Origin of the sequence: Marinibium conchae (genome assembly GCF_015595035.1) — a bacterium.
Taxonomy (GTDB): domain Bacteria; phylum Pseudomonadota; class Gammaproteobacteria; order Enterobacterales; family Alteromonadaceae; genus Glaciecola.
Genome location: NZ_JADNRN010000002.1, coordinates 57672 through 519044, shown reverse-complemented (window position 1 = coordinate 519044; position 461373 = coordinate 57672). Strand labels below are relative to the sequence as shown.

General features: G+C 43.2%; 363 protein-coding genes, 4 tRNA genes and 6 pseudogenes (2 of these 373 running past the window's edge). 145 read left to right on the top strand and 228 right to left on the bottom strand.

Annotated features, from left to right (window positions below; all coding sequences use genetic code 11):
* Window positions 1-179: the end of a sigma 54-interacting transcriptional regulator gene (locus ISG33_RS10015; RefSeq protein ID WP_195733454.1), read on the top strand. Its footprint begins 2935 nt before the window's first position; 179 of the gene's 3114 nt are visible here — the last part of the coding sequence; its start codon lies beyond the left edge, outside the window; the stop codon is at window positions 177-179.
* A 27-nt stretch (window positions 180-206) separates the two neighbouring features.
* Here ISG33_RS10015 and ISG33_RS10010 read toward each other — a convergent pair whose 3' ends face one another.
* Both ISG33_RS10010 and ISG33_RS10005 read right to left on the bottom strand, forming a co-directional pair.
* A complete protein-coding gene (locus ISG33_RS10010) occupies window positions 207-3512 on the bottom strand; it encodes a ligand-binding sensor domain-containing protein (RefSeq protein WP_195733453.1) in 3306 nt (1101 codons plus the stop codon).
* Window positions 3513-3703: 191 nt separating this feature from the next.
* A complete protein-coding gene (locus tag ISG33_RS10005; RefSeq protein ID WP_195733452.1) occupies window positions 3704-5632 on the bottom strand; it encodes a S8 family peptidase in 1929 nt (642 codons plus the stop codon).
* 293 nt (window positions 5633-5925) lie between these two features.
* Between ISG33_RS10005 and ISG33_RS10000 the strand changes: the two genes are divergently transcribed.
* A complete protein-coding gene (locus ISG33_RS10000) occupies window positions 5926-6729 on the top strand; it encodes a hypothetical protein (protein ID WP_195733451.1) in 804 nt (267 codons plus the stop codon).
* 61 nt (window positions 6730-6790) lie between these two features.
* Here the strand turns inward: ISG33_RS10000 and ISG33_RS09995 are convergent, their stop codons facing one another.
* From ISG33_RS09995 to rpsJ, 12 genes are all read right to left on the bottom strand, one after another.
* Window positions 6791-8752, bottom strand: a complete 1962-nt coding sequence (locus ISG33_RS09995; RefSeq protein WP_195733450.1) for an alpha/beta hydrolase family protein — start codon at window positions 8750-8752, stop codon at window positions 6791-6793.
* Window positions 8753-8933: 181 nt separating this feature from the next.
* On the bottom strand, window positions 8934-9185 hold the full coding sequence (rpsQ, locus tag ISG33_RS09990) for a 30S ribosomal protein S17 (protein ID WP_195733449.1): 252 nt from the start codon (window positions 9183-9185) through the stop codon (window positions 8934-8936).
* Window positions 9185-9376: a 50S ribosomal protein L29 gene (gene rpmC / locus ISG33_RS09985; protein WP_195733448.1), complete on the bottom strand. Its 192-nt coding sequence runs from the start codon at window positions 9374-9376 to the stop codon at window positions 9185-9187. The genes rpsQ and rpmC overlap by 1 nt, the downstream gene beginning before the upstream one ends.
* A complete protein-coding gene (gene rplP, locus ISG33_RS09980; protein WP_195733447.1) occupies window positions 9376-9789 on the bottom strand; it encodes a 50S ribosomal protein L16 in 414 nt (137 codons plus the stop codon). Before rplP ends, rpmC begins: the two co-directional genes overlap by 1 nt.
* A gap of 2 nt (window positions 9790-9791) precedes the next feature.
* A complete protein-coding gene (rpsC, locus tag ISG33_RS09975) occupies window positions 9792-10493 on the bottom strand; it encodes a 30S ribosomal protein S3 (protein ID WP_195733446.1) in 702 nt (233 codons plus the stop codon).
* A gap of 9 nt (window positions 10494-10502) precedes the next feature.
* On the bottom strand, window positions 10503-10835 hold the full coding sequence (gene rplV / locus ISG33_RS09970) for a 50S ribosomal protein L22 (protein ID WP_195733445.1): 333 nt from the start codon (window positions 10833-10835) through the stop codon (window positions 10503-10505).
* 10 nt (window positions 10836-10845) lie between these two features.
* Window positions 10846-11121: a 30S ribosomal protein S19 gene (gene rpsS / locus ISG33_RS09965; RefSeq protein WP_014107406.1), complete on the bottom strand. Its 276-nt coding sequence runs from the start codon at window positions 11119-11121 to the stop codon at window positions 10846-10848.
* Window positions 11122-11136: 15 nt separating this feature from the next.
* Window positions 11137-11961: a 50S ribosomal protein L2 gene (gene rplB / locus ISG33_RS09960; RefSeq protein ID WP_195733444.1), complete on the bottom strand. Its 825-nt coding sequence runs from the start codon at window positions 11959-11961 to the stop codon at window positions 11137-11139.
* Window positions 11962-11972: 11 nt separating this feature from the next.
* Window positions 11973-12272 carry a 50S ribosomal protein L23 gene (gene rplW / locus ISG33_RS09955; RefSeq protein ID WP_195733443.1) on the bottom strand — a complete coding sequence of 100 codons (300 nt, stop codon included), beginning with the start codon at window positions 12270-12272 and terminating at the stop codon, window positions 11973-11975.
* Window positions 12269-12874 (bottom strand): 50S ribosomal protein L4, encoded by a 606-nt coding sequence (gene rplD / locus ISG33_RS09950; protein WP_195733442.1) that lies wholly within the window; start codon window positions 12872-12874, stop codon window positions 12269-12271. The genes rplW and rplD overlap by 4 nt, the downstream gene beginning before the upstream one ends.
* Window positions 12875-12889: 15 nt before the next feature.
* Complete coding sequence (gene rplC, locus ISG33_RS09945; RefSeq protein ID WP_195733441.1) at window positions 12890-13528, bottom strand: 50S ribosomal protein L3; 639 nt, start codon at window positions 13526-13528, stop codon at window positions 12890-12892.
* 18 nt (window positions 13529-13546) lie between these two features.
* Window positions 13547-13858, bottom strand: a complete 312-nt coding sequence (gene rpsJ / locus ISG33_RS09940; RefSeq protein ID WP_006012796.1) for a 30S ribosomal protein S10 — start codon at window positions 13856-13858, stop codon at window positions 13547-13549.
* Window positions 13859-14500: 642 nt separating this feature from the next.
* Here rpsJ and ISG33_RS09935 point away from each other — a divergent pair.
* The gene (locus tag ISG33_RS09935; protein WP_229333526.1) at window positions 14501-16720 is read left to right on the top strand and encodes a GspE/PulE family protein; all 2220 of its coding nucleotides are present in this window, start codon (window positions 14501-14503) and stop codon (window positions 16718-16720) included.
* Here ISG33_RS09935 and ISG33_RS09930 read toward each other — a convergent pair.
* Window positions 16717-18399 carry a helix-turn-helix domain-containing protein gene (locus ISG33_RS09930; protein ID WP_195733439.1) on the bottom strand — a complete coding sequence of 561 codons (1683 nt, stop codon included), beginning with the start codon at window positions 18397-18399 and terminating at the stop codon, window positions 16717-16719. The two genes, ISG33_RS09935 and ISG33_RS09930, sit on opposite strands and share 4 nt — an antisense overlap.
* A 153-nt stretch (window positions 18400-18552) precedes the next feature.
* Window positions 18553-19200, bottom strand: a complete 648-nt coding sequence (locus tag ISG33_RS09925; RefSeq protein WP_195733438.1) for an HAD family hydrolase — start codon at window positions 19198-19200, stop codon at window positions 18553-18555.
* Window positions 19201-19297: 97 nt separating this feature from the next.
* Here ISG33_RS09925 and ISG33_RS09920 point away from each other — a divergent pair, with 97 nt between their 5' ends.
* Both ISG33_RS09920 and ISG33_RS09915 read left to right on the top strand, forming a co-directional pair.
* Complete coding sequence (locus tag ISG33_RS09920) at window positions 19298-19588, top strand: YebG family protein (protein ID WP_195733437.1); 291 nt, start codon at window positions 19298-19300, stop codon at window positions 19586-19588.
* A 46-nt stretch (window positions 19589-19634) separates the two neighbouring features.
* Window positions 19635-20402, top strand: coding sequence for an MBL fold metallo-hydrolase (locus tag ISG33_RS09915; RefSeq protein WP_195733436.1), 768 nt, complete (start codon window positions 19635-19637; stop codon window positions 20400-20402).
* A 14-nt stretch (window positions 20403-20416) separates the two neighbouring features.
* Here the strand turns inward: ISG33_RS09915 and tldD are convergent, their stop codons facing one another.
* The 24 genes from tldD to ISG33_RS09795 all read right to left on the bottom strand — a co-directional run bounded on the left by tldD (window position 20417) and on the right by ISG33_RS09795 (window position 49372).
* On the bottom strand, window positions 20417-21862 hold the full coding sequence (gene tldD / locus ISG33_RS09910; protein WP_195733435.1) for a metalloprotease TldD: 1446 nt from the start codon (window positions 21860-21862) through the stop codon (window positions 20417-20419).
* A gap of 119 nt (window positions 21863-21981) precedes the next feature.
* Window positions 21982-25830: a YhdP family protein gene (locus ISG33_RS09905; RefSeq protein WP_195733434.1), complete on the bottom strand. Its 3849-nt coding sequence runs from the start codon at window positions 25828-25830 to the stop codon at window positions 21982-21984.
* Window positions 25827-27293 carry a ribonuclease G gene (rng, locus tag ISG33_RS09900; protein ID WP_195733433.1) on the bottom strand — a complete coding sequence of 489 codons (1467 nt, stop codon included), beginning with the start codon at window positions 27291-27293 and terminating at the stop codon, window positions 25827-25829. The genes ISG33_RS09905 and rng overlap by 4 nt, the downstream gene beginning before the upstream one ends.
* Window positions 27290-27910: a Maf family protein gene (locus tag ISG33_RS09895; RefSeq protein WP_195733432.1), complete on the bottom strand. Its 621-nt coding sequence runs from the start codon at window positions 27908-27910 to the stop codon at window positions 27290-27292. The genes rng and ISG33_RS09895 overlap by 4 nt, the downstream gene beginning before the upstream one ends.
* A gap of 1 nt (window position 27911) precedes the next feature.
* Complete coding sequence (gene mreD, locus ISG33_RS09890; RefSeq protein WP_195733770.1) at window positions 27912-28388, bottom strand: rod shape-determining protein MreD; 477 nt, start codon at window positions 28386-28388, stop codon at window positions 27912-27914.
* Between the two features lie 11 nt (window positions 28389-28399).
* Entirely contained in the window at window positions 28400-29308 is a 909-nt protein-coding gene (mreC, locus tag ISG33_RS09885; protein ID WP_195733431.1) for a rod shape-determining protein MreC, read from the bottom strand.
* 24 nt (window positions 29309-29332) lie between these two features.
* On the bottom strand, window positions 29333-30376 hold the full coding sequence (locus tag ISG33_RS09880; protein WP_195733430.1) for a rod shape-determining protein: 1044 nt from the start codon (window positions 30374-30376) through the stop codon (window positions 29333-29335).
* Between the two features lie 180 nt (window positions 30377-30556).
* Window positions 30557-35569: a LamG domain-containing protein gene (locus ISG33_RS09875; RefSeq protein WP_195733429.1), complete on the bottom strand. Its 5013-nt coding sequence runs from the start codon at window positions 35567-35569 to the stop codon at window positions 30557-30559.
* A 3-nt stretch (window positions 35570-35572) separates the two neighbouring features.
* Window positions 35573-36022 carry a type II secretory pathway component gene (locus ISG33_RS09870; RefSeq protein ID WP_195733428.1) on the bottom strand — a complete coding sequence of 150 codons (450 nt, stop codon included), beginning with the start codon at window positions 36020-36022 and terminating at the stop codon, window positions 35573-35575.
* Window positions 36012-36863 carry a prepilin-type N-terminal cleavage/methylation domain-containing protein gene (locus ISG33_RS09865; RefSeq protein ID WP_195733427.1) on the bottom strand — a complete coding sequence of 284 codons (852 nt, stop codon included), beginning with the start codon at window positions 36861-36863 and terminating at the stop codon, window positions 36012-36014. Before ISG33_RS09865 ends, ISG33_RS09870 begins: the two co-directional genes overlap by 11 nt.
* Window positions 36863-37474, bottom strand: coding sequence for a type IV pilus modification PilV family protein (locus ISG33_RS09860; protein ID WP_229333524.1), 612 nt, complete (start codon window positions 37472-37474; stop codon window positions 36863-36865). Before ISG33_RS09860 ends, ISG33_RS09865 begins: the two co-directional genes overlap by 1 nt.
* Window positions 37464-37991, bottom strand: coding sequence for a type II secretion system protein (locus tag ISG33_RS17230; protein ID WP_195733426.1), 528 nt, complete (start codon window positions 37989-37991; stop codon window positions 37464-37466). The genes ISG33_RS09860 and ISG33_RS17230 overlap by 11 nt, the downstream gene beginning before the upstream one ends.
* A 52-nt stretch (window positions 37992-38043) precedes the next feature.
* Window positions 38044-38553, bottom strand: coding sequence for a prepilin-type N-terminal cleavage/methylation domain-containing protein (locus ISG33_RS09850; RefSeq protein WP_195733425.1), 510 nt, complete (start codon window positions 38551-38553; stop codon window positions 38044-38046).
* 68 nt (window positions 38554-38621) lie between these two features.
* Window positions 38622-39227 (bottom strand): prepilin-type N-terminal cleavage/methylation domain-containing protein, encoded by a 606-nt coding sequence (locus ISG33_RS09845; protein ID WP_195733424.1) that lies wholly within the window; start codon window positions 39225-39227, stop codon window positions 38622-38624.
* Between the two features lie 30 nt (window positions 39228-39257).
* The gene (locus ISG33_RS09840; protein ID WP_195733423.1) at window positions 39258-39743 is read right to left on the bottom strand and encodes a hypothetical protein; all 486 of its coding nucleotides are present in this window, start codon (window positions 39741-39743) and stop codon (window positions 39258-39260) included.
* Window positions 39743-40969 (bottom strand): type II secretion system F family protein, encoded by a 1227-nt coding sequence (locus tag ISG33_RS09835; RefSeq protein WP_195733422.1) that lies wholly within the window; start codon window positions 40967-40969, stop codon window positions 39743-39745. Before ISG33_RS09835 ends, ISG33_RS09840 begins: the two co-directional genes overlap by 1 nt.
* Window positions 40969-42801 (bottom strand): GspE/PulE family protein, encoded by a 1833-nt coding sequence (locus tag ISG33_RS09830; RefSeq protein WP_195733421.1) that lies wholly within the window; start codon window positions 42799-42801, stop codon window positions 40969-40971. Before ISG33_RS09830 ends, ISG33_RS09835 begins: the two co-directional genes overlap by 1 nt.
* Before the next feature lie 3 nt (window positions 42802-42804).
* On the bottom strand, window positions 42805-44091 hold the full coding sequence (locus tag ISG33_RS09825; RefSeq protein WP_195733420.1) for a tetratricopeptide repeat protein: 1287 nt from the start codon (window positions 44089-44091) through the stop codon (window positions 42805-42807).
* Window positions 44088-45014 carry an ExeA family protein gene (locus ISG33_RS09820; protein WP_195733768.1) on the bottom strand — a complete coding sequence of 309 codons (927 nt, stop codon included), beginning with the start codon at window positions 45012-45014 and terminating at the stop codon, window positions 44088-44090. Before ISG33_RS09820 ends, ISG33_RS09825 begins: the two co-directional genes overlap by 4 nt.
* A 2-nt stretch (window positions 45015-45016) precedes the next feature.
* Entirely contained in the window at window positions 45017-46705 is a 1689-nt protein-coding gene (gene mshL, locus ISG33_RS09815) for a pilus (MSHA type) biogenesis protein MshL (protein WP_195733766.1), read from the bottom strand.
* Window positions 46698-47066: a hypothetical protein gene (locus tag ISG33_RS09810; protein ID WP_229333523.1), complete on the bottom strand. Its 369-nt coding sequence runs from the start codon at window positions 47064-47066 to the stop codon at window positions 46698-46700. The genes mshL and ISG33_RS09810 overlap by 8 nt, the downstream gene beginning before the upstream one ends.
* Window positions 47056-47739, bottom strand: a complete 684-nt coding sequence (locus tag ISG33_RS09805) for an MSHA biogenesis protein MshJ (protein ID WP_195733419.1) — start codon at window positions 47737-47739, stop codon at window positions 47056-47058. The genes ISG33_RS09810 and ISG33_RS09805 overlap by 11 nt, the downstream gene beginning before the upstream one ends.
* An 8-nt stretch (window positions 47740-47747) precedes the next feature.
* Window positions 47748-48398 (bottom strand): hypothetical protein, encoded by a 651-nt coding sequence (locus tag ISG33_RS09800; RefSeq protein WP_195733418.1) that lies wholly within the window; start codon window positions 48396-48398, stop codon window positions 47748-47750.
* Window positions 48395-49372 (bottom strand): uroporphyrinogen decarboxylase/cobalamine-independent methonine synthase family protein, encoded by a 978-nt coding sequence (locus ISG33_RS09795; protein WP_195733417.1) that lies wholly within the window; start codon window positions 49370-49372, stop codon window positions 48395-48397. Before ISG33_RS09795 ends, ISG33_RS09800 begins: the two co-directional genes overlap by 4 nt.
* Window positions 49373-49667: 295 nt before the next feature.
* Here ISG33_RS09795 and ISG33_RS09790 point away from each other — a divergent pair, with 295 nt between their 5' ends.
* Window positions 49668-50825 (top strand): iron-containing alcohol dehydrogenase, encoded by a 1158-nt coding sequence (locus tag ISG33_RS09790; RefSeq protein WP_195733416.1) that lies wholly within the window; start codon window positions 49668-49670, stop codon window positions 50823-50825.
* 29 nt (window positions 50826-50854) lie between these two features.
* On the opposite strand, the gene ISG33_RS09785 is transcribed toward ISG33_RS09790, so the two are convergent.
* The 3 genes from ISG33_RS09785 to ISG33_RS09775 all read right to left on the bottom strand — a co-directional run bounded on the left by ISG33_RS09785 (window position 50855) and on the right by ISG33_RS09775 (window position 55826).
* Window positions 50855-53491, bottom strand: coding sequence for a putative bifunctional diguanylate cyclase/phosphodiesterase (locus ISG33_RS09785; protein ID WP_195733415.1), 2637 nt, complete (start codon window positions 53489-53491; stop codon window positions 50855-50857).
* Between the two features lie 295 nt (window positions 53492-53786).
* Window positions 53787-54368, bottom strand: coding sequence for a single-stranded DNA-binding protein (gene ssb / locus ISG33_RS09780; RefSeq protein ID WP_195733414.1), 582 nt, complete (start codon window positions 54366-54368; stop codon window positions 53787-53789).
* Window positions 54369-54455: 87 nt separating this feature from the next.
* Window positions 54456-55826 carry an MFS transporter gene (locus ISG33_RS09775; protein WP_195733413.1) on the bottom strand — a complete coding sequence of 457 codons (1371 nt, stop codon included), beginning with the start codon at window positions 55824-55826 and terminating at the stop codon, window positions 54456-54458.
* Between the two features lie 187 nt (window positions 55827-56013).
* On the opposite strand from ISG33_RS09775, the gene uvrA reads away from it, so the two are divergent.
* From uvrA to ISG33_RS09750, 5 genes are all read left to right on the top strand, one after another.
* Entirely contained in the window at window positions 56014-58854 is a 2841-nt protein-coding gene (gene uvrA / locus ISG33_RS09770) for an excinuclease ABC subunit UvrA (protein ID WP_195733412.1), read from the top strand.
* Window positions 58855-58857: 3 nt separating this feature from the next.
* Window positions 58858-59256: an acyl-CoA thioesterase gene (locus ISG33_RS09765; protein WP_195733411.1), complete on the top strand. Its 399-nt coding sequence runs from the start codon at window positions 58858-58860 to the stop codon at window positions 59254-59256.
* Between the two features lie 49 nt (window positions 59257-59305).
* The gene (locus ISG33_RS09760; RefSeq protein WP_229333522.1) at window positions 59306-59986 is read left to right on the top strand and encodes a 2OG-Fe(II) oxygenase; all 681 of its coding nucleotides are present in this window, start codon (window positions 59306-59308) and stop codon (window positions 59984-59986) included.
* Between the two features lie 92 nt (window positions 59987-60078).
* Window positions 60079-61158, top strand: a complete 1080-nt coding sequence (locus ISG33_RS09755) for an energy transducer TonB (protein ID WP_195733410.1) — start codon at window positions 60079-60081, stop codon at window positions 61156-61158.
* A 19-nt stretch (window positions 61159-61177) separates the two neighbouring features.
* Window positions 61178-62290 (top strand): cystathionine gamma-lyase, encoded by a 1113-nt coding sequence (locus ISG33_RS09750; RefSeq protein WP_195733409.1) that lies wholly within the window; start codon window positions 61178-61180, stop codon window positions 62288-62290.
* Window positions 62291-62417: 127 nt separating this feature from the next.
* Here the strand turns inward: ISG33_RS09750 and ISG33_RS09745 are convergent, their stop codons facing one another.
* The 4 genes from ISG33_RS09745 to ISG33_RS09730 all read right to left on the bottom strand — a co-directional run bounded on the left by ISG33_RS09745 (window position 62418) and on the right by ISG33_RS09730 (window position 66236).
* Window positions 62418-63719, bottom strand: coding sequence for a TRAP transporter large permease (locus ISG33_RS09745; RefSeq protein ID WP_195733408.1), 1302 nt, complete (start codon window positions 63717-63719; stop codon window positions 62418-62420).
* On the bottom strand, window positions 63719-64213 hold the full coding sequence (locus ISG33_RS09740; protein WP_195733407.1) for a TRAP transporter small permease: 495 nt from the start codon (window positions 64211-64213) through the stop codon (window positions 63719-63721). Before ISG33_RS09740 ends, ISG33_RS09745 begins: the two co-directional genes overlap by 1 nt.
* Window positions 64210-65217: a TRAP transporter substrate-binding protein gene (locus ISG33_RS09735; protein WP_195733764.1), complete on the bottom strand. Its 1008-nt coding sequence runs from the start codon at window positions 65215-65217 to the stop codon at window positions 64210-64212. The genes ISG33_RS09740 and ISG33_RS09735 overlap by 4 nt, the downstream gene beginning before the upstream one ends.
* Window positions 65218-65303: 86 nt before the next feature.
* Window positions 65304-66236, bottom strand: a complete 933-nt coding sequence (locus tag ISG33_RS09730; RefSeq protein ID WP_195733406.1) for a sugar kinase — start codon at window positions 66234-66236, stop codon at window positions 65304-65306.
* A 379-nt stretch (window positions 66237-66615) separates the two neighbouring features.
* Between ISG33_RS09730 and ISG33_RS09725 the strand changes: the two genes are divergently transcribed.
* Entirely contained in the window at window positions 66616-67320 is a 705-nt protein-coding gene (locus tag ISG33_RS09725; RefSeq protein ID WP_195733405.1) for a FadR/GntR family transcriptional regulator, read from the top strand.
* Here the strand turns inward: ISG33_RS09725 and ISG33_RS09720 are convergent.
* The 6 genes from ISG33_RS09720 to ISG33_RS09695 form a co-directional block, all read right to left on the bottom strand.
* Window positions 67310-68800, bottom strand: a complete 1491-nt coding sequence (locus ISG33_RS09720) for a mannitol dehydrogenase family protein (RefSeq protein ID WP_195733404.1) — start codon at window positions 68798-68800, stop codon at window positions 67310-67312. The genes ISG33_RS09725 and ISG33_RS09720 overlap by 11 nt on opposite strands.
* Window positions 68797-70209 (bottom strand): glucuronate isomerase, encoded by a 1413-nt coding sequence (uxaC, locus tag ISG33_RS09715; protein ID WP_195733403.1) that lies wholly within the window; start codon window positions 70207-70209, stop codon window positions 68797-68799. Before uxaC ends, ISG33_RS09720 begins: the two co-directional genes overlap by 4 nt.
* A gap of 16 nt (window positions 70210-70225) precedes the next feature.
* The gene (uxuA, locus tag ISG33_RS09710) at window positions 70226-71413 is read right to left on the bottom strand and encodes a mannonate dehydratase (protein ID WP_195733402.1); all 1188 of its coding nucleotides are present in this window, start codon (window positions 71411-71413) and stop codon (window positions 70226-70228) included.
* Window positions 71414-71521: 108 nt separating this feature from the next.
* Entirely contained in the window at window positions 71522-74410 is a 2889-nt protein-coding gene (locus ISG33_RS09705; protein WP_195733401.1) for a TonB-dependent receptor, read from the bottom strand.
* Window positions 74411-74637: 227 nt separating this feature from the next.
* Entirely contained in the window at window positions 74638-75468 is an 831-nt protein-coding gene (gene kduI, locus ISG33_RS09700; protein WP_195733400.1) for a 5-dehydro-4-deoxy-D-glucuronate isomerase, read from the bottom strand.
* Window positions 75469-75493: 25 nt separating this feature from the next.
* Window positions 75494-76801 (bottom strand): DUF4861 family protein, encoded by a 1308-nt coding sequence (locus ISG33_RS09695; RefSeq protein WP_195733399.1) that lies wholly within the window; start codon window positions 76799-76801, stop codon window positions 75494-75496.
* Between the two features lie 289 nt (window positions 76802-77090).
* On the opposite strand from ISG33_RS09695, the gene ISG33_RS09690 reads away from it, so the two are divergent.
* Genes ISG33_RS09690 through ISG33_RS09670 form a run of 5 tightly spaced genes read left to right on the top strand, consistent with a single transcriptional unit; the run spans window position 77091 to window position 84869 of the window.
* Window positions 77091-78461 carry a glycoside hydrolase family 88/105 protein gene (locus ISG33_RS09690; RefSeq protein ID WP_195733398.1) on the top strand — a complete coding sequence of 457 codons (1371 nt, stop codon included), beginning with the start codon at window positions 77091-77093 and terminating at the stop codon, window positions 78459-78461.
* A 17-nt stretch (window positions 78462-78478) separates the two neighbouring features.
* A complete protein-coding gene (gene kduD / locus ISG33_RS09685; RefSeq protein ID WP_195733397.1) occupies window positions 78479-79252 on the top strand; it encodes a 2-dehydro-3-deoxy-D-gluconate 5-dehydrogenase KduD in 774 nt (257 codons plus the stop codon).
* Window positions 79252-80610, top strand: coding sequence for an alginate lyase family protein (locus tag ISG33_RS09680; RefSeq protein ID WP_195733396.1), 1359 nt, complete (start codon window positions 79252-79254; stop codon window positions 80608-80610). The genes kduD and ISG33_RS09680 overlap by 1 nt, the downstream gene beginning before the upstream one ends.
* 17 nt (window positions 80611-80627) lie before the next feature.
* On the top strand, window positions 80628-83108 hold the full coding sequence (locus ISG33_RS09675; protein WP_195733395.1) for a glycoside hydrolase family 2 protein: 2481 nt from the start codon (window positions 80628-80630) through the stop codon (window positions 83106-83108).
* 60 nt (window positions 83109-83168) lie between these two features.
* Window positions 83169-84869 carry a hypothetical protein gene (locus ISG33_RS09670; RefSeq protein WP_195733394.1) on the top strand — a complete coding sequence of 567 codons (1701 nt, stop codon included), beginning with the start codon at window positions 83169-83171 and terminating at the stop codon, window positions 84867-84869.
* A gap of 57 nt (window positions 84870-84926) precedes the next feature.
* Here ISG33_RS09670 and ISG33_RS09665 read toward each other — a convergent pair whose 3' ends face one another.
* The 7 genes from ISG33_RS09665 to ISG33_RS09635 all read right to left on the bottom strand — a co-directional run bounded on the left by ISG33_RS09665 (window position 84927) and on the right by ISG33_RS09635 (window position 92858).
* On the bottom strand, window positions 84927-86360 hold the full coding sequence (locus tag ISG33_RS09665) for a DUF1501 domain-containing protein (RefSeq protein ID WP_195733393.1): 1434 nt from the start codon (window positions 86358-86360) through the stop codon (window positions 84927-84929).
* A 10-nt stretch (window positions 86361-86370) separates the two neighbouring features.
* Window positions 86371-88203: a DUF1800 domain-containing protein gene (locus tag ISG33_RS09660; protein WP_195733392.1), complete on the bottom strand. Its 1833-nt coding sequence runs from the start codon at window positions 88201-88203 to the stop codon at window positions 86371-86373.
* A gap of 238 nt (window positions 88204-88441) precedes the next feature.
* On the bottom strand, window positions 88442-88840 hold the full coding sequence (locus ISG33_RS09655; RefSeq protein ID WP_195733391.1) for a YccF domain-containing protein: 399 nt from the start codon (window positions 88838-88840) through the stop codon (window positions 88442-88444).
* 129 nt (window positions 88841-88969) lie between these two features.
* The gene (locus tag ISG33_RS09650) at window positions 88970-90589 is read right to left on the bottom strand and encodes a methyl-accepting chemotaxis protein (protein WP_195733390.1); all 1620 of its coding nucleotides are present in this window, start codon (window positions 90587-90589) and stop codon (window positions 88970-88972) included.
* Between the two features lie 50 nt (window positions 90590-90639).
* The gene (locus tag ISG33_RS09645; protein WP_195733763.1) at window positions 90640-91071 is read right to left on the bottom strand and encodes a DUF3299 domain-containing protein; all 432 of its coding nucleotides are present in this window, start codon (window positions 91069-91071) and stop codon (window positions 90640-90642) included.
* Window positions 91072-91257: 186 nt separating this feature from the next.
* On the bottom strand, window positions 91258-91791 hold the full coding sequence (ppa, locus tag ISG33_RS09640; protein ID WP_195733389.1) for an inorganic diphosphatase: 534 nt from the start codon (window positions 91789-91791) through the stop codon (window positions 91258-91260).
* 98 nt (window positions 91792-91889) lie between these two features.
* Complete coding sequence (locus tag ISG33_RS09635) at window positions 91890-92858, bottom strand: class 1 fructose-bisphosphatase (protein ID WP_195733388.1); 969 nt, start codon at window positions 92856-92858, stop codon at window positions 91890-91892.
* Between the two features lie 330 nt (window positions 92859-93188).
* Between ISG33_RS09635 and mpl the strand changes: the two genes are divergently transcribed.
* From mpl to ISG33_RS09620, 3 genes are read left to right on the top strand one after another with little or no spacing between them, the layout of a single operon-like run.
* Window positions 93189-94571 carry a UDP-N-acetylmuramate:L-alanyl-gamma-D-glutamyl-meso-diaminopimelate ligase gene (gene mpl, locus ISG33_RS09630; RefSeq protein ID WP_195733387.1) on the top strand — a complete coding sequence of 461 codons (1383 nt, stop codon included), beginning with the start codon at window positions 93189-93191 and terminating at the stop codon, window positions 94569-94571.
* 11 nt (window positions 94572-94582) lie between these two features.
* Complete coding sequence (locus ISG33_RS09625) at window positions 94583-95197, top strand: flavin prenyltransferase UbiX (protein ID WP_195733386.1); 615 nt, start codon at window positions 94583-94585, stop codon at window positions 95195-95197.
* Window positions 95198-95245: 48 nt separating this feature from the next.
* Complete coding sequence (locus tag ISG33_RS09620) at window positions 95246-96028, top strand: S1/P1 nuclease (protein ID WP_195733385.1); 783 nt, start codon at window positions 95246-95248, stop codon at window positions 96026-96028.
* A gap of 81 nt (window positions 96029-96109) precedes the next feature.
* On the opposite strand, the gene rraA is transcribed toward ISG33_RS09620, so the two are convergent.
* On the bottom strand, window positions 96110-96595 hold the full coding sequence (rraA, locus tag ISG33_RS09615) for a ribonuclease E activity regulator RraA (RefSeq protein WP_195733384.1): 486 nt from the start codon (window positions 96593-96595) through the stop codon (window positions 96110-96112).
* A 242-nt stretch (window positions 96596-96837) separates the two neighbouring features.
* Between rraA and lptM the strand changes: the two genes are divergently transcribed.
* The 6 genes from lptM to ISG33_RS09585 all read left to right on the top strand — a co-directional run bounded on the left by lptM (window position 96838) and on the right by ISG33_RS09585 (window position 101541).
* Window positions 96838-97035, top strand: coding sequence for an LPS translocon maturation chaperone LptM (gene lptM / locus ISG33_RS09610; RefSeq protein ID WP_195733383.1), 198 nt, complete (start codon window positions 96838-96840; stop codon window positions 97033-97035).
* Between the two features lies 1 nt (window position 97036).
* Window positions 97037-98287, top strand: coding sequence for a diaminopimelate decarboxylase (gene lysA, locus ISG33_RS09605; RefSeq protein WP_195733382.1), 1251 nt, complete (start codon window positions 97037-97039; stop codon window positions 98285-98287).
* Window positions 98288-98357: 70 nt separating this feature from the next.
* The gene (dapF, locus tag ISG33_RS09600; RefSeq protein ID WP_195733381.1) at window positions 98358-99188 is read left to right on the top strand and encodes a diaminopimelate epimerase; all 831 of its coding nucleotides are present in this window, start codon (window positions 98358-98360) and stop codon (window positions 99186-99188) included.
* Window positions 99185-99898, top strand: a complete 714-nt coding sequence (locus ISG33_RS09595; RefSeq protein WP_195733380.1) for a DUF484 family protein — start codon at window positions 99185-99187, stop codon at window positions 99896-99898. Before dapF ends, ISG33_RS09595 begins: the two co-directional genes overlap by 4 nt.
* Before the next feature lie 9 nt (window positions 99899-99907).
* Window positions 99908-100828, top strand: coding sequence for a tyrosine recombinase XerC (locus ISG33_RS09590; protein ID WP_195733379.1), 921 nt, complete (start codon window positions 99908-99910; stop codon window positions 100826-100828).
* Window positions 100825-101541 carry an HAD-IA family hydrolase gene (locus ISG33_RS09585; protein ID WP_229333520.1) on the top strand — a complete coding sequence of 239 codons (717 nt, stop codon included), beginning with the start codon at window positions 100825-100827 and terminating at the stop codon, window positions 101539-101541. Before ISG33_RS09590 ends, ISG33_RS09585 begins: the two co-directional genes overlap by 4 nt.
* Window positions 101542-101683: 142 nt before the next feature.
* Here the strand turns inward: ISG33_RS09585 and cysE are convergent, their stop codons facing one another.
* Window positions 101684-102496: a serine O-acetyltransferase gene (cysE, locus tag ISG33_RS09580; protein ID WP_195733378.1), complete on the bottom strand. Its 813-nt coding sequence runs from the start codon at window positions 102494-102496 to the stop codon at window positions 101684-101686.
* A 310-nt stretch (window positions 102497-102806) separates the two neighbouring features.
* On the opposite strand from cysE, the gene ISG33_RS09575 reads away from it, so the two are divergent.
* Window positions 102807-105845, top strand: a complete 3039-nt coding sequence (locus ISG33_RS09575; RefSeq protein WP_195733377.1) for a TonB-dependent receptor — start codon at window positions 102807-102809, stop codon at window positions 105843-105845.
* A 140-nt stretch (window positions 105846-105985) separates the two neighbouring features.
* Here ISG33_RS09575 and ISG33_RS09570 read toward each other — a convergent pair whose 3' ends face one another.
* Window positions 105986-109870, bottom strand: a complete 3885-nt coding sequence (locus ISG33_RS09570) for a hybrid sensor histidine kinase/response regulator (protein WP_195733376.1) — start codon at window positions 109868-109870, stop codon at window positions 105986-105988.
* Window positions 109871-110086: 216 nt separating this feature from the next.
* On the opposite strand from ISG33_RS09570, the gene uvrD reads away from it, so the two are divergent.
* The 7 genes from uvrD to ISG33_RS09535 all read left to right on the top strand — a co-directional run bounded on the left by uvrD (window position 110087) and on the right by ISG33_RS09535 (window position 120406).
* Window positions 110087-112258, top strand: coding sequence for a DNA helicase II (uvrD, locus tag ISG33_RS09565; protein WP_195733375.1), 2172 nt, complete (start codon window positions 110087-110089; stop codon window positions 112256-112258).
* Between the two features lie 271 nt (window positions 112259-112529).
* Window positions 112530-113618, top strand: coding sequence for an efflux RND transporter periplasmic adaptor subunit (locus tag ISG33_RS09560; RefSeq protein WP_195733374.1), 1089 nt, complete (start codon window positions 112530-112532; stop codon window positions 113616-113618).
* 3 nt (window positions 113619-113621) lie between these two features.
* Window positions 113622-116699, top strand: coding sequence for an efflux RND transporter permease subunit (locus ISG33_RS09555; protein ID WP_195733373.1), 3078 nt, complete (start codon window positions 113622-113624; stop codon window positions 116697-116699).
* A 54-nt stretch (window positions 116700-116753) separates the two neighbouring features.
* Window positions 116754-116990: a TIGR02647 family protein gene (locus ISG33_RS09550; RefSeq protein ID WP_195733372.1), complete on the top strand. Its 237-nt coding sequence runs from the start codon at window positions 116754-116756 to the stop codon at window positions 116988-116990.
* A gap of 96 nt (window positions 116991-117086) precedes the next feature.
* Window positions 117087-118319: a winged helix-turn-helix domain-containing protein gene (locus ISG33_RS09545; RefSeq protein WP_195733371.1), complete on the top strand. Its 1233-nt coding sequence runs from the start codon at window positions 117087-117089 to the stop codon at window positions 118317-118319.
* Between the two features lie 87 nt (window positions 118320-118406).
* On the top strand, window positions 118407-118847 hold the full coding sequence (speD, locus tag ISG33_RS09540) for an adenosylmethionine decarboxylase (RefSeq protein ID WP_195733370.1): 441 nt from the start codon (window positions 118407-118409) through the stop codon (window positions 118845-118847).
* Window positions 118841-120406, top strand: a complete 1566-nt coding sequence (locus ISG33_RS09535; RefSeq protein ID WP_195733369.1) for a polyamine aminopropyltransferase — start codon at window positions 118841-118843, stop codon at window positions 120404-120406. The genes speD and ISG33_RS09535 overlap by 7 nt, the downstream gene beginning before the upstream one ends.
* Before the next feature lie 40 nt (window positions 120407-120446).
* Here the strand turns inward: ISG33_RS09535 and ISG33_RS09530 are convergent, their stop codons facing one another.
* The 5 genes from ISG33_RS09530 to ISG33_RS09510 all read right to left on the bottom strand — a co-directional run bounded on the left by ISG33_RS09530 (window position 120447) and on the right by ISG33_RS09510 (window position 124881).
* A complete protein-coding gene (locus ISG33_RS09530) occupies window positions 120447-121223 on the bottom strand; it encodes a hypothetical protein (protein WP_195733368.1) in 777 nt (258 codons plus the stop codon).
* Window positions 121224-121402: 179 nt separating this feature from the next.
* The gene (locus ISG33_RS09525; RefSeq protein ID WP_195733367.1) at window positions 121403-123007 is read right to left on the bottom strand and encodes an ATP-binding cassette domain-containing protein; all 1605 of its coding nucleotides are present in this window, start codon (window positions 123005-123007) and stop codon (window positions 121403-121405) included.
* A 246-nt stretch (window positions 123008-123253) separates the two neighbouring features.
* A complete protein-coding gene (gene rarD / locus ISG33_RS09520) occupies window positions 123254-124174 on the bottom strand; it encodes an EamA family transporter RarD (RefSeq protein ID WP_195733366.1) in 921 nt (306 codons plus the stop codon).
* A gap of 21 nt (window positions 124175-124195) precedes the next feature.
* Window positions 124196-124618, bottom strand: coding sequence for a type II toxin-antitoxin system VapC family toxin (locus ISG33_RS09515; RefSeq protein ID WP_195733365.1), 423 nt, complete (start codon window positions 124616-124618; stop codon window positions 124196-124198).
* A gap of 26 nt (window positions 124619-124644) precedes the next feature.
* Window positions 124645-124881 (bottom strand): type II toxin-antitoxin system Phd/YefM family antitoxin, encoded by a 237-nt coding sequence (locus ISG33_RS09510; RefSeq protein WP_195733364.1) that lies wholly within the window; start codon window positions 124879-124881, stop codon window positions 124645-124647.
* 299 nt (window positions 124882-125180) lie between these two features.
* Between ISG33_RS09510 and recQ the strand changes: the two genes are divergently transcribed.
* Entirely contained in the window at window positions 125181-126998 is a 1818-nt protein-coding gene (gene recQ, locus ISG33_RS09505; protein ID WP_195733761.1) for a DNA helicase RecQ, read from the top strand.
* Between the two features lies 1 nt (window position 126999).
* Here the strand turns inward: recQ and ISG33_RS09500 are convergent, their stop codons facing one another.
* Entirely contained in the window at window positions 127000-127668 is a 669-nt protein-coding gene (locus tag ISG33_RS09500) for a glutathione S-transferase family protein (RefSeq protein ID WP_195733363.1), read from the bottom strand.
* 113 nt (window positions 127669-127781) lie between these two features.
* Window positions 127782-128135, bottom strand: a complete 354-nt coding sequence (locus tag ISG33_RS09495) for a c-type cytochrome (protein ID WP_195733362.1) — start codon at window positions 128133-128135, stop codon at window positions 127782-127784.
* Window positions 128136-128209: 74 nt separating this feature from the next.
* Here ISG33_RS09495 and ISG33_RS09490 point away from each other — a divergent pair, with 74 nt between their 5' ends.
* From ISG33_RS09490 to ISG33_RS09460, 7 genes are all read left to right on the top strand, one after another.
* The gene (locus ISG33_RS09490) at window positions 128210-129724 is read left to right on the top strand and encodes a protein adenylyltransferase SelO (RefSeq protein ID WP_195733361.1); all 1515 of its coding nucleotides are present in this window, start codon (window positions 128210-128212) and stop codon (window positions 129722-129724) included.
* Between the two features lie 60 nt (window positions 129725-129784).
* Window positions 129785-132817, top strand: coding sequence for an EAL domain-containing protein (locus ISG33_RS09485; RefSeq protein ID WP_229333519.1), 3033 nt, complete (start codon window positions 129785-129787; stop codon window positions 132815-132817).
* A 73-nt stretch (window positions 132818-132890) separates the two neighbouring features.
* A complete protein-coding gene (ribA, locus tag ISG33_RS09480) occupies window positions 132891-133508 on the top strand; it encodes a GTP cyclohydrolase II (RefSeq protein ID WP_195733360.1) in 618 nt (205 codons plus the stop codon).
* 45 nt (window positions 133509-133553) lie between these two features.
* On the top strand, window positions 133554-134135 hold the full coding sequence (locus ISG33_RS09475) for an acyloxyacyl hydrolase (protein WP_195733359.1): 582 nt from the start codon (window positions 133554-133556) through the stop codon (window positions 134133-134135).
* Between the two features lie 87 nt (window positions 134136-134222).
* Window positions 134223-135611: a DUF3300 domain-containing protein gene (locus ISG33_RS09470; protein WP_195733358.1), complete on the top strand. Its 1389-nt coding sequence runs from the start codon at window positions 134223-134225 to the stop codon at window positions 135609-135611.
* Between the two features lie 202 nt (window positions 135612-135813).
* Complete coding sequence (locus ISG33_RS09465; protein WP_195733357.1) at window positions 135814-136239, top strand: response regulator; 426 nt, start codon at window positions 135814-135816, stop codon at window positions 136237-136239.
* Between the two features lie 6 nt (window positions 136240-136245).
* The gene (locus ISG33_RS09460; protein ID WP_195733356.1) at window positions 136246-137238 is read left to right on the top strand and encodes a GGDEF domain-containing protein; all 993 of its coding nucleotides are present in this window, start codon (window positions 136246-136248) and stop codon (window positions 137236-137238) included.
* Window positions 137239-137302: 64 nt separating this feature from the next.
* Here the strand turns inward: ISG33_RS09460 and ISG33_RS09455 are convergent, their stop codons facing one another.
* The 8 genes from ISG33_RS09455 to ISG33_RS09425 form a co-directional block, all read right to left on the bottom strand.
* On the bottom strand, window positions 137303-138268 hold the full coding sequence (locus ISG33_RS09455) for a carbon-nitrogen hydrolase family protein (protein ID WP_195733355.1): 966 nt from the start codon (window positions 138266-138268) through the stop codon (window positions 137303-137305).
* A 35-nt stretch (window positions 138269-138303) separates the two neighbouring features.
* Complete coding sequence (locus ISG33_RS09450; protein ID WP_195733354.1) at window positions 138304-139170, bottom strand: ATP-grasp domain-containing protein; 867 nt, start codon at window positions 139168-139170, stop codon at window positions 138304-138306.
* Between the two features lie 55 nt (window positions 139171-139225).
* On the bottom strand, window positions 139226-139360 hold the full coding sequence (locus ISG33_RS17160) for a hypothetical protein (RefSeq protein WP_255528880.1): 135 nt from the start codon (window positions 139358-139360) through the stop codon (window positions 139226-139228).
* A 166-nt stretch (window positions 139361-139526) separates the two neighbouring features.
* Window positions 139527-140909: an NAD(P)(+) transhydrogenase (Re/Si-specific) subunit beta gene (locus ISG33_RS09445; protein WP_195733353.1), complete on the bottom strand. Its 1383-nt coding sequence runs from the start codon at window positions 140907-140909 to the stop codon at window positions 139527-139529.
* Window positions 140910-140918: 9 nt separating this feature from the next.
* On the bottom strand, window positions 140919-141194 hold the full coding sequence (locus ISG33_RS09440; RefSeq protein ID WP_195733352.1) for an NAD(P) transhydrogenase subunit alpha part 2: 276 nt from the start codon (window positions 141192-141194) through the stop codon (window positions 140919-140921).
* Window positions 141194-142342, bottom strand: coding sequence for an NAD(P) transhydrogenase subunit alpha (locus ISG33_RS09435; protein ID WP_195733351.1), 1149 nt, complete (start codon window positions 142340-142342; stop codon window positions 141194-141196). The genes ISG33_RS09440 and ISG33_RS09435 overlap by 1 nt, the downstream gene beginning before the upstream one ends.
* Window positions 142343-142483: 141 nt before the next feature.
* Window positions 142484-143491 carry a sugar kinase gene (locus ISG33_RS09430; protein ID WP_195733350.1) on the bottom strand — a complete coding sequence of 336 codons (1008 nt, stop codon included), beginning with the start codon at window positions 143489-143491 and terminating at the stop codon, window positions 142484-142486.
* 35 nt (window positions 143492-143526) lie between these two features.
* Window positions 143527-143871, bottom strand: coding sequence for a cupin domain-containing protein (locus tag ISG33_RS09425; protein ID WP_195733349.1), 345 nt, complete (start codon window positions 143869-143871; stop codon window positions 143527-143529).
* Between the two features lie 316 nt (window positions 143872-144187).
* On the opposite strand from ISG33_RS09425, the gene ISG33_RS09420 reads away from it, so the two are divergent.
* On the top strand, window positions 144188-144919 hold the full coding sequence (locus tag ISG33_RS09420) for a FadR/GntR family transcriptional regulator (protein ID WP_195733348.1): 732 nt from the start codon (window positions 144188-144190) through the stop codon (window positions 144917-144919).
* 128 nt (window positions 144920-145047) lie between these two features.
* On the opposite strand, the gene ISG33_RS09415 is transcribed toward ISG33_RS09420, so the two are convergent.
* The 16 genes and pseudogenes from ISG33_RS09415 to ISG33_RS09350 all read right to left on the bottom strand — a co-directional run bounded on the left by ISG33_RS09415 (window position 145048) and on the right by ISG33_RS09350 (window position 162002).
* Window positions 145048-146274, bottom strand: a complete 1227-nt coding sequence (locus ISG33_RS09415) for an alginate export family protein (protein ID WP_195733347.1) — start codon at window positions 146272-146274, stop codon at window positions 145048-145050.
* Window positions 146275-146312: 38 nt separating this feature from the next.
* Window positions 146313-147179 carry an ABC transporter ATP-binding protein gene (locus ISG33_RS09410; protein ID WP_195733346.1) on the bottom strand — a complete coding sequence of 289 codons (867 nt, stop codon included), beginning with the start codon at window positions 147177-147179 and terminating at the stop codon, window positions 146313-146315.
* A 35-nt stretch (window positions 147180-147214) separates the two neighbouring features.
* A complete protein-coding gene (locus ISG33_RS09405; RefSeq protein ID WP_229333555.1) occupies window positions 147215-148183 on the bottom strand; it encodes an ABC transporter permease in 969 nt (322 codons plus the stop codon).
* A 51-nt stretch (window positions 148184-148234) separates the two neighbouring features.
* Complete coding sequence (locus ISG33_RS09400) at window positions 148235-149659, bottom strand: CmpA/NrtA family ABC transporter substrate-binding protein (RefSeq protein WP_195733344.1); 1425 nt, start codon at window positions 149657-149659, stop codon at window positions 148235-148237.
* Between the two features lie 388 nt (window positions 149660-150047).
* Window positions 150048-151136 carry a CmpA/NrtA family ABC transporter substrate-binding protein gene (locus ISG33_RS09395; RefSeq protein ID WP_229333518.1) on the bottom strand — a complete coding sequence of 363 codons (1089 nt, stop codon included), beginning with the start codon at window positions 151134-151136 and terminating at the stop codon, window positions 150048-150050.
* A 10-nt stretch (window positions 151137-151146) separates the two neighbouring features.
* Window positions 151147-151761 carry an ANTAR domain-containing response regulator gene (locus ISG33_RS09390; RefSeq protein WP_195733343.1) on the bottom strand — a complete coding sequence of 205 codons (615 nt, stop codon included), beginning with the start codon at window positions 151759-151761 and terminating at the stop codon, window positions 151147-151149.
* Window positions 151762-151891: 130 nt separating this feature from the next.
* On the bottom strand, window positions 151892-152929 hold the full coding sequence (locus ISG33_RS09385; RefSeq protein ID WP_195733342.1) for a glycosyl transferase family protein: 1038 nt from the start codon (window positions 152927-152929) through the stop codon (window positions 151892-151894).
* A gap of 20 nt (window positions 152930-152949) precedes the next feature.
* A complete protein-coding gene (gene cobA / locus ISG33_RS09380; RefSeq protein WP_195733341.1) occupies window positions 152950-153837 on the bottom strand; it encodes a uroporphyrinogen-III C-methyltransferase in 888 nt (295 codons plus the stop codon).
* The gene (locus ISG33_RS17295; protein WP_370545314.1) at window positions 153834-154505 is read right to left on the bottom strand and encodes a (2Fe-2S)-binding protein; all 672 of its coding nucleotides are present in this window, start codon (window positions 154503-154505) and stop codon (window positions 153834-153836) included. The genes cobA and ISG33_RS17295 overlap by 4 nt, the downstream gene beginning before the upstream one ends.
* A gap of 42 nt (window positions 154506-154547) precedes the next feature.
* Window positions 154548-154871, bottom strand: a pseudogene (locus ISG33_RS17290) (molybdopterin dinucleotide binding domain-containing protein); the annotation flags it as partial.
* A gap of 324 nt (window positions 154872-155195) precedes the next feature.
* Window positions 155196-156740, bottom strand: a pseudogene (locus tag ISG33_RS17285) (molybdopterin-dependent oxidoreductase); the annotation flags it as partial.
* Between the two features lie 18 nt (window positions 156741-156758).
* Complete coding sequence (gene nirD, locus ISG33_RS09370) at window positions 156759-157226, bottom strand: nitrite reductase small subunit NirD (RefSeq protein ID WP_195733339.1); 468 nt, start codon at window positions 157224-157226, stop codon at window positions 156759-156761.
* A gap of 10 nt (window positions 157227-157236) precedes the next feature.
* Window positions 157237-159825, bottom strand: coding sequence for a nitrite reductase large subunit NirB (gene nirB / locus ISG33_RS09365; protein WP_305040887.1), 2589 nt, complete (start codon window positions 159823-159825; stop codon window positions 157237-157239).
* 344 nt (window positions 159826-160169) lie between these two features.
* Window positions 160170-160952: a hypothetical protein gene (locus tag ISG33_RS09360; RefSeq protein WP_195733338.1), complete on the bottom strand. Its 783-nt coding sequence runs from the start codon at window positions 160950-160952 to the stop codon at window positions 160170-160172.
* A gap of 216 nt (window positions 160953-161168) precedes the next feature.
* The gene (locus ISG33_RS09355; RefSeq protein WP_195733337.1) at window positions 161169-161546 is read right to left on the bottom strand and encodes a hypothetical protein; all 378 of its coding nucleotides are present in this window, start codon (window positions 161544-161546) and stop codon (window positions 161169-161171) included.
* A 78-nt stretch (window positions 161547-161624) separates the two neighbouring features.
* Entirely contained in the window at window positions 161625-162002 is a 378-nt protein-coding gene (locus ISG33_RS09350; RefSeq protein WP_195733336.1) for a DUF6746 family protein, read from the bottom strand.
* Window positions 162003-162200: 198 nt separating this feature from the next.
* Between ISG33_RS09350 and ISG33_RS09345 the strand changes: the two genes are divergently transcribed.
* The 6 genes from ISG33_RS09345 to ISG33_RS09320 all read left to right on the top strand — a co-directional run bounded on the left by ISG33_RS09345 (window position 162201) and on the right by ISG33_RS09320 (window position 170619).
* Window positions 162201-164378 carry a TonB-dependent siderophore receptor gene (locus ISG33_RS09345; RefSeq protein WP_229333517.1) on the top strand — a complete coding sequence of 726 codons (2178 nt, stop codon included), beginning with the start codon at window positions 162201-162203 and terminating at the stop codon, window positions 164376-164378.
* Window positions 164379-164389: 11 nt separating this feature from the next.
* On the top strand, window positions 164390-164920 hold the full coding sequence (locus tag ISG33_RS09340) for a hypothetical protein (RefSeq protein ID WP_195733335.1): 531 nt from the start codon (window positions 164390-164392) through the stop codon (window positions 164918-164920).
* Between the two features lie 9 nt (window positions 164921-164929).
* Window positions 164930-166369: a PepSY-associated TM helix domain-containing protein gene (locus ISG33_RS09335; protein WP_195733334.1), complete on the top strand. Its 1440-nt coding sequence runs from the start codon at window positions 164930-164932 to the stop codon at window positions 166367-166369.
* A gap of 271 nt (window positions 166370-166640) precedes the next feature.
* Window positions 166641-168575 carry a S9 family peptidase gene (locus ISG33_RS09330; RefSeq protein ID WP_195733333.1) on the top strand — a complete coding sequence of 645 codons (1935 nt, stop codon included), beginning with the start codon at window positions 166641-166643 and terminating at the stop codon, window positions 168573-168575.
* 174 nt (window positions 168576-168749) lie between these two features.
* Window positions 168750-170294, top strand: a complete 1545-nt coding sequence (locus ISG33_RS09325) for a PAS domain-containing hybrid sensor histidine kinase/response regulator family protein (RefSeq protein ID WP_195733332.1) — start codon at window positions 168750-168752, stop codon at window positions 170292-170294.
* 133 nt (window positions 170295-170427) lie between these two features.
* A complete protein-coding gene (locus tag ISG33_RS09320; protein ID WP_195733331.1) occupies window positions 170428-170619 on the top strand; it encodes a hypothetical protein in 192 nt (63 codons plus the stop codon).
* A 25-nt stretch (window positions 170620-170644) separates the two neighbouring features.
* On the opposite strand, the gene ISG33_RS09315 is transcribed toward ISG33_RS09320, so the two are convergent.
* The 3 genes from ISG33_RS09315 to ISG33_RS09305 are packed head-to-tail and all read right to left on the bottom strand — an operon-like array spanning window position 170645 to window position 176187.
* A complete protein-coding gene (locus tag ISG33_RS09315) occupies window positions 170645-173776 on the bottom strand; it encodes an efflux RND transporter permease subunit (protein WP_195733330.1) in 3132 nt (1043 codons plus the stop codon).
* Window positions 173777-173784: 8 nt separating this feature from the next.
* Window positions 173785-174894, bottom strand: coding sequence for an efflux RND transporter periplasmic adaptor subunit (locus tag ISG33_RS09310; RefSeq protein ID WP_195733329.1), 1110 nt, complete (start codon window positions 174892-174894; stop codon window positions 173785-173787).
* 54 nt (window positions 174895-174948) lie between these two features.
* Window positions 174949-176187 (bottom strand): MFS transporter, encoded by a 1239-nt coding sequence (locus ISG33_RS09305; protein WP_195733328.1) that lies wholly within the window; start codon window positions 176185-176187, stop codon window positions 174949-174951.
* A 150-nt stretch (window positions 176188-176337) separates the two neighbouring features.
* On the opposite strand from ISG33_RS09305, the gene ISG33_RS09300 reads away from it, so the two are divergent.
* Both ISG33_RS09300 and ISG33_RS09295 read left to right on the top strand, forming a co-directional pair.
* Entirely contained in the window at window positions 176338-177213 is an 876-nt protein-coding gene (locus ISG33_RS09300) for a LysR family transcriptional regulator (protein WP_195733327.1), read from the top strand.
* Window positions 177214-177437: 224 nt separating this feature from the next.
* Window positions 177438-178697, top strand: coding sequence for a hypothetical protein (locus ISG33_RS09295; protein WP_195733326.1), 1260 nt, complete (start codon window positions 177438-177440; stop codon window positions 178695-178697).
* 73 nt (window positions 178698-178770) lie between these two features.
* On the opposite strand, the gene ISG33_RS09290 is transcribed toward ISG33_RS09295, so the two are convergent.
* Window positions 178771-180438 (bottom strand): methyl-accepting chemotaxis protein, encoded by a 1668-nt coding sequence (locus tag ISG33_RS09290; RefSeq protein WP_195733325.1) that lies wholly within the window; start codon window positions 180436-180438, stop codon window positions 178771-178773.
* Between the two features lie 493 nt (window positions 180439-180931).
* On the opposite strand from ISG33_RS09290, the gene ISG33_RS09285 reads away from it, so the two are divergent.
* Complete coding sequence (locus ISG33_RS09285) at window positions 180932-181309, top strand: hypothetical protein (protein WP_195733324.1); 378 nt, start codon at window positions 180932-180934, stop codon at window positions 181307-181309.
* A gap of 155 nt (window positions 181310-181464) precedes the next feature.
* On the opposite strand, the gene ISG33_RS09280 is transcribed toward ISG33_RS09285, so the two are convergent.
* The 4 genes from ISG33_RS09280 to ISG33_RS09265 form a co-directional block, all read right to left on the bottom strand.
* Window positions 181465-181863, bottom strand: coding sequence for a hypothetical protein (locus tag ISG33_RS09280; protein WP_195733323.1), 399 nt, complete (start codon window positions 181861-181863; stop codon window positions 181465-181467).
* Window positions 181864-181971: 108 nt separating this feature from the next.
* On the bottom strand, window positions 181972-182265 hold the full coding sequence (locus tag ISG33_RS09275) for a hypothetical protein (RefSeq protein ID WP_195733322.1): 294 nt from the start codon (window positions 182263-182265) through the stop codon (window positions 181972-181974).
* Between the two features lie 103 nt (window positions 182266-182368).
* Window positions 182369-182743, bottom strand: coding sequence for a hypothetical protein (locus ISG33_RS09270; protein WP_195733321.1), 375 nt, complete (start codon window positions 182741-182743; stop codon window positions 182369-182371).
* A 194-nt stretch (window positions 182744-182937) separates the two neighbouring features.
* Window positions 182938-183387 carry a hypothetical protein gene (locus ISG33_RS09265; protein ID WP_195733320.1) on the bottom strand — a complete coding sequence of 150 codons (450 nt, stop codon included), beginning with the start codon at window positions 183385-183387 and terminating at the stop codon, window positions 182938-182940.
* A 525-nt stretch (window positions 183388-183912) separates the two neighbouring features.
* On the opposite strand from ISG33_RS09265, the gene zapE reads away from it, so the two are divergent.
* The 3 genes from zapE to ISG33_RS09250 all read left to right on the top strand — a co-directional run bounded on the left by zapE (window position 183913) and on the right by ISG33_RS09250 (window position 191797).
* Window positions 183913-185394: a cell division protein ZapE gene (gene zapE / locus ISG33_RS09260; protein WP_229333516.1), complete on the top strand. Its 1482-nt coding sequence runs from the start codon at window positions 183913-183915 to the stop codon at window positions 185392-185394.
* A gap of 450 nt (window positions 185395-185844) precedes the next feature.
* Complete coding sequence (locus tag ISG33_RS09255) at window positions 185845-189948, top strand: HTH domain-containing protein (protein ID WP_195733318.1); 4104 nt, start codon at window positions 185845-185847, stop codon at window positions 189946-189948.
* On the top strand, window positions 189941-191797 hold the full coding sequence (locus ISG33_RS09250) for a hypothetical protein (protein ID WP_195733317.1): 1857 nt from the start codon (window positions 189941-189943) through the stop codon (window positions 191795-191797). Before ISG33_RS09255 ends, ISG33_RS09250 begins: the two co-directional genes overlap by 8 nt.
* Before the next feature lie 1262 nt (window positions 191798-193059).
* Here ISG33_RS09250 and ISG33_RS09245 read toward each other — a convergent pair.
* The 3 genes from ISG33_RS09245 to ISG33_RS09235 form a co-directional block, all read right to left on the bottom strand.
* Window positions 193060-193794, bottom strand: a complete 735-nt coding sequence (locus ISG33_RS09245; RefSeq protein ID WP_370545313.1) for a 2OG-Fe(II) oxygenase — start codon at window positions 193792-193794, stop codon at window positions 193060-193062.
* Between the two features lie 108 nt (window positions 193795-193902).
* Entirely contained in the window at window positions 193903-194349 is a 447-nt protein-coding gene (locus ISG33_RS09240) for a DUF2141 domain-containing protein (protein ID WP_195733315.1), read from the bottom strand.
* A gap of 141 nt (window positions 194350-194490) precedes the next feature.
* On the bottom strand, window positions 194491-195120 hold the full coding sequence (locus ISG33_RS09235) for a hypothetical protein (RefSeq protein ID WP_195733314.1): 630 nt from the start codon (window positions 195118-195120) through the stop codon (window positions 194491-194493).
* Window positions 195121-195399: 279 nt separating this feature from the next.
* Between ISG33_RS09235 and ISG33_RS09230 the strand changes: the two genes are divergently transcribed.
* From ISG33_RS09230 to ISG33_RS09220, 3 genes are read left to right on the top strand one after another with little or no spacing between them, the layout of a single operon-like run.
* Window positions 195400-195897: a hypothetical protein gene (locus tag ISG33_RS09230; RefSeq protein WP_195733313.1), complete on the top strand. Its 498-nt coding sequence runs from the start codon at window positions 195400-195402 to the stop codon at window positions 195895-195897.
* Window positions 195898-195952: 55 nt separating this feature from the next.
* The gene (locus tag ISG33_RS09225; protein WP_195733312.1) at window positions 195953-196174 is read left to right on the top strand and encodes a helix-turn-helix domain-containing protein; all 222 of its coding nucleotides are present in this window, start codon (window positions 195953-195955) and stop codon (window positions 196172-196174) included.
* Window positions 196175-196177: 3 nt separating this feature from the next.
* Entirely contained in the window at window positions 196178-196714 is a 537-nt protein-coding gene (locus ISG33_RS09220; RefSeq protein ID WP_195733311.1) for a hypothetical protein, read from the top strand.
* Between the two features lie 56 nt (window positions 196715-196770).
* Here the strand turns inward: ISG33_RS09220 and ISG33_RS09215 are convergent, their stop codons facing one another.
* Complete coding sequence (locus ISG33_RS09215; protein ID WP_195733310.1) at window positions 196771-198552, bottom strand: cation:proton antiporter; 1782 nt, start codon at window positions 198550-198552, stop codon at window positions 196771-196773.
* 60 nt (window positions 198553-198612) lie between these two features.
* Window positions 198613-199047 (bottom strand): thioredoxin TrxC, encoded by a 435-nt coding sequence (gene trxC / locus ISG33_RS09210; RefSeq protein ID WP_195733309.1) that lies wholly within the window; start codon window positions 199045-199047, stop codon window positions 198613-198615.
* Between the two features lie 282 nt (window positions 199048-199329).
* On the opposite strand from trxC, the gene ISG33_RS09205 reads away from it, so the two are divergent.
* Entirely contained in the window at window positions 199330-199998 is a 669-nt protein-coding gene (locus tag ISG33_RS09205) for a glutathione S-transferase family protein (protein WP_195733308.1), read from the top strand.
* Window positions 199999-200016: 18 nt separating this feature from the next.
* On the opposite strand, the gene ISG33_RS09200 is transcribed toward ISG33_RS09205, so the two are convergent.
* Complete coding sequence (locus ISG33_RS09200) at window positions 200017-200397, bottom strand: DUF4174 domain-containing protein (protein ID WP_195733307.1); 381 nt, start codon at window positions 200395-200397, stop codon at window positions 200017-200019.
* Window positions 200398-200635: 238 nt separating this feature from the next.
* Here ISG33_RS09200 and ISG33_RS09195 point away from each other — a divergent pair, with 238 nt between their 5' ends.
* Entirely contained in the window at window positions 200636-202777 is a 2142-nt protein-coding gene (locus ISG33_RS09195; protein WP_195733306.1) for a protein-disulfide reductase DsbD family protein, read from the top strand.
* A complete protein-coding gene (locus ISG33_RS09190; RefSeq protein ID WP_195733305.1) occupies window positions 202767-203372 on the top strand; it encodes a redoxin domain-containing protein in 606 nt (201 codons plus the stop codon). Before ISG33_RS09195 ends, ISG33_RS09190 begins: the two co-directional genes overlap by 11 nt.
* A gap of 83 nt (window positions 203373-203455) precedes the next feature.
* On the opposite strand, the gene ISG33_RS09185 is transcribed toward ISG33_RS09190, so the two are convergent.
* The gene (locus tag ISG33_RS09185; RefSeq protein WP_195733304.1) at window positions 203456-204607 is read right to left on the bottom strand and encodes a DNA alkylation repair protein; all 1152 of its coding nucleotides are present in this window, start codon (window positions 204605-204607) and stop codon (window positions 203456-203458) included.
* Between the two features lie 30 nt (window positions 204608-204637).
* On the bottom strand, window positions 204638-205198 hold the full coding sequence (locus ISG33_RS09180; RefSeq protein ID WP_195733303.1) for a histidine phosphatase family protein: 561 nt from the start codon (window positions 205196-205198) through the stop codon (window positions 204638-204640).
* Between the two features lie 166 nt (window positions 205199-205364).
* Here ISG33_RS09180 and ISG33_RS09175 point away from each other — a divergent pair, with 166 nt between their 5' ends.
* The gene (locus ISG33_RS09175; protein WP_195733302.1) at window positions 205365-205871 is read left to right on the top strand and encodes a DUF3087 domain-containing protein; all 507 of its coding nucleotides are present in this window, start codon (window positions 205365-205367) and stop codon (window positions 205869-205871) included.
* Here ISG33_RS09175 and ISG33_RS09170 read toward each other — a convergent pair.
* Window positions 205857-206762 (bottom strand): LysR family transcriptional regulator, encoded by a 906-nt coding sequence (locus ISG33_RS09170; protein WP_229333515.1) that lies wholly within the window; start codon window positions 206760-206762, stop codon window positions 205857-205859. The genes ISG33_RS09175 and ISG33_RS09170 overlap by 15 nt on opposite strands.
* Window positions 206763-206884: 122 nt before the next feature.
* Between ISG33_RS09170 and ISG33_RS09165 the strand changes: the two genes are divergently transcribed.
* Window positions 206885-207565 carry a type 1 glutamine amidotransferase domain-containing protein gene (locus ISG33_RS09165; RefSeq protein ID WP_195733301.1) on the top strand — a complete coding sequence of 227 codons (681 nt, stop codon included), beginning with the start codon at window positions 206885-206887 and terminating at the stop codon, window positions 207563-207565.
* A 98-nt stretch (window positions 207566-207663) separates the two neighbouring features.
* Here ISG33_RS09165 and prfH read toward each other — a convergent pair whose 3' ends face one another.
* From prfH to ISG33_RS09135, 6 genes are all read right to left on the bottom strand, one after another.
* Complete coding sequence (gene prfH, locus ISG33_RS09160) at window positions 207664-208278, bottom strand: peptide chain release factor H (protein ID WP_195733300.1); 615 nt, start codon at window positions 208276-208278, stop codon at window positions 207664-207666.
* Window positions 208275-209435 carry an RNA ligase RtcB family protein gene (locus ISG33_RS09155; protein ID WP_195733299.1) on the bottom strand — a complete coding sequence of 387 codons (1161 nt, stop codon included), beginning with the start codon at window positions 209433-209435 and terminating at the stop codon, window positions 208275-208277. The genes prfH and ISG33_RS09155 overlap by 4 nt, the downstream gene beginning before the upstream one ends.
* A gap of 376 nt (window positions 209436-209811) precedes the next feature.
* Window positions 209812-210822 carry an acyltransferase family protein gene (locus ISG33_RS09150; protein WP_229333514.1) on the bottom strand — a complete coding sequence of 337 codons (1011 nt, stop codon included), beginning with the start codon at window positions 210820-210822 and terminating at the stop codon, window positions 209812-209814.
* Between the two features lie 94 nt (window positions 210823-210916).
* Window positions 210917-211330: a hypothetical protein gene (locus tag ISG33_RS09145; protein ID WP_195733297.1), complete on the bottom strand. Its 414-nt coding sequence runs from the start codon at window positions 211328-211330 to the stop codon at window positions 210917-210919.
* Window positions 211320-214244: a reprolysin-like metallopeptidase gene (locus ISG33_RS09140; protein WP_195733296.1), complete on the bottom strand. Its 2925-nt coding sequence runs from the start codon at window positions 214242-214244 to the stop codon at window positions 211320-211322. Before ISG33_RS09140 ends, ISG33_RS09145 begins: the two co-directional genes overlap by 11 nt.
* Before the next feature lie 140 nt (window positions 214245-214384).
* Window positions 214385-215194: a glycine-rich domain-containing protein gene (locus ISG33_RS09135; RefSeq protein WP_195733295.1), complete on the bottom strand. Its 810-nt coding sequence runs from the start codon at window positions 215192-215194 to the stop codon at window positions 214385-214387.
* Between the two features lie 1016 nt (window positions 215195-216210).
* On the opposite strand from ISG33_RS09135, the gene ISG33_RS09130 reads away from it, so the two are divergent.
* The 3 genes from ISG33_RS09130 to ISG33_RS09120 are packed head-to-tail and all read left to right on the top strand — an operon-like array spanning window position 216211 to window position 221550.
* Window positions 216211-216807, top strand: coding sequence for a biliverdin-producing heme oxygenase (locus tag ISG33_RS09130; protein WP_195733294.1), 597 nt, complete (start codon window positions 216211-216213; stop codon window positions 216805-216807).
* Window positions 216804-219008, top strand: coding sequence for an ATP-binding protein (locus ISG33_RS09125; protein ID WP_195733293.1), 2205 nt, complete (start codon window positions 216804-216806; stop codon window positions 219006-219008). The genes ISG33_RS09130 and ISG33_RS09125 overlap by 4 nt, the downstream gene beginning before the upstream one ends.
* Window positions 219001-221550, top strand: a complete 2550-nt coding sequence (locus tag ISG33_RS09120; RefSeq protein ID WP_195733292.1) for an HWE histidine kinase domain-containing protein — start codon at window positions 219001-219003, stop codon at window positions 221548-221550. Before ISG33_RS09125 ends, ISG33_RS09120 begins: the two co-directional genes overlap by 8 nt.
* A gap of 23 nt (window positions 221551-221573) precedes the next feature.
* Here ISG33_RS09120 and rtcR read toward each other — a convergent pair whose 3' ends face one another.
* The gene (gene rtcR / locus ISG33_RS09115) at window positions 221574-223187 is read right to left on the bottom strand and encodes an RNA repair transcriptional activator RtcR (protein WP_195733291.1); all 1614 of its coding nucleotides are present in this window, start codon (window positions 223185-223187) and stop codon (window positions 221574-221576) included.
* Between the two features lie 241 nt (window positions 223188-223428).
* On the opposite strand from rtcR, the gene ISG33_RS09110 reads away from it, so the two are divergent.
* From ISG33_RS09110 to rtcA, 6 genes are all read left to right on the top strand, one after another.
* Window positions 223429-223498 (top strand) — tRNA-OTHER (locus ISG33_RS09110).
* A 2-nt stretch (window positions 223499-223500) separates the two neighbouring features.
* A tRNA-Leu gene (locus tag ISG33_RS09105) sits at window positions 223501-223570 on the top strand.
* Window positions 223568-223640: transfer RNA gene (locus tag ISG33_RS09100), tRNA-Lys, on the top strand. Before ISG33_RS09105 ends, ISG33_RS09100 begins: the two co-directional genes overlap by 3 nt.
* A gap of 180 nt (window positions 223641-223820) precedes the next feature.
* The gene (locus ISG33_RS09095) at window positions 223821-224975 is read left to right on the top strand and encodes a slipin family protein (RefSeq protein ID WP_195733290.1); all 1155 of its coding nucleotides are present in this window, start codon (window positions 223821-223823) and stop codon (window positions 224973-224975) included.
* A 27-nt stretch (window positions 224976-225002) separates the two neighbouring features.
* On the top strand, window positions 225003-226226 hold the full coding sequence (locus ISG33_RS09090) for an RtcB family protein (protein ID WP_195733289.1): 1224 nt from the start codon (window positions 225003-225005) through the stop codon (window positions 226224-226226).
* 18 nt (window positions 226227-226244) lie between these two features.
* On the top strand, window positions 226245-227276 hold the full coding sequence (rtcA, locus tag ISG33_RS09085; protein WP_195733288.1) for an RNA 3'-terminal phosphate cyclase: 1032 nt from the start codon (window positions 226245-226247) through the stop codon (window positions 227274-227276).
* A gap of 32 nt (window positions 227277-227308) precedes the next feature.
* Here the strand turns inward: rtcA and ISG33_RS09080 are convergent, their stop codons facing one another.
* The 12 genes from ISG33_RS09080 to ISG33_RS09025 all read right to left on the bottom strand — a co-directional run bounded on the left by ISG33_RS09080 (window position 227309) and on the right by ISG33_RS09025 (window position 240023).
* A complete protein-coding gene (locus ISG33_RS09080; protein WP_195733287.1) occupies window positions 227309-228022 on the bottom strand; it encodes a helix-turn-helix domain-containing protein in 714 nt (237 codons plus the stop codon).
* A 154-nt stretch (window positions 228023-228176) separates the two neighbouring features.
* On the bottom strand, window positions 228177-229511 hold the full coding sequence (locus ISG33_RS09075; protein WP_195733286.1) for a mechanosensitive ion channel family protein: 1335 nt from the start codon (window positions 229509-229511) through the stop codon (window positions 228177-228179).
* A gap of 449 nt (window positions 229512-229960) precedes the next feature.
* A complete protein-coding gene (locus ISG33_RS09070; RefSeq protein ID WP_195733285.1) occupies window positions 229961-230776 on the bottom strand; it encodes an SDR family NAD(P)-dependent oxidoreductase in 816 nt (271 codons plus the stop codon).
* A 37-nt stretch (window positions 230777-230813) separates the two neighbouring features.
* The gene (locus tag ISG33_RS09065) at window positions 230814-231800 is read right to left on the bottom strand and encodes a zinc-dependent alcohol dehydrogenase family protein (RefSeq protein ID WP_195733284.1); all 987 of its coding nucleotides are present in this window, start codon (window positions 231798-231800) and stop codon (window positions 230814-230816) included.
* Between the two features lie 267 nt (window positions 231801-232067).
* On the bottom strand, window positions 232068-232880 hold the full coding sequence (locus tag ISG33_RS09060) for a DUF4437 domain-containing protein (RefSeq protein WP_195733283.1): 813 nt from the start codon (window positions 232878-232880) through the stop codon (window positions 232068-232070).
* Between the two features lie 34 nt (window positions 232881-232914).
* A complete protein-coding gene (gene lpdA, locus ISG33_RS09055) occupies window positions 232915-234330 on the bottom strand; it encodes a dihydrolipoyl dehydrogenase (RefSeq protein ID WP_195733282.1) in 1416 nt (471 codons plus the stop codon).
* Between the two features lie 38 nt (window positions 234331-234368).
* The gene (locus ISG33_RS09050) at window positions 234369-234611 is read right to left on the bottom strand and encodes an HP1242/YdcH family protein (protein WP_195733281.1); all 243 of its coding nucleotides are present in this window, start codon (window positions 234609-234611) and stop codon (window positions 234369-234371) included.
* A 34-nt stretch (window positions 234612-234645) separates the two neighbouring features.
* Entirely contained in the window at window positions 234646-235557 is a 912-nt protein-coding gene (locus tag ISG33_RS09045; RefSeq protein ID WP_195733280.1) for a 2OG-Fe(II) oxygenase family protein, read from the bottom strand.
* Between the two features lie 14 nt (window positions 235558-235571).
* The gene (locus ISG33_RS09040) at window positions 235572-236417 is read right to left on the bottom strand and encodes an enoyl-CoA hydratase/isomerase family protein (RefSeq protein ID WP_195733755.1); all 846 of its coding nucleotides are present in this window, start codon (window positions 236415-236417) and stop codon (window positions 235572-235574) included.
* Window positions 236418-236461: 44 nt separating this feature from the next.
* Window positions 236462-237241 carry a CmcJ/NvfI family oxidoreductase gene (locus ISG33_RS09035; RefSeq protein ID WP_195733279.1) on the bottom strand — a complete coding sequence of 260 codons (780 nt, stop codon included), beginning with the start codon at window positions 237239-237241 and terminating at the stop codon, window positions 236462-236464.
* Between the two features lie 321 nt (window positions 237242-237562).
* Window positions 237563-239413, bottom strand: coding sequence for a monovalent cation:proton antiporter-2 (CPA2) family protein (locus ISG33_RS09030; protein ID WP_195733278.1), 1851 nt, complete (start codon window positions 239411-239413; stop codon window positions 237563-237565).
* A 1-nt stretch (window position 239414) separates the two neighbouring features.
* The gene (locus ISG33_RS09025) at window positions 239415-240023 is read right to left on the bottom strand and encodes an NAD(P)H-dependent oxidoreductase (RefSeq protein WP_195733277.1); all 609 of its coding nucleotides are present in this window, start codon (window positions 240021-240023) and stop codon (window positions 239415-239417) included.
* 102 nt (window positions 240024-240125) lie between these two features.
* Here ISG33_RS09025 and ISG33_RS09020 point away from each other — a divergent pair, with 102 nt between their 5' ends.
* A complete protein-coding gene (locus tag ISG33_RS09020) occupies window positions 240126-241025 on the top strand; it encodes a LysR family transcriptional regulator (RefSeq protein WP_195733276.1) in 900 nt (299 codons plus the stop codon).
* 174 nt (window positions 241026-241199) lie between these two features.
* Here ISG33_RS09020 and ISG33_RS09015 read toward each other — a convergent pair whose 3' ends face one another.
* From ISG33_RS09015 to recG, 5 genes are all read right to left on the bottom strand, one after another.
* Window positions 241200-242411, bottom strand: a complete 1212-nt coding sequence (locus tag ISG33_RS09015) for a BaiN/RdsA family NAD(P)/FAD-dependent oxidoreductase (protein ID WP_195733275.1) — start codon at window positions 242409-242411, stop codon at window positions 241200-241202.
* Window positions 242411-242872 (bottom strand): methyltransferase family protein, encoded by a 462-nt coding sequence (locus tag ISG33_RS09010; RefSeq protein ID WP_195733274.1) that lies wholly within the window; start codon window positions 242870-242872, stop codon window positions 242411-242413. Before ISG33_RS09010 ends, ISG33_RS09015 begins: the two co-directional genes overlap by 1 nt.
* A gap of 42 nt (window positions 242873-242914) precedes the next feature.
* A complete protein-coding gene (locus ISG33_RS09005; RefSeq protein WP_195733273.1) occupies window positions 242915-243388 on the bottom strand; it encodes a peroxiredoxin in 474 nt (157 codons plus the stop codon).
* Between the two features lie 73 nt (window positions 243389-243461).
* Window positions 243462-244382: a class I SAM-dependent methyltransferase gene (locus ISG33_RS09000; RefSeq protein ID WP_229333512.1), complete on the bottom strand. Its 921-nt coding sequence runs from the start codon at window positions 244380-244382 to the stop codon at window positions 243462-243464.
* Window positions 244369-246444 carry an ATP-dependent DNA helicase RecG gene (recG, locus tag ISG33_RS08995; RefSeq protein WP_195733272.1) on the bottom strand — a complete coding sequence of 692 codons (2076 nt, stop codon included), beginning with the start codon at window positions 246442-246444 and terminating at the stop codon, window positions 244369-244371. Before recG ends, ISG33_RS09000 begins: the two co-directional genes overlap by 14 nt.
* A 210-nt stretch (window positions 246445-246654) precedes the next feature.
* Here recG and ISG33_RS08990 point away from each other — a divergent pair, with 210 nt between their 5' ends.
* Window positions 246655-247815: a tetratricopeptide repeat protein gene (locus tag ISG33_RS08990; protein WP_195733271.1), complete on the top strand. Its 1161-nt coding sequence runs from the start codon at window positions 246655-246657 to the stop codon at window positions 247813-247815.
* Between the two features lie 59 nt (window positions 247816-247874).
* On the opposite strand, the gene ISG33_RS08985 is transcribed toward ISG33_RS08990, so the two are convergent.
* From ISG33_RS08985 to gmk, 8 genes are all read right to left on the bottom strand, one after another.
* Window positions 247875-248732 carry an alpha/beta hydrolase family protein gene (locus ISG33_RS08985; protein WP_195733270.1) on the bottom strand — a complete coding sequence of 286 codons (858 nt, stop codon included), beginning with the start codon at window positions 248730-248732 and terminating at the stop codon, window positions 247875-247877.
* A 396-nt stretch (window positions 248733-249128) separates the two neighbouring features.
* Window positions 249129-249986 carry a delta-class carbonic anhydrase gene (locus ISG33_RS08980; protein ID WP_195733269.1) on the bottom strand — a complete coding sequence of 286 codons (858 nt, stop codon included), beginning with the start codon at window positions 249984-249986 and terminating at the stop codon, window positions 249129-249131.
* A 471-nt stretch (window positions 249987-250457) separates the two neighbouring features.
* The gene (locus tag ISG33_RS08975) at window positions 250458-251099 is read right to left on the bottom strand and encodes a peroxiredoxin-like family protein (RefSeq protein ID WP_195733268.1); all 642 of its coding nucleotides are present in this window, start codon (window positions 251097-251099) and stop codon (window positions 250458-250460) included.
* A gap of 129 nt (window positions 251100-251228) precedes the next feature.
* Window positions 251229-251909, bottom strand: a complete 681-nt coding sequence (trmH, locus tag ISG33_RS08970; RefSeq protein WP_195733753.1) for a tRNA (guanosine(18)-2'-O)-methyltransferase TrmH — start codon at window positions 251907-251909, stop codon at window positions 251229-251231.
* A gap of 96 nt (window positions 251910-252005) precedes the next feature.
* Complete coding sequence (locus ISG33_RS08965) at window positions 252006-252392, bottom strand: RidA family protein (RefSeq protein ID WP_195733267.1); 387 nt, start codon at window positions 252390-252392, stop codon at window positions 252006-252008.
* A 30-nt stretch (window positions 252393-252422) separates the two neighbouring features.
* Window positions 252423-254534, bottom strand: coding sequence for a bifunctional GTP diphosphokinase/guanosine-3',5'-bis pyrophosphate 3'-pyrophosphohydrolase (gene spoT, locus ISG33_RS08960; RefSeq protein WP_195733266.1), 2112 nt, complete (start codon window positions 254532-254534; stop codon window positions 252423-252425).
* A 158-nt stretch (window positions 254535-254692) separates the two neighbouring features.
* Complete coding sequence (rpoZ, locus tag ISG33_RS08955; RefSeq protein WP_195733265.1) at window positions 254693-254965, bottom strand: DNA-directed RNA polymerase subunit omega; 273 nt, start codon at window positions 254963-254965, stop codon at window positions 254693-254695.
* An 82-nt stretch (window positions 254966-255047) separates the two neighbouring features.
* Window positions 255048-255746: a guanylate kinase gene (gene gmk / locus ISG33_RS08950; protein WP_195733264.1), complete on the bottom strand. Its 699-nt coding sequence runs from the start codon at window positions 255744-255746 to the stop codon at window positions 255048-255050.
* Window positions 255747-255859: 113 nt separating this feature from the next.
* On the opposite strand from gmk, the gene cyaY reads away from it, so the two are divergent.
* The 6 genes from cyaY (at window position 255860) to ISG33_RS08920 (ending at window position 261304) form a co-directional block, all read left to right on the top strand.
* Entirely contained in the window at window positions 255860-256183 is a 324-nt protein-coding gene (gene cyaY / locus ISG33_RS08945) for an iron donor protein CyaY (protein ID WP_195733263.1), read from the top strand.
* Between the two features lie 3 nt (window positions 256184-256186).
* The gene (locus ISG33_RS08940) at window positions 256187-256858 is read left to right on the top strand and encodes an alpha/beta hydrolase (protein WP_195733262.1); all 672 of its coding nucleotides are present in this window, start codon (window positions 256187-256189) and stop codon (window positions 256856-256858) included.
* A 76-nt stretch (window positions 256859-256934) separates the two neighbouring features.
* Window positions 256935-257870 carry a hydroxymethylbilane synthase gene (gene hemC, locus ISG33_RS08935; RefSeq protein WP_195733261.1) on the top strand — a complete coding sequence of 312 codons (936 nt, stop codon included), beginning with the start codon at window positions 256935-256937 and terminating at the stop codon, window positions 257868-257870.
* Between the two features lie 53 nt (window positions 257871-257923).
* Complete coding sequence (locus tag ISG33_RS08930) at window positions 257924-258706, top strand: uroporphyrinogen-III synthase (protein WP_195733260.1); 783 nt, start codon at window positions 257924-257926, stop codon at window positions 258704-258706.
* Entirely contained in the window at window positions 258699-260141 is a 1443-nt protein-coding gene (locus ISG33_RS08925) for a uroporphyrinogen-III C-methyltransferase (protein WP_195733259.1), read from the top strand. The genes ISG33_RS08930 and ISG33_RS08925 overlap by 8 nt, the downstream gene beginning before the upstream one ends.
* A complete protein-coding gene (locus ISG33_RS08920; RefSeq protein ID WP_195733258.1) occupies window positions 260138-261304 on the top strand; it encodes a heme biosynthesis HemY N-terminal domain-containing protein in 1167 nt (388 codons plus the stop codon). The genes ISG33_RS08925 and ISG33_RS08920 overlap by 4 nt, the downstream gene beginning before the upstream one ends.
* A gap of 106 nt (window positions 261305-261410) precedes the next feature.
* On the opposite strand, the gene ISG33_RS08915 is transcribed toward ISG33_RS08920, so the two are convergent.
* The 3 genes from ISG33_RS08915 to ISG33_RS08905 all read right to left on the bottom strand — a co-directional run bounded on the left by ISG33_RS08915 (window position 261411) and on the right by ISG33_RS08905 (window position 264681).
* Window positions 261411-263360, bottom strand: a complete 1950-nt coding sequence (locus ISG33_RS08915; protein ID WP_195733257.1) for a matrixin family metalloprotease — start codon at window positions 263358-263360, stop codon at window positions 261411-261413.
* 15 nt (window positions 263361-263375) lie between these two features.
* Complete coding sequence (locus ISG33_RS08910; RefSeq protein WP_195733256.1) at window positions 263376-263897, bottom strand: hypothetical protein; 522 nt, start codon at window positions 263895-263897, stop codon at window positions 263376-263378.
* Window positions 263898-264066: 169 nt separating this feature from the next.
* Window positions 264067-264681 (bottom strand): mechanosensitive ion channel family protein, encoded by a 615-nt coding sequence (locus ISG33_RS08905; RefSeq protein WP_195733255.1) that lies wholly within the window; start codon window positions 264679-264681, stop codon window positions 264067-264069.
* Window positions 264682-264989: 308 nt separating this feature from the next.
* Between ISG33_RS08905 and rimK the strand changes: the two genes are divergently transcribed.
* The 7 genes from rimK to lnt all read left to right on the top strand — a co-directional run bounded on the left by rimK (window position 264990) and on the right by lnt (window position 272122).
* Window positions 264990-265895 carry a 30S ribosomal protein S6--L-glutamate ligase gene (rimK, locus tag ISG33_RS08900; protein ID WP_195733254.1) on the top strand — a complete coding sequence of 302 codons (906 nt, stop codon included), beginning with the start codon at window positions 264990-264992 and terminating at the stop codon, window positions 265893-265895.
* Window positions 265896-266930 carry a succinylglutamate desuccinylase/aspartoacylase family protein gene (locus tag ISG33_RS08895; protein ID WP_195733253.1) on the top strand — a complete coding sequence of 345 codons (1035 nt, stop codon included), beginning with the start codon at window positions 265896-265898 and terminating at the stop codon, window positions 266928-266930.
* 23 nt (window positions 266931-266953) lie between these two features.
* The gene (locus ISG33_RS08890) at window positions 266954-267391 is read left to right on the top strand and encodes an ATP-dependent zinc protease family protein (RefSeq protein WP_195733252.1); all 438 of its coding nucleotides are present in this window, start codon (window positions 266954-266956) and stop codon (window positions 267389-267391) included.
* Between the two features lie 322 nt (window positions 267392-267713).
* Complete coding sequence (locus tag ISG33_RS08885) at window positions 267714-268655, top strand: alpha/beta hydrolase family protein (protein WP_195733251.1); 942 nt, start codon at window positions 267714-267716, stop codon at window positions 268653-268655.
* A 147-nt stretch (window positions 268656-268802) separates the two neighbouring features.
* Window positions 268803-269762 (top strand): lipase secretion chaperone, encoded by a 960-nt coding sequence (locus ISG33_RS08880; protein ID WP_195733250.1) that lies wholly within the window; start codon window positions 268803-268805, stop codon window positions 269760-269762.
* Window positions 269763-269771: 9 nt separating this feature from the next.
* A complete protein-coding gene (locus tag ISG33_RS08875) occupies window positions 269772-270497 on the top strand; it encodes a lipase secretion chaperone (RefSeq protein WP_195733249.1) in 726 nt (241 codons plus the stop codon).
* On the top strand, window positions 270494-272122 hold the full coding sequence (lnt, locus tag ISG33_RS08870) for an apolipoprotein N-acyltransferase (RefSeq protein WP_195733248.1): 1629 nt from the start codon (window positions 270494-270496) through the stop codon (window positions 272120-272122). The genes ISG33_RS08875 and lnt overlap by 4 nt, the downstream gene beginning before the upstream one ends.
* Here lnt and nosR read toward each other — a convergent pair.
* From nosR to ISG33_RS08835, 7 genes are all read right to left on the bottom strand, one after another.
* Window positions 272099-273424, bottom strand: coding sequence for a response regulator c-di-GMP phosphodiesterase, NosR family (gene nosR / locus ISG33_RS08865; RefSeq protein WP_195733247.1), 1326 nt, complete (start codon window positions 273422-273424; stop codon window positions 272099-272101). The genes lnt and nosR overlap by 24 nt on opposite strands.
* Complete coding sequence (locus ISG33_RS08860; protein ID WP_195733246.1) at window positions 273421-275238, bottom strand: sensor histidine kinase; 1818 nt, start codon at window positions 275236-275238, stop codon at window positions 273421-273423. The genes nosR and ISG33_RS08860 overlap by 4 nt, the downstream gene beginning before the upstream one ends.
* Before the next feature lie 16 nt (window positions 275239-275254).
* The gene (locus tag ISG33_RS08855; RefSeq protein WP_195733245.1) at window positions 275255-276115 is read right to left on the bottom strand and encodes a phosphate/phosphite/phosphonate ABC transporter substrate-binding protein; all 861 of its coding nucleotides are present in this window, start codon (window positions 276113-276115) and stop codon (window positions 275255-275257) included.
* A complete protein-coding gene (locus tag ISG33_RS08850; protein WP_195733244.1) occupies window positions 276112-276684 on the bottom strand; it encodes a helix-turn-helix domain-containing protein in 573 nt (190 codons plus the stop codon). Before ISG33_RS08850 ends, ISG33_RS08855 begins: the two co-directional genes overlap by 4 nt.
* A gap of 515 nt (window positions 276685-277199) precedes the next feature.
* Entirely contained in the window at window positions 277200-278033 is an 834-nt protein-coding gene (locus ISG33_RS08845) for a peptidylprolyl isomerase (RefSeq protein WP_195733243.1), read from the bottom strand.
* Between the two features lie 176 nt (window positions 278034-278209).
* Window positions 278210-280720: a penicillin-binding protein 1C gene (pbpC, locus tag ISG33_RS08840; RefSeq protein ID WP_195733242.1), complete on the bottom strand. Its 2511-nt coding sequence runs from the start codon at window positions 280718-280720 to the stop codon at window positions 278210-278212.
* A complete protein-coding gene (locus ISG33_RS08835) occupies window positions 280721-286765 on the bottom strand; it encodes an alpha-2-macroglobulin (RefSeq protein WP_195733241.1) in 6045 nt (2014 codons plus the stop codon).
* A gap of 389 nt (window positions 286766-287154) precedes the next feature.
* Here ISG33_RS08835 and ISG33_RS08830 point away from each other — a divergent pair, with 389 nt between their 5' ends.
* Complete coding sequence (locus tag ISG33_RS08830; RefSeq protein ID WP_195733240.1) at window positions 287155-287862, top strand: DUF4097 family beta strand repeat-containing protein; 708 nt, start codon at window positions 287155-287157, stop codon at window positions 287860-287862.
* A 42-nt stretch (window positions 287863-287904) separates the two neighbouring features.
* Here the strand turns inward: ISG33_RS08830 and ISG33_RS08825 are convergent, their stop codons facing one another.
* Complete coding sequence (locus ISG33_RS08825) at window positions 287905-290031, bottom strand: winged helix-turn-helix domain-containing protein (RefSeq protein ID WP_195733239.1); 2127 nt, start codon at window positions 290029-290031, stop codon at window positions 287905-287907.
* Between the two features lie 273 nt (window positions 290032-290304).
* Here ISG33_RS08825 and ISG33_RS08820 point away from each other — a divergent pair, with 273 nt between their 5' ends.
* Together ISG33_RS08820 and ISG33_RS08815 are read left to right on the top strand one after the other, a co-directional pair.
* Window positions 290305-290505 carry a hypothetical protein gene (locus ISG33_RS08820; protein WP_195733238.1) on the top strand — a complete coding sequence of 67 codons (201 nt, stop codon included), beginning with the start codon at window positions 290305-290307 and terminating at the stop codon, window positions 290503-290505.
* Between the two features lie 132 nt (window positions 290506-290637).
* Entirely contained in the window at window positions 290638-291672 is a 1035-nt protein-coding gene (locus ISG33_RS08815; protein WP_195733237.1) for a M50 family metallopeptidase, read from the top strand.
* Window positions 291673-291841: 169 nt separating this feature from the next.
* Here ISG33_RS08815 and ISG33_RS08810 read toward each other — a convergent pair whose 3' ends face one another.
* The 6 genes and pseudogenes from ISG33_RS08810 to ISG33_RS08785 all read right to left on the bottom strand — a co-directional run bounded on the left by ISG33_RS08810 (window position 291842) and on the right by ISG33_RS08785 (window position 295449).
* Window positions 291842-292282, bottom strand: a complete 441-nt coding sequence (locus ISG33_RS08810; RefSeq protein ID WP_195733236.1) for a DUF4279 domain-containing protein — start codon at window positions 292280-292282, stop codon at window positions 291842-291844.
* 75 nt (window positions 292283-292357) lie between these two features.
* Window positions 292358-292882, bottom strand: a complete 525-nt coding sequence (locus ISG33_RS08805; RefSeq protein ID WP_195733235.1) for a hypothetical protein — start codon at window positions 292880-292882, stop codon at window positions 292358-292360.
* 14 nt (window positions 292883-292896) lie between these two features.
* Window positions 292897-294201, bottom strand: a complete 1305-nt coding sequence (locus ISG33_RS08800) for an alpha/beta hydrolase (RefSeq protein ID WP_195733234.1) — start codon at window positions 294199-294201, stop codon at window positions 292897-292899.
* Between the two features lie 310 nt (window positions 294202-294511).
* Window positions 294512-294928, bottom strand: coding sequence for a hypothetical protein (locus tag ISG33_RS08795; protein WP_195733233.1), 417 nt, complete (start codon window positions 294926-294928; stop codon window positions 294512-294514).
* Between the two features lie 72 nt (window positions 294929-295000).
* Window positions 295001-295273, bottom strand: a pseudogene (locus ISG33_RS08790) (GFA family protein); the annotation flags it as partial.
* Window positions 295260-295449: pseudogene (locus ISG33_RS08785) on the bottom strand (type II toxin-antitoxin system YoeB family toxin). The pseudogenes ISG33_RS08790 and ISG33_RS08785, both read right to left, overlap by 14 nt.
* A gap of 606 nt (window positions 295450-296055) precedes the next feature.
* Between ISG33_RS08785 and ISG33_RS08780 the strand changes: the two are divergent.
* The 20 genes from ISG33_RS08780 (at window position 296056) to ISG33_RS08690 (ending at window position 320958) form a co-directional block, all read left to right on the top strand.
* The gene (locus ISG33_RS08780; protein WP_195733232.1) at window positions 296056-296517 is read left to right on the top strand and encodes a DUF2141 domain-containing protein; all 462 of its coding nucleotides are present in this window, start codon (window positions 296056-296058) and stop codon (window positions 296515-296517) included.
* A 12-nt stretch (window positions 296518-296529) separates the two neighbouring features.
* On the top strand, window positions 296530-296664 hold the full coding sequence (locus ISG33_RS17155) for a hypothetical protein (protein ID WP_255528879.1): 135 nt from the start codon (window positions 296530-296532) through the stop codon (window positions 296662-296664).
* Window positions 296665-296666: 2 nt separating this feature from the next.
* On the top strand, window positions 296667-296852 hold the full coding sequence (locus ISG33_RS08775) for a thiazolylpeptide-type bacteriocin (protein WP_195733231.1): 186 nt from the start codon (window positions 296667-296669) through the stop codon (window positions 296850-296852).
* A gap of 130 nt (window positions 296853-296982) precedes the next feature.
* Entirely contained in the window at window positions 296983-297777 is a 795-nt protein-coding gene (locus ISG33_RS08770; RefSeq protein ID WP_195733230.1) for an ABC transporter ATP-binding protein, read from the top strand.
* Complete coding sequence (locus ISG33_RS08765) at window positions 297774-298529, top strand: ABC transporter permease (RefSeq protein ID WP_195733229.1); 756 nt, start codon at window positions 297774-297776, stop codon at window positions 298527-298529. The genes ISG33_RS08770 and ISG33_RS08765 overlap by 4 nt, the downstream gene beginning before the upstream one ends.
* Before the next feature lie 19 nt (window positions 298530-298548).
* Window positions 298549-302406, top strand: a complete 3858-nt coding sequence (locus tag ISG33_RS08760; protein ID WP_195733228.1) for a lantibiotic dehydratase — start codon at window positions 298549-298551, stop codon at window positions 302404-302406.
* On the top strand, window positions 302403-304235 hold the full coding sequence (locus tag ISG33_RS08755) for a hypothetical protein (protein WP_195733227.1): 1833 nt from the start codon (window positions 302403-302405) through the stop codon (window positions 304233-304235). The genes ISG33_RS08760 and ISG33_RS08755 overlap by 4 nt, the downstream gene beginning before the upstream one ends.
* Complete coding sequence (locus ISG33_RS08750) at window positions 304232-306214, top strand: TOMM precursor leader peptide-binding protein (protein WP_195733226.1); 1983 nt, start codon at window positions 304232-304234, stop codon at window positions 306212-306214. Before ISG33_RS08755 ends, ISG33_RS08750 begins: the two co-directional genes overlap by 4 nt.
* A gap of 11 nt (window positions 306215-306225) precedes the next feature.
* Window positions 306226-307716 (top strand): nitroreductase family protein, encoded by a 1491-nt coding sequence (locus tag ISG33_RS08745; protein WP_195733225.1) that lies wholly within the window; start codon window positions 306226-306228, stop codon window positions 307714-307716.
* Window positions 307716-308726 (top strand): thiopeptide-type bacteriocin biosynthesis protein, encoded by a 1011-nt coding sequence (locus ISG33_RS08740; protein WP_195733224.1) that lies wholly within the window; start codon window positions 307716-307718, stop codon window positions 308724-308726. The genes ISG33_RS08745 and ISG33_RS08740 overlap by 1 nt, the downstream gene beginning before the upstream one ends.
* Window positions 308704-309870, top strand: coding sequence for an ABC transporter permease (locus ISG33_RS08735; protein ID WP_195733223.1), 1167 nt, complete (start codon window positions 308704-308706; stop codon window positions 309868-309870). Before ISG33_RS08740 ends, ISG33_RS08735 begins: the two co-directional genes overlap by 23 nt.
* 14 nt (window positions 309871-309884) lie before the next feature.
* Window positions 309885-311093, top strand: coding sequence for an ABC transporter permease (locus ISG33_RS08730; RefSeq protein WP_195733222.1), 1209 nt, complete (start codon window positions 309885-309887; stop codon window positions 311091-311093).
* Window positions 311087-312163, top strand: a complete 1077-nt coding sequence (locus ISG33_RS08725; RefSeq protein WP_195733221.1) for an efflux RND transporter periplasmic adaptor subunit — start codon at window positions 311087-311089, stop codon at window positions 312161-312163. The genes ISG33_RS08730 and ISG33_RS08725 overlap by 7 nt, the downstream gene beginning before the upstream one ends.
* 11 nt (window positions 312164-312174) lie before the next feature.
* Window positions 312175-312882, top strand: coding sequence for an ABC transporter ATP-binding protein (locus tag ISG33_RS08720; RefSeq protein ID WP_195733220.1), 708 nt, complete (start codon window positions 312175-312177; stop codon window positions 312880-312882).
* The gene (locus tag ISG33_RS08715) at window positions 312851-313297 is read left to right on the top strand and encodes a M67 family metallopeptidase (protein WP_195733219.1); all 447 of its coding nucleotides are present in this window, start codon (window positions 312851-312853) and stop codon (window positions 313295-313297) included. Before ISG33_RS08720 ends, ISG33_RS08715 begins: the two co-directional genes overlap by 32 nt.
* A complete protein-coding gene (moeB, locus tag ISG33_RS08710; RefSeq protein ID WP_195733218.1) occupies window positions 313294-314724 on the top strand; it encodes a molybdopterin-synthase adenylyltransferase MoeB in 1431 nt (476 codons plus the stop codon). Before ISG33_RS08715 ends, moeB begins: the two co-directional genes overlap by 4 nt.
* Window positions 314711-315970 carry a YcaO-like family protein gene (locus ISG33_RS08705; protein ID WP_195733217.1) on the top strand — a complete coding sequence of 420 codons (1260 nt, stop codon included), beginning with the start codon at window positions 314711-314713 and terminating at the stop codon, window positions 315968-315970. Before moeB ends, ISG33_RS08705 begins: the two co-directional genes overlap by 14 nt.
* Entirely contained in the window at window positions 315967-317346 is a 1380-nt protein-coding gene (locus ISG33_RS08700) for a TfuA-like protein (protein ID WP_195733216.1), read from the top strand. Before ISG33_RS08705 ends, ISG33_RS08700 begins: the two co-directional genes overlap by 4 nt.
* A gap of 400 nt (window positions 317347-317746) precedes the next feature.
* A complete protein-coding gene (locus ISG33_RS08695; protein ID WP_195733215.1) occupies window positions 317747-318307 on the top strand; it encodes a hypothetical protein in 561 nt (186 codons plus the stop codon).
* Complete coding sequence (locus tag ISG33_RS08690) at window positions 318307-320958, top strand: family 8 glycosyl hydrolase (RefSeq protein ID WP_195733214.1); 2652 nt, start codon at window positions 318307-318309, stop codon at window positions 320956-320958. The genes ISG33_RS08695 and ISG33_RS08690 overlap by 1 nt, the downstream gene beginning before the upstream one ends.
* Window positions 320959-321018: 60 nt before the next feature.
* On the opposite strand, the gene ISG33_RS08685 is transcribed toward ISG33_RS08690, so the two are convergent.
* On the bottom strand, window positions 321019-321423 hold the full coding sequence (locus ISG33_RS08685) for a cytidine deaminase (RefSeq protein ID WP_195733213.1): 405 nt from the start codon (window positions 321421-321423) through the stop codon (window positions 321019-321021).
* Window positions 321424-321622: 199 nt separating this feature from the next.
* Here ISG33_RS08685 and ISG33_RS08680 point away from each other — a divergent pair, with 199 nt between their 5' ends.
* The 6 genes from ISG33_RS08680 (at window position 321623) to ISG33_RS08655 (ending at window position 339299) form a co-directional block, all read left to right on the top strand.
* Window positions 321623-322687, top strand: coding sequence for an efflux RND transporter periplasmic adaptor subunit (locus tag ISG33_RS08680; RefSeq protein WP_195733212.1), 1065 nt, complete (start codon window positions 321623-321625; stop codon window positions 322685-322687).
* A 2-nt stretch (window positions 322688-322689) separates the two neighbouring features.
* Window positions 322690-325818 (top strand): efflux RND transporter permease subunit, encoded by a 3129-nt coding sequence (locus tag ISG33_RS08675; RefSeq protein ID WP_195733211.1) that lies wholly within the window; start codon window positions 322690-322692, stop codon window positions 325816-325818.
* A gap of 220 nt (window positions 325819-326038) precedes the next feature.
* The gene (locus tag ISG33_RS08670) at window positions 326039-328654 is read left to right on the top strand and encodes a TonB-dependent receptor (RefSeq protein WP_195733210.1); all 2616 of its coding nucleotides are present in this window, start codon (window positions 326039-326041) and stop codon (window positions 328652-328654) included.
* Window positions 328655-329013: 359 nt separating this feature from the next.
* A complete protein-coding gene (locus ISG33_RS08665) occupies window positions 329014-337968 on the top strand; it encodes a putative Ig domain-containing protein (RefSeq protein WP_195733209.1) in 8955 nt (2984 codons plus the stop codon).
* A 68-nt stretch (window positions 337969-338036) separates the two neighbouring features.
* Window positions 338037-338561: a hypothetical protein gene (locus ISG33_RS08660; protein WP_195733208.1), complete on the top strand. Its 525-nt coding sequence runs from the start codon at window positions 338037-338039 to the stop codon at window positions 338559-338561.
* Window positions 338562-338591: 30 nt separating this feature from the next.
* Window positions 338592-339299, top strand: a complete 708-nt coding sequence (locus tag ISG33_RS08655) for a hypothetical protein (RefSeq protein WP_195733207.1) — start codon at window positions 338592-338594, stop codon at window positions 339297-339299.
* A gap of 32 nt (window positions 339300-339331) precedes the next feature.
* Here the strand turns inward: ISG33_RS08655 and ISG33_RS08650 are convergent, their stop codons facing one another.
* The 4 genes from ISG33_RS08650 to ISG33_RS08635 all read right to left on the bottom strand — a co-directional run bounded on the left by ISG33_RS08650 (window position 339332) and on the right by ISG33_RS08635 (window position 345064).
* Window positions 339332-339853 (bottom strand): hypothetical protein, encoded by a 522-nt coding sequence (locus ISG33_RS08650; protein ID WP_195733206.1) that lies wholly within the window; start codon window positions 339851-339853, stop codon window positions 339332-339334.
* An 84-nt stretch (window positions 339854-339937) separates the two neighbouring features.
* Window positions 339938-343279: a hypothetical protein gene (locus ISG33_RS08645; protein ID WP_195733205.1), complete on the bottom strand. Its 3342-nt coding sequence runs from the start codon at window positions 343277-343279 to the stop codon at window positions 339938-339940.
* A gap of 64 nt (window positions 343280-343343) precedes the next feature.
* On the bottom strand, window positions 343344-343817 hold the full coding sequence (locus ISG33_RS08640) for a LabA-like NYN domain-containing protein (protein ID WP_195733204.1): 474 nt from the start codon (window positions 343815-343817) through the stop codon (window positions 343344-343346).
* Window positions 343814-345064 (bottom strand): DNA-methyltransferase, encoded by a 1251-nt coding sequence (locus tag ISG33_RS08635; RefSeq protein WP_195733203.1) that lies wholly within the window; start codon window positions 345062-345064, stop codon window positions 343814-343816. The genes ISG33_RS08640 and ISG33_RS08635 overlap by 4 nt, the downstream gene beginning before the upstream one ends.
* A gap of 331 nt (window positions 345065-345395) precedes the next feature.
* Between ISG33_RS08635 and ISG33_RS08630 the strand changes: the two genes are divergently transcribed.
* Complete coding sequence (locus ISG33_RS08630; RefSeq protein ID WP_229333552.1) at window positions 345396-345923, top strand: 1-acyl-sn-glycerol-3-phosphate acyltransferase; 528 nt, start codon at window positions 345396-345398, stop codon at window positions 345921-345923.
* 142 nt (window positions 345924-346065) lie between these two features.
* Here ISG33_RS08630 and ISG33_RS08625 read toward each other — a convergent pair whose 3' ends face one another.
* Window positions 346066-346755, bottom strand: coding sequence for a hypothetical protein (locus ISG33_RS08625; RefSeq protein ID WP_195733202.1), 690 nt, complete (start codon window positions 346753-346755; stop codon window positions 346066-346068).
* Window positions 346756-347071: 316 nt separating this feature from the next.
* Between ISG33_RS08625 and ISG33_RS08620 the strand changes: the two genes are divergently transcribed.
* The 3 genes from ISG33_RS08620 to ISG33_RS08610 are packed head-to-tail and all read left to right on the top strand — an operon-like array spanning window position 347072 to window position 350613.
* Complete coding sequence (locus tag ISG33_RS08620; protein ID WP_195733201.1) at window positions 347072-348487, top strand: hypothetical protein; 1416 nt, start codon at window positions 347072-347074, stop codon at window positions 348485-348487.
* A 4-nt stretch (window positions 348488-348491) separates the two neighbouring features.
* Complete coding sequence (locus ISG33_RS08615; RefSeq protein ID WP_195733200.1) at window positions 348492-349634, top strand: hypothetical protein; 1143 nt, start codon at window positions 348492-348494, stop codon at window positions 349632-349634.
* On the top strand, window positions 349624-350613 hold the full coding sequence (locus tag ISG33_RS08610; protein WP_195733199.1) for a restriction endonuclease: 990 nt from the start codon (window positions 349624-349626) through the stop codon (window positions 350611-350613). The genes ISG33_RS08615 and ISG33_RS08610 overlap by 11 nt, the downstream gene beginning before the upstream one ends.
* Window positions 350614-350786: 173 nt before the next feature.
* On the opposite strand, the gene ISG33_RS08605 is transcribed toward ISG33_RS08610, so the two are convergent.
* The gene (locus tag ISG33_RS08605; protein WP_195733198.1) at window positions 350787-351953 is read right to left on the bottom strand and encodes a M14 family metallopeptidase; all 1167 of its coding nucleotides are present in this window, start codon (window positions 351951-351953) and stop codon (window positions 350787-350789) included.
* An 11-nt stretch (window positions 351954-351964) separates the two neighbouring features.
* On the bottom strand, window positions 351965-353053 hold the full coding sequence (locus ISG33_RS08600) for a YncE family protein (protein ID WP_195733197.1): 1089 nt from the start codon (window positions 353051-353053) through the stop codon (window positions 351965-351967).
* A 412-nt stretch (window positions 353054-353465) separates the two neighbouring features.
* On the opposite strand from ISG33_RS08600, the gene ISG33_RS08595 reads away from it, so the two are divergent.
* From ISG33_RS08595 to ISG33_RS08585, 3 genes are read left to right on the top strand one after another with little or no spacing between them, the layout of a single operon-like run.
* Window positions 353466-354017 (top strand): hypothetical protein, encoded by a 552-nt coding sequence (locus ISG33_RS08595; protein WP_195733750.1) that lies wholly within the window; start codon window positions 353466-353468, stop codon window positions 354015-354017.
* On the top strand, window positions 354017-354751 hold the full coding sequence (locus ISG33_RS08590; RefSeq protein ID WP_195733196.1) for an SDR family NAD(P)-dependent oxidoreductase: 735 nt from the start codon (window positions 354017-354019) through the stop codon (window positions 354749-354751). Before ISG33_RS08595 ends, ISG33_RS08590 begins: the two co-directional genes overlap by 1 nt.
* Window positions 354748-355731 (top strand): amidohydrolase family protein, encoded by a 984-nt coding sequence (locus ISG33_RS08585; protein ID WP_195733195.1) that lies wholly within the window; start codon window positions 354748-354750, stop codon window positions 355729-355731. The genes ISG33_RS08590 and ISG33_RS08585 overlap by 4 nt, the downstream gene beginning before the upstream one ends.
* A gap of 6 nt (window positions 355732-355737) precedes the next feature.
* On the opposite strand, the gene ISG33_RS08580 is transcribed toward ISG33_RS08585, so the two are convergent.
* Window positions 355738-356568, bottom strand: coding sequence for a phytanoyl-CoA dioxygenase family protein (locus ISG33_RS08580; protein ID WP_195733194.1), 831 nt, complete (start codon window positions 356566-356568; stop codon window positions 355738-355740).
* A gap of 203 nt (window positions 356569-356771) precedes the next feature.
* Here ISG33_RS08580 and ISG33_RS08575 point away from each other — a divergent pair, with 203 nt between their 5' ends.
* Entirely contained in the window at window positions 356772-359132 is a 2361-nt protein-coding gene (locus ISG33_RS08575; RefSeq protein WP_229333511.1) for an alpha/beta hydrolase family protein, read from the top strand.
* 118 nt (window positions 359133-359250) lie between these two features.
* Here ISG33_RS08575 and ISG33_RS08570 read toward each other — a convergent pair whose 3' ends face one another.
* The 5 genes from ISG33_RS08570 to ISG33_RS08550 form a co-directional block, all read right to left on the bottom strand.
* Complete coding sequence (locus tag ISG33_RS08570; protein ID WP_195733192.1) at window positions 359251-359724, bottom strand: arsenate reductase ArsC; 474 nt, start codon at window positions 359722-359724, stop codon at window positions 359251-359253.
* An 11-nt stretch (window positions 359725-359735) separates the two neighbouring features.
* A complete protein-coding gene (locus tag ISG33_RS08565; protein ID WP_195733191.1) occupies window positions 359736-360911 on the bottom strand; it encodes a mandelate racemase/muconate lactonizing enzyme family protein in 1176 nt (391 codons plus the stop codon).
* A gap of 94 nt (window positions 360912-361005) precedes the next feature.
* Window positions 361006-361776: a class II aldolase/adducin family protein gene (locus ISG33_RS08560; RefSeq protein ID WP_195733749.1), complete on the bottom strand. Its 771-nt coding sequence runs from the start codon at window positions 361774-361776 to the stop codon at window positions 361006-361008.
* Window positions 361777-361919: 143 nt separating this feature from the next.
* Window positions 361920-364127 carry a prolyl oligopeptidase family serine peptidase gene (locus ISG33_RS08555; RefSeq protein ID WP_370545305.1) on the bottom strand — a complete coding sequence of 736 codons (2208 nt, stop codon included), beginning with the start codon at window positions 364125-364127 and terminating at the stop codon, window positions 361920-361922.
* Window positions 364128-364232: 105 nt separating this feature from the next.
* A complete protein-coding gene (locus tag ISG33_RS08550) occupies window positions 364233-366323 on the bottom strand; it encodes a S9 family peptidase (protein ID WP_195733190.1) in 2091 nt (696 codons plus the stop codon).
* Window positions 366324-366642: 319 nt separating this feature from the next.
* On the opposite strand from ISG33_RS08550, the gene nagA reads away from it, so the two are divergent.
* Window positions 366643-367785, top strand: coding sequence for an N-acetylglucosamine-6-phosphate deacetylase (gene nagA, locus ISG33_RS08545; RefSeq protein WP_195733189.1), 1143 nt, complete (start codon window positions 366643-366645; stop codon window positions 367783-367785).
* A gap of 9 nt (window positions 367786-367794) precedes the next feature.
* On the opposite strand, the gene ISG33_RS08540 is transcribed toward nagA, so the two are convergent.
* On the bottom strand, window positions 367795-368943 hold the full coding sequence (locus ISG33_RS08540; protein ID WP_195733188.1) for a sel1 repeat family protein: 1149 nt from the start codon (window positions 368941-368943) through the stop codon (window positions 367795-367797).
* 274 nt (window positions 368944-369217) lie between these two features.
* Here ISG33_RS08540 and ISG33_RS08535 point away from each other — a divergent pair, with 274 nt between their 5' ends.
* The 6 genes from ISG33_RS08535 to ISG33_RS08510 all read left to right on the top strand — a co-directional run bounded on the left by ISG33_RS08535 (window position 369218) and on the right by ISG33_RS08510 (window position 373537).
* Complete coding sequence (locus ISG33_RS08535; protein ID WP_195733803.1) at window positions 369218-369418, top strand: hypothetical protein; 201 nt, start codon at window positions 369218-369220, stop codon at window positions 369416-369418.
* A gap of 177 nt (window positions 369419-369595) precedes the next feature.
* On the top strand, window positions 369596-371029 hold the full coding sequence (locus tag ISG33_RS08530; RefSeq protein ID WP_195733187.1) for a DUF2254 domain-containing protein: 1434 nt from the start codon (window positions 369596-369598) through the stop codon (window positions 371027-371029).
* A gap of 201 nt (window positions 371030-371230) precedes the next feature.
* Complete coding sequence (gdhA, locus tag ISG33_RS08525) at window positions 371231-372568, top strand: NADP-specific glutamate dehydrogenase (RefSeq protein ID WP_195733186.1); 1338 nt, start codon at window positions 371231-371233, stop codon at window positions 372566-372568.
* A gap of 39 nt (window positions 372569-372607) precedes the next feature.
* Complete coding sequence (locus ISG33_RS08520) at window positions 372608-373036, top strand: hemerythrin domain-containing protein (protein ID WP_195733185.1); 429 nt, start codon at window positions 372608-372610, stop codon at window positions 373034-373036.
* A 20-nt stretch (window positions 373037-373056) separates the two neighbouring features.
* Window positions 373057-373275 carry a hypervirulence associated TUDOR domain-containing protein gene (locus ISG33_RS08515; RefSeq protein ID WP_195733184.1) on the top strand — a complete coding sequence of 73 codons (219 nt, stop codon included), beginning with the start codon at window positions 373057-373059 and terminating at the stop codon, window positions 373273-373275.
* A gap of 103 nt (window positions 373276-373378) precedes the next feature.
* Window positions 373379-373537, top strand: a complete 159-nt coding sequence (locus tag ISG33_RS08510; RefSeq protein WP_195733183.1) for a YqaE/Pmp3 family membrane protein — start codon at window positions 373379-373381, stop codon at window positions 373535-373537.
* Window positions 373538-373556: 19 nt separating this feature from the next.
* On the opposite strand, the gene ISG33_RS08505 is transcribed toward ISG33_RS08510, so the two are convergent.
* Together ISG33_RS08505 and ISG33_RS08500 are read right to left on the bottom strand one after the other, a co-directional pair.
* Complete coding sequence (locus ISG33_RS08505; RefSeq protein WP_195733182.1) at window positions 373557-374429, bottom strand: immunity 49 family protein; 873 nt, start codon at window positions 374427-374429, stop codon at window positions 373557-373559.
* Between the two features lie 262 nt (window positions 374430-374691).
* Window positions 374692-375842, bottom strand: a protein-coding gene (locus tag ISG33_RS08500) for an IS3 family transposase (RefSeq protein WP_195733181.1) whose coding sequence is annotated in 2 segments (ribosomal slippage) — window positions 374692-375572 and window positions 375572-375842 — 1152 coding nt in all. Because the reading frame shifts where the segments join, the coding sequence is not laid out codon by codon here.
* Between the two features lie 88 nt (window positions 375843-375930).
* Between ISG33_RS08500 and ISG33_RS08495 the strand changes: the two genes are divergently transcribed.
* Complete coding sequence (locus ISG33_RS08495) at window positions 375931-376371, top strand: hypothetical protein (protein WP_195733180.1); 441 nt, start codon at window positions 375931-375933, stop codon at window positions 376369-376371.
* A 469-nt stretch (window positions 376372-376840) separates the two neighbouring features.
* Here the strand turns inward: ISG33_RS08495 and ISG33_RS08490 are convergent.
* From ISG33_RS08490 to ISG33_RS08475, 4 genes and pseudogenes are all read right to left on the bottom strand, one after another.
* Window positions 376841-377661: pseudogene (locus ISG33_RS08490) on the bottom strand (nucleotidyl transferase AbiEii/AbiGii toxin family protein).
* A 124-nt stretch (window positions 377662-377785) separates the two neighbouring features.
* Window positions 377786-378187: a DUF6088 family protein gene (locus ISG33_RS08485; protein ID WP_195733179.1), complete on the bottom strand. Its 402-nt coding sequence runs from the start codon at window positions 378185-378187 to the stop codon at window positions 377786-377788.
* Window positions 378188-378412: 225 nt separating this feature from the next.
* Complete coding sequence (locus ISG33_RS08480) at window positions 378413-379255, bottom strand: SDR family oxidoreductase (RefSeq protein WP_195733178.1); 843 nt, start codon at window positions 379253-379255, stop codon at window positions 378413-378415.
* A 5-nt stretch (window positions 379256-379260) separates the two neighbouring features.
* Window positions 379261-380352, bottom strand: a complete 1092-nt coding sequence (locus tag ISG33_RS08475) for an MBL fold metallo-hydrolase (RefSeq protein ID WP_229333510.1) — start codon at window positions 380350-380352, stop codon at window positions 379261-379263.
* Window positions 380353-380543: 191 nt separating this feature from the next.
* On the opposite strand from ISG33_RS08475, the gene ISG33_RS08470 reads away from it, so the two are divergent.
* Complete coding sequence (locus tag ISG33_RS08470) at window positions 380544-381158, top strand: TetR/AcrR family transcriptional regulator (protein WP_195733177.1); 615 nt, start codon at window positions 380544-380546, stop codon at window positions 381156-381158.
* A 44-nt stretch (window positions 381159-381202) separates the two neighbouring features.
* On the opposite strand, the pseudogene ISG33_RS08465 reads toward ISG33_RS08470, so the two are convergent.
* From ISG33_RS08465 to ISG33_RS08415, 11 genes and pseudogenes are all read right to left on the bottom strand, one after another.
* Window positions 381203-381638: pseudogene (locus ISG33_RS08465) on the bottom strand (ATP-binding cassette domain-containing protein); the annotation flags it as partial.
* Between the two features lie 364 nt (window positions 381639-382002).
* On the bottom strand, window positions 382003-382422 hold the full coding sequence (locus ISG33_RS08460) for a DUF3592 domain-containing protein (protein ID WP_195733176.1): 420 nt from the start codon (window positions 382420-382422) through the stop codon (window positions 382003-382005).
* Window positions 382423-382478: 56 nt separating this feature from the next.
* On the bottom strand, window positions 382479-384347 hold the full coding sequence (locus ISG33_RS08455) for a M48 family metallopeptidase (protein WP_195733175.1): 1869 nt from the start codon (window positions 384345-384347) through the stop codon (window positions 382479-382481).
* A gap of 149 nt (window positions 384348-384496) precedes the next feature.
* A complete protein-coding gene (locus ISG33_RS08450) occupies window positions 384497-385021 on the bottom strand; it encodes a hypothetical protein (RefSeq protein ID WP_195733174.1) in 525 nt (174 codons plus the stop codon).
* A 98-nt stretch (window positions 385022-385119) separates the two neighbouring features.
* Window positions 385120-385665: a BON domain-containing protein gene (locus ISG33_RS08445; RefSeq protein WP_195733173.1), complete on the bottom strand. Its 546-nt coding sequence runs from the start codon at window positions 385663-385665 to the stop codon at window positions 385120-385122.
* Between the two features lie 175 nt (window positions 385666-385840).
* The gene (locus tag ISG33_RS08440; protein WP_195733172.1) at window positions 385841-387793 is read right to left on the bottom strand and encodes a response regulator; all 1953 of its coding nucleotides are present in this window, start codon (window positions 387791-387793) and stop codon (window positions 385841-385843) included.
* A gap of 11 nt (window positions 387794-387804) precedes the next feature.
* Window positions 387805-388272, bottom strand: coding sequence for a response regulator (locus ISG33_RS08435; RefSeq protein WP_195733171.1), 468 nt, complete (start codon window positions 388270-388272; stop codon window positions 387805-387807).
* A gap of 12 nt (window positions 388273-388284) precedes the next feature.
* On the bottom strand, window positions 388285-389775 hold the full coding sequence (locus ISG33_RS08430) for a sensor histidine kinase (protein ID WP_195733170.1): 1491 nt from the start codon (window positions 389773-389775) through the stop codon (window positions 388285-388287).
* A complete protein-coding gene (locus ISG33_RS08425; RefSeq protein ID WP_195733169.1) occupies window positions 389750-389980 on the bottom strand; it encodes a histidine kinase dimerization/phospho-acceptor domain-containing protein in 231 nt (76 codons plus the stop codon). The genes ISG33_RS08430 and ISG33_RS08425 overlap by 26 nt, the downstream gene beginning before the upstream one ends.
* Complete coding sequence (locus ISG33_RS08420) at window positions 389977-391362, bottom strand: sigma-54-dependent transcriptional regulator (protein WP_195733168.1); 1386 nt, start codon at window positions 391360-391362, stop codon at window positions 389977-389979. Before ISG33_RS08420 ends, ISG33_RS08425 begins: the two co-directional genes overlap by 4 nt.
* A 205-nt stretch (window positions 391363-391567) precedes the next feature.
* Window positions 391568-392485 carry a mechanosensitive ion channel family protein gene (locus tag ISG33_RS08415; RefSeq protein ID WP_195733746.1) on the bottom strand — a complete coding sequence of 306 codons (918 nt, stop codon included), beginning with the start codon at window positions 392483-392485 and terminating at the stop codon, window positions 391568-391570.
* Window positions 392486-392806: 321 nt separating this feature from the next.
* On the opposite strand from ISG33_RS08415, the gene ISG33_RS08410 reads away from it, so the two are divergent.
* Window positions 392807-395023, top strand: a complete 2217-nt coding sequence (locus ISG33_RS08410) for a glycoside hydrolase family 3 N-terminal domain-containing protein (protein WP_195733167.1) — start codon at window positions 392807-392809, stop codon at window positions 395021-395023.
* A 133-nt stretch (window positions 395024-395156) separates the two neighbouring features.
* Complete coding sequence (locus ISG33_RS08405; RefSeq protein WP_195733166.1) at window positions 395157-395930, top strand: DNA/RNA non-specific endonuclease; 774 nt, start codon at window positions 395157-395159, stop codon at window positions 395928-395930.
* Between the two features lie 138 nt (window positions 395931-396068).
* Here the strand turns inward: ISG33_RS08405 and ISG33_RS08400 are convergent, their stop codons facing one another.
* The 11 genes from ISG33_RS08400 to ISG33_RS08350 all read right to left on the bottom strand — a co-directional run bounded on the left by ISG33_RS08400 (window position 396069) and on the right by ISG33_RS08350 (window position 408414).
* Window positions 396069-396902 (bottom strand): glycoside hydrolase family 11 protein, encoded by an 834-nt coding sequence (locus ISG33_RS08400; RefSeq protein WP_229333509.1) that lies wholly within the window; start codon window positions 396900-396902, stop codon window positions 396069-396071.
* A gap of 139 nt (window positions 396903-397041) precedes the next feature.
* A complete protein-coding gene (locus tag ISG33_RS08395) occupies window positions 397042-397935 on the bottom strand; it encodes a LysR family transcriptional regulator (RefSeq protein WP_195733165.1) in 894 nt (297 codons plus the stop codon).
* 35 nt (window positions 397936-397970) lie between these two features.
* Window positions 397971-399002, bottom strand: a complete 1032-nt coding sequence (locus ISG33_RS08390; protein WP_195733164.1) for a methionine synthase — start codon at window positions 399000-399002, stop codon at window positions 397971-397973.
* On the bottom strand, window positions 398999-399973 hold the full coding sequence (locus ISG33_RS08385; protein WP_195733163.1) for a DUF1852 domain-containing protein: 975 nt from the start codon (window positions 399971-399973) through the stop codon (window positions 398999-399001). The genes ISG33_RS08390 and ISG33_RS08385 overlap by 4 nt, the downstream gene beginning before the upstream one ends.
* Window positions 399974-400341: 368 nt before the next feature.
* Complete coding sequence (locus ISG33_RS08380) at window positions 400342-400899, bottom strand: TFIIB-type zinc ribbon-containing protein (protein ID WP_195733162.1); 558 nt, start codon at window positions 400897-400899, stop codon at window positions 400342-400344.
* Between the two features lie 380 nt (window positions 400900-401279).
* The gene (locus ISG33_RS08375; RefSeq protein ID WP_229333508.1) at window positions 401280-403034 is read right to left on the bottom strand and encodes a class I SAM-dependent methyltransferase; all 1755 of its coding nucleotides are present in this window, start codon (window positions 403032-403034) and stop codon (window positions 401280-401282) included.
* Window positions 403035-403185: 151 nt separating this feature from the next.
* Window positions 403186-404115 carry a hypothetical protein gene (locus ISG33_RS08370; RefSeq protein WP_195733161.1) on the bottom strand — a complete coding sequence of 310 codons (930 nt, stop codon included), beginning with the start codon at window positions 404113-404115 and terminating at the stop codon, window positions 403186-403188.
* A gap of 139 nt (window positions 404116-404254) precedes the next feature.
* Window positions 404255-404650, bottom strand: a complete 396-nt coding sequence (locus ISG33_RS08365; protein ID WP_195733160.1) for a DoxX-like family protein — start codon at window positions 404648-404650, stop codon at window positions 404255-404257.
* A complete protein-coding gene (locus ISG33_RS08360) occupies window positions 404634-405086 on the bottom strand; it encodes a thiol-disulfide oxidoreductase DCC family protein (RefSeq protein WP_195733159.1) in 453 nt (150 codons plus the stop codon). The genes ISG33_RS08365 and ISG33_RS08360 overlap by 17 nt, the downstream gene beginning before the upstream one ends.
* Window positions 405087-405271: 185 nt before the next feature.
* On the bottom strand, window positions 405272-407035 hold the full coding sequence (locus ISG33_RS08355; RefSeq protein WP_195733158.1) for a tetratricopeptide repeat-containing diguanylate cyclase: 1764 nt from the start codon (window positions 407033-407035) through the stop codon (window positions 405272-405274).
* A gap of 368 nt (window positions 407036-407403) precedes the next feature.
* Complete coding sequence (locus ISG33_RS08350; RefSeq protein WP_195733157.1) at window positions 407404-408414, bottom strand: helix-turn-helix domain-containing protein; 1011 nt, start codon at window positions 408412-408414, stop codon at window positions 407404-407406.
* Window positions 408415-408518: 104 nt separating this feature from the next.
* Between ISG33_RS08350 and ISG33_RS08345 the strand changes: the two genes are divergently transcribed.
* From ISG33_RS08345 to ISG33_RS08335, 3 genes are all read left to right on the top strand, one after another.
* Window positions 408519-408923 (top strand): rhodanese-like domain-containing protein, encoded by a 405-nt coding sequence (locus ISG33_RS08345; protein WP_229333507.1) that lies wholly within the window; start codon window positions 408519-408521, stop codon window positions 408921-408923.
* Window positions 408924-408969: 46 nt separating this feature from the next.
* Complete coding sequence (locus tag ISG33_RS08340; RefSeq protein ID WP_195733155.1) at window positions 408970-409215, top strand: DUF1272 domain-containing protein; 246 nt, start codon at window positions 408970-408972, stop codon at window positions 409213-409215.
* 180 nt (window positions 409216-409395) lie between these two features.
* Window positions 409396-410493, top strand: coding sequence for an acyltransferase family protein (locus tag ISG33_RS08335; protein WP_195733154.1), 1098 nt, complete (start codon window positions 409396-409398; stop codon window positions 410491-410493).
* Window positions 410494-410525: 32 nt separating this feature from the next.
* On the opposite strand, the gene ISG33_RS08330 is transcribed toward ISG33_RS08335, so the two are convergent.
* From ISG33_RS08330 to ISG33_RS08275, 13 genes are all read right to left on the bottom strand, one after another.
* On the bottom strand, window positions 410526-411041 hold the full coding sequence (locus ISG33_RS08330) for a tellurite resistance TerB family protein (protein WP_195733153.1): 516 nt from the start codon (window positions 411039-411041) through the stop codon (window positions 410526-410528).
* Window positions 411042-411060: 19 nt separating this feature from the next.
* The gene (locus ISG33_RS08325) at window positions 411061-411255 is read right to left on the bottom strand and encodes a hypothetical protein (protein ID WP_195733152.1); all 195 of its coding nucleotides are present in this window, start codon (window positions 411253-411255) and stop codon (window positions 411061-411063) included.
* A gap of 270 nt (window positions 411256-411525) precedes the next feature.
* On the bottom strand, window positions 411526-411684 hold the full coding sequence (locus ISG33_RS08320; RefSeq protein WP_195733151.1) for a hypothetical protein: 159 nt from the start codon (window positions 411682-411684) through the stop codon (window positions 411526-411528).
* 172 nt (window positions 411685-411856) lie between these two features.
* A complete protein-coding gene (locus ISG33_RS08315) occupies window positions 411857-412342 on the bottom strand; it encodes a hypothetical protein (RefSeq protein WP_195733150.1) in 486 nt (161 codons plus the stop codon).
* Between the two features lie 129 nt (window positions 412343-412471).
* Window positions 412472-412663, bottom strand: coding sequence for a DUF8622 domain-containing protein (locus ISG33_RS17350; RefSeq protein WP_498043312.1), 192 nt, complete (start codon window positions 412661-412663; stop codon window positions 412472-412474).
* Between the two features lie 2 nt (window positions 412664-412665).
* A complete protein-coding gene (locus ISG33_RS08310) occupies window positions 412666-413235 on the bottom strand; it encodes a gamma-glutamylcyclotransferase (RefSeq protein WP_195733149.1) in 570 nt (189 codons plus the stop codon).
* Between the two features lie 157 nt (window positions 413236-413392).
* A complete protein-coding gene (locus tag ISG33_RS08305; protein ID WP_195733148.1) occupies window positions 413393-415981 on the bottom strand; it encodes an AAA domain-containing protein in 2589 nt (862 codons plus the stop codon).
* A 223-nt stretch (window positions 415982-416204) separates the two neighbouring features.
* A tRNA-Arg gene (locus ISG33_RS08300) sits at window positions 416205-416281 on the bottom strand.
* A 52-nt stretch (window positions 416282-416333) separates the two neighbouring features.
* Window positions 416334-417128: an outer membrane beta-barrel protein gene (locus tag ISG33_RS08295; protein WP_195733147.1), complete on the bottom strand. Its 795-nt coding sequence runs from the start codon at window positions 417126-417128 to the stop codon at window positions 416334-416336.
* A complete protein-coding gene (locus ISG33_RS08290; protein WP_195733146.1) occupies window positions 417121-433314 on the bottom strand; it encodes a tandem-95 repeat protein in 16194 nt (5397 codons plus the stop codon). Before ISG33_RS08290 ends, ISG33_RS08295 begins: the two co-directional genes overlap by 8 nt.
* Before the next feature lie 311 nt (window positions 433315-433625).
* Entirely contained in the window at window positions 433626-434309 is a 684-nt protein-coding gene (locus tag ISG33_RS08285; RefSeq protein ID WP_195733145.1) for a YceH family protein, read from the bottom strand.
* A gap of 52 nt (window positions 434310-434361) precedes the next feature.
* Entirely contained in the window at window positions 434362-435444 is a 1083-nt protein-coding gene (locus tag ISG33_RS08280) for a 5'-methylthioadenosine/S-adenosylhomocysteine nucleosidase family protein (protein WP_195733144.1), read from the bottom strand.
* A 153-nt stretch (window positions 435445-435597) separates the two neighbouring features.
* Window positions 435598-436602: an adenosine deaminase gene (locus tag ISG33_RS08275; protein ID WP_195733743.1), complete on the bottom strand. Its 1005-nt coding sequence runs from the start codon at window positions 436600-436602 to the stop codon at window positions 435598-435600.
* Window positions 436603-436834: 232 nt separating this feature from the next.
* Here ISG33_RS08275 and ISG33_RS08270 point away from each other — a divergent pair, with 232 nt between their 5' ends.
* Window positions 436835-438166, top strand: coding sequence for an NCS2 family permease (locus ISG33_RS08270; protein ID WP_195733143.1), 1332 nt, complete (start codon window positions 436835-436837; stop codon window positions 438164-438166).
* A 91-nt stretch (window positions 438167-438257) separates the two neighbouring features.
* On the opposite strand, the gene ISG33_RS08265 is transcribed toward ISG33_RS08270, so the two are convergent.
* The 3 genes from ISG33_RS08265 to ISG33_RS08255 form a co-directional block, all read right to left on the bottom strand.
* A complete protein-coding gene (locus tag ISG33_RS08265; protein WP_195733142.1) occupies window positions 438258-439145 on the bottom strand; it encodes an ROK family protein in 888 nt (295 codons plus the stop codon).
* 29 nt (window positions 439146-439174) lie between these two features.
* Window positions 439175-440407, bottom strand: a complete 1233-nt coding sequence (locus tag ISG33_RS08260; protein WP_195733742.1) for an MFS transporter — start codon at window positions 440405-440407, stop codon at window positions 439175-439177.
* A gap of 128 nt (window positions 440408-440535) precedes the next feature.
* Window positions 440536-443043, bottom strand: coding sequence for a TonB-dependent receptor domain-containing protein (locus ISG33_RS08255; RefSeq protein WP_195733141.1), 2508 nt, complete (start codon window positions 443041-443043; stop codon window positions 440536-440538).
* Window positions 443044-443398: 355 nt separating this feature from the next.
* Between ISG33_RS08255 and ISG33_RS08250 the strand changes: the two genes are divergently transcribed.
* A complete protein-coding gene (locus ISG33_RS08250) occupies window positions 443399-445369 on the top strand; it encodes an alpha-amylase family protein (protein ID WP_195733140.1) in 1971 nt (656 codons plus the stop codon).
* Window positions 445370-445434: 65 nt separating this feature from the next.
* On the opposite strand, the gene ISG33_RS08245 is transcribed toward ISG33_RS08250, so the two are convergent.
* Together ISG33_RS08245 and ISG33_RS08240 are read right to left on the bottom strand one after the other, a co-directional pair.
* Window positions 445435-446508 carry a LacI family DNA-binding transcriptional regulator gene (locus ISG33_RS08245; RefSeq protein ID WP_195733139.1) on the bottom strand — a complete coding sequence of 358 codons (1074 nt, stop codon included), beginning with the start codon at window positions 446506-446508 and terminating at the stop codon, window positions 445435-445437.
* 251 nt (window positions 446509-446759) lie between these two features.
* Entirely contained in the window at window positions 446760-448013 is a 1254-nt protein-coding gene (locus tag ISG33_RS08240; protein ID WP_195733138.1) for a TMEM143 family protein, read from the bottom strand.
* 273 nt (window positions 448014-448286) lie between these two features.
* On the opposite strand from ISG33_RS08240, the gene ISG33_RS08235 reads away from it, so the two are divergent.
* Together ISG33_RS08235 and ISG33_RS08230 are read left to right on the top strand one after the other, a co-directional pair.
* The gene (locus ISG33_RS08235; protein WP_370545312.1) at window positions 448287-448643 is read left to right on the top strand and encodes a c-type cytochrome; all 357 of its coding nucleotides are present in this window, start codon (window positions 448287-448289) and stop codon (window positions 448641-448643) included.
* Between the two features lie 59 nt (window positions 448644-448702).
* Window positions 448703-451327, top strand: coding sequence for a sensor domain-containing diguanylate cyclase (locus ISG33_RS08230; protein WP_195733136.1), 2625 nt, complete (start codon window positions 448703-448705; stop codon window positions 451325-451327).
* Between the two features lie 34 nt (window positions 451328-451361).
* Here the strand turns inward: ISG33_RS08230 and ISG33_RS08225 are convergent, their stop codons facing one another.
* The gene (locus ISG33_RS08225) at window positions 451362-452180 is read right to left on the bottom strand and encodes a tetratricopeptide repeat protein (RefSeq protein ID WP_195733135.1); all 819 of its coding nucleotides are present in this window, start codon (window positions 452178-452180) and stop codon (window positions 451362-451364) included.
* 159 nt (window positions 452181-452339) lie between these two features.
* The gene (rep, locus tag ISG33_RS08220) at window positions 452340-454346 is read right to left on the bottom strand and encodes a DNA helicase Rep (protein WP_195733134.1); all 2007 of its coding nucleotides are present in this window, start codon (window positions 454344-454346) and stop codon (window positions 452340-452342) included.
* A 265-nt stretch (window positions 454347-454611) separates the two neighbouring features.
* Between rep and ubiK the strand changes: the two genes are divergently transcribed.
* Entirely contained in the window at window positions 454612-454863 is a 252-nt protein-coding gene (gene ubiK / locus ISG33_RS08215) for a ubiquinone biosynthesis accessory factor UbiK (protein WP_195733133.1), read from the top strand.
* Window positions 454864-454901: 38 nt separating this feature from the next.
* Window positions 454902-457475, top strand: a complete 2574-nt coding sequence (locus ISG33_RS08210; RefSeq protein ID WP_195733132.1) for a putative bifunctional diguanylate cyclase/phosphodiesterase — start codon at window positions 454902-454904, stop codon at window positions 457473-457475.
* Here ISG33_RS08210 and ubiA read toward each other — a convergent pair.
* Together ubiA and ISG33_RS08200 are read right to left on the bottom strand one after the other, a co-directional pair.
* Window positions 457464-458333, bottom strand: coding sequence for a 4-hydroxybenzoate octaprenyltransferase (gene ubiA / locus ISG33_RS08205; protein ID WP_195733131.1), 870 nt, complete (start codon window positions 458331-458333; stop codon window positions 457464-457466). The two genes, ISG33_RS08210 and ubiA, sit on opposite strands and share 12 nt — an antisense overlap.
* Entirely contained in the window at window positions 458330-458941 is a 612-nt protein-coding gene (locus ISG33_RS08200; RefSeq protein ID WP_195733130.1) for a chorismate--pyruvate lyase family protein, read from the bottom strand. Before ISG33_RS08200 ends, ubiA begins: the two co-directional genes overlap by 4 nt.
* A gap of 176 nt (window positions 458942-459117) precedes the next feature.
* Between ISG33_RS08200 and ISG33_RS08195 the strand changes: the two genes are divergently transcribed.
* The gene (locus tag ISG33_RS08195) at window positions 459118-459498 is read left to right on the top strand and encodes a flagellar basal body-associated protein FliL (protein WP_370545311.1); all 381 of its coding nucleotides are present in this window, start codon (window positions 459118-459120) and stop codon (window positions 459496-459498) included.
* A 32-nt stretch (window positions 459499-459530) separates the two neighbouring features.
* On the opposite strand, the gene ISG33_RS08190 is transcribed toward ISG33_RS08195, so the two are convergent.
* The 3 genes in view from ISG33_RS08190 to tdh are tightly spaced (at most 42 nt apart) and all read right to left on the bottom strand, a layout consistent with a single transcriptional unit that may run on beyond the window.
* Window positions 459531-460124 carry a rhomboid family intramembrane serine protease gene (locus ISG33_RS08190; protein ID WP_195733129.1) on the bottom strand — a complete coding sequence of 198 codons (594 nt, stop codon included), beginning with the start codon at window positions 460122-460124 and terminating at the stop codon, window positions 459531-459533.
* 39 nt (window positions 460125-460163) lie between these two features.
* The gene (gene glpE, locus ISG33_RS08185) at window positions 460164-460490 is read right to left on the bottom strand and encodes a thiosulfate sulfurtransferase GlpE (RefSeq protein ID WP_195733128.1); all 327 of its coding nucleotides are present in this window, start codon (window positions 460488-460490) and stop codon (window positions 460164-460166) included.
* 42 nt (window positions 460491-460532) lie between these two features.
* On the bottom strand, window positions 460533-461373 hold the 3' portion of the coding sequence (tdh, locus tag ISG33_RS08180; RefSeq protein ID WP_195733740.1) for an L-threonine 3-dehydrogenase. Its footprint extends 188 nt past the window's final position; the window shows 841 of its 1029 coding nt (coding positions 189-1029); its start codon lies beyond the right edge, outside the window; its stop codon occupies window positions 460533-460535.

Here is a 461373-nt window from a genome sequence, read left to right as displayed (position 1 = left end):
TTCAACCTATTGCGGAGGGTAAGATACTGATCCCAGATTGCCTAGACACTATCAAAGTTGTGCTACTCGAGGCGATATTGGAGAGCCAGCCAACTAACATGTCGAAGGCAGCAGCACTCCTTGGTGTGAGTGAGCCTACTTTTTATAAGCTCAAGAAACAACGAACACAACAAGCCTAAGGCCATCGAAGCGCCTAATCTTAGCCGCTATTTTCTACTCGCTAACGAACTCACATTCGAACGATTTTTGTGAGCATTGCGCATTGTTTCAGGTGTTTCTAAAACAATGTGCCCTTGTTCAACCGCGTGATCAACATTATGAGTGAGCGTATTCATAACGCCAACGGAAGGTGCTTCTGGGCATTGAACCATTCCCACCCAAGTGTTTCGGCCGGCATCTTTCGACTTGTATAACGCTTTATCAGCCAACAAATGTACCTGCTCCCAACTTAATGAATCTGGTGAGAAGTGGGCAAAGGGATACATCGCATATCCAATAGAACTAGAAAGATGCATACGCTGCGATAGGCCAATATTAAAGCCGTATTTTTCAATCGTCTCTCGAATACGTTCTGCAAGATAAGATACTTCGCCTTGGTCATAGACTTTACCAACTACCATAAACTCATCGCCGCCCCAACGGATAACGATGTCATCCTCACGGCAAACACTTTGTAATAGCTCGCCTACTTGCATAATAACCCTGTCACCAGCGTCATGACCGTATGTATCATTTATTGGCTTGAAACCGTCTAAGTCGAACATTAAAAAGAATAAACGAGGACCCTCGTTTGCGTTCACGTGGTTATTAGAAAGATAGGATTTAAATTCCTTATATATACTCTCGCACTCGCCCTTGATCACATTAGCCAAATATCTACGATTGTGTAAACCAGTTAACTGATCGGTAACGCTTGTATTTAATAGCTGTTCGTTGGCCGCGCTTAGCTCCATGGTTCTTTTTTGTACTTCATTTTCGAGCTGTGCAAGGTAGACTTCTTCTCGTTTAACTTTGTTTAAGTACGAACGGTATAACCAAAAGGAGAGTCCCAAGAAAAACAAGCTGTATATTGAATATGCCCACCAAGAAAACCATGGGGCAGGTAATACAGTTAGGAGTATATTTGATCCTTCCTCATTCCATACCCCATCATTGTTTGAAGCTTTTACTTTGAAAACATAGTTACCTGCTGGCAAGTTAGTGTAGGTCGCCTTTCTCACATCTCTTGCTTCAATCCAATCCTCATCAAAGCCTTCAAGCTTATATGCATATCGATTGTTTCCTGGGCTGGAGTAATCAAGGCCTGCAAATTCAAAGGCAATTAAGTAGTCTTTATAAGAAACTTCAATCTTGTCATTTTGGTTGCGCGCCTCGCTCATGGTGGTGACTTCGTTTAAACGTTGGAACTTAGTAAGCACAACAGGTGGAACGTGGGAATTCGGCGCAATATCGTCGGGGTCAAAAGCAGTGACACCGTTATTACCACCAAAGAAAAAAGTGCCATCGGGCATTTTGTGGTATGCACCGAAGTTAAATTCGTTCCCCTGAAGGCCATGAGAACTGTCATAGTTGAGCATTTGTTTCGTTTCTGGATCGAACTTGGTCAATCCTCTATTTGTGCTTAGCCACAGAGAACCGGAAGGGTCTTCCAAAATACCGAACACCGAACTACTTGGTAGACCTTGCATGCGACTGTATTTTTCGAATACATAATTGCCAATTTTTCTATTCTCTGATGACAAAAAGTTGAGCCCAGAGCCACCAGTTCCTACCCAAATATTACCAAGCTTATCTTCATAAACGGTATAAATAACGTCACTGCCCAGACTATCCGCTTGTTCTTCATTTTTTAATATACGAGTAGAGGTCCCCAGTGCGGGATTAAATAGATTAAGACCTTGCCCTAAGGTACCTATCCAGAGCATACCGCGACGATCTTTCGTCAGACTCATTATTTTGTTACCGCTGATACTAAACAAATTATTAGGATTATGCTGATAGCGTCTGACTGTTCCGGTCTGTTTATCAAATAAATTCAGTCCGCCATCAAAGGTCCCTACCCAAAGCTTGCCTTCATCGGCTTGAATGACAGATGTTACACCATCTGCTGCTAATGATTTTGGGTCGCCAGGGATGTTTTTGTATTGCGTGAATTTACCTGTTGTTCTATCAAGCCTGCCTAAACCTGATGAACGATACCCCAACCATAGTTCAGTTTTAGAGGAACTAAACAATGATTGAATATTATTTTCAGCCAAAGAATCTGGCTCATTCGGGTCGTGATAGAACTGTTGAATTCGCTTTGAATCTAAATCTAGGAGATTCAGGCCTGCCTGAGTCGAAATCCACACTTGATCGTTGCCAGCGTTTTCAATTTCATTAATGATTGGGCTAGTCAAACTATAGTTCTGGTCGGCCTGAACTCGATAATAGTCAAACTTTGCTGTTGCTGTATTCCACTTGCTTAGACCGCGATAAGTACCAACCCAAAAAACACCGCCTTTATCTTGATGTAAACTAGTAATATAGTTATCGGCAATTGATGTTGGGTCATTCAGGGCATATTGAAGCAACTCGGTCTTTTTACTGGTCTTGTCTATAAAGTACAAACCTGTCTCAGTACCAACCCAAGTGTTACCGACTTGGTCTTCATGTAAAGCTCTAATCTTTAGACCATCAAACTGCTGCTGACGCTCAAATGTTGGTAATTCGTCGTTTGCCAATGGTTGTTGCAAATCCAGAGTAAAGAGCCCCAAACCAATCGTACCGATCCACAAACGTTGCTCACTATCAATCATGAGCTTATGCAAACCAGGGCTCTTAGGCTCAGGGTCGGAGTGGCCATCAAAGCTCTGTGCAATGAGATTCACTGAGTTTGCCATACGGTCATATCGGAACAGACCTATATGAGTTGCTGCAATCCACAAGCCACCCGTTATGTCTTCAGCTAAAGCGTCAACAAACACGTCTTTTTCGCCACCGGCTCCATTGATAACTATTTCTTCGAAACCGTCTAAGGCTTGATTATATCGGTATAAGCCATTAGCGGTGCCTGCCCATACCATATTTTGTGAATCAACAAATACTACGCGTATATCGATGAGCAGCTTGCCTGGCTCATTGACAGCTTTGCGATAACGTTTAAAACTTTGTTTTTGTTTGTTGTGTGAACTCACACCGTTTGAAGTACCAAGCCATATAGTACCGTCTGAGGTCTCAGCAATAGATGTAATAAAAGATGAGCTTAGAGTATTGCGGTCTTCGAGGCTATTAGCGTATACCTTAAATTGGTAGCCATCAAAACGATTCAGACCCTCTTGAGTACCAAACCACATATAGCCTTCACTGTCTTGATGAATCGCCCGCACATTTTCTTGTGACAAGCCCTCGTTTAAACTGTAGGTTTCGAATCGAATATTGTCTTGACCAGCATGCGAGATAAAAGCCACGAGTAGCAGCAACAGCCCACAAAAGCGCCATTTTTTTCTTGAAATCAAAACGTGTGTTTCCATAAATATTACTTGCCACAAATGTCTAATAAAAACCTGGGAGAAATATAATAATAGGTAGCTATGCCCGCTCTGCGGATAATAAGTTATTTGTTATTACAATTCAGGTTACAAAGGTATGGTCTTCCATACTATGTTGTTCATTTATAAAAAAGGCCATCTTTGATGGCCTTTTTCTAACGAATTTTGTCTGCTTAATTAATTGGAGCCGATCTTGGTGCTGCCCGCTCTGTTGTCTGCCAATTATCGACTTCTTCTTCTCCATCCTCGTCAATAACTACGCTATCTGATGGAGTGCTAACTTGCTCGGTACTTTCAATGAATTCTTGTCTGTTTTCCCAAGCTTCAGCTAACATTCTTGTGTCTCCCCACTGATGACCTTCAGAGAACATTCCTGTGTCGCCCCATTGATGTCCTTCGGCGAATATGCCTGTATCTCCCCATTGATGGCCCTCAAGCAAGAAAGATGTGTCACCCCATTGATGCCCTTCAATGAATAGATTTGTATCTCCCCATTGATGACCCTCAGAGAACACGCCCGTATCGCCCCATTGATGACCTTCGCTAAATAGTCTTGTATCACCCCACTGATGACCTTCGGCGATCAAGCCTGTGTCACCCCACTGATGACCTTCAGTGATTAGCTTATCGCCGGCTAAAATAGCCAACTTGCCTTCTGGTGATTTCGATACAGGGCCCATAAAGTGCATAGCACCCGCCATATCAGCAGCGATGTCTAAGCCACGGTTAGCACAGCCAGTTGCTTGGCTAGCGACAGCATCATAGGCGTTAACCATACCGTGGCCTTGCTCAAAGGGACTAAATGCCATCTCGCCCGCAGAATTTACCGCCATTTTCGCGCTAGCCATAATGCGACACTTCACATCATCTGGGCTTAAGTAGGGATTGTACTGTAACATCAAGGCTGCGATACCAGATACAACGGCTGAAGCCTGTGAAGTGCCTGAAATCTCTTGATATTCAATACCCGTCGCACTTTCGAAGAAGTTACCCGTCGCAAAGCGTTTGTCTACCTTCGCTGATACGTGACCGCCATAAGCCACAACTTCTGGCTTAACGAAACCCTCTACAGTAGGGCCAGTTGATGAAAATGTTGTTACACGATCATCGCTGAAATCAAACGGAGTATAGCTGTCGGTAATCGCACCAACAGTGATAATATAAGGGTTGTTACCCGGTACTGTAATTCCCATGTCTTTATGTCCGCTGTTACCAGCAGAGGTCACTACGACAATACCCGCGTCCCACAAGCGCATAATCGCTTGGTTGATTGGATCATCCCAATAGTTAGATTGTACCTCAGCCCCTAATGACAAATTGAGTACCTTTATTCGGTAGCGGGCGCGGTTGTGATAGATCCAGTTTAAACCGTCAAGTACTTTTGAATAACTACTTTGACCATTTCGATCGAAAGCTTTTACAGATAGTAAATATACGTCGGGAGCGATGCCGTTGTATTTGCCATTTTCTGATTTCAAGCTGCTTGCGATAATGCCTGAAACGTGTGAGCCATGTCCGTTTTTATCGTCGTTCAACCACCAAGTTTTTCTACTTTTGATAGCATCATACTTCGCTGGAACTCGCCAGTAACCCTCTGAATCAACTAGCAAGTTTATACTGTGCTGACCTGCCATACTTACACCACTATCGAGCACCGCAACGGTAACACCTAGGCCTGTTATACCTAAATCGTGTAATTTATCCGCATCTGTTTGCGTCGCTATATAATTGTCGATGACAAATTTTTTGTTGGTATTACCGTTACTCATTGTAGCTACAGAGCGATCATCTTGAATTCTTATATCGTCGAGCTTTGATATCACTTCTGCTTGGGATGGCGTCAATACCGCACTTACCGCATTGATAATTGGAAACTCTCGTGACACACTGCCACCGACACTGGTTACCGCGGTCTTAAGTGTTTCAGCTTTTTTCCCCTGAACAATATAAGACTTAGGTTGCTCGGCTTTGCTTTTTGACATTGCATGAGGCTTATCACCTTCAAAAAGGTTATCAGGCGTTGCTGACATTAATGCAACGCTTAGGCCCGCTATAGCTATTGATGCAACTATCATTGTTTTTACGGCCTTGCTTACTGACATGATTCGCTCCGAATGCGTAAGTTAAATTAATCAAACTGGCTAAGCATTAGTCGTGCCAACAATAAAAATATTTTATCTCATTGTTTTTAATGACGTTATCGAAATCAGACATATAAAAACCTAAAAATGACTAAATTTTCAACTTAAAATATGAGTTAATTTATAAGAATATTCATTTTTTAAGTCTTATTTTTATCGTTTTTTTGTGTGTTTTTAGCCCAAGAGAAAAGCGATTCAAATCTATCTTGGAGAAGTAAGCTCAGTTGATTACAATGCAGTGAAAGGGAGGAGCAATGAATAAATTTGTAGCCACAATTGCAGTAGCCACTATCTTAATGATAATTGTCGTTAGTATGTCCTTATATTATGCGGGTTTTGATGATAAGCAAACGCCTCTTGAGCAAAGAAGTACAGGCCTTGAGGATAATCAAAAGCAACGGTCTTCATTTTCAGCACAAAGCTCTAATGATCAAGTTGCTAGCTATATTGAAAGCCCTGAAACGCGAGAGAGTCAAACATTATCTACAGAGCTCAACGACTTACCTGCCAACCTTATCTTACGGGGCATCTTGTTTAGTAACACTGCGAGTCAACGCTACACCGAAATTGAAGTAGATGGAAAGCTAGGGAGTTTCAAAGAAGACGAAAATATAGCGGAGCTCGATGTTTTTGTAAAAAAAATTGAGCGCAATAAAGTGTTAATAGAATACGAATCACGTGACTTTGAGCTTGAACTGCAGGGAAGTAATACACTGGAAGAGCAGCAATTGAAAGAAATATTTTCATCGATGACGGCTGAAGAAATAGGTTCGCGTCCACGTCAGATAGAGCATATAGTGCAACTTCTGCCCAATCATTTCAACGACGGCGGCAAAGTAATTATTCCGGGAGCAAATCCCTCTCTATTTAGATCGGCGAAATTTAAAGAAGGTGATGTGCTTTTGGAGGTCAATGGCTTCAGTGTAGACGACGAGGATGCATTTAACGATATGCAACAAGAGATAAGAAACGCACAGACGCTTATCTTTAAAGTAAATAGAGCCGGACAGTTAATTACGCTCTATTTGGACATTCCTCACGAAGCTTTGAAGCTTTGATAATAATAGGCGATATAGCTGAATATCGCCTACTCCGATGCATTAAGTCAGTTACGCTAGCTTAGTCTAGGTGAGTCTCTAAAAAGAGCCCTAGTTCTTCATACCACTCCTGCCTATTTTTTTCGTCGAAGAAACCGTGGCTCTCTGTGCTTCTTACAAACCACTCAAAAGGCTTATTACGCTTTTCTAGCTCTTCTCGCAAACGTTCAGCATGAATAAAGGGCGTTCTTTCATCTTTCTTGCCGTGCCCGATTAGGATGGGAGCTTGTAATTTGTCGATATGATTTATTGGCGAAAAAGCCTTTAGTACTTCTGGATCTTCACCAACGTACTCACGCAGCCGGTTCTTACCATAGAGCATTCGAGGAATATCCCCTTCGTCATACATTAGAGTGAGGTCATAAACGCCAGCGTTGGCTATTACACAAGAAAATAGTTCAGGCTCTATCGTTGCCGACATCAGCGCTGAGTAAGCCCCAAAACTTGCGCCCATGATACAGACTTTATCTTTGTGTATGCCTTTTTGCTGCTGCGCCCACAAAACGCCATCTATGATGTCTTGCTGAATTAGGTCTCCCCAATGCTTGTAGCCGGAATACAAATGTTTATCCCCGTAGCCGCCCGAACCTCGGAAATTGACTCTCAATACGGCATAGCCCTGTGACGCGAGATATTGTGTGTCACGGTCAAACAACCAGTAGTCCCGTACACCATGCGGACCACCGTGAACTAAGACAACGAGTGGCGCGTCAGCGTTGGCTTTTAATCCTACAGGATGAGTGAGAAATCCATGAATGACCTTACCGTCACTAGCAGTGTATTTTATCGGTGTGGATTCAGATAAACGCTCTTGTGGAATATGTTCCATGTTTCTAAACAAAGACTGCATTTGACCTTGTTTTTTGTCGTAAAGGTAATAAGTGCCTGGCGATATATCGCTATTAACGTACACTACCCACTTATTGCCATCTTCACTTTTACTCAGCAGAGACACCGCATTACCTGGGAAAGTTTCCAAAAACTGGCGATATAATTTAGCTTCATCACTCTTGTCACCAAACATGACATATTCAGGGCGGCCAGTATCCAGACGCACTGCGTAGGCACTTCTGCCGTCTGAACTAAAGGTAACGTTTGTGATATCTACGGTCTCATCAGTAAATATGTGTTGTGTTTCAAGTGTCTTAAGATTTAGCTTATACAGACCATTTTTATCACCGTCACCCTCATCGAGAACGTATAAATGCTCGCCACTATCGTCTATGAATAGCGGATAAAAGCTTTGCCCTAGTAAGTCATTCTTTAACTGCGTCCAACTATCGGCTTCATCGTCACGAAGATACACCTCAGAATAGCCTTCATCCCCCGCCCCAATGAGTACTTTTACTTCGCCTTGTTGATCGGTAACAAAGTCTGCGTTAGGAACAGGAGAGCGCATATACGGGTTAGACAGCTTTCCATTATAAACGTTTAAACGGTGAATAGTGGGCTTCTTACTACCGTCTATAGACATGCCCGTGGACGATATTAGGATATGTTTAGGGTCTTCAGGTAAGATGTCGATGAACTCGGCCCAACCCCGCGTATTAGACTTTCGATTAAGACGCGTTCCGGTTGCCCCTAACCCAGCCCGATAGCCATAGATCATTTGTCCATTTTTACCATTGTAGTCAACTGCATATAGCTCCCCACGGTACGAGGTTTGTTCTCTGCCGAGAGAGTTGGCGACCACTTTGATCACAATCCTTTCGTTGTTAGCCCACCAATAGTCACCCGGCTCGTATCGGTCGGCGAACTTGACTGTTCCAACTTGTTTGAAAGTATTGAGATCTAATATTACCAAGCTTGCGAGGTCTCCCATCACAATGTTCACAGCCAATTTTGAGCCGTCTGGTGATAGCGAAGCGTTTTGGTAGGTGTAATGTTTAGAAAGGCCTTCAGCCAGATTTACGCCATTTGCGTAAGTTGATGAAGAAAATAAAACAAAAATACAAAGAAATGCTGAAAGCATTTTCCTGTTCATAGTATCGTCCTTGATGAATAAGTTGTGAGTTCAGAAAAATAATATCAAACTGAAAGTCAAATTGGTAGCGCCTGCATAAAATGCATCCTTAGGTACAGGTGAAAGCTCGCATATTGCTCCCAAAAACAAAAAAGACACTAACCCTCGCGGGCAGTGTCTTTTTTCATTGAGCTTGTATTTCTTAAGCTTTAACTACAACGTCAACTAACTTCCAAGTCTTAGACTTTGAAATTGGGCGACATTCAGTAATTGTAACTACGTCACCTTCATTACACACGTTAGCTTCGTCGTGTGCGTGTAGCTTAGTAGAACGCTTGATAAACTTCCCATAAATTGGGTGCTTAACAGTTCTCTCTACCATAACAGTAATGGTTTTATCCATTTTGTTACTAGTTACACGGCCTTGTACTGTACGAATTTTCTGTTCAGTCATTACGAATCAGCCTTTTGAGTTAAGATAGTTTTAACACGTGCGATGCTACGACGTACTGTTCTCAATTGGTCAGTTTTTTCAAGCTGGCCTGTAGAGTGTTGCATGCGAAGATTAAATTGCTCACGGAGCAAATTAATTAATTCTGCGTTCAACTCTTCTACGCTTTTTTCTTTAAGTTCAGTCGCTTTCATTACATCACCGTCCGAGTTACAAAGGTTGTTTTAAATGGCAATTTAGCCGCAGCCAATGCAAACGCTTCACGAGCTAATGATTCTGGAACACCTTCCATCTCATATAACACACGACCCGGTTGAATTTGGCATACCCAGTACTCAACGTTACCTTTACCTTTACCTTGACGTACTTCCAAAGGTTTTTCAGTAATTGGCTTGTCAGGGAAAACTCGAATCCAAATTTTACCTTGACGTTTAACGTGACGAGTCATGGCACGACGAGCTGCTTCGATTTGGCGAGCAGTCATACGACCACGGCCTACCGATTTAAGACCATATGTCCCGAAGCTTACTTTGCTACCAGCAATAGCAAGACCACGGTTACGACCTTTATGCATTTTACGAAATTTCGTACGCTTTGGTTGTAACATGATTAGCCCTCTCGTTTAGCGTTGCGGCCTTTCTTCTTAGGTGCTGGAGCTGGTTGCTCTTGAGTAAGAGGCAAACCGCCTAATACTTCACCTTTGAAGATCCACACTTTAACGCCAATGATACCGTATTGAGTGAGTGCTTCAGACGTCGCATAATCGATGTCTGCACGGAAAGTGTGTAGTGGTACACGACCTTCACGATACCATTCGCCACGTGCAATCTCTGCTCCGCCCAAACGGCCACTAACTTCAACTTTGATACCAAGTGCACCTAAACGCATTGCGTTTTGAACAGCACGCTTCATAGCGCGACGGAACATAACACGGCGTTCAAGCTGGCTTGAAATGCTGTCAGCTACAAGCTGTGCATCAAGTTCAGGTTTACGTACTTCAGCAATGTTGATCTGAGCTGGCACACCGGCTAGCTTAGAAACATGATTGCGAAGCTTCTCTACGTCTTCACCTTTCTTACCGATAACTACACCCGGACGAGCCGTATGTATAGTTACACGAATGCTCTTTGCAGGGCGTTCGATAACGATTTTAGAAAGTGACGCGCTCTTTAACTGTTTCGTCAAATATTGACGGACCAAATGGTCATTAAACAAGTTATCGGCATATTCTGCTGTATTAGCGTACCAAGTAGATGTCCATGGTTTGCTGATACCCAGGCGTATACCGGTAGGATGAACCTTCTGTCCCATAATCTACTCCTAGTTATCCGCCACAACCACAGTGATGTGACTGCTACGCTTAAAGATACGATCAGCACGGCCTTTAGCACGTGTCTTGATTCGCTTCATAGTCGGGCCTTCATCAACAAAAACTTTTGCTACCGATAATTCATCGATATCTGCGCCTTCGTTGTTTTCAGCGTTAGCAATGGCTGATTCAAGAACTTTCTTGACCAACGCAGCACTTTTCTTTGGGCTGTACGTTAAAACTTCTAAAGCTTTTTCAACGTGCAATCCGCGGATTTGATCTGCTACCAAGCGTGCCTTTTGAGGTGACGTACGAGCAAAACGGTGTTTAGCTAATGCTTCCATTTTATTCTCCTTATCTCTTGGCTTTCTTATCTGCGACGTGGCCGCGATAAGTACGCGTTGGAGCAAATTCGCCCAACTTATGGCCGACCATCTCGTCACTGACGAATACAGGAACGTGCTGGCGACCGTTATGGACCGCAATGGTCAACCCAATCATATCTGGGATGATCATAGAACGACGAGACCAAGTCTTAATTGGTTTCTTTTCGCCCTTTTCCACTGCAGCTTCTACCTTCTTCAGCAAGTGCAGGTCGATAAAAGGACCTTTCTTGAGAGAACGTGGCATGGTGAATCCTCGCTGTTATTTATTTCGACGACGTACGATAAGTCTATCGGTACGCTTATTACTTCGGGTTTTCTTACCTTTGGTAGGAACACCCCAAGGTGATACTGGATGACGACCACCAGAAGTACGACCTTCACCACCACCGTGCGGGTGATCAACCGGGTTCATGGCAACACCACGAACTGTTGGTCTAACACCACGCCAGCGTGTAGCACCGGCTTTACCTAGTGAACGAAGCATATGCTCAGCATTACCCACTTCACCGATAGTTGCACGGCAGTCAGCTAATACTTTACGCACTTCACCAGAGCGAAGACGCAATGTTACATACGCTCCATCTTTAGCAAGCATTTGTGCGTATGCACCAGCAGAACGTGCAATTTGTGCACCTTTGCCAGGCTTCATTTCGATCGCGTGTACTGTTGTACCTACAGGAATGTTGCGCATTGGCATTGCATTTCCTGCTTTGATAGGTGCATCAGAACCAGATTGAACTGCATCACCCGCTTTAGCGCCCTTAGGAGCTAAAATGTAGCGACGCTCACCGTCTGCATATAATACCAATGCGATATTAGATGAACGGTTTGGATCATATTCTAAACGCTCAATTTTCGCTGGAATACCGTCTTTATTACGTTTGAAATCAACTATACGATAGTGTTGCTTATGACCACCACCGATATGACGAACTGTAATACGACCGTTGTTGTTGCGACCGCCAGACTTGCTTAATTTGTCAAGCAAAGGAGCATGTGGTGCACCTTTATGAAGATCTGGGTTAACAACCTGAACGACGTGACGACGACCAGCAGAAGTTGGCTTAGCTTTCAATAATGGCATTTCTAATCCCCTTACTCAGCTGCACCGACGAAGTCGATGTCTTGACCTTCTTTAAGCACAACATATGCTTTTTTCCAGTCACTGCGTTTGCCAAAAAACTGACCGTGGCGCTTAGTTTTACCTTTACACACTACGGTACGAACAGAATTCACTTCAACTTCAAACAATTTTTCAACTGCGGCTTTGATTTCTGCTTTGTTCGCGTCTTTAAGAACCTTGAAAACAACTGTATTGTTTAGTTCAGCAGCCATAGTAGACTTTTCTGAAACGTGAGGTGCTAAAATGACTTTTAATAAACGTTCTTCGTTCATGCTAGTGCCTCCTCAAGTTGCTTCACTGCATCAGCGGTAATCAACACTTTATCAAATGCGATTAGGCTTACAGGGTCGATTCCTTGAACATCTACAACGTCAACTTTATAAAGGTTACGTGAAGCCAAGAACAAGTTCTCGTCGACATCTGGAGTAACAATTAACACGTCGTTTAGTTCGTATTCGTTCAGTTTTGCCAATAGTTCTTTAGTCTTTGGTGCTTCAACACCAAATTTTTCAACAACGATTAGGCGTTCCTGACGTACCAATTCTGAAAGGATGCTTTGAATCGCACCACGGTACATCTTTTTATTTACTTTTTGATCAAAGTCACGAGGCTTCGCAGCAAATGCACGACCACCACCAACCCAGATTGGGCTGCGGATAGTACCAGCACGAGCACGGCCTGTGCCTTTTTGACGCCATGGCTTCTTACCGCCACCGCGTACTTCAGAGCGCGTTTTTTGCGCTTTAGTACCCTGACGAGCACCTGCACCGAATGCAACAACCACTTGATGTACAAGTGCTTCGTTGAATTCACGTCCAAAGGTAGTGTCGGATACTTCAAGAGCGCCTTTAGCGTCTTTAAATGATAATTCCATGATAACTCCCAGACGTTACGCTTTAAGTGCCGGCTTAACGATTACATCGCCGCCAGTAGCGCCAGGTACGGCACCTTTAATTAATAACAGGTTGTTTTCAGCATCAACACGTACTAGCTCTAAAGACTGAGTGGTGATGCGCTTGTTACCAAGTTGACCAGCCATTTTCTTGCCTTTAAATACTTTACCAGGTGATTGGTTTTGACCAATTGAACCTGGAGCACGGTGAGATAGTGAGTTACCGTGTGTCATACGCTGTGAACTGAAGTTCCAACGTTTGATAGCACCTTGGAAACCTTTACCTTTTGATGTACCTGCTACATCGACTTTTTTCGTGTCATTGAAGATTTCAACAGTGATTTCACTGCCTACTTCAATTTCCGCACCCTCATTATCTTCAAGGCGGAATTCCCACAAACCACGGCCTGCTTCTACGCCAGCTTTAGCAAAATGTCCTGCTGAAGCTTTATTAACGCGGTTAGCTTTCTTAGTGCCAGCGGTAACTTGTAGTGCACGATAACCGTCTGTTTCCTCAGTACGTAACTGAGTAACGCGGTTTGGGGTCGCTTCAATAACAGTCACAGGGATAGATACGCCATCTTCTGTGAAGATGCGTGTCATGCCCACTTTACGACCGATAAGACCAATCGACATTGTTATTACCCTCTCTTGTTAGCCCAGGCTGATTTGAACATCAACGCCGGCAGCCAAGTCCAATCTCATCAAAGCGTCAACTGTTTTATCAGTTGGCTCAATGATATCTACTAAACGTTTGTGTGTACGGATTTCGTATTGATCTCGTGCGTCTTTGTTAACGTGCGGAGATGTTAGAACCGTGTAACGCTCTTTACGTGTAGGTAAAGGGATAGGACCCGATACTTGTGCGCCAGTGCGTTTCGCAGTTTCAACGATTTCGGCAGTAGACTGATCGATCAACTTGTGATCAAACGCTTTCAGACGAATACGAATTCTTTGATTTGGCATCGATTAAGCTCCAATCGAAAGAACAAAATAAATCACCTTTTCACTCCTATTGCTTTATTTTAAAAGCGCGGATGAAAAGATGTGCGTAAACCATTGACCTCCAATTGAGGTCCTGTTCATGTGCTGTTGTGCTGCTCTTGATTGCATTGCAGCGCGCCAAATAACTAAAGAAGCGTAAGCTCGTTGACCTAGTTAGCTGATCCAACAACGTATGTCTTTTTCAAAGTATCTGTAAGACAGTGGGCGCGAATTATACAGATGCAAAAGGAAATGGCAAGGACTAATTATAGTTGTATCGTTTTGCGGCATCACTATTACTCAATGACAGTCCGCAATCACGGAAACTGTCCGGTTAGTCGCATTCAAAAATCCATGATGATTATTTAATATAACAAATATACGTAGTATTTTTTATCATTTTACCTGCATAATAAGAAAAAACTGGTCTAATTTAAGCACTTGTCGATACATATGCTATACCTATGTATCTAAAAGCAGTCTATGTAACTAGCATGTAACATTCTATGATATTTGTTAAGGTGCATATGTTAGCTCTATCCTAGGTCGCCCACGATGACCAGCGTGTCGCGGCGGGGAGCGTATTAATTAAGAACAAATTGGTAGTAGGAAATGATTGGTAGCATGAATCATCAAGCAGCGATGGACACTTTAAAAGCTCAATTAGCGGCACATCCAACCCTAATGGATGCGTACGGTCAAGTCGAGCCTACTATTCTTCAGATATTCGGCGCCGCTCGCATGAGCTTGTTCCAGCGACGCCGCCAACACCAAGACCTTGTTGCACGCTTCAAAACAGGGAAAGAGACACGCCAAATAAAAGTACCTATTAGCCCCTCTTCAATAGCAGGCTACGTAGCGTTGGCACAGCGCCCTTTAGTTATCGACGATCCTTATAATGCAGAACATTTGGCGTCTGTTCACCCTAGACTGCGGTTTGCAGGCCAGTTTGATAAATCAGGTACTTTTGTTACTCAGAATATATTGTGCGTGCCAGTGATCAACGCCGACGTGCTAATGGGCGTAATGCAGATTATCAACAAAGCAGCTTCAGGCTTTAACGATGAAGACGTTGCCATTGCTGTGCAAGTGGCGGAAATTTTGGGCGACAAATTTCGCTATGAATTGGGTGGCACCAAACACCAATTCGAATATCTTATTCACCGAGGCTTAACCTCACAAAAAATAATTGATGAACTTTCGGAAAATGACGCGCCCGTTAAATCAATTATTCAGCGCCTAATGTCGGAACATCGAATTCCTGAAAGTGAAATTGGTAACGCTATTTCAGTGCATTATCAAGTGCCATTTATCGGCTACATTCCAGATAAGTACCATCTTTATCAGAGCGATAGTAGATTGAATTTGTCGTATTTAAAGCGAAATCATGTGGCAGTGGTATCAGATGCTAACGATAGCCCTATCGTACTCATGACCGAACCAAATAATGCAACACTGCTTATGGAAATTGAGAGCGCGTTGGGCATTGACAGTTATGAAATTGCCGTCGGATTGCCCAATCATATTTTGCAATATCTCGGCGAAAATGTCGGTGGGTCTGGCCCAGGCGAGCTTGACGAAATACTCGATGAAATAGGCACTACTGGTGAAGATGCTGAAGAGTTAGGGGATGATCTAGCCGATGATGCTCCTGCCGTAGTACGATTAGTAAGCAGGGTTTTACACGATGCCAAACGGTTAAATGCATCTGATATTCATGTCGATCCAGAAAAAGGCGCACCCACGCGAGTGCGGATGAGAGTGGATGGGGTGATTAGAGATATCAACCAAGTACCGGCTTCACATCACAACGCGGTTATTGCGCGGATTAAAATTATGTCTAGCCTAAATATAGCCGAAAAACGCGTTCCTCAGGATGGCAAGCTCACATTTAAAATGTCGGGGCAAGCGGTTGAGGTACGTGTAGCGACGATCCCAACAGTGGCGGGTGAAGGCGTGGTAATGCGTATCTTAGCTACTGGCGGCGCAATGCCGATAAGTAAAATGAACCTATCACCTCGCAACATGGGCATGCTCGAAGTTATGATTCAAAATCCACATGGCATTTTGCTAGTGGTGGGGCCGACTGGTTCTGGTAAAACAACAACTCTGCATGCCGTACTTGGCTACTTAAACACCCCTGACAAAAAGATTTGGACAGCAGAAGATCCTGTGGAAATCACGCAGCCAGGTCTTCAACAAGTTCAAGTTCAAGCCAAAATTGGCTTTACTTTCGCCAATGCATTGCGTGCATTCTTGCGTGCCGACCCCGACATCATTCTCATAGGTGAGATGCGGGATAAGGAAACTGCGCACGCGGGTATCGAGGCATCGCTTACCGGTCACTTAGTATTATCTACCTTGCATACAAACTCAGCACCTGAAACGATAACACGTTTACTCGATCTTGGGCTCGATCCTGTTAACTTCGCCGACGCCTGTGTAGGAATATTGGCGCAGCGCCTTATTAGGACATTATGCCCAGAATGTAAGGTGGGATATCCTGCCAGCGACTTCGACAAAGCCTTCATAAAACGTCAATATGGTGATGAATTCCTTGACGAGCTTGGTCTTAACTTTGATGGAGAAATCGAATTGTACAAAGGTGAGGGCTGCGAAAACTGCGGGGGTACTGGCTATAAAGGCCGAACAGGTGTGCATGAATTGCTTGGCATGTCACCCGAGCTTCGCGGTATGGTTTATAAAGAAGCGTCAGTGCCAGAAATGAAAGCACAAGCTGCGAAAGATGGCATGCGTACCCTAACCCAAGATGCCATATTAAAAGTAATCAAAGGTGATACTGACATTGCTCAAGTTCAAATTCTCAGTGGTGGCGGGCATTAAGCTCGCTTAGCACTGAGTTGCGAGGGCGTTATACCGTATTCAGCCCTAAAGCAAGTACTGAAATAAGAGGGCGCCGAAAAACCTACACTAAATGCGGTCTCACTTATTTGTTCACCTTGTAAGAGAAGTTCCTTACCCCTTTCAAGTCTATATTTTTTCAAATACTCTATAAAATTATGGGAATAATAGGCTTTGAGTCGCCTATTTAGTGTGCGCTGAGTCACATTAAGATGCTTAGCCGCGAGTTCACGTGTTAAGTCCTCATTGCCAAAATTGTTAGCAATCATCAGGTTAAAACGCTCAATGAAATCATCATCCTTCTCATCTTCGTCGGACCCAAGCGCAACCACTTGGTCTGAGTGGTATTTCGAGATGCTTTCTCCAACTTTATGGGCTAGCTCCTCGCTATTCTTCAATAACCTCAATAGTAGTAACTCCAACTCTACAATAGCAACGGGCTTATCTATAACATGAGAAGCTCCAGCCTTCAGAGCAGCAAATTTAAAACTCTGGGACGCTAAATCGCAGCTTACGATTATGGGTAAGTGGCTTGTTTTTGGGTTATTTCGTATAAGTCGGATGAGCTCAACACAACCGATTCCCTCAATTGATTGCTCAAGATAAATAATGTCGGGTGACAAGTTATGTATCATCTGCAGGGTTTCTAAGGGTTGTTTACAAGCATAACAAATGAGCTGTTGTTGCAAGGCTCGGTGTATTTGCATTTGTGCAACATCACTATTATCGACTATAAGCACACTACTTTTAGCAAACACAGGGGGAGTACTAATTGTATCTTGTTGCTTGTCGCTGGTGATGCTTTTATCATTTGGAAGTTCGCAGCCAACAATGGGTAACTTGATAAAAATACGTGTTGTGTAATTGAGCGCACTTACGATGTTTATATCACCACCAAACTCATTGACCAGCCTTTTTACATTAGCCAGGTTTAAACCTTCTTCGTTGTCTTGACTTCTTTTTGAATATACAAGATTAGGTGACAATGCAGCCGACACTTCAATTCGTTTGAGCTCACTGTGACTAAAGCCTCTTCCCTCGGCTTCTAACCTAAGAAGAGCGTAACTATCGGAGCTATCAAAGACAAAGTCTAATGAGGACGGCGCATTCATGCTATTAAGTAAGGCATGCACCGCACCACGTATGATCTTATCAAGAATTCCGATGGGCAACGCAAGTAACACATGGCGTCGTTCAGAAATCATTAGCTTTTGTTGATGTAGTTTGCAGAGGGCTTCGAGAAGCTTACGGTTTGAATCAAGAACATCGGAGCTTCTCACCGATGGGAAGTGATGCTCTCTGCTTTGCTCTCTCATTGAGAAATGGAAGAGTCGTTCCGAGAGTGCCACTATTTTATTCCAATTGTCACGACGACTCTGACGCCGGTCTTTTGAACAGAAAGCTTGATTGAGATAGCTGTGTTGGCTAGTAAGCTCGTGAGAAAGGCAGGATTGAATTTGCTTGCCGATGTTATTAACACAGGTCTGTTGTTGTGATACGAGTTCGAGGGCCTTTAGTTGTGCTTGGTCTGATTCAACAACACGTCTATTTAATAACTCTATGTGATTTTTCGCATTTCTGTTGCGCTTCGCCAGTACAAACAGCAACGCAAGGGCCACTATGAAACTACAAATAAACACTACATCAATAAGCAACAACATTACTGAATAACACCCTGTAAACCAAACCTAACTTCCTGTCTTTATGATGCTCAACAAAGCTTGTAGCTACAACTGTACCTAAGAATTGAATGCAACGCGGAAGAGTATTGCAACTGGTCGGATGTCATTTAATTATAAAATTTAATAATTATGTTATGTTTTTGCGTTTTCTTGTTGAAACAAGGGGTTATTCTTATGAATTCGTTGCAAACATTTCGCATATTGCCTCGGTGTTGTCGGTTTTGTATACAACCATGCCTGCATTTCCGCATTGTGTGCAGCAAAAATGTCGTACTTATAATCACCAATATAGGCAATTTCAGCGGGTGCTAAGCTCCACGAATCAGCAATTCGCAGCAAGGCTGTTGGATCTGGTTTTGGGGGTGCATCTTCGCGTGTTATCACCGTGTCAATATCGATATTGTTGTTCTTGAGCTTCAATGCTGTCGCGCGTCTACAATTTCTTGTCACTATTGCCGAAGGTAATTTGGCTGCCTGCACAGATAATACGAACTCTTCAGCACCATCAATCCAAACTGAGCTAGCAGCATCATCAAGTTCATGTTGAAGAATAATTTGATGTGCTTTCTCTCTTTTCTCAGCAGTGGGAAGAGCGTCTGCGAAAGATAAGATATCATGCGATGATGGGCACCCAATAGCTTGCTTAATTGCGGCGAAATCCAACGCTGTATTCACTAAGGTATCGTCAAGATCAAATATAACCGCACTTATCCTATCTAAATTAAAAATAAACACACCTCCGTTGTTAACCTCCTGAATTAAACGACTTTTAAAGAACATAAGTTCACTATGCAAACAAACTGTTTATTTATACAGTGTTTTAGGCTATGCTAACAATGTAAATAATTTTACTCAACTAACCGTTTTGGAGGCCAACATGGCAGTTATCACTCAGTATGTAGTACAACATAAAGGAGTCGAGAAATTGGTAACAACAGACAAAAAAGAAGCCGATAAATACGACAAAATGCTAGAAGTAGCCGACAACCTTAGCGCCTATTTGTCCGCTAAAGGAATTGAGATGACGGAAGATCTCTCAGAAGAACTCGGGATTTTGTTGTCAAAGAATAAAGAGTCTGTCATAAAGATAATGAAGGGGGCAGAAGTTGACGGTATCTTAGAAGTTGAGTCTGCAGAAGTAGTAGAAATTGCCAGCGCGAAAAAGTAAGCTAGGAGTCTTAATGCAGGCAATTGTCAATAAGGGTTAATCGGTATTGAAAGTCCATGTGCTTCAAGGTTTTATTCAAAATATTTTCCTAGTTGAATATCCCGATAAGTGTATGTTGCTCGATGGATGCGCAAGAGCCGACTTTAATACAATAGAGGCCTTTTTTCGCGAAGAATTAAAGCGTCCTTTAAGTGATTTAAAGGTAGTTATCGTGACTCATATGCATCCAGACCATGCAGGATGCGCACACTACCTTCGGGCCCGCACAAATTGCCTAGTAATAGCGGCGAATCGGCATGAGCAATGGTATTCTGGAATTTCTGGAAGATTTTCCCACTTAGTTGATATTGCCTTGGCTTTTTGGGTCGCAGGCAAGCTTAAGCGAAAAAAACAAAATATCTACTATTCGCCAAAATTAAGCCCAGACCTGCGCATACTTAATAAGGCGAGAGTTCCCGGTTTTAACGACTGGCAAATACTTGAAACCCCTGGCCACACAGACCGAGACCTATCGGTAATGCACCTTCCTAGCAAACGCATTTACGTTGCCGATTTGATTGTGAGGGTTAAACAAAAATACTCTGCACCTTATCCGGTGCATCTTCCAACTTTGTATCGCGCTTCGTTACAGCTGGTCGCAGAACTGCAGCCTAGATCTGTCATGATGGCTCACGCACCTGAAGCGCATATAAATCAACAAGAGTTTAATGACTTAATAGCGAGTGCCCCAACCGAGGCAGCAAATAATTCGAGGGCAGTAAAACGCTTACTTAAAAAGCTCATTTTCAGAAAGCGTCATGCTGCAAGTAGCTAACTAACACAGATGACTTAGGCAGTGCCGCCAACAGTGAGTTCATCAACTTTAAGAGTGGGTTGACCAACACCAACTGGCACTGACTGCCCGTCCTTACCACAAACACCAATGCCCATATCTATTGATAAGTCATTGCCTATCATTGACACCTTCTGCATTACTTCTGGGCCATTACCGATAAGCGTAGCTCCTTTGATTGGGCTGGTAACTTTTCCATTCTCAATTAAGTAAGCTTCGGAAGTTGAGAAAACAAACTTACCGGAAGTAATATCCACTTGACCTCCACCAAAATTAGGCGCATAGATCCCTTTTTCAACAGAGCCAATTATTTCGTCTGGGTGATACTTACCCCCTAACATGTAAGTATTCGTCATACGTGGCATCGGTAGATGTGCATAACTCTCTCTGCGACCATTCCCAGTTGGCGCTTCGCCCATTAATGACGCATTGTGTTTATCTTGCATATAGCCTTTAAGAATACCGTCTTCAATTAGCACGTTACGTTGCGTTTTGACGCCTTCATCATCAACGGAGAGCGAGCCACGACGATCGTGCATGGTGCCATCATCAACAACCGTAACGCCTTTGCTTGCAACCTGCTCACCGATACGACCACTGAAAGTTGATGCCCCCTTGCGGTTGAAGTCTCCCTCAAGGCCATGACCAACCGCTTCATGCAACAACACCCCCGGCCAACCATTCCCTAAAACCACAGGCATCAAACCTGCTGGTGCGGCAATCGCCCTTAAATTCACTTCGGCCATATGTATGGCTTCATCAGCCAATTGTTGATAGAGCGCTTTACCATCAGCAACATGAGTTAAGAAGTAATCGTATGTTCTGCGACCGCCAGCGCCCGAACTGCCTCGCTCTCGCTTGCCATCCTTTTCAAGCAAAACAGAGCAGTTTAAACGAATAAGTGGTCTAATATCTGTAGCAAAAGTGCCATCAGTAGCCGCAATCAATACCTCTTCGTAGACACCACTCAAACTCACGACGACTTGAGAGGCGTGTGGCGCTTTTTGTCTTATGTAGGTGTCAACTGCTTGTAGCAAGCTTATTTTTTCGCTGTCGGGCATAGCTAACAGTGGGTTATTCGCGGTGTAAAGCGACTTTGTTTGGGTACTTTGAAAAGCCGATACTTTTTGTTTGCCGCCAAATTGCGCAATCGCTCTCGCAGCTTTGCAAGCATCAGATAAAGCAATGCTACTAATCTCATCAGAGTATGCAAAACCGGTTTTTTCGCCTGATATTGCCCTTACACCCACACCTCGCTCAATATTATAACTGCCATCTTTGACTATACCGTCTTCCAGCACCCAACTCTCATGTTGGCTTGATTGAAAATAGAGATCTGCAAAATTGGTTTGATGCGACAATATACTGTCCAGCATTGAACTGAGCTGGGCATTATCAATATCAGAGGCGGCTAATAGATTTTCTTCAACGGAATGACTCAAGTTATTATCCTGTATTTCACGGTTTCATACTGAAATGTGTGTTGTGCCTTGATTATAGAGATCTCTCGAGGTAGAGCAAAGATAAAACGCTTTTTATTTCGCCTGTGAAAATACGGCTTTTAGCTATCGTCTTGTACTTCCATTAATAAGGTATCTTCGCTTGTAGGCGGAACAAAGTCGTCCTCTGGCTCGGGAAGTGAATCACGTCTTGCAGGTAACTCGACTTCTGTGCTTTCTCTACCTGTTTCTATTAAGACTGGCTCAGCAATAGTGCCGGTGACACTGTAATTTACATTCGATATTACTTTTGCAGAAGTAAGCACTTGGTCAAGGGCGAGTGCAGCTAAAGCAGTGGGAGGATTTACCATGAAATATACCAATACCGGCAGATTTCCAGTAACATTTGGGGTAAAGCTGACATTGTAATTGAGTTCTTTAGAAACCAAGTCGGTATAACCATAAATTTCCATTTCACCAGCACCGCCATCTATTGTTGTATCTCTGGTATCAGCCTTGCCCTCAGTGATCTGCACGCTCCCTTGCATCTCGTCATAAAAGAATCCTTCGGCAAACACATCTCTGAAATCTAAACTTAACTTGCGCACCAATGAATCTAAGCTGAGAAGCGTAAATATGCGTGAGCCTTTGTCGCTTAGCTCAGTGATATAACCATCTGATAGCTCCCAGTCTATTTCACCATCTAAATAATCAAAAGCAAAATCAAAAGGTGAATCTTTCCATGTGGCAGCAAAATCCATCTTTGCTTCACTGTCTTTTATGCCGGAATCAAATTGAAAGTCTTTTAAGAATCCACCAAAGTCTTTACTGTTCATGGTTCCGCTAATGAAGGTGTAATGATCCTGATTCCGTTTATACCATTGTCCATTCACGCTAATTTTACCATTTGGCCCTTCGATTATGGCTCTTTCTATACGAAGTCCGTCGTCATTGGGTACGCTCTCGAAGTCAATTCGACCAAGCCGATTTCCTAACACTCGACAGTCTGCGCATTTCACTCGAATACGCGGCAATGTTTGCGGTTCGATTTGTGGCCCTTGTTTTTCTTCCTGCTCCGTCCAGTCGTCAAAACGCACGAAGGCGGCATCCACTTCAATGCCCTCCTCCAACCAACGGTCATGAAAGGTAATTTGTGCTTTGGCTTGTTCTGAAATCAGGTCTACCAGCCAGTCTTTTCCTTGAGACTTCACCGTAGCATCTACATCAGACAAACTTTGACCGCCAATAATTAAGGCATCTGTTTCGATAAATATTCTTTGCGGCGCAGCAAAAAGAGGGTTGTCACTTGAGTTTGCTCCCGATAGCAGTGCAGCAACGCTCTGATACCAGCTTGATAACTCGATGTTGGGTAGGTTCGCGCTAATACTAAAACCGACGCCCCTCCCGACAAAGTCAGTCTCACCAATAGCCAAATGAGCACGACTAAACTGCATTTCACGATGTGGCAGTATCCCATCAAAAGAGATCATATCGCCAAAGTTCATTTTAATAGTAGAAGCTTGTGGATTCCCATTAGCACTAAGCTTAAGTTCTCGCTCTTCTCCTAGCGTTTTATCAAAAGGCGCAGGTAAGATCGAAGACACGCCCTTGGTATTGGAATACACGCTAGCCACATAGTCATAATCTTTGCCAGAAAGCCCGACATTCACAGACGCTTCCCAATCGGCCACACCGCTAAGATAAGTATTTAGATCATCACTAATGTAGGGAACTAAAGACGATAAGTTCCAGTTTTTCGCAGATACATTAACATCAAATCGGTAATTTTCCTCTTGCTGCCCACCATTGAAATCAAGACTTACAGGCTGCCCAAGTAAATTAGCATTAAGAGCTTTGAAATAAACCTTGTCATTATTGAAGGTTAAGCGTCCATTAGTGTCTTCAAGCTTAAGTTTCAATGCTGGAATATCAATAGTGTTGTTCGCTAACTCAATTACCCCACTCGCTGACGTTTGCCGCGGATTATCTAAAGGCACGTAAATAGCTAAGTCGGCACTCATCGTTTTATCTACAATAATGTCGTTACTTAATGTTTTACCAATACCCTCTCGTAAACTGCTATTTGCTAATACCTCAGCAAAGCTACTTGCACTGCCTTTTGCATTAGCTTCAATAATCAAATCAGCACCGCTGTTCAAAATAGGAATGTAAGCATTCACTTCCGTTATTTGGACTGCATCTATTAGGGCCGACGAACCAGTCATAGTCAGCTCTAAATTCTCAAATACCAAATCAAGATCCAAAGCGCTTATGCTTGGCCATGATTTATCGAAGGAAAAATCAGCGTTTTCAATCGCGACTTTGGCGAGAAAAACGCCCTGATTTTGCTTGAAGGGAAAAGCGTTAAGCTGACCTCTCCATAAAACACTGCCACCAGCGATTCTACCTTGACCATAAAAGGCCTTGTTTAAAAACCCGCTGACATTTTTCCCCAATAAAGGTTCATTGGGAAGGAAGCGTGATATCCGGCTTACCGGGATCGTCCCAATGTCAGAAAATAGGCTAAGGTCCCTAGTGCTCAGGTTGTAAGTAAAACTGCTATTAACATCTGTATCAAACACACTTAGCTGGGCTTTGTTTGCATCAATAAACCAATGCTCATCTCGTTTGAATATTTGCGTAGCAAGGTCGACTTTAACGTCACTAAAGTTCTGCTTAAAATATGCGCCGGTTTCGAGGCCAACTGATTCGCCTGTAAATTTGACTGCTCCCACATTTTTTTGCCAAGCAAGTTCTGCATCTAGCCCATTTAGACCCAGCGCTTCTTGCTTTTTGAGTAAAGTAATATCCTTCATTAACGCATAGGCAGCCACTCCATTTCGTCTGCTTTGAATTTGTAAGCGCTTTAATTTAGCCTTGGTATCAATTTGTCTAAGTTGCTCTGCTAAGGAAGAGCTAAACAAGCCGCTAATTGGCTTAAATATTTCAAGTTCAATTGCTGCGTCAGATTGAATGAGCATCTCTCCACCTTTTGAGTAGGCAGCGCTCCACTGCGTTAGTACTTGCTGATCTGACACCGATAAATTCAAGTCTTTCACATTAAACAGCCACTTATTCTCTCGTGGCTCGGCAACAAAAACACCCGATTCTATCCCCGTAGATAAGGTGTCATTTTCTTGCTGCCAGATGAAGCGAGTAGGCTTGATATTCCCATATACCTTAGTGATGTTTCGACGATTTATTTCTGCCCAAAATTCAAAGTTAGCACGTCCTTCAAGTAATTCACTCTCTAATGCAGAAAATTCATTCACCCAGGGAGACAGATCAAGCTCATCAGCTTTTGCATAGATAGTACCGTCGAAGTTGTCGGCTGAGCCATTAAGATCAATCACAAACACGGCGGAATTTGCGGCCAATTCTGATACCGTAATAAGGCCTGAACCTTGGTGTCTGGTGTCTTTATTTAACCAAGATAAATTTTCAATGTTAAACGACTGTTGATTATTCTCACCTGAAATTGTGAGTACACTATTGACTAATGAAAAGCTCTGGAGCTGTTCGAGAAAAAGCCCCTCTAGGGCGTCCAAAATCGGAAAATCAGTATTAGTGTCGCCCTGCACGCGCTGAAGATCTAGATCGGCTAAGAGTCCGTCTAAGCTGAAGTTTTTTGACGAAATTTGTTGAGTGAGTAAAGAGTCCCAAAAATCGATTTCAATATACACCGATTTTATATTTAATGAGATCGGGGAATTATCGCTTTGCTCAAGGGTAACGTTGTTTAAGACAATTGCAGGGCCCACTCCTTGCCAAGAAGCGGCAATGGATTCGATTTTTAAGCCGACGCCATACTCGCTTCGAGCAAAGTCCTCTAAAACATCCTTCTTATCATTTAAGAGTGGAAGTGAATAACGTAGCAGGCTCATCAAAAGAGCAAAAACAACAAGTGTTATTGCAACAACTGTCCACAATTTACGGACAATGTAGGTAGCTACGGTAGAAACTTTACTCACATCATTACCACATCAAATTTGTCTTGATGATACAACAGCTCCGTCTGTACTTTTATTTGCTTGGACACGAACACTTCCAATTCGGCCAACATATGCGACTCTTCACCCATAAGTGCTTCAGCGACTATTTGTGAGGCATAAACAACAAATTTGTCAGTGTCATAGGCCCGATTCACACGTACTATTTCACGCATAATTTCGAAACATATGGTCTCGACAGTTTTGATACTTCCTCTGCCTTTACAAGCTGGGCATTCGCCACAGAGAACATGCTCTAAGCTTTCGCGGGTGCGCTTGCGAGTCATTTCTATTAAGCCAAGCGCGGTAAAACCATGGATATTAGACTTCGCGCGATCTTTACTCATCGCCACCTCTAGACTATGTAAGACACGTCTTTTGTGGTCTGGTTCAATCATATCAATAAAATCGATGAGTATCATGCCACCTAAATTGCGCAATCTCAGTTGTCTTGCGATAGCAACGGTCGCCTCAATATTGGTATTAAATATCGTTTCTTCAAGATTTCTATGGCCAACAAAGGCACCAGTATTGATATCAATCGTCGTCATTGCTTCAGTTTGGTCAATGATCAAATAACCACCCGACTTCAAATCAACTCTGCGATCGAGGGCTCTTTGGGACTCATTTTCAACGTCATACAAATCGAAGATTGGGCGCTCGCCCTTATAATACTCAAGTTTGGAGCTGAGTTCCGGCACGTAGTCTTTGGTAAATTGCTGTAACTCAGTGAAAGACAATTTGGAATCAATGCGTATGCGATCTAACTCTGTGCCAACAAAATCACGGAGAACTCTGCGCGCCAGTGGTAAATCTTCATACAGCACATTAGATTTCTTTTTGCTTACGCGAGACTGAATCTTACTCCAAAGACGACGCAAAAAAGCGGCATCTTGCTGCAATTCAATTTCCGAAACACCTTCAGCAGCGGTGCGTAAAATAAAACCACCATTTTCATCACAAAAGCCCTCGACCAGGGATTTTAGGCGCTCACGCTCTGCTTCATCCTCAATACGTTGGGAAATACCAACATGAGTAACGCTTGGCATAAAAACTAAGTAGCGCGAAGGCAGCGTAATGTCAGTTGTAAGTCTAGCGCCTTTTGTACCTAAGGGATCTTTGACCACTTGAACTACGATGTCTTGTCCGTCACGCACTAATTCTCTAATGTCTTTTTTCTCAAGTGGAGCATTGCTGACTTCATCAGCTAATTCGTCATCCATAGCAATATCGGACGCATGCAGAAAGGCGGCTTTGTCGAGGCCAATATCCACGAAAGCAGCTTGCATCCCAGGTAACACCCGACTCACTTTACCTCGATAGATATTGCCAACTAAGCCTTTTTTTGTGTGTCTCTCGATATGGATCTCTTGTAAAATGCCATTTTCTATTAACGCCACTCTTGATTCCGATGGAGTAACGTTGATCAGCAATTCTGCACTCATTTCTCTACTCCTAATTGGGTCAGAATTTCTCTCATTTCATATAATGGAAGGCCAACAACTGAGCTATAACTTCCTTTAATTTCTTTTACGAATTCGCCACCTAAGCCCTGAATAGCATAACTTCCTGCCTTATCTTGTGGTTCGCCACTGCGCCAATATTTTATAATTTGCTCATCACTAAGACAGGCAAACTCGATGGATGTTTTCACTGTTTTACTAATAAAAAATGGCGCTTGCAGGCCTGTAGACGCCTTTGCGGTGTTCGTTGACAATGGCATCGGTGCAAATACAGCAATTGACGTGAGTACTTCGTGCTCTTTTCCAGACAGTGTTCTCAGGATATTAATACTATCACTTCGGTCTTTAGGTTTGCCAAAAATTCTATTCCCAAGAGCAACAATAGTATCGGAGCCAATAACAAGATGTTGCGGGTGACTGTCAAAAATTTTTCGAGCTTTTTCTTTTGCTAGGCGCGCAACAAGGTGCTTGGGAGCTTCGTTAAGGAGAGGACTTTCGTCGATATCTGCAGTTTGTATATCGAAACTGTCGATGAGTTGGCCTAGTAGTTCTTTTCGTCTTGGTGATGCCGAAGCTAGGATCACCTTTAGCGCTGCCATGCTAAGTTACTCGTAATAATCGGCGATAACGTCGCAAGAGCCAAAATAGCCAAGGCCAAATGAAAACCGAGGTGACTACTGGCCACAAGAATCCAAGGCGAAACTCTACCCCTGTTAACCAATATTGTAACCAGTAAGCTAGCATATGATATAAGGTTGCCAGCATGAATATCATCATGGCTTGTTGCACCACGCTATAATTTCTAAAACGCTGATAGTTCGCTGCTACCAAGTAAACAGGAATAGCCATTGCAAAGCTATGCACGCCAAGCGAGGTACCATAAAGTATATCAAGTATAATGCCACAGACAGCAGCAATACCAACGCCCACTCTATTAGGCAAGGCCATTGTCCAATAACAAAGAATAAGCAGCAACCAATCAGGACGATACAAATCGAAAATAACCGGCATTGGCATAATTTGAAGAATAAAGGCCACGCCGATACTGGCCGGTATGAGTATTTGACGCCCCTTAATGAGCTTCTTCATTATAAGTCGCCCTCGCTTTTTGTAGCGTCATTGATGGTTGACTCAAGCAAGAGTTGGTCGTCAGGGCCTATGGCATTTTCCGGTGCCTGATCCGACGGCCAAAGTAGTAATAAGTACTTTAATCTGTCTAGCATAGCCAAAGGCCGAGCTCGAACATCTGCAAAAGGCCGACTTTCATCACGCCCTATTTCTTCAATAACACCTACAGGGTAACCTTCAGGAAAAACATCACCTAGGCCGGATGAAACGAGAACGTCTCCCTCTTGAATATCAGCACTGTGAGGTACATGCTGCAATTTAAGGCTGTCGAGACGACCATCGCCCAGGGCAATAAAGCGCACATTGTTTCTTTCTATCCTAATTGGAATAGCGTGCGTTACATCAGAGATGAGCAGTACTCTACTGTTGGTGCTACCAACTTCAGATACTTGCCCGACAATACCGTTGTCATCGAGCACCGACTGATTCAAATAAACGCCGTCGATGGCGCCTTTGTTTATCACTATTTGATGACTGTAAGGGTTGGTATCAACAGCCATGAGTTCCGTTATCATTTTATGTACGCTATCACGTACAGGCGCATCGAGTAGTTTGCGCAAATCGTTATTTTCTTGTTGGAGGATTTTGAAACGTTGCAGTTGTTCGTTCATCAAGGCAATACGATTGGTGAGCTCTTTGTTGTCAGCTAGAAGCTTTTGGCGGGAGCTGAAGCGTTCAGCACCCCAACTCATCATTTCACCAGGTAGGTTAGCAATGTATTGCAGTGGACTAACCATAGAATTGAGGTAAGTCCTTGCCGCCGCGAAGTTTTCAACTTTTGTATCAATCAGCATGGCCGCTAGTGATAACACTAGAACGATAGCTAATCTAACGGGCAGGCTGGGCCCTCGTGCAAAAACTTCATTCATAACAGGCCAAGGCTGTCCTTCAGGCTATTCGTAGCTGAATAAGTCGCCACCGTGAAGATCGATCATATCAAAGGCTTTACCCCCGCCTCGAGCTACACAAGTAAGTGGATCATCCGCAATCACAACAGGAATACCGGTTTCTTCCATTAACAAACGGTCGAGGTCTTTTAGCAATGCGCCACCTCCGGTAAGCACCATTCCTCGTTCAGAAATATCTGAGGCTAGTTCAGGTGGAGATTGCTCGAGGGCAACCATTACCGCACTCACAATTCCCGAAAGCGGTTCTTGTAAGGCTTCAAGAATTTCGTTGCTGTTTAAATTAAAACCACGTGGCACACCTTCGGCAAGGTTTCGGCCACGCACTTCAATTTCGCGCACTTCTTCGCCGGGGTAAGCCGCGCCAATTTCGTGCTTAATTCTCTCTGCAGTAGCTTCACCGATAAGTGAGCCAAAGTTTCTTCGGATATAGTTTATGATGGCTTCATCGAACTTATCCCCACCTATTCGCACCGAGGAAGAGTAGACCACCCCATTAAGCGAAATAATAGCGACTTCAGTTGTACCGCCACCAATATCAACAACCATCGAACCGGTTGCTTCGGACACTGGCAGTCCTGAACCTATTGCCGCAGCCATAGGTTCGTCGATAAGGTACACTTCACGCGCGCCAGCACCTAGAGCCGATTCGCGAATAGCTCGACGCTCAACCTGAGTAGAACCACAGGGCACACACACCAATACTCTCGGGCTTGGACGTAGGAAATTGTTATCGTGAACTTGCTTAATGAAATGCTGAAGCATCTTTTCAGTTACGTAAAAGTCGGCGATTACACCGTCTTTCATAGGTCGAATAGCTTTAATATTACCAGGCGTTCTGCCTAGCATCTGTTTCGCTTCGTGGCCAACGGCTGCGACACTTTTGGGGCCACCTGCGCGTTCTTGTCGAATAGCTACCACAGATGGTTCATTCAAAACGATCCCTTGATCTTTTACGTAGATCAGTGTGTTCGCCGTTCCCAAGTCGATCGATAGATCGTTGGAGAACATGCCTCGAAGCTTTTTAAACATGGAGTGCCTTTTACATTATTGTTGTTATCGTGTTCGCGGATAGGATAGTTCACAAGGCGCGACTGCACGGTTTTCAAGATTATAGGTATAATCCTGCAACTTTACCAACGCCATGTGTTTAGGGCAAGCAAAGGCGAATAAAATTCACTTTTTATTCGCTTTATTTTTCAAGGCGCTCTTTTAGTCATTAAATACTTCACGCCAATTGATAGTGCGGTCGTTTCCACGATAAATACCAAAGGTAGCAATAGCACTCGGATTATCGTCATAGTCTCCGTCGTTATCCCAATCGAACAGTAGCCATTCATAAGCATCATAAGTCACTCCTATTTGACCCTGATTACCTGCACCAGTCGCCGACAAAAGGATGTTTTGAGTCTGCCCATTAACGAAGTTTCCAGTACTGCCGAGAACACCACTCAGTGCAGGGTCGAGAGAAATATTAGACAGCAGCACATTCGCAGGATCATAACTCACGAAAGAGTTGTCTGTACTTAGCACAAAGCCCCCAGCGGTGAAGTGCTCGAGTGCAATAGTTTGTGGGAAGTTAGCCGTTTCCGGTCCAAAACTATTCTCAATTGTCATGCGCCCGAAACGTATTTCAAGCCCCGTGGGCGATGCATCCACCAAGCTCGTTGCACTCACACCGTCTGCATCCGTTATTCCCGACAGCGCAAAATCAATGTCAGCGCTAAAAGGCGGAACGAGAGCATTTTCTGAACGGTTGTAATAGAAATTATCACTACTTGATAATTGATAATGCACAGTACCACGTGGCAGCGCTATGACACCCGAAGTGCTGGTTAAATCATTTTGACTTAAGACACCGGCCGTCATATTGGCCGAGATCGACAACAGAGTGCCATCCACACCAATCGCGACTTCATCGGTAGTGGGCACAAGCACACTCACACTGCTGCTTGATAAGGTCATGAAGTCGTTTGTGCTGCCTTGACTGTCTTCGTAAAAGTTCTGGGTCACTGCGCCTTGTTTGTTATAAGCTGTGATCGCGAAGGTGGGATTAGTCAAATAAGAAATAGCACCAACACTATTTGTTGCCTCATCCTTTTGACCACTAAAAGCAATAAACGAGTTTTGCGTGCCCGATGCAGATGCGTATTCAACAGCCAATACGCCATCATCGGCAACCGTTTGCTCATAATAGAACGGAGTAAAGCGCCCCAAATTTATCGCATTTGCGGGTATAACGATGCCTTGGTTACCGTAATTGTTATCTTGCAAATCGAGATTGAGAATCGCTACCTCAGAGTAATTTGCTGAGCTAAAGCGAGACACACCGCTCACAAAGGGTGTGAGTGTTACATTTTGCATCGTCGCACTGGCACTCGATGCTATTGCGCTGCCACTTGCGTAACTGAGTTGTCCATCAACACTTGAAGCAAGGCTCGGTGCAGTTCTGCGAAGTTGCATCTGAATTTGCCCAGGGGAATAGTTGGGGGTTATCACCGGTGTCGCTGCGCCATTAAATGCGCTGACAATGAATTCAAAGTCCTCACCTGCTGGATGGGTCACTGAAGAACTTGCCGAACTGCCGTTAATATCGCTACCTGCCGCTTGCGCTTGAATGATCAGTGCCGCAGGGCTTACCCAAAACGCATTGCTACTTCCTATTAAATTAATGCCAGCCTCTGAATAGCTCGCGCGCAACCGGATCTGTCCAGCATCTTGGTACACAGGAGTGTCGAGCGTTGCAATGCTATCGGCATCGAAGCTTAGAGACAAGCTAGTAGCCCCTGTATGCTTGGCAATGCTGCTAGCGCCCAAGTTGAAACTAAGCCCGCTTGTGCCGCCTGGATTAACATTTTCTTGTGATAGCTGAACCGTTTTTGTACCGCTAAATAAGGCAGTACAAACACCATCTGTATCCTTTACCGCTTGGATTTTTAATGCTTGAGGAAAGGCTATGCCGGACGTTTGATTCGCAATGCTGAGACTATTTGAGCTTCCTGATAAAAACCGAAAGCCGGCATCACTAAATTCCATATTGCAGGAATTACCCGTGCCGTCATCGCAAACTAATGCCGAACTTGGCACAATAGATTCATTTGCTATCGACAATATGACCGTTTCAACATCGGTGTTATTGAAACTAAGGTTTGTGCTGCCGACGAAGCTAGCACTGCTAACAGGGCTGCCGTCAACTAACAGGTCTAGGGACACCGCTTGTGAACTCAACGTGCTGCAAGCTGCATCTTCGCAAGCTTTAATCGTGATTGTTTCAGCATCACAGGTTAAGCCTTGTCCATCATGTTCTATTTCATAATGATGAACTGCTGGTGCGGGGCATGCGTGGCTTTCATTATACACCCCAACAATCTCATTGGCACTGAGTGCGCCCTTGTATACCCGTACTTCATCAATACTGCCGGTGAAACGTTTATCGGTTTCTCCGTTTTCAGTCTCACCACCAATAGTTGCGATACCATCATCTTCTCCCCAGGCGCCGGTATAGGTGCTCGTGGTGTCACCATTGGTAAGAGTTTGCAGAACGCCATTGATATATATTTCACGGGTTTTGTTCTCTGCGTTATGTACTGCGCTTACAAAAGTCCAGGTGTTAGCGGGGATTAATGCTTGGGTGTCAATTATTATCGGTGTCACATTTCGTGAATAAAAGCGCAAGCGCGCACTGCCAGAATCACCTAAGCTAAAGCCATAACCACGTTGCTGACCACTGAACTGCTCATCATCAATGAATATCCGTGAGCCTTGGTCTGTATTGCTAGGATTTATCCAAGCGGTAATGGTAAAACTATCGGTGAGATTTCCGAAACTGGCCGGTAACGCAAGATAATCGTCACTGCCATCAAATTCTCCATAACCACATGTTCCAGGGTTGCCACTAATTGCTCGGTTAACATCATTGGTTGATGCACCGTTTCGTGATTGTGCAGGAAAGCTGCCTGCTTGATCAACCACCTCAGCCGCTGCGCCACTCCAAGAAAATTCGTCCATACGGTAATTAACTAATTCCGATACACACGACCTTGTCGTACCGTCATAGTTATTACCATTAAGTTGGTTAGTGTAAATAGTTTGGATGTCGTCTGCTGAAAGGATGCTGTCGAACACAAGCACTTCATCGAGGTCGCCGATATAGTTGATAGACGAAAAGCTATTGTCGATTCTACCAATGCTGCCAAAGGCATTTGTTATGACCCCACTGTCGGTTATTGCGCTTCCCTCTAACACCCCGTCGACGTAGACCTGCGCTGCGCCATTATCTGAGTTATAAGTGAGAACAATATGATGCCATGTACCATCTGCAACCTGCGTGCTCGATAAAGCTGCCGTGCCATCTCCTTTCTGTATGCCAATGCGACTACTCGCGTCGATGTAGCCCCAAAAAATATCATTAGTACCACCTTGCTCCTCAAGGCCAATAATGCCCGGAGCATTCCAAGGTCTGAAATTACCGCTTTGTGTACTGCGCATCCAATAACTCACTGTTGCAGTGCTAGTTAGGTAGGTATCAAAACCACTTACATCTACTCTATCGTTACTTCCATCGAAGCTTGCTGCTCTGCAAACCTGACCTGCAGCGAAGGTTTGTGCATCATCAATTGCCACACCGTCAAAACCACTATTTCGATACTCTAGCACTTCATCGCTTACACCATTCCAGCTTAACTCGTCGAAGCGATACTCGAGCTTGGGTGCCTCGATAGCACAGGGGCGAGTTTCTGTGTACAGCGCTTGTATTTCGCTGTCGGTGAGTACGCCATTATAAACTCGTACTTCGTCAAGGCTGCCCTCAAAGTTATAGATATCGGTGTTGGCAACGCCACCTATTCGTAACTCGCTATTCACAAAAGCCAAATTGTTGTCAGGGGGATTACCATAATCATTTAAGCTTTGCTCAACACCGTCAATGAACAAACGGTTTTCCCTCACATCGCCGTTGGTAAATTCAGCAACAACGTGCTTCCATTGGTTAGCAAAACCCGTGCTTTCAATACCCCGCAAGTCTATTTGCCAAGTGTTGAAACCAAAGAATCCATCTCGTAACCATAAATCATGAAAGTTCCAACCAATCGGCATAACATCGTTTGTGCCGTCCCAATTCATCCAGAAGGCTACCGTTGTTTTTGCACCCGTCGTCGCTGTATCGACGTCCAAGCTGGTAATGCGGATAGAGCCATCATTAAAGTCTGCGTATCCGCAGGTTCCAGGGTTACCGACTAGTGCAGGAGATGTATCCGCGCTCACCACACCCGTATCCACCCTGCCATCATAACCGTTACCAGTACTATCAACGATTTCTCCTGCAGCACCGTTCCAAAGAGAGTCCTCAAATTGATAACTAGCAAGGGCTTGCGCGGGTTGCGTAACTGTGCAGAAAGCATTGAAGTTAGCCTGCTCAACTGCACTTAAATCACTCACCACTGTTGAACCAAAATCGAGGCTCAGGCTGGGGGCGGAAATCGCGCCTGTAAAATTACCTTCGTTTTCGATAAAGACAGTAGATGAAGAATACAAATAGCCATTAAAATCAGTAGAAAAGCCGAATCTCAGCTCATCATAGGCGATCAAGACTAGCTGTTCTGGATCACCTAGGGCGTTAATTTGAAGGTCAGCTTCGTCCACAAATGAGCTATTTACAATCAAAATGACTTTGTCGTCGCCATTAATTTGAAGATCGAGACCACTACTTAATCTGAAGTCTTCTATCCAATAAACGCCCTCTTCAAAAATAATGGTTTTCTCACTGGAGTTTTCTGCTCGCAGCTCTCTGATGAAGGTGGTCTGATTGTTCTGGGTAAATCGTAATGTCCCTTGAAAATTCACAAAAATGCTATCGTAAGCACCTTGAGCAAGGTTGACCGTTTGGCCGTTAGCTACATTTACATCTGTTGTTCCGCTACTTTGCTGGAAGCTTGGTAGAGTTAGCGCAGCGGCCCGATCGCCAGAATCAACGCAGCGCTGAGAACCACAACTGAGTTCCGAACCGATAGTACTGTCGGCTGCTATACCCATATTAATGCTGCCGTCGGTACCCGAAATCAACACCGATTGTCCAATCTTAACTTCCCCAGAGCTTGACGATGATGACAATACATTGGGAAATACATCCACACACTCGGCAGCAAATAGCTTGAATGGAAGAAGCGGTATTACCAACACCAATGCAAGTAATAGCTTTATACTTAGTTTTGCATTATCGGCTATCATTATTTACATCCCTTGCATCGCGTCAACCGACACCGTTCGGCTAACTATTACATCACCAAAGCCACAGGTTCCGGTGCTGGTAAACTTAAAATAGCGATGGGTTTCGCTACCATAGTTGATATCCGATGAACTGCAACGTGCAGTAAATTGGCAGTTTTCGAAACCATTTATTGAAGCAAAGCTCAAAGGGCTACTTAGCACTTGATTACACAGCTGAGGAGCAGAGTTTAACGGAAAAGAGACTAAACCTAGTTCCTGAATTCCGGCATTTGCGGCATTTTTCGCACGCACACCATACACCTCATATAGCACTGTATTTGAAGAGGCGCTCAACATATTTACCAATACACCAGCAAGCAAAGCAAGAACGATGATAGCGAACAAGGCCATGACTATCATGCTGCCCGCTTGTTTGTGCCTTGCTTGTTTATGCGTGTTGAGTTTATGGCACATTAGGAATATGTATCTCCTGAGTAAAAGTCATACTTTCATTGTTTCGGGTAAAAATAAATTGAGTCTGGGTGTAGGCATTTCGCCGCAAAGACGCATCAACAATACGGAAAGGGTTTAAGCTATTCGTGCCGGCAGCACTAGGGTTCGCACTCAATTGATTAGCTAAATTCTCAGCCATTAAGACGCCTCCTGTAGAAAAGACCGGCTGAGTTGCCGCCAAAGCCGATTCATGCCTGTAAATAGAAGCGCCTCTTACACAATAGCTTGTGGTCGCTTGACCGATATATAGGCGCTCGGCTGGGCTTGATTGGCCGAAGCTTGCGTTTACACTTAATTGCACAACACCATCCACGTCATCATCGGTACTGCAATCACCATCGCCATCGTCACTGCAAGCGCTAATTAGTCGACGTTGAGTACTTGAGTTACTGTAAATGTCGGCGTTACTGGTTGGATAGACAAAAGCAAAGTCATTATTAATACTTGGAGTGAAGACAGTGCCGTCAATGTCTTGCATCTCTACCACGTCAACTTCGGTATCTGTGTCGGGGAGCGTGGGTAAGTCAAAGTAAAAAGTACTCCACTTCATCGGCACAAACTGCAAGCAATGAACCGCAGCATTGCCAGCAAGACGCACTGAGTTTGGTATGGCTTGGGCAATTTCTCGATTAATCCGCTCGACGGCAAAACTACCATCACGCAGTAAACGCTCACGCTCACTGGTATCCACAAAGATTTGTGTTGATGAACTAATAAATCGGGTAATCCCGACCGACACTACGCCTAACACAACAATGACCATGACTAATTCAATCAGAGTAAAACCAGCTTTATTTCTCATCAGAAATTCCCTTTCACTGCGCTTGCGCTGATTTGTTCGCCACCCGGTGTGGTAATCGTTATCAATACTAATTTTTTGTTACCGGGTGCAGTGTCGGCGATGCCATCAAGGTTAGCATCGTAAATCACGCTAACCTGGGCTGTGAAGCCGTTGTAAATGTTGTTTCCATTCACGCTAGTGCCTAAGCCTAAAGAGCTTAATATGTTAGCGCCGCTAAAATTAAAACCATTGTAGTCATCTACATCGTCGAATAATTCGCGGTTTTCACCAGCGTCGGGCCCTAAGTTTGCTGCAGAAGTACAATTAACAAAGGTCGCGCTGCTATCATTTTCGCCGCAACGAGTGGCTCCTCCGGCCAAATTCGAGTTTTCGTCAAAGGCTTTAGCTGTTATTTCACTGCTTAACGACTGAGCAAGCGACGCTGCTCTCACTTGCCAAATAGGGTCGATGCCTTTACGCACCTGTGGCTGCAAAAAATTTATCACCGATACCATGGCAACAGCAAAAATGAGTATGCCCACAATCAGCTCTATCAGGGTAAAACCCATCTGCTTGCGATACTCACATGTATTGCAATGTGACCGCTTACTGGTGAGAGCGTTAACATGCACGAATGTAGCCCTCAGACGCCACACACACACTGGCTGTCGTTTCGCCGCTAAAGTCAATTTGGCATCCACTCGCACAATTTGTCGCAGAGGTTTGTGGAACACCAAAGGAATCGAACTGAATATAGGATACAGATGCACTGCCATCATTCACCTGCATACTCACATTCGCATCGGCTATTTCGCCACTGTCTGTGCGCAGGAAACTTGGCGCTGAAAAATCAATAGTAGACGAACAGGTAGCCGCCTCATTGCCTGACGCAAAAGAACGAGCTGCGGGGCCAAAAGCGATATCAGCACTAGTAGAAATAAGATTGATTCGATGGCAGAAGTTAGGACGAGAGTCTTGCATGGCGCGAATTTGCATATTTCGCAAAACGGATATTAGACGATTTTGAAAGGCATATTCCGAGTAACCTGCGCTGCCCGTGAATCTCGGCAAGGCATACACAGCTAAGGTGCCGAGTATTACGATTACAATGATAAGCTCAAGGAGGGTAAACCCTCCTTGAGACTTCATTTTTTTAATGTTCGGGCCGAGCCATAACATTAGTATTTTTCAACTTTATACTCTAGCAACCACTAGGCTCAACGACAATACTAGGCGCTGGAGAGCTACTACTTGCATTGGTGTATTGAATATAACAGTTTGTTGCAATAGCCGTTGCTTTGTCGGTAACAGCCGTTGATTCAAATGTAATAACAAAGTCGTCGTCAGTACCATTGCCGTGTACTTCAAAATCACCTGCGCTTAAATCGAGGAAAGTTGTCACGTTAGCGTTTGAGGTGATTGTAAGTGCGTTAGGGTAGCCCAAAATGGTGCTCACGGTGTCCGACCCATTGAGGGTTACATCCACTGCTGTCGAACTGCTTTGCACGCCCTGAATAGCTGCTTTAGCGTACACTAGCTGTGAAGAGCCTTGTAATGCTGCTTTTACACCTTCAAGAGTCGACGCTCTAGCATCTGACTGCAAATCGATAAAACGTGGAGCTGCAGTAACGGCTAGGATGCCCAGAATTACAATAACGATGATTAGTTCGATTAGTGTAAAACCTTTCTGGTTTGATTTCTGATGTTTCATAATAATTCCCTCGAAGTGGATATTTCTATTAAATTGCAAAGTTAAAAAATGGAGTAATAGCTATTCACTTAGTTATTACTAAACACAATCACTTGACCAATCCGTGGGTCATAAACAAAGCCGTTACCTACACCTGTGGTAAGTGGCTCACTAGCGTTGTTCTTTACGGTTTGAGTAAGATAATAATGGCAAACATCATTACCACCCGAACCCGCGCTTTCATTCACATTTGTGAAATAGCGAAAGTCTTCGATTGCCTGAGCACCCCACACTGACGTAATGCTTGGTGCGCTCTGCATAATTAGGTTAAAGATACTCTCGCAGTCCAATGCGCTCATATTTTCGTCTTCTGAACTCGCGTCATTATTGAGCTGTCCTGTCGGATAGCCGGTGTCACCATCAACGCCGACTGCTATACCCTCAATGGTTACAGAGCTTAAGTTAGCGCCGTTGTTATTTTTAGGTCGCGCCTCTAGCTCCCATTGCGCTCTTACTAAACCAACGCCGGTAGCAAAACCACCCGCCACGCCTTCAACGGTAGCGTCTTCAGCTTCTCTTGGCACGTCGAGAAAACGTGGAATTGCAACTGCACCCAAAAGACCTAACAACACCACAACGATCACTAATTCAATTAATGTAAAACCGCGTTGTGAATGACTTCTACCTGCTAACATAATGACTCCAATAGGTCTGTTATGGCTAACTTAGCGCACGATGCCGGTGCCCAAGTGATATTCAAATTCTTGACCCTTTCGCTGATACCGACATATATCGGCATGAGTCTGAGAGTCATTAGCTTTTTTAAAAGCTATCTCGAGCGCTAAAAGTCGCTCCAAATCAATGTTCGTTTCCAAAGCACTTATTTGAACTTTGCCATCATCAACAAACATTGCCAGTATGTCTTTACAACCCTGAACCGACCCTACTACTTGCGGCCATCCAGCGTCATTCATTGCAATACGATGTTGCTCTTGCAGCGCGGCCTCGTAATCAATTGAATCGGGGCGCCCCTCGTATTGCCATTGCCAATGCATTTGCACCAAACCCTTTTGCACTGCCGTTTTCATATTGTCGAATGTGGCATCTTGTGTACTCTCGGTAGTTTGGTCTAACACCGTTTTGTACATCCCTGCTGCCACAAGCATTATGACGATAAATGTGCATAATATTTGAAACAGCTTGCTAGACATTACTTGCCTTGCACCACGCTCATCATGTCCCACATTGGCGTGAATATGCCCAGTGCCAAAATCAACACCATTCCTGCCACGATAGCGATCAATATAGGCTCTATTTTTGAAGTGAGACTCTTTAAGTCATACTCCACTTCTCGCTCGTAATACTCTGCCACTTCTTGCAGCAATTCATCCACACGCCCGGTCTCTTCACCCACGCTTATCATTTGCATAACGAGCGGAGTAAACAAGCCGCTGTTTTGCGCCACCCTCGACAAGTTTTCACCTTTCTCAATTCGTTGACGCATGGTGATTATGGCTTTACTCATGTAGCTATTGCTAACCGCATCTGAGACGAGGTTCAATGCCGTTGTTAGCGGTACACCAGCTTTTAACATCATCGCAAAGCTTCTCGCGAACCGACCTAGCAATGAGCGCTCAATTATTGAGCCTACAAGCGGCACCGACAGTTGTAATTTATCCCATTTATAGCGCCCTTGTTTAGTATCAAGATAACGCGATGTTATGAAAATACATACGCTAATAATCACGACCAGCACCCACCATTGATGCAAGAAAAAGTTCGACATTCCTATTAAAAACAAAGTGATAGTGGGTAGCTCAGCGTCAAACTTCTCAAACATACTTGCGAAGACAGGAATAACGAAAATGTTCATGATCACCAAAGCAATAGCAAGGGCAAACACGACAAACATGGGGTATCGAGTTGCTGCTTTAATTTGTTTGCGGGTTTCTTGCTCTCTTTGTAAATACTCTGCAAGCTGCGCAAATGCCGCATCGAGTTGCCCGGTGTTTTCACCAACATGAACAACGCTCACAAAAAGCTGATTAAATATTTTAGGATGTTGTGCCAGAGCTGAAGAAAGGTTGCGACCGCGCTCTAAATTTTCAATCACCGCGTTTAATGCATGGCGCATCCGCTTTGAGTTCGTGTTTGACAAACCCGATACGGCTCGAATAATCGGGATACCTGCTTTCGACAAGGAATACATTTGCCGAGCAAAAATAACAAGGTCGTCAATACTTACCTGAGGCACAAACAAACCTATCTCACTGTCGCTTTTAGATTTGCCTTTAGCCCCACTATTTGCCGCAATATCAATGGGGACAATATTCCGACTCATCAAAATTCTTGCTGCGCTTGGCTCATCGGTCGCTTCTATCACGCCATTAACTAGCTGACCATCGCTCTCCCGGCCCTTGTAAGCAAAGCTCGCCATTAGTCATCATCCTCTAAGGACAAACCGCTTCCACTAAAACCTGTTTGCAGACTCCCGGCCAACTTAGACTCACCCTGCTGGCCCTGTGGTGCCATAGCAACAGGGACATTACTTTCAATGCTCGCATCGACGGGTGTTTTTTCCTGTCCATCACTCACCATTTCAACTAACTTGAGTACTTCGTCAATGCTAGTAATGCCCTGCATTGCATAAAGTAGGGCCGAGTGAGCCAGAGGTTTATAATCTGGGTTAGCTTGCGCTGCTGCCGAAAAACCACTGGTGTCGTTATTCTTCAGTGCATTCATCATAGGTTCGTTCATTTCCAATAGCTCAAATACGCCTACACGTCCACGATATCCAGAGTGATTGCATTTTTGACAGCCTTTACCTTTTTTGAAGCTGACCCCTGAAATGTCTTCATTCAGCGTTTTCAGGTAGAAACGTGATTCATCGGTGAGTTGTTCGTCAACCACGCAATTATCACAAATCCTCCTCACTAGACGTTGGGCGATTATTGCTCTCAAAGAGCTTGCCACCAAGTAGCCTGGAGCGCCCATATCAATTAGACGAATAGCGCTGCTGATACTGTCATTGGTATGTAGTGTCGATAACACTAGATGCCCAGTTAGGGCGCCTCGCAAGCCTATTTCAACGGTCTCTTTGTCGCGCATTTCCCCAACCATAATGATGTCTGGGTCTTGTCGTAAGGTTGTTCTAAGTACTTGTGAAAACGTGAGATCAATTTTATGGTTAACTTGCACTTGGTTGATGCGAGGTAAGCGATACTCAACGGGGTCTTCTACTGTGATAATTTTTGACTGTGGCTTATTGAGTTCGGTCAACGATCCATAAAGTGTTGTCGTTTTACCTGAGCCAGTTGGCCCAGTGACCAAAATCATGCCATGAGGACGCTCAAGTAGCTTCCGGTAGCGTGTTACAATGTTTGGCGGCATACCGGTTTGGTCAAGGGTTAACACCCCCTCTGATTGATCTAACAAGCGCATCACCACAGATTCACCTGCTTGCACCGGCATAGTCGACACACGAACATCAATGGTACGACCTTTAATTTTTACCTGTGCTCGTCCATCTTGAGGCAATCGTTTTTCGGATATGTCCAAGCCCGACATCAATTTCAGACGCAATACTAGCGCATTAGCAATGTTTCGCTCTGGGATAACCGTTTCTTGTAACTGCCCATCTACGCGCTGACGAATTCGAAGTTGTTTTTCTTCAGGCTCAATATGGATATCTGACGCTTTGGCCATAACGGCATCTTCAAATATCGACTGCAACAGTTTCGCAACGGCCGTGTCTTGCTCGCCGTCAACGCCGGTTTCAAGTTCAAAATCTTGGGCATCGTCATATTCTTCTGCCAACTCTTGGGCGAAAGACGCAATCTCTTCCGTTTTTCGGTAAAAGTTTTCGTAGGCAGCAAATAACTGCGTTTCACTTACTACTGCAATTTCAATAGGCTTTGGAAGACGATTGCTTAAATCATCCACGGCATTAATATCGCCTGGATCACTCATACCAACGAGTAACTTTTCACCCTTATCATCTAGCACAAGCGCACGATAGCGACGTGCTTGAATTTCTGGCAGTAATTTTACCGCTTCAGGGTCAACACGATATGCATCGATGTCAATAAGTGGCACGTTTAAATGCGTCGAGAGCAGAGAGAGTAGTTGTTCCTCTGTAACTAAATCCATCGCAATCAAAGTGGCGCCTAATTTACGACCAGATTTTCGCTGTTCGGATAAGGCGTCTTGCAACTGCGCATCGTTGATTAGCTTGTTTTGTACGAGTAAGTCGCCTAAACGAATCTTCATTCTTTATGATCCCACTAACGCTGCCAATCGCCCATCAACAAAACTGACAACCTGTGTTGATAGCTGATTTGAGGATTTGACTTGTTTATAAGTAGCAACTGCTTGCTCATGAAATTCTTGCTTGTCTTGGCTGATCGCTAAACCTAAAAGCCAACGTGCATTATTTGGTTGCCTTTGTAGCAGGGTTAAATAGTCGCTTTGTGAACGAGCATAATCACCTTGTTTTTCGGCCAAAGCAGCCCGAAAACTTAGCAACTCATTGTCCGCTAGCACCGTTGGAGGATGTTCATTCAGTATGGCAAGCGCTTGGGAATTTTTATTTTCCCGAAAGAGTAAACGGGCCTGCATGAGACGCATACTGCTATCTTCTGGATGCAGTTTCACCCCTTGATGGAGTAGCATTGCTGCCCTTATAGGGTCGCCTTGGGCGAAAGACAAACTGGCTAAACGCTTGCGCGCACCAATATTTCGTGGCTCGCGCTGCACAAGCTCGTTTAAATCTTTTATGGCAGCGGCGGTATCACCGTTTTTAAGCGATAACTGTATACGCTGCTCCAGCATATTGTTGCTACCTTGCGTTCTGCGATTGGAGCTAACACTAAACACCGGCTCTTGCTCAGACAACACTTGTTTTGCCGAGCTTGGCAGGGCTTGCTCTTTCTGTTGAAACTCTTGCCCTTCCTTAAGTCTTGGCTCAGGACTTAGCGCGATGGCTGTTTCAACTCTTGGTTTAGCTGTCGGCTCAGTCTTTATGTGGGCTTGCGACGATGATGCGGGCTGAGCTTTGAGATTTATCGCTGCCGAATTCGTTTGAGCAGAGCTATTGGCAACATTATCTACTGCACTATTTAGCGTCTCGCTTTCAAGGCTGTCTGAGGCTAGCTTTTCAGCTTGCTCATTTGTATTAGGCGCATGTTTTGTTTGTGAGAGATCGCTTTGCGAGTTTTTGCTTTGGAGGGCGCCGCTTTGGAGGGCGCCGTTTTGGATGGCATCGCTTTGGAGAGCACTGCTTTGGAGAGCATCACTTTGCGAGTTTTTGCTTTGCGTCCTTGGGGAACTGGATTGACTTGGCTCTTGTGTCACTAGCACTTGCGCCACATCTTTTCGTTCAAGTTGCTTAGGCAGCAACCACAACACCAATGCACTGAGTATGAGCACAAGAAGGGTTAAACCCACCACTAAGCTCCGTGATTTAGCACCTTCACCTTCCATTGGAACATAATCAGCATTATTGGCTGTGGCATTCTCACGTTGCTCCAAGTCCTTGAGCATTTTGTTAACTACGCTCATTGGAACCAACCTGTTTCAGTCGCGGCAATGTTCATGCAAAGCAGCGCTACAACCGAGGCCGCATTGAATAAATGCCGAGAAAACCATGAGAAGACGCCTTTATTCGACACTGTTTTGGCCGCTTCGGTATCGTCAATTGCAGCAAGAACATGTGCCTTTGTGATTTTATGAACTCCCTCACCATAAGCAAGCATCAATGCTTTATGACAAAGCACGTTTACAATTCTGGGGGTGCCACCACTGGCTTTGTGCATTAGCTCGCAGCATGCGTGATCAAATAGGCCTTCAATTCGATAACCCGCAACTGACATTCTGTGGCGAACGTATTGATAGACTTGATCGGCACTCATGAGCTTCAAATGATAAGAAAAGGTAATGCGCTGAAGCAATTGTCGAAGTTTAGGCTGGCCAAGCTTTTGATCAAGCTCTGGCTGACCGAACAAGACTACTTGCAACAGTTTTTGCGACTCTGTCTCTAAGTTAGTCATCAAACGCAATGCCTCAATACTTTCATCCGGCAAGGCTTGTGCCTCATCTATGATAAGTACTGCATTTTTGTGTTGTTTGTGTATTTCAATAAGCCGTTGTTGAATAAGCTGGGTAAACTCTTGCTGATCGGTACCTTCTGGTAGCTCAACGTTTAACTCGGCTGCTACTGAGCGGCGCAGTTCCGCTGGGGAAAGGTAAGGATTCGGAATATAGGCAGTCACAAAACCATCTGGCAGTTCATTGAGCAACTTTCGACAAATGAGCGTTTTCCCTGCCCCTACCTCGCCCGTAACCTTGATGAAACCTTCGCCGCTTTTAAGAGCAGTAGACAGAACTTCTATTGCCTCTTTATGACTAGGAAGCCCAAAGTAATAACTCGTATTAGGAGTGAGCGTGAATGGTAACTCTTTGATGCCAAAGTGATACAGATACATGCCTACTCCACGTAAAGCCAATCGGCCATTTGCTCACGACTAGTTTCGATTTGATCGCGCCATGTGTTTTTGCCAACCACGGTAGGTTTGAGCAGTATGATCAGTTCTTTTTTGGTTTCTTTCTCGCGTTTATTTTTAAATAGGTTACCCATAAACGGAATATCGCCTAAGAAGGGCACCTTCGAATCCTCTGTGGTGACCACAGACTGCATCAGGCCGCCTATCACGACAATTTCACCCGATGTTGCACGAATAATCGTATCCGATTCACGAATAGTGCTTTGTGCTAAAGGTAATATGTATTGTTCTTCATTTAAGGTGATCACCTTCTCTTGCTCTTCGGTTTCGATCACAGAGGGGTGGATGTGCAATAAAATACTGCCGTTCTCATCAATTTGTGGGGTTACGTCTAGAGCAATACCGCTGAAGAAAGGCGTAAGACCAATATCTGGCGAGACCGAAGTTGAGCTGTTGCTGATGGTACTTTGACTAGAAACATCGGTAACAAAGTATTCGTCTTCACCTACTTTGATCACCGCTTTCTGGTTATTAATTGCTGTTACTCGAGGGCTCGAAAGTACTTGTACGTTGCCTTGAGTATCAAGCAAATTCAACACACCACTGAAGTCTTTGTTTAGGAAAGACAAAGAGGTAATGCCGCCTAGTGATGCTGTAATCTCATTACCTAGGTTAGCCACTGAGGTCGAAAAGCCCAAATCGGTGCTTCCCGCATGTGCCAGTACTTGATTCCAATTAATACCTTGTTGGTATTCATCACTTAGAGCCACTTCAAGAATACGCGCTTCAATGATAACTTGGCGCTGTAAGCTTTCTTCGGAAATATTTAAGAAATTACGGATAGTTTTTATTTCATCAGGTAACGCACGCACGGTGACTAATCCGGCTTGAGGACTAACAAGTACAGAACGGCCCTCGTCGTTGCCCAACATTTCTTTTAAACTCGTCTCCAAGTTCTCCCAGAAATTAGTTTCGGTTCTAGTGGTTATTGAGGTGCCATTGCTACCCACGTTACCATTTAGGCCGCCACTGTTGTTGCCACCTAAATTATTACCCACCTGAGAATTACCACTGAAGTTATTGAAACCGCCACTATTTTGGCCACTGTTGTTTTGATTCCCGCCGTTTTGAGATACTCCGCCGGAAATGATGCTGGTTTGAGTGTTGCCATCTCGTTGCATAAGTAAATAATTGACTGAAAATGTTTCGGTACGCATGCCTGCTGGGAACACCTTATAAATGTTGCCAGTTCGATCAATATGGAAGCCGTACAGGTCAGACACCAATTCAAATACCGTATCAAGCTCAACTTGTTTGAGGTCTAAAGAGATTAATCCTGATACTTCAGGGTGGATCGCAACCGAAAAAGGCGTGTCTTTCACTAAGCCCGAAAAGAAACTCACTGCGTCGATTTGGCGAGCATTAATGTCATATTTATCAGCTGCAAAGAGTGTTTCATTGCGGCCTTGTTGCTCACCAGCCAAGAGGTAATCACTCACTGCAGCTGCGAGTTCAGGTTGCACTTCTTGCAAGGCTTGCGAACGCGCTAGCTCTTCATCTAATTGCTTTGCAAGCGATGTTTCTACATGACTTTTCCCAGACGTTTGACAGCCTGCCAGCGAAATCGCAATGAAACATAGGCTTAAAGCCTTGCCGATTCGTAAACTATTCATCATTTGCCTGCTTTTTAAAATCACTATTTTCATTCACCAAAAACCGCACACTTTTGTCCGACGGCTCACTTATGTTCTGTAAATACACGGCGCTATTTGTAATTCGAGTTACGCGCCATCCAAGATAACTCTCGCCAGTTTTAAGCCACTGCTGATTGATAACTGCGTAATACACCTGATTCTTTTTGAGTACTGCGCTGACCACAATAGCAGCGTCTTTACTGATGCTACTTTCAACGAAGCGCTCAACCTTACCTGGAGGTCTGGTTGGATCTCCTTTGGCCAAAATCTGCGTAAATGGCAAGAATGCAAATAGCAAACTAAAGACGGTGCTGAATACAGCTTTGCGACTAGTTAACATTTAAGTAGGCCTCGCTTCTGCTCAGGGTAAACAATTCAATCTCTACCGTAGACCGTGGATACTCGTTGGCAGTCAAGCTCACACTGTCCCAATACAAACGCCATTGCATATTTTCTGATTTAGCTAAAAATGCTTGGGCGTCTGCATATGTGCCCTCAAACACTACCCGTAAACCATGCTGATATAAGACTGGCATTGCTTGCTGCTCATTTTCTTGTATACCCTGTTTTTCAGCAGTTTCTGCAGCATTTTCCTTGGCAAAAAGGTTTGACGGTGGGATGGACTCCATCTTGACAATAGCGAGTTTGTTGGCATCTTTAAGCAAGCTCTCTAGCACTAAGGGCATCACACTTGGCATGACCAATTTAGATAATTCACTTTCGAATCGCTTTTCGACCCTAACAATTTCATCGTTAATTGCTGCAGTTTGCTTTCTTGTTTCGTCGTCAACATCAACTTGAAGCTGCAATTCAAGCAACTCTACATTTTGTGACACCGTCGTGAGTTGTATTCGCGCATTTTGCATATCAACTCTAGCTTTCATTGCATTGGCGATCGCCGGCTCAATAAAACTGAGAATCATCACAAAGCAAAGCGCAAGTGGAAGTGTATAAAATATCAAGCGCTGCTCGCGCAAAGAGATTTGACTGAATTTTTTTTCTAAATTAGCCATTCTGCCGCTCATTTTTGACCACCTTTATGCTCTGTAAGCTGCCCATTTTTGAGTACAAACTTAAGTGGCCCAGAAGTCGGCGCTGAATGCTGCTGTGCGCCCGCTGCTGATACCGGACTGGTCGTGCTAATTGAGGCTGAGTCGAAGTTACTGTTAGCAAAATAAGATGTTTTCCCCAAGGTCTGTAACCAAGCGGGGAGTGCTTCTGCATTTGTTATATTTCCTTCGATAATTTGAGCTTCGCTACTCAGGTAAAAGCTGCTCAACCATAGGTCATCCCGGTTTGCTTGCGAGAATGACTCAAAGGCAGTTGAAAAGGGGTAACGTTGGGTTTCTTCAAGCAGGTCTAATTTCTCAGCTAGTCGAGAAACATTCGCCAATACAAATTGGCGTTGCTCGAGTTCGCGTAACAATAATGGGTTCTTCTGTCGCTGACTTAATTGAAGTGTTAGCTCGTCTAACGTGTTTTGACGCTCTTTTATGCTGGCCTGTAGCTCACTTAAGCTAGTCTGCCTAGCATCCATAGCAGACCATGACACATAATATATGCCTAGTAGCACAAATAGAACTACGACAGAAAGTAGCAGCGTGTTAGTGACCGACAACCACACAAACTGAGGTTTAAATTCATCTCTATAAAGGTTGATGCGTGTTTTCACGTTCGCACCTCTTCACTTTTCGTCGTATTTGCTTTCTTTGTTGCTTCTAATAAGACTTTTGCTTGCTTGGTGTAAGCCGCACCTAAGCAAGAAAAACTTGCCATTTTAAAATTAAACTCAGGCCCACAATTAATCTCTGGTTCAAAGTTGACCACGGGTAGATTCATGTTTTCTTGGATTTGATTGGCAAGACTATCAGTTAGATTAGTGTCAAGCTTCAACAGCACTTTGCGAACTGGGGGCTGTCGCAATTGACTTTCAAAATAGTCCATTGAGCGTTGTATTTGCACACATAAGCTGTCTGTTATTCCCATTGACAGTTCATGTTCGCTAAAGCTGCCAAGGTTTTCAAAGCCTTTCAATCGGCGAGTAAAATACATCTCACCATTTTTCACTACGTTGAGCACGATCTCTTCACCGTGCTCTTGCACCAAGGTCATTACGGCATCGTCGGATGGCGGCGTTAATTCAATAGTGGCGGTTTCTTCGATTGAAATATTGCGCATTTTAAGCTGAGCTTCGTAAACGCCGTTAGCAATGTTTCTAATGTCTTTTTTCGGAATCGCCACTACATTGAGCTTTGACTGCCCTGCCACCTGCGCTGGAGGTGTCATATAGTCGTAAACATAATCTGTGTTGGAAGGGAGAAGTTCTTTTAAAGGCCATGCTAGCGAGGCATACATCTCATCCTCTTCTACTTTCGGTTGATCAGCTTGTAGCAGTTGATACCAATGTGACGTGAGCGTAACGTAGCAGTCGGTGTTTGCTAGTTTGTTACTCTGTACATAGTTGGCCAACTGTTCTCGCCATGTAGCGTGGCTGAAGCTAGCGTCAAGGACCCAATCTATGTTGTCACCATTTTTCTGTAGCACACACAGCAACACACTTTCTGCAGAGAAAGCAATGCCAACAGAGAAGAATGTAGACTTCCCTCGCAGTTTAGACTTTATAAGTTGTCGCCAACTCAAACGCATGGTTTATTCGTACCTAATTATAATTGATGCTATGGTGGTTAAGTGAATTACACGTTTGCAAAAAGCAAATTCGGCTTGCCTCTTACAAGAAATATCGGCCTTGGTACAAAAACACTTAACTAAATCAATATATTTGAATGAATGATGATTCTATGTGATCGAATGATGCTATTAGGTATGTAAAAACTTACGCAACCTAGTCAACCTTATACCCATCAGCAAAAAGTGACTTGCAACAAAATACTAACAATGCCAGTAACGGTGGGGCTGTAGTCCAAATTTCTAAGGAGATAAAATGTATAATTTTCAATTCAGTAACCCTACGAAAATCGTCTTTGGCAAGGGTCAAATACAAAATATAGGTCAGGAAATCGACAGCTCACATCGTGTTTTATTGATGTACGGTGGCGGTTCCATTAAAAAGAATGGCGTTTATCAGCAGGTTATAGAATCGCTCAGCAACCATGACCTTGTCGAGTTCTCCGGCGTTGAACCGAACCCCTCTTTGGAAACACTCAGTAAGGCTATTGAACTCGTTGAAAGCAAAGGCATTGATTATATTCTGGCCGTTGGCGGTGGCAGTGTTATCGATGGAGCCAAGTTTGTCGCTGCGGCTGCAAAATTTGAGGGCGATGACCCATGGGATATATTAGCAAAAGGCGCAAAAGTCGTCTCGGCTTTACCTTTGTCGTGTATTTTAACGCTTCCGGCTACTGGTACTGAAAGCAATGGCAATTCTGTTATTACAAAACGTAGCACCCAAGATAAACTGCCTTTCTCAAGCCCACATGTTTATCCGCAAGTGGCTATATTAGACCCAAGCGTTACTTTCTCGCTTCCTCCCAGACAAGTCGCAAATGGCGTGGTCGATGCGTTTGTACACACAATTGAGCAATATCTCACTTATGATGTTAATGCCCCTGTTCAAGACCGGTTTGCAGAAGGCTTGTTAAGTACCTTAATCGAAGAAGGCCCAAAAGCATTAAGCGAACCCGATAATTACGACGTTCGTGCAAATATTATGTGGGCTGCCACTATGGCGTTAAATGGACTCATTGGGGTTGGTGTGCCACAAGACTGGGCAACACACGGCATTGGCCATGAAATTACGGCCCTTCATGGTTTAGATCATGCGCAAACCTTGGCAATTGTGCTGCCGTCACTTATGCGGGAGAAGAAAGAACACAAAGCAGCCAAATTATTGCAGTTTGGTCGCCGAGTGTGGGGGATTACTGAGGGCTCAGATGACGCTATTATTGAGCAAGCGATTGCTAAAACAGCCGCCTTCTTTGAAGAAATGGGCGTACCCACAACACTTTCAGGATATGGAATCGAAGCTAGCGCAATTGATGCCTTGGTTGCCCAGATGGAAAAACATAAGCTGCATGCTATGGGCGAACATAAAGATATTAATCCAGACGTAGCGAGACGGATCTTGGAAAACGCTGCCTAATGATATAAGCAAGCTTGCCTTACTCTGCCTTATTCAGCCTTGCTTGGCTTGGCAGAGTAAGACAGCAAGAATTGTTTTATGGCTCGTTCTGGCAGCGGTCGACTAAAGTAAAAGCCTTGGCATAATTCCACTTCATTCTTACGTAGATAATCAAATGCCTCTTTGGTTTCAACACCTTCAGCTATGAGTTCTATTTCTAATGAATGCGCCAGTGCAATAATACCCTTGGTGATTTTGCGACTGTCTCTGTTGTTCTTTAGATCCAAGATAAACGACTTGTCTATTTTAATTAAGTCGAAGGGGAAGGACTGCAAATAACTCAATGACGAATAACCCGTACCAAAATCATCCAAAGCAATTCTGAGGCCCAGGGCCTTGATGTCCTTAATTAGCCTCAAAGCATAGTCTGCATTATCGATAAGCACTGACTCAGTCATCTCTAGCACTAAATCTCTACCGGATATCTTCGAATCGCTAATGGCACTTTCGATTACACCCAATACTTCGTGATTCACCAACTGTTTCGCCGATACGTTAAAGCTTATGTAGCCATTTTCTGGAAATAAATCACGCACTTTCCAGTTAGCAACCTGTTCACAAACTTGTTGTATGACCCAAGCACCAACCGGCACGATCAACCCAGTATCCTCTAAAATATCAATAAATGAATCAGGTGCCACCGCGACATTGTTGACGTCAGTGAAGCGCAATAACGCCTCGAAACCTTTAACCTTGTCGCTCACGGAATCAATAATGGGTTGATAATGCAAACTAAAGCTATTTTGTTTTAAACCCCGGCGTAACTGATTCACTAAAAAATTACGTTTGCGTGCTTCAGCATCCAACTTTTCATCAAAAATTTTAAAGTTATTTTTACCGTCGTCCTTTGCTAAATAAAGTGCTGAATCGGCCTGTTTTAACAGTTTCCTTGGGTTACTATCGCCTGAGGTTCCTTGTGCAATACCAATACTCACCGTAACATTCACTTCTCGTTGATGCACAGTGTAAGGCATTGATATTAATTTAATTATTTTCTCAGCGACCGTAATTACTTCGGTATCGTGATCATCGTGACCGAGCAAAATAACAAACTCATCACCACCAAAGCGGCCGATAGTATCATTTCGACGGAGTATATCTTGAAGGCGCTGTGCAACTAGCTTGAGAATGATATCGCCTGCATCGTGCCCCATCTCATCATTTACAAGTTTAAATCCATCGAGATCTAAAAAGAATAGACATACTTTCGAGCGCTCTCGCTCTGAGGCAATAAAGGCTTGCTCCAAGCGATCTTGGAATAGTAAGCGGTTCGCTAGGCCAGTCAGACCATCATAGTGCGCGACATTTGTTAACTTCTCTGTGGTTTGTAGCGCTTCTGTGATGTCGGAAAAAGTACAGAGGATGCCTTGGCGATGACCTTGGTCATTGAGTATCACCTTAGCGAAAAAATCCATGTATTTAACAACACCCAAGGGAGAGATAATCCGCAGCTCTTGCCGATACTCTCCCATCGTATTCATCCCAAGTTTAATGCCTTTTATAAGGCCTTGGACCTCTTCATCATGTACTGCACTGAGCCATGCGTTATGTTCACTCTCATGCGCACTTAAGCCTGAGATTTCGGTCCACATTTCATTGGTATACAAGCAGGTTAAATCGTTGTTTAACTGTAATATCGCCAGTGGCATCAAGTCCATTAACGAAGGCAGCATAGATGGCTCAACGGCTCCACGATATTGACTTTCGCTTTGCTCTACTACCTTGTCTATTTGTAAGGTTGTATAAGTTTCTTTCCCTACATTACACTGAAACAGAGAAACGCGAGCTTGTGCCTGTTTACCATCAAGTAAAAATATCGGTTGCCGCTCCCAGAGAACAGGGAGTGTGGGAGCCTCGGCCAGTTCTTCTTTATGTATTTGTGAAGACCACTCAAAAAAAGAATCATATTGAGGAAAGAAATTATCGATGGGTAAGCCCGTTAAGGACTGAAAGTGCCCATCCTCCTGGCCGTGGAAAAGATGCACAGAGCGCGGATTACACAGACAGATCATGCGATTTTTATCAACAACGAGTAATGCCGAGGGGGAAGATGATATTAATGCACTAATATAATCATCGCTAACGACTTTGTTGGTTATTTGAAATGAGCCGCGAACAGCTTCAGTATTCTGCAAAGCACACACTGTTGCTTTGATAAGGGGGCTAAGACGTTCAATAAGCTCAGCATCAAAGAAACCATCGGCTTTAGCTAAGCTAATAAAGGCAATACTCTTACCATGTAACTTTATTGGCAGAAAAAGACTGGCTGAAATAGCAGAGTCCGCTTTGAATATACTTGCATAGCGCTGCGGAATCTTTCCGTTAAACATAAGCGCGTTCGACGGCAGCGCATCACCTTTATATAAATCTTTGATAGCGGAGTCGTGAATCGACGCGCTGCCCGTAAAGTGAACAAGAAAATCTGCGCTATTCTCCCCAAAAAGACGCTTATGCTGTCCCGTAAATATTGAACAGTGTGCGACATCCGCCTCTGACAGTTCGCTGGCTTGATGTAAGGCCTTTAATACGATGTTTTCAGCACCTTTAGGATCGAACATGCTCGCTTGCACGTCACCGATGGCTTCTCTCAACTTGCCATCTGCTCTGCGGTTTTTTTGCGTACTCATCAAATAGTAAGTATCCAAATTCTCGTTTGCCCAATGATGCTCTACATCACACAAGTCTTTGTATTAAAGTACACATTGAATAAAAAAGAAACCGCTGAGAGAAAATAAAGAAATTTAAGCGTTGCCTAAACAAGAATTAATAGCGCAGCTTTATAGTGGCTACATGCAGTTTACGGTCCGAGATAAAGTTATTTGGCGCTTTAAAAGGGGAAGTCATTTAGATTACTGATGGAAGTAAAAAAGCCGCTTTCAGTAGCGGCTTTTGAGCTTATTTTTCAACGTTCTTTGTCTTTGATTAGAACGGAATATCATCGTCAAAGTCAAAATCTGGCTCACTCATAGGAGGTGCTTTAGGCGCATTTGAAGGCTGACTCTGCTGCGCTGGCTGTTGGTAGCCTCCCTGGGCTTGACCGCCTTGGTTTTGCTGTTGATAGCCGCCTTGGTTCTGACCACCTTGATTTTGGCCACCTTGATTTTGACCGCCCTGAGGACGTTGCTGATAAGCACCTTGTGATTGACCACCTTGGCTCCCACCGTCGCTTCTTCCCCCAAGCATTTGCATCTGGTCGGCAATCACTTCAGTTGTGTAGCGGTCGTTACCTTGCTGATCTTGCCATTTACGTGTTTGCAATTTACCTTCTAGATAAATTGAAGAACCCTTTTTAAGATATTCGCCGGCTATTTCCGCGAGGCGACGATACATTGTGACTTTATGCCACTCTGTGCGCTCTTGAGGCTGGCCTTGTTGGTCTTTCCAGCTTTCGCTAGTTGCAATGCTCAAGTTTGCAACGGCATTACCGTTGGGCATATACCTTACCTCAGGATCGTTCCCCAAGTTCCCAACCAAAATTACTTTATTAACACCTCTAGAGGCCATGCTAACTCCTGTTAAACATCTAAAATTTTATGTCACTAATATACTCTGAAGTGCAAGCAAATGCACCCTGAATCTAAGACTGGATTCCTACATTTTTTTTGCGTAGTCTGCTATTACTTGCTTGGCTAGATGAAGCTCAAAACCCTTGCTATCAACCTTCAAATAAAACGCATTATCTTTGGCTTCATATACAAGCTCAAGCAAACCATTTAATTCAAGTAAACGCTTACTTACTTGCTTTGTCATCAGGGTGCTACCGATAAAAGAAGACGGCAGTTTTAAGCTTAGTCGTTTCACTTTTTGTTGATCAGATAGTCCGAGTACAATGAGCATGCAAACTGCAACAATGGCAATGCATGCAATTAAGCTTTGCTGCTGACCAAATTGTTGCAATAGTAAACCGGATAATAGCCCGCCAGCGAAGGCACCGAAAAATTGATGGCTGGCGTAAATGCCCATAGCACTTCCCTTTCTTCCAGCAGGTGCAATGCTCGATACCATAGCAGGCATATGAGCTTCCATGTAATTAAAGCCAGCAAAAAACAAAATGCCAGCCACACAGATAATCTGCCAGTTCAACGTTGGCAGTAAAAATAGAGCAAATGCCAAGGCCATCAAACCTAGTGAAAGTAGAAAGGAAACCGAGGTTGGTAAATGCTTACCTACTCTCATAAGCAACACTAATATGAAAACTGAGATAATCAAAATGGGGGTATATATTTTCCAATGCTCTCCCAACTGAAACTCTTGAGCTATCAACAACCCCGGAACTTGTACAAAAAAACAAGTGATCAGAAGATGCACCACTAACACACTTATATTCAAGCGCCATAAAGAAGAGTGGCTAAATAAACTTTTGAGCTGGCTGAGTTGAGGTAGGGTATCGCCAGCTGGCTCAAGCCTTCCAGGTGCCTTCACACCAAAATGAATAAGAGGCAAACAACAGAGCGTTAATATTGCCGTTATCCAAAAGATACCTTGTACCCCATAAGAGCCCGCAATAGCCGGTCCAAGCAGTAAGGCAAGATAGAATGAAAAGCCGATTGAAACACCAATAATAGCCATGACTTTTGCACGCTGTGATTCGCGAGTCACATCTGAAGCTAATGCCATCACCGCGCCTGCAATCGCACCCGCTCCTTGTAGTACTCGCCCGAGGGTTAGCATTAACATGGAGTCGGCAGTAGCAGCCACGACACTACCTATAATGAAAAATGATAAACCAAGATAGATAACAGGCTTGCGGCCCCACTTATCCGACAAAACACCCATTGGAATTTGCAAAATCGCCTGAGTCAAACCATAGCCACCTATTGCCAAACCGACTAATAACGGAGAGTAGTCCGGATACTCTACTGCGGCGATAGCTAATACGGGGATAACCATAAACAACCCCAGCATGCGCAACACGTACACTAGAGCCAGAGTAATGGCAGCGCGAGTCTCATTAGAATTCAATACAACAATATCCGATGATGGTTAACAGGGCGCGCATAATATCATAAGAAAACGGTTAGCTCATCACTGCATGATCTTCACACAGACAAAACCGTAACAAAGGCATCATTCAAGGTAATTAATCTGAATATGTGGCATAATCATCGGCTGATTCGAATTCGCTTCACTACATTCAGCAAAGGGCATCATGGATAAAATAGAAGTTCGCGGGGCGCGCACCCACAATCTGAAAAACATCAACATCGAACTGCCACGAGACAAGCTAGTTGTGATCACCGGCCTTTCAGGCTCGGGCAAATCATCTTTGGCTTTCGATACACTTTATGCCGAAGGACAGCGACGCTACGTTGAATCATTGTCGGCCTACGCTCGTCAGTTTTTATCAATGATGGAAAAGCCTGATGTTGATCACATCGAAGGCCTTTCACCTGCAATTTCAATCGAACAAAAATCAACCTCTCATAATCCTCGCTCAACAGTCGGCACTATCACCGAGATATATGATTATCTTCGCTTACTATTTGCCCGTGTTGGCACGCCCAAATGCCCTGAGCACGATGTCGCATTGAACGCACAAACAGTGAGTCAGATGGTAGACCGCGTACTCGAGATGCCAGAGGGCGCAAAGTTGATGCTACTCGCGCCGGTTGTTCAAGATCGTAAAGGCGAACATGTAAAAACCCTTGAAAGTCTCAATGCTCAAGGCTTTATTCGCGCCCGAATTGATGGTGAGGTATGTGATTTAACCGATCCACCCACTCTCGATTTACACAAAAAGCATACAATTGAGGTGGTAGTCGACCGTTTTAAAGTTCGCGATGATTTGCAACTACGCTTGGCAGAATCTTTTGAGACTGCACTAACCCTATCATCGGGTTCGGCGAAAGTGGCCTACATGGATGAGCCTGACAAAGAAGAAATCGTATTTTCTGCTAACTTTGCTTGCCCTCATTGTGGCTATAGTATTACTGAATTAGAGCCTCGCATATTTTCATTTAATAACCCTGCTGGTGCATGTCAAACCTGCGATGGTCTGGGCACTCGCCAGTTCTTCGACCCGCACCGAGTTGTTGGGAATAACGAAATCAGTTTATCGGGCGGTGCTATCCGAGGCTGGGATAAGCGAAGTTACTATTATTTCCAAATGCTGCAGTCGGTTGCTGATCATTACAATTTTGACCTGAATAAACCTTTTCAAGACTTAGATAAAAAAGCCCAAGATATCGTGCTTTATGGCAGTAAAGGTACAGCCGTTAAGTTCAAATACATTAACGAGCGTGGCGACATCATGGAGCGGAAGCACCCTTTCGAGGGGATAATACCGAATATGGAGCGTCGCTTCCGCGAGACTGAATCTAATACAGTGCGTGAAGAGCTTGGTAAATATATGAGCCACCAGCACTGCTCCACTTGTTCCGGTACACGACTTCGACTAGAAGCTCGCAATGTATTTATAGAAGGGACAAACTTGCCACAGATCGCTGAAATGTCGATTGCCGAGTCACTAGACTTGTTCGATAGCTTGAATTTAAGCGGGCAACGAGCGGCAATCGCCGAGAAAATTTTGAAAGAAATCAAAGACCGCTTACAGTTTTTGGTCAACGTTGGCTTGAACTATTTATCACTGTCACGCAGCGCCGATACTTTATCAGGCGGTGAAGCCCAGCGTATCCGTTTAGCCAGCCAGATTGGTGCCGGTTTAGTTGGGGTAATGTACGTGCTTGACGAACCAAGCATTGGCTTGCATCAGCGCGACAATGAGCGACTGTTGAAAACACTGCGTCACCTTCGTGATTTAGGCAACACGGTAATCGTCGTGGAACATGATGAAGATGCCATAAAAGAAGCCGATCACATTGTCGATATCGGCCCTGGCGCAGGGGTGCATGGTGGCGAGATAATCGCCCAAGGAAAGCTTGAAGACATCATGAACAGTGAACACTCACTCACTGGAAAGTACCTTTCAGGAAGAGAGTACATAGAGATACCAAAAAAGCGTACGGCAACAAAAGGGCGAGAGTGGGTAACACTGAAAGGTGCATCTGGTAACAATCTTAAAGACGTTACCTTGAAAATACCGACAGGCTTAATGACCTGCATTACCGGTGTGTCAGGTTCTGGAAAATCAACCCTGATTAACGACACTTTTTACCGTATTGCTCAACGCGAATTAAACCGCGCAACCACAAATGAGCCAGCACCTTACAAGTCAATTACTGGCTTGGAACACATGGACAAAGTGGTTGATATCGACCAAAGCCCTATTGGTAGAACACCACGTTCTAACCCGGCGACCTACGCAGGGATTTTTACACCAATTAGAGAAATTTTTGCAGGCACGCAAGAGTCTCGGTCACGAGGTTATAAGCCAGGACGCTTTAGCTTTAACGTTAAAGGTGGGCGTTGTGAGGCTTGCCAAGGTGACGGCCTCATTAAAGTTGAAATGCACTTTCTACCCGACGTTTATGTGCCTTGCGACGTATGTGCGGGCAAGCGCTACAATCGTGAAACACTAGAAATTCGATACAAAAACAAAAACATCCATGAAATTTTAGAGATGACAGTGGAAGACGCAAGAGAGTTCTTTGATGCCATCCCATCTATAAATCGCAAGCTGCAAACGCTAATGGATGTTGGCTTGTCGTATATTCGTCTTGGTCAATCTGCTACGACACTCTCAGGTGGTGAAGCCCAGCGCGTAAAACTCGCAAAAGAGCTATCGAAGCGCGATACGGGTCAAACTTTATACATACTGGATGAACCCACCACAGGCTTACACTTTCATGATATTAAACAGTTGCTTGAGGTCTTACATCGTCTTCGCGACCATGGCAATACAGTCGTCGTGATCGAGCATAACCTCGACGTTGTAAAAACCGCAGATTGGGTTGTTGACTTAGGCCCAGAGGGTGGCTCTGGCGGTGGCATGATTGTAGCTGAAGGTACACCCGAAAAAATCTGTGATGTTAAAGCCTCTCACACTGGTAGCTTCCTAAAGCCAATGTTAGCGGTAAAACAAGGAGGATAATTCATGCTTAGTTGTCAATTCGACGTACGATTTTATGAGACAGACGCCCTGCAACACGTTAGCAACACAGTACTTGTGGGCTGGTTTGAAACAGCTCGCCTGCCAATTTTCAGGTTTTTTACTCCCGACTTAGACTTACAAAATTGGCCGCTCATCTTGGCCAATTATAATGTGGATTTTCTGGAGCAAATTTATCTCGACCCAGGCGTTGAGGTAAAAACGTGGATTAGCAAAATCGGCAATAGCTCTTTCGAAATATACCAAGAACTTTGGCAGAGCAACGTAAAAAAAGCCAAAGGCACGACAACTTTGGTTCGCTTTGACTACCAGAGTAAAAAGGCTGTTCGCATTGACGATACGGTGCGTGATCTGCTAAAAATGCATCTAATACACGAAGAGTAAGGGCAGAGCTATCACCCAACAAGATGCTATACATTCAGACTTCATTGAGGTGATTGATGACGTACTTTCACCTCAACTTTGCGAGCAAATAATTGCTGCGTTTAATAAGAGTAAACATACCCTCCCTGGGGAAACCGGCGGTGGTGTTGATACTGATAAAAAGCGCTCTACCGATGTTTCAATATCGCGTTTTGAGGAATTTAAAGAACTCTATCCCATCGTTGCACGAGCCACGGGCAAGCACTTAGTTGATTACTTCAAGCGCTACCGGTTTGCACTTATTGGGCCTATTGGTTTAACTATGGCAGATGTGAAAACTGGACAGCCCATTAAACTGACCACCGAGAATTTTGAAGAGCAGGCCTTGCCGCGACTACCTGACATTGTTAACTATCTTTTTCGTATTGGTGAAATCAATGCGCAAAAATACGACGCTGGCAATGGCGGTTATCCTTATTGGCATTCCGAGAACTACCCACAACAAGGATCTGTCGATGCCTTGCATCGTAATCTGCTGTTTATGTTCTACCTCAATGACGTTGATGAAGGTGGCGAAACTGAATTCTATTATCAAGGCAAAAAAATCAAGCCAAAGGCAGGTCGTATGGTGATTGCGCCTAGCGGCTTCACGCATACTCATCGCGGTAACGTCCCTATATCAAATGATAAGTATATTCTTACCTCGTGGGTATTATTTAATCCAGCCGAACATATATTTGCTCGTAATTAGTTAGCAAAAGAGAGAAGAGCGATTAAAGCAGATACTTTCAAATCGCTACTTTTACATGCTAGTATCAACGAAACATTCAAAAGGACCTGAAAATGAACATACTCTCTACTGCCGTCACCAGCGCTTCACTTCTTTCACTACTAACGATCAGCCCTCTTCAAGCTGCTGAATCTGAGCAGGCCAAGCTACTATTTGAAGTTGAAAGAGCTGAAATTCTTAAACGTGTACCCCCCAGATACCCCAAAGAAGCAGCCGGTAGAGGTCAGGAAGGCTGGGTTAGATTCTCTTACGTCATTACTGAGGAAGGTAATGTTATTGACCCCGTGGTAACAGATTCTTCCGGCGATAGAAACTTTGAGAGAGAATCAATAAGAGCAATAAAAAAGTGGAAATTTGAACCTGCGTCTCAAGATGGAAAGCCTATTCAACAGTGCGATATGGAGGTGCAATTCGATTTCTTACTCACTTCCAAACGCGATGATAAAAGCAAAGGGGTAAGACGACAGTTCAACACTTTGTATAAAGAAGCGACTCAGGCCATTCTAGATGACGACCTTGAAAAAGCGACCGAACTAGCCAACAAAATTAAAAATAAAAAAATATGGAACATGTACGAGAATGCTTGGTACTGGATGCTCAAAGCCCGTTTAGCTGGCCTAAAGCAAGATCCAAGCGAAGAACTCAAGAGCCTTAATAGAGCAAATTTTGGGGGCGAAAGTAAAGTATATTTAGGTGACAAAAACTACAAATATAACCTCTCACGAATTTTTATATTGCAGCTTCAAGCCCAGAAATTTTCAAAAGCACACGGTACTTACCTTACATTGATGGAACAAGAGGGAGCTAATGAAGAGTTTGCAAACCTAAAAAGTTACTATGAACGTTTAGATAATATGCTCAACAGCGACGATAATTTGGTGCAACGAGCAACAATAGATGAACGAGGCGTAAAAGAGCATGAACTCTACCGAAGCACCTTTGCTATATCGAACGTAGACGGGGACCTAGATATGCTAGACATTCGTTGCAGGAATAAACGCACTAAATATACCGTCGCAACGGATACATATTGGTCAATACCAAAATCATGGGGTCAATGCTCGGTGCTGTTTGAAGGTGACGAAGATACTTCGTTCGATATTATAGAAGTTGCCAAAATTAAAGAAAGCTAAATGAAGTTAAAAACCGACAATGAACAAGCCCATATCTAAAGCAACACGCAGTATAAATGCAGGTGCGCCGGCACCAAAAAATGGGCAGTCATTTAAAAGTGGCCCTGAGTTTGCCAGTACCTTTCACTTATCGGGAGAAACAAGCTCAGGTGAATACCAGTATGGTCGTTTTAATCAACCCACTTGGGCGGCATTAGAACAAGGCTTTGCCGAACTTGAGGGTGGCGACTGCGTTGTCTTTCCGTCGGGAATGTCAGCAGCATCAGCAATTCTAACTAGCTTGGTTGAACCCGGCGACACCATTCTATTGCCAAGTGATGGATATGGTCCTGTTCGTCATTATGCACAGACTTATTTGGTAAAATTTGGCATTAAATTAAAGACTATCGCAAGCAAAGATATCGATAATTTTGACTTTGATGGCATTTCGCTGGCGCTCTTAGAAACACCGAGCAATCCAATGCTCGACACCTTTGATATTGCTCTGGCCGCGCAAAAACTCCATGCTAAACGTGGCATACTTGCCATTGATAACACTACCCTAACCTTTCTAGGTCAGCAGCCACTTGCCTTGGGCGCAGATATAAGCATGTGCGCCGACACCAAGGCGGTAAATGGACATTCCGATGTTGTGTTTGGGCACGTAGCATCAAAAAACACCAAACTCATCGAAAAAATAAGAGATTGGCGAAAATACTCAGGAAACATTCCAGGGCCAATGGAGACCTGGCTTGTTCACCGCAGCCTTTCGACCCTAGACATCCGGTTACAGCGCATGTGTGAGAATGCTGAGTTATTAGCCCTTGAGCTCCAACAGCACCCTAAAGTAGCACTTGTGCGTTACCCTGGCTTACAAGGTGATCCCAGCTATGCCGTTGCACAAAAACAACAAGAAATAAACGGCTTTATTATCAGTTTTGAATTGGCCAATAAAGAAGCCGCCGACACTTTTCTCAGGGCTTGCAATTTAGTCTATGAAGCAACTAGTTTTGGTGGTGTACACAGCATGGCAGAGCGCAGGGCTCGTTGGGGAAGCGATGATATCCCAGAGGGTACTATTCGTTTTAGTGTGGGTTGTGAGCGCAGTGAAGACATCATTGATGATGTGATTAGCGCCTTAGACGAAATATAGCGAGAGCTTTTGTAGCCTAGATTCCAGCCTCCGCTGGAATGACGGGTCATCGCTGGAACGACGGGGTATCGCTGGAATGACGGGATATCGCTGGAACGACGGGATATCGCTTGAACAATCTAAATTCCTACTCTATCAACCCAACCGCTCTTGGTAATGCTTCGCTTAATTGAGGAAATAGCGTTACTAGTAATAAACAAACGAACATAGCCGCGTATAAAGGTAGCAATGGCTTAACAACCTCACCTATGCGTGTTTTACCAATACTACAGCCAACAAAGAGTACACTTCCGACTGGTGGAGTACAAAGCCCAATTGATAGGTTAAGAATCATCATGATACCGAAATGCAGTGGGGATATTCCCATTGCCGCCATCACGGGCATTAGTATGGGTGTAAAGATCAACACCGCTGGCGTCATGTCCATAAAGGTACCCACCACCAATAGCATAATATTGATAAGTAAAAGTATCATAATGGGGTTTTCAGATAGACTTAGCGCCAGCTCAGTAAAGCTTTGTGGGATGAATTCGTAAGACAGCATCCACGACATCGACGCTGATGCACCAATCAATAGCATCACGATGGCAGTGGTTTGTACTGACTTCAGCAGAATATCTGGTAGCTCTTCTAACTTTATTTCCTTATACACACCAAGCGAGAGAACCAGTGCGTAGATTACAGCTATGGCACCTGCCTCAGTGGGCGTAAAGTAGCCAGCAATAATGCCGCCAATAACAATTATAATGAGGGCTAAAGAGGGTATAGCCGCAAATAGATGATGTAAACCTTCCGCAAAACTATATTTTAAGCCCTTCGGAAAATTCTTTTTCTTTGCATAAACAGCACAGACTAACATTAAGGAAAGGGCCACCAGCAAACCTGGAATATAGCCGGCCATGAATAATGCGGCTATTGATACACCACCACTCGCTAGTGAATAAATGATAAGAATATTACTCGGTGGAATGAGCATACCTGTTGTTGAAGCGGTCACCGTTACCGCGGTATTAAAATTCTTGTCGTAACCTTCTTTATTCATCGCTGGGATCATAAAACCCCCAATCGCCGATGTCGCTGCCACGGCACTGCCCGATATTGATCCAAACAAAGCACAAGCGATGACGTTTACAAATGCTAAGCCGCCCGAAAACCTACCGACAAGTACCATGGCGAAATTAATCAGCCTGCGGGCAATACCGCCCTGACCCATTAGGTAGCCAGAGAGAATAAAGAAAGGAATTGCTAGCAAGGCGAAACTATCAAGGCCACTGGCCATGCGCTGAGCCACTGTTGTTAATGCAGCATCAACTCCCATTGTTGCTAACATTGTTAGCACCGTGGCAACGGCAATAGCTATTGCAATGGGAGTGTGTAAGGCAAGCAATACTACAAAGCTAACTAGTAAAATAATAATTGTTGAATCCATTAAACTAGCTCCTCAGTGCTTTGTGGTATCGCGAACATTTGCTCAAGAGCGAATAAGGCAAACAAAGCCCCACTGATTGGTAAAGCCAAGTACACAAGACCCATGTTGATTTGCATTGCCGCGGATTTCTGCTCTAAGTGATACGCAAGTAAGACTAATTTACTTCCGCCATACACAAGCACTGCTAGCGCAAAGGCCAGAGTAATCAATTGTACAAAACGAGAAACCACTAAGGCTTTATTGCTCGACATTGTTCGAACAAATACATCGATTCCTAAATGCATTTTGTGGCGATAGGCATGAGCACTACCCAGTAAACCAATCCATATCAACAAGAAACGTGCTAGCTCTTCGGTAAATGAACTGGGCTTAGGCAAAATAAAACGCGTAAGCACTTGCCAGCTCACATCAATCAATAATAAAGCCATTAGCACAATTAACAGCCAGCGCAGTAAGGTGTCGCTGCGTTCAGCCAAGTGTGATAGTAATTTCATTGTGCGTCTCCTTGGCTGTTTTGATCATCTGAAGATAAACCGGTATCTTGAGCTAATACACGCTGAATTAATGCACCTATTTTTGTTCCTTCATATTGCTCGCGGAGCACTGCCGTTTTATTCGCAAACAGACGCTTATCAGCCTCAACCACCTCTACGCCAGCCTTCTTCACTTCTTGTAAAGCAAGCTCAGTTGATGCTTTCCATAATGCTCGCTGCTTCGTTACTGAATCGGCAGCCGCTTGGCGCACCCAGCTTTGTTGTTCGCTTGTCAGTTCCTTCCATACATTTGTGCTGAATACCAATACATCAGGAATAGAGGTATGCTCGTCGAGTAGGTAATACTTCGCCACTTCATAGTGCTTACTCAGATAAAAACTCGGCGGGTTGTTTTCTGCCCCATCAACCACTCCTTGCTGCAGCGCGGTATATAGCTCGCCCCACGACACTGGCGTAGCAGAGCCGCCCATGGTATTCACCATGTTAACCGCCGATTGACTGTTCATAACACGAATCTTCATACCTTGAAGATCATCTGGCTGATATACTGGTTTTTCAGTCGTGTAGAAGCTACGACTGCCAGCATCGTAGTAGCCTAAACCCAAAAAGTAATAAGGCTTACCTGCTTCTAAAAGCTCCATACCAACATCTCCTTGCAAAACATTCCAAAGATGCTCAGGAGACGAAAACAAATACGGCACGCTGAACATTTTCATCTCAGGAACAAAAGCTTCCAACGAACTAGCTGACACTTTGGTCATCGACAAACTACCAATTTGCAGTAATTCTAAGTTTTCGCGCTCAGACCCTAACTGCCCAGAGGGATATACCAACAGATCCATGCTGCCACCAGAATACACTTGAAGCCGTTCTCGCATATACACCATAGCTTGATGAACGGGATGATTAACATCAAGCCCGTGGGCAATGCGTAAGGTTTTAGTATCACTTTCGCCGCTGCAAGCACTCAAAGCTACAATAAGCAATATTGAGCTGACCATCATGGCAAGCCTAGCTGCCGTGCGCTTAGTTTTCCGTAGTGTCAACAGCCCAGTGATTGCAGGCTTAGCTAGAATAATTAGGGCAGTTTTCATATATTTGCGTCCTGAAAGAGGTGTTTATCTACGATGGCACCGCGGTGCTGAATAACCAAGGCCGCACACGATTGAGCGCGAGTAACAGCATCGGCGATACTACCCGCATTGAGTCTCTCTGCTAAATAGCCAGCATTGAAAGAGTCGCCTGCGGCAGTAGTATCAATAGGGCTGATGAGATTTTTAACCGGGAAGTGCTGAATGCTGTGTGACCTTTTATCCCCAATCAAAGGCGTTGACACATAACAGCCATTCTCACCATGTTTAAGGACTATTTCGGACACACCGCAACTACGGTAGCGCTGTATACAAGTATCTACATCTTTATCATCGAATAAGAGCTGTTCATCATCAAAACTAGGTAGGGCAATATCGACGACTTGTAAAAAGTGATCAATGCGTGACTTTGCGGCCTCGGCACTGTGCCAGTTTTTCGGGCGATAATTAAGATCAAAGACAACTTTCACTCCCTCTTTTCTTATTTCCGAAAGTCTCTTAAGTAAGGCATCAAAACTCGTGTCGGACATCAATGACAAAGTAATCCCAGAAAAATACACCATATCAAAAGAGGCTAACAAAGCATGGTAACTATCGGATGAATGGAATAAATGCTTGGCAGCTGAGTCACTTCGCCAATAATTGAAACTTCTCTCGCCATGCTCATCTGTTTGAATAGCGTATAAACCGGAGCTGTGCTTGTCGTCTACGAAAACAGTATCGCTACCCACGTTTTCACTTTGCCAACCTGCCAGCATGTTAGCACTATATGCATCGTTACCTACTGCAGTAATAAAGCGTACTAAGGAGCCTAGCCTAGCCATGTAAACAGCGGTGTTGAGAGTATCTCCACCGTAAGCCATTCTGAAGTCACCATTGGGTAAGTTTGTCAGTTCCAACATGCATTCACCGACACAAGCAATACCGCTCATTACCACTCCTTTCTCTTATTATATTTTGCACTGCCTTTTATTCGGCACATTCGTTTGGATAAGCCCAAGAATGTTTTTTTGTGCTTATCTCGCTCATCGCTAAATGAATTCTTTGACAAGTGTTTAAAAAGTATACTACCATGCCTTATCATTGGTAAGGCCACCTAACCAACATTAACCTATTATTTACAAAAATAATATAAAAAACTGCTAATGTTTGTCTTTAAGCGAGATTCTTTGTAAAAAATGTTCTTTGTTTATAAGAGTTTCGTTATGATTAAGAGCGTCGTTCGATTTAGTAACGTCTCGACAGCGCTACGCAGCTTTTTAGAATTAAGTTTGTTTCGCAGTATTAGCCTACAACACAAAATTGGATGTTATGGACAGCCTAAAATTACAAATAGTGAAGAGTGATCGGCTTTACATGAAAGTGGCCGAACAACTGAAGAAGCTTATTGACAGTGATGCAATAAAGCCCGGCGAGAGATTTCCATCGGAAAGAGAGCTTGCCGAAAAGCTTGGCGTCAGCCGCCCGACTATTCGTGAGGCCATGATCGCACTAGAGTTGTCAGGTGTTATCGAAATACGAACTGGCTCTGGAATATATGTAACCGATACAAAAGCGAAAATTCAACCTGAGCTAAATGATAGTGGTGTTGGGCCTTTCGAAATTTTAGAAATACGCTATATACTTGAGGCCGAAGCATGTGCACTTGCTGCTGCTCGCATTACTGACGAGCAAATTGAAGAGCTGCGTCAGGTTGTTAATGAAATGGAAGAAGAGCAAAAGCAAGCCGATGCCTCTGAAAAAGCCGACCAAAAATTCCATTCGATCATAGCCGAAGCATGTCAAAACAGTGCCATATCATCGGTAGTAGATTGGCTTTGGGATCTGCGTAATGAATCTACCTTAAGCACTGCATTTCTAGAGCGCATACGAGATGAAGGCGTACATCCCTCAATCGATGAGCATAGGAAGATACTGCAGGCACTAGAACAACGCAATCCCGAGAAAGCTCGAACAGCAATGAAATTACATATTGAAAACGCTACTGCCAACGCAGCCGCACATTTTAATAAGTAAGTTGTTTCAGATAAGTCTCTACACCGTGCTCATCTATCGCGTGTAGAGCACAATGAAAATCATCATTGAACTGCTTGTTCAGCTTTAATTGTCGAGGTATTAAGCTGGTACTCTCATAGATAGCCAAAATTAACTCACTTGGGCTTTCCCAATATTTATCAACTATTGATGTTAATTCTGTAGCCAGCGGGTCTACTACGTCATAAAAGCCTTCAGGCTCATTTGCCTTTTTGATGTAACGTAGCCACGATACTAAGGTTGCAAGCAGCACGCTATTCGGCTTGCTATTTCCTTGTGTGTACAACTCGTTTAGAGGCGCTAGTATTCGCTGTTGAAGCTTCTGCGAGCCATCTGAAGCTACTTGTTGAGTTTCATAGGCGATATCTGAATTTGAAAAACGCGCAATAATTTCTTGCTGATAAGCCGCTAGATTAAAGCCCTCAAATTTTGGAATTGTTGGGCCGCTTTCGTCCTTCATCATCTGATGAACGATATTGGACAGTAAATCACTGCCTATAGCTTCGTGTATATATCGATAACCAAGAAGCACACCCATATAAGCTAGCGCAGAATGTGAGCCATTGAGAGTACGGATCTTGAGTTTTTCATAATCGGCAACCTTATCAACGAACAATACCCCTACTGACTCCCAATCAGGACGCTCAGTACAAAAATTGTCTTCTATAACCCATTGCTTAAATGGCTCTGTAATGATTAAGCCGCGATCTTCATAACCCGCACTCGCTATATGATTTTCGATATCAGTCTGGGTAACTTTCGGTACAATACGATCAACCATACTTGAACAAAAAGTCACATTCGCTGATATCCATTCAACTAGTTCAATTGATATCTTAGTTGCGAGTGCAATAACGACTTTTTCCGTAATTCTGCCATTTTCAGATAAGTTATCGCAACTAATTACAGTAAGTTTAGAAGTGTGTGAGTATTCACTTTTCATTCTGAGCTGGCAAGCCAATACAAGATAACCAGGCATTGTTACAGGCTGATTTGGATAGAGAACATCGTGTTGCACATCCTCTGCTTCCCACATCAAAGTGCCTGTAGCTTGATCAAAATAATAGCCTTTTTCAGTCACTGTCAGGGTTATTATTTTGATGCTGGGACTCGCTAAACTCGTTAATAATTCGGATTGATTTTGACGAGCTGATATGACCTTAGCAACCGAAGCAATTACTCGTGATGTCGACTTCCCACCACTTTTCTCCGTAACGGTATACAAGCCATTTTGAGGATTGAGCTGATTAGCAACCGTCGGACTACGAAGGCTCACACCTGTAATACGCCAATCTCCGCCAGCCCGCGCAATCGCGTCGTCGGTAAAGACGGCTTGATGCCCTCGATGGAAAGCTCCTATGCCGATATGCAAAATACCTACGCCATGCTCCGCGGGAGCATATTTTGGACCGTCGATCTCCTCAGGTAAGTTGCTCAGCATAGTGGCATTTAACCGGCTCATAGTTTGTAGGCCTTTTTCGCCAAATGATAACTTAAGTCATGTGCTAACTCATGCGCCTCAACTAAGGTCAGGCGGTGATCAGCGACAAGCTCGGCGAGGAACCCACAGTCGATACGACGAGCAAGATCGTGTCGAGCAGGAATAGACATGAAGGCTCGGGTATCATCATTAAAACCAACCGTATTATAGAATCCAGCGCTTTCCATAGTTTGCTGACGAAATCTCTTCATACCTTCAGGGCTGTCATGAAACCACCAAGCAGGCCCTAGTTTAAGACTCGGATAATGCCCAGCTAAAGGCGCTAACTCGCGACTATAGGTAGTTTCATCAAGCGTAAACAATATGATCTGAAGCTTGGGATTATTGCCGTGCTTATCCATCAGCGCCTTGAGATTCTTGATGTATTCTGTAGGCATTGGTAAATCTGCGCCTTTGTCACGGCCATAGTGTTCGAATACAAAGTCATTATGATTGCGATAACAGCCCGGGTGAATTTGCATGACCAAACCATCATCGATACTCATATCGGCCATTTTAGTCAGCATATGCCCTCGGAATAATTCCGACTCCTCTGGGCTTATGCGGCTTAGAAGTGCCTTATCGAATAATTTTGCCGCCTGCTGCTCCGATAAATCAGCCGTGAAAGGCGTGAGATGCCCATGATCACTTGAGGTCGCGCCATGGGCCTTAAAAAACTCTCGACGATTGGCTAGAGCCTTTAAATATCCTTTGTATTCAGTGGCGTTTTCACCCGAGGCATGAGTTAACTGAGTAACTTGGCCAGAAAAATCTGGAAACTCTGGGTCAAGCACATTGTCAGGGCGAAAAGCAGTGAGCACTTTTCCGTCCCAATCTGATTCCATTATGGCTTTGTGATGCTTTAGCTTGTCTAAGGGATTTTCTGTTGTCGCTATTACCTCAATATTAAAGCGCTCAAACAACGCTCTGGGTTTGAAATTATCTAATTTAAGTTTACTGTCTATTGTTTGATAATAGTGTTCTGCGGTTGAGGAGTCGAGGGCGACATCAAAACCAAACACTTCCGAAAATACGTAATCCATCCACATCCGCGAGGGAGTGCCGCGAAATAAATAGTAGTGATCAGCAAATATTTTCCAGATTTCTTCAGGTTTGGCATGTCGAGCTTCTTCACTATTTCCAATACCTAGAGAATCTAAACTTATGCCCTGTGAATAGAGCATACGAAACACATAATGATCCGGTTGGATCAATAGTTCGGCGGGATTAGAAAAAGCAAGATTATTGGCAAACCAAGAGGGGTCTGTGTGCCCATGCGGGCTAATAATCGGTAAATCTTTAACTTCATTATAAAGTTCGACTGCGATTTTTCGGATAGTTGGGTCGGCTGAAAAGAGTCGCTCAGGGTGCAAATTTAAAGGTGTAGACACTAGATATTCCTCATATTTAGCGATTTATTATGCTATCAACAGTATGAATAACGCCGCGCAATTCAGCCAAACCTTTCAGTCGACCGACGTAACTGTAGCCCGGTTTTACACCTTCCTGATTAAGCTCATCATCCATTAAATGACCATGATCAGGTCGCATTGGGATCTTGAGGTAGTTTTCTGAATTTTCATCTTTACGACGTTTTTCTTCGCTCAATAAGGCCTCAACTAAGCCAACCATGTCGTTGTCACCATCGAGGTGGTCTGACTCATAAAATGAGCCGTCATCTTCGCGGATCACGTTACGTAAGTGCACAAAATAGATACTTGGCCCAAATTGACGCACCATCTCAACCAAGTTATTGTCGCCACGAGCTCCATATGAGCCCGCGCACATTGTGAGACCGTTAGCAGGGCTGGGGCATGCCTCAAGCAAGGCATTTGCATCAGATGCTGTTGATACCACTCTGGGCAGACCGAACAAAGAGAAGGGAGGATCATCTGGGTGGATGCACATTTTCGCACCTACCGACTCAGCAACAGGAATGATTTCTCTGAGAAAAGCAAAGAGGTGCTCTCGAAACCCATCTGTACCCAAGTCGATAAACTGCTGTATTGTAGTGCGAATTTCGTCTCGGGTATAAGACCCTTCTCCACCAGGTAAACCAGCAATGATATTCCTTTCTAACTCTTCCCGCTCGAAATCGCTCATGGCATCAAAACGTTTCTTCGCTTTACTAACAACATTGGGCTCGTATGAGGCCTCTGCGCCATCGCGTTTTAGTACATATACATCATAAGCGGCAAAGTCTGTCATTTCGAAACGCAGGGCGTGACTGTTGTTTGGCAGTTTGTACATTAAATTGGTTCGGGTCCAGTCCACCACTGGCATGAAGTTATAACAGATTGTATATACACCGCATTTAGAAGCATTAATAATTGATTGTTTGTAGTTCTCAATATATTTTAGGTAATTGCCGGTTCGCGTTTTGATATCGTTGTGAACCGGAATACTCTCAATAACATCCCAGCTTAAACCCGCAGCTTCAATGACATCCTTGCGCTCTTGGATTTGCTGTACCGTCCACAAATCGCCAGTCGCCACTTCGTGTAAGGAGCTGACGATGCCCGTCGCACCAGCCTGGCGGATCTTTTGTAAACTAATTGAATCGTTCGGTCCGAACCATCGCCAAGTTTCAATCATCTTAATACCTCTTAGCTACTGTTTCATGGTAATAACACTAGCTTCCTAATAAAGTGGCGATAGCTCCTTTGGGGAAAGAAGACCATCGCCGTCACACAACACAAACTGCTATAACTTGTATTTAAATCCTACGAAGAATCGACGGCCGGAATATTCAATTCGATTGTAGGCTTCAGCCGCAACCCTTTGCTCGACATAAGGTTCATTAGTTACGTTAAGAACTTGGAACTTCGCACGTAAGTTCTTAGTAATTTTGTATTGAAAGTCAAAGTCGACTCTTTCGGTGTCATCAACAATACGATTCGTTTGGGCTAAGTTTGGACCAAAGGGCTTCAAATATTCTGAGCGGTACTTGTAGCTTATGCGAGCCGAAATATCGCTGTTTTCCCAATACACTTGGCTACTAAAGTTATGCTTACTCAAGCCATTAATGTTTGCTGGCTCAATTTGCTCTAAAACCTCATCGGAAATATTGCCACCTGCTTCTGGAGTTTCAAAGTCCGAGTTTGCAAAATTGTAGTTTAATGAAATACCCAGCCCCTCTAAGAAAGCAAATTGATGTACTGCAGTAAGTTCATAGCCGTTAATTTCAGATTCGTTATCAACAATGCTCACGCGACCGTTCACTAATACGTCATAGCTCTGGCCATCAACAATCACTTGCTCAACGCCGCTATCCACCTCAAAACTAGCGTTAAATTGCTTGTAGTATAAGGCTGCAGAGAACATCGTATCTTCATTTAGGAAGTAGCTATAGCTAACATCGTAGTTATCTGATTCGAGTGCCTCTAGGAAAGGATTACCCAAGGCCGTAACATTGCCCGACAAGGCCTCTTCAACTGTTGTGAATTCATCATCAACATCAACAGCCGAGACGCTTCTTGCTGCGCCGTAGTACCACATGTCTGGTCGAGACAGTCCCTCATATATGGCAAAACGTAGTTGGGATTCATCAGTTAAACCTAAGGCAATATTTAAGCTAAGTAGATTATTACTGTACGAGTTCTCCAAGGTATTGAAATCAATCACATCAGGGTCGGTAACAATGCTAATAAAGCCTGCACCGTCTGTTTCGACATTAAATGCAGTTCTAATACCCACTGAGGTAATATCGGTTTCAACATGACGAATACCGAAGTTACCATCAACAGTTACATCACCAATCTCAGAGGAAAAATCAGCCATCAAATAAAAGGATGCAATTTCTTCTGTCAGGTTAATATCGCCCGTTGAAGGCGCTTTTGGATCAACCGATAGGTCGTTATCACCAATCAATGAATCGTAGGCACATTGAGTATTGAATGTAGCCCATGAACTAAAACCTGGCTTCCCGTCATCTCCGTATTCATCTTGCGGAAAGTCGATAAGGCAATTATCAATCACTGTTTGCAGCGCTTCAGGGCGCTCGGCACTTGGTGTACTTAACCTCTCTCGTTCTTCTTGATAATTCTGATGACGATGATTGCTAATAGAAATACCAGAACGTAAATTGTAAATGAGATTATTATCAAGGGCGTATTCAGCATCTAAACGATAAGAACTAATACGGTCATCAATTTCAAATCGGTAGTTTCGTATTTCACTGTCAGCGTTAAAATATGACATGTCTTGTATGTCTGCAGTCCAGTCTTCAGCTGAACCAATTGGATCATTGAAATCGGAATATACGTTAGTAACGGTTGGGAACAGTTGACCATCGGAATTTTCCCAATCATAAAACTTACGCTGACCTCTAAATCTTGCCCAGGTGCGTGTTTGGTAGCGGTTTGTCCCAGAAAAAGCACTGTCGAAGTTCAGGTGCAAACGATCAGTTGCTTGCCAGTCTAAATTGAGGCCAAGACCTTGATACTCTTCTTCTCGAACACGATATTCACCGTAAGAGCTAATGCGAGACTCACCCGTGTAACTTTGCAGGGCGCCTTCGTCATTGATTGACCAATTTGAAATTCTGCGACGGCCATCATCCCATAGTAAGTCGTGACGGTCTTCGAAGTAGAAGCGGTTCGACCACTGGCCATCTAAATTAATGTCAAGATCCGCTGTTGGACGCCACTGTAAAGCCAATAATGCAGCATCTCGATCTTCTTCTGACTTCATTTGACGATAAAAGAAGGAATTAGGAATAAAATAATAAGCGCCATCTTCTGCCGCGCCACCATTAGCCGCGGCCCGCGCATCGCTGAAACTACAATTACTGCCGCCATCAAGAGCGAAGTTTGAATTACAATTTCTGAGTGTTGAGCTCGTATTATAACTTTCCTCTGGCGTTGATGAATCGACCCCCGCATAACCAATTGCAATTCCAATTTCGCCAAGTTCGTCTAGCTCATAGGTATTGGTATAGGAGACTGAAGACCGGTAGCCCCAGCCATTTTCATCGTCAAACTTAGCGTGATAATCGTTATAGTTACCACGTAGCTCAGCTTGGAAACGCTCTTTACCATAGTCTACTGGCTTTATAGTTTTCAAATCAATAAGGCCTGAAACACCGCCTTCAAGTAGATCAGCTTGCTGTGCTTTATACACAACAACCCCATTGACTAATTCAGAAGGAAATTGGCTAAAAGCTACTGAGCGGTTACCACTACCGGAAGAAATTGGTCTTCCATTAACCGTTGAAAAGCCTAGGAAAGGACCCAAGCCTCGAATTGAAATTTCACTCGCGTTACCCTTGAAGCGGTCGCCCGTGACCCCTGTAATACGCTCAAGCGTTTCTGCAACGGATAGGTCAGGAAGTGTCCCTAGATCAGCTGAAGACAATGCATCAACAATCGTCGTTGCATTTTTCTTTTCAGCTATGGCATTTCTGAAAGAATCAGCAATACCTTTTACCTCAATAATTTCAATAACGCCATCGTCGTCACTTTCCTGTGTTGCGGCAGCGTGTGCTGCGCTAAGTTGACCGATTGATAGCGCTGATGACACAGCAAGTGCTAGCAAGTGCTTGCTTTTTTTGTATGTGCTAGGGCTTTTCCCTGAGGTATATGGTGTGTGCATTGTGATTCTCCAATAATTATTTGTACGTCACTGCGTTACGATCTTTTTGCTGCCTTATTCGAAAATGTGGGAGTCTTGTATGCGACTAGTTGTGTTCATCGCGGTGCTACCCTTAATTTTCTAAACAGCTTGTTGCCGCTTCAGTGATATGCGTCCTACACCATAGTCCTTCAATACCACCTTAATGTCAAGTGGCCTTACCAATTATTTTAACCTTAAATTTACAATTAGCTGATATCTTCTAGAGTTAGATGATCCATATCATCGAACTCTTGGTTCTCTCCACCCATAGCCCAAATGAAGGTATAGTTTGTAGAGCCTACGCCGCTGTGTATAGACCAACTTGGCGAAGCAATAGCGGTTTCAGGTTTCATTACTACCGCTCTGACGTTAGATGGCTCTCCCATAAAATGGAATACTCGTTCGTGACTTGGGATATCGAAATACATATATACTTCGGTGCGGCGAGCATGGGTATGAGGGGGCTTGGTATTCCATACATTACCCGACGCAATTTCAGTAATGCCCATGACCAATTGGCAGGAGTCAAGAGTCTTAGGACAAAGTGACTGGTATATTACGCGTTTGTTCGATTGCTCTTGCTCACCTAAATCGAGTTTATTGGCGTCGGCCTGTGCAATCAGTTTTGTCGGGAAAGCAGTGTGAGCAGGATAGCTAACTATATAAAATTTAGCAGGTTGCGCCGCATCCTTGCTCGTAAACAACACTTCTTTGCTACCTCTTCCGATGTATAGGCTGTCTTTGTTAGCCATGTCAAACACAACGCCATCAACACTTACTTGCCCTGCTGACCCAATATTAATTACGCCAACTTCTCTACGTTCACAAAAGAAATCGGAAGCCAATTCCTTGTGTGTGGGCAATACCACTGTTTGACTCAAGGGCATTACGCCGCCGACGACAGCACGATCTACATCTGTGTAGGTAAGCGTTATTTGGTCGGCAACAAATAGTTCAGGCACCACAAAGCCCTTCTCTAATTCTGCGTTGGTCATTCTTTTGTAACTGTTTTGATCGGGTGTTAATAAAAATTCCATGGTCGTCTCCGGGAGTAAACTGGTGCTATTTCACCAATATTGGATTATTAAGATTATTCTGTACTTCATTTAGGTATTTAACAAAGCCTTGCATGTCGCTAAACATCTTGTTCTCAGCTTCCCAAGCTGCTAAGAAGTAATAGTGAGCTTCGCTTGCATTTATGCTTACGGCTATATTCAGGTCATTGTCGAGCTTGCTTTGTCTGCATTCATAAAAAAGGGCTAAGCCAAGATTATCGTCGTTCAAACTTTGTTTTCCGAAACTTGCTCGATAGCACCACTTACCTATTGTATTTTCGCTATCTATTGTATCAACGCTGTGATCCACAATACCCGTGGCCCACTTGTCTAAAGAACCAGCTTTTGCGATTACTTCAGTTAATCTTTGCCCACCTGCAATTCGATAAGTAGCATTTAAGTCATAGGTGTCATTACCCACTTGCCAGGCATCAGCTTCAAGTAGTACTCCAGAAAATACTGCGCCATTGAAAACTTTTGCCCTACTTGCATCGAATTGACTCACTTTTACAATGCCATCATCGGTATTGGCCGCAACTGCACCTAAGCCGAGAGAAGCACCGACTTTTAACACATCCATACCCCATGGGGCTAAAGCATGATAATCACCGCCGTCTAAACCCACTTTTTTTAAAGCTAACTGGGCTTTTTGCTTGGCGAAAACATCGATGGCCCCGCGATTATCAAAATAGTAGCGATAAGCAGCAAGCTCCGATTCCCAACCGAAGCCCTCGTATTTGAAGAGCTTATTGCCAATAGTGTGATCGTTCGGTAGCGTAAAGCTTTGCATTTGAACGTATTGACCGCCTTTGAAGCGCTCATCATCACCAAGTGAAGCGCCTACTCTAACAGCTAATTCAGCATAAGCTTTGGGGCTTGAAGATGATGCTTTCGCACCGTTATTCAATGTGATAAATGCTAAATTTTTACTTTCATTAGCGTGCAAATCTACTTGCACTACTAAGCTTTTGTCGTTGCTATTTGGACGCTCAACCCATTCATGTTTGAGTACGGTAGTATCGTCTAATACCACAAAGTCTTTGTCGATTCTGATTCCTGCCGGCAACTTCGTGTAATCAATAAAAACTAACTCATCCTTGCGAGCCATATTGAGTGGATTGCTAATAGTGAGGCTTTGTAAAGTGCTGCTTTGACTTATGCTGAAGTCGTGCTGGAGTTCTTTATTCGCTACCCCATTACTTTCATTATTTGTATGCTTGCTATCTGCACCACACGCAGTTAAACCCAAGGTTGCGCTTAGCAATATGAGTGATAGCGCTCGATTTTTAAGTATTGGGCTAGGCCTTTTAAGCATGACTTTCATCCTCGTTTAGTTCGCAATTGGTGATTCATTTCAGCATTAAATGAGTCGATAATGTTGCTAGATTGTAAAAATTTAACGTAGACATATTTTATAGAGCAATATACTATAGCTAAATTGGTAATGCCACATTACCAAATAAATAAACTTTTCCTTTACTACAGACATTGCCGTAAAGCACTGCTTGTTTATAGCAAAACTGCTAAATAGCATATTGGGTAAATATAACGAAGCCCCTGCATAGGTTTCACATAAAGGAATAAAAATGAATAAGGCGCAAGTTATGAAAACAACACAATTTACGACGAAAAAGGCAGCTGTATCTATTGGTAAGCTTAAGATCATATCGGTAGTAGTGGCTACCGTTTTGGGCCTTTCTGCTTGTGGACAAGATTCGGCAAGTTCTGCTGCTTCCAGTAGCCCAGCTAGTGACAACTCAGAAGCGAATAAAAACAAAGCGAGTTTGGCGCGAAATACTCAGCAAGTACCACATGTTATATACAAAGTTGATTATGCGCAGCCCAGCGAACTTAGTTACACGTTCAGCGATGAAATGAATCCAGAAGCACTATCAGGCGTTGTAGAAGCCGTTGCCGGATGGCAGCTAGCACAATTTGATATTCGTTCGAACAAAATGCGCTCTGAGATGCGCCCTAGTGGTATTCCAAACGGATGGATGTACGCGACCTTGCATGTAGGACTGTGGCATTGGGCTGAGGCAAGTAACTCAGACCTCTACCGCCAAACTGTGATGAACCTATCACAGTTAAACGACTATCAGCTTGGACCTCGCGTATATCATGCCGATGATCATGCAGTTGGCGATGTTTACTTATCTATCTTCAATAAATATCAAGGTAATTACAGGATCGCAGACACCATCGAGCATTTTGACCAAGTTGTTGCAGAGCCAAGCACAGTGAGCCTTGAATTCGTTAATAGCGACAAGGAGACACACCGCTTTGAGCTCAGAAACTTCACTGACCCTCGTTGTACTAGCAGATGGTGTTGGGCTGATGCGGTATTTATGTCGCCACCGGTTATGGCTCACTTGTCGAAAACGACAGGCGATGCGAAGTACCTCGAGTTCATGGACAAAGAATTTTGGGAGATGACAGAATACCTTTTCGATAAAGACTACGGGTTATATTTGCGCGACAGTCGCTACTTTGAACGAAAGGATGATCAAGGACGTCCAATTTTTTGGGGCAGAGGAAACGGTTGGGTCTTAGCAGGTTTAGCCAGAACAATAACGTACTTGCCAGATGATTTCGCTAAAAAACAAGACTATATCGATCTGTTCACGTCTATGAGCAAAACCCTGCTCGATTATCAACTGGAGGATGGCAGTTGGCCTTCGTCCTTGTTAGAGAAAAATGCCGACACACATTCCGAAACCAGTGCAACTGGCTTGCTTGCCTATGCATTAGCCTGGGGTGTGAATAATGGCCACCTTGATGAAGCAACCTTTAAACCGGCGATTAAGAATGCATGGACGTCGATTGTGAATAACATCCATCCTAACGGTAAAGTGGGCTATGTGCAGCAAGTAGCCTTCGCACCAGGAAGTGCCACCAAAGAAGATACGCAACTTTATGGAAGCGGCGCCGTGATACTTGCAGCCTCTGAACTTTATCGGATGAATACAAAGTAACTGCATAAGGAAGGAAAATGAGCGACTATTTACACAACATGTTTTCACTTGAGGGCAAAGTTGCCCTCGTAAGTGGTGCTAGCAGAGGCCTAGGTAAAGCCATGGCAATTGCACTTGCAAGCGCTGGCGCAGATCTGATTTTAACGGCAACCAATGAAGCGAACCTTCAGGGCACAAAGGATGAGATTCATGCCCTAGGTAAAAAAGCGCGCGCAATAGCTTGCGATCAAAGTAAGCCTGAGCAAATACAGGCAGTGTTTGAAATCGTTGCTGAAGAGTATGGTCGGCTTGATATTTTAATCAACAATGCCGGCACTATCCGACGCGCACCAGCACACGAAACCTCAGACGATGACTGGAACCACGTAATCGACACAAACCTAAATGGCGTTTTCCAGTTTTGCAGAAATGCCGGAAAATTGATGCTCGAGCAAGGTTCAGGCAAGATTATTAACGTCGCCTCATTGCTGACATTCTCAGGCGGGATTACAGTGCCAGCTTACGCAGCAAGTAAAGGAGCGGTAGGCCAGTTAACCAAAGCGCTAGCTAATGAATGGGCAAACAGTAACATTCAAGTTAATGCGATCGCCCCGGGTTACTTTGCAACCGACAATACTCAGCAACTACGTGATGATAAAGAGCGAAACGCGAGTATTAGTGCACGTATTCCCACCGGCAAATGGGGACAACCGGATGATTTAGCCGGAGCAGCAGTATTTTTATCAAGTCAAGCCTCCAACTATGTCAACGGTCACATTTTACTGGTTGATGGCGGATGGATGGCACGCTGATGAAATCCATGCTAACTATTTCGCAGAAACTGACCAGCGTGCTTAAACGCAGCCACTTAGCTTTTATGACCTCGCTCAGTATGGTCTTTTGTCACACAGCGATGGCAGTTGAAGACGCACCAAGCACCGCTCTGCAGTCGGATTACATACCCGCTAAACTGTTGTTGCTTGATGAGAGTGACTTGGCCAAAACAAAAGCGAAATTTCAGAACGGTGACGCGTCGGTTAAAGAAGCGCTAGACCGTATTATTACAGCCGCCGACAAAGCACTTAAAGAAAAATACTATTCAGTCACAAGCAACCCAGAGATCCCAGCAAGCAAAAACCCTCACGATTATTTCAGTGTTGGGCCCTACTGGTGGCCCGATAAAAATAAAAAGAACGGTCTTCCTTGGATAAGAAAAGACGGCGAAACGAATCCAACCTTTCGTGGCCCAAGTGCCGACAACAAAATGTTTCAGCGTCTAGTAACAGCGACACACGTGCTTTCGCTAGCGTACTATTTCACCGAAGAGGAAAAGTACGCGCGCAAAGCAAGCCGCTTTATTTCGCATTGGTTTTTGGAACCTGATACCAAAATGAATCCTCATTTAAACTTTGCACAAAGTATTCCGGGCAGAGTTGCTGGCCGCGGCATCGGTATTATTGAAATTAGAAATCTCAATCGTATTTTAGATGCTTCGGTACTAATACAGCCCTACACTGACCTAGCATTTGAAGAGCAATTCGCAGAGTGGAATACGATCTTTTTGGGGTGGTTGCTAGAGAGCGCGAATGGGCAAGATGAAGCAAAAGCGCGCAACAACCATGGTACATTTTACGACAGTATTGTAATCGGTTTGGCCTTGCACTTAGGTTTTAAGGATATTGCGGCGCAAGTGACAAGCCTTACAAAGCAGCGAATTAGCAGTCAAATTAACAAAGACGGCAAACAGCCTCATGAATTAAAAAGAACTCGCCCATATAATTACACGGCTTTTAATTTAGTGGGTATGACTAGCAACGCTAGAATGGCCGAACATCTCAACATAGACCTATGGCAACAACCCAATAATTCAGACCAGCGAATTATGAAGGCCCTCGATTTTGCGATTGAAAACCTCTCGAACGAAAAATGCTGGCCCGGCAAACAAGAGAAAAAAATTGAGTACTATAAGCTGGTTAGCCCAGCCCTTTTTATCTACAAAGCATATCAGGATGATAGCGAAGTAAGCAGTCGAATTGACTCCTTTTTAAAAGTCTTGGCAAAAAAATCACCTCAAGCTGAACAGCAGTTAGCCTTGTGTGCCGTGCTGTTTGATTACCCTTTCACTTTAGCCCCGAGTAATGATGCGAAGTTTCGCAGCTGCACTTATTAATACTTAGGAAGCAAATAATGACTAATGCACAACCACAGCGTTATTTACGACATTCACATATACGGACATCTCGATGGCTTTACGCTATTTTGCTCTTGGTATCATCACTACTGACGGTTACAAGCACTTATGCTGCTGCATCAAAGCCAGCGCCAAAAGAGCAAGTCATCCCTTTCAATAGTGATTGGCTGTATCTGCAAGAGAATCACAAAAATCTAGCTGATGCCCTCGCTAGTAAAAACTGGGTAGAAACAAGCTTACCGCATACTTGGAACGCAACCGACACAATGGACGCGACTCCTGGCTATCGACGCAATGCAAGTTGGTACAAAAAAAGTTTTGAGGCGACCAGTTTTGATGGGCTTACGCACCTTTATTTTGAAGGTGCAAACTTTGAAACCCAAGTGTATTTGAATGGAAAACTAGCGGGTGAACATGTAGGTGGCTACATAGGCTTTACTATCGACTTAACTCCCTTGGTAAAACCGAAAGGTCAAAATGAACTTATGGTGCGTGTATCTAACCGCTTCAACCCTAACCTTATCCCATCACAAAAATCTGATTTTTTCTTGTTTGGCGGAATTACAAGAGACGTTTTCCTAAAGCGCTTACCGACAACCTATATCGACTATATGGCAATAAAAACGCCTAGCGTAAGTGCCGAAGAAGCTACAACGCAGGTAAGTGTTGACATCAACGCTGACGCAAATACTACCTACACCCTCAAAGCAGATATTATCTCGCCTAGCGGTGAACTGCTGCAAACAACAACCCAAGAAGTGACGGTGAGCAAAGGGAAAAACTCGACTAAAATCGACTTTGCAAAACTCGCGTCACCGGCTTTATGGTCGCCGGATGAGCCCAATCTTTATCAGCTAAAACTAAGCCTTCAAGACAGTCAAAGCAATGAAATTCATCATAAAATAGACAACTTTGGTTATCGCTGGTTTGAAATGAAAGCACACAAAGGCTTCTTTTTGAATGGAGAGCGGGTGCTGATTCGCGGTACGCATCGCCACGAAGAACATGCAGGTTTAGGCGCTGCTTTACCGAACGAAATACATCGCCAAGATATGCAGATGATTAAAGATATGGGGGCTAACTTTGTGCGTCTAGGTCACTATCCGCAAGATCCAGAAGTGTATAAAGTGGCAAATGAAATCGGCCTTTTGATTTGGGATGAGCTTCCGTGGTGTCGCGGCGGAAAAGGCGGCGCTGAGTGGGAGAAAAATACTGAGCACCTATGGAAAGCGCAAGTCAAACAAAATATGAATCACCCCAGTATTGTATTTTGGTCACTTGGCAATGAGATCTATTGGGAAGAAGACTTCCCGGGCGGCGGTGCCACCGAAGTAATCAATCCTTACCTCCAAAAACTGCAAGACATGACTAAAGAAATGGATCCTTATCGTCTTACGTCTATTCGCAAGTATTATCCAGGTTCTGACATCGTTGACTCTTTTTCACCTTCAATTTGGGCGGGTTGGTATGGTGGCTCCTATAACCAATACGAAGAGGCATTGAAGAATGCGCATGCAGAATACCCAGCGTTCCTTCACATGGAATACGGTGGTTCGAGCCACGTGGGTCGCCACACCGAAACGCCAATCAGCTCAAAGGGCCTGCGAGGTGCTCAGGTATCGGTTTCTGAAGCGGTGAATCAGGCAGTGGTCAGAAGCGTAGCAAAAGACAGCGACTGGAATTCTAACTATATTGTCGACCTCTTTGATTGGCATTTAAACGTATCAGAAAACCTGCCTGATTTTGCAGGCAACGCACAATGGGCCTTTAAAGATTTTGGCACGCCATTGCGCCCCCTAAATCCATTGCCATATACAAATATGAAGGGCTTGGTTGATCGAGAGGGCAACTTTAAAGATGCCTATTATGTGTTTGCGAGCTACTGGAAAAAAGAGCCCTTCTGCTGGATAGAGTCTCACACTTGGACACATCGAAATGGTCCCAAAGAAGGACGTGATGTTACCGTTTATTGTAATACCGATAGCGCCGAACTCTTCCTCGACGGAAAGTCACTAGGCAAAAAAGATAAGCAAGCCGGAGTGGTTCCAGCCGGCGGATTAGTATGGAAAGTCCCGTTTGAAAACGGCCTTAATAAGCTCAAAGTCGAAGGCTTTCGCAATAATAAAAAAGTCGCCGAAGATGAACATGAAGTGACTTATCTAATTGGAAAGCACGGCAAATTTAAAACGATTAACTTGCAAGCTAAGCATGTGGAAAGTAATCGTTGGCTGATTAGCGCAGAAGCGGTCGATAAGGACGGTAACCGTGTACTCGATTACTCTGAGCGCGCTTACTTTTTCAATATCGGCGAACAGGGGCAACTAGTTGAGAACCAGGGTACTCCCGCTGGAAGCAGCGTGATTAGTATGGCTAGTGGCTTCGCTAATATCGAGTTTATTGATGACGGCCAACCCAGCATCATTGAATATCGCGGGCAAAATGTAAAAGGCGTATATGTCGAAATAAACCCGAAGTAAATGCGCAAGCACCGCAAAGAGACCAACCTTGCGGTGCTTTCTAAGCAAAGGACACAAACAATGACAGCAACAATAATTACTTTTAAAAAAGCCTACTCAAAAGTATCGCTAGGCATACTCGCTAGCGCTTTTATTTGCGGCTCAAGCTTCGCAGTCGATCACAAGCATTCTGATCATGACCTACCTAAGTTATTAAATGACCCTAGTGTTAGCGCGGCAGAATTTTTACCCGATTATTCCTACGCGGGCTATGCGAACTCAGAAAGAGAAGCTAATACTGATGCATATAAAACCATATACGTGGAAGATCATGGTATTAAAGCCAATGATGGCTTAGACGACAGTCAGGCCTTAATTAAACTTCTCGACAGCATTCGCTACGAGGAGCAAGCAGTAGTGCTTCAGTTTGCTGCCGGCCGCTATATTATTAGCTCAATTATTTACTTTGACCGAGATAACCTTGTTATTCGTGGCGAGGGCACTGGGGCTAAGGGTACTGAATTTTATTTCCCTCGCCCATTGATCTATGCACCTGATGCTCCAGAGCTCAAAGAACTTAAAGAATACTTAGTGTCGCTTGATAAAATACAAAAAGAGAAAGCAAACAACATTTATATTCCCTTTACCGAATGGGCCTGGTCAGGCGGCTACTTTTGGACCCGAATAGAAGGCCAACGTGTAAAAAAGTATCTTGATAAGTATGATGAGCCAATTGAGTCCTTAGCTAAGCCTCTCAGCGGAAAACAAGGTGATTTTTATGTAGAGGTGGCGTCGGCTGAAAAGCTCAAAATAGGCGAGGTTGTTGAACTTCAATGGTACAACTCAAAAGGTAAAAACGCCGCAATTCTTGATGAGCTCTACCAAAACCTAGTCGACAAAGTTGGCTCACATCATTGGAACTTTGCTAATCTGGCCCTAGCGCGTCAGCAAAGTGAAATCGTCGCAATTAATGGCAATCGAGTGCAGCTCAAAACACCACTATTGCATAATATCAATGCCGATATGGAAGTGAACATCGCATCCTGGGCACATCTCACTAACATTGGCTTTGAACACTTTACGATGACTTTCCCATTCGCCGAACGAGTGGCTCATCATGTTGAGCAGGGCTTTAATGGTATTTACCTCACTCGCCTTTATAATGGTTGGGTCGATGATGTTAAAATCACCAATGCCGACAGCGGGATTCTTACCGAAGAAGTGGCTAATCTCACCATTAAAAATATCGTAACTGACGGTGAAAAATTCGCTCACTATTCAGTTCAAATGGGCGCAGTACACAACGTGCTAGTTGATAACCTCGTGGTTAAAAATGTGGTGGAGCACCCTTTAAGCTTCAATACTTTCGCAACCAAGAGTGTTTACCTTAATAGCAGAGTTGAACAACAACCTGTGCTTGACCAGCATAGTGGCGTTAATCAACAAAACTTGTTTGATAACATATCAGTAAATGTTCAGCTTGATGATAAGCGTGAATACCCTCTTTTCGCCGGTGGTGGTGCAGGATATTGGAAACCTTCACATGCTGCCTATAATTCATTTTGGAATATTAAGGTTCATTTTGAGAACGGCCATGCGAGTAATGCACCTGTGTTATTAAATGGTATGAAGGACGGCCCACGCGCGCGAGTCGTAAGCGTTCATGGCAACTTACCTATCACTGTCGAATATGGCCCTCAAGCATATATTGAAGGCACTAACCATGAATATACTGATGCGCCTTCCCTGTTTTATTATCAACTCAAAAAGCGCTTAAATTAAGGATGAGCGAGCGAAATACACCCGCTTATGCAGAGTTGTTTCATAGCGACCTGAACGTTAACTGTTTGATGTCGCTCGCATGAAACCCAGGTCTTTAACTGCAAAGTTATTTAGGTTGGGAAACTCTTCATTGATTTGTTCGGAGCTTAGTCCAAACCAACTGCCAAGTGTTGATGCGTATTGCTCAACTGACACACGTGGAATGAGCCGACCGCGGTTGTCTGTGTAGTCTCCCCCAGTGACATCAAAGCTGGGGAAGTGACCATACATATTGCCGCCATCAACGCTTCCACCTGCAATAAAGTGGTGTCCACCCCAACCGTGGTCAGTGCCATCACCATTATCGTTTAGCGTACGACCAAAATCCGAAGCCGTAAACAAGGTAACTTTGTCCCACATGTTTTGCTCAACCATGGCGTCTCTAAATGCCTTAATGCCGTTTGCAATTTGAGCCTGCAAACTCGGAACAGTATTTGTTTGTGATGAATGAGAATCGAAGCCGCCTATTCCCACAAAAAACACCTGCCGCTTGGTATTTAGTTGCTGATTAAGCGAAATAGTTTCAGAGACCATTTTTAGTTGGCCGCCTAGTCTTGTGTCGGGGAATGTTGTCGCAAATGTACCAACTGAATTGTATGCATTCGCAAAGGTAATGCCGTTAGTGACACCTGCCGCCTGCAATCTTGCCGTGTCTCTCTCAAACACATTGTCGCTAGTGAAATTATCTCGTCTGAGGTAAGCCAGTAATTGCTCCCTCGCGTCGTCGTAGTTTGAACTACCACCCAAACGCCACCTTTGTTCAGCAGCATTGATTCGAACCGGTCCATTTGGAGAAACACTAAAGCCTTTAGCGGTTTGCCCGCTTAAGAAAGTGTTACTGCGATCAGTGGTAATTCCCATGAAGGTTGGATCTAGTGCATCATTAGAGCGCAAAGTAGCATCGAGTAACCTGCCACCCCAACCCACCGTTGACCCTTCGGTATTTAAAGCCATCCAAGTAGACTGCTGGTCATTGTGTGAAAACAAACGAGACGGCACACTTACCGATTGGTCCTCGAACTGCTGACGAGTTACTGGTTGTAACAATGGACCAACACTACCTAACACAGCGAGTTCATTATTATCAAACATTTCATGTAAAGGTCTCATTTGAGGAGGTAAACCAAAACTGCGCTCACCTAAGTTCAAAGGCCTCGTTGGGTTGAGTGTCAATAAATTGTTTATATTGCGAGAGGATTCTGCAGAGTTCGAATTGTAAGCATTCATAAGCTCAGAGCGTCTAGCTGCAAACATGTCATAAGACGCTTGATCAGTTGGTAACAAAGTGTCGTTATGATCTAGTCCACCGTAAAAAAACACGCACACTAGTGCTTTGTAATCATCAGCTTCTTGAGCAACAGCACGGCTGGGCACAAGGCCGCCTAGCATACTTGCGCTAAATGCCATTGCACCTGCACCACCTAAGAACTGTCTTCTTGAAATTTTTGACATTAGCTTTCTCCTAGTAGATCACAGTGAATGAAGGGTCATTTACAGCCATAATGATTGCGACTCTAACGCGAGTTAATCGATCTGCATCTGCGCTTGCGGATAAAATTGAAATCGATGAGACGGCATTTTCAATCGCCGTCTTTGAGCTCTCCGTCATTCTTCCACCAGTCAACAGCATCGATAAATGCTCAGCTAGTGCAGCTGGGTCGTCCGCTAATGCTAGTTGTCTTGTATAATTTGGAGTGTAGGCGTCAACATTACCGGCTGTGGGGGTAGTATCCAATATGTAGTTGGTCATAAAATTCGCGTAACCAATTGCAGTGCCGGAATTAACTAACTGAAATTCTGGTGTCGTTAAATTCATTTCACCACTTTCTGTGCCCGCTGCTACATAGCCAGGTCGATAGAAATTAAAAACGGAAGGCGCTGCGAATGGGCGCTGTCCTAAGCCCTCGGATGCTCTGTCAATGTAAAAGCGCAACCATACTTCAGCTGAACTATTCACATTTTCAAGCTCAAAAGCGCGCGCCCAATGCAAGAACCTTAAAACCGGCTCGCGTATTTTACCCGCGGTTAATAACTGCTCATCGCTGATTTCTTCTTTCGGCGTGAATAAGCTAGGCTCTAGCAAAATGGCGGCTACAGTAGCAGAAAAATCGCCACGCTGACCGCTACCAAAAACCTTATCACCGAATGCGGTGAATTGCCCACTCTCAAAAGCATTGGCAACGCGTTCAACATACTCAGGACTCGGATGAGATGAGGTAAAACGCTGGATGAGTTGACGCGAAATAAAGGGCGCTACATTAGGATGTTCAAAGATAGCATCTAAAGCCAAATCGATGGTTTCGGTGCCAGGGGTGTTCGCGGGAATAACCGTGCCTAAAAAGTTCTTTTCGAGCTGGGAATGTCTGTTTTCACGCATAACCATTGGCTTGTAGTGTGCTGCAGTTCCTTGTTCAGCAGGGTCAAAATCTAAACCAGTGAACACTCGTGCTAAATTAACAATATCGTCATTATCGTAGGTTTCGATAGCCTCTCCACCAGCCAGCTTAAGCTCACCGGTCATCTCCAATTCGACCAGGCCAATGCTAAATAATTGTAGAATTTCACGAGCATAATTCTCGTCAGGTAGTCGACCTGTTTCAGGATCACCGCGGCGATTTCCTAAATAGGTTAAATAAGACCCCATGAGTGGTGTGTAGGTTATGTCTTGAAGTAGATCACGATAGTTGCCAAACGCATTTTGACCAATCATGTCTAGATAATAAGTTTCACGCTGAGCAACTCGCTGATTAGCCACATTAGCTACAAAAATCTGTGATAAAGCGAATAACATACGTTGACGAAGCATATCATCGCCAGTAATTGCCGCGTCCCAGAAAAACTCTAGGTGGTAACGTTGAGTACTTGTAAATGACCAACGTCGTTCAGGGTTGTCAGTAACTCGTAACTTGGGGATAACCCGAGGCAGATAAGCGTTGTAAGGTATCGCTAGTTGCTCTTCGACCCAGTCGGCCGCATCAGTACCAACTAGTTCTTGTATTTGCTCAGTCGAACCACCAAATCCAGCAAAGGACAAAAAACGTTGTGCCGACGCAAAATCGTGCATGATCGTCGGTGATTCTTCCGGCTCAGGATCTGGTTCAGGTTCCGGCTCAGGCGTTGGTGGTGGAGGCTCAGGCGGCGGTGGTGACGGTGGCTCAGGCTGTGGTGGCGGTGGCTCAGGCATTGGCGCAGGCGACACAGGTGGCTCAGCAGCTTCGTCACTCCCACCACAGGCTAACAGTGCGAAACAAGTTAGTAACACCCAACTTAATTGTTTTAATTTTACGCCTGACATTTTGCAAACCCTTCGATACTTTCAACAATTCAAAATTATAAACCCACCATTATAGAGTAAACTGATGCCGCACACTAACACTAGCCGTGATTACTCTTGCCGTGGGTGCTCTAGAATACCTTGCAAGCTTTGCAATATCGCTGCATGCAATTGATACCGAAACTAAATAGATAGAGTCAGGTTAGTCCGGCGGAACGATAAAACAAGGAGGATGAATCTGCTTTCAATCACCCTATCTTTAGCGCTTATCAACAATCGTCAGACCAATCGGAAAGAAGGCTACGCCAGCGAGTTTAAAGTGCTGGATTGCAAAAGGAATACCGATAATGGTGATGAAACATAGCAAGCCTGACACTAGATGCCCCATTGCCAACCAAAAGCCGCCAAATAAAAACCAGATAACGTTGCCGATAATACCCAAAGTGCCTGTTCCCACATCGCCTTTTTGATTCACAGCACTTCTCGAGACTGCCTCTTTACCAAAAGGAAAAAAGGAAAATTTAGACAACACAAAGCAACTACGGGCCCATGGGATCCCTACAATGGTGACAACGGCCAATACTCCCCATAAAAACCAAGCGATGCCCATCACTAGGCCCCCAAACAAAAACCAGATTATATTTCCTATTAAACTCATTGTTTTCCTTATTATTATGACTTTATGTTGGGCTCAGGCTAACAGTCACGATACTGTTGAGCAATATTTTAGGCAAAAAAAAGCGATGCTTCAGTTGAGCATCGCTTTCGTTGGTTATGCCAATCTTTCTTAGTATTTAAATTGCTGCATTATTCTACTAAAGTCACGGGATAGTTGTTCTAGTTCAGAACTCACCGCTGAGAGTTGCTCCGAGCTTGAGGTTGTATCCTCGGTACGACTGTTAATGTCATCCACGTTAGAAGAAATCATATCAGCCACTTTTTGTTGCTCACCGGTAGAATTTGCGATTTGATCGTTCATTTGGGTAATGCGGCTTATTGTTTCGGTAATTGCGTTTAAACTCGAACCTGCTTTGTTTGCTTCATCAACACTCACGGTCGCTTGCTCGGTACCTTTTGCCATTACCGCTACGGCAGACCGTGCCGCGCCCTGTAATTGCTCAATCGTAGCTTGGATTTCTTCAGTAGATTGTTGAGTTCTCGACGCTAGTGTTCTTACTTCGTCTGCAACAACGGCGAAACCACGTCCTTGCTCTCCTGCACGAGCAGCTTCAATCGCGGCATTAAGGGCTAACAAGTTTGTTTGTTCGGCAATACCTTTTATCACGTCAAGTACAACGCCCACTTGATTTGAATCTTCTTCCAGCTTCTTAATCACCACGGCAGTCTCTTCAACCCGAGATGCTAAAGATTGAATGCTAGACACGGTTTGATTTACCACTCGTTGACCATCATCAGCCGCAGTAGATGCTTCGCCAGCAGCTCTTGCCGCTTCGTTTGCGCTGTGGGCGACGGCATCAACGCTTGTTGTCATTTCATCAACCGCAGCCTTAGCATCAGCAGCAGCCATTTGTTGAGAAGTGATAGTTTCACGTGCTTGATTTGATACCTGATTCAGATTTGACGCCAGATTCGATAATGGCTTACTCGAATTACCAATATCCTTCACAACGCCCTGTAATTTTTCGATGAACTGATTAAACCAAAATACTAAATCACCAATTTCATCTTTATTACGAGTGCGAATTCTTGTGGTCAAATCACCGTCTTCTTGGGCAATATCTTTCAAGGAATTAACCACATCGACGATGCTTTTTCTTAAGTTATTTACAATCGGTAAGGCGGTAGCGAATAACAATATCATCGTGCCTAGACCCATAAAGATCCCTAACGAAATCATTGATTTTGCTGATTCATTAGCGCCATTGATGGCATCTTGGAACAGAATTTCTCGTTGCTCGCTGAATGCAGTTAAGTCTTTCGAGGCTTGGTCGAAGGCTTCGTTCATCTTTCTAGAGTCGGCTTGAAGTTTGGCGAAGTCAGCGGTGTTATCTACCATTGATTTGCTAACACGAAAAGCAGTTTCAAAGTAGTCTTCAAAATTTTTCATTATTGGGCTTATTTCATCTCGCATAGATTCATCTAAGCTGAGTATCACTTTCAAGCTTTCTGTTGTTCGCTCTGCCAACGCCTCTGCTTTCGCTAAAGACTCTTCATCGCCAGTTGTCACCGCAGCACTGAGCGCTTCTTTCACATTTTGCATGCTATTAAGGGCATCTCTGGAATTGAGTAACGCTGGTGTTTGCTTGGTTCTGGCATTATCTAGCAGCTCGACGTTATCAAAAGCAGTAATCGTGCTGATAAGTATGTACAGCGCAAAACAAACTGTTCCAATAATGGGAATTAGAAATAACTTTTTCGCTATTGAAAGCTGGGCTAGAAAATTCATTTATCACCTAGTATTAATTTCGTGTTAAGCACATCAACTGTGCGACAGTTCTATCCCTCGAAAGCAGTAACTACATCTCCTTTAAGAGTGTAACCAACGCTTGCAATATCTCCTTTCCAGCCATCGGTTGACAATGTTCCTGTCACCCAAATAGCGTCGTATAAGTTATCTATCGGCACACCTTCAGAAAAATTAACATAAACTATTTGATTTGAAGGTGGCGGTGGCACATGAATACACGCACCAAAATATGGAACAAGCAAAAACTCTGTGATGTTGTCGGCATCGCCCTCAAGTGGCACCACAAAGCCTGGTATTTTTACGTAGCGACCATTAAGCTCTTCTTTCAAGGGTGCATCTGGCTCAAGCTGAGTCATATCGCCATTATGATCAATCGCGCTAGGAGGTACGACATAACCTGTAGGGATCATGTCTTCCCAATATAACTCTAAGGGCTCGCTCGCTTTTTCAGCGCTCGCCATGAAAGCAAAGCACACCGCGATTGTCACCCCTAAAGATAACCCAAACAACTTAAGTTTTTTCACTTACTTCACCCTTTTAAAGTATAGACTTTTGTATAATAGTATAAGCGTTAACACTATATGACTACAGACAAAAAAGCTCGCAGAAAGCGAGCTTTTGTTATCTAATTTTTGGCTTGAGTAACATTAAGCGGTCTTGTTGTAACGCTCTACGCTCGATACGATTTCTTCTTTCGCCGCTTTAACATCAGCCCATCCCTCGATTTTAACCCATTTGTTTGGCTCGAGATCTTTGTAATGAGAGAAGAAGTGCTCGATTTGATTTTTCAATAAACCAGGAACATCTTCAATGTCATTAACGTCGTTATAGATAGTCGATAATTTTGCTACCGGCACGGCAATAACTTTGGCATCTTGACCAGACTCATCCGTCATATTTAAAACACCTACTGGGCGGCATTTGATAACCGAACCAGCGATTAATGGATGCGGTGACATCACTAACACATCTACTGGGTCGCCATCATCAGATAAGGTTTTATTCACATAACCATAGTTTGCAGGATACTGCATGCAAGTCGCCATGAAACGGTCAACAAATAATGCGCCGGTGTCTTTATCAACTTCGTACTTTACTGGCGAAGAATAAGCTGGGATTTCAATGATGACGTTTACTTCATCAGGGGCGTTTTTACCTACTGGAATATCATTTAAGCTCATGGAAGCTTCCTTTAAAAAAATAATTGTCGCGATTATATGTAAAAGTGCCGCGAGTATCCACAACTAGCGGCTAAGAGTTTAGTCTGACAGAAGTTAGCCTACTTATAATATGATTTACACATTTCTACTTCGTTCTTTGAGCCTAATAGCACTGGTACGCGCTGATGAATTTCTTCAGGCATTACTTCCATTATTCTTCCGTGTCCAGTGTCGCCTAAACCACCTGCTTGCTCCATCAAGAAAGCCATTGGGTTTGCTTCATATAGTAACCGTAATTTGCCTGGTACTTTTGGGTTACGTTTATCGAAGGGATAGGCGAAGATACCGCCTCGACACAATACACGATGGATGTCACCAACCATGGCAGCTACCCAACGCATATTAAAGTCTTTTTCACGCGGTCCCTCTGTACCAGCAATGAGGTCGCTCACATATTCCTGAATTGGCTCTTCCCAGTGACGTTGATTTGATGCATTTATTGCAAATTCTGCCGTATCTTCTGGTACTTTTATATTTGGCGTGGTCAACAGAAAACCACCGTGAGTTTTGTCCAAAGTGTAAAGGTGCGTTCCGCGCCCAGTAGTCATCGCTAGCATAGTAGATGGGCCATACAATACGTAGCCTGCCGCAACCATTTGCGTGCCGGGTTGCAAAAATGCAGATGGGTCTTCGGGCTTCATCCACTGAGGAGCATGTGTAATAGAGAAAATAGTACCAATAAGTGAGTTAATTTCCGTATTAGAAGAGCCATCTAAGGGATCGAAACTAACCAAGTAGTTGCCATCCGGGTTGCACGGAACAACAGTGTCTTCTTCTTCGGACGAAATCGCTTTTACATAGCCAGATTCGCTCAAAGTATCTTTTAAAATCTGATTTGAGATAACGTCTAGCTTCTTCTGAGTTTCGCCTTGAACATTCTCGGAGAGTGTAGAGCCTAATACGCCAGCCAGTTCGCCCTGACTTACACGGAAAGATATTTCCTTGCAACCCGCCAACAATGTGCGTATTAGAAGAATGAGTTCAAGCGGAGCACCGTCCTGTTGCAACTGGGAATTTAAACGTTTCATGGTACCAAGGGTTCCTTAGTTTGGTTTCTTGGTCAAACATCAGGCCTACATGCGCGCTACCAGCCTTGATATGTGCCAAAAATAATTCGTGTTTGAAGTGGGTGTATAACCCCGATAGCGTCGGGTCGCTATTGTAACCGTGCGAGGTTTAAATTGCGACCATGTTATTGCATACGTATGCAGGAATTAGCCAAATTTATAGCCCAAATTGATACTCAAAACGCATAGGCAACAATATTGTGAACAAAAACAGTTTGCTGAGTTTTGAAAAAAGAAGCTGGGCATATAGCTACGATTTGCTAAAGTAAAAAGAAAACAAAGATAAATGATATGCATGTTCACATTTTAGGCATTTGCGGTAGCTTCATGGGCGGTATTGCTGCAATTGCCAAGTCTCTTGGTCACCACGTTACTGGCTCAGACACTAATGTGTATCCGCCCATGAGCACGCAGTTGGAGAGCTTAGGGATCGACTTAACACAAGGCTTCGACACTAAGCAGTTTTCGCCGACGCCTGATATCGTGGTGATAGGCAACGCAATGTCTCGCGGTAATCCTGCCGTGGAATATGTACTTGACCGTAACCTACCCTACACCAGCGGACCACAATGGTTACTCGACAACCTACTTAAAGACCGCTGGGTGATTGCCGCTTCAGGTACACATGGCAAAACAACCACCTCAAGCATGATCGCTTGGATATTAGAGAGCACAGGCTTGAACCCAGGTTTCTTAATTGGTGGTGTGCCCGAAAATTTTGGTGTGTCAGCTCGGGTAGGCGTATCTCCTTTCTTCGTGATTGAGGCTGATGAATACGATAGTGCCTTTTTCGACAAACGTTCAAAATTTATTCACTATCGCCCAAGAACCTTAGTGATAAACAATCTTGAGTTCGACCATGCTGACATTTTTGACGATTTAGCAGCAATCAAAAAGCAGTTTCATCATGTTATAAGAACCGTCCCATCTACTGGTTTAGTCATTTACCCAGAACATGATGAGAATGTTAACGACCTTATACAGCAAGGGTGTTGGAGCGACATTCAAACACTTGGCTCTTTGTCCAATGCAATTTGTGAAAAACAACAAAACGCCTGGCATGTTAGCTTAATTGAGGCAGACGGCAGCAAATTTGATGTATTACATCACGGTAAGTTAGTAGGCTGTGTTGAGTGGAAGCTTATTGGCGAACATAACGTTAACAATGCAGTAATGGCAATCGCGGCAGCTCATAATGCAGGTGTTCAAATTGCTGATGCCATTGCAGCGTTAGCCTCTTTTGAAAACGTAAAACGTCGAATGGAAACAAAAGGCATTGTAAACAACATAATAGTATACGACGACTTTGCCCACCATCCTACGGCCATTCAAACGACCCTTGATGGTCTCAGAAAAAAAGTGGGAAATGCCCGAATTATCGCTATTTTAGAGCCTCGCTCAAACACGATGAAAATGGGCGTTCATAAATATACGCTGGCGCAATCCTGGCAACTAGCCGATGAAGTGCACATTTTCGAACCGCCGAATTTAGATTGGTCCTTGTCGGAAATGGTCGCAAATAGCGAAGTTAACGTACACCTATACCAAAATACAAAAGCGATTGTCGATACAGTAAGTGCAAGCGCTAAGAGTGGCGATCATATTCTTATTATGAGCAATGGTGGTTTTAATGGTATTCATGACGAAATACTCGCAGCTTTACGAAAAAACTAGGAGAGGTAAAATTGAGTAAAACCATCACACTTGCAATTACAGGTGCCTCTGGAGCCCCTTATGCACTGCGATTGTTAGAACAGTTGGTTAAGGCGGATTACACTGTATTTTTGCTGATATCTTCGGCAGCAAAAGTGGTTTTTGCAACAGAAGAAGATATCAAAATACCTGGCCGACCCGACGAGGCAGCGAAGTTCTTCACGGAACGCTTTTCAGCCGCAGAAGGTCAAATTATTGTTTGCGGCAAGGAGGAATGGTTTTCTCCTGTTGCATCTGGCTCAGCAGCACCTAAGCAGATGATTGTTTGCCCCTGCAGTACCGGCAGTATTTCATCGATTGCAATGGGCTCTTGCGACAACTTAATAGAGCGTGCAGCCGACGTGGTTATTAAAGAGCGCGGGCAGTTAATATTAGTCCCCAGAGAAATGCCTTTTTCTACCATTCACCTGGAGAACATGCTTAAATTATCGCAAATGGGCGTAACAATTATGCCTGCTGCACCTGGTTTTTATCACCAACCTCAATCAATTAGCGATCTGATAGACTTTGTTGTTGCTCGCATTCTCGATCATGTTGGTGTCGACCAATCGCTGGTTGAACGCTGGGGATACAGCAATAAAGAGTAAAAGTTACATAACTACAGTCTTAATATTAGTTTATACAAGTGAGTAAATATGAAAAAGCTACTTATCGCTACCGCATTGATTGCAGCAAGCTCAGTTCAACAAGTTTATGCTTGGGGTCAAACCGGGCACAGAATTACCGGCGCCATTGCAGAACAGTATCTTAGCGACGACGCACGCGCAGCAATACGAGCTTTGCTGCCAAATGAGAGTTTGGCCGAAGCATCGACTTACGCAGATGAAATGCGCTCTAACCCATCTGATTTCTGGCAAAAAGAAGCAGGGCCTTATCACTATGTTTCTGTGCCCGTAGGTGAGTCGTATAAGGAACACAAGCATGCGCCTGAAGAAGGTGATGCTTTCACCGCACTAAATAAATTTACGAAAATCGTAAAAGACGGAAAAGCGCCCCTTGAGGAACGTCAGCGAGCGTTACGATTTATTATTCATATCATTGGCGATCTACATCAACCCTTGCATGCGGGTAATGGCACCGATCGTGGCGGAAACGACGTTAAGCTTGAATTCTTTTGGGATGACTCAAACTTGCACCGAGTGTGGGACTCTGGCCTACTGGATAGACGCCAATTATCCTACAGCGAATGGACCGAGTGGCTAAGTGAAAAAATCACTCCTGAGCAAGCAAAAGCGTGGAGTATCACAGATCCGCACGTATATATAATGGAAAGCGCGGCGATAAGAGATACGATTTACCCAGAGAGCGATCGCTTAAGTTGGGACTACCTTTATCAGCACCTCCCGACTGCCACTCAGCGTTTACAAGAGGGTGGAGTTAGAATCGCAGCCCATTTAAACGAGATGTTCGCCAAATAGTGAAACACGTTTAAAAAGTAATGAAAAGGAAGTGTCTATTCACTTCCTTTTTCATTGCAGCAAGATTCAAGCTTTCCACTACTAGTCAATATCTAGAACTTCTGGTGATAGTATAATACCGGTACCATCAGCATAAATTTGATCTTCGGGTAAAAAAGTCACGCCAGCAAAGTTCACTGCCACATCTAGGTCGCCGCTTTCCCTATGTTCGGCGTTAACCGGAATAGACACCAGTGCATGAATACCAATATCAAGCTCTTCCAAAATGTCTACTTCACGAACACTGCCATAACAAACGATGCCCTCCCAGCCGTTATCCACTGCCATTTGCGCGTTGTATGCATCGATCAAGGCTCGCCGTTTACTGCCTCCTCCATCAATCAATAGCACCTTGCCCTCACCATTTGTGGCGAGCACTTTGTCAATAAGACCTTTGTCCTCAAAGCACTTTATCGTGCTTACTTCACCTGCATAAGAGTAACGACCGCCAAAATTGGTGAAAATCGGATTAACAACATCAACGCTATCGGCGAACAAATCACATATTTCTGAGGTATTGTAGTCCATGGTTATCCTTGTACTGGTATGCGCTATTTACACTTGCCCAATGTGGGAAAAGAAAGCTTTATTATGAGAATAGTCTGACAATTTATTGCTCACTGCTCATAAACTATACTAGCAGTTTTTGCTAAAGTTAAAAGTAAGCTCGGATTATCTGAATTTCACACTTAAAATCTTTGTGCTAAGACTTGCAATTTCAGCGGTTCCAGTGCAATGTTGCAGCATATTAAGCGAGTTATTTCAAAGCCATGAATCGATACTTAAAATTAGCAGTAGTGCTGATAACCAGCGCCTTTTTTTCTGCCTGCGGGCAACGCGGGCCTCTTTATCTTCCAGAAGAAACACCAACCAACGAAGAGCAGAGCAATGCCATACTAAGTAACTCAGAAAACGCTGAGCTGTTAACAGCCCAAGCTAAGCATCAGCAAACCACGGAGAGCCTCTAAATTGGATTATTTTCAGTTTTCTAACGATCAATTATTCGCTGAAGACATTGCTGTCGCAGATATTGCCAAAAAGTATGGTACACCTACTTATATTTACTCAAGGGCGACAATTGAACGCCACTGGCACGCATTCAATAATGCCGTAGCTGAGCACGATCACCTCGTTTGCTATGCCGTAAAGGCAAATTCCAATTTAGGGGTGTTGTCAGTGCTAGCAAAACTCGGCTCTGGTTTCGACATCGTCAGTAAAGGAGAGCTGTGCCGAGTGATAGAGGCAGGTGGTGATCCGACAAAAGTGGTTTTTTCAGGTGTGGGTAAGACTTCCGCAGAAATTGAGTTTGCATTACAGCAAAACATCATGTGTTTTAATGTTGAATCGGATGCCGAACTTGACCGAATAAACAAGGTTGCCGGTAATTTAGGTGTTAAAGCCCCTATTTCCATTCGGATTAATCCCGATGTCGACGCTAAAACACACCCCTACATAAGCACTGGCTTAAAAGCCAACAAGTTCGGTATCGCCCGGGATGACGCCTTGCGTGTATACAAACGAGCAGCTGCAATGCCTCACCTAGACGTAAAAGGAATGGATTGTCATATTGGGTCTCAGCTCACTGATATCACACCTTTTGTAGATGCTTTGGAGCGTTTATTGGTGCTTATCGATGAATTAGCAGAGCATGGCATTAACATCTCTCACCTCGACGTAGGTGGTGGCTTAGGCGTGCCTTATCAAAATGAGTCACCTCCTCACCCTAATGAATACGCAGCAGCAATGGCGAGTAAAATGAAAGGGCGTGAACATTTAAAGCTTATCCTAGAGCCCGGACGTGCTATTGCGGCTAATGCTGGAATACTCGTTACTGAAGTTGAATTTTTGAAACAAGGCGAAGAGAAAAACTTTGCAATTGTCGACGCAGCAATGAATGATTTATTACGCCCTGCCCTATATAGCGCGTGGCAGTCTATCGTCCCAGTCGTACCAAACCGTGGCCAAGAGAGTGTCACTTATGATGTTGTTGGCCCGGTGTGTGAAACAGGCGACTTCATAGGTAAAGACCGAGAGTTGGCCATCAACCCCGGCGACTTACTTGCGGTGCGAAGCGCTGGTGCCTATGGTTTTGTGATGTCGAGTAACTATAACAGTCGCTGCAGGCCAGCTGAAATCATGGTGGATAAGGCACAAGCCATTGTCGTAAGAGAAAGAGAAAGCATTGAAGACCTTTGGAGAGGTGAGCATAAGCTTAGCTAAACTTGTTTAGCAAGTGGCTTTAATGCGCTAAATATTTCATACTACAAACAACAAAAATGAAAAGAATCACATGCTGTTAAATTTCTCTAAAATGCACGGCCTTGGCAACGACTTCGTTGTTGTCGATAACGTGACACAAAATGTCTTTTTCTCTAAAGAGAAAATACAACAGCTTGCCGACCGCAATTTTGGTATCGGCTTTGATCAACTATTAATCGTAGAACCTCCTTACGACCCCGATCAAGACTTTCACTATCGCATCTTTAATGCCGACGGCTCTGAGGTGTCGCAATGCGGAAATGGTGCTCGTTGCTTCGCTAAGTTTGTAAAACAAAAAGGCCTGATCAATAGAAACAAGATTGTCGTGAGCACCAAAGCGGGCCGTATGGTTTTGTATATTGAAAAAGATGGAAACGTGACTGTGAATATGGGCAGACCTATTTTTGAACCCGCACGCATTCCATTCAAAGCGAATAAACAAGAGAATACCTACATACTCAGAGAGGATGATGCCACCTATTTCTTTGGGGCAGTGTCTATGGGCAACCCTCACTGTGTTCTTGAAGTGGATGACCTAGAAAACCATGACGTAGAGGGTATTGGCGCACATATCGGTCAAAATGAACGCTTTAACGAAGGTGTCAACGTTGGTTTCATGCAAATCGAGTCACGCACTGATATTAAACTGCGAGTCTTCGAAAGAGGCGCAGGAGAAACACTAGCGTGTGGCAGCGGTGCTTGCGCTGCGGTTGCGATAGGGATAATGCAAGACAAGCTAGATAAAGAAGTGAATGTAACGCTTCCTGGTGGTAAACTAACGATAAAATGGCAGGGGGGAGACAGTCTTCTCAAAATGACAGGCCCCGCAGAACACATTTACGACGGACAAATAACGCTATGAATGAATCAAGTGTTAAAGGAAATGCGGCGCAAGCAATTGCGCAAGACTACGAAAGCCAAGTACTTCCAAAAGACGAAGAGCTTTGTGAAAAAGAAGTACGCGACTATATTCTTAACAATAGCGACTTTTTCGTAAAGCACCCTGATCTAGCAGAACTAATCACCATTCCTCATCAACAAAAGGGCTCTGTTTCCCTTGTCGAGTTGCAAAGTGACCAACTGCGTAAAAAACTGAAGCAATTAAATGCGAAATTAAGTCAATTAGTTGCTGTCGCAAAGCAAAATGAAGAAATTTATCGTATTTACGCCGATTTAAATCTCAAACTGCTTCGTTGCAAAGAATTCGCAGAAATGCAATTTACGATTGAAGAAACCTTGCAAGATAAACTCGATATGTCTTCAGCGTGCATTAAACCCTTCAAGGGCTCATTCGCACTACCTGAAATTCAGGAACGACTGTTCATGGAAAAACGCTTCAAAGACAGTGATTTTTTCTTTGGCAGATTGAGTCAGCACGAAAAACAACTGTTATTCGGAGAGGGTATCGCTGAATCTGTGGCATTGGTGCTGATAGGTGAGGACAAAAATCTCGGTATTCTTGCTATTGGTAGCGCCGACCCATTGCACTTCACACCGGATATGGATACCCTGCTGATCAGACAATTACAACAGTTTCTAAATGTGGCAATGCCTGAGCTACTTCACTATTAGGTTGCAGTATTGAATGAAGACAGAGAGTCATTAAGCAGCTTTCCCGAGCACCTTACTTCATGGTTAAGTAAGTTCATTCATCATATTCGTGTCGAACGTCAGCTATCTGAGCATACTTGTAAGAATTATCAACGCCAGCTTATTGCGTCACTGCCGTTATTGAACATTAGTCATTGGCAGCAGCTTACTCCTGACCACATAAAAATGCTGTTAGTCCAATGCTCACAGGCAAAACTCTCCACACGAACGATAAATCTTCGCCTTAGTGTGTTACGTACTTTTTGCGACTACCTTATCAAACACGGGCATTTACAACACAACCCCGTCATATCCATTCAATCATTAAAGCAATCAAAGCCGCTGCCAAAACAACTAAATGTGGATGAAATGGGTAGTTTATTGAACTTCAATAGCGATGATACGCTTAGCTCAAGAGACAAAGCCATGTTCGAGCTGTTATATGGCTGTGGACTTCGTTTGTCTGAGCTCACGTCTTTAGATTTAAATGACCTACTAGCTAGCAATGAAATAAGGGTGCTTGGTAAGGGAAACAAAGAACGGCGTTTGCCCCTTGGAAGGCAAGCAAACAAGGCAATTGAAGAGTGGCTGCTTGAGCGTAGCAAATTAGTTGAAGGCTGCAGTGAAAACGCACTCTTTTTATCGCAACGCAAAAAGCGTATAAGTAATCGCCAGGTACAAAATAGACTAGATAAATGGGCAAAGGAACAAACTCTATATCAGCAAATTAGTCCGCACACTTTACGCCACTCTTTTGCAACTCATGTACTAGAGTCGAGTAACGACTTAAGAGGAGTTCAAGAATTGTTAGGACATGCTAACTTATCTACAACTCAGGTCTACACGCATCTCAATTTTCAACATTTGGCTAAGACTTATGACCAGTCTCACCCTAGGGCAAAGAAGAAGTGATTATTTACAAACCGTTCTGTGAAATTTCGGCTATGACCTTCGACTTAGACGATACGCTTTATGATAATTGGCCATATATCGTGGAGGCTGAAAAGGCCCTTTTAGACTATATTGCGCAGCGATACCCTGATGCTGCGGCGATCAATAAAAAAGACTGGCAAAGCTATAAAATGCAGGCTTTACGTGCTGATCCTCGCCTCTTTTCTGACATGGGCGTTTTACGTAAACAAGTGTTAAATCAAGGTCTATCAAAATGCGGTTATAAAGGACAGGATTTAAGCAAGGCTGTGGATGACTGCTTTGACTATTTTTACCATCAACGCAGCAATTTTACAGTGCCGGCAGCAAAAATTGGGGTCTTAGAGCAACTCGCCGAAAAGTTGCCATTAGCAGCCATCACCAATGGCAACGTAAATCTAAAACAGATTGGTATTGCTCACTGCTTTGCCCATGTTTTTAAATCGAGTATCAACAGCCCAATGAAGCCTCACCCTCACATGTTTAACGCAGCAGTAGATGCACTAGACATAGCGGCTCATCAAGTACTGCATGTTGGCGATAACCTAGAAAAAGATGTGTTTGGTGCAACAAACGCTGGCCTGATTAGCGCATGGCACGCTTGCGATAGACCAATGGATATTAGAAACGAACGAGTTCATGTGTTACCGCATGTTGAAATTCATGAGCTAGGAGAGCTGTTGGCATTTACTTAACAAACCAGGCTTGTTGCTCAGCCCAAACACAATTCCATAACATGGCTCGTGTATTTGTACCTTCATGCTTTTATGCCTTCATGCAATGAGGCTCGAGGCTCGGACTAAGCAATTTTGTATATCTTGCGTTTAGCGGCAAAGACTACACCGCGTCTTTATCAGCCAGCACATTTTGCTGCATGGAGTCGCATGGCATATTACAATCAGGTTTGCCCACAATTTTAGCTGGAACACCCACTACGGTCACGCAGCAAGGCACGTCACTCAATACAACACTGCCTGCGCCCACCTTCGACCCCTCACCAATTTCGATATTCCCTAAAATTTTAGCACCAGAACCAATCATCACTCCTTGGCGGATTTTTGGATGACGATCGCCTTGCTCGTTGCCCGTACCACCAAGTGTTACGTTCTGCAGAATAGAAACGTTGTCTTCAACTACTGCCGTTTCACCAATGACAATGCCGGTTGCATGGTCAAGCATAACCCCTTTACCAATCACCGCTGCAGGATGAATATCAACGCCTGAGGCAATCGAATTACGGCTTTGGATAAACAAAGATAAGTCTATTCTATTTTTATGCCACAGATAGTTTGCTAAACGGTGAATTTGCAAGGCATGGAAGCCTTTAAAATGAATGAGCACTGGAAGGAAAGATGAAACTGCAGGATCACGTGCAACCACCGCTTGAATATCGATGACAGCTGACTCGACTATTTCTGGGTTGAGCAGGTAGGCCTCATCAAACACTTCACGCACAGCAATGGCTGGCATAACGTCGTCCGACACCTTGTTGGACAATATAAAGCTCAACGATGACTCAAAATTATGGTGATTGATAACACATGCGTGAATGTATGACGAAAGCATGGGTTCTTGAGCGGCTACTTTTATCGCTTCATCTTTGAGTAAGCGCCAAAAGGTGTCACTGGCATGGAATTTTGAATGAGGCATAGACTGTCCTATCTTATTTATCGCACTCGTACGTTTCATCTTGATAGATTCATCGTTGTTCGTATACACAATAATAGTGTCACATTCGATATTTTACAGCCCAAAGCGGCATTTATTTTCAACAAACAGAAATTTACCTTGTTATCCACGATGTTTGATTGTCACACTCTTTTTGGCCTTACCACTTGACAATTTAGATAACAATGTTAATTTTACGTTAATATTGTGTTTTTTGTGTGAAGCATTTTGCCGGCTTAGTTAAGGCGATTCGTATAAAGACACTCCCTTCGACTCTATAAAGGAAGATACTGTGAGAAATCGTAATAAATATAAACTCTCAGCCATAGCGCTTGCACTTACTAGCAGTTTAACTGCGAGTGGTGCGGCATTCGCACAAGAAGAACAAGAAGCTAATAATGACACAGTTGAAGTCATTGAAGTTTCAGGCATTCGCTCATCCCTCACAAAGGCGCTCGCCGAAAAGCGGGCAGAAAATAACGTGGTTGAAATTATTCAATCTGACGACATTGGTAAGCTACCTGACCAAAATCTTGCAGAAGTACTCGAAAATGTTACGGGTATACAAATAACGCGAACTGCAGGGATAGGTACGGCGGTTCAAATACGCGGTACTGACGAAAACAGAGTTGAAATAAATGGCGTCTCTAGCGTCGGCTCGGGTGCAGGGCGAGGTGGAATAAGCTTTGAGGATCTGCCTGCCGCACTAATATCCTCGGTAGAAGTGACAAAAGCACCTCAAGCGAAAACAATAGAAGGCTCAGTAGGCGGTACGATAAATCTACGAACCTTACGTCCTCTAGAGCTCACGCAAACTGTATTTGCAGTGCGAGCAAAAGCTCAAAACAGTGATTTGGATGTAGACAATAATTACTCGCCAATACTATCAGGGACTTATGGTGATAATTGGAGCACAGATAACGGCGAAATGGGGGTAGTATTCAGCCTTAGTTATGCAGAGCAAAACGTATCTGCCTTTCGCCCGCGTGCAGACCGAGACGGCTTAGTAAGCGCTGGTCAAAACTATGATGCAGATGGCCGAGCTGGAGAAGCTTCCGATCGAATCATTGGCAGCGCTGAAGACTTTGATTTCCTAAGAATTCAGTTCTTCAACCAAGACTACGATATTTTAGACTACGAAACGACTAACCTATCAGCCTCATTTGAATGGGCGCCGAACGACAAGCTCAAACTCTATGTTGATGCTTTGCTAAACGATCAAGAACGAACTCAAGAAAGCACTGAAATACAGTTTTCAGGCGTCTCCGATATCGACGTTGTTGATATAACTACTAACACCTCATTTGAGACGGTAAATTTCGGTTCCATTGACACGCCCAATGGAGTGATAAATATTCCCAGCATACAAGCTGTTACGTCTGGGGTACTACTTCCGGATGCGTTATTGGCAAGTGGCTTAAACCCAAATATTCGCACTCGCACGAATACTGGTGCCCGTCTCACCGACAGCTCAGTCATCCGCATCGGTGGTGAGTGGACGGAAGACGATTATGTACTTAGTGCAGAATACGCGATATCACAATCAGATACCGTCACTCCAGACTTCGCAGTGCGTTTAGACTTTATAAACCCATTGTCGGCTCAACCTGTTCAAGGTGGTAGCATTGATAATGGCACACCTGTAGAGTTTGATTTGCGAGGCGGCACCTTGCAGTTCGGTATTGCGCAAGGCTTACCGACCTCTCCAACGACAGCTATGTTGCTTGACCCTGCAAACTACGCGTTAAGCCAAGCTCAGCAGGTTCGTGATATAGCAGAAAATAAAGAAACGGCCTTTAGAACCGATTTTACTTATTATCTTGATGGCGCAATACCTTTTGTCACTTCAGTCGATGCCGGTTATAGATATAACGAAACTTCTACGCTAAACAATGACTTTAGCAACTCAAGAGTCAACCTCACAAGTGCGTCATCAGAGTTCGATAGACCACGAGGCACTTTGTTTTCGAACTTACTAGTACCTGGCTCACCTAACTTTAACGCAGCAGATGGCCGTAGACTCTTTGTTAGGGATTTTCTAATTGTAAACCCAGCATTATCCTACAGCGACCCAGAAACAGTCGCAGCGGCAATAAATGCAGCGATTGTGGCAGCCTCAGATGATCCAGCCAATCCAGGGGAGACACTCGGTGCGATAGAGCAAGATGAGTCTGCTTTCTTTGATATTTCAGAAGAAACTCATGCACTGTATGCACAGGCCAATTTTGAAAGCGATGTTATTCGCGGAAGTTTCGGTCTTCGTTATATAAGCACAGAACTAGAATCTATCGGCTTGGCTGAAAATGATGGTGTTTTCGAGCAAGTGAGAGAAACCAGCGACTACAATTTTGTATTACCACGCCTGAACGTGGTTGCAGACATTGGCGACGATATCGTTGTTAGAGGGGCAATCGGTCGTGATATTAACCGCCCTGATTTTGATGACTTATCTACTTCAACGCGCTTCACTGTTAATGCAAACGCACCTGTTCAAGCGGGTAACCCCAGATTGGTTCCTGAAGACATTTGGTCATTAGATCTTGCGGTTGAATACTATTTTGCGCCATCAAGTGTGGTGAGTGCCGGTATATTTTATAAAAAACGTAAAGACCTATTTATCCCATTCACAGAGGATCCACCTGGTAATGTAGTAGACGGTGTATTGAATATTGATATTACAGCACCATGCGAAGATGGCGGTATATTCAACCCAGTAGCGGATAGAAATATCAATAACCCAACGCCAGGTGAAGGTATTTGTGTGCCTTTCGAGTCTACCTTTAACGGCAACGGTGACACTACTCAAAAAGGCATCGAGTTAGCTTTCCAATATGATTTATCTGAGTTTGAAGACGACCTTGGATGGGCCTCTGGTTTTGGTGTGGTTGCTAACTATACTTATCAGGATGCAGATAGCGGAGACGACTTCCGTAGCTTTAATAGTCGCGGACAAGCTATTTTAGAAGCCTTAGGCATTGCTGAAGAAGATGCCCAAGACAGAGTCGAACTTAGCAACTTATCTAAAAATGCGTATAACTTTACGGTGTTTTATGAGAAGTTTGGTGTTTCAGCACGTGCTCGCTATACATGGCGCTCAGCTTACATTGCTAATGATGCATTCCAGTTTGGCTTACCTCGCGTAAACGAAGCTAGAGGCCAGTTAAATGCGAGCATCAATTACGCAGTTAACGAGCAGTTCACCCTAGGCATTGAAGGTATCAATATTACCCAGTCTGACGCGGAACAGTCTTGTGTAAATGAAGGAGCCTTACTGTGTTTCCAAGGCTTGACTGATAGAAGAATCTTGTTAGGCGGAAGCTATCGCTTTTAATTAAGCCTTGATTGACGCTAAGGATTGAAAAGCCCCAGCCCATTGTTTGCTGGGGCTTTTTGTTAGCAATAACCCGCTGCAGACTGCGACTATCAACAATAAAGACTAATGACCTTACTGTGTAAGTAAGTCTTCCGTATTTAATGAAAACACCGTTCTATTGATTGCTTTAGCGCGCTTAAGTCGGCTTGAATATTCGTCATATCGGCGTTGCCTTGCTTGATATTATTTTCTAACTGGGTCGCTTTGGCACTGAGATCGGCAAAACCAAAGAGTTGAGCCGCGCCCGATAATCGATGCGCTTGTGCCCTTATACCTTGAATATCATTTGCTTTTACGAATGCCTCAAACTGATCCCACTCTTGCTGCAGACCTTGGGTGAATTCAGTCACTAAATCCGACATATCGACATTACCAAGCACTGAGTTGGCTCGGCTCATAGAATGATCGTCTTTACTCTCGAAGAAAGTAGCAATGGTTGAGATCAATGATTTTCTATCAATTGGCTTTTGAATATACCCATCAAAACCAAGGTTAAAGTACTCCTCAACTTCGTTTGCCATAGCATTTGCGGTGAGTGCGATAATTGGTTTCTCGCAACCTAGTTTACGTAGTTCACTATATGCTTGTATTCCATCCATTCTGGGCATTTGTATGTCTAATAGCACAACCGCAGGTTGATGCTTTTTATAGTGCTCAATTGCTTCAAAACCGTCTTTTGCAGTAAATACTGTTAAGCCGAGTTTGGTGAGCAGTCGAGAAATCAATCGCCGGTTATCCTCGTGATCCTCAGCCAATAATATTTTGCCATTAAACAAAGATTTGGCTGATACGGTATCCAAATCCAGTTTCCCCTGAGGAAGTTCAGGTGTGACTGCTATTTCAGGCATTGGCATCGTAAATGTAAAGGTACTTCCTGCCCCCAACTCACTACTCACCGATATTTCACCCTCCATTAGAGAGGCTAACTGATTTGACAAGTGCAATCCTAAACCCGAACCACCAAAGCGTCGTCTAATACTCGCATCTCCTTGTGTGAAGCTGCCGAATATCTGCTCAACTTGCTCTTTACTTATGCCAATACCAGTATCTTCTACATGGAATATCAACTGTTCTTTAGACATTTCCACCTTGAGTGCCACGTGCCCATTCAAGGTAAACTTCAGGGCATTTGAAAGTAAGTTAATGAGGATTTGCTTAAGGCGTAAGCCGTCGACGATCACAATGAATGGCTGCGGTAAATCTTCGTCTAGGCTGAATGATAAACCTTTAACACGAGCCTGCATTGAGAACATGGTATTTATATTACTCAGCAAGCTATTAAGGTCTTGCGGTGCATATTCAAGCTGGAATTTGTTTTCTTCAATCTTTGTAAGGTCGAGAATGTCATTGAGCAGAGCTAACAAATAGAGGCTGCTATCATGAATAATCTCGACTTCTTTATATATATCATCAGGGTTAATATCGCGACAAATAATCGCCTCTGCTTGCCCAATAACCGTAGTTAACGGTGTTCGAATCTCATGACTCATATTGGCAAGAAACTGCGTTTTTATTCTGTTTGCGGCGGCCAGTTTTTGAGACTCCAAAGCAATATCAGCAGTTTTCTCGGCAACCTGTCGTTCCAGCTCTATAACTGCTCGTTTTTGGCGCTGAATATAGATAAGTACGAAAAGAAGTATCAGCAAACTATACACCAAGAGCATCCACCACTTCTGCCAGAATGGGGTTGCCACGTTTATATTGATGGCTAGCTCATTTTCGTACCACAATTTTTGCTTTAGTCTCGCCCTTACTCGAAACACATAATCGCCGCCGCTAAGGTTCGTGTAGGTTGCCGAGTTTGCGGTGCCGTTGTCTATCCAATCCGAGTCAAACCCTTCGAGTTTGTATTCATATTGAATTTGTCTGGCGTTAAGCAGATCTAGTGTGGCGAATTCCAACTTAATATTGTTTTGGAAATAGTCGAGCTGTAACGGCGCTTGCATGAGCTCATTCACATTAAAGTGCGTTGTTGAGCCAAGCACTTCGAATGAGGTAAGGCGCATCAACTCGTCGGGGCGAGGCACTTTCACCGTTTTAGGGTCAAAATAGAATATCCCATCGCGGGTAGAGAGGTAGATACTATTGTCCGATGCTCTGGAGGTAGGGTTGTAAAAATATCGTGAACCAGGCAAGCCATCTCTATGGTCAAAGTGGTATAACTTATTATTTTTAGGGTCAAAGCGACTCACACCTACCGGAGTAACCAACCAAAGAACGCCCTCACTGTCTTGGCTTATGAATCTTATACCCCGATTATTTTTTTCGTTGAAATAATCACTAACTAAGCTTCTATCTCCTGTTTCAAGATTCGCTGTATATAGTCCGATTTTATTCGCCAACCACAAGGTACTATTTTTGTCTTGAAACATTGAATAAACAAAATTGTAGTCATCAGATCGCTCAGCATAGCTATCGCTATAAGCAAGAAGTGAGAAACTCTCAGTTGAGGGGTCGAATAAATAAAGCTGATTGTCGACGGATACCCAAAAATGCTTATTGCTATCAACAAAACTCAGTGAAGCGCTACTTTGACTATCGCTGTCGGATACAATGTCGCCAATCGGAAAAAATCTCGATTGTTTGTTTTTACTATTTATCTTGAGCATGCCATTTTCTACCGACACCCAAATATTATCGTTGGCGTCTACGTTTAAATGTCGTATTTTCTTGAGCTCTTCCACATTGTTGGTATTTTCAACAAACTCTACCGTTTCTCCATCGTCGTTCAGATAAAACAGTCGTTCGTTATTCGAAAACCAAATTTGTCCGTTGCTAGCTTGAGTAATAAAACGAATATCTAGCTGCATGGCACCGACTTTGCCTTCAGTGAGAGCGAGCAAAGTCTTTGTTTCAGGGATCCATTTTTGCAAACCGTTTTGATATGTTCCAATCAATATCGCGTTGTCATCTGATTGATGAAGGGCAAAAGCAGACCTTACTTCAGGATGAATAAAGGAGCTAAATATGTCGGCTTTGGTAATTTTATAAATGCCGCCACCCTCGCAGGTCAACCAAATTGTTTCTTGTCTATCTTGAAACAATGTCTGGCTACATGAGTCATCAAAATCCAACGTTACTTTGTTTAAAGACAAGCGGTTTTCATTAAATGAGTAAACACCATTATCGGTAGTCACCCAATAATCACCAAAAGAGGTTTTAATAATAGAGTAGATAGGCCCAATCGAATCTAAACCCTCAACCGGCAATTGATAAAAGGTACCAAGTGTTTTGTCAAATCTCATCACTCCTTCTTGGGTACCCAAAAACAGCAAGTTCTCATTCACAACGTGAATTTTTCGAATGCGATTGCGCCCGGGTAACTCCGAATCAGGGAAAGGGTAATATTGGGAAAACTCATTAGTTTTGGTATCAAGGAGATTAAGGCCGTTGCTTGTACCGAGCCATATTCCATCATTCGCTGCCTCAGCAATGTCCCACACTCGTTCACTAGACAAGCTCTCTTTTGTTTTTATTTGTTTTAGCCCGCTCACAAACGGATAACGCGTAAAGTTATCATCTTCCTTATTAAAGCGGTTCAAACCATTGCTGTAGGTGCCAAACCATAGCGTTCCATTTCGGTCTTCGAAGATCGACTGAACCCGGGTAGCACTGATGGTAGTTGGGTCGTCGGCTACGTGTGAATATTGCTTAAATGACTGATTATCATAGTCAAATAGAATACTGCCCCCGCCAAAACTTCCCACCCAGATATCACCATCGGAAGTAAGATATAGGTTTCCCGCATTGTCATGTGGAATTGACTCGACATCGGAAGGATTGTTTGTGTATGCGACTACGTTCTTACCGTCATAGCGCAATATGCCTTCATATGCTGTGCCAAACCACAAGAAACCATGTTGATCTTGCTCAATGGAAAATATGATAGATGACGAGAAGCCGTCGTTCTCGTTCAGATGCTCATGCTGAAACTCAGAGGCACGCAAATTGCTGCAACTCAGCAGCAATAATAAACATAACATCAATCCTTGTTTGCAATGAATAAACACCCTGAGCCCTCATCAAGCCTGCATTAAGGTAGTTGCAGGTAATACCAGTGCAGTGAGTATACCTGATGCAGGTATAAAATAAACTCAAGGTGAAAATATAAGCGACGATAAATTAACACGGTGAGTGCTGTATAAACACACAGGTTTTTTGTTATACTCTTCACCATCATAACTTAACGAAGTAGCCCGATGGACGTAACCCGACTTCTCGAAGATCTTAATGACAAACAACGCGAGGCAGTCGCCGCACCTGCGAGCGATATGTTAATACTTGCTGGCGCGGGAAGTGGTAAAACAAGGGTACTGGTTCACCGCATAGCCTGGCTCATGGAAGTAGAATCGGTTGCACCCTACAGTATTCTTGCCGTTACCTTTACCAATAAAGCAGCACGCGAGATGCGGGGGCGCGTTGAGCGTATCATGGGTCAGCCAGTTAATAATATGTGGATTGGCACGTTCCATGGCTTAGCTCACCGTTTATTGCGTTCTCATCATGAAGAAGCTGGCCTACCTGAAAACTTCCAAATTCTCGATTCCGACGATCAGTATCGCTTAATTAAACGTTTGCTCAAGTCTATGAACCTTGACGAAAAGCATTGGCCTCCCAAGCAAATACAATGGTATATCAACGGTAATAAAGATGAGGGGCTGCGCGCAAAAAATATTGAAACGAATGGCGATCATACCCAAGAAAAAATGAAAGAAATATACGCTGCTTATGAGCAAACATGTCAACGCTCTGGGCTCATCGATTTTGCCGAACTCTTACTTCGAGCTCATGAATTGTGGGCGAATAACCCGCGTGTATTACAGCATTATCAGAAGCGCTTTCGCGCAGTATTGGTAGACGAATTCCAAGACACTAACAATATTCAATATGCATGGCTGAAATTGCTGGCCAGCGAAAACAACAATATGATGATCGTAGGTGACGACGATCAGTCTATTTATGGTTGGCGGGGTGCTAATGTACAAAATATTTCACACTTCTTAAGAGACTACCCAAGTGCAAATACCATCAAACTCGAACAAAACTATCGTTCTACCTCAAACATACTTAATGCTGCCAATGCAGTGATTGGGCACAACCCCGGGCGCTTGGGCAAAGAGCTGTGGACTGAAGATGGTGAAGGTGAAAAAATCAGCTTGTACGCAGGGTTTAACGATCTTGACGAAGCACGATTTATTATTTCACAAATAAAAAACCATCACGAACAAGGTGCCGCTTTGGCTGATTGTGCAATTTTATACCGCAACAACGCCCAATCACGTGTACTGGAAGAGGCTTTGTTGCATGAAGGTTTGGCGTATCGAATATACGGTGGGTTGCGCTTCTTTGAACGTCAAGAAATTAAAGACGCACTTGCTTACCTTCGCCTTATCAATCAGCCGATTGACGACGCCGCATTTGAGCGCGTTGTGAACACACCTACTCGCGGAATGGGCGATAAAACCCTATCTAATATTCGAGTGTACGCGCGCGAAAACGATATTTCTATGTGGCAGGCCAGTAGTAAAATGCTAGCACAAAATATGCTTAGCGGGCGCGCAGCCAATGCACTTAAGGCCTTTGTAGAGATGATCCTACAAATGACACAAGATGTGAAAGACTTGCCGCTTGAAAAGAAAGCCGACCACGCCATGAAACATTCTGGGCTGTATGCAATGTATCAGGCAGAAAAGGGCGAAAAAGCCAAAGCTAGAGTTGAAAACTTAGAAGAACTGGTTACCGCTTGTAAACAATTTGAAGCCCCTGACGATGCTGAAGAAATGAGCCCATTGTCGGCATTTTTGGCCCATGCGTCTTTAGAAGCTGGCGATGCGCAAGCCGACGCGAATCAAGATGCGGTGCAAATGATGACGATACACACCGCCAAAGGTTTAGAGTTTCCATTCGTAGTATTAGCCGGTGTTGAAGAAGGCATGTTCCCAAGTCAGATGAGTAATGACGAGCCTGGCAAGCTAGAAGAAGAACGTCGACTTTGTTACGTTGGCATGACCCGCGCCATGGAGAAACTTCTCATTACTTACGCTGAAACGAGGCGCTTGTATGGACAGGACAAATATCATACAGCCTCGCGCTTTATTCGCGAGATACCTGCTGAGCACATAGAAGAAGTTCGCCTGCGAACACAAATCAAACAGCCTGTGCATAATCGCTTTAGCGCGGCGGCATCACACGCCGCATTTGAAGAAAGTGGCTTTAATTTAGGCGAGCGCGTGAGTCATAAAAAGTTTGGGGAAGGTACTGTGCTCAATTACGAAGGGTCGGGGGAACACGCTCGAGTACATGTTAATTTTGACTCAGTGGGGACGAAAATTCTGATGCTTGCCTATGCAAAACTCACAAAGGTGGCTTAAGCGGCTACTAGCTCAAGCAGCCTTCAATAGTGCGCGAGTGTTACAACAACGTAGCAAGAACACTTCGAGCACTAGCCTGCACAATACGTGACATTTTTGTAATGCAATGAACTAAAGTGAAAGCCCTCCAGTAAACTATGACAAACATAATTATATCGGGTGACTAGCTTGCTCAAAAGCAGGCTTACACTACACTCAATATAAGAATTAATCCTTTGTTAAAACACATCGTTACATCCAATTAATGGATGCTTTGAATCGGGAGCTTAAGATGCATTGGCGTCGTTGGTTATTTACGTTTTTATTTTGTTTTATGGTTGTGGGTTTCCTTGGCTTCATAAAGTTTAACCAAGTAATGGCTGCGATTGCTTTTGGTGCATCCTTTCCTGAACCGAGTGAAACTGTAGTCAGTGAAGTCGTAGAAGTATCGAAGTGGCAAGACTCCCTGAGCCTCAGCGGCAGCATTATCCCTACCCGAAGTTTAGAAGTACGCAATGAACTTGAGGGCATAATCAGCTTCATTGGTTTTCCCTCTGGCGGAAGGGTAAACAAAGGCGACACACTTATCCAAATGCAAGTTGACGACGAGCTAGCTCAACTCGATGCAATTAATGCTGAAATTCAAATTGCAGAGCTCGACCTGCTCCGCTTTGAAAAGTTACTAGAACAACGAGCTGGCAGCCGCGACCAATACGAGCGTGCAAAAGCGCAGCTCGCAGTAAGTTCAGCCAGAAAGCGTTCACTCGAGGCTGTTATCGCCAAAAAAACCATCGTGGCTCCCTTCGATGCAAAAGCCGGCTTACACCAGCTTGAAGTGGGTGCTTTTATATCGCGCAATACTCTCATTACCAAACTAACTAGTAGCTCAAATACAGTGTGGGTTGATTTCAATGTGCCTCAGGCCTATGCGGCAATCAACGCAGGCGATTCAGTTAACGTTAGCTCAAACATTATTGGCTTGGCGTCTACGCCAGCGGTGGTGAAAGCGGTAGATCAGGAAATATCTACTCTGTCACGCAATATCAAGGTACGAGCGGAATTAACGTCGAGTTCGCCGGTATTAAAACCGGGCATGATAGTGTCGGTTTCACTGCCAATCGACGGCGTAAAAGATGTTGTTCGATTACCCACCAAAGCCATTCGTTACGATGCTTTTGGAAGCTATGTTTTTGTACTAGAAAAAGATGACAAGGGCGATTTTCGCGCGAAACGCCAAGTCGTCACGCTGATCGCTAACGAGGGACAGAGCAGCTTACTTGAGCTCGACGGCTCATTAAAGCCCGGAGACATCGTTGCAACGCAGGGCTCTTTCAAACTGCGAAGCGGCATACTTACTTACACCTCTGAAAAAGGTGTTTAAGCAATGAGCCAAGCAAATGATTTCGGTAAACCAACCATCATGGACGTATTTTGTAAGCGACCAATTTTGTCACTGGTACTGTCTTTGGCGCTCGTCTTAGTTGGCATCCGCGCAGCGATTGATTTACCTATTCTTCAATTTCCAAAAATCGAAAGTGCTTCCTTACAGATCACAACGCCTTACGTAGGCGCCTCTGCTGAAGTTGTGCAGGGCTTTATTACTGAGCCTATCGAACGCGCTGCGGCGTCGGTTCCAGGTGTAGATTATGTTGATTCACGCACCACACCAGGCGTTAGCTCGGTCACAGTGTGGTTGCGTTTGGGAGTGGATAGCACACGAGCCCTCGCCGAATTGTCTTCACGCCTTGACCAAATTCGATTTGAGCTTCCAGAGGGTGCAGAGGATCCCGCCGTGCAGGTAGTTCGTGCCGATCGTCCTTTCGCAGTGTTTTACCTAACCGTAAACTTTGATGAAGAAAATGCGGGAATGTCTCGTATTGAAGTGACCGACTATTTGTCGAGACGAGTGGTGCCTAGTTTATCGACTATTCCAGGCGTTCAGCGTGTTGGTTTAGAAGGCGGTCGTAACCCTGCGATGCGAGTGTGGCTCAATGCTGAAAAAATGGCAGCACTCGATGTAGCAGCCGATGATGTATCCGCAGCACTGAGAGCAAATAATCTTGTCGCAACCGTTGGTCGAAGTGAAAACTCCTCACAACGGGTGGGCTTATTAACCGACACATCGCTATCGAGTGTGAAGGAATTTGAAAATCTCGTTATTCGACAAGTTGATGGTGCTCAGGTTCGTATTAAAGATATTGCAGACGTTAGCTTGGGCGAAGAAGAGGGGCAAGTCAGTTCTCGCCTCGATAAGAACACTGTTTTGTATATTTCCGTTTGGCCTCTGCCCGGTGCTAACGAAATAGAAATAGGCGACCGCCTCTACGAGATGCTCGAGAAAATAAACCCGACACTCCCACAAGGGCTTAGCATAACTGATGGCTTCGATGGCACCCTCTATATGCGCAGTGCCTTGCGTGAAATCTTCATTACTTTAGTTGAAACTGTATTACTGGTTGGTTTGGTTGTTGTGGCCATGATGGGATCGTTTAGAACCGCACTGGTGCCACTGGTCACCATTCCTATTTCCATTCTTGGTGCCATTGCCATGATGTCGCTCATGGGCTTCACCCTTAACCTACTGACCGTGCTGGCCATTGTACTATCGGTCGGCTTAGTTGTTGATGATGCCATCGTTGTGGTAGAGAACGTGGCGCGTTACATGCGAGAGGGAATGACACGCATGCAAGCCGCACTTGCCAGCTCTCGACAGCTATTGGCGCCGATAATTTCTATGACGGTTACCTTAGCCGCTGTTTATGCTCCTATCGGCCTTCTCTCGGGTTTAACTGGCGCGCTATTCAAAGAGTTTGCTTTTACCTTGGCGATTGCCGTGCTTATTTCTGGTTTTGTCGCCATTACACTATCACCTATTATGAGCGCTTATGCGTCGCCAGAGGGCGGAAAAGAAGGACGTTTAACGCAAAGAGTCAATGGCATTTTTGCCAACCTACAAGAACGATATTCACGTTTGCTAGTCAAAACATTAGATTATAAAGCACAAGTACTAAGCATTGCGCTGTTTTTGTCTTTGCTCTCGATCCCCTTTTATCTATATTCACTGAAAGAGCTAGCACCTACCGAAGATCAATCTAGCATAAACGTGATCGTGGAGTCGGCTCCGGAGGCCTCCTTAGAATATAGCATGACGCAAATGGACCAAGTGGTCGATACCATGAAAGAGCTAGAGGGTGCTAAATTTATGTGGCAAATCGTCAATCCCGTAGGAGCATTTAGCGGTGTTGACTTCGTTGATCCTAGTGAGCGCGATGAAAGCGTGCAAGATATGTTTTGGAAGGCCTTCGCTTCGCTTTCAAGCGTTACTGGCTTAAAAGCTCTTCCCGTGCTTGATTCTGCTTTACCCACCTCTGGAAACTTTTCAGTTGAATTGGTGGTGCTAAGCACAGACTCATACGATGATATGAAAGTGTACGCCAATAAGATGGTAGCCGCTGCAAATCAAAGTGGTAAATTTCTCTTCGCCGAAACGGATTTAAAAATAGACTTACCGCAGGCGCGTTTTAACATAGACCGCAGCAGAGTGGCTGATTTGGGAATGGATTTGACCTCGGTTAGTCGTCAACTTTCAGTCTTACTCTCCGGAAACTTTGTAAATCGCTACAACCAAGATGGTCGTGCTTATCGAGTAATACCCATGATAGATGACCAAGGCAGGGCAAATCCCGATGCTATTCTCGACTTGCAAATAAGAACACCTAATGGCGACCTTGTTCCCGTGCGCTCTATTGCGACCCTAGTTACCGAAACAGCACCCCGCGTGTTGAGTAAATTCCAGCAAAAGAATGCCTTTCGTATTTATGGTGAAGTGATCCCTGGCACTACAAAAGAGCAAGGTTTACGGGCACTTGAAGACGCTGCAGCTGAAATTCTACCCATTGACTACAGTATTGATTATGCAGGCGAGTCACGACAAATTAGGCTTGAGGGAAACACCTTAGAAGGTGTGCTTTTGGTTGCTTTAATTTTTGTTTTCCTAGTGCTGGCCGTGCAGTTTAATAGTTTCCGAGATCCACTTGTTGTGCTCTTGGGTAGCGTTCCTCTGGCCTTAGCTGGCGCGATGGTGTTTGCCTTCTTAGATTTCACAACGATTAACATTTATTCTCAGGTTGGCTTTATCACCCTCGTAGGCTTGATTGCAAAAAATGGCATATTAATAGTCGAGTTTGCCAACACCATGCAGAAAAGAGGCTTGGCTAAAATCGATGCCATCCAGGTGGCGGCAAAAACTAGGCTTCGTCCGGTACTCATGACAACTGCAGCAACGGTCTTAGGTCACTTTCCATTGGTATTGGTATCGGGCGCTGGTGCGGAGGCTCGAAATAGCATCGGCATAATTTTAGTTGCGGGTATGCTAGTAGGAACAGCATTTACACTATTGGTGTTGCCGAGTGTGTACATGGTGTTAGCTTCAACACACAAAAAAGAAAATTTGACTCACTAGGTTTTTTAGCCAACTATAAAGTTGTAGATAACAAAAAAATAACAAGAGGCGACGATGCCATTTACGAAAGAACTTACTGAAGAACTTAATCTTATATTAAAGTTTCCAAATAAAAGCCTGATGCAAGGCCTCAAAGTACACCACGACGCCGATCCATCAATGATTGCAGCGGCCAAACGCTTGCATGAAAAGGGCATCGTTACGCAAAACGATGGAGGTTACCTCACCGACTTAGGGCACGACCTCGCAGAACATGCACAGGTAATTCGGTCAGCACTTACGCATACTTAGTTCCAAGCAGCTTCAAGGCGAATAAGCAACAGTTAGCAGTGTCGTAGCCGAGGTTGCCAACAAGTGCCTTGGTCTTGAGGCTTGACTTTAGCTATTATGATAAAAATTAAAACCCCAACTGAACGAGCTAATCTTAGGCGCATCGCGATTAGCTCTCAGGGCTTACATAAGCCCAATACCTTTGGCAAAGGCCGCAATGCGGTGCTAAGGGCAATAAAACACATTGGCTACGTTCAAATCGACACTATTTCAGTTGTTGAACGAGCCCATCACCATGCAATTCGAACGCGAGTCGATAATTATCGCCCTACCATGCTCGACGAACTGCTTGCATCAAAATCGATTTTTGAATATTGGTCGCATGCCGCAGCTCTCTTGCCAATGAGTGATTATCGATTTTCTCTGCCCTATAAAATTGCCTTAAAGAAAGGACAAACGCATTGGTATAAAAATCCTGACCGCCAACTTATGACTAAGGTGCTTGAGCAAATCCGTGAAAATGGACCAATGCGATCACGAGACTTTGAGAGTGCTAAAAAACCAGGCGGAGCTTGGTGGGATTGGAAACCAGCTAAAAAAGCGATTGAGCAGTTGTATATGGAAGGCGATCTAATGGTCGCTAAGAGAGATGGTTTTCAAAAGATATACGACCTAAGCGAACGTGTACTGCCTGAAAATGTTGAGCAAAGTCCGCCCTCAATAACAGAGTTTGCAACTCATCTGATTACACAACAGCTTCGCTGTCATGGCGTTGTAGAAACCAGCGCATTTACTTATCTAAGGAAAAATCCGGCACTCAAAGCGATGGTGAAACAACAAGTAAACGAAGGTATAGCTTCAGGCAAATACGAAGAAATACTGATGCCTTCATCGCAACGCTTTGTATGCAACAAAGGCGCTTTTGAAGGAAATAGAAAAAGAGTAAGTGAACGTTTACTTATCCTATCGCCATTTGATAATTTAGTAATTCAGAGAAAGCGTTTAAGTGAAATTTTTAATTTTGATTATCAAATCGAATGCTATGTTCCCGAAGCAAAGCGTAGATTTGGTTACTTTAGCCTGCCCCTTCTTTATGCCGATCGTTTCATTGGCCGCATGGATTGTAAAGCCCACCGCAAGACCCTAAAATTAGAAATAAAAGCTCTTCATTTTGAGTCTAGTCTTGTACCAAGCAAAGCTATAAACACCCATGAGTTGGTGAAAAGCTTTGCTCACTCCATAGCAGAGTTTATGCGCTTTCAACAGTGTCAGAGTGTTGAAATAAGTCGAGTTGAACCTTTCTTTATGAAACAAGAAATACTTAAGGTTCTGGATAATCTGGGTTTTTAGATGCTAATTGACTCGATAGAGATTGCAACAAACTTGCGAATACCATAGTCTTAGCGCCTGTTTTAAAGGCATCATTGGGAATAAAGAATGTCTAAATCTGTGCATGTTACTGCTTCCAACTATGCGCCAGGAAGGCACATATTATTAGATTTATACGACGGAAGAGACTTTACGAACTCGTCTTCAATAGAGCTAGCCTTAAAAAATGCTGCTACCGCATGCAAAGCCACGATACTTAATATTCACCTACATAGTTTTGGTGAAAACGCTGGAATAACAGGCATCGCTTTACTTGCCGAATCACACATTAGTATTCATACTTGGCCCGAAAGAGCTTACGCCGCTATTGATATTTTCATGTGTGGTGATTGTGAACCCGAAAATGCGCTACCAAGCCTATTAGCGCACTTTAGGCCTGCTCAGCACGAAATCGTTGTGCATCGACGTGGCGATGCTCGAAGCCATGAACAAAACAAAGCAAAATCCCCAAAACTCCCCCCCCACTTATTCGATGCGAAGTCATGCTAGAAAAAACTCAAGCCGAAGAAAATAGTTCAAAATCAACGAATGAAAAACAAGCCAGAGCACTAACCTATGCCGCTTTCGTCGCAGGCTTATGCTCTATTGTATATGAGCTCTTAATTGCAACGACAGTTTCCTATTTTTTGGGCGACAGCGTGCGTTACTTCTCCCTCACAATTGGCATGTATATGGCCGCAATGGGAGTGGGTTCATTCTGTTCAAAATACATTAATGACAATTTGCTAACGCGCTTTCTTCAATTTGAAATCGCACTAGCGACCTTAGGTGGATTGAGCATTCCGCTTTTATATTTAAGTTACATTAGTTCAGGTTTACTCATTCCAACCTATGTTGGCTTAACCTGCTCAATTGGCTTTTTGATTGGTTTGGAAATCCCTTTTCTTACCCGCTTGATGGAATCGTTCAAGGCTCTCAAAAGTAATATTGCGAACATCCTCACCTTTGACTACATTGGCGCACTCATTGCCACTATCGCGTTTCCCTTCTTTTTGCTTCCTGTACTGGGTAATTTTCAGTCATCCCTCGTGTTGGGCTTGGTAAACCTCAGTATTATTGCAGTGTTAATGCGTTACTTTGGTGACAGCCTTGGTAAGGCGAAAACCAGTATCATGGTTTACCTTGTAATGACATTTGCTGTCTTGGCTGGCGGCATACTTTTCACAAGCCAGATGCTATATGAATGGGATCAAGCGCTATTCAACGACCGCATCGTACATGCCGAACAAAGTCCTTATCAAAAAATTATCCTGACCAAAAATCAAGATGATATTCGTTTATTTTTGAACGGTACCATCCAATTCTCATCACGCGACGAACATCGCTATCATGAGGCTTTGGTTAGCTACCCACTCATATTTAAAGAATCCACCAGCAAGCGCGTTCTCTTGCTTGGCGCTGGCGATGGCTTAGCGGTAAAGGAGCTTTTAAAATACCCTGAAATCGACAGCATCGTGCTCGTCGACCTTGACGAGCGCGTGGTTGAATTAGCTAAAACCAATCCACACCTAAGCAAGCTAAACGGCGCAAGTTTAGCATCTCCAAAATTAGAGATCGTATACACCGATGCCTTTAATTTCTTAATGGACAATACAGAAGGGTTCGATTTCATTGTTAGTGACCTTCCAGATCCTAACACCATTGAACTATCGCGCCTGTACACTAAACAGTATTACCAAGCACTTCGAAAAAACCTCAACGAAGGCGGTGTGTTTGTGACGCAAGCTACAAGTCCGTATTTTGCAACTAAGGCCTTTTGGAGCATTCACAATACGGTTCGCGCAAGCGGTTTTAACTTCGTTGTACCCTACCATGCCGACGTACCATCGTTTGGCGATTGGGGCTTTGTGATGGCAAGCGACAGGCCACTGTCAACGGCACACCAGAAATCAAAGTTAGAGACTAGTACCTTCCTAAATGTGGATATGCTCGACGCCATGCGAGTGTTTTCAAAAGATCAAAGAATTGACGACGTTGAAGTGAATAATATCCACCAGCCCATACTACTCACCTATTATTTAGAAGGCTGGAAAAGCTTTGGTTATTAATGTTTAAGAGCATCCCATACATACTGCTATAGGATCTTGTTTATTTCTTCAAATGTTTATCAAGTGACTTTTGTAGCTGCTCTTGAAGTTTGTTTTGTGCACCGCAGCCATTGCTTGATGTCCACAGCCGAGGGCCTCGCCACATTGGGTCATCCAACGCGGTTTTCGTAATTTTTACGCAAGCGTCGCCTTTGCGAATAAGCGTTTCATCGCCCATTTGTGACACAACCGATATGTCGCTGTCTGCTGGCGCGAAGGTGCTGTCCAAAGCTTGTTGCCGTCGCCTATTGATGGCATCTTCTGATGGTTTATCGAGTGCCTGAGGCTGACGAAAATTACTACTTGCTTCACGCGAGAGGTCGCGTAACGCCTGCTTGTTTATATCTTGAAGATAGCGTGACGTAGTGCTTTGCCTATCTCCCACGCTAACATCCGATGTCAATAAGGATGCATTTTGGTTTTCCTTACTCGTTTTGGGCGATAAGGGTTCTGGCGCAGTATTCTGCGTTTTAGGTGATTTTTCTAGGTCGGGCTCTAAATCCCTTATCACTGTCTCTGACTTAGTCGCAAAATCATCTTTTGCTTCAGCTATGCGGGCATTGTTGAGTTGCAGCTCTTGTACTAAGTCATTCTCTAACTTGGGCTGAGTCTCCTGTTTAAGCTGAGGCTCTTCGTTAAGCTGAGGCTCTGTTTTCAGCTCAAGCTTTTGCGGAGGCTCAGTGTGACTTTCGGCTTCATCATTGATTGTTGAATTAAATATCACGTAACTCTTGAGTACTTTTTCTTCAACTGTCGGCGGCGCAGGCTTAACACTCATAAATAGCCAGAAAAGGATAAGGTGCAAAACAATTGATATCATCAAGAATGCAATGAGTTGTTTGTTATTTGATATCAATGTCGGCAAAAAGTGTGCTGAAGGTAATTCATTCGAATCATCTTAATTGCAAAAGTTCAACTCACATTTTTATCGCACACATGAACCGCACGGAAAGCGCTCTAGTTGCCAGCATCAGAAGCTAGGGCATCGCAAGTATTAGAAACACCACATTGCCCAACAAAATATTCGTCGTGGCTGACTAAAATATAAGCGCCAGTAAACACCGAAAGTGCCCTAGCTAACAGCCCCTTACTCACAAAGTCTAAATGATTATCTGGTTCATCAAGCAATAGTAGAGAGTTTGTACTGCTACTTGCAATCAGCATCGCCAGACGCATTTTCTCGCCGCCACTTAGCATGTCGACTTTTTTGTGAACATGTTCACCTTTGAAGCCGTTTCCAGCAAGAAGCGTACGAAAGCTAAGTTCAGATGACTCAGGCAATGACTGCGATAACACTTCGAGAAGTGAATAGTCACTATTCATAAATGAGCAATTCTGATCGATGTATAAGGTGTTTTTATTTTTTGCTATCGACTTTAAAAATGACGACTTACCACTGCCATTTTTGCCCGGTAAATACCAATGTTCTCCGTGATAGACGGCAATACTAATCGCTTGACTCATGTGTCCATTTTGAAAAGTATCTAATTTGAGTAAGCAGCGCTTTTTATCTGTTGTTTCTGAAAATCTAAAACAGATTTCGCTATCTTTACTCTTAGGTTTTAATGCTGACAACTCAACACTTAGCTGTCGTTGCTTAGCTTCGTGTTGAGCTTTCGTTTTGGCAGCACTACTTTCTGACTTTGACGATCGTGCATTAGCAACTACGCGTGGAAGCCCTCCTTTCGCTGCACTTTTCTCGCCGCGCGATGCTCTTTTTTGAGCTTTTTCTTTATCTCTTTGAGCCTGTTTTAAGGCTGTTTTTTTCTGAGTATCAAGTTGATGAAGATGTCTCTCTGCTGCCGCCTTTTGTTGCAAGCTATGTTCAAGATATGCATCAAAGTTGCCAGTGAACAACTTTATTTCATTCGCACTTAGCTCTGCGACTTGGTCGCAGGTGTCTAGAAGTAGCTTGTCATGGCTTACAATCATCGTCTTACAGGGCAACTGCATTACTTTGTTCACCAACCAATGTTTGGTCTCAAGGTCGAGATGATTGCTTGGCTCATCCAAAATAAGAATATCGTTTTTATCCAACTCAGAAAATAGCTTGATCAGTGATAGCTTCATTAACTCCCCTCCGCTAAAACGAGAGACAGGATCGTTTAGTTGGATGTTATCGTCGCCAATAAGCGCATTGAGTTGCTCTTGTAAAGCCCAGTCATCTCCCACAAGTTCGAAATGAGCGGGGTCAATGCTACCCTTTTCAATCGCTTTTAAGGCTTTCAATTTATTTGCTACACCAAACACTTCTGCAAGGCTGGTTTGATTGCTGTTTTCAATAGTGTCTTTTGCGATAACACGCTGCTCAAGAATACGAGGTAGCACCGAGCAATCAATACTACCCGTCATTTGCCCTGAACTCAGCGTTTCCTGAGCTTTATTGTCGCTATCGCCACACAACGCACTATGTTTGATAAGACTAATTAAAAGCGACTTGCCAACACCGTTCCGTCCCACCAGTGCTGTTCGACCATTCGGTAAGGTGAAGTGTAGATCTTTAAACAAGTTTTCGCCCGAGTGATGGCTATATGAAAGTTTTTGAATATGCAAATGAGCCATAGTTGCCCCCTTTTTGACTGAAGAAACAGGGATAGCAATTGAAAGCGTCTGCGAAATGATGCTTAGAAAGCATCCTACTTAGTGAAGACTAATCTTGATCTGCAGCTTGCGCCAAACAATGAAGCCAATAACCCTGATGATTCAAATATGAATGACAGGTGTTATTTATTCATCGGTGGCGACTCCAAACGTAAAGGGAAATATTTTGTGAGTGTTAGCTTAGCAAGTAAAGGAGCAAATGGATATTTATTCTGGCCGCAAAGCGGCAAGCTTTTTTTCTTTCTTCTCTTTGCGATAATGCTTTAACGAGTCAAAAGAAAATACAGCTAGTGCCGTCCATACGAAGGCAAAAGTGACCAAACGACCAGTACTTAAGGGTTCATCATACACAGCAACGGCTAAAATAAACATCAACGAGGGGCCAATATACTGAAAAAAACCAAGCGTTGAATAACGAATGCGCCTAGCGGCTGCTGTAAAACACAGTAAAGGAGCAGTTGTTACTACGCCAGCAAGGATTAACAACACAGTGGTTTGCACATCACCTTGAACCAGATCACTCGCTTGACTAGCAAAGAAAGCCCAATAGATTAACGCGGCCGGTAACATGAAGCTTGTTTCAACAAACAAGCCTGGCAAGGAATCTACAGCTACTTGTTTGCGCAGTAGACCATAAATGCTGAAACTAAAAGCAAGTGTTAGTGCAATCCACGGTAAATACCCAAAATTGAAAATCATAATAGCCACGCCTGTTATGGCTATTGCCACCGCCAGTTTCTGTGTAAAGCGCAAACGCTCACCTAAAAACAAGCGACCTAAAAAAACATTTATTAAGGGGTTGATGTAATAACCCAAACTTGCTTCAAGCATGTAATCGTTATTCACCGCCCAGATAAACAATATCCAATTAGCCGCCAACAACAGACTTGCAATGACTAAGGTCACAATCACTTTTTTGTTGGTCAGCGCGGCTTTGACCTTATCTACATGTCGCAAGCCAATAATCAGAACTGCTAACAGCAATACCGACCAAATTACCCTATGCATCACCATTTCCACGGCCGGCACAGTGTCTAATAATTTAAAGTAAACAGGAGCAACGCCCCACATCGTGTATGCAGCGATAGCGAAAAATACGCCAGCTCTAGCGGAGTTGTTCTGGCTCAATACGGTTATACAGCCTACATGTTAGTTGGAAATTGCTTCCCAAGGATTAATTGTCGGAATTTTAATGTGCTTGAAATCTGCTGGCGTTTTCGTCACCAAGGTCATGTTATTCACTAGGCACGTCGCCGCGATCATAGCGTCGCGTTCAGACTTTGGATTAGGCACGTGTAATGCGGCGCAATATTCCGCCATTTCAGCATCAAATGCAACCACTCTGCCTTTAAAACCTTCTAATACTCTAGTCTGCAGCCATTCATTGAGAAGCTCGCCAGCTTTGGGGTCGGTTTTACGTTTTTCTAATATCGCAAACTTTAATTCCATTATGGATATTGATGAAACGTATAAATTGAACACTTGCTGACTGCTAGCCCAAGCTACTAAATTTTTATCAGCTTCACTGGGCTTACGTAGTGCTGACACAACATTTGTATCTAATAAAAACATATAAAACTCCTACGCATCAAAATGTATTACTTGGTGGTTTTAAACTTAGCTACGTCTAAGTGAATGTCTTGCGTATCGCTAGTACTAAGCAGATCAACAATCGTGGCCGTTTTACCCGTAATTTCCAGATAGTCATCAATATTCATCATCATGAAAGCAACTACGCCTCTCTCGGTAATTTTTACTGGCCCATTTTTGGCTGCTCGCTTTACCGAGCTCGGGTCTTGATTGAATTGACGACTAGTGAAGGTGTCAGAACTCATAGCTATCCTCGTTGTTTATTGGTGAATTTATAAACAGGGTAACTACATTACTACAAGAAAACAGAGCTGACAAAGTGAACTTGCAAGATCTGCAAAATTAAGACGTACTGAAGTGCTGACATAAAAACAAAGTACTTTTTAGAACAATGCTAACAGACAGCATGAATTCTCAATAAAAACCACGTAGAATCTAGCACTCAACTTAGGTAGGAAAGTCATTGAATTCAGTAAGCGAAACACATGTTAGCGCAAGCCAGCCCAAATCGACCGACAAGGCCTTAAATAAAGACCTTTCCGATATCGCCATTGATGAGGGCGAAGATCTTAGAGCAAACTGCTACAAAGTGTTGAAAGACAGTTTCGGTTACTCGGAATTCAGGCCGGGTCAGCTCGATGTTATAGAGCAAGTGATTCGAGGCAAAGATGCATTAATTTTACTACCCACCGGCGGTGGTAAGTCACTTTGCTATCAGGTGCCAGCCTTGGTGTTAAATGGCGTTACTATCGTAGTATCGCCGCTCATATCCTTGATGCAGGATCAAGTGCAACAACTTACCACACAAGGCGTAAAAGCGGCATACTTGAACTCATCACAAGAGCCCGAGCAAGCCCAGCAAGTGAGTGATGCGCTATATGCTGGCGAGTTAGATTTACTCTATGTTGCGCCAGAGAGGCTGCTGCAAAATTACTTTCTTAACTCCTTAGCGAAGGTAGAGGTAAATCTGATTGCAGTAGATGAAGCGCATTGCGTATCACATTGGGGTCATGACTTCAGGCAAGACTACAGAATGTTAGGCAAGCTAAAAAACTACTTTCCTAGCACCCCATTCATAGCATTAACAGCAACTGCGGACCATGCAACACAAGTCGATATTCAGCACCAACTTAGCCTAAACGAACCCTTTGTATTTAAGGGGGGCTTCGACCGACCTAACATACGATACAACCTTTTAGCAAAATACAAAGGCTTTGACCAAGTTGTGGCTTTTGTTAAGCAACAAGAAGGGGCTGCAGGCATTGTTTATTGCGGAAGTCGAGCCAAGGTAGATGACCTCACTCAGCGTCTGCAAAGTGCAGGCATCAAATGTGACGGCTATCATGCCGGACACGACACTGCTACGCGTGAATTTGTGCAAACTCAGTTTTTAAAAGATGACTTGCAGGTGGTCGTCGCGACGGTTGCATTCGGTATGGGCATTAACAAATCTAACGTACGTTTTGTTGTGCATCACGATGTTCCGCGAAGTGTTGAGTCTTACTATCAAGAAACTGGCCGAGCAGGTCGTGATGGTATGCCTGCTGAAGCACTTTTGCTATTTGACGAACGCGATGCAGCTCGAATAAAGCAGTGGATATCCACGGGCACTGCACAAGATCGCTTTGATATTGAGATGCATAAATTCGAAGCCATGGAGTCATTCGCTGAAGCACAAACCTGTCGACGGCAAGTACTTCTTAATTATTTCTCTGATTACAGAGATGAACAGTGTGGCAATTGCGATATTTGTCTCGATCCACCAAAGATGTTTGACGGCACAAGGCAGGCACAACAACTGCTATCTTGCGTACTCCGTCTGAAACAAGATACCTCGGTGCAATACGTTATCGATGTTTTACGCGGAAAAAACATTCGGCGCATACTTGATGCACAACATCATGAGCTAAGTACTTATGGCATTGGTAAAGATCAGTCCGATACCTACTGGCACAATATCATCCAGCAACTGATTCACCAGGGCTTACTACGAATCGATATGACACAATCGGGTATTTTGCGCCTGAATGAAGCTGCGCGTGCAGTGTTAAAAGGCGAGCGGTTAATTCAGCTAGCAATACCCAAACTCACGGTTGATACAAGCAAGCGCAACAAGGCAGAGCCAAGTAATATTGATAGACAATTGTTTGCTAAATTGAAGCATTTAAGAAAACAAATTGCCGAGGAAGACAATGTGCCGGCTTTCGTCATTTTCAGTGATGCGAGCTTAGCTGACATGACCGAAAAAACACCCACCAACAAAGCCGAATTCTTAGCAGTAAATGGTGTAGGGCAACGCAAGCTAGAGCGCTATGGAAGTGCATTTACAAAGCTCATTGAGGAATACTTAGCTGCCCAATAATTTACGCCTTAGCTTCAGCTTCTGCCATTTTAGTCATCGCAATTTTGTGACTTTCTTGTTTGCGTAAACGCTGCACGTAAGCGGTCATGTTCTTGAAGGCTTTGAGTTTACCCGCATCATACAATGCCTCCAAACCAAAGCTCATTTGTATATCAGCCAAAGTCACCATATCACCTACAAACCACGATTTACCCTCAAGGTGTTGTTCGACAAAAGACAAATTCCCAGCAATATTCTGACCGAAATACGCGTCCATTACACCATCAATGATTTTGTCTGCAATATAGCGCACAAAAAAAGGCTTGGCTTTAGCTCGCGCTTTTTCCAAAACCATACTGGTGACCAGGGGTGGCATGAAGCTACCTTCAGAATAGTGTGACCAAAACTGTAGGTCGTTGAAGCTGTCTGATTCCGCTGCAGGTAACATGGAAGACTCTGGGAATTCACGCGCAATATAGTCGCATATTGCCCCCGACTCAGCGATTACTTTGCCATTATGCGTGAGCACTGGCGCCCTGCCTAGAGGATGTATTTTCTTTAGTGAGTCTGGTGCTAAGTTGGTTTTTGCATCACGCTTGTATACTACTATCTCATACTCGGCATTAACTGCTTCCAACATCCAAACAATGCGTTGAGATCGTGAATTATTTAAATGATGTAGAGTGAACATATTGCTTCCTTAAAATGATCGCGCATCAACTGATATTTGATACCTGCTTTTTAGATACTCCCTGTATCCTTATTTAGATTGAAATCGTGTAGGAAGGGATATGTTTGCTAATTTCAATTTACCTTCAATTGCGCATAATAGGCGGATAAATCTGCGATATCTTGGTCGCTTAGTTTCTGCGCATGAGAAGTCATTGCCATATTAACCCTTTCACCGCTTCGAAAGGCCTTGAGTTGTATCACCAGATACTGCTCTTTTTGGCCAGCTAAATTAGGATAAATGGGTACATTGGAAATACCTTTATCGCCGTGGCACATAGCACACACTGCTGAAATCTCTTGCCCTCGCTCAACATCACCTTTTAGCACTGCATCAGCACAAGCCGACAAACTCACACACAGTAAACTCAGTACAACAGTAGGTAGCAGTTTCTGTTTAAACGTTTTTTGTTTGCAATATTTCGCCATAGTTGAGTCCTTTTTACTTTAATCGCGTATTATCCCAACATACACTTTTATTCAAATAATTCAATCGAGCCAGCATGCAGCTTTTTCATCACTACGCCACAGAGCTAAGCGATATTTGTAGTCCAGTTCAGCCTTTCCCCCTCAGCCGTCCGCGCGTCGCTATGCTTAACGACGACCTTATCAATGAACTGGGACTTCAGCGGAATGAGTTTGAAAACGACAAAATTCTGCAATCGCTATTTTCTGATAAGGGTGAACTACAAGATAAGAGCATCGCACAAAAGTACGGCGGGCATCAATTTGGCCAATGGAATCCAAATTTAGGCGACGGGCGCGGGCTTCTACTTGGAGAAATTAAGAACAGTGATGGGCAACTGATAGATCTTCATTTAAAAGGAGCCGGCCCAACTCCTTATAGCCGCCATGCCGACGGTAGAGCTGTGTTACGATCAACCATTCGTGAATACTTAGCAGGTGAGGCCCTGCATGCTTTGGGCATTCCAAGCTCTCGTTCGCTTTGCCTAATTAGCTCTCACGAGCCTGTTGTGAGAGAACAGCGCGAGCGCGGTGCTATGATGATCCGCACCTGCCCAAGTCACATCCGTTTCGGGCATTTTGAGTATTACTACCACAGCAAACAAACGTCACAGCTAGACGCTCTTTTCGCCTTCTGTTTCACACACCATTTCCAAGACTGTGCTTCGTCGCATGCTGCCATGTTATTAAAAATCGTGCGGTCTACTGCGTTGATGATTGCCAAATGGCAGGCTTATGGCTTCAACCATGGTGTGATGAACACCGACAATATGAGCATTCATGGCATTACCTTCGATTACGGACCCTATGCGTTTCTTGATGACTTTATTCCGAACTATGTTTGTAATCGTTCTGATCACTCGGGTCGCTACGCTTTCGATCAACAACCGAGTATTGGACTATGGAACTTAAACGCCTTGGCGCATGCCTTTACTCCCTTCGTCGAGATTGAAGAATTAAAAGAAATACTAAGCACTTACGAGCCGTGTTTGGTGAATGAATACCAAAGTCTGGTTCGCGCACGTTTGGGTTTGTCGATATCCAGTCTCAATGCAAATTCCAACAATGGCGGCGATGGCGACGACACGAATGATGACAAACTAGCCAATGAAATAGACAACTTAGTACATGAGTGGCTTAATATTTTAAAAGATGAGAAGGCGGATTATCACATTCCATTTCGTCTATTAAGTGAACGCTTACTTCTTATTAAAGATCGAAATTACAATGCATTATCTGACGACTTCATAGACGCAAACCGAGTACGTCAATGGTGCGTTAATTATCATGAAGTGATAAATATAGTCATGAAAATAGATGACCTATCGTGGGAGCAAATACAAAGTCGTATGCTCGCGGTCAACCCTAAATACGTACTTAGAAACCATCTTGCCCAAGCAGCAATTGCAGCCGCAGAAGAAGATGACTTTTCCTTATGTGAGGCTTTACTTGAGGCACTTAAGCAACCGTTTAGCGAGCAACAAGGCATGGCGCAATTTGCTAAAGCCCCCGATACGTCATCCAAAGGCATTTCGTTATCTTGCAGCAGTTAGAAATTGAAGCGCTTTCATTATAAGAATCAGCAAGTTATATTGTTACTATTCGCAAATATAATGAATAAATACTTCACAGAAGCACAGAAATACGACTACACTGTTACTTCTTTCAACTGTAGGGACTCTCAGGGTTTGAATATTCGTTTTACGCAGAAGTTGCTACTTATGCCGTTATCGATGCTCTCCTGTTTATCGGTGCTTCTTATTAGCCTCCTTATAGGCTCAACTGCTAGCCTTGCGCAGAATAGACTCGTCGACCCTGTTGATGAGTTAAGCAACCCCATTCGAATAGTAGATACAGCAGATGTGTCACCATCATTGGGCCTACAATCTATTGCTCAACTGCAGTATACAAGCAAAGACCTTTTGTTATCTGATGTGGTGCAACTGAACGATTGGTCTGAAAGCTATAGTCTTGACCCTATTCCTGATGACAAAGTTCTGTGGTTGCGCTTACAGATAAAAAACAACACCAATTTTAATCAAAATTTTATGCTTATTGCAGGCAATACCTTCATCGATCGCGTTGATGGATTTTTGTTGGATGAGCAAGGTCGAATAATTCAATCTATACAACGAAACAATATGAATCCTGCATCTAACAATAGCGACTTGCATGGGTTCAAAATGGCAATGACTTCCCGACCCGACCAACTTGTTAGCCTATACCTCAGAGTAGATGACGACGGCCCAGCAATGCTGCCAATCGAACTATGGCGCGCAGATGAGTTCAATCAACAAAGCAATGTTCGCTTAATACTTTTAGGTGCGCTAAGCGGCGGTCTGTCACTCTTAGCTACCTATTTTTTAATTACCTACATGCTCAGAAACGCACCGGCACGTTTTTGGTTTTCAATATTTGCCGTTGCCTCTATGACAACTCTGCTTTCAGCAGAAGGTATGCTTCCTAAGCTTTTCAAACTACCAGGGTTTGCCGCAGAAATTACCGCGCTAAGCTTAACAATTACCTTGTTTGCTGCAATAAAAATTGGCAGAGATATTTTTGCCCCAGTGTCGCCTTTATGGTTAAGAGCGCATTATGTTTTATTGATCGTACCCATCGTGACTATGTTTCTCTATAACGATTTTTGGCAGCTCATTTCTCTTATCGGGATTGTTGCTGTTTTCCTAATCAGTAAGTTGTTCGCGACCTTGATTTATCGCTCGTCGGTTGACCTGCGCAGCACCGTTATTTACTTTTGCGGCTGGGTGGCTATCGGTATTGTCGCCGCTTTGGAAGTTTTGTCTTTCACACAGGGAGCGAGTCATTTAAGTTACTCCGCCGTACTGCCCTTCGCATTCACCTGCTTTGGTATTATGTTGGTCGGTGTTGCAATCATTAGCCGCGAACACTCTGTTATCTTTCGCCAGCAAGACGAACAAAATAAGGTTATTCAACACTTAGGTAGTTTCTCTACTATTTTTGAGAATTCAGCTGAAGGCCTCTACTCTGCGACTATCGATGGTCGAATACTTGAGGTAAATCCTGCATTCGCGCAACTATTTGGCTTTGAAAGTAGCCAAGAGTGCCTGAATAAAAACCCGAAGCTCCACGACTTCTTCGCTGATAGCATTGAAGCTGACTTACTGTTAGGTGAGCTGTCGTCGCATCAAGCGGTATTAGGCAAAGAAGTTCGAGGCAAACGCCAAGACGGGCGAGAATTTTGGTTCTCGATATCGGCACAAACAGCAAAAGCTAGCAACCTTCCCAAGCCAGCAAATATAGCGGCTGTAGCCGAACATTTTGGTAGTGTATTTGACATCACTGAAAGACAAATTGACCTTGCTAACATGCAGTATTTGAATAGCCATGACCAGTTAACAGGCCTTTATAACAGGCGCTATTTTCTGCAACTATTGGACGAAAAAATTTCGGCCACCAACCATAACGACACAACCTTTGCCTTGTTTTATATCGATGTCGACCAATTTAAAATCATCAATGATACATGCGGGCATACTGCAGGAGATGTGTTCATCAAGGAGCTTGCCCATGAGCTTCATGAAGTAGTGAAAAATCATCATGCCTTCGCTCGCTTAAGTGCTGATGAATTTGGCTTGCTCATCGAATATGAAGACGAAGCGATAATAGAACAAACAACTCTCAATATTCTTGCACAGGTGCGAAACTTCAAGTTTAAGTGGGATCGGCATCTCTTCAAGCAAAGCGTTAGTATTGGTATTGCCAAACATGAGAGCAATACCGTCAGCGCTGAAGAGCTCCTAAGTTATGCTGATACGGCCTGTATTGTGGCGAAAGAGAACGGCCGAGATAAAGTACATACTTTTTCCAGAAGCATGGGTACTAACCCAAACTACGAACGTGAACTCTACTGGATAAGTGAAGTCAATAGAGCCTTAAACGACAACTCCTTTGAGTTACACTATCAGCATTACCGCCCCTTAAATCAAAATGATGAGCTGGACTATTTTGAAATTTTAGTCAGGTTGAAATCTACTGACGGCAACCTTGTTATGCCTGAATTCTTCATTCCTGCTGCAGAGCGATACAATCTGAGTAATAAAATTGATAAGTGGGTGATTGAGAATTGCTTTGCTTGGTTAAGTGAGCACAGCGATAACATTACAAAACTAGGTAAGTGCAATATAAATATTTCCGGGCCTTCGCTATCCGACGAAGAATTTCGTTTCTACTTGCTTAGCGCCTTTGAGAAGTACGCCATTCCTTTTCACAAGATTTGCTTTGAAATTACCGAAACGATGGCCATCATCAAAATGAAAGATGCGGTAGATTTCATCAAGCAGTTCAAACGCCTCGGCTGTACCTTCGCTCTCGACGACTTTGGTACGGGTTTTTCTAGCTACGCTTATCTCAAAAACCTACCTGTTGATTTTGTAAAAATCGACGGCAACTTCGTGCGCGACATCCTCAATGATCCTATTGATCTGGCCATGGTCACGTCGATTAAAGATGTCGCCGAAGCAATGAGTATCAAAACAGTTGCAGAATTTGTGGAGTCTGACGACATCATGGTTCAATTAGGTAAGATGGGAGTCGATTTTGCTCAAGGCTTTTGTGTCGCGAAACCTGACCCATTATCAGCATTTGTGTCGTATAATGAGCGTTAGTTAAGCGCTTTGCACTTGCAAAACGATTTATTATCCCCACTTATCGCTTACTTTAAGGCAACTGAAGCAGTTTATGAGTAACCCTTATCAATCTTTCGAATTTGTTAGCAAAGCGAAATTACCAACTCGTTTTGGTGCCTTTGTAATACATGGCTTTGTTGACACAAAAACTAAGCAAGAACATATTGCCTTGTCCTACGGTAATTGGCAATCAAGCGATATCGTACCTATTCGTATCCACTCAGAATGCTTAACCGGCGACGCCTTATTCAGTACCAAATGCGACTGTGGTTTCCAGTTAGAAAAAGCTATGCAGAACATCGTAGAGCACGGCCATGGCGTATTGTTATATCTTCGCCAAGAGGGTCGTGGCATAGGCTTGCTTAACAAAATAAAAGCGTATAGTTTACAAGACGAAGGCTACGATACTGTAGAAGCAAACGAACATCTGGGCTTTGACGCTGACTTACGGGATTACAGCATTTGTAAGACCATGCTCGATACCTTGGATGTTTCACAAGTAGAATTAATGACGAATAACCCGAAGAAGCTAAAAGCGCTAGTGGACATGGGTATTAACGTAGTGAGTCGCAAGCCCATTGACCATGGCGTCACTGATGCAAACAAAAACTACCTAAAAACAAAAACAGAAAAGTTAGGTCACAAATTCAATGCTGATAAGCTTAAATAATTGGCAGTCATAGTGGCATTCTTATTGGAGAATAAGGAATAAAGCATGAGAATGCGAGCTGCGTCTCTTTTTGGCGGAATACTCATTATCGGATGTTACTCTGCAGGTGCCTCAGCCTGCAGCATTAAAGAGCTAAAGGAGATGCCTTGGAAATTGCACAGCATGAGCATTCGGGCTCGCTTTGCCGAACAAACCTTCTTAGGCGACGACGCGGTTGAAAAATTCAATGCGCTTGACACTGCTGTAAATTTCAAGCTTCCCTGCACCATATACCAAGGTGATTCTTGGCAATTAGGCACAAATTTAATGCTGAGCGCCGGTATTCTCAAAACATTTGACGAAAATGCAATCAGCCTATCGGCAATCCCAGAGCTAATGCTTCGAAATAACAGCGAAAGCGTAACGTTTAATGCTGGCTTTGGCCTGGCCGCTTTTACTCGCAATAAATTTGGAGTACAAGATTTTGGTGGCCCCGTACAATTCGCTATTACTTTCGGAGCCACCACCGAATTGACTAGTCGCACGCGCCTAGGTTACCGCTTTCAGCATTATTCCGACGGCAGAGCTTATGGCACAGATACTACGGGTGCAGATTTACATATGATTGAGTTTTACTACCAATTCTAAATTGTCATTCTGTGTGATCTAAGTGTTCAGTTTCAGTTAAGTTTACTTGTTATATAAATAAGGGTATCCAAGCAGGAGGATACATTTATGAAAACTAACAAAGCAATATTAACACCTAAAACCAGAAACTCTGGTGCAGTGATCAAAACCCTTGGTTACACTGCATTGTTAACGCTTTCGTTAACCGTAGGTATGCATTTCGCTCAGGCTGCAACGCTTCCCCAGAACAAAATTTACGGTTTTCAAGAAACTCAGCAAGAATTTGAACAACTTGATGCAGCTTTGGCACCTATTGCCTTGTATCCTGATTCGCTTCTTACGCATATATTAATTGCTTCTACCTATCCGCTGGAAGTGATCGAAGCTGCACGTTTCATTCAGCAACATCCAAAATTTGATATCGATGATTACGAAAAAAATGGCCTAGACCAAAATACGATCGAATCGATTCAAGATGACGCGCTCGATTATGGTTGGGACGCTTCTGTTGTTGCGTTAACTGCTTTTCCCGACATTCTTAACAATATGAGTGATGATTTGGGTTGGTTGAATGACTTGGGTGAGGCTTTTGAAGAAAACCAAGAGCTCGTGCTGCAGCGAGTTCAACATCTACGCGAGCTGGCATACAAGGAAGGCAACCTGCAAGACGACGACCAAATTGAGGTTGTTGTTGAACAAGAACAGCAACAACAAGTTATTGTTATTCAACCTCGCAGACATAACGTAGTTTACGTTCCCTACTACGATATTAGCTCGATATATGGCCCAACTTGGCACGTAAGTTATTCATACAGATGGTCTCGCCCCTATTATGCGCGTCACTATCGCCATCGCCACATCTATTTTAGTCCGGGCGCCTACATTGGAACTCGCTTGCTGTTTGGTGGCATTCACTGGAGCAACCGCTACGTTTCGATTAATCGTGATTGGTCATATAGAAACGCACGTCACTACCGATACAACAACCCTCGACATAAGCGTGTGTATCACAAAGAGTATCAACGCTGGCAGCCAACAGCGAGGCATACTCGCCATGTAGAGCGAAAGAAATATGCGGGTAGTAAAAGACTACATAACAACGTTAGTAGAAATAAGTGGGTAACAAACAAACACAGCGACTTCGGAAAAATAAAGTCGAGCGACAAACGTTACATGGGCGATAAGAACAAACACTCTCGCACCATCAGTAAAAAGCGCATTGAAAAGTCGCACAGCGACAAGAAATATCAGACAACACCGTTTAAGCAAAACAACAAACAGCGAAATTTTAAGTCGCAAGACAAGGTCAATGTAAAGATAATAGAGAAAACTAAAATACAAAAAACCAAGATAGAAAAGAGCCGGTCGATCACTAAAACAAAAATTAAACGCTCTGACTCGAGAAAAATACAAAGCTCTCAGCAGCGTAGAGTCTCTAAAAGCAGTAACAACAGGCCCAAGCAGCAGAGACACAACTTGAGAACGCAAAAGAAGTAAGGTTTTGCGACAAGTTCCTAACAAGTCGAAAGGCTATTCACGAACTTTGTCGCAGGCGCCTATGCTAATAGCCAGATTATGGGTACTGGTCTGAATACGCTAGGCATAGGCGCATTTTACATAATTAAATACGCTATTTATTAAATAGTTTCTCATTTATGCCGCTATACTTTAGATATAACAAAGCAAAAAACGAATCCAATTGAAAGACCCAATCGCACTTTTAAAGAAAATAGATATTTTAATTATTGATGACATGGAATCAATGATAAGTCTCATTGTATCTTGTGTGCGAGCCTTGGGGGCTGAAAAAATCAATACCGCAAGCAATGGCGAAATGGCTTGGAAAATGCTAAATAAAAAGCACTACCACCTTATTATTTGCGATTGGGACATGCCAAAAATGACAGGTATTCAACTACTCAAGCTAGTGAAGGAATCAGAGTTACATCGTGACATACCGTTTCTTTTATTAACTGCAGCCACAGAGAAGGCGCAAGTATTAGAAGCTGTTAAGGCTGGCGTAAATGATTATCTCAGTAAACCTTTTCAGCCCAAAGAGTTAGACTATCGCATCATCAAACTACTGCGGAAAGTTAATGTAGAGCAGCCCAAAGTTGGGGAATAGAACACTGTGCTAAAGCTTTGGAAATATAATGCACAAACTACCCAAACAGATTTTCTCGTTAAGTCTGCATTAGGCTTATCCCTGGTTGGCGCGACTATCCTTATACCTTTTTGCATCAACAATTTTGTCCATGGTAGAGAAGTCGCGGGTAGTCTTACTGGGCTGGTCGCCTTGCTGTGTTTGGTGAACGCATTCTATTGCTACAAAGGTCGCTACATCCTTGCATTAAATCTGATTGGGCTAATGCCTGCAATCACCATCGGTATTACAGACTCAATTTTGAACCTAGGTGTCATCGGCACCTACTGGTGCTTTCTTGGTGTCTTTGCAATTTACTTTATTCTTCCCTTTCATTATGCAAAATGGTTTAACTTCATTTATCTTGTCGCCGCTATTTGGGCGGCTAACACTTCTATTCCACCCGACCTTTACATGCGATTTTCCGCGGTCTTATTAGGGACTAGCTTTTTTATCATGATCGCTGTGCGTGAAATCTTTTCCCAGCAAGAGCAGTTGCGCACACAGTCAATAACCGATCCGCTGACCGAAGCTTTTAATCGTGGCTACTTATCGACGTCGCTCAATCAAGCGATAAGCGAGTTCAATGAAGATAAGAGTCTTTCCACCTTGTGTATTCTGGACATAGATCATTTCAAGAAAATTAATGATCATTATGGACACGACATTGGAGACAAAGTATTAGTTAAGCTATCTGCCTTGCTTAGAAACTACCTCTCAGGCAAAGACATGCTATTTAGAATCGGTGGCGAAGAGTTTTTATTGCTGATGAAAGACACCAGTGAAGAAGAGGGTTATCTCACCGCCGAGGCTATTCGTGCGGTAGTTGAAGAAACCGAGTTTATACAAGATCACCCAGTAACGATAAGCATAGGTGTCACACAAATTGCTAAAGGCAACGATTGGAAAAAATGGATGAAACTTTCAGACGAAAAGCTGTATTTAGCAAAATCGAATGGCCGCAATCAAACGGTATGTTAAAGCAGCCACGCAAGCTTTGTTGGAGAAGTATGATATAAACCTATAATAGCTAGGCAATCACACCCTAATCCTTAAAAATCGCGGTTTGTTGACGCTCTCTGTTAACGTGTAACTGGGTCACATCGGGGCGAGAATAATGGCCTACAGGGTCAAAATTGTGCCGTTCTTGTAATACTCTTTGATGATCGATTTCGGCAACATAAACACCCTCCTCTCCGATTTGAGGCTCTATTACCCAAGAGCCGTCAGGAGCAGCTATGCATGATGCACCGCTGGCCAAAACCTTTGGAGCATTAGCAACTATTTCTTCATAATAAGGCGTGTCTTGGGGGAAGTCTTCCACACGCATCAAGCCAGAAACAGAAAGTACATAACTTCGCCCTTCTTTAGCGACAAAACGCGTAATATCGTGAGTATTATGTTCGCCACCCGGCCATATCGCTACGTGCAGATCTTCGCCTTGCGCATACAGAGCAGCGCGAGGAAGAGGCATCCAATTCTCCCAACAATTTAGCGCACCCAGGGTAAAATTATTCAATGGAAATGTTTTAAGACCGTGACCGTCGCCCGGCGACCAAGTTAGGCGCTCCTCATAGGTCGGCATAAGTTTGCGATGTACATTCTCGATCTTGCCTTCACGATTGATGTACACCAAAGAAGCATAAAGGCTATGCCCTCCTCGGTTTGTCGCACGCTCTGCAATACCTAGCACAACGGCTATATTACGCTCTTTGGCAATGCGACAAAGTGGATCTAAGTGCCCTAGCTCAATATTTACCGCTTGGCTAAGATAATGTGCATGGATCTCTTTCTGTTTTTGCGAATTAAACTGTGCACCATTTGTAAGCTCCAACCAGAATGGATAACCTGGCAATAGACACTCTCCGAAGGTAACGAGTTCGGCCCCTTGATCGGCGGCATCAATGCTTGCGTCGATAATTTTCTGCAAGCTTGCTTCGCGGTTTAGCCAAACTGGGGCTATTTGAGCGAGTGCAACTTTCATCTTACTGTTAGCGGTGATCTCTGGCATGGGTATTCCCTGTTCTAAGGTGTCAATATACGATTTTACGAGTACTTTTGTGCGAATACCTTGGCAAAGAAGGCAGCGGAGTGATTGTCCATGTTGAAATACAGGCTAGGTTCAATCAGCTCAACTTCGATGATCACTAATCTACCATCAACCCTTATCATATCGACACGAGCGTAAAGCGACTCATGTGGCAAAGCTGCAATCGTTTTATTACCCAAAGAAAACATCTCGTCACTGGGTTCAATAGCACTTAACTCTCCACCATGCTCTTCTTGAACACGGAAGTCACCTTGAGCAGGTTGCTTACAGATCGCATGACTGTATTGCGAGTCAAAATAGAAAAGTGAATACTCACCCTCTTCAACAACACTTTGAATAAAAGGTTGTATCATCGCATATCGCTTATCAAAGTCAGAGCTAATGGCTTCAAAACGCTGCTCTACTTCATCTTTTTTTACACGATATGTGAAGTCGGCGTTTGCACTTATATAGGGTTTAATGACCAGCTCTTGCGCAGAAAACTTTCCGAAAGCAGCAAAAAAGTGCTCTAATTCCAAGGTATTTTCAATCCAGACGGTGGGCACAATAGGCACGCCCTTGCCTTCTAAGTCCTGTAAATAGCGCTTAGAAATATTCCATTCAATCAATTTTAATGGATTCAACAAGATGGCAGAGGACTTATCAATATTGTTCAAACAGTTAAGGAAATCGTCGCAATGCGCTTGGTAATCCCAGGTGCTGCGCACAATCACCGCTTCATATTGGTTCCACTGATGATTTTTCTCGTGCCAAGAAACTTCAATAGCTTCCCAACCTAATTCCGCTAGCGGTTCGGTTAACATGCGGTCGTAAACAAAGAAATCTTCGAGATTGTTGGTAGAAAGTATAGCCAGTTTACGCATTTTTGCTCCATGAAAACAAACCCATTAATGGGCTCTTAGGAACTATGACTGTAAATTATGAGCTTGTAAACTGCTGAATTTGCGGTAACGCATCTTCACCATTTTCACTAGCATTGGTACTCAATAGAATCGCGGCTAAAATAATACTGGCTGAGGCCAAAATGAGCAGAATATTCCGTTTAAAATGCATAAGATAACTCCCTGTTATCAGATTAGACAGTTGCAACTGTGCTTGTAACTTTGGAGAAATCATACAGGTATTAACGCGCAAATACAAAAAAGCGACGATATCTTTAACATTTCTGCTAGTGATATCGCCGCGTTTTACTTAGCGCTGGTTCGGTGCTTGGGGATATTTATTCTGAGAACTGACGAATAATACTGTTCAACGTATCTTTGGCGTCACCGAAGATCATTCTTGCATTATCTTTGAAGAATAAGGGGTTTTCTACGCCAGCAAAGCCTGATGCCATGCCACGTTTCAATATGAACACGTTTTTGGCAAGATCGGCGTTGATAACTGGCATACCGTATATTGGGCTACCTTCCATGTCGCGTGCGGCTGGATTCACAACATCGTTTGCGCCAATTACTATGGCAACATCAAAGCCTTCCATGCGCGGGTTAACCTCATCCATCTCTAACAATAACTCATAAGAAACGTCGGCTTCCGCGAGCAACACGTTCATGTGCCCAGGCATGCGTCCCGCAACAGGGTGAATACCATAAACAACCTCTGCACCATTTTCTTCTAACAAAACCTGAAGCTCTTTCATCGCATGCTGTGCTTGGGCAACAGCCATACCATAACCCGGAATAACTACCACGGATTGTGCAGCTTCCAATACATAATAAGCATCGTCGGCGGCCATTGGTTTTACTTCGCCCTCAATCTTGATATTGCTGGTAGTTACACTCTGAAATCCTGAGAACAGCACGTTAGTGAGCGAGCGATTCATCGCCTTACACATAATGCTCGTCAGAATAATACCGCTTGCACCTACAAGGGCACCGGCAACGATTAGAAGATTGTTATTGATTGCTAAACCGGCTGCACAGGCAGCAAGACCCGAGTAGCTATTTAGTAAAGAAATCACCACCGGCATATCAGCACCACCAATAGGCAGTACAAGCATCACACCAAGCACAATACACAAGGCAACAAATGCATAAACATATACTTCAAGTGAGGGGTAGAAAACGCTCAGCGTACCAAAGGTCACGATTGCCAATACAATGAAGGCGTTTACGATAGCTTGGCCTTTAAAAACGGTTGAGCCGCTGCTAACTAATTTGGGGATTTTGCCGCTTAACTTCGCCCATGCAATGACACTTCCAGAGAAAGTAATACCGCCTATCGCGATAGCCACTAGAACGATAACAAAAAGATGTGTATCAATCGCCGAACCAGCCAAAATCATCGCCAGAGCAACAAACAAACTCGCTAAACCACCTACACCATTAAGCAGAGAAACCATCTCTGGCATTTCAGTGAGCGCTACTTTCTTGGCAATGAATGCGCCTACCGCGCTACCGGCGAGGATCGCCACAATAATAAACTCATAGGAAATAATCTGCTGATCAAGCATGGTAACAACAATCGCCACCAGCATGCCTAGAGAAGAAAGAAGATTGCCTCGTCTTGCTGTTGACGGGTGACCAAGCAGCTTCAAGCCAAAAATAAATAGGGCTGCACTCAGTACATACACCGCATTGATAAGTAATTCTGTGTTTTCCATGATTTTCCCTTACTTACTTTTAAACATGGCAAGCATGCGATCAGTAACCATATAGCCACCAACAACGTTTATCGTCGCGAGAAACACCGACGCCGTTCCTAAAATTTGTGCAAGCAATACATTGTCGTTACCGGCGTAAGCGAGTGCACCAATCAAGGTAATACCCGACACTGCATTTGCACCCGACATCAGCGGGGTATGCAAGGTTGCAGGTACTTTGCGAATAAGCTCGAAGCCTAAAAAGATAGCTAGCATGAGGATCATTGATAAATAGATGAATGACATTAGGCTTTCTCCTCAGTCATGATTGATTTGATGGTTGGGTTAATTAACTCACCTTGGTGAGTAATTAGCGCAGTTTGCAAAATATCGTCTTCGAGGTTAAGGACGACTTTGGCAGCCTCGTTATCAAAGAATTCGAGAAGCAAGGCTTGCAAATTGTTCGCATACATTTGAGATGCATCTAAGGCAACTTCACTTGGCCAGTTGCCAGTGCCGATAATGCTAACACCGTTGACCTTACTGACCTGGCCAGCCACGCTACCCTCAACATTACCGCCATTTTCTGCGGCCATATCAACAATTACGCTACCGGGTTTCATTTGTGCAATGACATCTTTGGTGATCAAGACTGGCGGTTTGCGTCCAAATAATTGCGCGGTGGTTATTACGATATCGGAGTCTGCGATACATTTCGCCTGAGCTTGTTGCTGTATCTGAATTTGCTCTGGGCTAAGCGCTTTCGCATAGCCTTGCTCAGTTTGACCCGTTTCACCAATATCAATTTTCAGAAATTTCGCACCTAAGGAATGCACTTGCTCTGCAACCACTTCGCGGGTGTCATACGCCGTTACCGATGCACCGAGCCTTTTTGCGGTAGCAATGGCCTGCAAACCTGCGACGCCAGCACCAATAACAAATACTTTAGAGGGCTTCAGTGTACCTGCAGGAGTCATCATCATGGGAAGCACTCGCGGCAATGCAGACATTGCTTTTGCTACCATTACATAGCCGGCTAAACTCGCTTGAGAGCTTAACGCATCCATTTTTTGACAACGTGAACTTCGCGGTATCATCTCTACACTCAGTGATGAGCGCTTAGACTCTTTCAGCCAAGTTATGTGGTCTTTAGCATTAAAAGGGTCGAGAAAACTAATACAACAAACACTTTCTTTTGTATCAAGCAGTGCTTCTTTAGAAAGGGGGTGAATAGACATTAAAAAGTCGGCTTGTGAAAGCAACTGTTTTTTATCTGTTTCAATTGTTGCGCCTGCTTCTTTGTATTGATCATCGCTAATATTTATCGATTCACCAATGCCACTTTCGCAAAACACGTTAAGCCCAAGCTTAGTGTAAGCTTTCACATTTACGGGCAATAAACTACACCGACGTTCATTTTCTACCTGCTCTTTCACAAACACTAATGTGCTCATTTCGCCTCCTTACTCATATTGTGGCTACAGACTTTTCTTTCGGGCGCACTTCATCCGCCCATATTTATGTAGGTTTTCTGTCGGTCGTTATTGTTTTCTAGCTGATTTTTATTATTATTTTTTGTGTTTTGCTAGCAGTATTTATTCACTAATTTCATACTGCTCCCAAAATTCGTTGAAAAGCGCTGCAGGCATGATGGCACCTGGCGTTTCTATTACTTTACTGGCGGTAGCACTGGCTGCACGCACAGAAGACTTTACGCTATGTCCTGCGCATCGAGAGCCAATATAAACACCATTGAATGCATCACCTGCAGAGGTAGTATCTACAACATTATCATTAGGCACGACGGGAATGCTTTGTTTACCATCGGCGTTAATCACATGGACTGTTTTTTCGCCTTGCTTCATCACCAACTCTTCAGCATTGAATTGCTCGCAGAATGCTAAACATTCATCTAAGTCTTTCATACCGTAAAGTTTGTCAAAATCGTCAATACCAGGCAGTAAAATGTCAGCCATATGGCAGGCCTTTTCGATATTCGCTTTTGCAGTTTCTGCTGAACGCCAGAGTTGTGGTCGGTAATTTGGGTCGAAGGCTATCTTCACACCTGCCCTTTTCATTTGCTCGAGCAATCGCCAAAACAATGAACGCTCTTCGTCGAGCAAAATGGCAATACTGATGCCAGAGAAGAAGAATATACCTGCAGTTAACAAGGTAGAATGCTGCGACTGATTTAACGCACTTATCATACGCTTAGCTGCAGAATCATTACGCCAGTAAATAAAAGAGCGCTCTCCTTGCTCATCAGTTACCACCATATATGCGCCGAGATGATGCGAATCAGATTTAGGAAGATAATCGCTACCTAAATTTTCGCTGTGGAGGCTTTGTAAAAACTCTTCGCTGAGCATGTCGTTACCAATACACGACATGAACTCAACATGGAATTGAGGGAAAGCGCGTTTCAGATAGACACTAGAATTGTATAGGTCGCCGGCGAAAGACTTACCAAGAGTATTATGCTTATTTGTGCCATTCTGGCGCACAAGCTCAAGCATACACTCACCTGCAAACACCAATGGGCCGTCGATATTGTCAAAAGCAAATGACTTCGCTTCGTTCTTGCTTTTGTCTTGGTGCTGCATATTCCATATCTCTTTATTATAAACTTTTCAAAATGTCATGACTCGGGCAGAAAGTCTTCTCTGCACGGGCTGAATACGTCAATCAGTACACCGGCCTTTAAACAAACGGCACCGTGCTCAATATTAGGTTCGATATAAAAACTGTCGCCAGCTTTCATCACTTTTTTTTCACCCGCAATTTCTATCTCGAACTCTCCGCTTTCAATATAAGCTACCTGAGCGTGATAATGCTTGTGTACGTAGCCTATAGCAGAATCATCAAACCATACTTTAGCCATAAGTACTTGCTGATTGAAGCCCAATAGCTGACGTTTAATTCCGCCACCAAGGTCTTCAATAGGATGTTTGTTACCGAAGATGAAGTTATTACTATTACGCATTTTTATCTCCCTTCAGAACATCTAGCGCTCTGATCTAATCAATATCACTGGTTATTGTCAACCATTATTAGTTATTTGTTATTACCAATTAAAAAATACTGGTAATAATTCCAATCAGGGTATAACCTTAACAAACTATTAACATTGTCATCGTTTTGTAAATTTGTACTATATTTAGCGCTCATAAGCGAATTTAATGGTTTTATAAAGTTACTTTTAGGTTAAAATAGCAGGCTGTAAACACGATGAAGTCCGGTGCGCAACTCACTACTAATAATATGCTGGTAAAAACGCACTTGTTAAAAAAGGTAATAAGATGAAAAGTCGCCGTATGTTTTGGCAAATAGTTGAGAAAATTGAAGCACTTATCGATTCCGGTAAGTACCCGCCTGGGAGCCGTTTACCTCCTGAACGAGAATTAGCAGAAACTTTCAATGTTAGCCGCCCAACTATTCGCGAGGCTATTATTGCTCTTGAAGTACGTCAACGTGTTGAAGTGAAAACCAGTTCTGGGGTTTATGTATTAGAAAACCCAAATGCCAAGTCAAACGATCTGAAAGTAAGTGCATTTGAACTCACCCAAGCTCGTGCTTTAGTAGAAGGTGAAGCTGCAGCATTAGCGGCGGTCTCAATAACTGAAGACGAGTTACTGAGACTAGATCAAACTCTTGTCGCTATGGAAAAGGGCATTGAAGCAGAAAAAGCCGACCGTGAATTCCATCTCATCATTTCTAAAGCAACCCGGAACAACGCTGTCGTGCTTGCAGTAGAAAAATTTTGGCGCTTGCGTGACTCTGAGCCGGATATCGTTAATGCTTATCGTGGTGTTTGTGATGGAAGCGATTCAGACCGTCTGGAAGAACACCGAAGCATTTATGTAGCACTTAAGAAGCGCGATTCCGCGGAAGCCAGGGCAGCGATGCACACCCATTTTAATCGCTTAATTAACTCTCTTTTCGCAATAAGCGAAGCGAAAGCGCTTGAGGAAGTACGTAAGCAATCTAACCAAACAAGAGATCTATACTCTTTGAATCACTTGGTAGGTTGAAGCACCCAAAAGCTTGCTCAACTATATCAAATAAGAGCGTACATTAAAGAAAGCCCAAATAACATCTCAATGTTTTTGGGCTTTTTTTATCTTCTTGTTTTTATCACTTTCTGTCGTTAGCTAGGCTATTAGAACTTAGTGGAGACCCACAGCCAAAGCTTGTCGGCGTCAACTCTGCCACTCTCACCTGAGTAAGTCGCGTATTTTATTGCGGCAGTGTAATGCTTGGCGAACGGCATGCTGTATTGCAAGTTAATTTCCGAACCAAGGTCGTCTACTAAGTCTGAAGATTCATCTGCTGAAAAGTCGTGATACACAGCTAACCACTTGCCAGGCCCGGCTTTACCGCTAAATGACACACTCGTATCAACAAGACCTTGCGCGGGTGTACCGAGGAATTGATCGGTCCAACCATTGAATTTGTGCAAGGTCGCTAAGGGCGTGGCGAACCCGAAATTACCATCATCTGAACCTAAAACCTCATACGCCAGTTTTGCCGTAACACCACTATAAACAGCACCAATTTCAGCAAAAGTGTAGGTAGCATCAAAACTTGTACCGGCTGCGTCATTCTCGGCAGTTTGAGTAGCAAATTCAAGACCATAAAGGAAGGAAACATCAGACTTGTCTTTGGCTTTTGTTGCCCCTTTAAAGCTAACACCGTAAGTGTCTAAAGCGTTGTCGGTAGTCTCGTCAATTTCGAGTAAGTAGCTATAGGCTTTTAACGTACCGTATGCTGTTTTGTAGCCTAGGTTCAACAAATGATCTTTTGAATCAAAGTCTGCGGCTTCGCCAAAAATACGGTTACGTTGAGTTACGTAGCTATAATGAGCACTGAATTTGTCGTTCGGTGCATAAATAAGAGTTGCTGCATCGAAAGTTTGACGATCTTGTCTCCAGCCAACATGGCCGATAAAACGATGTCCGTCTAGGGCAATTACTTGGCGACCCAATTTGAAAGTAAAGGCATCAGATTTATATTGAATAAATGCTTGGTCAAGTTCTGTAAATTCAGGATCAGCAATAACACTGTATTCACCTAAGTTGTAACCTGTGGGTCCAACAGTATAGTCCCCTTGGCCCAGTACAATTCGGTTGTCTTCAAGCTCAAAAGTACCTGACCAACCATTTAACGACCCGCTAGTGTACGCAATGCGAGTACGAAAAGTTAAGGCGCTTGCATCAGCAACAGCATTGTCTTGTGATACGTCTTCATAACGTAAACGAAAATCAACTTTTGCCTTTCCAGAAGATAAGGCATCGAAAAACGCATCATCAGCTTGAACTTGTTGAGAGTAGCCTGTACTGAGAGCAAGGCCAGTAAATATAGTGATTAAAGATGGTGTAAGCTTCATGTGTTTTCCTAGATATTTTGTAAATAGTAAGGTGTAAATTATGCAGCGCTGCTGTTGCTACGCTCAGTGTTATTACTGTTCGTTGCTTTAGCTGATGCGACTGTTTCTATCTTTTTTTGCTTCTCATACAAGAAGGTCAATACTGCATGTCGATAGCGGTTATATTCTGGGTTATCGGCCATTGCCAGTCGATTACGAGGGCGTTCTAGATTTATATCCAATATTTCGCCTATCGTCGCGGCGGGCCCGTTGGTCATCATGACAATACGATCTGATAAAAGAACTGCCTCATCAACGTCATGGGTGATCATAATGACCGTGTTGCCAAGGCTCGCATGTATTTCCATGACTGAGTCTTGCAGATGCGCACGAGTCAGTGCATCGAGTGCACCAAAAGGTTCATCCATCAACAGGACTTTAGGCTCCATTGATAAAGCTCTGGCTATACCAACGCGTTGCTTCATACCGCCAGATATCTCTGAAGGGAGCTTATCGGCGGCGTGTGTCATATGCACCAAATCGAGGTTATGCTGAACCCACTCTTTAATTTCAGCTTTGGTTTTACCTTTGCTGGTTTGCTTTACCGCAAGCTCAACATTTTTATATACCGATAACCAAGGCAGTAGAGAGTGATTCTGAAAGACAACTGCTCTTTCTGGGCCAGGTTCATTTACCTCAAGTCCGTCGAGGATAACGCCTCCTGACGTTGCCTGATAAAGCCCGGCAACAATATTTAATACTGTTGACTTACCGCAACCAGAGTGCCCAATCAAACTAACAAATTCGCCTTTCTTAATTTTTAAGTTAACGTCTTGCAGCGCTGTGAAAGGGCCTTTAGGTGTCGGAAAGTCAATGCCAACTTGTGATAGCTCTAAATGTCTGTCTGTACGGCTTTGAGTAGTCATAATTTGTTCCTCTAATAATTGCGTTTAAATTGGGTTTAGCGGAGTGATACGCTCTTGTCCCAGCTTACTTTTCGTTGAATGACTAACATCAATCTATCAAGTCCGAAACCAATGATCCCTATGGTAAGTACCGCCACCATAATGCGAGCAAGAGATTCTGAGCTACCGTTTTGGAATTCATCCCATACAAACTTACCTAAACCTGGATTCTGCGCTAACATTTCTGCTGCAATAAGCACCATCCAACCAATACCCAAGCTCAATCTCAAGCCAGTAAAAATAGCGGGGATCGACGAAGGTAAAACGATTTTCACCACGTGTGTTAGGGGCTTGAGACGAAGAACTTTGCTCACATTGATAAGGTCTTTATCAATGCTCGACACGCCTACCGCAGTATTAATCAAGGTTGGCCACAAACAACAGAGCGCTACCGTGATTGCTGAAGTCACAAAAGACTTTGAAAACAACGGATCGTCGCTCACATACAAGGCACTCACAACCATCGTTACTAGAGGCAGCCACGCAAGAGGTGATACTGGTTTGAATAATTGGATTAGGGGATTTATGGCAGTATAAACACCCTTACTTAACCCGCACAGAATACCCAACGGGACAGCTATTACAGAAGCAATTAAAAAGCCTATCGCAACGGTATACAAACTAGTCCATATTTGGTCGAAGAATGTGGGCGCGCCAGTGAAAGGGCGAATTTTAGGAACATAAGACGGGTCGTCAGCAAGACGTTTCGCATTTCGCTCTTCTTGGCGCTCATAAAACGCTTCGGCCTTTTCTTGCTGAGCAACATGCTCATCAATGAGCGTACCCGTTTGCTCCCAAACAGCCACTGGCCCAGGAAACTCGCCAAGCGAAGTATCGATATTCTTCGCTATCATAGCCCACAAAGCAACAAAGATTAAAAGTCCAATCAGTGGCAGCAGCATGGCATTAAGGGTGGTAAAAAACTGTTCTTTTAGCTTACTGGTTTTTACATTTTGTAGAAACATCGGCGCTGTATTAGACTTTAACATGTTTGAATTCCTCTGTGAGCAGAAGCCTTAAAGCTTCTGCTGACCTTTTAAACCTATCTTAAATGACTCTAAATAAGCATTTGGCTGAGTTCCATCGAAGGTAATGTTGTCGATAAACTCTGTTTGCGGTGGTTTGAAACCGGTTTCGCTTGCAAAGCTTGGGAAGTCAGAGGCTTTTGCTTTACCCTCTTTAATCAATTCCTGAGCGGCAATGGCATAGATTGCTGGCTTGTATACTTCCTTGGCCGTTTTCATATACCAATCATCTGATTTTGCTTCAGAAATTTGTCCCCATCTGCGCATTTGCGTGAGATACCAAATAGCGTCGCTGTAATAAGGATAAGTTGCGTTGTGGCGGAAGAACACGTTGAAATCTGGGATATCACGCTTATCGCCTTTCTCATATTCAAAAGTACCCGTCATGCTGTTGGCAATAACTTCTTCGTCAGCACCAACATAAGTGCTTTTTGCAAGGATCTTAACGGCTTCTGGTCGGTTGGCATTGTCGTTAGCATCTAACCACATCGCAGCTCTGATCATCGCCTTTACAACTCTAATGTGAGTGTTAGGATTTTCTTCAGCCCACTTCGCACTTACACCAAATACTTTTTCAGGGTTGTTTTTCCATATTTCATAGTCGGTGATCACCGGCACACCGATACCTTTAAATACCGCTTGCTGATTCCATGGTTCACCCACGCAATAGCCATGTATAGTTCCCGCTTCCATGGTTGCTGGCATTTGAGGTGGAGGTGTGACAGACAACAAGGCTTGAGCATCGATCTGACCGCTAGTATCGCCTTTATGAGGAGCGTAATAGCCTGGGTGAATACCACCAGCAGCTAACCAATAACGTAACTCGTAGTTATGCGTAGATACTGGAAATACCATACCCATTTTGAAAGGCTTACCTTCGCTTGATAACTTTTCAACAACAGGCTTTAAATAATCCGCTTTTATAGGGTGCACCGGTTTACCATTTTCATGTGGAATATTTGGCTTCATTTGCGCCCAGATATCATTAGACATCGTGATGCCGTTACCATTTAAGTCCATGCTGAAAGCCGTGATAATGTGCGCTTCGGTTCCGTAACCAATGGTTGCGCCTAGCGGCTGACCCGCAAGCATGTGTGCCCCATCTAGTTGACCGTCAATAACTCGGTCTAATAGCACCTTCCAATTAGCTTGTGCCTCTAAAGTTACATATAAACCTTCGTCTTCGAAATAACCTTTTTCGTAGGCAATCGCAAGCGGAGCCATATCGGTAAGTTTAATAAACCCTATTTTCAGTTCTTCTTTTTCGGCATAACCCACTTTGTCGGTCGCAACTGCATTAGCAGCCCCTACAAAAAGTGACGAGGCAACTAATAAGGCTGATGCACCTCGATTAATGAGTGCTCTCAAGCCAGAACTTGTCTGCTTTGCCGATAATTTTGTTTTACTGTTTTTCATTTGCTTTCTTTCCTTACCTAGAAATGATCTAAACCCAAGTGCCTATATCATTAAATTCTGAATGCTTTGGCAGACTTTTATCCGTTCAAAAAAAAACCCACAACCATAAGCATTTTCATACCTTGGTTGCGGGCTACTTTGCCTGAGCATTCTCACCTACATTGGTGAAAATGACTCCATGTCGTTAATTATTATTATTGTTGTTGTATCAGCAAAATAATATTTGGTTATTGGAGAACCCAGTATTACTTTGCTGCATGATACTGTTAGCATCACTATAGATATAGCATCAATGATGCCAACTTTATTTTATATAAAATTCATGCACTTAACATTTTTAAAACAAAATGAAAAACCGGCTTTATGAATCATTCTTGTGCAACGCGCACTAAAGCTGTGCTTCCTTTATTCGCTTCATGGCTTCGTCAAAAATACTATTTTCAAACACTGCCAGCTTATCGAGTTCAATGCTTTTAACACTAATGGATATCTGATTCGCCTCCCGCATTTTTGTTAAAATCCATTTTTGACCAATATCGAGTGGACGATTAATGCTTTCTTCAATGCTGGACATAAAGCGATTGTAATTAGGCACTAATTGCGGGCTTTTTGTAGCCTGGGTAATACAACTGCCCAATAACGACGGTGCTATGGTATCCAGAGGTTCATCACTTAAAGCACTTTGCTGGAGCCAACGAGCAGCCTCAAAACGATTTATTTGGGGCTCAAGCCATTCACAGGCTTTAATAAGAGCCGTAACAAGTCGAATCAATAGTTCTGGATTTTGGTCAAAAAAGAGCTCAGTAACGGCGAGGACTTTTTCGGTTTTGTCTTTCCAAATATGGTACGAGGTTAGGACTGTAACACCGCTCTCTTCCCTCACTGATTTTGCATTCCAAGGGCCACCGACACAAAAGCCGTCGATCATTCCTGCTACAAGACTTTCTGCCATCGCAGACGGAGGTAGAGTAATTACATCAACGTGCTCTAGTAAATTGGCCTGACGTAACCAGTCATTGATTTGATACTGATGACAACTATAGGGAAACACACTTGCTAGTCGCAGTTTTTCTTTGCCTTCTTTCTTGCGTTTATCAACCGATGCTTGCAATAGCTTTGCAGGCATCGGGAAAGGAAGATCGCTTAACTTATTTAGGCTAAGTACTTCATCAACCAAATGCTTTGATAGAGTTATTGCGTTGCCGTTTTGACTTAGTACTAAAGGTACTTTCATGGCAACTTTTGCACCATCAAGACCTAAGGTACTCGCTAAAGGCATAGGTGCGAGCAATTGCGCAGCATCTAACATACCACTTTGTAATTTATCGCGTAGAGTAGACCACGAGTTCTGCGGGCATAACTCAACGTCTAAGCCAAGTTCAGCAAAATAGCCTCTTTTTAGGGCGGTTATTAATGGAGCACTATCGGTAAGTGGCACAAAGCCTAGTTTTAGAGTTCTGTTTGTCATATTTTTCATGTAGATAGGCTCATTTAATGGTATTTAGTAGGCTAATAATGGTTTTTGACACATCTTCCATTTTTTGACCTGTATCCATTGCCATTTTGCGGAGTGAGTGAAAGGCTTCTTCTTCGCTCATCTTTTTAGTAGTGATCAGCAGTCTTTTCGCCTGATCAATAAGTTGTTTTGCTTCTAACTTATTTTTAGTGCTTACTAGCTCTTGTTTGACACTTTGATAGTCTTCAAATCGAGCAAGAGCTGCATCGAGTATGGCCCTCACGCGAGATGGGTCAGCGTTCCCGCAAACATAAGCACTTACGCCAGACTTCACCGATTGTGTAATAGTGTCGGAATCTTCTTGTTCGGCAAACATCACAATAGGTTTTGGGTTGAAACTCGATAATGTATGAAGGCTGTCTAAAATATCGCGATCGGGTGACTCGATATCAATAACCACCATATCGGGCTTTAGGTCGTTCACTTGTTTTAACAACGACACACCGGAGCTAACGATATGATTAATATGATAGCGAGAATGCTGCAGAGCTTTTAAAAGTGCATCGGCTCTCTCTGGATTGTCATCGATTAATAAAATGCTCAGTACTTTATCTGAGTGAGTGTTTTTGCTAATTTTGATGGCCATTGAATTCAGGTTTTTGTGTATACCAGCCCTTCACTGCAATTTTCATGCAACGCTGAGCCCCTGAATACCATCTAAAGCGAAACAGCTAATAAGAGGCACTGTTTTACATCAATAAATGTGTTGGTAATGTCTAACTGCTGAGCTCTAAACCTAGAAATTTACTGCGATTACGCTGCATCCACATCTCTTCAGCTATTTTGTAGGTGCTTTTAAAACTAGACTCTGATTTTTCTGAATTCAGTAAGATCAGTAGCGCACATAAGGTGGAGATTGCTGTTTTCTCACCATAAGGGTGCATTAACGCACTTTGCCAAAGCGCTAGCAATTGCTCGACTTCGAGCTCTTTTGGTTTTAATTCCCAACGCTGATCTGCGCTTACGACTATTTCCGTGTTTACACCAGAACGACTAAAGAGTAAACGAGTGTCCTTACTTGGATCAATTTCAGGTTCACCACCTTCACCACGGAAGCAAAGTACATTAGCTTCAATTAAACGCTTTGCAACTTCCATATGTTTGTCATCCACATGTTTATGATGCACACCTTGCACCGAATAGTTAGCGTTAAAGGGGTTAAGCATTCTCGCGAGGGTGTTGGCGCAGCTACGTAAACCAAAAAGCGCGCGCAGTTGAATCAGCTCGTCGAGTTGTGGATGCAATATCGATAGATTGGCGTACACAAAACCTTGGCGTGCTAATTTCGTTGCAGCATCTGAGATGGAGCTAGCTTTCAGGATGTTTGCTTTTTGTTTAAATAGTTGACTCAGAGCGGTATCGATATACAAACGTTTTGATTGCGGCTCTTGAGTACCATGCATTAGAACACTCGTTCCATTTTCAACCAAACACGCCACGGCCAACAAAAACCAAGGCAACTGCCGACGTTTTCCAGCATAACAACCAATATCAAGGTCAACTTGCACCTTGCTCACATCGTCGATCAGGGTTTGTCTGCAGGCTTGAGTAAAACCGGCAACTTCTGCGCCAGTTTCCTCACGCACGCGAAGGAGCATAAGGAAGGCACCTTTTTGCTCAGGCGTGACTTTGGATTCTAGCAACAAACGCATCGCATCTTGTGCTTCTGCTTGCTCTAAACTTCGTCCGCTTCGTTGCCCACGCCCGATAGCTTGAACGTAGCGCATGAATTGGCTTTGGTCAGGTGACAACATGAGGGCTTAACTACTTCCTGTTAAAACGATGAAATAAGTTGAGCTTGTTTCATCAACTTTTTTGATACCAATTGCTCATAGTTTACCACTTTCCCAACTATGATCATCGCCGGACCATCGAATTTTTCTTCATTAACTCGCTGGGCAACACTCTCAACGGTCGATTTGACCATGCGTTGCCCCTCAGTACAGGCTTTATCAATAACAGCAACAGGCATATTTTCAGCCATGCCATGCTGTTGCAGACGCGTACAAATTACACTTAACTTTTTAAGGCCCATATAAAAAACCAAGGTTTGATTATTGCTACTGTCGACGATTTCCTGCCACTTTGGTTCGGATTCAGGATTGCGAAGACTCGCCGTGATAAATCTAACTGATTGAGCGCAATCCCGGTGAGTGAGTGGAATACCTGAATAGGCGGACGCACCTGATGCAGCCGTTATTCCTGGTACAATATAAAAAGGAATATCATGCTTAGTAAGTATATCGCTTTCTTCAACTGTTCTTGCGAAAATAGCAGGGTCGCCGCCCTTTAGGCGCACAACTGTTTTTCCCGCTTGGGCATGCATGAGCATTCGACGACAAATATCGTCTTGCACCATGCTGTGGCGGCCCGCACGCTTGCCAACAAACTCTTTTTCAACTTGCGCAGGGATTAACCTCAGTACCGATTCATCGACTAACCAATCAAACATAACAATGTCGGCGCTCTGCAGCGCCTTGTAAGCTTTTATGGTAAGCAATTCTGCATCGCCGGGACCAGCGCCAACAATCGCCACGCTACCTTGCTTTCTTGCTTTTGCCTTTTCGTCTCGTCTTGCAAAACTAGGCATGAAAGCCGATAGTGATTTAAATACTAAATTCGGATGCAACGAGTCTATCGCCTTACTCTTAAATACGTTCATAGTGATGCCTCTAATTGCATAACAGGAATGACGTCATCAGTCCTTTTTTCGGCTATTTTACTTTCGCTTTTATGATCTTTGATAAGCGACGCTAACTCAGAGCGGCAAGAGCCACAGTTAGTGCCACATTTAAGTTTAGCGCCCAACTTTTGAACACTATCATCGCCTGCCTTAATTGCAGTAATAATGGATTTTTCTCTGACTTGGAAGCAACTGCAGATAAGCCTTCCTTCGGTAAATTCCGCGCTTATGTCTCGACGCAACAAGCTTGCTATATCTTCTAGCGCTATTGCTTCTTTTGATAGTAGGCTATTAACCCAAGCGCATTCTTCGTGACGTTCAATCGGAGCAGACGAGACAGCAGTATCTGAGTTAGCTATTGAATCAATAAATAAGGCTATTGCTAAGTCGTCTTCAGCAACGCTAACTGCATTTATCGCCTGAGGTTTAGCTAGGCACTGGAAACTAGAGCCCAAGGCTAAATGTTCGGATATGATCTCGTACCAAAGGCAAGGCTCTATCACATCTGCAAAAGCGCTATGTGATTTTTTAAGTAGCGCAAGCTCATAACGATAGCCATTTTCTAGTTTTGTTTTCGTCCAGTAATCACAAAAACTAAATAGGCTTCTGTTGTCAATCTCGTCTTTTGAATACAAACTTGCATGCATCAGACATTCCTGCTTGGTCAGTGCTACGGCCGCGTGCTTTAATTCCGGCTGACCCGACAAGGCGTCTCGGGCATCACTAAACAAGCTTGTGATATGAACGCTTGAACTCCATGTTTTTGACCAATGGATAGGCGCGAATATTTCGCCTCTACGCTGAGATGAACTCAATTTGACAGGAAGCACGACAGAATTGTCTACGCGTTTAGTAAGCGCAGAACAAATACTCACTAATTCGCCATTAGTTATGCCTAGTTTAGCCGCATCAGTTGGATGGATAGCTAATTCACACTTATCGCTATGTTCATGTAATCGAGCAGCATTGCCTGTTCGCGTCATGGTATGCCAATGATCGCGACTTCTCCCCGTGTTAAGCACAAACGGATAATTTGCAGATGTCATCTGCTCAGGACGCTTTGGATGAATAGGAATAAACTTCGCTCGTTTAGTATCGGTAAAAAAGGAAGCGTCAGTAAATCCTCTTGCTGTGCCGTTTGGATTCTTGCTATTTACCGGCCATTGAATAGGCTCAAGTGCATCGTATTGTTCTGGGCTCAAGCCGCACAAAGCTGATAAATCGAGGGCTCGACTTCCCGTGTTTTCAAAGGCTGTTAAGCGGCAATGCTCATCGAAGATGTCGGCAGCTTTGGTATAAGCGAACTCATCGGCAAAGCCAATTTTTTGCGCCACTTCAGAAATAATCTGCCAGTCGTGTCTAGCCTTCCCTAATGCAGGGAACAAGGCACGTTGGCGAGAAATACGGCGCTCCGAATTGGTAACTGTGCCGTCTTTTTCCGACCAACCAGTCGCAGGCAATTTTATATGTGCAAACGCTAAAGTGTCATTCTTCTTAACGCAGTCGGAAACCACCACGGTTTCGCACTTACTCAGTGCTGCCTCAATTTTGCTTCTATTGGGCATGCTCACGACAGGGTTGGTTGCCATGATCCATATAAACTTAATTTTACCTTCGTTGATCGCATCAAACATATCGACGGCCTTGAAGCCTTGAGATCTTGTTAAATTTTCAGTTTTCCAAAAGCGCCCTACCAAATCATGATGATTTGGATTCTCGATATCCATGTGAGCAGCAAGCATATTTGCTAGACCACCAACTTCCCTTCCTCCCATCGCATTAGGTTGCCCTGTAATGGAGAAAGGGCCACACCCGGGCTTGCCAATTTTACCTGTCGCGAGATGACAGTTAATAATTGCATTGGCGTTGTCGACACCCGATACAGATTGATTTACTCCCATCGAATAAAAACTGATCGCGCTAGGTGATTTTACAAAGGTTTTATAGAAGACAATCAAGTCGTCAATGGGCACATCGCATAGCTCTGCAGTTACCTGAAGTGAGTATTCACAAACAGCTTCTATTGCAGCATCAAACCCGTCGGTATGTTGGTCAATAAAAGCCTGATTTAAGCCATAGCTAGTATGAATAGTTGTATCATGGGAGCTTGAGGACGGGCTACGCATAACCTGCGCTGAAGCGATATAATTCAATAAACCATTATACAAAATGGCATCGCTACCCGGTCTGATTTGTAGGTGTAAATCTGCCAAACTCGATGATGCAGTTTCGCGTGGGTCTATTAAAAAAACGCGCATGTTCGGGTTACGCGTTTTTGCTTTTTCAATTCGCTGAAAGAGTATTGGATGTGTCCATGCTGGGTTCGCGCCGACTAATACTAGCAGATCAGTTTGCTCTAAATCTTCGTAGTTACACGGAACCATATCTGCGCCAAAAGCTCGCTTATATCCGGCCACCGCAGACGACATACATAAGCGTGAATTAGTATCGATATTACCGCTACCGATAAAACCTTTCATTAATTTATTGGCAACGTAATAGTCTTCGGTGAGAAGTTGCCCGGAAACATAAAAAGCGACAGCATCTGGGCCATATTTAGCAATAGTATTCTTTAACTTGTTTGCAACCAGTGTTGTGGCTTCATCCCACTCACAATCACGGCCCAAAATACTTGGCTGAATAAGCCTGCCCTCGGGTTGAACTGTCTCTAACAGATGCGTACCTTTTACACACAGCTTCCCGTAATTTGCAGGGTGGGTTTTACAGCCTTGGAGACGGGTCGCTTGCGTATTGCTAGTCTCTAATTTGTGTTCTCCGAGAAGCTCTTGCTCGCTTGTTTTTAGTAAGTCAACTTCTACACCACAACCGACCCCGCAATACGGGCATGTGGTTTTTTTTGTGCAAGCAAGATAGGCTTTCATTGGGTCTATTTAGGCCTTTTAGCTTTTTGTGACTTTATGTGTAGAGTCAATCAAATCAGGGGCTGTGGACGGCATTGAAACAAAAACTCGGCCGTTTTCCAAATAGCATTTATAGATGGAAATTGACACATTTTCATCTTCTGCACACTTGCCACTTACGAGTGAATAATGTTGTTTATAAAGTGGTGAACAAATCATAGCTTCGTCCTCCATTTCATCATTTTTACTCGAGCACAATAATCCTCGATACATTACATTGGCTTTGCCGATTGGGTCAAAATTGGAACATGCAAATAGCCTTATTTCTTCTTTCGAATTCGCAATGCTTGGTATCGCAAATATCGCAATTTGCGTGTCATGGACTAACGCACAAACACCCGAATTAAGGATCAAATCGTCGATACTACAAACATCAATATGAGTAAAAAGCGGCGCTACTGAGTTATTTGTATTTATTTTCTCTACAGGGAGGCTCGCGGTTGTCATTTTCTTCTCCTTATACTAATTCAGCTTCGGTTTTGTCGGCGCTGACAATACTGCGCTTCTCTTCTTCAGTCGCAGGACGAATTTGCCCTCTCTCTTCAACGAAGGCGATATTCACATCCGCTTTTTGGCTATTAACGAACTGACGGAAACGTTTTCTTGACTCAGGGTTTTCAATAGCGGTTTTCCATTCACATTGATAAGTGTCGACAACGGTTTCCATTTGCGCTTCAAGCTCTTCACAAATACCAAGGGAGTCATTAATGACAACATCTTGAAGATAGGCTAAACCGCCCTCCATGTTTTCCATCCACACAGAGGTACGCTGTAAACGGTCTGCCGTTTTGACGTAAAATGAAAGGATGCGGTCGATGTATTTCACTAGGGTTACATCATCTAAGTCGGTGGCGAAAAGATCACCATGACGAGGCTTCATTCCCCCATTTCCGCATACATATAGGTTCCATCCGTGCTCTGTTGCAATAACACCGATGTCCTTACTTTGGGCTTCTGCACATTCTCGTGTGCAGCCAGATACTGCAAATTTTATCTTGTGAGGCGCGCGGAGGCCTTTGTAGCGATTTTCAAGGTCAATGGCTTTACCGACCGAGTCTTGAACACCGTATCTACACCATGTGCTTCCTACACAAGACTTCACGGTTCTTAGCGCTTTAGCATAGGCATGACCGGTTTCAAAACCACCATCAACCAAGCGCTGCCAAATATCAGGAAGGTCTTCAACTCGCGCGCCAAACAAATCTACACGTTGGCCGCCAGTGATTTTCGTATACAGCTTATAATCACGAGCAACTTCACCTAGGAGGATGAGGCGCTCTGGGGTGATTTCACCGCCAGCGACACGAGGCACCACAGAGTAAGTTCCATCTTTCTGCATATTGCCCAGATAAGTATCGTTGGTGTCTTGTAAGCCTACCAAGCTCTGCTTCAATATAAAGTCATTGTAAACAGAGGCAAATATAGACCCCGCCGCAGGTTTGCATACTTCACAACCTAAGCCGTTACCGTGCTTAGCAATCAGCTCTTCGAAGCTTCGAATACCTTCCACCTTAATAATGTGAAATAATTCTTGTCGCGAATATGCGAAGTGCTCACAGATGTCTTTTTTAACTTCTACCCCACGCTTTTCAAGCTCACTATCTACAACGTTTTTAAGCAATGCCGCACAGCCACCACATCCTGAGCTAGCCTTAGTACAGCTTTTCACGCTAGCCAAATCACAATTGCCATCATCTATCGCTGAAACAACATCTGCTTTCGATACGTTGTGGCATGAACAGACCGTCGCTTGCATGGGTAATGCGTCGGCGCCTAATGCGGGCGCAGCATCAGCACTAGCAGGCAATATTAGTGCCTCAGGAGCTTCTGGTAGCTCTATGCCATTTAATGCATATTGAAGTAAAGTATCGTAGTCAGAAGTATCGCCCACCAGAACAGCCCCTAATAGTGCCTTCTGGCTTGCGTCAACGATGATCTTTTTGTAGATGCCTAAGGGTTGATTTTCGTAGGTATAAGTGAGTGCGCCTTCTGTTTTGGCATGGGCATCGCCGATAGAACCCACTTCAACACCCATTAATTTTAGCTTAGTGCTCATGTCGGCACCTTCGAAAGCGACAGTGCTATCGGAGACACCATTTACAATGTGCGAAACCGCTGCGCGTGCCATCGAATAACCAGGAGCAACTAAGCCAAAGATTCTTTGTTGCCATAACGCACATTCACCTATTGCGTAGATGCTTGAGTCGGATGTTACGCAATAATTGTCAATTTCTATACCGCCTCTTTCTCCAACTGCAATATCAAACTCTCTAGCGAGTGTATCACTGGGGCGAATACCCGCTGAGAATAAGATCATGTCGGTTTCTAAAAAGCTGCCATCCGCGAAGTTCATGCGATAACGACTTGATTCACCAGCTACGATTTCAGTGGTCGCTTTTTGGGTATGAACTTCTACGCCTAGTTCCGTTATTTTGTCACGTAATACTCTGCCACCCGACTCATCCAATTGAACAGCCATTAGTTGCGGCGCAAACTCAACGACATGGGTTTGTAGGCCTGCTTCTTTAAGTGCATTTGCCGCTTCTAAGCCAAGAAGTCCTCCGCCTACCACAACGCCGGTTTTGCTCACCTTTGCAGAAGCTTCAATGCTGTGAAGGTCTTCAATCGTTCTATACACCAAGCAATGTTCTTGGTCGTTGCCAGGAATAGGAGGTACAAATGGGTAAGAACCCGTCGCCAAAACCAAGTTGTTGTATGCATAGCTCTCGCCATTCGCACAGCTCACTGTTTTAGCCTCACGGTTGATATCGTTTACCCAAGCATTGGTAGAATATGAAATGCCCAAACTGTCGTAATGCGCTTCGGTAGTCATTGCCAAATCTTCGGCTGTCTTACCGCTGAAAAACTCTGATAAATGGACGCGGTCGTAAGCTAGGCGTGGCTCCCCTGACAGCACACGAATACTTGCTTTAGGATGCTGCTCACGTAGTTGTTCAACGAAGTGATGTCCAACCATACCATTTCCGATCACCAATACATCGTATTTGTGCAGTGTTTTGATAGAAAGCTCTGAAGAAATTGCCATTTTTAAGTCCTCTGAAACGCAAAAACCCACAGCGATTTTGAGTCTGCTGTGGGCTTCGTTGCCGTGTAAAGTTGAGATAATTCAGGTAAATCATCTCAGCTTCTCAAATTGTAAGTTACTGGTTAGCGCTACAAGCGATAGTCTTATTTCTGTTATCGCGTTGCTACATCGTTTTAATTAAATGCACTATGCAGTCGTTACTTCTAGTATACAAATACAGTGCCATCAGATATTTTTCAATAAAAACAACATGATAAGATATCAAACTATAAAGTCAGAGGATGGTTCGCACCATTAAGTAACATTGTTGCATCATTTAAAAGCAACAAAATCGCCTTCCCCCTCTATTGAACGAAGGGAGTCGGCATCTCAATTCTGTTGTCATTCGCGAAAGAGCGGAAATCGTTAACAATAGCCAGAAGTCTCTCTTTGGCACTATCAGAACCTTTTTGTTCTTCAAACCAAGCTTGGATATGGTTATCGTTAATACTAAAGATATCAAATTCAAAAGATCGCAGTAACTTGCCGAGCTTAATTTTAATGAAATGAACCTCGTCCTCGTCGTCTTCTTTCTCTTGATATTCACGCAAATATTCAACAAGTAGGCGCTTAGTCTCATATTTTGAATAGGTGTAGCGTTTATAAGTCTTTAGTATTTCGTCAATAGGCTCAGACTCAATCACTTTCAATTTAGTTAAATAACTGTCTATTGTTAACTCTTGCAGAGAAGCAATCGCGTGAAGTGAATCGTGAACTTTCATTGAGCCGCTTGCATGATCAACCCACCCTTTAAGCGTGAATTTTTTGAGGCTCGTTAGCTTTTTTAACAATATATTGAGTTCTTCAGGAGATGATTCTAGCAATGAGAGATACACCTTCATCTCTTCAGCCCACCCGTCGGCTTGAGCATTGGCTGGTTTGTCAACGACATCCATTTCTCTTTCAACTAACAAACGCTCAGCTTCTACATTGAGTTGCTTAACGAAGGCCTCTGCTGTCTTTTGTTCTGCGAATTCTTTTTTGGTTGGTGCACCATGAGAGGTCCAATGGACGGTGTAGGTGGTAGAGCCTCGATAGACGCTCTTTTTGATTATTGCATCACTTTCAATTCTTCTTGCCTGATTCATGTTTATTCGCTCCATGTTGAGTCCATTCTAGGCGTGCATACATTCTATTTATGAAAACAGTTTTTAACCATCACCGGAAACATTTGCTTAGGGCAACGATTACAAAGTCAGCATACTGAACATAATTTGAACTCTAAAATAGCATTTAAAGCGCTTTCATTCAAATATGTGAATGTAAAGATCTGTAAAGAAGAGCTTGCATTAATACCAAAAAACCTACTTGGGACTGTGCAGTATCATTGTAAAACTGACCTCATCCATAGGCGCAAATCTACGCAAAAATAAGTTACCACTTTCGTCAAAGAACAGCAGTTCAGCACTTTCTGCATTGTAGGTTTGCATGAATTCATCGGTGGCTGGGTAGCCTGTTCGTGCTACCAAAAAGTTCACAGACTCGCTCAGTTGCTCCTTCGCAGCATTGATTTCGATCGTTTGCTGATTGCTCACCACTCGATTGAGATCATAGATGAAAACGACCGACTTTTTGCCATTTCCAATCAGGCTCAAATCATCATCGATTGACGCTGGTAAGGTCGACATAAGGGCCGCAATAAAAGCGATAATAAAAGCAATGGCAATTAGCGTTTTTTTCATGGAATGATACTTCTCGAAGCAATGATAGCCAAAATGGAAAACCGATATGCCCTACCAATTTAGCTCATCAGAAGCTTTTTAGCACTCAATTTTTGTTGTGATTACGTTAGTAGGTGCCAAGTATTTTTCTCCGGATTCTTTTATGACTTTTTGATCCAGTCTTTCCGAAGCTTTGTGCACATCTTCTAAGTCAACCGATACTTGCTCTAAAGAAGCTTTAATAAAGTTAACTGCATTTTCTAATGTATAAGTTAACTCATGCACTTTTACCATGTCTTCTGGTGTTAGCTCAGCTTTACTAGTGATGGCTAGCAGCTTCTGGTTGTAACTTTTGATATTACACAATGCCGCTTGAATATTGGTAGATTCTATGGCTGGAAAATGGCTGTATTTTTCATCTGCTTGAACAAGCGACGTTGCACCTAAAATAAGGAGGGTTGTTAGTATTTTTTTCATTTCTTCTCACTATGTATTGTCAATAAACCCTTTTTTAACAAAGGCTCACTAACATGGGTTCATGTTAACAATCTAGTATGGACAAAAATACGCCTACCAGCATCATAATTTTTTCATCATCTAGATCTTAGCTTAAGAATGTTGCAAATACAAATAACAACCATTATCATTTGTGTTATTGAAAACCAAATGAGAAAAATGAGAAACATGAAGGCTCGAAGTCAACAGAAGTACCTCAAAAATTGTATTAGCTTCATTCTATCAAGTTGTTTAGTCAGTGCAGCAAATGCTGCTGAAACCAGCATTAATGAGGCTGAAAGAAAAACGAAAAATGATGAAGCTATTGAAGTGATTACGGTTGTTGGAGCTGTCTCACGTTATGGTGTTACAAAGTCTAATACTCCGATTGTAGAAACAGCTCGGTCTCTTTCAATTGAGACATCTGCTGATTTTTTTGAAAAAGGTGCCTTGAACTTATCGCAGACAACAAGCTATATGGCCGGCGTTAGTGCTGAAACTTTTGGGTTTGCAACACGAGGAGATTGGATCCGAGCAAGAGGCTTAGAACTCCCCAGGTATCGAGATTCGATTCAAGAACTCTTCGGAAGTTACAATAGTACGCGCCCCGATATTTACACCATAGAACAAGTTGAAGTGCTAAGAGGGCCTGCCTCTGTACTTTATGGACAAGGCTCACCAGGCGGTATTGTTAATTACGTAAGTAAAACACCGAGGAGTGGTGGCAGCTTTGGTCAGGTCGACTTGCAATTGGGGAATTTCAATCGTCAACAAGTTGCGTTGGACTATAACACCAGCCTCAACACTAGTGAAAATGTGTTAGGTCGCTTCGTTGGCGTTTACCGAGATACCGATACTCAAGTTGATTTTGTTGATGAGCAAACCTTAGTACTGATGCCGTCGATCAGCTTTATGCCATCAGATGACACTACTATTACCGCCATTTTACTGCATCAAGATACGAAAAGTGATACTGGCTCACAGTTTATCCCGGTTAATGGCACGCTTCTTCCGTTAGACGACGGCACTTATCTGGATCAGGATGTATATGCAGGCGAGCCTAATTTCAATCGATATAACACCAAGTCAACGCAACTAACTCTGCTTGGCGAGCATGTCATTAATGATGCCATAAGCTTTAATACAACTGCCTTGTGGCGAGACGGCGAAGCAGACTACCATCAAGCATGGCCAACCTTCTTGGGCGCAGGTAATAGTCGTTATTTGAACGATATTATAGGTGCACCGCTATTTAGCCCAACCACAGTAGCTCGCTCCTTCTATCAAGCCGACAACACGTTTGAACAACTCGCTTTTGATGGTCGCTTTACTGCGCAGTTTGTCTTCGGCGAAGTGAGTCATGACCTGATATTAGGAGCTCAGTACCAACATGTTGAAACCGACAACAATGTTGCATATTTTTATGGCGGTGGTGCACTAACGGGCGACTTTTCCTATGTGCTTGACCTCAATAATCCACAATATACCGGTGCTCCCGACCAAGCTGTTTTTGATGCTATTTACAATGATCAGCCAGTTCAAAAGGTGAATGATTTAGGGATATATCTATCCGATCAAATCTCCTACGAAGCTTGGCGAATAACCCTTGGATTACGCTATGACACTATTGAAAACGACAATGGTACGGCGAAACAAGATGACAATAACTTGTCGATGAGTGCTGGTTTACTGTATCGCTTTGACAATGGTTTTGCTCCATACATTAACTATGCAGAATCTTTTGAAACCGTAGTTGGTATTAACTTATCGGGTGAGCAGTTTAAACCGGAAGAAGCTGAACAAGTTGAAATAGGTGTTAAATACGAGTTACAGGCCCTACCTGGTTATATTACGCTAGCTTACTACGACATTGAAATCAGCAATTTGCCCAACCCTAATGCTCTGCCAGCTACTTCTGGACAGCAACTTGGCGTATCGACACTCGATGGAGTAGAGCTAGAAGGAAAGCTTAACTTCGGTGACTTAGCATTACAGTTTGCCTATTCAACTGTCAATGCAGAGGACCCAAATGGCTTCGCCCTCGCAGGCATTCCAGATAAAAATGCATCAGCATGGTTATCATGGGAGCCTTCAGATTTCATGCCTAACACTCGTTTTGGATTTGGTATAAGACACGTTGGTATGAGCGTATCAGAACAAAGCGATTTGCGTTATGAAACACCAAGTTTCACTTTAGGCGATCTGATGATGGGATACACCTTGTCTGAAAACTGGGAACTGTCCTTCAATATCCGAAACATTAGCGATAAAAAGTATTTAACCTCTTGTCTAACCCGTGGTGATTGCTTCCCAGGTCTCAGACGCTCGATAAATGCGACCATAGCTTATAATTTCTAAGGTTTAAGAAGATGTTATTAATTGCAATCTTTTTTAGTGTTGTAGGAGTGTGCTTACTTTGCCACGCTTGGAAGACCAAACGCCTCATTTATACTGTGGTAGCGTCAGTCCTATTGTTGGCTTCAATTGTCTTGTGGGTGCCAGCATACGGGCTTGAATTTGCCTTGTTTATGGGTGTTTTTAGCTTGGCGATACTTGTTTGGCTACCCATTACACTAGAATCGCAAAAGCCCCGTGCATATAAGGCTGTAAACAAAGCCACCTTAGCAGTGAGTATCAATTGGCGAGGCTTGGCTGTGCAAACCAGCCATGCGTTTTTTGTGCTCTTCGGCCTGATGTTATGTAGCTCTCTTATTGCAATTGCTTTTGTTTATTCATTACCCATGGCTGAGGCAAATCAAATTGCGAGCGGTCTGATATTGGCAGCTGTGCTTTGGGCAGTGCTCGCTTTTTGCTTCGTCCTTAGCATAAAAAAGTTGCGCTGCTTTCTTATTATCATTGGTGTTAGCACAATAAGTGCCGCATCGCTTTTTGTAAAATAAGGAGCCCAAATGAAACAGTCTAGTCTTGCTAAGCAATCTGGCGACATTGCAAAAGAATCACTAAGCGCTCACAGATGGCTGGGCTTGTTGGTAAGCGCCTTCATGTACCTTATTTGTTTAACAGGCACCTTGCTTGTTTTTGATCAAGAGTTTGAGCGATGGGAACAGCCGAGCGTAGATGAAAGGCTCAACGTGACCCCAGAACTTGCCGCAAGAGCCTATCATAACTTTATTCAACGTTACGATGCGGAAACGGGCCACCATCACTTAGTATTTCCCGGTATCGGCATACCAAGGTTAGTGGTAGAAGATGACCACGTGGCACATTTTGTAGAGAGTGATGGCAGCTTAGGTGAAATAGAAAGCGCGCCATGGACCAAAATGCTCATCGATCTTCACTATTATCTACACCTACCGAAAACCTTTGGGATGATCGTAGTGAGCACGTTGGGCGCTATTCTTTGTGCATTGATTGTTTCAGGATTGTTAGCGCATCCGAGAATTGTGAAAGACGCATTCAGATTTAGGCGCGGCGGTACAGGAATGCAAGAGAATATCGACCTTCACAATCGTCTAAGTGTTTGGGCTACACCCTTTCATTTAGTGATTGGAATTACCGGCGCTTATTTCGGGCTGGCGAGTATTTTCATCGTGGTGATTGCGACGGCGTTTGAGGATGGCGATACCGAGGCTGCGGTAGCGAAAATATTCGAGCCAGAACCACAACTAGAACAAGTAATACAAATCGCAAACGTGAAAAAAGCACTTGAAGATATTAAGTTACGCGACCCGCACGGAAAGCTCTTGTTTTTAACGGTTCATGAACCAAACACGCCGAAACAATTTATCGAGCTTTATGTTCAACAGCCCCAACGACTTATTTATTCTGAAAATTATCGCTATGACAGTAAGGGTAACTTCATTCAAAAAGGAGGATACTCTGATGGCGAAACGGGCAAACAATTTGTTTATTCTATTTATAGAGCTCATTTTGGCGACTTTGCCGGGCTTACTAGCAAACTCTTGTATTTTGTACTCGGTATGATGTTAACAATTGTGAGCGCAACGGGCATCAATATTTGGCTACACAAGCGCAAAACAAAAGACATAGTTAACCTGTTGTGGCCGGCCTTTGTGTGGTTAACGCCGAGCGCACTTGTTCTCAGTGCAATATTGCAAATAAGTCGAGATGCATGGGTATATCAGAGCTTTTGGGGGGCGCTTGCGCTTGGGCTTATCATCTGCTGCAAAAACTATCAGGATGAGGATAAGTTAAGAAAGCACCTCAAATTTCTCTTGTGTCTTTGCCTAGTAGTCTTGGTCTGTATTCATACCATTCAACACTTCGATAGTGTTGGGGCATTAGCAATGTGGCAGGTTAACTTGGTATTGATATTATGTGCTGGTGTTGTTGGTTTTTCTGGCCTTCGGAGGGTACTGAAGCCTTAGTAAAGAGTGCATAGTGGTGAATAGTCTGCGTACTAATAATGACTATTCACTGCTAATGACGATTCATCGCTAAGTAGCACACTTCAGAGTGTGCTAAGAATCACACACATTATCAAAAGAGATGGGAACACAATAAAAAGCTATCTATTGAACAGCCTTAGATTGTCGTTTATCCTAAATTTCATCTATTTTTGGCAATGTCGCTTACACTCGCATAGCAACAGCAGTTGACGTAACTCAATGTAGTCAAATCTAACAAGGAAAAGTTAACATGAAGATAGCTACTTTAATTGGTGCCGCCGCGCTTGTCTTATTTGCTTGCTCAGACACAAAAAGTGTTGGCGAAAAAGCCATCAGCGAGACTAGCACACAAAGCAAACAACATAGCCAATATAGCGCCAAAACATTTTATCAGACCACAAGTTACGGCCTAGCAAACGGTAATGGTTTTGCGTATTCGCCCGACAACTCCAAAATCTTAGCAGAGTCGGACGCAAGCGGCGTTTATAACGTTATCACAATCACACCTGACGGCAGCGTTGCACCGATTACGTCATCAACGACTGACGAACACTTTCCAGAGTCTTTTTTTCCAAACGATGAGCGTATTTTGTTCAGCGCAGATAAAGGTGGAAATGAGCTGACGCATATTTATGTGAGAGAGCTCAACGGAACGATTACCGACCTTACTCCAAGCGATGAAACACGAGCCACATTTGGTGGTTGGAGAAATGATGGCGCTGTATTCTACATTTGGACAAACGAACGCGACTCCGCATCTTTCGACTTGTATGCCTATAATTCGCATGATTATAAACGCCGTATGATTTATGAGAACGAAGGCTTCCAGCCATCTGTAATAAGCCCTGACGGCAATTGGCTAGCGCTTGAAAAATCGCTGTCGAGCGCCGATGCCAATCTCTATTTAGTCTCTCTTAGTTCAGGATCTAAACAGCCAAGACTAATCACAGAGCACAAGGGTAACATCAACTATTTTGCTTATGATTTCAATGCCGACAGCTCACAACTCATTTTTGCGACCAATGAATTTGGGGAATTCAATCAAGCATGGACATACGATCTCACCACAGGTGACAAAGCTGAGTTAATCACGGCTGATTGGGACGTCAGTTACGTTATACGCTCTCCAAGCGGAAGGTACCAAGTTCATGCATTGAACATAGATGGTTTAACACAAGTAACAGTAAGTGATTTGAAAACGGGTGAAGCGATCGCGCTTCCTGGAGTGCCTAATGGCCAACTTGGGCAAGTTAGATTTTCTCGAGATGAAAAACAAATCGCATTTGGCGTGAATACTGATACCTCGCCCTATAATTTGTACACCATGACTTTCGGTAAAGAGGCTGTGCGCCTAACCAATGCCTTAAACCCTGCAATTGACGAAGCCGATTTGGTAAGCGCTACGGTTGAGCGCTTTGAGAGTTTTGACGGGCTTATTATTCCGGGCATCATGTACAAACCCAAAAGAGCTACAGCGGAAACACCTGTACCAGCCATTGTATTAGTGCATGGCGGCCCCGGTGGACAATCAACGCGAGGATACGACGCTCAAATTCAACACTTGGTAAACCATGGATATGCTGTTTACGCAGCAAATAATCGCGGCTCATCAGGTTACGGCAAAACCTTTTTCCATCTGGATGACAAACGCCATGGTGAAGGTGACCTTAAAGACATCGTTGCGGCAGGCGATTATTTGCGCAGTTTAGACTGGGTAGACTCAGATAAGGTTGCTGTTATGGGTGGCTCTTACGGCGGTTACATAACAGCTGCCGCACTTACTTTTCACCCACACGCTTTCGAGGCTGGAATAAATGTCTTTGGTGTAACAAATTGGGTAAGAACACTTGAGAGTATTCCGCCTTGGTGGGGCTCGTTTCGTGATGCACTGTATGATGAAATGGGCGACCCAGCAACAGACTCCGAGCGTCATCGGGCTATTTCACCATTATTTCATGCCGAAAACATTGTAAAGCCAATGTTGGTAGTTCAGGGGGCCAACGATCCTCGTGTACTGCAAATAGAAAGTGATGAGTTAGTCGCGGCGGCTCGCAAAAACGGGGCTACAGTGGATTATGTCATCTTCGACGACGAGGGTCATGGCTTTCTAAAGCGGGAAAATCGTATCGCTGCTTCAAATGCTTACCTTAACTTTCTAGATAAGCACTTAAAAGGTAAAAAATAAGTTGTAGGAGCAAGTTTAGAGCCACCGCTTAGGAGCGTTTGCGTTAACAAATTGAGTTTAACTTGTGAGCCAATTGATACTGATCTAGTATGATTTAAGCTCTCTTGTGTGAGCTTTTACTCAACCTTGTGCACATAGAATCGTATTAAGAGCACTTAGCTGCGGAGAATATACTTGGCCAATTCCACTCATCGTTTAGAAAAAGAACTCTATGACTTAGTAGAAAGAGATGAACAAATATTCAAGTTTATAGAGCACTCCAGCCTAGACGGTATGTGGTATTGGGATCTCGAAAATCCCGAGCATGAGTGGATGAGTGAACGTTTTTGGACAACTCTTGGCTATGATCCCTCGCAAATGAAACATCTTGCGTCAGAGTGGCAAGACATTATTAACCAAGCGGATTTAGAAGTTGCATTTGATAATTTTACAAAGCATTGCGATGATCCAAACCATCCCTACGACCAGATAGTACGCTATCAACACAAGCTCGGACAGACTGTGTGGATACGATGCCGAGGGCTCGCTATTCGTAATAATGAAGGTAAGCCTGTGAGGATGCTTGGTGCTCATACAGACTTAACTGAACTTAAGACTGCTGAAAAAAAGCTCTTAGACACACTAAAGTCCAGAGACTTATTCTTTGCAAAAATGTCCCACGAAATTAGAACACCACTTCATGGAATTATTGGTCTTACCGATCTATTAAAAGACTCGAATAAAGATGAGTCACTAGATAAGACAATTAGCACAATTTCGGCTTGTGGTGAGCAACTATTGGTTCTATTAGACGATTTATTAACTATTGCAAAACTCAATGAAGATGGAGTTAAGTTAAGTAAAGAGCCTGTTCAACTTTCAAGCGTTATAGACCACATCATTGACCTTTTCTCTGCCAAAGCTAGCGCAAAAGACTTGAAGCTAAGAACCTGCCTCGACGCTGATATTGTCGACACCCTCATTGTGACTGACAAAGTTCGTTTCATACAGATATTGTCGAATGTGGTGAGCAATGCTATCAAATTCACAAGCAGTGGTTGTGTCACAATTAATGGCCGGAAACTAGAAAACAGCATTGAAATATCAATAGTCGATACTGGTCGGGGTATCGATGATGTAGAAGCAGTAATACAACCCTATTTACAAGAAAATACAGACCCCTTAGAAAATACTGGGACGGGCCTTGGCCTGGAGATCGTAAGTCGCTTATGCGCCCAGCTAAATCATGATTTTCTCATCAAGTCAGTACTTGGCGAGGGAACCACAGTAACACTCACTTGTGAGTTGGCAAAAGACACGGCTCAGCACATCAGCCACAGCAATGAGGTTAGCGCAGAAATAGATTTTGACCTTTCGCTGAACAATGTATTAGTTGTTGATGACAACGAAATCAATATTGAAATTGCGTGTCAAATGCTGGCAGGCGTAGCTAAGCAAGTTGATCGAGCATTTAACGGCGAAGATGCGATAAAACAAGTTCGTCGCAATGGTCCTTACGATATTATTCTAATGGACTTAAATATGCCTCTAATGGACGGATTTAAGGCTAGTGAAGAGATTTTGAGAATAGAAAGCTTAAACAAAATGCCTGTTATTATCGCTGTTTCAGCCGATGCCTTTGAAGATACATTGAAGGCATGCAAAGCATCTGGCATGCACGGTCACCTAAAGAAACCATTTACCAGAGACACTTTACTGAGATATATCGCAACATTCTGAAACGATAATCTAAGCTGCTGGTTTGTACACATAGCGGAAGCTGAACACTATTCAAATTCAGGTGCTAAATCCAGTATTCAAGCGTAGCTATTTTCAGCAAACTACACAAAATAAATTAGTGGCAAGGACGCCATTGTCGCAAGTTGCAAACAAATACACGTATCAACGTCACCAACCAGAGCAAACAATGCTTTATCAATTGGTTGAGCGTCACTATCCAGACTTTCAAGCGAATCTTTCTCCTCACGGAAAGTCGTTGCCATATTATATTGAAAAGGAATTGAAGCGTGTCACTGAAGTAAAAACCTATGTCCTTTTGACATAGGTTTCATAACACCACCCAGATGCTCTCATTCACTGGCCTTTGCGCTTATATCCGCCTTTCTCCACATACTCATTTTCGAACAGATAACATAAAAAACGGGCGTAAATATTAATCCAAATATCGTGACGCCTAACATGCCACTGAATACCGTAATTCCAATGGCCTCGCGCATCTCGCTGCCAGGACCAGTTGCTATTAACAAAGGAATCACCCCAAAAATAAACGAGAATGCGGTCATTAATATAGGACGTAAACGCAGTCTAGATGCTTCAGCTGCGGCGTCAAAAATTGACATACCACTAGTCTTATTTTGTGTTGCGAATTCCACAATCATAATGGCATTTTTGGCCGCTAAACCTACCAATACAATTAATCCGACTTGGGTCAGTATATTGTTGTCCATGCCGGTTATCAGCAAACCAATTCCAGCAGATAAGATGCACATAGGCACAATTAAAATAATTGAAAGCGGCAGTGAAAAGCTCTCATATTGTGCAGTTAGCAACATAAAAACAAATAGCACGGCAAGTGCAAAGGCGATAATTGCAGTATTGCCGGTGTTTTTTTCTTGATAAGCTAATTCGGTCCACTCAAAAGCAAAACCTGCAGGTAACACATCGTCCGCGATGGCTTCCATCCTTGCGATAGCTTGACCTGAACTAAAGCCAGGCATGGTATCACCCGTCAATGCCGCCGCCGGATAAAGGTTATAACGCGGCACGCGCGACGGGCCAGCGGTGTTGGCAATCGTTGCAATAGAGCCAATTGGCACCATATCACCGTTGTCGTTGCGTACTCGAAGACGCGTTACATCATCTTCAGTTAAACGGAACATGCTATCTGCCTGTGCAGTCACTCTAAAGGTTCTCCCAGACAAATTAAAATCATTCACGTAGGCTGAGCCAATATAGATTTCCAATGCATCAAACACATTTTGAAGCGGCACATTCAGCTGTCTTGCACGCTCGCGATCGATATCTAAATATAATCTTGGTGTACTGGTTTCAAAAAAGGTGAAAGCAGAGGTTACTTCTGGAGATTGGTTAGCTGCCATGGCCATTTGCCAGGTAGCGCCCTCGAGCGCTTGTGCACCGGACCCACTAATATCTTGAATCATCATTTTGAATCCCCCACCGCTACCGATTCCGTCCACCGCAGGTGGTGGGATCACGACCACAAACGCTTCATCAATGCCGCCTACAGCAGCGCGCATATCATTAATAATTGCGTCTACATTTCGGCGCTCTTCAAAGGGCTTAAACACAACAAAGATCGCACCGGCGTTACTCGCATTGGTGAATGTAGCGCCCGAGAAACCGGCAAATGACACAGTGTTCTCTACATCGTCAATTTCAAGCATAGACTCAATCACATCTTGTAAAATTGCGTCTGTTCGATCTAACGAGGCACCCGATGGAAGCTGAATACCAATGATCGCATACCCTTGATCTTGCTCAGGAATAAATCCGGTAGGAAGATGGCTAAACTGAAACGCCCCCAAACCAACCAAACAAATGTAGGCTATTGTGCTAATAAGCGTCATTCTCACCAGCTTTTTGACTAATGCTGAGTACTTTTCGCCAAGCGCGTTCATGAAATCATTAAATTTAGCGCCAATTTTAGATAAACCTTTTTGTTCAGCTTGTTCTTTTTGAGGGCGCATTACCATAGCCGCCATCGCAGGACTCAAAGTAATTGATACAATGGTAGAAATCATCGTTGCGGACGCAATCGTTACACCAAACTGCTTGTAAAACTGACCGCTAATTCCCTCCATTAGCAAGGTCGGTAAAAATACCGCCACCAGCACTAAACTCGTAGCAATGAGGGCACTTGTCACTTCATCCATGGTTTGCTTGGCTGCCTCAACTGGCGGCAAGCCCTCTCGCATTTTCCGCTCTACGTTTTCGACCACCACAATTGCATCATCCACGACAATACCAATCGCAAGCACTAAACCAAATAGACTCAGCATATTTAACGAAAAGCCAAATGCAGACATTAGCGCAAATGTGCCAATTAGCGACACAGGTATAGCTACAATTGTAATAATTGCCGTACGCCAGCTTTGCAAAAATACAACGATCACGACAACAACAAGCACGATTGTTTGCGCCAATGTAAGGTACACCTCTTCCATCGACTTTTCGATATAGCTAGTGGGGTTGTAGGTAATACTGTAGTCAATACCAGGTGGAAATGTATTAGATAACTCAATCATTGATTCTTTTAATCGCTCTGCAGTTTCAAGCGCATTGGCACCGGGGCGCATAGTCACTGGCATAGCAACGGTTGGCGTAGTGCCTAAGTAGCCACGGGTTGCATAATTTTGTGCACCCAAGGCAACTCTGCCTACGTCTTTTAATCGCAACAAACTACCACTTGGATCGGCTTTTACAATGATATTTTCGAATTCTTCAATACTATTCAAACGTCCTTGCGTCTCAATATTAATTTCAAATGCTTGTTGAGATGGCACAGGCTGTTGGTTAAGCGTACCGCTTGCCACTTGAATATTTGACGCCCTAATGGCAGCAAGTACGTCGCTTCCTGTTAAACCAAAAGAAGCTAGGCGGTCGGGGTCGAGCCAAATCCGCATTGAATATTCACTGGCACCAAACAGTTGAACATTGCCCACGCCATCTAATCTTGCCAAGCGGTCTATGACTTGCAAAACGGCGTAGTTACCTATCGCAGTTTGGTCGTAGCTTTTGTCTGGCGAAAACAAGTTTATGACTAGTAACATGTTGGGAGAATTTTTAGCCGTAGTAACTCCCAAGCGGCGCACTGGCTCTGGTAAACGGGGCTCAGCCGAAGATACTCGGTTCTGCACTAACACTTGAGCTGTATCGAGATCTGTGCCCGGTTTGAAGGTTATGCTAATGGTAAGTGAACCATCATTAGTCGCTTGTGACGACATGTAGAGCATATTTTCAATGCCATTTATTTCTTGCTCAAGTGGCGCAGCAACTGTGGTCGCAATCGTCTCTGAATTGGCGCCAGGATAACTTGCACTCACTTGTATTTGTGGCGGTGCGATATCTGGATATTGCGAAACCGGCAAAGCAAAATATCCAAGCATCCCAAAAATGACAATCAGTAAGGAAATAACGACTGAAAACCTCGGTCTATCAATAAAAAAATGTGCAATTTTCATACTGATACCTATAAATTATCGTTATTAAAAATGGGGTTAATACTCATTCCTGGCTGAAGCATTTGCAAGTTACCCGTAACCACCACGTCATCTGCCGATAGCCCGTTTTTTATAACACGCATGCCGTCTTTGGTTAATGTACCGAGGGTGAGATATTTGCGGTTTACCACGTTTTCCTCACCCACGACGTAAACATATTTGCGCACTTGCTCAGATCCTATAATTCGGTCAGGAATCAATATGCCCTTGAAGGGTGCTTGAGGTGCAATACGCAATCGACCAAACATACCTGGCTCAAGGATTTCATCAGTATTTTCAAATGAAGCTCGTATTTCAATCGTTGCCGTACTTAAATCTAATTCGTTGGCAACATAATCAATCATACCGACATGAACGAAATCATCCTCATCCTGTAGCTTCACTTCTACAGGCCACTGCTTTCCACGCTCTGCGGTATTCTCTTCTTCTTGAGCGCGTCGAACGTAAGTCAGCACGTCAAGTTCGCTACCTTCAAAATAAAAATCAATCGGTTGAATAGAGACAATCGTGGCGAGTAATGTGCCGCCAGCGTCGTTCCCACTGATTAAATTGCCTTGATCAACGAAGCTTCGACTAATACGCCCACTGATTGGAGCCTTTACCTCGGTAAATTCTAAGTTCAAATTAGTTTGTTCGAAGTTGGCCTGTGCTATAACGAGCTCTTGTTGGCGACGCTCTAGCTCCTCTTGTGAAATAGCATTACTTTGACGTAAACGTTGTGCACGCTCAAACTCACGCTTTGTCACTTCATAGTTTGCTTTAGCCGATTGATAAGCAATACGAAAAGGTCGCTGGTCGACAATAAATAGTGTCTGTCCTTTTTCTACTTGCCCGCCATTTTCAAAATTAACTTGTTGCAAAAAGCCACTTACACGCGCCTTAACTTCAACTCGCTCAGATGCTCTGAAGCGCCCTGTATATTCGTCGTACTGACTCACTTCACGTTGCAAAGGCTTCATCACCGCTGCAGGCATGGCCTCTCCGTATGGGTTTTGGTTGTCGGACGATTGTTTAGAGCAACCGGCTAACACTGCTATGATTGAAAGCAGCACGACATGAACGAATTGAAAAGATTTCACCAGTATTTCCTCATTTTTAAAGTAAAAGTATAGGTATTTATGCTACGCAATTAACTATGAGCTTGTTAACTTCGTTGCAAGACTTTTTGACCAAATTCCCTGACAAGTCACTAACAGAAACACGCAAGCTAAGCCTGACAAGCTTCCCCAAATCCAGAAACTTTTTACACCAATAAATAAGTATACTGAAGTTGAAATAATCGGCATTACTGCCATCGTTAATGCGCCAAGACTCTCTTCTAGCCCTAATATACTGCCTTGCCTCGTTGGATCTGTTTGCGTTGTCAGCACCGATTTAATAGTCGGTAAGCAAATACTAAAGCCTAAATTTGCTAGATAATAAACACATAGCAAAACACTGTAGAGCTCGACATAAGGAAAGCTAAGTAACCCGATAAAGAGCAAGAATAATCCAAGTGCAAGAGCTCTTGCCTCGCCTAGTTTACTAACGATGGGTTGTATCAACACCAGTTGATTGAAAATGGCAAATCCACCGACAAAAAACAAAAAGTTACCAATCTGTATTTCGGTGAGCGCGAACTGATCAAGTAGATAAAACACCATTACTGAGGTGTACGATGCTAGTGTTGCACCTAAAAATATGCGCACAATGAGTATATTTTTTACAACTTTTTGTCCTTTAAGATCACTAAATGACGAACGCAGTTTAAATGGCTTGAACCAATCAATTGAACTCGCCCGAGCCTTATCTTTTAATGATTCCTGCAATCCAAAGGCGATAAAACCAAGTGTTAATAAACTCAAAAGCCCCCCTACCAACGCAGTTAACAAATAGCCATATTGGGAAGCGATGGTATATGCACCGATTGCGGGGCCTACAATCATACCCACGCCCATAGTAGCGCTCAAATAGCCAAAATAGCGGGCTTTTTCCGCTTTGCTTGTGATATCTGATAAATATGCATTAGTGACCGAACTATTGCCACCAGTAAGTCCGTCAACTACTCGCAATACGATTAAGAAGGCTAACAAAATAAAGACTGGTAGCACTAACATGGATTCGACAAACCATAGGACGACAAACAAAAGCCAAGAGATAAAGGTGCCGCCCTGGGTGATTAGCAATATGTTGCGTCTACCAAATTGGTCAGAGAGGGCACCAAAAATAGGTGCGGCCCAGAATTGACAAAAACTAAATAACGCGAGAATCAAACCGAATGTCCAGTCGGGCATTTGCCAGTTTCTTAACATGACTGGTATCACGGGTATCAGCAAGCTAAACGACAACGTGTTTACCAAGGTAAGTAGTAATACTGGTAGTAGTTTTTTCATAGTAGAAATTCGTTAATGCGTGTTCGTATTTGGCTAAGTTAAGCACAATAGTAGAATGATTACCTATACTTCACTAGTAGCCTATTTTGAGTTTCTTTATTGTTCAAAATGGAATAATAATGATATGTATACATTCAAGGGATTTAAAAAATGATCATTCAGAATATTGACGATGCATTTGCGATTGTAAAAGCGGCCAAAGCCGGCAGCTTTGCCAAAGCAGCAAGGCAAATGAATATGCCAGTTGCGACATTTAGCCGACGAATTGCCAAAATGGAAACACTAGCAGGGGTACGCTTTTTTGATCGTACAACGCGCTCATTACACATTACCGAAGTAGGTAAGTTGATTGCGCAACATGCACAGCGCATGATAGACGAAGCAAAAAGTGCAGAAAGTCTTATAGAATCACTACGAGATACGCCATCAGGTACCTTGCATATTTGCGCACCTTTAACGTTTGGACAAGGCTTGTTGTCGGATGCGCTAAGTCAGTTTTTAAAAACCTACCCACAGTGTAAAGCCACCGTTGAATTGACCAACCGACAGGTAGACATTGTGCATGAAGGTTTTGATATCGCGATCCGCGCTGGTAAACCTGGTTACATGGATGTTATCGCAAAAAAACTGTGTCATTTACGTGCAGGCTTTTATTGTCGTACTAACAGCCAACACACAAAAATAAACAAAATCGAACAGTTATCAAATGCCCCCGTAGCGGTGCTTCGCCCAAAAGATAGATATCACATTGACCTAAGTGCCAAAGATATAGCGGGAGATTCGATTATGATTGATTGTAAACCCATTTTCTTATCAACAAACCCGTGGTTGGTTAAACAAGTCAGTGTGCAAAATGACTACGTTTTTACGATGCCGGAATTTATGCAACAAAACGATTCTTTGCATAGATTACTACCAAACTACAGTACGTCGAGTTTAGATATATACGCGACTTATATATCTCGAAAACAGCTAAGACCAGCAATCAGAGAGTTTGTAGATATTCTGAGTGCTAGTTTACAGTGAGTAAAAAAAGCAATGGCCTGTCTACGCATGAGATTACAAACTAACGCGCCTTACAAAGCTTCCACAATAAGACATTGCAACAGACCTACTTAGTCAACAAGACACCTGTCACAGGAAGTAGCAAATAGCTTTAATCCGCCTTATAATCAAATTCATCGCTTGCATACGTCTCGCCGAAAAGCTCGAAAAAGCATTCGTCCATATATTACCAAGGAAAGGATTTCATGAAGAATTACCCTACGCTTTTTACCACTATCGTTATAGCCCTTTGTGTAAACCTCAGTGTAATTGAAAAGAGTGATGCAAAAAACTTAGTTGATGTGAGTGCTTTTCCAGACTGGTTTGTAGACTCTTTAGCGCGTGAGACCGCTATTGACACTTCAACTGAGTTCAAGAATACGGACTTAGGCTTCGGTGGTGCTGTGAAAGGAAGTCTTTTGCTGAAAGGGAGAAGTGAGGGCTATTGGTATTACACTATCGATATTGCCACCAACGCACCTGTAGAGTGCCATATTTTTGCAAGTTTTGATGGGCCTGCCAATGCCGTGTCGAACGTTGTTGATAGCACCCTACCTTCGATTGAAAAGGCCTATGACAAGCCGTTGACGAAGCGCAGAAACTTTGCCTTAGATATTGGTGTTAGTGATGAAGTAGCATACGTGCTATTCGATACTCTATACACTCTAGGAAAACCGGGGGAAGCTGTTTCTGGCATCTTAAAAACCTTAACTGCTCAAACAGGTGATAACTTACTCATGTGCCTCCATAATGAAGTGGGTTATCGCGCTACTTTTAAAGCGGTTTTTGAATCCTTTGTTGCTGCGGCGAAACCCAAACAAGACAGTAATGTGTTTTTTGAAAACGCTTTTAAAATGTCATTTAATGGTATTGCGATGGGCTACTCTCGAGAAGTGCATTCGCTAGATCAAGATGGTGATGTGCACACTCGCCAGTATAATACTATGCTATTCCCTTCTAGCAGCGCTGCAATATCAAAATCAGACACCTTTGTAGAACAATTCGCTCGTATTGACGGTTCGCTTATTAATCTTTATGAGTATTCTGTTGAAGATGGTAGCCTCTCCCATGAGTATTCAGTGAGCGTGAAAGGTAATGATTGGCATGTAGAGGGCGAACGTCAGGGCGAGGCAGTTGGTGCCGTGCTCGAGTATGATGGCTGGCTATTAAGCACCTTCGGTAGCTACTTGGCCACAGCTGAATTGTTAAACGGTGAGGAAAAACGAGCTGAGTATCAAATGTGGTTATCATCGGCTAACCCGCTTGCAGCAATGCCAACCACCTTACAAAAGCTGGAAGGCAATAAAAACGCCAACGTAGAACTTCAAGTCGGACCGATTAATGCTAAGTATTTAGCCAAGCTTGACGGTACGTTTTCCAGCATGTCTTTTGCTCAAGAGGGCATCACCTTAGAAATGACCACCTTGTATCAAGTGGGAAATCCGGTGTTAGAGACGAAAGACTAAGCGAGCAAGAACGACCTTTTCCATAGAGCTCCTTTTGATATGGGCAGGGCAGCTAAAATGCACTAGCTCAGTGTTAGCTACTCAAGGTATTCACCTCTGCCGCTAGTTCTTCTTTTACTTCTGAGAGAAGTGCATTCTCTTTACCGAGCTCTGCAGCTTCCAACTGATTCGTTTTCGAAAGCTGTCTGAGATCTTCAATAGTGAGATTGATATTGGCACTCGCCTGCTCTTGGTTAGTCATCGCCAAAGACACTTTCTGATTCAATTCGGTAATACTCAATACGGAATCATCAACGGTCCTTAAGATACTGTCAGCTTGTTGCACTTTGTCCTCGCTAATTTGAGCATTATTGCTACCTAGCTGAATCGCCTCCACAGCATCCAAAGCCCCCTTCTGCAGCTTAGCGATAATAAGCTGAATTTCTTCTGTCGACTTCTGAGTTCTCGATGCTAAGGTCCTCACTTCATCGGCTACTACAGCAAAACCTCTCCCTTGCTCACCCGCTCTAGCTGCCTCTATTGCCGCATTTAAAGCAAGTAAATTAGTCTGCTCTGCAATACTGTTGATCACATCCACTACGCTACCTACATTTTTAGCGTCATCATCTAAACGCTCAATCACTGTGGCTGTGTTTTGGATTTGCTGAGACGAGGAGCGAATTGTTTCGATGGTCTCTAACATGACATCCTGACTTGATTTAGCCGAATTCTTTGCATTTTCAGCAAGCTCTGTCGCTTGTTGAATGTCACCTGCTACTTGAGAAGAGATTTGGATCATTTGAGCGGTTGCGGTCGATACATCCATCGTCTTTTGATTCTGCAAATGAGCACTATTAACTAGTTTATCGGCCCCCTGACTCAAACCACTGCTAACAAGCTCTAGCTTATTCTGGGTCTGCTCTAAATGCGTACAAACATTTCTTAACTTATTATTTAACAGTTGAATAGCATACGACATTTCACCAATTTCATCTGAACGGTCAAGATTGTGATGATCACTAAAATCACCATTGCTTAGTGCACGCAATTGGGCAATGAGACCAACAATAGGTTTTATAATACCCTTATTCATGTAAAGGTTAGATATCACGATACTGGCAATAAGCGCAGATAAAATCACGACAACAGTGAACCATTGAGAGCGCTCTGCACTTGATTGCAAAGCAGCATTCTTCAGCGCTATTTGTTCCTGAACTTGAGAAACCAGAGCTTGAAGCGCCGTTCCGGGGGCTCGGTCAATACCCCTTACTCTCGCATCACCTTGTTTGTGATCGAAATTACTATTTTCGAAACTCTCCAAACCCAGTTCATATTGCGTTAGCAAGCTTGCATGAATTTTTCTGAACTCCGTCACTTTATCCTTCAGATCTTGCGAAATCGCCAGAGCGGTAATCGACTCAGCTTGCCTTTGCACTTTCTCATGCTGGGAAACGAACTTCGACCAGTATTTATCTTTATCTTCTTTGTTATGACCGCGCAAAAGGACATTCTTCCATTCTTGAACCTGTGTTTTAAACTGTAGGTTCAAGTTACCAATTTCTGCCCCAGCCACATTATCAACCTCAATAAGTTGCTTGAAGGTATCAATTTTGCTCGACAAGAGCATATTAGAAATGAGTGCAATAACACCCACAAGCAAAAGAGCCGCTGTGAGTAGAGCTAAGATTTTCGTTTTTAAAGTAGTGAGCTGAAATGCGCCTCTTCGAGATGTAGAGGATGGGGAGATTCGCTGATCTTGCATAGTAAGGACTCTTCAAAAAAATGAATTAGAAAGTCCGTTTATCATCAATTTACCCTAAAGCTAAATACTAACAACAGCAATGTTGCTCTTCAAAACGAAGATACTGAGTTTATTAATATTTCCAGCTCGGGTACTAAGTCATATATCGACAGGTTCATTATTCTATGAACCCAAGAATGGAGTATAGTCTAAGATTATGACAAAATTATGTAATTGATGTTAGCAAGGTACCCAAGTACATGAGCAAAGTGATGCAACTCATTCACCGTGCCATTGGCGCTCAAATTAATCTTTTCCTGAACCAATCGCCTGTCTACGCATGAGATTTCAAACTAACAAGCCTTACAAAGCTTTTATACAGAGGTGTTAATTATGGATCCGACAGAGTTGTTCAAGCACAAAAATGAAAAGCACGAGTAACTGATCTAAGCAGAGCACAGAGAGACTTTACCACTAGTTTTACACTCAATGTTTGTTTTGATTCTGTTTTACTATGAGTTCTGTAGCAGGGTCGATGAGCCCTTTGTGTAACTATCCTATAACAAAAGATAGAATTGTTGGCTCTTATTCTATCGACATCAATTTTTATCCAGGTAGCGACGCTACTTGGCAAAAGGAACATTTTTCATTTGAAATTACTGAAAACGATAAGTTCTTATTTCACGAGAAACTCAAAGATGGGAACATTAAAACAATTAAGGGAAGTATTGAATATTATCGCAACGCTCCCCCATTCTTATTTCGTATTCATTTAGAAGAATATCATCCTTTGATTGATGAGTACCCTAGTTTATATCGAGGCAATCGTAAATTTTATTATGTATTTGAATCAAAGTTTGGCAACATGTTTTACAGAAAGGTAGATAGCTAACAAAGCTTGAATATGATGGTATTGAATTTACGCGCAGCGACTAGGATTTGTAGTGATAATCTAGGCTACAACATTTGCCAAATTTGCCCGCACTTAGTTAGCACCAAATTAAGCGCCGTTCGCGCTCTTTGCGAACGTCCGTCTTCATTGGTTTGTTATGCGCCCTGATTTTGTACATATATTGCCATCAAAAGACTGTTAGCTTTTATGTCTGAACTAAGCTCACCTGAAGGATCGAGACTTATAGATTTTGAGATATATCCTTTAAATACAACTCGATCACCTTTTTGAATAATCTGCTTTCCTTTTGGTTTGATAAAACTCGTGACCCAAATAGGTTTAATTCCTTTTATTTTAAGGTCAAGTTTGTACAGGTTATTATTTTCAACAACAATGTGGTCGATAACTGTACCACCGAGGGCTGTGATTTCGCCTTCATACTTGGGATTCAGTTCACCATTTAAAAATGGATTCTCATTAGCCTCTTTCGCGAATTCTCCTGAGAAGCAATTCGTTGAAAAAAATAGTGAAATTACAATTATGATTCTAAACATTACTCTGCTCTCTGTTTGGCGCATAACGCTTGTGTATGAGGCTGGCATGTAGCGCCAGCGGAATGCCAGTCCTAGCCGCGCTTTTTTGCGGCGAACATGACACACTTGTTAGGTGTTGGCCCATTCCGGCTTTTTTCCAACCCATTCAATTTTTTCTTCTTTTATTTTAGCAAGGCATTTTGCATATAGGCGGTTTCCATTTTTCGTATATCGAACACCATAATGTGCTGAGTGAGGTGTTATTTCTACGTCGATACACCCAGATTCCTCAAAGTACCTCTTAATAAATTTCATATTAGGTGGGTCGTATATTTTAGAAATCAACTTTGGCAGGTAACCCAAAAATAGCATGATTCCCACAAAAACTATAAATCCAGCAATAAGGCCCTTAACTATTTCCATGCATGTACACCTAACACCCGATTAACGGGTGACCAGGTTATGGCGTGGCGCTTGCGAATGCAAGTGGCATGACATGAGATGGGCATCTCTGTTCAATCGTTTGTTAGTTTTCGAACTCATTTATGATCTCCATATATTTATCAATATTTGGACTTATATCGATTCTTTTCACTAAACCATCTCGCATGAAAAACAATAGCCCTTTTTCATCGCTCGTATAATCTGTGAACTTACCGTCACTAACTTCAATTACAAGATCCTGAAATGCCTGAACTAATTCAGACTCATCCATACTAATTGGTGAGAAGCCGTCTAAAGTAAATTGTTCAGACCTTACAGAAATTCCACTGACTACAAATTGCGCATCGCAGTCTAAGTAAACTTCTAATCCTAAATTTGAATATTTATAAATTTCTGAGGAGCAACCATTCGCACAACCTTCATTCTCAACTGAATTGGGTTGGCCAAATTTCGACACCAATGTTTCTTTCGTGTCTCCAAACTCCAAACCTGACAAACCTATCAAAGGTAAAATTTTCACTAGAGAACTAACGCCGCAATCAGCGGTAGACTAGTTGTTGATTGTTTTGTGCGTTAATGGCGAAGCCATGCACAAAACAAGCGACGGCTAGGCTGTCCAAGCCACGAAGTGGCTGATGCTGGATTGCCTTGTTAGGCATTTTTTCTGATAAATAGTGTTTTCTCATCCTGCCCATCGAAGAGACCTACTTCGTGATACTTAAGATCAACAATCTTTTCGAGGCGCACAGATGAATAGCCCCAAACTACGCCATCATATTGAAATGGAAATTCCGAATCATTTGGGTTCTCGCTATGGATGTAAACTGAATTATCCATTGTATCTTCCTTTACTAGAGCGAAACACTGAACTTCGTTTCCACGATGGGCAGTAATAGACTCAGCTAACATTAACATATCGTATGTCAATTCATCACAACGTTGACGATTTTCAGGCCGAGCGTTTCCTTTTCCATCCCAATCTGGATGAGTGTGCCAAAGATCAAACCACTCGTTTGTGTCTAGACGCTCAAATGAATCGCGACACTTCGCCTCCATCTTTTCCCAATATCGATTAATTCTTTTCTCGTATCTACGATCCATAACGTAAATGATGCCTAACAACTTATTATGCAGATCGCATAGTAACAACGACACTCTTTCATTACGCCACGACCTTATAATTATTTAATATCAACAGCTTACTATCTTTTTAACCATAAATCCCAGCAGTTTTTTCTGTGATTACTATGCATGCATAGTAATCACAAGGTCAAAACAATTTCTAAACACTTGCCAATATTGCTCTATGGACTACTTGCGCTTTTTTCAGGCGAGGTTAACTGAACATCTCAAGTCCAAGTATATAAAAAAGGAGTCAACTTCCGCTTTGTCTCACTTGCTGACACTCAAGTTCTAAATAGTTCTCAAAGCGGACTCTGAGGATTTTTGAAAGTCTGGAAAGTCATTGTTGGAAACTGCTCCGGTTTAGACAAAGAGCGGAGCTTAAGATTTTTGTCTTGCCACTCCTGTTTTGTGTCTATTACAGATTCATTTGATACCCATACAGAAATCAAACGTACTAAATTACCACGTTTATAACTCACCAGGTTCATGATGAAGGCCGTGATGAAGAATATGACAGCACAACATCGCGTAACTCCTCGGTCCCTCCCGACAGGCCCCGTGACAACGGCGTATGAACGCAAGGTGGATACGGGGGAGGTGCGACGAGATGACGCGCAAGTCGCTCTGGCGGCAAAACTCGATACCCTGCACGAGTCCCTTACCTCACTCCCACCAGTACCAGCACGCATCGACAAACCGAAAGAGAACAGCTCTACAAGCAGCAGTCCGCTGTTATTGTTAATGGCACGATCCTTCGCATCCGCCCAGTCTTTTTTTCGAAAGAAGTTCTATTTGTGGTCTTTTGGTCCACCACCGCGAAGTATGTACATTCATGGCCCGGTTGGGGTCGGCAAGAGCTTTCTAATGGATCTCTTTTACGCGTCGGTTACTGTTCCTGATGATCATTCTCGCTGTAATAATGATAGTCACAGTCACACTCACAAACAGGCAAAAATAACCAAACGCCGCGTCCACTTTCATGAATTCATGTTAGAAGTTCATCATCGAATCTTTGTCTACAAACAAACGCACCCAAGAGATGATGCGCTCCCCATCATTGCGCAACAATTGGCACAAGAAGCCCAACTCCTCTGTTTCGATGAATTTCAAGTAACAGACATTGCCGATGCCATGATTTTGAAGCAACTGGTTTTACTATTATTGGATTGGAATGTCGTGGTGGTGGCCACCTCGAATCGCCCCCCCGAGGCATTGTATGAAGGTGGGATCAACCGATCCCTCTTTTTGCCATTCATCGACATATTGAATCAAACGTTCGACATTATTTCCATGGAGGATTCCAGTGTAGATTACCGACTCGAAACTCGAGCGGGTGGTCAATCCTATTTTTGGTCAAACAATGATATTCATGGCGATAATAGCAGTAGCAACAACGTGCAGGCGCAGTTGCTAGAAATATTTGGTGGCAATGCATCCGGAACGGAGGCCGAGATCATTCCTGTCCTCTTTGGTCGCACCGTCAAGGTCGCCCGATTGAATGACCGCTGCGCTTGGTTTGACTTTTCTGAGTTGTGCTACCAACCGCTCGGGGCGGCCGATTATATTTCCCTATGCTGCCGATTTCCGGTCATCATCATAGAACGCGTTCCCCAACTGGACGCCAATCACCTCAACGAAGCGCGGCGGTTCGTGACCCTCATTGATGCGTGTTATGAAGCTCAGACCCGCTTGGTGTTGGCAGCACAAGTCCCGCTCGACGAATTGTTTGTTGATTTTGAAGCGCAGGTCGACAGCAGCGATGGCGATGGAGAATTAATTGTCAGTGAAAAGGGAGGGAACTCGAGTTCCTTTGCGACGACTATGATTCGCACCAAAGCCGGAGAATATTATGAGTGGTCGGCGACGGGGCGAATTGGTGTGTCACTGGCACAATTTTCGTCCGCCAATGATCTCGCCTTTTCCTTTCGACGAGCTGCGTCTCGGTTAGTAGAAATGGGTGGAAAAGAATGGGGACGGCAATGACGAAAGGTCATTATCATGCAAACCACCGCACCTATGCCTAAGTAGCGGCTTGAGTTTAGCTGTGTCGCAAAAGTGGCAGGCTTCAATCTCTATGATGGTGTCTTGATGAGTAACGCGCAAGATAAAAGTAAACTCGACGTTCTGAAGAGTTCGCATTGCGGACTCTGAGGTTTTTAAAAAATTAAAAAATTCTTCATTATCAACTTGGTCTGGTTTAGACAAGGAGCAGACGGTCAGGTACAACTCGTTTCTGCCCCAAAACAATTTAGGAATATGCTAGTAATTCCACAAAAACTCAAAATAATTCAACCTTGTGAAAATATTATGAACATCATAGAGTTAGTAGAATATGATATGGTTCAAGTTCAGTTTAACTACACCAAATTGAAGAGAACGTTATGTTGTCGCATTCAAGCCTTAATCAAGCTATTAAAAGTCAGGAAGTGAATTATGAGGAACATTGATTGGAACAGCATAATACATAAGGTATTGGACTTCCTTTTTTCCTATATCAGACCATCACTCGCCAAGTTTGTCATAGGGCCAATATTAGTCACTGGCTTGGCTCTTCTAAGCCAACCTCTTTGGATCGAATTCCTGAACTGGGTATTGGTAAATCAGGATATGTTTCCGCAATGGAAAAAACCAATAGCTACAGCAAACGGTCCTTTGGGATGGTCACTTATATTATTAAGCATTGCTATTTACTGTTTTGAAACATTCCTCCAGTACAAAAAACTTGCACTAGGAAGCTCAAAAATTAGCGATGAGTTAGTTGACAACTTATCTGATGAAACATCTAAGAAGGTCGCAGATAAACTTACGGAAGTAGGTTTTACAGCCCCTCATTTGCAAGATGCCAGCATCGAGAAACAAATAAGTGAAATAAAAGAGTTTAGATTTTTTGTAAATTACCCGAAAAAAGAAACTTCTACCAAGTTGGCTGACAGTATATTAGACGGTGAATTGAAAGGCGCTAGCCCTTTACTGAAAGCCAAAGCGCTAGCACTATTGTCGAGATACATTTGCTTTGAAGAAATAGAGCTTAGCAAATCATATCTTAAAGAGTCTAAAAGGCTTACAGGTACTGAAGAGGCTGAGGTTGCAGAAGCGTTTATAGCCGCAGTTGAAGGAAACGAAGCTGAAGCAGTAGATAAATTATTAAATAAGCCAACGCCTTTAAGTTATTCAGCAGTTTTTATGCTTAAACAGAGAAAGCAAAAAGCTACTGATGCTATTCAATGGTTGTTTGATTCAGGGCTGACAATTCGATCATTAGACTCTGATGGCCAACAATCGTTGCTAAATTCTCTTCTGCAAGCTGAACAGTGGGAAAAAGCTCTGGAGCAGGTAGATGAGTTAGGTGACTTAACTCGAATTGAATCTATTGGATTATCTTATACAGTCGCAATGTCGCTGTTGACCAACTCAGTGAACGTTCCTGAAATAAGACGTAATATTGTTCTAGAAGTGCCGTTTGCCGCAGAGAAATACCCGCTCGCAGACGATGCGAAATCCGTTGAATTGAGACTTAAAGCAGCGCAAATGTTTACGTGTTGCTCTGCACTCATATATTGTGATGTTGGGAAAGATATTGCTGCGTTATCAAACCAATATTCACTCTGGCTCAGATTGAGAACTCCTGAAACTCAAGAAGATGCACAGAGGGAACTGCAATCCTTTTTTTCTGATTATTCTATTGATTCCCTAAAGTATTTGCCATTGGCGTTTTCTTTTGGCTTAGATGTTGACTACAACAAGGTTGAGAAGGAAGTTGATAAGCTATCTATATTGTACGGTGAAACCAAGCGAGATCTAGGATTAGCCAGATTTATTTTTGCCCATAAGCAAAAGGGTTACACTGAAGCATTGGAATATATTCGGACTCACAGAACCCAAATTGAAAAAGGAGTTAACCCCAGCGCAGCAACAATGTTTGAAATTGAAGTTTTAGCTGGTTGTGGGCTTGTTGATGAAGCAGAAGCCTTGTTGGAAAGCGACAACTTAGTACCTGAAGAACAAAAGCCGCTGCTTAAAAACATCATTGCTACACGTAGAGGCGAAGATCCTATTGCTATGGCGATAGAGCAATATAAAGAGACCAGAAAAGTAAGTGACCTAGCCCAGCTTGTAACAATGCTCTCAGCTTCAGGAACAAAAGATGAGTTCTTATCGTATGCAAAAGAGCTATTCGAAAAGACTAAAACAGAAGCTGATGCAATAAACCTTGCAAACGCTTACTCAAAAAATGAAAAATTTATAGAATTGGACGAGTTTTTGGAAGGTAACAAGGAAATAGTTGATCGAAGTGAACCTTTGAAACTTCACAAGGCGTGGTCATTGTTTAGAAGTGGAAATTTGAAAAGTGCTAGAGAGCTAACGGAAGAATTATCTAGAATCGGAAATGAACGGCTAGATGTCGAAACCTTAGACATTCATCTTAATATTTATAGCGGTAATTGGGATGCATTGGCGGCTGTTGTAGAGGCTCGATGGGAGAAAAAGGAAGAGCTAAGCAAAGCTGAGTTACTTCAAACTGCCAGCATAGCTAAAGCGCAGTTACCAAATAGAGCGAAAGAAATTTTGGAGTTCGCTACCCAGAAATTTCCTGATGACCCAGAAGTTCTGTCTTCTGCCTATTTCACTGCCACTTCACTTGGTTGGGAAGATAATAAAAGTTCATCTGAGTGGTTAAACAGAGCAGCAGTTTTATCATCAGAAAATGGTGGGCCGATACATACAGGCTCCTTCGAAGATATGAAGGAAATGATGTATGCACAACGTGAGCAAAATGATCATGTATATAAAGCATATTTAAACAATGAGGCACCAATTTTCTTATTAGCTGATCTATTGCACAGAAGTCTTTCTGATTTTTATTTAATACAGCCTTTTGAAAATACAAAAAACAATAGCGTTCATAAGAAAAGTGCAATTGCAACATTTCACAGCTTAAGAGAAGAAAAATTTATAGACGCAGAATCGATTACGGTGGATGTATCAAGTGTACTTACAATAGGCTACTTAGGACTTCTAGACCCTTTCTTCAAAGTATTTCCTAAAATTGTAATCGCTCATTCTTTGCTAATGTGGCTATATGAAGAAAAGCAAAAAGTGGCTTTCCATCAACCAAGTCAAATTTCGAAAGCTAAAAACTTTGAAAGCTTGATATTAGATGACTGTATTCAAGTAGCCCCTACCCGCCTTATTGAAGACCCTAAGCTAGCATTGAGCGTTGGTGATGAACTCGCCATGTTGATAGAAACTGCGGTGAACGGGGAAACAGTAGAGCATCAATGTGTAGTTGTAAGCCATTATCCTGCTTATCATGTAGGTAGTTTTAGGCAGGAGGAGGTTGACCTTTCTCCCCACCATAAAAACTTAGTTTCGTGTGTGACGTTGATTGGGAAGCTTAAAGAACTTTCTTTATTGACTGACACTGAGCATAGCGGTGCGGTTCATTACTTAAAACAACAGCAACACGGTGAAACTTGGCCAGAGGAGCCTGAACTCTCTGATTCAGCTTCAGTGTATTTAGACTCACTGTCTGTAACCTATTTAATGGCTCTAGGTGTTTTAGATAAGTTTAAGGATACGGGCATCAAATTGTACGTACATTCAGAGGTTCATAGGAGGTATAAGGCTCTGCGAAACTTTGATTTTACTATCCAAAAAGCGGACTCGGTTCTAGATAAGATTAAAGTAGCTTTTCAAGCTGGGCTTGAGACTGGCCAAGTTACGTTGTCTGAAATGTTGGATGCATCCGAGCGGAGGGGACATCGTATTGAATCAACGCCAATAAGTGAGCTATTTCACAAAGAGTGTATTACTGGCGGAGTGTTGATTGATGATAGAACGATAAACCAGAACGCAAACATCCAAATAGGAAAGAAGACCGAACCAGTATTTACAACTTTGGATTTATTGGAAACTCTTCATTTAAAAGGGCAAATAAGTGCAGAAGATAAGTATGTTTATAGGGCAAAACTTAGGGAGTCAGGGTTTGGTGTTATTACAGCTAGTTCTGAAGAGGTGCAGTATCATTTGGACAAGTCCAATGTAAAAGATGGTGTTCTTCGTCCGGACAAAGAGCTTTTGTTGGTAAAGCAGCATTTATCTCTCTTAAAAATAAGCGGCTTGATTAAGTTGCCTAGGGATGCTCATTGGCTAAATAACACTTTGAAACAGCTATCAGATATCCTGAAGAGGCAATGGAATGAAAACATTTCCATCGATGAATGCATAGCTAGGTCCAATTGGCTCTATGACTTGATTGACTTTAGATCTTGGGCACAGTGTCACGATATTAGAAATGAAGATGGCTTCGGCTATTTTGGTGAATCACTTCGAATAAACCTTTTGATAGTTTCGACTGAATTTGATGAGACTGATAGAAAAGTAGAGTACGAAAAGTGGCTAAATGATTATGTATTGCAGCCATTAAAAAATGATGACTCAATTAGCTTTAATACTGTTGTGGCTTTATCAAAGGGGTTTATTAAAAATGCGGTAGAAACTGATCTAGGCCAGTTGCAGGATAAGCGCAATGGATAGAAACTATGAGGAAAAGGCATATATCGCAGCGCATTTACTTAGAGTGTATCCCAAATCTATAAGAGCCGAAATTTTAAAAGATACTGATTTTTGTAAAGATATTGATCTTGTGTCAGATGCGACCATAACCTTTGGCGGCTCAGCAGCTTCTTTTTCTAGGGCTGTCATCATGACAAGCGTGCGTCAGGCATATGCTTCTAAAATTGGTTCGGCAATAGTTAAATGTGAACAAGATAATAATTGGGAAGTTTGCGTAGGTTCAGCTGCTTCGATATCGACAAAAATTACAGGAAAAGAAGAGGAATTTAATACAGATCTCTTTTGGGTATTAAACCCTGACAGTGATAAACGAATAGAGCTATTTAAGGAAGAGGCGGAAAAATATAGGTTACCAGTAGCTGATTCGGAAAAGTGGATATCCATTTTACGCGATGAATTAAGTGATGAAGATGCCGCCGAACTTATTGCAGATCTCAGACTTACACCTACTTACCTAGAGCAAGTCTTAGGGCATGAAGGACAAACACGCGTTAACAGAATTGAGACTCTGGTGCCTAGAAGCCTCAAGTACTATGAAAGACTTATTGGCGTTTACTCTGGCAGTAAAAATATCGTTGACTATTGCGAAAATGAATTGGTTGAGCATTTTCAAGATAAGGACACTAATTTTTTAAATTTTATAGCTTGTGCTAACTCCTCGATATCAAGAGCCATTGCTAAAGAAAAGCTGGATGATGACTTGTTCAAGTCACTTATAGAGGATGCAATTCAGTGGCAAAACCCATTTATGTTAATTGGATGCATGGAAGTGGGGTTAGCCGACAAAGCTGGAGCTTTTGAACAAGAAATTAGTGCGGCTTTTGATTGCTTAATATCACCAGAAACATATGAGCAAATAAAACTCATCAGTGCTCTATTTGTTTTTGTCGATGGAGAGTTATCCCGACTATCCATATTTAAAGAAAAGCCCTCTTTCTACAGGCGTTTTGCAGCTTTTGGTCAAGCTTCTTTAATAGCCAAAGTAGCCGTTGAATATGGCTTCCAGTTTAGTGATGTACAGAAGTGGGCGATGGAACAAAGAGGACTTGTTTTTTACTGCCAAACATTTATTGATTTGAGGTGTGAACCAAGGTGGTTACCCGAATACATTTCAGCTCAACAGTTACAAGATGAGCTTAATGGAAGGCTGATTGGCGCGCTTAATACCTGCGACAACCAAATATTTTCTAACAAGTTGCGGCAAATATTGGAAAAGGAAAAGCCTTTGCCTTTGAATGCTTTTTTCTCTGGCCCACTTGAAGGAAATATTGAACCTAACGTTATTCCAGATGATGTCAGGAAAAACTTGGAAGAAAAGCTTGTTGGCACAGCTTCTTTAGAGGCTTTTACTGCATTAATAAATTTGACTCAGATTTGTAAAGTTGATTCTAAGTATGCAGAGCTTGCAACATCCTTATTGGAAAGTACACAGCATCAAATTGAAGGTGATGTGAATAAAGATATAATTTATCAATTATTAAATGGTTTGGCGACAGTAGCAGCTAATCTCAGAAGTAAGAAGCTTGCAGGATCAGTAATGATATTGAGTCGTGTCTATAGAGACTTTTTGGACACTAATGGCTCTCCTGAACACATCTTCGGGGTGGGGATGGTGTCAGCAGCAGCCTTTGATGATAAAGAAGAGTGGGCTGAGTTCATTGGGCAATGGGCTTTTGAGATAGTTTGCTTGGATCTAAATGATGGAGTTAGGGGATCACTTCTAGCGATGCTAACAGAATTGTGTGTTCTAGAACCATACCTTTACTATACATGTTCGCGGTCATTAGAAGTTTTAAAAGCTTCTTACTAAATCGTTTATTTCCAATAACGAGTTAGGGCGACCGTCCGCTTCACGTACAAACCAGACCTATGAGCCGTTGAAAAATCTTTTAACTTAGAAATACTCTCAATTTCCGCTTTGTCTCACTTGCTGACACTCAAGTTCTGAATAGTTCGCATTGCGGACACCCACGAATTCGAATAATCATGCTGAATTTCAATTAAAAAGAGGTAGCTGATCGTAGTCTCGATACCTCACTTCTACGTCATTGAAATTCCGCCTCCAGCTTTTACTGGCTTTGAATTCGTCCCCTCGAATACTTCTATCAATAAACAGTTTATCTTCGGTTAGCCATTCAATATTTGGTGCAACATGTCGAGGACGCCCATTGATAATAAAGATGTCTCCGGATGCATAAGGACTAAACCATACTCTTCTAGAATTAAGTCGCGAAGTCTTGGGTATTCGGTTTTGAGCTAATGCATTGGGTCAAGCCGCGGAATAAGTGGGGTCAGCTCAATTTATTGAGAAGTAAAAAGACAAACTAACCATGGAATGAAATGAGCTCAGGGATTGGCAATTACTTGATCAATTTCTTTAAAAAAACACTGCGTAAGGGAAGCGATGAGCGCTAGTGAGTCCGGCAGCGATACCTGCGAACTGGTTTGCCTTGTTATAAATTGCTTTAGCCAAGCAGCACTAAAAATTGAATATCGAACCGATAAACTCGAATACAGCCATAATGCTTTCTAGTAGAATTTCAAAGAACAAATATCCCGAGTAGTGCCCCAATGCTAAGGATAAATAAAAGAAAGGCGAGTGTTGAAAGCATAAACATAGTGTAAGAACCCTCCTTGTCTAATTTGCTGCTGAGTATATGGCAAATTAACATTATAGACTAGCGTGCATGACAGCTGCATTTGCGGGTAGTTTTGTGTTTGCTATTTGTTGGTATCAGTGAGATTTGCGAGATCTTTGTCGTTAAGGTGAATGAGCAAGCTGACTGTTAGTAATGAAATCTCTATAAAGAGATATAAAGCGTCTTTCCTCAGAATATGGAATGTTCAAGCCCCTTATGCTCCCCATGTGTTAAGCGCCAAAGTTAAAGTTTTTTGGATGATGTGGCAACGACTTTCCTTGATGAGAGAACTGCGCTTGAAAGTCTGGATAGTGACGCTCAACTAATTGATACAGCAATGTTTACGTTTAGCTACTGATTTTAGTATCAGACTAAATCATAACTAACTCATCTTACCCGAGGCTGGCTAGTTCAAAATATGTCTCCAAATACCCTACTCCGTCCAGTACCAACTAGTCACATTGTATCGATAACTAGCGTTACCAGATGAGGCCATTGCGTTCACCCAGTGTTCTGAACCCTCTGAGGACGGGTCAAACAAAACGCAACGATTATACACGGGAGGAATATTGACTAATTCATTATCCTTTCCTGAAAAAACCAGTTCACCACCATCACCCTTGCACCAAGCTTTGTTGAGATACAAGAGCATACAAATTTCTCTACCGGGTGAGTCATCTGCATGCTCATTTACGAAATCACCGGGCTTCAAACGAAAGTAATTGCTATTAAGCTTAGGGTCTGCAAGATTCAAGTCGCTAATATGCACTTTGAATACCGTTGACAGAAAAGACATAAACTCGTTACTTCGCAAGAACGCTAAAAACTCAGTTGCAAGTTTATCTGCACCACTATTTGCACTCGCTTTATTAGCTATCCAGCGATCCCGTTTTACAAAGCGCTCACTCTCAATCGCTCCTTGCCATTGCTCGTCATCAACATATAACGCTGAATAAGTGTGCTGTTGAGTTTGCCAGTGGTGTGGCTCAGATAAAGCTTCTACAACCTGATCAAGCATGGCGGTTGCAAACAAATTATCAATAATCACATGTCGGGGAACAGATGTTGATAGCGCTTTTCTGTAAGCGCTCATTGCTTCTTTGCTCACTTTTGATTTATTTAACCACATTAACAACCTGCATGAGTTTTGAGTTACCCTATCGAGCATAAGTAGTGTGATGATAACCGTGTATTTACCATCAAACAAAGAAACCTGGGTTCGATATTACTCGAACCCAGATAATCGGTAGTGTTCTGTAGAAGCTTTAAGCAAAGTTTACAAATTAACAGGCTTTCTTACTACAACATCAATGCTCGCATACTCTTTTACCTCAAAAGAAGCGGCTTCAAATGGCGGTAATCCATACATACCCACGTTATTGCTGAAACCATAACCATCTTGTGGCAAGCCCATAGCGTTGATGTCCATTTTTCCGTTGCTATTAATATCGTGAATAAGCATGAGTGCATAGGTACCGTCTTCAAGATCATCAAAAGACATGGTTACGGTATCGCCGACAGCTTCAGCTTTTGCCCACCTTAACGGAGTTGCTTTTTCAGTGTAGGCCTGTTCGGAATCATATATCGCCACTAATAGTTGACCTACTGGACGGTCGATATTGATAAAGTTCACTTCCAACTCGCTAGCCTGTGAGGCAAAAGCAGCAAGAGTAAGTGTTGAAGCCAATAAAGTAGTGCGAACTAGTGTGTTAAGTGTTTTCATTTGTCGTTTCCTGTTGTTTAGTTGACAGGATTAGAATACTCAACTCATAGTACGCGCGAATGTGCCAGATGTACTTTTGTATAAATGTGACTTTCGGCCTATTCGCCTCTTTATTTCACGACAGGTAAAAACAACCGCTAATTAGAATTGAGTGTCAAACACGATACCAACCATGCTTGATAGGCCGTCACCTGAAACATACTGGCGCACATTTAAGCCAACAGAAAAACTCTCTTGATTGAAGGCGAGTTTGCCACCGATGAAGGCACCACCATCAATGTCGATATCTTGCGAGCCACAATTTGAACAATTAGCAATTGAACGCTCTGATGCAAAAACGCCACTAAAACCGCCTTGCAAAATAGCAGAAGCTCGGTCGTCTTGACCAAAACGCCACTCATAACCAGTCGCGACAGATAATGCCAGCGCAGAGGCTTCTGACGACTCTGTAGAAATGTCACCGTTATTGAAAAGGCCATCGCCAACCACAACTTCAGAAAACTCATTGTTGTCATCGTATAAGATAAAGTCAGCATCAATGCTGGTTACCCAGCTTGACTCACGGTAATTAAAACCAAAGCCAATAGCTATAGCTGTATCCTCGATGCCTTGAGAGCCTGCGGTATCAGAATCCAATCCAACATGAGACAAAGCGATGTTATAGCTCCAACCATTAGGATTATAATATTGAGTATAGTCGCTATCTTCTTGCGCCATAAGGTTTGCGCTAAAAAGAGCGAGAGCAGCAAATGATATTAGAGATTTACGCATAGTAAAACGTCCTTGTGGGGTAGTTGTTTAAAATACATTAAGGCACCTTGCCTCAAACAAAATATTTATGCTCCAAGCGTACTTGAGAGTAGCGATATGATAGAGGATTAGCTATGGAATTTCGAGTAATAGTTTGTACTTGCTGAATTCCTTACAACTATCGCGCGAGAACACAAAAACCCCAAAAAAAGATAATTATTTATCGTTTATCATTAATTTTTTATTGCAATATAAAATTAAAATAATTAGAGTAGTCTCATCAAACTGATGGAGAATACAATGATTGCATTTCAAAAGTATGGACAACAACACAGTAAAGTGGTGAACAAATACCTTTTTTATCTCGGGTTTTTAGCCTTTGTAGGCTGGGTGGCTCTTATAGCGATAATTATTGATAATAAAGCCCATAAACTCGTCGAAAGCCCTGTATTTCTCAATATAGTTCTTCACGCCTCCGCAGGTATTGTGTTTTTCCTATTTATCAAAAAAATTATCCAAAGCTACATGCAGATGCATTTGTTTACCAAAGAAAATCTGTTCTTAGTGACCACCTTAGCTCGGTTAATTATGCTGTTTTCTTTGGTCATCGAGCCTGCAGTTCACTTTTCAGTTAGCTTCGTAGCAAGCTCGGGAGATCCAGACGCTGAACTTGATATTGTCACTTATCTTCAACATGTAAATCTTGTTGGCTTTGCTGCTGGATACGCTCTGCACATGGTAGCCGCGGTATTCAAAGTGGCGCGAGATATGGAAGATGAGAGCAAGTTTATAATATGAAAACTATCAGCTGCATTTTTACAGTTGGAACTGGATATGTGGCTAAGGGGGGCTTATGCCAGTTATCGTGAATCTTGATGTAGTGCTTGCTCAGCGCAAAATGAAACTGAATACATTGGCTGAGAAAATTGGAATTACACCTCAAAATCTAAGCGTATTGAAAGCTGGCAGGGCCAAGGCGATACGTTTCAGTACACTAGAATTAATATGTGAAGTACTTGAGTGTCAACCTGGCGACATTCTTGAGTACCAGACCAATGAAGAACAAGGAAACTAAACTATGATGACAGCGCTCAGTTTTAGCTATAAGGGCTATGATATAAAAGTGGAACTTGGATATGTCGGATCGGAAAAAGTATTCATAAACAACAAGCTTGTTTCTGAGTCCTTCAATTGGAAATTTAAAAACGATCATATCATTGAGCTTGATCCGTCGTTGGAGCAGATCACCGTAAGAGTCGAAGTTCTCTCGATGATGCAAGGAGAAATGCGAATCTCTCTGCTTGCAGGCGAGTCGGTAGTAGAGGCTAAAAGTTGGGCCTATGATCAGTCTGGTTCAGGAGAGGGTACCCATTTTAATGAGATCGAAAGAAAGTGGACAAAAGAGATAAAAATGGCCAAAAGCACTACCTCAATTACGTGGGCTCTGTATTTCGCCATCCTATTGTACTCGATAGCGGCTGATGACTGGCCAAATACTGTTTTTGAAGGTGCATTCATACTAATGGTAGCTTGCATAACGATTTACGCATTATTTGAGTTTGCTCGAAGCGCAGTGCTTGCGCTAAGAAGTAAAGTCGATGATGAAGCCATTTAACGATCTGTAAGCCAATGCAGCTTGTGCTCACAATCACAAGTTGCATTTTCAAATGTTCAATTACTAATAAGACTGATGACTTGCCAGCCCGCTTTTGGTAGCAGGTTATTTGACGTAGTGAATATTTGTAACTTTCCGTCAGCATCAATAGCGCACAGTGGTAGACAACGATCCTTATATTCTTCTTTATAAGCATCATAACTGAAGGTGTCGGTGATACCCGTAGTTTTGATAACCGCCCCTTTAGAGGTTTGCCCAGCCAAACGACCATAGGTAACATCGTTTGCGAACAAACCTAATTTTTTATTATACGATTCAGACACTTGATGACTTGGCCTTTGTTGCGCTTCGTTATTACTCAAGCCCAACACAGAGCCCTTGCCCATTTCGTGCTCGAAATGATACGTCACCAGCGGGTTGAGTTGGCGATAAGGAGACATCACCAGTACCGAGCCAAAAGCGGTTAAATCTAGGTTTCGTGAGGCATGTTCCGACATTGGATTGCCAAAATAAGTGGGCACGCCGTCCATTCGAGCTAATTTTATAGTTTCCCAGTTAGTGTCGGCCAGACATACCGGAATATTATGATTCATCAGTTCTTTCGCAAACATGCGACTAAACTGCGCCCCTCCAAAAATTAAGTAACCATTTGGTGCAGGGGCACGCATACCTAGCCATTGAGCTACCTTTGCGCTTGTTAGACTCTGTACCACAACAGTGGCAATGATTATTAAAAACACCATAGGTACTAACACGTCTACTTGCGCATAGTCTAAGGCTTCCAACTTCAAAGAAAATAAGGCCGACACTGCTGCTGCAACAATACCGCGCGGCGCAATCCACGCGAGTAAACTGAGCTCTTTTACAGTCAAGCCAGTGCCAAATGATGACAAAAACACACCCACGGGACGCGCTATGAACATGACCGCCAAAAGCACAATAATTGCGCCCCAGCCCACATTCAAAATGGCACTTAATTCAATGCGCGAGGCCAATAAAATAAATAGACCCGAAATGAGTAACACGCTTAAAGTCTCTTTAAATTCAAGTATGTCGTCCACTTCCACATCTTTCATGTTAGCTAGCAACATACCCATAATGGTAACGGTTAATAAACCAGATTCATGTGCCATCACGTTCGAGATAGCGAAGGCTCCAAGCATAATTGTTAATACAGCCGTGTTGCGAAGATAATGCGGGATCCAATGTTTTCTTAGCGCTAGGCCCATAAAATAGCCTGCGGCAATGCCAATACCAAAGCCAATAGATACGGTGATACCAAAAGCAAAGAGTGTGTGCGAAACCGCATTTTGCGTTGCCACAATATATTCGAAAACGAGCACCGCCAGCAGTGCGCCGATTGGGTCGATGACAATCCCTTCCCAACGCAATATGTTCCCTATTTTAGTGCTTGGCCTTACCGTCCGTAACATCGGTACGATAACCGTAGGACCAGTCACAGTAACGATAGCGCCTAACAGAAAAGACATTTCCCATGACAAATCAAGGGCAAAATGGGCTGCAGGTGCAACTACTAGCATGGTAACTACGGTGCCAATAGTACATAGATTTCGTACCATTGAGCCATGCCCACTAATGTCACCCGTTTTTAGGGTAAGTGCGCCTTCAAAGAGTATGATCGCTACTGAAAGAGATACAATTGGAAAGAGGAGATCGCCAAACAAAGCGTCTGCATCAATAAGCCCAGTGACCGGCCCTGCAACTATACCAGCAACCAGCAGCGGCAGAATCGCTGGTACCTTTATTTTGAAAGCTAAAAACTGACAAGCTATCGAAATCAAGCCAACAACGACTAAAGGTATAATTAGATTATCCAATGCTAACGCTCATTATTGTGAAATTATTCAACCAGTTATAACGTACTTATCTTTGTCAGTCTAGGATGTTAATTTGTTTACCGCTTGCATTATCCATTGCTTTAGCTGCATTTCGCCCAAGCCTCCAGAAATGCGATCAATTTCCTTTCCTTTATGAAAGAAGATCAAGGTTGGTATCGAACGGATACCTGCATCTGCTGACACTGCATGAGCATCTTCAGTGTTCACTTTTGCAAACAAAATACTGTTTGATTCGGTCGCGACTTTCTCGAAAACCGGCGCCATGGCTTTACAAGGACCACACCAGCTAGCCCAAAAATCAACAATAACTGGGGCATGGTTCTTTTCAATGTAAGGATAAAAGCTACTATCATCCAAACTTACGGGTGAGCCAGCGTATACAACTTCACCGCACTTTCCGCATTTGGCATCGGTGTATGATTTATCTTCGGGAACTCGGTTGGTAGCACCGCAGTGTTCACAAACAATGTGCATTTTTTAAACCTTGAAAGTAGTGGAAAGACTATAAGACCTGTTAATAACTTTTCTATTTCAGATCCGGGTTGATTATAGGCATTTGTTTGAGTTTCGTCACTCGGTATAAGATGTAAATATAACGAAAATCCCCTCTAAAAACTTCACACAACAGTACTCTATTTGCAAGAGCGCGCTTAAACAAACTTCACTGCAATGATAGTTCTCCATCATTCTTTCAAACTTGCAAATGTTGCCCTTTCACGCCAAATTTATGAATACATTAATGATTTGGAGAAAGTAATGCTGAAACTATACGGGTTTGATGTTAGTAACTACTACAACATGCTAAAACTAGCGATGGATTTAAAAGGGATTGATTACGAAGCAGTACTCACTTACCCAAATCAAAGCCCTGAGTATTTAGCCGTTTGTCCTACTGGCAAGGTGCCAGCTCTACAAACAAGTGACGGCATACTAATAGAAACAAATGTCATCATGGAATACCTTGATAGCCTCAACCAACAGCATCCCTTATATCCAGGTTCTTCTTATGAACAAGCCCGCATCAAAGAACTCGTCAAAATGATTGAGCTATATATTGAGTTGCCTGCACGGCGTTGCCATACCGAAGCCTTCTGGGGTGTTCCCGTGCATGAAGTAACTAAGAAAGAAGTGAAGCGTGCGCTGTATATCGGTATGCAGGCCTTAAGCCGCGCAGCAAGTTTTGGTCCCTACATCGCTGGCGATAAGCTTACGGCCGCTGATATTTTCTTTTTATACTCGGCAGATCTAGCGTCGTCGGTAGCGAAAAAACTATTCGATGTCGATCTTTTAGATGAGGCTCCGGGCGCAAAAGACTTAATGAACAAACTCAACGCCATGCCTGAAGTACAAAAAGTTGCAGCAGAACGCAAAGCTGCGCAGCCGGCGTTTAGCGAGTACCTTGCTAAGGCATTTGGGAAGAAGTGAATAAAAATATAGTCAATACTATTTGAGCTCTGCTCTACGCATGGGCATTCGCTCGATATCAGCAACGATAGCCTCCAAGTTAAAGCTATCGTAAACCTGTTTCCGGCCACCATCGAGCCCGATCAACACAGTGTGATGTTGCTTTCGTTGGTTGTGTAAGGCCTCCTCAAGCTTCTTATTCAATATAGGCTCAAACGACGGCGGCTGATTTTCCTTGAGATAGAGACTAAGCTCATAGCCAAGTTCGCCACTGAAAAAGAAGAAGTATAATTTTCTTTCCTTAAGATCTTCCGATAAACGAGTTAATAATTGCAGTAGCTCTCTTTGTGCTTGCTTGTCCGCTGGCCATTCCGAAGCCACTACCCTGTGCTTCCATTGAAAATCGGAAAGTTGACGCATCTCTATTTCCTTAGTTTCAACAGTATATATAGCAGCAACTACAGGGCACAAAAGCGCACAAATTACGAAGCAGGTAAACCGCAAACCATTTTTCATACTCTCACCGTTCCATTATTCGAATGTAAAGATCGTGAAAAAGTAGATACGAATACCCACTCTATGCGTATCATTTTATTCTTGGTGGATTTTTACACTATTTTATATACATTAATGATACTTAGTTGAGAAGAAACTCTGCATGAATTTGCTACAACTACTTAGGCAAGCTGATCGTGTTACCAAGCGCTGCTTATTTACTTTGCTCCTGATAAGCGGCTTGTTGAGCCTTTCACTACAAGCTGAAACAGCTTCATCTGCTGAATCCAGCAAAGCCACAGGCCCGCACATAGAAGTTGCTCTGATCAGTGAAAAATCAGCCATTATTCCAGGAGGCCAACAATACATTGCCATTGAAATGTCGCCTGAAGAAGAGTGGCATACTTACTGGCTGAATCCTGGTGATAGCGGGGAAGCACCCAAAATAGAGTGGCAAGCCACTGAGGGTGTTAATTTCGGTGAAATTTTGTGGCCGACTCCCTACGCAATACCTGTTGCCCATTTGGTTAATTATGGCTACAGCGGCAGGCATTTATTGATGGTGCCGATCACAGTAGACCCAATGCTGGCAGGCGACCGAGAAAACATAACCATCAGTGCTGAACTTTCATGGTTAGTGTGTAAGGAAGACTGCATTCCTGGCTGGGCGACACTCAGTATGAACTTGCCAATCAGTAATAGCGCAGAAAATACGTCGATGGCTTGGCTGTTTGAACAAACACGGCAACAGCTTCCGAAACAAGAAGCTACCACTGGATTCTTTGAAATCAATGAAGACACTATCGCAATTGAATTTGCAGCCCCATCAGGCTTTGATACTAGTGATCTTAGTGTATTTCCTTTTCGAAACGACCTCATCAACCACGCAGCTGCACAGCAACATGCAAGCATAGACGGCCAAACCAGCGTCATTTTACCAAGAGGGGCGTACTTCGATGACACTAGCCTTTCACAAGATGCCAGTACACTGCAATTTTTAGTTCGTAATCAAGATGAAGCCTTTTATGTAAGGGCCATGCCAGCTTCGAGCGCAATAGAAAGTGCGATGACTTCTCAAGCAATGACTGCAGGCGTATTCATTGGTGTATTGTTTTTTGCTTTTCTAGGGGGCTTAATCCTAAACATAATGCCCTGCGTGCTCCCCATATTATCAATGAAGGCAATTTCACTGCAGCATGAAATGTTAAGTTGGTCACAAAAGCTCGCTTACGCTTTAGGAGTACTTGTTTGTTTCAATGGTTTTGCGGCGCTGATCATTATTTTGCAGCAAAGCGGTGAGCAACTTGGCTGGGGCTTCCATATGCAATCCCCAGCAATTATATGGCTATTAGCATTTTTGTTTACCTTCATAGCCTTGTTACTACTTGATGTGTTTTCGCTCGGTTCAAGCATGGCAGGTTTTGGTAGTAAGCTGATCACTGGCGATAATACCCGCAGTCATTTTTTTACGGGTTTCTTGGCCGTTGTTGTTGCCTCGCCCTGCACAGCACCTTTTATGGCCGCCGCGCTAGGTGTGGCCTTTGTGAGCAGCCCACTAATAACCTTGCTTATCTTTAATGCTTTGGCCATTGGTTTTGCACTGCCTCTTACACTGCTATTTGTGCTACCGAATATAAGAAAATGCATACCAAAACCCGGACAATGGATGCTTACTTTTAAACACTTTCTAGCCTTCCCGATGCTCTTTACTGTTGCATGGCTATGTTGGGTTTACGCAGCGCAGCAAGGAATAATTGCGCAGTTTATTCTCTTGTGTGCCCTTGTGAGTTTCAGCCTCTTTACTTGGTTAAGCTCACGAACAAAAGGAATTGTAAACATTGTCTTTAGCATAATCATAGTGCTACTGATTCTCTTCCCCTTTCTTCCGAACGCTGGACTTACAGCGCTCAATCAAGGGGATCAGCGTGAAAAAGCGTCGCAGACCAACTCGCTTGTGTTTTCAGAGGCGACTCTTGACGAATTAAAGGATTCACAACAAGTCGTACTCGTTAATATGACTGCTGACTGGTGCATTACCTGCAAAGTAAATGAACAAGTGGCATTAAATACAGATGCTGTTAAACAAGCTCTGTCACAAGCAAATACTCAATATATGGTAGGAGATTGGACAAACAAGAATAATGAAATATTAGCTTATCTTAAAAAATATGAACGGGCTGGCGTGCCGCTATATGTCGTTTATGCAGGTCGCAGCTCAACCAAAGTTTTACCCCAAATGTTAACCCCAGGGATAGTAGTAGATGCCCTTAATCAAGCCCAAAAGGAGCTTTCTAATGAAAACTAAAGGTTTAATAACTCTCGCATGTGCAGCACTTCTAAGTACTCAGGTTTTTGCTGCGAAGGTAGATAAAGCAGCACCTGATTTCACACTGCAAAACAGCCTAGGTGAGCAAGTGAGCTTATCTGACTATGCCGGAAAATATGTTGTACTTGAATGGACTAACCATCAATGCCCTTACGTAGTGAAGCATTACGGAAGTGACAATATGCAAGGTCTACAAGAAAAGTACACCGAAGACGATGTTGTATGGCTTTCTATCATCTCGTCGGCACCAGGAAAACAGGGCTATGTTGAGGCCTCTGAAGCAAACGAATTAACTAAAAGCAGGAATGCTAAGCCTTCGCACGTTTTATTCGATCCAGATGGTACAGTAGGTAAGATGTACGCTGCGAAGACCACGCCACATATGTATATTATCGACCCTGAAGGTGACTTACGTTACGCAGGTGCTATCGATAGTATCAAGTCGGCCAATCCTGCTGATATTCCTAAAGCGACAAACTATGTAGTTGCAGGAATGGATGCTTTACAAGCCGGAGGCTCACCCGAAAAGAAACTCACCCCTCCCTATGGCTGCTCAATCAAATATAAAAGCTAAGCTTCTCGTACGCTAGAGAACACGATAAAAGCTCGACTATAGACCCCTATAATCGAGCTTTTTTTTGCATCAGCGCAGCGCGATTAGCTTAACATAAAGCCTGACTTCCCGGCAGAAACACCATTTACAAGTATCTCTACGAAATGCTCTCCAGAGTGATAAACGCGGGTGGTGATCGGCTTGAACACATGCGTTTTTGAGGCCGATATAGCGCTTCCGTCAGTATCGCTAAGATTCTTCCACTTAAATACCTTGGGCGTAGTTTTACCGTTCGCCTTTTGATGATGAATAACGTAATCGATCATCAGGTTTTGTTGCTTAGTTTTGCTTTTAGTAACTGAAAAAGCAGGCAGTTCAAATGTAAAAGTAATGCTCTCACCCATTTTAATTTCACTCTTATCGAGGCTTAACTTGGCTGTCGACGTATCGATTGGTGAAAAGCCAAAAGCATCTAACACTACCGGGTGGCCTTGTTTTAAGAGCGTTCTACACGCATGCTTTACCATTCTTATTCTGTTCTTATTAGCATCTTTCAACCATTTTGTGGCTATTTCCGCTACTACATCTGGATGATCTTTAGCAATATCATTAAGGTTGTTGGCAACCGAACGCCTGACGTATTCTTCACTATCATCCTTTAAACTATCGAGTAGCGGCAACAAGGGTGACGGGTCGTTAACATACATCGGTAGCTGCATCCCCCATGGTAGCCTTGGTCTACTGCCTTCTGACGCAAGTCTTCGTACATGGTAGTTCTCGTCGGCTGCCCATTTTTTTATGGTTGCCATACAGCGATCAGGATCGGCTAGAATGAAGTAACGAATACCAAATTCTGATGAAAGTCTCTTGGTGGCTTCTTTTAACAGCCGCAAACCTTCATCAAAATACTCAATGCCATACAAGCCAGCATAAGTCGTGATAGGCCAAATCCCCCAACCCGATATACCTTCGTCACCAATGTCGTCAGTATTCTGATTCAATTGCACCGGCGCTAAGCTCGAATGAATAATGGCAGCGGCTAGAAGAAAGTCGCTAGGGAGAGTTTGCTTCATTGATGTGCATATTTGATCTGCACGCTGTTTCAGTTCAAGTGTTTCCAATTCATGCCCAGCTAAGCTCACAAATTTTGCTGCTGAAAAATCGTGATACTTTAGCGCCGCTGAGGCCTTATCAAAAGCATCAGCCATGTGCGCAATTAGATCAAGATTTATCATATTTTTAAAAGGCTCTGGCATTTCCTCATCCTTCGGTTGGTTGGCAAAAATCTAATTTTCGGTCGCCTTATTTAAGACCGATACGCCCCAATAATCATTACTTTTTTCTTCAACTTTCCAGCCCCGCTTTTTTAAAACGCCCCGTAAATGCAAGTTCATGTAACCATGTCCGAACACGACAATGCTCTGTTTCTCCGTGGCATATTGCTGCAGCAAAACCGCCGCGTTTCTCGAGCGCTCCCTAGCTTCACTATAAGACTCGAATGGGCCTTTTTTGCCAAGCATCCACAAAGCTCGATTTAAGTATACCCATGTAAATGCACGCAATTTTCCAGCTATTTTATAGCGAGGAATATCCATTTCCCGTAACAGTTTTTCAGTCACGGCGGGCTCGTGATCAAAGGCAATCTTTGCCGAATCTATTGCTCTAATTAAGTCACTTGAGATGCAAAAGTGTTCAGAGAAACGCGAGGAAAGGTCTTCCTGTGGTCGACTTGTGCTTGCAACTTTAGAAAAAGCGTAGCGCTTAACCCATGCCACAAAACCAGCAGCACACATCCTGTCATTACTCGCGCTCTGTGGCTTTCCGTGGCGAATTAGTACAATCTGCAAGAGCACTCCTTGTTAGTTAACTTTAACGATACACCTGAATAATCCTAGCACTATCATATTTATGACGGCGCAAAGAATGACATAGGTGAATCAATATTTTTCCGCTTCTTATCAACATGATTTATACTCGGGTCATTATCTTAATGCAATGCTGAAAAAATCCTAAATGAAACTCATTAAAGTTGACAAACGCCGCTATAGAAAACACCTAAACTATCTCATAATTGCTTGCATAGCGGCATTGCTTATTGGGAGCCTAGGTATATCACAAACACTTATCGCACTTTATCCCGATGAAAGCGGGAGTCATTTTCATTGGAATTTAACCGGAGTAGTGATCACGAGTGCTATAGTTGGGTTTGCACTGAATAAAATAAAACATCACGATTTCATGACCGAAGTATATTACGTTTGGCGGCTCAAACAGGTGTTGAATAAAATCCATCGAAAGATGATGAAGCTAAAAAGTGCTGCCGACTCAGGTGATGTTGTTGCTATGACAGCGATTCAATACAGCTATGCAGGTTCAAGATTACTCTGGGAGCTTGATGACAACACAATCATTATGGACCAACTAGCCTTAGATCAAGCCGCATTGAACACTTTGGCGGAAAAGCATCATATAAAGCTTGATATAGAAACATTCAGCTTAGATAGCCTAAAGACTTTTTAAATCCGCTTGCAGAAAGTCTAAGGCTGCTCGCACCCTACGTGGCAAAAAGCGCTTCGACGGGTATACCAACCAAGTTGGAATATTGGTCGCGCAGTAGCTCTCCATTATTGATACTAAGCCTTGGTTATTTAAGCTTTCCTGCAAGGTAGTCTGAGGAAGGTATACAATACCCAAGCCCGTAAGTGCGGTGGCAACAAGGTTTGCGCCGCTGTTCGACTGAAAAGCAACGGGTACTTTCACACTCAAGGCATTGCCATTCTCATTGAAATGCCAAGTGTCGCGAACAGAAATAATACAACGATGCTGCGCTAGATCATTTGGATGCTTCGGCACACCATACTTTTTAATATAAGTGGGCGACGCTGCCGCCACCAAGTTCCGCGTGGTCAGAGGGCGTGCGACTAAACTAGAATCACTGAGCTCTCCGTAACGAATAGCGAAGTCAAAACCATCATCGATCAAATTAACATTACGTGAGTTAAAGTCCATTTCAATCTGTAACTTCGGGTGCTGCATAGCAAAGCGAGCCAAACTAGGGCCGACAAAACGTTCTGCGTAATCGCCAGCAGCAGAGACTCGAATTCTCCCTTCAAATTCCTGCGACTCAGATACTACTGCACTGTTTGCCTCTTCCATCTCTTGCAATATTACACTACAACGATTGAAGTATTCATAGCCAGCATCAGTCAGTTTTACCACTCTTGTAGTGCGATTTACCAAGCGCACTCCCATTTTTTCTTCCAACGCCGCAACTCGTCTGCTGACCAAGGAAGTCGATACCCCCAAACGCTTTGCCGCGGAAGAGAAGTTGTGGGTTTGCCCAAGGGCTACGAATTCTTCAACACCCATAAACATAAAATACGCCTCATAAGAGCTTTGCAAATGTGTCATTATTGCACATATGCAATAATGATTTAACAACAAGCCTAATTATAAACTCCAGATAATGTTCTAAAATACGCTTCGTAAAGTACTTATCAATACATAACTTATTTTAATTAGAGGAAGCACACGTGAAAAAGATTCTTGTTGTACTAACGTCACATGACGAACTTGGCGATACCGGAGAGAAAACAGGTTTTTGGCTAGAAGAATTAGCCGCGCCATACTATGTAATGAAAGACAAAGGCTTTGAACTAACACTTGCCTCACCTGCTGGCGGGCAACCACCTCTTGATCCAAAAAGCAGCTTAGATGATTTCCTCACGGATGATACTCGCCGCTTTGAAAGTGACAAAGAAGCAGAGCAAGCACTTGCTAACACGGTTAAACTAAGTGAAGTAAAGGCTGATGATTTTGATGCAATTTTTTACCCGGGCGGCCACGGTCCACTGTGGGACTTGCGTGTAGATAAGAACTCGATTGCTCTCATTGAGAACTTTTATGCAAACTCAAAACCTGTCGCAGCAGTTTGTCATGCACCCGCGGTGCTTTTAAACGCCAAAGCCAAAGACGGCACGCCACTTGTTGCAGGAAAAAAAGTAACCGGCTTCACTAACGGCGAAGAAGCTGCGGTTGAGCTAAGCGATATTGTTCCTGTGCTCATTGAAGATGGCCTAAAAGCACTTGGCGCTATATACAGTAAAGCAGATGATTGGGCTGAATATACTGTTGAAGATGGACTATTATTAACAGGCCAGAATCCGGCATCATCTAAAGCCTTAGCCGAAAAGTTGGTTGCAAAACTGGCCTAAGTCGGGCTTAAATCAGACCTAATTCATCTCAGCATTAGTGTCAAAACACAGTTCGGAGCCCTACTTACGGGGCTCCTTAACTGCCTTCTTATTCTTATCTAAGTAAATTTACTCCCTTTGAACCTTCTCACGGGATTGCCACGTTGCAGCTCCCAGTGTTGCATCCAACGCTGTTTCTCATCCTGAGTTTGGTTGATTTGTTTTTGTTCTTCAAGTTTTTGATATAAGAGTATACGTGCCATTTTCTTATTAGCATGTTGACTTCGTTCGCTCTCGCTTCGAACACTTAATCCCGTTTGCAAGTGAGTAGCACGAACAGCCGAGTCAGTGGTATTAACATGTTGACCACCAGCCCCAGATGCTCGGCATGCCTTGTATTCAATACATGGATCGAACTCGCTACTATTGAGTTCAAATACCTCACCACTGAAAAACCAATTTTTACGTTTATACTTTGGCCGATATGGACTTTGGCAAACCCAAAGGAGCGCTCCTTGCCAACTTTGAAGATAACTAATAACCTGTTCCGAAGCGCCCTCAAACTGCAGTAAAATGGATTTGTAACAGTCCTTTTCAGCTGCAGGTACTCTGTTAATCAGCTCCATTTTCATTTGCTGTTGCGCTACGTCTTTTTCTATTTTGGCCAGAGCCAAACCCAGTGCTTTACAACACTCGATTGGCCCTTGTCCTGCTGATAATTGCAATAGCATCATGAGGAGCAGCTCCCATTAGTTTTGAAGGTGAGTACAGGTCGCAGGCGCGCAACCAATTCGATTAAGCCCGCATCAAGCATGTCGGCAATAACTGTTTCACACTTTTTATATGCTTGAGGCGCTTCATCGTATAAAAGCTCCTTGTTACCACATACCACCCTGCTGCCTAGTTCAGTACGATAGAGGTCATCACGTTTGTACTTATGACTTAAGCGACCTTGGCACTCTCCACGCTTCCACTTTCTACCCGCCCCATGAGCAAGAGAATATAGACTCAACTCACTATTTTCAGAGGGCGTTGGCTTAACTAAATAGCTGTAGTCACCTCGAGAACCCGGTATAACAACATAACCCTGATCGCTTGGCGTAGCCCCTTTACGATGCAACCAACCATGGTGACCATCAATGATTTTGGCCGACACCAAGTTATGGTTTACATCCAGTGAACATTGCCCCTTAGCTCTAATTGCCTTCAAAAAGCGAAGCGCAATACATTCGCGATTGAGTTCTGCCCAGCGCACAGCCTCATCATGCTTATGCATATAGTCGGTAAAGTCGACTTGCGACTCGCACAAACCATCGTGATTGTACTCAGTAATATGCTCGACAAGTATAGACTGACCAAGACCTCGAGAACCGGAGTGAACTAACAGTTGTAAGTGTTTCTTGCTCAACCCAAGCTCTTCAATTGCTTTAGCATCATAAATCTCATCAATCGCTTGAAACTCTGCAAAATGATTGCCGCCACCAATTGTGCCTAGGGCATGATCGAATTGGCTGCTTTCAATGTCCTTGGTCTTCTTTCGACTAGCGATTAAATCTTTCCATGATGCATCCAGCGCTTGTTCTACATGCTCAAATTTCTTTGCTAACTTATCAAGGTTAACCTTGCTTACCTTCGCACTTGTTTGCCAAAGCGCCATACCGCAACCAATGTCGTTACCAACTAAAGCTGGATAAATACGCCTCGTACTGAAGAAAGCAGCACCAATCGGGTAGCCTCTTCCTGGATGTAAATCGGGCATGCCAGCAACCGCTCGCATACCTCTAAGTTCGGATGTTTTTAACATCTGTTGTATCGCCAGACTCTCTATCCACGTATTCGTAGACGCAACAAGGCTGACATTATTTGATAATTTTTGGACGGAATTGCCCATAATGTTTTTCCTTTCAAGAGGATAATATTTGAAATATGTTTGAAAGGTCTTTTAATTTCGCACGAAACTTCAGTCGTTAAATGAAGCTAATTATAGTGTTAGAACACAGTACCTCGTTTACCGAGAGCTTGGTGCGTCTACTGATCAAGACCTGAAAAGGATAATGATGTGTTTTGCATTTTATGTACTCCTTTCCAGTTTAGTGTAGAGATGGGTGTTTTATACGAGCTCATCAACTGCGCACTTGACTTAGCTGAGCACTTTACTTAGCTGAGCGCAAAAATGCTTTGGCGTTCGCATTGATTAATGCGCGGATGTTAAATGAACAAATTCGTATTGGCAAGTTATTTTCCACTCGCCACTGCTTGCTGGCATACTACAAATCCGCTTGCTGACGCTCCCTTAACAGCGGGCTTTTCACTAAGTATCGCAAGTATTTATTGCTATTAAGCACTTTGAAACCCCAAATACAAAGTGCAACAGTGACTACGCTGGATATCGTTGATGTAAGCAGCGGTTGCGACATATCAAGTTGGCGAATAAGCATAAAATTAGCGGCTGCAACGGGTAGAAAGTGCATGAGATAAATACTCAGTGAATGTTGCCCGATGTATAATAAAACGCCTCTCAAAACAGTTTTCTGTAGGCGCTTCATCAGCGTTAACATCGTGATGGCGTAGACCAACGCGGATAGATAATAAAAAACGCTATCCCAATACTCGTTTTTGATATAGAAATCAGCACTTATACAAAGAATGCTGAGTAAAATAAAAACGACTAAATTGGCTTTTTGGTCGATATATTCTATTAATGCAGCAGAAAAGATTGTTCCAATTGCGAAGAAGGGAAACAGCATAATCGTTGCCTTAAAAATGAATGGAAGACTCGCCAAGCCACTCACTTCATAAGAGATGCATAGCAAGCAAAAACTTGTGAGTATTACTACGCCTCCAAATCGCATTAAGACATACAGACTGAAAAAGGCGAGAAGCAATCCGTATAAGAACCATAGATTAAAAGTCGGCTCCCAAAGTAGATAAAACACATCACTATATTCAACTTGGTTATTCGTATATGAAGATAATGACGCTCTTATAACGACTGAGATGGTATTCCACAGTACATAGAAATACAGAAAATACAGTAACTTTTGCCTAGCAAATACGGTGAAAGGCTTTTGTAGCGCACTCTTGGTAAATAAACCGGCAACTAAAAAGAATAGCGGCATACGAAAAGGACGGGACAACTCATAGAGTTCGAAAACGGAGGAGCTAACCAAGCCAAGATTTTTGGCACCCATAAAAGCATGGTGGAAAACAACCAAAAAGATCGTAAGGCCTTTAGCCATATCGATCCATGCAATTCTGTTAGACTCCATCGTTTCCATTCCGCTTATTGCTGTTCCTAAAATCGCTATACAGCAGCGCCTAAGCTAGTTGCTCACATCCGTGTTCAATAATACCATCTTCGAAAGTTATGCACTATCGGCCATTTTCAATCTTCTCGATACAAACAGGCAAAACCACTTTATTATACGCGACTGCGTAGGCACTTTTGGCTTTTAAGGATGCAAACTCCTCCTTACCCTCGAATACATCGGCATGAGCGATAGCTTTAAAACCACAGTGTTTTTCCAGCTCGTCATTGCTGTGTTGATAAGCGCTAGCACCTGGAATATTGGTTTGTCTTCCCAAGATAACAAAGAGGCTCAGATCGCTTTCTGAAAGGGCTTGTATAGCAGACTCTTGCGCTTCACTCAACGCGAGTTCGCCACCCTCGAGAGCACTACCCTCAAGTGCAACATCCTCTGGGTCAGCACTTTCAGTTTCAGAGCAGCCACTTAGCGAGCTGAGACTAAGTGTTAATATACCAACTATGATCGTTTTATTTAGCATTTGACGACCTCCTAAGCCATGCAAACACACTTAGCAGGGCAATCAAGGTCATTGGTATCGAACCACCCGAACTATCACTCGCGGGGCTTTCTTCCGGAGTACTAGCGGGTATTTCATTTACGCGTATATTTATAGTTGCACTTGCTTGCTCGCCAGCTGCATCCTCTATGGTATAGGTGATCGTTTCACTTCCGATGAAGCTGGCACTGGCTTGGTAGTTGACTGAGCTTGCGTCAAAGCTAGCAGCGCCCTGCCCTGAGTAGCTGATGGCTACAACCGTGAGAGTATCACCAGCAGCGCTGTCGGCATCAATATCGTTCTGCAATACACTGATATTCGTTGAACCGGAGCCTTGTAGTAAAACAACCGAATCCGATTCCGCGACAGGCGCATCGTTGACATTTTCTACATTGAGTTCAAGCGCAAAACTATCACTTACATCAGTTCCGTCGCTAACACGCAAATCAATTGTCAGGCTACCAAAAAAGTCGCTGTCGGGAATAACAGTGCTGCCACTAAAACTATAATTTTCACCTGAACTCAACACCAAGCTCAATTCACTTAAGCTATTATCGATATCGCTTACGCTTAAATTATTGACGCTCAGGATAACAGTCTGATCTTCATCCACACTGAGTTGATTTTGCCCATTGATGATAGGCGCATCATTCACAGGGCTGACAGAAATTACAAAGTCAAACACATTACTATCGAGCATGCCATCATTAACCTGAACCTGCACACTTAAGTCACCGTTGAAATCAGGTAGGAAAGTTACCTGATTTGCATTCACTGAGTAATTGTCACCATCGAGAACCTCTAAGGTAAAATCATCAGGGTAAGAGCTGTCACCGTCACTCACGACTAAGTCAGCGAGGGTAACTGTATAGTTGGTATCCTCGGGCGCCGACACTGCAGATGTCTGCCCAGTTATCATTGGCATCATATCGTCTACCGAGACAAAGTTAATTTCACCACTACTCAAACTGAAGAAAACACTCGTCGAACACTTCAGCATTAGGCGAGATGAATCCAAGTTAATATTAGGAGCAGAAATACTGGCACTACCTGTATTAGGTATATCTGACGCAATTGCTAACTCAAATAGATTGTCTTGATCGGCATCCACCAGCACATCAACTGCGGCACAGTTGATCGGTGCAAGCTCAGAGTCTCCGGTATTCCACCTTAATTCTTGGGTGGTGCTACTTTCCCATGTTTCATCAAAAGCTTGAGAACTTAGCGAGAAGGCAGAAGAGGTCTTTACCACTTCCACAGTGACGTTTGCAGTAGCGACACCTGCAGCTTGGTCACGTGAAACTAAGCGAAAGCTAAGTTCCCTATTAGTATTTGGATAGACTTCGCCCAGAGCCAACTCACCTGATATAACACTAGCAAGAGAGGGGAAATAACGATAAGTCTCGGCTACCGGCTCGAAGGAACGAAACAAAGGGTTTTCTCCGTTGTCGGTGCTGGCTTCTGTGATGTTTGCAGTTGCACCATTGATACCGCCAGGGTCAACCTGTTCCCATATATGTTCAAGTTCGGATTGCTCCTCATCGGTCACTGTTGCATCAAGTAAAAATGGTGTTAGCGCTGGAATAAGGTAGTTATTAGCACTAAGTGAAATTGAAGGAGCAGTATTTGCCAAAGACGTATTAACACCACAATTTCTTCTATCAATCGTTTGTCGCATCTGATCTATCGAAAACGCATGGAAGTGAGGTGTACTTATTCTCGAAATATTCTGCGAACTGCAAATGCCGGCGTAGGACATGATTGTTGTGCCACTGCCAATTTCCACTGAGGCTCGCCCACTTCGTGAACGATTTCCATTGCAATTACTCTCGCTCGCGTTAAATGAGTGCTCTCCGCCCAACTGATGACCCACTTCGTGAAGTAATAAGTCAACAATAAAACGCTCGCCCGATGGCTGACGAGATCCTGTATAACCCTTTGCTTTAAAGCTGTTAACACACAAAGCACCTAAACCCGCTAAACCGCCACCATTAGTGTTGAGTAAATGCCCAATATCATAATTTTCAGACCCGATGATAGCGTCGATTTGAACCTGATTTTCGTCAATATCGGCACTTCCGTCATCATTCGTAAATGGGTCGGTATCGGCGTCTAAGAAAATGAGTTGATCATTATTGCCAATTAATTCAAAGCTGATAGCCAAGTCTTTTTCAACCACTTGGTTCACGCGCGTAAACAAGGTCACAATACCGGCCAATGCGCTCTCAACTGTGCCACCTGTTGAACTTGTGTATTCACCACTAGCGCTAACGGCTAAGCGATAGGTAGTAAGCGTGTCACCAGTGTCTGCTAACGAGTTGTCGCTAGAGTTAACTCCCTTTGCTTGCCGGATACTGGCGTTTAATAACTCTTGATGCAAAGCTTCTAGTGACTGCAGCGCTTTCTTCGCCTCTAGTTGGTTGTCGAAACTGGGCGATATCCGCACATTTGGCTGGGAACTAACGCCATTGTAACCCGAAGCCTGAGCGCTGTAGTCGGTAGCAATATCGTGCCATTGCCCGTTAATCTGATACGCACCGCTCATGCTGTCGCTGCTAATAACAAGGTAGCCTAAATCATCACCATGCTGGATGTTGTAACTCTGAATATTCGGATATTTAGCTGAAAGTGCCGGCGACATTACGCGCGACTTACTCATAGTGTATTCAGCTGTGTTTGCTATATATATAGGTAGCGCAATTCGTTGAGTTTCTCTTGCCTTAGTAAGCAGCTCATTGTTTTGCAAAGACCAATGATTCTCCTCACTTTGCTGCCAAATCTGCTTATTAATGCTCGCTGTAGAAGCCGGGTTACGCGTTGCCGAGTGAGCAGCCGCCATAGACAACGACATCAAGACAATAGAACTTATAAGCGATTTGGTGAAACGCCTTTTCATAGGAAGTATCCTTCAGATAATATCAACACACATAGATTGGTATAAGATACAGCAGAAGTTCTTCTGATGGGTGTTTGTAAATATACCAAAGTTGGTTTTAAGACTATTTTGTCGACTAAAGATACATTTAACTAGTGCACTTAAGAACCACAGCCGCCACAGCCCGACCCACAACCACTACCTCCGCTGTCGATATCAACGTCGATGTCATTTTTTTTATTTGCTGCATCGTGCTTATTCGCATTGGATGATGAACCACTGCCAATATAGCCGCCAGTGCCGTCAGCACCTGAGTCTTTTTTTGAAGATGAGCTCAAACGAACAACAAGCCAAATCATCAACACAATGAATACAACCAAGCCGCCAATAGTCAACAGCCTGCTAAACTCAACATGCGAGTCACCTGCAGCATAGCTAACGAAAGCCAAGCTTAAAAAACCTGCAACGCTCAAAGGTGCAACGAGAAATTTAGGAAAACCCAATTTTGGAAGAAGCCAGTAATCCGCTTTATTCAACCGTACAAACTCAGATGCATTGGCAAAGCGTTTGTCGGCACTTGGCCAAATGGATGCAGGCTCGTCGCCAAACACGTCGCGGTAAGTATGTAAGGTATTTATGTACTGCTCTCGATATGTTTGACGTTGCTCTGCACCACCGCGAGTCGGACCATGATGTATGTTCTTGCCGATGATCTCCTTACACATCACATTCCAATACGAATCGGTATAAGTCATGTGCAAGTGCCAAGCCTGATCCACTTGATCTGACGGAGTTTGCGACCGATTAGTGCTAGCAATTAGATAAATAAAACGTTTATATTCATGCACCACCTGCTTGGCATAATCCAAGCTCCATGCATTTTCTCGTGCCAAACGCATTTCGAATGTAAAAGCGGCATTCTTATCACTGATGTTCAACGCCATGATGGCTTTGTAAAGAGACTGATCCATGTATTTTGTCCTTTTGAGCAACTATGAAGTGTTCACAATAAAGAAAAAAGCTTTATCAGTCTATGCTTTCGACCTTTCAACAGTCAGTGCTGAAATCACCCTCCCTGAGTTTGCTCAATACACCCGAGGTAGGCTAAAGCACGATTTCGATCGCAGCATAAAGACCTGTAAATAGATAAATAACTTGGAAATGAATGACAACTTGCTTAAACTACGAAAAAGGGGGAAAAAGTATGAAGAGTCATTCTATTATTAAAGTAACAGCAGCATCAAGATACGCTCTTAACGCGCTATGGTCATCGCTAACTATGAGCGTCCCAGTGTCGCTTGTGTTGTTTACTGTAGGATACTTTTTCACTTTTAAAAATGTCCCGCTCACTAAGCAAGTAACTGAAGTTAGTTATATATTTTTATTATTCACTTCAGTTTTCTTTGTGTACCACTTGGTTAGGAAAGTTGCTATGCCTTCATTAAAGACCGCATTGAATACTCATAAAAAAATCACGGCTTTTATGATTCTTGTTGTGTCCGTAGTATCTATATCCATCTCAATTTATCTTTTGGTTCCTGCCTCTTAACCACTGGACATATCAAAAGACGACATTTCTAATTCGGTTCAAGTATGCAAAGAATGTTCTCCTGCCGAAGAATCGCAATTAGTGGGAAGTGTTGTCAAAATGAGTGCAATAAATTTCACTGTTAGTCGTCCTAGAGTAGCGTGAACCTAAAAACACATAGGTTCACTCTTTCTTCTTCCCAGCCGATGATTTCTTTACACATCACGTTCAAGTGCCAATCTTGCTCCATGTATTTTGTCCTTTTTTTAAACTGAAACTACAGATACAAGGTAAGGCAAAGAGTAGAGCGATACAAGGTCACTTTTACAAAAGCAAGCTGCTCTAGACGCAAGTAAATGCGTGAGCTTCAAATATTTCCACGGTATTGTGCTAGACTAACTTTAGAGCAAATAATGTATTATATTTGTACATCAATCCGTTAAAGAGTAGCTTGTAGATTTGAATTATTTTAATACAACACATCAAAGGCTAAAAACAGATACGCACTCTGCCCACACAGCATTGGATAGCAGTCCTTTGTTAAGAAGTTTGATGGAAACAACGTTAACTATTGAAAGCTATATAGCGGTTATGCAAATTATGCATAAATGGTTTGCCGCCGCGGAGTCCACGCATTTACACGAATATTTCAATCACTCGTCTTTACCGTTAATAAAAGTAAAAACTGGATTGCTGGAGGCAGATTTACAGGAATTAGGCGGAACAACACTGCCAAAATTAGCACTCGCTAAGAAGACGGCATCTAGACACTTTTCCCTAGGAGTGCTGTACGTCGCTGAGGGCTCTTCTCTTGGTGGTATGATTATCGGTAAAAAAGTTAAAAAAACACTCGGATTACAAAAGGCTACTCGTTTTTACGATTGCTATGGCCACCAAAAAATAGATAGCTTCCGCACCACAATTAACTATATTCATTCCCTGTGCGCCACAGAAGAGCACTATCAACAAGTACTTGCTGGTGCATTGGACTCTTTTTCCGCTCTCAGAGCCTTATGCAACAAGAAGGTGGTTACCCAAGAGGAGTTAGTGTCGTGAGAATAACACTGTGGCTTTTATTCACCTTCGCAAGCTTCAATACATTCATACAAACACAACAGCCAGATTGGTTACCTGTGATAGCGTCCATCTTGATAATCCTTGTAACTTTGGTTTTGATAATCATCCAGTACCTACATGTTCAGAGCATCAAAAGCAATGATGACAAGTACAGCAGTTTAATTGAGCAAGAGAAAGAAATATCGCAAGATAAAGCGAAGCATTTGGCAAAAGTGAGTCATGACCTTCGAACACCATTACATGGCATCAATGGTTTAATTGAAGTTATTGAAAAAGAAACAGTATCACCAAAAATACAACGATACTTGGACCAAATTAGAGTCTCTTCGCGTGCTTTGATGACGGTTATTTCTGATGCAATAGATCTCTCGAATAACTCTCCAAATGGAATGTCTTTGCGTTTAGAGCCATTCAGACTCTTAGAAGTTTGCGAAAACGTAGTCAGAATATTTACCCAGTCGGCACAATCGAAAAACATCGAACTTCAACTCCATTTCGATTCTAGGCTGATTGAGCTTGGCGTAAAATCAGATTCTCAACGCTTGTATCAGGTGCTCAGTAACTTGATAGGTAACGCCTTCAAATTCACTGACCACGGTAACGTTTCTGTGTGGGTCATATTCAGACAGGAAAATGCAGAAGAGCTCTCAGTAAGATTCTTAGTATCCGACACGGGCGTGGGGATTCCTGAGAAAGATCTTGCAGCCGTTTTTGAACCCTTTTATCAAGTGAATTCAAGCCAAAATTCTCGTGCAAGAGGTTCTGGTCTTGGCCTCAACATTAGCAAAGAAATAGTCGAAATGATGGGAGGAAAGATTCAAGCTAAGAGCAAAGAGAACTTTGGAACACAACTCTTTTTTGACCTCACTTTCAAAAAGGTGCGACTAAAAGGGATACCTCGATTTACCGCTGAGCATAAACATAAAACAATAATCAAGCTAGTTTCCTCAAAGGGAACAGCAACCGAATCAATTCGCTCACTGTTTTCAAATTGGAATATTAACGTTCAACAGTATGATTCAACGCAAAGTCTGCTTTCAGAAAATCATTCCGAACAAACCGATTTACTTATCATCGACTTTGCTGAGCTAGGTACACTTCAGGAAAGCAATGAATTAAAAGACGCCCTTCGAGCGAAAGCGAATTGTGTTTTACTCGACAATAATCAATATAAAGAATTCGCTGATTGGCATGTACTGTATAAACCAATTCTACCGAGCGAGCTAATCCAAATTGCAGTCCGTAGCGACGTTTTACGAGCGTCTTATACGCTAAGTGAATACCCCATCGACTACTCTACATTAATGTTAACATATGCAACAACAAATCCGATTTCTCATTTAATTGTTGATGACAATGAAATAAATAAAGTGGTGCTTCACGAGTCATTAAAACAACTAGGCTTCTCTGACTTCGACTTTGCCTCTAACGGAAAAGAAGCAATTCACAAGGCGGCCGAGCGACATTTTGATGTTATTTGGATGGATATTCACATGCCCATTATGTCGGGCGTGGAAGCTTCGAAGATAATAAAGGATAGCAAATCAACAGCTGTTATTGTCGCCATCACTGCCTCAGTAGATGACGAGCTTATATCAGAATGCAGAAAGGTTACGGATCTAGTACTTTCCAAACCTTTAAGCCCAAGTGAAATAGCCGAAAATCTGTATCAAATGTTTGTAAGCAAATCGATTGACCAAGCAGAGAAGCAAAAACTTGCTCAGAAATTGGAAGACATTGCTACACAATGCTCTTTTGCAAACCCGATTAATATATTAGTCGCATCAGAAAATGAAAAACTCATTTCATCCTTACTGCAAATTTTCAATACAACCCAAGCATTCAAGATGATGTTTGTCGATAAGGCTGCCGACATACCTGAAATACTTACGGTAGAGTCATTTCAACTTCTTCTAATTGATTATGAACTTCCAAGATTAAGCATACCCCTGTTGTTTAATGAGTTTACGGCGAAACGTATTGTTATTCCGATTTGTGTGTTAACTGATACCGTTTTCAAGCAACCAACTGTTTGGCAGCGTACCTGTCGAACTATTCCGCTCCTACCTTCATCAAACCAGGTATGTGAATTACTTGAAGCCACGTTCGTAAATGACATTCATTCAGCCAAGCAAATGCGAGCAAATACTCCAACCCAAAAGAGCAATCACTATGAGTAACTCATATAAAAATGTCGACTTATCTAGCTGCGATAAAGAAGCGATTCACTTAGTCGGAAAGATACAGGCGTATGGCGGATTTATTGCCTTTACGCAAGATTGGCGTTTGGCTTATTGCTCAAAAAATATCGAGAAATTTACTAATTTGAGTATCGAGGAGTGCTTCAAAATACCAAGTGAGCAATTAATTTCCCCTTCAATATTCACTGAAATTAAACACTTCGCTCAAGAGCTTGCACCAGAGCAAACACAACGCGTATTTGCTGAGTTTATTTTTGACCGAAAAACATCCTACGATATCAGTATTCACAAAAGCGGCGAATTAGTAATAGTTGAATTTGAATATCACCAACCTGTACAACAACGAAGGTCACTTCCCAGTTTTAGAGATACCCTGAGATCTCTTTCTCAAACCGATTCAATGCAGAGTTTGTTTGTGCATGCGACCGAACAAATTAGTCAACTAACAGGCTACGATAGGATCATGCTTTATCGCTTTCACAACGATGGTACAGGCGAAGTTATTGCAGAAAATAAAACTCACGAAATGGAAAGCTTCTTCGGTTTACGCTACCCAGCCTCTGACATCCCCAAACAAGCCCGGCGCTTATACGTAAAGAACCTAACGCGCCAAATTGAAGATGTAGACGCCGAAACGATCGACATAATAGGTTCGAACGACAGTAACGAAGAAGCAATCGACCTTTCTCTTAGTTCACTCAGAGCAGTATCGCCGATACATATTGAGTATTTGAAGAATATGGGTGTAGGAGCTAGTTTCTCATTAAGTATTGTGGTTGATGGGGAATTGTGGGGGCTGTTTGCTTGCCATCACAATAGTGCGAAATATATGAGTTTAGAATTGCGGTCGATAATAGAGGTATACGGAGAAGTATTTTCATTGGAACTTGCGGGCCGACTTCGCAATGCAAGTATGGTCGATACTGACAGAGCTCGAAGCCTTCAAGTCAGTATTATGTCTGCAATGAATAATGAAGAGACTGTGTATAACAATTTAGTACCGCATATCGATAGCTTTCATGAGCTCATTCAGTCTGATAGCACTGTTTTGTGGGTCGATAAAAAAATGGCTCAAACTGGAGCTGAAATCAGTGATGAGGATATTCAGCTTATTCTAAAGGAATTAAATAATTACCCTACTAATGAGGTAGTTTACTCTGATAATTTAGCTTCATTTCTAGACTCAGAACTGACCGTTTCTGAACGCTACGCAGGTATGCTCGCAATACCAATTTCGAGACATCCCAAAGACTTCATGATTTTTCTTCGCAAAGAAGAGACTCAAGCAATATCATGGGCTGGCAACCCAGAAAAACCAGTTAGTCTGGGCCCAAATGGATCAAGATTAACACCACGAAAAAGTTTTGCCGCTTGGCAAGAGCTAAGGAAAGGCTTCAGTGCGCCTTGGTTAGAAAAAGAAATTGGCTTAGCAAAGCTTTTCCGACAAATGCTTATGGAAATTGTTATTCGTAACATTGATGAACGTGAGCGCTTGATAAGAGAATCACAACAACAGCAAGATATGCTGATTCACGAGCTGAATCATAGAGTAAGAAACATATTGGGTCTGATTAGCTCGGTGATATCAAAAACGGCCAGTAATGCAGTAGATATCTCTGAGTTTAAGCAAGTGCTTGGAGGGAGAATTGAAGCTATTGCGGTTGCACAAAACCACCTTACTAAACGCAATTGGAGCCATGCACCACTTCAAGAGCTTATTGAAACAGAGTTAAACCCTTTTACTGAAAACATAGAAAACAATGTGATTATTGAAGGCCCATCGGTAAATCTGTTACCTAAGGCGTACACTACCCTTACATTGGTTGTTCACGAGTTAGTAACAAACGCTGTTAAACATGGCGCTTTGCGAAACGATCGTGGACAAATAAAAATTGAATGGAGTTTATCGCACAACAAGGATTTAACGATTGATTGGCAGGAATCTGGTTATGAAAATGAACTGGCTACTAAAAAAGGTTTCGGTTCGATTATTATAAGTCGCTCCATTCCCTTCGACTTAAATGGAACCGCAGATGTAATAGCGCATGGCAATGGAATAGATGTAACACTGAGTGTCCCCAGTAAATTTGTAGTAACAACAGATGCGCAACCAAAACCTTACGAAAATTCATCAGAACACACACTTAGCTCACCTACTGCAAGAAATGCTCTATCTAGTGCGTTGATTGTCGAAGACAATATGATTATTGCCTTAGACCTTGAAGACACACTCTATGCTCTGGGTGTTAAAAAGGTATTCGTCTCCGCTAGCTCTGCTGACGCTATTAAAATCATCAATAAGGAAAGCATCTCGTTTGCCATACTTGATGTTAACTTAGGAGGCGAAAACAGCATTTCAATCGCCAAGCACCTTAAAGAACTGTGCATCCCATTCATTTTCGTTACAGGATATAGTGAACTTCAGGGCATCAAAAAGGAAGGTTTTGAAAATGTAGAACTGCTATCTAAACCATTCAGTAATACAGATATCAAAAACTTTGTAGATGGACTAGTGAAATAGGCGTTATGTTGCAAAGCTATTTATCAATCGATACTTCGGATATCTCTCCACTTTAAACCAAATTTATTCAAATACTTTTGTAAACGACTTGAATCATTCGGTTGAGATTTAAATGTTCGGCTAACATCAAACAACTCTCTGCCGGCAGATGCCATGCTAGTGTGTCGCTGGCAAACCGCCAAAACATAACTCAGTTGTTGTGCATCAAACTTATCAAGTTGCTGAATCTGCTCTGTTGATAAATAGCTATTTAAAATATCAGTGTGAGTTTGTTCACCCGATGAACTCCAAGCGCGCGTTAATTTCTCAATCTCGTCTTCAACATCTGCAATAGTAATTCTTGATGAATCTGCCAAGGTGCAAAGCCGTGTTATTGCCGAGCTTAAATCTCTGAAGTTTCCAGACCATGTGGCTTTATTAGATACTGCAAAGCCAATAAAACGACTTTTAGCTTCCTTATTGAACTGCACTCGATGCCCCGACTTTTGGGAATACAACTCAATCTCATAATCAACATTTGCAGGAATGTCTTCCTTCCTATCTTTAAGAGCTGGTAGTTCGTATGTCCAAAGGTTTATTCTCGCAAGCAAATCTTCTCGAAAAGCACCTTTTTTAATTTCCTCCTTCAGATTTTTATTCGTGCCTGCAATGAGTTGAAAACCACTGTTAACTACTGCATCACTTCCAACAGGATGAAAGCTCTTGTTTTCAATCGCATGTAACAGCATGGCTTGCTCTTCCAAACCAAGCTCACCTATTTCATCTAGAAAAAGAACCCCCTCATTCGCAGTAAGTAAAAACCCATCCCTCGCTTTTAAAGCGCCAGTAAAAGCGCCCTTTGTGTGGCCAAACAATGCGGCCATAGCATTTTCACCCTTCAAGGTCGCGCAGTTCACCGACACTAGCGTGCCTTTCAGCATTGAACGTTTCTTTTTTAGCTGAAATATTCGCGTAGCTAACTGACTCTTTCCTGCACCTGTAGGTCCGGTGAGTAACATCGGATCTTTTGAGCGAATCGCCACTTTCTCAATTTGCCCAATGAGATTATTAAAATCTTTATTTTTGGTTTCAATGCCCCCTTTTAAGAACTCTTTACCTTCTTGGTGTTCAACATCAAATCTCGTCGCGAGTTGATCATACCTAGATAGATCTAAATCGATAATTTGTATCCGACCAATCGATTTGTTCTTATTGTTATGATCAGGTGATGTCTGAATGAGACGACCTGGGAAGTGGCGACTTTCGGTAAGTAAATAACTGCATATCTGAACAACATGTGTCCCTGTTGTTATATGGAATAAATAGTCATTTTTGTCGGTATCAAAATCTTGCTGAAGGCACCAATCAAACAGTTTCGCGTAAACTTCTTCAAAATCCCATGGATTCTGAAAATTAACACTATGCAGACTAACTTCGGTTTCTGGAGAGACTGATTCAATGTCGACGGTGACATCGTTAGCGAGACGATTACTATGGTTATCATGCAAAAGGTGAAGCTGATTTATCACCAAATCATCTTGGCTGCAGAGGCTGACGTTAGGTCGCCACTTGGCCCATCGGTCAACTCTCTTACCTACATAATCTAATTGTGTGCCAATCAAACTAACAACAACTACATCTTTCACAACACTATCCATATAGATACTTTAATATCCAAAACAGTACTTTTTTATTCTTTGAATTTCAATTAAAAACCTACGAAAGTCACAAAAAAACATACTTAAGTAAATTAAAACAATAACTTAACTACAAATTTAAAATAAAAGTAAAAGCTGGCACGTGACTTGTAAATACCTATTCGTCTGATTAAGTGGGTGTGATTCAAAACATCACCCCGGTGCGCTGAGCTCTGCGAATGCGTATACCTGATCAAACAGATATTAAGTAGCTCAGGAGGAAGAGCATCGAATTTTTTCGAAGGTCATGGGTTCGAGTCCCATCTTAATAAACATTTAAGTAGCTCAGAGGATAGAGCAATAGCATAGGGCTATTGGCGAAGGTTCGAATCCTTCCTTAAATACAGGTAGCTCAATTGGTAGAGCATCGAATTTTTAATTCGAGGGTTATGGGTTCAATTCCCATCCTTTATACAATGATAAGTAACTAAGCGTTAGTAAGTTGTGATTACCAATGTTGGGTAAACGCCAAGAACAAATGCGCTATGGCAAGCAGGACGCTCCCCGTGGTTGTTATGTTTCAGGCCCTTATCGAACAAGTACTTAACACTTACTAACCCCCTCTTCAAAGAGGACTAAATAAGGAATTTTTTAATGTTCATAAAAACACTAGTAGTAGCAGAAAACCAAAGAGTTTTGGCATACAAAAATCAACAGTTTAACAGCGTAATAAAACCAGGAAGACACAGAATCTGGGACATCAAGAATGAATTTGAGTTTATCTATTTTGACATCAATACCCTGTTCTTTTCCGAAAAAAACGCTGAACGCTTATATCGTAATCAAACAGTATTCGCAGAGCATATATCTCATTGGAAGCTAAAAAGTACAGAAGTGGGTTTGCTTTACGTTGACGATTTACTCAGAGGTATCGTGGCGCCAAGTGAGCATCTATATCTTTGGAAAGATGCTGGCGATATAAGGGTAGAAAAAATTTCTATTGATGAAAGTATCGATGTTGATGATAAAACGCTTTTTCTAGTCAACAGAGCTGGTGCCAATGCAGCGTCACGTCTCATTAGAAGCGAGCGCACCGTAGCAGTTAAACCAATTGCTGATTTGAATGTAGACAAAAATCATATCGGCTTACTTTATGTAAATGGTCAATTGCTGCGAAAGCTATCTCCTGGTCAACATGGGTTTTGGCAGTTTAATCACGACATTGAATTGAAGTCTTTTGATTGTAGAACTCAATTGCTTGAGATTTCTGGGCAAGAAATTTTGAGCAAAGACAGAGTGAGTTTGCGAATTAATTTAAGCGCAAGTATCAAAGTAGATGATGCCGAGTTAGCAGCACGTAGTGTCGATAAAGTAGATGACTTTATTTATAAGGCACTGCAGTTAGCATTGAGGGAAGCCGTCGGCACTAAGTCTTTGGATGATATTTTGTTAGATAAATTGTACGTGAATGAGACAGTTAAAGAACTGGCATTCGAGCGGCTAGCAGATGTTGGTGTATCACTTGTAAGTGTTGGAGTGAAAGACATCATCTTGCCCGGTGAGATGAAAGCAATATTGAATCAGGTAGTCGAAGCGCAAAAAGCGGCAGAGGCAAACGTAATAAAAAGACGTGAAGAAACCTCTGCAACAAGAAGCTTGCATAACACCGCAAAAGTCATGGAAAACAACCCAACATTGATGCGGCTAAAGGAGCTCGAAGCCCTTGAAAAGGTGGCTGAAAGAATTGATAGCTTGACTGTTTACGGTGGCTTGGAAGGCCTAATGAATGGCACCGTCAACATAGCTTGATAAAAAAGAATATTTAAGGAAATTATAATGTGTAAGAACTACAACGTGATAGAGAATGAAGGAAGCGCACCAATCAAAGCGTGGACTAAGGGAGTCCCTTTTGAAGAAAAAGCTCAGCAGCAATTAAAAAATATAGCATCAATGCCACTGGTACATTCGCACATTGCAGTGATGCCAGACGTACATCTAGGCAAGGGCGCAACGATTGGGAGTGTTATTCCATCTGTTGATGCTGTTATACCAGCTGCTGTTGGTGTTGATATTGGTTGCGGCATGGTAGCAACTAAAACAACCCTAAAGGCTAGCCAGTTGCCTGATAACTTATCTGCAATTAGGCACGCTTTTGAGGCAGCCGTTCCCCATGGTAGAACAAGTGGTCGAGGGCGAGCAGATAGAGGTGCTTGGCATAACATTCCAGACCTTGTTGCCGGAGAGTGGTTGAAGTTGCAAGCTCGCTTTGAACGGATCTGCGCCAAGCACCCGGCGATCGAGAAAAGTAACAACGTTAAACACCTTGGCACGATGGGAACAGGGAATCACTTTTTGGAGCTTTGTTTAGATGAAAATGATGCTGTGTGGATAATGCTTCACTCAGGTAGTCGCGGTGTTGGAAACCGCATTGGTAGCTATTTTATTGAATTAGCGAAGAAAGAAATGCAGCGCCATCAAATAAACCTGCCGGATATGGACTTGGCTTACCTTGAGGAGGGAAGCGACTATTTCAACGACTATGTTGAAGCCGTAGAGTGGGCTCAAGACTTCGCAGCGAAAAATCGTGAAGTTATGATGTTCAATGCAATAGCTGCGTTACGAAAACAGTTGCCAGTGCCATTTTCGACTGCTGAGCTTGCTGTAAATTGTCACCATAATTATATTTCGCGCGAACGTCACTTTGGCAAAGAATGCTACGTTACCAGAAAAGGGGCTGTAAGGGCTGAAAAAGGCGAAATGGGGATCATTCCAGGAAGTATGGGCGCTCGCTCTTTCATCGTAAGAGGCTTGGGAAATCCAGAAAGCTTTAATAGCTGCAGCCACGGTGCTGGTCGTGTGATGTCGAGAACTAAAGCCAAGAAGATTTACAATGTGAAAGATCAAATTGCTGCGACCGAAGGTGTTGAATGTAGGAAGGACGAATCAGTCATAGACGAGATACCACACGCATACAAAGACATCGAAAAGGTTATGGAAGCACAGAAGGATCTTGTTGAAGTCGTTTATACCTTGAAGCAAATTGTTTGTGTAAAAGGTTAATAGTTATAAGGAGTTAAAATGGACTATATGATAATTGATGGTGCTCAAGGAGAAGGTGGTGGTCAGGTGCTAAGAACAGCCCTGACTTTATCGATGTTTACCCAGCAGAATATTGAATTAGTAAATATTCGTGCTGGTCGGAAAAAGCCTGGACTATTACGTCAGCACCTTACTTCTGTTTTGGCAGCACAAGAGGTTTCTGATGCTATAACAGAAGGTGTGGAACTGGGAGCTACTCGAATTCGGTTCTCACCACGCACTGTTAAACCAGGGAATTATCGATTTGCTATTGGCAGCGCCGGAAGTACCACATTGGTCTGCCAGACCATTTTACCAGTGTTATCCTTGGCAAAAGAAAGTTCAACAGTCGTATTTGAGGGCGGCACACACAATGGTATGTCTCCTTCATTAAGCTTTTTCGAGCAATCATATTTGCCCTTAATAAAAGGTATGGGGGTAAATTGTCGCGTCAGTACTTCAAAACTGGGATTCTATCCTGCTGGCGGCGGTAAATGGCAACTTAATGTGAAGCCATCTGTAACACTCAAGCCTTTTTTCTTAAGTGATTCGGGTGGCGACTTCGCTAACGATATAGACAACTGTTCTCTTGATGCCTTGGTGAGTTTATTGCCAGTCAGCATAGGCCAAAGAGAAATTGCCACGGCTCAGAAGCTTCTTGGTTGGCAGAACGCCTTAAATCAAGTTCACCAGATAGATTCTCCTGGCCCTGGTAACAGCTTCCAGCTTAGCATTCAAAGCCAAACTCATCGTAGTATATTTGAGGTTGTTGGCGAGCATGGCTTATCATCAGAGAAAGTTGCCAAACGTGCTGTGGGACGAGTAAATAAGTTCATACATGCCAAAGCCGCCGTAGAAGAGTATCTCGCCGACCAGTTGCTTATCTTAATTGCTATCGCTGGGAGCGGCAGTTTTACAACAACAAAACCAAGCTTACACACAACAACGAATATTGCCGTTATTAAGCAAATATTGGGCTGTAATATAGAAATTACCCAAGTTAACGATATGCTGTGGAAAGTTAACTTATAGAGGAACAAAAACAACCCTAAACTAGTTTTATGCTACTTCCATCGGCGACTGATGTAAAAACTGCCAAGCGCGCCCAGCAAAAACGCACATGCAGGGATCAAGAACCACTTGTGGCCAGAATAGCGCATTACCGTACGACTACTTACTCTCTCGTAATAGCGGCGCCCAGCCAGTGTTTTTTTCACGTAAGCGTCCCCTCGGTCATCATAAGTTCTTTCTTCTAATTGATGGATACGCTTTAGTAGCTCTTTTTGTCGTGCTCTTTGTTCTGAATTGTCTATGCCTTGCACTTCTGCAGGAGGGCGCATTTTCAGAACACTAAAAGTATCAAGCGCTTCGTCGGGATTTAATTCACCCTGCGAACGATAAAGATTTTCTGTTGTAGCTTGTGGAGGAATAAGTGCATGACCAAGGGAGGCACCGCCAACAATTAACATAACCAAGCCACAAATCAACCAAATACGCTCATCTTTTTTCTGTTGGTTATTTTGCCTTAATATGGCACTTCTCACCTGCTTCAAACTCTTGAGTTTTTCCAACTCATCATTATGAATCTTGGCGTAGAAGCTATCTAAATCTATTTTATAAATATCGACAAGCCGCTCAAAAATATCTTCTGATGGAAACGACTTCCCCGTTTCCAGTTTCGACAAGTAAGACTGCTCTATTTCAATTTTTGCGGCGGCCTCTGGTTGAGTCCAATTTTTTTCTTCTCGACAAGTGCGAAGGTAATCACCAAATTTCATACTGCTCTCCAAAGCTAAATACACGACGCTATTCTTGTTAAGTCATGCTAAGAATTCTAGTTGAATAAGGGTGAATAATCCCACCTTTTCAAGAATAAGCACCATATTGAGAGCAATAAATAGCTGCCTAGGGAAATTGTGTAATTAAGAGAAGTCACTTATCCGCTTCTCTACTCATCGAAGTCGCATTTGTATCTTCGTTTAAAATTCTAACTTCTCTTTGCGGGAATGGGATCTCTATGCCGTTGGCTCTCAGTGTTTCAAAAATGATGAGCATTAAGTCGCCGCCCACGCGATTTTTACCATCATCAATACCTAACATCCAAAATTCCACAAACATATTCACCCCAGAATCACCAAAACTGTCAATCTCGCAGTCGGGGCGTTCTTCAAAGGGTACATCTTCACCGCTGATCACTTGTGGATGCTCTGCGACAGCCACTTTGATGAACTCAACCATTTGGCGAATATCGGTCGCGTAGGGAACTGAAAAATCCACACGATAACGTTGCTTGGGATCTTTATGAGTCCAGTTAGTCAGCAAAGATGAGATGAATTTTTCATTCGGAACCAGGATGTCTTTGCCGTCATAAGTTTCAAGCACGGCATAACGCATTCTAAATTCTCGAACGAAGCCCTTTTGGCCGTCGTCAAGCTCAACAAAATCGCCGACTGTGAGTGACTTATCGAGTAAAATAATAATACCCGAGATGAAGTTTGAAGCGATGGTTTGAAGGCCTAGACCGATACCTACGCCTAAGGCGCCACCAAATACGGCAAAGGTAGTCAGGTTGATGCCCATAATGTTCATTAGCAGCAGCACAACGATGCAAAACAAACCTACTTCAAATAACTTGGTAAATACCTCTTTTGTTGGTACATCCAAGCTCTTTTGGTTCTTTATCACGGCTTTACCGAAGGCATTGGACTCTCGCCCCAACCAGAATAAAAAGCCGCCAAAAATAACAACCCTAGCCACTCCGTATGCCGAAATACTTAAATTACCAAGCTCTATCGACATACTCTCAAGTACGGCGACAATAAATGGTAGCACATCAATTAAGTGTAAAAATAATATGGGTAACAAAACCCATCGGAAAGCTCGCGCAAGGTTTTTCTTAGTTACAAATGCCGTTATGAGCGAATTGACGAATATCAAAATTGCAATGGTGAACGCCGTTTGAATAAGCCAAGGGGAGAATTGCAGACTTTCGCCGACCAGAGTCGATATTTTTAGCAGCGATATTGCTAACACCGGGAAAATCATATCTCCCAAGCGATACAGCAACTTCGTTGTTGCATGAGCTGCTTCAACCGGCGCATTGTGCGTAACGCCAATACTATGTCTTAGTTTAAATGAAAGCCCATAAGCGGATGCATAAATAACGAAGATCACAGCGAGTTGTAAGTAGGTTAATCCGCTACTAAGAGACACCATCGCGGTTTGTATGAGTTCATCAAAGTCAGTTTGTAAAGATTCAATATTCATTTTTCAGCTCATTTGTTAGTTTTCAGCGACAACTGAGTCGCCACGACCATCATGGGCGCATAGCTTTACGCTTTGGGAAGTGACAATAAAGTTGGTGTAAAACTTAGATTTGTAACAATAAAGTAATTGCAAAAATTCTAGCATACACTCTTTACTAACAAAAAAATGAGTAGAACGATATGGTTTACTAGTTATTTGAGTAGTGTTAAAAGAAGTATGGTGTTAGTTTCATAAATTAGAACTAATGGAGCCTGTAACACATTCTGTATAATTGCCTTGCGATTCAAATCATATTTATTAATCACAGATAAATAAGAACTCGATTACTCTTTTGTGATTGCAATAGCCTCGAACAGTGTCCTTATTCTTGGTTCGAATTATATAAACAATTGACTCGAAACTATTGCATTTCTCATTATCGAATTTGTATCATTGTTTCACAATTTGTTTTAAGCAGGAGTTGTGAAATATTCGTTTATAACCTTCTCTATGGCAACCATTAGTTCATCACAGTTCCTTTGTATTAATGCAAACGGATGAGGTTCTGAAAAAGCTCCAATGTCATTGTCAAAGTACTTTCCTGAGGCATCTCTAAATTTATTCGATAGTGCAGCATCAAATAGCACTTGTGCGCCAATACTCAGATCATTGCCAGCAACGCCAAAACCTTCTTTGACCATTTTAGAAGCCAACAATGAACCTGGGTTCACGGCTACATTCACCTGTGATGAACCGAAAGCGTTTGTTGTAGCTCTAACCCACATCGTCAATGCTAGTTTGCTCTGTGCGTAAGCTTGCATATCGTCGCCCAGTGGTAGCTTTCCAGTAATTGCATCATTTTGCACAGGTGATTGTGCCGCAGAGGATAAGTTAACAATTCGGCCTTGTTCTGACAAAATCGGTAACAAGCCTCTTGTAATAATAATTGGCGCTATCGTGTTGACAACAAAACGGGCATCTAAGCCATTCTCAGTAATTGGGTTCGGTAACTTCAAAACCCCAGCATTATTAACAATTACGTCAATGCTACTGTATTTTGCATTAACGATGTTTAGCAATGAAGCAACATCACCAAACTTAGACAAATCAGCCAAAACGCCCTCAATTTTTACATCTGGGAATGCATTATGTATTTTTTGTAGCGTTGCGTTCATCTTCTCTTGGCTACGACCATGCAATATCAACTGATGATCATGGGCAGCAAATAGCTTGGCGGTTTCAAATCCGATTCCATCTGTTGCGCCCGTAATTAAGATCGTTTTCATGTGTTGTCCTTCGGTGTTGATGTTTTCAAATAGAATACTAATGACTAATAACCACTTTACCCATAGCTTTTCCACTCTCTAGTCTTTGATGTGCCTTAGCCACGTCTTCAAGTGTAAAATCGCTTTCATCTAGTACTGGCATAAGTTCACCCGCTTCAACTATCTTCGCAATTTCTTCTAGAATTGCTCCATGAATCTCCCGATTTACATTGTGAAGCATTGGAATAAGCATAAAGACAACATGTAAAGACAAACCTTTAAAGTGCGCTGTAGACAAATCAATTTCTACGAGGGATACCGTTGAAGCCACTTGACCATTTAATTTTGCAGCATCAAATGAATTCAACATATTTTGACCGCCTACTGAATCAAAAACGACATCAAAGCCAATATTATTGGTGTATTTAGTGACATAATCCGCGACTGATTCATTAACATAATTGATAGGAGTTGCGCCCAGTTTTTCAATAAGCGAAAGTTGTTTTTCACCTCCCCCGGTTGAATAAACATCCGCACCAAAATGCTTTGCCAACTGCACAGCAATGTGCCCAACACCTCCAGAACCGCCATGCACAAGTACTTTCTGACCTTTGCTAACCGCAGCTCTTTTGAGACCTTCATAAGCAGTGATCGCCACTAATGGTAATGCAGCGCTTGCTCTCATGGTCAAATTCTTAGGCTTCTTTGCAACTAGATTTGCATCAGCAACAATATACTCCGCTAGTGTACCGGGCAAATCAGTTAAACCTCCAGCACAACCATAGACTTCGTCACCAACTTGGAATACATCAACATTGTCACCGACTTCTTCAACGATACCAGCGAAATCCATTCCCAAAATTGCAGGTGCTGCTGGCGAAAGAGGTAAGTCAGGGCCCATTTGCCGAATCATTGTATCGACGGTGTTTACACTAGAGGCCATAATTTTGACCAATATATGGCCTTCTTTAACGCTCGGCTTTGCAAGCTCAGCAACTTCAAATACATCTGCTGAGCCAAAATTCTTTACTATCATCGCTTTCATGAAATGCTCCCGTAAACCTGCTTTTTTGATTGGATGTATGTTATCTCTTATCTTTACGTTTGATAACCAACCAAATAATTGAATTACTTTTTAGATTTATTTGATAATAGAGCTTGAGCTTACTGTTTCATTTGAGGAGGTAAATCAATGATTGTGCCCTCTATCATCTCTGCACTCATTTCCGCTCAATGATTATCTTTTAACTTACGGTTAGTGCCAAAGTTAGCTTTAGTTTTTATATACATTGGGACGGGAAGTTACTTCCAGCTAATATACTCGATAGGGGCCGTCAGTTCGTAAATAGATAATAGCTTCTTTATTACTTTTATTTTCGATAACGTGAGTGTTTAGTCCAGAAGACTCGATATAGCTACCTGCATTTAGTGTCGTTTTGTTTTGCTCGCCGTCGCTGTAATTGACTACTCCAGTAATAATCACTGATCTAAATTCGCTTGCTTCTGTTTTTATAGCTCCTTTAAAGCCGCTAGGAATTTTGAGCATTGATCCAGACAATTTAGAAGGTTCCCCCCAAACAAAAGCAGTCCTTACACCTTCAGCATCAATGAAACCTAATTGTTTGTGTTCCATCCAAACGAGATTGTCAATGTGGAGGTTTATGGGATGTTCCCCGTTATCAAATTTCTCGCTTGATGGCTTAACTAAATAAGGACCAGAGTCAATTTCTAGGTAGATCAGGTTAGTCTCACTATTTGCCGCTGTAATATGGTTTTGCCCCGCAGGCTGCGTCCAAAAAGACCCTGTGGGCAACCACATTTTTTCAGCTTTTGGATCATCGTTATGCAATTGACCTTCAATCACAATGCCGCGGTATGAAATATTGTGAATGTGAGGAGGAGATTGAAACCCATTATTGAACCGAACTAGCATTCCTGTTGCAGAATCCTCAGCTCTATTTCCCCACAGGTTTGCGGCGCCGGGACTTAACTCTCCTCTTAGCGGATTTAAGTGACCCCACTCTACTTCATTCGACTCAATGACTTTTACCGTTTTGTTATCCGCCAAGGTCGAGGCTGAGAATAATATCGTGATCAAAGTGTACGTATAAACTAAATTCCTCATAGTAGGTTCCTTTTTCAAATTTAATTCAATAAGTTTAACGGTTCATTTGAGGAGGTAAGTCAGTGATCGTACCCTCTATAATCTCTGCACTCATGCCCACTGATTCATTCAGGGTTGGGTGCGCATGTATAGTTAGGGCAATGTCTTCTGCAGTCGCGCCCATTTCTATAGCAAGAGATATTTCTCCCAATAACTCACCAGCGTTTAGTCCGACAATGCCGCCGCCAATTACCCGCCCAGTTGTGCTGTCGGTGATTAATTTAGTTTTTCCCTCAGACCTGCTTGAGGCGATAGCACGACCCGAAGCTATCCAAGGGAAGTTAGCAACTTGATAATTTATATCAGACGCTTTGGCTTCCTTTTCAGTCACGCCAACCCAGGCAAGTTCAGGGTCGGTATAAGCAACAGATGGGATACAACGTGGATCGAATGTGTGATTTTTGCCCGCAATTACTTCTGCAGCAACATGCCCCTGATGGACCGATTTATGCGCTAACATAGGCTGGCCGACAATATCACCGACGGCAAAAATATGTTCAAGGTTTGTACGCATTTGGTGGTCAACTTCAATAAAGCCTTTGTCATCAACTTTAAAGCCTGCCGATTCTGCGTTTAACAACGCACCATTTGGCTTCCGACCGACTGCAACTAATATTTTGTTATAGGTAATTGGCTTTGTTGGCGCGCTCATTCCTTCAAAGACAACTTCTAAACCACTTTTTTTACTCGTAACGCCAGTTACTTTGGTAGACAACATCAGCTTAAACTTTTGCCTATTGTATTTGCTGTAAATCGTCACCAAATCGGCGTCAGCGGCCGGTATTAACTGATCGGCAAATTCAACAACGGTCACCTCCGACCCAAGAGAACTATATACAGTGGCCATTTCCAAGCCTATTATTCCACCACCAAGTACAAGCAAGCTTTCTGGAATATCATTTAACTCCAATGCAGATGTCGAATTCATGACTCTGTTATCTTCATAAGGCATGAATGGCAATTCGACTACCGATGACCCTGCAGCAATAATGGCATATTCGAAATTGATAAGCGTGACACTATCATCATTGCTCACTTTCAATGAAGTTGGCGATACAAATTGCCCATCGCCGTTGATGACTTCGACTTTTCTGCCTTTTGCCATCCCTGCTACACCGCTAGTCAACTTGGATACGACGGACTGTTTCCAGGTATTTATCTTGGTAAGGTCAATTTCCGGTTTTGCAAATGTTAAGCCATGCTCACTCGATTTCCCTGCATCATCAATGAGTTTAGCGGTGTGCAATAATGCTTTAGAAGGAATACAACCAACATTCAAACAAACACCACCAAGGTCTTGATACTTTTCAACCAACAAAACTTCTAATCCTAAATCTGCAGCTCTAAATGCGGCAGAATATCCACCGGGCCCAGAACCTAAAACTAGCACTTGAGTTTGAACAATGCTCATCGTTTTTCTCCTAGTATTTTTCGGCGCAACATTACTTACTAGTCAACCCTTAGCAAGCATTGATATAAATCGTCCTTGAGTTTGGCTCGTTGCTGCTTAAGTTCATGCATAGTAGCGTCATCGGCTGGTGAGTTTTGTAACTCTAAACTACGGATCTCTGCATCTAATGCATCATATTGAGCCGCTTTAGCTTTGAATAATTCATCACTTTTGTTTAACGCTTCTATTTTGGTAGAAAGTGATGGAAACTCGTTAATTAATGAATGATTTTCACCTAACATTTCAATTTTCCTTATCTCGTTGTTTGTACGTTAATTAGAATGGTGCAAAGTTATCTTGCTTTGGCCTTTCCAGTATCCAGCGTGCCGAAGCATCAACCCTTGCATCAGATTTCAAACCCCTTGCTACACTGCCTCGCTCACCAAATAGCCAAAGCACAAAGTTTGTGCGCTCACCACTGGTAATTGGCAACGCTGTATGAGGTACTGAACCACGATGTATCATTGCGCTGCCTGGAGCAAACATAAGTGACTTTGTCTCTTTTGTACTAGTATCAAAAAAGTCCACTGATGACCCTGTGAAACTTTCATCAGGTAAATTCAGGTTAATGTTTAAAGTCACCGACGACGCATCAGTATGAGGCCTAATCGATGTATCAGTGGTAGGCTGGTACTTAATTGAAAAGCCAAAGCTTTGCGAGTCATAGCCCATAATTTCGGGGAACAACATTCTGGCAATAGGTCTCATGTATAAGTCTATTAATGTTCTATAGAATGTCTGAAAAGAGGGAGCGGCAAGGTAACCCGAGGATCTAGGGTCAAGCATAGCGCCCCCTCTATTCAACACAATTCCATAGGGAGGGCGCATTGGTATCTTTGCATCCCAAGCACTCTCCAAAAAATTACGTAATAATGTTAGCTTTTCAGGGTTAAAAAACTGGCATGTATATACATTTGGAGTAACCTCTTCCCATAAAGCTCTAACTCTCTGTTCTGTATTAGGATTTCTCCAAGCATTCTGCACTGCAACCATCAAACGCTCGTCTAGCAGTTCGTTACCTAAAGCGACTAAATCCATGCTTTGTTGCTCGTCCCACTCTGCCCAAGCTAACTCCAACAATTTACTATTACTTGACCAAAACTGTTCAACTGATGACGAACGCAGCAGCATCTCTTCTCGTGACGGTAGCGCAAGTTCTTGTGCTTGTTTCAGATAATTTACTGTCATGACAACATCCTTACTTAATTTATGTCTTGAACGTTAATAACAACGTCATTCCAGTTGCGCTGCGTTTCCATATCGTGCTCGAGGCGTTGCTCGTCGGCGATTGCAAAGCGCTTTACGGCTGGCGTTTTGCTTGTTGCTTGGTAAAGCCAATAAGCTTCGGCTTTTAACGCTTCACCTATTGGTTTATCAATTGATTCATAAACCATTTGCTTGCAAGCATTAATCGATTCGGCAGGCCATTTAGCAATTCTGTTTGCGAGGTTATCAACATATTTACCAATTTCGTCTGGTGCTAATGCTTTGTTGATTGTGCCGAATTTCTCTGCTTCATCAGCATCAAAATCGCGTGCACTTAGGATTATTTCAAGTGCTTTACCAAGGCCCGTTTGACGAGCCATTCTAGAAGCCCCTCCACCACAAGGAAGAATGCCCATTGCAACTTCCATTTGCATCAACTTGTATTTACCTCTGGCAGCAAAACGCATGTCCAACGCTAGGGCTAATTCATGACCACCACCGCGTGCAAAACCTTCTAATTTAGCGATAGTCGCTTGAGGAACTTTGCTCAAACGTTCACAAACAGACTGTAAATCTAACAACGTTGCTTCGTCTCGCGAAACGGCTTCTGTAGACATATCTTTCAATAGCTCAGTATCATAGTGACAAACCCATATTTCAGGATTGGCAGATTGGAACACCACTACTTTTGTGTCACGATCCCTTTCAAGACGCATTGCCAAACTGTTTAAATCAGCAAGCATTTCTTGCCCTTGAACATTGGTTTCGCCAAAGTCGAAGGTAACAGTCAATATCCCAGAAGCTTGCTTTGTGGTGAAGGTACAGAAGTTTTCATATTTCATCATTATTTCCTTTTTTAGTAATATCTTGTGATGCTTGATCGATGCTAGGCATAGCGCACTAGGGTTCTTGTTTCTATGCTTTTCCTTGGCGCACTAGCCTTTGATTGACCAACTACATCAAGTGCGCTGTGAGCGAGGTGAGGCTTGCCTTTGCTGTTAAATATATTAAAAACAATGACTTCTTCAGGAGTCATGTCTGATAAATAAAACCACTCGTGTTTCGGATTGTTGACGAGGCCTAAAATTTGCCCTTTTCGGTCGGGATAGATTAGCTCGATATCCACCCAATCATTTATATTAACGCTGGAGGGTTTTATAAAACCAAGTGGGGAGGTTTTTATGGTTTCTTCGATAGGACGCCAAATGTTGACGAAAGCAAATTCTCCATCTTTATATTTCAAAGCCTGATGCGCTCCGACCAAATCACTCAAACGTTCATAAGCAGCTTTTTCACTATAATCGTTGTGCACATTTCTAGCGGGCTTGCGAATCGCTTCTGAGTCATCAATTCTTACAGTATGGTCAAATACAAGCACGTCTTGTGCGCCGATGCTTTTCTCTAGTAGCTGACTTATTTCGCTATCATAAGTTTTCTTCCAACCTGGTTTGTTGAAGTCGTTTACTTCTGATTTGGCATTCAAAAATACGAGTCCGTCTACATCAATAGAGAACTCAGCTTTAGTGTTTCTAATATCTCGTACTTGCACTTGAGTTTCTTGTAGTTCTGGCGAAATAAGCTTGCCCTGAATACCATCTACATCGAACTGAAAAGACTGAATTTGGTTTTTATTAACGTGATAATTTACTGATGCAATTAGGTTCATACATGCCTCTTTCAAAAACTCATATCGAAGTACACTATCGCTGCACTCGTTGGAATGCATAAACAATAATACTTATGAAATTTTTTATAAATAAGCAGTTTGAATAATTAGTATTTAGTTTTTTTATATAATGTCTAAGGTGTTTGAACCTATCTCATATTGCTATTTTGTGATCGGATTTATGAAAGAAACTAAATGATCGTCTTACAAACCGTAATGCTCAGTCTATTTATTGAAAAGTTGATAGCTAGCTGTAGTGTATATGTGAGACAGAATTGCAGGCGCAGAGAGCCAAGGGCGGCTCTCTGCGGACTTGTTTTGCTATTGCTCCGGATTTTTTGCTGTCCAAGCTTTATCTAGTTCAATTAGATTTTTATTGTTTTTTTCGTTCATCAAAATTTCTAACTCTTCGTGATGCCTTTTGTAAGCCGAAACATATTTCTCTTCTTGCGCTCGTTCTTGATGTAACTCGGGTAGCATTTGTGCTTCTTTTTTACTAAAAATATGCTTCAGTCGATGCACCTCATATGGATCAACTCCTAGGTTAGTCATTACTGTTTGGCCCATTGCAATAGCGCTACCAAATGTTTCTTTGTAGATATTACTAACGCCAAGATCCATCAATTCAAAGGTGGCTTCTCTGTCCCTTGCACTTACCACTATTTCCAAGTGCGGGTAGTGTTTGTTGGCAAGCTCTACCAATTTTTTGGTAGCATCCGTATCTGCAAAACTCACAATTAACATATCAGCTTGTGACGCACCAGCAGCTGCTAACAAATCAAGCCTTGTTGCGTCTCCGTAGTACACTTCGAAACCTAATTTTCGAAGTACTTCTACATTGTATGAGTCATGATCCAGAATGACCGGTTTGATACCTGCTGACAGCAGAAAACGCCCAATATCAGTACCTAAACGGCCGAAACCAGCTAAAATGACTCTGTGTTCATGATTTGAAATCTCATCATCTTTACTATCATGGTTTATCTCAACATTCTTCTTACTTAGTTTTTCATGAACGACAAACATGACTGGCGCCATAAACATCGAGATAGCAACCGCAGATATCAGAGGCTCAATAACTGATACGGGCAGTACCCCCGAACTCTTCGTTACTTGGAACAGCACGAATGCGAACTCTCCCCCCTGAGCCAAAGCAATTGCAAACAAACCTCGATCTTTTTTACCGATACGAAAAACAAAGCTAATTGCTATTAAAATGACCCACTTAATTGCTATTAACCCAGCTGCCAAGCCAAGAACTAAGGCCATGTTATCGCCGATAAGTGTAAAGTTTAAACTTGCACCAATCGAAATGAAGAAAATTCCAAGTAAAAGGCCTTTAAAAGGCTCAATATCACTTTCAAGCTCATGTCTAAACTCGCTATCAGCCAGCACGACACCTGCAAGAAAAGCACCCAAAGCAGGGGATAATCCAACCATCATCATTAATAATGAAGTGCCAATGACAAGCGACAAAGCGGCTGCAACAAACACTTCTCTAACACCCGTTCTTGCAATTATTCGAAACACCGGTTGAGAAGCAAATTTTCCTAACAAAAGCACAGCTGCTATCGCGCCGATAGTGACAACAAATTGCAAGTAAGCGGGTAAATGGCTGATATCAAATAAAACGGAGTCGTGCTGACCGCTTGCGGCAATTGATAAAGTCGCAAGCAAAGGAATAATTGCTAACATCGGAATTACAGCTAGATCTTGAAAGAGAAGGACCGCAAAAACTGACTGGCCAGCCTCTGTTTTCATTTTGCCTTTTTCTTGGAGTGTCTGTAAGACGATTGCGGTTGATGATAGCGACAAAATCAAACCAACGGCTATAGCCTGTTGCCACGGCAAAAATATAATACTGACTAAGGTGATAAATACGCTAGTTAGCAGTACTTGAGAGCCTCCAATACCTAAAATAGGAGTCTTTAGCTTCCATAACAACGATGGTTTTAATTCTAAGCCAACTAAAAACAACATCATTACGACACCAAATTCAGTAAAATGCATTATATCTTCCACATCATGAATTAGTGAACCTCCAAATGGGCCAATCACAATACCAGCAACCAAATATCCAAGCACTGAGCCCAAACCTAGCTTTTTCGCAATAGGAACCGAAACCGCTGCTGCCGCGAGAAAAATGAAGAATTGCAGTAAAAAAGATTCCATTTTATTTTGCTCCTTCTTTTTTAGTTGGAAGAACATTAAGTTCATCTTGTTGAGAGAGCTCATGTACATCGACTAAGGAGTCTCGCAGAGTAATAATGGTATGTTTGTATCTGTTAACATGGTTTTCTATTTTGTCAGCTGAAAGACCTTGGTGTACCCCTGTGATAGCGAAAGGAGGAAGCCAAACTAGGCCACATAGTTTGGCTGTCGCTTTTACAGGAGCAAGAAGCTGTTTGAGGGTATATTCGTTATAACCTGCTGGCTGATACGATGAGGAATCTGCACCGGTTGATATGCATTGGAAAAATAATTTACCGTGAAGTGCTTTTCCCATAGAGCCATATGCCCAACCGTGCTCTAATACCAAGTCAAACCATTCTTTGACTATTGCTGGCGTGGAATACCAATAAAGCGGATGCTGAAAAATGATAATGTCGTGCTCTTCACACAGGCGTTGCTCTCGTTCTGTATCAATCATAAAGTCGGGATAGTTAGCATACAGATCGTTTAATGTTACTCCCTCTATGCCTTTAACAGCATCACATAGTGCCTTATTGATCTTGGAACGTGATTTAACTGGGTGTGCAAAATTAATTAAGACTTTTTTCATTTAATGGGCTCGATAAAATATTGATACCTCACCATAATATTTTTGATAAATTATATAAATGAGGTATATTTATAATCAGTATTTAGTTTTAAGAGATAATTGATGGATACTAAAAGTATTAAACTTTTTGTATTGGCCGCAGAACTATTGAACATTGGCGCGGCAGGAAGCCGTCTAGGTTTCAGCCCCGCAGTTGCAAGTGCTCGCTTAGCCAAATTGGAACTCGAATTGGGGGCAGACTTATTCCACCGCTCAACTCGCAAGGTAACCTTGTCAATTGAGGGGGCAGAGTTCTTGCCGTTTGCGCAAGAAATGATTGCGCAAGAAGAAGCTTCATTGGCGGCTCTGGGGCGAAGAAATCCCAAAGTAAGTGGAACATTAAGATTTGCAGCCTCTAGCACCTTTGCTGAGCGCTACATAGCACCTATATTGCCCGAATTTTTAGATATGTATCCTGATGTCAATTTGGAATTAAAGTTATCTGATACACAGGTGAATCTAATCGACGGCGGGTTTGATCTAGCGTTAAGAAACTCTGCGGTTGAAGACAGCAGCCTAATAGGGCGGCGATTATTTCAAGATACTCGAATTCTATGCGCATCTCCTGACTATTTAAGCAAACACTCTTCAATATTGACACCCGAAGACTTGGATAATCATCAGCTGATATTGTTTATTAATTCAAAACCTCGAAAATTAAAGTGCAAAACTGCGCAGCGAGATTGTACCTTCCCTCCAAATAAGGCAAAGCATAGTATTGTATGTGACGACGGAGCAACCATTCGCAGAGCTGCATTGGCTGGTGTCGGCATTTGTATGAGTTCCCTATGGAATGTAAATACTGAAATTGCTGAGGGAACCTTAGCGCGAGTGCTACCAGATTATTTTGTTGAAGACAATGCTGCTGTTTGGTTAGTTTACCCTAAATCAAATGTGATTACACCCAAAGTTCGGGTTTTTATTGATTTTCTCGTCGACAAACTTGCCGATATAAATAGGTAATAGGCCTCCAAGCTTTCACTAGGTAGTCAGCTGTGCCAAAAATATTATTGCTCTTCTTTTCTGTGCTGCATGCATGTTCTATGTAATATTTCTCTTTTTCGGTAAGTATAAAAACCATTAACAATTCCAATTAAACGATATCAATTTAGCTAACTTTATTGTCACTCCGCAAAATTAAACAACTTGCCCAGCAACATAGCCACTCGACCATGCCCATTGAAAGTTATATCCGCCAAGCCAGCCAGTGACATCAAGTACCTCACCAATAAAAAATAGCCCTTTTTGCTGTTTCACTTCCATTGTTTTTGATGAAATATAATCTGTGTTGACCCCACCTAGCGTGACTTCAGCGGTTCTGTAACCCTCAGTGCCATTTGGTTTGAGCTGCCATTGAGTAAATGCCTCGGCAGCACTCGCTAGTTCTTTTGGCGTGTATTGTTTAAGCGGTTTATTTGCCACATCAAAGTAGGGTAGTGCAGCAGTTACGAAACGCTTTGGATAGTGTTTCGATAGTGCGGTTGAAAGTTGAGTATCGGGAGAGTCTTGCTGCTGTTGCTGCAGGTCGTTGAGCAAATCACCATTCGGGAAAAGATTAAACTCGACTGCCTGCCCCGGCTCCCAGTAACTCGAGATTTGCAAGACAGCTGGGCCGCTCAATCCGCGGTGAGTAAAGAGGATATTTTCGTTAAAGTTTACCTTATTACACTGAGCATTCGCATCTACTGAAATACCGCTTAGTTCACCAATAACCGCTTTATCTTGCTCGTGCAAGGTAAAAGGTACTAGCGCAGCCTTAGTAGGAATGATTGGTAGGCCAAACTGCTCGGCTACCTTATAACCATAAGGTGTTGCACCCAGTTTTGGCATGCTTAAGCCACCCGTTGCGATTACCAAAGACTCACACAACATAGTTCCCTGACTGGTCTCTACCGCATATCGAAAGCCTTCAGTATCGGTAACTTCAGCCACCGTCGACACTTCCGTTCTATTTTTAATGACCACATTGGCTTTTTTGCACTCTGCGAGTAGCATATCGACGATGTCTTTTGCACTGTGATCACAGAATAATTGGCCTAAGGTTTTTTCGTGATAAGCAATGCCATGTTCGTTTACTAATGCGATAAAATCCCACTGTGTGTATTGACTCAAAGCTGATTTACAAAAGTGAGGATTTTCACAAATGAAGTTTTCATGTGAGGCATACATGTTGGTGAAATTACAGCGCCCACCACCACTCATTAGTATTTTTCCACCTAAGCGCTTGGCATGATCAATAACCACTACTTTTCGCCCGCGCTTACCCGCCTCTATTGCACAAAACAAGCCTGCTGCACCTGCTCCAATAACAATCACGTCGGCTTGTTGATTCGCTGAAACTTCCTGCATTATAGCCAACGCCTCACATTTTGACTGTATTGGATAAAGTCATCACCAAATATTGCAAGCAAGTTTCGCTCTTCCGGCATAATTTGAAAACGCGTGATAAATACACAGAAAGGAAGCACCCAAAAGGCACCAGCAACATTATCGAAACGCACACTCATCGAGAAAATGGCGATGGCCATTGCAAGGTACATTGGGTTTCGAGTCATTTGAAATACGCCGGTGGTAACCAAAGAAGAGGCTCTTTCTATTTCAACGGGATTCACTGTCGTATTGGCTTTTTTAAAAGTAACTACGCCCAAGGCGCCGATCACTATTCCAAGTGCAAAAATAAGATGCGAAACAATTTTGGTATTATCGCCCAGCAACACAGAATAATTGCCAATGGAAGGCGTGAAATATAAAAAAACCGTCGCAATGAGAAACACTACGACGGGTGGAATTTTGAGCTCAAGTGACGACATACACTAACCGTTTACGAATAGATATGCCTTAGTATAACGCGTTTATAGCTGCTTCAGAATAGTATCTGCGTCGCTAACTTCGAATTGACCTGGTTCTTCTACATTCAAGGCGCGCACTACACCATCATCAACGATCATACTGTAGCGAATAGAACGCACACCACCAAAGGCATCAGTGTCCATATCGAGACCAATCGATTTAGTAAATGCACCATTACCGTCTGCTAGCATAGTCATTTCTGACGCATTTTGCGATTTACCCCAAGCATCCATCACAAAAGCATCATTAACTGAAATACAAATGATTTCATCAACCCCTTTGGCTTTTATCTTATCCGCTAATGCTACGTAACCGGGCAAATGAGCGGCTGAACAGGTGGGTGTAAACGCACCCGGAACAGCGAACAAAACCACCTTTTTGCCATTAAACAAAGTGCCTGTATTCGGGTTTTTCATTTCGCCATTTTCTAATACGCTAAATACCGCTTCTGGTAAGGTTGCGCCTACTTCAATCATAATATCTCCGTTGTTTGCTTACGCCACCACTCTTAGTGAGCAGCTTGCATTTCATTGTGTTCGTTTCACTACCCTAGCAGTGTTGAATGTACACATCAAATCGATGCTTTTTAGATTCTATTGCCGTAGTAGGCATTCTGCCACTCGGCAGCGCAATTGCTTCAGCATAACTAGGCCGTTTTACTACGACTCGTTTGCCTGCATAGTTCAACGCCGCTTCAAGTAATTCGCTACTATCGGTATCCGCGCCAAGTAGTTGTTGAAAGGCTCGCATCTCTTTTTTTACCAAGGCCGACTTTTTTTTATGAGGAAACATTGGGTCGAGATAAATCACATCGGCCAAGGGTTTTATTGATTGTTGATTGATGTAGTCAGTCGCGTTCGCTTTTACCAATTCAAGATTAGCCGAAAGCTCTTCTAAAAAGCCACTTTCATCACTACTACTGGCTACGGTTAAGCGCTTTAAGGCGTCTTCAAGCAAGGCGCTAATCACAGGGCTTCGCTCTAACATAGTCACCTTTGCCCCTACTGAGGCCATGACAAAGCTGTCACTACCCATCCCTGCTGTGCAATCAATCACTGACAAGCTTTCTTTGCCTTTTATTCCGATAGCTTTAGCAATCGCCTCGTTGCGGCCACCGCCATGCTGCTTGCGATAAAGCAATGCGCTAGAAGCGAAGTCAACGCGTATGTCGCCCCAAGTAGGTTCATTGCTCAAACGCAACACTAAGCCTTCTGCAGCGTAGACGAGTTGCCAAAGCGCGACTGCTTCTTTCACTTTAGCTTTGGTCTTGGTATTCGCCTTTTTAGCGCTTCCCGTAGTACGCTGTATATAGGCAGCCGTGACTACAGGAAAACCGGTTTCAGCCGATAGCACTTTTGCGGCTTGCTCTGGCTCAATTCGGTCGGTATCTTCTACAAGAATGACTATTCCTATACCTTTTTTACCTTGGTTTTCTTGGCTGTTTTGCCCATCTTCCTTACGCATTTCCATACTCTTCTTTATACGCAAGCCATCGGTTTATAAGGGCTTGTGACTGAGATGGATACTGTGCCCAAACATATTCAGCCATATTCTTCACATCTGGAATGAGCTCTGCATCACGTATTAAATCAGCAATTTTCAAATCAGCAATACCGGTTTGTTTAGTGCCTAGCATTTCACCGGGCCCACGTATCTCCAAGTCTTTTTCGGCGATATAAAAACCGTCACTAGACTCTCGCAACACGCCTAAACGCTTGCTCGCCGTTTTTGATAGTGGGCCCGAATACATCAGCACACAATGGCTCTCTACGGAGCCTCGGCCCACGCGGCCTCTTAATTGATGCAATTGCGCTAACCCTAGTCGCTCTGGATTTTCGATAATCATTAAACTTGCGTTGGGTACATCAACGCCTACCTCAATCACGGTGGTGGCAACAAGTAAATCGAGATCACCCTGTTTAAATTCGTCCATTATTTGCTGTTTTTCAGCCGACTTTAAGCGACCGTGAACTAAACCAACTTTAAGCTCTGGAAGTGCTGTGCGAAGGGCAATGGCGGCATCTTCAGCAGCCTGACATTGCAATACTTCGGATTCGTCAATAAGCGTACACACCCAGTATATTTGACGATTATTGTCTATCGCAGCTTGGCGAACTCTTTCAATCACATCGGCACGGCGAGAGTCAGGCAGCACTACGGTGGTGACAGGGGTTCTGCCCGGCGGTAATTCGTCGATAATTGAGGTATCAAGATCGGCATAGGCAGTCATCGCGAGCGTACGCGGTATAGGCGTTGCCGTCATAATAAGTTGATGTGGAAATTTTCCCAATTTCTCGCCTTTTTTTCGCAGCGCCAAGCGCTGATGCACGCCAAAACGATGCTGCTCATCAACAATCACCAATGCCAGGTTTTTGTATTCTACTTGCTCTTGGAAAATAGCATGAGTGCCCACCAAAATATCAATATTTCCCTGTGATAAGTTCTCGAGTGTCTCTGCGCGCGCTTTGCCTTTGAGCTTACCAGCAAGCCAACCAACACGAATTCCTAAGGGTGTTAGCCACGCACTGAAATTATTAGCATGTTGCTCAGCTAGCAATTCAGTGGGTGCCATGAGCGCTACTTGATAACCTGCACTAATGGTCGACATAGCGCCCAACGCGGCCACTAGTGTTTTACCCGACCCCACATCACCTTGCACTAAACGCATCATGGGTAAGGGTTTTTGGATGTCCGCTTCAATTTCTTCCACAACTCGTGATTGCGCGCCAGTGGGACTGAATGGCAAGGTTGCTAAAAAGTCTTGCTTTAATTTAGTATCAATTGGAATGGCAATACCTGGGTCGGCATTTGATTGTGAGCGTACTTTTAGCATGCTCAAATGATGAGCCAAAAGCTCTTCTATCACTAAGCGCTTTTGCGCAGGGTGTCGGCCTTCGTCCAAATCTTCAATTATTACACTTGGCGGGGGGCGGTGTACTAAATGTAATGCATCGGTCAGTGACACTTGGTTTTCATACAAGCCGGCTGGTAGCAACTCCAATAATGCACCCTTATCGAGTTGCTTAAGGGCTTGCTCGGTTAAATTCCGCAAGGTTAGCTGTTTCACGCCCTCAGTAGTTGGGTAAACAGGAGTCAATGATTCTTCTAAAGCACTATCTTGCCCTTCATCAATTAGCTTGTATTCAGGGTGCATCATCTCAAGATTGCTTTTGCCCGTTTTGATTTCACCAAAAGCTCGAATCGTAGTGCCAATGCTGAGCGACTTAGTTTGCGCAGCCGAGAAATGGAAAAAGCGCAGGGTTATTGTTCCAGTGCCGTCACTGACTTTGACTAAGAGCATTCTACGACGACCGTACTGAATGTCGGCAGCCATAATTTCGCCCTGAATGGACACGTGAAGATATGCATGCAAGTCGGCAATAGCATAAATACGCGTTCTATCTTCATAGCGGGCAGGCAGATGAAAAATAATATCTTGTAGGGTCACCAAACGAAGCTTTTTAAGCTTCTCAGCAACTTTTGCACCCACGCCTTTGAGGCTAGTAACCGGCGTATCGGCCAGTGACTTCATACAATCTCATTCTTGTTCTTTTTATTGATACTACGAACTTTACCAGACATCACATTTTTAGCTAGCCGTTCAGGGATACAGGTTGTGAAAATATTCCTCAAAACGTACTATTCGTTCAGGAAACCTAACTATCGAGTGTTAAGAATGTTTGTAAATTGCGAAAATCGCGCCAAAATCTCATATAAATTGTCAGTAACGAGCCTGTTCACGATGCTAGTGTTAGCGCTCAGTCTATTGAGCTTCAAAAGCTTAGCTGATGATGCAAAGGCGAGTCTTAAAAGTGCAGAAGTGACAGAAGAACAAGCTAAAACTGCCATTGCCTTCGTGGAAGCTCTGAACAAGCAAAATGTTGATGATATTGCTAATTTCTTTGATTTAATTGATTTTGGTGGATTAGTAATATCGAAAATAGACACTGAAGCAAACATTAAGCGTGCATTGGCTCAGCAATATCGAACGACCGAATTTGCGCGCACTTTTATACAGTCATCATTTATTTTACCGCAGCAAGCATCGGCTACTTTCAAATACAGAGGCCCTGTAAAAACGGAACTCTTCGGTAACCGCCCCATGGTGAGGCTTGATCATAGTGATGGTGGCCATGAATTTATGCTTCTTTTTTTTAACGATGCCAATAAAATTATTGATTTGTTTTACGCATCTAAAGGCGGCATTGTGTCGGATTCAGTGGCGGGTACAACCCAACTCTTACTACCCACGCAAAATCGTTTTATTGCTCGCCTGCTTGGGAAAGAAGAGAACAGCAAAGAAACTACCGCAAAGTTTGTAAAAATGCTTACACTGCGAAACCAAGGGAAGTTCCCAGAAGTACTGGAATTAATTCAGACGCTTCCTGAAAGTATTCAGTCACATAGAGCGATTGTTGAATTGGAAGTATTAATAGGTCAAAACGTAAGTGACGAGTCATATATGAATGCCTTGGGTAAACTGAATACTTATTTCGGCGACGACCCGTCAACATCGTTCATGCTTATTGATTACCACGTAACTGTTGGAGACAATGAAAGTGCTGCAAAATCTGTCGATAAAGCAATTGAATTTTGGGGGGAAGACGCGGCACTTATTAACCTTAAAGCTAACATGCTATATTTGTTAGGCGACAATAAGGCCGCAATCGAGCAAGCAAAATTAGGCATTGCTAAAGAGCCTAACTTCGAAGACCTCTACTGGACACTGATTGCACTTCAAGATTTAGAGGGTGATTTTGAAAATCTGACAACGTCATTTCGCGAAGTAAAAACTCGCTTCAATCAGAACTTAACGCCACAAGATGTGTTAGATGCAGGCACAGCCGAAAGTTATTTGGCGTCGGACGAATTTAAGAAGGTGCTTGCTGCTGGTGAATTTTAGACGCTAATATGCACTAAAAGTTACTGCTTCAAAAGACTGGGCTGGTTCAACTGAAGCCATTATCGTAATCGCTCTTTGAACCACTCAATCACCTCTTTATCTGCAGCTTCTTTATTCTTTCTAAGGCCGTGGTCATCATTTTCATAAAGGCTTAACTGATGTGGCCTTTGGGTTTCCTCAAACTTCTTTGCTAAGGCAATAGAATTTTGTACGTTAACTCTTTTATCCAAGGTGCCATGCTGCAGTAAAATAGGAATTGTTCTGTCGATTTCTTCAGACCAACACAGCGCCGAGCGGGCTTTCAATTGTGCTTCTTTTTGCGTAGCGTAGTTTGGAATACGCTTTTCATAGACCATTTCCATTTCAGGACGAAACTTGATTTGATTAAGTAAATCATAGTTACCCGCGCTAAGTACCGCAGTTTTTACCGTAGATTGCAGCTCTTTCAAGGCCAACATTGTCTGCATACCACCCCGGCTAGAACCATACATACCGATAGCATCATTATTAGCGTTCTTTAAATACTTTAATTTATGTACTAGCGACACCACATCATCCACATCCGCGCCGCCGAACTCATCTTTAAATAAACCACCTTGTTGCATTGTGCCCCTATATTGACTACCTACAACAATGAATCCTTGCTCAGCTAATGGCATCAGGCGCGCCATTTTCGCACCGAATACAACCGCACCAAAATTTCCATTTCCGCCGCGATTGTAGAAAATGATCGGCAGTTTGGCGCTTCCTTTCGGACGCAATGCATAGCCTTTCACTTCCTCACCATTCACCTTATAGGTAAAAATGATGCAGTCGATACGTTCTTTGTAATCCTCGTACTTCGCGCGAGGAAACATCTGTTTGAAGTTGAATGAACGACGTTTAAATTCCTTCTCGTCTTTCGCTCGCTTTTTCATCTTGCTTTCCATCATTGCTAACCATGAGTCGTAGTTATCAAAAGGCCGGCTAAAACAAGTATATTGATTTTCGATTTCCGCTTCCGCTTGAAAGAAATCACTTTGCTGGTTGTTAGCATGTGTAAAAAAGAAACGAAGGCGATGAGAAAAATGATGGGCTTTTGCATAGCAGATTAAAATCCTTTTAATAAATAGTGATAACACTAAACTGTGAGAAAAGACTACATGGTTTGTTTTACTAATACTAGTTCTCTTATATTCACCCTCTTGAAAATCACCACACTATTGAAGATAGGGCTTATACCGCAAACACAAAAAAAGGCGATGAATAATCATCGCCTTATTACGGTCTTAACGAGCTTCGTTATAGACTCATCAATGTGTTTAAATGCTAACTTAGTTGATTGGTGATAACAACTTAGGGTTTGTTACTAAGTTACGAACGCCATGTGCATGATCTTCGTTGAATACATTGTCTTCACACCATGTGGCAACAGAATTGATATCCAGTACTGCTACTTCAGGGCGCATGCTCCAGCTAACTTGTAGTGGCGAACCTGCTTCGTTGAACGAAGGGCCAGTGGTAGAGCCTAAGTACTCAACCGGCACACCTGTGTTACTTGGGATATTTGGCGCCTGATGATAACCGTTCACTCGCTCTAGCTCAGCCAACTCGCCAAAATTAAGCGCGTTTTTATCATTTGCCAAAACAAATACCTGACCTTCTACACGTAAACCTGGGTTCATTGTGCTATCGGCTAAACATGCGCCAAGTGTAGGGCCGGGGCTTACTTGAGCTGCTGAGAATACCCAGTGAACTTCAATAGTATCGCCAGACTGAAGTGGATCGCCCTTTGCGGCACATACATTATTACCCACTTTTTTCATTTGCGCTGAACTGAGTTTGCCGTCATATACAAAACCCGTGTTTTTACCTTTACCATCACCATTTCCAGCGTAAGTCGTGAAATTTCCGCCTTTATGTTCAGCGTTTTTATGGAAGTGAATGTTACAAAGGTTCATCTCGCTGCGATTTGGAGCAAAGCCAAACTTACGAAGATTAGTACCGTATTTTTGATCGATGTCGCGCGGAGATTGAGGGCCAAAGCCTTTGCCGTCAGTGTTCTTCTCGAGCGCGGCTCTTTGAGCATCAACAACGCTGTTAGCAACATCTTTTGCTGCTGCGCCAAAAGCAAAAACACCAGCTAAGGTTACCGCAATAAGACTCTTTCGAGCCAAGCCAATCTTTTTCATTAAGTTTTCCTCTTTATAGATACTAAAATCGTGTGTTAACTGCTTTGCGACAGCGCTAATGACTAACTCAAGCGCTGACCGCTGAATTACGCTACGACTACGGATGCTAGTTTTCCCGAAACGAGCAAGTCGCCGTCTAATATTAGTAGAGTTTTACGTAGATGCTTTTTAGATCGATCGAAATAATTTGTGCATTGACACAAATGATCAGTTAAAACTAAAAAACCATATAATTAGCAGGAGATTGGCAGTGAACAAAAAACACATATAGCATTGATTTTAATTGATTTTTTATCCTTCACAAAAGAGCAAAAATAAAATTAGAAGGTAAAATCTTAAAGACAGGCATATAAAAAGCGATGATTAAAAAATCAAGCTATCTAGCGCTACAGCCCCTACTGAGCAATAAATAGACAATGCCACCAATCATGATGACAATGCCAATTTATTAAAAGAGCCTAACAACTCATTTTACGATTCTTTTTTAACTAATTTTGCAGCGCTTAATACCAAATCGGCAGATGGGCGAACGCTATAATCAGGGTTAACATAGCTAAACTGCACTTTGCCTTGCTGGTCTAAGATAAAGATGGCTGGTGCAGGCAGAACCGCTCTTTCACTTGTGTCGGCGGTTAGCTCTACATTCATGCGATCTTTGTAAAGCTTGCGCGTGTCATTAGGCACGTAGAAACCAACGCCAAAACCGCGGATCGCTGCAAGTGAATCATCAGAAATTAAGGTCACTGCGAATTCGGTTTCTAACTTTTGCTCTTGCAAGCGCGACGGAGACTCAGGTGAAATCGCTAGCACTTGGTAACCTTCATCAACTAGATTTTGTTCAATCGACTTTAATTCAGCAAGTTGACGGCTACAATAGGGGCACCAACCACCTCGATAGAAAATAACGACGGTCGGCTTCTGCATGTACAAGGCTTTTAGGCTTACAGGTGAGCCATCGCTTGTTTTAACCGTTACATTTGGCGCTGAACTACCAATGAGGATCGGTGTAACATCTTCTGCTTTGTCTGCGATAACAGTACGGTCTAGTGCAAATGCCGTGCTCACCATCGATGTGCTAATAGCCAGCGCCGCGATTAATAACCATTTTTTCATGTTTGTTCCTTAAGTGTGTTTAACTTTTCGCTTGCCACTTTCTGTAAGCAAGACCGAAAAACTAGTGAAGTGAATTCATTCACAGCACTAGACCATTACTTTGGGAAATAAATTTCAGCCTAGGGAAACTTAACTTGAATATTGCAACGCTTTCCACCATGCATCATCGGCCTCAATTTCGCCGTTGCCATTGATGTGCGGGAAAGCTAATCCTCGGCGCTTGCACTGCTGAAACAATATCGGAAAACCGCCTTCGAATAATATATCTTGGCACTCTTGTTCTGATAAGCTACTTTTGTCATACATGCTAGCTAACTCACGCTGGCGCTGCGCTTCATACATTACTACAGCCGCCGCGACGCTGACGTTCAGCGATTGCACCATACCCACCATCGGCACTATGATCGATTGATCAGCAAGCGCAATCGCTTCGTCGGTAGCCCCTGTTTTCTCTTGCCCCAAAAGGACAGCCGTTGGTTTGGTATAGTCTATATCGCGAAAGTCACAAGCGGTGTCATCAAGATGAGTTACCAGTACTTGCATGTTTTGTTTTTTCAATTCAGCAACCGCCGATTGAATAGTATTGTGCGGCTGTGTCTTTACCCAAATTTGACTACCCATCGCGGTGCCTTTGCGTAAGTTTTCAGATTCATCCCACACGGCGTGAATTTTATGTACGCCTACAGCGTCACAAGTGCGAATAACAGCAGATACATTATGTGGCTTGGTTACCTCTTCCAAACAAACGCTTAAGTCTGGCTGGCGAGTTTTTAGCATTTGACGAATGCGCTTGTAGCGCTCCGGTGACATGCTTTGATTCATGGATTGTTCTCTTGCAAGTAGATATCTAATGTCTGAAGCTACAACGAGTAAGTAAGCTTTGTGCTTCCAAATAGCAAAGCAGGCTTATTCAGGCAATACCATCACGCCATCAATTTCAATTTGTGCGTCTTTTGGTAGTTGTGATACACCAATGGCTGCACGAGCAGGATAAGGCTCGCTAAAATATTGTGCCATGATCTCGTTCACTTTAGCGAAATGCCCGAGGTCGGTTAGAAAGATATTTACTTTCACCAAGTTTGAGGTATCGCCACCAGCCGCTTCACAAACCGATTTAAGGTTTTCAAAAACTTGAACAGCTTGCTCAGAAAAATCGTCCGATACCATTTGCATCGTACTTGGCACCAAGGGAATTTGGCCCGACAAATACACCGTAGAGCCTGCTTTCACAGCTTGGCTATAAGTACCAATCGCCGCCGGCGCATTATCAGTTTGAATGATTGATTTTGACATTTATTTTCCTTTTTCAAGCACTGAAGCGCTTTATTGTGGTTTATATTGACTGTGGCGAGACACTCGCTGTAACTCGGGCATCGCTCTAATTTTTCGCATTACCTTCGCTAAATGGATACGGTTTTTAGTGGTAAGCTCGATGTCTATCACATAAATGTTGTTTTCACGCTCTTCAGTTTGCAAATTCACTATACTGGACTCACTGCCGGCAATGGTACTTGTTAACGCGGCCAAAGTGCCTTGATGATTAAACAACTCTAAACGTAGTGCGGCTTTAAAATCACCTTGAGGATCTTCATCCCATTCCATCGGTAATACACGTTGTGGTTCTTCTTTGCTGAGTTTGCGTATGTTGTTGCAGCCTGTTTGGTGGATTACGATACCGCGTCCTGGCGACAAAATCGCAACAACTTCATCGTCTGGAATTGGGTGACAACAGCGTGAGAAATGCACTAATAAACCTTCAGTGCCACGAATAGCAACGTTGGCCTTTTTCTGCGTGATTTCGGCATTTTCGCCTACAAGCCGACGTGCAACAATAGCACTTAATTCATTACCCATACCAATGTTCGCTAACAAGTCGTCGAAGCTTTCATGCTTTGTTTCTTTTACGACTCTGTCGATTTCTTCTTGTTCTATTTCATCTAACTTAGTCGTACCAAGAGCGTGGCGCAAAAGACGATTACCCATGTTAATGGCATCTTCAGACTGCTGTTGCTTAAGAAAGTGGCGTATATTCGAACGTGCCCGAGCACTCACTACAAAGTTAAGCCAATTAGCATTCGGTTTAGCACGAGGGGAAGTAATAATCTCGACGCTTTGACCATTCTCGAGGGGTCTACTTAAAGAATAATTACGACGCTCTACTCGTGCTCCTACACAGGTATTGCCCACATCAGAATGCACAGCATAAGCAAAATCGACGGCTGTTGACCCCATCGGCAGCTCAACAATAGTGCCCTTTGGTGTGAATACGTAAATTTCTTCCGGGAATAAATCTGACTTAACGCTTTCAATAAATTCAACCGATGTACTAGAACGTTGCTGAAGTTCAACCAATGATTGCATCCACTGGTTTGCGCGCAATTGAGCAGTGGTTCCTTTATCATTTGTCTCTTTGTATAGCCAATGTGCCGCGACACCTTTGTCGGCCATGTGGTCCATTTCTTCGGTACGTATTTGCACTTCAACCGGAATACCATGCAGCCCTTTCAGCGAGGTATGCAAGGATTGGTAACCATTCGTACGAGGAATAGCAATGTAATCTTTGAAGCGATTTTCGATGGGCTTATAAAGGCCGTGCATCGCCCCCAATACGCGATAACAATTATCAACTGAATCTACGATAATTCGAAAACCGTATATATCCATGACTTCAGTAAACGACAGTTCTTTGTTCTTCATCTTGCGATAAATTGAGTAAAGATGCTTTTCGCGCCCAATAACTTTAGCGTCAATGTTATAAGACTTGAGACGTTGCTCTAACTCACTTTGTGTTTTTTCGATAATTTTCTTTCGATTGCCGCGTGCCTGATTCACTGCAGAACGAAGGGCTCTGTGCCGCATAGGGTACATCGCTTGGAAGCCTAAATCTTCTAGCTCATTTTTAATATCGTGAATACCCAAGCGGTGAGCCATCGGAGAATAGATCTCGATAGTTTCCAGGGCGATGCGTCTGCGTTTGTCGGGGCGCAGAGAGCCCAATGTTCGCATGTTGTGCGTGCGATCAGCCAGCTTGATAAGTATTACGCGTATATCCTGCACCATCGCCATCAGCATTTTACGAAAGTTTTCGGCCTGAGCTTCCTGCTTACTGCTGAATTGTAACTTATCGAGCTTACTGACACCTTCAACAAGTTCAGCCACGGTCTCGCCGAAGGCTAAACTCAAATCATCTTTACTATAATGTGTATCTTCGATTACGTCGTGAAGCAACGCTGCCATTAGCGTTTCGTGATCAAGATGCATATCGGCCAAGATACCCGCCACAGCAACTGGGTGAGTAATGTAAGGATCGCCACTACTTCGCGTTTGCCCATCATGAGCGTCGCGCGCAAGTACATAAGCAGCTTGAATATACTCAACTTGCTCAACGGGTAAGTATTTACTTACTTTGGCTTTTAAGCCTTCAAAAAGATACACGGATATCTGAGGTCGTAGTCACTGGTAATCATAGTGCTAGAATACGGTTATTTTCTTGCTTTGCAAACGCAAAAACGCCGATTTACATCGGCGTTTTGATATTAATTTATTCTAAGCTGTAAACTGGCTTAATAAACCACCAATTTAGCGCTTCAATCTTAGCTTTCAGAAAGAATGCTAGCGACAGAGGCGAACTCGGCAGCTTCTTGCTCTCGTTGATCGTGAAGGTCAGATTGCTCAACTGTTTCAGCAGTGACCAAGCCTTGTTCAATTTCACGAAGTGCAACAACAGTTGGTTTATCGTTACCCATTTCTACTAGTGGGTCTTTACCTTCTGTAGCAATTTGTCTTGCGCGACGCGCAGCAACCAATACTAAATCGAATCTGTTGCCAATTTGGTCTACGGCGTCTTCAACTGTTACACGTGCCATTTATTGCTCCGAAAAATCTTAATGGGTTTCAAAAAGGTCGCGAAGTATACTGCAATTTATGCTCATTGCATAGTGAAAGCACTTACTTCTCGCTTAATAATTGCTCAAAAAGTGCATTATGTCGAATTTTTTGCACCGCTAGGCGGTTGCGACAACTTTTCACTATACATTCAAAGTTATCTTTGGCTTTCTCTAGGTCGTCATTTACGACAACAAAATCAAACTCATCATAGTGCGACATTTCTGATTTTGCTTCAGCCATTCTGCCGGCAATCACTTCTTCAGAATCTTGACCCCGACCGGTAAGTCGCTCACGAAGTGACTCAATTGAAGGCGGCACAATGAATATGCCAACAACTGAGGCATTCTGCTTTTTAATTTGGCGTGCACCCTGCCAGTCTATATCAAGAAAGATATCAACCCCTTGACCCAGCTTGTCGCTAATGGCCTCTTTGGAGGTACCATAGTAATTCCCGAACACTTCAGCATATTCATAAAACGCATCGGCAGCGATCATGCTTTCAAATTGAGCATGATCGACAAAATGATAATCCACGCCATTAACCTCGCCGGGCCTTGGTTTACGTGTGGTATGCGAAACGGAAAGTTGCATGGGTTGATCTGCCGTTGATTTGGCGAGTATTGACTTGATAAGCGTTGATTTTCCCGCACCAGAGGGGGCAGCAACAATGAACAGGTTACCCAGTGCATAAGCGCTTTGGCCTTGTGCAGTTGTATTTGCATGAACGCTTGATGAAGGCGTGTTTGTTAAGGATGTCATAAAGGCATTATTCTTTTAATTTATCTCAAATACTCACAAGACTTTGTTAGCCTTGTTGCAAAGCTCAATGTTAACATAAGCTCATATAAAGTGCGTTAAATGGAAACCATACTATGAAAGATGCAGATTATCACCAAATGATAGATGACTTATTTATTGCAATAGAAGAAGCTTTAGATGAGTGTGAAGTAGACATTGATTACGAAGGCGCTGGCGGTATCTTAACCATGACGATGCCAAATCAAACAAAAATCATATTAAATAAGCAGCCACCGTTACAGCAGTTATGGGTTGCGACTAAGTTTAACGGGCATCACTTCAACTATGAAGAAGGCAAATGGATCGATGAGCGCACCGGCGCCGAGTTCTTTAGCTTCTTTGATGCTGCGGTAAGCAAACAAGCAGAAAAAGAGCTCACTTTTAATTTACAAGGATAAGTCATGACCGATACCTTACTTGATAGTGTTGTCGTTGAAGCCAAAGGAGAGCACAAAGCCACCATTATATGGTTGCATGGTCTTGGTGATTCTGGCAACGGCTTTGCACCAATAGCGCCAGAGCTTAAACTAGACGATAGTTTAGGGGTGAAATTTGTATTCCCGCATGCACCAATTCGCCCGGTTACGATAAACAACGGCATGGAAATGCGCGCTTGGTACGATATTAAGTCGATGGATATGGAATCTCGCGCCGACTTAGAGGGTGTACTCGAATCATCTAGCCAAGTAGAAGCGCTCATAAAGGCTGAAATAGCAGCTGGTATTCCATCAAACAAAATAATGCTCGTTGGCTTCTCTCAAGGTGGCGTTATTGCTCTGCACTTAGGAACACGCTTTACTCAGCCCTTAGCTGGCATCGTGGCTCTGAGTACCTATATGTGCAATGCGCAAAGTCTTCATAAAGAAAAATCGACCGAAAACCAAAATACTCCCGTTATGTTCGCGCATGGCCAGCAAGACGAAGTCGTGCCCTTGTTTTTGGGTAATTCTGCATATCAAACCATGCTACAAAACGATTATAAAGTAGTGTGGAAAGAGTATGTGATGCAACATAATGTTTGCTTGCCAGAAATCAACGATATTTCAGCGTTTATAAAAGAGCACCTAGGCTAAGGCAACAGTCGCTACTTTTGCATTTACGAACATAAAAGTGAACACTCACACTCAGTATGAATTAGGTATTTAAGTAATGAAGCAAACCCTTCGCACCATCCGAATCGCAACTCGTAAGAGTCAGCTAGCACTTTGGCAGGCAAAATATGTGCAAGCAAAACTGCTTGAGCATCACCCTCACATCAAGGTTGAGCTGTTGCCGATGTCGACTCAAGGCGACCGTATTCTCGACACACCATTGGCTAAAATTGGTGGCAAGGGCTTGTTCATTAAAGAGCTTGAAATAGCGATGCAAAATGGTGACGCTGATATTGCCGTTCACTCAATGAAAGATGTGCCCGTCGCTTTTCCTGAGGGTTTTGGTTTGCATGCCATTTGTGAGCGTGAAAACCCTTATGATGCCTTTGTATCAAACCAATACGCCCAGCTAGACGAGTTGCCCGATGGTGCCATTGTAGGAACGTCGAGCCTGCGTCGTCAGTGCCAAATACGTGCTTACCGACCCGACCTTGTTATCAAAGACCTGCGTGGCAATGTGAACACTCGCCTGGCCAAGCTCGATGAAGGGCAATACGACGCAATTATTCTTGCCTCTGCAGGGCTTATTCGTCTTGGCATGAAAGACCGCATAGCACAAGAAATTACTGTTGATGCCAGCCTACCCGCTGTTGGACAAGGTGCGGTTGGCATTGAATGTCGTAATGACGATGCCGAACTTATCAGCCTGCTCCAAGCACTTAATCACCAAGAAACAGCGTCGAGGGTAATGGCCGAACGTGCAATGAACGCAAAGCTAGAAGGTGGCTGCCAAGTGCCTATCGGCAGCTTTGCTGTGCTTGACGATCAACAACTCTATCTACGCGGCTTGGTCGGAACCGTTGATGGTAAAACGATGTTAAAAGCCTCCGCAAAAGGCCCTGTAGCTGATGCTGTAACAATCGGTGAAGAAGTAGCAGAACAACTACTAGCGCAAGGGGCTAAGCATATTCTTGAAGCACTCAGTGCAGAATAAAAAGTGAGTTTAACGCGATGTTTCTGATCCTTCGCCCCATACCAAAGTTAGCTTTGTCACTCAGAAAATTCCGTGATGCTGGCCTTTTAGCAGAAGGCTGCGGGCTTATTGATATAGAAAAGATAGAAGGTCGACTTGATGCTGGGATAAGTACATTTTTCAATTACTCCGACTTAAGCCAAAACAGCGAAATGAAAGCGCTCGTGCTAGTGACTAGCACTTTCGCAGCAGCGCAAATTATCGCGCTAAGTAACAAAGTTAAGAGAGTCATGTTTGCAAATAGTGATATTATCGCTGTCGGCCCAAGCACCCTCTCAGCCTTACAAGCCGATATGGCCAAAATCAATCAGCAGAACTTTAGTACTGGAAGCTGCATACTCGCGAAACCGGCAAATTCAGAAGGCGTTATTACCGCTATTGCCAGTCTAGCTCATAAGCCTAAACGTGCAATGCTAGTGAAAGGCGAAGGGGGTAGAGGCTTAATTGAAGCGGCTTTGCGAGCCAGCGATATTGAACTTTATACCGCCAATATTTACCGCCGTATTGGAGTGAAAGCCCCGTTATTTCTTGATAGTGCGAGCACAGCCATATCTGCGGCAGATTTTGCGCAAGACCAGATTCAATGTATTATTGCTACAAGCGTTGAAATTGTCGACGCGGCTTATCTTCATTTTGAAGCTCAGTGGTTAAATAGTTGTCGATGGATAGTAGTAAGTCAACGCATTGAGTTACACCTAAATGCCCTTGGGGCGAAACTCGTCACGCTTAGCAATAGCGCTACCGACACTCAGTTAATAGCAGCTGCAAAGCAAGTGGAAGGATTGGAAAATGTCTAACAAGAAGTCGAAGAATAAGAGCAACGAACCGGAAGAAGCAACGAAGCCACCAGCCGGCGTTGACGAAGATGCAAGTGAAAGCACGGCAGTTACCATTTCCCATCAATCAGATGAGCCCGTCTTTGAATCTGCTTACACAGCTAACAGTACGGCACCAATCGACGATAATGCTAACGCGGATGTGATAAATGACAGTAGTGATAGCCCTCACACAAACTCAGACACCCAAACATTACACAGTGAACACACCACCAACATGAATAACACACATAACGAAGAGCACGATGAAAAGAAAACTAAAACCACTGCGCTTTGGTTTTTTGTCCTACTTAACTTGTTACTTATAATTGCTCTGTGTGCGGGTGCCGCTTGGGTCTACTATCAATGGCAGCAAAATACCGGGAGTGAGAGTGATAATCTGATCACCTTAAAAACCGAAGTCAGCAATGCAAACGCAGAGCTGGAAAAGCTCTCGCGTGAACTGAATAACGCGAACGCCACCCTCAAAAATGACATTGCCAATGCAATCGCCTCACAGCAAGGTCAATTAAGTGCCGAATTAACAAATTTGAAAGGCCAAACAGAAAATGTCAGCCAAGAAACTGACATTTTGAAGCGCAAGGTATCTGAGTTATCAGGAAGGCGCCCCGCTGATTGGTTATTGGCTGAAGCTGACTATTTAGTGCGCATGGCTGGTCGAAAGCTATATTTGGAAAAAGATGTCAGCACTGCAATGTTAATGTTACAAGCAGCCGATGCTCGACTAGCCGATCTGGCTGACCCATCATTGTTCCCTGTACGCAAGCTCATTGCTGCGGATATTCAAAGCCTGCATCAGGTGAACCCAGTATCAAGCAACTCGGTTGCCCTAGCGATAAATGGTATGTTGGTGCAAGTCGACCAATTATCTCTTAAAGCACTGGAAATTCCCGAGTTTGAAGAAAATGAAGCAGCCAATCGCTTAAGTGACGACCTTAGCGACTGGCAAGAGAATCTATCAAAGACGTGGGATGCCATCGTCGACGATTTCATACAGGTGGAAACAAGTAACGAGCCAATTTTGCCCTATCTTTCAACCAAGCAACGCTGGTTGATCACAGAGCAACTGAAATTAGCGTTAGCTCAAGCACAAAGCGCTGCATTAAATGAACGTGAAATCCTTTATCAAGCCTCAATTCAGCAAGCTATGGCAATTGTTGTGGAGCATTTCCAACTAGACGATACCAAAGTGAAGCAGTATTTGGAGGCATTACAACAACTTAGTTCAACCACTGTTACTAAAGACTACCCTCGTGAATTGAGTTCAAGCAAAGCGTTGAGCGATATTATCGACGAGAGAGTAAAAGGAGTTTTCGGTAACGACTTGCTCGACGACGCAATAAATAGCCAAGAATCAAATAGCTCACAAAATAACACTGAGGATGATGTGTTATGAAGAAGCTGATTCTCTACATTATCCTCATCTGTTTTTTGCTCGCGGCGATACTCTTCGGCCACCACGCCATTGGTGAGAAAGGGCGCATTTTTATTGCCATGGGTGATTTGCGTATTCAAATGTCGGTGGTAAGTGCCGCGATAGTATTATTATTTTCCTCTATCGTAATTATGATTGTTTGGTGGGGTATCAAGCGCTTTTTCAGAATGATCACAGGATCACGCGATTGGTTCGGCGGTTTATCGCGAAAAAAACAACAAAAGGCCTATTTTCAAGCAATCAATGCATGTGCAATCGGCGACTACGACGCCGCACAAATTGCGATAGGAAAGACCTTTCCTGGCGAGTTTGGCGGCTCTAACTACATTCTTGCTGCCGACATCGACAGAAAAGTCAATCAAGGTAAAAAGGTTGAAAACCTGCTTAGCATCGCCGAAACCTTTCCAGAGTCTGAAGTCTCGGCAAAAGCACAGCATGCTGCGTGGCTCATGCAACAACATCAATTCACTGCTGCCAAAGCAATGCTCGAGAGCATTGACGAAAAAGCAAGAAAGCAGGGCGTGATTGTTCGCTTATGGTTATCGGTGCATGCAGCCTTGGGTGATTGGGAAGAGGTAAAAGCTAAGTTAAGCGTAAGCAAAAAGATACTTGGCGACGACTACGTAAATTGGGCACAACAAGCTGTTCAAGGCGAGTTTTCCGAAATTGCCAGTAAAGAAGGGGCAAATGCCCTTATGCAAAAATGGCAAGATTTGCCTCGCGCAGCAAAGAAAGACGTTGCGAATCAAATTGTTTATATACAGCAACTCATTAATCAAGGTTTATCGAAGGATGCCGAGCCTGTTTTAGTAGAGCTTGCGAAGAAATCTCGTAACCCTGCGTTTTATGCATTATTTAAACAACTTAACCACCCATCACCGCATCAAGCTATGCGTTTAATTGAAAGCTGGATAAAAGCGGATGCAGAAAACGCTAAACTTTATTCGGTATTGGCCCACATGGCATACAACAGCGGTGACCATGAACTTGCAGAAAAGGCCGTTCGCAAAGCACTAGAATTAGCAAGCGATCCGGAAGACGGTAGATTATTAGCAATTCTGCTAGAGAAACAAAACGCATTTGAGCGCGCTAATAATATTTATCGAAGTTTGCTGACCAGCTAATCTTATTTGAATATAGCTGAAGAAAATCTAGCTCCCTACCCTTTAAGAAACCTAACTGACACGTTTGCTTCAGCGTCAGTTAGGTTTAGACAAGTACTAAGCTATGTTAAAAGTCTGTCAGGTATGGGCTGACAAAACCACCATTATTGACATAACGCATTTCTATAGAAAAGGTGCTGTTGAACGGAAACAACGGCGATTCATCAACTGATAAGAACGAGCTTCCTGCACGTGTAGTGTCTACACGAACGAAGGCAGGAGGAAAACCACTCGGCCCAGCTTCAAGATCGTTTGCTTCCAACACTAATACTAATTGTGCATTTGGATCACGGTTAAACTCACCTCTAATTTGAAATGGGATCCCCTCAGCACCCACGAAAGGCACTACTGTTCCGTCACCATCCTGGCCAACAATGTTGCGTATTGTTCGGATTGTTCTGGTTAACTCCAAAGTACGAGTTTCAGGATCTATTCGACCGATAGCTAGGGTTGCCTTTGTGAACTGGGGAACCAAAGAGGCGTCTAAGGTACCCGTCTCGAAGACTCCGCTGATAGGTATGTCGCCATTTGCGATGAGTTCACTCACCGCATCTCTGTCGAATACTTCTGCATAGATGATGTCACTTGCTCCAAAAATCGCACCTGTGCCAATGAACTGGGTTGGTCCAGCATTGCGTTGAACAGTTTCAGTGTTGGTTACAAAGTCGATTCCAGTTTGCGCAAATCTGCCTGTCCAGAATGGATTCGCCGAACTTGAACGTATTTCTGTGCCACTTTCGTCGAAGGTAAAACCCTCTTCAGGAAAGGTATTTTGACCAACAATACCTGCAACAATAGCTGCTGTAGAAATATTCCCGGTTGCAACAGGATCACCATCTAAAGCCTCTATGCTTGCTGTGTATAGCGTTCTTGTTGGCACTGGTACCGCCCAGTCTCCATCCACTATTGATTCATCAAAAGCAAACAGACCACCTGCTGGATCACCAAACACAACCGCTTTACCGCTGTAGGTCATTGCAACCGCGCTTTTTGTGCGACGGTTATCTAGCTGAACAGCGGCACTACCGACCGGGTTACCATTAGCGTCTTTTACCGACCCTCTTACTACACTGTATGCATCGGCGAAGGCTACATCACCTGCTTGCAATTTCGGCAATTCACCCGCATCGTTACTCCCCTCTTGATAGATAAATGCAGACGCAGCCAAATCGTCGCTGTGTAGGCTTCTAGTGCCTAACTCTGCATTTGCATCACCCGTGTCAATGAACGGAAACATCGTTGAACCAGTGCCATCTTCGGATGAAATCTGGTTAATAGTCGCGTGATTTAGGCCGTGAGAATGTCCAAATTCATGTACTGAAACGGCATCAACGTCAGCAAACAAGCCTCCGTCTGTTGGTTCAAGCTCCCATCTTACCGTCGTGCTGAACTGCACATCATTATCTAAGATGGTCCCAGCAGCGTAATCTCCGGCAGGAAACTCAATGTCGCCATCATCGTCAATGTCGGTACAAACATTAATCCCAGCTTCTACTGGGTCAAATACATCGGAATCTCCGTCGCCGTCGAGATCGTCACCTGCAACGAAAGTGGCATCAGCTTGCAATGTTGTTGACGGTGAGCTTGCTAGCGAATCAAAACCCTCTGGCGTGATAAAGGTAACCTCGTTAATGAAGTCTCCCCCAACGCGAGGCCTATCACCTAAATCAGTAAGTTGCGTAACATTCATATTGATGTAAGAAGACGGGTTCGCATTCCAGCGGTCAAGACCTTGCTGTACCACAGCAGCGAGTTGCTCTGGAAGTATTTCTTCAGGCTGTCCTGGGTTGGCACTTTGCGCGGTGTTGAAGGTGTATTCAACATTGGCACAACGTGCATCCCAAAAAATCCCCACGATGGGGCGAACAATAAACTCAAAATTTGGGTCAATAGACGGAACTACCGTCGTTTCGCCTGTTCCAGCTGAAATAATATCGAGCTGACGCCCAGTTTGCTGTTGTGCAATTGCCACACTGCTTGCTAGTAAAGCAGCAGTACATAAAATTAACTTTTTCATATTTAAACTACCCCTCTACTGTGAAATTTTAGAATTGGAATCGGTATTGCGACGCTCATTAATCAAACTAATGGCATCATCGATTGATACATTCGCCCCCATGCTTTCTGGCAAGCTTACAACCGCATTTGCGACTGGGAAGACACCTTGCGATACGCCTACGATGTTAAAATGCCCAGAATTCCCATGTTCACTGAGTAAAAGCATAGATTGAGCGTTCTTAAAGAAGCGTGGCGCACCAGCAACAACCTCTGTCATTTGTATTTTTGAGTTAGAACGCATGCCACCGGCGGTTCTTACGGTGATCGTTTTGTCGGTGTCACCAAAAGCGGTGTCCATAACTTTGAATGTTGTTAGTGTGACCATGCCGCCTTGTTCTTGTGTGTATGTCACATCCATTGCCTCGGCAACAACACAAGCAGAAGCGGCTTTCACCATGTCCTCAAAGTCCATCTTCGCGAGCGTTGTTGCCGACGAATACGTGCTAAGCGATAACACCGCAAATGCGAAAAGTATGCTACTCCATTTCATTTTCATAGTTAAACCCCTGTTTTTTATGATTTATTTTTCAAATACCTGCGCTATTAATAATGCAATTTAGATCAATGCCAAAAGACAAAAACAAAATAACCTCATTATTAATAGGTATGAAAAATAACACAAAGGTATGCAGTAAACTGTGAGATTAAAAAAATGTAATGTACGCTTACTTGGTTTTTTTCTCAGGTGAGTGGTTGTCTGGCGCAGAACCTGCCAACGGCGCAATCTTACCAAAGCCCTTTAGCTTCGTTTTTGGGTTTAACATGGTTATGCGGGTTAGCAGTAAATTATTCGGATACAAAATCGTTTCGTCTTCGTCGGTAAGTAACTTTATATTAAATAGATTCACCTCGACTATTTGTCCTTCAACGAAATTATCGGCTTCAAAAATACGGATAAAATTGCCACGCGAGTATGTCGGTTGAAACAGCAGCACGAAATACGCGGTTAAGTTACTTAATAGCGACCAGTTGGCGAAAAGTGCCACCCCAGTGATCGTGATTAAAGACGTGGAAATTAACAGCAAGCCAGAAAAGTCGAAACCCCAAACTATGCAGAGCGCCGCCAGTGTAAGCGTGCCAAGCACAAGTCTTGCTATACCGAAGGCTCGTTTTGCACTCTCTTCATTCAAACGACTGCTTTTAATACCCTTTTGGATCTTAGGTAAGGTCCAATTAATTATCACGAAGTGAAGCACAAGCACCGCGAACGACCAAAGTAGGTTTGGGTAGTAAAGTAAAAGCCAACTGGTTAATGACGCTACTAAAGGAAGAGAATCCATATTACATATACTCGGTAAACAATTGCTGAAATAGGTACCTTAACTCAGAAAGGCACTGTTAATGAACGTGCTGATAAAATTCAGAAGCTAAATAATGGCGCTATTTTCTCAGCTTAGCTAGACAATTAATGCATATTCACAAAATAAAACTATCTTCAATGAGGAAATAGGAGTATATACTCGGAAAAATTCGTTGGAAAAGTAAAATCCAAAGCGCCTATGTTATGTTGCTCATTTTACACGTTACCTTAGTAGCATCATTACTTAATTAATTGCCGATACCATTGCTCAAGAAGCAAGGAAATATTATGAAAATTGCAGTCTTATCTCGTAACCCAAAACTTTACTCTACCCGCAGACTAATAGAAGCCGGTGAGCAGCGTGGGCATGAAATGCATGTAATCGACACCATGCATTGTTACATGGATGTCACCAGCAGCCGACCTTCAGTTCGATACAAAGGTAAGGCCCTGCCCAAATTTGACGCCGTTATTCCAAGAATTGGGGCGTCGGTGACTTTTTACGGTACTTCCGTGGTTAGACAGTTTGAAATGATGGGCACCTATTCGATTAATGAATCGGTAGCCATTAGTCGGTCTCGTGACAAGTTGCGCTCTCTGCAATTGCTGTCGCGAAAAGGCATTGGTATGCCAAGAACAGGTTTTGCGAACCACCCTGATCGCATCGATGATCTAATAAAGAATGTTGGCGGTGCGCCGGTTGTTATCAAATTGCTTGAAGGCACACAAGGCATTGGCGTGGTATTAGCGGAAACGGCAAAAGCCGCCGAATCTATCATCGAGGCTTTCATGGGGCTAAAGGCCAGTATTTTGGTGCAAGAGTACATAGAAGAAGCCGGCGGCGCAGACATTAGATGCTTGGTTGTTGGTGGCAAAGTTATTGCTGCGATGAAGCGTCAGGGCGCGCCCGGTGAATTCCGCTCCAATCTACATAGAGGTGGCTCGGCGAGTTTAGTTCGACTATCTCCGGCAGAACGAAAAACGGCGGTCGATGCAGCGAAAACGATGGGTATGAACATGGCGGGCGTTGATATTCTCCGCTCCAAAAATGGCCCCATGGTAATGGAAGTTAACTCGAGTCCTGGCCTAGAAGGAATTGAAAAGGCAACTGAGAAAGACGTTGCCGGTATGATCATCGATTTTATAGCAAAAACAGCAACGCCGAACAAAACGAAAACGAAAGGAAAGGGCTAAATGAAGCGCGAAGATATTGTCATTGGTGGGGTGCGAATTAAAGCTGGCGAACAAAAACGTCTGCAATTAGAAATGCCGCCGCTGTATACCGACACAAGTATGGGTATTCCTGTGTTTGTACAGCATGGTAAACGACCCGGTCCTACCTTATTCGTGAGTGCCGCCATTCATGGTGATGAGCTAAATGGTATTGAAATAGTGAGCCGTTTGATCAAAACACGCGGTATCAAGAACCTTCGTGGCACTCTCATCGCCATTCCTATGGTAAATGTTTATGGTGTATTAAATCAAAGTCGCTACCTACCCGATCGGCGTGACCTAAACCGTTGCTTTCCAGGAAGCAAAAAAGGGTCATTAGCAGGTAGGATCGCACGTTTGTTTTTAGATGAAATAGTGAGTAAGTGTGATTACGGAATCGATTTACACACAGGCGCAATTCATCGCTCAAATTTACCTCAAATACGAGCGAACTTGGATGATGAAAAAACCTTAGAAATGGCTGAGGCTTTTGGCGTGCCTGTGCTGTTAAATGCCGATATTCGAGATGGTTCACTGCGTCAGGCTGCGGCCGATGAAGGCGCACGAGTACTACTCTACGAAGCGGGCCAAGCCCTTCGTTATGATGAGTTTTCAATAAGAGCGGGGGTAAAAGGGATCATCAAGGTGATGCGTCAGATTGGTATGCTGAATAAAATCAAGGCGCGTGGGCACAGCATTAATCCATTTGTTGCGCGCCAAAGTGGTTGGGTACGCGCAAATGAAAGTGGTTTCGTTGTTCATAAGGCTCAATTGGGTGATCATGTTGAAAAGGGCGATGTACTAGCAATCATTTCTAACCCTTTTGGTGAGCAGCTCGGCACAATATTCTCTCCAAGCACAGGGGTGGTGATTGGCAAGCAAAATATTCCCCTCGCCCAAGAAGGTGAGGCAATTTATCATATTGCTTATTTTAATGATCCAGACCAAGTTGCCGAGCATGTTGAATTGCTGCAAGACAACTTAGTTGTGCCAGAATCAATCGCAGATATGACCTAACTTGATACATAGGTGAGCATTTAATGACAAACAAAATATTAGTTGGCAGCCTCGAGCAATGTAACTTACCAGGGCTCGGCATAACTGAATTGCATGTGCGTGTGGATACTGGTGCGGCAACTTCATCTCTGCATGTTGATAATATTGAAGAGTTTGAGCTCGACGGTGAGAGCTGGATACGTTTCGATATTCACCCAGATATTCATGATGTTCAGAAACTTCGTAGATGCGAAGCCAAGGTTAGCAGTAGACGAAAAGTGAAAAGCTCTACCGCCACCAAACAACGCCGTTATGTGATAGAAACAATGATAGAAATGGCAGAGCAACACTGGCCTATTCAACTGACTCTCACAGACCGTTCTGAAATGACCTACCTTATGCTGCTAGGCCGCGAAGCTATGGCTGGGAAGTTCATTGTAGATCCTTCATTAGAATACCTTCTAAATAGTCAGGCCGAGTAGGCCTGCTTTCATACACTCAGTCACTTAATTTACAAAAAAATTACATCTAACGCCTAATTGTAAAAAGTTAGGTGTTTTACCATTTATTAAATAAAAAAATATCATCAGAAAAATAACAACAAAATCATATACCTATTACAAGCCTACTGATTATCAAACATAATAATGTAAACATTTTGTTATATTTTCAGCGCACACTTGTTACTTTTTTGTTTACAGTGGTCGTACCATCGTTTACTCTTTTGCCGTGCTCACCAATACCAATAATAAGAATAAAAGAATATCGCGGGCACACCAACTACATAAAAATAGGATAATCATTATGAATAAAGTAGTGCTCAAGAAATCGATATTTGGTGCAATCACTCTGTTAGCTTCTGCAACCGCATTTGCAGGCGGTGGCGGTGGTGGCAGCGGCGGTGGCGATGACGGCTTGCCCTTCCCTGACACTTGCCAAGTAAATTGCGGCTATGAAAACGGCTCGAACCCAAGCTTAAGTTCTTTACAAAGCACGCGCGGCGACTTCAGAGTAGCCACGAGAAGCGTATCTAGCTCTGTGTCAGGCTTTGGTGGAGGTACAATTTATTACCCAACTAACGCATCAGGTGAATTAGCTACAATTGCAATTTCCCCTGGTTTTACTGCTCGTCAGGATTCAATTTCTTGGTGGGGCCCCGTCTTGGCGTCTCATGGCTTTGTTGTGATGACCATTGATACGAACTCACGTTTCGACCAGCCCGTTAGTCGCGGCCGTCAACTCGATAGCGCATTATCGTATCTAATTGATCAGGGCAACAACAGAAATAGCCCAATATCTGGAATGGTCGATGAAAATCGCCTTGCAACCATGGGCCATTCAATGGGCGGTGGTGGTGCACTTCACTCAGCATCAAGAAATCGCCTGAGTGCATCGGTACCATTAGCTCCATGGAATACTGGCGGAAATCCATTTAATCAAATTAACGTTCCAACAATGATCATGGCTTGTGAAAGTGACGTTGTTGCGCCGGTGGGTATTCATGCAAGTCCGTTTTACAATCGCATACCAAATGGAACCGACAAAGCGCTTATTGAGTTAAATAACGGAAACCATAGCTGTGCTAACGGTGGCAGTGGCAGAAACAATCCACTACTAGCCACTTATGGTGTATCGTGGATGAAGCGTTTCTTAGACAAAGATCAGCGATTTACACCATTCTTATGTGGGCCTAACCATGAAGCGAATGGCGGCATCTCTGACTACAGAGATTCAAGCTGTAGCTAATGTGCAGGTGTATTGCTAGTGACTGACAAGTAACAGGTAACTAGCAAAGCATAGAAAAGGCTCGTCATTCGAGCCTTTTTTGTCTTATATTTTTGGGCAGGGTGAAATTGACTCGTTACGGTAACTCTACATTTTTCAGGAAAACCCATGGCAATTCAAAAAAAATCTATTTTCCAAGTTATTATTTTCTTTGTATTTTTTGTGCTGGGCTACCTAGCCTATGGCTACTTTCTAAAATCCGATGACTCTAGCACCACAAACGCTGGTGATGTTTCAGAGGAGTTACAGCAAAAGCAACAGCTCACTGATGTAAACTCAACCCTAGGAACGAAGTGGCAATGGGACGCTTCTGGTGACGAGCCTCAACAGAACCAAAAAAAGGCAGAGCCTAAGCAAATGTCACAACAGTACCCTTTCACAAAACAGTCTGTTTACAACGCCTTACAAGCGGTAAAGCTGGATGCTAACGGGAGGTTAATTCTCGACAATGATGCAATGATCGCCCTCGATGAAGCCCTCGAGCGTATTTACAATGAACTCAGCCCAGAAGCTTTGGCTGCACTCCAACAGTTAATTAAAGAAGCCTTGCCCGGTATTACCGGTGAACAAACCGCAGAACTCGTGGCTAATTACACGAATTATCTCAAAGCCAAGGAAGACTTTAGCGAATTGTATGAAAATCAAGATGAAAGCGCGGGCGAAATGACTCAAGAGTCAATAGCAAATGACGCCCAATTATATGACGAGCTTCAAGCCTTAAGAGCGGTTCACCTCGGGGATGAAGCCGCAACTGAGCTTTTCAGGGTTTCTGATGCCGCGGCTGAGTACATGTTTGCAAGCATGCAGCTCAGTATGAATAGCAACATGACGCCCGAAGAAATGGTGCAAGAGCAGCAACGTTTGCAAGACAAACAAATTGCTGACTCCCTCAATATCGTTAACTGGGACTCTCGCTACAGCAGCTTCAAAGCAAACAAGCAGAGCATTCTCAACGCATCGATATCACAAGCAGAAAAAGAGAAACAAATCACCGAGCTTATCCAACAACAGTTCTCTGCTCAAGAGATCGAAAAGATGCGTTACTTCGGGCTTGATCAAGCATATTAGTGGGTGTAAATGACACGCTATAAACCCCTAACAACACTTATTCATGCCTTACTTTTGCTTGCTTCGCTAAGCCTTGTGTATGCCCATATTCAGCTTCATCAGACAGCACACCTAGGTCACGGCGATGCTGCTTCCCGAGAGTGGCGTCAACCCGATGAACTCAATGACAATTTTCCAATGCCAGTGGGTAGCGCCCAGTTCACACTCGACTTCAGTTTAATTGAGGAACGGGTTTGGCGGGCAGATTTATCAACAATTATTGATAGCCAAAGCGACGTCGACTCAGCCCATAGGAAGAGCGTAGATGGAAGTCTCTTAAGTCTATTGGAGGATATAAGCGCGCTATATTCAGAAGATGAAATAAGCCGCCTACAATTGCTCATTAAAAAAGCCAAACCAGGAAACTCAGGCGAAACACTTGCTGGCCTGCTAATGCAATACCGCGCGTATTCGCAGCAAGAGGCTGGTATTGAGGAAGAAATAGCGAAGGCAAATAAGCAACAAAAAGTAGGCTTATTAAAAGACTATCCACAGCGCATTAATGCACTGCAACGAAAGTACTTTGGCGAGGCAGTTGCCTATAGCTTGTTTGCCCGACAAAACATAAGCAAACGCTACTTATATAAACGCCAAATGATTAACTTGCAGACGACGTTGAGCGAAGACAAAAAATACCAAGCTCTGAAAGAGGCAGAAGCCAGTTATCGGATAGCTTTGGATGGCCTTTCAAGGTGAGAAGTTTAAGCATACGGTTACTATTAAGCGTGGTGTTTGGACTGGCCTTGTCGCTTGCTTTTTTAGAGCATGACTTCTACGTACTTTCCTGGCTAGCTTTCGTGCCTTTATTTTTTGCACTACAAGGAAGCACGTTCAAACAAGCGTATGTGCTCAGCTTAGTGGGAAGCTTTGTCGCTTTCGCAACTGGAAAATATTGGATAATAGACTTCATTGTTATATCTAAAGGAGCAACCGATGCTACCAGCCTCTTTTTTGCTTTTCTCTACTGGTTTTATTGCGCCCACCTCTTTGTATTCGCAATACTATTAACACTCTGGCTAAAACGAAATAGTAGACTGCCTTTAGCAATCATTTTTCCGGTAGTATTTACCGCGTTTACCGCAGGCTATCCGCTACTTTTCAGTATGCACTTGGGCGATACCCAAGTGCGTTTTACTGCAGCATTACAAGCAATTGAATATACCGGTGTACATGGTCTGAATGCCATTGTCGCGCTTGCAAATGTGTGGGTGTATTCTTTGTTGCATAAGGCTATTTGCCGCATACCGGGCACGACTGCCAATTCAGTATTTTCACGACTCGAAATAATCATGCCCGGTATTATCCTCGTAGCTTGGTTTGCCTACGGGAGCTTAACACTTGAGGCTTGGCAACAAAAAATCACGCAGTGGCCTAGCTTGAAAGTGGGGATGATACAAAGCAACGAAATACCGAGCCTAGGTAAAAAGGTGAGCTACCCGGGCTATTCAGCGAGTTATTTGCCTGAAATGGAGATGAGCGAGCGACTGGCCAAATTAGACCTAGACCTTATTGTTTGGCCAGAATCCCAGTATAAAAGCTATCTGGATAACAACTTCGTAGCAGATGCCTTTAAACGCAGCGTCGCAGACATGGGCACGGCAATACTGTTTCAAGATTTCGAGACGATTGCTGCGTCGGGCGAAACTGAGTCTATTCGCCAGTTCAATAGCGCAGTCTTTATTGACGCTAAGGGAGAGCAAGCCCCTAGCTACAGAAAAATAAAACGCATACCCTTTGGTGAATATCTACCTATTGTTAGCGATAATCCCCATTTAAAGCGCTTGGCTTCTTCTTATCTAGGCGAGTTTCTAAATGAGATTTCAGCAGGCGAAAGCTACGTGAGTATGCCCCATCCAAGCCTTAGCCTTGTGCCACTTATTTGTTACGAAACAACTTTTCCAAGCTTTGTGGCTAACGCGCTAGACGCTGCATTAGCTACGGAGCGAAAAAGCGCAGTGCTTGTGGGGATGTCTAACGACGGTTGGTTTGGCTCAACGCATCAACCTAAACAACACATCACGGTATCGGCACTAAGAGCAGTGGAAAACCGCACGCCACTTGTTCATGTGGCAAATAACGGCCCCTCAATCGTGGTCGCAGCAAGCGGCGAAATTACATTCGAAGCCGATTTTCAGCAAGCTGGAGGCTATGTTGCTGAGCTCAAATATGCCGATTGGCAAAATACACAGGAGGAACAAACAAAGCAAGGTAGCTTTTACAGTCGCCACCCTAGCCTGTTTATTTATTCAATGTATGTAGTACTCGTGCTCATGCTAGCGCACACTCTATTGCTGCGTTTATTCTTCAATAAGGATCGATAAACTCATATTAAAGCGTTGCTCCAAAGCAATAATCTTGGCGATACTTTCTTCATCAAAAATATGGCCTTGCGGAAGGATCAAAATATCGTTGTCATTGTACAAGGATTCATGCAGCATCATACCTGGTTTGAGCTGAGCACTAGTTAAACCGATATCAAACTTATCAACATTCTCAGCCATTTGAGTTTTTTTCAATATGTTCACTATGCTGCCATCATATTGCAAACCACAGTAGTTATTTACTTTTTCAAGCGCGCTCGGTACGTCATATTCGCTACCATTAATACGCCCCATTCTGTAACGCACGAAGTCTCTGGCAACAGCGAGTATTTTAGCGCCAACAGGTATATCAGAACCAGGTAATGCGTTTGGAAAACCTCGTCCGTTCACAAATTCAAATTGATTGATGATGATATTGGTGACCTCTGGCAACTGTGCAGGCGCGAGAATTAATTGAGCTCTGCCAGCTTGTGTGTAAAAGGCTTCTTTTTGAGCAGGGCTTAGCTTTGAAAATGGCGTTTTGAGTATAGCGCTGTCGAGTGACAACATGCCGATTTCACAAATCAAAGCAGAGAATGAAATGTCAGATACTACTTGCTCATCCAACTGCATTTCTTGCGCAATTGTTTGTGCTACCTTACTCACCGACTTAGCAAAAGCGCCGCTAAAGAGAGGGTTACTGCTTAGCATGTTATACATGACTTTTTTTACCGAAGTTGCGCCTCTTTCAGACTTACTCAGTGCCGTTTTTAACTGCTGGGTTCGCTGCGCGACTTTCGTTTCCAAGGTGCTATTGAGTGAACTTAGCTCTTTGTTTTGCTTTGCTGTAAGCGTTAGTAGTTTCTTGTTTTCGGCTTCTAACTTGTGCTGAATCACGCCCTGCTCAACCGCTTCAAGCAACACATTATTGTCCCAAGGCTTTTGCAAAAAGCGATGTACTTGGCCATTATTTATCACATCAAGCGTTGACTCCAAATCGGCAAAACCCGACAACACAATCCTGTAGGTTTGAGGAAAATTGCTTGCTACTTTTGTAAGAAACTCTGGGCCATTCATGCCAGGCATCTTCATATCTGATATCACAACATGCACAGTCTGCTTCTGCATAAAATCGAAAGCTTTTTGAGCGCTATCGGCAAGGACAAGACGAAAAGGTTTGCCATGAAAAATACGTTTCATTGAGCGCAGAATACTGGTTTCATCGTCTACACATAAAACAGTGTACTTCACTGGTTCTGCGGTTTTTACTGTTTGCTCAACCGATGCAGGGCTGTTAACTTCGGCTTGCTCACTATTGCTCATAAAAATTCACCGTCTTCATCATTATCAAAAATCAAATCATTATCGTTGTTGTCGTGGCTCAAATCCTTTTGCGGCATAGGCTCTTCTGTCTTACTATCGTTCGTGGTTTGGCTGTCAGAAATATGCTGCTCTTCAAGATCGTCAACTTTATCCGACTTTATATTCTGCGCAGCCTCATCCTGACTTATCGGCAGCGATAAAATGAAGGTACTACCCTCACCCAACCTGCTGTCTACTTCGATAAAGCCGCCGTGCTCTTGGATGATTTCAAAGGAAATAGATAAACCCAAACCCGTTCCTTCGCCTTCCGCTTTTGTCGTAAAGAAAGGGTTGAAGATATTTTTGAGGGTTTGCTTATCCATTCCACTACCATTATCTTTAACCTCAACAACAATCGTATTGCCTTGAGGATAAGACTTCACAATAACCTTACCATCTGTATCAAGCGCCTGAGCAGCATTAACAATGAGATTGGTAACTACTTGATTAATTTTACCCACATTGATCAAGGTCTGAGGAAGCGCTTGTAGCTCTAATATCAATTCGCCTTTTTGCTCCACTTTTGACTTCACCATTTTGGCACTGGTTGAAATACACTGATTAATATCAAATAGTTGCATTGTGTCGCTATCAGCGCGGGAAAACGACTTCATGTTTTTGACTATTTCAATAACTCTATTCAAACCATCTTCGGTATCGGCAATAAGTTCTTTCACGTCATCATTAATGAAAGCAAAGTCTTGGGCTTCAGCAAAAGCAATGAGTTGCTCGCACACTTGGTCTCGCTCAGCATTATTGTTTTCTTTAATGCTCTTAGTAAGCTGATCCACTAAAACACTGAGCGCCGAGTAGGTCTGTACGTAGTCTTTTAGGCTACTAACGTTACTGTTAATAAAGCCAACGGGATTGTTGATTTCATGCGCTACACCTGCTGCTAGTTGTCCTACAGATGCCATTTTTTCGGCTTGTAATAGCTTTTGTTGCGTCGACTTCAAGTCTTGGTTAATTTGAGTCAATTCTTCGTTTTGACTCTGCACTTGTTGCGTACGCCTCTTCACTTTCATTTCCAGTGTTCTATTCAGCCCTTGAAGTGCATTTTGAAAGGACTGTGTACGCTGGTATTCAATTTCGAGGTTATCGACTAAAGAATTGAAAGAAGTGGCTACCTCGGCTATCTCATCTTCACTGTCAGTGGGTACTCGTGCAACATCGAAATGACCTGAATCGATAGCTGTGGTGATATTTTTAACACCTTTTCGCAGAGTATTGAGCTGTTTCGTCAGGTAAGCTCCTAAAAACCATGAAAACAAAGCTACTAAGGCAATCTCGAACACAGCAAGCACTGCCATCCAACCTGTTACCTTGTTAATCGTTGCTTGCATGTTGGAAATACTAATGCCCAGCTCAACCCGCCCATAAGCCAGATCTCCTTCGCTAATAACAGTCGTAGTGTCGAACACGCCATCAGTGACATCTTCAACGAATTCGTCTAGCTCAAAAGGCCGACTCAAAAAAGACAAGTCCCCAGCACCAGCAAGCAAGCGCCCCTCATCGTCATACACTTTTGCATAGACAATATCGGGGTTACTAAGCACATCATTACTAATTGCATCTAAGGACGCTAAATCAAAGGAAAGAACCGCATTTTTGGTGGTAGTTGCAAAAAGCTGGGATGCGGTGTCGGCTCGTTTGATCAAGTTTTCGTTGGCAATATTTGCCATAAACTTGGTTGCCGTAACAACAAGCACTAAAAGTAGCGTAGCCTCTATGAGCGCTGTACCCACGATTGTTTTTGCAGTTAGAGTGACTCTCATGCCGCTCCTTAGTCAGTTAATTTGTAGCGCTTGGCGCTAAAAAGCCTGATATCCCTAAGTGCCTGATGTCGTCCCAGTCATTGTCTGTTGCCGCTTCAAATGGATTGAACTTGAGTTCATTTAGTAGTTTTTGAAAAGACTCATCTTGATTCAACGTTAAGAAGGCCTGCATGATATTTGCGATGTCTTCATCCGACACACGCCTGTGCGCTGCGATTGCATGTGGAGTGTAACTATCGCTAGTCCAAATAACTTTCAAGTTTTTGCGAATGTGTTCTGGTGCTGCATTAAATGTTCTCATAACACCACCGCCTGCAGGAACAAAACCTCGAGCGACATTGAGGTAAACTGAATCGTGCGAAAATACATATTTCGGCTGAATTGCTATCGCTGCATTTTCGAATATCTTTTGTGGAATGATGCTCGCGGCAAATGATGCTGGGGCTGGGAAAGCGATTTCTTGGTTGCGTAATTGTTCAAGTGACGCTAGATCGGACGAGGCAAGTGCAACAATAATTCCCCTCAGTGCTTTATTACTCTCTTTCGCTATCGCCCTGTAGGCTCCACTTTCTGATGAACTAAAATGCACGTAATGATACGGATTCATGTACGCAAGATCATACTCACCAGCGGCAAGCCTTGCTTCAAAAGTAGGAATATTTTTAGCGGTGGCAAACTTGATTTCTATATTCGTTTCTGCCGACAAACGGCGAAGCACCGGCCCCCATTTAGAGGCCAGTCTGGTAGGGGATTGTTGTGGAACCACCCCAAAGCTAAGTTGTCTTTTTTTATCTACCGCCGCCTCAGATTGCTGTTGCGCCTTGATTGGTAAAATAAAACTGCATAAAAAGACTAGGCATAAAAGCCCTCGTGTCATGCAAACGCCTCTTGTTCTGTTTCTACTATAGAGTCAAGCACCATCGCCAAAGCGTAATTGTCGATCGGCTTAGCTATCTTGAATACTCTTGCATCGTTTTCGGTTGCTATTCTGTTATCGGTAAATTCATCGAAAACAATAATATGGGGTTTGTATTCCAGCTTTTCTTCGATAACGTCAGTTAGAGCGGAGATGTCGACCCTAGAGGTTTGACTATCGATCATGATTAATGATGGTTTGTGTTGAGCAATCTCAACACCCGACTCAATTCCATACTGATAAACTTGAGTAACAAAACCCGCGTTACGCGCAATTCGTTGAGCGTTTTTCACCAACTGCTTTTCTACTGACACTATAAAACAAGACTTCTCTTGTTCAACAATGAGCTCGGAAGGTATTGGAATCTGATTCTGAGTAAGAAAGTCGAGTAAATCGCTGTGCTTAACCCTGTTATTTCCACGCCCTGGTAGCTTAAACGCTTTTAATTTTTTGGCTTCTATCCATCGGATAACTGTACGTGGATTTACGTCGCATATCTTTGCAACTTCACCACTAGAGAATGACTTCATATTATATCGACTACATCATGCTAAGGAAGATTGGAGATTAGCAAAAGTGCATACGCATTGCGACACACAGGCCGATTTCCGACTATACCAAGCTATTAAAAAATATACCTTCGTAGTAGAAGCTCACAACAAATTAGCACTTTTAATCCAATCGTTTTTTTCACTTTAGCTTCAGAAAAACATAGGTTTAGAGAGTCAAGTAATTAAGCGCACTATTGTTCGATTTATAAATGCTGGGAACAGAAAAGATTGCTATCGCCTTGCGTAGGCAAGGCCTGGTTTCCTTCCTTCGAAGGAATGACGAGTTAGCGTGGGAAAGACGAATTCACGCAGGAATGACAAATTCACGCAGGAATGACGAATTCACGCAGGAATGACGAATTCACGTAGGAATGACGAATTCGCACAGGAATGACGAATTCGCGCAGGAATGACGAATTCGCGCAGGAATGACGAATTCGCAAAGGAATGACGAATTCGCTCAGGATGGACAGATTCGCGCAGGAACATCGTCCTTACGCGCGGAGGGCGGAGGCCTTTCTGCGTCTCTGGATTGCGAAACCCGCCAAGCTTGCAATCAGCAATACGCCTAACGCACCTGCATCATCTTGGGAAACAAGATTGTCGGGACCTCGAGTTTCAATTAAGGTATTTGGCGCTGGGTTAAGGTCAGGGTTAGTAACAGTGGCAGGGTCCACAACAACGATATCGGTAATGATAATGAGGTTGGTTTCATCGGGCTCAGTACCGCTGTTTATCTCGTCAGCGGTAATATCACGCATTGGGAAGTCTTCGAAAGCACCACCAAAATTGAATCTAGATTCTTGGTTAATTGCATCAATAATTTGCATACCGTCGCCCAGCACTTGTCCGAATACGCTGAAGCCTCCGTTATTAGTATCGAGAGAGGTATTATCTACTACATTGACAAACCACTGGCTTGTTGCACTATTTGGGTTCCCAGTCAATTTAGCCATAGCAACCGTGCCACGTAAATTGCTTAGCTCAGGCTCATTATTAATTGCTGGGCTTGTAGCAAGCACGTCAGGTGGGAAGGAGTTGTTATATTGATAACCACCGGCCTGTACAACAAACGCGGGGATAGAGCGATGCACAACGTTATTGGTATATGCGCCCGCGTTTACGTAGCTAAGAAAATTTTCGACTGTTCCTGGGGTAGTTTCATCAAATAAATTAATTTGAAAATTGCCGACATTAGTCTGTACTTCAACTACGGTTGCATTACTAACAAAAGGCAAGCTCAGGGCAGCAGCAACTAATAAGGCCTTGATAGAAATAGAGTGACTAGAGGACGCAGTTTTTTTGGAGACTTTTTTAAATAATGACATACTAAAGTTCTTTATTATTTTTATAAGTGATATCGCCACTAACATATAGTTTTGCGATGCTCGCATGATAAGGTGGGAGCCTTTATCAGCGTAGTGTAAGACTAAATCATTAAGCTGCACAACACTAGCCTTTAAAGCTACAAAATCCTCACATTTTTATCACAGGGCAAGTAAATTTACTGTAGCCCGCTCACGCTTATGTTCATTTGTCTGCTATTGCCAAGATCATCAACCACAAGTAGCGTATGCGTTCCTGTCGTCGCTGAAAAGCTCAACGTTTGCTGAAGTGCGCTACTTTGTAGCTCATCAGAAAGACTCACCTCGCCAATAAATGCTTTATTTGCAAACCAAAACAACTTGGTCGCCGCGCTATCTGTACTGGCCTTCAAGGGTATTTCAACGCTATCTTCTGTAAGCGAATTGATGATGTAGCGCATCTTGTGTTGGGGGGAAAATACCTCTATCTCGCCTTGTTGAGTGGTGGCGTCCAAGCTTCCACACCCTGTCATCATAGCGGGTGCTTGCGCGATAAAAATGCCTGCCTGTTGATAAAGCGCTAATACATCGGAAGGCCAAAAAGCATAGTATTTAAGGGTCGATTTGCTTAAATCTCTGTCGCAACGCTGTAAGCCTGTTTCCTTGTCTATGTAGAGCTCCCGATAAATATTCGACGCCTTGATGGGCGACAGCCCTGGGATAAACTCACCCTCGACTTTTTCGGGGCAACCCTGCTCATACAAATCACCCGTAGCTTTGCAAATAGAGACAGTGCTTATGTTCAAGGGCTCTGAAGGCATTTTTTCAAACGCGATATTTTGTTTCTCGGTTCGATAAGACAGATAATCTGCAATGTCAAAAAACAATGGGCCTGCCGCGCTTCTGCCGATGAAGGCCTTATTACCCTGACCAGTGAAATTACCTATCCACACCGCTATTGCATAGTCTCCCACTAAGCCAACAGCCCATGCGTCACGATAGGCCCAAGAGGTACCTGTTTTCCATGCCACAGGAGTGTTAAGTTGATGATTTTGCTGCCTAGGCTGTATTCTCGGACCTTTGTTCTGCTCTAACATTTTTCGAATTAAATAAGCCGCCTCTCGAGAAATTAACTGCTTGCTTTGATCTTCTATTTTGTTCTCTTTTGTGTTTGTTTTTGAGCTTGCTCTTAAGCTTGTTATGCCCCCTGTTTTTTTACTTTCTTCAATTTCATTGGCACTCACCCAGTAAGTGCTTACTGCGCTTTTATACACTCCCTTATTTGCGATCATGGCGTAAAGCTCGAGTAGCTTTTGCATCGTGATCTCACCGCCGCCCAAACTCAGCGCCAAACCATAGAAATCTTCATTTTTTAGGCCTTCCACCCCAACTTCCTCTAATAGTTTGTACAGGGTTAGCAGCTTGGGCTGTTCATTCTGAAGCGCATTGAGTTCGGCCTGAAGCTGCACGGCAGGCACATTTCTGCTACTCACTAATGCTTGAGTTGCTGATATCGGGCCTACAAAACCTTTGCCAAAATTCTCTGGAGCAAAGGCAGCATAACGTGTTGGCAGGTCTTTCAATATTGTTGAAGGGTGAATAATGCCAGCGTCTAGGGCCAATGCATAAACAAAAGGCTTTAGCGTCGAGCCCGGACTTCGCAGCGCTTGGGTTCCATTCACTTGGCCCTGAATAGCAGTATTAAAGAAATCCGCCGATCCTAGCATTGCTTTGATGTGCATGTTTCGGGTATCGATTATCATTGCACTTGCGTTCTCAATTCCTTTTGAACGATGCCTTTTTACATAACGCGTAACCACTGAATGCATTGCACTTTGTAGATCCAAGTCTAAGGTGGTTCTTATTTTCTCTCCTAACACAATTGAGTCGGATGCAAGTAGATACTGTGTAAAGTGTGGCGCGTAGAAAGGCAGATCTTTGGTTGAATTCACTTTCAGCGTTAGGTTTATTTTCTCTAAACGTTTAGCGTCATCTGGAAACGCCTCAAGCCAACGTGTCGCCAACCTAGCTTTTGCTTGTTCAAAGGCCTGTTTCCTCTGCCCACTCAACTTGCTTATATTTCGCTTACTTGGATTTTGTGGCACCAATGCCAAACGTAAGGCTTCGGGTAAACTTAGTGCTGAGGCTGGTTTGTTGAAATATATCAAACTAGCCGCACCGATCCCTTCGATATTGCCACCATAAGGGGCTAAGTTTAAGTAAGCTTCTAGTACTTCGTCTTTGGAATAGTGCCTTGCAATTTGCAGGGCTCTAAAAATCTGAGTGACTTTTCCACGCAAAGTGTTCGATGGTATTTTCCAACGTAACCTTGCAGTTTGCATAGTGATGGTTGAAGCACCTATCCTTCGCTCAGCTAGCACGTAGGTTTGCCAAAATGCTCGAATCAAAGCAATGTAATCAACACCTGAATGCTTATAAAAATTTTGGTCCTCGTACAATATCGTGGCTTGCACAAGATCATCAGAGATTTCGTGCAATTGTGTATATAAGCGATAACGGTCGTCATCAGCTAAGGTGAGGCGCAACAGTTTACCATTACTGTCATATAGCGCCGTTGAGTAAGCTTGATAAAAGCTGCCTTGCAAACCCAGATCTGGCTTGGGGAGCAGCAAATAAGCGAGAGCTCCGATAGCAAAAGCGCAGAGCAGCACCACACTTAATTTAAAACGCGTAGTGAGTTTCCTCCACATCTACTTTGCGGTCACCGTAAATTTACTTACGGCCGATACTCCTTTTATCGAACGATCGTACATTGACTCAGCGCTACTTGCAGGCACGACAAATTCACCGGCAGCGGTCGCTTGAACAGTATAAGTAATTTCTTTAATACGCTTACTTACAGAAGTGTAAAACACAATTCGATCGTCGCGAATGTCAATATAATCTGAACGCCATGGACCACTTGTTCTATCTACTGATTCTCGGAGCACTTCAAAACCACCAGGTAGCAAGTCGACAATAGCAATATTATCAATATTGGCTTGCTCAATAGACCTTACGCGTAACTTAACAATAGCTTTTTCACCTTGTTGTAAACGGGTAATTACTTGGCCATCTTCATTGACGAAACTGCGCTGAATTTCAATACCTTGCTTCACTGGATCGAGGGCTAAGTTGGTTTCATAACCAGCTTGTAAATCAACATAGTACAGTGCCTTGCTGTCGTGCTGAGCACTTACCCGGTTAATTTCATTGACTCTCGCTTTGTAATTCACTGTTGGGAAAGGGGTGAAACTCGGCTCTAGGCGCATCTCTTCATTTGTGAAATAACGCATAAACTCAATTGCAGCATCGCTTTCCACTATGCTTTCGTTGTCGCCCATAGCACTGTGATACGCACCTAAGGCTAGCGTGCTATATGACGCTGAAATCGTATTATAACGCCCAGCAAAAATGTCTTCAGTCAAACTCAGCATGTAGTCAGGCGATAACCTATTAATTTGCTCAGGGAAGTGTTTCGCTAACAAGTATAGATGCTGTGCGTCTAACGCTAAGGCCGGCGCTTCGCCACTAATCGCTTGAAGCGCTTTGCCCTGCTTGCCATAAGCATAGCTTTTAATCAGTGAATGAGCATCTTCACTGCGTTGCATTAACGCATAGCTAGCTGCAATGTAACTTGCCATTAGGTCTTCCTTCCATGCCCCTGGAGCATCATCTAGTAGGTCAATGATCAAGTTGCTGGTAACAATGCCGCTGCGCGTTAATAAGTAAATAGCATGCGCGCGATTTCTTAAGGCTAACTGCTCTGTAGTTTCCTCAAGTAATGTCGCGTTCTGCGTTCTTGGCGAAACTCTTTGTTCGTTGGCGAATTCGCTTAATGTATTATTTAAGAACGCAACACCACTGCTGAGCATGTCGCTAGGCACTGGATAACCCAAGCTTTCGGCTTCGATCAAAAAGTGCATCACATAAATACTCACTTCAAAGTTGTTATCTTCGCGGTTAGGCCAATAGGCAAAACCACCTGAGTAGCTTTGGCGAGTGCGCAGCTTTTTAATCACTTCGTTAAAGTGCTCTAATGCTTTTTGCGCTTTTGTATTGGTTGAAGGATTAGTGGTATATGCTGGCAAATTTGATAGGCCAATCAACGGGAATACTTGGCTCACCATCTGTTCGGTACAACCATGGGGATACGCCGCTAGGTAGTTACTTAAGCCATCAGCAATAACCAGCGGGCTGCTTGACGCCCGCAAGGAATACACCGACTCTTGCTCAAAAAATTCAAGCGGTGAATCGATACTCAGTTCACCGTCTTTTGAGGCACCTGTGTTGATGTGTACGGAGTACGCAGAAGCCGGCCTTACGCTCATGCTTGCGCTGCGACTCCCTTTATAAACCTTGCCATTGGCATCAGTCATCGACACATCAAATTCGACCTTTGCCTCGCCCAGTATTTCGTTGGCTTTCACTCGGAAGCGAAGTGCATCCTCCTGATTTTCAAGTAGTTGCATGTTTAGCAACAATTCGTTTTCAGCATTGATGTTAAGTGCGGATTGTGAGCCTTGCACAAAGCTCAGATGCTCGGAGCTTCGAACAACGATTTCCACCGCATTTGCTTCGCCAGCTTGTGTTGACTCTACAAGGTTAGCAACGCTCACACTAATGTCAAACTCATCACCTGGCGCTGCTTGGTTCAAAATATTAGGGCTAATAACAAAAGGTCCACGCACTAACAAAGATTGCTGAGCGCTGCCTACGGTGCCCTGACCAGTTGCAATCGCCATCACGCGCAATCCACCTGCAAAATCCTCGGGCACATCATAACTTAGCTTATTGTTGCCTTTTTTAGCGTCGATAATACCCGACCAAAACACGACTGGTTTTTTCTCTTGCCTAGCAAAGGGATTATTTGTTCTTTGTCGGCGCGAGCCCGATACCATGATTTTTTCCGCAAACATATCCTCCTCCGCTCTCATTTCCATATCACCTCCCGCTGCAGACAGCATATTACTCAAAGCAAAATCAGGCAGTATCAAATCGAGAATTTGCATGGTACGTACGCTAAGAGCTCGTTTCTGCAGGAAGAAACTTAAAGGGTTTGGAGTTTGATAATTAGCAACATTTAATATACCGAGGTCGACGGCAAATACTAGTAGCTTGGCATCTTGACTGAGATCCACATTCATTTCCATCGACTTACCTGGCTCAGCGATATCGGGAGTTGCAATCTCTATATCGATTCGTCGTTTATCACGATTAATAGAAAAAGGCTTCACAGCGTAGCTAAGTGGGCTAGTAAGAATTTCACGGGACGAGGTATCGCGTACAAAAGCGACGTTCACATAAGCATTTCCTTCCAAATCATTTGGTACTCTTATGCGCTGAATGGAGTTCTTTGTATCGGCTGTAAACCATGTAAAGCTATGTAACTTATTACTTTCAATTGATATCAATCCATTGCCCTTGTAAGGCGCCTGAATGCTAAGTTCGATTTCTTCACCCGGTGAAAAATCCGACTTATTCAGGCTCAAACTAAGCTCTGCATCTTTTGCTAACTTACCGGTATCGTTCGTGGCACCAACAACCGTATAGTTAAGCGCACTGAGCAAACGACCTTGAGCATCAACGAACTCTAGTAAGTAGCTTCCCGCGGTACTCGTGTTAAGTATAACTTGCTTGTAAACACTGGCTTCGCCGGGCTGCATTTTACTGATATTTATGATATCGCTACTTAGCTGCTCTTTTTGCTCAATCGTTTGATATTGATAACGCCCGTTGTACTGCTCAACTAGAGTAGATACCTTGATAATTTTACTCAAACGCTGCTCTATGTTTTCAAGCTCAATACTGGTCAGTTGATTATCGATAGCAACAAGAGACAGTTTGCGTTCAGCATCTTTGTTTAAGTAACTTAAATCACCATCGGCAGAGAAACCCAGCATGAATGACAAGGGAGAATAACGAAAAGTGCTACTGGTGCGAACTGAGCGGCCGCCAGAAGGCTCATAAGCTTCAACTGAATTATAGGCCGCAAAGGCACCGGCCCTTAATTCGCCTAAGGACGTAGAGCGTAAATCGAAAGTAAAAGTAGCCTCACCGTTAGCATCGGTTTCAGCCTCTTTCACTGGTAAATCTAAACCTTCTATTTCACTGCTTGCGTTAGCCCCGATCACATTGAAGCGGAAGCCATCAAAGGGCTTGAAGCGAAATTCACTTGGGTTTAATCGCAGTTCGGAAGTGACTATGCGTTGCTGAGCCGGGCTACCAAATAAGTTTGATAACGTTACCGTATTCGATATTGCATTCCCAGTTATCCAGCCAGTTGTCGCCCTTAGGCCGTCTACCTTGTTAGCTACTGTCATAGTGTCAGGCTGAAAAGCCTCGATACTGAAATCGGTGTAGCCGATTTGCCTATCTCTATATTGGCGAGTGTAGACACGCCCGTCACTATGTCGACCTTGGTTCTTAGTGCGCACCAGATGCAGGCTAGCACTGTATTCACCCGTAACAAAGTCAGATTCAGTCTGCATGCGATGTTCGAACATACCTTGTTGAGGCAGTGTAAATTTATGCACTTTTACTTCGTTGTATTGACTATCTCTAATGATCAGTTCCAGTGGAATACCAGCTAAATCCTTAAAGCCTTTACCCTTTACAATGCCAGCCAAATCAACACTTTCCCCCGGGCGATAGATACCGCGATCGGAGAAAACAAAGCCACTCACGCCAGCGTTTGCATCACCTCCATAGTCATAAAGACCTGATACATCAAAGCGCGAATAGTTAATTTGTCTTGTGTACCTATCGTAAGGAATAAAAGATACATCGCCGTCAACACTTGCAACAAACACCGTGGCTTGCTGCTCTCGTTGAAAGTCTCTTGCAGATGGCATAGAGGCATGACCGAGCTCATTAGTGGTGCGAGTAAACAAGCTCTTTCCGTTTTTACCAAGCAATTCTACTTTTACATTGGCTGCAGGTTTGCCACTTGAAATTGATTGCACAAAAATCTCTTGGCTATTGTCTGCATTGGTTTTGATGATCAGGCCAAGGTCGGTTACTAGCACTAAGCGTTTGTCGCTTACGCCATAAATTTGATTGCCGCGGCGATTGTCCCAACCATTAATTTCGATAAGAAACAAACCTACATCACTATTTGTTTTCGATACCAGGCCATTTAAATCAACAGAGGCATAACTTGCCTCTTTAGGGCTTTTACTGGCATCGGCCATTGGAATAACGCGTTTGGAAAATGAGGCCAGATTTTCAGGTCCAAAACTCCAGTTATTAAAGTCTGGATTACTAATATCGCCGCGTGTTTGTGATACTAAATGATAAAGCTCATCGTTGATTATTTTGCCTATCGACACCTGCACAGCATTTAAGCCACGGCTCGTGAAGGCAAGCCGCTGGTCTTTACTGTAAGTCATTACCGAGCCTTCGCCATTAATAACGACTTCTTGTGGATATTCAGGTGCCACAAAAATACGATCGTAAAAGCTCTTATAAATAAAGCCATTTACCGAACGTATGCCAGCATCTATTTTAAAATAATATTGTTGGCCTTGGACCTCATCAATACGCAATTGATAAGTTGTAGAGTGGTCTTTTTTATTTGGCATGAGCACGAAATCAATGGTTTGCGCACTATTTAAGACTTGTGATGTTACCTCACGAGGGTTCTGCCAATATCGCTTGCCGTTTTTTTCGTTGTGTTTGGGAAGACGATAGATATTGAGCTTATTGAGCAATTCGTCTTTTGTTATTGGATCAGTAAAACGTAGTAAAACAAATTGTTGAGGTTCGTTTTCTGGGTTACGCAGAATATCGACGCTAAAGTCTTCTACTTTCAAATAGGAATAAACGTCGGGGATCGACACTTTCACACTCGTATCGGTAGCCAGCCCTTCACCACCGCGTTTGGCCACTAAGCCTTGCTTCAAAGACGCTTCGACAAGTCTGGGAGCATCAGGTAGCTCGTCCAATACAAACATGACCGCAGCACTCAAACCGTCAGCACTCACCTTGCTTTGCAAGTTATTTATGGCCTCTCGCTTTACATCGCTAACGCCGCTATCGGTGAGGTAAGCCATGTCGACTTGTTGCTTGAAAGCACTTGGCTCAATAGCATAGTTGAAGCTGTATTCAACCTGTATCGACTTGTGATTGCTTTGAGGGTCGAGATAAAACTCAGCGCCTTCCACATTTGCCTGAAGTTCGGGAGTAGTAAAGTCGTATTCGTAAGTGTCGAATGTATCTTGTGTGCTAAATACTTCTGGGGCGAACGACACCGTATATTTTTGGCCAGCAGGCCAAGCCGAACTAGGCATAAACACTAAACTGCGGTCATCTTTCCATATCCACTCCCCTTCTTTGGCGGGTGATAGTTTAACGCCTCCTTTAAGTGTAGCCCCAAGCAGTTCGATGGGTGCCACGGATGGCGAGCCAAGCTCCGGATCTTGTTTGTTATATTCGAAGCGTATGCCAAATGGTGGATGCACTTTTTCAGGATCTTCAGGATCATAAACATCAACGGTAAGAGGTAGCTCAATTTGTGCAGTAATTAATAGCGCTTCTGGCAAGTTTTGGAAGTAATCTATCGCTTTATAGTTGCCAAAAATAAACAAACAAAGCGCCCCAATCAGGAACAGAAATTTAGCAAATGAACGACGTCGAAGTTGATTTAAATAGTCTAACCACGGTGGCAACTGCCATTTGAACTTGCCCAACACCGCCGACAACAGCAAAGCCAGAAGGGTAAAAGGAAACATCAGTGTTTTTAAGATAGCTTGCATGGCTTCGTCCTAGAATGCGTTCATTTGCTTAATCCTAGACCATCATATCAGCATGTGGTTCATAAGCATATTTGCACCATTTAAACCTTTCTGTTTGCAACTGCGACTGAATAGTTATAAGCACCAAGAAGTTGGTTAAGTTTGCTAATTTTTAGCAAAGTTCAGCGATAAAAATGATGCACAAAAGATGATTTTTAAATTTATGCATATAAAACATGTACTTATACTTTTGGCACAAGCAATGCAAATGACGAGTTAATAATAAGCATTCGTGCAAATCAGTAGCAATGAATAATAGTGCACTAAGCCTAGAGCTATCACTGTACGATGACGATTAAACACAAAACGGTCGACAACGACAAAACTAAATACACAAAATGGAGCATCTCATGATCAGTAAAATACGCCGCCCAATATATTCTTTCTTTAGCATTGCCGCACTCAGCGTTGCCTTGAGCGGATGCATTATCCACGTAAATGCAAAAGACGCCGATTGGGAAAGTGATTGGGATTCGAAAGAAAAGCATTCTGAATCTTATTCTGGCGATATTCAGTCAACCAATAAAAGTGTGAAGGTAACTGAAGGTCGCGACGTTCAAAACGTTAGCTCGGTCAATGGTAGCGTTAAAATTCAGGATGGCGTGAGCGCAAGAAAAGTCTCTAGTGTAAATGGCAAAGTAAGTGTTGGCGATAACGTTAGCGTGAGTAGCCTTGAGTCGGTGAATGGTCAAATAAAGGTGGGTGACAACTTCAGTAGCTCTGGTAACGTCGGTACGGTTAATGGCGGTATTCGTATTGAAGAAGACAGCACTGTGGGCGGCGATATCAGAACAGTAAACGGCACTATTCGACTACAAGGCGTAAGCGTTGCAAAGGGAGTTACAAGCAAAAACGGTAGCATTAAACTAGAAAACGGCACCGTTGTTTCTGGTGACATTCACTTTGAAGAGATTAGAAATAATCGCTACAAGCAAAAGAACCCTAGCCTATACATCAGCGCTGATTCTAAAGTAGAGGGCAATATTATTCTCGACCGCGAAGTAAACTTAGAACTTGAAAACCCAGCAATGCTCGAACGAGTAAAAAGAAACTACTGAATTGCGTAGGCCAGAGATGGCCTAGCCCGCTAAAGACGGCCTCTATCGCGAGGCTCTCATGATATCGGCTTTGGCGTCTTCAGCAATTTTTTCGTATAAAATATGTTGTTGATTGTAAGAGACACTAAACGGGCTTTCTTTTTCTCCAACAATTGATGCCAGAGTGGAAATACTTTGGTTTTCAAAAGAGTATTTGTAGACGTCAAAGCCCGTGCTTGTTTTTAGTTTGTAAACTATACCGTCATCAAACAAATTGAAGCTGCCAGGGACTGACAAGTCGATTCCCTTTATAAAAACCTCTTCTTTACCACTTAACAAGTTCTTCCGCCAAAGCCCAAGTTCTCGAAACTTAGTAAAATATAAATATTCATTGTTTGAGCTTACATCACCGATATACCCACCGCCTTCTGTCAATTGTGTTATGGCACCATTTTCAAACTGGTATATTTGCCAATCATTGTTGTGATCCGAAGAAAAATAAAAGCCGCTTCCACTGTCAGTTGCTGCATTCAATTGAATATATTCCAATGGAAAATCTACACGCGAGACTTTTGCTGATGCGATATCTAGTTCATATACAAATGTGCCTTGTGAAAAATAGAGGGTTTCATCACTTCTTGACCACACCAAATTAACAGGATTAGCATCTCGTTCTAAATTCGTTTTTAAAATAGCGTTTCCATTGTAGTCGTAGACATAAATTTGGCGTGTACCAGTACGATTGGAAAAAAATGCATAGAGTTCAGACTGATTTGCAAACACAGGAGCAAAATCGTCGCGGGAGTTATTTACGTTGCCGAGCTGTAAGCCTTTGGTGCCTAAAGAGTATGACCTTATGTCTTTTTCACTATTAGACTCTGCAACAAAATAAAGTGAACCATCCTCGATACCTACTACTGGTTGTGCGATCGAAGTGGTTGAACTATACAAAATATGCTCTTCATCTGTATCGAGTTCTTTTAATGCAATCTTATTTTCATCAACTTGGTAAACAGGATTACCATTTTTATCAAGCGCCAAATAAGCGAGTAATTTATCAATTGAATGAATCGTACTCAGGCTGTTTGTATCAAGAGATAGTCTCATAATACTCGTTTCTTTTTTCCAGTACTTATTCCTTAAAAAGTAAATGCTGTTATTTGGCAAAAAATATAATGGATTATAGTCACCAAAACCTACTTCGGTAGGTGTAGTCAGCTGGAGTTTCTTTCCTGTGTAAATGTTAACTTGAAAAATGGCTCTGGGATCTTGCTCTGAGTTACTTTCATTATAGTAAATCAATGCCTTATCAGAGTCCCACGCTACATTGACTTCTTCGCTATGTTGATAACAAGTCGTTGCAATTGTTTCCTCAACTAATCCGGTATTTTTGCTCAGATTCCCAATCAAAAGTTGACATTGCCCTTTAGAAAAGCGATGAAATAAAATTGCATCACTGTCGGGTGACCAAACATGGTTTGAATACTCAGAAACATTATCAATAACATAAAGAATCTTAGAAGACTCCTTGTCCATGACATGTATTGACCACTTGGCACTATCAACATCGCTATACAAATAGCTCAGGAAATTACCATTTGGTGATAACGTGGGCTTATATTCTAGGCCGTTAAGGCTAGTTACTGGTTCAATTAGCGAATATTGGTAGTCAAGAACCGACTTTTTTGACCCTAAGTCAAATTTAGAAATAATCGCAAACGCTAATAAGCCAGAAAGCAGAACTAAGCCGGTATAAGTAAACAGGACCTGAGGCTTTTTAATTGAAGGTTGTGCAGAGCTCTCGGCTGCAATGATTGTTGCTGTACTGCTTTTTTCTATGTCAGCTTGTGCTTCACTTTGCGAAACTATTTCATCATCGAGAAAAGTGACATCAATTTGAGGGCAAATTCGGTATCCACGTTTAGAAATCGTTTCAATAACAGATTTGTTATCTTCTTCATTAAAAACTTTTCTTATTTTTGCTACGCAAGATGTCACAGCATGGTCACTAACTATCATGCCACTCCAAACGTGTTCAACGAGTGCATCGCGAGTGACGACTTTTCCGTTTTGTTTTAATAAGAAAAGTAGCAAATCCATAGAGCGGGGTTCAAGGTGAAACACTTTGTCTCCGTGCTTCAGAGTCAGATTGTCAGGACATACCTTCCAATCATCGAGCAGGATTTCCATACCTACAACCTTGCTTAATTAATAATCACAAAAGTGTACCTTAGTGATGTTTAAAATCAAACCAATAAATGTCCGCGATAATTCCGTGACATAAAATGCACCATTTAATGATCATAGCATCAGTGTTTGATGAGTTTTTATTTTTGATCACTTGCTACATTGATTAGGCATTCAAGGAAACAAGCAGCAAACCTTTGAAATGGCGATTTATTTCAGTGCAAGAATAATGTTGATTACAGCATTAATTAAGAATAATTAAAGGAAGCTATTATCATGAAAACTATCAAACTAACTATCGTTTCACTTTTTATTACCTTTGTAGCAGCGACTTCAGCCATTGCTAATGAAACTCCAAATCAAAATACCACGCCGCAAGCTGAAGAAAAGAAAAAAGATAAAACACCTACGGCTCCGCCAGAAGATAACGACATTATCACGATGCTTTATTGCAAATACATTGTTAAGTGCTTGTAGTTCAGCACTTCAAGTCTCCGTAAGCCAAAGGAATTGCCATTGCTTGTAATCCTCAAGTAATGGCAATTCCCTTTTTGGCAATAAATGAAGTCTCAAATAGAGGACTGTTTTCGCAAAAGAGGTTGTTGAAGCATGAACCAAAATCCATACCTAAAAAAAGGATTTTACATATTAAACCCTAGGGTAAAAGCCTTAGTTCGCGACGAAAAACTGTTACTCGTTCACGCCGATAGTGGCCAATCAATGAGCGTAAGCCTTGCCGCAAGTTGTCTGATTTCGCCACTCTCCTGCGGTGCGAGATATGCAGAGCTTATACGAACAATAAGTGAAAAATTCCCTTCTGCACAAAGTGTCCACCAAGACTTGAAAAACACCCTATTGGACATGAGTAAAATCGGTTTTGTTTCCCAAATACAAGATGCACCAAATCTCCGAGGCTTTTATTCTTTGTGTAGCTTAGATACACCAGCAAAATCTATTGCAGGTATTTTGGAAAAAGTGCATATACAACTGAGACATTTCGTTTATTTATTTGCCTTGGTGCTATCAATCATGGCAATAGGGTCGTTATTCAAATATGACTTGTTACCAGAATTACGCGAAGTCATTACTAATTTTAGCCTTACCGGCTTTGTCTTGTTTCTTCTATTACTGATTCCCTTGCACGAATTTTCCCATGCTATTGCTTGTCGTATGGCTGGTATAGCTTCAGGTAGATTCGGAATAGTGATGCATGGTGGTATTTTGCCCGGACCATTCATTGATACAAGTTTACGTCAATTGGTCACTAGCAAATGGAAACGAGCATCGATACCGCTTGTTGGTCCGTTAACTAATTTGGTGTGTGCCGGTGCTGTCGCCCTGGTCATCGCACTTGGGCACAGTAATTTAATAAATCTGTCTAGTTTCCATATATCGGATGCTGCACTACATACACTATTTTTATTGTGCATATCATTTTTTTATTTCGATAGCAGTCCAAGCTTTGCAAGCGATGGAAGTCATGTCGTTGAAACGATATTTGAAAATGAAAATCTACGAAAGGCAGCTTTGAGTACCGAAAAATCTACCCTAGCTGAGCCACGCGAAGTATTCAAATACAGACTGCTGTGCGTTTTGCATGCAAGTGTAGGACTTGTATTTTTCGCATTTTGGCTCTTTACCTAACCCTAGTTACATACCTACTTTATAGCTCCAGTCCTCATTACGGTTTTCAAACCGTGTCAACTTTTCATTTTGCACCTACACCCAATTAACAGGCAAATATTAGTTGGCTAAAGTAACTAAACGGAGTGAACAAAAAGCCACCTGTTTTTTGTCCTTGTTTAATTTCTTGTTATGTTTCGTGTGCTGAAGGGTACGCGCATAAAACAATTGAAATACCTAAATCCGCTGTACTTTTTAAAACAGGAGGGTCTAGATAAATATTCATGTTGATACTATCAGCACTAAACCAACCAATAAAATACTCAACGGTTCCGCCTGACTTTATCAGACTGTCGAAAAAGCCCTTGTGCTTAGTAAGCTCACTATTTCTAGAAGCTATAAACTCTTCAAAAAGAATATCCTCAGCATCTAATCTTTCACCATTACAAAAATCAAAAGTCCAAAACATGCTTTCATGAGTCCCTTTAAGTCGTCTGCCATTCGGTGTAATTCGAGGCTCACCAATTTTATGAGATATATGAGGCGTTAGGTTTAATTCCTTACTAATATTTTCAGGTTCCATTTTAGGGTGCGAAATCTTTAACGAAACACAAAACTTATAATCTGGCACTATCCATCCTTAGAAACATAACACCACAATAAGCGGCGGCCGCGCTCTTTGCGGACGTCAGTCTTCATTGATTTGTTAAATAGCCATGTTCTCATAATCTTCTATCCACAACTTCTCTATCCAAGAGTTTGTTCCATTCGTTGAAATTTGAAAAGCAAGTTTTGATGGGGGTTGATTAATAAACCATTCTTTAATTAGGTCTACCGCTTTAGATACCTTAGCCAAATATTGCTTTACTTCAACTTCGCTTTTATTCGAATATGTAAATACCTCAAAATCGAAATTTAGATTTTTTGGCGTGTACTTAATGCCCAATCCAAACAGCCCTTTTTTTACTTCGGTTGGCTTGATCTTAATTGGGTAAGCAAAAACATCCTTTTCTAATTTTTCAGGTATTATTTCATCTGCGTTTCGCAAGAAAGAATGTCGGCAGCATATTAAGTAAGAAATGCTTCCAGCGGCTGCCATTCGCCCACCAAGCCTCATTAGGGCGATGGTATGTATTTCATTTTTGAAGTACACACTCTTACCACTCTTTACGAAGCCAGCTTTATTAGCTACTTCAGACTCAAATAATGCATCGAACTCAGATTTTTCCATGGCTATCGTTGCATTCAGCGGCTCGTCCGCTGCAATGCTTTGATAGTTTTTTCTGGTCCTAACAACGCTATAAGACCATTAGCTATCGTATGCCGCCAACCTAGATGGGAGTGTCCTCCTTTATATTGATAATATTCGACTTGGTAGCCTTTTAATTCCAACACATCTCTAAGTTGACGATTAGTACCAACAGCCGCCAAACCGAGGTCATACAATCCCACATCAATGTAAAACTGAATGTTTTTTTGAGGTGATTGCTTGTAGCTTTCAATAATTTTTCCCTCGAATTCAGGGTAAATAGGCCAATTTGTATTCTCACCCAATGTATAATACAAAGAACCTGATTGCGAAAGCACTGAGCCAATAAGTTTTGAGTGGCGATATGCAGTATACATAGCAGCAAAACCAGCTCGGCTAGGTCCAGATACTACAACACTCTTTGGGTCTATGTTGATATTGTAGTTTTCTTTAATCCAAGGCAGCACCTCCAGCGCTACGAAGTCTGTCATTTGCTCACTGATTAAATCTTCTGAACGATTTCCCTGATTTAGGATGAAGACTACAATGGTTGGCCCTATTTCTTGCTCATCAATTAAGTTATCGATTATTGTAGGTAGGGGTGTCCACCCATGCCAAATCGGTCCTTTTTCAGGACTAGCTGAATAGTTTTGGCCGTCAAATTGAAAAACAAGGTTATGTGCAACCTCTTGATTATAGTCAGCAGGTAAATAGACCATAATCTCCCTTTTCTCACCCATCAGTTTACTTTCTAGAGTAAAATCATGAGTAGTCCCCTTAGGTACGTTTGACTTGTGTAATATGTGCTCAGACAACGGTGCATCAGGGCCAATAACTGCACCATCGTAGATATGCTTCATGGAGGTTCGTTCAAGGTTAATTGCATCCTTAACTCTCGTTCGTTTAAATTCGTTCACGCCATAAGCGAACCATGCGTCACTAGGAATTGTTTGAACACAGAAATAAATGTTGGTATTCCCTATTTGCCTGAACCGCAATCCATAAAAATCAGGGCCTCCAGACTGCATAATATAATCTGTGTCATCACTCCCTTTCGCAAAATAGGTTACGGTCACAGTATTCGCTTCTTCGTTATTACTTTCAACGATATGTTTTACTGTGAGTGAATTGTAAAATTCGAGTGCGGCTCGATCGTTTTCCTGTTGATGTAGCCAAATTTTATAAAGTGTGTTTGTGGGATATTCTGCTCTGGCAATTTTCTCATTAGCTGGCGTTACCACAGCGGCATTCGTTAATTGGGTAAAGAGTAGTAGCGATATAAAAATTACAAAATTATTCATTAACAATCCTTGCTGTTTATGAAGATGCAAAAAACTAACACCCCGCATAACGGGCAAGTTTAAGTACGGACGCTTTGAGCGAAGCGAAGGCCGCACGTAAAGTTGTCCCAGCGACCGAAGGGAGTGCGTTTATGCGATTGTTATGTTGCCTGATGTATTTACGATTTTGACTAAACATTTAATGCCTCCTTGCGTTAACCATTTAGCTAAAACAATACTCGTTTGCCGTCAAAACAACAACTGATGCTGACCAGCGGAAATCAAACATTATGCGCTCGCGAACCCGAAAAAAGTTTCTGAGAGAAAGAGCTTACTCCTTTTTTAAACGCTTAATTGCCCATTTGCCATAATTTGCTACAAAATCCTTAGCTTCCGACAGTGTTTCAGGATATGGGATACTGTCATTACTTCCTGGAACGACTCTTATTTTCTGAAACAGGAAACCATGACTGACCAAATATTTTATTTTTTTCCATTGCATAGAATCACTTTTTTTAGGTGGCTTAAAATTTCTACCTAAATTGAATGAATCGCCCTTACAAATAGGGCAACTAATAACATCAGGGTAATCACGAGGTAGCCTGTTAAAGTGTCGCATATTGCTCGTTTTACAAATTAAACAGACAAACGACATAGAGTATTCTGGCCCTTCAGTTTTTTTTGTCTTTTCAGGAATTTTCCGAGTGCCTGTCTGCCTTCGGACTTCCATTCTCACTTGCTTATCCATAGATAGCTAACACCGCATTGAGGGGAGGCACGTACGTCCCAGTGACCAGAGGGAACGAACTCTAACGATTTGTTAGGCGCGTGTCTGCTGTTTCCTTTGTCTCGATGGTTCAAAGCTATCATATCTTGGAAGTTTTGTATCTAAGTCATCCCAATTTGCTTTTGAGGAAACAAAGTTATGTGAAATGGGTCTTTCTTTGATTTTGGAGTCTAAAATACCGAGGCGAATTCTTAGCCTCTCTGTATTATCTGCGTTAGAGCTGTATATGGGTGAGGCGCAGACTGAGCAGAAATACCTGTTTTTCCCAGGCTTGAATTTATATGTCCCTAGTTTACTTTGTGGGTCGATGACAAGAAACTATTACTATGGTGTCACTCTCAACCGCATAAACTAATCGATTTGTATCGTCGATTCTGCGAGACCAAAACCCACTCAAGTTCTCCTTTAGAGGCTCTGGTTTGCCAATATACGTAGTCCTTCCAAGATTCATCGGTCCATGACAATGCCCTTTTACTATCCATCAAATTCCTTTGAGTACGCTCAGCGTTTTTATATTGAGAAATAGGTTTCGCCAAATGAGCAGCATTTGCAGGTGATTTCAGTAAGTAAACAGTTTCCTTGCGTTAGTAACACTCGTGCCATAAGCCTATTAAGCTCTATTTCTTGTGTTAAATGTTCTTTGGAAAACGTCATATTAAGCAGTATTCGACAAACAACTTCTAGTCATAGGCTAGCTATTACAGAAAGCTAAATATTTCTCACCACGAATATCCCTTGCTTTCCTTACCAAAAAATCACCGTCTTATAATTTCAAATATTTTTTGAAAAAAAACACATTTAATTTGCGATCAAAAAAATTAAAAAGGCACAAAAAAACACTTAACTACATGTTTTAATTAATAAAAATTCCGAGACTTATCCGTGACAAAAAAAATACTATAAGAAAACCAAAGCATTACCATTTCAAGATTTCTTTTCTCAAATCTCCTCTAAATTAGATGACGTGGTCAAGGAGCAACACTCATGGCTAACAAATACACAACTTGGAAATGACGCAATAACAAGTGCATTTTCAAGTTAACAAAAAACGAAAAACCTTTATGTAGGTTTTAGTAAAAAGAGGATAGATGATGAAACCAGTTTATAGATCATTACTACTATTAAGCAGCTGCCTGACGGTTGCTTCGTTAAGTGTAGCAAAAGACTCAGCAACATTAACTGCTAGTAATAGTAAAGACAAAAAGCCTTCATTGAGTGTGGTAGTAGACGGTATCAGAAATAATGCCGGCGATGTCGCTGTTACCTTATGCCTTGCGGACCAAGCCTTTCCGAGTGGTTGTACAATCAGTGAAAAAAGCTCTGCACAAAAGGGCAAAACTACCATTAGTTTTGCAGGCCTTGAAGACGGCGAGTACGCAGCGGCTTTATTCCACGACGAAAATGCAGACGGCAAACTTACCTTTATTCAAGAGGGAATTGCGTTTAGCAACAATTCCAACTTGGAGTTTGGTCCTCCTAAATTTGAACCTGCCAAATTTACGGTCAGCGGTAACACCGTAATTAATATAGACATGCGGTATTTCAACTAGAAGGGATATCCCATGAGACTTAAAGCTTCTGGTGATTGGCAGCCAAATGGCTGCGTGTCACCACCAGAATTGAGTGAACCCATCCCACTCAATAGCAACACCTATCTTGGATGGAAAATAATAATGTTTAATAAAAAGGAAACATAAAAATGGCTAATCAAAACACTAACTTTGACTTTGCAGATATCGATCTTGACAACCTAGACGTAGACGGCCTTGAGGTTGTAAGTCTTAAAGAAGCAATGGCGTTACCTGAAACTGGTGCTTCTTCGGGCATTAGTTCAACTAACTCTTGCTCTAGTTGTGGTTCGAGCTCTTGCATGTCAGTAGCTTAAGCCAACGGAATAAATCGCCCAGATTGAGGGGCGGTTTATTCTAACATGTTTTCGTTTTATCTAAGGTGCACTGAAGTCCCGTGGATTTATCGTGAACAATCTTTGAAATCTATTTACAGAGGATTTGACCATGACCGCACTTTCACCCAAATTTGACGATCTCAACTTAGCATTAGCTGACTCTGAACAAGCAGCTGTAATCGACTATAAAAACGTTTCTTTGTCTTACGGCAAAAAAAAAGCACTCAATGATGTTTCCGTCAGCCTTAAACCTGGCCAAATTATAGCTTTGGTTGGTCCAAATGGCGCCGGTAAATCGACATTTGTTGAAGTTCTGATGGGTTTAAAAAAACCCCAGTCTGGTTCTGTCAGTGTGCTAAACATCGACATTCTAAAGCACCCACAACAACACCTATCAAAAATTGGTGTGCAACTTCAAGAAACTAAAGTTTTCTCTAAGTTAAGCGGTCGAGATTACTTACAATTTTTCAGCAGACTATACGCAGAGACCTTAGCTATCGAAGAGATTATTGCAAAGCTAGATCTCGAGGATTTTATCGATCAGCGAATCGACAACATTTCTGGCGGACAAAAGCAACGTATCGCGCTTGGTCTAGCAATTATCAATAACCCCGACCTGATTATTCTTGACGAGCCTACGGTTGGACTTGATCCAATCGCTCGCAAACAATTTTGGCGCTTTATTAAAGCATTGCAAAGCGATGGTAAAACTCTGTTGTTTACTACTCATTATATGGACGAGGTACGTTCATTAGCATCCCATGTTGTGGTCCTGGCCAATGGCACGGTGGTTGCTCAAGGCACTCCGGATGAAATTGTGCGCTACAGCACTGAAAATCAGCAGGCAACACTAGATGATGCCTACGAAATTCTTATTGAACAATCTGCAGGAGCACAAGCATGAACCTTACATCCCTCAAAGCATTTTTCATCTTAGATATGAAAATCACATTTAGAGAAAGAGTTTCTCTAGCGATGTTGCTGCTCATGCCAGCTATTTTCTATCTATTTTTTGCATCTTTTTACAATACGCCTACCGAGGGCGCGACAGGTCTTGACTATTATAACAATTACACTGTGAGTTTTGTCAGCATCATATTACTAAGTATCGCCCTGATGAACTTAGGCCCAGTGATAGTAATGTCAAAAGAGGCCGGGTTTTACAAACGCTTGATGGTAAGCCCGCTTAACATGTCAGAAATATGGTTAACCTCGATTTTGCGAGCACTGATCATATTTACCATTGGCTATGCCGAAATGATTCTTTTGGGTTATTTAATGTTCGACCAATTACCTCAAGCATCGATTATCCAGCTTGTTATTCCAGCGTTAATCTCGGCTTTTGCTTTGTTGTCCTTGGGCTTTTTAATTGGCGCTTTGTTTAACGCATCAGTAGCAGCATTTAACGTCGGTATGATCATTTTTCAGCCCATGATGTTACTTTCAGGCGCAGGCTACCCACTTGAGCTAATGCCTGAATGGGCTAAAACCATTTCGTATTTCATTCCTTTTACTTACGTCGTTGAGATCATGCGCTTAGGTTGGTCCGACAACTTTTTCACACAACAATCAGTGCTGCCCTGTTTAATACTTGCTTTGATGGGCATTGCCTGCGCTGTGATTTCCGCTAAGACCTTCAGAAGCCAAGCGCTTTAATAATAGGGAGTTAATTATTATGTCTTTCAATAAAAACGAAGCTCAACAACAGTTAAATCTGAAAGATTTGTTGGTTCATCCAAACTATATTATGCGAATCGGCGGAGAACCAATTAGTAAGATAAAAGAATTAGAGAGTGGCGAAACTATTGCGGTATTAAAGCAAAAAGAAGCTCTCAACGAGGCGCTTTCTAACGAGGTCTCTGCGGCTTGTGATGAGCTTGAGAGCCTGATACCCAGTCTTGAAATAAAAGAAAGCTGCAGAGCTGCAATAAATCTAAAAAGAGCGTTATTCAACCGCAAACGCGTTAAAGATGAATGGTTATTGCAACTTCAAAACGAATTACCAAGTGCTTTGCAGTTGCTTATTAAGGACATTGACTCAAAATTTCTGCAGTTACAAACTATCGACGCAGACGCACTTCAAGCATATGACAATGAAGTGACAGCAAGCGCAGAGGGTGTTCACAATTTATTGGAACACGCTAACTTAAGTGACGGCCTCAGCTATAGCAATCCTGACTTGAAGAAAAAGCTAATAGAAGGGGTAGGTTCCAAAGGGCAGAAGAAGCTTAAGCAAAAGGAAAAGCGAAACCAAGAAGATGCATTACTTCAGTATTATGCTCGATGCTCTACCAAGACAAGCCCACTATCTTCATTTACCGTCGCTCACGTAGGCCAATGGCAAAATAATAAGAAAAGCGCTGACTGGCAGATAGACTTTGAAAATACACTTGAGCGTCGTGTTGAATTTAAAGCAGGCTTGATGCAGCATTTACTGTCTGCTTTGATTGATAATTACCCCTTAGCCTCTACGCTTTTCAAGCTCCAGCTCAATAGCTCTTTAGATAAACAAGATGGAAAAATAAAACTATTTTCAATAGCCCCAGGACAAGAAGGAAGTGGACGCACTTGGGGCACCGGCTTGGTTGAGTCCGGACTGAACGAAAACGCTATTATTCAGTGCGTTGAGCACGTATTGAATTCAGAAGCGTCGGGTAAGTTGATGGTTGCAGATATTTGTCAGAGAGTTTGCGAAGTTGCTCCTAAGTTAACACCCGAAAACGTCAACAATTTCATTGGTCGTTTATATCAACTGAAGTATTTAGTCCCTGACACCAATTACAAAGAACAGCAGGACCATTTGCAGTGGGGTATGCAGATTTGCAATACTTTTGATGCTCAAATGGACACCGATCTGTCTAGTAACTTAGTCAACATTCGCGACATATTAAGTGATTTACTGAAGCCAGATTGTCAGCAAAGAGATGAAAAAATTCTAGCTATTCGGTCCGAAGTAGAGAATTTTGCAACAAAACTTGGGGTTGATAAAGATAGCCCGCTATTTCGCCCTTCATTTTATGAAAACTGTTATCTACAAAAACGAGCTCAAGATCTTGATGTGTCTGTTTTAGAGCCGTTTTACACTGAGCTGAGCGTTCTGCATAAAGTCTCTTTTCTTTTAGACTTTAATCAAGAAGTACGTTCATACATGTCTGATTTTTTCGTTGCCAAATTTGGGGTGGATGGGATTTGCAGCAATCCTCAGGCGTTTTTAGAAGAGTTTGATGAAGTCTACTCTCCAGGCGTCATAGGTAGTTCCATAGATAAAGAACGGGCAGCCCCACAATTAGAAACGAACAAAGCGATGTTTAACGCAAAGGAAGCTTTCGATGATCTTTTAGTGCCTTTTCTACAAGGCAATGAAAACGTTCAAATAGATCCAAAGTCTTTGGATGCGGTGTTTGAGTTAATGCCTAATTCAGTAACTAAACGCAGCAGTTCATATAGCTATGCTGTGCAAATCACTGAGCAAAAAGGTAACAGTAAAATGGTGCTTAACCAAGTATTTGGTGGCCGCAGTTCGATAATGTCGCGCTTTATGGAAGTGCTGGACGACGCTCAAATTGAGAAGCTTCAACATTATTTAGAGCAAGGATCAGAGTATCGCAACATAGCAGAATTGTCTGGTGTATTTGGCTTTAACGCCAACAGACACCCTTCGGTAATTAACAAAGAGTTAGTTATCCCCCCATTCGCAAGCTCAAGGGACGAAACTCAAAAGTTATTTCTCAAGGACCTGTCCATCGCTTTTGATCAAGAAACGCACACACTTGTTTTCAAAGATCACAAGGGTAAAAAGCTTGATCTTTGGTATCAAGGCCTATTGATTCCATCTTTGCTACCGCGCCTTCATCGCTTATTGTCATTAGGTTTCACCGATGGCCCAAGTCTTACAATTATTAAGTCACTGATTGAGCGAAAATTAGTTAGCAGTAGTAAGCCAGGTATTGTTCCCAGAGTATCCTTAGGTAATTTAGTGTTATTTCGTCGCTCGTGGATCATGCCCTATTCATGCATTCCGAAAGCCGATATGCCACCGCAAGACTTCTTCTTTGCGATACAGCAGTGGAAGGAAAAATATAAGATTCCAACAACCTTCTTCTTGCGAGCTTTGCCTTTGGTAGAAAACAAAGAAGGCGAAGCAGAAACCAATAATATTGATTGGGAAAACATCAACTTCAAGGATATGAAGCCTTTTTATGTTGACTTGGATAGCCCTCGTTTTACGCGCTTGATGCAAAGAATGTTGAAGCGGAACGGCTTTACTCTTTGTATTAGTGAACTATTACCAGACTTAAATGCTTATGCATCGAATGTAGATAGTTTGGCTCATGTGTCGGAAATGCACTTCGAACTCACCAAACTTGCTGAGACTCAGGCTGCCAAGGCCAAGAAGTGGCATGTCGTTAGAGTGGCCTATTTCGATCAAGACAAAACACGATTAATGTTGGAGCCCATAACTGAGGCTATTGAGTACGCCAAAAGCCATGCTCACGTAGAAAAAGTCATGATGCAACCACATTGGAAGTTTGGTCCTCATGTAGATGTAATGATTTACACAGATGATGATAGCTTTAATCAAACTATCTATCCTCACTTACAAATGCAGTTAATAAACTGGCTAACTCATAACCCGAGTACCACAGCGCTTGACCCACAGGAATATGAAGTACTGTCGCGTAAAATAGGCATGTTTGAATTGGAAAGAGGCCCTTTTTTACCGCTACTTGAAAATAACAGTGTATCAGTGGTGGATTATGCACCAAGTGAAAACTCTCTCCTGGACGCATTTTCAAAAAGCAAGGAGCAGGTACTTAGTGACTCTACAGACTTACTACTAGAACTTCTTAAAGTAAAACAGTCTGATCCAGATGCCTTCTTTATGGCCCTGTTAGGCATGTTAGCGATAACAGGCCATTCGTGTCTGATTAAAGGTCTGGCCCGCGGGTACATGTCGCTTCGTTCCCACGCAGACTATTTCTTTTCTGCACATGACAGAAAAGGGCAATTGAAAGCCAACTTTGATCAACTCGATGAGCGCAAAGCAAAGGCAATTGACGAACTAGTAAAAAAACTGTGTGACGAAGATTTTGACCAAGTAGCGCTACCAAAAGAGCTCCAAACAATACTTCAAAAATGGCATCAAATAACCACTTCTATGACCGAGAGACATGTCGGCATAGTCGAGCAAAACCACGCTCAACTCTCTGCTCAAACAAGCCATCTTGAGAAGGCAGAGTCGCTTAAAGACACCTTGCCAGAAGATTTTGTAGCAACCTTCAGTAACAAATCGATCACTGAGTTAGGTGAATTCTTTATCAACTCTGAAGAAGGCCAAAAAGCACAAAAATCAAAAGAGTTTATGGTCTATCGAACTAACGTAAATTTCTTTTACTTGCTACTACCTATTTTAGAAGTATCGCCTATCCAAAAGTTTTGTTTATGTCACCTCATCGCTAATTCAGCGGAAAGAATATTCAATCTTGATTGGCGTGAACTTATTGGTTTATCAAAGGAGGAGACCTCGCTATGAATGATTTAATCGAACATTACGGAACTGGGCAATTTAAGCTGAAAAGTTATGTCTATTTTGGGCAAACAGACCACGGCGTATTCTTTGAAGCAGGCAATGATTCATTTGTTTTAAAAGGCAAAGGTTTATATCCGATCGTGAGTAAATTTATGCAAGTGATGGATAACGGAGCTTTAGTTAACGAATTTATCAAGCAGGTACCGGAAAAGTTACAGACAGTATTAGTCACTCTGTTTAACTCTTTGCACCAGAAAAGGATGCTTCACCCCGTTTACGACAATGAAGTAAACATGCCTGTTAACAGAGAACACACTCTGTCAAATGAACTCAAACACTATGCAGAAGATAATTTGGGCGTGCTAAATGCAAGAAAAGGGCTCGACAAGTGGCAGAATACACATATTGCACTTATCGGACACGGCATCGCGTTAAAGTCAGCGTGCAAAGCATTGCTCGATTCGAATGTGCACAGCATTGATATTTATTGGCAAGAACACGCAAACTCCTTTGCAAGTTCAGTTGAAGTGCAATCACTTGTTCAGTCAAGCAAGCACAAGGCTACTGTCGTTACGCTAAAAAGTGAACCAATTGACGAGCAGGCTATTGCAGGCACTGATTTGGTCCTCATTGCAAGCGATGAGTGCGATACCAAGCTATTTGATCAACTACAACAGTGGGCAGGTGAGGCAGCAAAAAATTGCTTCCTAGCCAGTGTATTTGACGGAGAAGCACTCTGCCTTCCCTTACTCACGGGGCGAAACATTGGTTTGGAAGATGCATTATTTTGGTCCAAACTTCGCAGAACAGAGGCCGATCATAGTCCAACATCACTATCCATACTAGGCTGCCTTGCGGTTCAGAATGCACTGTGTCATTGCCTTGGTATTAATGTCGATAGCCTAAGTCATTCATTCAATCGTGTTTCAGCACATTTGGAGGTAACAACCCACCCATTGCTTGCGGCAATCACTAAAAAATCATCATCTAATGCATTTTCCACTTTTACTTACCCTAGTCACTTCCAGCTACCTGATGACCGTATATTGGCTGACTACGAAATCTATAAAATGCAACTTGGTCCGTGGTTCGATGAGAGATTTGGTTGCCTCGCTATTGGCAATGATGAGTCGGTTAAACAAATGCCTTTGTTTCAATTCCCGATTCGTATCACCTTACCTGATACCCAAGCTACTGATGTTTATGGTTGGGGGATTGACCTAGCGCAAGCAGGCACTTCAGCATTACGTTATGCCTTGCAAGCTCTATTAAATGTTGCTTTTGAAAACCAAGTACTTGCAGTTTCCTTTGATGAGGCGCAGTGGAAGGAGCAAGCTCGAGTTGAAGCTATTGTCACGAGTGACACCTTTGCTAATCACTATCATTGGACTTGGCTAGAAGAAAATGAGCTCACCGACGCTAAGTGTAAGATGTTATTGCGTTTATTGAGTTATCAATCTGAACAACAATTTCGTATTCAGTTACTAGCGCTGAAAGGTGCCGACGTTTATGTAGCGCAAGTTTATTTAAAAGATGAGCGCATCGTGTCTGCGGCAGCTGGCAACATAACAGACGCAGTGTGTGAGGCTTTAGGGCAATGTTGTAGCCACTTCCAATTACAAGAATCACAACAATCTGATTATTGGCAAAATAGGCATCCGGGATTTAGCCCTCAAAAAGTGCGTAGCGCCTGTAAAAATCTTGCCGAGACATTGGCTCAAGCGTATAGCGTTAACACTATTCACGTAGATTATCATCGAGTAAATCCTTTTGGTTTCCCAGACTCAGTGATTTGTGGGTTTGCGACTGTCAAAGAGGAGTTAGGAGCATGAGTTGGTCAACCATAACTGTAATCGCAGGTGCTGGCAGTAATGCTCTTGCTGACCTACTAATTGAAACCGTGGGTATCGACACACAGTGCAACATATCACTGGCAGATATAGATAGTATAGAAACTCCAATAAATACCAGTAGTCTTGTGCTTGTTGCAGCAGATTTCAGAATTGACATGCCCCAGGTGATGCAGTGGCAGTCAAAATGCCGCCAAACAGGAACGCCAATGTTGTTGGTGAGTCAGTCACCAGGAACAATCAATATAGGACCATTCATACGCAATCAACAAAAAGACTGCATCGGCTGCTGGCACAAGTGGGTGGATAACAACCATCGCTTACCTTCTATCGACCAAAACGCGTCTAATAAAAACGCTTTAATAGCGCAAAGCCCATGGAGCCCTGCGATGCCGAGCGTTTTCAACGCACTATTCGCTGGTACCTTGGAACGTCTAGTTGACTTAGATATCGATACTGAATGTCACTATTGGCGATTCAAAATAAAAGACTTCCAGTTTTCAGAGCACGTTTATAACAATTTACCTCAATGCTTATTTTGCGAAAACGAAAACCTTGATACAGCTGAAGGGGCATACATCCATTTTTCGGAGCAATTACGTGCCGATCCAAAGGATGCCAGAGTACCCAACCCGAAACTAAAATTGGCAGGCATAAAAAAGCAATTTGTTGACCGACATAGCGGTGTAATTAAACACCTCTATCAGAGCATCACCTCAAGCCTGATGCCGATGTATACGGCTGAAATGCAGTTAGTAGGTTCAGATGGTTTTGAATCGGGTTTTGGCCGTGCAGAAACTTCACAAAAGTCTGAGATGATTGCAATATTAGAGGGTATAGAGCGCTTTGCAGGCTATAGCCCGAAACGAACAAAAACCAATGTTCGAGGAAGCTATGAGTCAATTTTGGAATCTTACCCAAATCAATGTGTGAATCCTGAAGACTTTATTCTCCATGACGACAATCTAAAAGGTGAGAGCTTCGCTCTTCTCAATTACGAGCCCACCCTAGAATACAATTGGTGCTGGGGCTTTTCGATGAAGCATCGTCAGCCAGTTCTTATTCCTGAACAACTGGTTTACTACCGCCTAGACCAAACGCCACATCAACCCGTCAATCGTTTTATATATGATTCAAGTAACGGTTGCGCGATGGGTGGCTGCATTGAAGAAGCCATTTTATGTGGTTTATATGAAGTGCTTGAGCGTGATGCCTATTTGACGACATGGTATAGCCGAGCAGTACCGGACCGCATTGACAACGCCACAATTAACGACGACAAAATCAAAGCGCTCATTGCTAGAGCAGAGTCAGAAGGCTTCGAAATCTATCTTTTCAATATGGTCCTGGATATTCAAGTTCCAGTTGTCTGGGCGATGATTGTTGACCCTACTGAGGATGCACAGGTTAAGTCTTATTGTGCTTCTGCCGCGAGTGGCAAATGGCATGAAGCTATTTTTTCCGCCTTGGTAGAAGTAGTCACATCCATGGGGGTCTATCGTCATTCCATGCCTGATATGCGTGAAAAAGCACTCGCTTTACTAGAAAAAGATGAATTGGTTGTTGATATGCCTGATCACGTACTTTTATACAGCGCACCTGAGTCTTATGCTCGATTGAACTTCTTACATCAAGGCAAAACAGTGAGTTTAGAAGAGTGTGAACAGAGCCTGCCTTCGTTGTACGAAAAAGATCTCAATAAAGAGTTACATGCTCAAATAGAGAAAACGCTTAAGGTTGCGAGCGACGTTATTGTAGTCAAACAATCTTTCGACAAAATGGAAGAGCATGGATTGCACAGTGTGAAAGTAATGGCACCGGGCTTAATGCCAGTAACATTTGGTCACCAGCATCGTCGAGTAAGCTTCCCTAGACTTGATTCTGCAACGAAAGCAAAGGGGCAATGGCTGAAGCATTTCAATGCTGAAAACATTAATCCTTTTCCTCATAACTTTCCATAGGAGCGGCAGTCATGACTCAGTTCAATCAATTAGAGGCTTGGGTAATGTCAACTTATCAACGCCTAGAAAGATTAGACGTTCCGGTGTTCGATACCACAATAGAACGTGAGGTTTTGCCATTACAAGAATCTTATGAAATGGCTCAGCTGAAAATGTTAAGCACTGATTTGCCAGCAGAGTGCATGTCTATTAGTGACTATTTGCAGGGAAAGCATAGTGTCAATTCGACTCTGAACGATACCAGCGCAAAGCTTTCATTATTATTTCGCTACCTCGCCTCTCCTATGCGTTACGAGCCATTTAATGAAAACCCAGTGCACAAAGCAGTACCCTCTGCTCGTTGCATGTATCCCTTAACATTCATCATGATAGTTAACGACAATAATAAGCCTCAAGCATATAAATATTGTCCAGACTTTCATGCGCTACAGGTTATTGATGCGCCATTCTCTACCGATGATACACATAGTAAAAACAGCGTAAGTATTTTGTGTATCGGAAATATTTGGAAAGCAGCAGAAAAGTACGGAGAGTTTGGGCATTTTCCATGTGTGCTGGAATCTGGGCACGCATTTTCTCAACTGCATTTGTTATTAGGCATGCTTGATTGGAAAGCGACCAGCTCTGATTTTGATATTCATACTGGACATCAATTTTGTCATAGCGTTGTCGACACCCCCTTATTTAGCGTCGGCATTGATGTTGGCGAGAACTTTTCATCAAGTGTTGAGGATATCCTCAATATCAACCAGCTAAGACATGTTACGGTTAGACTGCCTACAGTACTTGAAAATAAAGGTCTGGCTGAGCGTTTTGATCGTTTGGGCAATATGCAATCAATCTTTTCCGCTGGCGAGTTTTTGAGTCCAGTGGCTGACTCCAGAAATAACACTCTTGAAAACCTGAGAGTAGGCGCAAAAGGCTTGCTTGATACACTAAGGAGCCGACAATCTGGGAACGATAGAAGTGGTATGTCCCCGGTTGTGCAAAACTTACCAACGGATCAACTCGAGCAAATATTAAATTTGTTCAACGCTCTGCGTGCTCGTAGAGGTGTGTGTGCAGAAGAGGAGCTCCTCAGTTTCAATTTTGCATGGTTGGCTGACAGTGGCGCCCAGCCAGGCCTGTATGATGAATTTGGTACGAGCTTGGCCGTAGATATTTCTGCTCAAGAATTGAAACAAAAAATCCAAAACATCTTGCCATATAAAATGATGCGCTATAACACGTCGGCAATGACCTTGGTTTGCTTTATCACCACAGAACCTCTCGATGCAATTCATGACTTAGGCGAATCTGCTTTTCGCAATATGCATATTAGCGCCGGTGCGGCTGCGCAGGATCTAAGCGTTGCAGCTGCCTCGCTTGGGATGTTTTCTCGCCCTGTACGCATGATGAGGGAAGAAAGAGTTGAGCAAGCCTTGCCAGTAAAAGGCCATGTTCTTTATCAGGTCTTGTGTGGATTTAACCGTCGGCACAACCTAACTTTTGAGGTGCTCTAATGAACACGCAAACTCCACGCTGGCACGCGGTACATATCTTTTTATCAGATCCTCAACAAACTGAGTCTTTTTTGGTTGATGTACTTGCACCAAACGCCCAAAAACTGCTTCAAGAAAAACGAATTAGCCAATGGTTTTTTATACGGTATTGGCAAGGCGGGCCTCATCTTAGATTCCGTTTTTTCTGCAGCGATTCGAATCTTATAAGTGAAGTCATCGATACGCTTTCTGTTGCTGCGCAGCATTATAAAGCACCAAAAGCACTTACTAAGGAAGAATACTACCAACAACACAGTTTTGATGGCGAAGCCCAAGACATAGAAACCTTAGCATGGTATTCGGATGGCAGTGTTGTTCCAATTGACTATGAGCCGGAATATCAGCGCTATGGTGGCAAACATGCATTATTGCCCAATGAAACACTTTTTTGCCAATCAAGTCATCTTGCTAGCGCATTGGTGAAAGCAACCAAAAGTAATATCGCGGCTAGAACAAGTATCGCTTTATCTCTCATGCTCACAACGGTTTTGGCTTACACCTCAGATACCAAAAAACTACGCGATTTCTTTTTTGGCTACGCTACATACTGGCAGCAGTATTCACAGCAAAATGCTGTTTTATTTGCCAAAGAAATGAAGAATGAAGCGCTTGACCCCAAGCAGCTGATGGCGGTAACTGAATTAATTCAGAATAAATCATCCGCAAAGGAAAAGTCGAAAGCAGGTATACAACAAGCTTGGCGAAATGCGGTAGAAGGCCTAGTTGTTGATTTAACTTACATTTATAACAACGGAGAACTCAACTCACCGTTTAATAATGACGTGGTCAATCACAAGCCCGAGCCCCACATTTTGCACATATTGTCGTCTCAAATCCATATGTTGAATAATCGCCTGAGCATGACCCCTTCATTTGAATTAGTACTTTCATTGAAGCTTGTGAAAGCCCTCAATTACATCATAAAAACCAAAGAAGAGGAGAAAGACAATGAAAACTCTCTCATTGCTTAAGGAACTTATTCTGGCTTATAAGCTGCGTATCGCACTCTTGGCAATCGCCAGCACCTTAGCATTTTTAACTTATGGTGTTTTAGGTTCATTTAAGTATTCCCTTAATAGTGGTGATGCAAGTGTGTCTGAAAGTCGTTTAATCGTGACGCATAAAATGGGCTTAATGCAAAGTTTACCCTTGGCCTACCTAGAGCAGATTCAACAGCTACCTGGTGTTGAAAGTGTAGGTCATGCTACGTGGCAAGGATTATATTTTCAGACCCAGAAGAACATGCCGATGATTTTAGCGGTAAAGCCTAATGAGTGGTTTGAGCAACATCCCGACATGGTGCTTGATACACAGACTAAGCAGCGTTTCCATAGTGAAAAAGACGGCATATTGGTCAGTGAAGCTTTAGCAAAAAAATACGATTGGAATGTGGGAGAAATTATCCCTCTTAAGAGTTTTATTTTCATGCCGCCAGATAACAAGCCAGCATGGAATTATCGCTTAACGGGCACCTTTCATAGCGACGAAAGTGGTGGTGGTCGAAACTATGCAATTACCCACTATGACTATTTTGATCAGGGCCGCAACGTATGGAATAACACCGTCGGTACGTTTATTGTTAGCCCTACTCCAGGCAGCGACATTATGTCGTTGGCACAGGCAATAGATGCACACTTCATAAACTCTACTCATCCTACATCTAGCAACACTGACAAAGAATTTCATTCAGCGTTCTTTACTCAGTTTGGCAACATCGTGCAGCTTATTAGCATGGTAACAATAATTGTTTTTATCGCCTTGCAGCTCATCGTAACAAGCGGAATGACACTTACCGTAAGACAAATGAGCCGCCAACTAGGAATACTGCGAGTTATCGGTTACAGCAATTTTCAATTATATAACCTCGTCCTTGGCTTGATGTTCGTGATAGTAGGGAGCGGCGTCGCTTTAGGCATTGCAACCGCGGCCGGATTTAACGTCTTACTCACAAGTTCAATGCCACAATTCCTACCGAATGTCTTTCTCCCTATGAAAATCATTGTCGAAGTTTTATTCATTGCGGTCTTTATCGTGTTTCTTGGCACACTTTTGCCAGGTTGGCTGGCGCTGAAAAGCTCAATACTAAGCACGCTAACCATTGAACAAGTAAGTTAACTAGGAGCAAGGAAATGAAAAACAAAACATCTAAAACAGTGTTCAAACGAGAGCGTAGTTTTACGGGTGAATGTTGGGCACTTTCACAAATGAGTCTTAGTAATATTTGGCAATCTAAGTGGTCGAGCCTTTCTATCATTGGTTGTATTTTTTTAATGGTCGCTGTTCAGACAACATTTTTGAGTATGTCAGAAGGTTTTCAGTCTAGCTTAAATTCAGCTGGCTCAGACAATATTGCCGTCATTTTTGATAAACAGAGTAAATCTGAATCTCGCAGCAGAATAAGCCGTGAACAGGTTGAGTTATTGCGTAACCATTCAGTCATCAGAGAAGCAAAGGCCTTGTTTTCCGAAGAGTTCAGGATGACGGTAAGTGTGCTCAGCAACGAGCAAGGTAAAAAGATGAATGTCGCGCTTCGCGGAATAAAAAAAGACGGCATAGCGCTTCGTGATGGCTTCGCAATAACACAAGGACGTCGTGCAGAGGCTGGCCGTTTTGAAATAATTATTGGCGCTAGTCTTGCGGCTAGAATTCAAGGTGCCGAGCTTGGTAACGACATCAATTTGGGTGGCAAAAATTGGACTATCGTTGGCTTTTTTACGCTCAACAATGAAGTGTTTGAAACTGAGATTTGGGGGGAGCTTGGTATGGTTCAAGCCGGCTACGAACGTGAAAACCAGTATCAATCCATTCGCATTGGTTATATTCAAACGCCGGTGATACAACAACTTAAAGCGCTTACCCAAGAGGATCCTCGCTTAACGCTTGATGTTTCTACAGAACGCCAAATATACAGCGACCAAATCAAAGACACTTCCAATGTCATTTTATATCTAGGTTGGCCTCTCGCCATTATCTTAGGCCTTGGCGCTTTGGTTGGCATTTTAAACATTATGTTCATCAGCCTCGAAGCCCGACTGAATAGCTTCAAGATAGTAGGTTTGTTGGGTTACTCAACACCAGCCATCGCATTTAGCATCATATTTGAAACCATACTATTAGCGTTAATTGGAGGCGTAGTAGGTATAGCATTTATTGCCTTGTTAATAGACGGCTCGGCAGCTTGGGCAGTTACTGGCGGGCTTGATACAGAAATTTATAACATAAACGTAGGGCCTTCAACTATTGCGCAAACCATAGGTTTTGCGTCACTACTTGGACTACTTGGAGGCGCCTTACCTGCCTTCAAAAGCTTACATTGGGAGTCAACAAAGCCATGTTAAATCAAAAAAGTGCGAAAGAATCAACATCAACTGTTAAAGATCAAAGCGCTAATCGACGTAACGATATGCTGGGAAGTTTAGCAATGTCTGGTGAACAGCGAAAAGCTAAAAAGGGAAGAGTGCACAAGCGTACCCTGATTTCCTTGAGTGTACTGGCCGCTTTATCTGTCGGATTCTACTCTTCGGATTTATTAGAGATTAGTTTTGCTAAGGAAGCTCACGCAGAGGCAGTTCATGTGGAAAAGCTTGAGAGAAATTCCAAGCTTAAAAGTGCCGCAATGACAGATTTTCAACAAGCTCCCAAAAAGCTGGAAGCTCAAGGTTTTATTATTGCCTCACGAGTTGCCACTGTGTCTTCAAGAGTAATGGGTGTTGTAGAGGACGTAAGAATAGAAGAAGGTGACGCCGTTCAGCTTGGACAAGTGCTGGCATTACTTGACGATAGTCAAACCGATTTAGCCCTTGATCTCGCCTCTTTTTCTCTGGCTGCTATTGAAGCAAGAATTAAGACTGCGGTAGTGGATTTACACGAAAAGACACTGGACTTAAAGCGTGTATCAAATCTGTTTGATAAAGGTTTCGTTAGCGAAGTTGCTATCAGCGAATCCAAGAATCAAGTTAATCGGATGAAAGCATCTTTAGAACAACTCAATGCTGATCTGGATGTTGCGCGAGTTCGTGTGGAGCAGCAAGAGTCAATGTTAAACGATCATGTTTTACGTGCTCCTTTCGACGGTATTGTGGTTGAAATCAGTGCGCAACCTGGCGAAGTTATTGCGCCTAGCGCGGCCGGAGGTGGCTTTACGCGCACAGGTATATGCACCATCGTCGATATGAATTCTTTGCAGGTCGTCGTAGATATCAACGAACAGTTGATTGGTGAAATTGAACTCAATCAAGAAGTCCAAATTCAGCCCTTAGCCTATCGAGACATAAGTCTTTCAGGGCGAGTCAACAAAATCTTACCGCGCGTCAATATAGCGAAAGGCACTATTGAGGTACACATCGAAATTAACGAAAACGACTCTCGTATTCTCCCTGATATGGGCGTACGAGTTGCATTTTTATAGAGGATTCAATTATGGACAAGCAAACAGTATTTACGTTAAGCAATATTACCAAACATTATGGTAGTGGTGATGAAGTAGTAAAAATCTTTGACGGCGTCGATTTTACGCTAAATGAAGGCGATTTTATTGCATTAATGGGGCCATCCGGCTGCGGTAAAACGACCTTACTCAATATACTGGGTGGCATCGACCGCCCCAATCAAGGCGAAGTCCTTTTCAAAGGTACACCGATAGAAACCCTCTCACAATCAGCCCTGACAGATTGGCGCTCTCAATATATCGGCTTTGTTTTTCAAGCATTTAACTTGTTGCCAATGTTTAGCGCTGAAAGAAATGTTGAGTTGCCATTATTACTCACCTCTCTTTCAGCAAAGGAGCGCAGTGAGCGCGTAAAGACCGCATTAGAACTGATGGGTCTATCCGAATGCAGTAAGCGTTTGCCCAAAAAGCTTTCTGGTGGCCAGCAACAGCGCGTTGCAATTGCCAGAGCGTTGGTAAGTGATGCATCAGTTCTATTATGCGACGAACCGACAGGAAACTTAGATAAAAAGTCTTCTGAAGAAGTTCTTAGTTTATTGCAGATGCTAAATCATGACTTCAACAAGACAATCGTAATGGTGACGCATGATCCTAAAGCTGCGACCTATGCTTCACGCACATATCACTTAGATAAGGGGAGTTTCATCAATGACTATTCAAATGAATTCGATGCAGCTTGATAGTCAAGTTAAATTGGCCTTGGTTGAGCATGCTGAGCAAAACTTACCAGAAGAATGTTGTGGAATATTGGCAGGTGAATGGTCGGGAAAAACGCTATCCAAAGTGACTCGAGCAATCCCGATTGATAACTTCGCCTCTCAGAAAAAGAGTACGCAGTTCGAAATAAAAAGCTCAAGTATATTGCAAATAAACCGTGCACTTAGAAAAGAAGGTTTGGATCTTCTTGGGTTTTACCACAGCCATCCAAATGGCCGACCCGAACCTTCAAAAAAGGATCTTGCTGCAAGTACAGCTTGGCCTGGTTACTACCACATTATATTGGCTACAAGCGAGTATGGAGAAACTTCCTTCAACGCATTTATGACAAACAAACCAACTTGGAATCAAATACCTTTAAATGGAGCCCTGCTATGATCACTGTACATATCCCTACTCCCTTACGTCGTTTTACTGGAAACTCAAAACTAATTGATATTGAGGCTAGCACTGTTGAACAAGCACTCAGTAGCTTGGGTAGTAATTATCCATCGCTTGAAAAGCAACTGTTTGATGTTCAGGGAAACCTGCGTCACTTTATTAATGTATTTATCAACAATGATGACATTCGTTTACATGATGGCATTGAAACCAAGCTTAAAGAAGGCGACGAATTGGAGCTTTTACCGGCAATAGCTGGCGGCAATCGCGATGAGTTAACCTCGGTAGAATGGCGCGCTCAATTGGAAGATGAAATTGAGCAGCTACGCCCAGACCAAGGTAAAGCTTGGGTCGCAGAAAACGATGGAGTAATACTTGATGTGCGAACACGAGAAGAATGGGTTTCAGGACACATCCCCGGTGCTATCCACATGGATAAGGGCTATTTAGAGGTTCAAGTAGAGCAAAAAATTGATTCTCGCGACACGCCTGTATTGGTTTACTGTGCATCAGGAGTGCGCTCTCTATTTGCCGCTAGGACCTTGGAAATGTTGGGCTATAAAAACGTAAGAAACCTAAAAGGAGGCATCTTACAGTGGAAGAACAGTGGTCAAAAAATATTTACGCCTGAATATTTGAACACCAAACAACGTCAAACTTATCTGCGCCATTTAGCAATTCCAGAAATTGGTGAAGCTGGGCAGATAAAGCTTCTAAAATCAAAAGTGCTCATTATTGGCGCCGGTGGCTTGGGCTGTCCGGTCGCGATATATCTAGCTGCTGCTGGAGTTGGCACCCTAGGGATTGTAGATGACGATGTAGTTGATAAAACTAATCTCCAGAGGCAAATTCTGCATACCGAAGAGTCGGTGGGCACAGGCAAAATCAGCAGTGCTACCGACAGAATACACGCACTAAATTCATCAGTAAAAGTAGTCCCGTACGAGAAAAGGCTTGACCTAGAGTTAGCTCGTGAAATTTTTGACCAATACGATATCATCGTTGATTGCTCTGACAATTTTGATACTCGATACACAATTAATGATGTAGCTTGCGAATATGACAAACCTGTTGTTCATGGCTCTGTGTATCGCTTTGACGGACAAGTCAGTGTGTTTTGGGCAAAAGAAGGACCTTGCTATCGTTGTCTTTATCCAGAAGCACCACCACCAGAGTTAGCACCGCCTTGTGCCGAAGCTGGCGTATTGGGCGTGTTACCGGGCACAATAGGCCTGCTACAGGCAACAGAAACGATTAAACTTATTGCTAAAATAGGCAGGCCTTTGATTGGGCGTTCATTATGCTATGACGCGTTGAACGCTTCTTTTAGAGAGCTAAAATTCGCTAAGAATACCAGCTGCAGTTGTGCTTGCGTCAGTCACGCCGTTGAACAGGCAAGAGAGGTTGAAGATGCGCTTGTTTAACGAAGACATTAGCTTGCAGAAGCAGTTTGTAAATGGCACTCATCGTACTCGTTCCCCTGAAGAAACAGTCGAGAAGTATTGGCCTCTGGCTAAGGAAATGGGAATAACGCGATTAGCTAACGTTACTGGGCTGGACTATATTGGCATGCCTGTGTGGATTGCCGTTAGACCCAATTCCAGTGGGTTATCGACGTCACAGGGCAAAGGTCTTACTCATCATGCGGCAAAAGCTTCTGCTTTGATGGAGTCTATTGAGTGCTGGCATGCTGAAAACATCACATCACCCTGCCAATTCACATCGCCTACTCAACTCGCACAAACCACCTCGGTGGTGGATATAGAAGAGCTAAATTATTACGCAGCAACACCACCACGAGCCGATTTGCCGATGCCATGGCTAAAGGGTTACGATTTGATTAATAAGATGGAGCGATGGGTACCATTAGAATGCGTTAGCACCAATTATGTCGCCGCTGCTGGAATGTACAATCAAAACTGTTTTGTGCAGTCTACCAATGGACTCGCTGGTGGAAATCATATACTCGAAGCCATAAGTCACGCCTTATGCGAAATTATAGAGCGAGATGCATTGGCTCAAGCTGAGCACGATATGCGAAGCCTTCCTCCTCACCGAGTTATAAAGAAAAATAGTGTCACGGACCAAAACTGTCTTAAAGCAATGCAATTGCTGGATAAGAATGAAATTGAGTATGTGTTAGTCGACCTTAGCAGCGATGTTGGATTACCCGTTATCGGATGCAGTATCGTAGAAAAGGATCAACATCTTGGCTGGCGTACATTGCCAATTTTTAATGGCTATGGGTGCCACTTAGCACCTGAAATCGCGTTATTTAGAGCACTTTCAGAAGCTGTTCAAAGCCGCTTAACACATATATCCGGAACGCGAGACGATATCATTCAAAGTGAGTACAGCCGCGGCGGTAACGCCGACGACCTCGCAAACTTTAGGCAACATATCGAAAATACAAAAGCGGGTGTGGACTTTTCTTCTATTCCCTCTTTAGCGACCAACTCTTTTGATGGCGACATAGAGCTTATCTTGAGTAAATTAGTTGCTATAGGTATTACGCAAGCCGTCGCAGTTGACTTGAGTAAAGAACAACATGCTATTCCAGTAGTGAAGGTAATAGTGCCGGGCTTAGCTGCCCCAAGTGGCATGATGAAGGCCAAAGACGTCAAGTCCCCAAGACGACCATCGCAACAAAATGGAGTGAAAGCCGCATGAATTCTTTTGTCTTTATAGGACCAACTATTTCAGTAAAAAGTGCTGAAAAAATCTTGGATGCTACTTATCTTCCACCTATCGCAATGGGGGATTTGTATACCTTAATCGAAACTAAAGCAAAGCCAGGTGATTGTGTAGCGATTGTCGATGGTCTATTTGAGCAGGTGCCTGCTATATGGCACAAAGAAATCTTATATGCCCTATCAAAAGGAATCCACGTTTTTGGTGCATCAAGTATGGGCGCATTACGCGCCGCTGAACTTCATACATTTGGCATGCAAGGAATTGGTGATATTTTTGAAGCATATCGAGATGGGATATTAGAAGACGATGATGAGGTAACCGTCGGCCATGGAATGGCCGCCGATGGATATAAAGCTCTCTCTCATTCTATGGCCAGTTTACGCTTTGGGTTAGCTGAGTTATTAGAACAGAAAGTAATAAATGCTGGGCAATATGAGCAACTGATTGACCACTCCAAGTCAATGTACTACACCAGAAGAAGTTGGGGGGAAGTCTACCAAAAAGCTAAAGAATTTGGGTTGAGTGAGCTAAAAATGGCTCAAATCAAAAAATACGCAACAGGCTTTGATGCAAAAAGAAGTGATGCTATTCAGCTATTAGAACATTTAAAGGAATTTTCAAATAACGAACAGCCTCAAAAAGACCTTTCCTTCGACTTTCAAAATACCGTCTTTTGGGTAGGTTTGTGTCAAGCACAACAAGCTAAAATCAAATCATTGTTGATAGAAGATGGCAGCAACTTGATTCCCTATGACGAAATATCAAAGCACGCAAGGGCGTTACACCAAGATAAAGACAGCTTGTTAGACCGAGCACTTCTTTTGAATATCGTCGATCAGTTTTTGCAGTCTTATTCACCAAGCAGTGATGAGTTAAAATTAGCACAAATGAAAATACTGGAAAGCAACTCGATTCGTTCAAATAAAGATTTACAAACATGGCTATCATTGCAAAAAGTCACGAATAAAGAATGGTTGTCGATGATAGAAAATGAAGCAAAGCTTGCAAAATATAGACAGCAGAGTATTCAACAGTTAGATCCTATGTTAATTATTGAATTGAAACGGCTTGGACAGTTTTCAGAAATAGAAAAGCGCGTAAGTGCTAAAAATAGCGCTATGCAGCATTTGGGTGTAACAAAGCTAACTCTAGAAGATGCAAATGTAGAGGCTGCAGAGCTTCAACAGTGGTACGAAACACATAGTGGAAAGTTAAGTAGTCAGCCTGAAGAGTATGCGAAAAGTCTTGGATTTGAGACCTTACGCGACTTCATTGATGAAATACTAGGTGCATATATCAGCGAAGAGCAATGCACAAATAGTGTTGAAGGGCTATTGGACAGCGCAGTTTAAGCCTTTGCTCCACCCCTAATATAAACACTGCTTCATACCTCACGCAATAACGAAACGCGTGGGGTATGATTGCTTAGTATTTTTCCCCCTATGACTGCTTGTTGGAAAACGTCACAATTTAAACAATAACAGCCATACAAGAGTGAAACATCTGCATTCACCTTCATTTACATCTTCTCTGAAAAGATACAACATACATCGCCCCTTATTCCAAGGTTAAAAAATCACATATTTATTCTTGCTATTATGATTTTTCTTTAAGTACAAAGTTTAACTTATCCTTACTTCTTATTTAACATACCCTAGTGTTGAAATTTATACCTAATTCTCACAACAGATTTTTTATAAGCTCAGGGCCAATTTGTACTGGCTGAAAAGCTTATTGAAGTAAAGGATATTTATGAAACGCTTACTAATAACACTCGGTGCGCTACTTTTCAGCATGAATAGTTATGCACTATTAATAACTAGCAATGCAGAAATAGACACAGATAATCGCATTACCTTCACCTATGACATTCAAGCCAATTTGATTGATACCTATTCATTTGAATTGCTATTCGACTACGCACTTTTCGACAACATAGAGCTTGATGAAAGCAGCGTTCCTGCGGGATGGGACCCTTTGGTATTGCAAAGCGTCCCTGATTTTTGGGAAGACGGATTAGTCAACTTTCTAGCTGACTTCGATCCACTTCCACTTGGCAGCAGCATTCTAGGCCTTGTCATTACCGCAGATTATCTTGGTGGCGATACGCCAACCAATATTGAACAAAACTATGAAATTTATGGTGACGATGGATTCTCTGTTCCTGATTTTGACCAACTCGGGCTTGTGCTTCCTAACGACTTTGGGCAACTCACTACCTCTGTCACTTCAGTCAGTAGCCCTAGTGCTATAGCCTTGTTGCTAAGCGGTTTAGGCTTTGTTTTGATGCAACGCAGAGGAAGTAAAAAGTAATGAATACGAATAAAAAGAGCACTTTTCCATGTCTGGTTATTGCCGCTTTAACAACAAGCTTTGCATTTAACGCACAAGCTGAGATTGTGATCCAAGATTTGCAACTTACCGACCGTGAAAGAGTGTCGCGCACCGATTTTCGATATGAGTTTGACGTTAGAGTAGTGAACACTGGCACCGACCTTGAGCATATTAATGCCTTAATTTCTTACCCAAATCCTGCGTCGGATTTATCGTTAAGTGAATTGTCGCTACCCTATTTAGGCGCCGGTGAAGAGGCTACTTTAGAAGGTAAATTGGTCCTCATTCAAAATAGACGAGTGCGTTTTGACGCCGACGCTATTGAATGGAGCTTCAACTACTCTGAAGCCAGCAGCTTAAATGAGTTTGAACAGACATATTCGCCAGACTCAGCCTATATTACAAACGAACACCTTAACTTTTTCGTCGAGCGCGGTATTGCCTCTGAAGAAGATGTAATGGCCAAAATTCAAAATGACTACGCTCAGTTTTTTGAGCTCATTGAAGCGGCAGAAGTTACCGAAACCGAAAATGGTGATGTTTTGCAGTTTTCGGATGACTTTACTGACCTTAGTTCAAATTGGAGCGCCCTCCCCGATAACGGTTCGTCTGTTGAAGTGACCCTTGATGTAAATGATGGGCGATTAGTCGTCACGCCATATTGGAACGCAGAGCAAGATGCTGTAGCAGTGAAGTATCAGCAATTTGCCCCTATTGATTTCACAAATGGTGCAAATATTAGCTATCAAATACAGGCCGACTCTGCCTATGTTGCTGATGGCAATACTGCCGTTCAATTGATTATCGAAGATGAGAACTATAATCCAGCCTTTTTTGCCTTTCGTTTTCTAGCCGAAGATGGTCTGGTGTCGGTCTCGGTGGAAGATATTAGTTCAAGTTCAGACTTTGGTTATGTTGCTCCTGGCTTTGATTTTACAAAGGTGGCAGCAATAGGCTTCCAAATCCTAGCACGTGATAAAAGCCCAGAGATTGGCGGCAACATCAGTTTTGATAATGTTCAGATAACAACACCCACTCCGCAAGCAGCGCCTAGTTTGTTGTTTGAAGACGACTTGTCCAACGGCATTGCAAATTGGAACGTAGCACTCGATGGTGGCACTCAGCCCATTGTGAACCTTTCTGGCGCGGAAGCTGCGCTCGTGATTAGTCCAGAGTGGCGCTCAACAAACGACGCCTTCACCACTAAGTATCAACAATTCAATCCCATAGATATCAATGACAATGTGACCGTTGAATTCGATGTAGTGCTTCCTGAAAGTTACATTGACGATGGTAGCATGGCACTTCAGTTAGTGATTGAAGACCTTAATTATCAGCCAGGTTACTTTGGTTATGCTGGTGTTGGCGGCTTGCAAGGCGGGCAAAGCATTACGCTTCGATACGAAAATGTTGGTCCAGCGTCGGCGTATGGTTATGTGAGCCCAAGCTTCGACTTTAGTCAATTAGCGGGTGTAGGCATACAAGTGATTGCGGGCGGAAAATCAAGCGAAATCGAAGGTGACATAGTGATTGAAGCCGTGCGTATTTCGCAACTTGCTGACGCTGAACCAGTTACACCTACGAGTAATTCAAGCGTGCTATTTGCTGCTTCTGAAGATATGGCTTTCATAAAGGCAATTCACAGTGATGACATCGTCTCAGAAGGTATGAGCTACGGCATGATGTTGGCAGTGATGATGGATGACCAAAGTACCTTCAATAAGCTTTGGAAATTCACCAAAACCTACATGCAAAATAAAGATGGTTCGCAAAAAGACTTCTTTGCTTGGCGTCTGCGAGCACAAGCACCATATACCCCTTATGATATAAACCCTGCACCAGACGGTGAAGAATACTTTGCTATGGCTTTATTCTTTGCAAATAATCGCTGGGGAAGCACTGACGGTATTTTCGACTACAAAACCGAAGCAAACGAAATTTTGAATGACATGATTAATACGCATACAGAAACAACGCGTTTAATGATGCATCCTGAATATCAGCAAATAGAGTTCACCACCACTATCTTTGAAGAGAGCTTCACAGATGCCTCTTATCATCTGCCTGCCTTCTACGAATTATGGGCTTTATGGGCCGACGATGACAATCAATATTGGCATGAAACAGCTCAAATAAGCAGAGACTTCTTCAGCAGAGCAGCACATCCGGTTACCGGCTTATTCAGTGATTACTCGACGCATGAAGGCGCCCCGAAGGTAACTAGTTTCAATCCAAACAGCCACAAGAGCGCATTCGATTCATTTAGAGTGATCGGTAACATTGCAATGGACTACCATTGGTTTAGTCGCAGTGAAGAAATGCAGCGTCTTGTTGATCTTCAGGTAAATTTCTTTGAATCGGAAATCAATACCTTTGGTAACTTTATTGCAGTTTATGATGTTGACGGTACGCGTGAACCTGGTATTAACTATCGTGGTGAAGGCAGAAACGCGATGAACGGTTACGGTGCTACAGCCAGCGAACTTGCTTTCTCTGATCAGATGTTACGCTCATTGTGGGAGCAACAAAGACCCACAGGCGAATTCCGCTACTACGATGGTTTCTTGTATATGTTCAGCATGTTACACGCTGCAGGTGAGTTTAAAATACATAAACCCGAAGAGGAATAATATCGACAATTAGCCCTCAAATTTTAGTTTGGGGGCTAAAACTACTGGCCTAACACGACCTCATTCATTGAGGTCGAATCTATTTGGTAATAGTTGACCAAGGGTAGTTTTCCAGCTCTTTTCACAACTTTCGTTTACGCAATGAACCGGCCCATCAACATCCCCCATAAACTCAGTAACGACTTGTCTGCATGCGCCACAGGGCGATATAGGATCTTGTTGATTCGACATTACATGCAAAGCTGTAATTTTCTTCATTCCCAAACCAATTGCCGTTGAAATAGCAGAGCGTTCAGCACACACGGTTAAGCCATAAGATACATTCTCGACATTCACACCATAAGAAACATGAGTTTCACCGTTTAATTCATACTCAACTGCAGCAGCTACTTTTACTCCCGAATAAGGGCTGTAAGCTCTGCTAAGTACATCTCGAAGATTTCTGTGTAGGGTTTCTGAATCCACTGCGGTCACTCTTGTGTTAAGGGGCAATAAAAACTATATGATCGAAGACTCGTTCGCAAGTTGAATTACGAAAAAACACACATACTTACAACTCATTACAAATGCTTAAGCAAACTTTACGTATGAAGAATTCATTTTGTGCGCACAAAACAGTAGAATAGCAAAATCTTTCCCATTGATTTTTCAGGACTTTCAATTAATGAAAAAACCGCACATTATCGCCATCGTTATGACACTCATCATTGTGCTTTGGATGGCAAGTGGCATATTTTCATCAAATGATGGTGTTGAAGAAGAAAAGAAACCAACACAAGCGAATCAAAAAATGCTGGTGCAGGTTGAAGACAAAAATGCCGAACGGGTATTTCTCACACTCACCATACAAGGCCAGGTTGAGCCAAATAGGCAAGTAAGTATTCGTTCAGACCTTAAAGGTCGAATAGCTTCTCTTAAATTTGAGGAGGGTGATTTTGTTCAAGCCGGCGAAGTATTGGCTAGCCTAGATATAGAAGATCGCGAAATAAGATTGGAGCGGCAAAAAGCTCTGCTCAAGTCGAGGCAAGAAAGCTATAAAAGAACCAAAACCTTATCGCAGAGCAGCTTGCAATCACAATCCATGCTTGAGGACGCCTTTGCGGAGCTAAAAGCGGCAGAATCAGAACTAGCTCAGCTGGAATTTGAAATCAGTAAACTAAATATTTTGGCGCCCTTTGATGGCATAGTCGAAAGTAGAACAGTTGAAGCAGGAAGCTTCGTAAATGAAAATGCAGAAATCGCCCAGCTCGTCGACAACAGAACTCTTAAAGTTATTGCTCCTGTTGCACAGCGAGATATACAAAAAGTTAGTCTTGGTAAGCTTGCTACTATTAAACTGGCTACCGGTGAAGAGCTTGCAGGAAAAGTAAGTTTTATTTCTCCGGTGGCAAATCAAAGCACCCGCACTTTTCGTGTTGAAATTCTACTCGATAACGAAAATGGTGATTTACCCGCAGGCATGAGCGCTGAAATTCATATCCCCACAGTAGAAGTGAACGCTCACTTTATTTCGCCAGCAATATTGGCCTTAGATACAGCAGGTAACATTGGCGTTAAGACGGTGACTGATAATGCCAAGGTTGAATTTCATTCTATCGACATTGTGAAATCTGAGACCGCAGGTTTGTGGGTAACAGGCTTGCCACCACGCGCACGTATTATCACAATTGGTCAGGGCTTTGTTGAAGCTGGTGCGGCGGTAGACATTCAAATAGCTGGGGCGCAGTAGTTATGAACGCCATCATCGACGCTGCTTTCAGTCGCAGTAGAACCGTTCTATTGCTGTTTGCAATGATATTGCTCATGGGAACTTCATCTTACTTAAGTATCCCTAAAGAATCTGAGCCCGATGTGGCAATCCCCATTGTTTATGTGTCGGTAAACTATGAGGGGATTGCACCCGAAGATGCCGAACGACTTCTCGCCAGGCCATTAGAAAAAGAGCTTCAGTCAATTGAAGGTCTCAAAGAGTTTCGTTCGATAGGCGCAGAAGGCTACGCTTCGGTTACCCTAGAATTCGATGCTGGCTTTGACGCCGATAAAGCCCTACAAGATGTACGGGAGAAAGTAGACTTAGCGCGTGCTGAGTTACCACCAGGCACCGACGAACCGCGCGTTACCGAGGTTAACGTGGCACTCTTCCCCGTGCTTACTGTGGTGTTATCAGGCCCTGTTCCGGAACGGTCATTAGTGAGTATCGCTCGTCGTTTAAAAGACGACATTGAATCATTAGGCGGAGTATTGGAGGTTGAAATTGGTGGCGACCGAGAGGAAGTGCTCGAAGTTATCGTCAACCCGTCAGCACTTGAAGCGTACAATATATCGTATAGCGAACTCTTTAATTTTGTTTCACAGAACAATCGATTGGTTGCTGCAGGTGCCTTAGATACGGGTGCCGGACGTATGGTATTCAAAGTTCCTGGAGTTATAGAGGACGCAAGAGACCTCGCTACTTTACCAATCAAAGTAGATGGCAGTACAGTGGTTACCTTTCAGGATGTTGCCAGTTTGCGCAGAACCTACAAAGACCCCCTCAGTTTCGCACGCCTAAACGGACGTTCTGCCTTAGCGCTTGAGGTGTCAAAGCGCAGCGGCGCAAATATTATTGAGACCATTGAAGACGTTCGAGCGATTGTTGATGCGAGTAGTGAGGAATGGGGTTCAGCCATTCAAGTAAATTACCTACAAGACAAATCAGAAAACATTCGCACCATGCTCGGTGATTTAGAAAACAACGTGATCACTGCGATCATATTGGTCATGATAGTAATTATTGCAGCCTTAGGCGTTCGCCCAGCTATTTTGGTTGGTTTCGCTATTCCTGGTTCATTCTTAGCCGCGATGCTAGTGCTCGACCTAATGGGGATCACGCTGAATATGGTGGTCTTGTTTAGTCTCATTTTAGTGGTGGGCATGTTAGTTGACGGCGCCATAGTCACCATAGAGCTAGCCGATAGAAAATCAGCAGAAGGATTTGACGCCAAACAAGCTTATTCACAAGCTTCAAAGCGCATGGCATGGCCTATTATTGCATCAACCTTAACCACCTTAGTGGTATTTTTACCACTACTTGTTTGGCCAGGTTTAGTTGGTGAATTTATGAAGTTCCTACCAATAACCGTGATTATTACACTTGCTGCCTCTCTTGCAATGGCACTCATTTTCATTCCTGTGCTAGGGGCTTTACTGAATAAAAACAAAAAACAGAATCAGAGTAGCGATAGCATAAGCAAACAGATGTTAGCGGCCGAAAATGGCGATTTAGATAGTATCGATGGCTGGGTTGGTAAATATTTAGTAAGTCTACGTTTTATTTTACGCCACCCAGCAAAAGCATTTGGGTTAGCAATGTTTTGTATTGTGGGCGCGTATACAAGCTACGCATTTTTAGGTAAAGGAGTTGAGTTTTTCCCATCGGTTGAGCCCGAATTTTTGCAAGTACAGGTGCAAGCGCGAGGTGACTTGTCTATTTTCGAGCGGGATCAATTGGTGCGGAAAGTCGAAGACAGTCTGCTCGGATTCGACGAGATAAAATCAGTGTACGCTCGCACGATGGGTGCAAACAATCAATCAAACAGCAACATGCCCGACGATACAATTGGAGTTATTCAACTTGAACTCACCAATTGGCGCTACCGAAGAAGTGCCGAGGAAATAAAACCACTGTTACGAGACAAAGCGGCTAAGATCGCCGGTATACAGGTGCAGGTGCGTGAAGAAGAGTCTGGGCCAGCTTCAGGCAAACCGATTCAAATTGAAATTAGCGGCATTGATGTTAATGCGATCACCAAAACCATTACCGATATTCGAAGCAGCATGGAAGAGATTGGCGGCTTTGTTGACATTGAAGACTCACGCCCTCTGCCAAGTATAGAGTGGCGCTTGAAAGTTGACCGTCAAAAAGCGGCTGAGTTTGGCGCTGATGTAAGCTTAGTTGGCAATGCCGTTACCATGATCACCAACGGGGTTTTGCTCGCCGAATATCGCCCAGACGATGCTGAAGAAGAGGTAGAAATTCGCCTTCGCTTCCCTCGAGAAGACCGCACCTTAGAGCAACTTAATCGTTTACGAGTGCCCTCTGCAAGTGGTCAAATACCAATTAGTAACTTCGTAAGCTTTGAGCCTGCACAAAAAACTACGACCATAAACCGAACCGACGGCAGACGCGTTATGACTATTAAGTCGGCAGTTGCAGCAGATCTCTTGCCTGATGCTCAAGTGAATGCAGTGAAAGAAGCTCTCGCCAAGTACAAATTCGAGCAAGGCATTAATGTAAAGTTCAAAGGCCAAGACGAAGATATTCAAGAAACCATGGGCTTTTTGAGTAAGGCTTTCATCGTTGCCATTTTCTTGATGGCAATCATTTTAGTCACGCAGTTTAATAGCTTTTATCAGGCGCTGTTAGTGTTAAGCGCCATCGTGTTCTCTACCGCCGGAGTGTTGCTTGGATTGTTGATCACGGGCCAAGCCTTTGGTGTTGTTATGGTGGGTCTAGGCGTCATATCCTTAGCCGGTATTGTGGTAAACAATAATATTGTATTGATTGATACCTACAACGAGTTGAAAAACCGCGGCATGAGCGTTGAAGAAGCCTTACTTCGAACCGGAGCGCAAAGAATGCGACCTGTACTGCTAACGTCTGTTACCACCGTACTTGGATTGCTGCCCATGGTATTCGCCCTCACCATCGATATTGTGGGTAGAGATTTGTCGGTTGGTGCACCCTCGGCTCAGTGGTGGACACAACTTGCTAGCGCTATCGCCGGCGGGCTTAGCTTTGCCACAATTCTGACGCTGTTCTTAACGCCTTGCTTGCTGATGCTTGGGGTGAATATTTCGAAGCGCTTCAACAGAACTTAGCCACTCTGATCTGCGGAAAAACTCGCTTTATTGTGTTTTTCTCGCGGTCAAGTAGCAGGCCCCGTAACATCATTTTACATTTGTTCACTATTTAATCGCCGCTCCTTCCGGTTTTTGTGTTATAAAAACTGTGCTGCTAATTTTTCTTGTAAATACAGTCAGTTGTCGTATGGAAGCTTCAAGGCAGTAATCACACAAACAAATAAATAGGGATTATTTTATGTTCAAATACAGCTCAAAACTCACGCTCACAGCCGCGGCTGTGTGTGTTGCACTTTCTTCCGGTTCAGCCAATGCGATTGCTCAAGAGCAAGACGATAATATCGAACGTATTGCAGTTACCGGTTCACTTATAAAACGTCTTGATGAAGAAGGGCCGTCACCGGTCACCTCTCTTGATGCAGAAGCAATTGCGAATACTGGTGTGACCGACTTAATCAGTCTATTTACCAAGCTACCGATTTCCGGGCAAGGTACTTTTTCTACTCAAGGCAACAGCAGTGACGATACCGCAAATGGTGGCTCAAGTGTCTCATTAAGGGGCTTAGGTGCAGACTCTACCTTAATACTTATTAATGGTCGCCGTGTGTCTGTATCACCTTTTGCAAAAGGCATCGACACAGCTTTTGTCGATATCAACAACATTCCACTGGCCGCGATTAAGCGCGTGGACATCCTAAAAGATGGTGCTTCGGCAACCTATGGCTCAGACGCGATAGCGGGTGTTATCAATATCGTACTAGTAGACGACTTTGAGGGTGCTCAAGTGTCGGCAAAGCTTGGTACGACCGCAGATGGCGGCGGTGAAGAACAGAACTTCAATATTATCTGGGGCTCGAGTGACGAGAAAATGAGCCATACCTTCATTCTCGATTATTTCGATCGGGCAGAAGTATTGTACGCAGACCGAAGCTACTCTCGTTCAGCAAACCAAACTACGCTTCGTCCAAACGATCCCGATGCAGTCGATTTTAGAAGTTCATCGGGCATACCAGGCACGATTGCACTTCGCTCGGATCCTACCAATCGCATCATTGATGAATTCGGAAACGATCGTTGTCCAGCCGAAGATATCGATCGTGCAAACAACTTATGTCGCTATGACTACGCACCGGTCATGACCATGATCCCCGACGCAGAGCGTTTTAGCTACAACTACCTCGGCAGATATGAAATAAGCGACAGCATGAGCGCCTTCATCGACTTTAATGGTCAAAACTCTAAGTCAATAGTACGAGGCGCAGGTAGCCCGAGTTTCAACGAATTATTCATGGACGGCGACAACGCTAACCATCCTTTTGCCGATGACCCGAGTAGTCCGTTTTTTGGTCAAGACCTAACTATGCGCCGCAGAACCGTTGATATAGGTAACCGTGAAAAACGCGTTGATACTGACTATTTCAGAACTATCATGGGCTTGTCGGGCGAACTCGATACTTGGTATTGGGAAGCAGCATATAGCTATATAAAGAGTAAGTCGGTTGAGCGTGGTGTAGATGGTTTCCCTAACTCTCGTCGCGTACAAGAGGCGATTGATAATGAGTCGTGGAACCCCTTCGAGCCGTCAGCTAACTCTCAAGAGTCGCTTGATTTCATTGAAACAACCACCACCCGTGTGGGTAAATCAACCAATAAGTCTTTTGATTTAACCTTCTCAGGCCCGCTGCTTGAAATGGATGCTGGTGATTTGATGCTAGCGCTTAAGGCTGAGTACCGTGAAGAAGCCATAAGCGACAACCCAGACGACCAGTTCTTACGTGGCGAAGTGTTTGGTACCGAGGCAACGCAAGCTAATGGCAGCCGTGACAGTAAGTCGATTTCTGCTGAATTTGCCATTCCAGTGCTGGACGAGCTTGAACTTCAATTCGCTGTTCGCCATGAAAACTACAGCGACTTTGGTACGACTACCGATCCGAAAGTATCCTTCTTGTTTAAACCGCTCGATAATCTTTCATTCCGAGGATCTTACGGTACAGCGTTCAGAGCGCCATCACTACACCAACTTGGTCTAGGCCGCACTGATGAATCGCCTAATTTAGTCGATACCGTTCGCTGTAATGCAGTTGACTTGGGTTGTACCCCAGCAGAGTATACTGCGATATTTGCAGGAAACCCTGATCTCGGGCCTGAGGAATCGTCAAGCTATAACCTAGGTGTCATCTTTGCATTTAGTGACGATCTTGATGTCTCACTCGACTATTATAGCTACGATATTGAAAACATCATCGATTCAGATACACAGTTTGTATTCACGAACTTTGGCGACGACCCTACGGTAGTTGAACGTATTCCTACTGCGAACCCAAATGATCCGGGTGAAGTGGTACGTGTGTTTGATTCCTTCCAAAATATTGGTGATTTAGAAACCTCTGGTATCGACTTAGATCTTGGCTACAAGCTGAATTCTGATGTGGGCGAGTTCCGCTTCGGTTTCGTGATGAACTACGTATTAAAGTATGAAGAATTCCGCCCAGATGCAGAAGGTGGCGTTCGTCTTAATTTAAGTGAGGGCGAGTTCGAGCAACCAGAAGTGCGTCATACAACGTCGATGGATTGGGCCATGGATGACCTTACTGCAACAGTCGCACTTAACTACGTTGGCGAATTTGCCGGTGATGCCGATTCTGGCTTTGGTGATAAAACGGTTGATGCGATGACCACTGTTGACTTGGTGGTAAATTATCGAGGCATCGAAAACACCACGCTCACCGTAGGTGCAACAAACCTGTTCAATGAAGAGCCTCCGTTTAGTCATCATGACTTCTTTGGTTATGTGAACAGCATTCACAGTGGTCAAGGTCGTTTTGTATACGCCAGTGCGAGCTATCGCTTTTAAGTAAAGTAAAGCAATGCAATCATTGCTACTTTTTTGATTGAAAAACAAAGCAAGGGCACATTCATGTGCCCTTTTACTTTTACGCTAGGACAATAGTCGCAGCTTGCGGCAGAAACTCTCCATTAAACGCATCAATCGATAACAAATCGAAAGAAATAAGTATGAACTGATTATTTTTTAACTAAATTGTTCATTTTATGAGTAGATGAAATGCGTTATTCTGTGCTATTAATTATATTATATCGAATGGAAACTTCACTAAACACCAATCACGGATAGCACTTAGCCCGCCCGAACGCCGCTTTGCGTCCATGATTGGAGTCATTTAGGCATACAGTCACACACAAGGACCGCTCAAAGTGCGAAAATCAAATTCACTTCCATATTTAATTATTCTTATTTTTATCGCTGCTTTTTCACACAGCAGTCTCGCGCAAACTCCGGTGTCAGCTGACGTAATAGTTGTCATAGATGAATCTGGATCAATGAGGACTGAACAGGCATGGATTACCGAAGCCATCCCTTTTTTAGAGACTGAACTCAAAGCAAATGGCATAGGTAGTGAAGCACAGCAGAATCTCTTCGGACTTGTTGGCTTTGGGAATAGACAAGTCGTTCCGAGATCTATCAACGTTGGCGACGGATTGCTTGGCAGCGAAAGCGAGTTCGTTACAGCTGCAGCTAATCTAGTAACCAGTGGTGGAACAGAAGACGGGTGGCGAGGAATAGAATTTGCCTTATCGGAATACGAACGGCGAAACGGTGCGGTTGTTAACATCATTTTGGTTACAGACGAAGACAGGGATAATACCTTGTCGAGTATTACTTACCAAACCGTTCTGGATAATTTAAATGAAAACCGGGCTTTATTAAATGCTGTTCTAAGGGTGAATATCCAATGTGAAGATGGCACACAAGCCCTAGGAATGGATGCATTTGGAAATGGTTACGTAGCTGACGGTAGCGGCAGCTTTTTAGTTTGCGCAAACCCAAGTGCGACAAACGGTGCGGGCAGTACAATCGCAAATTATGTTGATTTGGCAATCGAAAATGGGGGCGCCGTATGGGATCTATCATTTCTTCGCAATGGGGGTCTAAATGCAGAATCCTTTACCGAAGCCTTATTAGCTATAAAAGTAGACGAAATACTCAATCAGCGGCCACTCGGAGATATTGTCGCCGTTGCACAAGCCACTCCTAACCCCGCTTTAGTTAACCAAACAATTACTTTAGATGGTTCAGCGTCATTTCACCAAATAGAAGCTCGCAATATTGTTGCATGGGACTGGGACTTAGATAACGACGGTATTTTTGACACCTCGGGTCCAATAGTTACTACAACTTTTCCAGCGCTTGGTGATTACCCAATTACGCTAAGAGTTACCGACAACGACAGCACACCTCAATCTGCACAAACCGAAATAATCGTCAATGTGAATTTACCTCCGCTGCCACCTACTGCTATTGCTGGTGGACCATACTTATTCTGTCCTCAGACTGCAGTTTGGCGATTAGATGGCAGAAACTCTGTCAACCCTGATGATGGACTAAGCGAACCAGGTCTGCCTGAAAACAGGATAATTAGCTATGAATGGGATCTAAACAATGATCAGATTTTCGACGATGCAAACACTGCATTTGTTGATGCGACTACTCAACTTACTAGCTTAGGTGTTGGTGACCACATCATTCGCCTTAAGGTAACTGATAACAACGCCGAGTCTTTCCCTTCTAGCGGCAGAGGTAATCTCTTTGATACGCAAGTTACTCAGGTCAGTATCCGAGACGCATCTGACTTGCTATGTAATTGCTTGACCGACTTTGCGGCAAGGCCTAAACAAACAAAAGTTCAGTTAACTTGGACCGATACGGGCGCTTCAAGCTATGCGGTATACCGCAGTGAGAATGAAGGTGGACCTTACACACGTATTGCCCAAACAGATAATCGCTATTCAACCTATTTAGACCCTAGTTTAGATATTGATACTACGTATTATTATGTTGTTGATGAATTAAATAGTAGCGGGCAAGCAATCTGCCGTTCTCGAGAGATAAGCGCTACTCCAACTGCACGTAGATTAAATAATAGAAATGTTGCACCAAGCTTTATCTCAACTCCAGTAAACATCGCAACTGAAGGAGAAAGTTATCAATATACAGCGCTAGCGACTGATCCTGATCGTCGAGATAGTGTGACTTATGCTCTGCAGGTATCACCTACTGGAATGACAATCAACGCACAAAGTGGGTTAATTAATTGGACCCCACTGAATGCTCAAGTTGGTCTACAGTCTATTGTTTTGAGAGCCATTGATAACCAAGGTGCATTTAGCGAACAAGTATTTACTATTAGCGTTGCCAATACGAATCAAGCTCCTACCATTTTTAGCACGCCTGATAGTAGTGGCGTTGAGTTGACTGAATATCTGTACCAAGTATCAGCGAATGACCCCGACCTAGGAGATGTTCTCAGCTACCGGCTGTCTGTGGCTCCTGACGGAATGAGCATTGACTCAAATACGGGCTTAATTACATGGACACCTGCACTGGGCCAGCAAGGAGACTTCGACGTCACTGTGTTAGTTTCGGATGTAGCAGGCCTTAGCGATAGCCAGTCATTCAGCATCAGCGTTATAGAACGGAATATACCTCCGTTAATTACGAGTCAACCGATAGTAAGTGCTACTGCAACAGAAACCTACGTGTACGAAGTTACCGCATCAGATGGAAACGGAGATTCCCTCACATTTGCCTTGGGTGATTTCCCCGAAGGCCTAACAATAGAACCTCTGTCGGGGATCATAAACTGGACCCCGCCAGAGGCGTTAATTGGTTCTCAGCAGGCTTTAAGTATTATTGTTACTGATCAGCGTGGAGCTTCAGGAACCCAAACTTTTAGCATTTTGGTAAAAGAACCCAATAAAGCCCCTGTGATTACTACGCAATCATTGCCACCAGCTCAAGAAGATACACTGTACGTCCAAACCTTAATCGCCAGTGATGAAAACATGGGCGACATGCTCACCTTCAGTGCAACTGAAGCGCCTGGTAATCTGAGAATTGATGCTCAGAGTGGCGAAATACGATGGTTACCTGTCAACAATAATGTCGGTGACAATGTTGTCGTTCTGCGAGTCACTGATGCTGCTGGCCTTTTTGATGAAAAGTCCTTTACTGTTAACGTACAAAACAGTGGCGACGCTCCTACTATTTCCTCTGAGCCTGGCAGATTTGCAACAGTGGGTGAATCTTTTCAATACCAAGTTGTTGCTACGGATCCAGATAACAGTCCACTCAGTTATTCACTGATAAATACCCCATCGAACATGCTAATTAGCAATACCGGATTGTTCACGTGGGTTCCAAACAATGCTCAGGTTGGTAGTCAGCCTGTTACTATTAGAGTGACAGATGTAGATGGACAGACCGACGAACAGAGCTTTTCGTTATTAGTTGGATCAGTTTCGGTACCAGTGGCGCCAATTATTGAGTCGTCGCCCGTAACTGTCGCCACCTCAAACACCGTTTATCAATATCTTGTTGTTGCATCGGATGGTAATAATGACCCTCTAACCTATACCGCACTGAATAGCCCTCTGGGGTTGGTGATTAATCCGAATAATGGTCTAATCCAATGGGTTCCAAGCGCACAGCAACTTGGTCCACAGGCAATAACCATTAGCGTAAGTGACCCATCTGGTTTGAACGACATCCAAACTTTTAACGTTATAGTTAGTGATACTCCTGCTTCTAACTCTCCGCCAACAATAAGTAGTATTCCAAGCACCAACGCGTTTATAGATACACCCTATAGTTACGCAATAGCGGCGTCAGACCCTGACGGTGGCGTTCTAAGTTATGAACTACTTTCATCTGTTAATGGTATGCGAATAGATGCTCAAAGCGGATTAATTGAGTGGACTCCGACTGCGGCACAAGTCGGTAGTAACAACGTCGTCGTGCGAGTTAACGATGATGCAGGAGGTTTTATTCAACAAACCTTCCCTATCTCTGTAGCACAACAGCAAAGTACAACAAACGAGTCGCCCGTTATTTCCAGCAGTCCGGTGCTAAATGCAGCCGTTGGTAGCGTCTACAATTATCCTGTAATCGCAAGTGATGCAGACGGTGACAGTATTCGTTATGAATTGAACTTGTCGCCTGAAGGTATGGTAATCGACCAAACTACTGGCAACATCTCGTGGGTACCTCGCGATAATCAGATTAATATCAATGGTGTTGAAGTAGTAGCCATTGACACGAAAGGCGCAGAAACCGTTCAGAGGTTTAGCATTCAAGTTGAACAAAACTCGACTATTAACAGAGCTCCCCAAATTGTTAGCAGTGCAAATTTAACGGCACTTGTTGGACAAGCATACCAATATCAAGTGGTCGCGAGTGATGCAGATAATGATGAGCTAAGCCTTAGGCTAGCTAACGCGCCAACAGGTATGACTATAGACAACAGCAGCGGTCTGATATCGTGGACACCAAGCCTTCAACAGGCAGAAACTCAAGCGGTGAGTGTTGTAGTAAGCGATCAGCAAAGTCAAACTCAACAGTCATTTTTAATTTCAGTAGCTGAATTTGCATTACCACTCGACGTTAATATCAATATTAGTCCACTGGTTGCCGACTCTGGAGAAGAAGTTAGATTCACAGTGATTGGTAAAGGCGGCATTGAAAACCGAGTGTTAAGCCTTTCAATAAATGGTATCGATACGGCCATTAATCAAGGACAAGCGTCTACGATTGCGGAGCAACCTGGACGCTACACGGTTGTGGCGAGCGTAACTAGCGGTGATGAAACTGTTTCCATTAGTGATGCTTTCACCGTCAGGGACCCATTAGATACTGATATTCCGATTGCAGAACTCACTTCACCGGAATTTAGTAGCGAAATATTTGGAGTTACCACAGTATTAGGTACTGCATTCGACCTTAATTTAGCTGAATACAGACTGCTGGTAGCGCCAAAAGATTCTGGAGATTTTTTCGAAATTAGTACTAGCACTAGCAGAGTACAAAATGGTCAGCTAGGCACTATCGACCCTACATTGCTAAGAGCGGGAATTTATGATCTGTTACTAGAGGTTATCGACCTGAACGGCAATAAAACTATTGACTCAAGTGTATTCGAAATTGCTCAAGACACACCTGTGGGTAATTTTTCAATAGGATTCCAAGATCTTGTAGTGCCTTTAGGGGGGTTATCTGTCTCTGTTAATCGAAATTATGATTCTCGAGATCGACAAATTAGTGGTGACTTTGGTTTTGGGTGGAGTGTTGATTATCAAGACGTAGATATCCAAGAAAGCCAAGACCTCGGCGACAATTTCGTAATGACCACAGTGCCCGGCACACTGTTTTTCCCGAATAGGTGTATAGAGCCAGATGGTCCTCACTTTGTGAAAATTAAGTTACCAGAGCGCCGAGCATTAAAATTCAATGTAGTTGTACAAAATAATTGCTCCATTCTGTTTCCTCCACTTTTTGTGAGTGTCGGATTTGAACCCGCACCTGGAACAGAAGGTACACTTAGTGCAAACAACTCCACTGGCCTTATTTTCAATGGCGGTAGACTCTTAGATATTGGTAGAGGAACATTCGACCCTGATGTTTATACATTAACTACTAAGGAAGGATATACCTACATTCTGGACCAAAATTTCGGTATTCGTAGAATTGAAGATCAAAGCGGTAACCAACTTAATTACACTAACAATGGAATAGTGCACAGCAGCGGCCAAGGACTGGATTTTGTTAGAGATTCTAATAATCGTATTACGCAAGTAACTGGGCCTGATGGCGAAAGTATTAATTACACTTACAATGCAAACGGCGACCTTAGCTCTATTACCGATAGAGAAGGAAATAAAACGACCTACCAATACAATAGAAATCATGGACTTATCGAAATAAATGATCCCCTTGGTAGATCAATCGGTCGAACCATATACGATGACGATGGCCGCATGCTGAAAATGGTCGATGCCGAAGGTAATGAGCTCGTCTTAGAACGTGATCTTGATATCAATCAAGAAACTATTCGTGACCAAAACGGAAATGCGACGATATACACCTACGATGACCGTGGTAACGTTCTTTCGACTATTGATGCACTGGGCAATGAAACAACTTTCACCTTTGACGATGAAGACAATAAGACTAGTCAAACAGATGCTAGAGGTTATACATACACAACGGTATTCAATGAAAATGATTACCCAACGATAGAAATCGATCCTCTCGGCAATACCACAACAATTGAATATACCGACATTGGTGCGATTGCATCAACAACCTTTCCTAATGGAAATACCACATCAAACGTCATTGATAATCAAGGAAACATCACTTCAGTGACTGATGGCTTAGGTAACGAAATGTTGTTTGATTATGATGCTCAAGGAAATCAAACATCACAAACAGATGCTCTGGGCCATATTATACGATATGAGCATGATAGCAGGGGGCAAGCAACACTCATCACTGACCAGAATGGTCATGCAATGACTCTTGAATATGATATCAATGGTAATCAGACAGGGCTGAGTTATAGCATTACATCTGAAGGTGTTGAATCAACAGTTATCAGACGCACCGAAGTCGACAAAAACAATCGAATTATTGCTGAAATCGATGCTTATGGAGAGCGGGTAGAGTATCAATATGATGCTGTGGGGAACATCATTGAGCATGTAGATGCTAGAGGCTTTGTAACCTCGCACGAGTATGATACTCGCCAGAATAAGACACGTACTGTCTATCCAGATGGCACGGAAGAAACTCATGTTTATGATGGAATGAGTAATTTAGTGTCGACGACAGATAGAGATGGTCGAACAAGCACTTTTGTTTATGATGCTTTAAATAGGCACTCTCAGACTATATTTGCTGACAATACTCAAATAACAAAAGAGTATGATGCCAACGGCAATTTAGTAGCTGAAATTGATCGTCGAGGCAACCGAACTGAGCATGAGTACGACGCCGCAAACAGAATGATCGCGAAAGTAGATGCGCTGGGAAATAGAACTCAATATGAGTACGACCCAAATGGAAACTTAATTAAAATCACTGACGCATTGGGAAGAGAAACAACTCATACCTACGATTCAGACGATAAGAAAATCGCTACAACCTATGATGATGGCACAGAAAGTCGTACCGAATATGATGCTATAGGCCAGATTGTTAGCGTGACTGATCAAGCTGGTCAGGTAATGGAGTATGAATACGACCCCAGAGGAAAGCTTCTTCGTGTAATAAATGAACTTGGCGATGCTACCAGCTATACCTATGACGAAGTTGGGAACAAAGTTAGCGAAACCGATGCAGAGGGACGCGTAACTCAGTTTGTCTATGATAAAGAAGGACGAATTGTTAAGCACACCCTACCGAATGGCCTAGTCAGTATCAAAGACTACGATGCAATCGGCAATGTCGTACGCAAAGTAGATTTCAACGGTGATGAAATACTCTATGAGTTTGACAGCAACAATAGGTTAGTCAGAAAGACCTTGTCCGACGGAATAGAGCATTTATTCGAATACACGAACACCGGTGAAATTGCCACAATGACTGACGAAACTGGGGTCACTCGCTATTTTTATGATGTGCTTGATAGGTTAGTAGAAGTTCAGTATTCGTCTGGTGATTTTGTTAAATATTCGTATGACGCCGAGGGTAATCAGACTTCTCTTGAAATAGCGCAAGGCACAATAGAATATCAATATGATGCTCTAAATCGTATTATTTCCACAATTGACATGGACGGCGGTGAAACAACTTATCGTTACAATGAAGTCGGCAGTCGTACTAGTGTCACGCTGCCAAATGGCAATCAAACACTTTATCAATACTCGAATTTAGATAGGTTAATTGAGCTAACTCAACTTGATGGCGATGGTAATACGCTATCGAGCTATCGTTACACTCTCGGCCCTGCAGGCAATCGTTTGTCGCTGACTGAAAATACAGGGAGAGTCACCACTTATACCTACGATAATGTTTACAGACTCACGAGCGAAACCGTTTCTAGCGCAGATGGAACAATATCATCCAGTACCTATGAATACGATGCTGTTGGAAATCGTATTTCAAAGACTGTAGATGGTACTACAACAAATTATAACTACGATGTAAATGACAGGCTGATATCAGTTGGTGATACATTCTTTGGTTATGATGGCAACGGAAATAGAGTTAGCAAGACTACTTTTAACAACGTAACTAACTACGCTTACGATAAACTAAATAGACTTGTCTCAACGGACGAAAATGGCCTTAATGCTAGCTATACCTACGACGCTATGGGCAATCGTCGCTCAATGCTGATTGAGGGTATAACTCACTTGACGTATTTGGTCGATCTAAATAGCGAACACTCAAGAGTAATAGCAGAAACAAATGGCCTTTCAAACAATACTACCGTTTACACTTATGGTGTCGATTTAATTAGTCAAAAAGATAACGATGGTATTTCGTATTTCCATTTTGATGGGAATCACAGTACTCGACTGCTCTCTGACAGCTCCGGTCAAGTTACTGATACATATACATATGAAGCATTTGGACAAGTTGTCGGTAAAACAGGGACAACTAAAAATGTTCATTTGTTTACTGGCGAAAGAGTAGATCCGAATACTGGGTTTTACTATCTAAGAGCACGGTATTACGACCCTTCTTTTGCAAGGTTCCTAACCATGGATACCTTTCCGGGCTTTAGGTATGATCCACTCACGCTCCACAAATATAATTATGTACATAATGACCCTATAAACAATTTTGACCCAGACGGAAGATTTGTTTCTGCCAGCTTCGTGGTGAGGGCAAACGCAATAGTTATGAGCCATGTTGCGAGAGTTGGACCTGCTTTTGCGACGTCACGACTATACGGAGGCGTAGTCATACGCAGTCTAGGGTATGCAGTTGAAAAGATTGTATTCCTAATACTTCGTAAAATACCTGGTGCAAATATCTCCAGAAATGTCCAAATGTTTACACCTCAAGGAAAACGACACTTCTTGGATTTTGTTGTGAAGGTAAAAGATAGAGTGCTTAATCTTGAAGTTAAATATCAAATTCCGCCGCGCTCAGGACAGGCATTAAACAGGCTTGTGAGTCAGCTGCAAGCTGCGCAAAATGCAGGAAATGGAGGTAGAGTTGCCGTCTTCGCATTCAAACCACCATCACCTGCCGCAGTTGCAAGACTCAACAAACTTTTAGGTCCAAATGCATCTGCAATAGACCATATTTATGGCTTTATGGAATTGGTGATTTATCTAACCCGTTTCTTTAGAATAGGTTAGACGATAAAATAACGACTTTTCGCCAATATGTTTTTAGCACTATAATTTTTGAGAGATAATAAGTAGTAATGAAAAAAGAATACTCCAATGCGCTTCGCAAAAGGTTTACGCAATTGGTTAAGAATGACCTGAGCAATTTTGAAGTTTTTACAGAGAAATCTCCGTACATTACACCCGGAGCGGCAGTATTTGTTAATCGAGTACGGAGCGACCTTTGGCTGTTTGTTGAGGTTTTTGGTATTAAAAGTGAAGAAGGCGGGTTTGTCGTCCAAGTTGGTTGGTCAAGGCTTGCTCGCTTTCCTCAATTAGGTATGTCTCCTAATTTTTTTATTACCGATAGGAAAGATGAAATAGCTAAACCAGAAGGTTTTACACGCTTGCACAATCCGCACTTGAAAAATGATGAATTATTCTATGTTCAAGGCACCAACAAAAATAGCTTGTCTAGCCTCCACGCTTCTAGTTTTAAAAGTGATACTCAGAAAATTTCTTCTAAAGAAGCCTTAGAACTTGTTTCAGAGTCATGTGACTTAGCATTTTCAGTGCTAAAAGAGAGTGGACAACAGTTTTTTTCGGAAGTTGAGACTGCATAATAATCAGCCTACATATAAAGGAAAGGCGTAATGACAAATAAAAAGAAGATAGCGGCCTTATTGCTTGCATTTTGGTTTTCAGCCAATGCAAACGCGAATATCATTTTAAATGAGTGGGTTCTTAACATTAATGGTAGTGTTTCAGAAAGTGCCAATGGTGATGAACTTCCTGGTATAAGTTCGTCTTTAAATTCTGCTGGCTTAGGAAATATAACACTTGAATTTACTAACCCAGGTGACTATTTTGCGCTTGCATACTTTGATTTCGAAATTGATGAGGCAAACAATACCTTTTTCAATGAATATGGAAGCGTGTTTGGCACCCCGAGTGAAGGGCAATCCTGGGAAATCGACGAACCCGGCTATATTTTTGGTGACATCTACGACAATGTTTTTGATGGCTTCTTAGACAACACAAACTCCGTTCCTGAGAATTCAAATGACGACGTCAGTTTTGCAATTGGTTGGGATTTCACCTTATTAAACGACCAAATAGCGTCATTGTCTTTTACCTTAAGCGATATGCTCAATACAAGCGGCTTTCATTTGTTGCACGTAGATGATGAGGTTGGGAGTAGTTTTTCTGATACCGAAACAGTGTATTTTTGGAGCGCACTTTCAATAGAAGACACTAACGTTAACCCGCCAAGCGAAGCGAACGCGCCAAGTATCTTTGCGTTGCTCATTGCTTCCGTTGCCTTTTTAGTTGTTCGAAAAAAGAGTAGCGTTAAGCACTAAAGATGATTGGCAAGCATTCGCTTGCCTCTTCTCTACTCGCCACCCCTAGATAACACAAATATTAAACCTAGAATTTGGAAGCATAGAGCCACGTTTACTAGCACATCGTTGTCGCTTCTAACAGTTTGTGCTTGTTCCAAATAGTTTTGTTTTACCAAAAAGCGATCGTCAATCCTTTCGAGTACCTCACCTTTATACTCATGAAAACTCTCTTGAATAAGCTGATAGCTTAGGTCAGTGCTTTGTTGTACGCCGAATAGCGCGAGCGTGTCGATAATGAAAGCACGTGACTCAGGGTGATTAGCGTCTTTGATTAATAAGAGAATGGCGGTGTCTTTGCGCCGCTCTAACGAGCGTGTATTTTCCCATATAGCATCAATTTGTTGATTTACAGTGGTAGCTTCTCGTTCCCACTCGGCGACCATATCGTTGTTTTTGGCGATAAAATAATTCGACACAATCGCCGAGGCAATAGTAAGGGCCACACCTAATATCAGCGCCCACCATTTTTTTCCAAGCCTTGTTCCTTTCGTTTGTAATGTCGATTGAGTCACTTTCCTTCCTTTTAAAAGCACGTATTTGTTGTTAAAGCTGCTCTTATAGAGCGACTAATCAGAGAATGTCTTTCATTTATATGCTTACACCACAATTAACTTTGGCATTTTGCCTTCTTTCTCAAGCTTAATGACCACTCTAAATAAGGGCTTTTTCTTATGCTCTGCCGCTAACAATCCGGCCATCATAAGCATGAAGCTAACCAGTTTATAGTTAATGTCGTTTTTGCCCAACAAGTCTTCGACGAAGTCCTTGAGCACTGAATCAACGTCGATCCATGGTGAAATAGCTTCGGTCACCTTTTCATTTATGGCTTTCAGTTCACGATTAAGTGAGTTCAAGGCTTCGTGTTTTTTGTCTTCAGGCTTCGATTCTACATCAGACTTAAAGGCTGCCACTTTGCTATCAATGTCACTCAAATAAGCCGGTAGATTTGCCAGTGCATTGGCTTCTTTCCCAATTTTAGACATCACGCGCATTGCGGCTTTGAAGGTTTTAGCACCTTGTAAAATTGAGTCTGGATTAGCATCAGTCCATAACTGTAAATCCACATGTTGGTCACCCCGAGCAGTTTTCATAAAGCGCGAATAAAAGGTATTTGGCTCTATGCTTAAACCATCAGAATGAGTGCTAACTTCATCGAAAAAGGCTCGATAATCCCAGTCATCATTACCTTGAGTGAGCGCCCTTAATTTATAGAAGTTTAGTGCCGAGTAAATGTAAGTTTTTCGGTCTTTTGACGGATAACTAGTTAGTAAGAAGTCAACTGCACTTTGAAATATATCATCAGCCTGTAAGGCAATAAGAGCATTGTAGATTTTCTTTCCGCCACGCATTTTAATGATCAATTCGCTAGAACTAAAACGCGTAAAATGCTTTTGATAGTTTAACAGCGCTGTTGCTACCTGCGTGCGACTCAGTATGTTCGGTACATCATTCTCAAAACGACTTAAGTGTTCATCTGAATATGAAAACGAGCCCAAGAGTCTTTTAATGTCATTGGGGCTATGAAGTGTGTTGTTTTGGTTCACATAGCTGAAACTGAAGGCCGAGCTTGCTTTGTTTTGCATTGCAGATTGGGCAAACTTATATGTAAGACTTGCTGCAGCTCGGCGTTTCTCATACTTGGAGCTAGCAGAATCAGTTACGCGTACACTATTTTTTACTGAAATTGCACCCTCGGCGTCTACTTCAATGCTCACTTTTGATACATCAACCTTTCGAGACTGAATACTGAAACCCAACAAGCTTAGACTCTGCGTAGTCGTGCGTTGCATTTTAGAGTCAAGTCGCAAGGCGCGTGCGCTCAACTCAACTTCTTTACTAGCTTCGAGTGATTGAAGCAGTAAATCCGCTTTTTCATCCAAGCCCAACAGTAGGTATTGATATAAAAGCTGAGCAGCCAACGATTCACTTAAGAAAGTGACTTCAAAACTCGTGCCCAAGGTCTCGCTGTCTTGTTCGGTTTGTGATAGCGCAAGTGCTAGTTTGATATTTTCAGATTTTTCGACCGCAACGGCGAGTTTATCGGTAAACTGCTGGTAGTTAGTAAGCACCAAATCAAACAGTGCTTTCGGTTCTTTATCGATATTGCTTATCGCTTGTGCAACGCCGTCGCCCAAAGCTTGCAGCGGTGCTAGCTCTTCTTTTGCATCCCTGCGCACCGCATCTTTTATTTCATCAACAAAGCCCTGCACTTGCGCTCGCATATCCGACTGAACATCACGGATAACAAGAGCCAAACGATACACTAAAGCTCGCAAAATACTTTGTTTCAGACTTAAGTCAGCCACCGGAACTTCTTCCTCAATTGGCGAAATGGCAGGGTCATCGATCGGGCTTGGCTCCCGAATAGGAGGTAAAGGTATGACGGGTGCAGCGCGAGGAGGGTCTACTCTATCTTCCTTATCATTAGCACTTTCATCACGGCTATCATCCTCGTCCTCTTCGCTGCCATCATCTGGTAATGGTTCGCGAGGCTCATCAATAATGATAATGGGTGGTAAGTCGAAATCGTCGATATTGATAGAAAACCTAGCCAACACTTCTCGAAAGGCCAGTAGCGCAAGTTCTTCCGGTGGCTTTTGAAGGCTAAATACCTCGCGATCCACTGCATCTTGAAGCTGCTCTAACAATAGCTCATCAATGAGCTCATCGGAACTGCTTTGTCCCAATACCAGTTTCGCAAAAGGTTGATACCACGCGTCTTTATCAAACGAGCTCACGACTTGGTTAATAATACTTTGACCGGGCTGACTAAATTGCTCTAGGAAGGCAATGAACTTATTTCCCTGTCCTAAGATCATATCAGCATAACGCTGAGCCATGCGATCAACACCTTTCACTTGAGCCTGAGCTTTGAAAGCCAAGGCAGATGAAAGCGAGCTTTCCTCTTCAAAATCAACCTTAACCACCAACTGGTTTTGACTATTTTTATGCACCTTTAAACTAGCAACACCATCAAACTCATATTTGCGTGAATAAGATGCTTTGGCGCTTAACTTGAGTGTAATCTCATTTGAAGCAAGGTCGACATCGTTGGTAAGCGACTCCCCTAGCTCTACCTTCCCCCATGCACTAAAAGCTCTTTTCGATCTGATTGCAAAGGCTCGATAACCCTGTGCATTTGTATTCTGAAGACTTGCTCGCGCTGATACCAAATCCCAAGGTTCGAAGTTGTCAGCATGCATTTCCCACAACGCACGGTAGCTAGGAATAACACTCGATATTTGATAATAACTATCTAACTCAACAGCCCCTAATACGCTTCCACCGGCTGAAAAGCGAAGAAGATCAAGCGCAATACTGGCTTTTCCACCAATCTGAAGCTCTGCTCGCAAGTCGCGATTGATTAGTACATCTTTGCCATCAATACCGGCGTCAGTGCTACTAGCATCAGTCGCCTGCCCCAAGAATGCGATGGCCTGTTCATGATTCAACACCGAAATTGAATAGCTAGCTTCGGCATCTACTTTAATCGCTACTTTTAATTGCTCTAGCGGCACTGTCACTGAATCATCAGCGTCAATGGCTTTGCTTATTGGGCTTTGAGAGCCTATCGGTTGCACCAATCGAGTGAAAGTCTCGTGCAATTTCTCGGCGCGTGCAACGTTGCGCAAAGCGTCTGCAAATTCGGAAGTTGTCGTGAGATTGTCGTCGCCCTGCAACTGCAAATTCGTCATTTGCGCTTTAGTGCTCGTAAGAAAACTACCTAAGCCTTGCAAGGATGGGTCTTTCAATAAGGCAGTGGCATTTTTCTTCACCACCAGCAGTGCATCAAAAATCTTCTTGGCATCGTCGAGCTGGGTTTCAATAGCGCGCACTTTTTGCTCGTATTCCTCAATCTTCAGAATCAGTGACGCCAAGTTAGCTGCGGCTAAAAATTCGGGTGGAATATATTTTGTGAAATCTGAAAAGCGCGTCATTGGAATCGTTCCTTGGATGCCGAATCAATCGCAACGGCTGCGAACTGCGTTTATCTACAGGCTATTACATCAACCATTTTTCATCAATATCAATGAACTCAGAACTCGCATTAATCAATGAGTTTGCGGTTAAATTCAGTACGCCAAACACTACAGCCTTGCAGTTGTGATCATGTTGAACTTTACTTAAAAGTCGGTCGAAGTCTCCATCACCCGACAATAAAATTACGGTATCGACATGCGGCGCACTCTCTAGCACATCAATAGTAATTCCCACATCCCAGTCTCCTTTGGCCGAGCCATCAGCACGCTGAATGAAGGGCTTCAGCTTCACATCAAAGCCAATGTGACGCAATGCACTTTGAAATTTACGTTGTTGCTCATCGCCGCGGTCAATGGCATAAGCGAAGGCATCAGCTATCTCATATTCATCGGCAATATGCTTCCAAAAGTGTCGGTAGTTGAACTGCGCGCCAAAGGTATGCCTAGTAGTGTAGTAAATATTTTGGACGTCGACGAAGATCGCAGCTTTTTTCATATTAAGTCTTCTTCAATTTGTGCTTGTACCGTTTTCAATATACTGATTTTGCACTTAGCGTCATTGGCAGTATTAGTATCTGCAAAATGAGTAATAGCATTGTGCTGATTCGCAATACCATTACTTAGCTCAATGGCCTCTGTATCAACCGACAAGTCGTATCTAGTCTGGATTAAAAAAGCCTTTTTACAGCCCTTAGTGTTGGCAGCCTTGGTGAGCAACTTCAGGCTAGTTTCTAAGCTTTCTTCTATCTTCTGTACCTTAACAAACACCGGCGCGCCTTTATAGTTTTGACTCAAAATAGCGTCTAGCCCTTGATTTCTATGTACCACGTTGAAATCTATGCCTTTCAAGCACTGCAATAAAGCCGCATCTGCCTTTTTATAGCTTTCACGGCCTTCACTGAGTACTCTCGATTCTGATTTTAATGGCTTGAGAAGACGTTGTTCGGCTAATTCAATCGCGTCTTGCGACTCATCAATGCCAATAAAACGGCGCCCCAAGCGTTTAGCTGCGACACAAGTGGTGCCGCTGCCAGTGAACGGGTCTAAGACCAAATCGCCCTCATCAGTCGTCAACGCGATGATTTTTTCAAGTAAGGCCAAGGGTTTTTGGGTTGGATAGCCAACTCTTTCTTTCGCTTTTGGATTCAAATAAGGAATATCCCATACATCGCTAAGAGGCACTCCTTTTTTGGCATCGGCAACTTTCACATCACCTTTTTCGTCGCGGGCGTATACCGATTTATTGTGTGTATCGCGCGTTCGCTTTTGCAGTATTTGGTCAAGATTAGTCGTGGCCGAATAGGCTTCGAAGTGTTTATTGAATTTAAAGTCTTTGGTCTTACTGTAGAAATAGATGTTTTGATGAGCCGGTAAAAGACCCTTTTTAGCATTCGACCAACGCTTGTAGTGCCAAATGATTTCTGACTGAAAGTTGCTGCTCCCAAACACCTCATCCATCAGCCCTCGCACCACATGATTGGCCGCCTTATCGCAATGCACAAAGATACTAGCACTTGTCGACATAAGGTTACGCATAAGCTGTAAACGATGATAAAGAAACTCGGCATAGTGAGCTTGCTGACGCCAAATATCGTTGAAGCGAAACTCTTTATCGCGCGCTCTGCTACTTAATTTATGTTCTTTTTCAGTGAAAAAGGGAGGGTCCAAATAAATCAAATCCACACTCTCTTTTGCCACCGTTTGCATCTGCGTTAGGCAGTCGCCAAGCAAAAGCTTATTCATGTTGAAAGGCAGGTTCGCTGCGAATAATCATTGTTGATAGCCGTTGTGAATGTCATACACAAATATAAAAATAACAGGATATTGTGATGCCATGTTACTCAGCCCTCGTGCTCTCTACAAGCATAAAGATATTGCTATAGTTTGCGCCAGAGGAATATTCAACTTAGTATGGTTTTTTAACTTGAGTCTATTCAGATTGCGCGTCGTGCCAACATGCGTTAACACACTTCAGTAAAGGGAGTTCACAAACATCAACTCGCAACATATTAATACTTCTCCCCCCAGCGGCGGCAATCGCTTTTCAGCGTGGCTGGGCGACACTTTGCTAAGAGTGACTGGATGGAAAATAAAGGGGAAACTACCCCAATATCCTAAGTTCGTGATCGCGGTAGCTCCACATACTTCAAACTGGGATTTCTTCTTAGGGCTTGCGGTACTTTTTTCACTTAGGATCAAGATCCGCTTTTTAGGTAAACACAGTATTTTTGTACCGGTTGTTAAGCAACTGCTTGAGTTCATTGGCGGCATGCCCGTTGACCGACGAAGTGCACACGGCATAGTAAATCAGGTGGTTGATCAATTTAACGCGCAGGAGAAAATGATCCTTGCCGTTGCCCCAGAGGGCACCCGTTCGAAGGTGTTCCCATGGAAAACTGGCTTTTTAGCGATTGCTCATAAAGCGCAAGTACCTGTTGTTTTAATTGCTTTTGATTTCAAGCATAAAGAAGTGATTATAGGCCCCAATTTTGTTAGCGAAGGAAACTTCGATAACGATATGCACAAGGTATATACTTTCTACCAGCCGATTACCGCAAAACACCCCAATGATGTGGTATATCCGCAGGATATAAGCGAATAATTGCAATTAGCTAATACCTGAATACCTGACACTCCATTTAAACAAATGTTGCAGGCTTTTCTAAGCGCTATAACTTAAGTGAAAAGCCTGCAGTGTCATTCGTTTGGTGTAAGCCTCAACTAAACTTGGTCTTACTTAATTGTTAAGCGGAAGGATGTTGTTGAGCGCGTTTTTTCTTTCTATCTGATACGAACCAGAATAAACCAAGCGCAGAGAGCAACACACCGCCACCCATCATTGCTATCGCATTTAAGGTGCCTGTTGGCGTGCGACCTTCTTCTATCAACAATACATTTGCTAAATCAGCACCTGGGAAGCTCTGACGCATAAGCTCCGCTTCTTCTGAGCCGAGGCTCTCAATTTCATTGATAATAACGCCTTGAACGCTTTGTTCACGTTGTATGCCTTCAGGTAGGGCAGCAACATTTTTGAAACGATCTGTTTTAACAATCGCTTTAATACCAGTTAAGCTTGGGAACTCAATATCGTCAGGAATCCCGTCAGGGTATTGTAGTTGAAGCGCATCGATGGCCTGGATAAAAGGGTGTTCTGGAGACAATATGGCGTAGTAGGTTTCAGTCACCTCAGTGCTACCTGAGACTTCCTCTGATGAGCGTTTTTTCTGCTTATAGCTATAAACAAGGCCGCCGTAAATCGCATCGTGCTCTGTAAGCTTCACATGAGCGTTTTCGATAGCAGCGCCATTTTCCAAATCGTATAATGATATTGTTGAAGGCGCTGTTTTTGCAATTGAGCCAAGACGAAGTTCTTGAAACCCGAAAAAGGCTAATATAGCTCCACCAATAATCAGAGCAAGTTTAATTCTATTCATTTAATGTTCCTTATTAATTTATATTTCCTTGTTTAAAAGCGGGCAGATAATAACAGGAATAGCGCAACTGTGCTAGGTGCTAGAGACAAGGAGCACACTAGTTATCTGGTATTTGAGCAGTTACAAGACATAAGTGCTGAGCATTAAAGAATAGGTGTCTTCCGCCGATACTTTTAGTTCAGCCGCATAGACAGTTTTCTGATCTTATTAATAAATTTATTTCATTGAATAAGCATGGTCAGGGCTGCAAACCTGATTCGCGTTTTACAATAATGTCGACGGCCAACATTCAACCTCAAAAGGCTAAAATTTGACAATGCAAAATAAACGTTGGCAGTTAGTCAGCTTACTTCCATTTTTAACACTCCTTCATCTTGGAGCCGTTTCTGCCAATACAGGAATAGGAAGCCCACCTCTAGATTGTAATCAACTTGGCTGGTTGAGCTATAATCCTCAGGACTTTATAAGGTATATTACACAAGGTGACGAAGGGCATTTAAAACCACCAGTTAGCCTATATCGACATGAAGTCTTAGGTCCACAAATAGAACCCTACAGTCTTCCTACCGAAAATTACATCTACGAAACCGCCTTAAAAGGATGTTATCTCGGAATGGATAACGTGGTTTACTCTAATTTTGAAATGGTCGGAAAAGACAAAATACAAAGGCACTTAGCGAGAAGCGCTGAACTTATCGTAAAATATGTTTCTCAGATGAGAGCGGATGATTTACACCGGTATAATAAGGAGTTTGAATACTTAAGTGAACAATTTAACACCCTTACAGGCTCTTATGCCAGATATCAAACACACAGTGAGCAATACGCTTATACAGAACTATACGAGAAAATCCAATCTCAATATTTCTTGTCTAAAACATTTACGTCTCGCTTAGAAAACTATCAAAAGAATAAAATGCATCCTAATCAGGCCATTCGAGATAAATACGTTGGCCACATTAAACTAATAGATGAGAGACGTGCAAAAATCGAAGACTTAATTTTATTTTTCGAGCAACAAGCAAAAATGGAAAAGGAGTTAATTACCTATATAGCAAAAAACGATTTAAGCTCAATAAAAAACCCATCTCATCAAGAAAAAGTTAAATTAGAGATTCAAACCTTATTAAAAGAAATAAAGAGTCAAAAAGTACGACAGTCAATCGGCCGGCAAGCGAATGAATTAGTCAATACAGGGGAAAATCAGTTTTTAATCCTCATTTTCATGTCAATAGTTACTATTTTTACTTCCGTTGGAACAATTATTGGGCTTGCGCGCAAAGCTCCAGTCTACTACGACTTTGACGATCTCATGTATTCAGTAGGCATTTTCGCTTGGCCAGTTGCTATAAGCCTATTTGTCTTTTCTATACCGATTCCAACTTTTTTAGCGCATCTAGTTCTTTGGGGGCCAACATTTTTCCTAGCTTATAAATCAATTACTAATACTTGGAGGTTAGGCCAGCGTATGCTTTTGCCAATTATTGTTGTAACTAAAATTGTTTGGTCGATTATGTTGGTACTAGCGATTTTGATGGCTATGAATCCCTCCGGTAAAACTGCTCGTTCGAGACGTACACAGCGCTCCTTGGCCCTTTTCTTTTTGGTTGTGGTGACACCTATAGTTTCAAAATTAATTGCCAATAAAAATGGAAAAATTTTTAATCCAAATGTGCTAAGCATTTCGGGCACGCGCGGAGTAGACAGAATTGGAAGAGCATTGAGGGGGTAACAAGATGGCCGATACCAGAATCAGACAAGGCAATCCAATCGTTTTATTTATTATATTTATTACAGCTTTTCTCATATTGATCATTGGTTTTATGGGGACAGTACTTTATGTTTCTGTTTTTGTCTTCTATGTATTTAAACGAATAAAAATACCGTGTATTGAAATCAAGAAATTGCAATTAAGTGATGAAGAAATCGCCGCTACAAAGGCTATTCAGCAAGAGTTTTCAGATATCAAAAACCAAATTACTGAAGATATTCGACAATTTAACCAGGCAATTCGCGAACCACAAGATATGCTGAATAGATTTAGTCGACAAATTAGCTTTATTACTAGTTTAAAAAAAATCGACCGAAACAGTTTGCCAGAGTTACTCGATATACGCTCAAAAGCGAGTCAACTTAATTTTGCTAACACAGACATAGCATATTTGGACTTGTTATTTTCTCACATAGAAATAATGACTAGCTCATTAAATAAAATTGATGAAACAATAGCGACTTATAGAACATCTAATGGAAGCTTTAATAAGAACGGTAGCATCAGTCTAAAAAGTAACAAAGGGAAACAAACAAAAAATAATATAGATGCTCTCAAAGCAAGTTTTGATGATGAACTATCAAGATTTCGCAGAAATATCGACGAATTCATTTGTGAATTAAAGTCTAATCAACAGCCTTTTATTGAAGAGAAAGTTCAAATAAAAAACAAAATTTCTGAAAAAGAAGATTTGCTAAGAGTATCTTTACAAAAAGAAAAGCTATTGATTAATGGTATATACGAGTCACTTACCCAGAGAAAAGAGAAGGCGTTAGATGAAATATCTGCGTTTCTCGACGAATATAGGTTTAAGGCCTCCACTCTAGTGTCTTTTTTTGCTTTTGTGGGTTCTATCGTTATCGCTTTAGACAGTTTTAAAACGGAAATGAATGAACTCAGTAGTTTTGTCACAAATATCTTATCGATAAGCGTAACATTTCTTCCAAGCCCGTTTATAGGCGTAACTTTTGTCACAAGCGTTATTACCTGGGGCTTTTTCTATTTGTTCTTTACATTCTTGTCAGATAAGTCAGCATTGATGAAATTAGAGAAAAAGTCACCTGAATTATTCCAGTTCATTGTAAGTGAAAGTGCCGATGTCAAATAATCGAAACATTACTCTTGTAAGAAGTCCCGCTAGCCTAATAGCTGATGATATAGCAGGTTATGGATGGGGGACAGTGAATTTTTCTGACTTCAATTCAGCTAGTGATATATGCGCTCACCTAACAGCAAATGGAATTTCACTCAAACGCCAAAAAAACCAAATTAAGCGTTTTTTTGAGCTGAAAAAAAACGATCTTGTGATCATCCCTGTTTACAAAGCAATCATAATTGGGAAGGTCGAAGGAAAAAAGAGTTACGTACTAGGGATTAAAAATGGAGAAAATAGAGTACATGTAAAATACTATAAAGATAAGGATGGTTCCGCTATAAAGATCCCGCGTTCAAAACTCTCACAGGGACTCGAGAGTCGCCTAAAACTTAGGATGTCTATAGCTTCACTCAATGACTTTTACGATGAAATCATTGTTTACGTCAAACAGTTAGAAGAAAGCAAGACTGTTTGTTTTGATAGTATTTTTCAGCAAAAGAAAGAGTCTCTAATTGAATCATTTAAGCAATCACTTCTTTCAAGTTTGGTCAACGGACAAACAACACTAGAGAGCGGGGGTTATGGGTTGGAATTACTCGTAAAGGAATTGCTTCAATTAGAAGGATATACTGCGCACATTGAAGCCAAAAATCAGTCTGCTGGCATTTCAGACGTAGACATAACCGCGACTCGTAACGACCCAGTCTCGTCGAATCGTGTTTTTGTGCAAGTAAAACATCATAAGGGAAATACTAGTGACTGGGCAGTACGACAACTGATCGATATAGATGAAGACGAGCACCATGACAAATGGGTAATTACTACCGGCAGAGTTGATGATACAACTAGAAACTTTGCATTTGAAAATGGGATCAACATTATGGCTGGTGAAGACTTGGTTGATTGGATATTTATTAGGTTCGACGAATTAAGTGCGCCATTAAAAGAACAACTTGGAGCAGTGTTGTTACCTCAAATGCTAACACAATAGCAATTTGTACTTGCGAATCAAATCTGCAAGGTGTTTCATCCTCCCGCTTCGTATGCGTTCTTTGTCTCAAAAATTCGAAGATATATACTTTTTGATAAAATAAACTGTCGATTAGAGACTGGGGAATTTAGAGGGCTGTTTAGACTTCGAATTCGATAAGTCTATTCAATTAATCACAACTCAAAATAATTAGTGAAACACTTATATAACTGCGTACCACTGAGGACTGATGCTGATGGGAAATGCAGCATCGGGATCAGGTCACAGGGCGCGTTTATATGGTGTATTGCGTTATCGTTGTCTAAATCGTCAATATTTAAGACCTTGGCTAGTACCTCACCCTTTTTCACCAAGTCACCTGGTTTTTTACAGTATTCCACCATACCGCCAAAGTCAGTAAATAGCGTTTTATAATCTGTTAAATTCACGCCTACTCGTTTCATTTTTGCTGGTTTATATTGGCTATTGAGTAACACGCCCCGCTTGGCTAAAAAGCCCAAAATGCCCTCTGCATCTTTTGCACCTTCATTAAAGTCGATAACCTCTTGGCTTCCCATTTCCAAGGTAAATGCTTGAACACCAAAATCAAAATGATGCTGGTAACGCCGCTTCAATGCATCTTGCAATGTCCACCAAGGACAAAAACAGGCCTCATCTAGAGCACCGGCGAATACTTTCGGAATAAAAATACAATGTGGGATAGAGAACTCAGTAGCAGTTGTTTTAGCATACTCGGGAATATAGATATGTCGGGTGGATACTGGCCCGTTGTGCAAGTCGAGTACTAAATCAGCATCGAACGCCAGTTTTTGCAGAGTGAGATTCAGTTGCTGTGCTAAGCCTAAACCCCAGGGTTCATCAAGCTTGTTTTCTATCGCCTTTTTCCACTGTTGACGAAACTGCGTTTTTATCTCATCTTTTAAAGAAGTCAACTCAATCTTATTAGCAGCCGCTAACGCCCTAGTGATCTTTTCATCGGGTAAATCGGCTGCAAATGCATCAACTTTTGCCTCGTCGTAAAAATAACCACGATTCCAATTAGTGCCATTTACGGGATCGAAACGTCCTAAGGTATATTCCCCTGCTTTGATATTTGTGCCAACTGGATTACAGTTTGGTACCAACACTATCTCGCCCGCAATGTGGGTATGTTTGAGTGCATTCAATAGATGGTAGATAACCACGTTACCTTGAACCTCTGCGCCGTGAATAGAGCTTTGTATGTACACTTTGGGCCCAGGTAAGCCATCCGAAATACGATAAATAGGGACATTTAAGTTCCGTCCCGACGCATTCTGCGCAACCGCGATGTAAGTCTTTTCTAGGCGTTTTGAGTTCACTGCATTACCTGTTAATTGTTGGCGTTAATAAATACGATGCCATCGGGGTTATTGCCCGTTGGATATTCTGCAATAATTCGCTGAGAATGAATATCAATGGCAACTATTTTGTTTTTCAGATTTAACGACAAAAATGCGATATCTAAACTCGGATGAAGCGTAATTCCTTGCGGCCCCGCATCTTTTTCTAGCGCTAAGCGCCCAATCTCTGTCTTGTTCGCAACATCAAAGAAGCGTAAGTCGTGATGTCGAAAATCCGGAACTAAAGCGACTTTTTCTGAATGGGAGAATAATACTCTGTACGGGAAGCTAAATCCGTCAAAGACCGCTAGCTTAGCCTCTGTTTCAGGGTCAATCACCACCACTAAGCCTTCTTTGTTAGCGCCATACCATAGTTCACTTCCATCCTTCAGAAGGCGGATAGCTTCAGGCATTTCTTCAACCTTGATCTGCTTCAATACTCGCTTATTTTCCAAGGAAGTCTTTGAAATACTGTTTGAGCGTATATTGCTCACATACGCTAAGCCCTTACCGTGATCAATTGCCGCCATATGAGATGTTTGTTGTTGAGTGGGTATAGCTGCTTCTATTTCACCGCTGATGATGTTCGCAACAACGAGCTTTGCGCTTTTACCTGAGGTGAATGCGACGCTCTTATCCTCTTTCAGAAACTGAATACCATGCGGGCCGGGGTACTTTTCCAGTGATATGCTTCGCTCAACTTTTTGTTCTGTAATATTAAAAACAGTTAAACTGTCTCCTCCGACAAAATCGGTACTAACCGCGATTTTACCATCCGAACTGGCAACTAATTCGTGAGGGCCTTTTCCTGTTGGTAGGGTATTCACGATTTTCTGTTGCTGCGTATCAATCACACTTACCGAGTTATCGCTTTTGTTCACAACAACAAGTAAGCCTTTAATATCGTCCTTCGTTAGCGCCTGGGCCTTTTCGCTCTCGTTAGCGCTTGTATTGGCATGTGTTGCATTGCCAAGACTTACTAAAACGATCATACAAGCCAATAGGGAATGGCATATCCTACTCGTGATTTTTACCTTTGGTGGTGCTATGGGGCTAATAATTTGATTGGTTTTGAACATAACTATTGCGTTTCCTAGATATTCGCCTTTTACGAAAATATAAATCGGACTAACTGGTCAGCATGTAATGAGACTGCTCACACTGCAAGTAGCATAAACCAAGATGCTATCTAGTGCGATTAATGATGTGCCAATAATAATGTGCGGGCATAACCACACTTAAACTTGTGTGTTTAAAAACAATGCTTCCTTTGCTGCTCGTTTTATACTTTTAATACGCCCAATTCTTAAAAAAGGTGATAGCATAAATAAAACACAGCAAACGGATAACACAATGACTTTTACTAGCAAGAAAGCTTCACACAGCATCATGCTCATCTCATTGCTAAGCCTTGCTAGCTTGGCTTGGTCGTGTGCTTATGCCAACTCTGGCACTACTAGCAATTCAGGAAATGCTGATAAAAAGCTTGCAATGAATAGCCGCCAAATAAGTGCCGCACCATTGGTGTCGATTCCTACCCAAGATGCTTTTTTTGCTAGTATCAGAGCGCATTGTGGCAAGGCCTATGAAGGCAAAGTTGTGATTGATAACCAACCTAGTCCGGCCTTCGACGCGCGCCTTGTTATGCATGTTCGTCGTTGCAACGATGCCCAGCTACAAATTCCCTTTCATGTAGGCAATAATGCGTCGAGAACGTGGATCCTCACCAAAACGGGAAGCGGTATGAATCTCAAGCACGATCATCGTCATGCCGATGGCAGCCATGATGCCGTTACTATGTATGGTGGTCATACTCTTGATGCTGGCTATGACCAAATTCAGTCTTTTCCTGTAGATGAATATTCAAAACAAATGTTCGCTCAAGAAGGTTTGGCTCAGTCTTTAACAAATATTTGGCAAATGTACATCTATGAAGATGTGTTTACCTATCGTTTGGTAAGAGAAGGCCGAGAGTTTCGTGTTGATTTCGACCTCACGCAGCCGATTACACCGCCAGCAGCACCATGGGGATACGAAGACTAGTGAAAAAGAATGTAGTAATAACTGGTGCAAGTTCTGGCATTGGCTTAGCCATCGCCAAAAAATTCTTAGATGAAGGCCATCGCGTATTTAATCTTGATATTCAACAAGGCGAGTATGGAGAATTCATTGCCTGCGATATGACACAGCATGAAGAAGTACAACAAGCACTGGCACAGATACTGTCGAGCCCTGACCTTGGCGCCATCGATGTGTTGGTGTGTAATGCGGGAAAGCACCTATCTGCCAATATAGAAGATACCAGTGAGCAGGCTTTTTTAGACCTTTTTAATTTGAATGTAAAAGGCGCATTTTCCGCAACTCAAGCGGTACTGCCTTCAATGCGAGCGCAACAGAGTGGGAGTATTGTGTATATCGCCTCCGACCAAGCCATTATTGGTAAAACAAACTCTTTTGCTTACAACCTGTCAAAACACGCGCTTGCGTCGATGGCAAAAACAACGGCATTGGATTATGCCAAGTATAATATTCGAGCCAATGCCATTTGCCCTGGCACGATAGAAACACCGTTGTATCATCAAGCGATTGACAAATATTGTGCGCAAAGCGGTGTCGACAAAGCACTAGTGCATAAGGAAGAAGGCAATGAGCAGCCAATCGGGCGCATCGGCCAAGCACACGAGGTGGCGTCACTTTGCTACTTTATTGCTTCGGAAGAGGCTGCCTTTATTACCGGTAGCTTGCAGGTGATCGACGGCGGATATACAACAAAATGAAAATCATCGACCCACATGTTCACTTATTCGACTTACAGCAAGGCGAATATCATTGGCTCAAAAATGAGAATCCCCCTTTCTGGCCGCAGAAATTTCGTATTCAGCGAACTTATAGCAGCACTGACCTAAACCTGAGTGACGGTTTGCAACTAGCGGCCTTTGTGCATATTGAGGCGGGCTTCAACAATGCCGAGGGACATTTGGAATTCGCAATGCTAGCTGAGCAAAACCATAAGCCGATGAAAGCAATAGGCTTTATCGATATAACGCTGGCACATGATGAGTTTTTAGTAGCACTCAAATTACAATCAGACTACGCAATCGCCGCAGGTATTAGATATATTTTTGAAAGCGATGTGCGTGCATTGCGTAACATTTTAGAGAACGAAAATGCGTTTAATAATCTTAGCTTTCTTGCAGAGCGAAATGGAATTTTTGAATTACAATGTGATGTGAAAAATACCGAAGTGGTTGTTCTTATTTACGCTTTCTTCAGTCGTATTCCAACGCTTTCTGTTGTTATTAATCACGCCGGCTTCGCTCCGCTTCCTCGAGTTGCAGGAGCAACAAATGATGCCACTTATCAACTTGATTATACGAATTGGAAGGCGAATATGCTGCTGCTATCACAACTGCCCAAGGTGGCAGTAAAGTTTTCCGGTTTTGAAATGCAACAGCTCTTTGATAGCGCTGCCAGCAGTGCCGAAGAAAGCCAAGCCAATTTGCACTTGTTGAGTAATTCAAGTTATCCCGTTTCCGACTTACAGGATTCACTCTTACATTGCCTTAAAGCTTTCGGCGAAGAAAATGTGATGCTTGCTAGTAACTTTCCCTTGTGCACATTTACGCATAACTACCAACAGTATTGGCAACAGATGCTCGCTTTGCTCACTAGCTTGCCAGATGATCGCCTATCGGATCACAACGCTTTAGTCTACGATAATGCCAAACGCATATATGGTTTTAATGCGCTGAGTTGAACCTTGCTAGATAGCAAGCCCTTCTGCTCTTATCCAGTTATGAGTATGATATTCCGCACTTCTACAGGTTAGGTGTAAGGTAAAAGCATGACGAGACTTATTAGATCTATTGGCCTCACTGAAGTGCGGTAATACGCCGTTAAACACCACTAAGGTGCCAGCTTTTACTTCCAAGGGAAGCGCCCTATCATTTTCAGGCCATTCGATATCTTCGATTTGTACTAGCTCAGTACTATCGTTTTCGTAACGCTTAAATTGCTCTTTCAATGGAAAGTGCGCACCTTGTTTATCTACCTGCAAGCAGCCGTTGATAAGGGTGGCATCTTCAATCGCCAGCCAATAAGTGATAACGGTTTGCGGTGTAGTGTAAAAATACGTAGCGTCTTGATGCCAGCGAATAACACCGCCTATTTTCGGTTGTTTGAAGATGTACATCGATTGGCGGATTTCCGGTTGACGCAAACCTAAATCGCGCGCAATGTTGGCAATATCACTGCCCTGACTAAAGTTGGAAAACACTGGGTTAAGCCTATGCAGAGCATGTCCAATCTTGTTTATGCTTAGGGCTTTTTCTTGCCCTAACTCTCCGCTTTCGGAAAAAGCATCTTCTTCAAAGAAACAACGCACTTTGTCGTCTGAGCTTAAAAAGTAATCGTCGCGGTTGGTGTTCGATTCAGACTCGGTGGAGAATATTGAACGCGAAAGGTTAGGGTCGAAGTTATCAACGATGTTCAAGGCTTCAGCACGCAGCTGCTGCATTTCATCAAGGCTAAAATGCTCATGGAGCACTAAGAATCCCTGTTGTTTATATGCCTTTATTTGCTCAGCCGACAGCATAATTTACCTCTCAAATTAAGAATGAGCATTGTGCAGTATAACCATGGCGTGATGCAAGTTGTTGCAAACATTGCGAAAGCGCCTGAAATCTACTACTGTTGCGTAACCATACTACTCGAAAGGATTGTCGATTGATGTCACCAAAAATCAAGTTTCTCACCTTAAGTTTTAGTTCTCTCATTTTACTTTGTTCTGGAATAAGCATGTCTGCACAAGCGGAAGAATATAAAGCGCCACCTAAAATGATGGCAGACCTTGTTGATGCGCCACGTCAGCCTGGCACAGCAGTTTCTAGAAATAATCAATACATTGCATTTTTAAAACGCCCGGGCGCACAGTCGATAGTTGAGCTCGCGCAGCCCGAAGAAACCTTGGCAGGGCTTCGTATAAACCCCGCTAATTTTGCCCCTGCCAGAAGCACTGGTTTTACCGCAATAGAAATTCGCTCAATGGATAGTAACAAAACAAGCAAAATTGAGAATTTACCGGAAGGTAAGATCATGACGGTTCGTTTTAGTCCTGACTCTAAAAACCTAGCCTTTTTGCTAGAACAGCCTGATTCACTAACACTTTGGAATTATGAGCTCGCTAGCAAAGAACTCAAGCAAGTGAGCGATAAGGCGATCAACGCTTCTCTTGGCGGCGCTCGCTATCGTTGGAAGGGTGACTCTAGCGGTTTCATTACTCGTTTAACCGTAGCGTCGGCCAGTGATGCACCCAAACAAGCTGCAGCCGCTCCACTACCGATAGTGCAAACCAGTGATGGCAAAAAAGCGGCCGTTCGTACCTATTCAAACTTACTAAAAACTCCTCATGACGAAGCCTTGTTCGAGTTCCTAACAACATCGCAGCTTGCCAGTATTGATCTTAACGGCAAGGTTAGCAAAATTGGTGAGCCTGGCATTATTCGTGGGTATAGCTACTCGCCTAACAGAAACTTTTTGTTGGTATCGCAGCTTAAAAAGCCATTTAGCTATTTAGTACCTGCAAGCCGCTTCCCTTTGCTCACGCAAGTGTGGACAACCGACGGAAAGCTTGTTGAAACCATCGCCGATTTGCCCTCTGGCGAGAGCATTCCGAAAGGCTTTGATTCCACTTTAGAAGGCCGAAGAAGTATTTCTTGGCGTTCTGATATGCCACAAACTCTTATGTGGGCGGAAGCACAAGACGGTGGCAACATGAGTAATGACGTTGAATTTCACGACGCCGTTTATACTTGGGAAGTGGGAGCAGGTGAGCCTGCCAAAAAACTATTAGATATAGAGCGTCGTTTTGCTGGTATTGAATGGGGCGACGACGACTTTGCTATGGTAAGCGATTGGCGTTTCAGCGACAGAAAACTTCGCACATGGAAATTTAACCCCAGTGACTTGAGCGAAGAAAAGGTGTTATTCCAAGAGCGTTCTTATAACGACCGCTACAACGACCCTGGCGACTTTGTTTACGAGCTCAATGGTCTTGGTCAATATGTGATTAAAGAAGACGATGGTAAAGTGCTACTTACTGGGCGCGGAGCCTCACCAAAAGGCAATATCCCTTTTATGGATGCCTATGACTTCAACACGCAAAGCAAAACTCGACTTTGGGCATCAGAAGCACCTTATTATGAGCGAATTATCATGCCGCTCTCAGACGACGCTAATAAAGTGCTGACGGTGCGTGAATCACAGACTGAGCAACCCAACTTCTTTATTCGTGACATTAAAAAGAACAGTCTTAAACAGATGACTGACTTCCCTCACCCTTCACCTGCTTTTGTTGGAGTAACGAAGGAGAAGATTGAATACACTCGCGCCGACGGCGTAGCCCTCTCTGGGACTTTGTACTTACCACCTGGTTACGATAAGTCAAAAGGGCCATTACCTGTGTTAATGTGGGCTTATCCACTTGAGTATAAAGATGCTGCCGTAGCATCGCAGGTAACCGAATCACCTTATGAGTTTGTGCGAGTTAGCTATTGGGGGCCGATGCCTCATTTAGCGCAAGGTTTCGCGGTATTTGACGATCCCAAAATGCCAATTATCGGCTCGGGTGATAACTTACCTAACGACTCTTTTAGAGAGCAGCTGGTATCGAGCGCTCAGGCTGCAGTTGATGTGTTAGTTGAGCGCGGTGTTGCCGATAAAGACCGTATTGCAATTGCAGGTCACTCTTACGGTGCTTTCATGGTTGCGAACTTATTAGCGCATAGCGATATATTTAAAGCAGGTATAGCTCGAAGCGGCGCGTATAACCGTACTCTCACTCCTTTTGGATTTCAAGGCGAGGAACGCAGCTTCTGGGAAGGTCAGCCAGTATATGCTTCAATGTCTCCCTTCTTTCACGCGGAGAAAATCGACGAACCGATGTTGATGATACACGGCAAAGATGACCCTAACTCAGGTACTTTCCCAATGCAGTCTGAACGCATGTTTGCGGCATTAAAAGGCTTAGGTGCCACAGCACGTTTAGTCATGCTGCCTCACGAGCAACACGGTTATCGAGCCAGAGAATCCTTGTTACACATGATGTGGGAACAATACGAGTGGCTCGATACATACGTGCTGGAATCTGATAAAAAGTAGCTTGTACTACTATGAGCAAATGAGTCCGCGCAAGTCGCGGACTTTTTTTAGGCGTCGCTGGCTGTTTTAGCGATAGCGTATTCTAGGCTACTTATCGAAGGCAAAGGGTTTTCTGTTGTTAGACAGCCCCTATTTCTGCTAGCGCCTGCTTTAGCTCTTTTTTGCTAGTGTGGTTTTGGCTAGCGATAGTTCGCAGCTTACTTACGCGTTCAGCAATTTCCGCGATACAGGCTAAGAAGGCCTGTTCTATTTTCACACTATCGCCGACTACTTTTGACGGATCACTCAAGCCCCAATGTACTTTTAGGCTATCACTGAAATATAAAGGGCAAGTTTCACCCGCAGCTGAGTCACACACCGTGATCACGAGATCAGGCTGAAAGCTTTCAAAGTCATCCCATGACTGACTTTGTAATCCGCTGATTGAAATGTCGTTTTGCGCTAGATACTTTAACGATAAAGGGTGTACTTCGCCCACTGGCTGGCTGCCAGCACTTCTTGCTTCAATAATATCGCCAGCCAGCTGGTTGGTCATTGCCTCAGATAAAATGCTTCTGCAACGATTATGAGTACAAATATACAGTATTTTCATTAGCTTAAGCTCTACTTAACCGTAACATGCGGTGAACGCATAACCACCTCATCGTTTAATTCAATACCGATTCCTGGCAAGTCGGGTACCTTAAATTTCCCGTTCACGGGTTGATAATCTTGGATACATAACTCGCGGTTCCAAGACTTAATCGCATAAGTGTGATGCTCATGGATCAAGAAATTAGGAATCGCTGCTTCAAGCTGCAATGACGCCGCTGTTGCGACCGGCCCACCACACACATGTGCTTGTACGCGAATATCGTATACATCGGCATAATCACATACCTTCTTGGCTTCTGTGAAACCACCACACAAGCCAACATCGGGCTGCAGCACATCAATACTTTGATCTTCAAAGTACGGGCGAGCATCCCAACGATGATATAGACGTTCGCCACCGGCAATTGGCACTTTCACGTTTTCGGCTACTTTCTTGTGAACGGCCGAATTCAAGTAATTCACTGGCTCTTCGAACATCATACAGCCCACTTCTTCAATCACTGAGCCCATCTGAATGGCCGAAGCACAACCCATTAAAGAATGTGCTTCAAAAATGATATCAACCTCATCACCCACCTCGGCACGAATGGCACGCAAACGATCGCCAAATAACTTCATTTGCTTTGGCGTAAACAATTTAGTTCGGTCAAAGCTTGAGTCACCGTTTTCGTCATACACGATGGGGTCGACTTTAACCGCGTCGTAACCTTCTGCTATCGCCTTGGCGGCAGAACGCGCATAGTCGTCAGGTGTGAGCATTTTTACACAATCTTGACTCCAGTCGAATTGCAATTGGCTAGCGTAAGTGCGCAGGTCGTCATTTGTTTTACCGCCTAAAAGCTGATAGACCGGTACATTCAACGCTTTACCTTTTATGTCCCACAGTGCGGTATCTATGGCGCTCATCGCGGCATAAAGCACCGGCCCGCCACCTAAGCCCCAAAAGCTTTCTCGCAACATACGTGACCACAAGAGCTCAGTTTTGAAAGGGTCAAAGCCAATGAGTACCGCTTCAGTAATTTCTTTTATCATTGCGGCGGCTGCGCTGTGACCCCAGTCGTAAGCTAAACCGGCCTCGCCTACCCCGCTTATACCTTCGTCGGTATGCACACGAACAAAAATAGGATTCCAAGGTGGACGCTCGGGGCAGTGAATATCAAAAATCTCAACGTGGGTTACTTTCATTGTCTATCGTTCCGTATGTGGAAAAGGAAATTGTATAAGCTTGATGATAGCGACTTTCATTCAAAGTGATCACAAGCGCGTAATTAGTTTGGGGTTAATAATCAAAGTCAGGATAGCGACGCTTCACTCTACGCATCATGGCAGGCCATGTTTTTTGACCGCCGGTTTGACCAGTATGAACAATAGCAGCTTGGGCTTTTATGCCATCAATAACAGATTGATTCACATGAATGAGTTCGTCACCACTGTTTTGCATTTTTACCTGTATTTCGCAGGCTCGCAGTAAATCATACATGTGCATGAAAGCATCGCCAATGGTATTGCCCATAGTGAGTGCGCCATGATTACGTAGCAACATGAAATTGGCTGAACCCAAGTTGTTTTGTAAACGTTTGATTTCGTCGGGGTTAACTGCAAGCCCCTCATAATCGTGATAGCTCATGCTGGCCAAGGCGAAAGCCGAATATTGACTGTAGGCCTGTAAACCATTTTTACAGCTAGCCACCGCAATAGCATCAGGATGATGAAGATGTAGGGCACATTGCGCTTCATGACGGGCAATATGCACGGCGCTATGGATCGTAAAACCTGCTGGATTAATTGAGAACGGAGACTCTTTGTCGATGACATTACCCTCAATATCAATCTTTACTAGATTCGACGCTGTCACTTCTTCAAATGCCAAACCGAAAGCGTTGATAAGTAAATCTTCGCTACCTGGAATACGCGCCGACACATGGGTATGAATAAGGTCGTCCCAACCATGCATTACGAGAAGGCGATAACAAGCCGCTAATTCAACTCGAGTTTGCCATTCGATGTCTGACACTTTGCCTTTTAGGTTTACCGTGGGAATACTATACATATTAGGAATTTTTTGGAGTAACAGTGTTGAAAATAATAGCAGAAATTGCGGAAGCAGAGTAAAGGAAATAGTGGCTATTTCATAAGAGTGAGCGCTAAGGCCAAATTGCACCTTAACGCCATCTCATTTATTTATTGTGGTACTTATTGTTTGGGTGCAGCGTCATCAATAGACTTTATGCCCATATTGTAGAGGACAAAACCGTAGATATCAGCAAATTGCTCAATGGTCTTGCTAATTGGTGTGCCTGCTCCATGCCCCGCATCCTTTTCGATACGAATAAGCGTTGGATTGCTGCCTTCTTGGAACTCTTGAAGAACCGCTGCAAACTTAAACGAATGCGCAGGAACCACACGGTCATCATGATCCGCAGTCGTAATCATTGTTGCAGGGTACTCTACGCCAGCCTTTACAGCATGAACGGGTGAATATGCTCGTAAGTACTCAAACATTTCTTCACTTTGTTCTGAGGTGCCATAGTCGTAGGCCCAGCCCGCACCAGCAGTAAAAGTATGGTAACGAAGCATGTCGAGTACACCTACCGCTGGTAACGCGACTGCGGCCAGTTTAGGTCGCTGAGTCATCACTGCACCCACCAACAAACCACCATTAGAGCCACCGCGCAAAGCAAGGTAGTCGCTACTGGTATACTTGTTATCAATTAAGTATTCGGCTGCCGCGATAAAGTCGTCAAATACATTTTGTTTTTGCATCTGCGTACCAGACTTATGCCACGCTTTCCCGTATTCGCCGCCACCGCGGATGTTGGGCACAGCATAGATGCCCCCAAGCTCTAACCAAGCGGCAACCGTTGAGCTAAAGTTTGGACGAAGGCTAACGTTGAAGCCGCCATAGCCATAAAGAAGGGTGGGATTCTTGCCGTTCAGCTCAGCATCCTTATGATGGGTGACGATCATTGGCACTTTGGTACCATCTTTTGAACGGTAGAATACTTGCTTTGACACATACTTCGAGCCGTCAAAGTCCACATCTGGTGTGTTATAGACAGTCGAATCGCCAGTTTCAGTGTTTAACTCAAAAATACTGCGAGGAGTAATGTAATTGCTAAAGGTGAAGTAAGTACTTTTCTCATCATTTTTACTGCTACTCACACTCGCAGTGCCCACGCCCGGCAGGCTAACTTCACGAACTAACTCGCCATCGTAGTTATACTGCTCGACCTTTGAAACTGCATCAACCATATAGGTAGCAAAAATGTAACCACCAGCCAAACTAGGCGACAGTACATTGTCGGTTTCAGGAATAACATCCACCCAGTTTTCGACGCTTGGGTCGTCGGCTTTTACTGAAACAATACGCGAGTTAGGTGCGTTGTTATTTGTGAATAAATAAATTGTGTCGTCTTTACTAGTGAGCATGCTCACATCGCTAGCGTGAGTACCTATAACCGTTTTCCACGGTGCATTTTCAACTGTTAAATCCTTCAAAAACGCTTTGTTACCCGACGTTGATACCGCAGCACTAACAAACAAATAACGGTTATCTTCACTCACTTGGGCACCTACATAGCGATGCTTTTCTGCTTCAGTATGGCCAAAGACCTTCAAGTCTTGTGACTGGTCGGTACCAAGCTTGTGATAGTAAAGCTTATGCTGGTCGGTTTTTTCACTAAGTTCTGAACCCTCTGGCTTGTCGTAACTTGAGTAATATATACCTTCATTTTTGTACCACTGCATGCCGCTGAATTTCACATTTATAAGAGGCTTGCTTTTTTGTTCCATGGTTTCTACATCAATGATGTAGATTTCGCGCCAATCACTTCCACCCGTGGATGTTTGATAAGCCGCTAGAGAACCATCACCCGAAAATGATAGTGCTGATAATGATACTGTACCGTCGTCACTGAATTTATTTGGATCGATGAAAACCTCAGCTTCGCCATCGCCTTTCTTGCGATAAACTAAGCTTTGATTTTGCAGGCCATCATTTTTATAGAAGTAGGTGTAATCGCCCTCTTTGAAGGGTACCGAAACTCTCTCGTAGTCCAACAGGTTTTTTACTACCTTAGCAATATCATCACGATAAGGAATTTGCTCTAAGTAGCTTTGAGTAACTGTATTCTGTGCGTCTACCCAGGCTTCTGTTTCGCTACTTCTATCGTCTTCTAACCAGCGATAAGGATCGGCTACTTCTTGACCAAAATAAGTAGCAACCACTTCGCCTTTAGCTGTGACTGGGTAGGTAATGCCGCCTTCTTTTTTCATTGTTTGCTCGCTTTTAGCCACATCGCTTTGTTCTTCAGAGCCTGGACTACATGCCATCAAAGTTGCAGCAACGGCAATTGCTGTACTGGCATAAAGTGCGGGTTTTAATATGCTTTTGTTTTTCATAAGGTTTCCGTTCTCTTGTAATTTATCTGTTGTAAATTATCTTTGGCTTATTCAGCAAGCAGAAAGCCGCAAAAAGCAGCTTTCTGACTGAAACTCACACTTAGCTTACTCGGCGCTGTCTGCACCGTCAGACTTATCATCATCCTTTTTCAAACGCTCAGCCATACCCAAATCAAACTCTGGCATAGCTGTATCGCGCGTTGCATCTTCACTTAGGTAAGTGTCCATCCATCTCATTAAACGAAGCGCATAGTCATATTGTGCTGCCGCTTTGCGATTCCCGTGGCCCTCACCAGGGTAGAATACCAAGCGAACAGGGGTTTCGGTGCGCACTTTGATAGAACGATACAACTCCATTGATTGGCTCGGGTGAACACGCGTATCTTCTTCACCGTGTAATATCAAAATAGGTGTGTTTGCTTTTCCGGCGTGAAAAATAGGTGAACGTTCAATCAAGTTCATCCAATTGTCTTCCCAAGGCCATTTCAACGAGTGAACAAGCTGCATTTCATTTGGGATATCACTTGTACCGAACTTAGATACTTGATTAGAAATACCCACAAAAGCAACGGATGCCGCAAAGTGCTCAGTTAACGCAGTTGCGCCCCACATGGATGCATATCCACCATACGAGGCCCCGGTAATGCCAACGCGATCACGGTTAACAATACCCGCTTTTACAAGGGCATCTACGCCATCAACCAAATCGTTGAATTCGGCTCCTGCATAATCGTTTTGGTGCTCTTTCGCGAAAGCCACGCCGCGCCCCGTTGAGCCACGATAATTAGGGTAATAAACCGCATAACCGTCGGCTACCGCGTATTGACCCGCTGTTGAATAACCTGTCAACCAACCATCACTGTAGTGCGCTTCAGGGCCACCATGTACAGCAAGAATTAAAGGCCAACCACCCGCTGGAGCTTCACCTTCGGGCTGCATTAACAAGCCTTCTATTTTTCGTCCATCGCGAGCTTCAAAACTAAAGGTGCTTTGTTCTGCCAAGTCAATATCTGCAAGCCACGCATTATTATTGCTTAACTTTGTGCTTTTATTGCGGTTTACAGCAAACACTTCACGAGGATGTTTAGGACTGTCGGCAATAACCCGAATGGTGTTTTTACCAACGTCGGCACTACGAACCACAATATCACTCGGCGTTTTGTAAGTGCGTTTTACATCTCCATCCGTTTCATAGAGCACGACGGCGCTTTCTACGCCACGATGTGCAACGGCAAGTATGTCTTTACCGTACCAATCGATATCAGCGATATGCTGTTCTTTGTCGGCTGTTAACTGAGTTAATTCCCCTGATTGCGTGTTGGCTACCATCAATACACCCGCCGCAGAATCATTGATATCGGTTCCGGCAAGTAAACCAATATATTTGCCGTCACCGGAAAACTCGAAACTTCCAAGCTTACCTGGAATATCGACAGTGGCAGTGAGCTCGCCATCACTGGTATTGATCACGTGCAAGTCGCGCTGCATGTAAAAGTCGTCAATTAAGTTGGTTGGCGCGACCGCCACAACAATCATTTCGTTGTTTTTTGATAAATCAAAGCTTGATACGTGCCCTTTATCGAACAACTTGCTCGCTTCTGCATCATCTGCACCCAAGGCAACTGACCACAAAGAGGCTAGACGCTGATCTTCCTCATAAACATAAGCTTTGAAACCCTTTTTCTTGAGATCGTCTTTTTTCTGTTTTTCGCGAGCAACAAAATACAGTGTTTTACCATCATTCGATACTGCATAGTCACCAATGGATGTGTCGAACTCAAATACTTTAGTCGCTTCACCACCCATCATAGAAATAGAATAAAGTGCGGTGTTCTCATCGCCATCACGCTTGGTTTTAAAATACAGGGTGTTGCCATCAGCACTGAATTGAAGCGCTGAAACGCTGCCCTTCGTGCCAATGAACTGAACAGGCTTCGCTTTATCTCGAATAACAAACAAATGAGTATCGGCCGTACCATCTTCATCACCTGCCATCATATCTCTGGGTTGAGAAACGGTGTAAGCGGTGTGCTTACCATCGGCAGCAACCGTAATATTACCTGCCTGTTTCACTTTTGGTAGGTGTTCAATTTCAAAAGAAGAGGCGTTGGCAAAGCCTGCTATGGCGAGTGCACCAGCAATCATGGTTGCCTTAAAGGTGTTCCTGCAACTTGCAGTAAAAGGGGATCTAAGCATAAAGGTTCGCTCCGTCGGATTAGTTATAGTTATTTTATTCGTCGTTAATGTAATTTTTTTGTTAACACAAGTGTATGTATGTGTAGGCGTTCCGCAATATAAAAAATGCGCAAAACACGTATTCACAAACACGAGCATGTAATTTACGTACTTAGAGGATAAAGTGTTCATCTGAAGGCTTTAAAAGCATAGTCAAGCAAAGGCTGATTCTCAAGCATCAGCCCTTGTAAAAACACCAAACAAGTTGGAAAAGAGGAAAATCCCTCGAAATCAACGTAAGATAAAACGATGACACACTACATGTAAATCAATCAACCTTATGACAAGCTACTTTGCGCCACTGTTCTTCGATGGACACAAACTGCACCAGAACATCGTGTTTTCTGTTAATAGCGGCACTATCTCTAGTATTAGTGACAGTGTTAGCGATGCAAGTGAGGCACACGCGGATAAGACTATCGACGGTATTGTTAGCCCTGGTTTTTTCGATACTCAGGTAAACGGTGGCGGTGGTGTGCTTTTCAATCATGACCCTAGTTACGCGGCACTAATTAAAATAGCTAAAGGCCACCGACAATATGGCACAAGAGCTTTATTACCCACTCTGATAACGGATAATATTGTTAACATGCAAGCGGCATCGAATGCCGTTGCTGAAGCCATTTCGCAAGGCGATACCACTATTCAAGGTATTCACTTTGAAGGCCCGCATTTGAGCAATACAAAACGTGGAATTCACTCTGCAGAGCATGTACGTAGCATCAGTGACAAAGAGTTAGCTCTGTTCACTAGAAAAGACTGCGGTAAAGTTTTGCTTACCGTAGCGCCAGAAAACCTACCCAGCGACATTATTCGCGACTTAAGCCAACAGGGAATCGTGATTAGCTTAGGCCATTCAAATGCTGATATCGATACGGTGCTCGCAGCTATCGAAGCAGGAGCAAGAGGTTTTACACATCTATTTAATGCCATGTCGGGACTAAAGGCCCGTGAACCAGGAATGATAGCGGCCGCCCTCACCCATGAGAATATTTATGCCGGCTTAATTGCCGACTTTCACCATGTACACCCAATAAACTGTAAATTAGCTGCCAAAGCCTTAGGCAAAGAAGGTCTTATGTTGGTTACCGATGCTATGTCTACAGTAGGTTCAGACTTACAATCATTACCTTGGTTAAACGACACCATTTCAAAGCAGGGATCGCGACTTAGTCTGGCAGACGGCAGTTTGGCTGGCTCATGTTTGGATATGGCTAGCGCAGTGAAAAACATGTATCAATTGCTGAGTCAGAGAGCGCGCCACGATACCTTAACGAATTTTGATCTACTTGCTCTAGAGCAAGTCTTGACCATGGCGACCAGTACACCCGCTAAGTTCTTGGGCTTGGAGGGGATTGCTAAACTACATCTTGGCTCACAAGCAGAATTTATCGTGCTGAATAATGAACTTGAGTGCTCGTGAGTCTAGCGATTAAGAAGGCTCAGCGAGCTCTGGATCCGGTTTAAGTTCAGGTTCGCTCTTATCTTCTAACTCATTGAAAAAAGACTCGTAAAGCGTAGTTTCAATTATTTCTTTAAAACGTTTGAAAAAGTCTTGTTGCTGAGCGTCAAAAGCATAATCAATAAAGCGTTCTTGCTTTTTGTAGAGATCAAGACGACTTTGATAGTCAGCAAGTAACACTGTCAATTCATCTGGATTGCTTTCTTGGGACTGAATCAGATCAATAGCTTCTTTTTGTTTAGCTAACGCACTATCAAAGTCGCCAGCCGCAGCATACGCCGCTGCGAGAGTATCCACATAATAATAGGTACTAGCGTGCTCTTCGTCCGCAACAACACTCTCGGCAATATCAACTGCTTTGTTCGCGTCAAATAATGAAGGAATACTCGTCGTTGATAAAAACCAAGCGATATTGTTTGCGTGGTGAGGAAAATCGATATTAAGCGCATCATCAAGCATTGCTCGTGTTTTATCTACACTCACCTTTCCCAATGCACCAGAGTTTTGAACTAAGGCAAACTCGGTTGGTTGAAGCCAATTTTTGTCTTGTTTATAGCTACGTTCTAACAGCCAGCGTATGCTCTCCTGCTGTTGTATGGTATTGAGTTTAAGGTAATACAAGCTTGCCAAATAAGCATTAGCGATAGGATGGTCAAGGGTGGCTAATCTGCGAATACCTTTCTCACCCCTTTGATAATCGCTTGGATTATTAGCGAAGTTCATTAAAATAATTTGAGAGAACACCTCGGCATAATAGTCATATTTAGCAAGGCGGTTTGCCCAATAATATGCTTCCTCCCAGTTGTAGTGTTCACCGCCCTGCAAGTAAGCATAGACGAGCCTGCGCATTGGCTCGAACCAGCCCTCTTCAGCCATTTCAAGGCATTCGTTGAATTTCTCGGTAGGGTCTGCATTAACGACAGCGTTGCAACTTAGCAGCTGAGGATTCCATGGGGTTTCTTCAATCTTATTTTGCTCGGCAATTAGCTCGGCATTACGATTGTCACGCCAGTTAACAACGGCGATTAGGCCAGCGATAACAAACAACCAGAATAGACTTAGCGTAATTGTGCGTTTTCTGCTTTTTAATGGTGTTGATGATGGAGACGCGTCGGTCATTCTCACTTCCGTGTTATGTTTTTTTGCTCATGTCACCTGAGATTACTACTAATGGCTCGCACTTTCAATTTGGCTAGCTAGGTAAGAATGTCATGCAGACTGTGTAAATATTACTCACTCACCTACCATGCATCACCATCAAAAGTAAATTATTGATTATAATCAGTAACTTAAGTATTGGCATCAAAGGTGCTATATCGTTGTAGAAACCAGTAGTTGTGGAGACAAGATTCAATCACTCTTCGCACTTAATCAGCAATAAAAGGGAATCACAATGAACAAGATACTAACCGGTAAATTCGCTACCACTTTAATGGCTCTATTTTTTATTATGGGTCTAAGTGCTTGCTCCGAAGGTCCGGCTGAGGAAGCCGGTGAAAAAATTGACGAAATAGTAGAGGATGCAGGAAACGCAGTTGAGGACGCTTGTGAAGACGCGAAAGAAGCAACCGACGCAAAAGACAAAGACTGCTAACGCATCTTGCACGTTCGGAAATAAGAGGCAGTTTGCGCATCTGTCGCCGCAACGACCAAGTCATAAAGAGTAGTCACTGAGCCTGAAAGCGCATAGAGTAACCCTACAACGTGACTGCATGCGAACAAAAACCAAAGCTCCAGTGTGAAAGCACCGGAGCTTTTTAAGGTAAACAAAATGACCACAAAGCACATCAAGCCAGCGATGCTAATCCGATTTTTTATAAAATTAAAAAAAGCCAGTTTGGCGCTGGGTGGAAGCTTTTGGTTCGCCCCGTTGGTGATGCTTGCAGTCTCAATTGCCTTGGCCTTGAACCTAACTATCTATTCTTCCGTTGAGTTAAGCTTATTAACCTTAGTTGGGCTAAACGACCTTGATGCTGCTCGTGGCATGATTGATATGGTGGCATCTTCCGCAATTTCAGTTATTAGCATCGCATTTTCAATGACATTAGTGGCTTTAGTAATGGCTTCAAGCCAATTTGGGCCGCGTATTATTCGTAGTTTTATGGAGAGCAAAAAAACGCAGTTTACCCTTGGCCTTTTTACATCTGTGTACGCCTTCAGCCTAATTATATTTACTCGGCTAAGCGAAGAAGGTCGAGCCGCATACCAAGTAGAAGCGGAGCAAGTGTATTTGGGTTATCCAGCCTTTATTGTTTTTTTTCTAGCCATAATTTGTGTTATCGCACTTATTTTCTTTATTCATCACGTAGCTAGCTCAATTCAGGCTGATAATGTAGTAGAAGGCATATCAGAATCGTTGTTGCACGATATTAAGTCTTTACAAAACCACCATTCAGCAAAACGTAGGGAAGATGTTAGCGAGAAACAGGGGCGCGCGCTAAACACTGAGGAATCAGATTTTCTGGAGCATGACTTTGTAAAACGCCATGCCTTAGTTCATAAGAAAGTATTCTACGCAGAATCATCAGGTTACATTCAGGCCATAGAATATGATGGTTTAGCCAATTTTGCTTTGCAACATAATGCTTTCGTAAGCTTAAATTCAAGAGCTGGAAAATATCTTCTTTGTGGCAGTCCTATATTAACGGTTTACGCCAGTGCCAGTGTAGACAAACTAACGAACGCTGATTTGAATCGATTTGTAGAATTAGGACCCAAACGAACGGCATTGCAAGACCCAGAGTATGCGGTTAATCAACTAGTAGAGATTGCATTACGCGCGCTGTCGCCAAGTATGGACGACCCATATACTGCGATAAATTGTATCGATAAGATTGCCTGCGCGATCGGCACGTTCACGGCAAATAATCTTCCTAACAACTACATAAGCGATGCTAAGGGCACGCTGCGCTTGCGCAGCTGTGACGAGAGCTTTGATGATATATTCGCGAACGCTTTTAATCAAATAAGGCAAGCGGCCGTGCTTAGACCTGCTGTGCTGTGCCATTTGTTGGAAACATTCAACGCGCTGTTGGTAGCGAGCCAACAGGCTGAACATCTTATTGAGCCTATTGCAAGGCAAACAAAAGCGCTAAGAGAGTTATTTCTCAAAAGGAATGAGCTTCACGCCGAACTAGACCTAGCGTCGATAAATAGTCGTCTGCTACAACTAGACGCTTTACCAATCGATATAAACCACAAATAGAGCTTCATCTAAAAAATGTTAAAGCACGCTTAAAAAATAACGTGTAAAAATTGCAATCGATTCATGTAGCTTTTACCAGCTAGCGTCGAACCTTAGCTCCCCACGAAATTTACATCAATACATTCAACTAGTTACAAATAAAAGACCTTGGCATACAACTTGAAACATCACCTGTAATTAGGCAAAAGAGTTGGAGACCTCATGTCATTACATTCAGAAACATTGTCATGGTTAGATCAACGATCGCCACATGAAAGTGAATATCGCCAAGCTGTTGAAGAGAGTTTTCAGCACATTATTCCAATCGTCAATGCCAATCACGACTATAAGCAGCACAACGTATTACAGCGAGCGATCAGCCCCGACCGAGTGATTCAATTCAAAGTTGAATGGGAAGACGACAATGGCTGTTGTCGAATCAATGAGGGCTTTAGGGTACAGCACAGTAACAAGCTCGGCCCATACAAAGGAGGCACACGCTTTCACCCCAGTGTAAACGTATCGGTATTGAAATTCTTAGCCTACGAGCAAAGTTTTAAAAACGCCCTTACTGGGCTTGCACTCGGTGCAGGTAAAGGGGGCGCGGATTTTGACCCACAAAATGCATCGGCCAGTGAAATTAGACGTTTCAGCAAGGCTTACATGCAAGCACTGCAACCCTACATCGGCGCGACAACCGATGTGCCAGCCGGAGATATCAATGTATCGGACATCGAGCTTGGTTATATGTTTGGTGAAAACCTTAAGACTAAAAAAGCTTTCAATGGCGTGCTCTCGGGCAAACCGCTTGCGCTTGGTGGTAGTGAATATCGTACACAAGCCACTGGCAGTGGCGTTGTGTATTTCACTCAATTGGCTTTGGAAAATGCGAAAAGTACGATCGAAGAGAAGTCAGTTTGTATCAGCGGCGCGGGCAACGTAGCACTGCACGCAGCTCTTAAGGCAATTGAGGGCAACGCTGTCGTGAAAACACTATCGAACAGTAAAGGCTTTTTCCTCAATGAGGGGGGTATATCACGCGACCAGATCCACTGGTTATTCGATAACACAAAGGACTTCGACAACCCGCTAGCCGCGTTAGCGGAGAACAGCGATGGCGAGTTTTTAGAAGGAAAAACGCCTTGGGAAGTGCGGTGTGATATATCGATGCCATGCGCCACCCAAAATGAAATTGACCGCAAGCATGCTGCTACTATCGTTAAAAACGGCACTAGCTTCGTTGTTGAAGGCGCAAATATGCCCTGCAATCAAGACGCAGTGAGGACTTTCAAAGAGGCGGGCTTGACCTTTGTACCTGGAAAAGCAGCAAACGCAGGAGGGGTTATTCTTTCGGCCTTTGAGATGCAACAAAATGCTTCGATGCACTATCGCTCGAAATCCAAATTAGATGAGGCTTTGCAAGGCGTAATGAAAGAAGTTCACGAACTCTGCTTGTCGGAAGCTGACGGCCAAAATAAAGGCCCTATTGATTATGAGAAAGGCGCGAATATCGCCGCATTTAGACGTGTTGCCGACGCTATTGTGGCCTCTGGCTATTAACCTACATTCTATAAATTGAATAAACGACAGGAGATCAAAATGAAAATTTTTGAAGCATTAAGAAAAGACCATGACAAACAACGTGCGCTTGTGAAATTACTGCTCGACACTGAGGGCAAATCAAGTGTTCGTGAAACCTATTACCAACAGCTTAAAGACGAGCTAGAGGCTCACGCAGTGGCAGAGGAACGCCACTTCTACGCGCCGCTCATGCAGGCAGATGCAACAGTTAAACTGTCCAGGCATGGCGTGGCCGAGCATCATCAGATGGACAAACTAATTGCTGAACTTGATGAGTGCGACATGGCAACACCGAAATGGATGATTACCTTTAAACAACTCGCTGAAAAGATAGAGCATCATCTAGCTGAGGAGGAACGGGAGTTTTTCCAGCAGGCTGGCAAAGCGCTTAGCGAGCAAGAAAAAGAAGACTTAGCAACAGAGTACCAACAAGAGATGGCGCAATAAAACATCAAATGGAGGAAGGAATGAAACATTTTCAGACTAATACAATCGTTGAATGGGACTGGGGAAATGGTAAAGGGAAAGGGTATATTCGCGAGAAATTTACCGAAAACGTTAACCGAACAATAAAAGGCAGCGAGGTTACGCGTAAAGCAAATGACAACAATCCTGCGTACTTAATAGAGCAACAGGATGGCGACAAAGTTCTGAAGTCTCATAGCGAAATTCAGAAGGCTGATTAGCAGAAGAAAAGCATGAGCTATTTGCTCGCTACAAGGGCTACAGGCTGCGCTCAACGAAGGTGAATTGGGCGAAAATGTACAAATTAACTTTTAAGGAATTATTATGGACTTAATTAGAATTATATTATCAATTTTACTACCACCGTTAGGTGTATTTCTTCAAGTAGGATTTACGGGGCAATTTTTCCTGAACATTCTTCTCACGATACTAGGTTATATTCCAGGAATTGTGCATGCCGTTTGGATCATCGCCAAGAAGTAAATTAGTCAATCGAGGGCCATTACTCGTATTGCCTATACACCAGCCACTCAGGTATGTAGTCGTTTTTGTGCTTCAATGTCCAAGCATACTTATCGTAGGCCAAACTCACTGCCCCAAGCAGAATACTTGGCAACATTGCCTGGCTGGCTGAAATCGGGTAACTCCCTCTCACCATTTTTTTGTGACCTTGCGACGCCTCGATAATCGCTTTTTCAAAGCCTTCCTCATCTTGCTTCGCAAGGTAATACCAAGGTTTAAAGATAGTTTTTTGCCTAGCCGAAATTTGCTCTGGAGCATGCACTTTTATGTACTGCTCAAAGTAGCGGTCTTCATTACCATCAGCAGTAATCATCGACTTCATGTAGTCGACGGTGAAAGGTAGAAAATCGACTCGCTTGTCACCTGAATTACCAAGGACTTTATTGTCGTAGGTGAGTAAAAAGTCTACGGCAGCTTGTTCACGCAAAGTAATTGCATCGCAGATTAGATCTACCCAATCCATGCTGCCATATTCGGGTTTCTCTGGCACGGGTAACACACCGCTTAGGTACTCATAAGAAAAGTCTATCGGCGCAGTGTTAGGAATAATTTGGTTCTTTGCATAAAAATACTCTACATCAAACGATGAGTGTAAGTGAGCAAGCGATAGCTGCTGATACTCTTTACCCCCCTCAAGGAGGTATAACTCAGAGGCGTCGTAGACAACTTCTCTTAACTCAGAAGAAAGACTTAACAGGCCCCAAGGCATACCGTTGCGTTCTGCAGCATCTTGGACATTTGAAAGTTGCCCTTCAGCTAAGACAAGTCCATTGCGCCAAATGTCGGGTAAGGGCATGTTATTCGGATTGTAAAATGAAAAGTGCGTTTTAATATGTTTTATTTTTTTATTCATTTCCTGTGCCTAAGGTCTTCCATATGAAGGGGATACATATTTAACTTGGGAATAACTAAGCCGAACCCAATTGCTATTTAACTTCGTGATTGCTGTGTACTTATACTTGTACTGCGTTTAATGTGTACGTTACTCAAATATAGTAGCGGCTAACCGCGCACTGCAACCGTTGTCGGCAAAATTGCAACGTATTCGACTAGTAGAGCGATTGTAATTCCAATCGTACTCTACCCATCCTCCACGTAGAACTGTTCTGGTCAACTCAAACGGACACTTCTCTAAAGGAATTTTCATACTCAATGGGTGATTGATCGCCGTTCGACGAATACAATCGCTCCAGATTGTAATATTTTACATATGCTGCAACATCTTGCGTCATATGCTCTCGTGTTGGTTGCGCCACTTTGAACAACCAATCATGTTTTAAACTGCCGAAGAATCTCTCAACCACGGCGTTGTCCCAACAAGCACCTACATCCCCCATGCTAGACCGACAATTAAGTCGCTTTAATAAGCTCCTAAAGCGTTTACTCGTGTATTGCGAGCCTCTATCGCTGTGAAACACAAGTCCCTGTGTTGGCTGGCGTAGGCGATGCGCTTTCAAAAATGTCTGCTCAATCAAGTCAGTTGTCATACGTTTTGATGTATGCCAGCCGACAATACGTCGACCAAACAAGTCCATCACAATAGCCAGATATTGCCAACCTTCACCCGTTTTCAGATACGACACATCACCTGCCCACACTTGGTTTGGGCCGGGCGGGTTAAAATTCATGTTCAACAAATTGTCAGCCACGGCATCACTGTGTTTGCGTTTAGTGGTGACCTTATAAGCGATGCGTTGAGCGACAATTAACCCTAAGCATCTCATCAATTTGATGACCCGATAACGCGTTACATCAAAGCCTTCCTTACGAAGTTTTTTACCCATCTTGCGACTACCCAAACTGTCACGGCTTGCTTCAAAAAGCGCCTTCGCCCTGCGATGTAAATTCAGTGTTTGTACACTAATAATTATTGCAGGACGTTTTCGCCAAGCATAGTAAGCAGATTTACTAACACGCATCACTTTACATGACATCGCAACTGGGTACTGCTTACCTAAACTTGTTATAAATGAATACTTTATTTCATTTCTTTTGCGAAAAACGCTGAAGCCTTTTTTAATATTTCACGTTCCATTTCTAAGCGTTTTTTGTCTTTCCTGAGCTGAATAAGTTCAACGCGCTCATCCGTCGACAACGCTGATTTTTCGTTTTCTTGCTTAAACTTCGCTACCCAGTTATAAAGTAGTTTATCAGTGATGTTCAGCGAAGCGGCTGCTTCAACAACTGAGTAACCTTGTTGTGTTACCAGTGCTACTGCCTCTTGCTTAAAATCACTTGGATATTGTTTGTTAGTACGTTTAGTCATTTTTACACCTCAATAGTTGGATATTATCCTTTATTGATGTGTCCGGCTAATTCAACCACAACAAAGTTGAATGGAGGAGTTTTTAAGCATGAAAAATTTCGTATTAACATTGGCTTTCATATGCTTGGCAGGTTGCACCTATACAAGTACCAAGCCAAAAGCGATTGGTTATTTGATAATTGAAGAAATTGCCGATTCTGAAAAAGTGCTAGTCAAGATTGAGTCTATTGCAATGGAATTGCTCTATGAAAACTCTTACTCTCAAGACTTACCTATCGGTAATAACGGTATCGTTTTAAAAGCCAGAGAGTATCAAAGTGCCGATTTGTCTTTTACGTTTTTCTTTAACACCTTTCATGGTCAAAAATGCATCTTTTTTGGCATTTATAGTGATTTGCCTGAAGACTTAGTGAACCAAGAGCTAGAGCTATTTAAAGCTGAAATATTGAAAGTGGAGCATTCATTAGTGACTACTACGGAAAATTGTGGAGGACTAGAAAATACCCCTTCAATCTTCGATAGAAAGTGAGCGTCCGGCGAACTACGTCGTGTGCGTCTAGCCGACCGTACCTAGCCCAGTTCAACATTACATGGTAGCAGTTGGTCGATATCTGGATTAGGCTGACTCAGTTGTTTGAGCAGATATATGAGATAGTCGAAGGGTTACATGTTCTTTGGTTTTAAGATTTCCAATATCGTCATAGCTATAAGCTAAGCTTACAGCTAAACGGTTACTTACAGACCTCAATGTGTAGTAACCCAAGGCATCCGACGCGCTTCTAAATCAATTGGAGTAGTGTCATGTAACCTTGAGTGTAATAACGACAAAACACTAAACAATTCAAACCTTTCTAATTTTCTTCTAATTCTCTTTGCTTTTTCATCGAACAGGCTTTTACTGGTTAAAGTTTTTGTGACTCGTTTATGGCTTTTTGGTTTTCTCTTTCTTCCTTTTCCCATTTTTTCGTTAATTCATCCATTTGGGTTTCGGTGTTAGTCTAACCTTGCTCAACATAATCCAATACTTCATTGGCCAATCTAGTAAATACCACTAACGCATCGTCCCAATTCACTGGGTTTTCTGCATATACCATCGGACTCATATAGCTGTTATATCTTTCCTCGAATCTGGGTTCGTCAGTCAATAATTTCAATCCGAAACGCAATTCATCGATGGGCGATTCAACCATTTGCGGATGCTGATTACCGAAACGTTCAACATCTAACTCAATGGCGGTTGTTACTAACTTGCTGAGTGATTCTATATTTGCTGGTTGATCCTGCTGGATATGGTACGTGTCGTAGATATGCCTGATCAGTGTTTCGTCGTCATCACGTTCATTATTTCTGGCGACGCTTGCCGTTCTGCGCATCATAGATAAGAGTTTTTCGGCTTGAGTTTCTAAGGTGGCAGCACACATCATGTTGTCTACTTCGGTATCGGTTTTCAGGACTTCGGCATAGATAGACTGAATGCTTTTAGATTCAGCTTCATCTAAGAGATCTGATTCGATGAATTCCAATTTGATATGGGGCGCAGGCAAGGTGCTTGTTGGTGTACTTGGGGATAACGGATATCGAAACTGAAGTAGCGGTATTCATCGTTTACAGTTGCCTGCTCTTCAATGGAAAAGGTGCCGTTCTCTGCTATCAAAGACTCTAAATACTGCTTAACCGCTTTGCGAGCCATTCGCCTAGCGCTTCGCGATGTTAAGTCATTAAATACCTTATTCGGTACCAGTTTAATATCAATATCTTCTGACATGCGGTACGTTTTGATAGCAGACTTGGCAAGTGCAGTACCGCCTGTAAATACCAACTGGTGGTATTCCAGTTCGAATTCCGATATCAGCTTTAATAGTTGAACAACGTAGTAGTCTTTTTCGACAATAGCGGGGTTGCCTAGCCCTATGGCATCGGCAACGTCTACAAAAAGGGAACTATCAACCTGCGTTGACAAGCTGCGTCCCTACAGCAATTTTACGTGTAAAACGCGCACTCTTGGGCGTGATTTTTACCTTGGCGGGGATTTGCTTACTCTCACCTGAGAAGTTCAGGTTTGATAAATCATCAAACTGGTAATCGACACCTAACTTTTCCATCGCTTCAATCACCACGCCATCCGCGCCTGCCACGTTGTCTGGCATTAGCTTTCCAGTAATACGATTCACTCTGGCACGCACATACAACCCATAACCAATCTTCATTAGCAAGCCTTCTCGAACGAGATTCCTCAGCCCTCTGCCTACTTGGTCGTAATCTGCAATATCCTTAAAATCGGAGCGCAAGAAAACAGAACGCTTCGAGCGCTTTACTCTCGTTTGTATTCTGCTTTGAATGGTCACGTTAATTCTCCTATAAACACAGTTCAAACAATGTGCAAAAATACGACATTTGTCAATTACGAAAATACGACACTAAGGCTTTCACTCACTTTTCTTGCTCCTTTTATGCCTGATGAAGTTCACACATCTTAATCATTACCATTAATGAATGAAAAGGCGAAATACGCCTGTCCAATGAGCAAAGCCAGTACTTGCTTTGATTCGATAATAAAACAATTTACATATTTAAGACAACAATGCTTGTTGCTTCTTACCGTCGGGGTCGCACATGGTTTTTAATTCGCTAAACTTTTCTGCCCATTTGGAAGTGCGAATTCGAATTGGAGGATTATCGCTATTCACGACGGATAGTATAAGTTCTGCAACCTCATTTGCGCTTTGATAAACACCTGACTCCTTACTGCGTTGTTGAGCTGCAGCAATATAGGTGCGTAAAATTGGTAAATACTCGTCTTCCGGCAATCCAGTTGAACTCTCTAATTGCGCGATCACTGAATTGGCAAACTCTGAACTGATACCACCTGGTTCAACCAAGGTAAATTTCACACCAAAATTTGGCTGAACATAAGCTGCAAGAGACTCTGTATATCCCTCTACGGCGAATTTTGCTGCACAATAAATCTCGTTGAAAGGTTGACCGACTAAACCGCCAACAGAGGTCACATTAATGATATGTCCGCTACCTTGCCTACGCATATAAGGTAGCACTGCTTTTGTGCATCTAACAACACCGGAAAAGTTCACGTCCATCACCCAAGCAATTTCTTCTTCACTGGCATGCTCAGTCGTTTTCACGAAGCCTGCACCGGCATTATTAATGAGAATATCAATGCGCTTTTCTTTTTCAATAATGTCTTCGACCGCAGCCTGAACTGACTCGGTTTCTTGAACATCTAAGCGCAAAAGAGAATACGACAAACCTTTTTCTTTCATCGCTGATTGCAAGTTTTTAGCACTGTTTAAATTGCGCATACTAGCGTAGACCTTGAATCCTTGCTCAGCCATTTGAACCGCGGTTGCCAAGCCTAAGCCGCTTGATGTACCTGTTATTAATACTACTTTGCTCATAAGATTTATCTCCACGTAAAGGCTTTCTCTGGGTTTGACAAAGGAACGGCTTCTCCCATCTTGGGTATTGAAGTAAGGACACCTTGAGATTCGGCAGAGGTCAAAAGCCGCTCAAAGGGCTCATACCAAGGATGCAAGGCAAGATCGAATGTTCCGTTGTGCACTGGCATTAACACTTTTCCGTTTAAATCGATGTGGGCTTGCACACTTTCTTCAGGAAACATATGAATATCAGGCCAATCTTTGTCGTAAGCACCGGTTTCAATCAAGGTTAGATCAAACGGTCCAAATCGTTTGCCAATTTCTTTGAAGCCCTCAAAATAACCGCTGTCACCACTATAGAAAAGTTTATGTTTTGGCGTATTTATTACGAATGATGCCCACAGCGTTTTATTACCATCTTGCAAACCACGACCAGAAAAGTGCTGGGATGGCGTGGCTGTTATGCTTAAATTTTGTAGGTTAATATTTTCCCACCAATCTAATGAATAGATTTTATACCTAGGCACTCCCCATTTTATCAAATGGGACTCAAGACCAAGAGGAACCACAAAATACTCTGTTTTGTCACTGAGCATTTTGATCGTTTGTTTATCCAAATGGTCATAATGATCGTGAGAAATGATAACACCAGTGATTGACGGAATCGGGCCCAAGTCGAGCGGAACTTCGTGAAAGCGCTTTGGGCCTGTCCATGAAAATGGTGACGCTCTATCTGAGAACACTGGGTCAATTAACCAAATGCTTTGTGACAAGTTCAATAGCAATGAAGAGTGCCCCAGTCTATAAATATGATCTTGTGTTTCATTGAGAGTAGCGTGATCAATTGGTACTACGGGTACGCTTTTTGGAACTGGTTCAATGCGTTTTTTAAATAGATATCGTTTGAGAATACTGCCCAATTTCGAGAAGTCTTGCTTCACCCTTTTATCTTCATTTTCAAAACGGCCATTGTTGTAATGGCTATTTATTGCACGCTTCGTATCGATAGAACCTGTCATTGCCTCTTTTCCTAGCACCCAAAGTGAGTAAGTGATCATGAACACAATCACTAAAATTAACGTTATTAATGCGCCATAAACTCCTTTTCTAACCATATCTAAAGATCTCCCAATTGGCGGCTGCACTTCTATTCAAAAATAGTATTACTTATCTAAAATGTAAACTATACGGTGTAGTTTACACATAAAAATAAAGAAGTAAATTGAAAAGTAAACTACTGAGTGTAAAATGGTACAGGTGAGAAAGACGACAAGATAAATAATAATCTAATGAGAAGAGACGTTTCGTGGCTGTCAAACAAACCTTAACTGATAAGAAGCGCGCAGATATTGTCAATGCAGCGATTGCTGAATTTGATCGCTTAGGCTTTCAAAAAACGAGTATGGATCATATAGCGAAGACAGCAGAGGTATCCAAGCGAACGGTGTATAATCACTTTCCTAGTAAAGACGCTTTGTTTCGTGAAATCACCAATATTATGTGGAAGCAAGGCCTCGCTGCCACAAGCTATGAATATCAAAGCAGTAAGACTCTCAATGACCAGCTAAGTGACATAGCGTACCAAGAAATGGTATTATTGAAGACACCTTCTTTTATCAGTGTTTCGCGCTTAATTTTTGCTGAATGCTTTCACACCCCTGGTGCAGTTGAAGCTGCAGTTGAACAAATGGGGGAAGCGGAGAGTGGATTAGTACTGTGGCTAAAAGAAGCGATAAGCGCCAAACGTTTGAACATTTCTGACGTAGACATTGCATCCAAACAGTTTTATGGCATGCTTAAATCTGTCGCGTTTTGGCCTCAAATAATTGGCTACGCTTGCTATCCCGATGAGAAAACAGTGGACAAATTAGTCAGCTCTTCTGTATCCATGTTTTTATCGCAATATGAAATTCAAGACTGATTTCACCTCGTCACACTCATCTGACTCGCTTTCCAGTGCTTGCTCTAATCGACTCCGATAAAGCCGCCTGTTTGGTGTGCCCAAAGTTTCGCATAAATGCCATCCAGAGCAATGAGCTCTTGGTGACTTCCAGCTTCGACAACCTTACCTTGATCCAGCACTAAGAGCCGATCCATTTGAGCAATGGTAGACAAACGGTGGGCAATTGCTAACACTGTTTTATCTTCCATAATCTTGTCCAAACACTGCTGAATCGCCGCCTCTACTTCTGAATCAAGCGCGGATGTTGCTTCATCTAATATCAAAATGGGTGCATCTTTTAACATCACCCGAGCAATGGCGATACGTTGTCTTTGCCCGCCAGAGAGTTTCACACCTCGCTCACCTACATGGGCATCATAACCTGTGCGCCCTTTTTGCATCACTTAGACTCAGAATAAAGTCATGTGCTTCGGATTGTTTTGCAGCAGTGATCATATCCAAGTATAAGAAATATTAACGTAATACGCTAGACATAGTGACAGCTGTATTTGAGTCCAGTTTTACGTTTTCCTGATAGGTGTTTTGAAGAAAATATGAAATGAGTTGTTGTCAAGATAAGTAAATGAACTGACCTTTGATACTGAAATTCGAAATGAGATATATGGAAGTTCTTGCCTCAACATATTGCATGTTCAAGCTCTCGTTTTTTTGTAACTTATGCGCCAAAGTCAAAATCTCGTTGGATGGTGTAGTCGTCAATTATTGAGGTTTGCACGGTTTTGAAAACCGGCGGGGCTCTACCAGTATTGGCGGTAATCAGTGAGTTGAAGTGGCATAGTTAATTTGGCCACCTATTTAACTATTACAACATTAAACGTAAAACCCCGGCAACAATCAATAAGATGCCGCCAAGACCCGCTAAGGCCGCAATCCATCCATACGTAGAAAAGAAAGACAGGACTTGCGCATTTTTTGGATTATCAGCTGAATAAATCACGGTCACGCCTTGGCTAGGGTTGTGCACACTAGTGCTGCTTTCAAACTGTATAAGTTCACCCGTTATGGTAGTAAACTCAAATTTGGGAAAGGTACTCGATGCCATTTTAACGTCTTTTAAAGCATCGAAGTCTGTTGAGCTGGTGTATTCATAACCAATGAAAGTACCCTCTGCAGTAGAGGCATTAGCTAAAAACTCGCGTTGTTTGAAAAATTGAATAGCTGCGTACACCAATAAAATGCAAGCTACAATAAGAATAAGCGCTGGGGCAATCGTTTTCATCATTAGTGTTTCTCATTGTGGACAATTAGCCGCTCGGGCATGCAGTAGTATTTGTTTAGTTAACTAAAATGCATACCAAGCTTCTTCGTGCGTTTAATAATACTCTTGTGCTGAAAGTCTTTATCGATCACAAAGACTGCGAACTTCGCGCCCAGAGTCTCAGTGAGTGCGTTCACCACCTTCGATTCGTTCACCATAAAACCTTTGGTTTGAATAAATACGATATAGGCTGCCGTGGTAATTTCTTGAGGAAGCTCGCGTTTTGCGATCCAAAACGCTTTTACATTCTTTTGGTTTTCAAGAGCGCTTTGTAAAAATGCCACTTCTTGGGCGTCAAACTCAGGAGCAAGCACAGAGTCGTGTTTGTCGATGGTACTCCACTTGGCATCAAGCTTGTCACAATGATCGTAGTGAGCCTCTAATTGTGTTCGCCATTGTTCCAAAGCCTCAGTTTTTTGAAGACCTTCACTTATCGCTATCAGTTCACCTAGTGCCACTTCTCTGCAGCCAAAATCGTCCAACATATCCACATAAAGGGTTTCTGCAGCTTCAATATTGCTATTTTGTAGATGTTTAGCGAGGTGCAGCCGCAGCGCATTGTCATCAGGAAACTTGGCTTGAAGCTGCTCAAGTGTTGCTAGTTGCAGCTCTCCCTGATTAAACTGGCTATTGGCATTTAACCACAAATGGGCTTCTTCCAGGCCAATGTTTGATATGTCACTTATATCAATGCTCGAGGCCTCTGCTTTAATTTCTTTCCCGTACTTATGATGTGCTTGCCAATCGTCGGAAACACTTTGCTCCCATTCTTTGTTGTAGATCTCGACTAATACGCTCAAGTTGTCACCCAAAAACTGTTTAGCCGCATTAGCCTCGGCATCGGACTTAAGAATAATGGGCGAATCAAAACCAAGGGCTGATAGCCGGTCCTTTAAGCATGGATGGGTATCTTCTGCGCTAGTTTTTGTGTTCATGTTTGCAAGAAGGTCTCTCTCATCTAGGCTCTGACGGTAATTCAGAATAAATGCATAAAGTTGTTCGTAAATGTCACTAGGTGCTTTCTCCTCGGTATTCGCCTGTTGCCAAATTTGAGCCCAGAACTGTTTTTCCATTGCGGTAGCCATAGCTTCCGTTAGTCCTAACGCGCTTGCAAGTGCTCGTTTGCTTTCAACACTTGCGGCAGCTGCGTCAGCTTCATATTCGTTAAATCGCGCCAAGGCGAAAGAGTAGCCAGCGAAATGAAGCGAATACCAAGCAAAGAAAGTCCTAAGAGGCTTAGTAACGATACTGTCGTTTTGTTGAAGACTACTGTCGATTCGATGCCATATTAGGCGCACACGATACACCCAATTATTGAAGCGGCTATGCGATGCACTCAAATGCCCCATTTCATGCGCTATAACGGCTTTGCATTCTTCCACACTCAGTGTCATAAGCAATTCTAAACCCAAGCACAGGGTGTTTTTCTGCCACCCAAAAATGCCCAAGCGAGGTGTTTGAGCAATGCCCGCATTCAACTCAGGCACCATTATGATTCTATGGATGTTGGCAGTGTTTAGTTCTTTTGAAAGCTGTCGTACTTGTTCGTGTAATAGAGGATAATCGCGACGGCTGAGTTCATAGCCTTGCGGTGCCGATACTTTCACCCAAACTGATTTAAGAACAAGCCACGCGGCTGGTGCGATCAAGAAGATAAGCTTTGTTTTGACCAAAATAATAAGTGCAGCAAGGCCAAAGGTACACAACCATACAAGGCCTGCAAGAGTGCCCAGAGCGAGCACAAACAACAAAGCAATAATGCCATAACCTAGCAGGCCCAAAAATAGTATTTTTCGCTTATATTTTTCTGGGTTGGCTTTAAATTCTAACTCAGCTTGATGGTTTAACTCTGTGAACTTTTTTCGACTTTCCGTGCGACTGTGATGCATGCAACTTTCCTTGTCATCTGTTTTGCTGCGCTCGTTTTACCATTAATTTTCAAAAAGTGAAAGGCTAAGTCTCTCCCAAAATGATCAGGATATTGAAAACGGCGCAAAAACTGAAATCAGCATTCTGCATGCAACCTTATTGATCGTGTTTAGGCACTCATCGCCAAAGCCTTCGTTTGCTTTATTTCGTCAACTATCTTTTGCTTTGACACATTGACTGCTTCAACGTCGATGAGTAGAGTCCAATTATTCTCGTTATTGGCTTTCAAGGCTGCTTGATTGATGGTATCTCTCTCTGGCTTAAGGCTCCTCATTCCTGCATAAAAAACGCCCATGAAAATACCTGGGCTGATAAGCGCAACGAATGTGAACAAGGGGTTATTTGAAAACATGGCTGGTCCGAAACCTACGAGTAATACAGCTACTAACATACCAAATACAAAGCTAGCAAAGGCATAGAGGAAATGATCTGAGATCATTTGTTTACCAATGGCTGCACTTTCACCTTCTAGTTTCGCCGATACTGAGCTTTCATTTGGCTTGAGTATTTTTATATTTTTTTCATCCAAGTTGAAGCGCTTTTTAAGTAACGATCTCGCCTCTTCTATTTTTTCTCTTTCATCATATACTGCCGCTATTCTGTGATCGAACGCGTTGGTGATAACCACTGACATAAATACCTCTCTGTTAAAATCGCTTTGCTTGAGTTTTCGGCGTTACACGAAAAGGAGTGCCGCGTGGCTACGCAGCACTCCCAGCCTAAGTTAGTTAACTATTCGCTTTCGACCTTGAGCATACTTTTGACTTCTTCTACATCATCAGTATTTTCCGCGATAGTCACGGCTAAGTCTCGTTCGCTCGAACTAGCTACCGTTCCGTTTAGAGTCACTACTTTATTGTCAACATCGACGTCGATCGACGTGCCACTTACTTCCGAGTCAAAGAGCAAGCGACTTGTGATCACCGTAGAGATTTTAGCGTCGGTGAAAGAGCCGGCTACATCTGCACTCTCTTCTAATTGCGTACCGACAACAGATAGGCGATTAACAACGTCGCTTACCCCATCGATACCTAGAATTAGTTCTTCGGCTAGTTCTTTCTCGATACTGTTATCAACCTTCCCCGTTAAAGTAACGATGCCATTGTTCACGTCGGTATTTATATCGAAGGAATCTAGGTTGCCATTAAATAAAATAGTGGCTTCGGCTTTGCCATCAATCCAAGCGTCCTTCGCCTCTTTTTCCCACTTGTTTTCAGCGGCTGCTGTTGTTGAAAATAAAGCAGTCATTAGGGCAACAGATAATAGTGTGTGTTTCATGTATTTCTCCTTGGTTGGGGTAGATAATATAAACATCACTTAACTGAAGCGAAGTTCATGCCAATATTAAACACATGATTTTATTGACATTTATTTAGCATACTAGAAAAGTATGAAGTTATTCATGTAAGAATTACAGGGTATAAGTAGAATTTTCGGGGTACTAGAAGTAGGCCTAGCCCAACCATTTAGCTAAGTCAGCTTTACTAGTTGGTTTTACAAAGTGATTGGAAATTGGATAGGTGGTAAGTATGCGATCATCTGGTTGGTCGCCACTCAAAATGCTCACCTCTCCGGCCACTGGATATTCAAAGAAAGCGTTTAGGAAGTTGACACCGGATAAGTCGGGCAAACCAAGGTCCAATAGGTGGTGAGTGATATCAGGCCTCTCTTTTACTACTGCAAGAGCTGCGGCAGCATGGCTGCTAATAACAACATCACACTCAAGTTGCTCTAACATCATTCGCATAATCGCCGCGTTGTCTTCATCATCTTCAACTAGATGTACTAAGCTAGTGTGCTTGCTTGCCGCGGCTCGCTGTTTGGCTATTAAGTCTTTGAGTAGCTCCCACATTATTGCTTTATTTAGGGGCTTTGATAGTAGACCGTCAAAGCCCTTATCCATCAGGCTTTTTTGCATTCCCTTCTCGATTGCGGCAGTCATCGCAACAATCATGAGTTTAGGGTGTTTTTCTTTCAGTTGCGCAGTCGCCTCAATGCCAGTCATTATCGGCATATGTAGGTCCATTAGCACAATATCGAAGGCGCTGGCAGCGTCAGTTGATGCTGCATCTTGTATTTTTTGAAGCGCGTCGGCTCCGTTACTCGCAAAAGCTAAGTCAAGCCCTGTTTCTTTGAGGAATAACCCAGCTAGTTGCCTTATTTCTAGCACGTCATCGACTATTAGCACCTTTCCTTCAAGCTGAGGCGCTAAGGCTTCGTTATTTACACTCACTCCCTGATGAAGGTTAAAATCAAGCAGGGTACTGTCGCTATTTTCCGGATTATTGTTAGCGATACGACAGGGCACACGTAAGGTGAATTCGGAGCCCTCCCCCAAGCGTGATTCAACTGTCAGCGTACCCTTCATGTGTTTTATAATTTCAGACGAAATAGACAGCCCTAAACCGGCACCTCCAGCTTTTCTGTTTGCCACATCTTCAACTTGTGTGAAAGGCGAAAAGATATCTTTAGTTTGGTCGGGAAGCATACCTATTCCAGTATCTTTTACCTTGATTTCCAGTCTTGGTTCAGGAGTGGCGAAGTAAGAAAAGCAAGCACTTACTTTTCCTTTATCTGTGAATTTAATTGCATTTCCAAGAAGGTTCAGCAATACCTGTCGAAAGCGCATATCGTCGATAATAATTCGTTTTGGCAGCTTTGTTAGGCAATGAAAATTGAGTGAAAGGCCTTTTTCGATAGCATTCATAGACACTAAAGCTTGTAGCTCTATTAGCGTCTGCTCTAAATCAATGCCTTGCTCTTTCAACTCAAACTTATTCGCAGCGATCTTTGATAAGTCGAGTACATCATTTAACAGATTAAGTAAATGCTTACCGTTGTTCGAAATAATGCTCAACTCTTTGTGAAATTTCTCTGCTTCGGTATTGTCGAGTAATAAGGAGGTATAGCCCAAAATTGAGGTTAGAGGTGTGCGCAATTCGTGGCTTAGATGAGCGATGAACTTATCTTTGGCGACGCTCTGCGCTTCCTTCTTTTTTCCTAAGCTGCGGGCAAACTCTAATGCTTTACGCGTAACCGCATATTGCACCGACTTTTCGAATACGTCATCGTCAATGGCCGATTTCATCACAAAATCTTGTGCACCATTTTTTATCGCGCGCTCAGCAATACTTCTGTCGTCTTGACCCGTAAGCATAATGATGGGAGTAGCCAATTCAGCACTGGCAACTTCCTCCAGCACTTCGATGCCCTCATAACCGGCTAAGCGATAATCAAGTATGCAAAGATAAAAACTGCGTTCTTTTAGCAGCTCAACTGCCTCGGCCTTGTGGTAGCAAGTCAAAAACTCGCAATCATCGCCAAAAACATCTCGAATACGCTCTTCGATCAAAAAGCAATCGTCTTCGTCGTCATCAATAATAAGAATGCTTTTAAGAACGGTCATGGTTTTGACTCTTAGTGGCGAACAAAAGAGGGAACAGATGCACACTCAAACCAGAAATCATTAAACTGCTTCATCATATTTACCATCGTTGAAAACTCGGTAGGTTTAACCATGTATGAAGAAGCTCCCAAGCAATAACCTTCGTTGATGTCATCGCTTTCGGCACTGGTTGATAATATCACAACAGGTATACTCGACAGCCTAGTGTCGGCCTTGAGCTGCTTCAGTGTTTGCCTACCATCGAGTATGGGCATATTTAAATCCAGCAGGATCACGCTGGGTAGATCTGTTGGCGCTTTGTCGCGATATTGGCCTTCGCAACGCAAATAATCCAAAAGCTCTTGCCCATCGGCGACCGTATGACAACTATAGCTTGCACCGGCCGCTTCCATTGCATCTTTGGCTAACATCCGGTCATCCTCATCATCATCAGCCATCAATATTAGATTCGGCTCATTGGTTTTTGTATGTAATGACATAGCTCTTGTCCTTTATGTTCGCTTAACACTGTTAAGAAAATTGATAGCCGGCAAAACTACAGTGATTACCGCACCCTCACCTGGTTTAGCTGACGCATGAATGTATCCATTATGGCGCTCTACAATGCGACGGCATATTGCCAAGCCAATACCGGTACCTTTGAATTCGGTTCTCGAATGTAAACGCTGAAAAGGAGCAAATATCTTTTCCGCATGTTCAGGGTCAAAGCCAATGCCGTTGTCGCTAATTCTGAATTGAAGCCAGTCGCTTAGGCCATCAATGTCAACTTCAGCAGGTTGCTCAACCTTAGTTACGCTTAACCCCACTAGAGCTTGCTGATTATGCTGTGAAAACTTTATTGCATTCGCCAGTAGATTGAAAAATAGCTGTTGCATTTGTGTGGGATCTGCCGATATTGACGGTAGTGAATCAATACTAAGCTCAACCCCAGATTCTTCAATTAGAACGTTTAAGTCATCAAGGCAATCGTTAACAACAAGCTGTAAGTCAACAGTCTGAAAATCTTTACCCTTAGTATTTACTCTGGAAAATTCTAGTAGATCGCTTATCAACTTACTCATTCTAGCTGCCGCGCTTCGCATACGCTTCAGGTAGTCGACTTGCTTTTCAGACAATGCATCGGACTGCGACTCTAGCCTGTCACCGAAAGCCATGATTTTCCGCAGCGGCTCTTGCAAATCATGAGAGGCAACAAAGGCAAAATCTTCAAGCTCGCGATTGCTTCTACTAAGCTCTTCAGAATAGAGTGAAAGCTCCTGAGTACGCTCTTCTACTGCAGCATGTAAACGCTTGTTTTGACTCTCTATTTCTTGCTGTCTAAGGTGTTGGTTTTTTAGGTTTACCCTCACCAACAAGAAGAGCCCGAACACCAATATTAAGGTGGTAAACAACGAAATAACTAAATTACGCTCAGAATCATTGCTCACCATTTCAAGTTCTAGTATCTGGCGCTCTGATATCTGTTGTTCCTTTGCTTTCAAGCGTTGAATAATTGCATGTACTTCGCGATACAATTGCAAACCTTTATCAGACTCGACAATCTCAATAGCTTGCGATAAATCCTGTTGTTTAGCCTTACGCACGGCTCTTTGCATTTCTGCGAGCTTCAGATTAACAAGTTCAATCAGTTCTTTAATTAGCGCTTTCTGAGAATCGTCAGATGACTCAAGCGCAATTAACTGTTTGGTAACTTGATCAATATTGGTAATCGATTTGTTATAGTGCTGCAAGTAGGGACTGTCTTCAGTAAGTAAGAAGCCGCGCTGCCCCGACTCCACCGTAAGAACCTGTACATGCAATTGTTGCAGCAGATTAACGATTTTAGTCGACTTTCTGATTTCCGACTGTAAATCCGACAATTCGAGTATCGTAGCCCGACTCAAATAACTATTAACACCAGCTAATAGCAAGAATACCACGAGGATAAACCACCACGTGGAGCCTGAACTTTTTCCCTCAGTGAGATTGATTTGATTGGTCATTATTTATCTCTTCAAACAAATCTTGTAATTGCTCACTGCACTCTTTTGCTGCCGCGATAATCTTTAATGCTGCCGTATCTAATTTTTCATTAGGCAGACCAGAGTTCGACAGTGGTTCAATTAACATTCTAATAAGCTCAGCTTGCATGCTAATGGTGTTGAGGGGTTTGCGAATATCGTGTAACTCTTTTTGATATTTGCTCATACGCTTTCTCCGTACGCATTCAACCTGTTATACAAAGTCTTGGTAGATATGCCTAGCATTTCTGCAGCACTAGTCTTATTTCCATCTACTTCATCGAGCGTCGCAAATATTAGCGCCTTCTCGACTTCTTCAATGGTTTTTCCTGCCTCCAGTGCCTTGCCGTTGTCGTGACTATGGCTGGCTTGAGAGAAAGGCGAGGCAAAAGAATCTGGCAATTCGATTGTTTTACCGCCGGGCTCAGCCATGATGAAGGCACGATGCAGAGTATGCCTTAGCTCCCTAACGTTTCCGGGCCAATCATGTTGGGTTAAACGATGTAGCTGGGCATCGGTGATAGCATATGCTTCACCATGTTCGGCATTTAAGTGTTGCAAGAATGTCGCCACTAGAAGCGGAATATCTTGTTTTCGCTCTCGCAAGGGAGGAATGTCTATCGGGAAAACGGCAAGACGAAAGTAGATGTCTTCACGTAAAATATTTTCTTTTGCAATCTCGTCTAGTTTTCGGTTTGTCGCGCTCACTACTCTGCAGTTAACAGGGATTTCTTGTGTGCCCCCAACTCTATTCAAGCGCTTAGTTTCTAGCACTCTCAATAAGTTAGGCTGCATATCTATGGGCATTTCAGTAACTTCATCAAGAAACAAAGTACCATCTTGTGCACGCTCAAAAACGCCTTTCTTCTGACCGATCGCCCCAGTAAAGGCCCCTTTTTCATGCCCAAATAATTCACTACCTATGAGCTCTTTCGACATGCCACCGCAGTTCGTCGTAATAAGATCGCCTTGGTTATCACTTGCGTTATGAACAGCCTGCGCAACTAGCTCCTTTCCTACGCCGCTTTCCCCCATTAACATTACGTTTGCAGAGCTACGAGCAACCCGCTCTATCATCTTATATAGCTTTTGCATAGGCGCAGACTCACCCACCAAGCAATCAAAGTATCGTTTGGGCTGTCCCATGGCTATGTCAGACTGAGCTTGAACTACACCCTTTGTTACTGACTTTTTACTACCTGCTTTTAATGGCGCTTTTTTCTTTTGCAAGGCCCGCTCAATATCTTCGCGCTCTATTGGTTTCATAAGATAGTCGACGCTAGGCCCAGCAATGCTGCCAATCGCTGTTTTTATCTTTGGATTTCCGGTAATAAATGTGCATTTGGGAAGGCGTGAGGCCTTCTTTGAGAGGTGTTCAAAAATGTGTAACCCACTGCCGTCGGGCAACATAAAATCAATAAAAACATGGTCGTATTCGTTGTTGTCTATCCACTCTTTGGCGTCTTCAACAGAATGAGCTATCGACACAATATGCCCGAGGAACTCAATGATATGAGCAGCTACCTCAGTAAAGTCCTTATCGTCGTCTATTAATAAAATCGATTTCACGTATATTCCATTTATGTAAGTGCTAAGCGCAAGATAGGAGGCCAATAGTTAAGTGTAGACCATTTTTGAAGCATCCTCTAAATGGCGTTATCAAATTGGCAATTTAGGTGCATTTTTGGTCCACTGGCAACCACGATTATTTACCATAAAACAGAAGCTTAGGATCAAATAGCGCTGAGCTTGATATCAGCGCTATTCAGTTTACTTAGTTTGCGTTACTTACACTAGATTGAGGCTTCGACAGCATGGTATTGAGCTTTTCTCCCCCTTTCGCCCCAAAATCCAATGTTCGTATTGGGAAAGGAATGAGAATGTCATTTTGTGCCAACGCTTGATGGATGGTATGAACTGCACCGTGGCGAGCCTCCATAAAGCCCGGTTCGCCGGGATAATCTATCCAAAACCAAACCAAAAGATTGACCGAACTGTCGCCAAAGCTTTCGGCATAAACGGCAGTCTCGTCATGGTCAATCACGAACGGCTGCTCATTAATTGCGTCTACGATTACTTGTTCTGCTTGCATCACATCGTCGGCGTACGAGATGCCTACAGGGATTTCTATCCGGCGTCTGCCAAGAGTGGAAAAGTTGGTGACGATATTCCTAAATAAAATTTTGTTGGGCACAATTTCTAGCTGACCATGGAAGGTTTCAACTATTGTGTTTCGTAAATTAATCGCTTTCACCGTTCCAAATACACCATTTGCTTTCACCACATCGTCAATTTGAAAAGGTTTACGAATACCCATCGCAATACCTGCAATCAAATTTTCGGTCATGTCTTGAAAGGCAAAACCGATGGCCAGCCCGATGATACCCGCACCAGCAAGAAGTGATGTAACCGTACCTGTAAGCCCGAGAAACTCTAATGCAATGAAAACACCAGCGATAAAAACAATAACTTTGAATATTGCACTCAATAAATCCGCTATTTGTTTCGACTCGAATAGGCGATGCAGTATGTTAGACACGATACGCGATGCGATTCGGGCGATTACCGCAAATATCATGACTATTATCAGCGCCACAACCATATTTGGCAGGTGTTTAATCGCTGCTTCAATCCACGATTCTATTTTGCCGTGGATAAGCTCCCAAAACTGATTCACTATTTCAAATTCCACCATGTACTCCAGTTATTAGAATTGTCTTTTAGATGAGTGATTAGGAGATAGCAAGTAACAAGCCAGCAGCTAGTTAATTGTTTTTATTAAATAAAATTTCTATTACAAGCACTTCGACATGTTATTTTTGTAATTTTTACAGGGTATTTTGAGTATAGGAATGCTTAGCAATACTTGGCGAAAATGATAAGAAAGGCTATCGTGCTTGAAAGTTTGCACTTAGTCATTTTTCTGAATGCCTTTACGAGTTTTTATTATGTTTTCTGTTTTTTAGCCGTGATAGCGTATCGAAGGTATCCATCCATATTTTGAGGCGAAAGCATGAGTTATCAGCGCGTAAACCATACTAATGAAAAACAAATTGAAGAAGTGCTTGCTACGCTTAGCCTTGAGCAGAAAATTGGTCAACTCAACCTTATTCCTATCGAAGGCGAAGTCACTGACGAGCAACGTGAGCTTATCGCACAGGGAAAAGTCGGCAGCGTTTTAAAGTCTAACGGTGCAAAACAGAATAAAGAGCTTCAAGAAATCGCGGTGAACAATGGCGTAGTTCCCATTCTCTTTCAAGAAGATGTGATTCACGGTTATAAAACCATCACACCAGTACCGCTCGCTGAAGCAGCATCATGGGATTTAGAGCTAATTGAACAAGCCGCAGCGGTGGCAGCAAAAGAGGCGGCTGCCGCTGGTATCCACCTAACTTATGCACCTATGGTTGATATCAGTCGCGATCCTCGCTGGGGTCGCATACTCGAAGGCGCAGGCGAAGATCCTTACCTCGGTGCGCTAATTTCTGAGAAACGCGTACGCGGTTTTCAACAAGCAAATGATAAACAAGAAGAACGCGTTCTAGCCACAGTCAAGCATTTTGCTGGCTATGGCGCTTCGCTAGCAGGGCGTGATTACAATATTCAAGACATATCAGAACGAGAGCTTCGCGAAATACACTTACCGCCATTTCAAGCCGCTGTTGATGCTGGCGTATCGAGTGTGATGCTCGCTTACACTGCTTATGATGGCACTGCGCTAACAGCCAACCAGTTTTTGGTGCAAAAGGTGTTAAAGGATGAGCTTGGCTTCAAAGGCTTGATTATGACTGATTGGGAGACCATACCCAACCTACTAAAAATCGGTGCTGCTGAAAATATCCGTGAAGCAACACAAATGGCTATTGAGAATTCGGTTGATATGGACATGACCTCAAATGCCTATATCGACAACTTAGCCGAGCTGGTTGCATCGGGCACGGTTGATGAGGCCTTGATAGACGAAAGCGTTCGTCGAGTATTGCGTTTAAAACAACAAGTAGGTTTATTAGACGCCCCCTTCTTATACTTCGATGAAGCCCGCGAAAAAGCCACTTTACTATCGCAGGAAAGCAAAGACACTGCACTAGCAATAGCGCGCAAAAGCATGGTACTGCTTGAGAATAAAGCTGCGCTGCTACCGCTTGATAAAAGCGATGAAAAACTCAAAAAAGTTGCTGTTATCGGGCCCTTTGCAAAAGCTCAGGAAGATTTAAATGGTTGGTGGTTTGCCATGGGCAAGGGCGAAGATACGCAAAATATTTTTGACGCAATAGCAGCAGAGTGTTCCGGATTCGATATTGAAGTCACCTTTTCTCAAGGCGTGAGTATTAGCAAGTTCGATAAGGTGGGAGAAGAGTTTATTACCGAAGCAGTGAAGACTGCCGCGGCAGCAGATGTTGCGATACTCGTGCTAGGCGAAGAGCATTGGATGAGTGGTGAAGGTGGCGGCACTGCGTCGCTTCATTTGCCTGGCCTACAAGAGCAACTAGTTGAAGCCATTAGCGCAAGCCTTACACCCGTAGTCAGTGTTATTGTATCAGGTCGTCCGTATGTGCTAACGAATGTGGCCAGCAAATCGACCGCTTTACTACAAGCTTGGATGCCAGGAACGATGGGCGGGAAAGCGGTTGCCGATATACTTTTTGGCAACTACAACCCAGCGGGCCGCCTACCTGTTACTTTTCCATATCATCAAGGCCAAGTGCCTATTTTCTATAACTACAAACGCACCAGTCATAGCTTCGATGCAGGTGAAAAAGACTTACGCTATACCACCACCTACCGAGACGTGCAGTCTGAGCCTTTATATCCATTCGGCTACGGCTTAAGTTACTCTGAGTTCGTTTATTCAGCGCCTACCCTATCAGCCACTTCAATGACAAAAGATGGCAGCATTGAATTGTCTGTCACAGTTGAAAATAGCTCTGCGGTTGATGGGGTAGAAACGGTTCAGCTATATATTCGCGACGAAGTTTCAAAAGTTGCCCGCCCCTTTATGGAGCTTAAAGACTTTCAACAAGTTACTATTCCAGCGGGTAAAAGCCTTACATTATCGTTCACGATTACCGCAGAAAAACTCGCCTATATAGGCCCGAATTTGCAGTCATGTGTGGAGACGGGAATCTTCACTGTGTTCGCAGGTCCCAACTCCTATCTGAAAGGAACGTCAACAAACTTCACCATAGAAAAGCCGCAGGAAGCTTACGCAGCCCAATTTAGATTCGTATAAAATATAGACTAATGACGTAACTTTTTTGTCATAAAAAACCTGTACTATGGTACAGGTATTGGCATCTGTTTAAGTAGTCATCTGTGTTGTCAGTACAACAATAAAAACTATAAACGTACTCGACAGGATGATTATGAAAAAACTAATAGCATTGGTGCTTTCGGTGAGCGCTTTTTCTGCGTTCGCAAACACCCACTGCAGCACACTCGGCTGCCCAACAGGCGCACCATCAAACAATGATGTGATTGAGCGCAGCATATATAAAATGAGCAGTAATCGCTCTACCAAACTGACTGATTGGGTTGCTTATAAAGTAACTCCTAACACTATCGACGGCCCTAGTCGCTCAAGAAGCTGGCGCGCCGATCCGGCTATCAGCAGTCGTTACACCCTTGAGCCCGACGATTACAGGGATGCTAATGCTGTTATTCGCACCGACCGCGGTCACCAAGTGCCACTCGCCAGCTTTAGTAATACAGCCGACTGGTCGCAAACGAATTATTTGTCGAATATCACACCGCAAGCCTCAAATCTTAATCAGGGCCCGTGGGTGAGATTAGAAAATGCGGTGCGTGCCCACGTAAGAACAGGCGAATCGGTATACGTGATTACCGGCCCATTATATGAGTACTTTTTTGCTAATTTACCCAGAGCGAACGAGCGCCACACCGTTCCCTCGGGTTACTTCAAGGTAGTCATGACAATTTCTAACACTGGCTGGATAGAGGCATCTGGCTTCATTATGGAACAAGATGCTGGTCGTCGCGATGATTTTTGTCGAACAGAAGTGACCATAGATGAAATCGAAAGTCGTACAGGCTTAAATTTATTGCCTGCGATGCCGAGTTATATCGAACGCTCTGTTGAAAGACGCCTAGGCGGTATGACAAGAGAAATGGGCTGTTAAGTTGCGATAGCCTAGTGTTATTGCCTTATGTTATTGCCAGATGAGTATTCGCTACTATGCTATAAAGTCTGAAAGGACAGCGAATAACGCCGACAAACACAGGTTGAAGGCCCAACAGTGCCTTCAACCTTGTTGCTATTACTTTATTCCAGCATCCCATACCTTGCCAGCACCAACACCATCATAAGCGGGGTTAAATACTTCGACTGCCATAACTTGATATGTAGGATCGTCGCTAGCATCGAAGTTGTTCATATCAGGCAATATCCAACCTGATTGCTCCCATGCCTTTACATGATCAGCAAACACAATCTGATATTCTTTCCCTAACTCTCGCTGAGTTAACGGCTTGCTCCAATATTGATAAAAAGTAGAGGTACTATTAATTGAAGGCTTCTCTTCGCGGATGGTACGGTAAGTAATATACTCAACACCATTGCTCTCAAAGCTAATACCAGCATCGCCATTATTAGTTGGGTCGGTTATCCAACGCTGCAATATGTAATATTCAACCAAGTGGGCGGGGTCATCTTTTGGCATGTCTTTATCATAACCCCAACCATATAAAGTGATGTAGTTAGCGCCACTGTCTGCATCAAAGCGATAAGCAATCACACGATTTTCATCACCATAGTGCCAACCTGGCCCACCAACATAATTGTAGCCGCCTTCAGTCCACTCGACGCTGAACTCGCCGTTGATTTTCAAATCGAGCGTTGTGGTGCCACCATCTTTCCAATGCGTAAAGAAAAACTCCCCAACATGGCCAGTAGCATGATTTTGTGTGAGTACGGTGTCTTCTGTATAACGCTGAGTGTAGGCTTTGAATTTGGTAATTTTTGTTGCGGATTGATCAACAACAGGCTCAAGCCGCTGTTGAGCTTGCGCCTCAGTGTCGTTTTGCCCAGAGCAAGCCCATAGCATGGAGAAGCTCAATGCCAAAGCGCCTGTGCGTAGATGTGATGCTTTCATGTGTTGCCTTGTGGATAGAATAGTTTGTATCAGCTTAGTTGAACAACAGCTGCCGATAAAGCTCGTTTTTTTGGAATGGTTTTATGATTTTTGGGATGCAGTTCTATTAGCTTCACAGGCTCAGCGCTGGGTTCTTGGGCTAGGTACTTGGCCTAGCCTTTTTTGCTTGCTCAATGAAGCCGGATAAGTAATCAATGTCTTGTTCGCTTTTACGAATACCCACAAAGATTTGTTTTTGAATACCCAACTCTCCAAAGCGAACACTCTTTATGGGCATTGATTTGGCATATTCGTCTACCAACCAACCAGGAAGCGCGCAAATGCCTCTACCCGCAGCCACCATTTGCAGCATGATTTCGGTAGTTTCTATCACTTTATGCTTCTTAACGCTACACTTTGCTGGATTCAAAAACTGACTGAAAATATCTAATCTAAGCGGTTCAACCGGATAGCTGAACAATACCTCATTTGCTAACTGCTCTGGTACCGCGTAATCCTGCTGTGCCAGGTGATGAGTGTCTGAAACAACTAACCTGTGCTCATAGTCAAATACCGGAATGTAGTCTATTTGTGGTTTATACAGTGGGTCGGGTGTAATAAGCACATCAATCTCATAACTTAACAAAGCACCCAATGCACCAAACTGAAATGCTTGCTTAACATCCATATCAATATCTGGCCACTGTGCTAAGTAGGGCTGCATTACTTGAAGTAACCATTGGTAGCAGGGATGACATTCCATACCAATTCGCAACGAGCCCATTTCTCCCTTAGCAATTTGCTGAAGCTGCAATTCGGTGTATTTGAATTGTGGTAACACTCTGTTAGCAAGGCTTTGAATACGCTGGCCTGCATCGGTTAGGCGTAAAGTCCTCCCCTCTTTTACCCAAATCGGCGTAGCAAGAAGCCCTTCTAGCTTTTTAATGCTGTGGCTGAGCGCTGATTGCGAGAGATATAGAGCATCAGCGGCTTTGGTAAGCGTGCCGTGCTCCTTAATCGCTGTGAGAATTTCTAAGTGGATCCGTTCCAACATATATTTGGGTGCCTTAAGCTAACCTGAAAAGCATATTAGCGTGTTTCTAGCTCCTTGCGCACTATTTCTGCACCTGCCGACAGTGCAGCAAGTTTGGCATTCGCTAGTGCCGAGGGTAGCGGTGCCATACCGCAGTTAGTGCAAGGATACAATTTGTCGCTGTCAACGTACTGTAGCGCATTTCGCAAGGTAGCGGCTACCTCTTGAGGTGTTTCAATCGCAGTACTCGCCACATCAATAGCTCCGACCATTACCTTTTTACCTCGGATCAGTTCAAGTAATTCAAGCGGCACATGAGAGTTGTGACACTCTAGAGAAATGATATCGATATTTGATTCTCTAAGCTTTGGAAATATGGCTTCGTACTGCCGCCACTCACCGCCCAAAGACTGCTTCCAGTCAGTGTTGGCTTTGATGCCATAGCCATAACAAATATGCACCGCAGTTTCACATTTGAGCCCTTCGATTGCCCTTTCTAAGCAAGCAATTCCCCAGTCATTTACCTCATCGAAGAAAACGTTAAATGCCGGTTCATCAAACTGAATAATGTCGACGCCAGCGGCTTCAAGATCTTTCGCTTCCTGATTTAGAATTTTTGCAAACTCCCACGCTAGTTCCTTACGACTTTGATAGAACTCGTCATAGAGAGTATCTATCATCGTGAGTGGGCCAGGCAATGCCCACTTAATCGCTTGAGTGGTTTGTTGTCTGAGAAACTTAGCGTCTTCAACAAATATGGGCTTTTTCCTCGATACTGGGCCAATGACAGAAGGCACACTAGCATCATAACGATCGCGAATTTTAACGGTTTTACGCTTCTCAAAATTCACGCCTTCTAGGTGCTCAATAAAAGTGGTTACGAAGTGCTGCCTAGTTTGCTCGCCGTCACTCACTATGGTGATATTTGCTTCTTGCTGATCCTGCAAAGCTGCAAGCAATGCGTTCTGCTTTCCCTTCAGCAGATCGTTTCCAGCCAGCTTCCATGGCGACCATAGCGTTTCAGGTTCAGCAAGCCATGATGGTTTAGGCAAGCTGCCAGCGGTAGATGTAGGTAGCAAAATAGTCATATCGACCACTCCTGAAGTAAAGAGGCATAAGGTTTAATAAAGTGTTGTTCAGCAAACTTGCCCTGCTCTATTGCGAGCCTGCTGCGCTCTTCTCGGTCGTACACGATTTGAGTGAGCGAATGATCTTTGTTTTTCAAATTCGGCTGATAGCGATTCCCTGCAGGTGCATTTGCGTTGTAAATTTCTGGGCGATATATCTTTTGAAAGGTTTCCATGGTGCTGATGGTGCTTATCAGCTCTAAGTTGCTGTAGTCGTTTAGCAGATCACCAAAAAAGTAGAAGGCGAGAGGCGCAACACTGTTGGCGGGCATAAAGTAGCGTACCTGCAGGCCCATTTTTTTAAAATATTGCTCAGTTAATGAGGATTCATTAGCACAATATTCAAAACCAAGTACTGGGTGCTGATTTTCTAGCCGCTGATATACTTTAGTGTCGGATACACTCAGACAAATAACCGGTTTCTTCTGAAATTTTTGCTTGTAAGCATCTGAATTAACGAAGTGTTTGAAAATTCTACCGTGTAGCTCACCAAAGTTATTAGGCACACTGAATTGCTTTTGCGCTTTATTATGTGCAAACAACAAAATACTAAAATCGTAATCGCGCAGATAAGACGAAAAGTTATTCCCGACAATACCGTTAATTCGTTGTTTAGATTGGTGGTCGATAATGCTCGTTTGCAACACTTCGATAGAAGGAAAAGCCTCACTGTGTGCAGATACTGCAATATCAACCGAGATGATGTTTAGCTCAACAGAATAACGGTCTGCGTTTGGATTGTCCCACGACGCTAAAGCATTAAACCGATTATCAATCATTTTCAGTGCATTGCGCAGGTTCTGCTGGCGATGCTGACCTCTGGCCAAATTCGCGAAATTAGTGGTGATGCGGGTATTGTCTGAAGGTTGATAGTGCTCATTCAAACATGCGCTTTTTATCTTATAAGTAAACTCGGTAGTGGCTGTGCTCATGTTCTATATTCCGATTGAATGCCGAGTAGTTGTTGAAACATCAAAGATTGAAGCACTCGGCGCTAAGGTGAATGCAAGACTACCGAGTAGATACGATGAATAAAAATGGTTTTATTTCATTGATTGATGAGTTTTATTCATATTAAAAATTGACCTAGCCAATTGGGGTAACATGCCCTCCCTTTTGAAAGGGCATGTGAGGTGTTAATTAGCGCTGCAAAATCACTGGCATCGAAATCCAAAGGGAGGGGGTACCTTTCTTCCCTAGCTAAGCAATACCTGCACAATACCTAGCTTCCAACTCAATAGCTGGAACTATCAAGCGCAATGATATCGGAATGTGCTACATGCTCTAGCATGTCCGCATTTTATTCAGAAGCAGAATACGGATTTTCAGCTAACAAATAAGAGCGAAGGTCTGACTTTTGAGGTTGCGAATTCAACCACTCTCTTATCTCTTTTACTTTTGCATAGTTATCTTCACCAAATTTGCTCTCATAAATGTCAGCAAAATTATTAGTACTGCTCTTTTCACGTATTTTGTTTTGCCAACTTTGAGTCAGAACATTGTTTAGCGTGCCAGCTATGCCCTCGGCTTTTAACAACTCCCATTCACCACTGTCTAACCAGATACCGCCAACCGCATTGCTATAATCAATACGATGGCTTGTTTTAGCAGACACCTTAAACTTACGCATAATAGAGCCAGTAATTGGACAAAGAAGCGCGGACGTAGTATCTGCGGTATCTTCCTCTGACCATTCAGAGCATTCTTCAAATTCATGCTCTGGGTTCTTCTCTTTCCAGGTAACAAAGTCTTCAACTAGTATCCAATTTCCACCACAATTATTGCAGGTGTGTGCTCGAAAGAGTCCATCGATGAAACTTGGCTGTAACAACCCTTTTTTACAACTTGTACAATTCATAATTTACCCTTTTCAAAATTCAACCTTCATTCCACCTTAGCGATATATAAGCATGGGCCCCACTATAAACAACCGATACACGCGTACCATCAAGGTTGTTTATTGCGGGTTAGCTCTCTCTAAATGACCATTATTACGCCATCATTGTTTTGAACTTAATATAGCATTGGAATGCGCGTGATTTCCATATCGGGTGAAATTAGCAAGCCGAAGCCGTATTTGGCAATAACAAACTGTTTAGTGAAGTGTGGGAAGTTCATATTGCTATGCTAACTCAGTTTTGTGAAAACAAAAAATATCGTGAACCTCAGCTAGACCTTCGTCGTTGATTGATGAGTTTTGTTTATATGAGTAGGTAACAGTTGGAAACTCTAAATCATTTATCCCCAATCTGCCAGCTGCTGAGTTTCTTTTATTCTGCTTCGCTGCGCTAGCATTGCTTCAAAGACAGAATCAAAATCAGTATTTTGCGTACCTAATTCAGGTAAGGCCATATTCGCTTGTGTAAAAAACATTGCTTGGTCGGTTTTCCATGCCTGTTGCCAAAAATACATCACTTCGTCCTTTGAATCTAGCAGGCGCGCTTCTGTAATTAGTTTGTCTGACTTATTCCGATTAATGGTTGGTTTTGTCGGCACTAGGTTCCACAAATCGTTATTTGGCCAACGCGCGAACGGAAAAGTATGGTCAATATCGAAGTGTTTATGCAGTTTGCTTTTGCTCCACGTACACACAACACCCTGTTCTTTTTGCAATACGGAGACGCGTTGCTTCACTTTGTCGGTTGAGCGCGTTTTATCCTCCCATCTCAGTGCTTGATGATAATCATTCAAACTGAAAGGGCGGCCTGTTTTCCCCTCAAAGCCCTGCATCACCCTAACCCATTCATTAACTAGAGCTGGTTCAATCCAACAACTGTAATCGCCAAGTGTTCGCCATATATCTCTTGGAACATAGAAAGTCCCTAAGCCCATCAAATAACTATTATCTAGTAGAAGGCTATGCTCAGGAGCCTTGCTTCGCGAACGCTCTACTTCAAAAACACATTTGTCGGAGCCCGGCAGTGTAATGTATTTGGCAGGCATATTTTTTATTGTGCTGCTGATGTCCAATAACGTAGCATGAACAGCTTTGTGATTATGTGTGTACAACGCCCCCACAAAAATATCATTATTTGTAAGAGCGCTAAGTTGTATCCAACCTGACTCCTTTACGAAACCCAATCCTTTATTAGGGTTTGAGTTTTGCGGCATATTGAAATTATCAATGAGGGGCTTGAATAACTTTAACCAATACATTGCCACTAAGCCCAATGGAATGGCCACCATCGAGCTTGTTGACTTTGAATGAATAACAGCACCTGAATGCCCTTCAGCAATGCGCAAGATAGAACGAAGTAGGGCCACTTTGTAAGTTGCCGCTTTAGCATCGTTAATCACAATATTCCGCAACAACGGAAACGCACCGGTGCCATCGTCGGGCAGACTGAGTATCACGGTTTCCCAACTCACATCTTTGCGATTTAACTTATCTGCGTGAGATTTTTGCAGCAATGCTTGAGGAGGCAGGCTAAAAATTAAACCATACTCGCGGCTCAACTGCCTCAACTCGTCAATCGACACAGGGTAAGCTATTCTGCCATCTTTAAAGACACCATGGCGCAAGGTGAAGACAATTTTCCCTTTTGATGCAAGCAGCGCACTGAGTATACGAATGCACTTTCGTCGCTCAGAAAGTGGAATGTGCATCCATACTGCACTGAGCAGAATAACATCAAACTTAATACCGAACTTTCTCACTTCGCTCAACGCCGGCAAGGAATCCTCTAACCACCTTATCGAATAACTCGGAAAGTTTTGCCTAGCTTGGTCTAACATTGGCTTTGATTTATCAACTGCAACAACGCTATAACCCACATCAGCCAGATACGCTGCGTCTCGGCCAACACCAGTACCAACATCGAGAGCATTCAGCGAGCCTTCTTTAGCATTTAGACTAGGAATAGAAGAAAGCCACATTTCGTGAACATCCTCCGCTTTTACCGATAGGTACTGAGCGTTTAACTCGCTAACATTGTTATTACTTTTATAGAAAGCGTCATTACCCGCCATGGCGTCAGTCCGTTTTTGCTTCATGAATTATCAGTATGCAATAGGTAGGAGTTGAAAGCTATCAGACAAAAAACTAACATCATCCACGACTTCAACGGCAGTTACTCTATGTACACGCATGATATTGTGATGAGTAAGTGGACGCGGCAACTATGTTTAACAGCGCGCACTCATACTAGGGCGTCTTGGATAGAAGCCATAGAGTTTTGTCGTCGTTTACACACTGTAACCACTTGCCATTAATACCCAGATTCGCCTTCGACCATTTGCCACTGGCTATCTTTACGGTATCGCCGAAACATAAGTCATCGCCTTTGCTATTGTTTTTAGCATTGGTTTTAAGAATTTTCCATTGCTGCTTTCGGTTATCTCGTTTTTTATCATAATAAACGTTGCCAATATCGCTGCTATACATGAAATGATAGCCTTTTGTGGCAACAGTGCGATCGCAAGTCTCTATTCTAACAAGCATATTATTACTTAGTTTTTTACCTGACCAAGCCCATATTTTATGACCTGCGCCGCCTGTATTACCGATGGTGGCACATGGCCAATTCAGGTGAGTTTGAGGGTCGCCAACCACCGTTTTTGCGTGTTTAAGCCACACTTTCACCCCAGGTGTGATTTTCTCTCTCACCGGTGGAGCGGGTTCTGGGTCGGATATATGGCCAGACTCATCCACCGTAATGGATGCTTCTGAACGCGGAACAGCATCAGCAATAGCACTCACTTTATTGGTACGAATGGATATATAGTAAATTCCTTCATCACCCTTTCGGGCAAAAGTATTTCGAGAATTAGCGGCTATCTCAAGTTCGCCTGCCACGATGAACCCACTCCATTCGTAGCTCACCTCTTGATGGCTTTCGTAGTATGCTCGCAACTTTGATTTGTATTCTGACTCTGCCTTATAGCCAACATCTATCGGAATTTCAGGAATAGGGCTTTTTACGTTCCCACTGATCATGAAACGATAATATTGTTCAAATTCTGTTTCCGCAATGGTATGGGTTTTGGTGCCAATAACGTGAGACTGGTTCTCAGCTATCACAACCCATATGGGCGTATTCATCTCATTAACGATTTCTACACTTTGAACAGTCATTGGCTTTCCTTAGATTTTGATGAGCTATAACGCGTGCGTTAATTGCAGCAGAAGCGATGACTTAAATATACATTGGCTAAAAAATGAACACAAGTAACGGGCGTAGTAAGGTTGAGAAAGGAAATAAAAGCAAAAAGAGCTAGTCGCTCTGTCGCTTCTCTTGAGTATTCAATATCAAATAACAAAAGCCGAGCCCCAGCATATTTGTAGTAACTGGGTTAAATGCCTCGATCAGATAGCTTGGACTTGCAATACAAACATAAAGTAACAGGGCAACTAAGAGGCCTGCGGCCACATAGATAGGAATTAGGGACTGTCGCCACAGTATGATTGAAAAGCCTAATAGTATTTCAGCAACGCCAGCCAATGGTGAAGCTATAGAGGCTGGTATACCTGCACCACTAATTTCGACTAAGTGGATTTCAACTTCGCTCAACCACAAAATTTTGGGTACTAGACCATGATAAATAAACAAAAAACCTAGTAATAGTCTGCTAACAGTAGAGATATGAGCGAGCTTATTTTTCTGCGTCAAGGAAGCGCGCCTCATGGTCAGGTGATGGTAAAACACAATACTCATATTTGCCAAACAAACGATATCGATTCAAAGCAATGCGGTCGTACATCCAATTCCGAAAACCCGTAGGTAGGATTCGAAAAATACAAATTGCTTTAAAGGGGTAACCCAGTTTTGCCATCACTTCAAAGAAGGCATCACTTTGCTGGAAGTGTTTTTTGCCTTGCACATAAAGCATCGTTTCGTAAAAATCGGCGGGAAAACCAAAATGGCGAAGAATCGCTTTCCCCTCATCCGATTGCACACTACACAATTTGAAAACATGTTGCTTGTCGTACTTGATAATAAACTTACTCCACGCATTGCAGAGCTTACAAACACCGTCAAAAAGAATGACGTTGTCGGCCGGACCGACTTTGGGCGGAAACGCTTCTGAATCTTGGCAAGCAGTCATTATCGTAAATTTCCATATTAGGGCAACACACTTCTTACTATGTATTGTACGCTATTTTTCTTGTGTCGTGCTTTATTGTCGTCTCACCTTGCTGAACTAGATTAAACGCATTGGTTTGAAGGAGTTTACAAAGATCAAACAAAAGTAACGAGTTTGCAGCCATCATTTTGATGACAAAGAGTGGATTAATAAACTATTTTATTTCTACCACTTTCCTTCGCTAAATAAAGCTTCTCATCTGCCAAGGCAATAAGTGCGTCCAGACTTTCAGGCCTTCTGCCGTCAAATTGTTCTACGCCGCCACTAAAAGTAACATTGTGAGGGTTTGGTAGGCCTTCAATAATGGCTTTTGCAAAGTTACTCTTAATTCTATCTAAAACCGTTTGTGCTATTTCTTCATTAGAGTTGGTGATAACGAGCAACCATTCCTCACCACCATAGCGGCCATAACCATCTTCTGGCCTCAGAGACTTTTTGCATGCCTCTGCGAAAGCAACTAAAACAGTATCACCGAGATCATGTCCATAAGTGTCATTTAGATTTTTAAATTTATCTAAATCAAGTAAGCAAATAGAAATAGGATTATTCAATTTTCTTACGCTTTTATAACTGCGTTTTGCAAAAGAAAGTATCGCGCGTCTATTCGGACTTTTAGTGAGATGGTCTCTGTGTGCCATTGCTTTAAAATCGTTTCGCAATAAAATTTGCCGATATAATGCAAAGCCAATAATGATTAGTAAGACTAAGGCCAAAGCAATGATGAGCCCCCACAACCATTCTTGCTTTTCTTTTTGAGCAATTACAAGCTGCTGAAATTCGGCCTTTTGAATCAAGCGCCGATTTTCATTTTTTTGTGTCTCAACATCAAGCTGAATGCTCAGTTTATTAATTTCTTTCTTAATTTTCTCCTCATGGTCAGCATAAATTAGCGCAGTATTATCAGTGATGAGTTCGTAGGCTTGTTCAAAATTATTTTCCAGAGCACTTAGCCTTGCTTTTAATAAATTAACTCTAATCTTATTGTCACGACCCGGAAAGGATTCCAGTAATTTTTCACTGCGTGGCATTAAGGTCTTAGCAGATTCAGCATCACCGATGCCAATATAAGCAGTTAACAGGCCATTTACGATATTAAATATCGCTTGCTTTCTAGAGCTTTTTTCAAAGTCAGGAAGGATAGTTTTATAAATATCAATTGCTTGATCCCAATTCCCTTCTGCTATAGCTAAATCTGCCAGACCTCGTCTAAGCCAAGGTGCACTATTCGTATCACCGATTTCCTCGCAAATTTTTAAGCCTTCGTTAAACGATTGTCTTGCACCTTCATAGTCTTGATTGCCTGTTTGGGCTTGACCAATATTATACAATGTGACGATTTGCGTATACTTTGCATCTTTCAATTGGCTGTTCTTTAATGAGCGTTGATAATACAGAATCGCATCGTCAAAATTCCTCATTCTGACATTAACATTGCCGATTGCATTCATAACGACATCTAAAAAGCTCAGGTCATCAATTCGTTCTGCAATTTGGTAGGCCTTTAACAAAGAATCTAATGCATTGGCGTAATCAGTCACTTTTGATTGTGCTCGTCCTACTGCCAAGTAGACGCTGCCAGCCAATCTCTGATTTGGCAGTCGCTTAGCAGTATCAAGAAGTGTATTGAATTGATCATAAAGCGCTTTTGTTTGCCCATCTTGTTCAATTATTCTGAGTTTGACTAGGTCGAGTCGAACTTGCAGAGTTTCGTTTTCCGTTGCAAGCGCATTCGGATAAATGAGGCTTAACAGAGCCTCTGCTTGTGGGAATTTATTGATGCTCGCAAGCTTTTCAACTTTAAGCGTCGCAGCGGATAAATAAGCTGATTGCCATTCAGACTCTTGACTGAGTGCTATTAACATATCCAGCTCATCGATAATGTCTAGTGGCGTTTTTTGTGAATCAGCCATGAGAACTTCAAGATGTGTTTCGAGCTCCTTCTCTGTTTTGCCTTGAAACGAATCAGCACCGTGAACTAGTCCTGCCGAAAATACAAAGCTTAGAAACAACAGAAACAGCGATAGTCGAAGACGATATTTATTGGAGAATATTCGGGACATAGTGGTTAGTCAGTATCATTTTTATACTATTTCTATTAACGTTATCGTCCAATATCAACAAACGTTCAATTATTATCTACAGTTGACTGCCAAAGAGAGCAATAGCCCAGCTCAAAATACTGCTAACACAGGTGTTAATATCGCTGGTAACAAAGGTAACTACGAAAAGTGTCATTTGCAATTTTTAGCTAGGCTCTGATTAAAAAATCGAACTTCGTCTATAGTCGATCCGAAAAGGTTTCGCGGTACTGAGTCGGGCTAGTTTTCAATAGAAGCCTGAAGTGATGTCGCAAACTTTCTTCACTGCCCATCCCACACTCATTTGCAATTGTTTTTATTGGTAGAGATGTGGTTTCCAAAAGCTCGCGGGCCCGCTGAATTCGTAATTGTGCTAAATATTTTGTTGGCGTTGTGCCAAGCAATGATTTAAATGTGCGCATAAAGTGACGTTCACTCATGCTAACTAGGTCGGCCATTTTTTTAACCGTATAGCTTTGTTGAAGATCACGTTCAATCGTACTAAGCAACGTGGAGAATCGGTCTCTGGGCGAACTTGTCGCAGGTGCCGCAGACGGCGGTACGAACTGAGCTTGACCTCCCTCGCGGTAGGGCGCAAACACCAACTGCCTAGCATAGGCATTGGCCACATGTTGGCCAAAGTGTTGAGCAACAATATAGAGACACAGATCCAGTCCAGCGGCGCTTCCCGCGGAAGTCAGAATTTGCCCGTCATCACAAAACAAGGTGTCGCGATCAAAATTCGCCGTCGGAAACAGTCGTCTAGCCTCGTCAATATAGCGCCAATGCGTTGTCGCTTTTCTGCCATCCAGTATTCCGCAATAACCGAGCAAAAATGCGCCTGAGCAAATCGAGGCGACAGTCTTACCTTGTTCGATAACAGATGTAAGTGCTTCCTTTAATACTTTTGAGGGTTTCACCTGCGCCCCACTCCACCCTGGCAATATAACCAGATCAGCAGCGGCAAGCTCATCGAGTCCTACCTGTTTCACATTACTTAAACTGCCAAGTGTAAGCTCATGCGTCTTACCATCGTATTGGTTACACACTGATACTTCGTAGTGTGCAAGGTCAAAATCGATTTTCGGCTGCGCAAAAACCTCAAGCGCACAGGCAAACTCGAACACACAAAGATTGGGGTATGCTAGTAGAGATACTTTCTTAGGCGCATTCGCGCTTGATGATTTTGAATTGTGCAGTGATGGACCCATAACAGTTAATTTGGCAGGATTTTAACGATAATAGACATTATGCCAAGTTGGTTTTCACTCTACAATAGTAATCACTAAAATGAAAAGAGGTTGCTTAAATGAATATGGTGCTAAAACACGATCCCTTGCCATCCCAAGAAGCGCTGGCTCATTTTGAAAGGCGGTTACGGTATGAAGCTGACTGTTGGGACACGCACGAAGCAATGCAACAACCTGACCCTGGCTTTGTGTTGTTAGATGTTCGAGCCCCAACAATGTATGACCAAGCCCATATTCCAGGTGCGATCAATTTGCCGCATGGAAAAATTGTTGGGCGCAAACTTGCTCAATGGCCAAAGGATACTTTGTTTGTGGTGTATTGCGCTGGCCCACATTGCAATGGCGCCAACAAGGCTGCCATTCGGCTGGCCCAACTAGGCCGTCCTGTTAAAGAGTTGATTGGCGGCATGACCGGCTGGGCTGATGAGGGGTTCGAATTTTCCAATAGCACGGAGAGGTCCGAAGGGTGAACTCTTTGTTATTGGTAGTAGTGCCCCCAAAAATAGGAATTAAGGTATGTTAGAGATTAGACCAAACTGTGAATGTTGTGATAAAGACCTATCACCAGAAGCTAGTGACGCCATGATTTGTAGTTTTGAGTGCACCTTCTGCCAGATTTGCGTTGAAAACGTGTTGGCTCATGTTTGTCCAAACTGCGGTGGTGGTTTTGTCTCAAGACCTATTCGTCCAGCGGATAAGTTAACTAAATATCCTGCATCAACCAAACGAATCTTTAATGAGGATTGCTTACACAAGATTTAATCACTACTGCACTTAAATTAGAATTGGAGGAGAATTTTCCAAATTACTTTACTATGATGTTGTGGGTCGGCCTGTAAAAAAGGTGCTTGAGCACCAAAGGTAAAACTTACTTTCACAGTGAGCGCTGCAGGCTAATAAGGTAAACTCACGCGGTAACTACCGCTATTTAGTTAGGTTTGAATGGAATCGCAAAAACGCTATACCGAAATTGACTATCTGCGTATCGTTTTGATATTCGCCGTGTTTTTACACCACTGCTTGATGCCATTCAACGGTGACAACTGGCACATAATGAACAATACATCTAGCAAACTGTTAGACGACATTATGGTGTATTTTGAACAGCTACGACTTCCCTTACTTTTCTTTATAGCGGGTTCAGGTTCTTATCTACTTTTAGAGCGCTTGTCGAATCACGATTTCATATTCGATAAAGCAAAACGCTTACTGCTTCCGCTTGTTATCGGAGTATTGTTTGTTGTTCCGCCACAACATTACTTTGAGTCACCTGAAAACTTCCCTTCTTTTTTATCAGCGTTGCCAGAATTAGTGTTAAGACTAGACAGTAATCATTTGTGGTTTATTGAATTTCTTTTGTTGTTTATGGTGTTGGCGATACCCGTCAAATATGTCATTGCCAAACTAAGCACGCTAAGTCGGCGTGTGCTCGCTAATTTTAAGTTACTGCCTTATCTATTGCTCAGTTTTGGCATCATCCTTGGGCTGACAAGGGTGCTTTTTGAGAAGGCAACTGATGCAGAGGGTCACAGCTTGCATAACCTTGCTCTTTCTGGCTTCTACTTTTTATTGTTTGTGCTGGGTATGTTTTTTATTAGCCATAAATCGATTTGGTGTTCACTTCATCAATTTAGGCGTGTTTTCTTGGGTTGTTTCATAACAGTTTCGATAGTTTTTTATGCTTACTACTTTCCAGACTATAGTGCCTATTTCTCTTTGCAAACTCGTTGGTCGATTTGGTGGTTTGTATGCACTCTATTGACTTGGACCGGTTTGCTCACTGCGTTATCCTATGCTCAGCGATATCTTCGAAAGTCTACTTCATTATTGATCCTCGGAAATAGACTAATTTTTCCTTTTTATATATTTCATCAAAGCGTGATCGTGGCTGTGGCCTACTATGTAGTGCATACTGACTATGCGTTACCTATTAAGGCTTTAATAGTAACGCTGGTCAGTTTGTTAGTCACAGTTCTGATATGCCGATATATTGTTTATCCGTTTAAGCCAATGCGGTTTTTATTTGGCTTGAAATACTAAGCGATTCGAACGTGAGCGTCCCGTAACCCCACCTAGTCTTTGATTGGTATTGCCTTAGTAATTTTTTTTATGAGCTTTATCTGCGCTTCAGACGGACTACCATCAACGCTGGCTATGATATCAAGCATAGACAACACCGAATGGACTTGTTCATCGGTGAATGACTCTGCGGTTCTTGCGAGCACACGACTTGGGTTATCCAGCACATCATCACCGCGGCCAAAAATATGTACACTTGAGCCAAACAAGTCAGTGGCTTGTTTCTCGCTTAGCTTTAACTCAGACTGAAACAATTCGAAGATTTTATCTTTTTGCGCTCGTGTAATATCACCATCAGCTTTTGCAACAGCCACCATGAACAAGGCTGCCACATCTAAAGGGGATTCTAAGGTGTAAGCAGGATGCATTTGATATTCTTTGCGAAATTTCCGACGTCGAGCCCAACTAAAAGGGTTCAACCAGCCAACATCGATACCATTCTCTTGCAAGCGATTTGCAAGTATCAAAATAGTTACCAGCGCGCCCAAAACGCCTAAAATAATATGCATAATACTTCCTTGTTAATTGTCAGCTGCGCTGCTCTAGTATTTCTACCTTTCGGGTCTCAAACCCTTCATTAAAGCCTTCGAAAAATGGTTTTGCAGCAAACGCCGCCACTAAACACAGAGATCCCACTAACAAAATTTTTCTACTACGCTTTTTGTAAGCAACGGCAGTCAAAACCAAAAACAGCACAAGCATGACAACTTCAAAATTGTACATTTTATTTCCTTATAAATTTCGTCATAAACGACTTTAGCCTTAGCATCCACCGCAACGATCATTTTTTTACGAGAACCTCGCTTAGCGAACGAGTCCTTGTTCATCTATCTCTATTATACATTGAAAAAGGCTACCATTGTCACCTATATTCTCCAACACCCAACATGGCATTTAATACATCGATGAGACTTGGTGCTCCCCACTCCCATGTACCCTCAACGATAAAGTAGCGTATGCCAACTAACCAGATCAAACTATTGATCACGCCGACTATTGTGTAGTGGATAAAAGCACTGTTTTCATGAACGAACCGTTCTGCAGCTCGCCGCTTAATTTCAGTGATACTTGCAACTGAAAAGACTCTTTTGGATTTAACACCGATTCATAGTGAGAGATGTGGTTTGGTGTGTGCTTTGCTGACTTAGTCATCTTTATAATCATCCTGAAAAAGGTGAAGCCTTAAGCGCTGCACTGAAGGAAACAAATGTACCGGCAGCCTTCAAGCAGTCATTTGCTAAAAAGTTAAAGTACGTAAAATCCGGCGCTAGCGCTGTCTTGTTGCTTGCCGAGACAGGATAATACCTCATAACACGAGGGGTAACTACTTTATGGCAAGACCGGATATATGCGAGACAAATTCATTCCTTTGCTTTGGGTTAAACAAATAGTAGCTAATCTTCACTTTATTATTGTCAGAGTCGCTTAAGACTATTTTCTTATTCAAGAGGCCCGAAATTTCATAGCTAACCGTTTCATTTAAATTTACCGTAGTTTCATTTGAACCCAACGATACTTCTACACCTTTAGATTTTAAGGCAATCTTAACACTCGATAATCGCGGGTGGCGATCAAAAACAAATAGCCAAACAGAGAAAAAGAACGCTGCAAGTGTATATGCGACCATAAAATAGAAAGCAGTTGTTTGGGAGCTTTCATCAAGAAAAATAAGCGACAGCAAATAAATAGGAATCCCAATATACAAAATTTGATTTGTAAGAAATGAGTGAATAATTGTGCGACATTCAGATGGCTTAATTTCTAATTTTAACATTTTTGCGTTGTCTAATTTCATTTCATCGTTGTTCATTTTCTAATCTCAAATTTTGCTTAACTTGTGAGAACATTGCAATTCAACACACCATGCAGGAAGCTGACTTTGACAAGCTAATCAACTAGCGGGTTGACTGGGCGAAAAAAGCAGCGTGCCGAGGCAAACTCAATGTCGCTTGCTTTGCTTCCAAGTTCCACCATATTGATAGCTGTTGTGTTGCGCAGCCATCAATTGACATTGTTTGCAAACGAACTGCCAACCCATCGCTTCTTCAATTTTTACACGATAAAGTACTGCCGATATGATTTTGCACGTATCACAAGCTCTCTCACTGCGACTTCGTTTTGATTTCCCCATAACTAGGTGTTTTCCATTACTAATAAGGCGCGTTCAATAGCAAAAACATGCTCATCTATTTCACCATTGGCTCGCAATGCCGCAGCAAGATCGTACACATATTCTCGGTTGGGGCCACTTGGTCCGGTGCATTCATATATTTGGTGTGCTAGTTCGGCAATGCTCGCCTCGCCCAAATAGGCATCATTGTCGGCATCAGCTGTGTATACCAAACCTTTAACCTCTCTACCACTGTCTAGATGAAGCACAGTTTCATAGCGCAAGTAGCCATTCTTTTCGCGATGATCAAGATGATCGAATACATCATGACTCACCTGAAAGGCGATACCCCCACAACGCACCCCTTCTGCCTCAACCAGTGTAAGTACTCTGCCTGGTTTTTCTGGAATTCCCCTATGGTCATGGCTGCCCTGCCAGAAACGTCTCTCGTAACCAAGAATATGAGCTTTTTCACTTCTGATAAAACGAAAGTCAACTTTGTAGATAAGCGAGCCGTAGCCGAACAACCAAATTTCGTCTAGTTTACTGAGATCTTGGCGGTCTTTGTTGAGAGATTGGGTGTCTAGGGTCATCTAGTGTCATTTTCCTTTTTGTGTCGCATTATAACTGCGATGCTGCCACGACATCTGCAAAGAACGCTTGGCCGCTTTTCTTCAAAACAGAAAGAGCTAATTCAACCACAACAGACAGTAAATAACTACCGGTTAGAATCTTATGATTTTAGTAAGATCAAAGACTGCGCAGATGATCTTGTAACTTTTGTTCTTCACCACTTCCATCAGTCCTAAACCTTAGCAATGGGATCCCTGACTTTTCGAATATGGCGTTTTTTAGTTCATCTCGAACTGCTTGCAAAGAACCCTCTTTGTGAAACTTGACTCCGTCAACTTCTACGGCAGATTTAGGTAATTTTGATGCTTTATCGTAGATTAGAAAATCAACATGCGTGAGTTGATTAGCCGCATAAGCATTTTCTCTATCGCTCAAACTACTTTTGTCGCGAATAATCAAGTTCAAAGGAACGTGAGTCGAAACACCAAGGTTAGAGAGCTGCTCATCTTCTAGAATATTCTGAATAAGTGTATACATAAGATTCTCGCTATCGAACTCTGATATTCTGTTACTGGATTTAAGATAACTCTGTCTCTCTTTTGCGTAAGAGCGATAAAGATAATCGAATATTGAGTGGACCTTACTCTCCACAATCGTCATATTGTTATATTCAATGTACGCTATCAGATCCCCGATATTAGTATCGATTACTGAATCATTTTCACTAACAACCAAAATAAGTTGATCAATTGCGCGAGACACCGCTACATTTAATCTGTTAGGTTCGTCTGCAAATTCTGAAATGTGGTTATCTACTGTAGATAGAATAACAACATCTTTTTCTCTTCCTTGAAATTTATCAACCGTATCGGCTTGAATGGTCGTTCCGTCAAACGCCTTTTGAAGTTGGTTAGTTTGACTACGATAGGGTGTCACTACGCCTATAGAGCTATCAGTGACATTAAGGTTTTGCTCTAAAATTATTTCATTTCTGATAACGTCTATTTGTCTTTGATTGACGCGGTTACGCTGATGATTGCCCGGAACTGTTTTATATACCACTAGTGGAGATTTATCCGTTGTCGAATCGGTCATCACAATCAACTCACCTCCATAGAACTTTTGATTGCAGAATTCGATAATCTTGGGCGAGCATCTATAATGTTCTCTCAACATGGTTTTGGGGACGTGCTCAAAAAAAGACGAAAACATCGAGAGTAAACTTTGTTTGGAATAATCGTATCTATGGTCCAACTGAAATTTGTCCAACAAACCTTTCGTTAAAGCACGGGTTTTATAGTCGACCACGTGGGTCAGCTGTTTTGTGTCACCCACAACTACCACTCTTTTGGCGCATGAAAGCGCCAGTGCTCCAGTGCAGATGTTAACCTGTGACGCTTCGTCTATTATTAAATAATCATATTGTGTGCCTGGTGACAGGCTGTTGCTTACCGAATAGGTCGTACTCAACACCACAGGATAGTCTTTTAAAAAATCACTCGAACGCGTTTTAAGCTCCTGCATCGTGTATTTCTCCCGCCTATTTTGACAATACTGCTGCCAAGTCTTATGCCTGAAGACCTTCATACATAATTGCGAGTAATGTTTCATACTTTTATCAAAATCAAACGCCTCTAACTCAAGTGCGAGCGAAGAAATGAATTCCTGACTATCCATAATTTTTAATCGATAAAAGCTGGACTGGAAATATTCAATTAATGAAGCAAGTGAGTTTTCTTGGACGTACTGTCGTACTTTAAAAACACGACTCTTTCGCAACCTAACGCTGTCAAAAATAAATATCAAGAATGCTACTGATAAGCTTCTTACCCGATATGAACGATATGATAGCCAGAGCTTAATGGCCTCTTGAAACGAGCGAATATTAAACATATCGTCCAAGCGCTCAACATTTAAATCCTCTCGCAGTTGTCTAAAATGGCGATATTCAAGCTCTAAGGCCTGAATCTCACTCTTTCGTTTGGAGAGCTCTACCTTAAGATTCAGTTTAGCTTGTAGTGTTGAGTATAGTTCGCTGATCTTATATTGAATTTCGCTCAACTCTGCAGACGACAACTTCCAAGAGGATAAGTCAGGTTGGGGCTGCTGGTTTTGTATAAAGTCTGTCTTGTTCTTTTTACTACCGAGGGGCGCAATAGCAAATTCAAAACCATATTTGGAGAGTTTAGTCAGAACATTCTGTGTTGCCGCGTTATTACTAGAAACAACAGCGACACTTCCACCAATAGATACTACATTGGCAATAATATTGAGTATCGTTTGAGTTTTACCAGTACCTGGCGGACCCTCGATTACACTTATCCGGTTATTAAGCGCATTTTTTACTGCTTCAACTTGACTGATATTAAAGCCAAACGGGTAATAGATAGTCGGGTTTGAAATAAACGGAGTTTGACTATCTTTTGGTAACTCACCCGTTAAAAATGCACCGAATAAACTTTGCGAATCTACGAAGCTGATGTTTGAATAATAGTGATGTAAGGCGTTAAATTCCTCGCCTTCTGGCGTCGCAACCTTTAAGCCTGTAATGCTGGCGAGTTCTTTCAAATATTCTAGGCAAGTCTCTGCATCGTGCCTAGCGAGAACCGACTCAACAATTTGCACGTCATTTTCATGATATGTGTAGACTGTATCATTACCCTCAAACTTAACCTTATATTTGCCGTTTTCATGAAAATAGCTTTCAACACCGTCCTGTTCTTTTCCTTTAAGAAAAATTTTTAGATATTGATTTGAATTGTCCAACTCACTCTCGCTTCGTTTTCAAATAAACAAGCTCTACTCCTAAAAGAAGGTTTACATTCATAGCGTTAATGATGCGCTTGCTAAATAGGCTGCACATGACGAAGTCTTCTGTCCTGAAATCGTATTAAATGAGTATAGGATAATTTAACTTTAGAGACCACACGGCAGAATTGGTTCGTGCCGCGTACCCCAACAACAAGTTGTATGAAATGAATGCAAAAAATGGCGCTCCCGACGCGATTCGAACGCGTGACCTTCGGCTTCGGAGGCCGACACTCTATCCAGCTGAGCTACGGGAGCGGAATGATGGACGCGGATGTTATCACAAACATCGAGGCCTTTTCCACGCGTTTTAGTCTTCGAAGTGGTAGCTTAGGCCTAACCAGAGGATGTAGTCTTTGTTATCTTCCACATTATAGCGTTCGTATTCTAGGTTGAGTTCGAAGCGTTGTGAGAACTTGTAGCTAGCGCCAATACCGTAGAAGATGTCGACGCCGTCACTTGAGTCTTCAGCTTCGAGTTCGCGATCACCAAACACATCGAATGAGCGGTAGTCACCTTCCCAGTTATAGCCTCCTAGCCTTGCGTAGGCATACCACGACTCCGATGTATAAAAGCTATACACGGCGGCTAGTGTCCAACCTTTGACTTTATTTGGGCGAACCTGACGTGCAACATCAAAGAAACGCTCAGGATCATTGGTCGTGGTAGAGAAGGCTAAGTCGGCCTCGTTTAACTTGGTATAACCGAGCTCCAAACTCAGTTCGTCGGTAATCGACGCACCAATGGCTAGTTTAAACGGCGTGCCACTGTCATCTTGTTCGATGTCAAACGCTTCAAAGCCAATATCACGCGCAGCTTGCTCAACATTAATGGCCGACTTACTACCTGTATTCAAGCCTGCCGACATCGTAAAGTAGAAGTACTCAAAAGCACAATCACCCTTACGTTTGCTTTCTAGGCAACGCGATTTATTGTACTCGTATTGATAGTCTTCAAAATATATGGCATTCGGTGCATTCTCAGGGCTAAGCTCTTCGTCGCCTTGAAAGGACTGGGTTGCGCCAACTTGCCCAGCAAACATCATGCTTGAGCAAAAAGCTAAGCTTGCCGACACGCTCATAAAGCTTCTGATTAACCTATTCATGAGACGCTCCTTGTGTACTCGTATACTGTTGTTTTGACTGAGATTGACGTAGACATATTTGCTGTAGCTTGAGCCAATTGAACCCATTTTGAAGCCGGCGGCGGCGATAAACACCGCACGCTAGCAACATCATTATGAGGAAGATACCCACGCTACCACCGCTTGACTCGTTACGAATTCTTACTAACACTTCATTCACGGTAACCCTAATTTGAGCAATCGCGATGAGCCCCTCAGAGTTCGTAATGGTGTAGGTAATAATAACGTCGCCATTAAAGCCCACAGGCGCGGTATAGACTATCTGGCCGTCGATTATGCGTACTTCCCCTTGGTCGACCGTTGCATCAGTAATGCTGATACTGCCGCCGTCGGGGTCAGAGTCGTTGCTGATAGCATCGATAGTTACCGATTCACCCACATCAACTACCGCACTATCGTTTACCGCGATTGGTGGCAAACTACCCACTACCGTAATAGTGATGACAGCTACGTCGGTACCGCCATTGCCATCAGTAATGCCGTAACTCACCACATCTACTCCAGTGAAGCCGAAGGCTGGCTCGTAGAACACCTGATTATCGACAATCGACACTGTACCGAAGAAGGAGTTCACCGACGTTATCGTCAATTCATCACCATCAGGATCGGAGTCGTTGTTAAGTGCATCAATCGTTACTGGCACTTCTTGACGGGTTTCTCTGGCATCATCTTCTGCCACTGGTAACGCGTTAGGCTGAGCAAACACAACACCAACGAAACCTGGGTCGATGATATTCTTATTCGCCATATCATCTGCGTCATTCGGACCACCGTCGACTATTTCAAGTTGCACACACCAATGACCTGGGTTCAAGCCCGGTGTCCAATAGTCGCCACCTGGAGGAGGACAGAAGCCGGGTTCACCTGGCGTAGACCATAAGCGATTGCCCCCCGTTTCATCAAAGAACTGCCATCCATCTTCCTCAGTGAACTTACGATACACCGCATTCTCTGGTACAGGACGTTTCTGTGGCAATACAACGCGATAACTCTGACCTTTCTCCGGCAAGCCGTAGGCGATGAAGTCGAAGATACCACCAATATTAGTTGCAATTGGATCGGTTGGGACGTCCTCGTCTGGCCCTAACTCCTCATCTAAGAGGCGAGCGCCGCCGGTGTCTTTACCCAGCGCGAAGTTACCAATACGTAGACACACACCTGGGTCGCCTTCTACTAAGAATGCATCAAGTGAGTCAACCTCTTCCGGCAGCACATTACACTCTGGTATTGCATCGAGGTAATCAGGGATACCGTCGCCATCACTGTCGTTAAAGCCTTCTAGGTTATCCGGAATGCCGTCGAGGTCAGCGTCGCCGTTACCCAACTCAACAATAGTGTCGGTGATTTGCAGGAACAACACGGTATTATCGTTGAAATCAGGGTCGTCTCTATCCGTAATTTCCACGTTAATTTGATACACACCCACCGGCACATCACTTGGGTCGAAGGTATAAGTGAAGTCGTCACTATCAATGTCGACTAACACATCTTCAACGTTGGTCCAAACGAAGTCATACTCATTATTTGGATCTGGGTGAGTAATTAAGCTTTCCAGGGTAACCAAGCCAGCGGTATTTAGTATGAAGTTCGTTTGTATGTCATTTTGAGTGGGAATAATGTCAATCTCAGGATTCACATTGTCTTCTCTGATATCAATCACATGCTCGAACTTGTTACCAATGTTCACCGTATCAGACAGCGTAATCACGATGGTCTCGATACCCTCTTCGATATTGTCGGCAAAGCCTTCAAAATCAATAAAGGTTTCTGTTACGTTATTAAACACCACTTCACCTGAAATCAGGTTGTGATCGCCGCTGTCTGCAGTACCCGTTACTTCAAACGGCACGACTAAAGGATACACTGGCGCTTGACCATTTAAGTGTACCGACACTCTCATATTTCGCCCTTCAAGTACCGACTGGTCTTTCTGGATTGAGATAAGCGGATTCACTCGCACAAGCTGGGTTGCAATACTGCGTCTACCTTCACTGTCTTCAGCTACATAGAACACGGTGTTTACACCCGGCTCGTATAGAATCAAGCCATCGATGACCGATACCGGCAACGGATTACCGAAGCGATCAACCGCGGTCGCCACACCTAAATCTACTTTGGTGTAAAGCGCAGTAGCATCAATAAAGATGTCGTCTGGTACATTAATTACTGGGAAATCACTATCATCATCACGACCAACGCTTACTAACACTCTGGCTGTAGACGTTTCGCCGTCTGGATCGGTGATCACATATTCGATAACTGCAACACCCACAAAACCGATAGGCGGTGTGAATACAAGCTGGTTATCAACAATGTTCACTTCGCCTATAGTCGCTTGCGCTGAAATAACAGTCAGTGCATCACCATCAGCATCTACATCATTCTCCAACACGTCAATTGTAAAGCTGCCCATCATATCGGTCATATTAACAAAGTCGTCGAAGGCGACAGGTGGATCGTTCACCGCAATCACAGTGATAGTAACCGTAGCCACTTCAGAGTCTAATTCAGCGTCGCTGGCGATATAAGTGAAACTTGTTTCACCCACAAAGTCAGTTGGCGGAATGTAGGTAAAGTTCGGCGCTGTGCCAATTAACTCGCCATTCGGCATGCTTTGCAGCGTAAAGCTGATTGGGTCAAGTTGAGCATCAGTTGCACTTACTTCAATCTGAACGCTGGTATCTTCAGGTGTTACGAAGCTTAGGCTATCTGCGATTGGCGGCGTATTGGTGATCACCACAGTGATGGTGATGGTCGCGCAAACTTCTGCACCTGCCTCATCCACTACACACACAATAGCCGTTACTTCACCTTCAAAGCCAAACGGCGGTTCAAAGCTTACTGTGCCGTCGTCATTGATGGTGATAGTACCTACCGTGACCGTTGCTTCCACAATCTCAAAATCGGTGGAGTCTGGGTCAACAATCAGGTCGAAGATATCGATAATACTTGGTCCGTTACCCTCGACTGTCACTGCTGTGTCTTCTATCGCAGGCGCATCGTTCACACCCGTTACATCTATGGTAATAGTCGCGGTAGTGGTGCCACCGTTGCCATCATCAATAGTGTAAGTGATTACTGCTGGGCCGTTATAATTAGCCGGCGGTGTAAAACTTATGCTGCCGTCTGGGTTAATGCTAACTTCACCCACATCAACACTCACGGCAATAAGGCTGATGGTATCGCCATCAGGATCACTGGATAAGCCAATCACGTCGATATTCAACTCAGTATCTTCAACTAAACTGCGCGTGAGGGTCGGAGCAATTGGCGCATCGTTTACAGGCAATACCGTTACCGTAACGGTGGAACTAGCAACTTGACCACTTTCGTCCTCTATCACATAAGTGATTTCGGCGTCACCATTGAAGTCTTCGTTAGGAGTGAATATCACTTCGCCGTTAGCGCCAATTTCAACATCACCATCTGGTGAACTGGCCGAAATAACCCTCAGTACTTCATTCTCAACGTCGGTATCGTTAGCAAGCACATCAATGCTCACTGGCGTATCTTCGTTAGTAGTTGCTGTATCTGGATTAGCTATCGGCGCATCAACCACTGCTAATACATTAATATTAACCGTTACGGCAACCGTTCCACCGTTACCATCATCTATTAGATAGGTAATCGCCACTGGACCATTAAAGTTAGGATCTGGCGTGAAGGTCACTGTGCCGTCTGGATTAATCACAACACTACCAGAACTTGCCACAACACCACTGATGCTCAAGCTATCGCCGTCCACATCGCTCGCATTAATTAACGGGTCGAAAGTAAGCGGCGTATCTTCTTGTGTTGATAAGGTCTGATCGCTTGCCACTGGTGCGTCATTTACCGGTGTTACGTCGACTGTTGCTGTGCCAGTAACGGTTTGACCTGTGCCATCACTTAAGGTGTATGAAATTATTGCTACACCTGTGAAGTCTGGGTTAGGCGTAAAGTCTAGCTCACCATTGGCATTGATTGTTACTTCGCCATCAGGAGAGGTCGCTGCAATCACAGTTAGTGTATCGCCGTCAGGATCAGTATCGTTGGCGACAACGTCAATAGTTAGCGGAGTATCTTCTACTGTAGTGGCGGTATCAGGCACTGCTACTGGTGGATCTGTGATCGCGGCTACGTTGATCACAACCGTAACTTCAATTGTTCCGCCGTTGCCGTCATCGACCGTATAGGTAATTTCTACCGGACCGTTGAAGTTAGGTTCAGGCGTGAAGGTAATTGTACCATCTGGGTTAACAACCACAGTACCACTTGATGCCACAACATCACTCACGGTCAACTCGTCACCATCAACGTCACTGCCGTTTTCGAGTGGATTGAAAGTAACAGGGCTGTCTTCTTCACCCGCTAAGATTTGATCGGGCACGACTGGTGCATCATTCACAGGGCTTACCGTGATCGACACAGTACCAGTATCAACCGCTCCGGTCGCGTCAATTAGGGTATACGTAAGCACCGCTACACCGGTAAAGTCTGGTGCTGGCGTGAACTGTATATCACCGTTTGGCAATACGACAACCTCACCATCATTCGATGCCGCGTTACTCACGCTCAGTGCATCACCATCCACATCGCTGTCGTTAGCTAACACATTCACCGTTACTGGGTTATCTTCAAGCGTTGTACCGCTATCTGGGTTGGCCACTGGCGCGTCGCTCTGTGCTTGCACGTTAATAGTGCTGGTGACCGTTGTCGTGCCACCATTGCCATCGTCAATTGTGTAAGTAATTGTCACCGGACCATTAAAGTCAGGCGCAGGCTCAAAGGTGATAGTACCGTCTGGGTTGAGCGTGACGGTGCCACTTGATGCAGTTACGTTGCTCACACTCAGTGTATCGCCGTCGACATCACTTGCACCGTCTAACGGATTGAAGGTCAAGGCAGTATCTTCGTTAGTCGATAAGGTCTGCTCAACTCCCACTGGCGCGTCGTTTATTGGTACAACTGTTACCTCAACACTTGCAGTATCGGTACCGCCATTCCCATCACTGATAGTATAGGTAATGGTTGCTATACCATTAAAGTCAGCGTTTGGTGTAAATACTAAGTTACCATCGGCATTCACTGTAACGGTGCCATTCGGCGAGCTTGGCGTTATTACCGTTAGGCTATCGCCGTCCACATCGCTATCGTTGATTAATACATTAATAGTAACCGAGCTATCTTCATCGGTGCTAGCCGCATCGTTCACTGCCACCGGATCATCATTTACCGCAGTTACATCAATGGTGATGGTAACTGGCACAACACCTCCGTTGCCATCATCAACAAGATAAGTCAGGGTAACCGGGCCATTGAAATCTGGGGCAGGGGTATAGCTAATACTGCCATCTGAATTCAATACCACTGTGCCACTTGATGCACTTACACCGCTAACAACAAGCGTATCGCCATCAACATCGGTTGCGCCCAATAACGGGTTAATTAGCAGTGGCGTGTCTTCTGCAACACTTAAGCTTTGCCCTGGAGCAACGGGTGGGTCATTCACTGCGACGACGGTAACCACTACAGTTGCGCTATCTGTGCCGCCATTGCCATCTTCAATAGTGTAAGTAATGCTTGCTGTACCGTTGAAGTCTGGGTTAGGCGTAAACACAAGCTCACCATCGGCGTTCACTATTACCGTGCCATCACTTGATGTTGGATTTGTGACAGTTAAGGTGTCGCCGTCAACGTCATCGTCATTGCCGAGCACATCAATCACTACTTGCTCATCTTCGTTGGTTGAGGCGCTATCGTCTTGTGCTACTGGATCATCGTTTTGTGCGATTACCGTAATCGTTATAACAACTGGCACTACGCCGCCGTTTCCATCATCTACGTTGTAGGTAATTGTAGCGTTACCTTCGAAGTCTGGGGCAGGTACAAAATTAAAGCTGCCGTCAGGATTCACCGTTACAGTGCCATCAGCTGCGACGATATCAGTAACCGTTAGGGTATCTCCGTCAACATCAACTGCATCTACTAATGGGTTGATAGTCAGTGGCGTATCTTCGTTAGTTGATAAGCTTTGACCTGGTACCACTGGGTCATCATTTACTGGCACAACAGTCACGGTAGCCGTGCTGATACCTACTTCACCAGAACTGTCTTGTACGATGTAGTCTATCGTTGCTTCACCGGTGAAGTCTGGGTTAGGCGTAAACACAAGGTCGCCGTTTGTATCAATAGTAATAGTGCCATCTGGTGAAGTAGCCTGAATAACCGTTAAGGCTTCATTTTCTGCGTCGGTATCATTCACCAATACGTTGATCGTAACTGGCGTATCTTCGTTGGTTGTCGCCTCATCCGGATTTGCCACTGGCGCATCAACCACCGCTTGTACGTTCACATGAACCGTCACTGGGGTGGTGCCACCATTGCCATCGTCAACAAGATAGGTAATCGTGACCGGCCCATTGAAGTTTGGATCTGGTGTGAAACTCAGGCTTCCATCAGGATTTTGCGTAACCGTGCCACTTGACGCTACAAGGTTGGTAATGGTTAGCGTGTCGCCATCCACATCACTTGCATTAATCAATGGGTCGATGGTAAGCGTAGTATCTTCTTCAACTGCTAAGGTTTGATTACTCGCTACGGGATCATCGTTTACAGGCGTAACATCAACCGTAAGCACACCTGTTACTTGGTTACCATTGCCATCACTTAATGAGTAATTGATAGTGGCAGGCCCTGTAAAGTCAGGATTCGGCGTAAATGTAATTTCACCCGTTGCTGGATCAGCAACCACGGTGCCATCCGGAGAGCTTCCCTCGGTTACGAAAACGCTGTCGCCATCAGGATCACTATCGTTCGCCACAACATTCACGGTAATAGAGCTATCTTCTGGAGTTACCGCCGTATCAGGATTGGCGACTGGAGGGTCCATGGTTGGCGCCACGTTAATTGTTACTGTTACATCATCCGTGCCGCCGTTACCATCATCCACAGTGTAAGTCACCACAACAAAGCCAGAGAAGTCTGGGTCTGGTGTATAAGTGAAGCTTCCGTCTGGATTCTGCGTAATTGTGCCTTCCGTTACGCTTATATTAGAAATAGTTAAATCATCACCGTCTACGTCAACACCATTGGCTAGTGGGTCGAAAGTGAGCGGCGTATCTTCAACAGCAGCTAAGGTCTGGTCAGGTACTACCGGCGCATCATTTTCCGGCGTAACGGTTACCAGCAATGTGCCGGTGTCAACTTCTCCAGTGCTGTCAATTAAGGTATAGAACACAACTGCGTCACCCGTGAAATTGGGGTTAGGCGTAAATTGAACATCACCATTTGGCAGCACCACGACACTTCCGTCGTTCGACGAAGCGTTGCTGACGCTAAGCGGATTGTTATCAGGATCGGTGTCGTTTGCTAATACATTAACAGTTGCTGTGCCTTCTTCAGGAATAGTTACTGCATCTGGGTTAGCGACTGGCGGATCGTTAACTGGCGTAACGTTCACTGTCACTGTGGCGGTTGTTGTACCGCCATTACCATCTTCAATAGTGTAGGTAATAGTAACAGGGTCAGTTGAGTCCTCAGCAGGGGTAAACTCTAAGGTACCATCTGGATTAACCGTTACCGTGCCCGTTGAAGCAGTTGCAGCGGTGACGGTTAAGTCATCGTTTTCTGGATCGCTTGCATCTAACAAGCCGTTGATGGTTACAGGCGTGTCTTCGTTAGTCGCTACTGTTTGATCCGGCACTTCAGGGTCGTCGTTCACAGGGTTAACCGTTACATTTACTGTACCTGTTGCCGTTCCACCGTTGCCATCAGATATGTCATAGCTAATTGTAGTCGAGCCATTGAAATTCTCAGCTGGAGTGAATACCAAATCACCATCAGCATTAATGGTCACTGTGCCATTAGGAGAGCTTGCGCTGGTAATAGTCAAAGTATCGCCATCAATATCGGTATCGTTGTCGAGGGCATCAATGATGAGCTGTACATCTTCATCAGTCGTTCTTGCATCAACGACCGCAACAGGATCATCGTTGGTACCAGTAACACTTACTGTGATAATTGCCATTGCAGTGCCACCAGCACCATCGCTAATGGTATAGGCTATTGTTTCAGTGCCTACGAAGTTTTCGGCAGGTGTATAGATAACATTTTGCATAGCATCGAGCGTTGCTGTACCTCCTTGTGAGGGAGTACCGATACTGGTGACTGTTAAGGTCTGATTGTTATCCGGATCTGAATCGCCAGAAAGTGGCGTTATCATCGTGAACATCGAATCTTCAACAACGGTAATCGCGTTATTCACAGCTACCGGCGCTCGGTTGTTCAAGCTAACAACAATATCATCACTGGCGAGGCTTTGTGATACGTCTAGCTCATTGTTGTATTGCAGGCTTGAAGCGATTGTAAAGGCCTGTGTCGCCTGTGTAGGCGCGACACTTGACGTATCAACTATGAGCTCTATTACGTAACTTGCACCATCAGCGTCATTGTCGGTTGCAAATACTGCTCCCAAATCTATGAAGGCTGTATCGTTGCCACCACCGTTCGCTGCGTCGAAGCTTGGACTTACATTAACGAAAGTGTCATTTGCGGCGCTATTTACCGTACCAGGGTTATTTCCTGCACTGATATTATTGTCAAATACGCGCTTCACTCTGGCTGTAACACCGGTATTTTCAAAGCCTGCTGGCAAATCAAATACCATACGGGCGTCACGAGTTAATCCAGCAGGGAAATCTGCGGTGAAGGACAGTGTTAATACTTCGCCTTGTACAAAGTTGTTAGCTGTGGTGCTTGAATCTGACGTGCCACTTAAGGTAGTGGCTACTGCATACTCTGGTGCCGAGCTTACCGCAACATTTATCAGCGTTGGGCTTGCGCCATCAGACAAATCAGCATTCGCATCCGACGCGACACTTGTGAAACCGTCACCACTTACGCTTTGTTGTGAGGTAATCAAGGTGTTTGCACTCAAACTATCAATCGTTACCAAGAATGATGTAGTCACGGTTTCACCCGGTGCTATCGAACCAATGTTGGCATCAAAGTTACCGGCGCCTGCATCGGTAATCACCCCTTTGCTTGTTGCGCGTGAGCCCGCAATCGCGGTGGTATCAGTTGGGATAGCTTGGGAAGCACTCACATTGGTCGCAGATGCTGAACCAGAGTTAGTGATGTTGGTAAGTAATTCAACGGTATCGCCGGGGTCAACCAAGCCATCGCCATCTACATCATTCACTAAGATGTAACTTTGCGATACGGCAATAAGCGGTTCTGCTGTGCCGCCCGTGTCGACTGCAGTAATCGTTGACGCTTGCGCGCCGTCGTCTGGGTTGTTGTTAGCATCGGCCAGCAGTGATGGTGTTTGGTCACTCACTACCGAGCCTTGCATTTCAAAGACCTCGCTGCCTGTTACACCATCTAAGTTCACAAGCGGTGCGTCGATATCAACGAGTACGGTAACAGTGACGATTTCGCCCGCCGCCAGCTCGGCTAATACAACATCAATGCTATTTGCTGTCACGGCGATGCTATCGTTGCTATCTGCAGCACCACTGATAATTGCAGTATTGTTCGCACTGCTGAGGCCTGCAGGAATAACATCGGCTAAGCTAACATTGCTTAGGTCTTCAGCTCCCGTATTTTGCAGTGTGTAGGTAACCGTTAATTGATCGCCAGCACTCACCGCATTGTTGCTGTCGGCATCTGTGCTTAAACTAATATTTTGTGCCACTTGCAGCGCAGGGCTAAGACTGCTTGAGCCGCCCACACGAATTTGGTTAGCTTGGTCACCGTTGCTATCAGTTGCGTCGATATCGGTTAACTCTGGAATAGTCGCATCAGAGTCAACAACACCTTGAGCAACAATCACAGTGCCTTGTGGCGTATTTGCGTCTACCACAAACTCAAACTCAATAGTCACCACGTCGTTTGGTAGCAACTCACCAATATCAACATTTGCACCGGCGCTATCATCGATAGTACCAACGGTGCTTGTAAGCGAGCCTGAAACATAAGTCGTATTTGATGGAATCGCTTCAGCAAAAGTCACGCCCGATACTCGTGGCCCGTTGTTGGTCAATACAACAACCTTGCCCAAAGTATCACCCGGATCGGCAATACCATCACTGTTTACGTCGTTGGTAATCACCAAGCTTTGCTGTGCATCGATGAAGCTTGCATCATCTGAACGTACGACAGTTGATGCAGCAAAGGTGTAGTCTCTGTCGTTAGTAGGTGTGCCACTTTGAGAGGAAAATACCGCATTTTCGAGCGTGAAGTCATAATCGACGCCAATCCCGGCATCGTTGTCTAGTTTTGCTTCAAAAATGAAGCTTTTCACACCATCGTCAGCAGCTAGGGTACCAATGTCGATGCTCAAAAGTGTAGGCGTCGAATCGTCGACGATGCCGGGACCTCTGAGAGTACCTGTTTGATAGGTAAAGCCGCTAGGAATTGCAATGTCGAAGCTCACGTCCTGGGCATCTGTAGCGAAGTCACTAGCACTAACATCAACGCTAAAGCTCACTATGTCACCTAAGGTTACGATGCCCTCACTCGGTGTGATGCTTGCGCTTAGATCAGGTTCAACAATATCAATCACCAAACTATCTGGCCCCACCGTGTTGCCTGCAGCCGTCGCGGTAACTTGGTTAGTCAGCATGGTAGCTTCAACATTAGCGGGCACTTCTAGTACTAGCGCCTCAACCGTAACAACAATGAAGTCATTACTTGCATCGTTGTCGGCACCATTGGTGATCGTACCAAAATCAATTGCAACACTGTTGCTAGTGTCGATAGCATCGCCCGTACCTGTGTAACTGATGTTTGACGGTGCATCAATGGTTGCGGCGACAAACTCAAGGCCACTTGGCAATAAATTAGTAATAGAGGCATTCGGTTCTTGACCTTCATTTACGTCGAGACGAATATCAATGAACACTGTGTCGCCAACGGTAAAGTCATTACTTTCATGAATAGGATTTAACGACGACTGCACGGCTAGGTTGTCAGCTATCGTTAATGTGCTCGAAGCGCTTTCGTTGTAATTATTCAGATCGGCGTTATCGTCATCATCGCTGCCGCTATCTGCGCCAGAGCGACCACCATTCGCAACGTTTGAATTGTAGGAAATGCTACTTTGATTAAGCAAGTCAGCACCTGCTGCCGCGCTATTAGCAACAACCACAGAATACTCAATTGAAATACTTGCATTAGCTGGAATATCCATTGCGCCTACCAGCGCTAAGGTATCATCGGTCGTAGTGCTCGTTTGAGTTGTAAAATCGCCAGCAGAAATAGCGGTTGTAGTGCCCGTTAATACACTTTCATTGCCCACATTATCTATCACGATATTCGCGAAGGTAGCACCAGAACCACTGCCATCCGGCGCGCCCAAAAGCTCAGCAGCCAACACGTCTTGGAAGTTCACATTGTAAGCCGTGCCCTGACCCGATGTGTTGGTGATCGTAGTGCGATAGCGAATGGTATCACCGGCATCTGAGCCAGTAGCGCCCGCAATAATGGTTTGGCTAAGCTCAAGGTTAGGCTCAATGATGATTAGCTTTTCGCTAGCACTCGGCACATTTGCACCGCGTGAGCTGTAGTCGAGGCTAACACTTGGGCTAAGCACCACGCCGTTTTGGTTAGCAATAATATTAGAGACACTCACGTCAAACTCAATATTAAGCTCTTGCGGCTGCGCTTCAGCGTTTGCGATATCACCAAAGTTTAGTGTAATGGTGCTTAGTCCGTTAGCTGGATTTACATTAGGTGTCGCTGAGGCGGTAAAACCAGAGCTTGGCTCAGTAATTCTGATAGTTTCACCTTCATAAGCTAAACCGCTTGGCAAGGTAAGTGTTAGCTCGAAGTTCTCAGTTGAGCCTGTTGGTACAGCAACGTCTGCGCTTATGGTAAGCGTTTCACCTATTTGTAAGCGCTCTTCGTTCAATACCATATCGACGGTGGGTGATTCAGCAGTGACCGTTGCGGTTCTTACTAAATATAAGTCGTTTACTGATTGACCAGAACCGTTAGCCACTCTTGAGCCTGTTCTTTCGCCATTATCGCCGCCAGCTACGCCAACTGTCGCGCCAGCAGTGCCGTTTTCACCGGGTAAACTCGTCGCGGTAAATTCAGCACGACCTGTTGCTCTTTGATCGAACTGAATATCGGCATCTACGGTAGTGGCTATCCGCAAGGTGATACGTTCGTTCTTGTCTAAGTACTCTTCCCCTGCTGCCAAACAACTAGTGTCTAGGGTATATACTTGACCGGCTAAGGCTACACAAGCAGAAATATCAAGATTACCTCGCGATAATACAGCCGACACAACGCTTTGCGGCGTAAGATCATCGGGGATCGTCTGTGTTAATTCGAAATCCCACGCTCGGGTGTTATAGGTGCCATTCAAGTTACGTAAGGTAGTGTCGTAGAAAACCGTTGCGCCACCATTTATAGTTGATGCGCGCGCCCTGAAGTCGAGACGCAAACGTGGCTCACCAATGCGAGAAACAGCGCTTGTTTGTCTGGTTTGCGTGCGGTTGGCCGTGTCTTGATATACAAGGTTAGCATTTACTTTTTTGCTATTGTTCCGATTATTATTGCGAAGATTCTTCACTAACATATCGAACGTAACGACAATGCTTTCTTCGTTGGCATCATCATCGTCGTTGGTAATATCCCCGAGATTAAATCGCAGGTTGTTACCCGAAAGGGTCGGTGTGATGGCAGCATCACTAGTGCTCAAATTACCAAGTGTCGCAGATTCAACACCGGTATCAAAAATAGCTCTAATCGCAGAACTAGCAGCAATGTATTCGTAACCTGTCGGTAACTGCACTTCAAAGTTATAACCGGCGCCTGAATCGGCTGCTGTAATCCCCTCAGGTATACTGGTTTCGAATTGATAAGTAACAACTTCGCCAATTGCAAAAATATCGCTGCTTGAATTGCCGGTCCAACTCTCACTTGTATCAATAACTTGCAGATTACCGATACTTGGGGCTTCCGTGCTAATCAGCACATCTTCTTCGCTTGTGCCACTGCGCTCAACCGTAGGTGTGCCGCTTTGACTTGAGCCAGTGGCTGTATTATCAATGTTGAAATTAGAGCCTGATCTCACATCGTTACGAACAGTAGCTTGGTACACAAAAGTGACACTATCACCTTCATTTATCGTTGTGCCAGCACCTGTATAGCTAACGGTAGGGCTTGTAAAACTGTAGGTAAATCCGGGCGGCGTTGTTAGCGCCGTGACGGTCGTTAAGTCAAATAGATCGGCGTTAACAATACTACTTAGTCCTACGTCATAAGCAGGTGCAGTACCAATGTTTTCAACGCTGACGGAAATAGTCACTACATCGCCATCTTCAAAACCACTTGTTTCACCATCGGCATTGACGGTAGTTGTACTGACACTTAAGTCGTGTTCGGCAAAATTAGTGCTTGTAGCTGCTGCTGAATTTGAACCATCCCGGCCATCAAATGAAGCGCTTGTCGCTAAAGATTTTGTTTGTGTATTTTCTTTCGCGTCGTTGGCAATTTCATCAGCGACGAGAGCATCAAAGCTAATACCGAAAGTATTATTGGCGTTATTATTATCTGATGTTGTTACAAGTGTGCCTGTGAGCTCAAGCGTCAGAGTTAAGCCTGTGGCGACATCGCCCGTTACCGTTTCAGAAATCGTGCCCGGGATAGTACCCCCGAAGCCAGTTGCATCTGAAGCAGCGCTTGAGGCGACATAGTCGAGGCCCGCTGGCAGGGTAAAGCTAAGCGTGAAATCATCGACTTCACTTTCCGGCATCACGACGCTGGTGCGATAGGTCACTGTGTCACCTACGACGATGTTGCTGCCAGAGCCACCGCCCGGCGACACCGACTCGATTGCGGTAGATAGTGAGAAATCGTCGATATCGAATTCAAGTTCAGATTCAATTTTCGGGAAAGGACTTGTTGTTGGCGCGCCGGCCCAAGTCGTTTCACTGGTCGAGGTAATCGTGACAGCGGGTGTCACATCATCAGAAATCAGACGGTCGTACAACACCACCACAACTTGGCCTGGTTCTACTGGGCCATCAATATTGAAGTCGCCACCAGCAAAACTACCACTTGTTGTTGGATTAGCAACCGCAACTGAGCCATCACTGTTTTGAATCACGACACTATCGAGTGTAGCGCCATCTAAACCTACAGCAGCGGGAGCAAGTACTTTAATGTCGTAGGCATCGGCCCCACCGGTATTTTCAAGTTCAAGGCGGAAGTTGACTTCATCGTTACCATCTTTGATTGCAGGCAGGGTTTGAGTAAGCGTGCCTTCTAAGATAGGCGCTCGAGCATCAAACGAAACGGGGCTAAGTAAAGTAGTACCATCACTATCAGAGTTGGTAGTGGTAAGTTGCATGATATTGGTGAGCTTTAATGGGTCAGCAAAAGGATCAGTGGTGATATTAGCTTCAATATCAAATTCTATTACGGTGGCCGAAACGCCACTAAGATTGGTAAATTCTATGGCGACCGAGTTAGTTGCAGCATCTAAACTGAGGCTCGTTGGAGATTGACTCAGTGTATTATTTGGACTGAACCTTACGTCGTTACCAAAAGTGGCATCTAGGGTAGACACATCGATGACAGCTAAAGGCAAAAAATCGGTAACAGTGAAGTTATTTATATCGCCTGAAGGTACATTTACACGCAGTCTGAATACAATATTCTGACCAGGCTCAAACATAGGTGTCATGCCACTAACAGCGCCCACTATTGATTTGGCGATACTCACTGGCAACACGGTAGCGCCCGAGCCCGAATCATCGGTACATGCCGAGGCTCCACCTTGAAGGTCATAGGTCGCTTGTGTGCTAATAGACAACCCGTCGTTAGCCAATACGTCATCGCCACTAACAAATGTTTCCTCAACGAGTACTGAATAGCTGATTTCAACCGTCTTAGCCGCACTAATAGTGGGGTTGGTATATAGGCTACTTAAATCAAAAGTGACAATTTCTTGGCCCGCATTAGTTGAGAATGTTGGAGTAAGGCTTTGTGAAACACCACCAATGCTCACACTCAAAGCATTATTGTACATAAAGCCGTCCGACAGTGTATCCACTACGACAAGCGCACTTGGGGTAACAAACTCGCTGATTTTTATTGAATTAGTAACAGTACGAGTGTCACCTGGAACGACTGAGCCACTAGAAATAGACTGCTGAAGGGTAAGGTGCTTAACATCAATGTTACTGTTTCGGTTGGCCGCCGCCAACGCATTGCCTACAGGGAAATCAGCATTCGCTTCAGCTTCGCTTAGTAGAGGTACAACAGCACACGAGCCAAGATCGAGCACATCGCCGATGGTCGCAGGGAAGGTAACTTTGAGGTCGTCGGTCGCGTTTGTTCCCGTTACTGAATCACAGCTTACATCTAAGGTACCACCCGCAGCACTGGTAGATGGTTCCGAGTTAACAGTGCAACCCACACCGCCAATAATGGTAGGTGAAGCACTCGCGGTATATGCTGAATTGAGTACTTGCTCAACAGCCGCTTCAGTGATTGTGCTGCCATTTGCAACATCGAAATTGTGCTCAAAAATAACAGATTCATTAGGTACACGCTCTTGCTCGGGTGAAGACGCCTTAAAAGTATATTCGTATAAGGTTGGCGTAATTTGTGCGTTAACAGCACTTCCTTCAACTGGGCCATTTGCACCTGTGGCAGTATCACCAAATTGAAATACTGGACTTATCGACAAATTCAAAGGAGTACCAATAGCAGCGCCAGCGTCGATGGTTACGCAGATATTAGTTGCTAGTTCAGGCCCATTTTCTACGACGGAACCAACTTGTTTACGCACAAGAGAAAACGACTGCGCTTGCTGACCGCTTACCATGGTTTCAGTGAAAGGGTCTTCTAACTCAAAAGGCGCATCAGCTGGATCATTTGAAAAATTCCCAACAGTAGTGATAGAAACGGCATTACCGAAGGCAGTGGCTGAGTCTATTTGTAATTCACTATCAGCAATAATTCGAAGATAGGGGCTAAAACCTGGGTCACCTGTATTTGAAATGGTCGCATCAAAGCAAACTTGTTGCCCAGCTAGGCCTTCAGCTGGCAATGCATTTAATGCAGAAGGGTTTGGTACGGCAGAAGCGATGGGAGAATACGATATCGCGGCGAAAACAACTGAAAATCCTAGAACACGGCTAAACATGGAACTTCCCTCTAATTTGGCAGCAGCATAGATAAGAATGCACGTCCGTGTACGTGTTATCGTAACTGTAAGCCTTACAAATGCAGCAATTATGCTTATATGTACTCTAAATATGGCCTATTTTTTGAGCAATGACCATATTTTCAACAACTTTTTCCAGTAAAAAAATACTTTTTGTTAGTTTTATCATCGGTTTTACCTAACTTGAGGCTATATTCTTTTAAGATGTTGCGTTTTTGAGACACCTATTTTTATTGGTCTGGTGTTGCCTGAAGCCATAACACATCAAATGTGACCTCAGTATCAAGAACTCAAGGTAAACCAAGTTCACTCTTTATTTTCTCTAAATCATGTCTAAGTGCTATTACGTCATTCTCCAATTGAGCGATACGCTGGTCTTTTTCATCTGTGCCACGTTGATGAAAGCTTGGTGAATCTGCGTTTAATCCACCATCAACAGACTGTAAGGTTGCAGCGGACGTCGGTTCACCGCAAAACAAATGTGCATAACGACTTTCGCGTTTACCCGGTTCTCGCTCGAGTCTCACGACGATGCGTTCACCATTATGGTCGGCGAGTGATTCGAGAGCCCGCTCAACTTCATTCACATTTGCGAACTCTGCTAAGCGATTGGTTCTCGTTCTTAACTCGCCTGGTGTTTGTGGGCCACGCAATAGCATCACACATATTATGGCTTTTTGTTGTTCACTAAACTTCAAACTATTAAATTCAGTGTTACAAAAACGATGCTTATATTTTTGTACCCGAGCGCCACTTCCACTCACTTCTAGCAGTAAATTTTTTTGAGTTAAGTCGTCGATGGTGCGCTGCACTTCGCCCTCATTTAGCGCCATTACAGGGTCGCGATTACTTTTTTGATTGCAGGCTGTGGTAATCGAATTTAAGGTCAATGGATACTGGTCAGGTGTTGTTTTCTCTTTTTCTAATAGTACACCAACCACACGCGCTTCAAGTTCTGTGAGTTGAATTAACATGCTTTTACTCCGTTGTTTCTATTGCGCTTTTTTCTAGTAAGTTTGCAAACATTTACTTTTCAAGCACTAGTTCATCTAGCATCGCGAGCAAAAATTTTGTACCCGTACCGGAAGCGATACCATCAAACACGCTTTCATCGTTCTTACCATGCTGTGCGCCTGCAAGATCACTTACCGAACGAATGATTATCCAGTCTACTTCGTTTACAAAACAAACTTGGCCAACTGCCGCCGATTCCATTTCGGTTACTTGAGCCTTATACACCTCTTGTAGCCAAATACGATAGTCGGCGTTGTCGGCAAATACCGAGCCGGTAACACCATTGCCCCCTACTCGTACTTTTATAGTTTTACCCGATGGCATTTTTATCGGCTCAACATTTAGCACCGCTCTCTTTGCGAGTGCCAATAAGCTATCCGACACCGTAAAATATGGCATTTGCTTTGGCCTATCCCAACCTTGTTTCACTACCGACATTTCTTCTGGAAATTGATAGCCGAAATTTTTGTATCGAGGGGCATGTATATCTATTTCTTCACGCTTTTTGTAGCGTTTGAGTGCATCTTCGTAATATTGAGGAAGGATATAAGCTTGGGGATGCTCTGACTTATCTGCAGGTACTTTAGGGTTTACATAAACTGATTCGTCATGAAAGTACCAACGTTGTGGAATAGCAATATCGCCCACTTCAAATTCAGGATTAATTGCACCAGCGATACCCATCATTACCACACGCTCGATGGGAAAATAATCGAGCGCCATTTGCATTGTCATTGCAGCATTAGGCACGGAAATACCGGTCGTGAAAATAACAACCTTTTCGCCTTTATAGCTACCAAGTTGGTATTTCACACCGCGAATAAATAGCACTTTATCTATTTGTGCATTTGGAAGCGCAGCAAACGCGCGATCAATCGCATTAATCTCTGGCTCATAAGCAGCAACAATTGCAGTATAACGATGGCCATCAGGGAATTCTCGCGGACCATATTTAATAGCCGGATGTTCATTGTTTGCACTGTTTTGCTCCAAGGCCTGAGCCCCAGCGGAGAACGCGCTGGAAAACAACACAACAACAAACAGTAAATTCGTAAACAACGCCTTTGGTGTGAATTGACTCTGGTTAGTGTCCATTTTCATCCTTATTTCCATTTATGTCTGCGCAAATGCCGACACAGGTAATTTCATGCTGATGTAGCTTTAAAGACGTTTTGTCGTGAGTGTGTACTGAAGCGAGCTATCCAATTTATGCTAACCTTCACTGTAAGACACTGGATTTTAAAGACTTTATGCCTCCTGTGCAATACGTTGAATCTCATCTAACCATTTTCCTTTCATCTCATTCGGCAAAAAACTAGCGCGAATACTGTTGAATACGAGTTCAATGAGTTGTTCCTTTGACAAGGATAGACTATGCACTAACGCGGCGTAATTTTCGTTTAAGTAGCCACCAAAATAAGAGGGATCATCAGAATTAACCATCACGTTTATGCCTCGGCTAAGAAGGTCCAATATGTTGTGCTCTTCCATTTTATCAATCACGCGAAGTTTAAGATTACTCAGGGGGCATACGGTTAACGGCATTTGATGCTCTTGCAAATAAAGCATGAGCTCGGAGTCTTCGGCACTGCGTACACCATGATCAATTCGATCAACATTTAAGTGTTTTATTGCCTGCCAGATATAATTCGGAGGGCCCTCCTCACCGGCATGAGCCACTAATTTAAAACCCAAAGCGGATGATTGTGCGAAAACACGCTCAAATTTCGCGGGCGGATTGCCGCGTTCAGAACTGTCTAAACCCACTGCCTTTATCATGCTGTAGTAAGGCGCCGCTGCAAACAGGGTATCTATCGCGGCTTCCTCGCTTAAATGCCGAAGGAAAGACATGATAAGGTATACCGAAACGCCTAGTTCTTGTTCAGCTTTTGCGATTGCTCTATCAAAACCCGACATAAACACTGAAAAAGGAATGCCTCGCTCAGTGTGTGTTTGTGGGTCGAACATGATCTCTGTATGAACGATATTTTGCTTTTTACACACAAGTAAATAGGCCCACATGAGTTCGTAAAAATCATCTTCATCAAGCAGTACATTTGCACCTTGATAATATAAATCAAGAAAGCTCTGTAAACTATCAAACTGATAGGCCCGTCGAATCGCTTCTACGCTGTCGAAGGGAAGTTCAATATTGTGTTTTTGGGCGAGCCGCCACATCAAATCGGGCTCGAGGGTGCCTTCAATGTGCAGGTGCAATTCAGCTTTGGGTAAGCGCTGAATTAAGTTAAGCATTGAATTCGACGCGCTTTGCGCATCAGCTTGGCTGTGAAAATTGGCATCAATTTTATCGTTGCTCATCTGTTTCCTATGATAATCAACAAAATACTCAGATAAGACTAGCATATTCACCGCGCTTTCGTGCATTATTCCATGTAAAAACTAGCATTTTCAGATAACTAGCCCGCTATGTTAATCATGTTTGGCTATATAAATAGTGAAAATACAAACAGTAAAAGGACCTTTTATGTTAAGCCGCTTCCTCGACAAAACATTCTCGCTAAGCCAACACGCCACCACCGTTAAAACCGAGATCATCGCTGGCCTAACAACCTTCGCCGCAATGTCCTATATTTTGATCGTAAACCCAAGCATTCTTGGCTTAAGCGGTATGCCAGTCGCCGGCTTGATAACGGTTACCGCGTTGGCAGCCTGTTTAGGCACCTTGTTAATGGCTTGGCTCACGAACTACCCGGTCGCACTTGCACCAGGCATGGGCTTAAACGCTTTTTTTGCTTTTACGATTTGCCTTACCCGTGAGATTCCATGGGAAGCAGCCTTAGGGATTGTTTTTTACAATGGCCTGTTGTTTTTGGGTTTAACAATATCGGGCTTAAGAGAAAAAATCGCCAACGCCATCCCTGCCTCACTTAAAATAGGCGTTCAATGCGGCATTGGCTTGTTCATCGCATTTATAGGCTTAAAAAATGCTGGCCTCATTGTTGATAACCCAGCCACTTTTGTTGAACTGGGTGATTTGTCGCAGCCCGCGGTTCTCCTAGCCCTATTTGGCATTATTTTTACGATTGTATTGGTTGCCAAGAAAGTCACTGGTGCAATCCTTATCTCTATCATTACCCTAACCTTGATTGGCTTGTTCATTCCCACCGAAAACGGCTATTTAACGGCTAGTCCTGAGGCAATTGTTGGTATGCCAGCCTCAATTTCAGATACTTTCATGGCAATGGATTTGATGTATCCAATTGAAAATTTCGCGAGCACATGGGACTTAATATTTGCCCTAATGTTTGTGAATATGTTCGACACCATTGGCACCCTTATCGGGGTGTCGAAAAAAGCGAATTTGGTGGATCAACACGGCAAACTTCCCAAAATGGGCCGTGCTATGACGGCCGACGCCAGCGCTGGGGTTATCGGTGCTGCTTTGGGAACGTCGCCTGTTACAAGTTACGTAGAATCAGCGGCGGGTGTCTCCGCGGGTGGGCGAACAGGCTTAACCGCAGTGGTCGTCGCTATTTGTTTTTTGCTTGCACTCTTCTTATCACCATTGATGCTTGTTATTCCACTAATGGCCACCACGCCGGCCTTAGTAATGGTGGGTATTTTTATGATGGACACGATTAAAGACTTAGAATTCGACGACCTTACCGGCGTAGCGACTGCCACTATTGCATTGATGGCGATGCCGCTCACCTTTAGCATCAGCGAGGGGATTGCGCTTGGGTTTATTACTTACGTTGGTATTCGAGTAGGGAGCGGAGACTTCAAAAAAGTAAGCCTGCTAACTTACGCCATGGCGGTGGTGTTTTTACTGCGTTATGTGCTTGATTTGAAATAGTAGGCTTTTAAAAAACAGCGTTGCTACACTAAACCCGCAAGCGCAGTAAGCACTAATTGCCAAGCCTTAGCGCTCGGGTTTTAGCGCTAACTTAGAAATCCATAATCAAAGCTAATGCCCCGAGCAAACCTGAGCGCTCACCCAATCCTGGTGCTGTAATGATATGTTTTATATCTTGCTGATAAGGGAATACAATATAGTTTTTCAAAGATTGTTCAGCATTTGCAACAACTTGCTCAAGAAGGCCTTTTTTAGCCATAACACCTCCCCCTAATACAATGCTTTGCGGGCTAAATGACACTAACAAATTATGACAAAAATTGCCCAGCACCTTCGCCTCTACTTGCCAAGCAGGATGAGAGCTGTCCATGTTCTCAGCAGGCTGATCCCATATTTTCTCCATCGACTTTCCAGCAGCCAAACCTTCAACGCAATTGCCGTGAAAAGGACAGACCCCTTTAATTTCTGGCACTCCAGAAATAAGCATATGGCCCAATTCAGGATGCACCAAGCCCTTTAGTGTTTGACCGTTAATCACTACACCGCCACCTACGCCAGTTCCCACCGTTATGTATATACTCACCGTTGTATTTTGACTTGCTCCCCATTTGAATTCTGCCAACGCCGCTGCGTTCACGTCGGTATCGATAGAAACATCGCAAGATAAAGACGTTTCAAGCTCTTTTTTGATGGCAACGTTCGACCAGCCCGCTTTTGGCGTAGATGTGATTGAGCCAAAGCTTTGTGAGTTGGGATTAAGATCCAGAGGTCCAAAGCAGGCCAAACCTAATTTGTGAAACTCAAAGCCCGCCTTTTTTTGCTCATTGAAAAAATCAATGACAGCTGAAATGGTCTGTGAAGGGCTAGTTGTTGGAATACGTTTTTCAACTAATATTTCACGTTTTTCATTAGCAATGGCACAGTTAAATTTAGTACCGCCACCCTCAACTAAAGCAAAATATCGCTTGCTTATCGACATGCCATCTCCTTCTTAAGGTAACTCTGCATTTATCGGTATTCTGACTTTTCTATTTCTGCCAAACGCTTTTCAGTTGGATTGAACAAATAGTTATACAATAGGCCAATAAATAGGAGGAAAGTAAATGCCGTTGCAACAATGAAACCATATTTGGCATCTCCGCCGTAGGCATCGCTAACGACACCCATGATCAACGGTCCAGCGGCCGCTCCTGCCGCAGTGAAAAACAGAATAATTCCGGCAACTGCGCCATGCTCAGCTTTTACAAAGCAGCTAATACCTTTGGAGTTAAACGTAGGATAAATTACTGACATAAAAATCCCTGTGAGCGGGAAAAGGTAAACAGCAAGCTGCTTGCCGCCGAAGAGACCTCCGACAAAGCAGATCATGATGGCAAAACTGAATAGAACCAGCACCAAAGACCAATTGAAGCGTTGCATCATCCAAATACCAACGAATCGACCAATTGCTCGCAACGAGAAAAAAACGGCAACAGCATACATTGCCAAGGTTTGCTCTGGCCCAGAAGAATAGCATGAGAACGTATCGCTAAGACTTGTTGCATCACATACAAGATAGCTCGGCATCCACACGTATATAGCGCTCTCAGCCGCAACATATAGAAAGGCACCCAGTGAAAAGCCCATCGCATAACGATTTTTTAATAGCCTCAAACTACTCGTAAAATTACTTTTCGAGGACTGTTGTTCGCTTTCCTGTTTCAGCTTTTTCTCTTGTTTGAAGTCTGGATACTCAACCTTATATGCCATAATGATGAGCAAGGTACACAAGCCACCGGCAATTACGTATAACCATTTCCAATCAACGCCTTCTCGAACAAGCCATGCAACTAGTAAAGGTCCAATAATGGCACCCACGCCAAAAAAAGCTTCTGCACCGTTCATCGTTCCTGTGTGTTGCTTGGTTGAGGTGGAGATATCACCAATCAACGCGAGCGCCGCAGTTTTAAAAATACCTACCGCGATACCCGATAAGGTAATAAGGCCAAGAATGAAAGAGAAACTTGTGCCCACTAAGAACAAGTAACAAGACACGGCAAATAAGGATAAGCCCAGTATAATCGCGTTCTTTCGACCAAATTTATCAGCCAAAAACCCCAAGAATAGCCCTGAAAAAGCGATCCCTACCATAAACAGGGTATGCATTAAGCTCGCTTGAGTATTATTAACGTCAAATTCTCGCTTAACCTCTTTGATAATTTCACCCACTGAATCTGATGTCATCGCAAACATCATGAACATTAGATAGGTTAACCAACGCACCAGCGCTAGGTTTTTTTCAGTTTTGGCTATATTTGTCATGCTTCAGTCTCTTGCAATTTATACCTAAAAAGCCCGCATTATGCGGGCTAAGGTCTAGCTAGGGATACTTACTCAAACGTATACTTCAACGATAAAGATGTTGTTCTACCGTTAAGTGGACGCGCTCTTATTATGTCTCCTGCGCTTGCCGCAGACTCTTCAGACTCAGTAATAACAAATTCGTCGGTTAAGTTATTCACGTTAAGCGACACTGAGAATTCGTCTGTTACGTAATAAGTGGCAAACAGATTGACCAAAGTAAAACCATCTTGCTTGAGTTCATTACTATCACCAACAAAGTACTCACTTGAACCCTGTAACGACGCACCAACGAGCATGTTATCATCCTGATACTGCGGTGTGAGTGTATAGATCAAGTCGGCCTGACGACGCGGTGTTTTGCCTACCAAACTCGGGTTGAAAGCATCGCCGCTTATTTCAGCGTCGGTCCAAGTCATGTTACCAATTAGCGTAAACCCAGAACCTAGCTCGTAGCTACCTTCAACTTCTAAACCCGTTGCCTCATATTCACGAATGAAAGTTAGACCGCTAGTGAGTTCAGCTTGAGTGTCTTCAGTTACGGTATCGAACAAGGTTGTGTACACACGTAAATCGCTAGTCGCATATTTAAAACCAATTTCGAGTTGCTTAGTCTCATCAAAGCCAGAAGTTGTGCTAGTTAAGCTTCCATCTGCATTCAGCGTTCCGGCAATTTGCAAGAGTCGGTCAGCAATAGCACGACTACCTTTGCTGTAGCGAGCAAATATTGTTTTTGAATCATCAAGCAAGTAAGAGCCACCGAAAGAATAGGAAGTATTGCTCGCCTCATAATTGACAATTTGGCTCGCTGCACCCGCTCTATTGAGATTAATCACCCCACCGCCAAATCCAAAGCCATTAGAGGCAGAAGCGTCTTCTGAATTACCCGAAATGACACCGTCTCCATTCAGGTCGAAGTCGGCGTTGCCACCACAGCACGAGTTGATTAACTCACCATTTGCTTGCACAGTGTCACGTCGAACACTGGCATCAAGCAACACGTTATCATTAAGTTCATAACCAATGTTTAGGTATGGTGCTGTGGTTTGATAGCGCAAATCCCACTCCCATGACAAGAAGCTCGGGGCCCACAAACCATCATTTACCAAAGTCTCACCGTCTGCGTCGGTAATAGTAAGATACTGAGAATTACTGCCATCAACGGTTTGTATAAAGGTATTCCAACTGTTCCAGCTCGACGCAATGTCTTGCATAGAGTAGTAATAACCAGCCGTTACCGAGAATCCACCGTCAAACTCTTTAGTGATATTCATGTCATTGATTAGGTTTCCTAAATCTTTGATAGAGGTATCAAATTGCAGGTTTAGGAAGGCATCGCCAGTATATTGCTCACCTGCACCTGGACCATTCGCAAGCGTGACAGTAGTAGATGAACAATTGAAAGGATTTCCATCACCATCACGAGCTGCGTTACAGATATTCGCAGCCATGCTTTGCGCCGATTGCGGGCCATAATCGCCGAAGGTATCGGTAAACGGCGAAATAAAACTCCCGCTTATATCGGAACTACGGAACTTGTTAATAAAGGTAAGTCCTTCGTCGATCTCTATATTGGCTTCAAAACCAATTGAAGTGACCTGCGAATGAATGCCATCAGTCACGTCGCGATTTCGTGGGTTACCGAAAGAATCAAAAGTTGAAACGTTTGTTGTATAAGCTGAATGAAGTGTCTGACTGCTAGCGTCAAAATTTTCCACAGGACCAAAATCACCATTACTTCTAACTCGTACTGGGGCAGGCAGATAGGTGGTGACTTTGTCATCTAAGTTTTTAAAATAAAAACGAATGAAGCCGTTTTCTAGCAATTGCGTGATATTAAACTTAACCTGACCACCTTGGTCACCGTTAAAGCCTGTTTCACGTGTCCCTTCACCGCCTCGTGCAAAGCCACCAATGTGGAAATATAGGTCGTCATTTATTTCGCCGCCATAGCTAAAGTCAAGACGAAACTCATCATAATCAACGCCAAAAGAAGTGCCAATGGCGCCGCCACCACTTTCGCCAGTATTGCTTATCATGTTGATAACGCCACCCGGTGAATTACTCGCAAAGGTGGAAGCTGAGCCACCACGCACAGCTTCAATGAGGCCAACCGACCAATCATAGCGAAGAAAGTTGTCGGCATTTCCGAAGTTGATATCACCATATTCTAATACTGGGAGTCCATCTTCGTGTATTTGCAAAAATTTTGAACCGCCAGTTGCCAGAGGAATACCGCGAATTGTTATATTAGCGTTACCACCGCCGCCCGATGATTCGGCTCTGATACCGGGAAGTGCTCTAAATACCTCGGCGGAAGAACGGGCCGCAAGCTTAAATATATCTTCCTCATTAAATGAACTTACAGACACACTCGTCTCTTGTTGGGTTGCTCCACCTGGGCTTGCAGTAACAACAATTTGTTCGTAAGTTTTTTTCTCTTCCTTCGCTTCTTCTGTTTCTTGCGCCTGAACATGCGTGCCCATTGCTATCAACAGAGCCGCTGCTATTGCTGAGTGTCTATAAGTTGATTTCATATTTGTCCCCGTAATGAAATTAATTTTTAGTATCTTGATTGTCATACAAAGCTTGATTCTTTTTTACATCCACATCGCTTATCGGTGAAGCACATTTTCGTTTGTACTTCGCCCTACTGCTTATTTCTCTCAATACCCTGCTTACACTGACTATTGTCGGCAATAATTAAGCTACTTAATGCCATGCATGCTTTAGGTAATTGAAGAGCTAAAGAGCAAACCATCAAAAACGTTTAAGTAAAATTAGCAAAGATATTACAATATGTAAACCATTTGTGAAAAATATTTGATTTAACCTTTATAAACGAGTATTTTTGTAAGCATCAAAAAACTTAAACGTTTAATTAGAGTCCTTATGAATCTAGAGTTCGAAAGCAAAAAGTCGCTTAAAAGAATACTTTCTCAATTAGATTTGGGAGAGTTATCTGCCGTTGATAAAAGAGTGTTCCTATCTCGTTTGAACACCCACTTTCCGCCATTGTTTACTATTCTGTATGAAGTATATGGTGGGCAGTACGACTTTTTTTATCACCTGCAATCACTCGTCGAAGTACTTAAATCGAATTTTGTCGAGCGAAAAGCTTCATTAAAGAAGAAAGACAAAGAGCGCACGAATCTTCCCACTTGGTTCAAAAGCGAGAAGCAACTCGGCATGGCTTGTTATGTTGATTTATTTGCAGGCGATCTCAAGAAACTCCAACAACAGATCCCATATTTACAGGAACTTGGTATTACCTATATTCACCTTATGCCCTTGTACAAATCACCTGAAGGCGATAGCGACGGCGGATATGCCGTTTCTGATTACCGTTGTGTTGACCCAAAGCTTGGCTCTATCGACGACCTCAAAAAACTTGGCGCGAAGCTGGCAAAAGCTGGAATAAGTTTGGTACTGGATTTTGTCTTCAACCATACCTCAGACGAACATCATTGGGCACGACTAGCCAAGGAAGGTAAGCAAGAATATCAACAATTCTATTGGATGTTCGATAGCAAAGATGAGACTACAGCTTACGAGGAGCACCTTCGAGAAATATTCCCGCAGGTGCGCCGCGGTAACTTTAGTTTTGATAAACACTCACAAAAGTGGGTATGGACGACTTTCAACAATTTTCAATGGGATTTAAATTATTCAAACCCAGCCGTGTTCAATGCTATCACCGATGAGATGTTGTTTTTAGCCAACGTAGGCTGCGATGCGCTTCGCTTGGACGCGCTTGCATTTATTTGGAAGGAAATGGGAACGAATTGCGAAAACCAACCCAAAGCACATTTGCTCATACAAGGCTTCAATCGCTGTTTAAAAATAGTCGCTCCTGCCGTTGCTTTTAAATCTGAGGCAATTGTACACCCAGATGAAGTGGTCAAATATATTGATAAAGACGAGTGCGAGCTATCCTACAATCCGCTATTAATGGCGTTAATTTGGAACAGCTTGGCAACTCGAAAGACCAAACTTCTAACCAAATCAATGCAGAAAAGTTTCAGCATCAGCGACCAATGCGCATGGGTCAATTACGCTCGTTGTCATGATGATATTGGTTGGACTTTTGATGATAATGTTGCCGTCGAACTTGGGATTAATGCATTTGATCATCGATTATTCTTAAATCAATTTTACACTGGTCGCTTTGACGGGTCATTTGCTAAAGGGGTCGCATTTGCAGAGAACACAACTACCGGTGATTGCAGAGTATGTGGCTCCTTAGCTTCACTTGCTGGTTTAGAGCAAGCAATGGATTTACAAGACGAACAGTTGATTGCTCACGCGATTAAGAGGGTACTGCTGATTCATGGAGTGATACTGAGTATTGGCGGCATACCCCTATTATATTCTGGTGACGAATTAGGGCTGCTGAACGACTACAGTTTTGCAGAAGACGACACTAAAGTGCACGACGAACGTTGGGTACATAGAGTAGCGGTAGATGAGAAGTCAATTCGTAACGCGAGCAATATCCATACCCCTCAGCACTCGATTGCGAAAGGTTTAGAAAAGCTCATTAAAATACGCAAGGAACATGTAATTTTTGGCGATTCACCAACCCATATTCTTAATATGCACAACGACCATATTTTTGCTTTCATGCGCAAAACCAAGTCTAAACAGGGCTCTGATGAACAGACTCTTATCGCTTTATTTAACTTCAGTGAGCAAAGGATAAGCGTGAGTAACCTTCAAACTACCTTAGCAACGCAAGCACAATTTGATACGGTTGACGAAGTAAAAGTGACTGAGTTCATTCATAATAAGCACTATGAAGCGCTACCAAACACTATTGAAATTGAAGCCTTAGATATGATGTGGTTCCACCTGCAGGCATAGGACTTCAGCGAGCTGCGCAGTAACGCTGTATTGGAAATCCTATACCAGAGGGCTACGTTAAAAACTCATGTTGAAGCTGGGCAGCTTCTGCGAACCACTAACCTTGTATCAAGTGTTAAATGCTTCAGTGGCACCTCTTCAGAGATAGACTGTATAAGTAAATTCGCTGCGACGCGACCTTTTTCAATGCTTTGTTGGCAGATCGTTGTGATACCCGGTTCGCTCCTGCCAGCTTCCGGTATATCGTCAAACCCGGTGATCATCACCTCTTCAGGAACCTTAATTCCTAATTCTCGCGCGACCTTTAATGCCGACAAGGCAATAATATCGCTCATGCACAACAGTAGCTTTGGTTGAGGATAAGTTGTGAGCGCCTCACGCGCAGCAACTTCAGCATTTTCAGCCTTATTAATCGGAATATGCCATATTTTGTCAAAGGGTAGGTTTATCTTACTCTGTTGCGCAGCATCTAAATAACCGGCTAAACGGCTTTGCGAAATTTCCTGCGATTCGTTGTCTACATCATTGGAGTTAAGACGACAAATCCTTTCGTTATCAATCAGTCGCAAACCCAAAACAGAGAGCGGTGATGGATCTGTCGGCAGTAAATTACCATTTGTGATAGCGTGCAGTGCGATCTCGCGCGCACCCTCACGATTATTTATATTAACGGTGTGGGAAGTTGTTGAGCGAGAGTCTACTTTTACAATTGGTTTGCCTAAACGTTCTATTTGTTCAATCGACTTTTTTCGGGGTGTGCCATATAAAATAAAACCGTCTGGAAGTGATTCGGCGGTGCTTTGTTCTGCGGAGTCTACATTCCCCGACAAAATAAGTAACTGCTTTTTATTTTCCACCAATACTTCGGAAATGCCTTGTAGAAGTTGGCTAGCGACAGGATCGGAAAAGGAATAAGTAAGGGAATCTGCTAGCATTACTCCTATCACTCCCGAAGCCCCCATGCGAAGAGAGCGTGCCGCCATGTTTGGGCCGTGATATCCAAGTTTCGCAGACTCTTCGAGGATGCGTTCGCGAAGCTTATTGGACAGCTGGTCTGGACGATTAAAGGCATTAGAGACCGTCGCTATTGATACTCCGAGATGCTTGGCAACTTGCGTAAGGTTCAACTTCTTTTTCATAAACCCAAAAATAGAAAATCTTAAGATGAGTAAATCATAACTTAAAGAAAGCTCGTTTTCTCTTAAATTTTTAGTAACGATAGGAAATCGACGGCAGAGTATCACTCACCCAGATTGTTGATTCTCGTATCCTTGGTATGTTGCATAATGAGCACGATGGCTTGGCTGTATTCACTACTGTAGCAAAGCTCTTTAGTCCAAAATACTGCTGCAACGGAGGCTAGTAGATGGTTCGTATCTAATAGTAAAAGCTAAAACAAAGCGTCCCATTTCTTATCCAAGTTAGTCTTGGCTTGATCCAAACTCACGGCAGTGTAATAGTCCACAGCGCTTTTCGTTTCGACAGTAACAATCTCAAAGCGAAGCAATTTGTCGAGCGCATCATCAATTTCAAAGTCGATTTCGAAGTGAAAGTATTTGGCAAACCACTCTTCTACTTTCGCGTCAACATCAGCCTTACTCAGACTACCTTGATTCATAAGTAAAATGTAATAGGCCAAAATAGCTTCTTTGCATTCCTCTTCTTCTGCAGCATCAACTAAACGATGAAACACACCAGCATTATTATCGAGATTTTTGAAGTATAGGTTGTCGGCCAAGGCTTTCATAAATTTCAATTTACGATTCTTGAACTTACTCCATTCTTTAAAAATAAAGCCACCGAGTACGCCAGCACCCGCACCAAGCGCGACTAGCTCTTGAGTTCCAATTGTGACTTCTTTGTCTGATAAACCAATCCAGTAGGCTAGAAGCCCGGTAAGTAGCAATAATGAAGCGCCAAGTTTAGTCACCAACATTACGGTAGCACCAATGACGGCTGAACCACCAATAATAGCTTTATCCAAGGTTCTCATCCGCACTTCACTGTTGGGAAATAACATCTCCAAATCAGCTTTAGGAACGTTTTGAAATAATTTGATAATGGTTGAGCCAGGTTCAAAATGCTCAGTTGACCGTTTTTGGGCTGTAAAATAATCTGCGTCTTTGAATTTGATGTAAACCGTTACTTTATCGTAGTTAGTAAAACTCAGAGTTTGCTTCTTTAAACCCCAAAAAGTTGAAACGCGTTCCTTGCGCTCATATTCGCCACGGCGATAAAAGACAACTTCCTCAAAATCCTCAAACTCAACGGCTAAACGTACCTTGAACAAAGACTCTTCCTGCAATGCTTCAGCTAAGTCCTGCTCGGTAACTTTTTCGAAATTAGCTGCATTTAAAATACTTGCGAAGGTTTGTGCAAAGGTAGACTGATGCTGCTTCAACTCTTCAGCAGTGAATGTGCTCACTGTTAAAGTGTCGGCATTAGGGTTAAAAGGAGCGTAGGCATCTTTGAGTATCTCCAACTGTTGGTGATAATCAAAATGCACTGTGCTCATAATCAACTTGCACAGAGAAGAGAATTTGAGCTTTTCTGGCTCAGGAAAATTGCCATGCTCTAAACATGCGCTAATAAGCTCAGTTTTACGCAAGGGAATAAATCTGTCTTTGGATACGCTTTGCTGCAAATTGAGTCTCTCAGATACTAGGTTTAGCAAATCATACACAAAACCACAGGCAAGCAATAGCGTTCCAAAATAGCAAAAAAATATCAGATACTCACAAATTCGGCCGATATCCTAAGCGTAAAGAGTAATTGCACGCCAAAACAAGGGTTAATATCAACAAATAGTTGTGTAGCCAGTGCTTATGTTTATAATTACGCTGGTAATTGTGCATCAATAGAAACGCAGGAGTTCGTTGTGAAATTCAAAGTACTAATCAGTCTTATTGTTTCAGCCATTTTTTTTGTTAGCGTAAACGCGCAAGAAACGACTGACCAAGATTTGCTCGATAGAATCAAACCCGTTGGTAAAGTGCACGTTGCTGGTGCGGCCCCCGCAGCAGCTGCTGGTCCTCGTACTGGCAAACAAATATATGATGCAGCATGTGTTGCATGTCATACCTCTGGCGTTTTAGGTGCTCCGAAACTACAGGTAGCTGCAGATTGGCAACCTCGTCTAGATGAAAAAGGATTTGATCAGGTCTGGAAAAATGCCGTAAACGGTATTAACGCTATGCCAGCCATGGGAACCTGCGGTGATTGTAGCGAAGATGACATTAAAGTTGCCATTGAATACATGATTGAAGGTATCTAAAACCACAATCCTTTTGGCACCTTCCTCAAGAGTAGTATTTGGGTAGGAAGTTTTATGTAATGAACGATGACAACAAGGTTATCGGCGAACTAACTGAAGCCGAGTTGCGGGAACTAATTCCGCAACTTCAGTCTCTCACCGAAAAATATAAGCGCGCTGAAAAAGTTCAGAAGGCGCTTTTTGAGATCTCAGAGCTTGCCAGCTCCGTGAGCAACCTTGATCGTCTTTACAAAGCCGTTCACGATATCGTTAGCGAATTCATGAGCGCAGACAACTTCTATGTCGCATTCTACGACACCAACGACCAACACGTTGATTTTGCCTATTTCGTTGACGAACTTGACGAAGAAGAAGTCACTCGTATTCCTTACGAACGCATTATGGACGGTATTACCGGCTACATTCTTAAAAGCGGTACTAGCTTGGTAATGACCAAGGAAAACGTAGACTCAATACTTGAAGAAACCGGCATTGCGATGCTTGGCACACCACCTGTTGATTTGATAGGCGTTCCGTTAAAGCGCAGCTCCGAAGTTATCGGCGTAATGGTTGTGCAAAGTTACAACGATGATGTTCGATATACCCCCGACGACTACGAAGTATTATCATTCATTTCTCAGCATATCGTGACTACTGTCGACCGAGTCAAAAACCGGGAAATCACCGAAAGAACGATCCGCGAACGCACAAAGCAATTACGCTCAATAAATGAAGATTTACAAGAAGAAATTCTTGAGCGCCAAAAAATAGAGTCTCTGCAAACGGCTCTGTTTGAAATTTCAGAGTTATCAGTGGCTCTTGATGATGACATGCCTCGCTTTTATTCGAAACTCCACGCCATTCTTGCACGTTTGATCAGTGCACCGAATTGCTTTGTGGCAGTGCTAACCAAAGATAGGCAGAGTCTTTACTTTCCATACTTTAGTGATGAGTTGCACGAATCAGTTGAAGAGCGACCACTAGGTTTAGGCCTAACTGAATATATCATTCGCCGAGGTGAGGCATCCCTTATCGACAACAGCCGCATATTGGCCTTGGTTGAAGAAGGTGAAGTTGACGTTACTATCGCGCAGAATATGTTGCACCGTAATAACTCGTGGTTAGGCTCGCCGCTGGTTATCGACGGCGAAGTGCAAGGTGTTATTGCTGTACAAACTTACGGTAACGCTGAAGACTACACACAAAAAGACTTAGAAATACTCCGTTTCGTATCACATCATATCGCTGTAGCCATGGAAAGGCGCAGATCTGCAGAAGCTCTGAAAGAATACAATTTGCAACTTGCTGAAAAAGTGCAAGAAAGAACTGAAGAGTTAAACAAAACCAATGAATACCTAAAGCGCCAAATTGACCAACGTAAAGAGATCGAGTTAAAACTGATTCATGATGCACATCACGACGCACTCACCGATCTTCCTAATCGAGTTATGTTTAATAGTCGATTAGAGTTGGCTATCGCTAATAAGAAACGCCACCCCGAAAATCACTTCGCCGTGTTGTTTATTGACTTAGACCGCTTCAAAGTGATTAACGATACCCTAGGCCACCATGCAGGCGATGATTTTTTAGTAGAAGTAGCTCAACGCATTGCCACTTGCAAGCGCGGTCACGATCTCTTGGCACGCTTGGGTGGAGACGAATTTGTAGTCTTACTCGACAATTTTGACGACGTTAAAGCAGTGGAAGAAGTCGCTTCTCGTGTCATCGCCTCTGTTGCTCAGCCCTTTATGTTGAATGGTAAGGAAATGTATAGCGGCGCAAGTATTGGTATTGCCCATTTAAATAGCACCTATTTTTCTGCTGAAGAGGTGTTACGAGACGCTGATGCAGCGATGTACCAAGCAAAGAGTTTAGGTCGTGGACGTTTTATTACCTTCGATAAAAGTATGCGCGAAAAGCTGCTTGAAGATATTCAGCTAGAGACCGAGTTTAGAAAAGCCCTAAAAATAAAGAACTTTGACTGTGTATTACAACCGGTGATGTCGTTAAGCGACGGAAGCGTTCTCTACTATGAATGCACTCTGCAATGGCATAACCCAACTTTCGGTAATATTAGTCGCGAACAGTTCTGGCAGATTGCCGAACAATGTGGGTTAACCTTAGAAATAAATCAGTTCATACTTGATGGCGCGATTGGTTTATTGTCACAATGGCAAAGTGACCCCGAATACTCACATCAAAAAATCGGGGTAAGCCTGTCGGTTGAACACCTCATGCAACGCGACCTTATCAAAGAAGTCATAGAACAGGTAAAACATGCCAATTTTGAGCCTGAAAAACTGCTCTTAGAGTTTACTGAGAGTGCACTAAACAATCGCGGACAGTTCATACTGCCAGCCGTTAAGAAAATAAAGCGCGCAGGCTTTGGTTTGATACTGGATAACTTCGGCAGTGGTAGCGCTTCTCTCAACTATCTTTTTTCTTATCCCTTCGACTACATTAAGATTGATGAACGTTTTATTCAATCTTTTACGCGGTCTGAAAAGAACCTGCGTTTCATTGAGTCCGTGATTTTAATCGCTGAGAAGCTGAAGCTCACGGTTATCGCCGAAGGTGTATCAAGTAAAGGTAAGCTAGATGGGCTACTAGGGCTGGGCTGCGAATACGGGCAAGGCAGCATTCTTGGCAATACCATATTGTTGGATTTTGTTGATGACTTAACTGTAGGGCAAGATTCAGAATAGCCCCCAAACAGCAATGTGGGGGCAGAATTGCCTATTATCGCGATACTATCCCAAAACCGTTCGGTATAAGTACCAAGCTTGAAAAGTCATCGAGCTTGTCGGCAGAGGTGCTTTGACAACCAATGCGTTCCGCACAACTCTTACCCTTAAATCGTGTACCTAATGACTTAACAGGCTTGCGCATTGCAAGCAACTCACTGTTTAATAAGCTCGTCAGCGATGGGCCTCTTACTTCAATGCGCTCCACCTCATCAGCCGGCCAGTCGCGTCTACCGTCAGCATTCACCAGCATCGGCGCACTCGCAACCTGTGCTGAAAGCTTTGGAAAATTAGATGAATTAATTTCTACAGACTTAGTAATATGCTCGATAATTTCTGGCATGTTTGGGTGGCGTTTTTCATAGGCCAGAGACAGAAAGGTATCGGCTTTTTCTTTGTCTTTTAAACCATACTCATCAGTCAGATGAATCACACCCAACATGAAAATGGCGCTTTTATGATCTTTTTTAGCGGCTTTTTCAAGATATTCCACGCCGTCCTCGATATCACGAAAGTCGAAGTCGCTCACATATAACAATCCGGCCATGTATTGTGCTGCGGTATTCTTTTTGCGAGCTGCTTTCTTGAAATAGGTCAGCGCATTTCTAGGGTTAGCTTCAACACCATAACCGTAATAATAAAAATTCCCGAGAATGACATTTGCCTTTGCGTGGCCATACTTCGCAGCTCTTTGAAAGTTTTTAAAATACTTAACGCATTGCTCTTCCATACATGGTTCGAGCTTGGCTGCATTTACCGATGTTGGCGATAAAAAAATCGCCGACATAATGAGTGTTGCAATCACTTTCTTCATAACATGCTCCATTGTCTTGCTTTTCGACTGAAACAGACGAAAATTCATATTCAGCACAAAGCGCACATTTATGCACACTCGCACTGGTTGACTATCAACAGACTAGCGAGATGGGAGATATTTGGCAAATTTTTGTTCACTTTGCTCATATGACGCAAGCTATAATAGGCCTCGCAAATTCGCGATCCCTTTTGCGCCTTTCGCTTTGCGCTCGTCGGCTGTTGGTTTCTTTTTTTGAAACTCCCAATGAACATCATCTTGAGGGAGTTCATATAGAAAACGAGAAGGCTCAGGTTGAATAATCTCACCAAATTGTCGACGTTCTCGCGCAATGCTGAAGGTTAATTCACTTTGTGCTCTCGTAATACCTACGTAAGCAAGGCGTCGTTCCTCGTCAATATTATCCTCATCAATGCTCGATTGATGAGGCAGCAGTCCTTCTTCCATCCCTACCATAAAAACAAATGGAAACTCTAAGCCTTTCGACGCGTGTAAAGTCATCAGTTGTACTTGATCGGCCTCATCATCATCTTCACCTCGTTCCATCATATCGCGCAAAATAAGTCTATTCACTACTTCAAGTAAACTCATTGCTTGCTCAAGTTCGTCTCCTTTGAGCATGTCATTTATCCAACCAAACAACGTACTTACGTTCGCCATCGCCATTTCAGCTGCCTTTGGACTAGCATTCTGTTCATAGAGCCACTCCTCATAAGCCATTGCTTTTATGAAATCGCGTAACACACCAATAGTATCCCCGCGCTGGACATTATCGGCCGCCTCTACAACCCAGCGAGAAAAGGTGCTAACAGATTGGTAAGCGTTCACTCCAAGTATACTTTTTAGGCCATCGTGACAACATGCTTCAAACAGGTTAATTTTATTGGCATTAGCGAAGTGTCCTATTTTCTCTAGAGTAGCGCGCCCAATACCTCGGCTAGGAGTGTTGATTACGCGAAGTAAGGCGTTGTCGTCGTCTTGATTCACTAATAAACGAAGATAGGCCATTACATCCTTTACTTCTGTGCGACCGAAAAACGAAGTCCCGCCACTGATTTTGTAAGGGATACGATTTGTCATCAGCACTTTCTCAAACAACCTTGACTGATGATTACCCCGATACAAGATTGCGTAGTCACCATAACCGGTATTGTTCATGAAGCGATGCGCCATTAGTTCTGCAACCACCTTTTCCGCTTCCTGCTCTTCATTTTTCGCCACCACCACTTTTAGTTGCTCACCATAAGCCAACTCACTGAATAGGCGTTTATCGTAAACATGAGGGTTATTCTGAATTAGAATATTTGCGGTGTGCAATATTCGGCCTGACGAGCGATAGTTTTGCTCAAGCTTTATCAGCTTTAGGCTGGGAAAATCTTTTTGTAATAGCACCAGATTTTGTGGGCGAGCGCCGCGCCACGAATAAATAGACTGGTCGTCGTCACCGACCACCGTGAACCTTGCTCGCTGCCCTACTAATAGTCGCACCAGTTCATATTGACTCGTGTTAGTGTCTTGATATTCATCTACCAATAAGTACTTCAACATGCTTTGCCACTTCGTGCGCACAAGTTCGTTGGTTTTTAATAGTAAGGTAGGTAGCAGAATTAGATCATCAAAGTCCAAAGCATTGTAGGCTTTTAGATGTGATGCATATTGTGCGTAGTATTTCGCATGTTCAACTTGTGGCTCTCCCTTAGCCATTTTTAACGCAGCCTCGGGCATGATTAAATCGTTTTTCCAATTAGAAATTGCGCTCTGTAGAGCCGATAAAAGCTCCTTATCGGCGTCATATTCAGCCTCGGTGAGATCACGCAATAGGCTTAAGGTGTCTTTGTCGTCAAATAAGGAAAAACCGGCTTTGTAGCCTAGCTGACTCACGTGCTTTTTAATAATGCTTAAACCTAGCGTATGAAAGGTAGAAACTTTTAAACCTCGTGCTTCCGCTTTGCCCAAAGTTTGCGCTACACGCTCCTTCATTTCCCGAGCAGCTTTATTGGTAAAAGTGACCGCCGCAATTTGCCTAGCTTTGTAGCCACACTCACGAACCAAATATGCAATTTTGTTTGTTATAACTCGAGTTTTACCGCTGCCTGCCCCAGCTAATACCAAGCAAGGCCCAGAAACATATTCAACAGCTTCTTGTTGAGCATCATTTAAACGCATTGTTGTTAACCTTTGTCTAACTAGACGTGTATGGGAAAGTGACGGCTTGCATGAATTGCACGAGCAGCTCCAAAGCTTATTGTTGAAACTGTGAAATACATCCTTACCTCGTAAGGGTAGCATGCAAGCCAGCAACGAATTATAACAAATGGTGAACAGATAAGCCTTTTTTCTTTCCAAAATCGAGCTAAACTATCACTGTATTATTGCTACACTATCATTACGTAAACAGCGATATGTAATCCCCACATTATAAGGTTGAAAGATGCTTGATCCTAAAAAATTAGAAGAAATTGCCAAAAATATTAGTGACGCTATTCCTCCCGGCGTTAAAAATATGGCCGGTGAAGCCGAGAGCCGCGTGAAGCAAGTACTGCAATCACAATTATCGAAGCTCGATTTGGTGACTCGCGAAGAATTCGACGTGCAGAGCCAGGTATTAATCCGTACTAGAGAGAAATTAGAAGCATTGGAAACAAGGATTGCTGAATTAGAAAAACCTGCCGATAAAAGTTAAGGGCGTGACCGATTATCGAATATGAGTTAAGGGTTTGAATGCATGATTTTGTAGCGCTTATTTTCGCATCCTTGGTAGGTGTGAATATAATGTGCGCGCTATTTATTATATTTCTTAAAAGAGATAACGCTGGGCGACAATTCGCTGTCGTGATTGCCTTTTGTTTTCTTGTTTGCTTTTTTCAATACAGCACCTGGCAATATCATTTATCAAGTGATTTTGCTTCTTCTATATTGTGGTTAAAAATCCAAACGAGCCTCCTCTACCTTGTTATCACACCCTATTTTTTAATATTTGCTTTTTGGTGTGGCGCAAGCAATATCAAATATTACGTTTACACCGTGTGTCCTCTTGTGTTGGTGCTATTTGTTCATAACCTTATCGCCCCCTACAGCGGCCGCTTTACCGCTACTCAAGCACCTGACCTGATTGGGTATACTGTCTTTGGTGATGAAACTGTATATCGTTTAGCTGGCGAAATGAGTGCTGGGGCCTTGCTGTTTTATGTGATTTCCTTTGTCGTTTTGATGCAGTTTGTTTTCTGGCTGGCGCGAAGTAGAGGCAAGCTACCAAGTGCCATTTGGAATATGTTGGCAGTGTCGTTATTACTGCAAGTGTTTGCCATAGTCATGTCGGTACTTACTCAAAAAGGCGTATACGAAACCGTATTACTAGGTGGTTTGTCTTTCACTTTTTTAAATATTGTTTGTTGCCTTGGTTATTCAAATTTAGTTATTCAAAAAAATCATGATTTTGATACGCTTTCATATAGAACTGCTACGCTCGAGAACATTTTAGTAAGCATCGCTACGCGAACACCGGATATGACTAGCGACGACTATCTCACCGCCGTCATATCAAAAATGCAGGAAGCTAGCGGGGCTAGCACAGGTATTATATTGGTTTACGATGGCCCTGCAGAAAACAACAAAGTGAAAACAGCTGTTGCGATTCACCGCCAGCGCATACTCGATACCATTAGTTTTTCGCGAGATAACATTCCAAAAGACTTTAGGGATCCAAACGATACCCATATCGTCACCAGTGGCTTGATGGACAATTATCCAGAATCGGAGTTTTATCAAAATATTAGAGCGCAAGCGATGATCAGTGTGCCCATGTTCACGAAGCCTGGCGAGCCTGTTGGTGTCATGTCGCTATACTTCACGAATCCCTCAACGCCCGATGATAGTTTTCTCAATATCGTAAAAGTATGTGCATCACGCTTGGCAGCAGAATATGCACAAGAATTACTAGTAAAAGAACTTGAGAACATTGCATACGTCGATTATCAAACAAAACTGCCTAACCTTTTTCAACTTAACAAAGTGCTGAAAGGGCATGAGCGTGAGATAGCCCAAAGTAATGAGTCGGTCATTTTGATTAAGTTCGATATTGATGGCTTCGCAGATCTTAATCGTAAAATTGGGTTTGATGGCGCAGACGAAGTACTTAAGACTATTGCTCGACGACTAGCAAACTACGCGAGTGAACAACAGATAATTGCGCGAACTGGCGGTGATGAATTTACCTTTATGACGGTTGACAGTGCGCGAGACCTTAACGGCATCATAGAAATGCACTGGCAAGCCTTAAAATCGATTGTTGGCGCGAAAATAAAAACCAATAAAGGCACATTCAGACTTCGCTGCAGTGCTGGCTCAGTTATATACCCTTCGCAGGTGCCCACCGATATGGACGCAATGCGCTGTGCGGAATTTGCATTATCGCAAGCCAAGATAAAAGGTAAAAACCGCCTTCAAACTTTCGATTCACAAATGATAGAAAGCATTAATCGTCAAAAACACATCGAAAAAGAATTACGAAATGAACTTGAGGCCAAGAATAGCGATGCAATGTTTCTGGTTTACCAGCCTAAAGTAAACCTCAAAGGCCAAATGATTGGTGCTGAGGCCTTATCACGCTGGACGCACCCAGAATTGGGCGTCATACCACCCTTGGAGTTTATTCCAATTGCGGAAGCCTGTGGGCTTATTGACCAATTAGGGTTTTGGTGTATTGAGGAAGTTTGCCAGCAATTAGCCTCTTGGCGTACCGATGGGTTTAGCCCTCAGGGTCGCGTGGGTATCAATGTGAGTGCACAGCAGTTCGACTCTGGCGATTTTGTTGCAGAGTTGCTAGCGATTACTGAAAAATACAATATCGCCCCTTCACAACTTGACTTAGAACTTACAGAGTCGAGTTTAATGAAGAATATCGATAGCAGCATCAAAACAATTACCGAGTTGCGAGAACATCAATTTAGCATTTCACTTGATGATTTTGGCACGGGCTATTCATCATTGTCCTATTTAAAAGACCTGCCACTAGACTACTTGAAAATAGATCGGTCATTTGTCATTGATGCCGAAAATGGCACAAGTCTATATTTGCTGCAGTCAATCTTGTCGATTGGTAAAAACATGCAACTGAAAACCGTTGCTGAAGGTGTTGAAGAGTACCAACAAGTTGAGTTGCTCAATACCTTAGGCTGTGATTATTTTCAAGGCTATTATTTTAGCCGCCCTCTGGAAGCCAAAGCATTCAGCGAATGGAGCTTTGTTACTGAAAAAGATATACCAAGCGATTTGATACAAGGCTTAGATGATTAGTCCGCTAGCAACACTGAGCGCAATGACTAAACCTACCCAATGATTATGTAGGAAAGCCTTAAAACATGCCTCACCCTGTCTTGTCTTTATCAAGGTATATTGGTAAGCAAACATCACTGCTACGATAAGCAAACCAAGGTAGTATGAAAAATGCAGCGCGGTAACAAGACCCACAAACACCAGCAAGCCAAGTGTTGTCAGTTGCAACAGTAAGATGGCATACAGGTCAAATCGCCCAAATAGAATTGCCGTCGATTTTATCCCTATTTTTAAATCGTCATCTCTATCGACCATAGCGTAAGCCGTATCATAGGCGACTGTCCAAGTGAGATTGGCAAGATATATTAGCCAAAGCCACGATGGTAGATCATTTTGGATGGCCATAAATGCCATTGGGATAGCCCAACTAAAGGCCGCCCCCAATACTATTTGCGGTAAGTGCGTGTAACGCTTCATGAAAGGATAAAGGCTTGCTAGAAACAGCGCACCTACCGACAACAATACGGTATGCCAATTTAGCATCAAAACTAAGGCAAACGACATCAGTATCAATAAGGCAAAAAGTTGCAGGGCTTCATTTTCGCCTACTTCGCCCGATACAATAGGGCGCGCCTTAGTTCTGGCAACTGCGCCATCAACTTTTCTGTCTGCATAATCGTTGATCACGCAGCCTGCGGAGCGCATTAACACAACCCCACCGAGAAATATTAACGTGATGGACAGTGACGGAAGCCCTTCCGACGCCCATAGCAGAGCCCAAACAGTCGGCCACAATAGAAGATAAATGCCAATCGGTTTATCTGCGCGCATCAACCGCCAATAGGCACCGCGATTTTGCCAACGCAAAAGCCAGCTCATTGCTTTACCTTTTGCCTTAAATTGCTGCTAGCGATTTCCTCTGGCTCATCGGCGCTTTGCGCCTCACTTTGGTAGCACGGGCAGTCAGGCAAGAAAACCTCGGCCACTAATAAATCCCATTGATGTACTTTGAACTGCGAGCGCCTCGCCCATAATGACGCTTCGCTCGACTCGCCCAATAGAGCGGCGACTGGGTTATAAGACAATTCGGCAATAACAAAATCGCTTCGCACAAATTGATCATCATTAAAAATGCGCTGGCCCAGGGGTTGATTACCTAAACTTGACCAGGTTGTGTTGCAAAGGTGCTCAGGCAAAACGCTCCTCGCGAACACCCAAGGTTTGTTGTCACCATACAGAATAACCTCTCGAATTTGCCAAGTTTGCGCTTCATAGTTTGGTAACGCGTTTATCTCGCTTTCATCAGCTCGCATGGTTTTTTGCCCAACAACTTCAACCCTAAAGTTAGAAGTGAGTGCTTGCAAACGTTCGGTAAGAGAACCTGTATGCAAGAGCCAATTAGCTACCTTGGCGTTTGGCACACGCAGGGATTGGCTCTCAAACCAAGTAGTGTTTATGCCGATAGGAAAGCGATTAAATTCAGACAAGTGATTTAGAAAATTGAGTTTATTCCGATATAACAAGTATACACAGCAACGAATGTAAGTTCATCCGTATTGTTTCCGAAAAAGGCCTTAGCATGACAAGCACTCTCAATATCACGAACATAATCCGCAGCAAAGGAGGTATGAAGTACCTAACGCTTACTTTATTATTGCTAGCCATGATGTTTATAAAACAGTTTGCCATCGCACAGGATGATAATGCAGGCCCTACCTATGCCTATATTGGCCTTGAACCCGATATTGTTACCAACTACGCAGGCGATAATTCTAAAAAGCTTGGCTATGTGCGCGTTACCATAGAAATGATGGTAAGTGAGCCAAACGCTATCCCCAATGTAGAGCACCACATGCCCTTGCTCAGGGCCACAGCTATAGAGGTTTTTGGTGCGCAAAATGAAGATCGCATCCGCTCGTTGACAGGCCGAGAGGACATACGTCGGGAAGTACTTCAAAAATTTAGAGACATCATGAAACGCGAAACAGGTGACGATGTTATCGAGGATATTATCTTCACCAAATACCTTCGCCAAGGCGGCTGATTGGCGCAGAATACGGAGTTATCAACTCAGCGTTAGAGGCTCGCAATCTGATGACTTATCAGTGCCATCACGCAACCTGAGATAAGCCCAAAAAGATGAGCTTCATTCGCCATGTTAACCCATAAGATGTCAAGATAGCCAAGCGCCAACCAAGCAAGCATAAATATGATCAGATTGTTTGGTAGGCCAATGCCCCACTGTGGCCGCAAAAAGCCTATCCACCAAACAAAACCAAATAGCGCATACACCACGCCGTTTAAACCACCGAAATTAGGCCCGTGGACAACGAGCTGCGCAATATTTGATGCTAGCGCCGACACTACGAAGATGATGCTTAAGGTAACTGTACCAAATATACGCTCCAGCTGACTGCCGAGTATCCACCACCAAATGAGATTAAATACGATATGCATAACGCTGAAGTGAATGAGTACTGGCCCTAATAATCTCCACCACTGATGAGTCTGGCTAAGCTCACCTAAGCTACGAATACCGATAGCACTTCGAATAGCATCGAAAGCGCCCAAGTAACTCAAGCAATAAACAAGTACACATGCGACAAGCACCAAAGATGTAAGCGGTGTTTTTTTAGCTGTATTTATCCAATTATTGGTGTTACCGCGCATAGGTGCTTGCCTTATGGGTAGTATAAATAAGCCTGAGTATTATTCGCTCTTGCTTGTTGTATAGGGAAATTGAGTACGCCACACTTCAAAACCGCCATCCATGCTGTATACCTCTTCAAAACCTTGGTGAAGCATATACTGGGCGGCCTGTTGGCTGCTATGACCATGATAACAAACGACTATCACGGGGGTGTCGAAGTCGGTTTCATCCATGAAGCGCTGAATACTGCCATTATTAAGTTGAAAAGATCCTTCAATATGTGCCTGTTCGAATGATTGGTCGTCGCGAATATCCACGATACGAGCTTCGCCATTGTCGAGCATCTCTTTGGTACGCTGCGGCGTTATATGTTCAAACTGTTCCATGGCTTGCCCTATTTTTATTTGTTTCTGATTAACTCTTTATTATTAACGTTGCCAATCAAGCAGCACTTTGCCAGATTGGCCCGAGCCCATTATGTCAAAGCCTTCGGCGAATTCATCAACCGCAAACTGGTGAGTGATAATAGGACTTAAGTCTAGACCACTTTGCAGCAAACTCACCATTTTATACCAAGTTTCGAACATCTCGCGGCCATAAATGCCTTTCATTGTTAGACCTTTAAATATCACTTTGTTCCAATCAATCGCAACATCTTGTGGCGGAATACCGAGCATGGCAATCTTACCGCCGTGATTCATTTTATCGAGCATGTCTCTAAATGCTGCTGGAACACCCGACATCTCAAGCCCGATATCGAAGCCTTCAGTCATACCTAGCTCGTGCATCACATCCTGCAAGCTCTCAGAAGCCACATTGACTACTCTAGTGGCCCCCATTTTCTCTGCTAGATTAAGGCGATAATCGTTGATATCAGTAATCACAACATGCCTTGCACCTACGTGCTTTGCAACCGCAGCAGCCATTATTCCAATCGGTCCTGCGCCAGTAATCAGTACATCTTCACCGACTAAATCGAAAGACAAAGCTGTATGAACGGCATTGCCAAAGGGGTCAAAAATAGCAGCCATATCATCAGAAATATTGCTCGGTATTTTAAATGCATTAAAGGCTGGTATTACAAGGTATTCAGCAAATGCTCCTTGACGATTCACACCAACCCCGGTTGTATTGCGACATAGGTGCCTGCGCCCTGCTCTGCAGTTTCGGCAATGACCACAAGTAATATGCCCCTCACCTGACACTCTGTCACCAAGCGCAAAGCCAGCAACCTCTTGGCCGATATCAACCACCTCTCCCACATATTCA

Bases quoted from the DNA above. Each gene is read 5' to 3' on its own strand.
- ISG33_RS10010 (WP_195733453.1), bottom strand. From the start codon at position 3,512: ATGGAAACACACGTTTTGATTTCAAGAAAAAAATGGCGCTTTTGTGGG.
- ISG33_RS10005 (WP_195733452.1), bottom strand. From the start codon at position 5,632: ATGTCAGTAAGCAAGGCCGTAAAAACAATGATAGTTGCATCAATAGCT.
- ISG33_RS10000 (WP_195733451.1), top strand. From the start codon at position 5,926: ATGAATAAATTTGTAGCCACAATTGCAGTAGCCACTATCTTAATGATA.
- ISG33_RS09995 (WP_195733450.1), bottom strand. From the start codon at position 8,752: ATGAACAGGAAAATGCTTTCAGCATTTCTTTGTATTTTTGTTTTATTT.
- rpsQ (WP_195733449.1), bottom strand. From the start codon at position 9,185: ATGACTGAACAGAAAATTCGTACAGTACAAGGCCGTGTAACTAGTAAC.
- rpmC (WP_195733448.1), bottom strand. From the start codon at position 9,376: ATGAAAGCGACTGAACTTAAAGAAAAAAGCGTAGAAGAGTTGAACGCA.
- rplP (WP_195733447.1), bottom strand. From the start codon at position 9,789: ATGTTACAACCAAAGCGTACGAAATTTCGTAAAATGCATAAAGGTCGT.
- rpsC (WP_195733446.1), bottom strand. From the start codon at position 10,493: ATGGGACAGAAGGTTCATCCTACCGGTATACGCCTGGGTATCAGCAAA.
- rplV (WP_195733445.1), bottom strand. From the start codon at position 10,835: ATGGAAGCATTAGCTAAACACCGTTTTGCTCGTACGTCACCTCAAAAG.
- rpsS (WP_014107406.1), bottom strand. From the start codon at position 11,121: ATGCCACGTTCTCTCAAGAAAGGTCCTTTTATCGACCTGCACTTGCTG.
- rplB (WP_195733444.1), bottom strand. From the start codon at position 11,961: ATGCCATTATTGAAAGCTAAGCCAACTTCTGCTGGTCGTCGTCACGTC.
- rplW (WP_195733443.1), bottom strand. From the start codon at position 12,272: ATGAACGAAGAACGTTTATTAAAAGTCATTTTAGCACCTCACGTTTCA.
- rplD (WP_195733442.1), bottom strand. From the start codon at position 12,874: ATGGAATTATCATTTAAAGACGCTAAAGGCGCTCTTGAAGTATCCGAC.
- rplC (WP_195733441.1), bottom strand. From the start codon at position 13,528: ATGTCGATTGGTCTTATCGGTCGTAAAGTGGGCATGACACGCATCTTC.
- rpsJ (WP_006012796.1), bottom strand. From the start codon at position 13,858: ATGCCAAATCAAAGAATTCGTATTCGTCTGAAAGCGTTTGATCACAAG.
- ISG33_RS09935 (WP_229333526.1), top strand. From the start codon at position 14,501: ATGAATCATCAAGCAGCGATGGACACTTTAAAAGCTCAATTAGCGGCA.
- ISG33_RS09930 (WP_195733439.1), bottom strand. From the start codon at position 18,399: ATGTTGTTGCTTATTGATGTAGTGTTTATTTGTAGTTTCATAGTGGCC.
- ISG33_RS09925 (WP_195733438.1), bottom strand. From the start codon at position 19,200: ATGTTCTTTAAAAGTCGTTTAATTCAGGAGGTTAACAACGGAGGTGTG.
- ISG33_RS09920 (WP_195733437.1), top strand. From the start codon at position 19,298: ATGGCAGTTATCACTCAGTATGTAGTACAACATAAAGGAGTCGAGAAA.
- rng (WP_195733433.1), bottom strand. From the start codon at position 27,293: ATGAGTGCAGAATTGCTGATCAACGTTACTCCATCGGAATCAAGAGTG.
- ISG33_RS09895 (WP_195733432.1), bottom strand. From the start codon at position 27,910: ATGGCAGCGCTAAAGGTGATCCTAGCTTCGGCATCACCAAGACGAAAA.
- mreC (WP_195733431.1), bottom strand. From the start codon at position 29,308: ATGAATGAAGTTTTTGCACGAGGGCCCAGCCTGCCCGTTAGATTAGCT.
- ISG33_RS09880 (WP_195733430.1), bottom strand. From the start codon at position 30,376: ATGTTTAAAAAGCTTCGAGGCATGTTCTCCAACGATCTATCGATCGAC.
- ISG33_RS09875 (WP_195733429.1), bottom strand. From the start codon at position 35,569: ATGATAGCCGATAATGCAAAACTAAGTATAAAGCTATTACTTGCATTG.
- ISG33_RS09870 (WP_195733428.1), bottom strand. From the start codon at position 36,022: ATGTGCCATAAACTCAACACGCATAAACAAGCAAGGCACAAACAAGCG.
- ISG33_RS09865 (WP_195733427.1), bottom strand. From the start codon at position 36,863: ATGAGAAATAAAGCTGGTTTTACTCTGATTGAATTAGTCATGGTCATT.
- ISG33_RS17230 (WP_195733426.1), bottom strand. From the start codon at position 37,991: ATGAAGTCTCAAGGAGGGTTTACCCTCCTTGAGCTTATCATTGTAATC.
- ISG33_RS09850 (WP_195733425.1), bottom strand. From the start codon at position 38,553: ATGAAACATCAGAAATCAAACCAGAAAGGTTTTACACTAATCGAACTA.
- ISG33_RS09845 (WP_195733424.1), bottom strand. From the start codon at position 39,227: ATGTTAGCAGGTAGAAGTCATTCACAACGCGGTTTTACATTAATTGAA.
- ISG33_RS09840 (WP_195733423.1), bottom strand. From the start codon at position 39,743: ATGTCTAGCAAGCTGTTTCAAATATTATGCACATTTATCGTCATAATG.
- ISG33_RS09835 (WP_195733422.1), bottom strand. From the start codon at position 40,969: ATGGCGAGCTTTGCTTACAAGGGCCGGGAGAGCGATGGTCAGCTAGTT.
- ISG33_RS09830 (WP_195733421.1), bottom strand. From the start codon at position 42,801: ATGAAGATTCGTTTAGGCGACTTACTCGTACAAAACAAGCTAATCAAC.
- ISG33_RS09825 (WP_195733420.1), bottom strand. From the start codon at position 44,091: ATGAGCGTAGTTAACAAAATGCTCAAGGACTTGGAGCAACGTGAGAAT.
- ISG33_RS09820 (WP_195733768.1), bottom strand. From the start codon at position 45,014: ATGTATCTGTATCACTTTGGCATCAAAGAGTTACCATTCACGCTCACT.
- mshL (WP_195733766.1), bottom strand. From the start codon at position 46,705: ATGAATAGTTTACGAATCGGCAAGGCTTTAAGCCTATGTTTCATTGCG.
- ISG33_RS09810 (WP_229333523.1), bottom strand. From the start codon at position 47,066: ATGTTAACTAGTCGCAAAGCTGTATTCAGCACCGTCTTTAGTTTGCTA.
- ISG33_RS09805 (WP_195733419.1), bottom strand. From the start codon at position 47,739: ATGGCTAATTTAGAAAAAAAATTCAGTCAAATCTCTTTGCGCGAGCAG.
- ISG33_RS09795 (WP_195733417.1), bottom strand. From the start codon at position 49,372: ATGCGTTTGAGTTGGCGACAACTTATAAAGTCTAAACTGCGAGGGAAG.
- ISG33_RS09790 (WP_195733416.1), top strand. From the start codon at position 49,668: ATGTATAATTTTCAATTCAGTAACCCTACGAAAATCGTCTTTGGCAAG.
- ISG33_RS09785 (WP_195733415.1), bottom strand. From the start codon at position 53,491: ATGAGTACGCAAAAAAACCGCAGAGCAGATGGCAAGTTGAGAGAAGCC.
- ssb (WP_195733414.1), bottom strand. From the start codon at position 54,368: ATGGCCTCTAGAGGTGTTAATAAAGTAATTTTGGTTGGGAACTTGGGG.
- uvrA (WP_195733412.1), top strand. From the start codon at position 56,014: ATGGATAAAATAGAAGTTCGCGGGGCGCGCACCCACAATCTGAAAAAC.
- ISG33_RS09765 (WP_195733411.1), top strand. From the start codon at position 58,858: ATGCTTAGTTGTCAATTCGACGTACGATTTTATGAGACAGACGCCCTG.
- ISG33_RS09755 (WP_195733410.1), top strand. From the start codon at position 60,079: ATGAACATACTCTCTACTGCCGTCACCAGCGCTTCACTTCTTTCACTA.
- ISG33_RS09750 (WP_195733409.1), top strand. From the start codon at position 61,178: ATGAACAAGCCCATATCTAAAGCAACACGCAGTATAAATGCAGGTGCG.
- ISG33_RS09745 (WP_195733408.1), bottom strand. From the start codon at position 63,719: ATGGATTCAACAATTATTATTTTACTAGTTAGCTTTGTAGTATTGCTT.
- ISG33_RS09740 (WP_195733407.1), bottom strand. From the start codon at position 64,213: ATGAAATTACTATCACACTTGGCTGAACGCAGCGACACCTTACTGCGC.
- ISG33_RS09735 (WP_195733764.1), bottom strand. From the start codon at position 65,217: ATGATGGTCAGCTCAATATTGCTTATTGTAGCTTTGAGTGCTTGCAGC.
- ISG33_RS09730 (WP_195733406.1), bottom strand. From the start codon at position 66,236: ATGAGCGGTATTGCTTGTGTCGGTGAATGCATGTTGGAACTGACAAAC.
- ISG33_RS09725 (WP_195733405.1), top strand. From the start codon at position 66,616: ATGGACAGCCTAAAATTACAAATAGTGAAGAGTGATCGGCTTTACATG.
- ISG33_RS09720 (WP_195733404.1), bottom strand. From the start codon at position 68,800: ATGAGCCGGTTAAATGCCACTATGCTGAGCAACTTACCTGAGGAGATC.
- uxuA (WP_195733402.1), bottom strand. From the start codon at position 71,413: ATGATTGAAACTTGGCGATGGTTCGGACCGAACGATTCAATTAGTTTA.
- ISG33_RS09705 (WP_195733401.1), bottom strand. From the start codon at position 74,410: ATGCACACACCATATACCTCAGGGAAAAGCCCTAGCACATACAAAAAA.
- kduI (WP_195733400.1), bottom strand. From the start codon at position 75,468: ATGGAATTTTTATTAACACCCGATCAAAACAGTTACAAAAGAATGACC.
- ISG33_RS09695 (WP_195733399.1), bottom strand. From the start codon at position 76,801: ATGCTTAAAAGGCCTAGCCCAATACTTAAAAATCGAGCGCTATCACTC.
- ISG33_RS09690 (WP_195733398.1), top strand. From the start codon at position 77,091: ATGAAAACAACACAATTTACGACGAAAAAGGCAGCTGTATCTATTGGT.
- kduD (WP_195733397.1), top strand. From the start codon at position 78,479: ATGAGCGACTATTTACACAACATGTTTTCACTTGAGGGCAAAGTTGCC.
- ISG33_RS09680 (WP_195733396.1), top strand. From the start codon at position 79,252: ATGAAATCCATGCTAACTATTTCGCAGAAACTGACCAGCGTGCTTAAA.
- ISG33_RS09675 (WP_195733395.1), top strand. From the start codon at position 80,628: ATGACTAATGCACAACCACAGCGTTATTTACGACATTCACATATACGG.
- ISG33_RS09670 (WP_195733394.1), top strand. From the start codon at position 83,169: ATGACAGCAACAATAATTACTTTTAAAAAAGCCTACTCAAAAGTATCG.
- ISG33_RS09665 (WP_195733393.1), bottom strand. From the start codon at position 86,360: ATGTCAAAAATTTCAAGAAGACAGTTCTTAGGTGGTGCAGGTGCAATG.
- ISG33_RS09660 (WP_195733392.1), bottom strand. From the start codon at position 88,203: ATGTCAGGCGTAAAATTAAAACAATTAAGTTGGGTGTTACTAACTTGT.
- ISG33_RS09655 (WP_195733391.1), bottom strand. From the start codon at position 88,840: ATGAGTTTAATAGGAAATATAATCTGGTTTTTGTTTGGGGGCCTAGTG.
- ISG33_RS09650 (WP_195733390.1), bottom strand. From the start codon at position 90,589: ATGAATTTTCTAGCCCAGCTTTCAATAGCGAAAAAGTTATTTCTAATT.
- ISG33_RS09645 (WP_195733763.1), bottom strand. From the start codon at position 91,071: ATGGCGAGCGCTGAAAAAGCGAGCGAGCCCTTAGAGTTATATTGGGAA.
- ppa (WP_195733389.1), bottom strand. From the start codon at position 91,791: ATGAGCTTAAATGATATTCCAGTAGGTAAAAACGCCCCTGATGAAGTA.
- ISG33_RS09635 (WP_195733388.1), bottom strand. From the start codon at position 92,858: ATGAAACGTTTAAATTCCCAGTTGCAACAGGACGGTGCTCCGCTTGAA.
- mpl (WP_195733387.1), top strand. From the start codon at position 93,189: ATGCATGTTCACATTTTAGGCATTTGCGGTAGCTTCATGGGCGGTATT.
- ISG33_RS09620 (WP_195733385.1), top strand. From the start codon at position 95,246: ATGAAAAAGCTACTTATCGCTACCGCATTGATTGCAGCAAGCTCAGTT.
- rraA (WP_195733384.1), bottom strand. From the start codon at position 96,595: ATGGACTACAATACCTCAGAAATATGTGATTTGTTCGCCGATAGCGTT.
- lptM (WP_195733383.1), top strand. From the start codon at position 96,838: ATGAATCGATACTTAAAATTAGCAGTAGTGCTGATAACCAGCGCCTTT.
- dapF (WP_195733381.1), top strand. From the start codon at position 98,358: ATGCTGTTAAATTTCTCTAAAATGCACGGCCTTGGCAACGACTTCGTT.
- ISG33_RS09595 (WP_195733380.1), top strand. From the start codon at position 99,185: ATGAATGAATCAAGTGTTAAAGGAAATGCGGCGCAAGCAATTGCGCAA.
- cysE (WP_195733378.1), bottom strand. From the start codon at position 102,496: ATGCCTCATTCAAAATTCCATGCCAGTGACACCTTTTGGCGCTTACTC.
- ISG33_RS09570 (WP_195733376.1), bottom strand. From the start codon at position 109,870: ATGTTATGTTTATTATTGCTGCTGAGTTGCAGCAATTTGCGTGCCTCT.
- uvrD (WP_195733375.1), top strand. From the start codon at position 110,087: ATGGACGTAACCCGACTTCTCGAAGATCTTAATGACAAACAACGCGAG.
- ISG33_RS09560 (WP_195733374.1), top strand. From the start codon at position 112,530: ATGCATTGGCGTCGTTGGTTATTTACGTTTTTATTTTGTTTTATGGTT.
- ISG33_RS09555 (WP_195733373.1), top strand. From the start codon at position 113,622: ATGAGCCAAGCAAATGATTTCGGTAAACCAACCATCATGGACGTATTT.
- ISG33_RS09550 (WP_195733372.1), top strand. From the start codon at position 116,754: ATGCCATTTACGAAAGAACTTACTGAAGAACTTAATCTTATATTAAAG.
- ISG33_RS09545 (WP_195733371.1), top strand. From the start codon at position 117,087: ATGATAAAAATTAAAACCCCAACTGAACGAGCTAATCTTAGGCGCATC.
- speD (WP_195733370.1), top strand. From the start codon at position 118,407: ATGTCTAAATCTGTGCATGTTACTGCTTCCAACTATGCGCCAGGAAGG.
- ISG33_RS09535 (WP_195733369.1), top strand. From the start codon at position 118,841: ATGCTAGAAAAAACTCAAGCCGAAGAAAATAGTTCAAAATCAACGAAT.
- ISG33_RS09530 (WP_195733368.1), bottom strand. From the start codon at position 121,223: ATGAGTGTTAAGCCTGCGCCGCCGACAGTTGAAGAAAAAGTACTCAAG.
- ISG33_RS09525 (WP_195733367.1), bottom strand. From the start codon at position 123,007: ATGGCTCATTTGCATATTCAAAAACTTTCATATAGCCATCACTCGGGC.
- ISG33_RS09515 (WP_195733365.1), bottom strand. From the start codon at position 124,618: ATGTTTTTATTAGATACAAATGTTGTGTCAGCACTACGTAAGCCCAGT.
- ISG33_RS09510 (WP_195733364.1), bottom strand. From the start codon at position 124,881: ATGAGTTCTGACACCTTCACTAGTCGTCAATTCAATCAAGACCCGAGC.
- ISG33_RS09500 (WP_195733363.1), bottom strand. From the start codon at position 127,668: ATGTTCACTCTACATCATTTAAATAATTCACGATCTCAACGCATTGTT.
- ISG33_RS09495 (WP_195733362.1), bottom strand. From the start codon at position 128,135: ATGGCGAAATATTGCAAACAAAAAACGTTTAAACAGAAACTGCTACCT.
- ISG33_RS09490 (WP_195733361.1), top strand. From the start codon at position 128,210: ATGCAGCTTTTTCATCACTACGCCACAGAGCTAAGCGATATTTGTAGT.
- ISG33_RS09485 (WP_229333519.1), top strand. From the start codon at position 129,785: ATGAATAAATACTTCACAGAAGCACAGAAATACGACTACACTGTTACT.
- ribA (WP_195733360.1), top strand. From the start codon at position 132,891: ATGAGTAACCCTTATCAATCTTTCGAATTTGTTAGCAAAGCGAAATTA.
- ISG33_RS09475 (WP_195733359.1), top strand. From the start codon at position 133,554: ATGAGAATGCGAGCTGCGTCTCTTTTTGGCGGAATACTCATTATCGGA.
- ISG33_RS09470 (WP_195733358.1), top strand. From the start codon at position 134,223: ATGAAAACTAACAAAGCAATATTAACACCTAAAACCAGAAACTCTGGT.
- ISG33_RS09455 (WP_195733355.1), bottom strand. From the start codon at position 138,268: ATGCCAGAGATCACCGCTAACAGTAAGATGAAAGTTGCACTCGCTCAA.
- ISG33_RS09450 (WP_195733354.1), bottom strand. From the start codon at position 139,170: ATGCGTAAACTGGCTATACTTTCTACCAACAATCTCGAAGATTTCTTT.
- ISG33_RS17160 (WP_255528880.1), bottom strand. From the start codon at position 139,360: ATGCATTTTAAACGGAATATTCTGCTCATTTTGGCCTCAGCCAGTATT.
- ISG33_RS09445 (WP_195733353.1), bottom strand. From the start codon at position 140,909: ATGGAAAACACAGAATTACTTATCAATGCGGTGTATGTACTGAGTGCA.
- ISG33_RS09440 (WP_195733352.1), bottom strand. From the start codon at position 141,194: ATGTCATTCATCTATTTATCAATGATCCTCATGCTAGCTATCTTTTTA.
- ISG33_RS09435 (WP_195733351.1), bottom strand. From the start codon at position 142,342: ATGAGCACATTAGTGTTTGTGAAAGAGCAGGTAGAAAATGAACGTCGG.
- ISG33_RS09430 (WP_195733350.1), bottom strand. From the start codon at position 143,491: ATGCAGCACCAAGACAAAAGCAAGAACGAAGCGAAGTCATTTGCTTTT.
- ISG33_RS09425 (WP_195733349.1), bottom strand. From the start codon at position 143,871: ATGCGTAATAGTAATAACTTCATCTTCGGTAACAAACATCCTATTGAA.
- ISG33_RS09420 (WP_195733348.1), top strand. From the start codon at position 144,188: ATGAAAAGTCGCCGTATGTTTTGGCAAATAGTTGAGAAAATTGAAGCA.
- ISG33_RS09415 (WP_195733347.1), bottom strand. From the start codon at position 146,274: ATGAAGCTTACACCATCTTTAATCACTATATTTACTGGCCTTGCTCTC.
- ISG33_RS09410 (WP_195733346.1), bottom strand. From the start codon at position 147,179: ATGACTACTCAAAGCCGTACAGACAGACATTTAGAGCTATCACAAGTT.
- ISG33_RS09405 (WP_229333555.1), bottom strand. From the start codon at position 148,183: ATGTTTCTACAAAATGTAAAAACCAGTAAGCTAAAAGAACAGTTTTTT.
- ISG33_RS09400 (WP_195733344.1), bottom strand. From the start codon at position 149,659: ATGAAAAACAGTAAAACAAAATTATCGGCAAAGCAGACAAGTTCTGGC.
- ISG33_RS09395 (WP_229333518.1), bottom strand. From the start codon at position 151,136: ATGAAAAATATGACAAACAGAACTCTAAAACTAGGCTTTGTGCCACTT.
- ISG33_RS09390 (WP_195733343.1), bottom strand. From the start codon at position 151,761: ATGGCCATCAAAATTAGCAAAAACACTCACTCAGATAAAGTACTGAGC.
- ISG33_RS09385 (WP_195733342.1), bottom strand. From the start codon at position 152,929: ATGTTGTCACCTGACCAAAGCCAATTCATGCGCTACGTTCAAGCTATC.
- cobA (WP_195733341.1), bottom strand. From the start codon at position 153,837: ATGAACGTATTTAAGAGTAAGGCGATAGACTCGTTGCATCCGAATTTA.
- ISG33_RS17295 (WP_370545314.1), bottom strand. From the start codon at position 154,505: ATGCATGCAAGTTTGTATTCAAAAGACGAGATTGACAACAGAAGCCTA.
- nirD (WP_195733339.1), bottom strand. From the start codon at position 157,226: ATGACAACCGCGAGCCTCCCTGTAGAGAAAATAAATACAAATAACTCA.
- nirB (WP_305040887.1), bottom strand. From the start codon at position 159,825: ATGGCAATTTCTTCAGAGCTTTCTATCAAAACACTGCACAAATACGAT.
- ISG33_RS09360 (WP_195733338.1), bottom strand. From the start codon at position 160,952: ATGAATCAGGCAAGAAGAATTGAAAGTGATGCAATAATCAAAAAGAGC.
- ISG33_RS09355 (WP_195733337.1), bottom strand. From the start codon at position 161,546: ATGAAAAAAACGCTAATTGCCATTGCTTTTATTATCGCTTTTATTGCG.
- ISG33_RS09350 (WP_195733336.1), bottom strand. From the start codon at position 162,002: ATGAAAAAAATACTAACAACCCTCCTTATTTTAGGTGCAACGTCGCTT.
- ISG33_RS09345 (WP_229333517.1), top strand. From the start codon at position 162,201: ATGAGAAACATGAAGGCTCGAAGTCAACAGAAGTACCTCAAAAATTGT.
- ISG33_RS09340 (WP_195733335.1), top strand. From the start codon at position 164,390: ATGTTATTAATTGCAATCTTTTTTAGTGTTGTAGGAGTGTGCTTACTT.
- ISG33_RS09335 (WP_195733334.1), top strand. From the start codon at position 164,930: ATGAAACAGTCTAGTCTTGCTAAGCAATCTGGCGACATTGCAAAAGAA.
- ISG33_RS09330 (WP_195733333.1), top strand. From the start codon at position 166,641: ATGAAGATAGCTACTTTAATTGGTGCCGCCGCGCTTGTCTTATTTGCT.
- ISG33_RS09315 (WP_195733330.1), bottom strand. From the start codon at position 173,776: ATGAAAATTGCACATTTTTTTATTGATAGACCGAGGTTTTCAGTCGTT.
- ISG33_RS09305 (WP_195733328.1), bottom strand. From the start codon at position 176,187: ATGAAAAAACTACTACCAGTATTACTACTTACCTTGGTAAACACGTTG.
- ISG33_RS09300 (WP_195733327.1), top strand. From the start codon at position 176,338: ATGATCATTCAGAATATTGACGATGCATTTGCGATTGTAAAAGCGGCC.
- ISG33_RS09295 (WP_195733326.1), top strand. From the start codon at position 177,438: ATGAAGAATTACCCTACGCTTTTTACCACTATCGTTATAGCCCTTTGT.
- ISG33_RS09290 (WP_195733325.1), bottom strand. From the start codon at position 180,438: ATGCAAGATCAGCGAATCTCCCCATCCTCTACATCTCGAAGAGGCGCA.
- ISG33_RS09285 (WP_195733324.1), top strand. From the start codon at position 180,932: ATGAGTTCTGTAGCAGGGTCGATGAGCCCTTTGTGTAACTATCCTATA.
- ISG33_RS09280 (WP_195733323.1), bottom strand. From the start codon at position 181,863: ATGTTTAGAATCATAATTGTAATTTCACTATTTTTTTCAACGAATTGC.
- ISG33_RS09275 (WP_195733322.1), bottom strand. From the start codon at position 182,265: ATGGAAATAGTTAAGGGCCTTATTGCTGGATTTATAGTTTTTGTGGGA.
- ISG33_RS09265 (WP_195733320.1), bottom strand. From the start codon at position 183,387: ATGGATCGTAGATACGAGAAAAGAATTAATCGATATTGGGAAAAGATG.
- zapE (WP_229333516.1), top strand. From the start codon at position 183,913: ATGAAGAATATGACAGCACAACATCGCGTAACTCCTCGGTCCCTCCCG.
- ISG33_RS09255 (WP_195733318.1), top strand. From the start codon at position 185,845: ATGAGGAACATTGATTGGAACAGCATAATACATAAGGTATTGGACTTC.
- ISG33_RS09250 (WP_195733317.1), top strand. From the start codon at position 189,941: ATGGATAGAAACTATGAGGAAAAGGCATATATCGCAGCGCATTTACTT.
- ISG33_RS09245 (WP_370545313.1), bottom strand. From the start codon at position 193,794: ATGCTCGATAGGGTAACTCAAAACTCATGCAGGTTGTTAATGTGGTTA.
- ISG33_RS09240 (WP_195733315.1), bottom strand. From the start codon at position 194,349: ATGAAAACACTTAACACACTAGTTCGCACTACTTTATTGGCTTCAACA.
- ISG33_RS09235 (WP_195733314.1), bottom strand. From the start codon at position 195,120: ATGCGTAAATCTCTAATATCATTTGCTGCTCTCGCTCTTTTTAGCGCA.
- ISG33_RS09230 (WP_195733313.1), top strand. From the start codon at position 195,400: ATGATTGCATTTCAAAAGTATGGACAACAACACAGTAAAGTGGTGAAC.
- ISG33_RS09225 (WP_195733312.1), top strand. From the start codon at position 195,953: ATGCCAGTTATCGTGAATCTTGATGTAGTGCTTGCTCAGCGCAAAATG.
- ISG33_RS09220 (WP_195733311.1), top strand. From the start codon at position 196,178: ATGATGACAGCGCTCAGTTTTAGCTATAAGGGCTATGATATAAAAGTG.
- trxC (WP_195733309.1), bottom strand. From the start codon at position 199,047: ATGCACATTGTTTGTGAACACTGCGGTGCTACCAACCGAGTTCCCGAA.
- ISG33_RS09205 (WP_195733308.1), top strand. From the start codon at position 199,330: ATGCTGAAACTATACGGGTTTGATGTTAGTAACTACTACAACATGCTA.
- ISG33_RS09200 (WP_195733307.1), bottom strand. From the start codon at position 200,397: ATGCGTCAACTTTCCGATTTTCAATGGAAGCACAGGGTAGTGGCTTCG.
- ISG33_RS09195 (WP_195733306.1), top strand. From the start codon at position 200,636: ATGAATTTGCTACAACTACTTAGGCAAGCTGATCGTGTTACCAAGCGC.
- ISG33_RS09190 (WP_195733305.1), top strand. From the start codon at position 202,767: ATGAAAACTAAAGGTTTAATAACTCTCGCATGTGCAGCACTTCTAAGT.
- ISG33_RS09185 (WP_195733304.1), bottom strand. From the start codon at position 204,607: ATGCCAGAGCCTTTTAAAAATATGATAAATCTTGATCTAATTGCGCAC.
- ISG33_RS09175 (WP_195733302.1), top strand. From the start codon at position 205,365: ATGAAACTCATTAAAGTTGACAAACGCCGCTATAGAAAACACCTAAAC.
- ISG33_RS09170 (WP_229333515.1), bottom strand. From the start codon at position 206,762: ATGACACATTTGCAAAGCTCTTATGAGGCGTATTTTATGTTTATGGGT.
- prfH (WP_195733300.1), bottom strand. From the start codon at position 208,278: ATGATGCTATTGCAATTATCAGCAGGACAAGGGCCAATCGAGTGTTGT.
- ISG33_RS09155 (WP_195733299.1), bottom strand. From the start codon at position 209,435: ATGGGCAATTCCGTCCAAAAATTATCAAATAATGTCAGCCTTGTTGCG.
- ISG33_RS09150 (WP_229333514.1), bottom strand. From the start codon at position 210,822: ATGGAAACGATGGAGTCTAACAGAATTGCATGGATCGATATGGCTAAA.
- ISG33_RS09145 (WP_195733297.1), bottom strand. From the start codon at position 211,330: ATGCTAAATAAAACGATCATAGTTGGTATATTAACACTTAGTCTCAGC.
- ISG33_RS09140 (WP_195733296.1), bottom strand. From the start codon at position 214,244: ATGAAAAGGCGTTTCACCAAATCGCTTATAAGTTCTATTGTCTTGATG.
- ISG33_RS09135 (WP_195733295.1), bottom strand. From the start codon at position 215,194: ATGGATCAGTCTCTTTACAAAGCCATCATGGCGTTGAACATCAGTGAT.
- ISG33_RS09120 (WP_195733292.1), top strand. From the start codon at position 219,001: ATGAGTAACTCATATAAAAATGTCGACTTATCTAGCTGCGATAAAGAA.
- rtcR (WP_195733291.1), bottom strand. From the start codon at position 223,187: ATGGATAGTGTTGTGAAAGATGTAGTTGTTGTTAGTTTGATTGGCACA.
- ISG33_RS09095 (WP_195733290.1), top strand. From the start codon at position 223,821: ATGTTCATAAAAACACTAGTAGTAGCAGAAAACCAAAGAGTTTTGGCA.
- ISG33_RS09090 (WP_195733289.1), top strand. From the start codon at position 225,003: ATGTGTAAGAACTACAACGTGATAGAGAATGAAGGAAGCGCACCAATC.
- rtcA (WP_195733288.1), top strand. From the start codon at position 226,245: ATGGACTATATGATAATTGATGGTGCTCAAGGAGAAGGTGGTGGTCAG.
- ISG33_RS09080 (WP_195733287.1), bottom strand. From the start codon at position 228,022: ATGAAATTTGGTGATTACCTTCGCACTTGTCGAGAAGAAAAAAATTGG.
- ISG33_RS09075 (WP_195733286.1), bottom strand. From the start codon at position 229,511: ATGAATATTGAATCTTTACAAACTGACTTTGATGAACTCATACAAACC.
- ISG33_RS09070 (WP_195733285.1), bottom strand. From the start codon at position 230,776: ATGAAAACGATCTTAATTACGGGCGCAACAGATGGAATCGGATTTGAA.
- ISG33_RS09065 (WP_195733284.1), bottom strand. From the start codon at position 231,800: ATGAAAGCGATGATAGTAAAGAATTTTGGCTCAGCAGATGTATTTGAA.
- ISG33_RS09060 (WP_195733283.1), bottom strand. From the start codon at position 232,880: ATGAGGAATTTAGTTTATACGTACACTTTGATCACGATATTATTCTCA.
- lpdA (WP_195733282.1), bottom strand. From the start codon at position 234,330: ATGAGCATTGTTCAAACTCAAGTGCTAGTTTTAGGTTCTGGGCCCGGT.
- ISG33_RS09050 (WP_195733281.1), bottom strand. From the start codon at position 234,611: ATGTTAGGTGAAAATCATTCATTAATTAACGAGTTTCCATCACTTTCT.
- ISG33_RS09045 (WP_195733280.1), bottom strand. From the start codon at position 235,557: ATGACAGTAAATTATCTGAAACAAGCACAAGAACTTGCGCTACCGTCA.
- ISG33_RS09040 (WP_195733755.1), bottom strand. From the start codon at position 236,417: ATGAAATATGAAAACTTCTGTACCTTCACCACAAAGCAAGCTTCTGGG.
- ISG33_RS09035 (WP_195733279.1), bottom strand. From the start codon at position 237,241: ATGAACCTAATTGCATCAGTAAATTATCACGTTAATAAAAACCAAATT.
- ISG33_RS09030 (WP_195733278.1), bottom strand. From the start codon at position 239,413: ATGGAATCTTTTTTACTGCAATTCTTCATTTTTCTCGCGGCAGCAGCG.
- ISG33_RS09025 (WP_195733277.1), bottom strand. From the start codon at position 240,023: ATGAAAAAAGTCTTAATTAATTTTGCACACCCAGTTAAATCACGTTCC.
- ISG33_RS09020 (WP_195733276.1), top strand. From the start codon at position 240,126: ATGGATACTAAAAGTATTAAACTTTTTGTATTGGCCGCAGAACTATTG.
- ISG33_RS09015 (WP_195733275.1), bottom strand. From the start codon at position 242,411: ATGCAGGAAGTTTCAGCGAATCAACAAGCCGACGTGATTGTTATTGGA.
- ISG33_RS09010 (WP_195733274.1), bottom strand. From the start codon at position 242,872: ATGTCGTCACTTGAGCTCAAAATTCCACCCGTCGTAGTGTTTCTCATT.
- ISG33_RS09005 (WP_195733273.1), bottom strand. From the start codon at position 243,388: ATGATTGAAGTAGGCGCAACCTTACCAGAAGCGGTATTTAGCGTATTA.
- ISG33_RS09000 (WP_229333512.1), bottom strand. From the start codon at position 244,382: ATGGAAATGCGTAAGGAAGATGGGCAAAACAGCCAAGAAAACCAAGGT.
- recG (WP_195733272.1), bottom strand. From the start codon at position 246,444: ATGAAGTCACTGGCCGATACGCCGGTTACTAGCCTCAAAGGCGTGGGT.
- ISG33_RS08990 (WP_195733271.1), top strand. From the start codon at position 246,655: ATGCTAGTGTTAGCGCTCAGTCTATTGAGCTTCAAAAGCTTAGCTGAT.
- ISG33_RS08985 (WP_195733270.1), bottom strand. From the start codon at position 248,732: ATGAAAAAGCGAGCGAAAGACGAGAAGGAATTTAAACGTCGTTCATTC.
- ISG33_RS08980 (WP_195733269.1), bottom strand. From the start codon at position 249,986: ATGAAAAAGATTGGCTTGGCTCGAAAGAGTCTTATTGCGGTAACCTTA.
- ISG33_RS08975 (WP_195733268.1), bottom strand. From the start codon at position 251,099: ATGAAAAAATGGTTATTAATCGCGGCGCTGGCTATTAGCACATCGATG.
- trmH (WP_195733753.1), bottom strand. From the start codon at position 251,909: ATGTCACCGGAGCGCTACAAGCGCATTCGTCAAATGCTAAAAACTCGC.
- ISG33_RS08965 (WP_195733267.1), bottom strand. From the start codon at position 252,392: ATGTCAAAATCAATCATTCAAACTGATAATGCGCCGGCGGCGATTGGT.
- rpoZ (WP_195733265.1), bottom strand. From the start codon at position 254,965: ATGGCACGTGTAACAGTTGAAGACGCCGTAGACCAAATTGGCAACAGA.
- gmk (WP_195733264.1), bottom strand. From the start codon at position 255,746: ATGACATCCTTAACAAACACGCCTTCATCAAGCGTTCATGCAAATACA.
- cyaY (WP_195733263.1), top strand. From the start codon at position 255,860: ATGAAAGATGCAGATTATCACCAAATGATAGATGACTTATTTATTGCA.
- ISG33_RS08940 (WP_195733262.1), top strand. From the start codon at position 256,187: ATGACCGATACCTTACTTGATAGTGTTGTCGTTGAAGCCAAAGGAGAG.
- hemC (WP_195733261.1), top strand. From the start codon at position 256,935: ATGAAGCAAACCCTTCGCACCATCCGAATCGCAACTCGTAAGAGTCAG.
- ISG33_RS08925 (WP_195733259.1), top strand. From the start codon at position 258,699: ATGTCTAACAAGAAGTCGAAGAATAAGAGCAACGAACCGGAAGAAGCA.
- ISG33_RS08920 (WP_195733258.1), top strand. From the start codon at position 260,138: ATGAAGAAGCTGATTCTCTACATTATCCTCATCTGTTTTTTGCTCGCG.
- ISG33_RS08915 (WP_195733257.1), bottom strand. From the start codon at position 263,360: ATGAAAAAGTTAATTTTATGTACTGCTGCTTTACTAGCAAGCAGTGTG.
- ISG33_RS08910 (WP_195733256.1), bottom strand. From the start codon at position 263,897: ATGAAAATGAAATGGAGTAGCATACTTTTCGCATTTGCGGTGTTATCG.
- ISG33_RS08905 (WP_195733255.1), bottom strand. From the start codon at position 264,681: ATGGATTCTCTTCCTTTAGTAGCGTCATTAACCAGTTGGCTTTTACTT.
- rimK (WP_195733254.1), top strand. From the start codon at position 264,990: ATGAAAATTGCAGTCTTATCTCGTAACCCAAAACTTTACTCTACCCGC.
- ISG33_RS08895 (WP_195733253.1), top strand. From the start codon at position 265,896: ATGAAGCGCGAAGATATTGTCATTGGTGGGGTGCGAATTAAAGCTGGC.
- ISG33_RS08890 (WP_195733252.1), top strand. From the start codon at position 266,954: ATGACAAACAAAATATTAGTTGGCAGCCTCGAGCAATGTAACTTACCA.
- ISG33_RS08885 (WP_195733251.1), top strand. From the start codon at position 267,714: ATGAATAAAGTAGTGCTCAAGAAATCGATATTTGGTGCAATCACTCTG.
- ISG33_RS08880 (WP_195733250.1), top strand. From the start codon at position 268,803: ATGGCAATTCAAAAAAAATCTATTTTCCAAGTTATTATTTTCTTTGTA.
- ISG33_RS08875 (WP_195733249.1), top strand. From the start codon at position 269,772: ATGACACGCTATAAACCCCTAACAACACTTATTCATGCCTTACTTTTG.
- nosR (WP_195733247.1), bottom strand. From the start codon at position 273,424: ATGAGCAATAGTGAGCAAGCCGAAGTTAACAGCCCTGCATCGGTTGAG.
- ISG33_RS08860 (WP_195733246.1), bottom strand. From the start codon at position 275,238: ATGAGAGTCACTCTAACTGCAAAAACAATCGTGGGTACAGCGCTCATA.
- ISG33_RS08855 (WP_195733245.1), bottom strand. From the start codon at position 276,115: ATGACACGAGGGCTTTTATGCCTAGTCTTTTTATGCAGTTTTATTTTA.
- ISG33_RS08850 (WP_195733244.1), bottom strand. From the start codon at position 276,684: ATGAAGTCATTCTCTAGTGGTGAAGTTGCAAAGATATGCGACGTAAAT.
- ISG33_RS08845 (WP_195733243.1), bottom strand. From the start codon at position 278,033: ATGTCATTATTTAAAAAAGTCTCCAAAAAAACTGCGTCCTCTAGTCAC.
- pbpC (WP_195733242.1), bottom strand. From the start codon at position 280,720: ATGTGGAGGAAACTCACTACGCGTTTTAAATTAAGTGTGGTGCTGCTC.
- ISG33_RS08835 (WP_195733241.1), bottom strand. From the start codon at position 286,765: ATGCAAGCTATCTTAAAAACACTGATGTTTCCTTTTACCCTTCTGGCT.
- ISG33_RS08830 (WP_195733240.1), top strand. From the start codon at position 287,155: ATGATCAGTAAAATACGCCGCCCAATATATTCTTTCTTTAGCATTGCC.
- ISG33_RS08825 (WP_195733239.1), bottom strand. From the start codon at position 290,031: ATGGAAATCCTGCTCGATGATTGGAAGGTATGTCCTGACAATCTGACT.
- ISG33_RS08820 (WP_195733238.1), top strand. From the start codon at position 290,305: ATGAAAACTATCAAACTAACTATCGTTTCACTTTTTATTACCTTTGTA.
- ISG33_RS08815 (WP_195733237.1), top strand. From the start codon at position 290,638: ATGAACCAAAATCCATACCTAAAAAAAGGATTTTACATATTAAACCCT.
- ISG33_RS08805 (WP_195733235.1), bottom strand. From the start codon at position 292,882: ATGGAAAAATCTGAGTTCGATGCATTATTTGAGTCTGAAGTAGCTAAT.
- ISG33_RS08800 (WP_195733234.1), bottom strand. From the start codon at position 294,201: ATGAATAATTTTGTAATTTTTATATCGCTACTACTCTTTACCCAATTA.
- ISG33_RS08795 (WP_195733233.1), bottom strand. From the start codon at position 294,928: ATGGATAAGCAAGTGAGAATGGAAGTCCGAAGGCAGACAGGCACTCGG.
- ISG33_RS08780 (WP_195733232.1), top strand. From the start codon at position 296,056: ATGATGAAACCAGTTTATAGATCATTACTACTATTAAGCAGCTGCCTG.
- ISG33_RS17155 (WP_255528879.1), top strand. From the start codon at position 296,530: ATGAGACTTAAAGCTTCTGGTGATTGGCAGCCAAATGGCTGCGTGTCA.
- ISG33_RS08775 (WP_195733231.1), top strand. From the start codon at position 296,667: ATGGCTAATCAAAACACTAACTTTGACTTTGCAGATATCGATCTTGAC.
- ISG33_RS08770 (WP_195733230.1), top strand. From the start codon at position 296,983: ATGACCGCACTTTCACCCAAATTTGACGATCTCAACTTAGCATTAGCT.
- ISG33_RS08765 (WP_195733229.1), top strand. From the start codon at position 297,774: ATGAACCTTACATCCCTCAAAGCATTTTTCATCTTAGATATGAAAATC.
- ISG33_RS08760 (WP_195733228.1), top strand. From the start codon at position 298,549: ATGTCTTTCAATAAAAACGAAGCTCAACAACAGTTAAATCTGAAAGAT.
- ISG33_RS08755 (WP_195733227.1), top strand. From the start codon at position 302,403: ATGAATGATTTAATCGAACATTACGGAACTGGGCAATTTAAGCTGAAA.
- ISG33_RS08750 (WP_195733226.1), top strand. From the start codon at position 304,232: ATGAGTTGGTCAACCATAACTGTAATCGCAGGTGCTGGCAGTAATGCT.
- ISG33_RS08745 (WP_195733225.1), top strand. From the start codon at position 306,226: ATGACTCAGTTCAATCAATTAGAGGCTTGGGTAATGTCAACTTATCAA.
- ISG33_RS08740 (WP_195733224.1), top strand. From the start codon at position 307,716: ATGAACACGCAAACTCCACGCTGGCACGCGGTACATATCTTTTTATCA.
- ISG33_RS08735 (WP_195733223.1), top strand. From the start codon at position 308,704: ATGAAAACTCTCTCATTGCTTAAGGAACTTATTCTGGCTTATAAGCTG.
- ISG33_RS08730 (WP_195733222.1), top strand. From the start codon at position 309,885: ATGAAAAACAAAACATCTAAAACAGTGTTCAAACGAGAGCGTAGTTTT.
- ISG33_RS08725 (WP_195733221.1), top strand. From the start codon at position 311,087: ATGTTAAATCAAAAAAGTGCGAAAGAATCAACATCAACTGTTAAAGAT.
- ISG33_RS08720 (WP_195733220.1), top strand. From the start codon at position 312,175: ATGGACAAGCAAACAGTATTTACGTTAAGCAATATTACCAAACATTAT.
- ISG33_RS08715 (WP_195733219.1), top strand. From the start codon at position 312,851: ATGACTATTCAAATGAATTCGATGCAGCTTGATAGTCAAGTTAAATTG.
- moeB (WP_195733218.1), top strand. From the start codon at position 313,294: ATGATCACTGTACATATCCCTACTCCCTTACGTCGTTTTACTGGAAAC.
- ISG33_RS08705 (WP_195733217.1), top strand. From the start codon at position 314,711: ATGCGCTTGTTTAACGAAGACATTAGCTTGCAGAAGCAGTTTGTAAAT.
- ISG33_RS08700 (WP_195733216.1), top strand. From the start codon at position 315,967: ATGAATTCTTTTGTCTTTATAGGACCAACTATTTCAGTAAAAAGTGCT.
- ISG33_RS08695 (WP_195733215.1), top strand. From the start codon at position 317,747: ATGAAACGCTTACTAATAACACTCGGTGCGCTACTTTTCAGCATGAAT.
- ISG33_RS08690 (WP_195733214.1), top strand. From the start codon at position 318,307: ATGAATACGAATAAAAAGAGCACTTTTCCATGTCTGGTTATTGCCGCT.
- ISG33_RS08680 (WP_195733212.1), top strand. From the start codon at position 321,623: ATGAAAAAACCGCACATTATCGCCATCGTTATGACACTCATCATTGTG.
- ISG33_RS08675 (WP_195733211.1), top strand. From the start codon at position 322,690: ATGAACGCCATCATCGACGCTGCTTTCAGTCGCAGTAGAACCGTTCTA.
- ISG33_RS08670 (WP_195733210.1), top strand. From the start codon at position 326,039: ATGTTCAAATACAGCTCAAAACTCACGCTCACAGCCGCGGCTGTGTGT.
- ISG33_RS08660 (WP_195733208.1), top strand. From the start codon at position 338,037: ATGAAAAAAGAATACTCCAATGCGCTTCGCAAAAGGTTTACGCAATTG.
- ISG33_RS08655 (WP_195733207.1), top strand. From the start codon at position 338,592: ATGACAAATAAAAAGAAGATAGCGGCCTTATTGCTTGCATTTTGGTTT.
- ISG33_RS08645 (WP_195733205.1), bottom strand. From the start codon at position 343,279: ATGACGCGCTTTTCAGATTTCACAAAATATATTCCACCCGAATTTTTA.
- ISG33_RS08640 (WP_195733204.1), bottom strand. From the start codon at position 343,817: ATGAAAAAAGCTGCGATCTTCGTCGACGTCCAAAATATTTACTACACT.
- ISG33_RS08635 (WP_195733203.1), bottom strand. From the start codon at position 345,064: ATGAATAAGCTTTTGCTTGGCGACTGCCTAACGCAGATGCAAACGGTG.
- ISG33_RS08625 (WP_195733202.1), bottom strand. From the start codon at position 346,755: ATGAATAGAATTAAACTTGCTCTGATTATTGGTGGAGCTATATTAGCC.
- ISG33_RS08620 (WP_195733201.1), top strand. From the start codon at position 347,072: ATGCAAAATAAACGTTGGCAGTTAGTCAGCTTACTTCCATTTTTAACA.
- ISG33_RS08615 (WP_195733200.1), top strand. From the start codon at position 348,492: ATGGCCGATACCAGAATCAGACAAGGCAATCCAATCGTTTTATTTATT.
- ISG33_RS08610 (WP_195733199.1), top strand. From the start codon at position 349,624: ATGTCAAATAATCGAAACATTACTCTTGTAAGAAGTCCCGCTAGCCTA.
- ISG33_RS08600 (WP_195733197.1), bottom strand. From the start codon at position 353,053: ATGTTCAAAACCAATCAAATTATTAGCCCCATAGCACCACCAAAGGTA.
- ISG33_RS08595 (WP_195733750.1), top strand. From the start codon at position 353,466: ATGAATAGCCGCCAAATAAGTGCCGCACCATTGGTGTCGATTCCTACC.
- ISG33_RS08585 (WP_195733195.1), top strand. From the start codon at position 354,748: ATGAAAATCATCGACCCACATGTTCACTTATTCGACTTACAGCAAGGC.
- ISG33_RS08580 (WP_195733194.1), bottom strand. From the start codon at position 356,568: ATGCTGTCGGCTGAGCAAATAAAGGCATATAAACAACAGGGATTCTTA.
- ISG33_RS08575 (WP_229333511.1), top strand. From the start codon at position 356,772: ATGTCTGCACAAGCGGAAGAATATAAAGCGCCACCTAAAATGATGGCA.
- ISG33_RS08570 (WP_195733192.1), bottom strand. From the start codon at position 359,724: ATGAAAATACTGTATATTTGTACTCATAATCGTTGCAGAAGCATTTTA.
- ISG33_RS08565 (WP_195733191.1), bottom strand. From the start codon at position 360,911: ATGAAAGTAACCCACGTTGAGATTTTTGATATTCACTGCCCCGAGCGT.
- ISG33_RS08560 (WP_195733749.1), bottom strand. From the start codon at position 361,776: ATGTATAGTATTCCCACGGTAAACCTAAAAGGCAAAGTGTCAGACATC.
- ISG33_RS08555 (WP_370545305.1), bottom strand. From the start codon at position 364,127: ATGAAAAACAAAAGCATATTAAAACCCGCACTTTATGCCAGTACAGCA.
- ISG33_RS08550 (WP_195733190.1), bottom strand. From the start codon at position 366,323: ATGCTTAGATCCCCTTTTACTGCAAGTTGCAGGAACACCTTTAAGGCA.
- nagA (WP_195733189.1), top strand. From the start codon at position 366,643: ATGACAAGCTACTTTGCGCCACTGTTCTTCGATGGACACAAACTGCAC.
- ISG33_RS08540 (WP_195733188.1), bottom strand. From the start codon at position 368,943: ATGACCGACGCGTCTCCATCATCAACACCATTAAAAAGCAGAAAACGC.
- ISG33_RS08535 (WP_195733803.1), top strand. From the start codon at position 369,218: ATGAACAAGATACTAACCGGTAAATTCGCTACCACTTTAATGGCTCTA.
- ISG33_RS08530 (WP_195733187.1), top strand. From the start codon at position 369,596: ATGACCACAAAGCACATCAAGCCAGCGATGCTAATCCGATTTTTTATA.
- gdhA (WP_195733186.1), top strand. From the start codon at position 371,231: ATGTCATTACATTCAGAAACATTGTCATGGTTAGATCAACGATCGCCA.
- ISG33_RS08520 (WP_195733185.1), top strand. From the start codon at position 372,608: ATGAAAATTTTTGAAGCATTAAGAAAAGACCATGACAAACAACGTGCG.
- ISG33_RS08515 (WP_195733184.1), top strand. From the start codon at position 373,057: ATGAAACATTTTCAGACTAATACAATCGTTGAATGGGACTGGGGAAAT.
- ISG33_RS08510 (WP_195733183.1), top strand. From the start codon at position 373,379: ATGGACTTAATTAGAATTATATTATCAATTTTACTACCACCGTTAGGT.
- ISG33_RS08505 (WP_195733182.1), bottom strand. From the start codon at position 374,429: ATGAATAAAAAAATAAAACATATTAAAACGCACTTTTCATTTTACAAT.
- ISG33_RS08495 (WP_195733180.1), top strand. From the start codon at position 375,931: ATGAAAAATTTCGTATTAACATTGGCTTTCATATGCTTGGCAGGTTGC.
- ISG33_RS08480 (WP_195733178.1), bottom strand. From the start codon at position 379,255: ATGAGCAAAGTAGTATTAATAACAGGTACATCAAGCGGCTTAGGCTTG.
- ISG33_RS08475 (WP_229333510.1), bottom strand. From the start codon at position 380,352: ATGGTTAGAAAAGGAGTTTATGGCGCATTAATAACGTTAATTTTAGTG.
- ISG33_RS08460 (WP_195733176.1), bottom strand. From the start codon at position 382,422: ATGATGAAAACGATTGCCCCAGCGCTTATTCTTATTGTAGCTTGCATT.
- ISG33_RS08455 (WP_195733175.1), bottom strand. From the start codon at position 384,347: ATGCATCACAGTCGCACGGAAAGTCGAAAAAAGTTCACAGAGTTAAAC.
- ISG33_RS08450 (WP_195733174.1), bottom strand. From the start codon at position 385,021: ATGTCAGTGGTTATCACCAACGCGTTCGATCACAGAATAGCGGCAGTA.
- ISG33_RS08445 (WP_195733173.1), bottom strand. From the start codon at position 385,665: ATGAAACACACACTATTATCTGTTGCCCTAATGACTGCTTTATTTTCA.
- ISG33_RS08440 (WP_195733172.1), bottom strand. From the start codon at position 387,793: ATGACCGTTCTTAAAAGCATTCTTATTATTGATGACGACGAAGACGAT.
- ISG33_RS08435 (WP_195733171.1), bottom strand. From the start codon at position 388,272: ATGTCATTACATACAAAAACCAATGAGCCGAATCTAATATTGATGGCT.
- ISG33_RS08430 (WP_195733170.1), bottom strand. From the start codon at position 389,775: ATGACCAATCAAATCAATCTCACTGAGGGAAAAAGTTCAGGCTCCACG.
- ISG33_RS08425 (WP_195733169.1), bottom strand. From the start codon at position 389,980: ATGAGCAAATATCAAAAAGAGTTACACGATATTCGCAAACCCCTCAAC.
- ISG33_RS08410 (WP_195733167.1), top strand. From the start codon at position 392,807: ATGAGTTATCAGCGCGTAAACCATACTAATGAAAAACAAATTGAAGAA.
- ISG33_RS08405 (WP_195733166.1), top strand. From the start codon at position 395,157: ATGAAAAAACTAATAGCATTGGTGCTTTCGGTGAGCGCTTTTTCTGCG.
- ISG33_RS08400 (WP_229333509.1), bottom strand. From the start codon at position 396,902: ATGAAAGCATCACATCTACGCACAGGCGCTTTGGCATTGAGCTTCTCC.
- ISG33_RS08395 (WP_195733165.1), bottom strand. From the start codon at position 397,935: ATGTTGGAACGGATCCACTTAGAAATTCTCACAGCGATTAAGGAGCAC.
- ISG33_RS08390 (WP_195733164.1), bottom strand. From the start codon at position 399,002: ATGACTATTTTGCTACCTACATCTACCGCTGGCAGCTTGCCTAAACCA.
- ISG33_RS08385 (WP_195733163.1), bottom strand. From the start codon at position 399,973: ATGAGCACAGCCACTACCGAGTTTACTTATAAGATAAAAAGCGCATGT.
- ISG33_RS08380 (WP_195733162.1), bottom strand. From the start codon at position 400,899: ATGAATTGTACAAGTTGTAAAAAAGGGTTGTTACAGCCAAGTTTCATC.
- ISG33_RS08375 (WP_229333508.1), bottom strand. From the start codon at position 403,034: ATGAAGCAAAAACGGACTGACGCCATGGCGGGTAATGACGCTTTCTAT.
- ISG33_RS08370 (WP_195733161.1), bottom strand. From the start codon at position 404,115: ATGACTGTTCAAAGTGTAGAAATCGTTAATGAGATGAATACGCCCATA.
- ISG33_RS08360 (WP_195733159.1), bottom strand. From the start codon at position 405,086: ATGACTGCTTGCCAAGATTCAGAAGCGTTTCCGCCCAAAGTCGGTCCG.
- ISG33_RS08355 (WP_195733158.1), bottom strand. From the start codon at position 407,035: ATGGCTGATTCACAAAAAACGCCACTAGACATTATCGATGAGCTGGAT.
- ISG33_RS08350 (WP_195733157.1), bottom strand. From the start codon at position 408,414: ATGGGTCCATCACTGCACAATTCAAAATCATCAAGCGCGAATGCGCCT.
- ISG33_RS08345 (WP_229333507.1), top strand. From the start codon at position 408,519: ATGGTGCTAAAACACGATCCCTTGCCATCCCAAGAAGCGCTGGCTCAT.
- ISG33_RS08340 (WP_195733155.1), top strand. From the start codon at position 408,970: ATGTTAGAGATTAGACCAAACTGTGAATGTTGTGATAAAGACCTATCA.
- ISG33_RS08335 (WP_195733154.1), top strand. From the start codon at position 409,396: ATGGAATCGCAAAAACGCTATACCGAAATTGACTATCTGCGTATCGTT.
- ISG33_RS08330 (WP_195733153.1), bottom strand. From the start codon at position 411,041: ATGCATATTATTTTAGGCGTTTTGGGCGCGCTGGTAACTATTTTGATA.
- ISG33_RS08325 (WP_195733152.1), bottom strand. From the start codon at position 411,255: ATGTACAATTTTGAAGTTGTCATGCTTGTGCTGTTTTTGGTTTTGACT.
- ISG33_RS08320 (WP_195733151.1), bottom strand. From the start codon at position 411,684: ATGACTAAGTCAGCAAAGCACACACCAAACCACATCTCTCACTATGAA.
- ISG33_RS08315 (WP_195733150.1), bottom strand. From the start codon at position 412,342: ATGAACAACGATGAAATGAAATTAGACAACGCAAAAATGTTAAAATTA.
- ISG33_RS17350 (WP_498043312.1), bottom strand. From the start codon at position 412,663: ATGGGGAAATCAAAACGAAGTCGCAGTGAGAGAGCTTGTGATACGTGC.
- ISG33_RS08310 (WP_195733149.1), bottom strand. From the start codon at position 413,235: ATGACCCTAGACACCCAATCTCTCAACAAAGACCGCCAAGATCTCAGT.
- ISG33_RS08295 (WP_195733147.1), bottom strand. From the start codon at position 417,128: ATGAATAGGTTAATCAGAAGCTTTATGAGCGTGTCGGCAAGCTTAGCT.
- ISG33_RS08290 (WP_195733146.1), bottom strand. From the start codon at position 433,314: ATGTTTAGCCGTGTTCTAGGATTTTCAGTTGTTTTCGCCGCGATATCG.
- ISG33_RS08285 (WP_195733145.1), bottom strand. From the start codon at position 434,309: ATGTTAATTCAACTCACAGAACTTGAAGCGCGTGTGGTTGGTGTACTA.
- ISG33_RS08280 (WP_195733144.1), bottom strand. From the start codon at position 435,444: ATGGACACTAACCAGAGTCAATTCACACCAAAGGCGTTGTTTACGAAT.
- ISG33_RS08275 (WP_195733743.1), bottom strand. From the start codon at position 436,602: ATGCTTAACTTAATTCAGCGCTTACCCAAAGCTGAATTGCACCTGCAC.
- ISG33_RS08270 (WP_195733143.1), top strand. From the start codon at position 436,835: ATGTTAAGCCGCTTCCTCGACAAAACATTCTCGCTAAGCCAACACGCC.
- ISG33_RS08265 (WP_195733142.1), bottom strand. From the start codon at position 439,145: ATGTCGATAAGCAAGCGATATTTTGCTTTAGTTGAGGGTGGCGGTACT.
- ISG33_RS08260 (WP_195733742.1), bottom strand. From the start codon at position 440,407: ATGTTCATGATGTTTGCGATGACATCAGATTCAGTGGGTGAAATTATC.
- ISG33_RS08255 (WP_195733141.1), bottom strand. From the start codon at position 443,043: ATGAAATCAACTTATAGACACTCAGCAATAGCAGCGGCTCTGTTGATA.
- ISG33_RS08250 (WP_195733140.1), top strand. From the start codon at position 443,399: ATGAATCTAGAGTTCGAAAGCAAAAAGTCGCTTAAAAGAATACTTTCT.
- ISG33_RS08245 (WP_195733139.1), bottom strand. From the start codon at position 446,508: ATGAAAAAGAAGTTGAACCTTACGCAAGTTGCCAAGCATCTCGGAGTA.
- ISG33_RS08230 (WP_195733136.1), top strand. From the start codon at position 448,703: ATGAACGATGACAACAAGGTTATCGGCGAACTAACTGAAGCCGAGTTG.
- ISG33_RS08225 (WP_195733135.1), bottom strand. From the start codon at position 452,180: ATGAAGAAAGTGATTGCAACACTCATTATGTCGGCGATTTTTTTATCG.
- rep (WP_195733134.1), bottom strand. From the start codon at position 454,346: ATGCGTTTAAATGATGCTCAACAAGAAGCTGTTGAATATGTTTCTGGG.
- ubiK (WP_195733133.1), top strand. From the start codon at position 454,612: ATGCTTGATCCTAAAAAATTAGAAGAAATTGCCAAAAATATTAGTGAC.
- ISG33_RS08210 (WP_195733132.1), top strand. From the start codon at position 454,902: ATGCATGATTTTGTAGCGCTTATTTTCGCATCCTTGGTAGGTGTGAAT.
- ubiA (WP_195733131.1), bottom strand. From the start codon at position 458,333: ATGAGCTGGCTTTTGCGTTGGCAAAATCGCGGTGCCTATTGGCGGTTG.
- ISG33_RS08195 (WP_370545311.1), top strand. From the start codon at position 459,118: ATGATGTTTATAAAACAGTTTGCCATCGCACAGGATGATAATGCAGGC.
- ISG33_RS08190 (WP_195733129.1), bottom strand. From the start codon at position 460,124: ATGCGCGGTAACACCAATAATTGGATAAATACAGCTAAAAAAACACCG.
- glpE (WP_195733128.1), bottom strand. From the start codon at position 460,490: ATGGAACAGTTTGAACATATAACGCCGCAGCGTACCAAAGAGATGCTC.